This is a genomic window from Christiangramia aestuarii, assembly GCF_009735585.1.
Lineage (GTDB): Bacteria > Bacteroidota > Bacteroidia > Flavobacteriales > Flavobacteriaceae > Christiangramia > Christiangramia aestuarii.
On the sequence record NZ_VJVW01000004.1, the window covers coordinates 115,343 to 537,770 of the forward strand.

The following is a 422,428-nucleotide window of genomic DNA, read 5'->3' on the forward strand; positions in this document are numbered from 1 at the left end:
TGATTTTAAGATAGATAAAGCTGTATTCGTAACCGATTTTGAGCTGGACACTCTTAATGCCTTCATCCGGGCCAGGGAGTTCTTCAAATTATTCGGGGTAGAACCTGAGGTACTTTATATCAACATCCCTGAAAAATTCATGAGTACCCGCGAGATGAAACTCAAGGCCTATAATTTCCTGGTAGATGTAGGTATGGACAATAAAAAGTTCAAGGACAATATCGTTCTTTATAATGATTATACTGCCGAGAAAGGGATTTTCGAGTACTGCGGTGAAGCCGGGGTGGATGCTATCGCCATTCCCACTCACGGCCGCAAGGGAGTAGGCCATTTCTTCCTGGGCAGCATGGGCGAAGACATCGCCAACCACGCCAGTATTCCCGTGGTCACTTTCAAGATCTAGGCACTAGAACATAAACAAACCCAGCTCGTAATGAGGATACTCTTCGCAATATTGCTTTTGTTGCATTTACTCATACATCTGCTGGGATTTGCCATTTCAAAAGAATGGATCACGGGACCGGAAAGTCTTAATATTTCTAGTGAACAGGGAATTCTCTGGCTTATCGTTTCCACTCTGCTTCTAATTATCATTTTTCTTTTTATCCTGCGGAAACCTGCCTGGATCATCCTGGGTATCCCGATGCTTATTACCTCCCAGGTTTTGATCATCCTCAACTGGAATGAAGCTGCCACCGGAAGTATAGTGAATTTCGTGATCTTCCTGGTGGTCATTTTTTCGATCTTCAGCTGGAATTTTGAAAATTCGTTCAAGAAGGACAAGATAGCGGCCATTCGGGAAAACCCGGGCAAGCAAAGGCTTATTTCCAGGAAGGATATCGAGCATCTTCCCGGCATTGTTCAAAAATACCTGCATTATTCAGGATTCGTGGGAAGACCCAGGATAGAGAACGTACAGATAAGGTTTAAAGGAGAAATGCGCGAAAAAGGCAAGAGCTGGTTCAATTTCAGGGCTGAACAACTGAATACTGTAAGAAAACCGGCGAGGTATTTTTTTATGAAAGCGATCTTTAAGGGCATTCCCACCAAAGGATATCACAGGTACGACGGGCATACGGCCAGTATGAACATCAAGCCATTTTCGCTATTTAGCATCGTCAAAATACAGACCGAGGAGTTACTGGTGTCAGACATGGTCACCTATCTCAACGATATCTGCCTGTTCGCTCCGGGCGCCCTTATCGAAGATCATTTTACCTGGCAGGAGATGGGCGAAAATACGGCCAGGGTCATTTTTACATATAATACACGTTCGGTTTCTGCGGTGCTGGAAATAGATGATTCCGGGCAGCTGATCAATTTTTTCTCTAATGATAGGTATGATATCAATAAGAACCAGAAATTCATGTTCTCTACCCCGGTGGCAGAATACACCAATTTTGGAGATTATAAATTAGCCGGATATGGTGAGGCCATCTGGCATTATTTTGAAGAAGATTTTATGTACGGAAAATTTTACGTCAAAAAAGTGAAATTCAATATTTCAGCCCAGGACTAAAAAGAATTCAGGGCGATCTCCACCATTTCTCCCAGTTTTTGCTCTCTCATATCTGCTGAGATCTCTTCCCCGTTCACAAGGGAGTCTGATACGGTTAATATAGAAAGTGCCCGCACTCCAAACCTGGCCGCGAGCGTGTAGATACCTGCCGTTTCCATCTCGGCACACAGCACCCCGTGATCTGCCCATTTTTTATAATAATCTGGATCTTCGTCATAGAAAATATCTGAAGAAAGCACGTTACCAGCCTTGAAATCTATTTCATTCTTCCTGGCGTATTCCACCGCCTTCATCAATAGCTCGAAATTTGCCGTTGGAGCGAAATCTGCGCCATTAAAGGTCATTTTATTCAGGGAGGAATTCGTGGAAGCCGAAATCGCGATGATGATATCCATAAGTTTCAGGTCTTTCTGAAAGGCTCCCGCACTGCCAACCCGAATAAGGTTCTTTACCCCATATTCGTTGATAAGCTCGTGGCAATAGATCATGGCCGAGGGTATGCCCATTCCGGTTCCCTGTACAGAAACCTTTTCCCCATGGTAGGTCCCGGTAAAACCCAGCATCCCACGTACATCATTATAACAAATACTGTTTTCGAGATAGGTCTCAGCGATCCATTTTGCCCTTAGCGGGTCGCCGGGCAGAAGAACAGTTTCGGCGATCTCGCCTTTTTTAGCTTCCAGGTGAATACTCATAGTTATAGCTGGTTTATGAAATGATCTTTATTCCTGAAGAAGTTCCAATTCGGGATACTCCCAGGTCTATATATTCCCGGGCGGTAGCGGCATCACGTATGCCACCGGAGGCCTTTATCTTAATTTTACCTTTTACAACCTTTTTCATTATCTCCACATCTTTTAAACTGGCACCCCTGGTTCCAAATCCGGTAGAGGTCTTAACATAGTCGGCCCCTGCTTTCATGACCAGTTCGCTCGCTCCGGCTATTTCTTCTTCATTCAGGTAACAGGTTTCAATAATGACCTTCAGGAGATTATTCCCTATGGCCGTTTTAATGGTAGCGATTTCGGTGAGCACAGCTTTATGCTCCCCATCCTTAAAAAGGCCTAAGTTCATTACCATATCTATTTCTGAAGCACCCTGTGCGATGGCAGCATCGGCCTCGACCATTTTAGATTCCAGGGAAGAGGCTCCCAGCGGAAAACCTATGGTCGCGGCTAATTTTACACGGGAACCTTTTAGGGTTTTGGCAGCTAATTCTACCCTGCTGCTGTTCACACAAACCGCGTAGAATTCATGCTCGATGGCTTCCTCACAAAGCTTTTTAATTTCCTCTACCGTGGCTGTGGGTTTAAGCAGGGTATGATCTATATATTCATTTAATTTCATCCTGAAGTATTGAATTTGAAAACTCAATTTACGATTTCTGTCTTCAAATTAAACCGTCATGGAAAACAATTGGGTTTCAGGTTGATTTCTTTTCAATCTCAGGTCAAAGGCCATGCACACATTCCTAACGAAGGGCCTTCCTTTAGTGGTGATCTTTAAATAATTGCTGTCTATTTCCACTAGTCCGTCATTTTGCATTTCCTTTAGCTGATTTAATACTCCTGGCAATTCCCTGAAAAAATAATTGCGGGTATACCAGGAGGTTTTAAGATTACACATAAGGTTTAGAATATGTCTTCGTATCACCAGGTCTTCAGTGCTTAGAATATGACCGCGGTAAACAGGGAGGATATTATTCTCCAGCAGGTGCTGGTACTCCTCTACCCCTTTCACGTTCTGGGCAAAGCCATACCAGCTGTCGCTTATTGCCGATACTCCCAGGCCAATCATGGCCTGAGTTTTGGAAGAGGTATATCCCATAAAATTGCGATGCAGCGTTCTATTTTCGGTTGCCCGGAAAAGAGAATCGGTCCTGAGGGCAAAATGGTCCATCCCTATCTCGATATAACCCGCTTCTAGCAGCATCTGCTTTCCAATTTCATACTGGGCTCTTTTTTCTTCAGCACCGGGCAGGTCTTCTTCGTTGAACCCACGCTGGCCGTTACCTTTTATCCACGGCACATGGGCATAACTGTAAAATGCGATCCTATCTGGTCTTAGCTCTAAGGTTCGCTCTATAGTGTGAATAATGTGTTCCCGGGTTTGAAAAGGAAGACCGAAAATGATATCATGACCTACGGAATTAAAGCCGGCTACCCGGGCCTCTTCCGTAGCTTTTTTTACATTTTCAAAGGACTGAATCCTGTTGATCGCCTTCTGCACTTCAGGGTTATAATCCTGAACCCCGTAACTTACCCGATTAAAACCATAGCCGGCAAGATTTTCCAGATGTTGCCGGCTGGTATTGTTTGGATGCCCTTCAAAACTAATTTTAGCATCATGATGTTTCCTGGCCAGGCTAAAAATACCATTAAGCAACAGACCCAGGTTTTCAGAAGAAAAAAAGGTGGGAGTACCACCCCCAAGATGTAGTTCTCTTATCACCGGGCGCTCAGGTAATAGCTGGCAATACATCTCCCATTCTTTTAGCACCGCCCGCAAATACGGAAGTTCTACCTTATGATTTTTGGTGATCCGCTTATTGCAGCCACAAAAAGTACACAGGCTTTCACAGAACGGGAGGTGAACATAAAGGCTTATACCTTCAGAAGAATTGCTTTGTTTAAAACTTTTCTGCAGGGAATGCTGCCATTTTTTTGAAGAAAATGTTTCATTATCCCAGTAAGGAACGCTTGGGTAACTGGTATAACGGGGACCCGGGATATTGTATTTATTGATCAAAGATGAAGACATCATTATTTCTGAATTTGCTTCCAAAAATATTCCGGCCTTTGGGAACGAAAAATGACTATCGTCAGATTCCGGGGAGATTGATAAAATGAAAATCCTGAACCGAATATAATCCTAGCAAAACAGCAGGGTTTATAGGAAATGTCTTATTTTTGAAACTATCTTAAGAATTTTTCATAGTTTAGGATAGCGTCGCAAAAAATTTCGTAATGAAAATATATGAAAGCGAATTTCTCAGGGTATGTTTTGAGAAAGAAAATAATTGCTTTGTAAGTTACTGGAAAAAGTCACCTCCTTGTTTTGAAATTCTTCAAAATGAATTTATAGAATTCACCGCATTTTACAAGGAATACAAACCCACTAAAACCCTCTGGCTACAGCAAAATTTTCGATTACCCCTTAATATGGAAATGCACCAATGGGTAGAGGAGCATGCAAACAAACCCTGTAAAGAATACGGAAATGAGAAAGTAGCTTTTGTAGTAGGTAAGGACGTATTAGCACATTTAAGCGTTATGAGCTTCTTCAATGAGACAAGATCTGTTTTGTCTCCAGTTCATTTCGCAACCGAAAAAGAAGCAAGACAGTGGCTTAATGATGAAAAAAATCTTCCTAAAGGAAACGGAGAGGTTAAGATACTTTTTGAAGGAGTGGATGAGGAAGGAAATTCCATCATCAAGATCAAAAGGTCTTCCAGCGATATCACCAACACCATTATGTCTTTAAAAAATCTGCTGGAAGAGAATAATTTTATAAAATCTAATATTTCCAAATACAGCAGGCTCACCAGCAGGGAAAAACAGGTTATGCAGGTATTTTCCAACGGACTGCGCCAGCAGGAAGCCGCAGACGAACTTTATATTTCTGTACAAACCCTGCGCACTCACTGGAAAAATATCAAGAGGAAACTTGAGATAAAATCTATGGCCGAAGTCATTAAATATGTGAATGCCTTCGATATGAAAAAGGTTAACTAAGGGCCAGGTTAAAGCTCCAGTTTTTCAAGTTGAACCAACCCGGTTCCGGTAACAGATACAGAGATCCAAAGCTCCTTCTCCCCCGCCATAAGATTTGAAATTTCCAGGTTATCCAAAGAGCCTATAAGATGAACCCCTTCTTTGGCTTCCAGTTTATCTTCCAGTTTTTCGTTAAGGGAGGCAATCTTTTCTTCCAGATGCGGCAACAGGTCGAAGTTCATTTTCTTCTTAAGCTTTGTATACATCCAGTTATTAATGAGCTTTTCCAGCAGCTGGTCTGTCAACCAGTTATTGGTCTTCCCGTCCACTTCAAAATCCTTTAAGGAAATATGCTGCTTCTCACGATCAAGATACAGGGCCGCGTGAAAAAGAACTTTGATCTGCTTGTTCTTGAAAAGGCTGGTAAGGGTTTGCAGGTTGATATCCAGGCAAAGATCAAAATCTTCCTTATCGCTCTTACTAATAGATACGTCCAGGATCTGGGCGTAATTAGATTTTCCGGTTTCAGAATCTCCCTTGCTTATGATCTCTCCTACCAGCTTTTGTTTTAAATATTTATCGAGGACAATATAATCAATGATCACCGGGATGGTGATATTGATATTCTGGTCTACAAACTCCCTGCTTACATCCATGGTTCGTTCAAGTTTTAATCGATATCCTTAATCGGTATCGGTGTGATTTTTCACCTTTAAATTCAAATATCCAAACACTAAATTGATTATAAGAACAAATGAAGTAAAAATTAACAAAGGCAGGTACAGGCCAAAACCAGCAAAACAACCCGCAGCAGCACTGCACCAGATAGTTGCGGCTGTAGCCAGGCCTTCCACTTTTTCCCCTTTTTCGCCGTGCAGGATGACACCAGCGCCTAAAAATCCAACGCCAACAACTACCTGGCCAACGATCCTGGTCATATCGGTTCCTCCTGAATCTACGAAAAGAAGAGAAATAATGATAAAGCCCGATGCTCCCAGTCCCACAAGCATATTTGTTTTAAGACCGGCCGGTTTTCCCTTGAATTGTCGTTCCAGGCCCATAAGTAGTCCGGCGAAGGCTGCCGCCCCGATCTTTAGAAGAAATTCTGAAATGTCTATTTCCATCAGAACATATTAGCTTTTTAAAGCTAAGAAAATATGCTCATACTAAAGCAGAAACAAGACCTATAATTCTGATTTACAAAGGAATAAAACAGCTTTAAAAAACAAAAACCCCCCAGCAAGCTGGAAGGTTTTGTGTACTTATAATTCGTTGTCCGGTATAAATAAATCATTTCTACCCTACATAAAATGACCTACTAACAGAACTTTCAGAATTACAACACTAAATTAGGCATTAACTTAATTTTATGAAATACCCATAAAAGGGTATTTTTTATAGTATTTAAAGTGTAGAAAATACATTTAAACACCCACTAATTCTAAGATTTTAAGTAAAAATACATGCATTCTTTCAGACCTGTTCAAAATTTGATCCACCCGTTAAAAGTAAAGTTTGTTTTACTTTTTGTAAAATAAACCAAACTTTTATATATATTTGTCAAGTAACCTTTACATCTATTTATCTATTATGAAAAAAATTGAAGAAAACTGGGAGTGCAACAGCAGGAAATCTAACCTGAACCTGGCACTCTGGACGGGCGCCTGGGTAATCAGCATGGCCATTGCTAGCTTTGGTCCAAAATTCATTTGGAATGAAAATGAAAGCATTAGTATTATTGCGATCCTTATTAACCTTGGATTTGGTATTGCTTTAATTTTAGCTAACCGGAAGCATCTGAATGGCCTTGACGAATTACAACGTAAGATACAGCTGGAAGCCATGGGAATTAGTTTAGGAGTGGCCGTGATCTTTGGGCTCAGCTATTCAATGTTGGACACCACTAACCTCATTAGCTATGATGCCGAGATATCTCATCTGGTGATCCTGATAAGTTTAACTTATTTAGGTGGAATTATAATTGGAAACCTTCGTTACCGATGAAAAACAGGATAAAAGTACTACGGGCAGAAAAAGATCTCACCCAGGCCGAGCTTGCAAAACAGCTTTCGGTTTCACGCCAGACCGTAAATGCCATTGAAAAAGGAAAGTTTGATCCCAGTTTACCCCTGGCTTTTAAATTATCCAGCCTTTTTGGAAAGTCCATCGAGGAGATCTTTCAGAATGAGGAATAGAAAAAGGGGCGGAATCCCTACAATTTCCTGCCCCTTAATTTTTAACTAAATTCTGATTCAAATATATTCCTACTAATCTGGTATGATTAACTCTATGAAAAATAATATTAGCTTATTCCAACAATCCCTAATTCAAAGGGGAAACTATTGAGAATTACAGGAATAATTAATAGTTTTTCAGAATATTCTTACATAATTTCTGAATCTGGTGGAATTTATTAAAACCCGGGACGACCAATGAAAAGGGCTTAATCAAATACCTGTCTTAGCAATTAATAATCTTGGGGGTGAGCAACTTTCTAGAATTGAAGAAAATCCAATTCACCATGTTTCTCATTTTCCCCTCCGGAAGAATCATATAAATTCGAACCTTCCTACATTCCTGAGAGTTATTCAAATATTTAATTAAGGAAATTTATTTCCAAATCTTCTGTTACTTTTGGTTTACAACCAGGCAGGTATATTTTATTGTGATGTTCCTGAAAATCCAGCTTCCAAAATGAAAGTAACCAAAAACATTTTCTTGATCCTTGGGCCGTTATTATTTCTATTCCTGCAGTTTATTGGAGGACCTGATGGAATGCCCGAGCCTGCTTACGATGTGCTCTGCGCGACCATCTGGATAGCATTATGGTGGGTGACCGAGGCGGTTCCCATTGCCGTTACCGCCCTGCTTCCCATCGTTCTGTTTCCGCTTACCGGTGCCCTGGACCTTTCCACTACCACTGCTTCCTATGGTCATAAATATATCTTTCTTTATATGGGTGGTTTTATTATCGCCGTTGCCATTGAGAAATGGAACCTGCATAAACTAATAGCCCTCCATATTATCAGACTTATCGGCACTAATGTGAAGAACATCATCCTGGGCTTCATGGTCGCCACCGCCTTCCTTTCGATGTGGATCTCCAATACGGCTACATCGGTTATGATGCTTCCTATTGGTATGTCTATAGTATCCCAGTTAAAGGATAACCCATCGACTGTAATGAACGAAAATAAGATCTTTGGAAAGGCCCTCATGTTGAGCATCGCCTATAGTGCTTCAATTGGAGGGATCGCGACCCTGATAGGAACTCCTCCTAACCTTGTCTTTGCTGGATATATTCAGGAGGTTTATAATATTGACATCTCCTTTTTCCAGTGGTTAAAATTCGGTCTTCCCATATCGATCATTCTGCTTATCATCTCCTGGCTTTACATTACCAATATTGCATTTAGCTTTAAACAAAACCAATTCCCAGGGGGCAGGGAGGAAATTGAAAAACTAATTTCAGAACTTGGTCCAATGAAGCGTGAAGAGAAGATCGTTTCAATTGTTTTCGCCATCACAGCCATTTGCTGGATAACCCGATCCTTTATCCTGGAAAAGTTCTTACCCGGAATAGACGATACCATCATTGCCATGGTTGCTGGCATCACTCTATTTACGATTGGTTCTGGAACGGAGGGAAAACGTATTATAAACTGGAAAGAAGCGGTAAAAATGCCGTGGGGAATTATTCTGCTTTTCGGGGGTGGCATGGCCCTGGCCTCAGGATTTGAAGTTACGGGCCTGGCAGAATGGTTTGGCCTCCAAATGACCCTACTATACGCTCTTCCACTTCTGCTTCTGATTCTTATAGTGATTTTTAGTGTGAACTTTATTACCGAGCTCACCTCAAATTTAGCCACCACAGCCATGCTGTTACCAATCCTGGCCCCAATTGCGATAAAATTAGACCTTAATCCTTATATGCTGCTGGTGGCTACTACCGTGGCAGCTTCTTGCGCCTTTATGCTACCGGTAGCCACACCGCCAAATGCGGTGGTTTTTGGTTCTGGATACCTGCGTATTCCAGATATGGTTAAAACCGGGATCTGGATGAACCTTATTTCCATTATCCTACTTACCGCTATGGTCTACTTATTATTACCCTACCTGTGGGATTTCGAACCTTTTGGATTTTCAGAGAATTTTAAAAAAAGTACACCCTGACTTAAAACCCAGTTACTAGATTTTCAGCTTACCTGTATATAAATGATGATAATATTCTTCTAGGCTTTTCAACCTAAATACAAGCTAAAGTCCTGAAAAACAGTTTTTTGTTTAAAGTTTAGTTAATTTTATTAAACAAATTTATACTTATTTATATATTTGTCTCATAATCAAAAACTTATAATTATGAGAACTACTGTTACCATTAAGAATTCAATCCTCAAAAGCCTGTTACTGGCCATCGTTTTTGTTTTCGCATCCTGTGAAACCGAAAGTCCTTCTGAGGCTGAACTATTATCTTTAGACGCGCATACTTCACCAGCTGCCCAAAAAAGTGACCAATCTATTGTGGAAATCGCCAAGGCTGACGGAAGGTTCACCACTTTATTAGCCTTACTTGAACAAACCGGATTAAAACCTATTTTTGAATCTGGAACAGATCAGTATACCGTTTTTGCTCCTACAGATGATGCCTTCGCCGCGTTTTTGGCTGCAAACCCCAATCTGGACCTAACAGATAATGCCCTGCTTACCGCGGTCTTGACTTATCATGTTACTGAAGGTCGAAGATTCAGCAATAGTGTTCTAGGTAAAAAGAATCCAAAAACGATCGAAACACTTAACGGAGGTTATATTTATGTAGACAATGATGGAGGAATAGACACCAACGATGAAGACATGTTAGCAAATTCGAACATTCTTGTTGGAGAAGAACTTTTCGACATTGCCGCAAGTAATGGAGTTATCCATGCGATAGATGCTGTACTCGTCCCTACAGAGTAATCATCTAAGCCTACAGTCATGGTAACAATAAAGCCACTCAATTGAGTGGCTTTTTTTATTAGGTGATGTATTGATCAGGCATACTCTGTACGCACCAACTCATTGTTCTCGTAATATTCAGTTCTTTCATAATTACCATTATCATCATAAAATTCAATTTTGATGAGTGCGTGGTTAGGATCCCTGAAATCGATCTGGTAGCTACCACTTCTGTCCAGGTGCCAGATCTTTAGTTCTCCGTAGCCTTCTTCATCAAAAACTGCAATTTCCTGTAGCCAGTCCTGGTAATAGGTATAAACCGTTTTATAATCTCCGTTAGGATAAAATTCTACATATTCACTGCGCCAATCTCCGCTCATAATATTGTATTGAACGAGTTTCTCCTGCTCATTATAAAAATCTTCCCTTGAATATAACCTGTTTTGATCAAGTACTAAAATCAAAGTATTTTTTTGCTGAAGGGTATTATCTTCCCTATACATATATTCACTCTTAATATTCCTTTTATAGGGTCTAAGCTGTTTTGTAATGGAAAGCTCTCCAAACTCATTATATGTGAATTCGTATCTTATTTCCAGGTCGTCTAATTCTGTAGATGTTTCAGAAGAATACCTGTTATGAATATTTACATTCCCATTTTCAAGTCTTTCAAAAGTCTCCCGATATAAAAATTCTCCTGTTACAGCAAAGGTTTTTGATTCAACTACATGTCCGTTTGCATCTATTCCATCAAATGTCGTGAAGGAAACCAGGCCTCCATCTATTGAATAATTTTTAAAGCCGATGGCCTTTCGCTCCTCTGTGTATAGTATCTCTTTTTTTATAGTAAAAGCAGGCTGTCCTAACTCATATTTTGTGATCTCTATTATTAATGGATAGCCATCTTCCAGATATTCGGTATAAACAAATTCAGCGGAAACTCTCTGTGGGTGGTTTTCATACCTGATAGATTTCAACAGCCTGCCCTCATCATTGATCTGATGGTCCCAGGTTACGCTAGTCATTGGTTCAAATGGATTCACCGTACTTTCTAATACGGGAAGTAAACTGGTATACAGCTGAAAGTTCTCTCCAAGTGTTTCAGCCAGGTGAGCCGCCGCTTGTTCCGGGAAAACTTCATTAAGCTCTATGCCGGTCTTTTCACGCACTTTTTTAACTATTTCAAGGATATTGGCCGTGGCATTTTCTCTTCCGCGAAGGTGTGAGTCCTCAAGAGCGTCGATTATTTGTGGTTCCAGTTTGATCCCGTTCTTTGCATCACCGTCTATATCTAGGGTTTGTAATAAAGCGGCCATATATTGTACTTCCGGCGTATTTATATTTGCCTTGGGAATTCCGACAATCGAAATAGGTGTAAGTACAGGTCCCGCTTTGGAATCACCTAAAAAGTGATCTCCCAGGTAGAAGCTTACCTTTTCACCGGGTAAATAATTGAATTCTCCTTTGGAGTTTGTATAACCACTTTGTGTTGCGGTCTCAAAATAGAGCCCCTCGACGGCGCTATCTAAAAAAACTCCGGTAAGCAATGCAGTTTCGGAATCCCCGGGTAGCTCACTTAAAGAATTATCGGCGGTACAGCCACAAAATAAAAGCCCTAATAAGAACATCAGGGACTGGATAAAATTTCTCATATTAATTGGATTTATTGAAATAGGATTTATTGACATAGTTGATTGTCTTTAAACCTATTAAAAACAAAAACTCTCCAAAATACCCATTGCTGGGTATATTATAAGAATGGTTTGGCCGGCATTCCCGTACAGGTTTTTGAATGGATTTAAAAATCTTAAAGCTGAAGGCCTCGAACGAATTTTAACTAAAAGGCCATTTCTTCTTAAATTGGTTCGGGTATTCATAGCCCGCCGAAATTAATCGGCTTCAGCATTATAATGTGATCGAATGGTTTCTTCTCCGAGCTTTAAGAATCGTGCGGCATTACCGTATAAGATCGCTTTTTTTTCTTCCTCCTTTAAAAATGGAGCTTCTTTGATAGCATCTATACTCATTGATATGCTCTGCGGCCATTGCATCTGGTCTGATCCATACATGATGCGATCTGCGAATCCCGCATCTACCAGCGCTTTTAGGTATCTGTAAAAATCAGCTTTTGGACGAACCCAGTTTATTACCGAAATATCCACATAAACCTGAGGATGTGCATACATCAAACCTATCATTTCATCCAGAAATGGCCAGCCGGCATGGCAAACAAAAATCCTCAGATCCGGATGATTAATCAAAGTTTCCTCCAGTAGAAGGGGATTGCTATCGCTCATTCGGTAGTCTTTCATCCCCATATATGCAGCTCCCGGAGGTCCTAGGCCCATATGCAGACCAATTGGTATATCTAACTCCTCGGCAAGGGCGAAATATGGTTCTAGACGCTCGTCTGTAGGATCCATACCAAGGTACTGAGGGCCAGCTTCAGCAAAAAGCTTATAATTTTCATCTTTCACTTTCGCCCGGAGGCTATCCAGATTTTCGTTTCCCATCAGGCCAAAACCTTTAATGATAAGGTCTGGAGCCGAGGCTTTATAAAGATGATCTTGGCTTCCGCTGGTCACGGCGAGGACTACATTGTTTTTCTCATATTCCTCTAATGTTTTTGCCCTTAACTCTTCACTTGTTTCCGGAGCCATAAATCCGGTCACCGGTTCCAAAGGAGGGAGCCCTCCCACCGGATGCGCATGCATATGCATGTCTATGACGGGTTGAACTTCCTGCCCTATTGTTTGGAAAAAGATTGAAAGAAAAACTATCAATAGTAATTGTATTCTCATAATCGGTTCATTTTAAAATTATAATTAGAAAATTAGGTTTTTAGCTCTCTTACCGGTTATCCAGGTATTCCATGAATAATTTGTAAGTATTGTCGATTAATTCTTTTCTTAAATCGGAATCGCCAAGGTTCATGAATAAAGCTAGCATAAAGGGTTGTTCCAGTCCTCTTACTACCATGCTGCGTTGCCCAAACCAGGTTCCGGTGTGATGAGCGACATCTTTATCTATAAACCAACCCTTGGCATACCCAAGAGATTTTCCGCTGTTGAATGAATAGCTATGTTCCTTTTCGAAAGGCACCTCCACAGGAGAAACGCTGAAAATCAAGGCCTGCACTTCTTCTGAAAAAATTTCTTTATTTCGCAAGGCCTCGGCATATCTGGAAAAATCATTCAAACTGGTATAGACCGCCCCTTCTCCCAGGCAGCCATTCAAATAACTACCATCAACCTTCTTCCATTTGCCCTCGCTTTTTTCATAGCAAAAGGCCCTTTCTTCAATTTTAGTAGGTTCAGCGAGATTGAAATAAGTGGTATGCTCCATTCCAAGCTTCTCGAAAATATTCTTCCTAGCATATTCGGCGAATCCCTGTCCACTTACTTTCTCCACGACGGTAGCCAACAGATTATACCCACCATTGCAATATTCCCACTTTTCACCCGGAGCGAATTCTGGTTCTGGTTCATTTTTATACCAGTCCAGTATATGCTTATTCTCTACTATTTTGGTAGTATCCCACTCATGGAAAAAATATTCCTCGTAATGGGCCAGGCCAGATGTATGATGAATTAATTGAGCTACGCTTATTTGAGAAAGTGCTGGTACCTGCAGGATATTACCTACCGTATCTTCGAGCCTGAGCTTTCCTTCCTCCACCAGGCTCAAAGCTGCCAGCGCCGTAAATTGTTTGCTTACGGAACCTAACCTGAAATTTGTTTCTGGCCCTATCTTTTCCCCGGTCTCAAGGTCACGAAGGCCATAGCCTTTAGAAATTATTTCCTGCCCATCATATCTAATTAATATGCCTGCACCAGGACCATCGCTGGAAATTTTTGAATTGAAGAGGGAATCCATCCTGGCTCTGAAAGATTCAACATGCCGAAATTTTTCGACTTCTGAAGATTGAGAATAAAGACAATACGGTAAAAAACACAGAATTAATACTTTGTAAAGTATAAATCTAAGATTCATAATATACTGGGTAATTAGCTTTCAATATATTGAAATTCAGATAATTGCTCCAAAAATGCTCGATAAAACCTAATTTTTATCGATCAATTGTTTTTAGGTACTTAGAATGATCAAATTATTGAGAAAGGAATTCCTATAGCCAGGAATGAAACCAATGTGCAAAAATTCTATGCATGTAAGAATGATTAGCCAGGTTAACTTTGGTACTTGCAGGATTTAAGAAACAAAAAAGCCACTCGAATGAGTGGCTTTGAATTTAGTAGCGGGAACTGGACTCGAACCAGTGACCTTCGGGTTATGAGCCCGACGAGCTACCTACTGCTCTATCCCGCGATATTGGACGGCAAATATAGTATCATTTTTAGGATTTCACCAAACTTTTTTTCAAAAATTATAGAGAAATCCATTGAATGGCCTCGAGCCGGTCCTTTAGGTCAAAAGTGCGCACCTCTACGTCCAGGAAGGTATCGCTAAGATTCACAGCGTTTTGAAAGATTGCACTATCTGTCACGATGGCGATTTTATCGAAATTTTCGGCATTGGAATATTTGAATTTTATTCCTTTAAATAATGCTTTCAGGGTAATGTGCCGGTCTTTTTCCAGTTCTACGAACACATTTATCTTCTCGTAAACATCCAGTTTTTCCTGGATCTCTCCGATGATCTTTTGTAGCATTTCATCGGTAAGGTCCTTATCTATAATTAAGCCTATTACGTGACCGGCAAGATCAAATGTTGCTAACATATGCTTGTTGTAGGGTGAAGAATAAATTTATAAAATATATCCATGGGAAATGGAGATTATTTACTGTTCGATATCACTGGCCTGGAACTCTACCAGCTCTCCTTCTTCAAAAGCTACCTGGAATTCTATGGGCCGGCAACATACCTCACAGTCTTCAATATAGGTTTGTCTGGAAACCGAAGGATCCAGAAGCACCGATATTTCTTCCCAACAGTAAGGACATTGAAAAAAGTGTTCAAACATATTCTATAGCTCTACGTTCAACAATTGGCCGGTTAACTGTAATACCAGCAATTCGGCCAGCTTGGCGTCATACTTGGCTAGGTTAAGGCTCGTACGCGCATCCAATAAGTTGGTCTGTGCCTGCCTGAACTCGATGGAAGTGATCCTTCCCAGTTTATACTGCTCTTCAGACCTGTTGAAATTATCCAGGTTCGTGCGTACGTTCTCTTCCTGCACCTTCAGAATATAAAGCTTGTTGCGGTAATTGCCAAGCGCATTGGCAATATCTCTTTTGATTTCGGTCTTCAGCTGGTCTCTTAAGATCTCCTGGTTCTCATACCTTATCCTGGAGTTCTCTACCAGGGTTTTGGTCCTCCCGCCATCAAAGATATCCCACCTCAGGCTCACTCCGGCGGCCAATCCATCTGTCGTGGTGGTAGATCCAGGGAAAAAGGCGGTCGCAGCGCTACGGTTCTTATTCCAGCCGTAGGACCCGGTAAGATCTACTACCGGGAGATACCCGGACTTACTTATTTTGATATCGTAATCGCTAATTTCGAGGTTCTGGTCTATTTGCAGCAGGGACACGTTGTTTGCTTCGGCCCTGGCCATATAATTTTCCAGCTCAAGATCTGAAACAAAGCTCACCGTGGTGTCTACCATGAACTGGTTATCGTTCACTTCACGGTTAAGCAATACGTTCAGGTCCCTTTTTGTATTCCTAAGCAGCTGCTCGGTTTCTATCAGGGCTATACTGTCATTGTTCACATCTACCCTCGCATTCAGCACCGCCAGGTTATTGGTTTGCCCGTACTCAAACTGATACTGTGCCCTGGTCACCCGGTTCTGGGAAATGGAAAGTATTTCCTCAAGCACGCCTACATTTTCTGAAAGCCTGGCGATCTCGTAGTAAACGCTCATGATCTGCAGAACCGTATTCTCCACGGTCTCCCTGGCTTCAAGCTGGGAAAGATCATATTGCTCCTTGAGACTCTTATAATTATAATACCTCCCCAGGCCATCAAAAAGTGTATAACCAAGGTTGATCGAAGCATTATACCGGTTGCTTTCTATCCCGTTCTGAATGATGGTTTCCGAATTTTCCGGCTCGGTCACCCGGTCATTCAAATCGTAGTTGGCACCGGCAAGTCCGGAGAGCTGGGGCAGGTACCCCGAATTCCATATACTCTGGTTATTATCTGCGATCTCCACCTGGTTATTCGCCAGTTTAATGCCGAAATTCTCTTCCAGTGCCCGGGAAATCACCTCCTCCTTGGTTAGAACATCATCCTGAGACCAGGCTGAAAAGGATGAAAATATGAACAGACAAAGAATTGTACTAGTGAATTTCCTGATGCGCATCTTCTTCTTTTTTCTCTTTAATTGCTCTTTCCATTTCTTCCTTGGAAGGTTTTACACCGGTTTTAAGCCATCTTCCACCTACTTTGATGCTGTTGCTTATTGAAATCAGTAAAGGCAGCAGGAGCAGCGTTAAAATGGTTGCCACGGCAATTCCATAGGAGATCGAAATAGCCATTGGTTTAAGGAACTGGGCCTGCCTGCTTTTTTCGAGCAGTAAAGGTGCCAGCCCGGCTATAGTGGTCAGGGATGTAAGAAATATGGCCCTGAACCTGGACCTGCCCGCTTCATATAAAGCTTTTTTGAATTCCATGCCTTCCCGGAGGAAACTGTTGTATTTACCAATAAGCACCAAACCGTCGTTCACCATGATCCCTACCAGCGCGATTATCCCAAGTGCTGATAGCACATTGATAGGAAAATCATGCAGCCAGTGTCCCCAGGCAACCCCGATCACACTGAATGGGATCATGATCATCAATAAAAATGGCTGACTATAACTTCTGAAGGTAAAAGCGATCGTAGCATAAATCAAGAACAGGATAACCGGAATTACCGCCGCGGCCGAACTGGACAGTTTTGAGGCCTCGCGGTTCTGCCCTTCATAAGAAACAGTAATGCTTGGGTATTTTTCCAAAATAGGCGGTAGCACGGTGCTCCTGATATCCTCAAGGATCTCTGTGGAACTGCCATTAGGATCTTCCATATCTGCAGAAACCCTGATCTCTCTCATCCCATCCAAGTGGCTAATGGATTCGGTTCCCCGGACGATATCGTAATTCGCTATCTCATCGAAAGGCACCCTCTCTCCTGAAGGTGTCAACAACCTCATTTCGTCAAGATCGTTGATAGAAGACCTGTTTTCCAGGTCATATCTTACCCAAACCCTGATCTCGTCCTGACCTCTCTGGAATCGCTGTGCCTGCGCACCAAAGAAACCATTCCTTATCTGTCGCATTACCTCGCCCAGATCCAGGCCTAATGCATAGGCATTATCTTTAAGCTGAACATTGATCTCCTTGATCCCCTGCGGATCACTATCGGTCACATCTTTTAAAAGGGAATTGTTTTCCAGCTGTTTTTTAAGTTCTTCTTTGGCAGCCTCAAGTTCTTCAAGATTATTTCCCAATAAGGATACCGAAACCGGGGAGCCTCCGAAGTTTCCTCCGGAACCAAAAGTGAGACTTTCCACTCCGAAGACCGGACCAACTTCCTCCCTGATGGAATTGGTAATCTCAGGAGATCCAAAATCCCTTTCTTCCCCCGGTAGAAGGTTAACCTGAAGGGAAGCCTTGTTATTTCCAGGGCCCACTCTTTTTATGATATTTTCAACGACCTGTTTGTTACCGGTCTGTTTTTCGGTGTATTCTTCATTCACCCTCCAGGCGGCGGCTTCCACCATCGTAATGATAGAATCTGTCCTGGCCGGGTTCACCCCTTCCGGCATCAAAAGATCGATACTTACCCGGTCACTGGCGATACTCGGGAATAAAGTGACCCTGATCCAGTTTCCGCCAATTGCCCCGATAGTTAATACCAATACGGTAATAAGAATTGCAAGGGCAAGGATCTGCTGGTTAAGCACAAATTTAAGGGCCGGACTATATATTTTGTCACGCATATAAGACATGGCCCGGTCGCCATAATTATTTATAACCTTCATTTTGCTGAAGAAAAGTGCCAGTCCTTTTTTTGGTTGCCCGTTCTGGCTGGGTCTTTTCAGTGCTTTGGAATGGGCGATATGAGCAGGTAGTATCACTAGTGCTTCTACCAGGGAGATCACCAGGGTAAGGATCACCACTGTGGAAACTTCCCCAAAGAACTCTCCTATCCTGCTATCCAGGAAAAGGAAGGTGGCAAAGGCCAGAATGGTCGTGATAATTGCTGAAAGGATGGGTGGAACCACTTCCATGGTGCCATCCAGTGCTGCCCTGATCGGGCTTTTCCCCATTTCTGAATGCTGGTAAATATTCTCTGAGATCACGATCCCGTCATCTACCAGGATCCCGATCACGATGATCATCCCGAACAGAGAAAGAACGTTAATGGTCACTCCCAGCGGACCTGCAAAAATGAACATCCCCAGGAATGCTATAGGCAGACCAAAGGCTACCCAAAAGGCCAGCCTGATGTTGAGGAAAAGCGAAAGGAAGAACAATACCAGTAACATTCCCATGACCCCATTTTCAACTAGCAACTGGGTTCGCTGGCTTAAAGTGATGGAGGCATCGCTAACCACATCCAGCTGCACGTTGCTGCTTTTCTGGTTGAACTCCTCTATATATTCGTTGATCTTATCTGCCGTAGAAAGCAGGTCTTCACTATTGGTGTTGCTCACCGAAACATTCACTGCCACATTTCCGTTGAAATAAAGGGCATTGGGAGTTTCAGAAAACTGGTCCCTTACCGTGGCGATCTCACCAAGCCGCACGATCTCCCCGGTAGAACTGGATTTAAGTACAATATCGTTAAGGGCATCGGCGTAATAAGCGCGATTGTTGGCCCTGATAAGATAATCTTCAGCATCGGTCTTAATGGTTCCCCCGGTAGAAAGTATGTTCGAATTGCGTACCGCCTGAGCCACCTCTTCAAAAGAGAGGTTATAGGCAAGCAGGTCGTTCTCGCTAACCGCTATCTCTATTTCTTCCTGAGGAAAACCGGAAATACTGATCTGGGATACCCCATCAAAAAGCCTCAGGTCATTCTCGATCTGCTGGCTTATCTGCTTCAGCGTAGCCAAAGGCACATTTTCACCACTCACGGCAAAACTTATGGTTTCCCTAACGAATTCCTGTTTAGATACTACCAGAGGTTCCATTCCTCCAGGGAAGGTGGGCACACGGTCTACCGCGTTCTTCACTTCGGTAAGCATCGCGTCTATGTTCTCTCCTCTTTCTATTTCAACGGTGATATTACCACCGCTTTCCCGCGCAGTAGAGGTCACCCTGTCTATACCTTCGAGGCCTTTAAGATTATCCTCGATCTTTAAAATGATCCCCTCCTCGATCTCTTCTGGTGCAGAGCCGGGATAGGCAATACTAATATTGATGATCCTGGATTCCTGTAACGGAAAAAACGAGGATTTCATGTTCATAATCCCGATGATCCCGAAGATCACGAAGGCAAGAATGACCACATTTACGGCAACCCCGAACTTTATGAAGTAGTTGATTAACTTTCTCAAGATCTTTGGTTTTTAAGCAGGTCCTTTTGCCCTTCGATCTTCACCAGCATTCCGGAATAAGCTCCCGGCACATTTGCTGATAGTATCTTGGTACCATTCTCTAGGCCTTTGATCACCACCGTGTTGTTGGTAAAATAAACCGGATTAACATTCACCAGGTTAAGCATGCTGTCCTGCACGATAAATACTTTGGATCTTTCTACCAGAAGTTCCCTAGGGATCTCTATAGCGTTCTTTTCGTCCTTGGCGTCCAGTTTAGCTTCGAGATACATCCCTTCGCTTAATTCTGAATTTTCCACCCTTATAAACACACGTATGCTCTGGGTTTCCTGGTTCACCTTGCCGTTGATGCGGCTCACCGTTCCCTCGTAGGTTTTGGTGCCCTCAAGATTAGAAAGCTGTACCTTCTTCCCTACTTCCAGCACATCACTGAATTTTTTCGCGATAGACACTTCAAGTTCGTACACCCTTGGATCTATGAATTCCCCTAGTTGTTGCCCTGGTCTTACGAGCGTCCCTTTATTTACCAGGGCCTCGGTAAGTATACCGTCGTAAGGGGCGATAATACTGTATTTAGCCAGTCTTTCCTCCAGGTTCTTAACACGATAATAGGCTGAAACTATCCCACGGCCGGTAATGAAATATTTTTCCTGCTGCGAGGATGTTTCCGGAAGCGGAGGAACGGCTTTATTGATATCGAACTTATTCAGATAGGCATCCCATTTTTCAAATGCTTTTGGGTAATCCAGACGCAGGTCTGGCATTATGGAAGTAATATTATTGTAAAGGTCACTTTTTGCAGATTGTACACTGGCGCGATATTCTTCAGAATCTATGCTTAAAAGCACCTGTCCCTTTTTATATTTTTCGCCAGGCCTGAAGTCTTTACTGCTATACCTAAAGATACCCTGGACTTCAGAAAAAAGTTCCAGCCGGTGCAGGGCCCTGATGTTCCCGTTTGCCGGGACCACGATAGGCACCGTGGTATTGTTCACGGTATCTATAAAGACGCTTTTTACGGTTTTAGTGACCGGAGGCTTCTCCTTCACATTGCTTTCTATGATCATTTTTGCGCCGAAAAAGGCAGCAACAACCAGCACCACACCCAGTGCTGAAAGAATTATTTTGCGTGTATCCATAACTCTATTAGGACTAGGCACAGTCCTTATGGTTTAATTGAAAATATGATTTTTTGAAGATTAACTTATCTCCTCGAGATTAAGCTGAAGTTCCTCCCACTCGGCCATAAGCTTTTCGAGTTTCTTTTTGGAAACATTGTAGTTATTAAGAAAATCGGGTTTAGTCACTGTTTCTTCATAATTATCAGCAAGTTGCCGGTCTTTTTCCTTCAGCTCTTTTTCCAGTTTGGTGATCTTGGCTTCGGTCTTGCTCAGGCGATTCTTCAGCCTTTTAATCTCCTTCTGGTCTGTGAAAGACCTTTTTTCTTCCGGCTCTTTTTTATTCTTCGCAGTCTTTTTCTTTTCACTCTTTTCTACCGCTCTCATATCCTGAAGTTTTCTTTGCTCCAGGTAGTAATCGATGTCTCCAAGGTATTCCTTGATCTTATGATTCCTGAATTCGTAAACCCTGCTGGTAAGGTTCTGCAGAAAATCACGGTCATGGGACACGAGGATCAGCGTACCCTCAAAGTTCTTCAGGGCTTCCTTCAGGACATTCTTGGATTTAATATCAAGGTGGTTGGTAGGCTCATCCATTACCAGAACGTTGAAGGGTTCCAGTAACATCTTACAAAGGGCCAGTCGGTTCCTTTCACCTCCCGAAAGTACCTTTACCTTTTTCTCCACCTCGTCACCGCGGAAGAGGAATGCTCCCAGCATATCCCTTACCTTGGTGCGGTTGGTTTCGTTAGAGGCGTCTTCCATGGTTCTTAGAACCGTTTTCTCACCGTCAAGGTACTCGGCTTGATTCTGAGCAAAATATCCCAGCTGAACATTATGGCCTAATTTAAGTTTACCTTCATGCTGGATCTCCCCGATTATGATCTTGGCTAGGGTAGTCTTACCCTGCCCGTTCTGGCCTACAAAGGCGATCTTGCTCTGGCGTTCAATAAGCAGGTTCACATCCTTAAGTACCTGTTTGTCTCCATAGGATTTCTCCAGGTGCTCGGCTTCGATCACTACTTTCCCCGGATTCACAGAAACCGGGAAATTTACCGCCATCACCGCATTGTCATCTTCATCTACCTCTATACGGTCTATCTTATCCAGCTTCTTGATAAGCGACTGCGCCATGGAAGCCTTACTGGCCTTGGCACGGAATTTATCGATAAGTTTTTCTGTGTTCTCGATCTCCTTTTGCTGGTTCTTCTGAGCGGCTAGTTGCTGTTCCCTTAGTTCTTTTCTGAACTCGATGAATTCAGAATAAGGTTTTCTATAATCGTAAATGCTGCCCAGGGAGATCTCTATACTCCGGTTGGTCACATTGTTCAGGAACATTTTATCGTGAGACACCAACATCACCGAGCCAGGGTAATTGTTCAGGAAACTTTCCAGCCAGATGATACTTTCAATATCAAGGTGGTTGGTAGGCTCATCCAGTAGAAGGATATCATTGTTCTGAAGAAGAAGCTTGGCCAGCTCGATCCTCATTCTCCATCCTCCAGAAAATGTATCGGTAAGCTTATCAAAATCTTCCCTTTCAAAACCAAGTCCCTGAAGGACTTTTTCAGTCTCTCCTTCATAGTTGTAACCACCAATGATCTCGTACTGGTGCGTGATCTCGCTAAGGTCCTGGATCAACTGGTTATAAGATTCGCTTTCATAATCTGTCCTGGTAGCCAGCTGCTCATTGATCGTGGCCATTTTAGCTTCCAGCATCTTTATCTCTTCAAAGGCCTGGTGGGCCTCATCTATTACCGTTCTCCCCTGCTCAAAATCAAGGTCCTGCTTTAAAAAGCCGATCCTTAATTCCTTGTCCTTGGCGATCTGCCCAGAATCATATTCCTGCTCTCCAGAAATGATCTTCAACAACGTAGATTTCCCGGCACCATTTTTCCCAATAAGACCAACTCTGTCCCCTGCTCCCAGACGGAAACTTACCTCTTTAAAAAGGTATTCCCCCTGGAATGAGACCGAAAGATTATGAATATTCAGCATTATAAATCGAATGTATCGTTAAGATTTTTGCAAAGATGACTAAATTTGGGTTGTAAAAAAAATAGGATGAGTTTACTTAAAGGAACCAAGATCTACAGTATCATAACAGGGACCTGTCCTGTTTGCCAAGAAGAAAGCATGTATATTGAGGATAATCCCTACAAAATGTACAAGGTGTTCCAGATGCATGAGCGATGTTCTAATTGTGGCACCAAATACAAGATTGAGCCATCCTTCTTTTATGGTGCAATGTATGTAAGTTATGCCGTGGGGATAGCTTTTGCAGTAGCAGCCTTTATCATCTCCTATGTGTTTTTGAACGCCAGCTTACTTGGTGCTTTTTTCTCTATTGTAGGTACGCTGGTCGCATTTATGCCAATGATCATGAGATTATCCAGGAACATCTGGATCAATCTTTTCTTCAGCTATAGAAAGAACGCCGGAAAAAGCAGTTAGGCCCGGTAATGTTTCTTCGTGAACCTATGCAGGTCTACTTCCTTATCCAGATCTGCATCGTTTTCAATATGCTCTACCAGCATCCTGGCCATGTTAGGAGCTATTAATACACCCCGGCTACCATAACCGTTACAGCAGTACATATTTTCGATCTCAGGATGCGAACCTACCAGAGGCCGCCTGTCTGAAACCGCAGGCCGTATTCCGGCTACCTGGTCCACCACTTCAAAATCACACTTTATAAGCTCCTTCAGGCTATTCACCAGTTTTTCCCTGGCTTCTGAAGTTACCTCCTGGGTTTTATCTGAATGATTATAGGTTGCCCCGGCCTTGTAAAGGTTGTTTCCTAAAGGCATAAGAAAGACCGAGGATTTTACGGCAAAATCTAATTTGAGGTCTTCGGAGTAGATCGTTATATATTCTCCTTTATTTCCACGGAGTGGCAGGTAATTAAAATAAGGATTGTTCCGCAGGCCGAAACCTTCACAGAAAATGATATTGGCCGCTTCTACTCCTTCATATTCGAAAGAAGATCCTTGTATCTTTAATTGAGGATGGTCGAAACGGCTGAACTTGATATTTCCATTTTTTTTCAAATAGCTTCGGTAATTATCAAGAAGATTTTCGGTATCTATATTACCCGTATGCTGAACCTTACCCAGGGAATAGTTGGCAATAAGGTTAGGATTATCGTTCTTTTTAAGCTTTGGATCAAGAAATTTGGCAAGCCTGGGCTTATCTAATGCGATGAACCAGTCGTTCTGCTCTTCAACTGAGTGGAACCTGCGGTATATATTCCAGTTGTGAATAAGCTTGACCCCAAGTTTCAATTCAAGATCTTTATAAAAGGGAATGGCGGTCTCCATCTGCTCATCAGCATTCCAAGCAGGAGTAAATCTTTTCAGGATCACGGGGTTGAAGATACCTCCGGCAACATAAGAGGAATTCTGAGAGTTATCTTCAAAAACAAGGAACTTCTTATTCCTACGTTCAAGCTCTTCGGCAACAGCCAGGCCGCTAAGCCCCAATCCTACAATTATATAATCAAGCATGGGTTAAAGATATTAATGCCTGGCATCATTTTCAAGATTGAATAAAAAAAAGCGCCCCGATGGAGCGCTTTATATTTTTCAGGTTGTGGGATGCTAATAACTCCACATATCCTGTTCAAAATTTCGTATCTGTTCTTTGATCCTTTGAGATTCAAGTAACTGCATAAACGCATTATCGGCTATATACTCGTCGATCTCACGGTCTCCCTGAACATTATCCTCCTTATAAATGACCCCATCGAATCTCCTGGAATTCAGAAGATGATCGAAAGAAACCACCTGCGAGGTATTGTTCCCGGTAAAAACCTTGGCTTCATGTAGCACCTCACGAGCATCTGGATACCACACCCAGAAAAGCTCTACAAGATCTGTTTGTCCTGAGTCGATAAAGTTAACATCTGGAGCAACAGGAGCTATCCCAAGAATTCTGTACTTAAGTTCTGCCAGACGCTTATCGAAATACCACATTCCGCGAATATGATATTCAGCGATGTCTGCCGCACCAAGATCACGACGATCTATGAACTGCGCATCTACTTCTTCACCGGCATTGTACTGCTCGATACCAAGATCTGTAGTATCCACCTTAGACAAGGTCGCGCTGATATCTTTCAAAGTACGTTTTTCGGTGAAATAAGAATCGGCATATACATTCTCGATCTTACCCTGCTTGATCGCCCTAACCAGGACATCGTACAGAGACCTCCTGTTAGTACCAATGTTATTGGTATCTATCGGGTAATAAAGCGGGAAATTCACCCTTTCGTCAAGGTCGATGATCTCCCAGGTCCCTTTAGACCAAAGTATATCACGATCCCCAACATAACCGTACTCAAGAGGTTTATCCTCTTCATCTATTCTGGCCTGAATTTCCGACTTCTTGCCTATATCTTCAGGCTTATCGGCATTCAGAATGTTTGCCTGACCGAAAGAAGAGACACCCATCATCATCACAAAACCGTATACAAAAATTTCTTTCAAGCTCATTTTAATATTATTTAGTTCGTAAGCTCTATAATTACTGGAGCAACTTTCTTAAGCTTATAGCTGGAGTTTCCTGCCAGCGAAGCATTAATGTCATAAATAGTAACAGATTCTCCTCTACCAGCTCTTCTTAGTGCATTCTTTGCCGCACCATCAAGCTTATTACCATTCACCACCACGGTAGGCTGTCCTGGTACTTTGAATTTGAATCCAGTAACGTTCAGGTTAAGATCGAAATCGAAATCTGGAAGATCTGCACCAATGGTAGAAATCTCAAGACTGTTTCTCTGCATAGATACCGACCCGTCTTCTCCACGAATAGTTCCTACAGGTCTTGGAATGTCCTTTACCCTGAATGTTTTCTTATCAGAAACCGTCTTACCACCAGGAAGCGTACCACTAACACTAATGGTAACTTCTCTAGCCTGAAGGGTAGTAACATCCATAAGGTAGCTTCCAGCCCCACCAGACTGTCTAAGTCCGGGAGCATTTGCGCTTACGCTGCTAACTCCAGGAATAGAAATGGTCATCGGGTTCTGAACCCCACGATACACCACGTTCATCTTATCGGCCGAGATAACCGCTGAATTTGGAAGCGGAATTACGTTATAAGAATCTGATATTTTTATACTTTTTAAAGAGTCATTTTCCATGTACTGAAGCTCCCCGGTGATTTTTTGCTCACCAACATTCCCCGCAGGAAAATCAAGAACAACCTGCCCAGCCTCTGTATTATCAACCTTTTTACCGTTGATCACAACATTCTCGAACTGAAGCGTATTATCAAAACGTCCAAGAACCACTTTTCCTTTGAAGTTTTCACCACTAAAGAAAGCAGGTTTGCTAGGAATTACGATCGCCTCGTAGTTCTTAAGGGAAACGTCGCTTTGCAACTGTCCTGAAAGCATGGAAGAAAGGATCTCACTTTCGGTACTCTTTACATCAGCCTGCATTTGCGTAAGCTGGGTAATAGAAGCCACTAATGGGAAACCTTCGAAACGGTATTTTAACCAAGGTACTTTTGCACCTTCAACGTTTTCTGGATCTGTGGCAAATTCTTGCTGAACATTGACCTTCTGGGCAATGGTGTTATATCCGTTTTCAAGTATTTCTGAAACCCCGTTTCGGTAAGTTTCTATCTGAGCCAGGAACTCTTCTCCTTTAGGAGAGATCCTACCACTCTGGAAGAACATCTCATCCATAACGGTAGACTGGTCCATAGTCTCGTAATCTTTAGGATCGTTCACTGAAGCTTTAAGCTCTTCCTTGATACCTTCGATATACTGAGTGAAATTCGTAGAAAGTTCGTGGATCCTGTCTGCATCTTTTTTGATGCTGGTATATTTTGCAGGCTGCTCTTCAACCTTTGTGGCAAGCCCAGCCATAAGCGCAGTATTCCTTTCAGAATAATTGGCCGCCGTCTTGTCTAACTTTTCGTTCATTAATCCAAATGCGGTTAGTACCTCTTTGGACATATTTAGTGCCATCATGGCGATGAAAACCAGGTACATTAGGTTAATCATCTTCTGCCTTGGCGATTGTTTTCCGGATGCCATGTCTAATTAGTTGTTTTTAAATTAATATAACAGCTTAATTGAAAAATTCTCAATTAGACTCTAACTTTTCCGTTCATTGCGCTTAACATTCCACCATAAACATTGTTCAATGATGCCATATTATCTGCAAGTGAATCCATTTGTGCTTTAAGTCTTCCAGCGTTCTCGGCAACTTCCTGGTTAACTTCTGCCTGTCTTGAAGCAGATTCAACCTGTGCCTTATAAATATTGTTAAGGGTTTCCATCTGGGCAGCGGCAACGCTTAACTCTTCACTGTATTTCTTTTGAGAGGCCATAGAATCTACTGTTGGAGCAATTCCTTTAGCAGCTCCCTCGAAGTTCTTAATGCTTTCTCCCAGAGAGGCCATAAGGTTGGCATCCAGCTTAGCTTCTTTCAACATCGCGTCCAGTTTTTTAGACAACATACCTTCAGCTTCTTTTTCTTCAGCTACAACAGCGCTTCTCCTTCTTCCCTCTCCACCTGCAAGCTCAGGGTATACAAGAGACCAATCTAATTCATCATCTACTGGTTCGAATGCGGAATATGCGAATACCAGGGCTTCGACGATAAGTCCAGCGATAAGCATTGGGTTACCACCTGGCCAGTGCATGATTTTAAAAAGGGCACCTAGAATAACTACAGATGCTCCCAGACCATACACCATATTGGTCACTTTTTTTGTTGATCTTGAATTTGCCATAACTCTAATGTTTAGTTTTCTTAATTGGTTTTATTGATAGGTTAAAGTTCCAACTTCACTATGGATTCTTCTGGTTAAGAGTCACGTCGGTTCCCAGGTAATCCTGTACGGTCCTGAAACCAATATAACTTCTGGCAGAATCCATATACTCATAATCTCTTGAACTTACCTGAAGGAAGTATGCAACATCTTTCCATGATCCTCCTCGCACAACTTTTCTGCGGTCTTCAGGATTATTTACGGTAGGGTTCATTGTAGACATATACTCGTATGAACCTGGATCGTAAGAAGAATCTACCCATTCTGCCACGTTCCCGGCCATGTTGTATAGTCCGTAATCGTTAGGATCGTAAGACTTCGCCTCCACGGTGTAAAGAGCCTGGTCTGCGGCATAATCACCACGAAGCGGTTTAAAGTTAGCCATAAAACATCCGCGGTCGTTCAGGGTATAAGGACCACCCCAAGGGTATGAAGCTCCTTCAAGGCCACCTCTAGCAGCGTATTCCCACTCACCTTCAGTAGGAAGTCTGTAAGAAGGCACATGCGCGTCTCCTTTTGAACGACGGAAGTCATTATGATATTTTGTTCTCCACTGAGTAAAAGCTCTTGCCTGTTTCCAGGAAACACCTACTACAGGGTAATCGTTAAAAGCCTCATGCCAGAAGTAATCGTTGTGCATTGGCTCGTTATATGAATAATTGAAATCTTTGATCCAAACTGTAGTATCCGGATAGATTGGCACTACCTCGGTCTTAATGAAATCACTACGCTTCTGGTTACCATTTTTCGCGGCAGCCTGAATATCCATGTATGAATACTTGAATTTCAGTTTTTTCACGTCTATGGTACGCTGCCCATTGTATACCTCATCAAGCGGGATGTACATGGAGTCCATCACCTCAGCGTAATATACATCGGGATAATCTTCAGTATCCCAGATGATGTCGATGTCTTTATTCAGTTTTCTGTTTTCGTAATCGTCGGTAGGTCCACCCTGCCCGTAAGTATTCAGCATATATTCCTGGTACGGGGTAAGGTTTTCTGGATCGGCATCGGCAAAAGCGAATTCTCCAATCCCATCATCACCGGGAACAGCTCCCTGTAATTCTGCCATAATCGCCAGATTTACACGTACAATAGAGTCCCTCACATCGTTGATGAACTGCCTATATTCAGCATTGGTGATCTCGGTTTCGTCCATATAGAAGGAACGAACAGTCACTGTTTTAGGGGGTGCATTCTTTTGCCCGGCAATGTCATCGTCAGATTTACCCATGATGAATGCGCCTCCCGGAATCAATGTCATACCATAAGGCTTCTCCGGATTCCACTTCTTCCCATCCGCACCTACAAGCTGCCCTCTATCTCCACCTCCACAGCTTGAAAGCAAGGCCAGAACAGCAATGAGCGAAATATACTTCTTCATAATTATCTTAGGTTAAGACATTTTGATTTACGGTGGTAAACCTATCTAATTATTTTTTAAAAAACAATATTTCAGATAAAAATACAGTAAATCAGAATAATGTCTGAATATAATTTTTAGACTTCGTTTTTTCTTTTGGCTTTATACCAACGCTCGGGTATTACCTGGTTGCAAGCCTCAAGGTAATCTTCCTCGCTGCAAGGTAATAACGTATGCCTTTTTAATTTAGTATTCACATTCGATGAAAACGGAATTTCTATCCACCATCTACCGCTAACAGGGCTCTTAAAGAACACTAAAACCTCGTCATCGATTGGGACCTGATACTTAATAAACTCCTTTTTCGCAGAAATAGTATTTTCGTTGGTACGATAATTTACTCCTTCTATAAAGTACCAAACGATCTGGGCCACCAGCATATCTGCCAGCTCACCAAGGCCATCCTGGTATTCGTAAACCCCAAAGGACGAGACCTTATCGCTTATCCCTGCATACCTGGAAAGGGCGCAGATCTCACGACCATTAAAGCCGTTCGGGGAATTGAACCTACTGGAATTCATGGAAGCCGAATCTATAGCTCCAAGGTCCAGGCCTACTATATTAGCACTCCTGAATATAGGCTCCATCTGCCTGATATCTGAGGTCACTTCTCCCAGCCTGTAAGCTTCAAAAAACAACCTTTCCATCAGCTCAATTTCATCCTGTGAATTGAAATAAGTTTGATATCCCAGGGCCGAATAATTAAATAAATTATAAGGCTTATTAACTACGATTTTTCCTACATAAGATTCGCTGGAAATTTGCTTTTCAGCGTCTCCAAGATCGAATTTCCGGTCGATATTTACCAGATTAACCATCTGATCCAGCTTATCATATGCCCTATACTGAGCATAAACCAGATCCTGACTTCCTCCCAGGATCACCGGCATTATATCCTGCTTTATCAGGCTTTCAACGAGCGTTTGCACCGCGAAATACGTATCATCTATGGTCGCACCAGCCTCGATATCCCCCAGATCGGCAATTTTTAACTTCCAGTTCCCCGGAAATAAGCTGTAGAACTGACGTCTAAGCTTAAAAAATTCTGGTAATGGCGATTTTTCAACTGCCATCCTGTTCTCACGAACCCCAAAAATAGCCACGTTCACTCCTTCCAACTCTGGAAGTCCAGACCTGCTGGTATGAAGTTTTATCTGTGCCCCTATGCACTGCTTATTTAAATGACTGATCCCGTCCAGAAGCTCCTCACTCACCGGACTAAGAAAATCGAAATCCATAGGTTATTTCTTTTTGGTAGTTTTTTTCGCGGTTGTCCTTTTGGCCGTGGTCTTCTTTTTAGCAGTGGTTTTCTTTTTCGTGGTCTTCTTCTTGCCTTTACCGCTCTTTTCCAGGATATCTTTCACCTCTTCCAGGGTAAGTTCCTCTGCCTTGGTTGTTTTAGGCAACTCCACCTTGGTCTTGCCCTTAATAACATTGAACCTTCCCCACCTGGCCTTTTCTACCCTAATACCTTCTTCTTCCCAGTGGTGGATTAGTTTTTCCCTTTCCTTGCGCAACTTATCCTCTATAAGCTCTTCGATATCACTACCGGAAAGGTTATCAAAATCATATTTTTTGTTCACGTTAATGAACATATTGTTCCATTTAAGATAAGGCCCGAATCTACCCACACCTTTTTGTACGGGAAGCTCCTTGTATTCATAAATAGGAGCATCTGCCTTCTCTTTTTCCTTGATGAGTTCCATGGCGCGATCGAAATCCACGTTCATAGGGTCCTCACCTTTTTCCAGGGAAACGTATTTTTTACCGAATTTCACATATGGCCCGTAACGACCATTATTAACTTCTACATCCTCTCCTTTGTATTCCCCAAGTTTTTTTGGAAGCTGGAAAAGATCCATAGCTTCTTCATATGTTAGGGTTTCCATACTTTGGTCTGGACTGAGGCTGGCAAATTTCGGTTTTTCGTCATCTTCTACACTGCCAATCTGAACCATAGGTCCAAATTTTCCTAACCTAACACTTACAGGCTTTCCGGTCTCGGGATCTTCTCCCAGGATTCTTTCGCCCACCTCCCTTTCAGCGTTCTTGGCCACATCCTGAACATGAGGATGGAAATCTTTGTAGAATTCCTTCATCATGGTCTTCCACTCCTCGTTTCCTTCTGCAATGTTATCGAAGCTTTCCTCTACCTTTGCGGTAAAATTGTAGTCCAGGATATTAGAGAAATGGTTCACCAGGAAATCGTTCACGACCATCCCCGTGGCTGTAGGAACTAATTTACCCTTGTCACTTCCAACGGTTTCGGTTAATTTTTTCTCCTGAAGCTTATCGTTCTTAAGCCTGAATTGCACATATTCTCTTTCGGTCCCTTCTACAGAACCTTTTTCGATATAATTCCTGCTCTGTATGGTAGAAATGGTAGGAGCGTAAGTAGAAGGTCTTCCTATCCCCAGCTCTTCAAGTTTCTTAACCAGTGAAGCTTCTGTATACCTGTATGGCGGCCTCGTAAATCTTTCGGTCGCCGTGATATAGTCATTATCCAGCGGCTGACCTACTTTTAAAGCAGGCAGCATTCCGCTTTGTTCCTCATCTTCATCATCGCTTCCTTCGAGGTAAACCTTCAGGAAACCGTCGAATTTAAGTACCTCTCCGTTGGCAGTAAAATGATTGTCATGTTTATCTGCCTCGATCTTCACATTGGTCCTTTCCAGTTGAGCGTCGCTCATTTGAGAAGCGATGGCTCGTTTCCAGATAAGCTCGTAAAGACGTTGCTGGTCGCGATCTGCAGAAATACTGTGCTTGGCAAAATTCGTAGGACGAATGGCCTCGTGAGCCTCCTGGGCACCCTTGGATTTCCCCTTGAACTGTCGCGCCTTGGCGTATTTGTCGCCGTAAGCCTTCATTATCTCTTCCTTGGCGCCCTTCCTGGCGTCTTCAGAAAGGTTCACACTGTCTGTTCTCATATAAGTAATATGACCGGCTTCGTATAAACGCTGAGCCATGGTCATGGTCTTACTTACTGAAAAGTATAATTTTCTTGCCGCTTCCTGCTGAAGTGTGGAAGTGGTAAATGGAGGCGCCGGATTCTTTTTGGCCGGTTTTGTAGTAAGATCGGCTACTTTAAAATTAGCACCTATATTCTCTTTCAGGAAGTTCTCTGCTTCCTCTTTGGTATCAAAATTCTTTGGGATCTTGGCTTTAAAGCTTTTCCCGTCTTCAGTAGAAAATTCAGCGTCTATCCTGTAAGATCCCTGTGGAGTGAAATCCTGGATCTCACGTTCTCTTTCTACAATAAGCCTTACGGCTACAGATTGCACCCTTCCTGCAGAAAGGCCACCTTTTACTTTTCTCCATAGAACCGGAGAAAGCTCATAACCCACAAGCCTGTCCAAAACCCTTCTCGCCTGCTGGGCGTTAACCAGGTTATAGTCTATGGACCTCGGATTTTCTATGGCACGAAGAATCGCAGATTTGGTGATCTCGTGGAAAACGATCCTTTTGGTCTTGTCATCCTTTAACTTTAGCTCTTCTGCAAGGTGCCACGCAATGGCCTCTCCTTCCCGGTCCTCATCACTCGCTAGCCATACAGTTTCTGCATCCTTGGCCAGGCCCTTGAGTTTTCGAACTACATCCTTCTTATCTTTGGATACAATATATTTAGGCGTGAAATCTCCTTCGGTATCTACACCAATCTCCTTGGTAGGCAGATCTGCGATATGACCGAAACTGGAAGCGACCTTATAATCGGTTCCCAGAAACTTTTCTATGGTTTTGGCCTTCGCAGGAGACTCAACTATCACTAAATTCTTAGCCATAAATTTGTCGGTTTGTAATTGCAAAAGTATATCAAATTTTTCTTCCACTCGTTAAACTTGAATTAAAACCGGGGAACAAAGCCTTGGAATACCTGAATTGGAAAGCCTTTCGGGGTCTGAAAAAAAAATCTGACCGGGAACTATTCGGTATAAAAAAATACGGAAGAAACTTTCGGGAGGGCATACCTGAGATCTGGGGCGATATTGCCCGAAACAGAAGTCGCATTGTTAAAAGCCAGAATCCTACCACCGTTATTAAGACTCTCTGCTACAAAAACCACATCGTAGGCAGAATCATAATCTACATCAACCGGGTTTCCCAGGAGGGTATTCCCGCCGGCGATCTTCAGCTGGTCTGCTTCACCAATAAATCCACCAGTGGTGGCGGTATTGAACTTGGTATCAAAATTCGTAATAATATGTAAACCTCCATCTGAACTGGTTTCAGCCTCCCCGATATCTGAAAGCACCATTACCCCATTTTCATAATCCAGTCCCTGGGCACGGACCATACCCTGAATGGTAACGATCTTATCGGCTGCCCTGATGGCAGAAGAAGAATTTGCCAGGAAATTCCTGAATACGGCAAGCCTGTTGGTTTCATCTACCGCCGCAAAAAGATCTCCGCCCACGAACTCTATCCCGTAAACCTTGAATTTGGTCGTCACGATATTTCTAAGAAAAAAGCCATTACTGGTCCTGGCGTAAACGAACAGCCTGCCTTCCCCGGTTTCGGGATCGCCGTCCAGGTCTGTATTATCTGATACCACGTAGAAATCTCCGTTCACACTTAGGTCGCGTGGGCTTTGCAGATCTGGGCTGCCGGCGATTTCAGTTTCGGGGTTCTGGGTACCTCCAGCTCCCAGTTCACTGATACCTGGATAGGAGATAAGCCTGTTTGAGGACCTGGAAACTAAGGTAAAAGCGTCGTTGGCCGCAGAAAAATGTACCCCCCCGGCATCTGATGAGGAATTGGCATAAGTGGTGATCTGCCCGGTATTTATATCATAACGCTTCACTTCACCATTATGAGTTGCAGCATATAAGTGTGCGGTTTCCGAAGTTTGTACGCGGGTATTCAAAGTATCGTCATTAGAGCAGGCCTGCACTAAAACAGAAAGAATTATCAGGAATAATATTTTCGAAATTCTCAAAATCAAAACTTTTGGCGAATATATATAACGAAGCATATTTCAATATAATCTACAGGCGTTAAATATCTGTTATTTGAAATTATATTAACGCAATTTCCCATGCTTATTAAGCATATTAGAAAAAAACCAGTAAATGAGCATTGAAGGAAAAATAGCGGTTATTACCGGGGCAAGCAGTGGAATTGGGGAAGCAGTAGCCAGGAAGTTATCTTCAGAAAAATGTATAGTGGTACTTGCCAGCAGAAGCCTGGATAAACTAAAAAAGATACAGCAGGAACTACCTAATGAGAGCATGGTAGTAGAGATGGACGTTTGTAGTTCAGAGAGTGTTTCAAGGGCATTTAACAAGGTGATCGAGAAGTATAAGACCGTAGATATTCTTGTAAACTCTGCCGGAATCATGCCGCTTACCTATTTAAAGAATCGACATTTAGACGAGTGGCTAAACACCGTTGAAGTAAACCTGAAAGGTACTCTTCGCACTATCTATTCTGCCCTGCCTAAAATGAAGGAAAATCAAAACGGGCATATCGTGAACATCGCCTCGGTAGACGGGAAGGAGATATTTCCCGGTGGTTCGATATACGGCGCCTCCAAGGCTGCGGTGATAGAACTTTCCAAGGCAATGCGCATGGAGCTTTCTCCGGAATTTAATATTCGGGTCACCGCAATTGAACCGGGTACGGTGAACACCAACCTGAGAGATGATATTACCGACCAGGAATTACTCAATGACAAGGATTATGGTGGAGACGAACCAAAACTGAAGGTTGAACATATAGCCGACGCTGTGCTCTATGCCATTTCTCAGCCAGAATCGGTGAACGTGAACGAACTTATGGTAAAACCTACCGGGAAGTCGTAAGAATCAATTAATAAATTAAAAGAACATTATGGGAATAAGCAGTATTCTAAAACTAGCAGGAAAATTCGCAATAAGAGGATTTGTATTCAAGGCAGGAAAACGGGCTGCCATTAAGGGTGGAAATTTCGGGATTGGAGCTTTTTCACTTCTTGCCGGCGGATATATGGCCTACACCTTATTACAACTGAAGGAAAAAAGCGAAAAAGAACAAAAAGCGCTAAAAGGCAAGAAGAAAGCCAAACGGCTTGAGGAGTAATTAAGGGAGCCAGCTTCTAAAATCCGGGCCTTTAAATTAAATTTCGGCTTTTAGGGCTATAAATCCCTATCTTGAGAATTCTAAACCAATTCTCATGAAATCTTTCCTATTCTTTATTCTTTTTTGCAGCATCACGATTTCATGCCTTGCCCAGAATACCGATTGTGCTTGTTATTCAAAAAAACACCAGCAATTCGATTTCTGGGTTGGAAACTGGGAAGTTTTCAATGAAGAAGGTGAGAAAATTGGCGAGAACCTTATCAAAAAACTTGAAGATAATTGTATCCTGAACGAGAACTGGAAGGCTGAGGATGGAAGCTCGGGAAAAAGCTATAACTATTACGATCCTTCAGATAACAGCTGGAACCAGCTTTGGTTAAGCAACTCCGGGAATATCCTAAAATTAAAAGGTAAGGCGATAGAGAACAAAATGGTCCTGAAAAGCGAGATCTCCGAAGGTGAGAAAGGCAAATACTACAACCAGATCACCTGGACCAAAAATGAAGATGGCAGCGTCACCCAGCTTTGGGAGATCTATGACCTCAACAATAAACTACTTGATGAGATTTTCCGCGGAACCTATCGCAAAAAAGTCAGCGACTAATTGCTGAAAACACTTTTCTTATCTGCACCCAGAATATTTTCCCGACCTGAATTTCCCTGATTGAAATTTTCAAGACCTTTTTTCAACCAATTATAATATTCGTCTGCATCTGGTTCGTAGGCTGAAGGCGTGATAAGATTTTTCTCATCATGATCTATCAATACGTAGTATGGCTGGGCGTTGGCCTTGTACCTGGAGATCTGAAAATCGCTCCATTTATTACCGATGGTCTCTATCTCCTTCCCCGTGGTTTCTGAAACATACTGCTCAGATTCCGGAAGTTTCCTTTTATCGTCCACGTAAAGTGAAACCAGCACTACGTCGTTCTTCAAAATATCCAAAACCTGTGGCTCGCTCCATACCCGCTCTTCCATCTTCCGGCAATTCACACAGGCATGACCCGTAAAATCTATAAGAACCGGCAAGCCGTTTTCTCTGGCATAATCCAGACCTTCTTCATATTCGTGAAATGAAACTATATCGTGAGGTCCAAATTTTGCTCCTTCAGGAAGGCCATCCCTGTTCACCAAACCTGCGCTGGAGGCTCCAATCCCGTCTGGAGATTCACTATACTGCATAGGAGGTGGAAAACCACTGATAAGTTTTAAAGGAGCCCCCCATAATCCAGGGATCAGATAGATCGTAAATATCAGGGCTACCAGTCCGGTTATTAATCTGCCCACAGAAATATGCTCTTCCTTGGAATCATGTGGCAGCCTTATCTTTCCAAAGAGGTAAAGGGCCAGCATTCCGAATATTGCGATCCAGATAGCAAGGAACATCTCCCTTTCCAGGATATGTAATTGCAGCACCAGGTCGGCATTAGAAAGGAATTTAAAGGCCAGGGCCAGCTCCAGGAACCCAAGGGTCACCTTAACGGTATTCAACCAGCCACCAGATCTTGGAAGCGAATTAAGCCAGCCAGGAAAAGCCGCGAAAAGACCGAACGGCAGGGCGATCGCTAGGGAGAATCCTAACATTCCTACTATCGGCGCCATCCCTCCTTTGGAGGCCGCCTCTACCAGCAAGGTTCCTACAATAGGGCCGGTACAGGAAAATGAAACTATTGCGAGTGCAAGAGCCATGAAAAAGATTCCTATCAATCCTCCTTTATCGGCTTTAGAATCTATCTTGGTTCCCCAACTACTTGGCAGCACTATTTCGAAAGCACCCATAAACGAAACCGCAAAGATTACCAGCAGCACAAAGAAGATCAGGTTGAACCATACGTTCGTAGACAGTGCATTTAGAGAATCTGCTCCGAAGATCAGTGTTACCAGCGAACCTAGAAAAACATAGATCACCACGATCGAGATACCGTAAAAAATAGCATTCCTGATTCCCGCAGCGCGTGATTTACTTTGCTTGGTAAAGAAACTTACGGTCATTGGGATCATTGGAAATACACAGGGTGTAAGCAGAGCGGCAAAACCTGAAAGAAAGGCAATGATAAAAATACCCCAGAAAGAACGCTTTTCTTCAGCGCCTGTATTTACTGGCGCACTCACCACATCCTCTCCGTTTAGGTCATCACTGGTTTGAGAACCTTCGGCATCACTGCCAGACTTAGCATCCTCAGCCGCGATATTATCGTTAATAACAAAGTTGAGCTCTTTTTTGGTAGGCGGTAAACAGCGCTCATCATCACACACCATATATTCCACCGCACCTTCAATACTTCCAACAGGCTTATTCAAGGATACTTTCTGAATGAACTCTGCCCGATCACCGAAATATTTGATCCGCATTTCGAAGACGGGATCATCAATTTCATTTCCTTCTTCCTCGCTGGTTTCCCCGATCAATTCTACTCCATCTTTATCTACGTTGTAGGTAAAAGAAGTAGGGACGGGGCCATTTTCAGGCACATCCTGAGAATACAAATGCCAGCCCGGTTCAATAATCGCGGTTGTTATAAGCTCGTATTCTGTATCTGAAAGCTCATTAACCCGGGTTTCCCATTGAACAGGATCATAAATCTGAGCCTGGGCAAAGAATCCAGTTAGGAGAATTAAAAAGAACAGACCTTTTTTTAGCAAGCTTTTCGTCATTATTGAAATACTGATAACATTAAACTTTGAGATGCGTCCAAATTTAATGAAATTAAACAAATAGACTTCTCATTACACCGAAGCTTACAAGTCTATTTTAAAGGAAGTCTTACCTCAATTTTTGTACCCTCTCCCAGCCCGGAAGTAATTTTAATCTGCCCATCCAGGTCGTGCACCATTTCCTTTACCAGCTTCAAGCCCAGGCCGAAGCCTTTTTCTCCCTTGATCCCTACTGAAGACCTCAGGTCATCATTATAAAAATCACGAATGGAGCTTTCTGAAAAACCCAGACCTGTATCTGAAACCTTCATCTCGATCTGTCTCCCGTTTTCTGAGTTTTTTATATCGAGTTCCACAATAATCTTTCCGTTTTCAGGAGTGAACTTAATCGCATTCGATATAAGGTTCCCCATAATTGAAAGCAATTTCCGCTTTGGGAAAAGATAGGTTGACTTCTCTGGGTTAGCAATTACCCGGAGGTCTATATGTTTGGTCCTGGCCGATAAGTGATATAGCTGCAGTAATTTCTCTTCTAAACGGGATAAATTGATATACCTTGATTTAAAAACCTTGGCCGCCTTCCCACTTTCGAGAATTTCGGTGGTCAGGTTCAGTATCCCGTGCCCGGAATCCTTGATGAGCTTAAAATACTCCCTCATCTCTTCCTCTGAAAGTTCTTCGGACTCAACAACCTCAGCAAGCCCGGCGATACCATTTATAGGTCCCCGAACATCATGAGCTACCTGGTTCTTTATCCTCACCGCTTCAGAAAGGGAATACAGGCTTTCGTTCAGTTTTTTCCTGGTTTCCAGTTTATCTACGATCTCTTCCGCAATAAGGCCTAAGGCTTTTATCTTTTTTTGGGTAGTATGCATTTCACTCCTGTCTACCATACAAAGCGCCCCTATACTCTCCCCCGAATCCAGGTTAAGTGGGATGCCCAGGTAATATTTCAGGCCTTTAGTACCTTTGACGAAATCCTTATCGGCAAAACGCTGATCCAGGTCAAGCCTTGGAATTTCCAGTACTGTTTTATTCTGAATGGTATAATTACAGACAGATTCCTCACGCGGGGTAGGTTCGGGTTGGGGAGAATCGGGATAAACAGACCACTGGGTATGATGGTCCAGGAAGTTCAACATAGAAGTTTCGGTCTCTGCGATCATCCCGGCAAGTTCGAGCAGGTTCTTTACCTCCTCATGTAGCTCGAGATAATCCAGGTCTAATTCACTAAGTTTCCTTATCCGCTGAAATTCGGACGGAACACTTTTAGTTTCGGTAGTAGGCATAATAAGATTTTGGGCATGGCAAATATAAATGTAAACTTCAGTTTTAGGTTCAAAAAAGTGTTAAGAACCTGATTTGTAACAATTCCATGCAGCACGGTTACCTACAGATTTCTTAGTTTAGCCTTCTCAACTAAGACTATTCATTTGGAAAATATTTCAGACTTCATCATGCCCGCGGCCATAGCCATGATCATGTTCGGTATTGGCCTGGAGTTAAAGTTCGATGATTTCAAAAGGGTTTTCCTGCAACCAAAGGCAGTAATTATCGGTCTGATGTGCCAGCTACTGGTTTTACCTGCGATAGCGCTTTTGCTGGTATATTCCTGGCCGATAGAACCCATCTATAAAATAGGTATCATGCTTATCGCGGCCTGCCCGGGAGGTACAGCCTCAAACCTGGTCACCAAGATCCTAAAAGGAAGGGTTGCGCTCTCCATTTCCCTTACTGCATTCAATAGTTTCCTCATCTTATTCACTATTCCCCTTATAGTAGAATTAAGTTATTCCCTTTTCGACCAGGATTCGCAAAGCCTGGAGCTGGGATTCTGGGAGACCATGAAACAGGTACTTCTTACAGTGGTGGTTCCGGTGATCGCGGGAATAGGCATAGGAAAGCTTCTAAAAGAAGAGCAATCTGAAAAGCTTCACCAGCCTTTAAATTTCATACTGCCGGCTATTCTCGTCATCGCAGTGATCGCAGTGCTCATCTCAGATAATTCCCAAAAGGTGGATTATATGGGTTATCTAAACCTACTCATCCCACTGTTTATCCTGAATATAGCCACCATCATGGCAGGTTTTTTCGTTGGGAAATTTACAGGGCTTAACCATAAATCGGCCTATACCATTGCTGTAGAAATGGGACTACAGAACAGCGTTCTGGCTCTTTTTATAGGCGACCAGCTATTGAAGAACAGGGAAATAAGCCTTATAGCCATATTGTATGGAAGCTTCTCGCTAATAAGCACATTTAGCCTCGCATTAATATTGAAAAAATATGCCAGATACGGGCAGGGGGAAAATTAGAAAATTACTTGCCTTTTCTAAAATGGGTTTTCACCAAATAGATCGAAGTAATTATACCCACTACAGCCAGAATAATAGAAGCGAAGTAAAAGAAATCCATCATAACATCGAGTTTTATGAGGATGGACAAAGGCACCGTTGTAGATGAAAATGAACTCCAAAGTTAATTCACAAAACTAGGCAACAGGTAAGACCTATTATACTGCATATACTTAAATTCTTAGCTCTAAACATTATTTATTGATTTTCAGCCAGAAAGAGTAAAAATAAGGCTATCAATGAGGCTCATAAAAAAACCCTTTATCATGCATGATAAAGGGTTTTCTTAATTGACTAATTATGAATCGTGTGAGCTATTTTATCAAATCTAACAATTGATGCGATCTTAAATTAGTTGGACCATTTGCCTGCCCAGTTCCCCAAATTTCCTTTTTCTAAAAAAAGCTCTGGGCCGTAAGTCTGGCTTAAACTTAAACAAATAATCGACAAAAACCATATTTAACCGATGAAATACACTTCTTAGGGATTAACCTCTTATTATCCGTATGAAATTCAGTTCAATAGACTTTAAGGATACATAAAAGCAAGAAGCTAATTTTCAGCATATTATACGTATTTTAATAGTCTGATAACCAGAAAAATAAAAGATATGAGAACGATTTACACTATCCTGTTTCTTAGCTACAGCTTGGTTTGCCTATCCCAGAACGCAAATACCCAAAAAGTTCATGATCACCATCACCAGGCTTTAATAGATCAAAATTTACACGAGATCATGAAAGACTATAATGAATCTTCGGTTTTGATCACCCCAGACGGGAAAGTTCACAAGGGAACCGAACAAATACGAAACACCTTTGAATATGCTTTTAGGGAGATGTTCCCTCCAAACTGCGAGTTCAATATTTTACAAAAAGTAATAGAAGATGATGTGGTTTTTATAAGCTACCAGGCTTCTAATGCTGAGACGGGGCAGGTTTTCTGGGAATATGCGGTAGATACTTTTATAATAGAGGACGGCATCATAAAATACCAAACGGTTGGGATACAATTAGCTGATGGAATTAGCCCTCCTAGCCAGAATTAATAATAGGTCTTTGGCTGAAACTCAGCCTCGATCCTGAACCATTATTAAAAAACCCGGCTCTGTAGGGGAGCCGGGCTTAAAAGAAGAATGAATTTTAATCAATTTTTCACAATCTTCTTAACAGATCTGGCATTCTCTGTAGCGATCTCCACAAAGTAAATACCAGGGCTTAGGTTGGCCACAGGTACTTCGATCATCGAATCTGAACCTTCAGACTGTGCTGTCTTAACCAGGGCTCCAAGCGTATTATAGAATTTAATGCTCATCTTTTCCATTACCGGGCTGTACATCTTAATATACATCACCTCGTTTACAGGATTCGGATGAACTTTCCAGCTATCTTCAAGATCTTTATCCTTCAACACGTTCGGTACAACCATTACATCGAAAGTAGTAGTGATCTCTCCTCCTCTTCCATCAACTCCTTTAAGGGTGATAGTAGAAGTACCCAAAGTAGATGGGCTAACGAGCATGTTGTTATCGTTCACAAATATCTCCACAACCTCATTGCTCGAAGTTGGAGTCAATAAACTTACCTGGTCTCCATCAGGATCTGTAAATACTGAATTAAGATCCAAAAGATATTCACCAGTGTAAAGGTTAAGCGTCTGATTACTGATAAGGTTTGCTTCAGGAGCTCTGTTCACGTCGATCACCTTAACTTTGATGGTAGAAGTTCCTTCGATTCCATTTTCATCTTCAAGGATTACATCGAAAGAATGAATTCCTGCATCTTCAAAATCGGGACTGAATGAGAAGTCTACCATTCCTTCTGCGAAATTTAGTTCGGTCTTAGGATTAGCCTCTGCCATTCTCGCTCCGGCAACCAGGTCTCCTTCAAGATCTGAAGTACCCAGGCTGATATTAAGCCTTTCGTTCTCATTAACGTAATACATTTCATCTCCAACAAGATCGGGCGCCTGGTTGATATCCAGAATTACCGGGATACTTACCAGTTCCATCTCAGGGTCATTGGTTTCTATGTTAAGCATTGCAAAGTTACTGGCCTTCGTTGCTCTTGAAGGATGCAATTGCACATCCATATTCATTGAAGCACCAGCCCCAATAGAGCCACTGTTACTTTCGGTTACTGAAAGCCAGTTCTTCTGGGCGGCTTCAACTTCTCCGGCACGCACGATCCATCCTGACTCAGACAATCCGGCTTCGGCAATATCTAACCAGAAACCTCCGCTAAAGAACTTATACCTGTTACTCTCATGAGCTTCCACATAACCAAGACCCTGAGGATAGGTGGCTCCTAACGGATAGGTGATCACTACGAAGAATTTCTCATATGGCTGAAGTTCCACGGTCTCACTAAGGGCAAAAGTGATTAGCTCTCCATCTTCATTTGCAGTTTCAGCTACATAATTTAGCGGCTCCTTATATAGAACGTCTGAATCTTCCAACTGGCTTCCAACCCTGATCTCTACAGTAAGATCTGAATTCAACCAGTCTCCCCATGCATACCAGGTTTGAATATGAGATAGATTGAAACCGGTTTCCGGTGCAATAAATCTCGTAGAACTTGCGAATACCAGGTCCCCGTTGAACCCAACCGATGTCCATGCTGATTGAGAATCTTCATGGGCCAGTTTATTAACGAATTCCTCGTTATTTTGAACTATGGTATTAGAGGGCTCAAAACTAGCTTCACTACGCAATAGAGCCGCTTCTACTCCAGTATTCTCTGGCACTGCCGCCGGAGAAACCTCGGTTCTCATATAGTCTATCCCAATAATATAGTTCAATGCCGATTCACCTTCAGCATTCCCCATATTCAGGGTGTGAGAATACATGTCGTCATTGAAAGCCAGGTGATAGATCTCTTCTTCATTCACGGTGAAGGCAGGCGGCGCTTTAAAGTCTGCCGTGATGATCAATTCTTCAGTAGTTCCGAAATCGGTTTCAGCAAAAATTTTATTTGTATAATCCGAATCAGGTCCCTGAGGGGTTATGGTAAGTCTGAAATCCTTGGAATCAGCATCCGGATCTACCGTAAAGCTATCGGTAGGATTTACAGGCTGCCAATATAAAAATCCGAATCGCCCAGGAACCAAATGTTCTAACACTGCGGTCGTATTATCTTCCAGGTGAAGATTATTAACCGTCATTCCTTTATTTCCAGTATTGGAGAAAGAAATGTTATATACATAATTTACACCAGGCCTATATACCTTTTCACCCATTTCAAGGGCTTCAGGATTAAAGGTGAAATCTGCTTCTCCACTAACGGTAAGTTCTACAGGAACCTCGATCTCTGGGGTCAATGGTGTATTATTGATCACTTTGAGAGACTCGGTATACACTCCAGCATTAGTACCTGCGGTATTAAAGCTAAGCTCATAAGACCTGCTTGCACCGGGCTCCAGGGTTTCCTTTTTTGCAGGGAAAATATCAACAGCTACCCTATCATCAAAGAAAGGCTGAGAGTAAACAATTTCGAATCCTTCAGTACCAGACTCATTTTCTATCCCAATTAATCCGGCCGCAGCTGCTCCGTCCTTATACTGGAATTTGATCTTTCCATTTTTATAAAGTATAGCCTGGAAACTATAGGTGCCTGCAAATCCACCTGGAGTATAATTTCTCCATTCAAAAACAACCTTGTCATCAAAAACCTTCATAAATCTTCCCCAGTCTTCTTCTGAACCTGTGACATTAGGCCCTCCGGTTGCAAAATAAGGGGCTATGATCGCATTAAGGTTATCATCCTTCGGGATCCTGTTAGGGAAAAAGGTTGTATAAGCTTCATTTACCTCTTCCTGGAAGCTTAGTACTCCCTGGGTACCCATCCATATTTTAGAATATTTTTTCTGATAAAATTCAAATTCGAATGGCAATTCAAGCTGTTCCCAGTAATCACCTTCAGAAAGGTAAAAAGGTACTTTATCTTCCAATTCCAGTTTTATCCATTGGAAGGTAGGTTTAGAACCTTCGTCATAGGTAGTACGGTAGACATATGAAAACTCCTCTACCTGGTCTGTGGCGGCTTGTTGCTCATTAACCGTGATCTTCTCAGATGCTCCAATTGCATACTCGAGGGTCGATTCTCCCGTATTGGTTACCTTGAAAGATCTTACTACTTCCTGATCTGGATCCATGGCTTCTGAATAGGAAGTTTCCATCACTTCAATTCCTGGAGCAGGAACTATCTCACCGCTAAAGTCCACAGAATATGTATTCCCATCTGCATCTGTCAACTCAAGTGCATCAGAAACTATTCCTAATTCCTGGGTATTCAAAGTATAATCGATATAGTAGGACTGATTAGGCTCAATAACCACAGTGCTTTCGCCTTCAAAGCTCAAATTATCTTTACCAAAGGCAATATTTGTAATATCAATTTTTCTGGAACCTTCGTTCTTCACTGCTAAAACACCTTCTATAGGAGCCTGCTGGAAAACTTGCCCAAAATCCACTGCCTCTTCACTAAGTACCAGTTTAGAAGATCCACCTCCAACTACACTAAGGTTAATTTCAATGGCCTCAGACCTGTTATCCGGATCGTTGGATAATACTGTGATATATTCTGTGTGATCACCCTCAATTAGCTTCTCACTATCTACGGTAATAATAACCTCTTTTGAATTCCCCGGTTGCACCATTCCTTTAGACTCTGTCACTTCTTTGATCAAGCCAATTCCAGGACTGTGAATGTGTACAATTTGCTGTGCTCTATGCGGCAAGCTGACTCTATCATTCTGGGAATTGATAATTAACCCGTCTGTTCGGGTTTCATTCTCAATAGCACTGTACAAAGTGTTGGCCCAATAGCCGGACAAACCATCTATTTTATCATAGATGAACTTAATATCACCATTGCTAAACAATACTATCTGGAAGGTTATATCTGCATTTGAAAAATATCTGCTGCTATTTTTTACACCTGTATATTGCAGGATGAACTTACCTGGCTCTCTTTTATAACTTACACTTCCTCCAATAGAGAATTCCCAATTCTGAAGCATGGCGGCAATATAACCATCTGGCATAGTACTACGTCCATACCCAGGAGAAGAAGCAAAATTACTGTTAGTACCAATAGTTAATGCTCCGCGGTTGGTGATATGCATGTCCTTATAGGTAGTTCCGTAATACGGAAAATCAAATCCCAGGTCAACTTTCATGTAATTCTCACCTGAATTCTTGATAAAGTAATCTGTAACATCTGTTCCTGTGGTAGAAATATCGTTAAACTCATAACCATTATATGGATAGGTCTCCATTACGTAATTAAACTTCTGAACATTTTCAGGAAGATTTTCTATATGGCTAAGGTCATCTGCAAAGGATGGAAAACCATACTGCAGCGGGTATTCACCATTGTTGGAAATAGTTACGCTAGTCTGCACAGTATCTCCAACCAAAAGATTATCCAGGTTAATAACTGTAGGAGTTACAGCCATCTCTGCATTCGCCGTACCCACTCCAAACACATTAAATTCGTGTTTATCACCGTTTCTACTGGTCATGGTGATCACAGCATTATCATTTCCTATATCTGTTGGGGTATAGGTTATAGAAATCGTCGCTTCAGATCTCGCTGCCACATTCAGTGACCACGGAGAACTGTTAACCACAAAATTAGGATTTGAGGAAGTAATAGTTTGGGTATTGAACCTTCCATAACCAGTGTTCTGGATTGTCATTTCCTTTGTAGAAGAAAGCCCGTTAAATACGCTTCCAAAGTCAAGAATGTTGTTGGTAGTAAGGGTTGGTTTATGACCAGTTACATTTACCTTAGCCGGAACCCTGTGAACCGGAGTATCTGAGTCGTTAGAATTTACAATAATATTAGACTCATAAGTTCCATTGATCAATTGACTTGCGTCTAATGCCACTTCCACATCCTGTTCTCCAATTCCTAGAACCTGCCCCTCATTTGGAGTTAAGCTCATATACTGGTGTAAGGGCTCTACCGTACTTGAAGCTGTGACCGCCCATACAAAATTCTCATTGTTCATAGCCTCGGCAAGTGGAACCCAGGTTTCTCCAAGGTCAAAACTCATCAAGGCGTTATCTGAATGTTCCGGATTTTTCTCCGGGCCAATCCCTAAAGGATATAAATTTCCTGCCGGGATATGGAATACGATCCAGAAGGTCTCTCCCTGCTCAAAGAATAATTGCTCTTTCAGGTTATTAGTATGGAATCTGGCATCATCTTCTCTATAACCAGAAAACTGGTCATCAGAATAGATAAGGTTGTCCTCATGTATCTCCTCACCTTCATAGATCTCGAGGATTGCGGGACCATCCTCTTTGTCCAGCCTAAGGTAAGCTTTAACCTGGGTAAGGTTAAATCCATCGGCCTCTTCTACTCTGAATCGGGTTGCTGAAGAGTTGGTAACCGTAGTATCTGTTTCTCCAATGATATAAATAGGACTTGATCCATGATAAGTTTTATTTGAAGCTTCCCACGCATTCTGCACAGCATCCCGGGTTTCGAACTTTTCTACTAGCTCTACAAGCTGCTGGTTTACCGTTAACTGGTTTGTATTTACAGGATTTCCCCTGGCAGGCAATGCAGCCCTGGTAAAAGAAGCACGATTAGAAACCTCTCTGGTTTCTGCATCCCAGTTAAGTATCCCATCCTGCTGGTTAAGGATCTTGAAATTCTCAATAGCATTTACATCTACCTGGGTATCGATATTCACATCGATGTTAGCCACATCTGTAGCGATATCTGGACCCTGGTTGGTAGTCGCTTCAACCTGGTTGGAAGCTTCGGCAGTATTCCCCCAACGGTCTATCGCCGTTACGGTAAAGTAATAGGTAGTTTCGAAATCAAGATCGTCTATGGTAGTTTCGATAAGATCTCCGGCACTGCGGAAGTCATTCAGAATACTCATTTCTGAAGCTTCGCTCATATCAGCATTCTTAGACCATCTAAGTATATACTCATAAGGAGTAGTGTCTCCAACATCTGAAGGAACCGTAAAGCTAAGCGTCGCAAAATCTTCAGAAGTTCCCAAAAGACTCAGATCACTGATAGTTACAGGAGCCTGTTCATCATTAGGAGCCAGCGCCAGGTAGGCATCCATAAAACCAAGACCCATTTTTCCTTCAAAGTCCGGGTTATGAGAATTTATCTCCCTTATCCCACGGAACAAACGTTTTTTAAGGTCTTCATTGGTAAAAGTTTCAGAACCATATTTGGATACTACAAGGGCTGCGATACCAGAAGCATGAGGAGTCGCCATGGAGGTTCCCTGCATATAACCATAACGGTTATCTGGCAAGGTACTCAATACCTGACTTTTATTTCCCTGACTTAAACTTCCCCCGGTAGTAGTTAGGTCCACCCAGCTTCCGTAATTAGAATAAGGAGCTTTTTTATAATCGGTTCCTGTAGAAGCGATGGCGATGGTCTGGTCGTAATAACTTGGATAGTGAATTTCGTCTCTTCCGTTATTTCCGGCAGCGAATAATACAACTCCACCCTTCATAGGGCTTCCAGGATAGTTACCTGCTTCCTCGATAAAATAGTCGATCGCATCAAGAACAGCCTGCTCAAAAGCACCGGCTGTTTGGTATCCCCAGGAGTTCTGAGAGATCACCGCACCATTATCGGCACCATAAACGATCGCAGGAGCAAAACTTCCCGAACCATTATCACTGAATACCTGGGCTGAAATGATCTTTACTCCGTCACCGTTACCGGATCCACCTGCAACACCGGCTACCCCTTTACCGTTGTTACTGGTGGCAGCTACTGTTCCGGCAACGTGAGTACCATGGTCCTGATCTGTGATCTCCCCCTGGTTCTCAGCGAAGTTATATCCATAAACATCGTCGATAAACCCGTTAAAGTCATCATCTTCTCCGGGAGTACCGTTCAATTCAGCGGTATTAACCCACATATTATCTTTCAGGTCTTCGTGATCTGTATCTACACCTCCATCAACCACAGCAACGATCACATTGGATTTCCCCATGCTTATGTCCCATGCTTTTGGAGCGTTAATATCTGCTCCATCAATCGATCCTTCGAGACTTCCATCATTAGAAAGATGCCACTGGTCGCTTAGATAAGGATCGTTGGTTGTGGTTTCTAAGGCAGCAGCTACAGGCCTTTCCACCACGCTGCTTCCAGAGTAGTTCAAAGACTTCTGGCGAATAGGTTCAGCCAGGGAGATATATTCATTATCTCCATATTCTCTGGCTACGGCCAGCATGTCGGCTTCGGTTTCCACATCGATCTCATACCACTGGTGAAGCCCATGCTTTATATGTTTGGCTTCGTTCTTCCCGGCATAAGGAAAAACCCGTTTCATGCCTGAAGCCGCGTATTTGGCACTTATCTTATCAAAACTTTGCAGGCCAGTCTTCATTTGCCTGTTCGAAGAGGAGGCATTAAGACCCTTAACGATAAGTTCTACCTGGTCTTGTTTGATCTTGACCCGAACCTTTCCCGGCACAAAATCGGAATTTTGAGCCATTAGATTTAAAGAACCGGCCATCCAGAACACGATGGTCAGGATCCCCAGCTTTTTAAACAACTGTGTAATTTTGTTCATAATCTTATTTTTGTTTGCTTTATTTTTTTCTTGAATAACTTCAGTATCGAAGTCTGGTAATTCTTTGTTTTGCAACATGCTCAACATAGAGCGAAGCACCTTTCTCTGGGAGGCATTTCGTTTTAGCCAACTATCGACACTTTCGTTATTGCGACCTTTCATTAATCGATTAGTTATTATCTGCTACTTCTATTTCTTCTTCCGGTAATTCTTGGCTGGCAGAATTATTATTGCCAAAAGCATAGCTTAGAGAAAACCTAAGCGTATTCTCTAATGGACTGGCTACTTCTGAAGTATTGAACAAATAAGAAAGGTCCAGTCTGGCACTTTTAAACGCAACACCACCACCTACGGTAGCATATTGCCTGTTCCCTGCAGATTCTGCTTCGTGAAAATACCCGGTACGTAAAGCGAAAACATTATTGTATTTATATTCAGCTCCTAAGGCATATACCAGGGAACCAAAATCACTGTCTTTTACTAAAAGGGAATTAATCTCTGCATTGGCCGCAATGGAATTCTTAGGATCCATTATAAGCTCATAGCCTGAGCCCAGTTTTAGATTGGTTGGCATCTGGGATTTTGGCGCTCCTTCTACAAGCTCAACATTGAAGCCGATATTGCTTAAGGAAAGCCCGGCACGCCAGATTCCCTGGTTCTTCCCTAATTTCATTAGATCTGACTGGTAGTATGCGCCAACATCGGCAACGAAAGTATTCATATCTGAACCTTCGTCGCCCAGGGCATAATCTGAACGGACATACCTTCCGGTAACCGCGGTAGAAAAGTTCTCGCTTAGTTTTAGCGAATAAGATCCGTCTATAGCAACTTCGTAGGGATTCTGATTTCCGGTAATATTTCCGGAAGCATCAGACAGCTCCATAGACCCATAGGAGAAATAACGCATTCCTACTCCCCAGGTACTTCTTTCATTGATCCTTCTGGCAAACGAAAAACTTCCCAGAAAAACATCGTTGGTTAGGTTCCTTAACCACGGGGTATAATTCAATCCCAGCAACATATCCCCTTCCATGAAGGTATATTTGGCCGGGTTAAAGAACTGGGAATAGGCATCGGTAGAAGTCGCAACTCCAATATCTGCCATCCCCCCACTTCGGGCATCGGGAACGATTAAAAGAAAGGGTGCAGCGGTAGGTTGCCCCCCTGGACTCTCCTGCGCAAACCCAAACTTCACAGAAAGGGGAATGAGCAAAAAGAAAAACAATATTTTTTTCATTTGAATTTAGTTTTTAGCGCTAAATGATTAGCACCGGTTATTGATTTCTCAAATGAAAAAATTATGTTAAGGCAAGTTTAAAAATCAGCGTGACAAAATCTATACAGGGCCTTTTTTTGAGGTTACAATACCTATACAAAAGACCTCAATATTTTGTTTTACAGTGTTTTAACTATAAACTATTCAGGAAGGTGGTAAGGTTGGTTTCTGAATTGGTAATCCCCAGTTTTTTACGTAAACGGTACCGACCAACATCGATGGTTCTTATACTCTGACCGGTTAGAGATGAGATCTCTTTAGAGGAAAGTTTGAGCTTTGTGAAAGCAGCAAGTTTCATTTCGTTTGGGGTAAGCTGGTAATTTGAAGACAGTTTTTCGTAGAATTCTGAATGCACTTCCTGGAAATAAAGATCGAATTCTTCCCAGAATTCGTTATTGTGGCTGTACTTTAACTGCCGTATCATTTCTGAAAGGGCTTTATCGCACTGCGCCTTGGTTAATTTTTTGGCTTCCCGCAGTTTTTCAATGAGACCGGAGATCAACTCGTTCTTTTGCAGCAGGAACATCAGGTTAGACATCAGCTTTTTATTCTTATAATCCAGTTCCTGGTGCAATAGATGCTTCTCCTTTTTGATATTCTCATTCTGCAACTCGGTTTGCCTGGTCTTGATCCTCTGAAGACGAAACAGGATAAAGGCTATAATTAGCAACAGCACTAATATCCCGAAAATGAACTTATAGACCGTTTCCCTGAATTCCCTTTTCTTTTCCTCGATCTGTTTTTGAAGTTCATATTCATATTTCGCCTTAAGCCGCTCCTGGTTCTTGATGCTCTCTTCATTGAAGACCTCTGCCCGCGAATCCATTTCGAGCTCCTGCATCTGGAAGGCCTTTTCAAAATCCCCCTTATCCTGATAGATCTTCTTTAACAGCCCGGCTGTTTCTATGATCTGCTTGGCATAGCCCATTTTTCCGGCCACCTCCAGCGATTCCGTAAGATATCTTTCGCTCTTATCCGCTTGTTCAAGCCTGGCATAGATGGAACCAATATGGTTAAGGGACTGGCAGATACCCAGGCTGTAATTGCTTTTTTTCCTAATTTCAAGAGCCTTTTCATGCCAGTTTAAGGCTTCCAGAAAATTCTCTTTTCTCATTTCAAGCGAGCCCATATTGCTATAGCCATTGGCCAGGTAGTAATCTTCATCTATCTCTTGAGAAAGCTTTATGGCCTTTTCATACAATTCTTCAGCCGAATCATAGAACCCAAGGTTCTCATTGGCGATACCCTCATTATTATAGATCACACAATAGGGAACCAGGTTGATCTGGGTAGAATCTTTCACCTCATACTTCTTCCGGATATGCTGAAATCTCTCCAGTGCCTTATCATATTCTTCTGAATCCAGGTAGATGTTAGCGATACTGATTTCGGCATATAACCTGAACTGGGCGTCCCGGTCCAGCTCTGAAGCCTCAGCGATCTGAAGGTAAGTTTCCAGGGCAAGGTCAGACTGTCCCTGGCTGAGATATACATTGCCGATATCCAGCATTACACGGAAACGTTTTTTGGAATAATCCTTATCTGCCAGGAAAGTATCTAATTGCTGGTAATAGAAAAGAGCTGAATCCAGGTTGGTTTCTCTCAGCTCCTGGGCTTTTTTATAGATCTCTGAAAAGAAAAGGCTGTCGGCAGGGGTCAGTTTTTCGTTTTGGGCAGTTCCCAAAAAACATATCAAAAAAAATAAGGATAAAAATCTCTTCATTATCTCTTATTGATCTGAGCGCTGTCTAAAGAATGATTCTGAATCTGATCAATTTTATTTTCGCGCCAAAAGTAGAAATTTCATCCTATTATCCTAGTTTTCAGAAGCTGTTTTTGCCGGAAGATCAGTTTTTAACCAATGTTCAACTTTCTCTCTTATCGGTAGATTATTATGATATCTGGCTTTGTTTAAGAACCGAGAAATATTGCCAGAAATTTAATGAAGTAAGAAAATTCTTTAATAAACAGACTATAAAATAAAGAAGCCCCCAAAAATGAGGGCTCAGAATAATTATAATTTCTGAAGATCTACATATCTCCTATTTTCACCCGGTGCTCCATATCTACATCCTCTACTACATCTCTCCACTCCTCCAGGAACAACCTCCATGAACCTTCTCCGTGGATCTCCTCATAAGTGTCCACAAGTTTACTATCGTTTTCCATGTCGGCAAATTTATCGTATCCCCAAACCAGGCCAACGTCGGGTCCACCCTTACGATTAACCTCTGACTCGAAGACCAGCATATTTCGATCACTCATTTTCGCAAAGGCTTTCTGAAGCTTTTTCATAGAATCATTGAATCTGTAACCTTCCCAGGGTTTCAAATAAACCGCCCAGGTCTCATATCTTTTCTTATTTCTGAATTGATCCATACCAGAAGACATTTCCTTATTGAGCGACCAGAGGTCTGTAGAACCATACTCTTCTACATACTGACCTACATTTTCTTCCCAGTCTTTGGAATGGGCATCATCTACCGGTCTGCTATCCAGTGAGGCATAGCTCCCATTCATGACCCATACGTACCATCCTGCCTTATTGCCGTATTCTACCCTTCTTAACATGGCCTGATTGTCTTTCCCTGAAGCATGAAACTTCTGGTTATGGGCGGCCACCCCATCTTCGAACTGTTTGTTCATACCCGGCTTGGGCATAAGATACAGGGTTTCGTAAAGGGATTTGGGCTCGTTGCTTTCCTGAGAATTAGCGGTAGTAAAACATAGAAACCCCGCTAGAACTAACATAAGGTAATTTTTCATAATTCTTAAGTGTTGATTGAATTGAACAAATTAACGATAATCCACAATACATCAGCCTATTAAATTGATTACTAGTTATTTATATCATTTTATTCGATAAAAACCACAAAAGCCGAAACAAAAAATTTAAAACGTAGGAAAACAGGGATTTATCCCCGAAAGAAGTAAGCTAATCCAATTAAAAAATTATAGAAATAAGTGTTTTTCAGAAAAAAATAATGATCAGGACGATAAGAATGGCTGAAAGAGCGAGCAAACAAAGGCCAATAAAAAGAATACTTTCCTTAGCGGCTAAATATTCCTTTTCGAAGTCCTTGTCTTTTTTCACCAGTTCTTTCAATGAGGTATCCATACTTACAAATATATTATCTGCTGCTATGGAATGAAATACCACTTTAAGGGTATTTTTGGAACTGTATCATTCAAATGAAAAATGATGCTCCTAAATAGAAGGACCTCTCTTAAATTTGAGATTCGAGTTTTTGCAAGTGAACGTGTATAAAACTAAGGTTCTCGAAATTCACTTTACAGGGAAAGGCCGCTGCTGAAAATACAGTACCGTCTTTTCTCTTGAAAAAACTTTTTACGGTCAGAGTATTCTCTTTCTTCATCTTTTCCAGTACTTCGAGAGAATGTTTCATTTCAGATTCTGCATGAAGATCCAGCACCTGCAGATCAAGGAACTCTTCTTTTGAATAACCAAATTCCGCAATGGCAGTATCATTAACATCAATGATATTTAGATACATATCATGGATTATGATAGGGAGTACAGAACAGTTAAAGATCTGCTTATAAAGTTCTCCCGATTTACGGAATTCCTGAAATTCCTTGTTTAGGTCTAATGAGCTCATGAAATGTTTAGAGATATTCATTGGTTACAGAAACTTTGTTTCTAAACCAATTAAATTCTTTTTAATGATAACTGGTTATAAGGTATGTGTTTCTGATTGAACCCGCAAAACAATAAAGCCTTCTTCCAATTAAATGGAAAATTGCTAATTCGCGAATAATTAGACTAAAGAAAAAGCGATCACTATAAGCTTTACAAATTGTTATAATCCTCTGTTGATTCTAAATTGAGACTAAACCCTCCTTTCACAAATATCATGTTTTCCAGATCAGGATTATATGCTTCAAATTCAAAAGTTCCTTCTACATATTCATCTGTTGCCTTAGTAACTTCTACTACTCCAGGTTCATTCCCGAAAGAATAATGGTTTTCCCACATATCAAAATTATCCCAATATATAGCCCAGCTTACGGTTTCACGAGTTCCAGTATAGTAAATGCCCTCACCATCAAAAAAACATACTTTAAAAAGTAAACCATTGTAGGTGGAGTCTTGTGCCTCTCCTATAATTTCACCGAAAAAATCAAAGTTAATTACACCTGTATCCTTACTCGAATATATTGTACCTGCAATATGTTTTCCTATAGTAGTCTCGAATTTTGTACTATCAATCTCCCACCAAAAAAATTCTGCTCTTTCTTCTTCTGAATCGGTGGTATCATCAGAATCTTGTTCGCCGGAATTTTCAGTTGGACCTCCATTAACTGTTTCGTTAGTAGTATTTTCGTTAACTAATTTTTCCTCTACGCCAGTATCTAATTCTCCTTCTTGACAGGAAAAAAGCATAAATAATCCTACAGAAAAAATCATTATATAATTTTTCATTTCTTATATTTTTTAAAAATTATTGAATTCTTTAGTAGGGTAAATGCATAAATTATTGATTATAAGAGTTTTATGTGTAAAAAGCAAATGAAATAAGGGCAGGAAATAAAAACAGAAAGCGATCACTATTAGCTTTAAAAATTGTTGGCATCCAACCTACACAAGTAAATAACTTTGAGTTTAGGCAAATAGAGAAGGGGTCCCTTAAAAGCCCCCTTTTTGATGTGAAAGCCCGTCAATATAACGAAAGGATAGAAAGTAACAGTAAGCCTATAAAAACAAAAAAGCCTTCTTCCATCAAATGGAAAAAAGCTTTTCATTGGTTAACCCAATCCTCACAACATAGGATATTAACAGGTTAACTACACATCCCAGTCTCCTGGGACAAACAACACAACTAATCTTTAGTGCCAAAAAAAGCCCCCCAATTTGAGGAGCTTTTTTGCAATTTTGCGGTCTGGACGAGACTCGAACTCGCGACCCCCTGCGTGACAGGCAGGTATTCTAACCAACTGAACTACCAGACCGTTGCGTTATTGCGAGGGCAAATATACGCCCCTTTTTAGATTCACCAAACCTTTTTTTAAAATTTTTCGAACTAATTTTTCGCCTCCTAGCCAAACTTTTGTTTTTCAAGTAAATATGCCGTCATTATTTTATCAAAATTTTTATTGATATCTGCCTCGACGTATTTAATGCGGTATTTCGCGCATTGCATTTTGAGATCGGCCAGGTATTCCTGCACGGCTTTTTTATAATTTATCCTGATATTATCTGAATATAGATCCACCTCAGCACCGGTTTCCACATCGGTGAACCGCCTTGGGGTATTCTCGAAATCGAATTCCAGCTCCCTTTTCTCATCGATCACATGAAAAAGGATTACCTCGTGCCTATTATATTTTAAATGTCTTAAAGCTTCGAACAGCCGTTCCTCATCTGCATCTGCCTGGAACATGTCGGTAAACAGGAAAATGAGTGATCTCCGCTTCAGTTTCTCGGCTATCTGGTGTAAATAGGTATAGGTATCGGTGTTCTTTTTCCTGGCCGGATGCTGCAGGATATCATTAAGCTTGTGCAGCAGCATATGATGATGCCGCTCACTGGACTTCTCAGGCGCATAGAACTCGAATTCGTCACTATAGATACTTACCCCTACCGCGTCCCTCTGTCGCTTCAGTATCTCCATTAAACAGGCCGAAGCCAGTACCGAAAACCCGATCTTGTTCAAAGAGCCGATATTTTGTTGCTTCTTCGCAGGGTAATGCATGGAAGCCGAATTGTCCAGGATTAAATGACACCTCAAATTCGTTTCTTCCTCATAGCGCCGGGTATACAATTTATCCGTTTTGGCGAAAAGTTTCCAGTCGATATGCCGGGTGCTCTCCCCGTTGTTATAGATCTTATGCTCGGCAAACTCGGCAGAGAAGCCGTGAAACGGACTCTTGTGCATTCCCGAGATATAGCCCTCCACCACCTGCCTGGCCAAAAGGTCCAGGTTTAAAAATCCGCCGGTTTCGTGAAGTTCTTTCTCTATGTTCATAAGATGCTATCTGCAAGCCCGGGCAGTACCCTCTGGCTGGGATTAAAGTATTTTTGATTAATGCGGAAACCAGAAAAGGTCACCTTGCTTTCCAAAGCATTAAAATACCTTAAGTTTCTGAATAAAAAAAGCCCCGCGAATTGCGAGGCTTGATTTTATCTTTAATTCAGTTATTACAATAACTGGTCGATAGCGTCAGCATAAGTTTGTTTTGGAGCAACTCCAACCTGACGTCCTACAACTTCTCCGTTTTGAAATACCAGCACTGTAGGAATGTTTCTTACACCGTACTTAGCAGCGAATTCCTGGTTAGCGTCAACATCAAGTTTTCCAACCACGGCTTTCCCGTCATATTCAGAACTAAGTTCGTCGATGATCGGTCCTACCATTCTACATGGTCCACACCATGCAGCCCAGAAATCTACCATTACAGGCTTATCGCTTTTAAGCACCTGTTCTTCAAAATTTGCGTCAGTTATTTCAACAGCCATAATATGTTATTTTTTCTATGTTTTTAATTTGATTCGTAAAAGTAGTCAATAAAATAATTATTCCTTACACCACCAATATTTTATTTGACTATAAGCATATTGGTATGCTTTATCTGGGGTCCCCACGCCTTTGGCGTGGCCGGGCTTTCGGCGCTGCGCGGTAGCTTGCCTCAATCCCTGGCCCAGGTTCTCTACTTCCCATCATCCTGTCTCGATGCTTCGGGAGTATCTGGATTTCACAAAAGAGAAGCTGAAACAAGTTCAGCTTGACGATTTACTTAATGTTCTAATTCAACTTATACATAAACTGTTCTGCTTCCAAAGCTTCTATAAGCTCCTGCGAGATCCTTATCTTATGCTTTCTACTTGGTAACCGAAGCTTCACCTGCTCCTTCATTTCATAAACAACAAAATTTAAATGGCAGTCTCCTTTGTGTGCCATAAAAGTATCCTTCAGCCATTCTATCTTTTCTTCCCTCAGGTCGTCTATGTTCATCTGTATGGTAAGCTTGCGTGCATTCTTATCCATCACATCATGTAAAAGGGTAATATCCCTGAACTGTATCCTTGGTTCTCCCTTCTTCCCGGTATCCTTATTCGTCCATCCTTCCTTTACGAAGATCTTCATATGTATGAAGTTGTTCGGCACGAAGAAATGCTTCAGCTTAAGATATTCTTCCCCGAAGATCTTGAACTCATAAGATTCATCATAATCTTCAACAGTGAAGATGGCCCAGCCTTTTCCGTTCTTGGAGGTCCTGTGCTGCACATCTACCACCACGCATCCAAGGGTAAGCTCCCTGTTCACGATGGTTTCCAGGTTCCTGCAATCTGATAATTTACCGTTACAGAAGTAGTTCATTTCTATCTTGAAATCATCCAGGGGATGTCCCGAAATATAGATTCCAACAACCTCTTTTTCACGACGTAGTTTTTCCATGGTACCCCATTCCTCGCATCCGGGAACCTCTGGCTCCGGGATCTGCACGTCACTGGCCTCACCAAAAAGGCTTACCTGCGATGAATTCTCATTTTCCTGGTACTTCTGGGCATACTTGACCACCTTTTCCAGAAAGCTCATTCCACTGCCATCATCATGGAAATATTGTGCCCTGTGGGTATTACCAAAGCCATCGAAACCACCGGCCAGGGCCAGGTTCTCAAAAGCCTTTTTATTGGCTGCTCTCAGGTCTATTCTTTTGGCCATATCGAATATGGATCGATAAGGTCCTTCTTTTCCTTTCCTGTTTTCTACGATGGTTGCTACTGCTCCTGCTCCAACACCCTTGATCGCTCCCATTCCGAAGCGTACCGCGTTGTCCTTATTTACAGAGAACTTATAATAAGATTCATTCACATCTGGCCCAAGCACGTTCAGCTTCATACGCTTACATTCCTCCATAAAGAAGGTCACTTGTTTGATGTCGTTCATATTGTTAGAAAGCACCGCCGCCATATATTCCGCGGGATAATGCGCTTTCAAATAAGCGGTTTGGTAGGCGATCCAGGCATAACAGGTAGAGTGAGATTTGTTAAAGGCGTAGGACGCAAAGGCCTCCCAGTCTTTCCATATCTTTTCCAGCACCTCTTCGGGATGTCCTTTTTCCTTACCACCGCCAATGAATTTAGGCTTCAACTGTGCCAGCAGGGCTGCGATCTTTTTACCCATCGCCTTACGAAGCATGTCGGCTTCACCCTTGGAGAAACCAGCCAGTTTTTGCGACAGCAGCATCACCTGCTCCTGGTACACTGTAATTCCGTAGGTCTCTTCCAGGTACTCCTCCATTTCCGGAAGGTCGTAAGAGATCTCCTCATCCCCGTGCTTCCTGGCAATGAAACTTGGAATATACTCCATCGGCCCCGGACGGTACAATGCGTTCATGGCAATAAGATCATCAAAGACCGTAGGCTTTAACGATTGCATGTGTTTCTGCATCCCGGGAGATTCGTACTGAAAGATCCCGACGGTTTCTCCTCGCTGGAAGAGTTTATAGGTTTCCTCATCATCAAGCGGGAAACTATCCGGATCTAGTTCAATCCCGTGTCTGCCCTTTACAATTTTCACCGTATCCTTAATTAAGGTCAGCGTCTTAAGACCCAGGAAATCCATTTTTAGCAGTCCGGCGCTTTCCACCACCGAGTTATCGAACTGAGTCACATAAAGATCGGAGTCTTTAGCCACAGATACCGGCACATAGTTGGTAATGTCCCCGGGGGTAATGATCACCCCACAGGCATGGATCCCAGTATTTCGTACCGATCCTTCCAGTACTCGAGCCTGGTTGATCGTTTCTGCCTCCAGGTCGTCCCCTTCAGCTATATTGAATAATTCGTTTATTTTCTCTACCTCATCTCCACGGAATTTGGACTTGATCGCCTTATCGTCCATAGCGAATAGCTTTCCTAGCTTGGTATTTGGGATAAGTTTGGCGATCCTATCAGCTTCCATTAGTGGAAGGTCCAGTACCCTGGCCGTATCCCTGATAGAGGATTTCGCCGCCATGGTCCCGTAGGTGATGATCTGCGCCACCTGATTAGCCCCGTATTTCTTGATCACGTAATCCATTACCCTGCTTCGGCCTTCATCATCGAAGTCGATATCAATATCGGGCATACTCACACGATCCGGATTCAGGAACCTCTCAAAAAGCAGGTCATACTTAATGGGGTCTATATTGGTAATTCCAAGACAATAAGCTACCGCAGATCCCGCTGCCGATCCACGTCCCGGCCCCACCGAAACACCCATCTCTCGGGCGGCACGTATAAAGTCTTCCACGATAAGGAAATACCCTGGATATCCTGTATTTTCAATTACCGAAAGTTCAAAGTTCAGTCTTTCGGCAATATCATCAGTGATCTCACCGTATCTTTCTTTAGCTCCTTCAAAGGTGATATGCTTTAAATAGGCATTTTCACCTCTTTTACCACCGTCTAGCTTATCTTCTTCACTCAGGAATTTTTCAGGGATCTCGAAAGCCGGAAGCAGTACATCACGTGCCAGTTCAAATGGCTCGATCTTATCTACAACCTCCTGGATATTGCTAATGGCCTCGGGCAGATCCTTGAAGAGTTTCTTCATTTCGTTACCGCTCTTGAAGTAATATTCTTCATTCGGTAAACCATATCTGTATCCACGGCCACGGCCTATTGGAGTCGCCTGCTTTTCCCCATCCTTTACACAAAGTAAAATATCATGGGCATTGGCATCTTCCTGTTTCCAGTAATAGGTATTATTGGTCGCGACCAGTTTTATATCATGTTTTTTGGAAAATTCAACCAGAACAGGATTCACCCTGTTCTCATCTTCCTGGTCGTGGCGCATGATCTCGATATAAAGATCTTCGCCAAATTCCTCTTTCCACCACAGCAAAGCTTCTTCTGCCTGCTTTTCTCCAACATTCAGGATCTTGCTGGGAACCTCACCATAAAGGTTTCCCGTTAGCACGATCACATCTTCTTTATATTTTTTAATCACCTCCCTGTCTATACGCGGTACATAATAGAATCCATCTGTATAGGCCATGGAAGACATTTTCGCCAGGTTGTGATATCCGTTCTTGTTCTTGGCCAGCATCACTATCTGGTAACCATTATCTTTCCGGCTCTTGTCGGTATGGTTCTCACAAACGAAAAACTCGCAACCCATGATCGCTTTGAGCGGCTTTTTCAGATCTTCGCCGTTTTCTTCAGCAGTTGCATTATGATCGGCAATACTTTTATTATAGGCACCAACTTCTTTCACAAAGTGGAAAGCGCCCATCATATTGGCATGATCGGTAAGGGCCACGGCATTCATATTTTCTTCGGCAGCTGCCGCCACAAGATCCGGAATACTAATAGTAGATTGAAGAACCGAGAACTGGGAGTGATTGTGCAGATGAGCAAAAGGTACTTCATCCAGTTTTTCAAGGTTTTCCTGTATCTCTTCTTTGGAAATGTCATCTGAAGGCTGCTGTTTTTCCAGCCTTTTCCTGATCTTATCCGAAGCCTTTTTTAAATTGATATGCTTCAGCCCGATAAGCTCGATCCTCTGCGGATTGGCCTCTGAGAAATTCTCAAAATAGTCTGAAGGCACATCCAGCTCTTCCACGGTGTATATTCTCTGACGGATAAGCTCCAGGAAACAGCGGGTGGTCGCCTCCACATCGGCGGTCGCGTTGTGAGCTTCAGCAAAAGCCTCGTCGAAAAGGAATTCATGCAACTCGGTAAGCGTAGGTAGCTTGAACTTTCCTCCCCTACCTCCGGGGATCTTGCAAAGTTCGGCGGTCTTTTCGGTACAGGTATCCAAAACAGGCATTTCCTGAAGGCTATTTTCAAAATTCCTGCGAAGGAATTCTGCCCCCATAATATTCAGGTCGAAACCTACATTTTGTCCCACCACGAATTTGGATTTTTTCAGGGCGGCATTGAACTTTTCCAGTACCTCGTCCAGTGGAATTCCCTGCTCCTTGGCAAGGTCTGTCGAGATGCCATGAATACGTTCAGAATCATAAGGAATATCGAAACCTTCAGGCTGCACCAGGTAATCCTGGTTTTCGACAAGATTTCCCATCTCATCGTGCACCTGCCAGGCGATCTGTATACATCGCGGCCAGTTGTCAGCATCGGTTAGAGGTGCGTCCCAGCGCTTGGGAAGTCCGGTGGTTTCGGTATCAAAAATGAGGTACATTCCTTAGTATTTTAAGCCTTTTCAGAAGATGATTTTGGAATCCAGCAGGCTGAATTATCCGGGCTAAAATAAGGAACTTTAGCGCCGAAATAAAACTTAGTTTTAAGGAATTATCAACGATAAAAAAAGCCTCACAAAATTCTGAAAATTCAGAATATTTGTGAGGCCTGATACGAACACTAAAAACTACTACTACTTCAATCAAACATTGCTCGCATCTTAGGGTTTACAATCCTTCAGTATCGTGTCATTGGGGTGATTTTCCCGAAAGACTTTTATAGTAGTAAATTATGCTTGCTTTTCCAGCGTCTTCACTTCATTTAAGGAAGCGACAATTCCGTTTTTTTGTTTCATTAGGATGTTAGCCGTAGAAGCAGGGATCTCAGATTCCTTCAATACATTTTCATATTCTTCTACCGCAGCTTTTTCACCACGAATAGCTTCTTCCAGCACTGCTTCATCCTTGTCTCCAGAAAGGCTGGTTTTAAGGTTCATCCAGGAACGGTGAGCGTCTGCAGCTAGGCTGGAACCTTTTTCAGGATTCTCGCCAAAATTGCGGATCTCAGACTTCAGCTCATGGCCAAAATCATACCTTTCCTGAGCTCTTTCTGCAAAGAAAACTTTAAGATCTTCCCTTTTTACTTTTTCTGCGGCCAGTTTATACCCTTTTTCCGCATCATAATTTTTCTCTAGTAATTCATTCAGTTTTTTAGATATCTCTTTAGAATAACTCATAGCGTATTTTTAATTTTTCTTTCGAGTAAAGATAAGGTCACAAGCCTAGGTCAACAACCTCTTTAACAGGGTTTAGCACTAATTAACCTCTTTTAACAACAGGCGAAAGTTTTAACTAAAATTCTTCACAAAGAACAGTTTAAAACACCCTGATCTTCACCTCGATACACTCCCTGAAATTAATCACAGAAAGCCTTGGAAATTAGAAAAATGTAGTATCTTTGCACACTTATTAATAACCGGGGTCGAGAACCCCAAAATTTAATTTTTATGCCAGTAAAAATAAGATTACAGAGACACGGTAAAAAAGGAAAACCTTTTTTCTGGATCGTAGCTGCGGATACCCGCGCTAAAAGAGACGGTAAATTTTTGGAGAAATTGGGAATCTACAACCCTAACACAAATCCAGCTACTATCGAATTAGATGTAGACGGAGCTGTACAGTGGTTGCAAAATGGTGCTCAACCAACCGATACCGCTCGTGCTATCCTTTCTTACAAAGGAGCCCTTCTTAAGAAACACCTTGCAGTAGGTGTAAGAAAAGGAGCTTTGACTGAAGAGCAGGCTGAGGAGAAATTCAAAGCATGGTTAGAAGAAAAAGAAGGACAGGTAGATGCTAAGAAAGATTCTTTAGCAAAAGAAAAAGAAGCTGAAAAAGCAAAAGCTTTAGAAGCTGAAAAAGAAGTTAACGCTAAGCGTGAAGCTGAAGCAAAAGAAGCTGCTGCCGCTGCAGCTGCTGAAGCTGAAAGAACTGCTGAAGCCACAGATGAGGCTACTGTAGAGAATGCTGAAGAAGAAGTGGGCGCTGCAACTGCAGAAGAAGCTAAAACTGAAGAGAAAAAAGACGCTTAAAAAAGCAACCTGCGATGACTAAGGAAGAATGCTTCTATCTTGGAAGAATCGTTGGGAAATTTAGCTTTAAGGGAGAGGTGCTCATAAAACTGGACACCGATGAACCCGAAACTTACACTGAAATGGAATCGGTTTTCGTTGAATACAACGAAAACCTGGTTCCATTTTTTATTGAAAGGTCTTACCTGCATAAAAGCACCCTGCTTCGTGCGAAGTTCGAAGACATAGACACTGAAGAGGATGCCGAAGACATGGTGGGAGCCGATCTTTACCTTCCTCTGAACCTTTTACCAGAGCTGCCGGAAGACAAATTCTATTTCCACGAGATCATTGGCTTTGATGTGCTTGATGAGGATCATGGAAATATTGGCAAGATCGTATCCATTAACGATTCTACCGCCCAGGCTCTTTTTGAAATAAACAAGGACGGCAAACAGGTTCTTATCCCAATGAACGATGAGTTCATCCAAAAAGTAGACAAGAAGAACAGGCAAATTCGTGTGGTTACCCCAGAAGGCCTTATAGACCTTTACCTGGGTTAAACTCTAAGCGAAAGCCTCTTTCCAGTCAAAAGCTTCCAGGATCGGGTCATAGACGATCTTTCCGGAAATTATATTCAATCCCTTCTCGAGACTTTTATCCTCATCACAAGCCTTTTTCCAGCCATTTTCAGCCAGTTTTAATACATAGGGCAAGGTTACATTGGTTAGCGCTATGGTAGAAGTATGCGGTACCGCACCCGGCATATTGGCCACACAGTAATGCACGATCTCATCGATGATATAGGCAGGCTCCTCGTGGGTAGTTGGCCTGGTAGTTTCTATACATCCTCCCTGGTCTACCGCGACATCTACGATCACCGTTCCCGACTGCATTTCCTTAAGCATGGCACGGGTGATCAATTTAGGCGCTTTGGCACCGGTAATGAGCACCCCGCCAATGATAAGGTCACTAGTCTTTATATGTTTCCTGATGTTGTATTCATTGGAGAACTCTGTCACCACATGACTGGGCATGATATCGTTCACATAGCGCAACCTGTCCATATTCACGTCCAGCACGGTCACCTGTGCACCAAGTCCCGCAGCCATTTTCGCCGCCTGAATCCCTACGGTACCCGCTCCCAAAACAAGAACCTTTCCCGGTGGAACTCCTGGCACCCCTCCCAATAATAAGCCTTTGCCCTTAACAGGTTTTTCAAGATATTTAGCTCCCTGCTGAATGGCCATTCTTCCTGCCACCTCGCTCATAGGCGTAAGCAGTGGGAGCGCACCAGATTCGTTTTCCACGGTTTCATAAGCAATGCAAATGGATTTTGACCTCAGCATAGCCTCGGTAAGCCTTTGGTTTGAGGCGAAATGGAAATAAGTAAAAATGATCTGGTCTTCCCTGATGAGATCATATTCCTGCTCGATAGGCTCTTTTACCTTTACGATCATATCTGCAATCTCGTAGACACGGTCTATAGTTGGTAGAACTTTTGCCCCGGCAACATGATAATCTTCATCATCAAAACCGCTGCTATCACCGGCAATTGACTGTATATAGACATCGTGGCCAAGCTTGGTAAGTTCCAGCACACCGGCAGGAGTCATACCTACCCTGCTTTCATTGTTTTTGATCTCTTTTGGGATCCCGATTTTCATAATAGAAGTTTTAGTTTCGGGAAAATTAAAAAAGAAAAATAAAAAAGGGGCGTCAAAAGTATTTTTTCACATTTGACACCCCTAAATGATATTTTACAGGGGGTTAAATTACGATATTTATAATTTTACCAGGAACCACTATCACTTTTTTAGGGGTTGAACCGTCTAATTGATTTTTTGTTCTTTCATCTTCCAGCACATTTTTCTCAATTTCATCCTTGCTCATATCCAATGGAAGCTCCATGGTGAATCTCATCTTTCCGTTAAAGGAAACCGGATAGTTCTTTGTGCTTTCCACCAGGAATTTCTCTTCGAATTCAGGATATTTTACAGTAGTAACAGATTCTGAATTACCTAGTTTCTCCCACAATTCCTCAGCAATATGCGGAGCATAAGGAGCAATTAGCACTGCCAAAGGCTCAAGTACTTCGCGGCTATTGCACTTTTGCGCAGTTAGCTCGTTCACACAGATCATAAAGGTAGACACTGAAGTATTAAAACTAAAATCTTCAATATCCTCGGTCACCTTTTTAATGGTTTTGTGTAAAGTTTTTAGGGAATCAGCCGAAGCTTTATCATCAGAAACTGAAAATTCCTCGCCATTATGGTATAATTTCCAAAGCTTCTTCAGGAAGTTATGCACTCCCGTGATCCCGGCGGTATTCCATGGTTTCGCTTGGTCCAGCGGACCTAGGAACATTTCATACATCCTTAAAGTATCGGCACCATAATCCTTACAGATCTCATCAGGATTCACGACATTGTACTTGGACTTAGACATTTTCTCCACTTCCCTTCCTACGATATATTTTCCGTCTTCGGTAAGGAATTTAGCATCTGCAAATTCAGGACGCCACTTTTTAAAACCTTCCACATCCAGCTCATCTGAAGCGTTCACTAGGGAAACATCAGCATGGATTGGCTGAACATTATTGCCCTTGATCTGGTTCTTAGAAACAAATACATTCTCACCTTCAAGTCTATATACAAAAGCACTGGTCCCAAGGATCATTCCCTGGTTGATCAGCTTTTTGAACGGCTCTTCAACGGTCAACCAACCGCGATCATGTAAGAATTTGGTCCAGAATCTGGAATATAATAAGTGACCGGTAGCATGCTCACTACCACCGATATACAGATCTACGTTTTCCCAGTATTTCTGAGCTTCTTCTGAAACAAAACGATCTGGATTCCCGGCATCCATATACCTGAAAAGGTACCAGCTGCTTCCCGCCCATCCAGGCATGGTGTTCAGCTCTAAAGGAAATACGGTCTCATCATCTATTTCAGAATTCGAAACCACCTTGTTATTCTTTGTATCCCAGGCCCAATCAGTAGCATTTCCTAATGGAGGCTCACCGGTTTCGGTTGGGAGGTATTTTTCAACTTCAGGCAATCTTAAAGGAAGATGCTCAAGGTCGATCATTTTCGGCAGGCCATTCACATAATAAACCGGGAATGGTTCTCCCCAGTATCTTTGACGGCTGAAAACTGCGTCTCTCAACCTGTAATTTGTCTTCCCGTAACCCTGACCGGTTTTCTCCAATTCAAGAATTACTTTATTCAACGCCTCTTTATATTCAAGTCCGCTTAGAAAATCTGAATTAGCGATCACCGTGCCTTCCTTACCCGCGTGGGCTTCTTCGGAGACATCTACGTTTTCGAAAATATTCGGAATTGGAAGATCAAAATGTCTCGCGAAATCGTGATCTCGCTGGTCACCACATGGTACGGCCATCACGGCGCCGGTTCCATAACCCGCAAGTACATAATCTCCAATCCAGATAGGCACAGGTTCTTTAGTGAATGGATGCTCGGCATATGCTCCTGTGAAAACGCCACTTATGGTCTTCACATCGGCCATACGCTCGCGTTCACTTCTTTTCGCCGTTGCCTCGATATATGCCTGAACTTCTTCTTTGCGGTCTTCGGGTGTGATCTTGTCAACCAGTTCATGTTCGGGAGCCAGGGTCATAAAACTAACGCCAAAGATGGTATCAGGTCGGGTGGTAAAGACCTCAAATTGATGATCTGAATTCATCACCTGGAACTTAACTTGCGCTCCAACCGATTTCCCGATCCAGTTACGCTGACTCTCCTTCAAACTTTCGGTCCAGTCTATCTTATTAAGATCCTGAAGCAGCCTTTCAGCAAAAGCCGAAATACGCATGCTCCACTGGGTCATTTTCTTTCTTACTACCGGATAACCACCTCTTTCGGAAACCCCGTTCACGATCTCGTCATTCGCCAGTACCGTTCCAAGTTGTGGACACCAGTTCACTTCGGCCTCGGCCAGATATGTGAGCCTATATTTCAGTAAAATGCGCTCTTTCTCATCCTGGGAATAAGCCTTCCAATTATCTGCTGAAAATTCTTCCGTATCATCATCGCAGGCCGCATTCACTCGAGAATTACCTTCTGAAGTAAAGATCTCTTCCAGTTCAGAAATTGGTCGGGACTTTTCAGCTTCCTGGTCATACCAGCTTTCGAAAAGCTGGATAAAGATCCATTGCGTCCACTTATAATAATCTGGCTCGCTGGTTCTCACCTCACGACTCCAGTCGAAAGAAAACCCGATCTTATCCAGTTGCTCTCGATATCGAGCGATATTGTTTTCTGTAGTTACCGCCGGGTGCTGCCCGGTTTGTATGGCATACTGCTCTGCAGGAAGTCCGAAACTATCATATCCCTGTGGATGCAACACATTAAATCCTTTATGCCTCTTGAAACGGGCATAGATATCACTGGCTATATAGCCCAGTGGGTGACCAACATGCAGTCCCGCTCCAGATGGGTAAGGAAACATGTCCAGCACATAATATTTTGGTTTATCAGAATTATTCTTGGCCTGGAAAGTCTGGTTTTCGGCCCAGTATTTCTGCCATTTCTCTTCGATCGTATTAAAGTGGTAACTCATCTTCTGCTTTTCTTTAGTCTCTCGTCATGCTGTCCCGAAGCCTCGGGAGTTTCAGCATCTAACACAAGACCCTGAAACGAGTTCGGGGTGACGTATTTTAACCTGCCTGCAAAAATACAATTTTCAGTGACTTATTAGGAAAGATGACGCTGTCTATTGCGAAGAGTTTCGAGCTTCGGTCTCCATTGGTTTGAGGCATTCGTAGATAAAGCGATTCACTGGAGTTTTTAAGCCGAGCTTTTCGCCCTCCCTTACGATGAAGCCGTTAAAATTTTCCAGTTCCGAAGGTTTGCCATTCATGATATCCCTCTGAGTGGAAGCCGTTGTCCCCTCCGGCTGCGAGTTGATGATCTCAAAGACCATTTCCAGGTGCTTTTCTGTGAGCGGAATTCCTTTGGCTTTGCCTATTTCGTTAATCTCTTTTGCCGAATCCCTCATCATTTTATATAGGTATTCACTATCCCTGATTTTGTCTATGGGAACCCGGGTGAGTCCGCCAATTCCACTTACCGTACAAATGAACAGGAACTTTTTCCAGATCTCCAGCTGGATACTATCCGGGATATTATTCTCAATCCCTGCCTCGTCCAGGATATCGTGAATCTGCATCACCCGGTCTGATTTGGAATTATCTGCCTCACCAAAAACGATCTTCGGCTCATAAGAAGCATGCTTTATTTTCCCAGGTTTTTCAACATAACTCACAATGAAGCATAATCCGGCCAGCACATTCTTCTTCGGAAGTATTTCGACCAGTTTTTCATAATTATCGGCTCCATTTTGCAGGGGAAGGATCACCGTATTTTCGCCAATAATTGTTTTCAGCTCAGCTGCGACTGAAGGGATCTGCCAGGATTTGATGCCGAGTATGATAAGGTCTGGTGTCGGAACTTCAGCAACATCTGAAGTTGCCATTTTAGGCTTTACCCTGAAATCACCCTTAATACTTTCAACCTCAAGTCCATGATCCTGTATCTGCTTCAGGTGCTCTCCCCTGGCGATCATACTAACATTTAATCCGGCATTCGCAAGCCTGCCACCAAAATAGCCTCCAACTCCGCCAATTCCGTAAACCAGTATTTCCATTGTTCCGTTTTTATCAAATTTAGCAAACTTAAATCGAACGTCACCCTGTCCCGAGGTTTCGAGAGTTTCAGGGTCTAAAGAGATTCTTTGACTGCGCCCGGAATGACAAAACATATATCACATTGAACGAAGTCGAAATGTGATATTCAGCAAATCATACGACGGCTGCCCTCAGCATCATCTATTATTCTTCTTAGTCTTCACCGTCACCCTGAACTTGTTTCAGGGTCTCTAGTGATGCTGAACCTCCCGAGGTTTCGGGACAGCATGACCAATCAAACCAATAGTCCGGTAACTTATTTAGGATACTCCCAATATTTTCAAAAGTTTAAACGTTTTAAAGATTAGGAAAACTTAACTTTCTTATTTTTACAAAAAATCTGAAGTCCCTCTATGACCACATCTTTTGAAAGGTATCAGAAACGCCGACTCATATCTTCCTATTTTTCAGTAGTTATCAGTATTTCTTTGGTATTGTTCCTTTTGGGAATGCTTGGCCTTTTGGTATTGAACACCAAAAAGGTCGCCGATCATTTCAAAGAGCAGATCGCCCTAACCGTCTACCTTAAGGATAATGCAAAAGAAGTTGAGATCGAACAGCTAAAGAAAAGCCTGGCCATGGCAGATTATACCAAGTCGACCACCTACGTTTCCAAGGAAGATGCGGCCGAGGCGCACAGCAAAGAGATCGGAGAAGATTTTATGGAGTTTTTGGGTTATAACCCCCTTCAGAATTCCATTGACGTTTACATGAATGCCGATTTTGTCTCTTCAGAACAGGTAGACAAGATCGCAGCAGATCTAACTTCGAAGAATTTTGTAGATGAGGTCGTTTATGACAAACCTCTTATAGCGCTTCTCAACGATAATGTGAAAAAGATCAGTTTCTGGGTTTTAATAGCCAGCGCCGTATTCACTTTTATCGCGGTGCTTTTGATCAATAGCAGCATAAGGCTGGCGGTATATTCAAAAAGATTCATCATTAAGACCATGCAAATGGTGGGCGCGACCAAAGGTTTTATCAGGAGGCCGTTCATCTGGCAAAGCGTAAAACTGGGGCTTATAGGTGCTATCCTCGCTCTTATCGGGATGGCAGCCGTGCTATATTATCTCAACAATAGTTTTACCGAACTTAATCTACTGGGAGATATCAAGATGCTTACGATCCTGTTCTCCGGAATTTTCCTGATGGGAATTGTAATTACATGGATTAGTACGTATTTTGCCACCTCGCGTTTTCTGAATCTGAAAACAGACGAATTATATTATTAAAAAGCTATAAGCCTAAAGCTTTAAGCTTATAAGTTTAACAAATGACTGAAAAGAATAAAATAAAAGGAAGCTTCAATACCGGCTTTGTTTTCGGGAAGAAGAACTACACCTTTATGTTTATAGGGATTGCGGTGATTGCGCTAGGTTTTATTTTAATGTCTGGCGGTGGTAGCGAAGACCCAAATGAGTTCAACGACGCTATCTATAACTTTCAAAGAATTCGACTTGCACCGGCACTGGTGCTTATTGGCTTTGCCATCGAGGTATACGCCATATTGCTGAATCCCAATAAAAAATAATAAGTTTGGACGTATTAGACGCCGTGATCCTTGGTATCATCCAGGGACTTACCGAATTTTTACCTGTATCCTCCAGTGGACATTTAGAATTAGGAAAAGCGATCTTAGGGAACACCAGTGTTCCTGAAGAATCTCTTTTATTCACCGTGGTGCTGCATTTCGCCACCGCATTGAGTACCCTGGTAGTTTTCAGAAAGGATGTTTTTGAGATCATTGGAGGCTTACTAAGCTTTAAGTGGAACGAGGAAACCCAGTTCTCATTAAAGATCATAGTTTCAATGATCCCGGCCGTGGTAGTTGGGCTTTTATTCGAAGAGCAATTGGAAGCTCTATTTGGAGGCAACATACTTTTCGTAGGATTCATGCTTTTGATCACTGCACTGCTTCTATGGCTGGCAGATAAGGCAAAAGACACCGGCAAAAAAGTTAGTTATCTAAATGCTTTTGTGATCGGGGTTTCCCAGGCCATCGCCATGCTACCTGGAATCTCGCGAAGTGGAGCTACAATTTCAACTTCTGTATTACTTGGGAACGACAAGACCAAAGCGGCAAGGTTCTCATTTTTGATGGTCGTACCACTTATCTTCGGAAAGATCGCCAAGGATATTCTTAGCGGCGAACTTATGGAGAGCTCGGCAGATTTTTCCATTCTAGCCATAGGTTTTGTAGCAGCTTTCATAGCCGGCCTGGCTGCATGTACCTGGATGATCGCACTTGTAAAGAAAAGCAAACTTTCATGGTTTGCTATTTATTGTTTTGTAGTGGGTCTCGCGGCTATTATTTTTGCATATGCGCAATAAAGAATTTAGCCTGGAAGAATTCAAAACAGGCCAGGTATTACTTTTTGACAAACCCCTTAACTGGACCTCTTTCCAGTTGGTTAATAAGGTTAGATGGCTCATTAAAAGAAGCTGTAATATCAAAAAGATTAAGGTTGGTCATGCTGGAACTTTAGATCCTCTCGCCACCGGACTTTTGATCATTTGTACAGGAAAGTTCACTAAAACCATTCCTGAACTCCAGGGACAGGTTAAGGAGTATACCGGCACCATTAGCCTGGGAGCAACGACCCCATCTTTTGATCTGGAGACCGAAATTGACGAAAAATTCCCTACAGACCATATTTCCGAAGAATTACTTCAGGAAACCAAGAAAAAATTTATCGGTGAAATTGAACAAACCCCGCCCGTATTCTCTGCACTGAAGAAGGACGGAAAAAGACTTTACGAATATGCCCGCGAAGGCAAGGAAGTTGAGGTAAAGAAAAGGAAGATAGAAATTTCAGAATTCGAGATCGATACCAAAACCTTTCCGGAGGTTGACTTCAGGGTAGTATGCAGCAAAGGGACCTATATACGCAGCCTGGCACATGAATTCGGGCTGGCTTTGAACAGCGGTGCCCATCTTTCAGCCTTACGCAGGACCGGTATCGGTGAATATTCTGTAGAAAACGCGATGGATTTAGAATCTTTCGAAAAATTGCTACCTTCACGAGAGAATAATTAAGTCGGCTGACTGTTAACTAGGTATGGATTTTTTCGACAATTTTTTCGATAAGCATAAAGCGCTTATCCTAACCACGCTATCTTTTGCTGTCCTGATGCTGGCATTATACAATTTTAAGCTTGCCAACGGAAATCAGGAAACGGCCGAGATGCTTGTGGACCTAGACCAGTTCAAGGTTACCGAGAAGGAGAAGCTGGAACCTGAAGAGCAAAAGCCTCAGGAACAAAGCCGGAGAAATATCCAAACCCACCAGGCCTATAATCAGGACAAGGAAACCCGGGAAGCCGATTTCAAAAATAAACTGGACGAGATTTTCCAGAAGAACAGCGCCGAACAGGAGCAGGCAGAAAATGATGAAACCGAAGGTTCTGAAGGTAATTATGCCATGAATCGAAAGAATTCTGAAGAAAAGAAGAAACGATCAGACGGAGACAATTCTTCCCAGGAAGCTTCGCAGAAATCGGCGATTTACGACTATAGTTCCATATCATTTTCTTTGAAAGGCAGACGCGCGGTGAAAATCCCAAATCCTGTCTATACCTGTGACAGAGCCGGGAAGATCGTGATCAATATCACGGTAGATGCCAATGGCTATGTGATCGATTCTTCGGTTAACAAGGCCAGTTCTTCTACCACCAATGAATGTCTTACAGATCGTGCCCTGAAATATTCGGCCGGTGCCAGGTTTAGTAAACTGGCGGGCAGGGATTCCCAGATCGGGACGATCACGTATCACTTTAGATCTTAAAATTATGGCTGAAATCAAACGTTGCGGATGGTGCGAGGGTGACCCACTTTATGAGGCCTACCACGATCACGAATGGGGTGTTCCCGTCCTTGACGACGACACACTTTTTGAATTCCTAACCCTGGAGACCTTCCAGGCTGGACTTAGCTGGATCACCGTCCTTAGAAAACGCAACAATTTCCGGGATGCTTTTGATAACTTTGACTACCGGAAAATTGCACAGTATAAGGATGCCAAGGTTACCGAACTCATGCAAAATGCTGGTATCATCAGGAACCAGATGAAAATAAGAGCGGCGGTCACCAACGCCAGGGAATTCATGAAGATCCAGGAGGAATTCGGCAGTTTTAGCAGGTACATCTGGAGTTTTGTTGAAGGAAGTCCTATTCAGAATGATATTGAAGATTACAAAACCGCACCGGCCACGACAGAGATCAGCGACAGGCTTAGCAAGGACCTTAAGAAAAGAGGTTTCAAATTTGTTGGTTCCACGGTGATATATGCACACATGCAGGCTACCGGAATGGTGAACGATCACGAGGTAGATTGTTTCCGCCATAAGCCCGTAAAAAAATTAGGCCAAAAAGTGAAGCTCCTATGAAACATTTGTTACTTATAATAATTCTAATGCTTCCGATATTTGCCACATCTCAGGACAAAAAGATCGAAAAGGAAGAAGATATAGAGCGGGAAGAGATGCCAGAAAAGGCACAGCAATACCTTTTGAAAAATCTTCCTGAAGACATTAATAAGCTTAGACATTACCACGAAACCGATGGTGACAAGGAAAGCTATGAAGCCAAGTTCAAGTTTAACCGGCACAGGTTTAGCGTCGAGTTCAATGAAAAAGGGAAACTGGAAGACATCGAGGTGCAGGTAAAGAAAAAAGACCTGAAACCTGAAGTCCTGAAAAATATAGAGAATTACCTTGGGCAACAGCATGACAGGTTTAAATTAGAAAAGATACAGACCCAATATCTCTCGAAGAAGGAGGATGCCGAAAAAACGATGAACCGTGCAAAAAAGTTCGAATCCAACTCCCCTGATCATTATGAACTCATCGTGGCGACCAAGAACAAAGGAAAATTGAAGAAATATGAAATGCTTTTTGATGCCGATGGAAATTTTGAAAGTGAAAGAGAAATAATCAGAAATTCATATGACTACCTCATCTTCTAGATTCTTTCTACTTGTAATTTTCCTGCTAGTGGGCTTCACCTCCCAGGCTCAAAATTTCGCCATTCAGGCCGAACCCGATATCGCCATTAATATTGACCGTCCAAACCGATGGTCCTTCAACTTCGGGATCACCAATCGAGATCTTTTATATTTTAATGAGACCAGTCAATTCAAGGTGAATTTCATCGAATTGAGCCATTTCACCAGTTATGAGGTTGGTTTTTATGGGAAATTGAGCCTGGGGCTTCGATACCGGTTCAACGAGCTTTTTGAAGATACTGTGGAAGATGAGATCAGGATCACCCAGCAATACAGCCGGTCAAGAAAGTATAACGCCATTAAAGTAGCTCACAGGTTCAGGTTTGAACAAAGGTTCAGGGAACTAACGGTTTATCGGGGCAGATACCAGTTCTCGGTAGAATTACCGCTGGATGGTGAAAGGATAGATCAAAATGAATATTTCTTGGTTATGAGCACCGAAGCCTTATTGAGCCTGGCCAAAGAAGAAAAACCAGAACTGGGACAAAGGTTCGATATTTCGCTGGGTAAGGATATTGGTAACGGGAACAAGGCAGATATAGGCCTGCAGTACAGACTGGAAGATTACAATCTTAACTCTTTCCACGGCCTGTTCCTTATTGGAGGGCTTACGATCTCTATTTAAGGTATTCCAGGAAGTCCTTTCTCGGGATCTCTTCTCCCCCCAGGCTTTCCAGGTGACTGGTATAGATCTGGCAATCTATGAGTTTCACCCCTTCTTCCTTTAGTTTCTGAACCAGCCTGATAAATCCGAATTTTGAAGCATTACTGGCTTTCGCGAACATACTTTCGCCGCAAAAGACCTTATTTTCCCGAAGATAAATTCCATAAAGTCCGCCAACCAGTTTTTCATCATCCCAGACTTCAGTGGAAACAGCGATACCTTCGTGGTGTAACTTGAGATAATTCTCCTTTATCTCCGGGGTGATCCAGGTCCCGTCCTGACCCTTCCGGTCTATGGCACCACAATTCTCTATCACCTTCTCGAATTCCTGGTTAAAGGTCACCCTGAATCTATCCTGGTTCAGCAAGGGTCGCATACTCCTGGCAATCTTCAGTTTTTCCGGAAAAAGAACCATACGGGGATCTGGGGACCACCATAAAACCGGCTGCCCCTCATTATACCAGGGATAAATGCCCAAACTGTATGCTTCCTTGAGCCTTTCAGGACTTAGTTCCCGGCTAACTGCAAGTAAACCATCTTCATCGGCAAAGCTAACGGGAGGAAATTTTTCTTTTGGACCTATGAAATACACTTCTCTGGATTTAGCTTCTGAAAATAAAAAAGTCCGGTGAGAATTCTAACCGGACTTTTATTTTTTATAAGAATATTCGTAACCTGATTTACGTCACCCTGAACTTGATTCAGGGTCTCGAAAGATGTTGAACTCCCGAAGCTTCGGGACAACATAACATTATCTAGAACGGAAGATCGTCGTAATCTTCTTCGTTAAGATCACTTGCTGGTTCGAACTGGTCTGGTGGCGGTACATTAGAGCCTCCGGTTGGTTGCTGAGCAGCAAGATTCTCTATTCTCCATCCCTGGATAGAGTTGAAGTATTTGGTTTCTCCCTGTGGGCTTACCCACTCACGTCCTCTTAAGTTCACTCCTACCTTTACCGGCTGCCCTACCTGGTAAGCATCCAGAAGGCTGCATTTATCCTGAACGAATTCTATCAATAAATGCTGCGGATACTGCTCCTCGGTAGTCACTACCATCTCCCTCTTCTGAAATCCGTTGCTTCCGAATGTCTTGGTATCGCCAATAAGTTTAATTTTTCCCTGTACTTCCATTGTCTCTGTTATTTTGCTAATAGTATTTTCCAGGCATCCTGTGGCTCACCTTTTTCAAGGTAGACCTGCGCCTGTTTATGAATTTTTATTTTATCGCCGGTTTTTACAAGTTCGGCTTCTTGCGGATTCGCCTTCAGAAATTCCTCGATTTCTCCGTTTTCTGGCAAGGCTTCTACATTCCCTAGTTTACCCAGGTCATTTCCGGTTAGCACCTCACTGGTCCTTACTCCTTCAGGCATGGCGTCTACCCCGATCCCTAAAGTTGAAAGTGGTTTAGGAACCTCGAACATGCCCTCTTTGGCACGTGTATACCAGTTTCCCCCCATCCGGGCCACCTGGTCTATCTTATGCTGGTCTATATAACCATCTTCATCAAGAATTTCTTCTTTGATATGCATTTTAACCACGTGGCAGATCACCAGGTTGCCGGCACCTCCTTCAGTCCCGGTTTCGATGATCTCCTTCACTTTACATTCAAACTGAACCGGAGATTCTGCAACCCTGAATGGCTTAACGAGATCAGATTTAAGCATGGTAAGCCCTGCTTTCTCAAATTCGTTCACCCCTTCAGCATATTCGGTACTGGAAAGTGACATTTGCTGAACTATATCGTAATTCACGATATTGATCACCACCTCATCTATCTTTTTAGCGTTCTCAAAAGTATGTTTGGTGGTGTTATCCCTTCCTCTTCTTGCCGGAGAAAAGATCATTACTGGCGGGTTAGCGCCAAAAACATTGAAAAAACTAAAAGGTGAAAGATTAGGATTTCCGTCTTCATCAATCGTACTTGCAAAGGCAATAGGCCTTGGACCTACGGCACCCAGAAGGTATTGATGTAATTTCCCGACACTTACGTCCTTGGGTTCTATACTGAACATAGAATTAATTTTTGCCAAAGATAAAGAATCGGGCAGGGAATGAAAAGCGAAGCATAACAATAAAAATAGTTTTAAAACGCTTATATTTATTTTTGTAAAAAGCCGGAAAAATACATGAATCTACCCGACGAACGCAGCTTTAATCGCTGGTTTATCATTATTTCCTGCCTTGTGGTCATCGTCCTGGTGCTCTGGAATACAAGTATATTTTTTCAGCGACTAAAAGAAGATGAACGGGCCAAGATGAATATTTGGGCTCAGGCACAGGAGGAACTTAGCAATGCCCCTGAAGATGCCGACCTAAGCCTTATTCTGGAGATCCTGAACAACAACACTACCATCCCCATTATCCATACCGATGAAAATGGCGAAATTGCCTATACCACCAATATTGACCCTACCATCCTGGAAGACCCGGAACGGCTGAAAGAATATCTCGAGGACCTCAAAGACGAAAATGAGCCTATAGCTGTAGACCTTGGCGACAACCAGATCCAGTACCTGTATTACGGCAATTCACCGGCCCTGAACAAACTCAAATATTACCCCATTGGCCTTACCCTGATAGGCTTCCTATTTATCGGGGTGGTCTATTTCTTTTATACCACCACCAAAAACAGCGAACAAAACAAGCTCTGGGCCGGAATGGCCAAGGAAACTGCACACCAGATTGGAACACCCTTAAGCTCTTTAATCGGCTGGGCTGAGATATTGAAAACCGAGGACGTGAACCCCTCTTATGTGGAGGAAATAGAAAAGGATATTGACCGATTAAAGACAATCACCGAAAGATTTTCCAAGATAGGTTCCTCGCCAAATTTACAGCAGACCGATATAGTCGCCGCGACCAAGGACAGTTTTAATTATTTAAAGACCCGGAGCTCAGATCTTATCGATTTCAGCCTGAGGGCGCCGAGGCAACCCATCAATGTCATGCTGAATGAACAGCTATACAGCTGGACCATAGAGAACCTGGTGAAGAACGCAATAGATGCCATGCGTGGGAAAGGGGAACTCATGATCGAGATCAAGCAGGATATGAAACAGGCACATATCTATATCACCGATACGGGTAAGGGAATAGACAAGAATAAGTTCAGGCTGATCTTCGAGCCCGGGCAAACCACTAAAAAACGAGGTTGGGGACTGGGATTATCCCTGGCTAAAAGGATCATCGAAGAATATCACCGCGGCAAGATAAAGGTCGCCCGCAGTGAGATAAATAAAGGAACTACCTTCCAGATAAGCCTTAGAAAAGTTTAAAATTCAGAGATCTTTTCTCTCATCCAGTCGGGCACGGGAAAGGTTTTATTTTCTTTGAAATCGAAACAAACTACCACATCCTTTCCTTCAGCACAGATCTCCCCCTTCTCATTTAAAATAATATGCTTTAGGCCGAAGCTTTTATTGCCAATAAAATCCAGTCCGGTCTTAATAACAGCCTTTCCCGGATAGTGCAGGGATTTCCTGAAGTCGCATTTGGTGGACACCAGCATGGTGCCCTGGCTGGAATTGCGGTAGAACTCATGAATGCCACTGGCCTCCCAGAAATTTACCCTTCCGCTTTGAAGGTATTGCATGTAGGAAACATTGTTAACATGTTCGTACATATCCAGGTCACCCCAGTCTATTCTTAGCTCCAGGCTCAATTTATAATCTGAATTCCCGGTCACAGCTCTACATTTGCGCTAATAGCAGCTGCCAGTTCCTTGAACTCCTCGTCGCTCATTTCCACATGGTTGGAAAAATCCATATTCTTCATGCTGTTTAGCGGGATAAGGTGTACATGGGTATGAGGAACTTCCAGTCCTACAACGGCCATCCCCACTCTTTTACAGCTTACGGTTTGAGAAAGTGCCAGCGATACCCTTCGGGTAAATCGCATCAATTCCTGGTACATTTCTTCTTCAAGATCCCAGATCTTATCGACTTCCTTTTTCGGGATACACAGTACGTGTCCTTTTGCATTGGGCCTGATATCAAGAAAAGCCAAGAACTTACTGTTCTCGGCTACTTTATAGGCAGGCACTTCTCCTTTTACAATCTTGGTGAATAGTGTAGACATGATTAGGTTGGTTTTTAATAAAAATAAAAAATCCTTTTCTCAAATCGTAAATTACAGATGAAAGAAAAGGATAGATTTTTAACTTATATGGCCCGGCTTATTCCCTCCAGATCTCGATAACCTCGAATTTAACGGTTCCGTTTGGCACTTCAATCTCGGCGGTGTCACCCACCTCTTTTCCCAGAAGCCCTTTACCTATTGGTGAATCTACAGAAATCTTTCCTGATTTCAGGTCGGCTTCGCTCTGGGCTACCAGCTTATATTGCATTTCGGCACCATTGGTCTTATTCTTTATCTTCACATGGGAGTGCACCAATACCTTAGAAGTATCCAGTTGGGATTCGTCTATCACCCGTGCATTGGCCACTACTTCTTCCAGTTTGGAAATCTTCATTTCTAAAAGACCCTGTGCTTCCTTGGCAGCGTCGTATTCTGCATTTTCACTAAGATCTCCTTTATCGCGTGCTTCGGCTATGGCCTGAGAAGCTTTTGGTCTCTCAACATCTTTGAGATGATTAAGCTCATCCCGAAGCTTTTTTAACCCTTCAGGGGTATAATAAGATACTTTGCTCATAACTTTATCGTTTTAATAATTCACGGTCAGGGCTATGCCCGTTACCGGAAAATACCTTATAATGACTTTAGTAATAAACTGAACCCCCAGATAAGGGATTGCCCGGAACTTAAAAGTTTTAGCTCTCCGGGGTTAAACTATTGTATCATTAACAGAAAAAATCCCATTTTTAGCGGGATTTCTTTAACAAATGTATGAAATTTAATCATTAAGAACAATTATATTATTTTCGCCATAACGCATTTTTTCATGAAAAAATTAGTCTTCTTTTTACCCCTGTTCATAAGCCTTTTGAGCTGCTCAGGATCTGATGATGAACTCAGGAATAACCCCAACTTACCCGACCTTAATTTCAGGTTTCAGCTTAACCTGAGCTTTCCCGAATATAATGACCTGCAGTACCCGGGAAATTCTTTCGCAACATACAACCACGGGGTGCGTGGAGTGGTGATCTACAACATAAACAATTCCCAATATGTAGCCTTTGAACTAAGCGACCCCAATCACCCGCCTAGCAACTGTTCCGGGATGACCCTGAATGGTGTTATAGCCAGCTGCGGCTGTGATGGTAACCAATACAACATTATCACCGGGGAACTTACACAGGGAGAAGGAGAATATACCATGAAGCCTTACAGGGTGACGCGTTCTGGTAACAGCCTGGAAGTATATAATTAAAAAAGCCCCCTTCCTGAATACCCCAACAAAGCAGAAAGGAGGCGGAAAAATTATTAAAACGACTTCTAGAATTTCAGGCTTAGCCCAAGCAGGAAATTGGTAGTAGCCTGCGGATAATACCCCGCTCCATCCAGCGTCTGCACTCCCGCAGGAAAATCCTCGTTCGGGATGTCGTAAGTATAGTAATAGCCATTGGAAACATACTTTTCATTAAAGATATTATTCACCAGTCCGGTAAGAACGATCTCCCTAAACACCCAGGGCTTTTCCCAGGTATACTGAACATTAAAATCGTTCACGAAGTAACTTTCCAGTTTGGAGTTTTCAGCTTCTACATTGCTCATATATTGCTCCCCTACATATTTTGAAAGCAACTTAAGCTCCAGCCCTGTTGCAGGTTCATAATTAAAAATGTTCCCGGCAACCACTTCCGGGGAATAAGAGATATCGGTATCGCCATACTCTACCAGCTGCCCGTTGAAAGGAGCCATAAAATCCACATTTTTATTCCTGCTCAAAGACAGGTTCGGTCTCACCGAAAAATTCTCCACGATCCTGATGCTGGCATCTATTTCCAGACCTAACCTGTAACTGTTCCCACTATTCTGCCTTACAAAGGCACCTTCAGCATCTATGCCCCCGGTAAGGACCAGCTGATTCTGATAATCCATATAATACAGGTTTGTATTCAGCTGTATAGATCTACTATTGTGCCTCCAGCCAAGTTCAAAATCGTTGAGTTCTTCAGGTTGGGGATCTCCGTTCTCATAATCGTTCCTGCTGGGTTCACGATGCGCCCGGGCATAGGATAGATAGAACTGGTTAGCCTGGTTCAGCTGATAGGTAAGTCCGGCCTTAGGATTGAAAAAGCTAAAATCATCCTCATTCAAAAACCTTGTCTGGTCGTCCAGCAAACCATCGGTTTCATAATGCACGGTTCTCAGCTGGAGGTCAGCATATCCACCAAGCTTTTCGGTAATTGCAAAATTGGCCTTTCCGTAGATATTGAAATCTGTTTTTTCAGCCTGGTTGAAATAGTAAGGCTCATAAGGCTCATTATTTTGGGCAAACCTGGTGTATAGAACTTCTCCAAAATGATCGCCTTCATATTTATTCCAGCCACCTCCAAACGTCACATCCCAGTTGGAATCCTCATAATTTAAACTGAAGACCGTTCCGTAGAAATGATTATCCAGCCATTTCGTACCCACGATATCTGAAGTATTTACTTCTTCTCCTTCAATAATAAAAGGTTCCAGTCCAAATTCCTGAAGGTCTGCATCTTCATTATATTCCTCATAAAAACCGCGGCCATAGGTATAGTGAAATGCGATATTAGAAGACCAGTTGCTGTTATAATCCTGGTTCCATAATAACTGGTAGTGGTCCTGCTTATAATTATCGGTCTGGTTTTCATAGAATTTGGTATTTCCGTCTTCATCTGTATATAACCCGGCCGGATTGAACTTTCTGTCATTTTCCAGGGTTTCGGCATCGATGCCATACCAGGCCTGGTAAGTTCTTTCACTTCCTCCAAAGGTCAGGGCTTTGATGAGTGTATTATCGTCTACATAGGCACCCTGGAGAAAATAAGATTTCAGGTCACTGCTGGCCCGATCGATATACCCGTCACTGCGGATCTTTGAGGCCCTCCCGGAAAACGAAAAATGATCATTGATAAGCCCTGAACTGAACTTCAGGGTATGTTTAAAACTGTTGAAAGATCCTATACTATTGGCGATCTCAGCCTGGGCTTCTTCCTTATAAGAATCGGTTAGAATGTTAAGGCTGGCTCCAAAAGCACCGGCCCCGTTGGTTGAAGTCCCTACTCCTCTTTGCAGTTGCATATTTTCTACAGATGAGGCAAAATCCCCCAGGTTTACCCAGAAGGTGCCCTGACTTTCCGCATCGTTATAGGGAATCCCGTTGATGGTGACATTTACCCTGGTAGCGTCACTTCCTCTTACCCGAATTCCGGTATAACCAATTCCGGCACCTGCATCGGTCGTGGTCACCACGTTAGGCATATAGTTCATCAAGACAGGGATATCCTGCCCCAGGTTTCTATCTTCTATCTCTTCGTTCGTAAGATTGCTGTAGGTGATTGGATCTTTGGTGGTTACCCTCACCGAAGAAAGAAAAACCTCATCCAGCGATTCCTGGGCTCCGGCCAGGTCTACATTCAATTGCTGGTCTGAATCCAGCAGCAGGCTTTTAGTTTTCTGGTTTCCGAAGGAAAATATCAGCGTATAATTTCCTTCGGGCAGGCTAATCTGATATCTTCCGTTCTCATCGGTAAGCGTCCCTTCGCCACTACCCCTAACATAGACCGAAGCTTCGTTGAGCGGGTATCCATTTTCGGTGACAGTTCCTGAAATAGTGAATTCCTGTGCATAGGCCTGTATGGAAAGAACGAACAGACCTAAAAAAAATAATACATTTTTCATCCGTAAAATTTTTACGAATAAAAGGGGCGATTATTCCTTATAGTTTAGTTTAAAAATAAAAAATCCTGAAACTGCCATAGGGCAAAATCAGGAGTGCATACACTGCGCCTTCGCGCTCATCCCTTGGCGGCATTACCCGCCCAGGTTCATTGGGTATGATCTCAGCCACAATTTCGTGGCACCCCTTATGAGATTATGCCGCAAAAGTAAGATGCTTTTTTAGAAATACAATACTTTTGAAGTGATTTGATAGAATTGGCTTAATTTTAGATAAAATCCAGGTAATGTTCAACGCCAAACGCTCCATCACCGTAAAAGTAGTCGCCGGATATCTGATCGTGGCGGTTCTAGCCGGTCTCGCAATCTGGTATGTTTACGACCAGGTAATCGCCTACTCAGAGATCGCCCAGTCCAACACCGAGAACAACGAGCAACTCATCCTGGTGAGCGAGATAAGCACCAACCTCAACGAATCTGAAAACACAAGCCGGCGCCTCATCCAAACCGGAAATGAAGAGGAACTTGAACTCTATAATGCCCAGATTGACAGCATAAATGCCAAGCTCAACAAGCTCGAGGCCACCTACACCGACATTAACCTTGAAAATGAGATAGACAGTATCTCCAAATTGCTGGAACTAAAGACCGAAAACCTTAAGGAACTGGTCGCCCTTCGGGATACCGACAGGAATACTAATTATTACTCCAAGGCCCTGAGAGAACTTCAGAATATAGACGTTTCTTTCAAGGATTATAACTACGAGAACAGGTTCAGGAACCTGAAGCCTTATCAGAAGGACGTGCTTATTAAATGGCTCGAATATTCAAGGGAAGATAATGCGGAACAGATCTCGACCAAGCGACTGGACTCCCTGGTACAATCTGTAAAAAAGGTACTTACCGACCTGGAATTCGCCAACCGGCAGTTCCAGAACGAAGTGATACAGAAAGAAAATGAGCTTTTAAGCAATGATGTGATCCTAAACCAGCAGGTACAAAGCCTTCTGGCCGGACTGGAGGAAAAGGAAAGGGAAAACACGGTAGAAAGAGCCGAGGTTTTTCAGAATATGCTCAACAAGACTTCGAATATTATCATTATTGGGGGCTGTATCATTCTGCTAATCATCCTGTATTTTATCATTAACATTATTGGGGATATCACCCGTAGCCAGCGCTACCGGATGGAACTGGAGGAAGCCAAGGATTTTGCTGAATCCCTTCTGGCCAGCCGGGAGCAATTCATGGCCGCCATTACCCACGACCTGCGCAGCCCGCTCACCACGGTGATGGGTTATGCCGACCTTATCCAGAAAACAGACCTGGACGAAAAGCAAAAGCACTATCTCACCCAGATCAAGAAATCTTCAGAATTCATTTTAAGGCTGGTGAACGACCTTTTGGACCTTTCTAAACTTGAGGCCGGGAAAATGCTTATCGAGAACCTTTCTTTCAACCCTAAAAAACTTATCAGGGATACGGTTAGCAATGTGATACCTGCAGAAAAGAAGAAAGAGGTAGAGATCATCATAGAGGCTTCTGAAGAAACAAATGCCCAGATACAAAGCGATCCTTTCAGGATCAAGCAGATCCTGGCCAACCTTATCTCGAATGCCTGGAAATTCACCGAAGAGGGAAGCATTCTCATAGCTGCAGAACTTAAAAAAGATGTAGGTGAAAATTACCTGCTCGAAATAAGGGTGAAAGACTCCGGAATTGGTATTTCCAAAGAAATGCAGGAAAGCATTTTCGAAGAATTCTCCCAGGAAAACAGCAGCATAGAAAAACGTTTCGGCGGTTCGGGTCTTGGCCTGGCCATCACTAAGAGACTAACAGAACTTCTCAACGGAAAGATCAAGCTGGAAAGCGAACAGGGAAAAGGAAGTGAATTCACTATTCTTATCCCTGTAGTAAAACTTTCTGAAGCCAGGGAAGAACCGGAAAGAGAACAGGAGAATAAAGAAGAGACCCCCAACGAGGAAAACCTAGACGCCACAGGTTTAAAGGCTCTTATCGTAGATGATGAACCAGGACAGCTTTCCCTTACTGTAGAAGTGGCCCGGTCTATGGGCTTCGAAATAGAAACCGCCGAGAACGGGAAGATAGGCCTGCAAAAACTGGAAAAGGGAAATTTCGATATTGTACTCACAGACATACAGATGCCATTCCTGGATGGCTTTGAACTGATAAATAATATCCGCTCCAGGAAAGCTTTTAAGGACCTGCCGGTGATCGCCCTTTCTGGCAGGACAGACATAGAAAAAGAGGTTTATACCAAAGCTGGTTTCAACAATAAATTGCTAAAACCTTACAAGCCTCAGGAACTAAAGCAGAATATCGCCGATCTATTGGATTTAAGTATAGCCGAAGAAACCGAACCTGAAGCCGGAAAGATCGAGAAACTTCAGTCAGATTCTTACGACCTGAGCGACATATATGAATTTTCGGGTCAGGATGACGATGCCATGTATGCGATCATACAGGCTTTCCTTGAGGGGGCGCATCAAAGTCTGGCAGACTTAAAACAGGCCTACGAGGAGCAGGATAAAGATAAGATGGGAAAGCTAGCACACAGAATGCTGCCTATGCTCAAGCAAATGAAAGCGAACGAAGTGATCATGGTCTTGATGAAACTCGAAGCACGGGAAGAAATTACCAAACCTCAGTTCGATCATTTGGAAAGAAAAATCAAGGAATTAATGTCCAGCCTGGATACGAATATTACAGCTTAATTCCGTATTGTTTCAGCTTATTATATAGGGTCTTCCGATCTATAGAAAGCATCCTTGCCGCCTTGCTCTTATTCCCACCGGTCTTTTCCAGCGCATCCAGAATAAGCTGTTCTTCATTCTTGTTCTTAAAGAGGCCGTAATCATTTTCGTTGGTACGCGTAGAGGTAGCGATCTCATGCGGAAGCACTTTCAGCGGGATCAATTCGTCCTGGGTTAAAAGCACGGCACGTTTCACCATATTCTTCAGTTCCCGCAGATTTCCCGGCCAGTTATAATTCTTGAAAGCGTGGATAGCCTCATCGGTAAATCCAACAATATTCTTTTCCAGGTCGGCATTAGCTTCGTCCAGGAACTGGTTGGCAAATAGCATCAGGTCTTCTTTCCTTTCTCTAAGTGCCGGCACCTTGATAGAAAATTCGTTCAGGCGGTGATATAGGTCTTCCCTGAAATCCCCTTCCTTTACTGCTTCAGAAAGATCTTCGTTGGTGGCGGTAACCACCCGAATATCCACTTCAATTTCGTTATTGCTTCCTACAGGCTTGATCCTTCTTTCCTGGAGGGCTCTTAGCAACTGCACCTGAAGCTCGTAAGTAAGGTTTCCAATCTCATCAAGAAAAAGAGTTCCGCCATTGGCAGCGGCAAAGTGGCCGGTCTTATCATTAATGGCACCTGTAAAGGATCCCTTGATATGACCAAAGAATTCACTGGAAGCGATCTCTTTAGGAATTGCACCACAATCTACAGCGATAAAGGGAGCTGCATGCCTTTTACTTTGCAAATGAATACTTTTAGCGATCTGCTCTTTCCCTGTACCGCTTTCGCCGGTAATAAGCACCGACATGTTAGTAGGCGCCACCAGTTCTACATAATCGCTCAATCTCCTTGAAGGTTCGCTAACGCCTTTAACCAGGTCTTTATTTTCATTTAAAGGTCCGCTGGATTTTTTTGGCGCTTTGGGCTTTTCAACTTTTGGAGCCACTTCGTTAGTATGAAGGGCATTTTCTATGGTCTGCAGAATGGATTCTGGCCTGAAAGGTTTGGATACATAATCGAAAGCCCCTTCTTTCATGGCATTCACTGCCATACTTATCTCGGCATAACTCGTCATTACGATCACCTGGGTAGATGGATTTTCAGCCTTTACATTCTTAAGGATTTCTAGACCATCATTATCTGGCAGCCTTACATCGGTAAGGACAAGATCAAATTTATCTGAAGATATTTTTTTGAAGGCCTCAGCTGCTGAATATACTAAAGCTACCTTGTAATCCCTTTTCTCCAGAAAGGTTTTTAACATGGTACCAAACGCGACATCGTCTTCAACGACCAAAACTTTAGACATAGATCAAAATTAAAAAGCTTAGCAAAGGTAATAATCTTTAAATCATTAGTTTTTAAAAGAAAGCAAAAAAAAGAGAGGTTGGATTGCAACCTCTCTTTTTCGGCAATTCGTGGTTATATAATTGCCAATAATTAAATTCCCATTTCACAGATTTCCTGTTTTTCCCTTAGAACAAGCAAAAAAGTGACCTATAGTGTTAGTTTTTTGGTCGTTGGTAATCAGGATTGATCCTGAAACCAGTCACTTTTTTGCAAGCCTGCCGGGGTAGAATTTCTTCTATTCCTCTTTTTCATTAGTCTGTTGCCGTGGAGTTGGATTCTCCTTAACCGGACTTTTAGTCTTCACCGTGCTCGCCATTTTCATCAAGCCAGTTACCGTCCTGGTCTATGTAAACCTTTTCGGTCTCTCCGCTTACATTTAGCTTAAGTTTATATACCTGTTTATCATCTTTGGTTTTCACCCAGGCTTCAGTTGCCTCTGCTCCATTATAATCTGTAGCCAGGGCATCTTTAACCGGTTGAGGCAATTGCGCAACATCTACACTCGCATACTCCTCCTGCTCCATTTCGATCACTTCGGTGTCCACGTCTTCGATCTCTTCATCCTGAGCCTGCATATTTTGTGTAGCAAAAAACATAGCTCCAATGGTCATCATACTTAATGCAATCTTTTTCATAATTCTGGTTTTAGCGATCTTTTATTGATTAGATCATTTTATTATGATTTATATAATCAAATAATTATGCCATTCTTTTTAAGTAGCGCCAAAAGCCTTTAAAACAACAGAATATTAAAATAGTGTTTGAATTTTTCACAAAATATTATGTAGAAAATTGAAGGTTCCGTAGTGAAATATGTAGAAAAATTCCCTCAAAATATCTTCCGGGCCAGGGCAGAAAAAGCTATAAAATAGAAAAGGCTCCTAATGGAGCCTTTTCAATCCGAAAATCTAAATTATAAAACAGAATAAATTAGTTAGTTATAATCTATTCCATTCCCAATACTAACCTACTTAATATATTGTAAAAACCGTACCACTGAGAAAATATTCTATCCAAAAAGCTCTTTTACCTGTAAAACAAAGCCTTAAGGAAAAATTAAAAAATGTATCCCCTTGATTTACTGTTGATTCGGTTGTGGAATGAGTAACTAATGTGGGGAAAAATTCCCCATATTTTTATTTCAGAGGGTCTTTTCTATTTGCCTTGATCTCAGATTTTTTCTTCTTGGCTTTCAATCTTTTTATTCGGGATGCTTTAGTAGGTTTTGTCTTTTTTCTCGCTTTTGGTTTTTTGAGAGCCTCTTTGAGTTCGAACAAAAAATTCTGGGTAACCAGTTCCTTATTAGTATGCTGGCTCCTGGAATCTTCATTAGCCATTTTAAGCACCCCTTCTTTATTGATCCTTCCCGAGAGTTTTCTTAAGATCCTGGATTTTTCGTTATCGGTAAGTGCCGAAGAACTCTCTACTTCAAAACTTAGCTCCACCCGGGTGGCCGTTTTATTTGCGTGCTGCCCCCCGGGACCTGAACTTCTTACTGCTTTATATTCGAGCTCACTTAGCAGGAGATCTTCATCCATATTATTGCGGCTGGTGTGATTCCTTAAGAAGGTCTGAAACTGTTTTCACCGGGTTAAAGGTTTCCACAGGCACCTCCACGAAAATGGTATTCCACTTCGCCATACCACCATTCCACAGACCCGGACGCTCCAGCGCTTTCAGTGCCTTTCCGTCTTTGGTCTTATCTGCGATAAAGCTCATGTCTTCGTCTACATACTTGTTCAGGTCATAAGCCTGACCTTTATGGTCTTTCAGGCTGCACACGATATCCACCGGGTTAAAATGCGTAGCTTCCCTGGCGGTCTTAGCCTGCTCGGGATTTTCATCATCTATTTGCGCTCCCTCTATGATCTGCAGGGAGGTCTCTCCATTCTTATCTTTAACAAGGAATGGCCCTCCTCCAGGCTCTCCCTCGTTCTTAACCATTCCGCACACCCTTAGCGGGCGGTGTAGTTTTTCCTTTAAATACTCTATGAATAGATCATGATTAGATGAATCTTTTATAAAAAGTTCTTTCCTTAAAAAATCCTGGATCTCATCCAGTTTTTCTGAAGGAACATTGCCTTTATCTAAGGTCTCAAGATATCCATGTACTTTTTGCTGAACTTTAAAGAGTGTACCTCCAAGCATTTTCTTGTGATCTACCACATTCTGAACCTTGTCTTCGGTCACTACGTTATCGATGTTCTTAACAAAGACAATCTCCTCATCAAGCTGATTCATATTTTCAATAAGGGCACCGTGACCTCCGGGCCTGAAGAAAAGCTCATCATCTTCAGTCCTGAAAGGTTTAAAATCATTATCAACGGCAATGGTATCTGTCTTAGGGTCCTGGTAGGAATATTCGATCTCGAACTTAACCCCCGTTTTTTCTTCTACCCTTTGCTGAATTTGCTTCCACTCGTTCTGAAATTTTTCCTTATCGCCTTCAGCCACCGTAAAATGAAGCTTAGCCACACCGTCTACCGCGATATACTTCGCCGCCTCGAAAAGATGTTCTTCAAAGGCAGTAGCTGTATGCTGGCTATATTTATGGAACGGTACCAGCCCTTTGGGCAGATTGCTCAGGAAAAGCCCGTCTGATTCAAGGATAGTCTTTACCAGCACCTTATATTGCGAGTCACTGGATAGATCGCTGTACCCGGAATTATTCTTTTTGGCTTTTTCAACCGCATGCTCATAAAACGGAAGTTTCTCGAAATGATTAAAGAACTTTCGCAGGTCTGAATCTCCCGTAGAATCCAGGTATTCCCGTAATTCATGTTTCTCTGGGTCAAACTCGTCTGCAAACTGGTGCAGGGACTTGAACATCCTGGAGGCTGCTCCCGAGGCAGGAACGAATTTCAGGATACTGAAATTATCTTTTTCCTCATCATAGAACTTTATAAGTTCGTGCTTTTCTGCAGCTTCCACCTGGCTTATTCCTTTACCAACCGTCGCCGCTTCGGTAATATTCACCTTGATATTTCCTCTTTTAAAGATCGCTATCTGCTCCTCCACTTCCTGGATAGATATTCCTTTTTTATTTATTTGCTGAGTGTCTTTCTCGCTAAAGTTCACGCTTTTGTTTTTTTTAATATTTGCTCAATCTTTTTTACAGCGGTTTTCAACCGTGTTTCCCGGTCTCCTTTCAAAATTATGTAGGGTTTGTTGCTCTGTTCCAGGGCATTCTGAAATCTCTGGAACATTCCCTCACGGTCATGAGGTTTATCCCTTAGATCGTCGGGAGTCCAGGGAACATCAATATACGTTAAAATGTAGAGATGATAGTGGTTGTTTAACGCATGTTTAAGAAGTAGAGGGTCGCAGTAGCCATCGTAATAAGCTTCAGAATACACCTTAAGTTCCAACAGATCTGTATCGCAGATCAGAAGCTCATCTGCCTCTCCTGCCAGCCTGTTTTCTACCTGCATCTGCCCTTCAGCAATAGGAATAATATCACGAGGTTCACAGATACGCTTTTCAGCATCCCAGACCTTCTGAAGATATTCCCGCATAAATTCTTTCACCAAAGGAGCATTGAAATGCGCGGCCAGGTCCTGGGAAAGGGTTGTCTTCCCCGTGGATTCAGGTCCAAAAAGGACGATCTTTATGCAGGACGCAGGTCGTTGCGCAAGTTTTTCTTCCATGCTTTATAGCCGTAAATAGCGATTATGGTAAATACCAGGTATTGCAGACTGGTAAAGGTAAGGCCTTTATAGAAATATAGCGGTACCGAAATAATGTCTCCGATGATCCAGTAGATCCAGTTTTCGAGCTTACGTTTAGCCATAAGCCACATGCCCACAAAGAAGATCGCGGTAGTCACGGTGTCTATATAGGCGGTCCAGTTATTCCATTTTTCGAAATATTCATATACCCCGAAAACAAAGATGAGAGTAGCAATAAATATAAATACCGACTGGATCTGCTCTTTCCTGGTGGTAGAGGTGATTGGCGTGTAATGTTCGGGATCAACCTTGCGAGTCCACACGTACCAGCCATATATGCTCATTGAAAAATAATAGGCGTTGATCATCATATCACCCAATAGCTCCCATTGCCATAGCAGATAAACGAAGATCATGGTGCTCACGATACCGGTTGGGTATACCAGAATATTATTTTGCTTGGAATACCAGACCGAAAGGAAACCAAAGATCACGGCAATGATCTCTAGAATGATGAATAAAGTTGGATACCCGGAATACTGGTCGAAGAAAAAATCAAAAATCGGCTGCATACTCGCTACGGTCAGATTTTACGATCTTCACATACATGAGTCCGCGGTCTATGGCTTCAAATGCATTTTTGATCTCTTTATTTAGTAATCCCATCACCTCATCATAATCACCATAAACCTGGGTACTTAAAGGATTCTCCTTTACGGTAAGCCCCGATTCTCTCATTTTCTTAATGAAATTTATGATCGCAGGTTCATAATCATCCTGTATTGGTGTGAGGGTTAATTCTACTGAAATATTCATAGACTTCTGTTTTCCAGCCAAAGTTAGCCAAAACCAAATGGATTTCAGAGAATTGATAATGGGCAATTGAAAATTGATAATAAAGTCACTGCGAACGAAGTGAAGCAGTCTCCAGGTGGAGATTCCTTCGCGTTGCTCGGAATGACAAAAAAACATCCTTCGACTGCGCTCAGGATGAAATATTTTAAAACCACGTCATGCTGTCCCTTAGCATCGGGAGTTTCAGCATCTGTATAGACCCTGAAACAATTTCACGGTGACGGATTTCTGTTGCACTGAGCCTGTCGAAGTGCGTTTCTGTCCGCCTGTCATTTCGAAGGAGTTTACGACTGAGAAATCTTTTTAGGATTAACTGCTAACAAAGGGAAGGAGTCTCCAGATTGAGATTTCTCCCTGCGGTCGAAATGACAAAAGAAATCCAATCAACACTTTATTTCATAGAATGAATACCGATCATATTGCCCTCGGTATCCTTTATAATAGACACAAAACCGAACTCACCAATAGACATTTTTGATCTTAGAACTTCGCCCCCGGCATCTTTAACCCGGGCTTCCTCTGTACTGCAATCTTCACTATAGAAATAAACGACCGTGCTATTCCCTCCTGCAGGCATACCTTCCGTTTTAACCAGGGCGCCGCCCGTTTTTCCCTGAGATTCCATATTCTGCGGAAAGGCCATCATTTTTAAACCTTCGTTAGTAGGATCGCCAATTTCAGATAACTCTGTTTTAAATACTTTCTCATAAAAAGATGTAGCACGCTCCAGGTCATCTACGTAGATCTCGAACCAAACTACCGGATTTTCATTTTTCATAATTAACTGATTATTAGATTCTTTTATCCAATTTAAGATTTTTACCTGAAATTATTTAAGAAGTGTTTTTGCTAATTGTAGTCAGTTTTCATTGTGAAAGAAGTAAAACAGTCTAAAGATGGAGATTTCTCCCTCCGATCGAAATGACAAAAAGAAAATTGATTTCAAGAGCATCCTTCGACTGTGATCAGGATGACATTTATCAAACCCACGTCGTGCTGTCCCGAAGCATCGGGAGTTTCAGCATTTCTGGAGACCCTGAAACAAGTTCAGGGTGACGGAATTTTGTAACACTAAGTCTGTCGAAGTGTAACTCTGTTCGCCTGTCATTTCGAAGGATTGAAGCGACTGAGAAATCTGTGTTAACACCAGGAACTTAATGGGGTAGTTTCCGGGCTTAGATTTCTCCCTTCGGTCGAAATGACAAAAAGAAAATTGATTTCAAGAGCATCCTTCGACTGCGCTCAGGGTGACATTTAATCTCGAAAAGAACCGTTTTCAAAAGCAGTCCCGATCACTACCAGGTCGGCTCCCGCCTCATAAGACAACTGAAGTTGCTCTGTACTGCGGATACCCCCGCCAACGATCACCGGAATATTTAAATCCTTTTTCACTGCTTTGATTATTTCCGGAGAAACAGGCATTTTAGCTCCGCTTCCCGCTTCGAGATAGATGAGTTCCTTTCCAGAATATTGCCCGGCGAGCGCCGTATTCACAATTTGCTGAATATCCTTTTGTGCCAGCGGAATCGTATTGCTGACTTTCTGGACTGAAGTTTCCCTGCCGCCATCTATCAGGATATACCCGGTGGGAATAATTTCCAGTTCTGTTTTCCTGATCCTTTCCACGGAACGCACCTGCTGTTCGATCAGAAATTCTGGATTTCTTCCGGAAATAAGACTTAAAAAAAGCAAAGCATCGGCATGAGAAGAGATCTGATTATGATCTCCGGGAAATAAGATAACGGGCAGGTCACAAAAAGTTTTTACAGCCTTTACTACCTCACAGGTTCTTCCTTCTTCTACGGTACTACCGCCTACAAATATATGGGAAGTGTTTGGGGGTAATTGTTGAAAAAAATAAGAGGCTTTTCCTTCCTCAAACTTATCCGGATCTATGAGGACCGCTAGCAATTTCCTGTTCTCATAAGCCGCCTGCTGAATTTCCTCCAGGTAACCTTGAACTTGGATCATCAGGCTTTGGCTTTAGATTTAGAAGGCATGGCATATACACAGGTGAAATTCTCAAACTCCATGAATTTTACATCGAACCATCTATCTATACCATTATACCTCACGTGAGTGGTCGTTTTATAATCATCGAAATCAAAATCGATCACATTGATGTGCTGCAGGAATCCGCAACCGGGTTCTGCCAGAATCTTATAAACAGATTCCTTGGCTCCCCAAACGATGGTTAGTTTCCGTATCAAAGCATCCTCATTTGCCAAAGTATGATATTCATCCAATGGAGTGAATTTATTGGCGATCTTCAGAATTTTCTCTCGCTGCTTTTCAATATCTATTCCCACATCCTTATTGCTCACAATAATAGCCGTGAAATTGAAGGAATGCGTGATAGAGATATATTTGTCGTCCCTAAGATGCGGTTTCCCGTGATCGTCATAATAAAGATCATGGTCTTTATATCCCGCTTCAGCCATCAAATGCCTGATGCTCATAAATCCACGACGATGAATTTCAGACTTCATCCCGTCGACCCTTTGTTGACAATGTTCTGTTAGTTCAACACCCTCTGCCAACCACTCATAAGTTTCTTCTACCTTCCAAATGAAGACTTTAGTACCTTCGTCAACTGTTATTGTTTTAAAAAGAGGCATAAAATTTCTAAGCTTTTCCTTATTTTTGCAAGCACAAAAATTGCTAATATTCAAATATAATAATATGTCGACTAAAACAGTACCGTATACCGCCTATAAAGTAAAAGATATTGAGCTTGCCGAATATGGACGCCGCGAGATAGAACTTGCTGAAGCAGAAATGCCAGGTCTTATGGCGCTTCGTGAAGAATACGGAGAATCTAAGCCTTTGAAAGGAGCGAGAATTGCGGGATGTTTACACATGACCATTCAGACTGCTGTTCTTATTGAAACCCTTGTGGCTCTTGGAGCTGAAGTGACCTGGAGCTCATGTAATATTTTCTCTACCCAGGATCATGCTGCCGCTGCGATTGCTGCTGCCGGAATCCCGGTTTATGCCTGGAAAGGAATGACCGAAGAGGAATTCAACTGGTGTATAGAGCAGACACTTTTCTTCGGGGAAGAGCGTAAGCCATTAAATATGATCCTTGACGATGGTGGAGATCTTACCAATATGGTCCTTGATGAATATCCTGAACTTGCTGAAGGAATCAAAGGACTTTCTGAAGAAACCACAACCGGAGTTCACAGACTATATGAGCGCATGAAAAAAGGAACACTTCCTATGCCTGCGATCAATGTGAACGACTCTGTAACCAAGTCTAAATTTGACAATAAATACGGATGTCGCGAGAGCGCTGTTGATGCGATTCGTCGCGCTACGGATGTGATGCTAGCAGGAAAAAGAGTAGTTGTTTGTGGATACGGAGATGTTGGTAAAGGAACCGCTCAGTCTTTTAAAGGTGCGGGTTCAATCGTTACTATTACTGAAATTGATCCTATCTGTGCGCTACAGGCTGCAATGGACGGATTTGAAGTTAAAAAACTGGAAACTGTACTTCCTAAGGCAGATATTGTGATCACAACTACCGGAAACAAGGATATCGTTCGTGGAGAGCATTTCGAAGCAATGAAAGATAAGACCATCGTTGCCAATATTGGTCACTTCGACAATGAGATCGCTGTTGCCTGGTTGAATGAAAAACACGGAGATTCTAAAGTAGAGATCAAGCCACAGGTAGATAAATATACCATCAACGGGAAAGATATCATTCTTCTTGCTGAAGGTCGGTTAGTAAACCTTGGATGTGCTACAGGTCACCCAAGTTTTGTAATGAGTAACTCTTTCACAAACCAGACCCTGGCACAAATGGAGCTTTGGAACAATACAGATAAGTATAAGAACGAAGTTTATATGCTTCCTAAGCATCTTGATGAAAAGGTTGCCAAACTTCACCTGGAAAGAATTGGTGTGGAGCTTACAGAACTTAGACCAGACCAGGCTGAGTATATTGGTGTTGAGGTTGAAGGACCATTCAAACCTGAATATTACAGATACTAAATAGATCTTAGATATAAGATTTAAGATATAAGAAAAAAGCCTTCCGCATAGCGGAGGGCTTTTTCATTAGGTTAGTATTGGGCTGGAAATTTATTCCTCGATCACCACAGCGGTCTTTTCAGAAACCACATTTTGTTCTTTCAGCCATTTTTCATAGTTGGCCACTCCCATAGATTCTTTCATTTGCTGAGAGCTAACGGCAGTACCCTCTACGGTTACTGTAGCCACGAACGGATAACTTCCGTAGCGCACCACTCCATCGATCATTAGATCATATTCAGGTCCAGCCTGCTCAAGCGCCTCATCCAGGGCATCTTTGATATTCCAGCCAAGACCAAGGAAATAAGATTTTTTTCCTTCGGTAGCCACTCCCATACTCCTGTCTACATCCAGGTTCATGTTCTTAGAGCTGATCACCGTAAAATCTACAAGTCTGTAAGAACAACTGGTAAGCGTCATTACAGAGATCATAATGATAAATAAACTTTTAATTTTCATCAGGTTAGTTAATTTTTTGTCCTACTCATATGGCTTTTCGGTTACGCCCCGTTTGTATGGTTCCTGGACTCCGATCCGAATGTAAAATATTTTTTAGACCTAAGAGTTATTTTTCTAAAATTGTTTTAAAGTGCTTGAAATTTTCAGATCCGGTAACCTATAGAATATTTTAACTGAAGATTTTTATAGTTAGAATACTAAAAGGAAGTGAATATAGGCTGGCAGGGGCCACCTTTTAAAGGACTAAATCGAACCATGTAGGTAGAAAAAAATCGAAAGCTTGAATAGCTTTTTACTTATTTTCAGAAAAGCATGTTTAATTATAATCTGGAATTCCCTTTCCCAGTACAAAATCTCTTTCTATAAGCGCCATACCATCAGCCTGTTTCAATTTAACCACCCCATCTCCCCCGCGTGGCGGATCTTCCATGTGGTGGCTGGTAAGCAATGGATCACCTTCAAAGAAATAGGCCGATAAATAATAATATTTTCCGTTCGGTTCAAGAATATAGGGATGTATATGTGCCGGATTTCGCCCATCGGGGTAACTTCCGGGTACCTGAGTGTAAAAAGTGTAGCGCCCGTCCTTGTCTGTTTTGATCCATCCGCGTATATAACCGTGACGCTTTGCCCAGTCCTTTTCATCTCCCCTGTTAGGGTAGATGCCATCAGCGTTGGTATGATGAATATAGAGTACAACCTCCTCGGCCGGGGTTTTAGCATCGGCCTTAAAAATGGTGCCTGTAATTTTCAGCTTATTTTCCGCAGAAACAAAACCCGGAAGCGTGTCTACGGGATCCAGTTTTTCATTTCCAAACTCCAGTACAGCTTCACAACCTTCACACGGACCTCCTACCAGGCGGATATCCTTATTTTCCTGAGAACGGCCACAGGAAAATAACAGGAAAGAACAACTGAAAAGAATTAATCGAAGATACATCTGATAATGATTTACCTAAAAATACTTAAAATTTGATTTACAGTCAATTACTAAAAAAGACTCCAGATTAGTCTTAAAGCAATCAAATCGTCTGAAATAGCTGACTTTTTATCCAAAAATCAAGCATTCAGGATTATAACATGATGTTTTTAAGTAAATTAGGATCTAACCAAAAACCAAAAAGATGAAATTGATCAATTGTTTACCACTTCTTTTGCTGATCTTAACCATAAGCTGTGCAGATCAAAAGGAGGCTGAAGACAAAGAAGAAATTGCTGAAGCCGATATTCGTAAACCTGCGGAAGCTAACGCCCAGTGGGTAGATGCCTGGAACCGGAATAACCCGAAAGAACTGGATACGCTTACCGCTAATGATGCTGTGCTTTATATGGAAGGCCAGCAAATGAATGCTGATAGTATACGATCCTGGTATAACAATGCCGCGCCGATGATGAAAGACCTTAAGACAAATGCTCAGGTAGAATACGCTACCGGGGATATCGCCTACGAAGCCGGGACTTACAGCCACGGGATCAAGAACGACAGCCTGAATACCACTTATGAAGGCACTTATACCTTCATCTGGAAAAAATCCAATAATGACTGGAAACTACAGGTTATGAATATCACCGATAAGGAACAGGATACCACTGCCGCAGAATAAAATGATTATATACTTAAATAAGAAAGCTCTTTCGTGGGAAAGAGCTTTCTTATTTTTAGTTGAGTGAAGACTGGAAGTTCTTCATCATCTTGTAGATACATTTAAAAACGTATTTCCGCTTCTTCCGTCGCGGACTATCCTCAAAACTGAATTTTATGAATTTCCCCTCAGGCTTGCTGCTCGGGAACTGATAGTTAGTACCTTCTAAAACAAATCGTGTCTTTTCAGAGAAGATAAAGTCTGCTACATATTTCTTTACCAACCTGCGCTTACCTGAAGATCCTTTCATAATTTCTGGTTTTTGGTTAGAATCAATTAAGGTACGAAAAAAATCTTTTGGTGATATTATTCATTTTATCCAACCGCCAATTTTTGACTTTCCTTCAGGATATAAGGTGGCATAGGTTCTTTTAATTTCCATTCTATATTCATAGGTTTTTCCCCCGAATATTTCTGAAACTCGACTTTACCTAAAAATACGTAACCCATCGTAAAACCGTATTCATCTTTATTTTGTTCTCTTACAAAAAGCAAAACATTTTTTTCACTATTTATATATGCCTTTCCTTTTGGAGTGTTTGGGGAAGCGCTGTTTTGAGTTTGCCAATGGAAAAGATGCTTATTTAAGGCATAATCTTCATACATAGTAGTTGGAGAATATTCCTTATCAGATTTTTTCAATGTCACAAATAAGGCTTCAGTATTTATGGATTTTTCATAAGAAGATCCCTCCCGACTAGGTTTAGCCTTTTCAAATTTATGTCTTCTAATTGCAACAAGAATTTGATTTCGATTATATCGGCTATAGATTTTTAGTGGAAAGTCAAATTCAAGCTCAACAGATTTTTCCACAAAGTCAATTTCTTCAATTGTATACCTCACCACTTCCTTTATTTCATTTCTCATCACCGGATTCCTCGCAATTTGCTTTAAACTTTCTTGTAAACTTTTAAATCCACAATCTGGACCTGACTTTTGCCATACATCATAATGAAACATTAATGCTTTCAGCCTACCAATTTCTGAATTCTCAGAAATTTCAAAATTGGTTTCACATAGGCGTTTGATATAATTGAGATAGCTAACAGAATTGCAATTTATCAACCTATTACTTATAAAATTAGACAGCTCCTTTTCATTAGGTTCTGAAAAATCCTCTATTATCCCAGCTTCAGCACAAAGCCTACTCCAACTTCCTTTTTTATAAACTTGTTCAATATTCAAATGATGAAATTCCAAAAAGTTAGCGAGGTTTAGAGGTCTAGTAGAATGATGCTTGAAATTTTGAATCTTTTGGACAAGTTGAGGTCTCCTAAATTCAGTCGCCTCTCTTATGTTTTTTAGAATTATTTCTTTGGCCTTTTTCTCTAATACGATAGAACAACCTAGTGGAAGGTGAGGAAATTCATCTTCAATTTCTTTAATTACAGAGGTATGAGTTTTTCCAATTAGAGCTCTGAATTTATGCTCAAAGTCATATTCAGGTCTTGCGTTGCCTACAAAATCAAGGACGGTTAAACAATCTTTATTTTCAGCAAGACGCAGTCCTCTACCGAGTTGCTGTAGAAAGATTGTTAAACTTTCTGTTGGACGAAGGAATAAAACAGTGTCTATTTCTGGTATATCTACGCCTTCGTTGAAAATATCAACAACGAATAAATAATTGATATCTTTTTTACTGAGACGATTTCTCAAAATAGATCTATCAGAGCTGTTCCCGCTAATTAAATAATCTGCTTTTAATCCAGCAAGATTAAATTTACTTGCCATATATTTTGCATGTTCTTGGCTCACACAAAACCCTAACGCCTGTACATCATTCACGTCAGTAAGATAATCTTCACAATTTTTAAGTATATCTCCTACTCTTCTATCATTTTCGGTATATAGCTTGGTTAATTCTTTAATCTCATATTTACCATTTTTCCAACTCACATTGGTCAAATCAATAGAATCTGATAAAGCAAAATATTGAAAAGGAGAAAGTAGTTTACGATTTAAGGCTTCAGGAAGTCTTATTTCTGCAGCAATTTTATTATGAAAATCTTCAGTTATATCTCCACCGTCCATTCTTTCGGGAGTTGCTGTAAGGCCTAATAAAATTTTAGGATTGAATCTTTTCAAAATTGGCCTATAGCTATCGGCCTTTATATGATGAACTTCATCTACTATGATATAATCGAAAAAATCTTCCGCTAATTGTAAATTATTAAGTCGATTATTCAAAGTTTGAACTGATGCAAAAAGCTGGTCATATTTTTCAGGCTTATAACCTCCAACCCAAAGTTCTCCAAAATTAGAATCACGTAAAACATGTTGAAATGTTTTTTGTGCTTGTTCCAGAATTTCCTTTCGGTGGGCAACAAATAAAAATTTTGGGCTGGAGTTAGATTTTTTAAAACGCTGAAAATCGAATGCTGATATCACCGTTTTACCAGTTCCTGTTGCAGCGACCAATAAATTCTTATTTCGATTATGAATAATCCTTTCTGAATCTAGCTTAGAAAGAATTTCCTCCTGATAAGGATATGGTTTGAGGTCAAAAAAGGTAGTAATTTGATTGATTCCTTGACTGCTTTGCCTTTTCAAAGAGCTTATAAGTTTAGCTCTATCTTTTCCCTTTTCGTAATATTCAAATTCGGGATCCTCCCAATAGGTTTCAAAGGTTTTTTGGAATTTATCTATAATATGACCAATTTCTTGAGTTGTAACCTTCAAATTCCATTCTAATCCATTAGTTAATGCAGAACGAGAGAGATTGGAAGAGCCAATGTAACCAGTATGAAATCCGGAATTTCTTAAGAATAGATATGCTTTAGCATGTAATCTTTCATGCTCTACATTATAAGAAACTTTGATTTCGGTGTTTGGTAAGGAAGCTAAATACTCAACAGCTTTAGCATCTGTCGCTCCCATATAAGAAGTGGTGATGATTTTTAATTTCTTACCACTTTTAGTAAACTCTTCTAATTCCTTTTTAAATATTCGAATTCCAGAATATTTAATAAAAGAGACAAGCCAACAAATTTCATCGGCAGAAAGAATTTCCTTTTTAATCTCACTCTCCAATGAAATCCCAGTATTATTTCCAGTAAATAGTTCGCTTTGACTAAGACGAGTATAAGGTGTGATTTCCTTTAAGCGATCTTTTAAATTTGAATAAGGAAAGTTTGATTTAGAAAAGACCGCTTCTAATATTCTACCTTCATTTTCAATTAGATTTTCAGTTAAATCTAGGTTTTTAAGCTCTGTGGCCAATAACGTAATAATCTTGTTCGAAATTTCAATTTGCCTTATAGGTCTATCTTTTTCTTTAATTTCATTTAAAGCATATTTAATAGTTTCTGCCAAATAAAGACTTAAGTACTGAGATGCTTCTTCCTTATCTAAAGGGGTTTCACTAATATGAAACTTTTGACAATCAAGAGAATCTAGTTTATTCGTGACAAGTTTATTTATTAACTGTTCGTAAAGACCTGTTTCAAAACTCATTTAAAATTCTGTATATAATGTTGTACGATTGGGATATCGGCTTCTGCCCAATCAAAACTTTCTAATTGGGAAACACCTGCCCATTCTATTCTAGAATGTTCTTTTAAATCGATTTCTGAGGTTTGTAGGGAACAGCGAAATGGAATAAGTTCAATAATTTTTTTATCGGAGTATTTATGCGTGTTAGAGGGAAGTCGCTCTAGGATTTTTATATTTAATCCAAGCTCCTCTTTTATTTCTCTTTTTAGACAGTCTTCCAGGGTTTCTCCTTTTTCAAGTTTCCCTCCAGGGAATTCCCATTTTAAAGGAAGGCTCATTTTTGCGCTCCGCTGAGCACATAATACTCTTTGCTTACTTTCAATAAGAGCACATGTAACTTGAATCAATTGATATAAATTATTGTTCTAAATAAATTTACATGTTTAATTGAATATTTCACTCCCAATCTAATTTACTTTTTAACGCTCTCCCCTCATCTTCATCCAGAATAATTTCATAATTTTGGAATATCTCCAATTAAAAGGATTTATTCCTAGTTATGAAAAATACAAAGTCTATAATTCATCTGGATCTGGATACCTTTTTTGTTTCGGCAGAAAGGCGCTACGACTCCAAGCTCAATGACAAACCAGTGATCGTGGGAGGCCTGGGAGATCGCGGAGTGGTCGCCGCCTGCAGCTATGAAACCCGGAAATTCGGTGTACACTCGGGCATGCCCATGAAAGTAGCACGGCAGCTTTGTCCACAGGCGATCGTGATCAAAGGGAATGCTTCCACTTATACAAAATTGTCACATGAAGTGACCGAGGTTATTCGCAGCAAGGTGCCTTCTTTTGAAAAAGCCAGTGTAGACGAGTTCTACGCAGATCTTACGGGAATGGACCGCTTTTTTGGCATCTCCCAGTTCGCGAGGGAGCTTCAGGAAACCATAAAAAAAGAAACACATTTGCCCATCTCTTTTGGTCTGTCGCAAAATAAGGTGGTCTCCAAGATCGCGACCGGAGAAGGAAAACCTTACGCGCGCAAGATCATTGAAGCCGGTACTGAACGTAGTTTCCTGGCACCGCTTACCGTGAACAAGATCCCGATGATAGGCAGCAAGACCTTTCAGAAATTACTGAACCTGGGAGTACGTAAGATCGAGACCATACAGAAAATGCCGGTAGAGGTGCTGGAAAGTGTACTGGGAAAGAACGGGCGTACCATCTGGAAAAGGGCCCATGGGATAGACCACCTGCCAATTATCCCTTTCCATGAACGCAAGTCCATCTCCACTGAAAGAACCTTTAACCGGGACACTATAGATATGGTGCGGCTGCATGCCACCCTGGTCGCCATGGCTGAAAGCCTGGCTTACCAGCTGAGACAGGGAAATAAGCTCACCTCTAATGTAAGCGTGAAGATCCGTTATTCCGATTTTCAAACTTACAGCAAACAGGCGAAGATCCCCTATACCAGCGCAGACCATATCCTTATCCCGAAAGTGGAGGAATTGTTCAAACAACTTTATAGCAGGCGTTTGTTGATCAGGCTAATCGGCGTACGCTTCAGCGGACTCGTGGGAGGGCATTACCAGATCAATCTTTTTGACGATTCTGAAGAGATGCTGAGCCTTTATAATTCCATGGATAAGATCAAAAAGCGCTTTGGCGAGCATAGCGTGATGCGGGCGGTGACGCTAGATGTGAAGACCATCGGCCGGATGGGCAACCCGTTCAACGGCGAGCCACCCATCGTGCTGGCGCATAGGAAACAGTGAAGAGATTTGAGAATTGAGATGTTAGATGCTGGAAAGGTAATTGAAAATGGAGAATGGAAAACTGATAGTGAGATCGCTTCACTGTGTTCGGAATAACTAAAAACTTAACGTCACCCTGAACTTGTTTCAGGGTCTCAACAGATGACGGAATAACATTTTGAAGTGCTTCAGTTTAAGCAGGAAGCAGAAAATGGAAAATTGATAATAAAATGCTTCGACTGCGCTCAGCATGACATCTCGCTGTCATTAAGAGCGGAATGCAAGGAAGCGAAAAATCTAAACTATACGAATCCGGATTAATAGAGATTCTTCACTGCATTCAGAATGACAAAAAACTGAGACTAAAAGATGTATTTAAACTGCCATACATATTACTCCTTAAGGTACGGTGCGATGTCTGTAGAAGAGCTATGTGAACTGGCCAGGGACAACGGGGTTGGGCAACTCGCACTTACCGATATCAACAATACTTCTGCCTGCCTTGAATTCATCAGGATCAATAAGACGTCTAAACTGAAAGCGCTGGTGGGCATAGATTTCAGAAATAAAGCTCAGCAGCAGTATGTAGGCATCGCCAGGAACAATGACGGCTACCGCCAATTGAACGCGCATCTTTCTGAACATATACATGCTCAAAAAGACTTTCCGGCCCAGGCCCCTCTCCTGCCCGATTGTTTTATTATCTACCCGCTGGAAAAAGTGATGGCCGATAAAAAACAGGATTTCCAGGAGAACGAATTTATAGGCATCTCCATAGAAGGCCTTCGGAAATTGAAATTTTCAGCATATAAAAAGCTGGAAGACAAACTGGTCGTCCTGCATACCGTAAGCTTTAGGAATAAAAGAGATTATAACGCCCACCGCTTGTTACGGGCCATAGACAACAATACTTTATTAAGCAAACTGCCGGAAGGGGAACAGGGATCGCCTTCCCATAAAATGCACCGGCTGGAGGACCTTGAAAAAGCCTTCGAAGATTTTCCGCATATTCTGGAAAACACTCAAAAGCTCATGGATAGCTGTGAAGTAGATTTTGAATTCGGGAAGGGGCAGAACCGCAATTTACTGCTGGTTGGCAAGAACGAAGAGGAAGATAAAAAAAAGCTTATTAGCCTGTGCTATGAAAAACTTCCGCTTAGATATCCAGAGCAGACAGAAGAGGTTTTGCAAAGGGTAAAGAAAGAACTGGATACTATCATCAGGCTAGGCTTTGTCTCTTATTTCCTCATCAATCTGGATATCGTGAATTATGCCCGTTCCCAAAAATATCCTTTCGTGGGCCGTGGCAGCGGCGCCAATTCTATTGTTGCCTATATACTTGGCATTACCAACGTAGACCCTATTGAGTTGGATCTGTATTTTGAACGCTTTATCAACCCCAACCGAAGCTCTCCCCCCGACTTTGATATCGATTTTTCCTGGAAAGACCGCAACGATGTTACCGATTATATTTTCAGGACCTATGAGCACACTGCGCTTATGGGCACTTATGTCACCTTTAAAAGAAGGGCGGTAGCGCGGGAACTGGGGAAGGTTTTCGGGCTTCCCAAAGAGAACATCGACAAGCTATCGGCAGGCTTCTTCAATTATAACGAACTCGACCACCTGGAGCAACTGGTCTTAAAGTACAGCCGGCTTATCGATGGTTTCCCAAACTACCTGAGCGTGCACTCAGGCGGAATCCTCATATTGAACGATTCGGTTCACAACTATGCCGGCACGTTTTTGCCGCCCAAAGGTTTCAGGACCATACAGATCGATATGAATATCGCCGAAGAGGTAGGCATACACAAATTCGATATTTTGGCCCAGCGCGGACTCTCCAAGATCACCGACGCCCTGGAGCTTATTAAACAGAACCAGCCAGGGGCAGCGCTCAAAGACATAGAAGATATCAAGGCTTTTAAACAGGACCCTGCTATCAATGAGCTTTTAAAGGTAGGTGACTGCATGGGTGTTTTTTATGTGGAATCTCCCGCCATGCGCGGACTGCTTACCAAACTACAGACCGATAATTACGATAACCTGGTCGCCGCAAGCTCGGTGATAAGACCCGGTGTTTCCAGTGCCGGGATGAAAGAAGAATTCATTCTAAGGCATCGTGATCCCGAACGCAGAAAACAGGCCCACCCCATCATGTACGAGATCATGGAAGACACTTACGGGGTGATGGTCTACCAGGAGGACGTGATGAAAGTAGCCTATAAATTCGCGGGACTGGACCTGGACGATGCAGATGTACTTCGCCGCGGGATGAGCGGAAAGAAGACCTCCAAAGGACAGATGGAAAAGATAGAACAGAACTTTCGTGAGAACTGCAAGCAGCGGGGATATTCTGCTGAACTCACCAATGAAGTATGGGAGCAGATCTCCTCGTTCGCCGGTTATGCCTTTCCCAAGGGACATTCAGCTTCCTACGCCGTGGAAAGCTATCAGAGCCTGTATCTCAAAAAGTATTTCCCCCTGGAATTCATGGTGGCCGCGATCAATAATGGAGGTGGTTTCTATGACCTGCAGACCTATATCCAGGAAATAAGAAGATGCGGTGGTATTATCCATGCCCCCTGCATCAATAAAAGCGACCATCCCAATTGCATCTATGGTAAGGATATTTATCTGGGTTTTGGATATATGAAGGAGCTTGAGACAAAAACCATTCAGCAGATCCTGGAGAACAGGCAATTCTTTGGTCCATTTAAATCGCTGGATGATTTTATAGACAGGATCCACATTTCGATCGAACAGCTGAGTATCCTGCTTAAGATAAACGCCTTCAGATTTACGGGAATAGATAAACATGAGCTCTTGTGGAAAGCCTATTTCAAACTTCAAAAGAACAAACCCCAAAACAGCCAGGCTTTACTCTTCAGGCCAAAACACCGGGATTTTGAATTGCCAGAATTTGAATATTCAAAACTCATTGAAGCCTACGACCAGATGGAGATCCTGGGCTTCCCGCTGTGTAGCCAGTTCGAGCTATTGGAAACGCCCCCAGCAAATAACATGACCGCAAGCAAATTAAAGAACTATATCGGGAAAGATATCGAGATCTACGGCAATCTGGTGAATTGCAGAAAGACCGGTACCTCGAACGGTAAATTCATGTATTTCGGAACTTTATACGATATCGAGGGAGGCATCTTTGATGTGGTCATCTTCCCTAAGGTAGCAGAAAAATACCCTTTAAGGAGCCGGGGCATCTACCAGTGTTACGGGACGGTCATGGAGGACCTGGGATATATTTCCATAAATATCAAATGGATCTCGAGACAGGCAACCCAGACAGATCCAAGGTTGGTGGAGGCAGGCTTTAAAGTAAAACTACCTGCTTAACACAATGCTTTGAAATCTTATATTTGTAAAAAAAAGCATGTCTTTAAAAAAGCACCTGGAAGAGAAAGGATACCACCGAGTAAAACTTAAGTACACTAAAACCAATCACCTGGAACTCGTGGCCAGGATCAACAATATCGAAGGGAATTTTATATTAGATACCGGAGCCTCCAGCACCTGTGTAGGCATCGATGCGGTAGAACATTTCGACCTGCTTTCTGAAGACAGCGACATAAAGGCGGCCGGAGCCGGCGCAACCAACATGATCACCCAGATCTCCCAGAAGAACCGAATAGAGATCATGGGCTGGAAAAAGAAAAAAGTAGACCTGGTACTTTTTGATCTTAAACATGTGAACGAAGCCCTGGTTAATCACAAAGCAGACAAGGTGCACGGCATCATAGGCGCAGATATTCTCAAAAAAGGGAAAGCCGTAATAGACTATAAGAACAAGGCTCTATATTTGAAATAAGGGAAAAATCCCCTTTGACTCATATAACTTATATAATTAAGTTTGAGTGGTTACAAAATTGAATAATATCAAGACTAAAATTTACTCACAGTTCTTTTTCATACTTCTGGCCATTCTGGTCGTGGGTATTTTAGCATTGAATATTGTACGTTTGTTAGTTTTGTTTTAATTTTTGTTAGAATAAAAAAGGGGTACGCATCAGCATACCCCTTTTTATTTTCTTATTTCTTACTGCTCTATAATTCAAGAGCTCTTTTTACATCATTATCCATCAGTAACTCTTCAGGATTTTCCAGTGCCTCTTTCACTGCTACCAGGAATCCAACAGATTCTTTACCGTCGATGATCCTGTGATCATAAGATAAAGCCACGTACATGATTGGCCTGATCTCTACATGACCATCTATGGCTACAGGTCTTTCCACGATATTGTGCATTCCAAGAATAGCACTTTGTGGTGGGTTGATGATCGGTGTAGATAGCATAGAACCAAACACTCCACCGTTAGTTATGGTGAAAGTACCTCCGGTCATTTCATCTACCGTTATCTTTCCATCTCTGGCCCTAAGGGCAAGACGTTTTACCTCAGCTTCCACTCCTCTAAAACTTAGGTTCTCGGCATTTCTAATCACCGGAACGGTAAGACCTTTTGGCCCGGAAACCGCGATACTGATGTCCTTATAATCATAACTAACCATATAGTCACCATCGATCATAGAGTTCACCGCAGGATATTCATCCAGAGCACGAATAACTGCCAGGGTAAAGAAGGACATGAATCCAAGGCTCACCCCGTGCTTCTCCTTAAAGTCTTCTTTGTATTTCTTTCTCAGGTTGAAAATAGGAGACATATCTACCTCGTTAAAGGTAGTAAGCATTGCTGTGTCGTTCTTCGCGCTAACCAGACGTTCAGCCAGTTTACGACGGAACATGGACATCTTCTTTTTCTCTTCTCCTCTGGTACCTGTACCTGGAGTACCCATAGAAGCTTTGGCTTCTACTGCATCTTCCTTGGTCACTCGTCCATCTCTGCCGGACCCTTTAACGTCCTTAGCGTCTATTCCCTTTTCATCAAGGATCTTCTTAGCTGCAGGAGAAGGACTCCCGGTAGCGTAAGTATCCTGTTTTTGCTTTGGAGTACTGGATTTAGAAGGCTCTTCGGTCTTGGCATCTGCCTTGTCGCTGTCCTTCTTATCCTCTTTCTGCTCCTGGCGCTCTTTCTCTTCTTCTTCGGCAGGTTTATCATCTGAATCTCCACCTCCTGGCTTCTCAGCCTCGGTATCGATCAAACAAACCACCTCTCCTACTTCTACCACATCGCCTTCTTCAGCCTTAAGAGTGATGATACCACTGGCTTCTGCCGGAAGTTCCAGTGTAGCTTTATCGCTATCAACTTCGGCTACCGCCTGATCTTTTTCAACGTAATCCCCGTCTTCTACCAGCCACTGGGCTATTTCAACTTCGGTGATGGACTCCCCGGGTGAAGGAACTTTCATTTCTAAGGCCATGATTATTATCTATTTTGTCTCCTGAATTCCAGGATATTGATTCTTAATTATTTTCTTCTTCGTTTAAATTCTTATCAAAAACACTGTTGATCACGCGTTCATGGCGTTTTTTGAAACGCACGGCACTACCGGCAGCAGGTGATCCGTAGAACTTACGGCTACATACCCTGAAATTGCGCGCTTCCTGGAAGTGCAGCAACAGGTGAGCATAAGCTCCCATATTACGGGGCTCTTCCTGGGCCCAAACCACATCATCAGCATTTTTATATTTTTCCATCATCTCCTTCATTTTAGAAGTAGGTAATGGGAATAGTTGTTCTATTCTTACCAGGGCAACATCATCCCTGTCGTTTTCTTCCCTGTGCTTTAACAGGTCATAGAAGAATTTACCGGTACAGAATACAAGGGTTTTCACCTTTTCCACTTCTGCTTCAGAATCATCTATCAGCGTCTGGAAACTTCCGTTGGCGAATTCTTCTTTGGTTGAGATCACTTTTGGATGACGAAGTAAACTTTTCGGGGTAAAGATGATAAGAGGTTTTCTGAATTCAGCTTTCATCTGCCTTCTCAAAATATGGAACATGTTCGCCGGTGTTGAAACATCGGCCACATACATATTGTCTTTCGCACAAAGCTGAAGGAACCTTTCCATTCTACCCGAAGAGTGCTCTGCTCCCTGGCCTTCGTAACCATGAGGCAGTAACATTACCAGCCCGTTCTGAAGCTTCCATTTATCCTCAGCTGCAGAAATATACTGGTCTATCATGATCTGGGCTCCGTTCACGAAGTCCCCGAACTGGGCTTCCCAGATGGCCAGGGTGGTCGGGCTCGCCATGGCATATCCATAATCGAATCCTACAACCCCATATTCTGAAAGCAGGGAATTATAAATAAAGAAATCTCCCTCCCTGTCTTTTATATTATTGTGAAGAATGATCTCTTCTTCACTGTCTTCAACTTTCACTACGGCATGACGATGCGAGAAAGTACCACGTTCACTATCCTGACCGCTAATTCTCACATTGTAACCTTCGGTCATTAAAGATCCGTAAGCCAGGTGCTCGGCCATGGCCCAGTCCAGCTTATTATCTTCAAAATACATTTTCTTCCTGTTGTCTACGAGCTTTTTGATCTTTCTCATAAACTTCTTGTCCTCGGGAAGTTGTGAAATTGCCTCGGCCACCTCATCAAGTTTCTTAAGATCGAAGGTAGTATCTATCTCCTTCATCATCTCGTCTTCCTGGACATTATGGAAACCTTCCCATTCATCCTGCATAAAAGGAGTGATCCTGGTGGTTTCTTCTTTTCGGGAATCTTCCAGTTTTTCCTCCAGCGCTGCCTTGTAGGTATCTTCAAGCTTTTTAAGATAGGCGTCATCTACAACTCCTTCTTTTTTCAGCTTTTCGAAATAGATATCGCGGGCATTCTCATGCTTGGCAATAGCCTTGTACAGTTTAGGCTGGGTAAACCTCGGTTCATCACCTTCATTATGGCCATATTTTCTATAACCTAACAGGTCGATGAACACATCCCTTTTAAATTTCATTCTGAAATCCAGCGCAAAAAGTATCGCATGCACTACCGCTTCCGCATCATCTGCATTTACGTGCAATACAGGAGAAAGGGTCACTTTCCCCACATCTGTACAATAGGTAGAACTTCTTGCGTCAAGATAATTGGTGGTAAACCCTATCTGGTTGTTTACCACTATATGAATGGTTCCGCCGGTTTGATAACCTTCCAGCTGAGCCATTTGTACTATTTCGTATACCAGACCCTGGCCGGCAATGGCCGCATCACCATGTACCAGGATAGGAAGGACCTTTGAATTGTCCCTGTCGTATCTACGATCCTGCTTTGCACGGCTTATACCTTCTACCACGGCACCTACGGTTTCGAGGTGAGAAGGATTGGGTGCAATATTGATATTAATCTCGTTTCCGTTATCGGTAGTTCGGCAGGAAGTCCAGCCCAGGTGATATTTTACGTCTCCATCAAAAATATCCTGTTCATAATCTTTCCCGTCAAACTCACTGAAAATATCTTTGGCGTTCTTTCCGAAGATATTGGTAAGCGTGTTCAACCTTCCACGGTGAGCCATTCCCATTACAAAATCTTCCACTCCCAGTTCTGCAGCCTTTTCGATAAGCGCATCCAGGGCCGGGATAAGGCTTTCTCCACCTTCCAGTGAAAATCGCTTTTGCCCAACATATTTTGTGTGAAGGAAAGATTCGAAGGAGACCGCTTCATTCAGCTTCTTTAAGATCTGCTTTTTCTGGGTCTCATCGAATTTTGGATGATTTTCGTTCACATTCAGCTTGTTCTGAATCCACTCGATCTCTTCCGGTTTTCGAATATACATATACTCGATCCCGATAGACTCGCAGTAGATCCTTTCAAGATGCCTGATTATTTCTTTTAAAGTAGTGGGCCCTATTCCAAGGATATCTCCGGCATTGAAAGTGGTTTTCAGGTCACTCTCTTCAAGTCCGAAATTTTTAATATCCAGTGTTGGGGTATACTTTCTACGTTCCCTAACCGGGTTGGTTTTTGTAAATAAATGCCCTCGCGTGCGATACCCGTCGATCAAACGAATTACCTGAAACTCTTTTACGACATGCTCGGGGATCTCTCCTTCGGCAAAGTCTACAGGAGCTTCACCCAATACTTCCTGAGAAACGCCATTTTCCTGCATTCCAAAGTCAAACCCTTGAAAGAAAGCCCTCCAACTGGGCTCCACGCTATCAGGATGTTTTAAATATTGATCGTAAAGTTCTGCGAAATATGCAGTATGAGCAGCATTTAGAAATGAAAATCTATCCATAAAATTGAAACAAATGTTTCTTTTGTTTTAAAAACAAAGCAAAAATACAATTTTTAAAAAAAACAGCTTGCAGGCATTATGATAATTCTCTATATGATTATAGGAATTTTAACAAACACCTGAATATAGCCCTTTTATGGTAGAAAACGGATAGAAATAAGAATTTATAAGCCTTAAACCTGTCGGTTCATGAGCATTTCCCCGAATTGGCGAAGGGGTTTTTTCTTCTCTTCGGGCAGTTCGATCCTGTCGAGGATTTTAAAGGCTTTATCCGTATAATTTTCGATCTCTTTACGGGTAAGTTCAGCCGCACCACTTGATTCGAACAGCGCTTTTACCGCCTCGATCTTTCCGGAATTATCTGCCGGAGAAATGGTATAAAGGTGCTCCAGCTGAAGGGCTTCACTTCTACCTGCAAGCTCCAGGGTCTTCAGGTATAGAAAAGTTTTCTTGTTTTCAATAATATCACCCCCGGGTTGTTTGCCGAAAGTTTCAGGATCCCCAAAGGCGTCCAGGTAATCGTCCTGAAGCTGAAACGCAATACCTAGCAATCTACCATATTGGTAAATGGCCTCACGGCACTCCTTAGAAGTATCGGCAACAATGGCACCCATCTGCAGGGAAGCACCTACCAGGACGGCTGTTTTATATTCGATCATTAACAGGTAATCCTCGATACTAACATCCTCACGGGTTTCAAAGTCTATATCGTACTGCTGCCCTTCGCAAACCTGAATGGCTGTTTTGGTAAAAAGCTTGGAAAGTTCCTTAAAGGTCTCACCTTCGTAATTTTCAAAAAGCTGGTAGGCGTTTATCAGCATGGCATCCCCGGAAAGTATCCCCGTATTGATATCCCACTTTTCGTGCACGGTATCTTTCCCCCTTCTAATGGGCGCGTCGTCCATGATATCATCATGAACCAGCGAAAAATTATGGAAGATCTCGATCGCAAGTGCCGCATCCAAAGCCTTTCTATAATCGCAGTCAAAAAGGTCTGTAGCCATTAATACCAGTACAGGACGTAATCTTTTCCCTCCCTGTTCAAGGATGTAGACCATAGGCTCGTAAAGATTTACGGGTTCCTTCACCTGAATCTTCTGGTGCAAATAGTCGGTTACGGCTTCTCTATACTGGGATATGTCTAGCATGTATCGAAAAATTTTTGGCTAAAATACCCAATTTGCAGATTCTACAAATTTTAAGCTATTGTTAAATCAGATTAAAACGAAGGAAACTTTTATTGTTTTTAAAGTTTCCATGCGTACATTTGCCGAAATTTATTCAAATAGTGCAGGAAAAAATATTGCATACCGCAACCGAGATGTTCCTACAGTATGGTTTTAAAAGTGTGACCATGGACGATATCGCTGAAAACATGGGCATATCGAAAAAGACCATCTACGCGCATTATTCCACCAAAAACAAACTGGTGCAGGCCAGCGGCTCGCATTTGCTGAAAACTATTTCTGAAGGTATCGAAGAAATAAGGTCAAGGAAACTAAACCCGGTGATCGAGAACTTTGAGATCAAGCAATTTGTAAATCAGCATTTAAAAGGCGAAAAGACCTCACCTCACTTTCAGCTGAAGAAATATTACCCCAAGGTTTTTGATAAACTTATCGAAGAGCAATTCCAGGTGCTGGAAGATTGTGTGGGTGATAATATTTCTCGCGGGATGGAACAGGGATACTACCGCAAACAGATCAATGTGCCTTTTGTTTGCCGTATTCATTTTGTTGGAATGATGGGTGTTAAAGACAAAGAAGTGTTCCCCGTAGAACAATTTAGCGAACAGGATCTTACCGAAGAATTTTTGAATTACCACCTTCGGGCGATCTGCACCCCAAAAGGAATTAAAACTCTTGAAGAATACACTAATAATGAAAAATAGACCAGTAAATGTTTTATGCTTTTTTCTCCTGGCCCTAACAGGAATGTTCGCCCAGGAAGAAAACCCGAGAAACTACAGGTTTTCTATCGAGGAGGCTATAGAATTTGGAATCGAGAATAATTATCAGTCCCAGATCGCTGAGAAGGACGTACAGATCGCCCTTAAACAAAAATGGGAGATCATCGCCCAGGGACTTCCGCAAATAGATGGGGCGGTAGACTATCAGAACTTTCTGAAACAACCGGTAACCCTTTTACCCGCTGCGGCTTTCGATAATACCCAAAGCACCATAGATATTGTTGAGGAGTATTTTGACGATGTACAAAGGAACGATGTGCCGGTAAATGCTCCAGAAGGTTTTATCCCGGTGAGGTTTGGAACCAAGCAAAGCGTGAATGCGACGGCTACCTGGAGGCAACTCCTTTTTGACGGATCTTATATAGTAGGTATCCAGTCCGTAAAAACCCTGTTACAGATCTCCAAAAATGCCAAGACCAAGACCGACCTGGAGATCAAAAAATCTGTCATAAGCGCCTACGGAAATGTCCTACTGGCCGAAGAAAGTGTGGATATCCTGGAAAAGAACGTCTCCACAGTACAGAAGAACTACAATGACACTCAGAAGATCTACGAGAACGGACTGGCTGAACAGGAAGATGTGGAGCAGCTGGAAATAACCCTGTTAAGGCTTAAGAACAATCTTAGCCGTAGTGAAAGAATGCGTGATATTGCTTACGAACTGCTCAATCTTAGCCTGGGAATCCCCGTAGAAGATGAAGTTATGCTTACCGATGATCTTGATGCCCTGGCCATGAAATATTATGACCCGGCCATCCTGAATAAAATCATCCCGGTAGAGGAAAATATAGATTACAGGATCGCCAAGAACTCGGCAGAATCTGCACAGATCCAGGTAAGACTTCAGAAAGCCAAGGCTTTACCCACCCTTAGCGGTTTCGTGAATTACGGTTACCAGGGCTTCTCCGATAAATTCACCTTCCTTAACAGCGACCAGGAATATTTTGGACAATCCATTTTAGGAGTGAGTCTAAATATCCCGATTTTCAGCAGCGGAATGAGAAGCGCCAGGACCCAGCAAAGAGAACTAGAATACGAACAGGCCTTACTGGACCTGGAACAGACCGAGAACGATGTAAAACGCCAGATCAATATGGCGAAAAGCGAGTATGAGTTCAGCATTGAAAGTTATCAAAATGCGGTTAGAAACCTTGAACTGGCAGAAAGGATCGAGAATAAGAACCAGATAAAGTTCTTTGAAGGCATCGCCAGCAGTTTCGAGCTTACCGAAGCACAAAGACAACTATACACCGCCCAGCAGGAATATCTACAGTCTATGCTGGATGTGATCACCGCCAAGGCAGAACTTGAAAATTTACTGGATACTAGAAGTTATAACGATGAAAACTAATCTCCCAATTATACAGAAGAACATGAAAAGACTAATACTATTATTCGCATTACCCCTGGTCCTCATTTCCTGCGGTGGAGACGCGGAAACAAAGTCTATAGACGAGGTACTGGAAAGTGAAGACCTCAGCCAGATAAGGGCCAAAAAATCTGAACTCAGTACCGAACAGGCCCAGATCGCCGAACAGATAGACCGCCTGGACGAGGCCATCAAAAAACTGGACAAGAACAGAAGAATGGACCTGGTAAGCGTACAAACCGTGAACGATACTCTCTTTAAGCATTATGCAGAAGTGCAGGGTAATGTCGCTACAGATGAAAATATCATCATCTACCCTGAATTTTCAGGCATCCTTACCGATGTTCGTGTGAACGAAGGTCAAAGAGTTTCAAAAGGACAGGTGCTTGCACGCATCGATGATGGTGGCCTTCAGAATGAACTTGCACAGCTGGAAGCCCAGGAGAGACTGGCCAAAACGACTTACGAAAGACAGGAAAGACTTTGGGAACAGAACATAGGTTCAGAAATGCAGTACCTGCAAGCCAAGACCAATTACGAGGCTTTACAAAGTTCGGTTAACAGTTTGAAGTCTCAATTGGACAAGACCGTGGTTCGCGCTCCTTTCAGTGGAGTGGTAGATGACGTGATTAGCGAGCAGGGTGAAGTAGTAAACCCGGGACAGAACCAGCTTTTCAGGTTGATAAGCCTGGATAATATGTATGTAGAGGCCGATGTTCCCGAAAATTACCTGAATAAGGTTTCTGAAGGTACCGAAGTCAAGGTGAATATTGGTTCTGTAGAACGTGAATTCGAAGGAAAGATCAGCCAGGTTGGTAACAATATCAACCCGAATAACAGGACCTTCAGAATTGAGGTTGCGGTACCAAAAGAAAAGGATCTTATCAAGCCCAACCAGATCGCTACGATCAAACTGAACGATTATACTTCAGAAAACGCTATCGTGATCCCGGAAAGCAGCATTCAGAAGAACGCCCAGGGAGAAAGCATTGTTTACGTGCTGGAGCAGGAAAATGACAAGAATTTCGGAACTGCGAAAAAAGTGATCGTGGAAACCGGGCTGGTTTACAATGATTCCATCGAGATCAAAAAAGGCCTCGAAAGCGGACAAATGCTGATCACCGACGGTTCGAAAAACATTCGCGACGGGCAGGAAGTTAAATTCAGAAAATAAGCAGAATGAAATTAGATAAAGAATTCAAACTCTCCTCCTGGGCGATAGATAACAAGATGACGGTTTACGTCATCATCGCCATCATCATGATAGGCGGACTTCTCTCCTATTATAGTATGCCCAGGGAATCATTTCCTGAGATCATAGAGACCAAGATTTATGTAAGTTCCATTAACCCGGGTAACTCGGCAGAAGATGTTGAGAAATTCATCACCGAACCTCTCGAAGAGGAATTCAATGATGTTGGGGGTGTTAAGGAGATCAGCTCCACTACCCTGCAGGATTATTCCCTGGTGATCGTGGAATTTGAAGAGGAAGTGAATGTAGATGTTGCCAAACAAAAGATCAAGGACAAGGTAGATCTGGTAAAGGCAGAGACCACCTGGCCTACCCTGGATAATGGCGCTAAGGTAGAACCCAACGTTTTTGACCTGAACCTTTCAGAAGAACAGCCTATCCTGAACATCAACCTAACGGGAGATTATACCGTTCAGCAGTTAAAGGATTATGCCGAATATCTCCAGGAAAAGATCGAATTACTTCCGCAGATAAAGGAAGCAAGTATTCGCGGGGCTGAAGATATGGAGGTTGAGATAGCCGTGGACATCTACAAGATGAGCGCTTCAGAAGTTAGCTTTCAGGATATTATTAGCGCAGTGAGTGCTGAAAACAGGACGATCTCTGGTGGTAACATTATCACCAGTGGCGTTCAGAAGAATATCAGGATCATTGGTGAGATAGAAGATCCTGCCGAATTGCGGGACGTCGTGGTAAAAAGTGATGGCGGAAATATCTTCTTAAAAGATATCGCTGAAGTCAATTTCCAGGAAAAAGATGCGACCACTTACGCCAGGGAATATGGCAAGCCGGTTGTAATGCTGGATGTGAAGAAGCGTAGTGGGAAAAACATGATCGAGGCGGTGGATGAGATCAAGGAGATCATCAAGACCGAGCAGGAAGAATACCTTCCGGAATCGCTGGACATCAGCCTTACCAACGACCTTTCTACAGACACCCGTAACCAGGTGAACGACCTGGTGAACAACATTATTTTTGGGGTGATCCTGGTAGTACTGGTATTAATGTTCTTCCTAGGTTTTAGAAACTCCCTTTTCGTGGGACTGGCGATACCTTTATCTATGTTCCTTTCTTACATTATCCTGTCCAGTCTTGGCTACACCCTGAACACTATGGTGCTTTTCGCCCTGGTAATGGGTCTGGGGATGCTGGTAGATAACGGGATCGTGGTAGTAGAGAACGTTTATACCCTGATGGATGAAGGATGGCCAAGGATCAAGGCCGCCAAGCAGGGTTTGGGCGAGATCGCCTGGCCCATCATCGCCTCAACAGCCACCACGCTAATGGCATTTTTCCCTCTTGGATTATGGCCGGGAACCATAGGTAAGTTCATGGTGATCTTCCCGATCACCCTGTCTATCGTACTTGGTTCCTCACTTTTTGTGGCCCTGATCATCAACTCCATGCTTACCTCACAATTCATGAAAACCGAGGAAGGCAGGATCTCTAAAAAGAGGCTTATCAGGATAAGCATCATCATGGCCGTGATTGGCGTGGTATTATTGGTATCTGGATACCTGGTGAAGCTTGGTGCCCTAAGAGCATTGGGTAACCTGTTCCTGCTTGGAGTGATCCTGATGTGGTTCTACAAATACGTACTCTCTGGAGCCGTAAAATATTTCCAGTTCAAGTCGCTGAAAAAACTCGAAAGCAATTACGAAAGATTTCTAAAGTTCGCCTTAAGGGGAAGAAAAGCATATGCTTTCTTCTTCGGAACCTTGCTTTTATTGTTCTTCTCTTTTGTTTTGATAGGGCTCGTACAGCCAGACGTTTTATTCTTCCCGGAGAACCAGCCTAAGCAGGTGATCACCTATATAGAATATCCTGAAGGCACCGACATCAAAAAGACCAATGAACTTACCAGAAAGGTGGAGGAGCAGATCTTTGATGTGGTTGAAAAATATGAAGATGAGGATGGCTATAATTTCATGGTAGAATCGGTTATTTCGCAGGTAGGGGAAGGAGCCGGAAACCCACAGACCGATGGCGGACAGCAGAACGAAATGCCGCATAAGGGAAAGGTCACTATTGTGATGCGAGAATTCAAGGAACGCCGTGGAGTAGAAAGCTCACAGGTACTGGCAGAAGTTCGCGAGGCCGTGAACGAATTCCCGGGTGCTTCCATTCAGGTAGAAAAAGATGCCGCGGGACCTCCGGCTGGTTATCCCATCAACATGGAATTGAAAGGTGAAGATTATGAAACCATGCTGGCCGAGGCCGAAAACCTTAGATCTTATATCCAGGAACTAAGCATTCCCGGTATTGAGGAACTTAAAATTGACGTGAACAAGTCTAAACCCGAGCTTGATGTAAGGGTAGACCGTAGAAAAGCCGGTCAGTTAGGGGTTTCAACCTCTCAGGTAGGACAAACGCTGAGGCGTGCCATCTACGGGGAAGAAGTTTCCACCTATAAAGAAGGAGATGACGACTACGAGGTGAATGTTCGTTTCAACGAAGAGTTCAGGTATAATGAGAACGCGCTGTTTAACCAGCCTATTACCTTCAAAGATCAGAATTCTGGCCAGACCAGGCAGATCCCAATTTCTTCCCTGGTGGAGACCGAGGTGGCGTCATCCTTCAGCTCAATAAAAAGGAAGGACCTAAAAAGAGTGATCACAGTTTATTCCAACGTGTTGCAGGGCTATAATGGTAACCAGATCGTAGATCAGTTAAAGACGGCACTCAAGAACTATGAAATGCCAGAGGACATAAGCCTGGAGTTTACAGGAGAGCAGGAGGAGCAGCAAGAAAACATGAACTTCCTGTTAAAAGCTCTATTGATAGCCCTAGGAGGGATCCTGTTGATCCTGGTAGCCCAATTCAACTCGGTTTCGAAACCTATCATTATCCTTATGGCGGTGGTTCTTAGTCTCGTGGGTGTATTCCTGGGACTTATCATTTTCCAGATGGACTTCATCATCATCATGACCATGATGGGGATCATTTCCCTTGCCGGGATCGTAGTGAACAACGCCATCGTACTAATAGATTACACCCAGATCCTTATAGATCGTAAGAAAAAGGAACTGGACCTGGAGGAGGATGCACTTTTAACCAGGGCACAGTATTTTGATGTGATCGTAAGAGGTGGTAAGTCAAGGCTGAGACCGGTATTGCTTACGGCAATTACCACTGTGCTTGGTTTAATTCCACTGGCAGTGGGACTTAATATTGACTTCTTCGGATTGATCACAGATTACGATCCGGGAATCTATATTGGAGGAGATAACGTGATCTTCTGGGGACCATTGGCCTGGACGGTGATCTTCGGTCTTGTGTTCGCCACCTTCCTAACCCTGGTGGTAGTACCTGTAATGTTCTACCTGGTGAACAGGGCAAAGGTTAGGTTCGCCGATAAACGAAAAGAAAAGCAATTGAATAAAGCCTAAGAACAAAAAAGCCCGAAGCGATGCTTCGGGCTTTTTCTATTAAATACATTTATCATTTATTGATTACTTACCAATGAGCTCTCATTTTTCCAGCTGTTTACGCTTGCGATTCTACTGTTTTGGTAGTCCACTTCAGTAAGTTTACTTTCAGACCAGAAAAACCATGTTCCGCTTTTTTGGCCATTCTTATAATTCGCGATGGCTGTCTTTTCACCGTTTTGGTTGTAAGAAATCCACTCCCCGTGGAGTCTACCGTCCTTGTACGTACCTTCCTGCCTAACAGTTCCATCTTCATAATAAAAAGTTCCTTTGATTAAATCTCCCTGCTTTTCAAAAACAGGTTTAGGGTCTTTATCTTGAGCAATAGCAACACTTCCTGTAATAAAAATTGCCGCCATCAATATGTTCTTTATAGTCTTCATAGTCTCTTTTTTATTAACGTTCTCATTACAAATATACACAAAGTTTACAAACAAGCAATATTTACGTAACATTAAGTTAACATTGGAAGCTAATTTAACTGTTTTTCAAGGCTTTGCAAGTTTAACATTGCTTAACATTGAAATAAAACAGCATAATTTTTAGGACTGAAAGGTTCAGTAAAAGTGTTTAACTTCTTACTTTTGTGCCCATTCTAAATTTGAAGGATAACATGTACAGAAGTCATACCTGCGGTGAACTCAATGCTCAGCAAATTGGTAATAAAGTAACCCTTTCCGGATGGGTGCAAAAAGTTAGGAACAAAGGATTTATGATCTGGGTAGATCTTCGTGATCGATATGGGATTACCCAGCTAATATTTGATGAAGAGCGTTCCTCAAAGGAATTGATGGACAAAGCCGGAAGCCTGGCCCGTGAATTCGTGATACAGGTAGAAGGTAGCGTGATAGAAAGGGAATCCAAAAACCCAAATATCCCAACCGGTGAGATCGAGGTGCTGGTAGAGGACTTCCAGATACTGAATTCTTCCAAGACCCCTCCTTTTACCATTGAAGATGACACAGATGGCGGGGAAGACCTAAGAATGAAATACCGTTACCTGGATATTCGCAGGAATCCGGTGAAAAATAAACTGATGTTCCGCCACCAGGTGGGCATGAAGGTGAGAAATTACCTTTCTAACCAGGGTTTCATTGAAATCGAAACTCCATATCTTATTAAATCTACTCCTGAAGGTGCCCGTGATTTCGTGGTGCCAAGCAGGATGAACGAGGGCCAGTTCTACGCTCTCCCCCAATCGCCTCAAACCTTCAAACAGTTATTGATGGTCGGCGGAATGGATAAATACTTCCAGATAGTTAAATGCTTCAGGGATGAGGACCTTCGCGCAGACCGTCAGCCGGAATTCACCCAGATAGACTGTGAAATGGCTTTTGTGGAGCAGGAAGATATCCTGAACATTTTTGAAGGCCTAACCAGGCATTTACTAAAAGAGATCAAAGGAGTTGAGGTAGCCGAGTTCCCAAGAATGACCTACGACGAGGCCATGAGAAAGTACGGGAACGACAAACCGGACATTCGGTTCGGGATGGAATTCGCCGAACTTGATGAGCTGGCCAAGAACAAAGGCTTCAATGTTTTCGACCAGCAGGAACTGGTAGCGGGGATCGCGGTTCCCGGTGCGGCAAGCTTCACCAGGAAAGAGATCGATAATCTCATTTCCTGGGTCAAGAGACCTCAGGTTGGTGCAAACGGACTTGTTTGGGCTAAATATAATGAGGATGGCAGCCTGAAATCTTCGGTAGATAAGTTCTATTCTCAGGAAGATCTAACTGCCTGGGCCGAAGCTGCCGGCGCTAAACCGGGAGACCTTATTCTGGTTATGGCGGGAGATGCGGCAAAGACAAGAACTCAGCTTAGTACTCTAAGAATGCATCTTGGAAATGAACTGGGGTTAAGAAAATCTGATGAATTCGCGCCATTATGGGTCGTGGATTTCCCGCTTCTGGAGTGGGACGAGGAAACCGAAAGATTCCACGCCATGCACCATCCTTTTACTTCTCCCAAGAAAGAAGACTTCGCACTACTTGAAACCGAACCAGGTAAAGTTAGAGCAAACGCCTACGACCTGGTATTGAACGGAAACGAGATTGGTGGTGGTTCTATTCGTATCCACGACAAGGAAACACAATCCCAGATGTTCAAATATCTAGGGTTCACCCCAGAAGAAGCTAAAGAACAGTTCGGCTTCTTAATGGATGCTTTCCAGTACGGCGCACCTCCTCACGGAGGGATCGCTTTTGGTTTTGACCGATTGGTGGCTATTCTGGGTGGTCAGGAAAGCATTAGAGACTTCATTGCCTTCCCTAAAAATAATGCGGGTCGTGATGTGATGATAGACGCTCCTGCTAAACTTGATAAGGAACAACTTGACGAATTACATCTAAGTTTAAAATTATAAAAACTATATCCCGCGTAAAGCGGGATTTTTTATATTCATAGGCTAAATATCAAGAAGTGGCGAAATTACGAAGATCATTGCTACACAGGTTTTTGAACTGGAAATCCAGGAATCTCACCCATCGCCAGTTCCTTATGTTCCTAAGCGCGGTAATTGGTTTTGTGGCGGGAATCTTCGCTGTAATCATTAAGAACCTTACCCACCTTATCCAGTCCTTACTGGAGGGGGAATTTATTGTAAGGTATCACGACGCCTTCTATTTTATTTTTCCGGTCATAGGTTTATTGCTGGTATACCTCATCATTAAATTCGTGTTGAAACGGAAAGTGGGACATGGTATTCCAACGACCTTATATGCTATTTCCAGGCAAAAAGGGATCATGAAGCGTTTCCAGATGTATGCTTCTGTTATCACGGCTCCCATCACCGTAGGTTTTGGGGGTTCGGTAGGACTTGAGGGTCCCACCGTAGCTACCGGTGCCTCCCTGGGATCTAATATTTCCAGGTTGTTCTTAATGAACCAGGCATCAAGGACTCTGCTGATTGGATGCGCGGCGGCCGGAGCGATGTCTTCTATCTTTAAGGCCCCAATCGCCGCGATCATTTTCGCGATCGAGGTCTTTAGCCTGGACCTTACCCTTGCCTCCCTGTTACCATTATTGCTGGCATCGGTATCGGCAATTCTCACCTCCTATTTTTTCTTCGGAAGCGAGATCATTCTGCCCTTTAAACTGGAAGACGCTTTTACCATTTCTGAAGTACCTTATTATATTCTGCTGGGAATTCTGGCAGCAGCTTGTTCAGTATATTTTTCCCGGATCTACTTTGGTTCTACCAAACTGATGGCGAAGATCCGCTCCCCTTTTGTACGGCTTATAATTGCAGGCCTCGGGCTGGGAATACTTATTTACTTTATCCCGCCGCTTTACGGGGAAGGTTATAATGTGATAAACAATCTCTTGCAGGAAAATTACCTGGAAGCCCTGGGAACCAACCTTTTCAATGCCTACCTGGAGAATATCTGGGTGGTAATCATTCTTCTCGCCGGCCTGGTAGTCTTTAAGATCATCGCCTCTTCTTTAACCTTCAGCGCTGGAGGGGTTGGAGGTATATTTGCACCAGTAATGTTCATGGGTAGCGCAATGGGACACTGTTTCGCCCTTTTTATAAACAATCTCGGGATATTTAAACATCAGATCTCGGTAAGCAATTTCACCCTGGTGGGAATGGCCGGGTTGATGGCAGGGGTGCTTCATGCTCCGCTAACGGCCATCTTTCTTATTGCTGAACTTACTCACGGATATGAACTTTTTATCCCGCTTATGATCACGGCGGCAATATCCTATATGATCACCAATAAATTCGAGCCACATTCGGTTTATACCATGGAGCTGGCTCAGCGCGGCGACCTGCTTACTCATGATAAGGACCAGACCGTGCTCACCCTGATGAACATTTCCCGGGTAATTGAAAAGAACTTTATCCCATTAGAGGTAGATATGGATCTTGGGGATGTGATCCACCAGGGGGTGGTAAAATCCTCGCGCAATATTTTTCCCGTGGTTGATGAAAATCGTAATTTCATGGGGATCATCCTGCTGGATGACATAAGGTCTATCATGTTCAATGAAAAGCTCTACAAAGAGGTAAAGGTTCGGGATATCATGCAGCAGGCTCCCGAGATCATAGATATTGAGACCGACAGGATGAAGACCATCATGAAAAAATTTCAGGATAGCGACGCCTGGAATCTACCTGTGGTCAAAGAGGGAAAATATGTAGGATTCATATCAAAATCAAAAATGCTAACCGCTTACCGACAGAAATTGATCGAGGTAACGGTATAATTATCAGCAAAAAATAATCTGCACTACGATGAAAATTTTTATGAAAATATTGGGAATTGCCATCCTTATCGCCATTGGCGTCGGATTCTATTTTCGGCTTAATGATGATGTTCTAACCGGTGACAGGATCATAGGCATTGCAGTTCTAACTAGCGCTTTTATCCTAATGCCAGTCTTCCTTTACGTAAGATGGAAAGGTAAAAGACTGAAAGACTATACCCTATCTGAAGAAAATTTAAAGAAGATGCGGGATAAGGGGATCGATTAATTTGTTAACATAAAAAAAACACAAAAAAATCTGATTTTCAGTCGATTCTAAATTTTTATCGTGTATGTTTGTGCTTTATTAATTATTATTTTTTATGCAAGGCACAGTTAAATTTTTCAATGAATCTAAAGGTTATGGATTCATTACCAACGACGACACCAAAAGAGACATTTTCGTACACGTTACCGGTTTAAACGGTGAAACTATCCAGGAAGGTGATAGAGTAGAGTACGAAGAAACAGAAGGAAGAAAAGGAGTGAACGCTACTGAAGTACGCGTGATCGAATAATATATTTTTTCTGAGTACAAAGTAAAAAGCCCCGCTATCTGGCGGGGCTTTTCTTATTTTAGGCTTTTTCCTTTAAGGTTTTCCCTACTCCATCCAGCATAGTGGTGGTCATCTTTTCAAGGTCGAATTCATGCTCCCAACCCCAGTCTTCCCTGGCTGCGGTGTCATCTATACTTGAGGGCCAGCTTTCGGCGATACTTTGCCTGAAATCGGGTTCATAGGATATCTGGAAATTTTCAAGATGCTTTTTGATCTCTGCAGCCAGTACCTCTGGAGTAAAACTTATAGCTGCAAGATTATATGAAGATCTTACTTTGATCTTTTCTGCCGGAGCTTCCATGATATCTATGGTCGCCTTGATGGCATCGTCCATATACATCATGGGCAATGCTGCATCTTCGGCCAGGAAACTGGTATACTCGCCATTCTTGATGGCTTCATGGAAGATCTCGATAGCGTAATCTGTAGTTCCTCCACCCGGCAGGGTCTTGTAACTTATGATCCCGGGATACCTGATGCTTCTCACATCCACGCCAAATTTCCTGTGGAAATACTCACACCAGCGCTCTCCGGTTTGTTTGCTGATACCGTAAACCGTGGTAGGTTCCATAATGGTGGTTTGAGGAGTATTGTCTTTTGGAGTGGTTGGCCCGAAAACGGCGATACTTGAAGGCCAGAATATCTTATCCAGCTTTCCTTCCTTGGCAAGGTTAAGAATATGAAATAAGGAATCCATATTAAGGTCCCAGGCTTTCATCGGGGCCTTTTCGGCGGTGGCGCTAAGCATGGCCGCCATCAGGTAAACTTCCCTTACCTCATATTTTTCTACCACCTCTCTAATATGAAGTTCGTCGGTAGCATTCAAAAGTTCAAAGGGACCAGACTGCATCAATTCTTCCGCTCCTTCACGAATATCACTGGCGATCACCTGATCGTTCCCATGATTCTCTCTCAACTTCAGCGTTAGTTCAGTACCAATTTGTCCGCAGGCACCAATTATCAAAATCCTTCCGCCCATAAATTAAATTTTTTGCAAATATATTTATTTATATAGAGGAAATCGTAATCTTATGATTTTCTTGAGCTAATCTGTTATGAATTCTTCAACGAAAATTGGACATCGCAGATCGGTAAATATTAAATAACTTTGTAAGACACTGAAATCCCTGTATGAATAAATTCATCCTTCTTATATCGACGCTGTTACTAATTTCCTGTAAAACGGAAACAGATGCGGAAAGCTCGGCAGAAGACCTTGCCGATACCACTGCTTTTCAGCAGAAATTAAAGATCGAAGATCCCAATTATGCCCTGGATGCCGAAGCAAGAAAATACGCACTTAACTGGGTAGAATACATCACAGCGCAGAACGAGGTGCAGAAACTGGAGGGTGCCACGGTAAATGAGGTAATGAACAATGCCGGCGCCATCGCCCAGATCATGGAATCTTTAAAGAAATCTGTTCCAGATAGCCTGAAGTCGGTCGCCGTGGAAGCCAGGCTGAACGTTGTGGACACCAAGGCCAGGCTTCTTAAGCAGTATTCCGGGAAACAGGAACCCGATGCCGAAGATATCGCCCAGACCACCCGGGAACTGCACCAGGAATTCAATAACCTTAAATTGCAGATGAATGAGATCTTCCTGAAAAGCCTGGAGGATTTTGAAAAGGAACTGGACGAGTTCGAGGAAAATGAACGCAAACAGGACAGTATTCGGCCTGAAAAATCAGAATAAAACACTAATTTGAATAAAAATTCACAGCATGAAGAAATTAGCTCTCCTTAGTCTTTGTCTCATCGCTTTTTTAAGCTTTTCCGAGCTTAATGCCCAGGTTAAGAATACCCAGGAAAATATTAAAGCTGCTGAGCGACAGATCAACAAGACCATAGGCAAGTGGCATAAGGCTGCTGCAGAGGCTAATTTTGAGAACTACTTTGGCCTGATGACCGAGGATGCTGTTTTTATAGGTACCGATGCTACCGAGAACTGGACCTTACCGGAATTCAGAAAATTCTCTAGGCCTTATTTTGAATCTGGAAAAGCATGGACTTTCAGAACCCTGGATCGTAACCTTTATGTGCATGAGAACCTTCGCGTGGCCTGGTTCGACGAACTTCTGGACACGCATATGGGTATTTGCCGTGGTTCTGGCGTGCTCATGAAAGAGAACGGAATCTGGAAAATTCATCATTACGTGCTTTCTATCACCATCCCGAATGAGAATGTAAAAGAGATCACGAAGATCAAAAAGCAATTCGATGAAGACCTCATTTCCAAAATGAAGAATAATTAAACTTTCCTTTTTCCTAGCATGAAAATGTGCTAAAAGGCCTTTCCTGTTTGAGAAACAGTTTTGTAGCGTTCAAAAACTGGTCATTTTCGCTAATATATTTTGGTCATTTCTTTACATTAGCGGCTTTATTTCTAATAATTACTTAAAATCAATGAAGAAAATAAACAGAATTCTGTTTTTATCTGCCGTTGGTGCCGGGCTGTTAACGGCTTGCGACAACGACAAGAAAGTAGAAGAAAAAGATGAAGTCCATGGCATTAACCTGGCCTATATGGACACCACCACCAGCGCTCGCGAAGATTTTTTCCGCTATGTGAACGGTGCCTGGCTGGACAGTACAGAGATCCCGAACGATCGAACCAGATGGGGAAGTTTTGACGAGCTTCGCCAGAGAACCGACGAAGATGCTTTGGCCCTTCTTGAAAAGACGGCCAGCAGCGATAGCCTTGATGGATCTACAGACCAGGGCAAGGCGGTTTTCCTTTACAAAAGCATTATGGATACCGTTACCAGGAACAAGCAGGGTGTTGAACCTGTAAAACCTTACCTGGCTAAGATCGACCAGATACAGTCTAAGGAAGACCTTCAGGATTTCCTGGTTGAAATGAGTGACTACGGCAGCGCCGGATTCTTTTCTTTTGGCGTTGGTGCCGACAGCAAGAATTCAGACATGAACGCGGCTTATCTAAATCCTTCAGGCCTTGGGCTTCCGGAAAGAGATTTCTACCTGCTTCAGGATTCAGATTCAAAAGAGAAGAGAGAACAGTACAAGGCTTATATTACAGATATGCTTCAGTATATAGATTATTCTGAAGAGGAAGCTTCCAAAGCCGCCGAAACCATCCTTGCTTTTGAAACTAAACTTGCCGAGCCGAGGTTAGACAAGGTAGAGCGACGTGATGCCAGGAATACTTATAACCCTATGAGCGTTGCTGAAATTCAGAAAATGACCCCTGCATTCCAGTGGAATGAATATTTTGAAGGCATTGGCGCCAAAGACCTGGATACGGTGATCGTTTCCCAGCCTAAATATATGAAGGCGCTTCAGGATCTTCTTGCTGAAAATTCTGTGGAAGAATGGAAAACTTACCTTAAATGGGACCTTTTCAACGGGGCAGCACCTAGATTAACCACAGATCTTGAAAGAGAGTCCTGGGAATTTTACAGCCAGACCTTAAGAGGGGCCAAAGAGCAAAGACCTAGAAACGAAAGGGCTTTAAGCTCTATCAACAGAGTGCTTGGAGAAGCTTTGGGTAAACTATATGTTGCTGAACACTTCCCTCCACAGGCTAAGGAAACGGCTAAGGAAATGGTAGATAATATCATCAAGGCTTACGAGAACAGGATTAACAATCTTGCCTGGATGAGCGAAGACACCAAGAAAAAAGCTCTGGAAAAACTAAGCACTTTTAATGTAAAGATCGGTTACCCAGATAAATGGAAAGATTACAGCGACCTGGAAATTAAATCTCCAGAAGAAGGTGGGTCTTACTTCCAGAATATGATGAATGCTCAAAAATGGAGCGTGGCCGAGAATATGGCTGAACTGGGACAACCAGTAGACAAGAGCGAATGGTTCATGCCTCCGCAAACCGTGAATGCTTATTACAACCCTCGTTACAACGAGATCGTGTTCCCTGCTGCTATTCTTCAGCCTCCTTTCTATGACTACGAAGCCGATGCTGCCGTAAACTATGGTGGAATTGGTGCGGTTATAGGTCACGAGATCTCTCACGGTTTCGATGACAGTGGCGCACGTTTTGATGCCGAAGGAAACCTGAACAACTGGTGGACAGACAAAGATCTTGAGCAGTTCGAAAACCTAGGAAACGACCTTGCCGAGCAGTACTCTGCCATCGAGGTTATGGATAGTGTTTATATCAATGGTAAATTCACCCTTGGTGAAAATATTGGTGATCTTGGTGGTGTTAATGCTGCTTTAGATGGTCTTAAGATACACCTTGATGAAAACGGAAACCCCGGCGAGATCGACGGCTTCACTCCGGAGCAGAGATTCTTCCTTTCATGGGCAACCGTATGGCGTACTAAAATGCGTGACGAAGCCTTGAGGAACAGGATTAAAACCGATTCTCATTCACCTGGGATGTACAGGGCTTATGTACCGCTTCAGAATATCGATGCCTGGTATGATGCCTTTAATATTGTAGAAGGTGACGCCATGTATGTAAAACCTGAAAACAGGGTAAGGATCTGGTAATTATCGGATTCATATAATATTAAAAGGCCGGTGTTGTACCGGCCTTTTTTATTTCCATAAAAGCATGAGTTTTAAAAATAAAGGAAGGCGTCCTGGATATGTTCGATCTTCATGCCGGCCTTGTTCTTAACAATACCAATAATATCGAATCTTACATCTACGTCTAGCTCCTTTTCTTCAACATAATGGTTAACCGCCTTTACCAATTGCTTTATTTGTTTGGCTTTAACGAAGTCCTGCGGATTTCCATATTCCGGAGTGCTCCTGGTTTTCACCTCAGCAGCGATGAGCAAATTTCCCCGGCGGGCCAGAATATCGACTTCTGCTTTCTGAAAGCGATAATTAAGCTCGAGGATCTCGTATTCCTTCAATCTAAGATATTCCACAGCCAGCTCCTCCCCTTTCTTTCCAAGTTCGTTGTGCTCTGCCATGGGTAATTATTTTAGATCGCGTAATTAATCATGATGGAGGCTACTTTCAGGTCCAGGGCTTCGATCTCTTCGGGAGAGGCCTTGATTAATTTATCTCCGTAAAATTTTCCCGGTGCATCCTTGGTTGGGGTCAGGAATACCCTTAGTCCGCTTTTTTCAAGTTTTCCACCATTCCAGTCTACCGCACCACTGTAATCCCAGCCGAAACCATAGAAGGAAATCTTCTTTCCATTAAGCCTGTTCAACTCCTCATAGCTGGTCCCGATATCTATTCCTGTTTCAGAGGTCCATTTTCCGTCTTCAGAAAATCTAAGGTCATGAATCTTTGTCCTGTCCCTGTCCTGCCAGGTAATATGCATTTCGTCACTGGTACCTGGGTATAAGATCGTAAAGGCCCTTTCTTCGGTTCCTTCCTCGTACAGGTCTACTCCTTCTTCCATATTGGAATCTGGATAGTTCTGCTGCAGTTCCTGGATATTCATTTTTCCAAGATTTTCAACGCTATACTTTGATGTACTTCCCGAAGTTCCTTTTTTTGCAGAATTACAGGCAGCCATTAAAATAACGGCAGCGATCAGGATTATTTTACGCATTTTGATTCATTTTAAGGTAAAAGTAGAAAGTTATTCTACACAGCTTTTGCCTTTTACAAGAATTTAACGCGTAATCGAACGCCTTTGCTTAACTTTACGGCTCTTAAAAAAGGACTTAGAATAATGAACAAAAATCCTCAGAGATTTACGATTACAGCGGCCTTACCATATACTAACGGGCCCATTCATATAGGACATTTAGCCGGTGTTTATGTTCCGGCAGACATATATTCCCGTTTTCTTAGAATGCAAGGGCACGATGTGGCCTTCGTTTGCGGTAGTGATGAGCATGGAGTGCCTATCACCATCAAAGCTAAAAAAGAAGGAGTAACTCCGCAGGATGTAGTCGATAAATACAATGGGATCATTAAAAAATCCTTTGAAGATTTCGGGGTAAGCTTCGATAATTATTCCAGGACTTCAGGAAAGACCCATCATGATACGGCTTCAGCATTTTTCAAGAAAATGTATGAAGATGGAAAATTCATTGAGGAAACCACTAAGCAACTTTATGATGAAGAGGCCGGACAGTTCCTGGCCGATAGGTTCGTGACCGGCACCTGCCCTAAATGCGGGAACGAGGAAGCCTATGGTGACCAGTGTGAAAGCTGTGGGACTTCCCTGAACGCCACCGACCTTATCAACCCGAAATCGGCCATTACCGGTGCGGTTCCAACTTTAAAAGAAACCCGTCACTGGTTTCTTCCATTAGATCAGTATGAAGACTGGTTGAAGGAATGGATACTGAAAGGACATAAGGCCGACTGGAAATCGAATGTGTATGGCCAGGTAAAATCATGGATAGACGACGGGCTTCGTGCCCGCGCGGTAACCCGCGACCTGGACTGGGGAATTCCTGTGCCTGTTGAAGGCGGCGATGGCAAAGTACTTTACGTTTGGTTCGATGCGCCTATTGGTTATATCTCTTCTACCAAAGAATGGGCAGAGCGGGAAGGCAAAGACTGGGAGCCATACTGGAAAGATGAAAACACAAAGCTGGTGCATTTCATAGGGAAAGACAATATCGTATTTCACTGTATCATTTTCCCGGTAATGTTAAAAGCTCATGGAGATTATATACTTCCGGAAAATGTACCGGCCAACGAATTCCTGAACCTGGAAGGGAAAAAGCTTTCAACTTCCAAAAACTGGGCGGTGTGGTTGCATGAATACCTGGAAGACTTCCCAGGACAGCAGGACGTGTTAAGGTATGTTCTTACCGCAAATGCTCCTGAAACCAAGGATAACGACTTTACCTGGAAGGATTTTCAGGCACGAAATAATAATGAATTGGTGGCGATCTTCGGAAACTTCATCAACAGGGTGATCGTGCTTTCCAATAAATACTACGATGGCATAGTTCCGGAACCGGGAGCCTATTCTGAAGTAGACGAAAAAACGATCGCCGAATTGAAGGCTTATCCTTCTGTGATCGCAAGTTCGATCGAAAGATACAGGTTCAGGGAAGCACAGGGAGAATTGATGAACCTGGCCAGGTTGGGTAATAAATACCTTGCCGATGAAGAGCCGTGGAAACTGGTAAAGACCGACGAGGAAAGAACAAAAACGGTGATGTATGTTGCCCTGCAGATAGCTTCGGCACTGGCGATCATCAGTGAACCTTTCTTGCCATTTACCTCAGCGAAACTAAAGAAGATGCTGAACCAGGCAGATGAGAATTCTGGTAATACTCCAGACTGGGATATAATTGGCACCAAAGAAGCACTGATCCCGGCAGGTCACCAGATAGGAAAAGCGGAATTGTTGTTCAGCAAGATCGAGGAGGAGCAGATACAGAAACAATTAGACAGACTAGAAGCCACCAAAACCGCCAACGAAATGGAAAACCAGCAGGTAGAACCTCAGAAAGATATCGCCACTTTTGATGATTTCACGAAAATGGATCTGAGAGTAGGAACCATTATCGAAGCCGAAAAAATGCCGAAAACAAAAAAGCTGATGGTTTTAAAGGTAGATACCGGCCTTGACAAAAGGACCGTGGTTTCTGGTATCGCTGAGCATTTTAAAGCCGATGAGATCATTGGAAAAAAGGTGACCGTACTGGTTAACCTGGCTCCAAGAAAACTTCGAGGGGTAGAAAGTGAAGGTATGATCCTTATGACCGAAAATGCCGAGGGGAAACTCGTATTTGTAAACCCTGACGAAGATTGGGTAAAACCGGGAACAACTATAAATTAGAATTAAGTTACATTGAGCACAGTCGAAGTGTGACTCGAATAAATTATAAACCTATTTTAAACAAATTGGTCAAGCTGAACTCGTTTCAGCTTCTCCAATTTGCTAAGAACTTTTATAGATCCTGAAACAAGTTCAGGATGACGTTTAAAGATTGGGTAGTTCAAATCCATGCTCAAAATCGCCTTTCATCCTATCTACAAGCATCCTCTGCCAGAAGGTCACCGATTCCCCATGGAAAAATATGACCTGCTTCCAAAACAGCTCTTACATGAAGGTACCTGCGAGGAGGAGAATTTTTTCCAGCCGGAATTTCCCAAAAAAGAACCTATCCTGGCCGTGCATGACGAGAATTACTATAAAAGGCTGCTAAACCTGGAACTCACAAAAAAAGAGATAAGGGTGTCAGGCTTCCCCTTATCCCAGGAACTTGTAGACCGGGAGCAGATCATAGCAGATGGCACCATTAAAGCCTGTGACTTTGCCTTAAAGCATGGCATTGCCATGAATATTGCCGGCGGTACTCACCACGCGTTTACAGACAGGGCTGAAGCCTTTTGCCTGTTGAATGACCAGGCTATAGGAGCACGATATCTTCTGAACAATGGGCTTGCTGAAAAGATCCTCATTATAGACCTGGACGTGCACCAGGGCAATGGGACTGCTGAGATCTTCAAAAATGATGATTCGGTCTTTACTTTTTCCATGCACGGAAAAGGTAATTATCCCTTCAGAAAAGAAGAGTCTGATATGGATATTGAACTTCCTGACGGAACCAAAGACCATGAATACCTGAAGAAATTAAAAGCTATACTTCCAGACCTTATTGAAAGGACGAATCCAGACTTTATCTTCTACCTCTGCGGGGTAGATATCCTCGAAACCGACAAACTTGGCCGACTCTCCTGCTCTATCGAGGGATGCAAGGAACGCGACAGGTATGTGCTACAAACCTGCCATGATCTTGGAATTCCCGTGGAATGCAGTATGGGTGGAGGCTACTCCAAAGAGATCAAACTGATCATTGAAGCCCACGCTAATACCTACCGTCTGGCCCAGGAAATATACTTCTAGCTATGAAGCTGGCGGATCAGGAATAAAGCTGAAAATTTCACGAAAGGATTTATACCTAAAATCATGAACTGTCTGTAGGAATTGGTAGAAGATCTACATTAGAACCAACAATGCACGGAACATCAAAATAGTCCTCAAAAAAAGAAACCCCATCTTTAGACGGGGTTAACTCTTTCGGTTTGTTTGACTTATTTACCTAGGAGTAAAATTTCGTTACACACTACTTCGGTGATATATCTTTTGATACCTTCCTTGTCTTCGTAACTCCTGCTGGTAAGCTTTCCTTCTATCCCAACTTCTTTCCCCTTAGGCACATAATTCTCGATAAGTTCTGCGGTCTTGCCCCAGGCCACGATATTATGCCACTGGGTATCGGTGATCTTTTCACCTTTGGCATTCTTATAACTCTCATTGGTCGCTACCGAAAATTTAGCCAGTTTTTTACCTGATTCAAGATTGATAATTTCAGGCTCATTCCCTACATGCCCGATCAATTGTACTGTGTTTCTTAAAGTGCTCATAACTATAGAATTTATTGCAGCTGAAAATCATTCGTTCATTTCAACAGGACAAAGATGCAGACCCGGGAAAGCTTTATTCGTCTTGAAAGTATTTGTATGTGTTTACTTTCGTTTGTAAACGTTTGTAAACGCATAGGTTTCAGCAAGAAAATGGCTCAAAAGAAAATAATACCCAGTAATATTAATACCTCAACGCAACCTTCAGGATATTTCCCCATCTAATTTTTAAACCCAAAAAATCAAAATGAAGAAACTAACCCGCGCCCTCCTGATTTTATCTGTACTTTTTCTTTCTTCCTGTGAGAGTACCGATGATAAAGAATGTAGCCTGATAGAATGTATCTCTTCAGGAATATCCTTTGAATTCGTAGATAAGGAAACCGGTGAAAATTTACTGAAAAATGAAAGCCTGGATCCTTCAGATATAGAAATAAAGGTTCCCGGAGTTGAGCCCATAAATTTCCGTTACGAAAATTACAGCAACAGCTATATTTTATTAATACAGAATTGGCCAAATGGGCTACATCAATTATCTATCCTCGTAAATTCGAATAGCATATTCGAAATGGAGCTGGAAACTGAATGGGTTCGCGGGGAATGCTGTTCTTCTACCGAAATTCGAAATCTAGTGGTCACCAAAGGGGAATATATCCAAGGAGAAGAAGATGAATTTTTCCAGATACAACTATAACAGATGCCCAGAAATGGGCAAAAGTCATTATATAGAAAGATAATTAACTATAAATCCAGTGTGTAAAAATGCTAATGCCTAATTTTATGGCATTATGAGCATCGAAAAAGCATACGACCAATGGTCTTCACAATATGACCATAATAAAAACCGGACCCGGGACCTGGATGAAAGGTTGACCCGAGCAAGCCTGGAAAGCATAGAATTCAGCGCGGTCCTGGAACTGGGTTGTGGTACCGGTAAAAATACCAAATGGCTACAGAAACGGGCGGCAAGGATTATAGCCGTAGATTTTTCAGAAAATATGCTTGCTCAGGCGAGGGAAAAGGTCACTTCAGGAAATATAAGCTTTCAAAAAGCGGATATCACCAGGAATTGGGACTGGACCTCAGAAACATTCGATCTTATCACCTGCAACCTTATTCTGGAACATATTGAAAATCTGGATTTCATATTCGCTCAGGCATTTTCGAAGATCGATGCCGGTGGCCACTTTTTTATTTCAGAACTACACCCCTTCAAACAATACAATGGTACCAAGGCCAGGTTCCACGCAGGAGAAGAGCTTATTGAACTGGAAACCTATACCCATCATATATCTGAATATCTGGACGCAGCCAGGTCTGCTGGTTTTCACCTGAAAAGATTAAACGAATGGTTTGATGAGGATGGAAACCAGACTCCCAGAATTCTCAGCCTGTTATTTCAAAAGCCATGATCCCGATCTTTTTGAAAAATTATATTTACTTTAAAGTTCAAAATCAATTCAGCTTCCCTACGAGTATTAAAATTCTATGAGCATGGAAAAATCTTGCCCGGAATGCGGGGAAAAAATCATAGGCCGAACCGACAAGAAATTTTGCAGTGACTACTGCCGGAATGCTTTTCATAATAATGCGAACAAGGATTCCAGTAAGATCATACGCAACACCAATAACCTGCTTCGCAAGAATTACCGGATACTGGAGGAGCTAAACCCCAGCGGTAAAACTTCGGTATCCCGGAGCAAACTGCTTTCCAGAGGATTCGATTTCGAATTTTTCACCAGTATCTATACCACCAAAACGGGCAACCGCTATTTCTTTATTTACGACCAGGGCTATTTGCCGCTGGAAAACGACTTTTACGCCCTAGTAAAAAGGAATTAATATTTTCTTGAGATAATTATTGGCTTTCCCTTCCTATCTTATAGCTTATGAAAAAGCTATTGACCTTAGGTATATTCCTGATCTTACCCAATCTTATGACAGCACAGGAACTAGATAAATATCAGTGGGAAAACAGGCTGGTAGTGGTTTTCACTCCTGCTGAAGAAAATGATATGCTCAGTTCCCAGTTAAGGATTTTCAAAAATAAGCTGGAGGCTCTAAAGGAAAGAAAACTGCTGATGATTGAGGCAATCCCGGGAAAACATAAGATACTGCTTCCGGATGCATCAGAATGGCAGGAATCCAAAATATACCAAAGACTTAAAAAGACAGATGATAATTTTGAGCTCATCCTAATTGGCCTCGACGGCGGGGTGAAATTAAGACAAACTGAAGTCCTGGAACCCGAAAAACTTTTCAGCCTAATAGATTCCATGCCTATGCGAAAGGCCGAGATGAAAGATCAGGATAAGAAAAGGTAAAGCAATACCTGTACGCCTTCCTATGCATATTCAGGAAGTTTTTTTCTTTTTCAGATAATTGTAAGTCAAACCATTTTGCAAGGTGAACCCTACCACAAGAACGCCCAGCAGGTAGTTATAACCACTGCTCCCGTTGTACAACCAGGAAGCGACCAAAATTACCAATGCCCAGATGATCGCATTTATGATTAGCAGCTTTTTCATTAGACGAGGGAATTTATCGGTGCCAGCTCTGGCTTCTTAATCTAATCGCCGCTTTTAGAACATCCCGCTGGCTGATCTGCCCTATCAGTTTCCCGTTCTCTACGATGGGAAATCTTCTGAACTTGAGCTCAGTGAATTTATTGGCCGCCTCCAGTACGTTCATGTTACCATCTATGGTAACCACGTTTTTATTCATTCGCTTGCCCACGGTGAGGTCGCTCATTGGCATATTATAATATCGGCTGTCTGATATCTGTTTCATACAATCCCCTTCTGAGATCATCCCCAGCAGTTCGTTCTTTTCATTTACTATACAACCCCCGGAAATTCCGTGCTTGATCAGTTTTTCCATCACATCCATGATATTCTCATTTTCGCGGAAGGTCACCAGGTTGGTCGCCATATAATCCTTTACCGAAATTGGCAATTCCGCAGGCTTTTCAGGCTCTGCCCGCTTACCCATAAAACTTTTGATACCCATATCCTAAACTTTTGATTCTTAATTACTTAAATATAACGAATTTTAGTTTAGCAGCTACTTGCCTTTTTTCCTTGTCTATTCACAAAAATCTTATTTAACTTTAAGACCTTTCATCCCAGGTACATGAACACTAAACTATCCGGCTTAATCGCATTTCTTCTCATAATAGTTGCGGTATGGCTCAATTTTAATTTTCAGCAGCCAGATTACGATCCAGATTCCAGTAATTCCCTGACCCAATTCTCCACTTCGCGAGCTTTTGAGCATGTGGAAGCACTGGCCAGTGAACCTCATTATGTGGGTAGTCCGGCACACAGCAAAGCGCGTAACTACATTGTAGACCAGCTTCAGGAAATGGGCCTGGAAGTACAAACGCAGGAAGCTTATAGTCTGAACAAGGACGGAGTCCTTGCTAGGCCTCAGAATATTCTGGCCAGGATAGATGGTTCTGGCGATGGGGACGCCCTGATTCTAATGACACATTATGATTCGGCCATGCATTCTTCCTATGGAGCCAGCGATGCCGGCAGTGGCGTGGCTACAATCCTGGAGGGTGTTCGCGTATTCCTGAAAAAGAATGCCGAACACGAAAATGATATCATCTTATTATTTACCGACGCGGAGGAATTAGGCCTTAATGGCGCCAGCCTATTTATTGAAGACCATCCCTGGGCCGAAGATGTAAAACTTGCCCTTAATTTTGAAGCACGAGGTAGCGGCGGCAGCCCTTATATGTTATTAGAAACCAATGGCAAGAACGCCCGCCTTATTGAAGCTTTCGAAAAGGCGGGAGTAAAGTATCCCGTTACTAACTCCCTTTATTATAGCATTTATAAGATGCTTCCAAACGATACCGATCTTACCGTTCTAAGGGAAGAAGGAGATATCAATGGCTACAATTTTGCGTTTATAGATGACCACTATGATTATCACACCGCCACCGATATACCTAAAAATTTAGACAAAAAAACATTAAAACACCAGGGTGAATATTTAATGCCGCTTTTAAGTTATTTCAGTAACGCGGAACTGAATGATCTTTCCAGCGACAGGGACCTGATCTACCTAAGCCTGCCGTTTGGAGAAATGATAAGCTATCCCTTCGCGTGGATAAACCCTATGCTGGTCCTGGCAGGAGTTATTTTCCTGGCGCTAATCGTCTACGGTATTCGCCGGGAAAGGCTAAAACTTACAGGTATCCTGTTCGGGTTTATTCCCATGATCCTTAGCCTGGTGGTCTCAGGTTTACTGGTTTGGGCCTTCTGGAAATTCTGTCTTTTCATTTACCCGGAGTATGCTGAAATGGAACAGGGTTTTACCTACAACGGTTACTGGTATATTGGCATTGCCATTTTCCTCGCCCTCTCTGTCTGCTTTATGATCTACCACCTCCTAAGGCGCAGCCTGAGAACAGCTTCGGTATTCGTAGCCCCATTATTCCTCTGGCTTATTATAAGTGCGCTTATGGCGGTATATCTTAAAGGAGCATCTTATTTTGTGATCCTGGTCTATTTCGGGCTGTTGCAGCTATTCGTGATGATTAGACAGGAAAAGCCGAACCGCATCCTGATGGTACTCCTTTCCTGGCCGGCGATAATCATACTATTACCTTTCATCTGGAGCCTCCCGGTCGCCCTGGGATTAAAACTGCTCTTCGTGACGGGCATCCTTACCAGCCTGCTGTTCTTCTTATTTTTGCCGTTGTTCGGATATTTCAGAAGATTAAAATCCTTTGCCGTACTTTCTTTTCTCACTTTTAATGTCCTTATATTCGTGGCGCATTATTATTCAGATTTTAGCCCGGAAAGACCTAAGCCAAACAGCCTGGTCTACCTGCAGGATCTGGACCAGGATGTTGCCAACTGGTATTCTTACGATCACGAGATCGATGAATGGACGTCCCAATTTTTTGGAGAAGATGCTGAAGCCAGCTCACATGCCATTGCCAACTTCAGCAGTAAGTACGGCAGCAGCTTCACTTTTAAAGCTGAAGCACCAAAAATAAACATCCCGGAACCCGGGGTAATCATCGAAAAAGGCCCTGACAGCCTGGACAGGCAGAATTATATGCTGAAGATCGCTCCCAACCGCGATATCAATAAAATAGAATTATTCGAAACCAAGGATGTGGATTTTGAAAGTTTCAGAGTGAACGGCCTGGAAGCCAAAGATGTTTACCTGGGAGAAAATGCCTTTCATATGTTCACGAGGCGCTGGAAAGAGAGACTGCTCACTTATTATGCCTCCAACCGGGATACTTTAAGGATCGAATTCAGCATAGAAAAAGGGGACCGGCCAGAATTTGTAGTTTATGAATCGGCTTACGACCTTATTGGCAACGAAAAATTAAAGGTAAAGGAGCGTCCCCAGGGAATGATCTCCAGGCCTTTTGTACTAAATGACGCGACAATTTTAAAGAAAACAATTAGAATCAACGAATAGAATGAAGATAGCAATACTGGGATGTGGATGGTTAGGAATGGAGCTTGGAAAAAGGCTGAGAAAGGAAAACCATGAGGTAAGAGGTTCGGTAACCAGGGTTGAAAAACTTAGTGAAGTGAGGGCCGCGGGCATGATCCCCTACTCCATCAAATTATATGAACGGGGAATACAGGGTGATATTCGTTCATTCCTTTCGGGGGTCGAGGTACTGGTGGTAGATATTCCGCCGGGGCTAAGAAAGAATCCCGACATTAATTTTGTTAAGAAGATCGACAAGCTTATCCCTTATATTGAAAAATCTTATCTGCAGAAGGTGATCTTTACCAGCTCCACTTCGGTCTATAAGGACAGCTCGGCCATCCCTACTTACAAAGAAGATGCGAATACCAATAACGCTAACGATACAGCCATTCAGCTTCGCAATGCCGAATTGCTCTTCCTTAACAATGAAAGCTTCAATACTTCTGTTCTAAGATTCGGGGGACTTATTGGCGAAGACAGGCATCCTGTTACTTACCTGGCCGGCAGGGAAGGGATCAGTAATCCCAAGGCTCCGGTGAACCTGGTTCACCAGGAAGACTGCCTGAACGCGATCTTCAAACTAATAGATATGAAAAAGGACAATTCTGTCTGGAACGTGGTTTATCCCGAGCATCCAACCAAGGAGGAATATTATTCCAGGATCGCCCAGGAAAGGAATCTGGCGACCCCGAAATTCGACCATTCCGAAAATTCTTTGGGAAAGATCATTAGTTCAGAAAAACTACAACAGAAGCTGAATTTCGAATTCTCCAGGTCTATCTGGTAAATTATTTCGAGTAAGCCGAGGCGTACGGTGACCAGATCTCGTAAATAGGATCTCCCTTGGAACTTTTTCCGGAGTGATGCCACTGGCCGTCCTTAAGCTGGAAATCGAATCCTAGCTTCGCTCCAACCCGATTATTATCCCTGGAGAAAACCTCGATATTTTCGGTGTATTTACCATTTTCTGCGGAATAGGTTCCTGCTCCTGAACCGTAGAACTCTTTGGTGGCAGAATTAAAGGCCACCCACTGGAAGCGGTCACCGCCAAGTATTTTTATCGTCCTGCGATCGCCGGGCTTCATTTTATCTATTTTCCCATCGCGTTTTCTGCCGGTGATCACCCAATTACCATTAAGGGAATTCTCGCTATCTGAGATCTTTTCCCATACCTGCACTTCTTTGACCTCGTTGATCTTTATTTTATTATCGCCTTGGAAAGTGAGTTTCGGGTCACGGGTATCGCCAATAGCCTCGGGAAGCTTGGTGTTAAAATCCTGGGTGGCGGTATAATCACCATTGCTGTAATCATATTCACCGCCAAGCGCCCATAGAAATTCTCTGGAAGCCAGTTCTTTGGCAGCTTCAGCGAAATAATTATCCTGGTAGATCCGGATGATTTCCTTATCTGTGATCTCCTTCCCATTTTCTTCTACCAGTTTCCAGGAACCTTCCAGGGACTGGGCAGAAAGCACTATTGAATTAAAGAATATCGCAAGTATGACAAGCTTTTTCATAATTTATAGGTTTTTGGTTCCTATAAATTTAAAAAGATGTCCAGCAAATTCAGTTAAAGCTTTATTAAGCTATTCCTTCTCCTCGCCGTATTTATCGTATTCGGGGTACAGGAAATTGTTATAGGGGAACCTGGTAATATGTATCTCCCTAACCGCCTCGTATACCTTTTTGCGAAAATGCTCCATGTTCTCCTTGTTCAGGGCCGAAATAAAGAGGGCATTATCTCCTACCCTGTTCATCCAGGTCTTTTTCCATTCCTTAAGGGTGTAATGCGCTGAAGTCTTTTCGGTAATAAGGTCGTCCTCGTCGATCTTTTCCGGCTCATAGGCGTCGATCTTGTTAAAGACCATGATGGTTGGTTTCCCAATGGTCTCGATCTCGGTAAGGATCTGGTTTACCGAGTTGATATGATCCTCGAAGTTAGGATGAGAAATATCTACCACATGCAGAAGAAGGTCGGCTTCGCGAACCTCATCCAAAGTAGATTTAAAGGACTCTACCAGCTGTGTAGGTAGTTTCCTTATGAATCCTACCGTATCACTTAAAAGGAACGGCAGGTTGCGTATAACGACCTTTCTAACGGTGGTATCCAGGGTTGCGAACAGCTTATTCTCGGCAAACACCTCGCTTTTGCTTATCACGTTCATCAAAGTAGATTTTCCAACGTTGGTATATCCTACCAGGGCTACACGAACCAACTGCCCGCGGTTCCCGCGTTGTACTTCCATCTGCTTATCTATGGTCTTAAGTTTTTTCTTGAGCAGGGAGATCTTATCACGTACTATCCTACGGTCGGTCTCGATCTCTGTCTCCCCAGGACCACGCATCCCGATACCCCCACGCTGTCTTTCCAGGTGAGTCCACATCCCGGCAAGTCGAGGTAACAGGTATTCGTACTGGGCCAGTTCTACCTGTGTTCTGGCATAACTGGTCTTGGCCCTCTGGGCGAAAATATCCAGAATAAGGCCAGTCCTATCAAGGATCTTACACTTCAGGATCTTTTCTATATTTTTTTGCTGAGCCGGTGATAGTTCATCATCGAAGATCACCGCCCCAATATCGTTTTCTTTAGCGAATTCTCTTACATCTTCCATCTTTCCTGAACCAATAAAAGTTTTAGGATCGGGACGTTCCAGGCGCTGAGAAAATCTATTTACCACTTCCCCACCGGCCGTGTAAGTAAGGAACTCAAGTTCGTCAAGATATTCTTCCAGTTTGTCCTGGTCCTGATCTTTGGTAACTATCCCAACTAATACAGTTCTTTCGTAAGCTAAATCGGTCTTTTCAATCATAAATGCAAAGGTAATCAATACAAAGCTATCAGTTTAACACTGAAAATACTTCAACAAAAATTTAACTGAAAAAGGGCCCGTAATGATTGCGGGCCCCTGTTTTATTTAATATTTTCTAAAGACCTAGAAGCCAAAATTGATTCCCAGACCAAATACTTCCCTTATCTGGAAAGCGCCGACGGCATTATCATCATAAATGGCCTGGAAAACTAAATTTGCAGATAGGTAATCGTTGATTCCCATAGTTACGTTCAGCAGATAATCTATATCTATGTTCCCTGGTTTATCCAGGTAGTTTGAGTAAAGAGATATAGTGTGCTCCATGTTCACGTTCTCCAGGATCTCATATTTTGAATAGGCACTTAGAGAAGCACCAAGTTCAAACCTCATGGATTTGCCCTCGTCCACGCCAAAATAATCACCGTCTACATAACCAGGACGGGTAGTGAAATCTTTATCTACAAAAATGAACCTCGCGGTTGCAGGTGCGAAGTTCACGAACAGGTCGTCACTTTTCTTCCATAGAATTCCGGGCCCGGTCTGTAAATAAGCGGGGGACATGAAGTCTGAGATCTCTGTTCTTATAGTTTCTCCGGTATCCGGATCTTCGCTAAACGCATATCCTTTGTCGAACTGGGTCCTGAAGTTAAGGAACCAGGAATAGAAGAAATTGGAATCCTGAATATTCTTCCCGGCAATGGAATTGAATTCCAGCCGGTCACTGGTCTTCCTGGTAAATTCGTCATCCTTCACCTTGGTAAGACCGTAATTCCCATAGATACGGTTATCCCAGGTAAAATCATCCATCTTGTAATTGAACTGGTAGTCTACAGAAAGGTTTCCAGCGATACTTGAAGTACCCCCGCCGGTCCACTCCTTGTTAAAAGCCGACTGGTTAAAAAGCAGTTGTACAGTTCCTTCTTTCCGCCAGCCGTTCGGGATGGTATCTTTTTCTTCTTCTTCCTGTGAAAAGGCAATTCCAGAGCAAAAAAGCAATGAAAAAGCTAAGAGTAAAGTTTTCTTCATATTTAATTTTTTGGTTGTTTGTATAAGGGTACAGAGGAACATGCCTCACCATACATCAGGCTTTTCACGATAGGTTGGAGCTTATTTATAAGGAAAATATACGCATTTTTTGGCACAGGCTTATTTGAACAACCCTTAATAATTACCGGTTTGTCCTTTAGATCTGAAACATCCATGTTCTGGATGACTTCCTGGTAAAGATGACTTTCCAGGTTTTCGAGGTCTCCTATCACCACCTTTTTCGCAAAAGGCTTGAGGTAGGTAGACAGCAACATATAGGCCCATGCAGGAACAATGGCCTCGGTAGAACAATGCAGGGCCACGAACTGATCCTTATACTGTGACCAGTCATGCTCTTTAGCCTGTTCCCTGAAATCTTTCTCTCTCAAAACGAATCCCTCTAAAAGCCACTGACTTATATCAAAAAGAAACCTTTGACCTTTTGGATAGTAATCCTCAAGATTAAAGGTTATCAATTTACTTTGAGCGACTCGATTTACAATCTCTTCCGCCATAATTCTATTTTATAAAAGCCCCAGCTCCAGCTTCGCGCCTTCGCTCATAAGATCCTGGCTCCATGGCGGATCAAAAGTGATCTCCACTTCAGCATCCTTTACCATATCCAAAGACTTTACCTTCTCCTCCACTTCTAACGGAAGTGTTTCTGCCACCGGGCAGTTTGGAGTGGTAAGGGTCATTAATATCTTTACATCATAATCTGTACTAACCATAACATCATATATGAGCCCAAGCTCATAGATGTCTACAGGGATCTCCGGATCGTAGATCGTTTTAAGAACAGTTACGATCTTTTCCCCTAATTCCTGTGTATTTATTTCCTGTTCCATTTTAGTTCAATTGAGTTTGGTATGCTACAGCATACATTTTTAGTTGTTTGATCATGCTCACTAGTCCGTTGGCACGGGTTGGAGAAAGATGCTCCTTTAGCCCGATCTCATCGATGAACTGGGTGTCTGCTTCGATGATCTCCGCAGGATGCTGATCTGAAAATACTCTGATGAGGATGGCTACGATCCCCTTGGTTATGATCGCATCACTATCTGCAGTAAAAACAAGTCTATCTCCTTCAAGTTCAGCATGTACCCATACCTTACTCTGGCAACCTTTAATAAGGTTCTCGTCTATCTTGTACTTCTCGTCAATAAGAGGCAGGGATTTCCCAAGCTCTATCATATATTCATAGCGCTGCATCCAGTCATCGAACATCGAAAACTCATCGATTACCTCCTGTTGTTTTTCCTGAATCGTCATATTTCAATTTTACGCAAAAGTACAATAAGAAGAAGTGCTATTCAACATTTTCTGCCAATCTTAAGATAGCCTCTACTAATGGCTTAACCTCAGCCGGCGGATTCCCATGATCGAAGGAATTAGTCTTGTAAATCGTATCATTCTTACGAACACTTAAAATTGCATGCAGAGCTGCATCTGAAGCCCTGGAATCTGAGGGCGCCTTTAACTGGCTTATTTCTGAAACTTCCATTACCTTTATAGTATTCAAAAGCTCTTTCCATTCTTCTGAAGTTATCTTACTGGAACTCTCGCTTGCATTCAGGCCGGTACTTTTAATCTCGATATTTTCAGGAGTAAGCGTATACATTGTGGAAGAGCCCCTGGTAAAGGTCTCATAGCTTACAGATTCAACCGAAGCAGCTTCCTGATGGGAACAATCGTTTGCCGCAAATAGAATTATTAGAAAGGTAAAAAAGCTGAATTTCATAGGTTTTAGGTTTTAGATAAGAGCATATTACAAAAAAAGGCGCCACATGGGCGCCTCTTTTATATTTTATTAACTGAAAGCTTAGTCTGCCATCGTCGCACGGAATCCTCCGTTAGCGAATACAGAAAGCATTCTTGATTTCTGACCTTCAGTAAACATGTTAAGACATGGGTCATCTGAGTAGTCCATGAAGTTCATGGTCATATCTGCAGAACCACAGTTCACGGTTGGGTAAGATGGACATCCTCTAGAAGGACCATCAGAATCTGGAGTATCTGCTACATAATCTGTAGCTCCACATCCACCATCACCCCAAATGTGACGAAGGTTCAGCCAGTGCCCAACTTCATGAGTGGCCGTTCTACCAGTAGAATACTGAGTAGTTCCTGTAAACCTGTGATCCATTACCACACCATCTGTAGCCCAGCTTCCTCCAGGAAATTGTGCATAACCAAGGATGTTACCACCACGGTACGGCATATTACTTACTACCCAGATGTTCAGGAATTCCTGTGGGTTAACCACATCAGATCCATCGCTTGAAGAGAATTTCATGGAATCGTCTGGTCTCCACTGGCGCTTTTTGGTTTTTACACGAATTACGTCTTCAAGAACGAAACGAATTCCTACGTTAGCTTCTACAGCCGCAAACTCAGAAGGAATGGAATTTCTGCCAGGGTTGTTAAGGCTGAAATCTTCGTTAAGGGCTGTAACCTGGTCCTGAAGCTGAGAAAGTGGGATGTTCTCATCTGCACTGTTGTAAAGTACGTGGAAAACGATCGGGATCTCAATCTTCCCATCGGCAGCCAGACGCTTGGTCCAACCATTACTCAGGGCTTTTTGGGTATGTGCCTCTACTGCGGCCATTTTTGTAGCTAATTCTGGGTTTTCAGCCATTTTTTCTTCCAGCACTCCCATCGTTCCACATTGGTCCTTGGCTATGGCCAGGGTCTCCTGTTCAACCGCCAGGGTTTCATCTACAGATTGTTCTGAAGACTTCTCACAGGAAGCGAAGATAAGGGTCAGGGCCGAAGCCAGTAAATAGATTCTTTTCATTTAAAAAAAGTTTTAGGGTTAAAAATTGTTTTCCGTCGGAAAATTCTGAAACGTATTAGCCAAAAATAGAATATTACCGACTTTCTAATTGTTTGGTTTTTTGCTTGTGTTTTTTGGCACTATTTCAGAGTTTTTTCTGAAAAATACGAGTCGAATATAGCTAAATATTTAAGTATTTCTTAACGCTAAAGACAGGAAAACTTAACCTAAACCCTGTATTTCATCGATGAAACCAGCCCATTTGTCGCCTGAGCGAAAATGTTAAAACTTGAGAAAATTTAAATTTTTAAGAAAAAGCTTGCTATTGAAGCATCATTTTAGCCTTTTTCACGCCTTCTATAAAGAGGTCTATCTCGTGAAAAGTGTTATAGAATGAAAAGGAAGCTCTTACCGTCCCGGGGATCTTGAAGAAATCCATTACCGGCTGGGCACAATGATGCCCGGTTCGTACGGCGATACCCATTTTATCGAGCAGGGTACCCAGATCATAAGGATGCAGACCTTCAATATTGAAGGAGATCACCGCGGTCTTTTCAGCGGCCTCCCCATAGATCTTCATGCCTTCGATCTCTTTCAGCTTTGTGGTAGCGTAATCCAGCAGCTCATGCTCATAAGCTGCTATTTCTTTAAAGCCGATATTGTTCATATAATCCAGGGCCGCTCCAAAAGCGATCCCTCCGCAGATATTTGGGGTACCGGCTTCAAATTTATGAGGCAGACCGGCATAGGTGGTCTTTTCGAAAGAAACGGTGGCGATCATTTCCCCTCCTCCCTGATAAGGAGGAAGTTTTTCCAGCCACTCTTCTTTTCCGTATAGAACCCCAACTCCCGTTGGGCCGCACATCTTATGAGCAGAAACCACGTAAAAATCCACATCAAGCTCCTGAACATCGGCCTTGATATGGGGTGCCGCCTGTGCGCCGTCAATCAGGACTGCAGCACCTGCAGAATGCGCTTTATCAATGATCCTCTTTATAGGATTTACCGTTCCCAGCGCATTGGAAACATGGTTAAGAAACACCAGTGTCGTAGCCGGACCAATAAGCTTTTCGAATTCAGAATAAATAAGTTCCCCATTTTCATCCATAGGGATCACCTTCAGCTTGGCTCCGGTCTTTTCGCAAAGCATCTGCCATGGAACAATATTCGAGTGATGTTCCATCGCCGAAACCAGGATCTCATCACCTTCAGATAGAAGCGAAGAAAATCCATTGGCTACCAGATTGATTCCATGGGTGGTCCCGGAAGTGAATATGATCTCGTGGGCCTTTTCCGCATTAAAATGCTTCTGGATCTTGATCCTGGCCTGCTCATACTTATCGGTCGCTTCCTGGGAAAGGGAATGCACGCCACGATGAATATTGGCGTTATAGTTAGAGTAATAATCCACGATCGCATCCATCACCTGCTTAGGCGTCTGGGCTGTGGCCGCATTATCAAAATAAACCAAAGGATAGCCATTCACCTTACGGTTAAGAATTGGGAAATCCTCACGGATCTTTTCTACCTCGAAAGTCTTAGCCTGAGTTTGCTGACTCATCCTTTAAGTTATTTTGAATTTATATTATAGATTAAAGCCCATTTCTACCTCCAGCTTAGAAGCGATCAGTTTATTGATCCTCTTCTTTACCTCTGGTATCTTTACGCTTTCCAGTACGTTATTAGCAAATGCGTACATCATCAACGCCCTGGCCTCTTTTCTTGGAATACCCCTGGACTGAAGATAGAATAGCGCCTCCTCATCAAGCTGCCCAATGGTACAACCGTGGCTACATCTTACATCGTCGGCAAAGATCTCCAGCTGTGGCTTGGAATTGATGGTCGCTTTATCGTCTGCCAGGATATTGTTGTTAGACTGGTAGGCATTGGTTTTCTGAGCCTCCTTCTCTACCACAACCTTTCCGTTGAAAACGCCGGTAGAGCTATCTCCAAAAATACCCTTGTAATCCTGGTGGCTTTCACAGTTAGGCTCGATATGGTGTACCAGTGTATTGTGATCCACATGTTGTTTATCCTCGATAATGGTCACCCCTTTCATGGTTGAATCTATACGCTCCCCACTCTGATAGAAATTAAGGTTGTTACGCGTTAGTTTCCCTCCAAAGGAGAAGGTGTGCACAGAAACATTGCTTTCAGCTTTCTGGTTGATAAAGGTATTATCTATCAACGATGCTGAATGCTTATCGTTCTGGATCTTGTAATAATCTACAAAGGCACGACGATCTGCGAAGATCTCGGTTACCGAATTGGTAAGCACAGGATTCTCGGTAAGGCTTTGATGTCTTTCGATGATCTGCACATGAGAATTCTCGTCTACCACGATAAGGTTTCTTGGCTGAAGCAGTAAAGCAGATTCATTTCCAGTGGCGAAATTGATGATCTGTATTGGCTTATCTGCCAATTGGTTCTTATTGATGTGGATAAAAGCACCTTCACGGGCGAATGCCGTGTTAAGGGCATTAAGTCCAGATTTTGGAGCTACTTTATTGTAGTAGTTCTCGATAACCGGACGATATTTATCCTTGTTCAAGGCCGAAGACATCAGGCAAACATCTATCTTATCGTGAGTTGTTTGCGAAAGATGGGAAGAATAGATCCCATCGATGAAAACCAGGTTGTAAGTGTCTATATCGTGAATAAGATACTTCTTGATGTCCTTATACTCGATCGCATCTTCCTTCTTAGGGAAGAAACTGTAATCGTGTTTAAGTACCGAATTCAGTGAAGTATATTTCCAGTTCTCATCTTTCTTGGTAGGGAAACCAAGTTTTTCAAAATCCTTGATCGCCTCGTTCCTTAAAGCGTCTAACCCATTATCTGGATCAAGGCTTTCTTCAAAGGCCAAAAATGATGAGATCAATTTATCTTTTAATTCCATTTTTTTCAATTTCATGTTCAAATTTCAAATTCAAGATTATCTTTTCGGTAATGTTGAATTCTGAATTTTGAATAATTTAAACTGCTCCTTGCTTTACCCAGTCGTATCCTCTTTCTTCAAGTTCGTAAGCCAGCTCTTTTCCGCCAGACTTCACGATCTTTCCGTCTACAAGTACATGCACCACATCTGGCACGATGTAATTAAGCAGTCTCTGGTAGTGCGTAATAAGCAGTACCGCGTTATCTTCTCTTCTAAGCTTGTTCACACCGTCTGCAACCACTTTAAGGGCATCGATATCCAAACCTGAATCTGTCTCATCAAGAATTGAAAGCTTAGGATCCAGCATCGCCATCTGGAAGATCTCGTTACGCTTCTTCTCACCTCCAGAAAATCCTTCGTTCAGTGAACGGGAAAGGAATTTCCTGTCTATTTCCAGCATTTCCGACTTTTCGCGGATCATTTTCAGCATTTCGTTCGCCGGCATGTCTTCCTTGCCATGAGCCTTACGCTGGGCGTTGATGGCTGTCTTAATAAAGTTGGTTACAGAAACACCAGGGATCTCTACCGGATACTGAAAAGAAAGGAAAACTCCTTTGTGAGATCTTTCTTCCGGATCCATTTCGGTAAGGTCTTCACCTTCAAAGATCATCTCTCCCTCGGTCATTTCGTACTCTTCCCTACCAGCGATCACTGAAGACAAAGTACTTTTACCCGATCCATTAGGGCCCATGATTGCATGAACCTCTCCCGGTTTGATCTCAAGATTGATCCCTTTCAGGATTTCCTTATCTTCTATGCTGGCGTGTAAATTCTTTATTTTAAGCATGTTTATCAATTCTGAATCTGCCTGGGCAGATTGATTTAATTTTTTCTTTTATTATCTTTTATCGTATCTGAAACTTTCGCTACTTCTGGAGTTTCAACTATTTCAAGGATCTCGATCACTTCTTCCCATCCTTCCTGTTCCGGGTTCGGCTGAATTTTCGCTCTCACTGTTACCGGGATCATTTCAAAATCATCGGTTTTAAGCGGCGCGATCCTTTCTGAAAGTATCTGGCTCATCGAGTCCAGGGTCACCCCGTAGACAAAGTTCTCACCTCTTATCACCGCAGCATCTGCCGCGTAGATGAACTCACCTTCCAGAACCTGGATACTATCGGGAACTTTTTCGGCCTGTGGAGCATCCATAAGGTCCTTACGTTCCTCATCCTGGCAGGAAAAGAGCATCGAACTTATAAGCAATAATCCAAATAACTTTTTCATAGCAAATCTCACTCTAGATCTAATTATCCAACTGAACCTTCAAGCGAAATTTCAAGTAATTTTTGAGCTTCGACCGCAAACTCCATCGGTAACTTGTTCAATACTTCCTTACTGAAACCATTTACGATAAGCGCGATAGCCTTTTCGGTATCTATACCTCTCTGGTTACAGTAGAAGATCTGGTCTTCCCCGATCTTACTGGTGGTTGCCTCATGCTCTACCTGAGCAGATTTGTTTTTCACCTCGATATATGGGAAAGTATGCGCCCCACATTTGTTCCCCATCAACAAGGAGTCACATTGTGAGAAGTTACGTGCGTTCTGAGCCCTACCGTTAATCTGTACTAACCCACGGTAAGAGTTCTGTGATTGTCCAGCAGAAATACCCTTGGAGATGATGGTACTCTTGGTATTCTTACCAAGATGGATCATTTTGGTTCCTGTATCGGCCTGCTGCCAGTTGTTGGTAACCGCGATGGAGTAAAATTCTCCTACCGAGTTATCCCCTTTAAGGATACAGCTTGGATATTTCCAGGTTACGGCAGATCCTGTTTCTACCTGTGTCCAGGATATCTTCGCGTTCTTTTCGCAAAGCCCTCTTTTGGTCACGAAGTTAAAAACTCCACCTTTACCTTCTTTATTTCCAGGGTACCAGTTCTGTACGGTACTATATTTTATTTCAGCATCGTCTAAGGCGATAAGTTCTACCACCGCCGCGTGAAGTTGATTCTCATCACGGGTTGGAGCAGTACATCCCTCAAGGTAACTTACATAACTTCCTTCATCGGCCACTACCAGTGTTCTCTCGAACTGCCCTGTTCCAGCCTGGTTGATTCGAAAATAAGTAGAAAGCTCCATTGGGCAACGCACCCCTTTCGGAATGTAACAGAAAGAACCATCACTAAATACCGCCGAATTCAGGGCAGCATAGAAATTATCTTTCTTCGGCACCACAGAGCCGATATATTTCTTAACCAGCTCAGGGTGTTCCTGTATCGCTTCAGAAATTGAACAGAAAATGATCCCTTTTTCGGCTAGTGTCTTTTTGAAAGTGGTAGTTACAGAAACTGAATCCATAACCACATCTACTGCCACCCCGGCAAGTTTTTTCTGCTCGTCCAGGGAAATACCAAGCTTTTTAAAGGTGTCCAGCAATTCCGGATCTACCTCATCAAGGCTCTCGTATTTTGGTTTCTTGTTAGGTGCGGAATAATAAGAGATGTTCTGGAAGTCCGGTTTTGGGTATTTTACATTCGCCCAGTCCGGCTCCTCCATTTTCTGCCATTCGCGAAAAGCTTCCAGGCGCCACTCGGTCATCCATTCCGGCTCTTCTTTCTTCTTAGAAATTGCTCGCACGATATCTTCGTTCAAGCCCACAGGAAAGGTATCAGACTCTATATCTGTATAAAATCCATACTCATACTCCTTGGTTTCGAGCTCTTTCTTTAAATCGTCTTCAGTATATGCCATATTCTGTTTTTAAAGTTGGAAGGTTAAAAGTTACAAAGTGGTATCCAGGTACTTAATCAACCCGCTGATCATTTTCGAAATCTCATTTACCCTTGCACTCAACCTTTCAAAATCTTCGCTTGTTATATATTTTAAATCCTGTGCTAAATAAAGCTGTGACCGGAACTCCCCGGCCGAACCTTTAGCCACATATAAAAAACGAATAAATTCTTTCGTTGTCCCTCTTTCAAAACCTTCCGCAATATTGGAGGTTATTGAAATACTGGACCTTCTTATCTGACTTTTTAAATCAAAATCTGCTTTGAACAGACCTTTATCGCTTAATGTATAGATCTCAGAATTTAATTCCCTCGCCTGTTGCCAGGCTTTTATTTCTTCGAAAGAACTAAACTTCGACATCTACTTTAAGAACTTTTAAACTTTAGACTTTTTCACTTTATAGCGAAAAACTCTCCCCACATCCACAGGTTCTCTGGGCGTTAGGGTTGTTAAAAACGAAACCCTTACCATTCAATCCACCGGAATACTCCAAAATGGTTCCGGCCAGATATAGAACACTACGTTTGTCTACAACGATCTTTACATCGTTGTCCTCGAAGACTTTATCGCCTTCGGCCTGGCTTTTATCGAACTTCAATTCGTAAGATAAACCAGAACAACCTCCGCTCTTCACACCTACACGAACGTAATCGGCTTCAACGTTGAAACCTTCTTCGTTCATCAGGGCGGAAATTTTACTTTTAGCCTCTTCGCTAACTTTAATCATAAGTTATAAAGATTAATTCTAAATTGGGCACAAATATACTACAAAGCATGTGTTTTACCATAGGCAAAGCATATGTTTTAAGAATTGAATTATAGAGCCGGTCAATTAGATTACAGCCCCTGATCCAAGCCATTTTCAGGCATATTTCAACCTTAAAGCTTTTAACACATTCTTCTTCATTGAATTTTATAATCGTACTTTTGCATTTTAAAATTCAATTGCATGTTTGAGAATAGTCAGGAAAGCAGGACAAACCTTTCAGAATTAGGGGAATTTGGATTGATAGACCATCTTACCAAGAATTTTAGTCCAAAACTGGAATCTACCGTAAAAGCTATTGGCGACGATGCCGCGGTTCTGAATCTGAAAAACAAGCAAACGCTGGTAAGCACAGATCTTCTGGTGGAAGGCGTACATTTTGACCTGGCTTATATGCCGCTCAAACATCTTGGATACAAGGCAGTGATGGTGAACCTTTCAGACATCTACGCCATGAACGGGACCGCCACCCAGATCACAGTTTCCATTGCCGTTTCTAATCGATTCCCTGTAGAAGCACTAGAAGAGCTTTATGCCGGCATTCAACTGGCCGCTAAAATGTATAATGTAGATGTGATTGGAGGTGATACCACCTCTTCGACCTCGGGACTGCTGATCAGCGTTACCGCCATTGGTGTTGCCGAAAAGGATGAAGTGGTTTACAGAGACGGAGCAAAAGCGAATGACCTGCTGGTGGTGACCGGAGATCTTGGTGCTGCTTATATGGGCTTACAGGTACTGGAAAGAGAGAAGGAAGTTTTTAAAGCCAACCCTAACTCACAGCCAGACCTGGACCAGTATACTTACCTGATAGAAAGACAGCTAAAACCAGAAGCCCGAAAGGATATTCCACCGCTTCTAAAAGACCTTGAAGTAAGACCAACTTCCATGATCGACATTAGCGACGGACTTTCTTCTGAGATCATTCACTTATGCAAGAATTCAAAACTCGGAGCGAACCTGTTCGAGGAAAAGATCCCGTTGGATCCTGCGGTAATATCGGTTTGTGAGGAATTCGAAATAGACAGCACCATGATCGCGTTAAGCGGCGGTGAAGACTACGAACTTCTGTTCACGATCTCACAGGATGATTACGATAAAATAAAAGGGAATCCGCATTTAACGGTGATTGGTCATATGACCGAAGAAAATGAGGGCATGCATCTTATCACCAGGGCGAACCAGAAACTGCCATTGATCGCCAGGGGCTGGAATTCCATGGAAAATAAGGAAGACTAAGAAGCCTTCGCAAGAAAAATACGCTTGCGTCTTTCGTGGATCTTCGCAAGATACGCATTGGTTTCTTTGAATTTTGGGGTAAGTCTTGCCAGAAGGCCGTCTGCGGTATCGGTCATCTCCATCCCGCATTTTTTACACCTGTACTCATGCACATGATTGGTGATGTTTTTTGATACTCTTAATTTGTGACCGAAAACGCTGCAATAAACCTTCGCAAATGAAAACAAAGTAGGTTGTTGTTTATTCATATAAGCTTAAGATTCTGGTTTCTAGATTACTAAACTATAAAAAAAAGTTAATGATTCGACAAAAAGCGTTAATTAATCGATGAAATGCATAATTTTCAATAAATTATCGGGATCTTCCATGTAGGAATTATGACCGTTTTCCAGGCTAATGAATTCACAGTCGCATCCCCTGGCAACCCCCTCTATTTCATCAAAGTCCAGTATAGGATCCTGTTTTCCGGCTACGATTATCTTCTGTTTTTCAAAGGCTTTCAGCTCTTCTAAATAATTTGTGCGAATTTTCATACCTTTTAAAGCCGCCTGCACATTTTTAGCCTTCATATTAACCGCACGGGACTTCAAAGCTTCAATTTCTTCGGCAAGATTCTCCTTGCTGCTTTCAGAATAAAGATTTGTAATGGCCATTTTGATATAGGCCTCTTTATTCCTCCCGACCAGTTTAACAGATCTTTTACGTATTTCCTGTTTTTCCACAGTATCCTCAACCGGTGTTGAATTAATCAACATTACGCTCTTTAATATCATAGGAAAATTCTTCAGAAATTCCAAACTTACATAACCTCCCATGCTATGGCCGGCAATGCTAAGCTCCTTTATTTGCAGTGTTTGCAAGACTTCGCGAACCACATTGGCCATCAGCGGCATGTTATGTATCTCGGCCACTCCGGCTGATTTCCCATGACCGGGTAAATCAATGCAAATAACCTGCCGTTCTTTTTGGAGTTCTTTAACAAATGGTATCCAGATCGATGAATCTTCCAGGAAACCATGTAACAAAACCAGCGGCACTTTTACCCCGCTTCCTTCATCCCAATAATGGATCTTCGCTCCTTTATAATCTAATACTGCCATGCTTAAAATTAAAAAACCGCGAACCCTAGAATAAGAATTCAGGAATTCGCGGCAAATTTTGAAGTTTAAATTATCCTTAAATCACTAAGGATTAAGAGTTCATGATATCTTCAATTTCTTCTATCTCTATAGGGATATTCCTCATCAGGTTAAAAGGCTCTCCTTTTTCCTGTATCACCACGTCGTCTTCCAGCCTTATTCCGAAGCCTTCATCTGGAAGGTAAATTCCCGGCTCTACGGTGAAAACCTGGTTAGCCTGCATAGGCTCGGTTAAAATTCCGTAATCGTGAGTATCAAGCCCAATATGGTGAGAGGTACCGTGCATGAAATATTTCTTATAGGCCGGCCAGTCCGGATCTTCGTTCTGTACATCTGCCTTATCCAACAGCCCAAGTTCAAGCAATTCTGAAGTCATCATTTTGCCGACCTCAACGTGATACTCCTTCCACATAGTTCCGGGAACCAGCATTTTAGTAGCCTCTTTCTTCACTTTGTTCACCGAATTGTAAACCTGCTTCTGCCTGTCTGAATATCTTCCTGAGACAGGGATGGTTCTACTAAGATCACTGGAATAGTTGGCGTATTCTGCGCCGGTATCAAGGAGAATAAGGTCCCCATCCTTACACTGATGCCTGTTCTCTATATAGTGCAGCACATTCGCATTGTTCCCGCTGGCGATGATAGGCGTATACGCAAAACCACGAGAGCGGTTCCTTATCATTTCGTGGTAATATTCTGCCTCGATCTCGTATTCCCAAACACCTGGTTTCACGAATTTCAAGGTTCTTCTAAAAGCCTTTTCGGTAATATCACAGGCCTTTTGCATAAGGTCCAGTTCTATCGGGTCCTTAACCGAACGCAATCTTTGCAGGATAGGATTGGCCTTAGCCACCTGGTGTGCTGGATATTTCTCCTTACACCATTTAATGAAACGATCATCCCTGGTCTCGGTAGCGTGGTTCGCACGGTAATGTTCGTTGGTATTGAAATAAACCGTATCACACTGGGTCATCACCTCAAAAAAGATCTTTTCGAAGTCCTTCATCCAGTAAACGGTCTTGATGCCACTAACTTCCAGCGCATCTTCCTTGGTTAACTTGGCACCTTCCCAAACAGCGATATGTTCATTGGTTTCAGTTAGAAAAAGTATCTCGCGATGTTTTTCCTCGGGCGCATCTGGAAATAGAACCAGGATACTTTCTTCCTGGTCTACGCCGCTCAGGTAAAAGATATCACGGTTTTGCTGAAAGGGCATGGTACTGTCTGCACCAATCGGGTATACATCGTTAGAATTGAAAACCGCCAAACTTTTCGGCTTCATCTTCTGCATGAAGTTTTTGCGATTCTTTATAAAGAGTTTCGAGTCTATTCTATCATATTTCATAAATAAAACTTTTCAATTTTTTCAAAATTAAAGGATTTAAATGCAATAGCTAGAAAAGGAATTTAAAATTTTAGATAAGACCTCCTTTTCCTACTTTAAACTGTTATTTTTCATCAAAAATCCATGGTAACCTATAAAACATTCGAAACCGAGAGATTGCTTATAAACCCCACCTCCACTGAAGATGCAGGATTTATTCTGGAACTGCTTAACTCACCTAAATATGTAAAGTTTGTAGGTGACAAAAAGCTCAAAACAAGTGAGGACGCCGAAAATTATATAGAAAAAAGGATGATCTCCCAGCTTGAGAGATTGGGTTATTCCAGTTACACGGTAATCCGAAAATCAGATCAAACAAAAATAGGCTGCGTGGGATTATATGATCGTGAGGGTGTAGATGGGATCGATATCGGCTATAGTTTCCTTCCCGCTTTTGAGGGAAAGGGTTATGCCTTTGAAGCCGCCGCCGGGCTCAAAAAAGCGGCGAAAGAAGTTTTTGATCTAAAAGACCTGAAGGCGATCGTGGTGAAAGAAAATACAGGTTCCAGGAAACTGCTGGAAAAACTCGGTTTTGATTTCAGGGAGATCATTCATATCCCTAATGATCCCAACGAGCTTATGCTCTATATTCTTAAATTATGAACCGCTATTCGTAAAGACCCAGCCGGTTGCGCAAGCGTAAATTATCCTGTTGCAGTTCCTTTATCTGGTTAAGCAGGTGGTTCACCGCCTCAAGCCCTTCAAGGTTGATATCCAGATCGCGGTGCAGCCTCATCATCCTTTCAAAATTGGAGAGATGGTCGCAATGTATATATTCGGTTTCTTCTTCTACCACGATCTCAATGATGCCACTTTCGTAAAGTGAATTTATGAATTGACGCTGCACCTTGTAGCGCACACAGATCTCTTCGGCAGGAATTAGATCATCCTTTCTCATATCCCCGTTTTTTTAAGTTCTTCAAAAATTTCTTTCTGCCTGGCCGTAAGATTTTCCGGCACCTTCACTTTATAAGTGATGTACAGATCACCAAACTGACCTTCCTTTTTGTACTTCGGAAAACCTTTAGCCTTAAGCTTGACCTTACTATCATTCTGGGTTCCAGGCTTAACTTTGAGCTTTACTTTTCCGCGGAAAGTATTCACATGAATCTCTCCCCCAAGTGCTGCTGTGGTAAGGGAGATCTCCTGGGTGGCATATAGATTCTCTTTCTCTCTTCTAAAACTGGTATCATTAAGAATTTTGAAGGTGATATAAAGGTCGCCTTTAGGTCCACCCTGTACCCCCGGTCCTCCATGACCCTTAATCTTGATGGTCTGACCATTCTCCACCCCTGCCGGAATGGTTAGCCTGATATTCTTCCCGTTCACGGTGAGGGTATGTTTCTGGCTTTCGTAAACATCGCTTAGCCTAAGCTGAAGTTCAGCATTAAAGTCCTGACCCTTGAAATGTCTTCCACGATGGGCACCCTCTGCTCTAGCTCTACCACCAAACATCTGTTCGAAAAAATCTGAAAAGGTATCATCATCAAAATTTCCGGAATAGGAATAAGACTGTCCGCCTCCGCCAAAACCTCCACCAAAACCACCACCGGCTCCCTGTTGCCTTTTGGCCTGTTCGAATTGTTCAGCATGCTGCCAGTCTTTCCCATATTCGTCGTATTTCTTCCGCTTTTCGGGATCGCTCAACACCTCGTGAGCTTCGTTTATCTGCTGAAATCTCGCCTGGGCCTCCTTATCATTTGGGTTCAGGTCGGGATGATATTTACGTGCCAGCCGCCGGTAAGCCTTTTTTATATCGGCTTTGGATGCTGACCTATCCAGTTCTAAGAGTTTGTAGTAGTCTATAAATTCCATTTATTTAAAACGGTTTTTAAGTTTTGAACACACCCGAATCTACTTCTTTATTTTTCAGCTGGCTTTCTATCAAGCCAATCTGCCCAATATGGTAAATATCGTGCTGGATGATGCCATTTAAAAGATAATCAAAATTATATTCCTTTCCACTTACCTTCTTCTGCAGGTAAGAATCATCCTTTTTCGCATTTAGTTGCTCATAGATATTTCCCTGGGCAGCCACGAGCTCCCTTTTAAGTTCTTCCCATTCTTCCTGGGAATGAACGTTGATCTCTGGCCAGTCTTCCGGGGTGTCTATTTCGATATTATAGCTTTCATTTTCCTTTAATTTCTCGACGGCATATCTCTTCCATGCGATAAGGTGGCCAACTATCTGGGCCACGTTATGAGACTCAGGAATACAGGTCTTATAGCCTATCACATAAGGCAGGTTCTCAAGTTTTCGCATTACTGAATCTCCAAACCATGGCTGCCCCTCGAAGGTTTCAGACATGGACTTTATTATTTCTTCGGTTAATTTCTTCATCGCTGGATTTAGTGTAGACTGAAATTACAAAAATTGACCTATTGCCGCAGTTAAGCTTTTCCCAAATCCAACCTAAATAAGCCCCAACGACCGGTGTACGGGATTTTGAGGCCCATTTTCCAAACTTCTCTTACTCAAAGATTCAACAAATTATAAAGTACTTTAAATTAGTTCTAAATAGATAGGAAAAAGCCAGTCAAAGTTTGCCAAAAATTAGAATGAAGCGTATTTTTGCTGCACTTTATCAAAATAATTCAAAAAATTTATGGCGAAATCTGCGCTTTTAAAGTCATCACTGGCGAAAAAATACTGGATGGCTTTCACAGGCCTTTTTCTGTGCCTGTTTTTAGTGGGACACCTCTTTGGAAATCTTCAACTCTTAATTCCGGTTAGCGAAGGAGCAAGAGACCAGTTCAATGAATACGCGTTATTCATGACTACCAACCCGGCCGTAAAAGTATTATCCTATCTAACGTATATAAGTATCATCTTTCATGCGATAGACGGAATTTTACTTACGCTGCACAATCGTAAAGCGAGGCCTCAGGGTTATGTAAGTTTCAAACCTTCTACCAACACCATGTGGTCCTCAAGAAATATGGGAGTACTGGGAACGGTAATTCTTGCCTTTATCGTGGTTCACATGACCATGTTCTGGGGAGAGATGAAATTTGGAGGACTGGATGATACCGTCTATACTACCGCGAATGGCGAGGAAGTTAAGGATCTTTACACCTTAACGATTAAGACCTTCCAGGACGCGCAGTACGGATTGCTTTGGGCTATAGCTTACGCGGTTGCGATGCTGGCCATTGGCTTCCACCTGTCTCACGGATTTTCAAGCGGTTTTCAGTCATTAGGAGTGAATCACCCAAAATATAACGGGTTTATCAAGAAATTCGGATTTGCTTTTGCGGTACTCGTTCCGCTGGCTTTCGCTGTAATACCTTTTTATATTCACTTTGTACTAGAAAAAATTTAAGCTATGGGAAATTTCGAATCTAATGCACCTAAAGGCCCATTGGCAGAAAAGTGGACCAAACATAAGAATGACATAAACCTGGTAAACCCGGCGAACAAACGTAATATAGACGTGATCGTGGTGGGAACAGGACTTGCCGGTGGCAGTGCCGCCGCAACTCTTGCTGAACTGGGTTATAACGTAAAAACATTCTGCTATCAGGATTCACCTCGTAGAGCGCACTCTATTGCTGCTCAGGGTGGGATCAATGCAGCGAAGAACTACCAGGGAGATGGGGATTCTATCTACCGTCTTTTCTACGATACCATTAAAGGTGGTGACTACCGTTCAAGGGAATCTAACGTATACCGCCTGGCTGAAGTTTCAGGAAATATCATCGACCAGTGTGTGGCGCAGGGAGTGCCTTTCGCACGTGAGTACGGTGGACTTCTAGATAACCGTTCTTTTGGTGGGGTACTTGTATCAAGAACCTTCTACGCAAAAGGACAAACCGGGCAGCAATTATTACTTGGTGCCTATTCAGCAATGAACCGCCAGATAAACCGCGGAAAGATAAAAGCTTACAACAGGCATGAAATGCTTGATATTGTAAAAGTTGACGGGAAGGCACGTGGAATCATCGCCAGAAACCTGGTAACAGGAGAACTTGAAAGACATTCAGCTCACGCCGTAGTAATTGCTTCAGGAGGTTACGGAAACGTATTCTTCCTTTCTACCAATGCCATGGGAAGTAATGTAACGGCCAGCTGGAAAATTCATAAAAAGGGAGCTTATTTCGCTAACCCTTGCTTCACCCAAATTCACCCTACCTGTATTCCGGTTTCCGGAGATCACCAGTCTAAGTTAACCCTTATGTCTGAATCCCTACGTAACGATGGTAGGATCTGGGTTCCGAAGAAAAAAGAAGATGCTGAAGCGATAAGGGCCGGGAAGAAAAAACCGACCGAGCTTTCAGAAGATGAAAGAGATTATTACCTGGAGAGAAGATATCCAGCCTTTGGTAACCTTGTGCCTCGTGATGTGGCTTCAAGAGCTGCCAAGGAACGTTGTGATGCCGGTTTCGGAGTAAATAAAACCGGAGAAGCGGTTTATCTTGATTTCAGTTCTGCCATCATGAGATATGGTAAGGAAGAAGCAACGACCAGAAAAATAAATAATCCTTCAGATGCTAAAATAAAGGAGTTAGGGAAAGAGGTTGTAGAAGCCAAATATGGTAACCTTTTCCAGATGTATGAGAAGATCGTAGATCAAAACCCATACGAAACTCCAATGATGATCTATCCTGCGGTTCACTATACCATGGGAGGTGTTTGGGTTGACTACAACCTGCAAACCACCATTCCTGGATGTTACGCGATAGGAGAAGCCAACTTCTCAGATCACGGAGCGAACAGGCTGGGAGCCTCTGCATTGATGCAGGGTCTTGCCGATGGTTATTTCGTATTACCTTATACAATCGGGAACTATCTTGCAGATGATATTAGAACCGGAGCTATCCCGACAGATAGTCCGGAATTCGAAGCTGCCGAGACCGAGGTTCGTGAAAGACTGGATAAACTTGTGAATAACAAGGGAACCAAGTCTGTAGATCATTTCCATAAATTACTTGGAAAGATCATGTGGAACAAGGTAGGAATGGCCAGAAACGAAAAGGGTCTCAAGGAAGCGATCAAGGAGATTAAAGAACTAAGAGAAGAATTCTGGAAAGATGTACGTGTTCCGGGAACAGTTAACGAAATGAACGCCGAGCTTGAAAAAGCAGGACGTGTAGCAGATTTCCTTGAACTTGGAGAATTATTCGCTAAAGATGCTCTTCACAGAAATGAATCCTGTGGTGGTCACTTTAGAGAAGAATACCAGACTGAAGAAGGGGAAGCCCTTCGTGATGACGAGAACTTTATGTATGTAGCAGCATGGGAATACACAGGGAACCCTGCAGATGCTATTCTTCATAAAGAAGATCTGGACTATGAAAATATCGAAGTAAAAACAAGGAGCTATAAATAGATTTGAGATTTGAGGTTTAATCATTGGGACCAGTTCACAATACCTTTAAATCTCATATCTAAATACTCAATACTAAAAGTATGAACCTTACACTAAAAATATGGCGTCAAAAAAACGCCGAGAGCAAAGGAAAAGTAGTAACCTATCAGGTTTCAGACATTTCTCCGGATATGTCTTTCCTGGAAATGATGGATGTTCTTAACGAGCAGCTTATCGAAAAAGGAGATGAACCTGTAGCTTTTGACCATGACTGTCGTGAGGGAATTTGCGGGTCGTGTAACCTGCAGATCAATGGAGAGCCTCACGGGCCAGATCGCGGAGTTACTACCTGCCAGTTACACATGCGTCGTTTTAAGGATGGGGATACCATCGTGATTGAGCCTTTCAGAGCCAAGGCTTTCCCTATCATCAAAGACCTTGTGGTAGACCGTAGTGCCTTCGACAGGATACAGCAGGCCGGTGGATATATTTCTGTGAATACCTCAGGAAATACCCAGGATGCCAACTCTATCCCTGTTGAAAAGGAGAATGCAGATATGTCTTTCTATGCCGCGACCTGTATTGGTTGTGGAGCCTGTGTGGCCGCATGTAAGAACGCGAGTGCCATGCTTTTCACCTCTGCAAAAGTAAGTCAATTCGCACTTCTTCCGCAGGGAGAAGTAGAAGCAGACCGAAGAGTTTTGCAAATGGTAGAGCAAATGGACAAGGAAGGTTTTGGAAACTGTACGAACACTGGAGCTTGCGAAATCGAGTGTCCTAAAGGCATTTCCCTGGAGAACATCGCCAGAATGAACAGAGAATACCTTAAAGCAAGCGTGAAATAATTAACGTCTGTTTACTTAAATATTGAAATCCCGGTCTTTGCAGTCCGGGATTTTTTATGCATTTTGATCAAAATTTCATGCATGCCTGAAGTTACCGGATCAAAATTACCAGGAAACAAAACCAGCATATTCTCAGTAATGAGCAAAATGGCCAACGAGTATAAGGCCATTAACCTCTCCCAGGGTTTTCCTAATTTTGAAACCGACCAGGAACTCAAAGACCTTGTAACCCGCGCCATGAACAACGGCTTCAACCAGTATCCTCCAGATATCGGCGTGCAGGCGTTGAGGGAACAAATTTCCAGAAAGGTGGAAAGCCTGTATGCTAAACACTACGATCCCGATAAAGAGATCACTGTTACTTCCGGGGCAACCGAAGCCCTTTTTAATGCGATCTCAGCCTTTGTCCATAAAGGCGATGAAGTGATCGTCCTTAAACCGGCCTATGACACCTACGAACCCACTATAGAACTTAATGGCGGTAAACCTGTCCAGATTCAGTTAAAAGGGCAGGATTATCAGGTAGACTGGGAAGAAGTTCGCGAAGCGATCTCGCCTAAAACAAGGATGATCATCATCAATACCCCGCATAATCCTACAGGTACGGTTTTATCCAGTGAAGATATGCTTGATCTGGAAAATATCCTGAAGGGTACAGATATAATCCTCTTGAGCGACGAGGTTTATGAGCACCTCATCTTTGACGGGCTTGAACACCAGAGTACTTCCAGGTTTCCAGGACTTGCAGAAAGAGCGGTGGTATGTGCCTCTTTCGGAAAAACATTTCATAACACGGGCTGGAAAACCGGCTATTGCCTTGCACCTAGGGAACTGATGAAAGAGATCAGGAAGGTCCACGAATTAACCGTGTTCTCGGTGAACCATCCCATGCAGATCGCTTATGCTGATTACCTGAAGGATCCACAGCATTACCTGGAACTTTCAGGATTTTACCAGCAAAAAAGGGACCTGTTCCTGAACCTGATCAAAGATTCCAGGTTCACCTGTACTCCTTCCAGCGGAACCTATTACCAGCTATTGAATTTTTCAGAAATAACCTCTGAAAATGATGTAAATTTCGCGGAGAGACTGGTAAAGGAAAAAGGTCTGGCAGCCATACCCGTTTCAGTTTTCAATATCAATCAAAAAGATAACAGCCAGCTTAGATTTTGTTTCGCCAAGACGGACGAAACTCTAGAAAAAGCTGCGGAAATACTTTGCAATCTATAGATGAACTTAAACATTAAGATCAAAGACCAGGATTTTGTTTTACATCCCTATGGCGCCACTTACTGGCCTGAACAGGAAGTTCTGCTCGTGGCAGATGTACACCTCGGGAAAGTCTCTCATTTTAGAAAACATGGTAGCGCAGTGCCTTTAAAGGCGACCTCCCGGAATTTTATAAAACTCGACCAGCTTCGGAAGGAATTCGATCCCGAACATATAGTTTTCCTTGGTGACCTCTTTCACAGCTCTCTCAACATGGAGTGGAACATGTTCGAAGAATGGGTAGAAAGCATAGATAACCGGGTACATCTTATTGCCGGCAACCACGACATCATTTCTCCTCTAAAATACGAGGCGCTGGATATAAAAATATATTCAGACGTTACCGTGGCTGGCTTCCATTTGAGCCACCACCCCGTGCAGTTAAAAGATCATTTCAATATTTGCGGTCACATTCATCCCGGCTTTAAAATGAGGGGAAATGGCAAACAATTGCTTAAATTGCCTTGTTTCTTCCGCAGCCAGAACCAGATGATCCTACCCGCTTTTGGGGAGTTCACCGGAAACTTTTTTATGCAACCGGAAGAAGGAGACCGTGTTTTCGCGATTACCGGGAAAGAGGTGATCCAGATCAACTAAGCTGCTAATCATGATAAAAAGACTGGCCATTTTAAACTTCCTGTCGGTAATACTGGCGATCTTCACAAATTTCTTCGCACAGACCGGCAGGATAAACAATACCACCATCGGGGAGCTGAGCGACAAATATTCTAACCTGTTCACCCCGGCAGATTATGCTTTTTCCATTTGGGGGCTTATTTACCTGGGATTGCTGGCCTTTTCGATCTTTATGCTTCAGCAGGCTTACTCCAATGGAAAATACACAGACTTCATAAATAATACCTCCTTCTGGTTTATCGTGGCCAATCTAGGAACCTGCCTTTGGGTGGTAGCCTGGCTTTACGAATTCACCGGGATTTCTGTAGTGCTTATGTTCCTGATCCTGGCTAAGCTTTTAAAGATCGTGGTAAATAACGAGATGGAGCTCTGGGATGCGCCATTTAAGATCATTGCTTTTTACTGGTGGCCTATTTGCCTGTATTCCGGCTGGATCGCTGTGGCCAGTATTGCCAATATGGCTTCCTGGCTTACACTTATTGGATGGGACGGTGCCATTTTCACTGAAGTGGAATGGACGGTTATCATGATTGGCGTGGCGGTAATTATCAATTTGCTTATGACCTGGCTTAGAAATATGCGGGAATTTGCTTTGGTTGGGGTTTGGGCCCTTGTAGCTATCTATATGAGACACCAGGGAAGCGAAGAGATGATCGCAAAAACAGCGATTGCCGGAGCAATCCTTCTATTCCTGAACATTTCTTATCACGGCTACATCAACCGCAAGACCAATCCCATACACAGATTCCTCACCGGACTTTCTAAATAAAGATTTCTGAAAAATTCAGAGTTTAGACCATTGCTTTAATATCACTGGCCCAGCTGGGATAGGAGAAGATCATTCCTTTAAGGGTACGACAATCCAGTTTCCCACACATGGCCATCACGAACATATTGACCATTTCGGCAGCATCGGCTCCCAGGAGATGTGCTCCCAGAATAAGCCCGGTTTCTTTATCTACCAGCGTTTTATAGGCATACCAATCTGAATTTATACGCTTGGCGTTGAACCACTTTGGCACCAGTTTATTCTCGACCTTAAAATCGTAACCTTTTTCCCTGGCCTGCTTTTCATTCAAACCAACCGAAGCCAGGTTAGGTATGGTAAATACCACCGAAGGCTGCGGAGGATAATCCACTTCTTTTTCCCTGTCCAGGTTTAGGATATTCGCTGCCACGATCCTTGCCTCCTGAGAAGACAGCGGAGTTAAAGGCAAACCTTCACTGGCTGAAACATCGCCGCAGGCATAGACATTTTTATTTGTAGGATTCTGAAGATGCTTGTTCACCATAATCCCTTTTTTTGAATATTCCACCTTACCTTTTTCCAGGTCCAGTCCATCTATGGAAGGCACCCTACCGGCAGCGTTCACAACGAGCTTAGCTTTTCGTTCTATCTTTTTTCCGTTTTGATGGCCCACTACCCTGAAGTTGGTTCTGAGCTTTTCGATCTCTTCTACCTGGCAATTAAGGATGAAATTAATGCCTATCTCTTCCGAGGCTTTTTGCAGGTGGGTTACCATATCCTTATCGAAATTGCTTAAAGGCCGGTCTTCCGCATCGATCACCGTAACTTCGGCCCCGCAGCGAGCCGCTATATGGGCAAATTCCATCCCTATATAACCGGCACCGATAAATATGATGCTTTCAGGAAGCTCCTCAAGTTCCAGGAAATCATCACTTACAATAGGAAGATGCCTGCCAGGAATAGGCAATTCCAAAGGTTTGTTTCCGGTAGCGATAACGATCTTTTTCGCTGTTACAGTCTTGCCTTCTACAGAAAGGGTGTTTTCATCGAGGAATTTGGGTGACTGATGGTACATTTTAATGCCCAGCTTTTTCAGGTCCTTTTCGGTGGCTGCAGGAACGGCATCGGTAAAGGTCTTTTTGAATTCCATAAGATCTTTCCAGCTGAATTCGGGCATTTTAGTGATACCATGACCCTTCATTTTTTCGGCCCGGTCCAGGATCTCGGTAAGGCCTACCAGCACTTTTTTAGGATCACAACCGCGATTGGCGCAAGTACCTCCAAATTCACGATTATCAGCAATGGCTACTTTCATTCCTTCAGCAATACATTCCTTGGCCACACTTTTCCCGGCGGTTCCTGTTCCTATTACAAAAACATCAAATTCTTCAAATCCCATTATTTCCTTCTCTTTTGGTGAAAATAGCCAAGAATGCACCGAGTTTGCGTTATGGAAATGATAAAAATGGTCAAATGCTATTTAATCGTTAAAAATCAATTAACTGGTTGTAAGGCAAAAAGGATGAAATTATCTTTGCGGCAATGAGTACAAGTCTTATCGCCCAAAAGTTCGCACAATCCCCGCAACAGCAGGAATTGCGAAATGCTATTGCCAATTCTGAAAAAAAACATTCTAATATCCACCTAAAAGGCCTCGTAGGCTCAGCACTTTCGTTCGTGGTGGCAGATGCCTTCAGGGAATCTGAGCAGCCTTTCCTGATGGTCTTCAACGACAAGGAAGAGGCTGCCTACTACCTGAACGACCTGGAACAATTGATCGGTGAAAAGAACGTGCTTTTTTATCCGGGAAGTTATAGAAGACCCTACCAGATCGAGGAAACAGATAATGCGAATGTTTTGCTCAGGGCAGAAGTTCTCAACCGTATCAATTCCCGAAAAAAGCCCGCTCTAATCGTCACTTATCCAGACGCGCTTTTCGAAAAGGTGGTGACCCGGAAAGAGCTTGATAAAAGCACCCTTAAAATAGCCGTTGGCGATGAACTTTCCATAGACTTTGTAAACGAGGTCCTGTTCGAGAACCAGTTCAAAAGAGTAGATTTTGTGACCGAACCTGGAGAGTTCTCGGTACGAGGAGGGATCATAGATGTATTCTCCTTTAGTCATGATGAACCTTACCGGATAGAATTCTTTGGGGATGAAGTAGACAGTATAAGAACCTTTGATGTGGAAACCCAGCTTTCTACAGATAAGAAAAAGAAGATCTCGGTAATGCCCAATGTGGAGAACAAGCACCTCGACGAGGTTAGGGAAAGTTTCCTGAAATACATTTCGGCAAAAACAGTGGTTTTTATTAAAAACCTGGACCTGCTATCAGCCCAGGCAGATAAGCTCTTCAAAAAGGCTGAAGAAACTTTTAAGGAACTTTCTGAAGATGTAAAGCATAGTGCTCCCAAAGAACTTTTCTGTAACGGAGAATTGCTCAAAAAGCAGTTACTGGATTACTCGACCGTTGAACTAAGCACCCAGGCGTTTTTAAAAGCCGAGAAACAGATCGAGTTTAATACCAAGCCACAGCCTTCTTTTAATAAGCAATTCGATCTTTTGATAGATAATCTTATTGAAAACCAGGAAAACGGCTACACCAACTTCATTTGCTGTGTAAGTGAACAACAGGCCAAACGTTTTCATGATATTTTTGATGATCAGGAAAAGGAAGTAAAATACCAGACGCCGGTATTTTCGATGTTCCAGGGATTTATTGACGAGGACTCAAAAACGGTTTGTTATACAGACCACCAGATCTTTGAGCGATATCATAAGTTCCATTTAAAGAACGGCTACGCTAAAAAACAGGCGATCACGCTTAAGGAACTTACCAATCTCGAGATTGGCGATTATGTAACGCATATAGACCACGGGATCGGGAAATTTGGTGGGCTGCAGAAGATAGATGTCGAAGGAAAGAAACAGGAAGCGATTAAGCTTATCTACGGGGAAAGGGATATACTTTATCTAAGCATTCATTCCCTGCATAAGATCTCAAAATTCAATGGTAAGGACGGGAAGGCTCCAAAAATATACCAACTGGGAAGCAACGCCTGGAAGAACCTGAAGAAAAAGACCAAGGCCAGGGTCAAGCATATCGCCTACGACCTTATCCAGCTGTATGCCAAAAGGAGGATGGAAAAGGGTTTCAAGTATGATCCCGATTCCTATTTACAGCACGAACTGGAGGCTTCGTTTATGTATGAAGATACTCCAGACCAGAGTTCGGCCACAGCAGCGGTCAAGGCCGACATGGAAAACGAAAGACCCATGGACCGACTGGTTTGCGGGGACGTTGGTTTCGGAAAGACAGAGATCGCTATACGTGCAGCATTTAAAGCGGTAGATAACAATAAACAGGTAGCGGTTTTGGTGCCAACGACCATCCTGGCCTTTCAGCACCACCAGACATTTTCAGAAAGACTGAAGGATTTCCCGGTACGCATAGATTACCTGAACCGTTTTAGAACCGCCAAGGAACGAAAACAAACCCTGGCAGACCTTGAAGACGGAAAGGTGGATATTATCATTGGAACCCATCAACTGGTCAACAAATCGGTTAAATTCAAGGATCTTGGATTACTTATCGTTGATGAAGAACAGAAATTCGGGGTTGCTGTAAAAGACAAGCTTAAGACCATCAAGGAGAACGTAGATACGCTTACCTTAACTGCCACGCCAATTCCAAGGACCTTACAGTTCAGTTTAATGGCGGCAAGAGACCTTTCTACCATTACCACTCCCCCTCCCAACCGTTACCCGATAGAAAGCCACGTGATCAGGTTTTCTGAAGAGACCATCCGTGATGCCGTAACCTACGAGATACAGCGCGGTGGCCAGGTGTTCTTTATCCATAACAGGGTTGAGAATATCAAGGAGGTAGCCGGGATGATCCAGCGACTAGTTCCCGATGCCAAGATCGGGGTTGGTCATGGGCAGATGGAAGGAAAAAAGCTGGAAAAACTGATGCTTAGCTTTATAAATGGCGAATTCGACGTCCTGGTTTCTACAACCATCGTGGAAAGCGGGCTGGATGTTTCAGATGCCAACACCATTTTTATTAATAACGCCAATAATTTTGGCCTTTCCGACCTTCACCAGATGCGCGGAAGGGTTGGTAGAAGTAACAAAAAGGCTTTCTGTTACTTCATCACGCCACCTTATTCAGCCATGACCGAGGATGCGCGGAAGCGTATTACCGCCCTGGAACAATTCTCAGAACTAGGCAGCGGATTCAATATTGCCATGAAAGACCTCGAAATTCGTGGTGCAGGAGACCTTTTAGGAGGAGAACAAAGCGGATTTATAAACGACATTGGTTTTGACACCTATCAGAAGATCCTTAATGAGGCTATTGAGGAATTGAAAGAAAATGAATTCCGCGACCTGTATGCAGAAACTGAAGATCTGGAACATAAAGATTTTGTCAAGGATACACAGATAGACACCGATTTCGAACTACTGTTCCCAGACGATTACATTAACAATATAACCGAAAGACTGAATCTCTATACCAAGCTGAATGAACTTAAGACCGAAGAAGAACTTCAGAAATTCGAGGAGGAGCTGGTAGACCGGTTTGGTGAATTGCCTACACAGGCGGTAGATCTTTTAAATTCTGTTAGGATCAAATGGATCGCTGCCAAGATTGGCCTGGAGAGAGTGGTGATGAAAAAGAACAAAATGGTAGGTTATTTTATCGCTGACCAGAAATCGAGGTTCTACCAGACCAGCAATTTTACCAAGGTGCTGCAATATGTACAAACGCACAGGCAGAACTGTACCATGAAGGAGAAGGAAACCAGGAACGGCCTAAAATTGCTGCTTACTTTCGATAAGATCACTTCTATTGAAAAAGCACTAAAAGTATTACAACCACTGGATTTTAGGGAGAAGAAAGAAGAAGTGGTGAGTTAAAAATTAACCAGGGCTAATGAAATTGTGATCGGATCCTTCCCTTCAGCTATGGCTAGAGACTTCCCTGAAATTCAAGAAAGGAGCTTTTAGAAAGCTTCCTACCATTTTCAAGGAGGGGGTATACGCAGGACGGGGTGGTCCGTTATTCCCCAATCAACCTTATATTATCCAGATCATAAGTAGTGGTCTTATCTGGTGCGGATCCAAGGTATTTAAAACCTATTCTTATTTTTCCTTCAAGACATGAAAGATTGATGCTGCTAGTCCTGAAAATACTGGAATTCGCATTTGATGGTCCCAGGGGAATATTCGCGTCCAGGGGTATCCATTCGGTGGTACGCGGGTCGCCGCTAAAATCATAGGTTAGGTAAACACTAAGAAGCAATCCGTTATCGTAAGAGGGCAACAGGTCAAACTTCAGAATTTCCTTCTGGCTTTGGGACAGATCGAATTCTGGTGTGACGAGCCAGGCTTCCAGCGGACTTTCATTAGAATTGTAAGCCGAGATTCTTAAGACCCTGTTGCCGGCTGCTAAAGTAGGAGTGAATTTCTTCTCTCCACCGCTTACATTGATATTGGTCCAGCCACGAGAGCTTAGAGTGGTGTTCGAGGTTACCCCGTCAAAATTTTCCTCGAAGATCACCTGAGAAATTTCACCTGCAATCTCCCCGCATTCCAGATAATCTAGATCGCAACGTTCCTGGTTCATCTCCAAAGCATCAGGGCTGTTCACCATGATGACATAATGTTCATCGTAAAAATCCCTGCTCAGGATTCCCTCTATCCTGCCACTTCCATCTGGCAGGAGCAAAGACCTGAAATTCGAAAAAGTGCTGGTACTCAAAAAGGTCGTGGCCCTCGTCTCGCAACTCACCAACTGCCGCTCCCCGTCATATCTGTCAACGGGATTAGAAGCAAAGGAAAATTGATAGCCTGTCCTTACCAGGTTTGGATCGAACTGAACCTGGTCTATTTTCACAAAAATATTCTTTAGTTCTTCAGAGAAGTCATCAATACTTATTTCGAGGGGGACGATCTTCCTTTTTTCGGAGGTACGCTTAATATGATCCCCGATCAAAGATCCCGGAATAGAAACCACATCTCCCCTATTCTGATATCCCAGCTGCAGTACTCCATTATTGAAACCCAGGCTAAGACCATCCAGTTTTACATAGACCTTCCGACCCGGTTCAAAGGTTTCGAATAGTGAATTATCATCTAACAGGATCTGAATTCCGGCGGTCGGGTTTTCAGCTTTGTCCTGCAGAATAAGTTCTTTATAAAAATTGCCCCCGGCATCACTGGAGATCACAAAAGCTTCGAACCAGGTATCGGTATCCTGAAAGCTGTGAATTTCCCCCGTTTGCCTATCGAAGTTCCCCTTTACAGCTGCAATGGTAGTTAGATCACCCTCAATTTCGACCTCGGGGATTTCGAAATTCGGAAATTCATAATCATCAGGTCCTACACAGGCTGTAAGCCCAACAAAAAACACACTAGAAATAATCCTTTTTAGCATTTTAAAATTTTAGAGATAGGTTCGCGAAAAAACTTGTCCCATAGCCAAGCCAGTACTTGTTGCCAAAAACCGGAATATCCCGGTCCCTGTCTTCCTTGAGGTTTCGATAGTTCGAATTTCGGGCCTGTTCAAATCCGCCGGAGATATATTCCTTATCCAGCAGGTTATTTACGCTCATAAAAATTCCAAGGTATTTATCCTTAATACGCCAGGACTTACCGCCTACCAGGTTTAACAGGTAGTAATCTTGAAATTGTTCCTGCTCTAAAAGCTCCCTGGCAATTTCTGGGTCGTAATCCAGCAAAGGCTGCCCATCATAATCTGTCTGAAAATTTGAGGTTCTGCTAAGGGGATTCACATCGATAAAAGCCTGTGAGAAGAAATTCATCGTTGCCCCAAACCACCAATAGGCAGGATCGCGGTATTCAAATCCAAACATTGTCGCTTGCTGCGGCCCACCCGGCAGACGGTAATTCTTAAGGTATGACCTACCGTAATCCTGGATTCTTTCAAAAGAAGCTGAACTCAGCCTAAGTTGTGGGTTATTAGAATAAATATATTGACCAATGCCCGCGGCAGCTTTAAGCTTTAAAGTTGTGGTTACCTGATATTCAGAACCCAGTTCCATTCCCAGGTATTGTTTATCTATATCACTTAATAATTCCTGGACGAATGCGGAAGAATTTTCCATACCCTGGTCAGAAATTCCATTCGCAAAATAGTAGCTTACCTCTGTAGCATTATTAACTTCGGTATAAAATCCAGTAAGCCTAAAATTGAATTTAGAGCTTCTAAACCTATAGCTCAAATCTAAGGTCTGAATAATCTCTTCGGAAATATCTGGAACTACCTGGTTGTTTTGTCTCGGATTTACAAAAACATTCCTGTATCCCGGTGCTTTACTGAAGTAACCGATATTCATTTCAATATTCTGGCGGCCTGAAAATTTATAGACCGCAGCAGATTTGAGTCCGTACTCCAGAAAAGCTGCCTGTTCACTTTTCCCTAGTGAGTTTTGGGGAAAGATCCCATTCTGGTAATTCCCATCTCGCTGGTAATTCACCCGTCCTAATTTAGCACTAAGGCTTAATTCCAGTTTCCGGAAATAATACTGCGCCTGAACAAATGATTCTGCCCTTGAAGCTTCGATCTCGTAATCATATTTATACAAATCACCCTCCTGAACCATTCGGTTTGGTTCAAGAAGATTTGCCTGCACTGCAGAGACCAGGGGATTCGCTTCACCCTCTTCCGCAAAAACATCTATATCCAGATAAGTTTCACCACCAAAAAGATCACCGATACGAGCAAAATTATGGCTGTCCAATTTTGAAAAGCTTAAGGTAGAGTTTAGTTTGAGTCTTTCATTTATATTCCAGGAAAGGATAGTGTTGGCACTAAAAATCTTATCCTGATTTATATCTTCAGCCAGAACATAAACTGCATTTTCAGGGTTATTCTGGTTGGCCCGGTAAAGTTGTTCCCAGTCCAATTGGCCATTTTCCAGGAGATCTATCTGAGCCCTGTAGGCAGCTTCAAAATTTTCACTTCCGGCAAACCTAAGATAATAGCCCGGTAGTTTTTGGTAGTATGTAGGATCGGGGTTCTGGCCACCACCAACAAAAGCTACCTGTTCTCCAAGATTTACAGGATTTGTGCCGCCGTAATCTATCCTAGAATTCGAGACTTCCCCAAACTGGTAAGAAATATTGGTATTTAATTGCAGGGGTTCTGAAATATCCCAGAAATGGTTCAGCATTAGCACGGGCTCTCTAACTTCGCGCATCCTGGAATTCCTTATCTCGCCTTCCTGCATACCCCAGTAAGGGTTGTACCTGCTACCTTTAAGTTGCAACACCTCTTTTGTAAGCGGAGCCGACCTGCCTCGGGCGACCGGGGTGTAGATGGCCGCCAGGTTTATAGCATGAGACTCTCCAAACTCTTTTTCCACACTCATAAAGAAGGAATTAGCATCGAACACGGTCCCATCAATATAACCCTCTGCAGCATAACGCTTTCCTATAGAAAATGCGTAATACCATCCGTTTTCCTGTATTCCGGAAGAGTATGTGGCCATGGCCCGGCCGGTATAGGTTCGATTTGCCCCGGCCAGGGAAAGCCTTGCAGATTTCTGGTATTTAGAAGCTCGCATCAGGATATTAGTGGTACCCCCAAGGCCTCCAAAAGCATATTCCCCTGCACCTATGCCATTGGTAAAAACCTGGTTACGCTGAACATCATTAAGTCCTCCCCAATTGCTCCATTGAGGCCGGCCATCATAGAATTTGTTCATTTCCATTCCGTTGATTAATAGTTTTCCGTACTCTGCCCCGAGGCCACGAACCCGGAAAAAGGTCTGGCTAAAGTCAAAAGCAGCAGTATTAAGGTATACATCCCGGGTAGACTGGAGAATGCCTGAGATATTATCGAAACTACCTTCTTCCCCTAGCACCTCGGCATCGGTAAGGCTAATGGTTACCTGGTTGTTCCCTTCATAAAATTCATCTGGTTGCAGGCTTATCTCACCTAATTTCTTGCCTTCAGCATTTAATTTTACAGGTAAACGTCTGTTTATATAACCAGTCCTCGAAATATTCAGCAGTACTTCCTTCTGGGCAATATTTTCCAGCCCCAGGGAAAATGTTCCGTCGGGTGCTGTGAAGGTTTCTAAAAAAGAACCTTCGATCGCAATTTTAACCTGTGGTAAGGGCACATTGGTGATTGCATCTACTAGCCTGCCTTCCAGGGCAGGTTGCTGGGCATGTATATCTAAACTAAAAAGCGAGAGTAACAACACCCAGAAAATGGAAATTTTCATTTAGTGCGGTGTCAACAATATTATATAATGTTACTCATAAGAATTATAACTTACAAATATTCAGTACTTTAAATGCATTATTAAATTCCGGAAATTGAAAAACTACAATTTATCGTTGATTCTTACTTTTTGCCTACTGGTACTGAACGGCCAGATGCTTAAATGTCAGACAACAAAAGATTACCTTATTGAGACGGTGGCATTCTACAACGTAGAGAACCTTTTCGATACAGTAGACGACACTTTGACCTTTGATGATGATAGGACAGCATTGGGAAAAGATCGTTGGACAGAGGAGCGTTACAGGCGAAAGATCAAAAACATTGCAAAAGTCCTATCTGAAATAGGTGCAGCGGAGAGCAAAAATGCTCCGGCAATAATCGGTCTTTGTGAAATTGAAAACAGGCTGGTCTTGGAGGAACTGATTGCTGATCCCTCTTTAGTCCCATATCACTATGGGATCATTCATTATGACTCACCAGACGAAAGGGGAATAGACGTAGCTCTAATTTACCAGAAAAAAGCTTTTACGCCCTTAAATTCCCAGACCCGAAAACTTATGATCTACGATGCCGATAAAAGGGACTACACCCGTGACCAGCTGGTAGTGAACGGGCTTTTGCAAGGGGAAGAAATATACTTTATTGTAAATCACTGGCCTTCACGCTCTGGAGGGGAAGCCAAAAGCAGTTATAAAAGGGAAAAAGCCGCTGCGCTCAACAAAAAAATAATTGATTCTATTTACAGAATAGATCCCCTGGCGAAGATCATTGGCATGGGAGATTTTAACGATGATCCTTCCAATAAAAGCTTTAAAAAGTTCCTACAAACTAAAGCTGAAATAAACGGTTTGCAGGAAAAAGAACTCTATAATCCCATGGAAAACATGTTAAAAAAGGGGAAAGGAAGTCTTGCTTACCGGGATTCGTGGAATCTTTTCGATCAGATCTATGTAAATCAAAGCCTTGTTTCTAAAAATTTTAGCGGCTTCCAGTTCTTTAAAGCAGGTATTTTTAATCCGCCTTACCTGGTGACCCCAGGCGGACAATTTAAAGGTTATCCTTACCGAACTTATGGCAGTTCCGGTTACGAACCCGGCTACAGTGATCATTTCCCGGTTTATATATACCTGATAAGAGAACTAAAACCTGATTAAAAAGAAAAACCTCCGGCTAATACCGGAGGTTTTCTTTTAGTATTCAAAATTCACATTCAGAAATGTGAAAGAAAATTAGTTGAACCAGGCAGTCCACGGGATCCTGGAAAGCATAGCTACCAAGGCAAAACCATAAAAGATGGCCAGCATCTTGAATTTTGGCCTCGAGGTAAGCTTCTTCTTATGCTTGGAATATCCAATGGTGATCAGGGCAATAGCGATGATCATAACCAAAGGGTGCTCTACATTATAAAGTCTAAGCACTGAATCTTTCATTACACCGCCCATACCTTCCTGAGCCCAGCCACTGAAGTAAGGTGTACTAAAGTATAGTACTATCCCGATCAATAACTGAATATGAGAGACAATAAGGGTGAAAAGGGCGATCCTAAAGTTTGTCGCAGAATATTCCTTATTGGCCGCAAAGCCAATAATGGCGTTAAAACTTGCTATTAGCAGCATGAATAATACCAGGTATGCCCAATATGAGTGAATGAACTGAACCGTTTCGTACATAATTTTAATTTTTTGTATCCGCTAAAATACTAAATGCATTTGTTATTACTCCCATCGGTTTTCGGCATCTTCCCCGCCCCAGATAAGAGTGGCCAGATACGGGTTATCGATAAACGGATTCCGGTTACCCTGGGCAGCCTCGATCACGTTGTTTCGCTGTATCTCGAAAGCAGAAACGGGATCTTCAATATTCCATTTTAGAAATAGTTGCTTAGAACCTACGTCTCCAAATGGCTCTCCATATCTTAAGTTAACATACATTACCATACGGGCTACGTCTCCTCTCCAGTCGTCACCAGGAAACCATTTATCCCCATCAACTAATTTATAAGCTCCACTTCCGTCTGTATAAGGATAGTTTAGTCTTTCTGAATTGATGTTCACATCTGCCACTCGCATATGGTGCATATCATTCTTTGCCTCATCTGAGGAAAGTCTTGATTGCGGATAAATATGTTCGGTATTAAAAGTTTCTCCTTCACTTAGATCACCTGCCTGGAATTCATCCTTTGACCTGCTATCTCCAGTATATATCAGGATAACATTCTCCGGATTAGATGGATCCTCATCTGCATCGTATAAGTAATCATGTCTTTGGTAATATTCTAAGCGGTTCGTATGCTCAGTAGTGGTGTAAGTGGAAAGAATATCATACAATAATTCCGGGTCCCTGCTGAATGTTACCTCAGCATAATAATCTTCGAGATAATCAGGAAAATTAAAACTGATAGACTCAACTACACTTACTGTCACATTTGCAACGACACAAGTTGCAGTAGCATCATCATCACATAAAGTATAGGTAAAGGTATCCTCTCCCTGAAAACCGGTCGCGGGGCTATAGGTTACAGTACCATCAGCATTAAGTACAGCGGTACCAGAAGCTGAAGAATCATCCACCGATTTGATAAATGCATCATCAATTAGATCGTCATTTTCTAAAAGATTGTCTAATACCACCTCGGTGCTGGTTGAATTCATCACCACTTTATCATCTTCGGCAGAGGGCGAACCTTCATCCACCACAGTTATAGTAATAGTGGCGGTAGAACAGCTAGGTGTTTCATCGCTATCGCAAATGGTATATGTAAAAGAATCTTCACCGGTAAATCCATTATTGGAAGTATAGCTTAAAGTTCCATCTCCGTTATCAACTAAAACACCATTAAGACCTTCATCATCGATCTCTGAAAGTGTTGCCCCATCGATTAGAACATCATTTTCAAGGAAATTATTGATATTGAATTTCTTATTTTCAACTGCCTCATAAGAATCGTCGTTAGCTACAGGTTCACCTGCATCGGTGACGGTAATACTTACTTTGGCTGTAGAGCAGTTCGCTGGCAATTCGGCATCACAAAGGCTATAATGGAAACTATCTTTACCAATAAAATCATCTGGGGGGAAATAGGTAAGAGACCCATCATTATTGGCTTCAACCTTACCGCCTTCAACGGTGGATTCATCGAACTCCTTGATCCGACCATAATCATAGATAATATCGTTCTCCAGCAAATCTGAAATCACCAGTTTTTGATTTTCAGCGGTAGAATAACTATCGTCCTTGGCAACTGGTAATTCAGAAGTAGGTTCTGGTTTAGGCTCTGTACCCGGTGCATCTTCTCCGCTACAATTCTGCAACATCAATGTACCCAGAATAAGCATTGAGCTTAGACCCAGTTTCTTTAAAAATACTTTCCTCATTGAAATTGATTTTAATGCTTTTCCAGCAATTATTGGAAACAAAAACCTCCTGTTAAACAGGAGGTTTTTAATGATTTAAATGGAATATTAGTTATAAACCCAGATATTGTCTTCTGTTTTGATAACAGATTTGGTTTCTTCTGAATATCCACCGGCATAGATCACATAGCTAACACTATATTTCTGGCCAATTTCAGCTCCAGGGTTAAGATTATCTAATACTATATTTATAGCGTCAATCATCATCTCATCACTCCAGCTTGTTCCTCCACCTGTTCTGTTGAAGTTTCCGTAGTTGTCAAGATTTCCGGCCGCAGCAGGATATTCACTTTCGAGCTCGCTTGCTACAAGAGCATAGTCATCTGAAGTAAAGGTGTACTGAATAGTATTATCTGGTACCCAGTTTACTCCATCATAACCAAATTGTAAAGTAGCTTGCTTTGTTCTTGGAGTGTAAACCCATTCACGGTTTTTGTAAGTGAAAACACCATATCTTTTTTCAAGTCCACCGTCATAGAAATCGAAGGCTACAGAAACCATATCCCCATCTTCAGCATATGGATACATTGGTTCAAGATATCTACTAATATAGAAACCTACCTCTTCATCATCATCAAGATTATTATATCTCTGGCCAAACTCTTCAGTATAGATATTTTCAGGAAGAGTAAGCGGTCTTCCCCATGATCCGTTTGTTTTTGCAAATACAGAGTTTGTCTGAATGGTTGATATAGATGCATTATCATCGATAATATAAGAACCTCCAGATAAAATAACAGAAGTTGTTACAGCTTTTACGCTACCATCATAAATATCATAGGAAACTGCGAACTGAGCACCTTCCTCTGCATCTGGAAATTTCTCCATTAACAATGCATTGATAGCTTCAAGAAGCATACTATCACTCCAGTAGTTATCACTAGAGGATCTTTTATCAAAGCTACCATACTTGGCAACATTCTCAGCAGGACCGGCATAAGTATCTGCAAATTCAGCACCGATGAAATCGTAATCATCATCGTTCATTTCATAAGCAGTTCCACCTACAGCTATATAATTGTTACCGTTATACTGAAGGCTCATACTTCTATCCTCGGTATATGAACCATTGTATACCTTATAGGTTACATTGTATTGCTGACCTTTTACATCTCCATATTCTTCAGAAATGAATGCTCCCAGCGCTTCCATGATCATATCATCGCTCCAGTAATTGTCGCTATCTACATCTACTGTAAAGCTCCCGTATTTAGCTGCATTGGCTGCAGGGTCTGGATAAGTGCTTCCTAGCTCTTCCTTTATCACAGAATAATCTGCATATTCAAGAGTAAAAACAATCTCGTCTGAAACTACATTGTAAGTAAGATCTACATGTTTTCCATCCTGAGCCTGGTCAAAATGCATACTTAAAAACTCATAGATCTCTGCCTCGCTTGAGAAGAATTCATTATCTAATCCAGCAGCAGCATAATCTTCAGCAGTCACTGTATAGGCTTCAGGATCTACAGGTGCAAAAAGGTTAAAGTGCACCGTAGCGAGAGATTCATCAGTAAAAGCAGGATATTTCTTAGATAATAAACCTGGAATCAAAGCTTTTGCTTCTTCAAGGTTCATGAACCTTTCTTCATCCAATTCAAGGGCAGTATAATCATCTTCACTTAAGGTTAGATCGGCATTACCCTTAACGATTAATGAAGTATCAATTTCATCATTAATTTCTTCCATAGGCTCGCAGCTGGTAAGCGCAAGGCCTAGGAACATCATTAAAAAGTATATAGACTTTTTCATTTTATTTCTTTTTAGAAGTTAAGTTTTAGGCTTACACTATAAGTTCTTCCTGCACCGTAGTACACCTGAGCATCCTTATAGCCATTCCCCTGGTCATTAGCATCAGAAATATATTCTGTATCGAAAATGTTATTCACTTTTCCGTTGAAAGTAGCAGCTAATGGCCCAACATCGAATTTATGTCTAAGACCGAAGTCGAAAAGACCATATTCCGGAGCCTCCCAGGTATTACCCATTCCTGGAGAGTTCCTAGCTTCAACAAAGTAAGATGAATACATATCACCTGCATAGTTATAATCTACAAATACAGTAGAATTATCAGCAAAATCATAGCTACCACCTACCGCAAAAGTAGTTTGAGCAGCATCACCAACTTTTAGACCTTCAGAATATACATTCACTGTCCTTGGTTCCAGATCGCCGTCCCCATCTAAATCTTCTTCATCATCATAAATGATGGCTCCATCCTGATCTTTAAGAGTGGCAGATACATTATTGGTCCAGGTCCAATCTCCCAGAGAAACCATACCAGAAACCTTAAACCTATCGGTAACATTATAAGAGAAATCTAATTCAATTCCCTGGTGTAAGGCATTTACGCCGGCTATGTTATAAAACAACATCATATCCCGGTCAGCAGGATTTGGATAGCCGTTAGTTATAGCCTTATCTAACCAGCTAGTACGGTAAAGGTTTACATTTGCTTTAAAAGCCGGCCCTCTATATCCATAACCTAATTCTGCACTAAATACCTTTTCATTACGTGCGTCTGTATTTGCCTCTGTTGAACTGGTTGTGTTCTGAAAAACATTCGTTAGGAAAGGAGCTTTAGAGAAATACCCAACATTTGCAAATACGTTGTGGTTAGAAGTAAGGTTGTAGTTAGCACCACCTTTAATTCCGTATCCTAAAAAGTCAACTGTTTCAGAAGTTCTCTCTGGATCATTAGCTTCAAATTTCATGAAGTTTTCAACCTGGTAAGAGGTGTTAGAAATATCGGCCGCCATGAATACATTAAAATCATCTGTTACATCATATTCAGCCTGGCCAAAAAGTCCTCCACGAAGAACAGTACCGTCGTAGTCTTTACCAAACTTATCACCAACTACCAATGCCGTTCCTCCATTCAAGTCACTTGAAGATTCATTTAACCAGTAATCACCACCTAAAAGATCTGTGATCTCATAATAGTGAGAACCTACATAATATCTTCCATCAATTCCTCCAGACAGAGTTAATTTGTCTGTAGTAAAGTTTTTGAAAGTAGAAAGAACACCATACCAGTTATGGCTGTTTCTTGAAGCATAAATAATATCAGAAGCTCCAAGTGTACCTAGCTGCATATTTTCGTCAACAATTCTGTCGAAATCGATCGGCTGGTCAAAGCCACCCAAACGATAGTCATTGTTGCTAAACTTATCTCCTCTGGTTCTTCTTCCTCCTCCAGATCCGAAAGACGCATAAAGAGCGGTAGAGATTTCAGTATTTTCGCTTAATGTCCAGTAGTGATTCAGGGACATTTGAGGTTTGTGATAGAAATTGAATGCAGTATTGTAAACTTCTCCATTTTTATATCCCCAGTCTGCGTTAAAACGCTGTGGCCCTGCTTCAGTTCTATTGTACTCAGCAATGGTTTGACGAGTATAGTGTTGACCGTGCTCTTGCTGTGCTCCAAAAGCGTTGAAAGAAAGCAGGTGATCTTCGTTGATTTGCTTAGAAAGGTTTACAAAATAATTGTAACCACTAAATTCAGTACCGTCAACATATCCATCTCCCTGGATCTTAGCCGCAGAAACCGTAGCTGCAAATCCATTTTCGCCAACTCCAGTAGAATAAGTCATTCCATATTTAGAATAACCATTGTTCCCTACTCCGGCAAAAACATTTCCTCCTTCTTCAGCGTCTATAGACTTGGTTACAATATTAATCGTACCACCAATAGAAGGTACGGCAACTTTAGAAGCTCCAAGACCTCTTTGAACCTGCATGGTTTTGGTTACATCCCCAAGACCAGCCCAGTTACTCCAGTAAACACGACCATTTTCCATGTCGTTTACAGGAATACCATTGATCATTACCGCAACGTTCTCAGATGAAAATCCTCGAATGTTTACACGAGCATCACCATATCCACCACCCTGACGAGTAGCATAGATCCCAGGTGTATTCTTAAGGATTTCAGGAAATTCCTGAGTTCCCAGTTTTAAAGCAATATCACCAGCTTTAATGGTAGACACAGCAACAGGAGTCTTACGGTCTATCGCAAGAGAATAACTTGTTACTACAATCTCGTCTAAAGCATTTTCGTCTGCTCCAAGAACAATGTTACCCAGATCCTGGGTACCACCCTCTGCAATGTTAAATTCTACTTCTGTAGCCATAAAACCAACAAAGCTAACAACGACTTTTCCTGATGATTTTCCAACTTCAAGGCTGAAGTTACCATCAAAATCGGTCATGGTACCGTTGCTAGTTCCAACTACTTTAACATTCGCGCCCGGAAGCGGACCGTCTGTTGCGGAATCGATCACCTTACCGGTAATAGTTCCCTGAGCAAAAATCGTGGCAGATGCAAAAAGCATTGCCAGGAGTAATAATTTCCTCATTTTGTTTTGTTTGTGTTTGATTAAAATTCGATGCAAAAAAAAGATTTTCCTACAAAAGAATCATTATCTAAGTGTTAAGACTTTTAACTTATTCCGATAGAATCCTGCCATTTTTGGTGAATTTCGAAGAATTTAAAACATGAAATCTTACAAAAAAACTGTTAACAAACTGAATAACAGTTTTTTAAATTTCAAAAGAACAAAACCAAGAGAATTGTTAATAAATTTTCGGTAAGGCATAAAAAAAAGCCCGGATAAACCGGGCTTTTCTTCTTTTAATGAAAAATTGATCTTAGAATCTAAAAGCAACGCTCGCATTCCAGGTTCTACCCCATCCGAAGAAAACATTGTTTCTAGTGTTCACTCCATCGTAAGTATCGTCCTCAGGACCTGCAAGAATATTAGTATTAGATTCAGACATATAGATATTATCTGTAACGTTGTTCACGTTAACTCTAAAGCTCAATCTGTTATCTCCCAGATCAAGGCCATAAGAAGCTCCCAGGTCTAACAGACCATAAGAAGGAAGTTCAAATACCTCGAAATTAGGATTGTTCAATGCATCTGTAGCATCAAAATCTGCATAAAGATTATCTGCATATCTGTAGGTAGCATCAACGTTTAAGTTATCAACGATCTGGTAATCTACACCTGCACTGGCAGTGAACTGAGCAGCGTTACCTACCTTAACTCCATCAAGGCTAAGTACTGCATCGTCTACTCCAGGAATTGGGTTCTGGTTCTCATCGAAGTAAGATGCCACAACATCATCCTTGTATTCCCAGTCTCCAACAGAAAGCATAGCATTCCATTTAAATTTATTGGTTACCCTTCCATAAAAATCAAATTCAAAACCTTTGTGAACCTGGGTAATCCCAAGTAGGTTGGCAGTACCTCTAATTTCCTGCGGAGTATCCTCAAAGAAAGTAGCTGCATCACTCTCAAATCTATCTGCCCATGAAGTTCTGTAGATGTTAACGTTAGCATTGAAGTACTGAGAACGGAAACCATATCCTAGTTCAATTCCAAATACCTGCTCGTTAGTAAGGTTGGGGTTTAAAGTATTACCAAAGTTGATATAAACCGCATCAAATAATGGTTGCTTAGAGTAATAACCAATGTTACCAAATACGTTGTGCTGGTCGTTGATATTATAGTTCATACCACCTTTAATATTTCCTCCAAGAATGTTTTCCCATCCTGTCTCCTGGTTACCTGGAGCCTCGTTGAAATATTCAATTCTTTTGAACCCTTGGTTAGATAAAGCACCCTGAACAAAAGCAGAGACCTGGTCTCCGGCATATTCTAACTGTCCGAATACACCAGCCCATCTTACAAGACCATCATTGTAATAATCAATCTTCTCTTCATCATCAATACTCTTAAATACATTTAAGGTATTTCCAATAGTAGGATCGTAAGTTTCACTTAGGAATCTATTAGGATTATTGCTATCTGCAGTTGAGCGGTAGATATCCGCCCCCATAAGGTCTACCAATCTACGGTAGTGGAAACCTCTATAAGATCTAAGATCTGCACCTACGTCTAAAGTTATCTTATCTGTAAGTTCTGTTTCGAAGTTTGAGATCACCCCAAACCAGTTGTGTGAGTTCACAGAAGAACGCTGTGAAATACCATTTTCACCAGAACGATCTCCGTTCCCGGTGTTTACAAACTGTCCCTGGTATTGTCCTTCACCAGAATATGGCTGTCTAGGATCCCCAAGAGAAGGAACATCCTGACCAGAGTTCCAAGCGAAAATATCATCTATAGGAAGCAGACCGTCATCTGTTAAAGGTAAAGCGAAAGACTGTCTACCATTAATTCTTCCAATAGAACCAATAGAACCACCTCTACCAAATGAAGCATACGCAGTGGTAGATAATTTAGAAAGGCTTGTAATATCCCATTCCCAGTTAAGAGAAGCTACAGGCTTGTGGTAAAAGTTTCCTGAGAAAGTAAACTCTTTTCCGTTTCTGTATCCAAAATCTGGGTTATATTTTTCGTTTGGCTCTCCATTTTCCCCATAAGCAAGGTAGCTGGAAAGTCTGGTAAAGAAACCTCTTTGGTTGTGTTGCTGTGGAGCACCGGTAAGCATGAAATTGAATTCATGGTCATCATTTGGCTGGTATCCTACTCCAATAAAGTAGTTATATCCTTCAAATTCGGTTCCGTTCACGTAGCCATCACCAGCAGTTCTGCTTAAAAGGAAAGATCCAGACCAACCGCTATCGCTAAGTCCTGTGTTATAAGAAGCAATTGTTTTCAGGTAATTATCGTTACCGAAACTAGCTTTTACAAAACCACCTTCAGACATTTGAGCTGAACGGGTTACAACGTTAATAGTACCTCCAACAGAAGAAACCGCAAGTTTAGAAGAACCTAAACCTCTTTGCACCTGTACTGCAGAAGCTACATCACTAAGACCAGCCCAGTTACTCCAGTATACCTGCCCGTTTTCCATATCATTAACAGGAATACCGTTGATCATTACAGCAGAGTTCTGAGTATCAAAACCACGAATGGTGATACGGGAATCTCCAAATCCACCACCTTGTTTAGTAGCGTAGATAGAAGGAGTAGTATTAAGGATCTCAGGGAATTCCTGGTTTCCTAATTTCTCCTGGATCTCTGTAGAACGTATCGTAGAAACAGCAACCGGTGTTTGACGATCTTTTGCAAGATCCACAACTCCTGTAATAACTACTTCAGATAAAGCATTTGCATCTGGACTCAATACAATCTCTCCAAGATCTACGGTTTGACCACCGCTTACATTAAATTGAACAGTTTTAGGAGAATACCCCACAAAACTGATTCTTAGTTTCCCAGAAGAATCTTCAACATCTATGCTGAAGTTACCGTCGAAGTCGGTCATGGCACCTTGTTGTGTACCAACAACCATTACGTTCGCACCTGGTAATGGACCATCCATTTCAGAATCCATTACCGTACCGGTAACCGTTCCCTGAGCAAAAATCGTAGCAGATGCAAGCAACATCGCTAAGAGTAGTAAATTTCTCATTGTTAAAAAATTTGTTGTTTGTCTTAAAATTTTTGCAAAAGAAATCATTTCTAGGCTTCCGTAAATTACCGAAATGTTAAGATTAGAAATTTTAACTTTTGTCCAATTCAAGTTAAAGCAAAAAAATAAGCGCCTGATTCCAAGCGCTTTAAACTACAAACAAGTTTTTAACAGTATGAAAAATCCATTATTTTAGATAAAACTCTAAAAGATTCTTGGTTGAGGAGTCATGATCTTCAACAGATTTTGACTCGAAATCTGCGAGAATCTTATTGGCAAGCTGTTTTCCCAGTTCCACACCCCATTGATCATAACTGAAAATGTTCCAAATAACTCCCTGTACGAAGATCTGGTGCTCGTACATGGCGATAAGTTTCCCCATACTTTCCGGAGTCAGTTTATCAATAAGAATGGTAGTGGTAGGATTATTCCCCTTAAAAACCTTAAATGTCTTGATACGATCTATCTCTTCCTGGCTAAAACTTTTAGCTTTTAGCTCGTCTACCACCTCAGCTTCGCTCTTTCCATTCAGAAGGGCTTCGGTTTGGGCAAAGTAGTTCGCCATCAGTTTATCCTGGTGAGACTTGTCGCCGAAAAGGGATCTTTTAAAGCCTATAAAATCTGCCGGGATAAGTTTAGTCCCCTGGTGGATCAGCTGGAAAAAGGCATGCTGAGAATTGGTTCCCGGTTCCCCCCAAATGATGGTTCCGGTTTCATAATCTACCTCTTCCCCATTACGGTCTACGCTCTTCCCGTTACTTTCCATGATCGCCTGTTGCAGGTAAGATGGAAATTTGTCTAGGTACTGCGAGTAAGGGATCACCGCCTCGCTTTCCGCCTTAAAGAAATTATTGTACCATATGGTAAGCAGAGCCAGCTGTACAGGCATATTCTCTTTAAATGGCGTAGCTTTAAAATGCTCATCCATTTTTCTTGCACCTTCTAAAAGGGAAGCAAAATTATCATAACCAATGGCCAGGCTAATGGAAAGCCCAACGGCACTCCAAAGGGAAAAACGCCCCCCAACCCAGTCCCACATAGGGAATATATTTTCTCTGTCTATCCCAAAACCTTCAACTTTTTCCAGATTGGTAGAGACCGCCACAAAGTGCTTAGACACTTCTTTCTCCGGAACAGATTTCAGGAACCACTCTCTCACCGTAGTAGCATTACTTAGGGTTTCCATGGTCGTAAAGGTCTTGGATACAACCAGGAATAAAGTGGTTTCCGGATTAAGGTCTTTTATAGTCTCATGCACATGGTCCCCGTCTACGTTGGAGATAAAGTGCATTTTCAGGTGATTCTTGTAGAATTCCAGGCTTTCGGTCACCATCACAGGACCAAGATCTGATCCTCCTATCCCGATGTTCACCACATCTGTAAAGGCTTTGCCGGTATATCCTTTTCTCTCCCCGCTAATGATCTCCTCACAAAACGCCCTGATCTTTTCTTTTACTTCTTCCACTTCGGGCACCACATTCTCTCCTCTAACCTTGATCTCGGCATCTTTTGCCGCTCTTAAAGCAGTATGTAGCACGGGACGGTTTTCGGTCTGGTTGATCGCCTCCCCGGAAAAATAGCTCTCTATAGCTTCTTCCAGTTTGCATTCTTCAGCCAGTTTCAGCAACAGCTCGCGGGTAGTTTCATTGATCCTGTTCTTACTGATATCAACATAGAAATCTTCCCACTGCATGGTAAATTTCGCAGCCCTCTCTTTATCATTACTGAACATATCTCGCATATGCTCATCCTTGATCTCCTTGAAATGTTGATCTAATTCTTTCCAGGCCCTGGTGGTGGTTGGATTGATATTCTTCATTTAAATGCTTTTGTAGGGAATTTGCTCAAGTTCATCCTTAAGAGGCTTGATATAAGCAAAATATTCGTCCTTTAATTCGTCTTCTATATGTTTTGCCGAGGGAAGGTTCTGGCGGTATGGATCCACCTGTTTCCCGTTTACCCAGAAACGGTAGCAAACATGGGGTCCCGTAGCCAAACCTGTACTTCCCACGTAACCTATCACATCTCCCTGCTTTACGGTTTGCCCGGTCTTTACAGCTCTTTTGGTCATGTGAAGATACTGAGTAGTGTACTTAGAATTATGGCGTATTTTCACGTAATTTCCGTTTCCTGAAGTATAACTGGAAGCGATCACCGTCCCGTTAGCCGTGCTTACGATAGGGGTATTGTATGCCGCGGCATAATCTGTTCCCAGGTGGGCCTTCCATCTTTTCTGAACGGGGTGAAATCTTCTTTTGGTATATCTCGAAGAAATTCGGGAATAATTCAATGGCGCCTTTAAGAAAAAGCTTTGTAATGCCTTGGCCTCCTCATCATAGAAACTTGGTTTGCCAGAAATGCTATCACTTAGATACCTGAAGGCATAGAAAGGTTTATCTGAATGCTTGAAAACAGCGGCATCTACCTTTTCTATCCCTGCAAAAATAGTATCATCAATATATTTTTCGTGGTAGACCATTTTGAACTGGTCTCCCTTCTGAAGTTTAAAAAAATCTATACTCCACTGGTAGATATTAGAAAGTTCATATACCAGAAGATTGCTCAGGCCCTGGGATTCCATAGCTTCGGAAAGCGAGGAAACGATCACTCCGGAAACCTCTCTTCTCTTTACGGTTACCGGCCTCTTTTTCTTTTCGGCATAGATGCTGTCCCCAAGAGCCACCACGGTATAATTGATCTTGTCATTTTCGTAGATGAAATACTGCGGGGTTTTCGCTGAATCCTTGGCCTTAAGGATCATATATTTTTTCCCGGCGGTGATACGTGCCGGGTTAAATGTGTCTTTAACCTTGTTGGAAATTTCGAACACCTTGCCGTGGCCTACCCCGTTCTGATCCATGATATAACCAAAACTGTCACCAGATTCGATGGTATCTTTAACCACTTCAAAATCGTCCAGGACAAACCCGTACTCCTTTTCTACCGCAGCTATTTTCTTTGGCTTCACCTCCTTGGTAACCGCCTGGTCTTTTTCCTCGTCATTGCAGGCAACCAGTGCCAGCATCATCAAAAACAATAAACCTAATTTCTTCAATTTTCTTACTTTTTATTTTCTGTGTTAAACGTATGGTTTACCCATTGTTTGCCCCAATCCTGTTTTTCCTCTTCAGTCCATAAACCTGGAAAGAAAGAGATTCGCTGAAAGCTTGGCGGAAGAAATTTTTTCCAGTTGGTTCCCCCGGTAGCCTTCACCGTAGTTTTGTCTTTACTCAGATACCTGTATGCCGCCCCCATATGCATTAACAACCAGTTGATGTTGACGTTCACATCCAGGTTTCGCATGGCCTGCACCAACTCCTCGTTTTTGCGGTCTTCTTCGTGCATTTTAAGATAACGATGGTATATAGTATTTCCATATACACCGTTTGCTATTCTTAAAAACCGGGGAGTGTATCTTTTTTCAAATTGTTTTAAAGTGAGCGTTTTTTCACCCGTTTCCAAATCTATCCCGCCCTTTTTCCAGTAAATATGCTCATATAGCTCCTCCGGGGTGTTCTTTTCAGAAAAATCCTTTCGAATATCTGCAGACACAAGGTTCTCCAGTGGGGTTGAATAAAGCTCGATCATCCTGAACTGTGCAGACTGGAATCCGCTGGCCGGAAGTAGCGCCATTCTGAATTTCAGGAATTGCTCTCTCTCCATCCCCTTGATCATAACGTCGAAGGAATCGATGAGGATCCTGAAATAACGGTTAATACGATTAAGCTTTTCAATGAAGTAGGAAGCGGTTAGTGTCGCGCTCTCGATGATCTGCTTTTGTTCGTGGATAATAAGCTTGAAATACAGCTCGGTGATCTGATGATAGGTGATGAAGATCATCTCATCAGGGAAATGCGTATTGGTCTTTTGCAGGCTTAGCAGCGTATCTACCTCAATATAATCCCAGTAAGACAGGTAGCGATCGTAAAGCAGACCATCTAAATAGGACCCCATATCCTGACCCGAATTCTTAAACTTTTCCTCAAGTTTTATAATTCGTTCCGCGATCTCGGGTTTTATCTCCATATTTAATTCATTAAAATACTAAACTGATGTTTTAAACCTTTATATGCCTCTAAATCTGCATCTAAAGATCCAACAGCCAGATCTGCTTCTATTTTAACGGGGATCTTGTTCTTATCGTCACTAACCCAAAAAGTAAGGCTTTCCTTTTCCTTAAATACCCGACCTGCCAATACATAAGGCCTGAATTTAAGGGTCGCCACCTTTCCAAATTTAGTTTTGATCACTTCCCTACCCAGGAATACGAGCTTGAAATCAAGATTTTCATCATCGATGAACATTTTTAATTTCATCTCCTTTCCGGGAGTCAAATCATCACTGTCAATTTGGTTGCGAATATAATAAAATGAAGATAACATGTCGTGCACATTTTCAGGCACGGGATAGCTTTTGGATGTATTATTTTTATGGTCGGTTACATGAGCCTGATTATCCTTGTGATCAAAGTCGATCTCCAGGTCTTTGGTGTAACCTCCTTCGTTTATTTTGCGGATGAATTTGTAAGGTTTTCCTGTCCTTTTATCTATATAAGTCTGGTAATCATCGTCTACCTTGAAGAAAAGACTTAACAGGCCTGTGGATTTCCCCCTGCCTTTAATATGGTACACCGGTTTGTTACCCAGGGTTGCTTCATCTACCTCTAAGGTCGCATAACTTGCGTTGAAAATACCATAATGAATCCTGAACTGGAACCACTCACCTTCTTTGTAGGCTTTTTGAGAAAATAAAGAAGTGGTACCAAACAGAAAGAAAAGCAGCGTAATTGCACAGAGTTTTTTCATCATAATATTATTCCTAAGTATCAGTATTTCTGGGATCAATACTCCTTTTACAATTACTATTCCAAAAGTATTAAAACAAAAAACCCCATCAAATTAATGACGGGGAATTTTATCTTATTAACCAACTAAAACTTAAATTATGAAAAAAATTTAAAAATGATTTTTGGTAACCACTCCAAAAATGCGGTGCAAAAGTCTGATATTTCTATCTTACCTGCAACACGAATTTTAAGTTTAACTAAATAATTATGGAATTGTCAATTTTTAAATTTTTACACCTAAATTTTAGCAATTTTTTAATTCTAATTTAAAGTTCCTCGCAAATCCTGCTCTCTTTCAATAGCCTCGAAAAGCGCCTTGAAGTTTCCTTTTCCGAAAGATTGTGCTCCTTTACGCTGAATGATCTCGAAGAACATGGTTGGCCTGTCCAGTACCGGCTTGGTAAAGATCTGTAACAGGTATCCTTCATCGTCGCGGTCTACCAGCACCCCCAGTTCTTTCAGCGGCTCAAGATCTTCATCTATCTCACCTACTCTATCCAATAGATCATCGTAATAGGTTTCCGGAACATACAGGAATTCAACTCCCCTGTCCCTGAGCTGGGTCACGGTCTCTATGATATTATCTGTGGCCAGGGCGATATGCTGTACCCCTGCACCATTATAAAAATCTATATATTCTTCGATCTGTGATTTCTTCTTTCCTTCAGCCGGCTCATTGATAGGGAATTTGATACGACCATTTCCGTTACTCATCACCTTACTCATAAGAGCCGTGTAATCTGTAGAAATATCCTTGTCGTCAAATGAAACCAGCTGAGCAAAGCCCATTACTTTTCCGTAGAATTCAACCCACTTGTTCATCTCGTTCCAGCCAACATTACCAACCATATGATCGATAAATTTAAGCCCGGTATCAGGAGATTTGGCTTTGGTATCATAAACACGGTACCCAGGTAAGAACGGCCCTTCATATTCGCCTCTTTCCACAAAAAGGTGAATGGTCTCTCCATAGGTATGTATCCCGGAGATCACGGCCTTTCCGTTCTCATCTTCCAGTTCGTAAGGCTCTACATAAGACTTAGCGCCTCGTTTGGTGGTCTCTTCGTAACTCTTCCTGGCATCGTCTACCCAAAGGGCTACGAACTTCACCCCGTCACCATGCTTATTAATATGCGCATTGATCTCTCCATCCTTTTCAAGCGGAGAAGTAAGTACGACCCTTATCTTTCCCTGTTGCAGCACATAGGAAACGCTGTCTTTTTTTCCTGTTTCCAAACCTGCGTAAGCTACCGGCTGGAAGCCCCAGGCATGCTGGTAATAGTAGGCGGCCTGCTTGGCATTACCTACATAAAGTTCAACGAAATCTGTTCCTAAAATTGGCAGAAAGTCCTCTGCTTCGGGAACGACCTTTTCTAGATGTAATGATGTGTTATCTGTAGACATTTTTTATTTTATTTTTAGGATTATCGAAATGGTATAAATTTGAATATTAAATTCAAAATATTACCACATCGCTCGGTCCTGTGCTGATAAATCTTCTCTCATTTCTTACTTATCCTCTTCTTCCAACCAGGACCTGTAGTAGGTTTCATCTGCAATCTCCATCGCATCCTCGGTAAGCATCAGAGGCTTAAAGGTATCTACCATTACCGCCAGCTCTTCGGTATCGGTCTGACCAATACTTCTTTCCACAGCGCCCGGGTGCGGCCCATGCGGAATTCCGGCCGGGTGAAGCGAAATATGTCCGGCTTCAATATCATTCCTGCTCATAAAGTCACCATCTACATAATACAACACCTCATCGCTGTCTATGTTACTATGGCTATATGGCGCAGGGATACTTTCCGGGTGATAATCATATTTTCTGGGACAGAAACTGCACACCACGAAGGCATCGGTCTCGAAGGTCTGATGTACCGGTGGCGGCTGATGTATTCTACCAGTAATGGGTTCAAAATCGTGGATAGAGAAAGCGTAAGGATAATTGTAACCGTCGTATCCCACAACATCAAATGGATGCGTGGCATAGACCATATCAAAAATCTCCCCTTTCTTCTTTATCTTGATCAGGAATTCACCTTTCTCATCATTGGTTTCAAGTTCGTAGGGCTGTCTCAGGTCACGCTCACAAAATGGAGAATGCTCCAGCAACTGCCCGAACCAGTTTCTATACCTCTTTGGAGTATAAATCGGCCTGCGGGATTCCACGATGAAAAGCCGGTTATCCTCATCATCAAAATCAATTTTATAAATAGTCCCCCTTGGGATCAACAGGTAATCACCGTATTTAAAATCCAGGTTTCCTAGATGCGTGCGCAACTTCCCGCTTCCTTTATGAATAAAAAGCAGTTCATCTGCATCAGCATTCTTATAGAAGTAATCTTCAGTAGAGCCCTGAGGCGATGCCAGGATAATATCACAATCTGAATTTGTTAGCACCGGCCTGCGGCTTTTCAAATAATCTGGATGTGGTTTAACCTGGAATCCTTTAAACCTGTAAGATTTAAGGTTATTCTCCACGGCAACTTTCGGCCTTACATCGTAACTACCCTTGATCTCTTTAACCTGGGTAGGGCGATGCTCGTGATAGAGATTGGAAGACATTCCATCAAAACCAATAGTACCGAACAATTGTTCATAATAAAGACTGCCGTCAGGCTTTCTGAAAATGGTATGACGTTTATGTGGGATCTTACCTAGTTTATGATAAAAAGGCATAGCATATTGTTTTTAAATCACCCAAAATCCTATTAATTATTGAAAGATTAGGATTTTTTAGACTTTATTTTTCGATTTATACAAATATCATGAAAATTTAGCGAAACAATCTTAAAAGTAGTCTAAAAACCGAGGCTTTGAAGTTTAAAATATTGAAAATTAATCAATTGGTTTAGAACCAGAAGCCAAGACTGAAAAACCAGTAACTATTCCTCACTTCAGGCGAATAGGTGTACTTGACCTCCATAGGCCCCATGAAAGTATCTATGCCGTAACCCAGGGCATAACCGGTATAATCTGGCAGCGTAAACCAGTTCCCTGTAGTAAACAGCCTGTCTTCCACATTGGCGATGTTGGCACTGGCGATAATATGGTTCTTCCGCGCCACCTGGAAATCGATCTCCAGTAAGGCCTGTATATAGCTGTCTGCCGAAAGACTCAGGAAATCGTATCCATAGAAAGGCTTGATATTATTAATAAAATCATTCCCATATCCACCCAGGAAAAAGTCCAGCACCTCGGTCCCGTCATTTCCAATTTTGAAGCCTGTTTCGGTGGAGATACGCGCAGAAAGATTTCGCAAGGGGGTCACGGCATAACCTATGGCACCCTTAGCGATGGAGAATTCAGCGAAATTATCGTTAAAATCTGAAGAATAAAGGTACACATGAAAGTCCCCATTAAAGCTAATGCCCTTGGTAGGAAAATATTTATTGTCGTAAGAGTCGTATTTCAAATAACCAAAAGCACTGGCGTAATGACTATTATCAAAGATGATCTCGTTATTGCGGTTCTCCACATCATTAAATGTATTACTGCTAAACTTAAGATATTTATGTTCCAGTCCCGCGCCAATTGAAAATACCTGCTGGAAGAGGGTTTCCACGTAGATCTGATTGGTAAAATCCTTAAAATTCACATCCAGCTCGGCCACGGGAGGCAGCTCATCCACATCCTCTATTTTTCGTACGCTATTCAGGTTTATCTCCTTTTCAAAGGTATTATAACGGGCATTCAATCCAACGCTCCAGTAATACCCCTTATCAAGGTAATAATTGAAATTATACCTCAGGTTATCTCCCACCACAAAATCTAAAGAGGCCACGTCGTTGGTAAAGATCAAACTCTTACGGGTAAGATTTATTAGAGCACCACTCTTATAAAGTTCATCATAGTGCAAACCCAGCCGGAGCAACATCTTGCTCTCACTTTCCTCGATCTGCATGGCCAGGGTATAATTGCCGTTATCTCCTTCCTGCGGTATCAACTGATAACTAAGCCGGTCGAAATTCCCGGTGGCGGAAAGGTTATTAATGCCAATATTAAGATCGTCGAAGTTATAGGGCTTGTTATAATCAAGTTTTAGCTTCCCCTGTACATAAGACCGGGGATAGGTATTATTCCCCTCCAGGGTCAGGGCGCTAATGTTAAAGGTATCTATCTTCTTTACGGGTTCCCGTTTTTGCCGGACATCTAGCTTATTAGCCAGTTCTTTTAACTCGGGAAGTTTTTCCAGCGCGGCCACTCTCCCTGAGTCTATGATCGCGTTTCCTTCTTCAAAAGACATGACAGAAAAGGGGGAAATATCAGGTTTAATATAGATATCGGTCAGCGGAATTTTATCCCGCATATCATTAATGGTCCTGAAATTACTTATCTGGGACATGATCTCGAACACACTGCGCAAATTTTCCCTTTTAACCAGGGTATCCTGAACATCTACCCCAATGATGATGTCTGCGCCTCGTTTTCTCAGCTCTTCAACGGGATAATTATTGGCTACCCCTCCATCGGTAAGTAACTGGTCATTTATCTTGATAGGGCTCAGGATAGTTGGAATAGCCCCACTGGCAGAAATTGCCTTGGCCAGAGAACCTTCATCCAGGATCACCTCCTCGCCTGTTTCTACATTGGCCGCGACACAAAAAAATGGGATCTGTAATTTACTGAAATCGTTCACATCGCTTACATGCATGGTAAGCCGGGACATGAGGTTATAGATGTTTTGCCCCTTGAAAAGGCCGGTAGGGAACGAAATATCAAAATTATCGAAAGGCAGGGTAATGGCATATTTTTCAGAATCTTCCTTTTCATAGAAGGTTTTGGCCCTCCTGGGAAGGTCATCCTGGATTAGGATATCGAAATTGGTATCATTAAAAATAGAGTCCAGCTCGCTGGCAGAATATCCCGAAGCATAAAGCCCGCCTATGATCGCACCCATACTGGTGCCGCCGATATAATCTATTTTTACACCTTCTTCTTCCAGCACCTTCAACACTCCAATATGGGCAAGTCCTTTAGCCCCTCCCCCGCTAAGCACAAGGCCTACGCTGGGAGCTTCCTGCTCCTGGCCAAAACCCAGCAGGCTAAAGCTTAGGAAAATAAAGGCTAAAAAAATCCGCATTTATCCGGTATGATAATGATTAAATATAATAGTAGCTTTTGAAGCCCCGATGACCTCTGCAAGTTCATCTTTAGAAGCTTCCTTTACCCTTTTGAGCGACCTGAAATTTTTAAGCAACTCTACCACCGTTTTCTCACCGATCCCTTCTATTGATTCAAGCTCTGTATTAAGCGCGGTCTTGCTCCTTTTATTGCGGTGAAAAGTAATTCCAAACCTGTGTGCTTCGTTCCTGAGTTGCTGAATGATCTTAAGGCTTTCAGATTTCTTATCAAGATACAACGGAATTGGATCTCCCGGGTAAAAAATCTCCTCTAATCGTTTGGCGATGCCAATGATAGCGATCTTTCCACGCAATCCCAGCGTTTCAAGGGCCTTAACCCCACTGGAAAGCTGCCCCTTTCCTCCATCCACTATAATTAGCTGCGGCAGCTCCTCGCCTTCGTTCATTAACCTGCGGTATCTCCTGAAGACCACTTCTTCCATCGAAGCGAAATCATCTGGCCCTTCTACGGTCTTGATATTAAATTTACGATAATCTTTCTTACTCGGCTTTCCATTCTTAAAAACCACGCAGGCAGCCACCGGATTGGTCCCCTGGATATTGGAATTATCGAAACATTCTATATGCCTGGGTTCTTTGCTTAGGCGCAGATCCTCTTTCATCTGGGCCATCACCCTGTTCACATGCCTGTCTGGATCTACGATCTTCATTTGCTTAAAGCGCTCCTGGCGGAAGTATTTCGCATTCCTTTGAGAAAGCTCTACGATCTTCTTTTTGTCCCCCAGCTTAGGCACGGTGATCTTTACCTCTTCACCCACATCTACTTTGAAGGGAACATAGATCTCTTTGGAGCTGGAGCTAAACCTTTGCCTGATCTCCACAATAGCCAGTTCCAGCAGCTCCCGGTCGCTCTCGTCCAGCTTCTTTTTCATCTCTATGGTATGGGACCTGATGATCGCGCCATGAGAAAGCTGAAGGAAATTCACATAACCATAACCTTCATCGGTCACCACAGAGAAGACATCTACATTATTGATCTTGGGATTTACCACCGTAGACTTGGCCTGGTAATTCTCGAGTACATCTATCTTGTTCTTGATACGCTGGGCGTCCTCGAATTCCATATTTTCTGCATGCTGCTTCATCTGGTTGCGGAAACGCTGCAAGGAATCCTTGAAATTACCCTTTACAATCTGTCTTATCGCTTCAATATTGTTGTTATAATCCTCTTCAGACTGGTAGGCCTCGCACGGGCCTTCACAATTTCCCAAGTGGTATTCCAGGCAAACCTTAAACTTCCCGTTCCTGATCTTATCTTCGGCCAGGTCATAATTGCAGGTACGCAGTTTATAAAGGCCCTTGATAAGGTCGAGCAGGGTGTTAACGGTTTTAAAGCTGGTAAACGGACCATAATATTCGCTGCCGTCCTTCACCAGTTTCCGGGTGGGAAACACCCTGGGAAAACGTTCGTTCTTAATACATATCCACGGATAGGTCTTATCGTCCTTCAGCATCACGTTGAAACGAGGCTGATGCTTTTTGATCAGGTTGTTTTCCAGCAGCAGGGCATCTGTTTCTGAAGCCACCACTATATGCCTTATCTCATGTATCTTTTTCACCATCACTCCTATGCGATGGCTGTCGTGTCTTTTGGTGAAATAGGAAGTGACCCTTTTTTTGAGGTTTTTGGCCTTTCCCACGTAAAGGATCTTGCCGTTCTTATCGAAATACTGATATACCCCCGGGCTGTTGGGCAAAGTTTTTAACTGAACTTCCAGAGCAGGTTTTTCCATTAGCTCAAATTTAAAACATTAATAAGAGCCAGATAAACTTTTTTGAAGTTCTGCCGAAATTTCAAAATCGGATAATAAGATTTCAGATTAATTACGCAATCTTTGCACTGGATTGTAAGACCAAAAAGTCTTATGGCTTTTTATTATATTGCGTTATGGATAAAATCGTGATCGGCAGGTTTGATAAAGCAGATTTCCCGGCTTTGAAGCTAAGCGATATCGCCGTAAAAATAGATACTGGCGCCTATACTTCCTCTATTCATTGTGATAATATTATTGAGAAAGAGAATGTTATACATTGCACCTTTCTCGATGAAGAACATCCCCTGTATAATGGAAAAGAGTTCATTTTTGAGGATTATGATATTGTTTTTGTAAGAAGTAGCAATGGGATAATTCAGAAAAGATACCAAGTACAATCTAACATCAAACTCTTCGGAAAAGTATTTAAAATCTCCCTTTCCCTTTCAGACAGGCAGGAAATGAGGTTCCCGGTATTAATTGGAAGAAAATTTCTAACCAAAAAATTTATTGTAGACACAGAGCTAATAGACGTGTCTTATAATCAGAAGTTAAATGAAGATAAGAATCCTATCAAGAAATCCTAGGCTATATTCAACAAGCAGACTGGTCGAGGCAGCGAAAAAAAGAAAGCACGATGTAGAAGTTATAGACCCTTTGAAGTGTGATATTGTAATTGAAAAGCGAAAACCCAATATCTACTATAAAGGGGGATATATAGAAAATGTAGATGCTATTATTCCTAGGATAGGAGCTTCTGTCACCTTTTACGGGACTGCTGTTGTGCGACAGTTTGAGATGATGGGTTCTTTTACAACTACAGATTCTGAAGCCTTGGTAAGAAGTAGAGATAAACTGAGAAGTTTGCAGGTACTATCCAGAGCCAAGATAGGTCTTCCAAAAACTGTTTTTACCAATTATTCCAGGGATGTAGAAGGAGTAATCAAACAGGTAGGAGGTACTCCACTTGTTGTAAAACTTCTTGAAGGAACCCAGGGGGTAGGTGTAGTTCTTGCCGAAACTAAGAATGCTGCTAAATCTGTGATCGAAGCTTTTAATGGTTTACAGGCCAGGGTGATCGTTCAGGAATTCATAAAGGAAGCCGGAGGGGCCGATATTCGTGCCTTCGTAGTTGACGGACATGTGGTGGGTGCCATGAAAAGACAGGGAAAGGAAGGAGAATTTCGCTCTAATTTACACAGAGGAGGTAGTGCTGAAGTCTTTGAACTTAGCGATGAAGAGGAAATTGCTGCGATTAAAGCTACCAAAGCTATGGGACTAGGTGTTGCCGGGGTAGATATGCTTCAAAGCGCAAGAGGTCCCCTGATTCTTGAGGTGAATTCGTCACCCGGATTAGAAGGCATCGAAGAGGCTACAGGAAAAGATATTGCCAAAACCATCATTAGGTATATTGAAAGAAATGTCTAGCCTATGCCTCGAATAGACAAAAACAATGTTCTCGAGATTTTAGGAGAGAAGGTTCTCCCCGGCAAGGGAGCAACCATTAATTTTAATATGGCCAGACTCTACACTACCACTACGGTAGATGTTCCGGTGATCATTGAAAGGTCTAAAAAACCAGGACCGGTGGTGCTGCTTACTGCAGGGATACATGGTGATGAAATCAACGGGGTAGAGATCATACGTCAGATCATTTCCAAAGGGGTGAATAAACCAAAAATTGGCACTATCATCTGCATTCCCATCGTTAACATATTTGGTTTTTTAAACATGACCAGGGAATTTCCTGATGGACGAGATCTCAACCGGGTTTTTCCAGGAACCAAAAACGGCTCCCTGGCTAGTAGGTTTGCGTACCAGTTCGTTAAGAAGATCCTACCCATTGCCGATTTTTGCCTGGACTTTCATACGGGTGGCGCGGCGAGGTTTAATGCCCCGCAGATCAGGGTTAAAAAAGGAGACGAACAAAGTATTAAATATGCGCGCATTTTTAATGCGCCTTTTACCATACATTCCAAAACCATCACCAAATCGTACAGGGAAACATGCTCCAAACTGGGAATTCCTGTCCTTCTATTCGAAGGCGGAAAATCCCTAGACAGCAATAAGGAGATTGCCAAGCATGGAGTTGATGGTGCTATGCGCATACTTAGCCACCTGGAAATGCTGGCGCCAAGATTTGAATATCCAGATGTTATCAGCGATACGGTCATCATAGACCAGAGCACCTGGCTAAGGGCTAAATACAGCGGACTTCTACATGTAAAGATCCCCTGTGGCAAGCACGTGGAAAAAGGAGAGTATATCGCCACCATTACCGATCCCTACGGCAAGTTCAGGCATAAGATAAAATCTACCAGCGAGGGCTACGTGATCAATGTGAACGAATCGCCTATCGTGTACCAGGGAGATGCCATTTTCCATATTTCCATGCAGCCAAAAAGAGAGGAGAATGAATAAGCAGGAGCTAAGAAAAAAATTCAAGGCACTTAGAACCGGGCTTAGCGAGGAAGAAATTGAGAATCTTAGCCTTAAGATCGCTAACAAATGTCTCGAACTACCCGTCTGGGATTACAAATACTACCATATTTTTCTCAGTATTGCCGAGCAGAAAGAGGTAGACACCGAATTTTTACTACATATCTTACAGGGAAAAGACAAAGAAGTGATCATTCCTAAATCTGATCCACAGACAGGAGAGCTGATCAATTTTTTACTTACAGATCAAACCGTGATCAAAAAAAATCGCTGGAATATCCCTGAGCCCGAGGAAGGTATCGAGATCCCGAACAAGAAGATCGAAGTAATATTTATCCCACTCCTGGCGTTTGATACCAACGGACACAGGATTGGGTACGGGAAAGGATTTTATGACAGATTCCTGGCTAGTTGTAAACCCGGGGTCCAAAAAATAGGCCTGTCCTTTTTTGATCCTGTAGAGGAAATCAGGGAGGTTTATAGCAGCGATGTCCCTCTGGATTACTGTGTTACCCCTGAAAAGATTTATGATTTCGGTCTGAAATAATATTTGTAATGATAAGGTTAATGCGTTATTTTTAACCTGAACAAATCACTTTGATGCTCAACGACCTGCAGCTAAATAGCATTCTTGAGGACTTTGATATCGCCTACTGGAAGATCAATCTTTTTTCAAGGGAGATACACTGGTCTAATCATTTTAGCATTCTCGTAGGCGACCCCGAGATCGAGGAAGACCGCTTCGAATTCTTCATAAACCATATCCTCCATCCAGATTACCGCTACGATTTCAGGATACATTTCGAAAAATTAATCAAGGAGAATGAGCCTTTCAGCTTCGAGATTAGGTTAAAGCTCGAGAACGGCAAATACCGCTGGTTCGAGTGCAAGAACCAGAAAAGCAGGAACAATGATTTTCGTGAGACCGCGGTGCTTCTGTTCGTAAACATCCATCAGAGCAAAAGGGATCAGTATACCATAGAAGAGAATTTCTTCTATTACCGGGAAACCGCTGAGATGACCTCAACCGGAGGATGGTACGTAGATACGGTTAATAAGAATATCTACTGGGACGATGTGACCCTGAAAATCGTTGAATGCCCCCGCGATTTTCAGCCGGCCTACAAAGATCGAATGAAATTCTATGCTGAAGAGCATCATAACCGTATGCGTAACGCCTTCGATAAATGCGAGAATTTTGGTATTCCCTTTAAACTGGAGCTAAAGATGGTATCCTTTCAGCATCGTGAGTTCTGGGTAAGACTAACCGGAAAACCTGTCTACAACAACGACCAGGAAGTCGTGGGTATACGCGGGGTGCTACAGAACATAGACGAGAACAAGAATAACGAACTGAACCTTCAGAATTCCCTGGACATTATCGCCACACAGAATTCCAGGCTATTTAATTTCGCCCATATCGTTTCCCATCATTTAAGGTCCCACAGCAGCAACCTGAGCCTCATCGTGGAGCTGTTACGTGAGTCTAAATCAGATCGGGACAAACTGGACCTTTTGGCCAATGTAGAGGATGTTTCAGATAATCTGGATTCAGCAATATCGAGGCTGAACGATATCGTAAGTGTACAGACCTCGCTCAAAAAAGAGCCGGTAAGGATCAGGTTCGAAAAGGCGCTCGAAGTGGTTTTAGCTTCCATTTCTTCCCTGATAAATCGAGAAAATGCAAAAATCGTCGCTGAATTTCAGGATCTGAAAGAAATACGCTATATCCCTGAGTATCTTGAAAGTATTTTATTAAATTTAATCACGAACGCCATCAGGTACAAGCAACCTGGGCGTAAACCAGTCATTTTTATCCAGACCTATACCGATAACGATAAAGAGTATCTAGAAGTAAGCGATAATGGTATGGGAATAGACCTCGACGAGTATGGGGAGAAGATGTTCGGTATGTACAAAACATTTCATCCAAACAATCCCGAGGCGAAGGGAATTGGCCTGTTCATAACCAAAAATCAGGTAGAGGCCCTTGGCGGGAGCATATCTGTGAGCAGCACCCTGGATATAGGGACTACTTTTAAAATAAAATTCTAGATTCTATTTATTATGGGGCAAACAGTAGAACTAGCGTGTATCATCGATGACGATAAGATATACGTTAACCTGGTAAAGAAGATCATCGAGATCAAGAAACTTTCCGAAAATTTACTCATTTACAAGAACGGTAAAGAGGCGCTGGATTACTTCAAGGAGATCATGGAGAATACCACCGACGAGAACAAACTGCCAGATATCATTTTCCTGGACCTCAACATGCCCGTAATGGATGGCTGGGAGTTTCTTAATGAGTTCATCAAGATCAAGAACAAGCTGAATAAAAAGATCACATTATACGTAGTGAGCTCCTCAATAGATCCGCGCGACCTGGAAAGGGCGAAATCCTTCAATCTGGTCACAGATTATCTTATCAAGCCCATTGAATTGAAAAAATTCGAAAAGATATTCGAAAAAACGGCTGCCTGATCAGGCTGCTTCCTTCTTTTCCTCTTCCTCTTTATGCTTAGGAAATGCTTTTTTATTGAAAAGCAGCAGCATCGCCACACCTACACTAATAGCAGAATCTGCGATATTGAAAACCGGTTCGAAAAAAGTAAAATATTTCCCGCCCCAGAAAGGGATCCACTCTGGCAGGTAACCTTTATATAAAGGAAAATAAAGCATGTCTACCACCTTTCCGTGGAATAATGAACTGTAACCACCTTCTTCCGGCAAAAAGCTCGCTACATGCCCGTAACTGTCGTCAAAGATCACTCCGTAGAAGACCGAATCGATAATATTACCAAAAGCACCGGCAAAAATGAGGGCAATGGAGATGATAAGTATCCTGGAGCCTCCTTTCCTAACCGAATCCCATAACCAGTATCCAATCCCCACTATTGCTGCAAGACGAAAAAGTGTAAGGGCCAATTTTCCATATTCTCCCGGGATCTTGGTTCCCCAGGCCATTCCTTCGTTCTCCACAAAAAGGATCCTGAACCAATCGAAAACTTCCACTTCTTCCCCAAGGGCGAAATTGGTCTTGATATATAATTTGGAAATTTGATCTATGAGTAAGATCAAAACTATAAGAAATCCGGCTTTTTTAAGGGACATGAAACTATCTTGTTTGGAAACGCGTCAAAAATACTAATATTATTTAGTTTTTACGCACCATAATATTGCCATCTATACTGGTGAGCCTTAAAGGATTTCGGCCGGGTAAAAAATCGGGCACCTCCACCCTGCCATTCCTGGAACTGGCTTCAATGAGACCTGAAGCGGTTTCTACCAGAATGTTGCCAGAATAGGTATTGATCACGGCAATTCCCGAAAAATCCAGCAACTTGCAGTAGCCCTGTTTAAGATCGGCATGCAAAGATTTGAAGCCTCCTTTTGACTGTACGGAAGCGATATTAGATCGAATGGCCACTTCCAGTTCTCCAGGAATTCTCAACTCTATCTCGAGCGAAAAAACTTTATGGGCGCTAAGTTTATCGTAGCCACCGGCCAAACGCTGCGGGTATTCGGTCCTGATATTCAGTTGGTCACCGGTAATGGAAGATTCTACCAGGATATCGTCATAATACTCCCCTTCAGAATGAGTACTTATCTCGATCTGGGAAGCATCTGAGGTAATGATGTTTATCAGGTAAACCTCATCTGTATTAATATTGATGCTATTGATATTTTCCGCAGAAAATATTTCACGAGTATCCTTCTGGGCGGTTACAATACTGCCTAGCAGAATTCCGCATAGGATCAAAAACTTCTTCAACATACGCCCCCCAAAAAAAAAACGTCCAAAACACAGAGCCTGGACGTTTGATATTTTAAAATTACAGAATTCTAGCGCTGCATGTTCTTTGCCTCGATACTTAGCGTAGCATGAGGAACAAGCATCAATCTCTCCTTAGCTATAAGTTTCCCGGTTACGCGGCAAACCCCGTAGGTCTTATTCTCGATACGCATAAGCGCATTTTTAAGGTCCCTGATGAATTTCTCCTGGCGAATGGCCAGCTGAGAATTCGCTTCCTTACTCATGGTTTCACTACCTTCTTCAAAGGCCTTGAAAGTTGGAGAGGTATCATCTGTACCATTATTTCCATCATTCTTATAAGCGCTTTGATAGATAGCAAGTTGCTCCTGAGCCTTTTCAATTTTCTTTTTAATCAGAGTTTTGAACTCTGCCAGATCAGCATCGCTGTAACGTTCTTTTACTTCTGTAGACATGGCTTAATGTTTTTTAATAAACAATTTAGTGGCAACTTCATCAAATTCTACATTAGCTCCTTCATCGACCACCTCTGCAAATTCGAGCTTTGCAGTTAATGTTTCGTTCTTAATATAAGTTATGTTGTCGTTGACAGCATCCTCGATAACGCCGTCTTTTTGTAGGGTCACATCAATTGTATCAGTCACTTCGTAGCCTGAATCCTTGCGGAGGTTCTGGATCCTGTTCACCAGTTCCCTGGCAACACCTTCCTTTTTCAACTCCGGACTGATACTAACGTCCAGGGCTACAGTTAGGCCACCATTACTGGCAACCAACCATCCTTCGATGTCTTGCGAAGAGATCTCCACCTCTTCAAGAGACAATTTAACTAAATTTTTGTTAATCTCTACTTCAATCTCGCCTTCACGCTCAATTTGAGCAATCTCCTCGGCTCCAAACTGGTTTATCTTACTGACAATCAGTTTAATATCCTTTCCGAATCTTGGACCAAGCACCCTGAAATTGGGTTTTATTTGCTTCTTTAACAGGCCTGAAGCATCATCGATAAGCTCGATTTCCTTTACGTTTACCTCAGATTTGATCAGATCTTCCACGGCTCTGATCTCTTTTTCCTGTTCCTTGTCAAGCACCGGAATCATTACTCTTTGGAGAGGTTGACGCACCTTGATCATCTCTTTTTTACGCAACGAAAGCACTAAAGAAGAGATGGTTTGAGCCTTTTCCATCTTCCTTTCCAAAGATTTATCCACAAATTTCGGTTCATAAACCGGGAAATCTGCCGTATGTACAGATTCAGATTTATTTTTTCCAGTTGCAGCATTAAGGTCACGGAACAACCTGTCCATAAAGAAAGGCGCTACCGGGGCTCCCAATTTAGCTACTGTTTCAAGACAGGTGTAAAGCGTTTGGTAGGCAGAGATCTTATCCTGCTCGTAATCACCTTTCCAGAATCTTCTTCTACTTAGCCTTACGAACCAGTTACTCAGGTTTTCCTGGACGAATTCTGAAATCGCCCTGGTCGCCTTGGTTGGTTCATAATCTGCATAGAACTTATCTACTTTTTCGATAAGCGTGTGCAGTTCTGAAAGTATCCATCTGTCTATTTCAGGTCTTTGCTCTAAAGCCACATCGTCTTCAGCATAGCTGAACTCATCGATGTTCGCATAAAGAGTAAAGAAGGAATAGGTATTATAAAGGGTTCCGAAGAACTTACGCTGAACTTCCCCGATTCCCTCGATATCGAATTTAAGGTTATCCCATGGATTGGCGTTCGAGATCATATACCAGCGAGTGGCATCTGGACCATAAACAGCAAGGGTTTCAAAAGGGTCTACGGCATTCCCGAGTCTTTTAGACATCTTCTGCCCGTTCTTGTCTAATACAAGCCCATTTGAAACTACATTCTTATACGCAACATCATCAAAGATCATAGTTGCAATCGCATGCAGGGTATAGAACCAACCACGGGTCTGGTCCACACCTTCAGCGATAAAATCGGCTTTACGCCATTTATCTTCTACTTTTTCCTTGTTCTCGAAGGGATAATGCCATTGTGAGTAAGGCATAGAACCCGAATCGAACCAAACATCGATAAGATCGGCCTCACGTTTCATAGGCTTCCCTGATTCTGAAACCAAGGTGATCTGGTCTACCACATTTTTATGAAGGTCTACCTTTTCGTAGTTCTCCTCGCTCATGTTTCCTGGCTCAAAGTCTTCGAAAATATCCTTTTCCAAAACTCCGGCCTCCACGGCTTTGGCCATTTCTGCTTTAAGCTCGGCTACTGAACCAATAACCTTTACCTCGGTCCCGTCTTCGGTTCTCCAAATAGGTAACGGAATTCCCCAATATCTGCTTCGGCTTAGGTTCCAGTCGTTCGCATTGGCCAGCCAGTTCCCGAATCTTCCTTCACCCGTAGATTTAGGTTTCCAGTTGATCGTCTGGTTGAGCTCGTGCATCCTGTCTTTGAACTCGGTCACCTTGATGAACCATGAATCCAGTGGATAATATAATATAGGCTTATCTGTTCTCCAGCAATTAGGGTAGCTGTGAACATATTTTTCAACTTTAAAAGCCCTGTTCTCTTCTTTTAATTTGATGGCGATCTCTACATCTACAGATTTTTCAGGCGCCTCTCCCTCATCATAATATTCGTTCTTCACATACTTCCCGGCAAGTTCACCCATTTCTGGACGGAATCTTCCCTGAAGATCTACAAGAGGAACTAAATTTCCATTCTCATCTTTCACCAACATTGGCGGCACCTCTGGAGTTGCCTGCTTGGCAACCAGGGCATCATCTGCACCAAAGGTTGGAGCGGTATGCACGATCCCGGTACCATCTTCGGTAGTTACGAAATCACCTGAAATGATCCTGAAAGCATTTTCAGGATTATCGTTTGGCTGGGCATATGGTAGTAATTGCTCATATTTAACCCCAACTATATCTTTTCCTGTAAAGCTTTCCCCTATCAAATAAGGTATCTTCTTATCCTCTTTTGAGTAAGAGTTTAGATCTTCTTCAGACTCTGCCTTTCTGAATTTTTTATCGAATTGCTTTTCTGCAAGTTCCTTCGCTACCACGATAGTGATAGGTTCGAAGGTATACTGGTTATATGTTTTTACGGTAACATAGTCGATCTTAGGACCAACGGTTAAAGCCGTATTCGAAGGCAAGGTCCATGGAGTTGTGGTCCATGCGATAAAGAACAAATTCGGGATATCCTTTAGAAAATCCGGAAGTGTTTCTTCCTTAACCTTGAACATTGCCGTTACCGTGGTATCGGTCACGTCCTGGTAAGTTCCCGGCTGGTTAAGCTCGTGGGAACTCAAACCAGTACCGGCTTTTGGTGAATAAGGCTGAATGGTATAGCCTTTATAGATAAGATCTTTTTTATAGATCTCGGAAAGCAGCCACCAAACCGTTTCCATATATTTGGATTTGTAGGTGATATATGGATCTTGCATATCTACCCAGTAACCCATTTTTTGGGTAAGGTCGTTCCAGACATCGGTATAACGCATCACCGCATTTTTACAGGCTTCGTTATACTTCTCGATGCTTATTTTAGTCCCGATATCCTCCTTGGTAATTCCAAGCTCCTTCTCTACGCCAAGCTCTACAGGAAGCCCGTGGGTATCCCACCCGGCTTTACGCTTCACCTGGTAACCTTTTTGGGTTTTATATCGGCAAAAAATATCTTTAATAGCACGTGCCATCACGTGGTGTATTCCCGGTAATCCGTTCGCTGAAGGCGGACCTTCAAAGAATATGAATGGCTCCTTCCCTTCACGGGTAGTCACACTTTTTTCGAAAATATCATTCTCTTCCCAATAATTGAGTATTTCCTCTGCCACCTTAGGCAGGTCAAGACCTTTGTATTCAGGAAACCTTCTGCTCATTTTCTCCTTTTTTCAAATGATGTGCGAAAATAAGGATTTTTAACAAAAGAAGATATTAATCTAAGGTAAAATGCACGGGTTATTATCCTTAAGCCCAAACTTAAAAACCTGAAACTTAATAGATTTTAATAGAGAGGGTTTAAAAAGTATAAGAAAGAGCCAGGATAAGATTACGTCCTGCTGCGGCTATCCCCGATGAATAGGTGCGATATCGTTGATCGGTAATATTTTCAAGGGAAGCAGTAGCCAGCCAGTTAGGGCTAAGTTCATACTGTCCCGTGAGATTCAGGGTATACCATGCCGGCGAATAAGGATTCCCATTTTCATCCAGCGCATATAGATAAGGTTTGTTCTGCTCTCCTGGCGCCAGGTCTTCGTAATCGAACTGCCCATTATACTCGGCAAAAAGATCGAACTTGAGTCGCCTCTTGTGCCATATTAAGTGTGTATTCCCGAACATTGGGGCAGCATGTCTCAAGGGTACATATTCTCCACCCTCGTTTTCCTCTCCGTGGGTATAGCTAAACTGGGACTTGAGCCTTAGCGCTACTGAAAAATCTACTTCCAGCCCGGCTTCCAGTCCGTAAACATAAGCACTGGCAGCATTCTGTATGGCCTGCACCCGGCTTGGTTCTCCCTGGTAATCTATCTCGGTTTTGCCATCCAGGTCGAAATCACGACGAACCATAGCATTATCCAGGTAGGTATAATATCCGGTAAGGCCCAGTTTTACATTTTCTGAAAATTTAAGGTCTGCACCCAGCTCAGCGTTATAGGCATATTCCGGCCTGAGCCCCGGGTTTGGGACGACTACAGATCCGGGTTCAGAATCAAAGATCTTACCTACATCATCAATATTAGGCGCCCTGAAAGCGGTGGAGAGTCCAAGCCTCCAACCTATAAAATCGTTTTGTCTCCAGTTGATTCCCAGGCTACCGGTAAGGGCCCCCGTACTTATATCGGCTCTTTCAAAAGGAAAATCGTAGAATCGATCATCAAAACCGGCATCAACCAGGATATGATTATACCGTACCCCAGACTGCAGGGAAAGTTTCTGGGTGATCTTCCACTGGTAGCTGGAATAGACCGCCATAGACTGCCAGCTGGAACCATCGGGATACCTGCTTGCCGTTTCACCGGTTTCAGCATTTTCAATATTTCTGAAGCTACCTCTAGATGCCACATTATTTAGTACATACTCAAAGCCATAGAACAGCCGGCTTTCTGAAAAATTCTTTTCAAAATCCAGGTTAGCAGAGTATGCATCCACATTTTCTTCGGTGGTATAAAGAACAGCATCACCAAAATCACGGTCATTACGGCTCTCCCCGAAGAACTGGTAAGCCGCGGTAAACTGCATTTTGTCATAGAATTCTGAGTCGCTGCGATGGTTGACATTTATATTCCCAAGAAACCATTCCTGGGGACCATAATACCATTCTGCCGATCGCAGCAGGCCGTCCCTTTTTCTGTAAAGCCGGTCATAACGCGGATAATCTGAGGTTTCTGAATAGACTAGCCCCAGGTTTATATCCCAGTCGGCAGACGGCATATATTTTATTTTTTGCAAAAGATTCAACTGATCGTAACCGGTAGGTTTCTGCACCAGCGGATCTTCGTTCATTCTCATAATGTCTATCCCATTCTCACGAACCGCGTACTCCGTCCTCAGGTAATCGTCCGGACCATGCTCCCCCATTTTTAGGTCTCCGAAATCTGAATAGGTAACACCCGTTCTAAAAGCCCAGTTCTCCCGGCCTACGTTAAGATCTGCATGTACCGTATTCTCGTTATTGGCCGTAGAAAAACGGGTATAGATATTTCCTGAAAACGAGGTACCTTCATCAAAGCTGAATTTCGGTTTTAAAGTATAGAAATTTAGTACGCCTCCAATGGCATCACTGCCGTAAACCACTGAACCCGGACCCAGGATGACCTCGGCATTCTGCACCATCATGGGATCAATGGAGATCACATTCTGTAAATTTCCACTTCTGAAAATCGCTGAATTCATCCTTACGCCATCCACGGTCAACAACAGCCGGTTGGTGGCAAAACCACGAACCATAGGACTTCCCCCGCCTAACTGACTTTTTTGAACATAGACCTGTCCCGTACTTTCCAAAAGATCTGCAGAAGTCTGCGGACTGGCCAGCTCTATCTCAGACGGGGTAATACTTACGATCTTCTGAGGGATCTCGTCCTTACTCAATTTAAATCGAGCCACCGAAAGGGTTACCTGCTCCAACTCATTCTCGCTGGAATGCATCAGGACCATATTGCTGTTATTCTGGATCTCCCTTTTCCTGCGATAAGCTTCAATATAAGAAAGCGCCTTGAAGATGATTACCTCTGTATCTGAAAAGGCTGATATATCTGCCTTCCCCAGTTTATCGGTGACCACCGAGACCGATTTGTCTTTATTGTAAATAGCGACATTACCTACGGGTTGGCCGGAATCATTATCCAGGACGGTAATTTCCTGGGCCGAACTTATTGAAAATATGAATAGGAAAAGATATAGTAATTTAGATCGCATCTAACCGAAAATTTCATTTAGTACACTTAACGACTTTGGTTTCCTGAAGCCTTCGATATGCAATTCGTAATAAAGCAAGAGCATATTAAGGAAGTCATTTCGCGAGGTCTTATTCAATTTTATATGCTGTAGTTCATCAAATTCAGTGCCCAGCATAATTTTTAGCAAATCTACATTTTTGCCTTCTATACAGTATTCGTTAGAAGAAAAATCCTGAAAAACCCCATCCAGCAGGTTAAATACCGGCAGGTCCTCTACTCCGGTTTCAGGCTGGAAACCCAAGTAACGGGTAAGGTTCAGCAGGAATAATAAATGAAAACTGGCAAATTTATCGGCAGCATCCAGGAACTGGAAACTGTATTCCAGGTAATTGAACAAAGGTTCGTTTCTTTCCTCTTCGTGAATGGTATTGCGCAGCATCTCTGCCAGGAACATCGCGATGCTCAACTTTACGGGATGAGTGTGCAGGCTCTGGTAATTGCTGGTCACCTTGGCTTCCTTTAAATATTCCAGTTTGCCTCCCCCACGGTGATTCGCGATGATCTCCAGCTGGGTAAGGCTCTGAAACATGGAGGCCTTGAATTTTCCTTTCTTAGACTTCAGCACGCCTTTGAGCATATAGGTACACAGACCATCAGATAAAGTATAGGCTTTAACAATGAGATCTGCCTCCCCATATTTTAAAGCACTAATAACGATCGCCTTGGTCTGGATAAGCATTCAGGAAAATTTACCGTGAATTTATAAAAAAAGCCGCTTTAATAAAGCGGCTCTGTATCTTTAAAAAGAGTGTTTATTAAACTACCCCTTGAGAAAGCATGGCATCGGCAACTTTTACGAATCCGGCGATGTTAGCACCTTTTACATAATCTACGTAACCATTTTCGTCCTTACCAAATTCAACACATTTCTCATGTATGTCGTTCATGATCTCGTGAAGTTTCTTGTCTACCTCTTCTGCGGTCCAGCTGTATCTCATAGAGTTCTGAGACATTTCCAGTCCAGAAGTGGCTACACCACCGGCATTAGAAGCTTTCCCCGGAGAGAAAAGGATCTTCTCCTTATGGAAAACAGCGATCGCCTCTGGAGTACATGGCATATTCGCGCCTTCTCCAACACAAATACATCCGTTCTTCACCAGTGTTTTCGCATCTTCCTCTTCCAGCTCGTTCTGAGTGGCACATGGAAGCGCTACATCACACTTGATACCCCATGGAGTTTTGCCTTCATGGTATTCAGCTGAAGAATATTCATCAACATATTCGCTGATCCTTCCTCTTCTTTCGTTCTTAAGATCCATGATAAACTGAAGCTTTTCAGCATCAATTCCATCCTTATCATAAATAAATCCTCCGGAATCTGACATGGTCACTACTTTCGCTCCTAGTTGGGTAGCTTTTTCAGCAGCATACTGGGCCACGTTTCCTGCACCAGAGATCACCACGGTCTTAGCCTCAAGGCTTTCGTTCCTGGTCTTCAGCATATTTTGAGCGAAGTATACGTTCCCGTACCCGGTAGCTTCCGGTCTAATTAGAGAACCCCCATAAGAAAGTCCCTTCCCGGTAAGTATCCCGGTAAACTCATTCTGTATCTTTTTATACTGGCCAAACAGGTAACCTATTTCACGAGCTCCAACCCCGATATCCCCTGCAGGAACATCGCAATCTGCACCAATATGTCTTTGCAGCTCGGTCATGAAGCTCTGGCAGAATTTCATCACCTCGTTGTCTGACTTTCCTTTAGGATCGAAGTCTGAACCACCTTTACCTCCACCCATAGGCAGGGTAGTAAGGCTGTTCTTGAAAACCTGCTCAAAAGCAAGGAATTTCAGAATACTAAGGTTTACCGAAGGATGAAAACGCAACCCTCCTTTATAGGGCCCGATGGCCGAGTTCATCTGGATTCGAAAACCGCGATTCACCTGGATATCTCCGTTATCGTCCAGCCATGGTACACGAAACATGATCACACGCTCCGGCTCCACCATTCGCTCCAGAAGCATTTTGTTCTGGTACTTCTTATTTTCTTTTATAAAAGGAATTACTGTTTCTGCAACCTCATGAACAGCCTGCATGAATTCAGGCTCATTTTGGTTTCTGGCTGATACCTTATCCAGGAAATCTTTGATATTTTCTTCCATAATGAATGGCAGTATTATTAAATTATAAATATTATGTCCAAATAACGTCGCAAATATAAATATTCTATAAGGATTAAAAGTTTCATTTTATCATTTCATATAAAATTAACTTTTTAAATTTAAGAGCCCTATTATACTTAGAAGATCCAAAATTCCGTTAATGTAGTTTTGCTATATTTGCTGAAGTCGCTAGCCAATTTCTTATGATCCACACCAGAGCAATATTCATTATTACTTTGCTTCTCTCGCTTTGGTCGGGCAAGACTTACAGTCAGTTATATGTCTCACACGAAATAGGGGTCATTACCGGTCCCGCTGGTTTCTTTACCGATTATGGAGAAAGATGGAACGTTAGGAACAATCTTGAAAATGAAGGTTTTGGAGTGGGTCTCGTCTACTATGCCAACCTCGCTTACAAACCATATTGTAACTGTAAACCTACAAAACTATTCTTTAGAAAACATTTCCGGGTAAGGGCAGAAGTGGATTATATGCGTTCCAAACTTGACCATTACGGGCCAGTAGCCTCCAAGAACACCGAAGGCGGAATGCAGTTAAGGGCCATGCACGGATTTACCGAGCTTTACCAGGGAGGCCTGGCACTGGAATATCATTTCTTCGGAATAAAGGAAGCCAGGGATTTCGCGGTACTGTTCGCTCCATTCATCAGCCTGGGCGCCAATTACGTATATTACAGCCCCGATGCCTATTCTGAACTTGGTCCGTTGGATAGTCCTAAAGTTCTCTTCAGAACTTTTGAAGACGGAATATTCCTGGAGAGCGGCAGTACTTTTTCAATTAGCGGAAGTGCCGGGGTAAGGTACAGACTAGGCAGGAGAAACGACCTGCAACTGGAGGCCAAGGCGCTTTATTATGATTCAGACAAGATAGACGGGCTGGATGTGCAGGGACCGCAGAACAAGTTCAATGATTTTGTATTGTGGTTCAACCTGGGGTATATCGTCTACCTTAACTAGTTCAGGACAGGTCTTCGGAATGGATCAGCTTACCTCCTTTTCTTAGAATATCGAGACGAGCCTTTTCGTAATCTTCAGTTTTCAGGGCACGTGTAGCATCTTCGATTAGAGTCACCTCAAAGCCTTCGTCCAGAGCGTCAATAACCGAATAATACACGCAATACTCTGCGGCGAGGCCCACAAAATATAGTTCCCGCGCATTCTTTTCTTTTAGGTAACCAGCTAGTCCCGTAGACTTTAAATGTGCATTGTCATAAAAACCGCTGTAACTGTCTATTTTCATACTGGTTCCTTTTCTGAAAATAGCCTCGATCTTTGCTGTTTCCAGTTCTGGATGAAATTCGGCTCCTCTGGTATTTTGAATACAGTGTTCTGGCCACAGCACCTGGTCGAGCCCATCGAGTTTGATCACCTGGAATTCTTCCTTGCCCTTATGTGAGGTGGCAAAGCTTGCGTGCCCGGCAGGATGCCAGTCCTGGGTAGCGATCACCAGGTCGAACTTTGTTTGAAGCTTGTTTACCAGGGGAACGATCTCATCTCCCTCTGGCACCGCTAAGGCACCACCAGGCATAAAATCGTTTTGAACGTCTATAATCACCAGTGTTCTCATTATAGTTTATTTTTGGAAGCCTGGATCAGTTTTTCCCTTTCTTCCCTCAATTTCGCGCTGATCCCGATCTTGTAGATATGTGGATTATTAAATCGTTTATATTCTATAGGCAGCTCTGCCAGCCTGCTCATACTATAAGCAGAAATTTCCTCCAGGCTACGCTTTTTGATAAGTACTTTCCCATTTGCCATCACCTTTTGAAGCAGGGGTTCCTGCTGAAAATTTTCAAGGTTCATGGATTTATAAGGCTCAAAGGGATGGAACATCTCGGCGATCCTTTCCTGTTCAAAAAGGCCTATAGCATCTGCACCTATACATTTCCCATTTTCATCTTTGATCCTGAAAACCTGCTTTTTATGCGGAAGCGTTATTTTGACTATACTTTCTGAAATCTTTATCCTTGGTTTACCGTTAGACCAGGCCAGTTTATAAACTCCATCAAGGGCTCCTTCCGGATCGCCGGTAACCAGGTTGGTACCTACCCCGAAAACATCGATAGGTGCCTGCTGTTCCAGCAGGCTTTTGATCACATACTCATCGAGCTGATTGGAGGCAGCGATCTTTACATAATCCAGTCCTGCTTCATCCAGCATTTTCCGGCTCTCTTTGGCGAAATAGGAAAGATCTCCACTATCCAGTCTAATAGCCAGCAGCTTTTGCCCTTTCTTTTCCATCTCTTTAGCCACTTTTATGGCGTTGGGCACACCACTTCTCAGGGTGTTGTAGGTATCTACCAAGAGGACACATCCATCTGGTCGGCCTTCAGCAAAATCCCTGAAAGCCGTAAGTTCATCATCGTAACTTTGTATAAAGGAATGCGCCATGGTTCCAGAAACCGGGATATCAAAATCCTTTCCCGCCATCACATTGCTGGTTCCATCAAAACCACCTATCACCGCAGCCCTCGAAGCAAAATAACCTCCCGTGGCCTGGGCACGCCTCAAACCAAAATCCAGAAGGGTAGCATCACCGGCAACCAGCCTGATCCTGCTCGCCTTGGTGGCGATGAGGGTCTGGAAATTCAGCAGGTTCAATAAAATGGTTTCGATGATCTGGGCTTCAATGATATTGCCTTCTACCTGCAGAATAGGCCTGGTAGGAAACACCACGTCTCCTTCCTGGACCGAATAGATAGTTCCCTGGAATTTAAAATCTGCCAGGTATTCCAGAAATTCATCTTCGAACCCCTGTTGCTTTAAAAACTCAAGATCTGATTCGCTGAAACGAAGCTTGGAAACGATCTCCAGCAGGTCTTCCAGACCGGAGAAAATAGCATATCCCCCTTTAAAAGGCAGTTTTCTGAAGTAATAATCGAAAATGGCGGTATGTTCCCTGTGACCATTTTTAAAATATACCTGCGCCATGGAAAGTTGGTACTGGTCTGTATAGGTAGCGGAAAAGTTGTTCATGAAACTATGATTGGTTAGTCCGTGCGAATGTCTTTCAGCTTTGACTCGTAAAGATGAAGGTCATCGTCATTGAATACCACAAATTTAAGGGTTTTGAGGTGTTTCATGCCGGGCAGCACTGCTAAAACTGTATTAAATACCACCTCCACGGCCAGTTCTGGTGGATAACCAAAGATCCCCGTGGAAATTCCGGGAAAGCCTATAGAAGAAAGCGAATTTTCCTCGGCCAGCTGCAAACTATTACGATAACAGGATGCGAGCAATTCATCCTCGGGCTTATCCTTTCCGTATACCGGGCCAAGGCAATGGATTATATTTTTATTGGGCAGGTTGTAGGCTTTGGTGATCACTGCCTCACCGGGCTTGATTGGAGCAAGCTGCTTACATTCGCGGTAAAGCTCCGGACCTGCTTTAGAGTGGAGGGCACCGGCCACGCCTCCACCGGGAGCGAGTTCAGCATTAGCAGCGTTCACGACCACATCAAGGTCGGGCTGGTTTGCTATATCTCCTTTTTCAACCTCAAGCTTATAATCTAAAAAAGTGCAAATCATACCGGTTTTAGGTATAATTTACACTTTTTTCATGAACCTAAATGACTAATTGGGGGCTTAATCCTTCAGGTCATCTGATATTGAGATACGATACATTCCACCATCTTCAGACGGTTCCAGTAATTTAACGCTTTGCAACTCTATGGTATTCCCATCATGTACCCAAGGGATTTCTTCAGAAGAACTGTCGGCATCATAACCGGTGAACCAGGCGAAATCTATATCTGTATAATACGAGGTAACTTTCAGATTATATACCTTTTCCTTTTTACTCCATTCGATAAGGAAATCACTGTCATTGGGAATAGGTTCGGCAGTAGCAGGGTCGGCCGTATCTGAAACATAAATGGTGTTCAATTGTCCAGGCTTGAACCATAAATAGGTATTATCCCATTTATCTCCATAACTATCTGGATTCACCAAAGCAACTGGATTGCAACTGCTAAAGAGTAAGAAAATTACTACAAGTGAACTTAGCTTAAGATTTCTGTTAAAAAAACTGCTCACTTGATGTTTCGGGGCAAAATTGTATTCAGAGAATACGTTCTTTAAATATGTCATTTCTAGTTTTCGATATAGTAGGCTAGATCGAATTAGATTTTGGGGGCGGCGCGAAAATATATTTATTTAAGCCTACAGAAAAACCATTCACCTACTTTTGGATAAAAGCCTCATTATATTCGATTAAGAACATTATTTGTGAGCTTTTTAACGTAAGAAAATTACAAGTTCATCAAAAGCTAAAAACCTACAAATCGCTGATTTTGAAGCTGAAAACTTCGGTTTCTCAGTTATAAACTTTAAATTTATAATAACCTGTCTATCAGACAACTTAGCTGATAAAATCATATATCATGAAAACTTCTCAGCTTAGACCGTTATTAGCCTTTGCAGGAATTTTGATCTTCTTTTATTCTCCGGAAAACATAATTGGCATTTATGCTCAAAACGAGCAGGAAACAGAACTGCAATCTGAAATTGACTACAAAATTGAGGCTCCAGCTTTCGAGCTGGCAGATCTGGATGGCCAAATCGTTAAATTAGAGGATTTTAACGATAAAATACTGGTTATACATTTTGCAACTACCTGGTGCCCATTCTGTAACGCCGAAGCACCACACCTTGAAAAACTTTACCAGGATTACAGGAACAGGGATGTAGAAGTGATCATTATTGACGTAAAGGAGCCAAAGGAACTTGTTCAGGAAAGATTAAAAGATAAATACGATCTGTCCTTCCCGATTCTCCTGGATAAGGACGGAACGGTAGCTGCCAGCTACGCGCCTGGAGACATCCTGCCCGACCTTTCCCGGGATGAAGTCATGCTTGCCTCTAATTTGATCATAGACAGACAGGGAAAGATTCAATTCCTCTCCCTACTGGATTCCAAAAATTTCGACGCAGAACTGGCTGCGCTCAAGAAAAAATTGGATGAGCTTCTTTAAGGTCTCGATAATATTTCTTTTCTGCCTGGTTATTCCTAATCAGCAGGACTTTGTAAGCTTCTTACCGGAGAATTCCGTTACCGAATTAAAAAACCAGCAGTTTATCGTACAACTATACTTCGAGGTGAAGCCCGGCTTTCATATACAGGCTGAAGATGAAGTGCCGGAAAACATAATCCCAACCAGTATCAATTTTGAAAAAAGTCCTCACTTTGAGATCCTAAAGCATAGCTTCCAGGTCCAAAAATATCAGGTGATCCTTCTAGGAGACCAGAAGCATAAGGTGATCGATGGTAAATTCGGCATTCAGGTCTATTTAAAAGCTAAGAAACTACAGAAGGTCGAAAGATTGAAAGGTGAGCTGCATTACCAGGCTTGCGACGACCGGCAGTGCTTCTATCCCAGATCGCTGAAATTTGAAATGTCCCTATAAAAAAAGCCGGTCTATTGCTAAACCGGCTATAATTTTCATTCATTTTGAGAGGTTAAACCCTCTTGTAACTGTTATTATATTCTTCCATAAGGTTCATAATGGCATGCATAAGATCTTTAGTCTCCACCAGTATATTAAAATACAGGGTCGTGTTCTTAGGACTTGACTCTTCAGTCCTGGTCCTGGACACCTGCTTTTCAATCTTATCGTTGATACTGCTCAACATCTGCTCTTTTCTGGCCACGATCTTATCTATGTCCTGGAATTTCTTTTCGGCAAAGATCTGGTTGATCTCGGTTAAAAGCTCACTTAAGTTGTCATCGATCTCCTTAAGGTCGATGATCTGGTTATACCTAAGCGGTTTATGATTATTGTTCACATGCTTATAGCTTTTTTTAGAGATATATTCCAGGGACTGGGCGATATCTGTAAGGTAGCCAAGAATGGTAATATAAAAGCTACTTCCCCTAACGCTTGTCTCATCAAGGCTCTTTATAAAAAAGAAGATATGGTCACGAAGCTCCTCGATCTCGGCTTCCAGCTTTTCAACCCCTTTCTTACTCTTTTTCAGCTTTTTCTTTTCCTGTTTAGCCAGGCCGGTTAGCACATCTGAATAGATCTTGTTAGACCTTGAAACCACGTTCGAGATATTATCTGCACTTTCAGCGATGATACCTTGTACGGTCTTACTTTCAGATTTCTTCAGGCCAGATTTATCGGCTTTGGCATCAGACTTTTTCTTGTGAGAAAGGTAATTCCTTACCAGAAGTCCTATAGCTGCCAATAGCAGGATTGCGATCGCAGGTCCTTTTCCGAGGAAAATGATATAGCATAGGATCCCGGCAGCGGTAAATGCGCTAAAGGCGGTAAAGAACCAGCCCCCGATCACATTAAGCACTCCTGCGACCCTGTAAACGGCACTTTCCCTTCCCCAGGCCTTATCTGCCAGCGAAGTACCCATAGCCACCATAAAAGTCACATAGGTCGTAGATAAAGGTAATTTATAAGAAGTTGCGATCGAGATAAGAACTCCGGCAACCGTCAGGTTAATTGAAGCCCTGATCATATCGAATGCAGGCTGTTCTTCAGCTTTATCCCCTATCAGGATCTCGTCTGGCTTGGAAAAGCTTTTACTAATCTTTCGTTTGGTGTTCAACGGAAGGATTTTCTTCAGCATATCGCTTAAAGCCGTACTTCCAGAAACAACCGCCCTGGAGAGCATATTCGGGTCAAATTTTTCAGATCCATGTCCCTGCCTGGATAGGCCGATCTCGGTTTCGGCAACACTTCTGGCCTTTTTAGAGAACCAGAGCGTTAAAACCATTATCCCACCGGAGAGGAATAACAAAATAGGTTCTGCAGGTACTTGTTCACGAAGTACCTCCATCGAGAAAGTTGAAGCCGCCTGTCCAGACATCTCCCATGCCTCGTAAGAATGATAAGCCGCCATAGGCACCCCGATAAAATTCACCAGGTCGTTTCCTGAAAAGGCCAGGGCCAGACCAAAGGTTCCTACGGCGATCACCACGATAAGAATGCTTTTTTTGAAAATCTTCATGAATAGCCAGGAGAACAGGGTCCAGAATACAAAACTTACTCCAACCACCGTCATCCATTGCTGGGCCAGGACATCCTTGAAACTGTCGTAATACGGAGTTCCTTTTAATCCTTTGAAGAAGATGAAGTATCCAATCGCAGTAAGGCAAACCCCACCAAATACAGCTCCGAAATTCCTGATCTTCTTCTCATATTCAAATGAGAAAACCAGCCTGGATAGCCACTGTACCATGGCTCCAATAGTAAAAGCGATGGCTACCGAAAGGAAGATCCCCGAGATGATCTCGGTCGCCTTGTCGGTATTGATATAGCCGGCGATATCGGCTATGGTCTGTGAATCTGAAGCGCTTACCTTGATAAGGGCCATCACTACTGCTGCCCCCAGAAGTTCGAATACGATAGATACCGTAGTAGAAGTGGGCATCCCGAGTGTATTGAAGAAATCCAGCAGGAGAATATCGGTGATCATGACCGCCATGAAGATGATCATGATCTCATCGAAGTAGAACTGCCCGGGCATAAATATACCTTTCCGGGCAACTTCCATCATTCCACTGGAAAACACAGCCCCGAAGAATATCCCAAGACTGGCCACGATCATGATCGTTTTGAACGAGATCGCCTTGGAACCGATAGCCGAGTTTAAAAAGTTTACAGCATCATTACTAACTCCAACCACCAGATCGGCGATGGCCAGAACCACTAATGCTACCAACATCAACAAATATATATTTTCCATTATATCCATTTTAAAAAGTGATGCAAGTATCCAATCTTATTAAGAATTTACCGTTACCAAATTGTTATTTATCTGGTCAGCTTAGACCAAATGAACAAGATTTAAACAACTCCCTTTACTGATGCCCTAATCAAAATCCTATCAGGGATTAAGAACGATCACGGAATTCTAAAATATACCTGGCCTGCACCAAATTTTTACCGGCTGCAAAGAAACGAAATTTAGGAGAATTATATAGACTGAAATTATTTGGCCTTCACCTGTTTATTTCAGCAGGTTTACTAGTTTTTTGTTATACGAAAATGGATTCATAAAAACAGGGGTTGATATTAATTAACCGAGAGAATGGGCTAACAGGTAAGGGAAACTCCGGTATCGCCGCCGATTGAAATCTGCCTTATATTAACCTGGGGCTATTTACTCGCACTTTAGCCGGCCACATATCTTTCATCATTTTAGAAAGAGATAGTACTTAAGCGAAAAGTTAATCCATAAAAAAAGCCCGACATAAATGTCAGGCTTTTTTTGCTCCTCCTCTTGGGCTCGAACCAAGGACCCTCTGATTAACAGTCAGATGCTCTAACCAACTGAGCTAAGGAGGAGTGTTTTGCTTTGTAAGCGGTTGCAAATATAAGTCAATTTATAAATGCTGTCAAAATATTTTTTCGAATTTTTTTTGAAGAAATTTTAGTGGGTTTTGAATCTATCGGAGACTCAATTATTTAGGATTTAACTTTAAATAAAAAAAGCAGCACCGCGGTGCTGCTTTAATATTTTAATGCATCATTTTTAGTCAAACAACCAGCGGTAAATATCATTCCCATTAGCGTAAAGTACCAGCGCGATCAATAAGAAGAAACCGACCATCTGGGCAACTTCCATGAACTTATCGTTAGGTTTTCTACCAGTCACCATCTCATAAAGAAGAAACATGACGTGCCCGCCATCCAGTGCCGGGATCGGCAGAATATTCATAAATGCCAGGATGATAGAAAGCAGTGCCGTGGTATGCCAGAATCCAGCCCAGTTCCAGGTATCGGGGAACAATCCACCAATAGCTCCAAAACCTCCCAGCTGAGTAGCTCCTTTCTTGGTGAAAACATATTTGAACTGGTATACATAATCGCGAAGTGTCCAGTACCCATAATCAAAACCTTTGCTAATGCTTTGCACAAGGCCGTAACTCTTTCTCTGAATATCGAACTCGTAATTCTTCACAAAGCCAAGTCTTCCTTCCTCATTAGGGGTGATCGTGGTACTTTTTATCTCCCCGTCCCTTTCATAAACCAGTTCTACTTCCTTTTCTTTATTCTGCTGGGAAACCGGCGCCAGTTCATGCCAGTATCCAATCTCCACATCGTTGAGGGAAATAAGCTTATCTCCTTTTTTAAGACCTGCCTTTTCTGCTGCAAGTCCAGGCTGAATAGAATCCAGTACCGGAGCCATGATAGGCACAAATGGTTGCATGATGCCCTGCTGGAACATCTGAGTTCCAATTTCTTCGGGAATCTCTATAGTTTCTTCCTGCCCGTTCTGGTGAAGTACGGTAATGTTCTCAACATCTCTCATAAAAAGATGCTTGTTGATGTCCAGGCTGTTTTCAAAATCCTTACCGTTCACCCTCAGGATTCGGTCCCCGTCCTGGAAACCATATTCCTCAAAAGAATCTACTACTGCGAATCCTTCCGGCATCTCCTCTGGCCCCACATAAGCGGTACCCCACACGAACATGATCATCATATAGATCAGGAAACCAAGGATAAGGTTTACGGTAACTCCTCCCAGCATGATAATTAGACGCTGCCAGGCCGGCTTGCTTCTAAATTCCCATTCCCTTGGTGGTTGAGCCATCTGCTCCTTGTCCATGCTCTCATCTATCATTCCAGAGATCTTCACATAACCTCCCAGTGGCAACCAGCCAATTCCATACACGGTATCCCCTATTTTCTTCTTGAAAAGGGCGAACTTTACATCAAAGAACAGGAAGAATTTCTCTACCCTGGTCTTAAAAAGTTTCGCCGGCACAAAATGTCCTAATTCGTGCAGAACGATCAAAAAAGAAAGGCTTAATATTAATTGTATGGCTTTTACTAAAAATGGATCCATCGAGTAACTTCAAATTTAAAATCGCACAAAAGTAAGTTTTTATAAGCTCCTACAAAAGTTTATGTTTCAAGTGATTTGTCACCGAATAAAAATTTCACTTACAGAATTCGACTATTTGAACCACAGGCTATAACTTTGCAGAAATTTAAACTTATGCTCAAGTTTTTTGCACGCTACAAAACCTTTGCCATAGTTTTCTTTATCCTTTCGGTTATCATCATTTTTTGCATTTATACCTTGCTGAAACCGGAAGAACGCCTGCCGGTCTATCAGCCAGATATGGTGAATGCAGAACTGGTGGATTCTACCGTGCAATATGTTCGAAAATACCATAAGATCGCCAATTTTGAACTGGTGAACCAGAACGGGGACACCATCACCCAGGATTATTACGAAAACAAGATCTACATAGCCGATTTCTTTTTCACTACCTGCCTTACCATTTGCCCTATCATGACAGATCATATGGTGCAGATACAAGAAAAGATCAAAGATGATGAGGATGTACTTTTACTTTCACACACGGTATTCCCGGTAACCGACAGCGTTCCGGTGCTGAAAAAATATGCCCGGGAAAAGGGAGTGATCGATGACAAATGGAACCTAGTAACCGGGGATAAAAAACAGATCTACGAACTTGCCCGTAAATCTTACCTGGCCACAAAATCTACCGGCGATGGCGGTAAATACGACATGATACATACAGAAAACTTCGTGCTCGTAGATAAGGATCGCCAGATTCGTGGTTTCTATGATGGCACAGATCCCGAAGCCATCAAAAACCTTATGCACGACCTTGAGGTCCTGAAGGCAGAGTATCGCTAATAATTTCCCTTCTTTAACTTTTGTATTGGTCTAAATTCCATTACTTTTGCCTTGTTTAAAATGAATCTAAATAAAAAGTGAAGGTAACGGTAGCAAATCTAAAGCGCGGCCAGCGGGGGATCATCAAAGAATTCTCTGCAGAAATGGTTCCTTTAAAGCTTCTCGAAATGGGTTGCCTTCCTGGGAACGAAGTAGAGCTTGTTCAAACTGCGCCATTTCAGGATCCAATGTACCTCAACATTAACGGAAGCCACCTGGCCATTAGAAAAGAAACAGCTCTGCTAATAGAAATAGAATTAATAGGCTAATATGGCTAAGCAAATTAATGTTGCTTTAATTGGGAACCCCAACACCGGTAAAACTTCTGTATTCAATCAGTTAACAGGTCTTAACCAGAAGGTGGGAAACTACCCTGGAATCACCGTTGAAAAAAAAGAGGGCATCTGTAAACTGCCTCGCGGATTGAAGGCCCATATCCTGGACCTGCCGGGAACCTACAGCCTAAACGCCTCGTCTTTTGATGAAAATGTAGTCATCGAGCTGCTACTGAACAAGAACGACAAGGATTTTCCAGATGTCGCCGTGGTGGTAAGCGATGTAGAAAACCTTAAAAGAAACCTTTTGCTTTTCACCCAGATAAAAGACCTTGGAATTCCTACCATTCTTGCCATCAATATGGCCGACAGGATGGAGCGCAAGGGAATTTCACTGGATATAGAACTGCTTGAAGAGCGTCTTAAGACCAAGATCGCCCTGGTAAGTGCCCGTAAACGCATGGGGATAGATTACCTGAAAGAGCTTATACTCAATTATCGCCATCTCCCTATTGAACCCTGCGTGAATGCATCGGTAATAGACCCGGAATACTTCGGAAACCTGCGCAAGGCATTTCCAAACCAGTCTCTCTATAAACTGTGGCTGGTGATCACCCAGGATGTGAACTTCGGAAATATCAACCGGAGTGAACTAAAAAAATCATCCGATTTTAATACCAAGTCGGTCAGCGACCTTAAAAGGCTACAGCAAAAAGAAACCATCTTAAGGTACCAGTTCATTAACGGGGTATTGCGGGAAACGCTTAATATCGATAAGAATGCCGCGACCGACCTTAGATCAAGGCTGGATAGGATCCTAACCCATAAAGTGTGGGGATATGTGATCTTTTTCGGAATCCTACTGCTTATTTTCCAGGCGATCTACAGCTGGTCCAGTTATCCCATGGATATGATAGATGCGGCTTTTGCCTCACTGAGCGAATGGACCAAGGACACCTTCCCTGGTGGATCCTTTACCAACCTAATCGCCGAGGGCATTATTCCCGGGCTTGGAGGGATCGTAATTTTTATTCCGCAAATCGCGTTCCTGTTCCTATTCATATCCATCCTGGAAGAATCGGGCTATATGAGCCGGGTGGTCTTTTTAATGGACCGTATCATGAGGAAATTCGGACTTAGCGGAAAGAGCGTGGTACCACTTGTTTCAGGTACAGCCTGTGCCATTCCCGCAGTAATGGCCACAAGAAATATAGAGCACTGGAAAGAAAGGCTTATCACCATCCTGGTGGTTCCTTTCACCACCTGTTCAGCCAGGTTACCGGTTTACCTTATTATAATCGCACTGGTGATCCCAGACCAGAAATACTTCGGCCTTAATTTGCAGGGTATCACTTTAATGATCTTATACCTGCTTGGTTTTGGAATGGCCATTTTTTCAGCCTGGATCCTGAACAAGATCATGAAGACAAGGACCAAAAGTTATTTCGTGATAGAAATGCCCAACTACAAACTGCCGATGGCAAAGAATGTGGCGATAAACGTAGTTGAAAAGACCAAATCTTTCGTTTTTGGTGCCGGTAAGATTATTCTGGCTATCTCCATCATCTTATGGGTGCTGGCGAGTTACGGCCCGGGTGATGATTTTGAAAATGCCGAAGAGATCGTCACTTCCCAGTACACTTCAGAACAAAGTATTCCACAGGATGAACTTGATGAGGAAATCGCTTCCTATAAACTGAAGAATTCCTACATAGGCATCATGGGTAAAGGAATTGAACCTGCCGTGGCACCACTGGGATACGACTGGAAGATAGGGATCGCCATTATCAGCTCATTTGCGGCCAGAGAGGTATTTGTGGGAACACTGGCCACGATCTACAGCGTAGGCAGCGATGAAGAAGAAACCATCAAGAACAGGATGGCTGCCGAAACCAACCCGGTATTAGGAGGTCCGTTATTCACCTTTGCCAGTGGGGTAAGCCTACTGTTGTTCTATGCCTTTGCCATGCAATGCATGAGTACGCTGGCCATAGTTAAAAAGGAAACCAATAGCTGGAAATGGCCAATGCTGCAGCTGATAGTGATGAGCTGCTTTGCTTATGTAGTAGCTCTGGCGGCATTTCAGTTATTGAAATAGTAAGGATAAGAATCGAAAACGACTTAAATATTATGGAACTATTACAGGAAATATTAGTCTTTATAACCTTTATAATCGCTTCGGGTTATATTTTCACAAAATTCGTATACAAGCCTGCTTTTCTTGGAGGCAAGAAAAAGACTGGTTCCTGCGGTGTTTCAGAGTGCGGTTGCGGAGACTAGTCTGTCACCATTTTTTCTGAAATCTGAAGGTCAAGACTATATTCATTTGCTGAAATATCACTTTTTCCATCGGGATAAGGATAGACCGCGATACTGCTAATTTTCAGATCCTTTTCCTGATTGAAGAAATCTACTATCGAAATTCCGGTACCTGCAACAACCTCATGATCATTGATAGAGATATTTGATCCCTTAAGAACTTTTTCTCCTTTCAGTTTCCCATCTTCATAGAATTCGACCAGCACCTTAACCTCACCGGCCCAGATACAGGTTATGGCTCCTCCCCTGGGACAACGTGAATCTGAAACCACTTTCTTGAATTTAATGCCTTTACTTCCCAGGTGCATCATATCGCCCTGGCAGAGTTTCTTTGTATGTATGCTGTATTTTGGTGGCACAGGCTCCTGTAAGGCCAGAAACGCCGAATGTAACAAGGCTAGAAAGAATACGCTGATCTTCATGAGTGTCTTTATTATAAAGACGACCTAAATAATCATTTGTTGCAAGATAAATTATCCCAGACCTACATCCAGGGTCATCATCACCATAAAACCACCAATAAAGCCCATGGTGGAAATATCGGTAAAATTACCCTGCTGGGCTTCAGGCACCACTTCTTCTACCACTACAAAGATCATCGCTCCTGCTGCAAAACATAGCGCATAAGGCAGGATTGGCTGAAAGGTCAATACCGCCCAGGCTCCTAGCACCGCTGCTATCGGCTCTACAATGGCCGACATTTGTCCGTAGTTAAAACTCTTGAACCTGGATAACCCCTGTCTTCTTAATGGCATGGCCACGGCAAAACCTTCAGGGAAGTTCTGCAACCCTATCCCAAGAGCCAGGGCTACTGCCCCGCCTATGCTGGCACCTTCAAAACCGGCCGCAACTCCGCCAAACAATACTCCCACGGCAAGACCTTCCGGAATATTATGCAGGGTGATGGCCAGCGTAAGCAACACCGATTTATGCCATGGAGTCTTGATCCCTTCAGAATCGCTCATTTTAAAGTTCACATGTAAATGAGGCAGGACCTTATCCAGCCCAAAAATGAACAATGCCCCCAGACCGAAACCTACGACTGCGGGAACTACTTTTGCAAAGCCTTCCCCAGGGCTCATCTCAATACCCGGAGCCAGTAAGCTCCAGAAACTCGCGGCAACCATGACCCCACCGGTAAAACCTAACATTCCGTCGAAGAATGCCCGATTCATTCCTTTGAAAAGAAATACCAAAGAGGCGCCTAATGCGGTAAGCCCCCAGGTGAACAAGGTTGCCAGGAAGGCCGCGTAAACAGGATCCAGTGATTCAAAGTAATCTATGATAACATTCATTCTATACGGTTTTAATAAAAAGATTAGTGGAGATCTGGTTAGATATCCTTAAGGTATTATCACCCATTTTAATAAGCATGGACTGGTCAAAATCCTCTTTTTCCAGCACCTTCATTTCCTTGCCCAGGGAGATTTTATTTTTATCCAGGTATTGCAGGAACTCTACCGAGGAATCCTTGACACCAACGCAAATACCGGTATCTCCTTTGTTCAGGTCGGCTAACAAGGCTCGGTTGGCCACGCTAAAATTACCTTCAGCATCGGGAATGGGATCGCCATGCGGGTCCCTTTTTGGAAATTCCAGGAATTTATCCAGTTCGTTGGTCAGTTTTTCAGACTTGATATGCTCTAATTGCTCAGCCACTTCGTGCACCTCATCCCAGTTAAAGCCAAGCTTGTCTACCAGGAAAACTTCCCAAAGGCGATGCTTCCTTATCACTTCTATGGCGGCAGCCCTACCTTTTTCGCTAAGCTTTACGCCCTGGTACTTTTTATACTTTACTAGCTCTTTGTCTGAAAGCCTTTTGATCATATCGGTTACCGAAGAAGCCTTAGTCTGCATCTCTTCGGCCAAGGCATTGGTACTAACCCCGCTTTTATAGGCATTTTCAAGGTGGAATATGGCTTTTAAATAATTCTCTTCAGATAAGCTGAACATAAAAAAGTTTTAATTCCGCCAAAAATACATTTTTTAATTTGATAAATCAATTTTTTAGATAAGCCTAAATTATTTTTATAGCTTTGTAAAAAATAAATTGATGAAACGATTTATCCAGATCATATTAGGAATAATTTTTTCTACGGCCGGAGCCCAAACAGTTCAGGTTGAAGGATCTGTAACTCAAAATGACAAACCTGTACCCTTTGCCAATATTTCGGTGGCCGGCACCAATAAAGGAGTAAGCGCCGACCTTGACGGGATTTTCTCCATAAACCTGGAACCCAAGAATACCCAACTTATTATCCAGGCAGTAGGTTTCAAGACCAGGAAGATCGATATAAATCCTGAAGAATATTCCAAGAAAAAGCTAAGCATAGCGCTGGAAGAAGATGCCCTGGGACTGGACCAGGTAGTGATAAGCGCCACCAGGAACCGAATAAACCTAAAAGAAGCTCCTGTAATCGTGAATGTGCTCAACTCGAAACTTTTCAACGCTACCCAGTCTGCCTCGGTCGCCGAAACCCTGAACTTCCAGCCTGGAGTACGTGTAGAGACTAACTGCCAGAACTGTGGTTTCACCCAGGTTAGGTTGAATGGCCTGGATGGTAGTTATACCCAGGTGCTTATTAACAGCCGCTCTGTTTTTAGTGCACTCAATAGCGTTTATGGCCTGGAACAGATACCTACTTCTATCCTTGACCGGGTAGAAGTAGTCCGCAGTGGGGGCTCAGCACTGTTCGGTTCTAATGCCATCGCAGGAACCGTAAATATTATTACCAAAGACCCAGTGCTGAACACCTGGAATATTAATTCCAATATCTCACTCATAGATGGTGAGATCCCGGATCGTGTCCTGAACCTTGCCGGGTCTGTAGTCGCCGAAGACCTTAACAGCGGGATCACCATTTTCGGGATGAACCGGGATAGGTCTGCTTACGATGCCAATGGTGACGGCTTTACCGAGATCACCGAGCTTACCAATAATACCCTGGGCGCGAAAGCCTTTCTTAAGCCTACCGAAACCAGCAAACTCACCCTGGACCTAACGGCTTTAAAAGAATATCGCCGTGGCGGGGACAGGCTGGACCTGGCACCACATTTAACCGATATTACAGAACAGTTAGACCATAACACCCTTATTGGCGGGCTTACCTACGATTTTTCTAATAAGGAAATGACTAGTAATTATTCAGTTTATATTTCCGGGCAGCATACAGATCGAAAAAGCTATTACGGCGGCCTAGGAGGAGGACGTACCGCCCAGGACAGCCTAAGTGCTTCGAATGCCTACGGGAACACCAACGACCTTGCCCTGCTCGGTGGGTTCCAGTTCACCTGGAATTTCAGCAATAATGATGTCCTTACTACTGGCCTGGAATTCAACCACAGTAATACCGAAGATGATATCTCGGGTTACCGCAGGTTCATAGACCAGAAGGTAAATTCATATTCGGCTTTCGGGCAGTATGAATGGAAACCAACTACCAATTTCACGGCCCTGTTAGGTGCGAGGCTGGACCATATTTCGGTTTCCGGAAGTTATGCGGTAGAGGACATTCAGAGAGCCTCAGAAATCGATCAAACTGTTCTGAGTCCAAGGCTCACCCTTTTATACAATATTACCGATGAATTACAATTTCGTGGGGGTTACGCACGGGGATTCCGAGCTCCGCAGGCTTTCAACGAAGATCTGCACATCTCGTCGGTGGGCGGGGAACCGCAATTCGTTATCCTTTCGAACGACCTGGAAACAGAATATTCCAACGCCTATACTGCTTCACTGAACTATTCCAGGAATATCAAGAAATTACAAATGGATTTCCTGCTGGAAGGTTTTTATACCGACCTGCAGAATCCGTTTACCACGGTTAGCACCGGCGCAAGTCTTCCCAACGGTTCCATTTTAAAAGAGGTGAGGAACAGTAGCGGCGCCTATGTGGCGGGAACCAATTTCGAAATAGGGGTCTCCCCTTCTTCAGACCTTAGTTTCCAGTTGGGTGGTACTTACCAGAGATCCATCTATAAAGAGGAGCAGGTACTTTACGAGGCCGCGTCTGGCTCAGATAACGAAGGCGATATTATCATTTCTGAATTTGTAAGGAATCCCGATTTTTACGGCTATTTGAATGTTAACACCTCACCTTTCGAGGACTTTACGGTAGATCTAACGGGGACCTATACCGGCGAAATGACCGTCCCCAGGGTGGTCGATTCCAGCGGGTTCCTGGCTCTTAACCAGTCGCCGGTCTTCTGGGATATGAATTTAAAACTGAGTCAGCATTTGGATATAACCGAAAATTTCCACATTAACCTAAGTACGGGTGTCCAGAATGTGTTCGATGCATATCAGGATGATTTTGATACCGGCCCTACACGGGATTCAGACTACATCTATGGACCATCGAGACCCCGTACTTTTTTCTTCGGAATTAAATTTGGCAACCTCCACGATTAAAACTCAGCGCTATGAAGAAATTCCTGTTTTTAACGATAATTCTTTGCTGGCAGACCCAGAGCGCACAAAAGGCTGAAGTGAACTGGATAGGTTTTGAGCAACTGGAAGACTCCCTGAAGGTGGAGACCAAACCTGTAGTGATCTACTTCTATACAGACTGGTGTGCCTATTGCAAGAAAATGGACCGGAATGCCTTCAGGAACCAAGAAGTTGTTTCAGCTTTAAATGGAGGTTACTATGCTGTTAAAATGAATGCAGAATCTACTGAAAATATAGAATTTGACGGACAGGTTTTTCGGAATGAACAGGCAGAGAAAAAAAGGAATGGTATTCACCAGATCCCCTTACTGCTGGCAGGAAGGAAAAATGAAAGCCTGGCATTCCCGGTGGTAATGGTGCTGGACAAAGACTTTAGGATAAAAAGAAAAAGCCATCAGTATCTTACTTCAGAAATGATGAAAAAGCTTCTAAAAGGCTCATAATTTTGGCTACATGCCCCTTTCCTTCTGTATCTGCTCGTAAGCTTCCTGTACCTTGGTGAATTTTTCCTGAGCACCTTTCTTATATGCATCATCCATATGGCCCAGCTTATCCGGGTGGTATTTCTTGGCCATTCGGCGGTAAGCTTTCTTAACTTCTGCATCACTGGCAGATTTATCGATCTCGAGGATGGTGTAGGCAGAATCTGTATTTTTAAAGAACATGGCCTTGATACTCTCAAAATCCCTTCGCCCTATCTGCAGGTAACCAGCGATATCCTGGATAACATCTGCTTCGGCCGCACTCACATGACCGTCTGCCTTCGCAATGCCGAATAAAAAGTGAATGATCTGCAGCCTGGTGGGATATTTGGTCCTGGCAGCAAGGTATCTGGCAATATTTGAAGCTGAAACCTGCCGGTTCTTAACTACCTCGTTAAAGGTCCTGAAGGTGGCATTGGCTCGCTCCTTTCCGTAAGCCTGGATAAAATAAGACCTAACATAGTCCAGCTCCTGCTGGGAAACATTCCCGTCTGCCTTAATCACGATAGAACAAAGAGAAAGAAGGTTCAGCTCAAAATCGCCGGGAGAGACGGTTTGCTTTTGCTCCCCGAACATAGAAGTAAAAATACCTCCCGAGGACCGGATATAATTATCCAGCAGGGAACCTATAATAAATCCTAGAATAGCACCGGGAAACCTGAAGTACATATATCCCAGAACTGCGGCAAGCCATTTGATCATTGGGCAATTTTCTTAAACCGCTAAGATAACATTTTCGAACTTTAATTGGCAATAAGCAGGCTTCTGTTCTCGGCCTACGGTATAAATTGAACCTATTAGCACATAGTAATTTGAGATATGATCAGCTGAACTAAATTTGGTATCTTTGTTGCTCATTAAAGTTTAATAAAAAAAGAAAACATATATGTATCCAGCAGAATTAGTAAAACCAATGAGAGAAGATCTTACGAGTATTGGTTTTAAAGAATTACACACTGTAGAAGATGTAGAGAAGGCTATGGAGCTTCCGGGAACTACCCTGGTAGTGGTGAATTCAGTTTGTGGTTGTGCTGCAGCCAATGCCCGTCCGGGAGCCAGGATCTCTCTTCAGAACGCCAAGAAACCAGATAACCTGGTAACTGTATTCGCAGGAGTGGATAAAGAAGCTACTGAAAAAGCTAGAGACATGATGGTACCATTCCCTCCATCTTCACCATCTATGGCACTTTTTAAAGATGGTGAACTGGTTCATATGCTAGAGCGTCATCACATCGAAGGACGTCCTGCAGATATGATCGCAGAGAACCTTATTGGTGCTTATAACGAATTTTGCTAGTCAGATAGCAGTGAAAGCAAGAAAAACCACGCTTTGCGCGTGGTTTTTTTATGCTCCAAATTTGAAATGCATATTTTTGTATTTTTAAACTGAGATGAAAAAAATTTTATCCTACCCCTTATCGGTCTTATTTTATATCTTCTTCTTTTTTAACCTGCTGATTTTTCACCCTATACAGTGGATCTGCCTGAAATTAGGTGGATACCAGGCGCATAAAAAGAGCGTGGATATCTTCAATTTTTTCCTGCTGCGGTGCCTTAACATCCTTGGAACCCGGTTCAGTATAGAAAATGAATATGATATTCCGGCAGACCGAACCTGTATCTTCGTGGCCAACCACCAGGGAATGTATGACATTCCTCCTATTATCTGGTATTTCAGGAAACACCATCCAAAATTCGTGAGTAAAAAAGAACTGGGACATGGCATCCCGAGCATTTCCTTTAACCTGAGACATGGAGGTTCTGTGCTTATAGACCGGAAAAATCGCCGGGAAGCACTTCAGAAGATGAGCCAGTTCGGGGATTATTTAAAGGAGACCAAACGCTCTGCCGTGATCTTCCCGGAAGGGACGCGTAGCAGGACCGGAGCTCCAAAAGAGTTCAGAACCAACGGGATGATGATGCTTTTCAAAAAAGTGCCTGAGGCTCTTGTAGTCCCCATCACCATCAATAATTCCTGGAAACTTTTCAGAAATGGCAATTTCCCCATGGAGCCGGGAGTACATGTGAAGCTGAAAACCCATAAGCCTATCCCGGTAGATTCCATGGATGCGGCCAGCCTCGCTGCACAAATAGAAAGAACCATTATTGCCGATATCATTTAAAAAAGCTTATGCCGAAAGAGAATACTCTGATCGATAAAACGATAGAATTCGTAAAACAAAGTCTTGAGAATGCCGAAGGTGGTCACGACTGGTTCCATATAGAAAGGGTCCTAAAAAACTCCAGGCTTATCGCCCAGGGTGAGGAAGCCGACCTGCAGATCGTAGAACTGGGAGCCCTGCTGCATGATATCGCAGATTCTAAGTTCCATAACGGAGACGAAACGATAGGTCCTAAGGTGGCCAGTGACTTTTTAAGATCTCAGGAGGTTTCTGAAGAGGTGATAGACCATGTGGTCAAGATCATTGAGAACATCTCTTTTAAAGGGGGAAATACCGATCAAAAATTCACATCCCCGGAACTGGATATTGTGCAGGATGCAGACAGGCTGGATGCGCTGGGAGCAATTGGTATTGCCAGGACCTTCAATTATGGAGGCTATAAGGGAAGGGCCCTCTACGATCCCGAGATCAAACCTAACCTGAAGATGACCAAGGAAGAATACAAAGCTTCCAAAGCGCCAACCATCAACCATTTCTACGAAAAACTACTATTGCTAAAGGACAGAATGAATACCCAGACCGGCAGAAGGATCGCCGCAGACAGGCATGCTTTTATGGTGCATTATCTCGACCAGTTCTATAAGGAGTGGGAAGGTGAAAAATAAAAGGCCGATGCAATAGCATCAGCCTTTTAAATATTACAAGACTCAGGAAACTTTTTCCTTTACTTTTTCCAGCTTTTCGTCTTTAAGATGTTCAGCAAAAAAGCCCATCATGGCTTTATAAAGGTCCAGCCTGTTCTCTTCCTTTCCAAAACCGTGGCCTTCATCATATTTAACCATATAGGACACTTCCACCCCGCGTTTTCTCAGGCTTTTAACGATCTGGTCTGCCTCATCGATATTCACCCGGGGATCATTGGCTCCCTGCACTACAAAAAGAGGTTTTTTTATCTTCTCCACATTTAAGGCAGGAGAGATCTCATCCATAATTGCTTTCTCTTCAGGAATATTAGGGTTGTACCAGATCTTGTAAAGGATCTCCCGGTATTTCTCCCAGTATGGAGGAATGGTCTCCATAAAGGTATTCAGGTTACTTACTCCAACGTAATCCACTCCGCAGGCATATTTTTCAGGGGTTTTGGTCATTCCACGTAGAACAGCGTAACCACCATGGCTTCCGCCGTAAATTGCCACCCTGTCTTTATCTACCCAGCCTTGCTCGATCACGTAATCTACCCCGTCTTCAACATCATCCATGGCTTTTCGGCCTATCTCTCCAAATCCGGCTTTGAGGAATTCCTTTCCGTAGCCTCCAGAAACCCGGAAGTTAACATGTAAAGTGGCGTATCCCCTGCTGGCGAAAAGCTGTGCTTCTGGATTAAAGCCCCAGTTATCACGAATTCCCTGTGGCCCGCCATGAGGATTCACGATAAGAGGAACTTTATTTCCGCTTTTATAGTTTTTAGGTAATGTAATATAACCGTGAAGATCCAAACCGTCCCGACTTTTAAAGCTAATTGGGGTCATGGAAGCCATATCTTCAGATTTCAGTTGCGGCAAAAGCTTATACAACAACTTCACCTCATCCTTCTGTACATCATATAAATAATACTCCCCAATAATCTTATCGCTGGTAACGAGTACCATATACTGGGTTTCATCGTCTGTTTTTCCTACCGTGAAGAACTGCTTGTCTCCGAACTCCTTTTTCAGCCGGGCATAGATCTTTTTATAGGTTTCACTAACCGGAACTATCACCGCCTTTTCACCCGTGTACTTGAAATAATCGATCTCATAATCGCGTTTCCTGGACAATGAAATCCCGGATACATCGAAGGTATCGTTGCTAAAAACAGTTCTTACTTTCTTATTTTCTTTCAGGTTGTAAAGCTGAATTTCAGACTTGTCACCTTCCAGGTTAGAAACAACGTAAGCCTCGTCCGGGTTTCCGGTATTTACATTGAAAGATGAGATACTGAAAGAGTCACCGAATTCGGTGATGTTCACGGTTCGGAATTCCTCCTCTACTTTGTATAACAGCTCAGTATTCACCCCGTCTATTACCCGGGTGATCGCCCTTAGGTTTCCCTCCCGATCAAAATTATAGGCGGCAACCGGCGCATCTCCTTCGTTTACGGTGTATAGTTTGGTAACCTCGCCGGTGTTGATATTAAGCCTGTATGGCTCTTCCTGGCCGGGATTATCTTTATTCATCTGCACGATCACATGCTCCTCGTCTTCCTTTAAAACCGCGATTATAATCGCCCTCACCCCATCAAAAGGAGTCAGGTCATTATCATTTTGCCCGTTGATATCTACCCCGTATACGTGATAATTTTCATCGCCTCCCTTATCCTGAAGGTACAGGATACGTTTGTTATTCTTCCAATAGAATCCACGTATCAGGTCTTCCTCCTGCTTTTTGAGCAAAGTCTCCTTTTGGGTAGCGGTTTCTATAAGATAAAGATCGCGCTCTCCGGTCTTTCTGCGCTTCATATAGGCGATATACTTTCCATCTGGAGAAAGCTGAAAGGAAAATGCTTCCGGAGTTCTGAAATAATCTTCTACTGAATATTTATAATCCCCGGTCTCCAAAGCGGCCAGGTCTTTTAACTCGGCTTCTGTCGATGGCAATTTGGTATTGCCTGGTTTTTCCTTTACAGCCTTATCTATATCTACTGAATATTCCTTACTCATGTGCTTATTCTTTTCGTTTATACTAGCATTTTCCAATTCACCAGTATAAGTTATTTGACCGAATAAATTGTTACAGTTTTATTTTTCATAACAATCGTTCCAGGTCTGATTTCCTGAGGTCCTAGTATAGGTGAACTGAGAATTAATGTAAAGTGTTTAGGAAGGTTTCAGCAGCTACTTTTGCTCCTGGCATTCAGGACAGAAATAAGTGCTCCTGCCTCCTACTTTGATCATCTCAATTTTACCTTTTCCGTTGGGGCAATCTTCCCCTTCGGTCCTGTGTGGACGCAGGTAAGAATCTGGCAGTTTAGTACCTTCGGTCTTGCTTTTGGTGACCGTATCCAGCACCTCGATCATATTTTTATACATTTTCGAAAGATCGGCCTTAGAAAGCTTTTCAGATTTCGCTTTTGGATGTATTCCGCTATGGAAAAGCAGTTCATCTACGTATAAATTTCCCAGCCCGGCGATAAATGACTGGTCCATCAATGCAGTCTTAACATTGCCTTTTTTATTTTCAAAAAGTTCTTTGAACTCCTTTTCGCTTAGATCTGAAGCATGAGGCCCCAGTTTTTGTTGCTTCCGGAACTCTTCCACGCTTTCTGTCAAAAACAATTTCCCGAACTTTCGAGGACAGATAAAGGAAAGTTTGGATCCTTCTTCAAAAGTCAGGGTGAGTTGGGCGTGCTTATCAACCTCATCATGGTTAAAATAATCCAGCTTCCCGGTCATCCCGAAATGGATCACCAGGTAAGCTTTATCCTTAAGCTCCAGTAAAAGATATTTCCCAATCTGTTCGCTGGAGACCAGCTCATTGTTCAGCAGTCTTTCCTTGAAATCTTTCTTTGGTGACTGGAAGATCTTATCTGCCCCAAGGTCTACTTTTACGATCTTCTTATGCAGGCTGGTAGAGTCTACATATATTTTCTGGTATGCTACTTCTGGTATTTCAGGCATCTTTCTACATTTTTAGCTTTCCTAAAATATTAATTTTAGATGGGCCTGACATGTGATAAGAAGTATTTAGTAAAAATTTAAATTGGTACCTAGTATCATAAACCAGATGAAATGTCCCCAAGCTCTTACTACCCGTTGATGCTTCAAAATAGCTTCATCTGGCCGTCCTTGAAATCTTCGTGCAGCTTGCAATTTAATTTAGGTTTCTGCCGGTCCCCCAGGTAGAGCTTTCGAGCAAGTTTGAACTGCTGTTTCACCTGGTTTGCAAACTCGCCTTCTCCTTTCATCCTGGTGCCAAAGCGGCTGTCGTTCAAACTACCTCCGTGAATATGCTGGATCTGGTTAAGCACCTTATCTGCCCTGTCTGGCATGGCTTTTCTTATCCAGTCTGAAAATATTTCACCAATCGCGCCATTTAGCCTTACGATAGTGTAACCAACACTCAGGGCTCCCCTGTTCGCGATCTCCTTTACCAGTGGCATGATCTCGTGGCTGTTTATCGAAGGGATGATGGGTGCCATCATTACGGTGACTGGAACATTGGCTTCGGAAAGTTTCTCGACGGTTTCAAGTCTCTTTTTAATAGAAGCGGTTCTTGGCTCAAGGATACGTCGCGTCTCTTCCTGCAGAGAAGTAATGGATATGGCCACGCTCACCAGGTTATCCTGCGCCAGTTCCTTCAGTATATCCAGATCTCTCTGAATTAGGGCGTTTTTGGTGATCATCCCTACCGGGTGACGGTATTTTAAAAAGGTCTGTAATAGACTGCGGGTGATCCTTAATTTCTTTTCAATAGGCTGGTAACAATCGGTATTCCCGGAAAGAACAATGGGTTTAGCTTCCCAGCTTTTGCTTTTCAGCTTTTTCTCTAGCAACTCGACAGCATTCCTTTTTACCAGGATCTTCTGTTCAAAATCCAGCCCGGCACTATACCCCCAGTATTCATGAGAATTCCTCGCGTAGCAATAGATACATCCGTGTTCGCAGCCCTGGTATGGGTTAAGCGAAAAATCCATGCCCACATCGGGGCTGGTCACCTTATTTACGATAGACTTCGGAAAGGTTTCAATCAACCGGGTCTTATTGTCTTCGGCCTCCTCACCTTCAGCCGCACAGTAATTCAAAAAGTCGTCCCGGGTCTCATGGCTGTGCTCATCGAACCTGTTCGAAACGTTCAGCTGAGCTCCCCTTCCCTTTATAAATTCATTCGAAGACATAAGGCAAAAATATGGAATTTTTCCTTTTTATAGGATTTTTTCCATGTTTTGTCTCAATAAAAAAGAGGTCATCGCTATATATTTCTTTGCGTCAAGCTGTCCCAAAGCATCGGGAGTTTCAGCTTCTTATATCAAAAGATCCTGAAACAAGTTCAGGATAACGTTTTAAAACTAACGACCACCTCTTTTATAGCTTCTATTTATTCGGAAAATCGGCTTTTCTCTTGTTCAGAAATGCCGAGGTTCCTTCCTTGAAATCATCGGTCCCAAAGGAACGACCAAATTCATTGATCTCTACATCGAATCCGTTCACTCCATCCTCGTAATTGGCATTAATGGCCCTGATGGCCGCACCAACAGCGACCATTGAATTCTTCATGATCTTGGCCGCGATCCCTTCAGCAAATTCCAGAAGGTCGTCTAATTCTACCACGTGGTTCACCAGATTGTATTGCAGTGCCTGGTTAGCATCTATCATGCCCGCGGTCATGATCATTTCCATGGCGCGGCCTTTACCAACCAGCTGTGGCAGTCTCTGGGTTCCGCCATATCCCGGGATCACCCCAAGGGATACTTCCGGAAGGCCCATTTTCGCATTGTCGCTGGCGATCCTGAAGTGAGCCGCCATAGCCAGTTCCAGTCCTCCTCCAAGGGCGAAACCATTCACCGCGGCGATCACCGGCTTTGGGAAATTAGCAACGTAATTAAAAAGTTTTTTCTGCCCGTCTGCCGCTAGGCCTTTACCTTCTTTTGGCGAGTAATCTGCAAATTCATTAATGTCTGCACCGGCAACGAAAGCTTTTTCACCACTTCCGGTAATGATGACAATCTTCACCTCATCATTGTCTTTCGCGGCCTTAAAGGCATCGTGTAGCTCCTGAATGGTCTCACGGTTAAGGGCGTTCAGTTTTTTGGGTCGGTCTATGGTAATCGTTAATATGTTCTCTTCTAATTCTTCTAAAATGTTATTATAACTCATAATTTCTATTTTGGAAATCTTACGCTAAATATAGTGCCTTTATTTTGTTTAGACACAAAGCTGATACTACCATTATAGGTCTCCACGATGTTCTTAACCATAGCCAGCCCCAGTCCCATTCCGCTGGATTTGGTGGTGAACTTGGGCTCAAAGACCTTGCTCTTGTTCTCTTCTGAGATTCCAGAGCCATTATCTGAGATAGATACACAAACCGTATCCTCTTCTTCTTCTACCATCACCAGGACATGCGGATTTTCAACATCCTTCAGGGCCTGGGTGGCATTCTTCACCAGGTTGGTTATTACCCTTATCAACTGAGTACGGTCGAATTTCGCCAGGATCTCTTCTTTTTCAGATTTAAACTCTATATAATCCTCGTTGAAGATATCCAGGGCGAGTTTAACGATCTTGGGAACATTCAGAGTTTCACTCTGCTGCGCCGGCATCTTCGCAAAGTTGGAGAATGCCGAAGCTATAGAACTCATGGTATCTATCTGGTTGATAAGCGTATTGCTGTATTCATCTACTTTCTGCTCGATCTCGGGATCGTTTTTATCGAAGTTTCGCTGAAAGCTCTGCACGCTCAAACGCATAGGGGTTAAAGGGTTCTTGATCTCATGGGCCACCTGTTTAGCCATTTCCCTCCAGGCCTGTTCACGTTCGCTGGTGGCCAGTTTCACGGCACTTTCCTCCAGCTCGTCGATCATGGAATTATAGGCTGAAACCAGTGCATAGATCTCTTCGGTGGCATTAGAAAGCTCTATCTTCTGGTTCCTTTTATCCAGCCGGGTCTGGTTGATCTTTTCTGAAACTATTTTCAGCGACTTGGTAATATATTTCGACAGGAAAAATGAAAGGACAATGGCGATCAAAAGCATAAATAGATACACCTCAGCCATGCGTACCAGGAAATTGTTCAGGTCCCGGTTCAACAGGCTGTCATCCTGAAGGTAGGGCAGGTATAGTATGGCCAGCGGCTTGAATTTGCTATCTGTGATATAGGAATAGGAAGACTGGTATTTCTGATCGTTTATCTCGGTCTTCTTCAGGTATTTTTTATCTGGAGTGGCCTCGAGTTTTTCCAGCGTTTCCCTCGGAATCCTAACCTCGGTGGTATCCTTAAAGAAAGACTCATTAGATTTTATAATAAGATTACCACTGAGATCGTAAATATGAATTTGCATCTCATGAACCTCGGCCATCTCGTCTATCTTATCATTCTCATTAAAGATAGGCTCCAGATGTTCACTATCTACAACGTAGGTAGTACTAGCCAAAACGAATTTGATATTTTCCAAAATGGCCTTTTGCTTCCTCTCCAGGCGTTCTCGATGATAGTTTTCAGCCTCCTGCTTGTATTGATATACGGTCACTCCAAAGATCAGGATCGAGGCGCCCAGCACCAGTAAGATCATGGAGATGAATATCCGGGTTCGTAAGGATAATTTAAGCAGTTTCATATAAGCTTACTTGCCTGCATTGTTACAATTATCACACCATTTCAGGCATCAGGATTTTTTGCTCGAATTCTTTTATACAATTTTATGCCCAGCATGAGCATGATCGCCAGCACAAAAATACCTGCCACCCCGTAGATCCAGTTTATCGCATCCCTCACGATCACCAGGAAGATCACCGAAAACAGTATAAGCGTAGAGCCTTCGTTCCAGATGCGCATCTGGTTCGAGCTCCATTTAACCACGTCTTTCTGCAGCTGTTTAAAAATGAGATGACATTTAATATGGTAGGCATATAAGAGGACCACAAAACCAAGTTTCACGTGCATCCAGGGCTGTTGCAGCCATTCCGGAATCATATAAAGTAGGCTGAAGGCAAAGATGCTCGCCAGTATCGCCGAGGGCCAGGTAATGATAAACCATAGGCGTTTGGTCATTAGTTTCAGCTGGTCTGTAAGAATACTTCTTTCTGGTTCCTTCTTTGCATTAGCCTCGATCTGGTATATGAACAACCGCGGGATATAAAAAAGGCCCGCGAACCAGGTGATCACGAAAATAAGGTGGAGAGCTTTTATGTAATTGTAATATTCCATTATTCTTCGGCCTCTACAAATAGATAGTTAAGGTCTAACTCGTTAAACTGCCTGTTGAATTCCCTGATCTCGTTTTCCAGCAGTTCGTCAAATTTATTCAATTCGGTATTTATTTTGGCGGTGAGCATATTTTTCACCTCGATGTCCTGGGTGGTGGGAGGAAAATCGTCCATTCCCACCAGGCTGTTCAAATGCGCCAGTTTATTGGTGAGTTTTATAGGAAAGTTCAGCGGGTCCTGGTTGCTCCTGTTCTTCGTCTGATACAGGGCATTTTCTATTTCAGAAAGCTGCTCACTCAATTTTTCAGCCTTTTCAAGCAAAGTTTCCACGCCTTCTTTTCCTTTGTATTGCTTCTGAAAATCTTTTAGCTGCGCATCCACCTTTCTCATTTTCCTGATGGATTTATGAGCCTTATCTACCGTTGCATTTACGCTGCTTATAAAATCGTATTGCTTCTGCATACCGGCAATATCTGTTTCGGCATTTTCATCTGGAAGGATTTTAAAGTTCTCTTTTAAAACCTCATCATCTACTTCCAGCACAACTTTGTATTCACCGGGTACGGCCTGTGGAGCTTCGGTACTGGCCCACCAGAGGATCATTCCTTCAAGCTCTTCAGCACCTTCACCGCGCATGTCCCAGATATGTTTGTTAGCACCTTCACTTACCTCCAGCTTATGCTTTTCGTCTGTTGTGCTAAAGCTCTGGATGGTATCATTCGATCTATCCAGGTAACTGAGCTTTACTTTTTTGTCCTTTGGATCCTTCAGGTAGAAATAGGTTACCACTCCGGAAGGATGATTGGTACCCGCGGTTTTCGATTCGCTGGAACTACCGTCCATTCTGTAGCTGTCCTTAGGTTTAAAAAGTAAATTGGAATCCTTATCTGCTTTAGGCAACTGGTGCATCAGGCTAAGGTCATCCAGGATCCAGAGGCTTCGGCCCTGGGTGGCGACGATCAGGTTATTGTTCTTTATAGCCAGGTCGGTTACAGGAACTATGGGCAGGTTCAATTGGAACGGCTTCCAGGTAGCCCCGTCATCAAAAGAAATATACATTCCGGTCTCTGTCCCGGCATATAAAAGACCTTTTTGCTGCGGGTCCTCCCTTAAAACCCTGGTAAAATGTTCCGAAGGAATTCCATCGGTGATCATTTTCCAGGACTTTCCATAATCTGAAGTCTTATACAAATAAGGAGTAAAATCTCCCAGTTTATATCTTGTTCCGGCAACGTAAACAGTTCCAGCATCAAAAGAAGAAGGCTCCACGCTGTTAATCATCATCCATTCCGGCATTCCCTTAGGAGTAACATTTTCCCAGTTCTCACCACCGTCTTTGGAAACGTGGATCAAGCCATCATCGCTACCAGTCCACAGCACTCCTTCTTTTACGGGAGATTCCGCAGCAGCAAAAATGGTGCTGTAATATTCCACCGAAGTATTATCCTGGGTGATAGGCCCTCCCGAAGACTTTTGTTTAGACTTGTCGTTCCTGGTAAGGTCGGGGCTAATTTCTTCCCAGATCTCCCCTTCGTTAGTGGTCATGTGCAGGTGATTAGAAGCCGTATATAGCTTATCGGGATCGTGCGGAGAGAAGAAAATAGGAAAGTTCCACTGGAACCTGTATTTAAGATCCTCGGCACCATGGCCCATGGGGTTATCTGGCCAGACGCTTACACTTCTTACCGTTCCCGTTTCATGATTATAACGGGTAAGAAAACCATCATAACTACCTCCATATACTATATCACTGTTTTCGGGATCTACCGCAATATGAGCGCTTTCTCCGCCGGCAGTAGATTCCCAATCATCTTCGTCTATATTCCCTCCCTTGGTCCTGTGCCTTATTCGCACCGTGGAATTATCCTGCTGCGCAGCATAGATCCTGTAAGGAAAGGCATTATCTGTGGTCACCCTGTAAAACTGTGCTGTTGGCTGGTTGTGATAAGTGCTCCAGGTCTCTCCACCATCATAGGTCACCTGTGCTCCCCCGTCATCTCCCATGATCATGCGTTCGGGATCGTTGGGAGCTATCCAAAGATCGTGATGGTCCCCATGTGGAGCGCGATCTGACTCGAAAGTCTTGCCTCCATCGGTACTTTTATGATAATTCACGTTCAGAACATACACTACATCCTCATCTTTAGGATCGGCATAGATCCTGGTATAATACCAGGCACGCTGTCTCAGGCTTCGGTCATCATTGATATGTTCCCAGGTCTCTCCACCGTCATCACTTCTATAGATACCTCCATTTTCCTTGTTCTCCACGATAGCCCATACCCGATCGCTATTTGCCGGGGATACGGTCACCCCGATAATCCCCAAGGTATCTTTCGCAAATCCCTTGTTATTAGATATTTCTTTCCAAGTTTCACCGCTATCGGTGCTTTTCCATAATGCTGAACCTTCCCCGCCGCTGCTCAGGCTATAAGGTGTTCTTTGAACTTTCCAGGTAGAAGCATATAATATTCTGGGGTTATTGGGATCCATGATAAGGTCTACGGCCCCAGCCTGAGTATTTGAAAAAAGTACTTTTTTCCAGTTCTTACCGCCATCTATAGATTTATAAACCCCTCGTTCTTCGGTAGGTTTATAGATATTTCCCAGTACCGCGGCGTATACGGTATTAAAATCCTTGGGGTGGGTCACGAGCCTGGGAACATGCCTGCTTTTTTCAAGCCCTGCACGCTGCCAGGTCTTCCCTGCATCCTCGGTCTTCCAGACTCCATACCCGGAAGAAACATTTCCTCTTACTGTTTTTTCACCCCCCCCAACGTAAATAACATTGGGATCGCTTTTTGCCACTTCAATGGCACCTATGGAGCCCCCAAAATATCCGTCTGAAATATTCTCCCAGCTCCTACCGCCATTTTCGGTCTTCCATACACCACCACCGGCCGCACCAAAGTAATAGAGATTTGGTTTATTGGGAACACCGGTGACCGCGGCACTTCGGCCTCCTCTGAAGGGGCCTATCAGCCGGTATTCCAGCGCGTCATAGATTTTTTCGTCGTAATTCTGAGCTGAAAGCTTTTCAGTAAAGATTCCGTTGAATAAAATGCACAGGCAAAGGCCAAGCCTAAGTAAATATTTGTTCATCTGGGTTCTGGTTAGATATGTTTTAAAGATAAGGATTTAAGTGAATTTCCAATATTGCTATTTCAGGGTGTTAACGATCTCCCTGTTCAGGAAATAGGCCGTTACGATAGTAGATAACAGGTCGGCAATGGGAAATGAGACCCATACCCCTATCTCTCCAAAATAATAAGGAAGGACCAGAATTAGCGGAATAAAGAAAAATCCCTGCCTGGATAAGGTTAATAAGAATGCCGGCACCGCCTTCCCTATCGCCTGGAAATAGGCCGCTCCTATCAGCTGCACCGCCACAATGGGGATAGCAGCAAAGACCCATCTCATCGCCGAGGGAGTTTGTTCAATAATGGAAGCTTCTGAAGTAAATATCCTCACGATATCCGGTGCAAAGAACATGATGCCTAAAAAGATGAGTAGCCCCATTCCGCAGGAATATAAGATCGCTGTATTGATGGTTTTTCGAACTCTTGAATATCTCCGCGCGCCATAGTTGAATCCGGCGATGGGAAGAAAACCCTGGGTTACCCCAAGCACGGGGAACAGGGCAAACATCAGCATCCTGGCGATTATGGCATAGACGGTGACCGAATCTTCACCTCCAAGGTCAAAAAGTATATTGTTCATTAACAGGTAAGTGACACTCACCACCGCCTGCCGGGCGAGGGTAACCACCCCGAGGGAAGAAATTTCTTTTAAGATCGGGTAATCCAGCCTGAAATGCGCTGCGCTTATCTTTAATTCTGAATTCTTGGAAAGAAAGAACCAGACGATATACCCCAGGCAGAAAAGATAGGAGGCCGTGGTAGCCAGGGCCGCACCTTCCATCCCCATATCCAGGCGGTTTATAAGAATATAATCAAGAATAAGGTTTCCAACAGAGGGAATGATCATGGCGATCATGGCAAACCTGGGCTTACCTTCGGCGCGTATCACGTTATTCCCCATCATGGCCAGGGCCAGGAACGGTACCCCGCAAAGCACGATGATATAATAGATCTTGGCGGGATCAAAGATCTCACCCTTACCCCCGAAGGCCGGGATTAGGCTGTCTACAAATATAAGTCCCGGTATTACCAGGCCTATAGAAAGTAAAATGGTGAGAGTGATCTGGTTTCCGAAGGTTTTCAAGGCCTTTCCTGGCTCCTCAGCTCCCAGTGCCCGGGAAATAATGGAAGATCCTCCAATCCCTATGGCCATTCCCAGGGCGGCAATAAAAAAAGAAACCGGCAGCACCACATTTATCGCCGCAATGGCGATGGGTCCTATCCAGTTTCCAACGAATATAGTATCTACGAGTATGTTCAGCGACATGACCAGGATCCCAATAGACGCGGGAACAGCCTGCTGTATTAGCAGTTTCCCGATGGGCTTCTCACCCAGCTCCTTGGAATTCCGGACGGCCATTAAGCCTCAACAGGCTTTTGGTGAGCCCATTCGTCTATCCAGCGTGAAAGTACCTTTACCCATTCCTCGCGGTCGTTAAGACAGGGAACCACGGTAAATTCCTTTCCGCCAACTTCATGAAAGATCTCCTCGCCTTCCATGGCGATCTCTTCCAGTGTTTCCAGACAGTCTGAAACGAATGCCGGGGTTACAATGGCCAGTTTCTTCATCCCCTGTTTCCCGAACCTCTCTATCGTACGGTCGGTATAAGGCTTTAGCCATGGGTCGAAACCAAGACGTGACTGGAAAGAAACGCTATATGTATTTGGCTTTAGACCAAGATATTCTGCAACCAGCCTGGTAGTTTCAAAACACTGGTGACGGTAACAGAACTGGTGTGCGGTAGAAGCCGACTGGCAGCAGGAGCCGTCTATCTTACAATGCGAGTTCGTGATATCGCTTTTCCTGATATGCCTTTCCGGCACCCCGTGATAGGAAAACAGTAAGTGTTCGTATTCCTTATCCTTCAGGGTTTCGGCTATACTATTCCCTAGCGTTCTTATATAATCTGAATGGTTATAAAAAGCAGGTACCGTGGTAAAGTTCATATCTGGGAAATGTTCTTTCCTAAGCTCTTCTGCCAGCACCAGGATGGTTTCGGTAGTAGCCATGGCGAACTGGGGATAAAGCGGAAAAAGCAGCACCTCATCTACTCCCTGGTCGTGCAGTTCCTGCAGCCCCTGTTTGATACTCGGGGTACCATAACGCATGGCCAGGGCAATGGGCACAGAGGTATGATCGTCTATCTTAGATTGTAATCTTTCAGAAAGCACGATAAGCGGGGAACCTTCTTCCCACCAGATCTTCTGGTAAGCCTCAGCCGATTTCTTAGGCCTGGTATTTAGAATGATGCCTTTTACCAGCAGGGTACGCGCCCAGTAAGGCACATCGATCACCCGCTCATCCATAAGGAATTCACCCAGGTATTTTTTTACATCTTTAGGATCTGTGCTATCGGGAGAACCAAGGTTCACCAGCAATACGCCTTTACTCATAATTTTTCTTTTTCCAGGTCAAAAATAATATTCTGTATAATTCTAAGGGTTTCTTTACAATTAGACTTTTCTATGTATTAATAATCTTTAGAAACTATCCGTTTACCGAAAGTGTATATTTTTTAGGTGTTGTTCCGAACTTCTTCTTGAATCCCGCGATAAAATGGCTGGCAGTACTATACCCAACCTTCAGCCCTACCTCATTCACATTATATTCTCCAGATTCGAGGAGTTTACGGGCATATTCCATCTTATAATCGAATAGGAAACTATACACCGAATCCCCATAGATCTGCTTAAAACCTTCTTTTAGTTTTTTCAGGCTAAGGCCAATCTCATCGGCCAATTCCTGGAGTGAAGGCGGTTCGGCCATACGGGCGATTACAATGTCCTTGGCCCTCCTTATCCTCTTAATGTTTTCTTCATCGCTAAGGAATGGACACTGCTCCAGGTCTGGATTTTCTGCTTTGTTAAAATACAGGCTGAGCAGCTCGAATGCCTTGGCCTTGAAATACAGGTTCTTAATACTTGGTGTCAGGCTGAAGTTCATCAGCTGATTGAGCACCACGGCCATGGACGGGGACACCGGCGCGTCCTTATAATATTTCTTATCCTTATTATCGGCGCTTAAAAAGGTAATATAATCGGCTTCCTGTGAGAACAGGGCATGGAATTTTTTAATAGAGATCACCAGCGAAATTAGCCAGGATTCAGGTTCCAGGGAAACGTTTAGCGGAAGGTCCCGCTGCGGGTTATAAAGCAGCAATGAATTTTCCTCCGGCAGGGGTAATTCGTAATTCCCGTCGTTGAAAAGGAATTTACTGCTGCCCTTCACATTAAAGTGAAACTGGATAAAACTGTTGTCTATATCCCTGGACATTAACTTGGCATCAGCCGTATCGTTCTGAAACTTAAGTATAAAAAAACCGTCCTCTATCTTGATCTCTTCAGAGATACTTACAGCGTTATTTTTTAGGTGATCTTCCATAGGATTCCATTTTTATTTATTTAGAATCAATCTAAACTAATTGCTCCGAATCAACTATAATTACTACAAAAGTAGGGCATTTTCGGTTTTTTGGTCCTAAAATCATGATAATTATCATCTATCGACACATTTAGTGCTTCCAGCGTTACTTTTTAATTTATTCATACCTTAATTTTGCCCCCGTGTCCACCTAAACTGATACATGGAAGATTATCACATTTCTAAAGGAAAGCACTTTTATACTATAGGTTTAAGTTATAAGAAGGCCGATGCAGAGATCAGAGGTCATTTTAGCCTTGATGAAGAATCTAAACAAAGATTACTGGTACAGGCGAAAGATGAAGGTATAGACGGCATCCTGGTAACATCTACCTGCAACCGCACCGAAATCTATGGTTTCGCGCAGCACCCATTTCAACTTATCAAGTTACTTTGCGAGCATACCCACGGCACCGTGGAAGAGTTCGAAAAGGTAGCCTACGTTTATAAGAACAAACAGGCCATCTCTCATATTTTTAGAGTTGGAACCGGCCTGGACAGCCAGATCCTGGGAGATTTCGAAATTATTAGTCAGCTTAAAGTTGCCTTTGTTAGATCTAAGAAATTAGGACTTGTAAATGCCTTTCTAGAGCGGCTGGTAAATGCCGTCATCCAGGCCAGCAAACGTATCAAGAACGAAACCGAGATCTCCAGTGGAGCTACTTCTGTTTCCTTCGCTTCAGTCCAGTATATTCTGAAGCATATCGAAAATGTTTCAGACAAGAACATTCTTTTGTTCGGAACAGGAAAAATAGGCAGGAATACCTGCGAGAACCTGGTAAAACATACACGGAACAATCATATCACCCTGATAAACCGTACCAAGGACAAGGCTGAAAAGATCGCCGGAAAGTTCAATCTTATCGTTAAGGATTATGCCGATCTGCAGGCCGAGATCAGGAATTCTGATATTTTAATCGTGGCCACTGGCGCACATAACCCGACCATTTCAAGAGAACTTATCTACCCTAAAAAAGAACTTCTGATCCTTGATCTTTCTATTCCGAAGAATGTTTCAGACGATGTTAGGGAACTGGACAATGTGAAGCTCATTCACCTGGATCATCTGTCTCAAATGACCGATGAGACCCTGGAAAGACGCAAGCAGTTCATTCCGCAGGCCAAAGAGATCATTGCCGAAGTTGAAGAAGATTTCAACAAATGGCTGGAAACCCGCAAATTCGCACCAACCATCAAGGCTTTAAAGAAAAAGCTTAAGATGATGAAAGATGCTGAACTGGATTTTCAGCGTAAAAAGATCTCAGACTTCAACGATGAGCAGGCAGAGATCGTGAGCAACAGGATCATACAGAAGATCATGAAACATTTTGCCAACCACCTGAAGGAGGACAGCGAAACCAATGATGAAAGCCTGGAACTTATACAGAAGGTCTTTCAACTTGAAGAAATCACTAAATGAGCAAAGTAATAAGAATTGGTACCCGCGACAGCGAATTAGCGCTCTGGCAGGCCAAAACCGTGCAGAATGCTCTGGAAAAGACAGGTCATAAAACCGAGCTAGTCCCTGTAAAATCTACAGGCGACCTCAACCTTGACCAGCCTTTATACGAAATGGGCATCACGGGGATCTTTACCAAGACCCTGGATGTAGCCATGATCAAGGGCGAGGTAGATATCGCTGTACATTCCATGAAAGATGTACCTACCGCCTTACCCAAGGGGATCGTGGAAGGCGCTGTGATGAAACGTGCCAGCAATAAAGACATCCTTATTCATAAAGGAATAGAATTTCTTGATGAAAAAGAAGGCACCATCGCCACGGGAAGCCTTAGACGAAAGGCCCAGTGGCTTAATAAATATCCCCAGCATAAAGTGGTGGACCTTCGCGGCAACGTGAACACGCGAATGCAAAAATTAAACGATAACGACTGGAACGGCGCCATCTTCGCCGCTGCCGGGCTTGAACGTATCGAGATAAAACCTGAAAATTATATCGACCTTAACTGGATGATCCCGGCGCCTGCACAGGGAGCCATGCTTATCGTGGCCATGGAAGAGGATGAATATTGTCGCAAGGCCCTGACCATGCTGAATCACCAGGAGTCTGAGATCTGTGTTCATATAGAACGTGAGTTTTTAAGGGTTCTCGAAGGTGGTTGTACCGCGCCGATAGGAGGCCTGGCGAGAATAGAGAATTCAAAGGTGCATTTTAAGGGCGCTTTGTTCAGCCTTGATGGGCAGAAGAAGATAGAAGTAGAAAAAGTGCTTCCGCTGGAAGAGACCAAAAATATGGGTAGGGATTGCGCCAGGAAGATCCTTGAAAATGGCGGAAAGGAACTTATGAGCTCTATAAAATCGGTTTTAAATAGCTGATATGGCGACGGTTCTTTCTACTAAAAAGCTCAAATTAAACCAGAAAGAGCTATTGTTAAACTCTGGTATCGGCCTGATAGAATATAACGCCATAAAGATAGAATCCATAGAAATTGAACTCAAACAGGAGACTATAGAGTATGTGATCTTTACCAGCAAGAATGCTGTGAAAGCCGTGTCACAGAAAAGACCCGAAATAAAAAATTGCTTTTGCGTGGGAGAGAAGACCACGGCCCTGGCCAGGGAAATTGGCTATAATGTGCTGTTGACCGCAAATAATGCAAAAGACCTGGCGTTGATAATAAGCCAGGATCATAAGAATAAAGAATTTCATTTCTTCAGTGGAAACAGGCGCAGGGATGAATTGCCGAAATTACTGGAAGAAAATAATATAAAATACAAGGAAACCAGGGTTTATAACACCAGTTTGAATCTCAGGAAATTCGATTCAGAATTTGACGGGATCATGTTTTTCAGCCCGAGCGGGGTGCAAAGTTTTACTGAAAGAAACAAACTGAACACTACCGCCTTCTGCATTGGAGAAACAACCGCTGCCGAGGCTGCAAAACATTCAGAAAAGATAGTGGTTGCCTCTAAACCTGCGATAGAAAATGTGATCGCCAAGGTGGTTTCAGAATTAAAGAATAAATAAAATATCAGGAAATGATAAAGAACGACCTGTTTTTAAAGGCATTAAAAGGAGAATCTGTAGAACGTCCACCGGTTTGGATGATGAGACAGGCGGGAAGGTATTTACCCGATTTCATGAAACTAAAGGAAAAGTACGATTTCTTTACCCGTTGCAGGACTCCGGAGCTGGCTACAGAAATTACGGTAATGCCCATAAGGCAGATTGGCCCTGATGCCGCGATACTTTTTAGCGATATCCTGGTAGTGCCGCAGGCGATGAACATTGAGGTAGAAATGAAACCCGGAGTTGGACCATGGTTACCAAACCCGGTGAATACCCCGAAAAAGGTTGAGGAAGTTATAGTTCCAGATGTGAACGAGGAACTGGAGTATGTCTTTGAAGCCATTAAGCTCACGAAACAGGAACTTAACGACGATGTCCCACTTATAGGATTTGCGGGCTCTCCATGGACCATATTATGTTACTGCGTGCAAGGACAAGGTTCAAAAACATTTGACAAAGCGAAAAGATTCTGTTTTATGGAACCTATCGCGGCGCACACCCTACTTCAGAAGATCACCGATACCACGATCGCCTACCTTAAGGAAAAAGTGAAGGCCGGGGTAGATGCCATCCAGCTTTTCGATTCATGGGGCGGACTTTTAGAACCAAAGGATTACCAGGAGTTCTCCTGGAAATATATGCAGCAGATCATCGATGCCCTTAAAGATGAGGTGCCGGTGATCGCCTACGGAAAAGGCTGCTGGTTCGCCTTAAAGGAAATGTCACAGTCTGGAGCTTCGGCGCTGGGTGTAGACTGGACTTGTGAAGCCAGGAATGCCAGGTACCTAAGCGGCGGGCAGATCACCCTGCAGGGGAATTTTGATCCCGCAAGGTTATATTCCAAGCCTGTGGAAATAAAATATATGGTGAACGATATGATCAATGCCTTCGGAAAAGATAGGTACATCGCGAACCTGGGACATGGAATCTTACCAGATATCCCCGTAGATAATGCCAGGGCGTTTGTAGACGCAGTAAAAGAATACCAGGGCTAATTTATGAAGGAAAAGTTCTATAAATATATAGAGGAATTACAGGACAGGATCACCTCGATGCTGGAAGAGATAGATGGAGAAGCAAAATTCCAGGAAGATCTATGGAAGCGCGAAGAAGGTGGAGGCGGCAGAACCCGGGTTATTGAAGATGGAGCTGTTTTCGAAAAAGGCGGAGTGAACATCTCTGCCGTACACGGTCCGCTTGCCCCGGCCATGCAACAATATTTCAAGGTTGGAGACGTAGATTTCTTTGCCTGTGGGCTAAGCCTCGTGATCCATCCCAAAAACCCTATGGTGCCAACCGTTCATGCCAACTGGAGATATTTTGAGATGTATGAAAAGGATGGCAGTGTGATAGACCAGTGGTTTGGAGGAGGACAGGACCTTACCCCCTATTATCTTTTCGAAGAAGACGCAAAGCATTTTCACCAGGTTTCCAAGAAGGCCTGTACCCCACATGGGTTCTCGTTCTATTCAGATTACAAAAAGAAATGCGACGAATATTTCTGGAATTCCCATCGCGGGGAAGCCAGGGGTATCGGCGGACTTTTCTTTGATTATCTAAAGGAAGACGGGCATATGAAGATCGAAGACTGGTACGATTTCGTGACCGATGTTGGAGACTCGTTCCTGGACGCCTATGTGCCAATAGTTCTTAGAAGAAAAGACCTGCCTTATACAGATGAAAACAGGACCTGGCAGGAAATAAGACGAGGAAGATATGTAGAATTCAACCTTGTACACGACAAGGGAACGCTTTTCGGTTTAAAGACCAACGGACGCATAGAAAGCATCCTGATGAGCCTTCCTCCGCATGTACAATGGAAATATGATCATCATCCCGAACCGGGAAGCGAAGAAGCAAAACTTCTGGAGGTATTGAAAAAGCCCGTTAATTGGGTCTGAAAATAATTGAGAATTGACAATTGATAATTGAAAAAATATGTTCCCACTACGCCGAAATAGAAGACTAAGAAGCAATGAAGCCATCAGGTCATTAGTGCGTGAAACCATCATTTCTCCCAATGATTTTATCGTGCCTCTTTTTATTGTTGAAGGAAAGAGCGTGAAGGAAGAGATCGCTTCCATGCCGGGATATTACAGGTATAGCCTCGATCTTATTGAAAAGGAAGTAAAGGAATTATGGGGTCTGGGATTAAAATCTGTCCTGCTGTTCGTAAAGGTTCCAGAAAACCTGAAGGATAACGCAGGGACTGAAGCCATTAATCCGGAGGGATTGATGCAACGAGCAGTGAAAACTGTTAAGAATGCCGTTCCGGAAATGCTGGTAATGACCGATGTCGCTTTAGATCCGTATTCATCTTTTGGCCATGACGGAGTGATCGCAGATGGCAAGATCCTGAACGATGACACCACAGCGATCCTGGCAGAGATGTCACTTTCCCACGCTAAGGTAGGAGCCGATTTTGTGGCTCCCAGCGATATGATGGATGGACGTATTTTTGAAATTCGCAGCTTACTGGAAGATGAAGGATTTCATGATACCGGTATCATGAGCTATTCGGCGAAATATGCCTCGGCTTTTTATGGTCCTTTCCGCGATGCGCTGGACTCTGCCCCGGTAGATGCGCAGGAGGTCCCAAAAGATAAAAAGACCTACCAGATGGATCCATCCAATCGCGATGAGGCCATCAGGGAAACTATGATGGATATCGATGAAGGTGCCGATATAGTGATGGTAAAACCTGGACTTTGTTATCTGGATATCGTTAGAGACATTAAGAACGTGGTAAACGTACCGGTTTCTGTTTACCAGGTAAGCGGGGAATATGCCATGATCAAAGCGGCTTCAGAAAAAGGCTGGCTGGACCATGATGCGGTGGTACTGGAACAGCTTACCGCCATTAAGCGCGCAGGAGCCGATATGATCGCCTCCTATTTCGCCAAGGAAGCCGTGAAATTAATTTCTTAGTTCCCAACAAAATATAAAGGGAGTTTTCACTTTCGAATCGATTTTCTACATAATTTTATGAGGTGAAAAATCGAAAGCATTTTATAGTATCCCTCCTATTGCTGCAGGTCTTTTTATGGACCTCAGCAAATGCTTTTGCACACTCCGGTCCTGTTTTAGATCTTGCTTCAGTGCCCGGTGAATACCTGGTAGCCAACCAGAACAAAAAAGCGGTCCTGTTCCAGGAATTCACCGCAGGCCTGGACCTAAGAATCACTTCTGAAGATGAGAACAAAACCTCATCTACCAATTCCTTTTTACATTATGCATTCCCTACTGAAAGTCCCATTAAAAATGAAGGGATATTTTCAGAATTTGAAATAAACGGGAAGCAACTTCTCAAGACACAGATCTTCCCTTTCCATTTTTTCTGGTAATTAAAGTCTCGTTATTCCTGCCTTTTCGGGCAACAAAAGTTCCGCCAGATTCCCGATCACGCGGCAACATCATTAATTACTAAATTTTATAAAAATGGATATCAACTCATTAAGCATTGGGCTGTTGCTTTTCGCGGTCTTTATGTTCCCCATCGCCTATATACTCTTTAACCAGAAAGCGAAGGAAAACAAAATCAAAAAAGATCTGGTACAGATCGCTTCAAAAAATCATTTGAAACTTGACAAAATGGAAAGCTTCGGACATCTTTCCCTGGGATTTGACAGCATTCATAAGAAACTGATCATCCTGGAGTTTGGCGACCTGGATAAAGCTCAGGTTTTAGACCTGAAAGAGGTAAGCCAGGTAAGGATTGCCAGGACCCTAGAAACCGGTTTTTCCGGAAATATCAAAAAAGACAGGATGGTGCATATCGCCCTGGAACTGGCTGGAAAGAAACAGGATAAACTGGCAGAGATCTGCTTCTACGATGAAGATGATTACGACAGCACAGATGCCGACATCAGGCTGAACGAAGCAAAAAAGTGGGACGAACTGCTGCAGAAAAATCTGGCAGTTTGAACCTTGCTTTAGTTAGTTTTAAAGGCCTTCTTTTCTAAAAGGAAGGCTTTTTTAATTCCCTTTTATCATTTCTTTTAATGAAAATGCCTACAGAATATATAAATTAGCTAGTCTAACAGTCAATTAAGCACATGGCCTTATTATTAATTTATGCCGCATTATCTATTTTCTTTTCCTTTATGTGCTCCATACTCGAGGCATCGCTGCTGAGTATTACGCCATCTTACATTAAGATCAAGAGAAAAGAAGGTAAACATTACGCGAAAATACTGGCAACCCTAAAACAGGATATAGATAAACCTCTTATTGCCATCCTTACCATCAACACCATCGCCCATACCGTAGGTGCTATCCTGGTGGGGGTTCAGGCGGAAAAGACCTTTGGCGACGGGGGTAACTCTGTGGGCATTGTTTCGGCGATCATGACCCTGGCCATATTGGTGCTTTCTGAAATTATCCCGAAAACCATTGGAGCAACCTACTGGCAATCCCTTGGTAACTTTACCGCCAAGGCTTTACAGATAATGATCTTCCCACTGAAGTATACAGGAATCCTTTGGCTGATGATGCTTACCACAAAACTTATTGGAAAGTCGGCACACGTAAGCAGCATGAGCCGGGAAGAGTTTGCCGCCATTACCGATGCCGCCGAAGAGGAAGGTGTTTTTGAAGAAAGTGAGACCACCGTGATCAAGAACCTGCTGGTGTTTAAATCTGTGGAAGCCAAGGATGTGATGACTCCGTTCTCGGTAGCTATTACTGAAGATGAAAGCATGTCCCTGAAGGATTTTTACCAGAACCACAGAAACCTTAAATTTTCAAGAATTCCGGTTTATCAGGAGCGTTCCAACAATATTTCAGGGTTTATCCTGAAAGATGATGTGCTGGAAGAAGTGATCGATGAAAAAGGGCATCAGTCCCTGAGCGATATCAAACGGGATATCCTGGTTACCAAAGACAATACACCAATCCCTGAACTATTCGAAATATTCGTTCAAAAAAGGGCACATATCTCCATGATCGTGGACGAGTATGGGAATGTGACCGGGATCGTGACCATGGAAGATATCATAGAAACCCTGCTGGGACTGGAGATCATGGACGAAAGCGACAGCGTGGAAGATATGCAGATGCTTGCCAGGAAGAATTGGGAACGCCGCGCAAAAAGATTAGGACTTATCCAGAGAAAACAGGACCAGGAAACCAGCGACGAGGAAAAGGAAAACAAGGAAGAAAAGAATGAAAAAAGCGAGAATTAAAACTCCGCTGGGAATCGCCGAAATTACCGGGGATTCAAATGGCCTCACTTCCATAAAAGTATTAGACGAAGGAGCTGTTTCCAATGAAATTCCGGCAGAACTGCTACCTGCGGTAAATCAGCTTCAGGATTATTTCAAAGGAAAATTGCTGAATTTCGATCTTCGAATTAATCCAGAAGGCACCGATTTTCAGAAAAAAGTATGGAATAAACTTACCGAGATTCCCTACGCCACCACTATTTCCTACCTGGAACTTTCCCGGCAACTGGGAGACGAAAAAGCCATCAGGGCTGTGGCTGCAGCAAATGGCAAAAATCCTCTTTGGATCGTGGTACCCTGCCACCGGGTGATAGGCAGCGACGGCTCACTTACCGGATATGCTGGAGGTTTGTCTCGCAAAAAGTGGCTGCTTGAACTTGAAAACCCACCGGTACAGCAGAGTCTTTTTTAAAATTCATTAAATTCATCCTATGAAGAAACTGCTACGCATACTTTTATTTTTCCTGGGATTTTTACTTTTCGCCTCTCTCCTGCTTTATGTGCTTGGGTACGGATACATCTTTAAAGCGGTAAGCACTGTCTACTTTACGGGGCATACAACAGCCTTTATAGACGACTATCCATATTTCGAGAACTCGGTTATAGAGAATGCCGATAGCGTCCAGCAATGGCCCTTACACGAAGAATATAACGAGGTAAAGGCAACCTCAGGCCTGGATAGCCTTAACCGTGAACTTGAGACCGCGGCTTTCCTCATTATAAAAAATGACAGTATCTGGTTCGAAAAATATTATAACGGCTACACAGATACTTCGAGAACAAATTCCTTTTCAATGGCAAAAAGCATAGTCACCGCTCTTATGTTCAAAGCCATTCAGGACGGATATATTGAAAATACAGAACAACCTGTGGCAGATTTCTATCCAGAGTTCAACCAGGGCCTAACGGTGGGAGATCTTTCTTCCATGGCTTCAGGCCTTAACTGGGATGAAAACTATTACAGCCCTTTTAGCTCCACCGCACGGGGTTATTTTGGAGATGACCTCAAGGAACAGATCCTTGAACTTGAAGTGACCGAAACTCCCGGAAAAGAATTTGAATACCTCAGCGGAAATACCGAGTTGCTGGGAATGGTCATCGCAAAGGCATCAGGAAAAAGCCTGAGCGAATACCTTAGTGAAAGTTTCTGGAAACCTTTAGGAATGAACGATGATGCCCTCTGGCAACTAGACAGCGAGGAAAATGAGATGGAAAAAGCCTATTGCTGTATCGCCAGCAATGCCCGCAATTTTGCAAAATTCGGTAAGCTATTCATCAATTATGGAGATTGGCAGGGGAAGCAGCTTCTGGATTCGTCTTATATCGTCATGGCCTCAAAACCCAGGTTCAAAGAAACTCCTTACTATGGGTATGGATTCTGGTTGAGCGATCATAAAGGCAAGGAAATCTTTTATATGCGCGGAGTTTTAGGCCAGTACGTTATAATGATCCCGGAGGAGGATCTGGTGATCGTAAGGCTGGGACGTAAACTCATTCGCAAGGAAAAAGGCGATAAACACTACAAGGATTTTTATATGTATATTGATGAGACTTACAAAATGCTGAATCATGCTACATAAGCTTAACCTGGAAAATGTACTTTTTCTGGACATCGAGACCGTACCCGAATTCCGGGATTATTCTGAAATGGACGAGGAAAAGAAGCTCCTTTGGGACGAAAAATCCAAATACCAGCGCAGGGACGATTTTACCGCAGAAGAGTTTTATGAAAAGGCCGGCATCTGGAGCGAGTTCGGAAAGATCATTTGTATCTCTGCAGGATATTTCAGTTTCAGGAATGGAAGCCGGAATTTCAGGATAACCAGTTTTAAAGGGGAAGAAGAACAGTTACTGAGAGATTTCAATCAATTGCTGGAAGAGTATTTTTTTCAGCCATACCAGTTATTATGCGCCCATAACGGGAAGGAATTCGATTTCCCCTATATCGCCCGCCGGATGCTGATCCACAATATGCGGCTACCTTCAAAACTCAACCTTTTCGGGAAAAAACCCTGGGAAGTGCCCCATCTGGATACGCTGGAACTATGGAAATTCGGTGACTACAAACATTACACCAGCTTAAAACTGCTCACCCATGTCCTGGGCATCCCTTCTCCCAAAGAAGACATAGACGGCTCTATGGTAAGGGAGGTCTATTATGAGAATGGCGAGTTGGACCGCATCGTGCAATATTGCGAAAGGGACGTGATCGCGATCGCCCAGGTGATCTTAAGATTAAGGCAGGAACCCCTGCTGGCAGATTCAGAGATTTCTTCGGTATAAATTATTCTTAAAATACTGTTATTCAGGCAGAATAACTTGGAGTTCCACCTTCTAAATGTTTAACTTTAAGTAAGTCTAAACTAATAAATCATAAATTATGTATTTATATATTGAAATGTGGAACGTCACCACCAAATGGATGAAACTTGACCGCGAAGAAAGAAAGACCATGATGGAAGAGATGCATAAACGCATCAAGAACATGAAGGCCAGCGGAGTGGAAAACCTGGGATGGGCCCGTAACGACGAACATACTCCATATCGCAGCGATTACAGATATATGACGGTTTGGAAAATGCCTTCGATAGAAGAAGTTAAAGTACTGGAAAGCAATTTGAAGACCGTGGGCTGGTATAAATATTTTTCCCAGGCCAATTCCCGGGGAGAGCTTATCACCCAGGATGATGCTATAAATTTCCTGATAGACATAGAAGAAAATTCAACATCTTTCGCATAAAAAAAGGCCGGAATTTTTTCCGGCCTTTTTCATTTAGCAGCAGCTACATTCCCCTACTTCTTAATAAATTTCTTAACGATCTCCTTCTGGCCGTCACTAAACCTGACTATATAGGTTCCGCTGGTAAGCTTGGCTACGTTGATCGTATTGTTCACTTTTCCTGAAGCCACCTCATAGCCTACAGAATTAAAGATCTTATAATCCATTTTCCTGTTATCTGGAGTATTCACGTTGATGATATTCCCGGTAACTACAGGATTTGGATAAAGCCTGGCGTCGAAGATATTTTCCTCTTTCCCAAGAACCTGTGCATTATAGTTCGCATTGCCGGTCTGGGCAAATGCAGCTGAAGATTGCCCTACATTTACAGTGTAATCTTCTACCTCTCCGTAAGAAAAGGTCTCACAGGCTGTTTGAGCTGCATTATATTTCATGGAAACCCTCATCCTGGTGGCTCCTGCAGCAGCCGTGGTTGGTACCGTAAAGCTGGCAGAAAGGGTGGCACTGCTGGAAGAAGAACCGCTTACCACAAGTTCTGAAGCTTCAAAACTTCCATCCTTATCGTAATCTATCCAAACCTTCCAGTATTCGGTATAAGCTGTTCCAGAAAATCCTGCGCTGATATAGATCGTGTTCGAGCCATAAGGGAGGCCAGCAGAAAGAGCGGTATTATCCTTATAACCACCGTCATTTCCTGAAGCATTGTTAAGTCCGTTAAGCTGTACCAGGTCTATCCATTCGTAACTGGAATCATTCCCGCCAGAGCTGCAATAGGAAACCGAGCTGCTCTGAGTGGTCACAGAAATAGTGTTGGATTTGGTGGAAACATTTCCAGCTTCATCCTTTGCCTTCACGTAAAAACTATAGGTCGTTGCAGCAGCAAGCCCGGTGATGTTCGAGCTGGTGGAGGCCGTGGAACCTAAGAGACTTCCATCTAAATAGATGTCATATTCTGAAACTCCCACATTATCTGAAGAAGCAGTCCAGGAAAGCGTAGTACTTGTTTGGGTAGTACCGCTGGCGACAAGACTTGATGGCGCAGTAGGCGTCTCGGTATCGGCTGCCCCGGCTCCAATGTTCACCGTATAATCTTCTACCTCACCATAATTGAAGGTTTCACAGGCTGTAGGCACCCCATTGTACTTCAGGGAAACCCTCATACGGGTTTCACCGTTCAGGGCACTTGCAGGCACGGTAAAGGATCCTGAAACAGGGCTGGTCTTGGAAGCGGCCTTGCTCCAAACCAGTTCTCCCGAGTCTCCAAAATCACCATTCTGGTTATAATCTATCCATACCGCATAACCTTCGCTATAAACAGTTCCGGTCCAGGTTGGGGTGATAGTTATGGTATTTGAATTTCCTTTAGTAAGGCTGGTAGATACAGAAGTAAAATCTGAATATCCACCTGTAGCGGTAGATGCATTATCTATCGAGCCCAGCTGTACACGGCTAATATATTCATCGGCAACGCTGTTCCCTTTAGAAGAACAGTATTCTATCTGTCCATATTCAGAGCCTACCCCAACGGCGTAGAACGCATTGGTCACCGCGATCTCTTCCGCAGAACCGGCTCCATAAAGATCTATGGCCGACTGGATTCCGAAGGTCCTCGCGTTAGCAAAGGTAGAGTTAGCCGAGAGGTATACGCTTTCCAGCCTGTAAGCGATCTGGGCCGCTTTATCTATACCTATCCCATTTACATTGTAAGAATCTCCAATATCATTGGTTCCAGATTTTCCAGCAGTAAGTATATAGAACCAGTGGTTAAGCACCCCGCTATTGGTATGTACCCCGCAATAGTCATTCTGGTCTGTAGGTGTACAGTTCACATTTTTCCAATATGTCCCGCCATAGGTATCTGGCTGGCCTTCAGAATTAGGATCGCTCATGGATCTTAAAGCCGCGCTGCCGGCACGTCTTTCAATATCTTCCCCTATAAGCCAGGTAGATTTCGAAGGTGTGGCGTAATATTCAACGCAGGCTCCCCAGATATCGGAAAAACCTTCGTTCATGGCCCCGGATTCTTTCTGATAAGCAAGGTTGGCGGTCTTCTCACAAACGGCATGGCCAATTTCGTGTGCAGCCACATCCAGAGAGGTTAGTATATCAAAATAAGTACCGCTACCATCACCATAGGTCATCACGCTCCCATTCCAGTAAGCGTTATCATAAGCATTGTCATAATGCACATAACTTCTTATCGCAGCTCCCTGATTATCAAAACTGTTCCTGCTGTGCACGCTGGAAAAATAATCGTAGGTCTGTTCCGCGCCCCAGTGTGCATCCAGTGCACCATTGTCTTTCGCGGCGTTATCGTGTTCTGCAGCGGTCCAGTTATTATCATTATCGGTAAAATTTACCGCATTGCTATAATTGGTCCCGGTATTCATATCGTAGGTCTGTACGCCGTTACCCCTGGTAACATCAGATAGGATATAAGAAGATCCACTTGTCGAGGTCTGGATATTCCTGGAACCGCTATACCTGGTGGCAGCAGTACCAATAGCGAACATTGCAGAAGAACTCATTTTAGAAGCCGTAGCAGCCTTTGTGGAGCTTCCGTGAGCATGATCACCCAAGTGTTTGATTATCGCGTCATAAAGCAGGATCTGGCCATTCTGGGCATCTACGTAAATGTTCCCCCTGCTAACGGGGTCTGTCGCGTAAATATCGAATTTATAAGCCAGGCGCACCTCTTCCTTGAACTTTCTCTCCCCTACCTGTTCAATTTTCTGAGTAGGTAAAAGTACCAGTTCTCCTTCCGGCTTTTTATAACCGATCTTCGCAGCACTTTCGGGATCCTGCCACAGATAAGATTTGGCACCAATACGATTCAGTGCCTTTCTGAAGGCAACTTCTTTTGGGATCCCGGCCCTGGTATCTACTTCTTCTACCCGGTAAAATTCCCCGCTCATGGACTGGAGTGCACCAGATTCTGAATGTATGGAATAAGTAGCGAATTCTACCTTTACCCCATCGTAATACATCTGGTACTTGTCATGCTTGAATCCCGCCTTATCCTTCTCAGATTTTATTCTGGCAAAATCTGAGCGCTCATTCAGCTGCAACTGCTCTTTGAACAGCCGCCGATGGTCACTGGCATTAAAACTTGAATTTTCTTTAAAGACGATAAGGCTGGGTTTGCCTCTTTCGTCATTTACACGTTTTTTTACGTCTTTGTCGGTTTCCTGGGCGATTGCCTGAAAGGAACAAAGACTTAATCCCGCGATTATCACGGAATTGTAGAGTAATTGTTTTCTCACTTTTAAGGGTTTTAGTTTGGTTTTTTTGCGCCCCCAAAGTAGGTAATTATGAATGCTTTATGAAATTTAAATGTATTTTATCGATGTTTTTAGCCTTTTATCGATAGTCGAAATCCTTTGAAATGTAGAAACGAAAGGGCGTAGACCAACAATGTTAAAGTTTATGAGTAATCACAACACATTGCCCGCCTACGCCCTTTTATGTTTAGGATTTTGATAAAAATCCTGAATATTTTAAAGTTTCATTTCAGGAACATCTCCCTCTACGATAAGTTTTCCTTCGGTAGCCTTTTGAATTTCCTCCACACTAACTCCCGGAGCTCTTTCAATTAATTTGAATCCGTTCTCGGTAACTTCAAGTACGGCCAGGTTGGTCACGATCTTGGTAACACAACCAACGCCGGTCAAGGGAAGCGTACATCGCTTAAGCAACTTGGAGTCCCCTGCTTTATTGGTATGCATCATGGCCACGATAATATTTTCTGCTGAAGCGACCAGGTCCATGGCTCCGCCCATACCTTTTACCATTTTCCCCGGAATCTTCCAGTTGGCAATATCTCCATTTTCGGCAACCTCCATGGCGCCCAGGATGGTCAGGTCTACATGCTGTCCCCTAATCATTCCGAAACTCATAGCAGAATCGAAAAAACTTGCTCCGGGCAGGGCCGTAATGGTTTGCTTCCCCGCATTAATAAGATCGGCATCCTCTTCTCCTTCGAAAGGGAAAGGTCCCATCCCAAGAATTCCGTTCTCACTTTGAAATTCAACCTGTATATCATCACGAACAAAATTGGCTACAAGGGTAGGAATCCCAATTCCCAGGTTCACATAGTATCCATCTTTAACCTCTTTGGCAATTCGTTGTGCTATTCCGTTTTTATCAAGCATAATTATTCAATTTAAAAATGAAGCGATGAATCAATTATTTCTTCAGACTGTTTTTACTGGTACTTATTATTTTATAAAGTATCAAACCTAGTTCATCAAGTTTAGTCTTTAGACCTTCCTCGTAAGGATACCTTTGCGATTTTTCGCACAATGTCATCCAATACTTTGTTTCCTCAAACTCCTTTAGAGCTATTTTGATTTTATGAATGAAGTCAAGTTTACTTTCTGAATTTTGAGCTTCATGGACATTTGCACCTATACTTGTACCTGAACGTAATAACTGGTCTGCTATCACGAATTTCTTTTCAGTCCTCAGTCTTTCACAGAAATCTATAAGCTCCAGTGAAAACTCAATGGATTTATCAAGAACTATATTCTTTTTATATTCCATTGATTAATTGATTCATTATTTTATTGGTTTATTTACTTCTTACAGTTCTCTGTTCAATACGCTTTTCGTAGTTCGTGCCTTCAAAAATCCTTTGAACGAAGATTCCAGGAATATGGATCTGGTTCGGGTCAAGTTCTCCCGGTTCTACCAGTTCCTCTACCTCGGCAACAGTGATCTTTGCAGATCCGCACATCACAGGATTGAAGTTCCTTGCAGTTCCCTTGAATATCAGGTTCCCAGCCTTATCTCCTTTCCAGGCCTTGACAAAAGCGAAATCGGCTTTAAAAGCTTCTTCCAGCACATACATTTTACCATCAAATTCACGGGTTTCCTTTCCCTGGGCAACCTCGGTACCGTAACCGGCAGGAGTATAGATTGCCGGAAAGCCCTGCTGGGCAGCCTGGCATCTGGCCGCAAGGGTCCCCTGCGGAATAAGTTCCACATCCAGCTCCCCGCTAAGCATTTGTTTTTCGAAGATCGCGTTCTCCCCTACATAGGAAGAAACCATTTTATCGATCTGTTTTTTGTGAAGTAACTGGCCCAGGCCAAAATCATCGACCCCGGCATTGTTAGAGATACAGGTAAGGTTCTTTACATTAAGACGAACAAGTTCAGAAATCGCATTCTCCGGGATCCCGCATAAGCCGAAACCACCAAGCATAAATGTCATTCCGTTCTTAACACCATCTACAGCCTCCTGTACATTATCAACTGTTTTTATGATCATTTTTTCAGAATTTTAACCGAAAATACGAAAATAAAAATGTGGTGACAACGCGTTAAGGCGAGTTATCTGAATTAATTCGTGAAAATGTGGATTATTTTTAAAGAATCATTAAAAATCCAGCTCATCAGGAACAGAATCGTCAGTCTTTTGCGAAGAACCATAATTCTCACAATTAACTTGGATACTTAGATTTTCTGGACGTTCAAAATCATCTTTAGAGACTTTAAGTTCCGAATCCGCATATACATCTTTCATATACATCCCCCAGATAGGCAAAGCCATGGTCGCTCCCTGTCCGTATCTAATTCCCGGGAAATGTACCGACCTGTCTTCTGCGCCAACCCATACTCCGGTGGCAAGATCTGGCACCATCCCAATGAACCATCCGTCACTCTGGTTCTGGGTTGTTCCCGTTTTACCAGCGATAGGATTTTTAAAGTCGTAAGGATACCCGGTCACCGCTCTTTCGTAGTCTTGGCGGCCTTTGGCCCAGGTTCCTCGAAGTCGCTGGCCAGATCCGGATTGGGTAACTCCTTCAAGTAAGTTCACGGTAACATAAGCCGCTTCCTTGCTTAGTACGTCCCTTGTTTCCGGTACATGCTGATAAAGTACCGTACCGTTCTTATCCTCGATACGATTTACGATCACAGGTTTTACGTAAACGCCCTGGTTCGCAAAAGTGCTGAATGCCGAAACCATTTCGAAAAGACTGATATCTGGTGTTCCCAAAGCGATGGAAGGCACTGCAGGAATTCTAGAAACATCAACCCCTAATTTCTCAACAAGGTCTATCACTGGCCTAGGACCGGTCTTGTCAATAAGTCTCGCGGTAACCGTATTTATAGACTGAGCAAGGGCTTTCTTTAAAGAGACCATGCCTTCATAATCGTCGTCCCCGGCATTTTTAGGAGACCAGTCGTTTTGGTTCCCGTGCTTGCCAGCTTCAATAGTAAACCTTGATTTTGGCAGGGTATCGCAGGGAGAGAATTTAAGCTGATCTATGGCTGTCGCATATACAAAAGGTTTAAAGGTGGAACCTACCTGTCTTTTTCCCTGTTTTACGTGGTCGTATTTAAAATGTTTGAAGTTGGTTCCTCCAACCCAGGCTTTCACTTCCCCGGTTTGCGGTACCATAGACATCATTCCTGCCTGTAGGAAAGATTTATAATAAAGAATGGAATCCCTTGGGGTCATCACGGTATCGATAGTTCCGTTCCAGCTGAAAACTCTCATCTCGGCTTCCTCGGTAAAGGATTTGCGAATCTCTTTTTCAGATTTCCCCTGAGCCTTCATCTTTCTCCAGCGCTCAGATCTTTGCATAGCGCTTTCCAGAAGACTTTCCTTTTCACTGTTATCTATATCCCTGAAAGGCGCGGTAGGATTGTTCTCATTCTGGCGGTCGAATTCTTTTTGCAGATGGGAAATGTGTTTGGTCACAGATTCCTCGGCGTATTTCTGCATCTTTGAATCTATGCTGGTGTAGATCTTCAAACCGTCTCGGTAAAGATTGTATTCACTACCATCTGGTTTTGGGTTCTTCTCTATCCAGTCTTTCATGAATCCCTGCAGGTAAACCCTGAAATAAGTAGCCATTCCTTCATCATGACCTTCAGGAGTGAACTGTATCTTCATGGGTAATTTCTGAAGTGAATCCATTTCGGTTTCAGAAATGAACCCGTTACGGTTCATCTGCTCAAATACCTGATTCCTGCGTGATTTTACCAGTTCTGGCCTTCGCATTGGATTGTACAGGGCAGAATTCTTAAGCATTCCTACCAGTACGGCAGACTCTTCTATCTTAAGTTCCCTTGGTTCCTTATCAAAATAGATCTTGGAGGCAGAACGAATTCCCACGGCCTGGTAGACAAAATCGTATTTATTGAAGTACATGGTTATGATCTCTTCCTTGGTATACTGTCTTTCCAGCCTGGTGGAGATCACCCATTCCTTTACCTTCTGAAAAACACGCTCTATATTGTTCTGAGCCACATCTTCGGTGAATAATTGCTTGGCCAGCTGCTGGGTAATAGTACTCGCACCACCACGGGTTCCTAGGAATACGGCCGCACGCACCGTTCCCTTGGCATCTATCCCGGCATGCTGATAAAATCTTTCATCTTCAGTAGCTACCAGTGCCTGCACCAGGTGATCTGGTAGGTCTTCATATTTTATCGGGGTTCTGTTTTCGCTGTAATATTTTCCCAGGGTCTTCCCGTCTGAAGAAAATATTTCGGTAGCAAGGTTGGTCTCTGGGTTTTCAAGCTCTTCAAAAGTGGGCATTTTCCCGAAGGCTCCCCATCCTGCAAGCAAGAAGATCAATACCGCGGCCAGGATGCCTATCCCGAAAAGGGTCCAGAATCCTATGATATATTTACGATTGCTATGAGCAGGTTTTTTAGTTTTTTTAGGTGTGCGGGCCATTTATATTTCAAAAATTAATTATCGCTATTCTCGATCCTGAATCCAACATGGGTAATACCTTCCAGCTCCTCGATCCCGTCTACTTCTCCGTTCTTTCGCATCGCTTGCTGAATGGTCACTTTATAACTTCCGGGTTCATCAAATTTCACATTCTCCTTGTACCAGAGCTTGTTTTCTTTTACATCACCAAATCCTGTGCCGAGCCATTCGCCGTTAGGTTTGGTCATCTCGTATTCTAAAGTATCGCTGATCACCTTTCCCTGCGGAAATTTGATCTCGCTTATAAGGAAAAGGTTACTGTAATTATACTCGCTGTTATTCCTTATATTGATAAAAAGATCATAAACCTTAGTAGAATCAAGGTTCTCCAGCTCAAAAGTCACCAAAGAGTCCTTATGCCAGCCCCTTAAAGGCTTATATTCGTCAAAGACCCTGTTCTTATCGCAGGAGGAAACGGAAATACAGACAAAAGCCAGGAAAACAATTATAAAAACACTACGCATTCTTAGATCTTGAGGAATTTCCCTTTCGTTTTTTTCGTTTTTTATTGTTACGTCTTTTTCGCTGTTGCTTAGGCTTATCAAATCGGGTAAGACTATCTTCTCCAACGGCATTGCTGAAGCCTTTATCCTTGCTTTCTACAAGCTGTACCTCTACCTCGTATTCTTCAAGACTGCCCACAGCCTCATCTTTCCTGTTCTTCGCGATGATCTTATTGGCCTGTTCTGGCGTTAATTTATGCCAGTTCATCCACTCTCCTTCATAAGCATACCATAAAAGCCCCTTGAATATGTCGATCTTCTGGCATACCGCGGTTCCTTTCTTGGTCTTTAACTTAACGTCGGTTTTTGGAAAAGATTTTAATGCTTCCAGATAAGTGTCCAGTTCGTAGTTTAAACAACACTTAAGCTTCCCACACTGTCCCGCTAATTTCTGCGGATTCAGTGATAATTGCTGGTATCTAGCAGCAGAGGTGCTAACAGATCTGAAATCTGTTAACCAGGTAGAACAGCAAAGCTCACGGCCGCAGGAACCAATTCCTCCAAGTCTGGCTGCCTCCTGCCGCAGACCGATCTGCTTCATTTCTATACGGGTATTGAACTCACGGGCGAATTCCTTGATCAACTGGCGGAAATCCACTCGATCTTCAGCTGTATAATAAAAAGTACATTTAGAACCGTCTCCTTGAAATTCGATATCGCTAATTTTCATGCTCAGGTTGAGCCTGATGGCGATCTGGCGCGAGCGTTGTTTAATCTTCTCTTCGCGGTCTCGCGCTTCCTGCCATACATCGATATCTTTCTGTGAAGCTTTACGATAGATCTTCAGGATCTCGCCGGAATTTGGATCCTCTTTCTTCTTTTTCATCTGAACCCTTACCAGTTCACCGGTAAGGCTAACTATCCCTACATCATGGCCCGGGCTGGCTTCAGTAGCCACCACGTCGCCGATGCTAAGGCTTAGTTTTTCGGTGTTTTTAAAGAAATGTTTACGGCCGTTCTTAAAACGGACCTCTACAAAATCGAAAGGTTCTACGCCTCCCGGAAGAGACATATTGGAGAGCCAATCGAAAACGGTAAGTTTATTACATCCGTCGGTTCCACAGGTTCCGTTATTCTTACATCCTTTCGGCTGACCGTCTTTCCCGGTCGAGCAACTGCTGCAAGCCATATATGTTATATATTGAGGACGCTGCCCTTCCTTACGCTTTAAACATCATCCTGTCCTACCACTCTGGTAATAATCGCAGAATCTCCTTCATCTTCAACAGCCGTTATTTTCGGCTTAGCGTACTGGCAAAAGCACCTCCTTGAGGTTCATAAAAAATTTTCAACAGTAAATATACCAATATTAATTGGCACCACCATTTTAGAAAAAAACCTATTGCTTAAATCGCAAAACTTCAGACCTCCCCTTCTTGAAGATCTTGTTGCTGGCACCCTTACCTTTTCGAAGTGCTTTTTGCTCTTCGTAAGGCAATGCCGCGATCTCCTTACAGTCATCTGAACAGCAATTATTCATTTTTTCAGCACATTCCTCGCACTGGATAAACAGTAGATGACATGCCTCGTTGGCACAGTTCACATGGGTATCGCAAGGCTTACCGCACTGGTGACAGTTAGCGATCACATCCTCTGAAATTCGCTCGGCGCGACGATGATCAAAAACAAAATTCTTACCTATGAACTTATTCTCGAGATTCTTTTGCTGAACCTGCCTGGTATACTCAATGATCCCGCCTTCCAGCTGGTATACGTTCTTGAATCCGCGGTGTTTGTAATAGGCACTGGCTTTTTCACATCGAATCCCTCCGGTACAATACATCACCAGGTTCTTATCTTCCTTATGTTCTTTAAGGTCTTCTTCGATAATTGGCAATGAATCCCTGAACGTGTCTACATCTGGAGTAACGGCGCCCTGGAAATGACCAATTTCACTTTCATAGTGATTTCTCATGTCAACCAGGACCGTGTTGGGATCGCTGATTAGTTCATTGAACTTTTCGGCATCAACGTGTACACCCTTGTTCCTAACATCGAAGGTTTCATCGTTCAAGCCATCTGCCACGATCTTGTTACGCACCTTTACCTTCAGTTTAAGGAAAGATTTGATATCATGTTCAATGGCGATGTTCAACCTCACATTTTCGAGGAAATAAATATCATCAAGGAATGCCTTGAATTCATTAAATCTCTTTGCCGGCACAGATAACTGGGCATTGATACCTTCGTGGGCTACATAAATGCGGCCCAGCACATCCATCTGATCCCAGGCAATGAATAAATGATTCCTGAATAATTCGGGGTTTCCGATCTTTGCGTAAGCATAGAAAGAGAGCGTTAGCCTGTCTTCTCCGGCTTCTTCTAAAAGAGCTTCTCTTTCTTTAGCGCTCAATTTATTGTACAGTTGCATGCTATACTAATATTTTAAGTGTTAAAGAAAATTTTTGCAAAGATACATTTTTCCGCAGACCAACCATAAAGCTCGATGAATATTACATTTTTCCAAATATTTGGAATATTTCCAAAAAACTGACTTAAGTTTTATTGTATTGCAAAAAAACTTGTCTTATTTTAGCACACCTTATTTTACAATTATAAAATACATTCATGAGCAACGATAAAGAAAGAGACGCGAAATTAAAAGCACTGAAGCTCACCCTTGATAAGATGGACAAGACCTACGGTAAAGGTACGGTCATGAAAATGAGCGACCAGGCCGTGGCCGACGTAGAGGCTATTTCTACAGGTTCGCTGGGTCTGGATCTTGCTTTGGGAGTTGGAGGATATCCAAGAGGAAGAGTGATAGAGATCTATGGTCCTGAATCTTCAGGTAAGACCACCCTTACCCTTCACGCCATTGCAGAAGCCCAGAAAAAAGGGGGGATCGCCGCTTTTATTGATGCGGAACATGCTTTTGACAGGTTCTATGCAGAAAAGCTGGATGTAGATATCGATAACCTTATTATTTCCCAGCCAGATAACGGGGAGCAGGCGCTTGAGATCGCAGACAACCTTATTCGTTCCGGAGCTATCGATATTATCGTGATCGACTCGGTTGCTGCACTTACTCCTAAGAGCGAGATAGAAGGTGAAATGGGAGATTCTAAAATGGGTCTTCATGCAAGATTGATGTCTCAGGCATTGAGAAAACTTACCTCCTCTATCAGCAAGACCAACTGTACGGTGATCTTCATTAACCAGTTAAGAGAGAAGATCGGGGTGATGTTTGGCAACCCTGAAACCACCACCGGTGGTAACGCCCTTAAGTTCTATGCTTCGGTAAGACTAGATATTAGGAGGTCTACCCAGATCAAGGATAGCGGTAATAACGTGACCGGTAACAAGACCAGGGTAAAAGTTGTGAAGAACAAGGTGGCACCACCTTTCAAAACTGCTGAATTCGATATCATGTATGGTGAAGGGGTTTCCAAGATTGGTGAGATCATCGATATTGGGGTAGACTATGAGATCATTAAGAAAAGTGGTTCATGGTTCAGTTACGAAGATACCAAGCTAGGTCAGGGTCGTGATGCCGTCAAGATCCTTCTTAAGGATAATCCGGACCTGATGGAGGAACTCGAAGAGAAGATCAAAAACGCGATTAAGATCGCTAAAGAATAAAAAAAGAATCCCCGAAAGGGGATTTTTTTTGGTCCCAACGCAACCTTTTAAATTTCATTGCATCTATTGTATAAAAGCAAAAATGTATATGAAAAAAATAGTATTGATTTTACTGGCGGTAGTTGGCCTAAGCAGCTGTTCTATCAATGATGATGAAACTCCGAATATCGAATATGAATTAGCCGAAATTACAGCAAACGATCTTCCGGATGAGTTCGAAATGGGAAAAACCTATACGGTGACGGTGACTTATTTGTTACCCTCACAGTGTAACACCTTTGCCGGGATAGATGCCAGAAGGGCTGGAAACACAGGTCCAGAAAGAAGGCAGATCTTTATCGCGGCTGTTTCTCGTTTTGTGAACAGCACCGAGTGTGATGCCCAGACTTCAGGAAACTCGGGCACCAGCACTTTTACTATCACTGTAGACGAAAATGAAGATTATACTTTCTATTTTTGGACCGGTACCAATGCTGCAGACGAACCTCTGTATGATGAAGTAACTGTTCCCGTGGTTGATATCGAAACGACCGGAACTCTAAAAAAATAGATGATTCTTTGGGTTTAAAGGACCTTATCAAACAGTGCAAAAACCAGAACAGGAATGCACAGGAACAGCTTTACCGGCTTTATGCGGCAAAGCTGTTCGGTGTTTGCCTGAAGTATTCAGATAGCCGACAACAGGCAGAAGATAATCTTCAGGATGGTTTTGTTACCATTTTTGAAAAGATCTCCCAGTTTGACCACAAAGGTTCTTTTGAAGGCTGGATGAAGAGGATCCTCATAAATACCGCCTTACAAAAACACAGGCAGCAAAAGGTCTATAGCATAACCAACGAAGATCATTTAGAGGAAGAAGAGATCGAAATAGAAACCGAGGAGCTCTCGGTAGATTTTCTCCTCGAATGTGTCCAGAGCCTCCCCGACAGGTACAGGCAGGTTTTCAACCTTTATGTGATGGACGGTTATTCTCACAGGGAGATCGCAGAAATGCTTCAGATCTCTGAAGGAACCTCCAAATCTAACCTGGCCAGGGCAAGAATGGCATTGAAAGAAAGAATAGAAAAATATCAGGATAATCAGAATTCGGCTCAATCAATATGAAAGAAAAGAAGAACATAGACCGGATATACCAGGAAAAATTCAAGGACTTCGAGAGGGAGCCCGATGAGAGACTTTGGGGGAACATCGCCTCGAGACTTGACAAGGAGGAGGAAAAAGAGCCTGTTTTGATCCCACTTTGGTGGAAGATTGGTGGCGTTGCAGCGGTATTGGCGATCGTAATCGCCAGCCTTCTGTTTACCCAGAATCAGTCTCCTCTTTCCAATGAACCCGGAGTAGTGATCGAGGAAATCGATAATAGCCCTGAAACCGAGCCAGGAGAATCCATACACAATAAAAATGAGGCAGCTAGAATTGAATCTCCAAATAGTATTGCAGAAGAGGAGAATTCAGCAATGCAGGGAGGGCAGGAAAACTCAAACAGCAGCCAATCATTAGGAACTAAAAACAACACACAGGAGGCCCTGGCAAAACAGGATAATTTAAAAAAGGATACTAAAAAAGAATCAGCATTATTCTCCAAAAATACCGCGGTGGCACAGCAGACTTCGCAAACCACTGCACCAAAAAATGAAAAAGAAGAAGATGCAATTAACCCGGTGCCGGCAAACAAAGCCGATTCCGGGATGATTGCTGAAAATGAACCTGTGAAGATCGATTCGATTTCGCCAGCTTCGCTCCTGGAAGATGAAAATGAACTGGCCAAAATCGAGGAAGAAAAAGAAAAATCTAAAGACGAGGAAGAAGCCATTGCAGAGGCAGACCTTAAAAGAATGAGGCTTTCTACCTTCGCTGCTCCGGTTTTCTACAAGAATATCGGCAACGGGAACGAACTATCCAATCAACTGGCAGAGAACGGATCTTCTTCTGAAGTCACCCTTTCTTACGGGGTGAAGGTAGCATATCAGCTTTCTGAGAAACTGCGTATTAGAACCGGAATAAGTAAAGTTGATATCAATAACAGCACCCAGGGGATCGCTTTTTCTCCCGCTATGGCCTCTAGTTTTGAAAACCTGAGTCTACTTGAAGACAATATCGAAATAAGAAATAATAACAGTGCACCATCTCCAGCAGGCGAGCAAACCGGCCCATTACCTACCTTCACAGGAGACAGCAATACCGCGCTTACCACTGCGGTGGCCACTCCGGGAGAGATCAGACAGCAGTTCGGCTATATCGAAATCCCATTAGAACTGGAATATGCCCTGATAGACAAAAGGTTTGGCCTGAATATCATTGGTGGCGGAAGCAGTCTGTTCCTGGATCACAACCGGGTAGACCTGGTATCGGGAGAATCCAGAACCAGGCTTGGTGAAGCTACTAATATTAACAGCACCAGTTTCAGTACCAACATCGGGCTGGGGCTGGATTATAAATTGACCGAAAAGTTCAGTCTAAGCATGGAGCCTATTTTCAAATACCAGCTGAACACCTTCAATAATGTAGATAATGTGCAGCCTGTAAATTTCGGGGTGTATTCAGGTATTAACTTCAGGTTCTAGATCACAGACTAGGATTGGTAAGCTCTTCGTAAAGGATATGGTAAGTGCGATCCTTCAGATCCTTTCTGCAGGTAAGTTCCAACTCCCTCGTATCTATAAAATTGTGGATCTTAACCCTTAGCTTACCAGGGCTTCCGCTAAAGAACTTATAGGAAAAACGCTTCTTATTGTCGTGAAAGGTGATGGGAACTATGGGGATCTGGTGCTCTATCGCCAGCCGGAAAGCGCCATCCTTGAACTGGTCTAAAATTATGCTCCGGTCATCGGGAACGCCACCCTCTGGGAATATGCATACGCTGTTCTCCTGCTCCAGCCTGCGCTGGGCCTCCTCAAAAGCAGCCTTCCCGCTCTTCTGGTTTTTGCGATCTACCAGGATACAGGTCCTTCGATAAAAGAATCCGAATACAGGGATCCTACTCAACTCCTTTTTTCCGATGAAAACAAATGGCTGTTTTATAACGGCTAGCATTAACATAATATCAAGCATCGAGGTATGATTGGCCACCAGCATATAGCTTTTATGCTCTTGCAACTGCTCATCTGCCTCCATCACTATCCGAAAACCCATCCCATAGATGATCACCTTCGCCCAAATACGGGCGCAAATAAAGAACTGCGCGTAAAATTTTTCTGAAGAGGTAAAAATGAGCAGGAAGGGCAACATGATCACAATTGGCACGATCATAAGCACATAGAACCAGATTCGCCATAACAGGATTGCCGCCGCTTTGATAAAACTCATAGTCTCCAAAAGTACTAAAATGAACCGAGCGAATTCTATAAAAAAATTACCTTTGCAACAAAATTCAGAAATTCAATGTCCAGAATACTTACAGGAGTACAAAGTACAGGAACCCCTCATTTGGGGAATCTTTTAGGAGCAATTATGCCGGCGATAGATATGGCGAATCAACCAGACAACGATTCCTTTATTTTTATCGCAGACCTGCATTCTCTTACGCAGATAAAAGATGCTAAAACTCTTAGGCAGAACACCTATTCTGTTGCCGCAACCTGGCTGGCCTGTGGACTGGACATTAACCGCAGCGTATTTTACCGCCAGAGCGATATCCCGCAGGTAACTGAACTATCATGGTACCTCAGCTGTTTTTTCCCTTACCAGCGTTTGACCCTGGCTCACTCCTTTAAGGATAAAGCAGACAGGCTGGAAGACGTGAACAGCGGACTATTTAGCTATCCTATGCTGATGGCGGCAGACATCCTGTTATACGACGCCGAGATAGTTCCCGTAGGGAAAGACCAGCTACAACACTTGGAAATGACCAGGGATGTAGCCTCAAGGTTCCACGCAAAAATGGGTGAAGTATTCGTGATCCCGGAAGCCAAAGTACAGGAAGGAACCATGTATGTACCCGGAACCGATGGACAGAAAATGAGTAAGTCCAAAGGAAATACCATCAATATATTCCAGACAGATAAAAAGCTTAGAAAGCAGATCATGGGGATAGAAACCGATAGTACTCCCCTTGAAGAACCTAAAGATCCTGATACCTGTAATGTTTTCGCTCTATATAAACTTATGGCCAGCGAGGAGCAGATCCTTGAAATGAGAAAGAACTACGAAGGTGGAAATTATGGTTATGGTCATGCCAAGCAGGCCCTTTTTGAACTTGTAAAGGAAAAGTTCCAGCAGCCCCGCGAGAAATATGAATACTACATCAATAATCTTGAGGAGATAGACAAGGCACTGGAAGTAGGTGCAGAAAAAGCCCGAAAGGTAGCTAACGAGGTACTTAAGAAAGTTAGGACCAAGGCAGGATACTAGATCACCTCGAACAGTTTTCCAGGCAAAGGTCTTACAGCGCCCTTTAGTTCCATATTTAGAAGCAGTGAAGCTGTTTTAAAGGTCGGGAAATTACTGTTCAAGGCCAGCAGGTCCAGTTCTGTCTTTCCGCGTTCCTTTAGAAGATTGTATAGTTTTTGTTCGTCCTCTTCCAGCTCGATGAAGAGTTGTTTTTGCACGACTTTTTCCTTTTCCTCGATCTCCCAGTTCAGGATATAGGCAAGGTCGGCCACTGAAGTCAGCACGTGGGCCTGTTGGGTTTTGATAAGGTTATTGCATCCAATACTAAACCTGTCCCCAGGTCTCCCGGGAACGGCGAACACCTCCCTGTCGTAAGAATTTGCAATATCTGCAGTTACCAGTGCCCCGCCCTTCTCAGCACTTTCAATCACAACCGTAGCCTCGCTCAAACCGGCTATAATGCGGTTACGCTTTAGAAAATTATTCCGGTCAAAATTATCGGTACTCCAGAAGTCGGTAAAGAAACCACCATTCTCTTCAATTTCCCTAATATACTTTTTATGAGATTTTGGATAGACCTGGTTAAGACCATGAGCCAGGCATCCAATGGTCTGCAGGCCGTTCTTCACCGCAGCCTTTTGTGCGGTGATATCTACGCCATAGGCGAAACCCGAAACTATAACCGGGTCGAGAATGGCCAACTTTTCAATTAAGTCTTCGCAAAAGGATATCCCATGAGAAGTGACCTGCCTGGTACCCACGATACTAAGCATCCTTTTTCTACGCAGGTCTATTTTACCCCTGGAAAAAAGGAGAATGGGACCATCTAAGCAATGCTTCAGTTTTTCTGGATATTGTTCTTCCTGGAAATAATATACCTCGATGGCGTTATCCTGGATGAATTTCAATTCATTTTCAGCAGCCCTTAAATATTTGGCATCTTTAAGCTCCTGAATTCTTCCCTGTCCCACCCCGTCTATTTTGACCAAATTCGATGACTTTTCAGCAAAGATATTCCTGGCGTTCCCGAATTTACGAATGAGCTTCTTGGCCGTTGTATCTCCCAGATTTGGAATGTTTTGCAGAGCGAGAGTATAAAGTAAATCTTCAGAATTCATCAAGGCCAATTTGAATAAATTTACAGAAAAAAAGATTTGTTAATAAAATTTCTTTGGGTAACTTTAACCCACTGCCGATAACCTATATTTTTGCAACCAATGAACATATCCAGCCACATCCAGGACCTGCTTTATAGATACGAATGCGTAGTTTTACCCGGTTTCGGTGCATTTCTTTCTCAAAAGCAATCAGCATATATAGACGAGAATTCAAAGGAATTTTTCCCTCCTAACAAGATTATCTCTTTCAACAGGCAGTTGATCAAGAATGATGGTTTACTGGCAAATTATATCGCAGAGGTAGAATCTGTAAAATATAATACAGCCAACAATATGATCCAGGAGTTCGTTTACGACCTGGAAAATTCATTGCAGAACGACGCCAAGGCAGAACTGGCTAACATAGGTAAATTCTATATCGATGCTGAAGACAAACTTCAGTTCGAACCTTTCAGCGAGATCAATTTTCTTACCCAGTCCTTCGGGCTTGCTTCCTATAATGCTTACCCGGTACAGCGTGAGCTTTATAAGCAACAGGTAGAGGAACTGGAAGAGAAAACTCCGTTGCTGTTCACCCCGGAAAGAAGAAAATCATCTTTCCTTAAATATGCCGCGATCGGTCTTATTGCACTTGGAATTTCAAGTTTCGCCGGGCTAAACATCTACAGCAGCCAGGTCTCTAAGCACAATATTGCCGAGCAGCAGGAAGCTGAAAGCAAATTACAACAGCAGATACAACAGGCAACTTTTGTGATAGACAATCCTTTACCAGCAGTTACGCTGGAAGTGGAAAAACAATCGGGTGACTTTCATATCGTAGCCGGAGCTTTCCGCGTAGAGGAGAATGCCCATACAAAAGTGGACGAACTTCGAGATGCTGGTTTTAAAGCAAGATATATAGGCGCTAACAAATATGGTTTGCACCAGGTGGTTTACTCAAGCCATCAGACCAGAAGGGAAGCCATCAATAAGCTCTACGAGGTGAAAAAGACCAACGAAGCAGCCTGGCTACTGGTTCAGGAACTTTAATTTAATACTTCGTTAACGGCCAAACCTCCTAAATCCTCCTTACTTTTGCAAAAAAGATAATATGGAGGCTAAAGCACCTAGCGAATCACGTACTACACTTACAGACCTTGTTTTACCTAGTGAAACCAATCCTTTAAATAATCTTTTTGGGGGTGAATTGCTTGCGCGTATGGATCGTGCGGCTAGTATCGCCGCCAGGAGACATAGCCGAAGGATCGTGGTAACCGCCTCTGTGAATCACGTGGCCTTCAACAAGGCTATTCCACTGGGAAGCGTGGTCACGGTAGAAGCAGCCGTTTCAAGGGCTTTTAAGAGCTCTATGGAGATCTATATCGATGTTTGGGTGGAAGATCGCGAAAGTGGCCGCAGAACCAAGGCAAATGAGGCTATTTATACCTTCGTGGCCGTAGATGAAACCGGAACTCCCATCCAGATCCCCGCTTTAGAACCAGAATCTGAGATCGAAAAGCAAAGATTTGAAGCTGCCCTTCGTAGAAAACAGTTAAGCCTTGTACTTGCCGGGAAAATGAAACCTGCCGAGGCAACTGAACTTAAGGCCTTATTCGAGGAATAAGATCAGCCTTCCGGATTATGGAAATTGATCCTGATCCCAATTCCTGGAATCAGAAACCACTGATTATTTAAAAAATCATCTTTAGGCCTGGCCGTTTCTATGTCCAGGAAATCTGCTCTTAGCTGAACTTTTCCAAAGATCCCGAAATACTGGTTAAATCTGTAGTTAAGCTCGTTCTGGAAATATAGGTTCCAGCCATATTCCCTGATGATATCATCATAGGTGCTGCTGCGGTAACCTACACTACCTACACCCAGACTGGCGTGCCAGTTCCATTCCCTGGTAATGGCTTTATAATACCCTGCATGGATGGAATAATTGGTTACCCTGGTGCCATTTATGGCCCCCACTTTCGAAATATCATCTACACTAGCATAAAAGATATCGAGCTTAAAGCCCACCGTAAAATCAGAAAAGGCCAGCCAGTTAAAATCTATTTCAAGGCCGGTATCTGCAGTTGCATAAGCCTTGTGAAATGAATTATCGCCGAAGGCCAGGGGTTTGTATAGCCCAATATTAAAAAAGACCGTTTCAGGATCCTCCTGCTCATAGTTTTTCAGGTCGACCTGGGTTTCTTCCTGAGCAGAAAGTATCAAAGGAATTAAAATAAAGCAAAGGAATAATTTAAAATTCAATCTCATAACTGTTTACCCCGGGTTGGATGGTGAAAATTCGTTCTTCCTGTTGCTCTCCGTAACTCAGCAAAAGTCTTACCTCGGTACCAGGCAGGCTGCTAAATTCTTCCTCATAGATCTCTTGTGAAATATCGCCGATTATTCTCCCTGGATTAAGGAGTTCTGGCTCGAACTCGTTTAGCTCCCCATTATCATATACCAGGTAGCGTCCCGGTTGGGTGTAAATAATCTCGTAACTAGCCTCCTGAATCCCGGAGGTATTTTTTATTCTAAGCTTTATTTTGGCCGATCTTCCAATATTGATATCGGGTAAAGTAACCTGCTTGTCTTTATAGCTTTCAATGACCACAAAAACAGATTCGAAGTCATCATCGTAATTTTCAGAATAATCGCTGTTAAAAAGGATTTGAATATCCCTGTATTCTGGTGAGAGGCTCATAAATTCGAAATTTCCCGCTCCATCCATCCGGCCTTTGCCCAGCATTTCAGATTTGTGATAATTACTGAAAAATGAATTTTCGAGACCGGCAAAACTGAAAACTTCCTTATTTCCCAGGTCATCGGCACCGGAAACATTTCCGCTTACCTGTACCCTAAGATCTTCGGTGATCTCGATGTTCTCGCTGAAACATCCCAGAAGGCAGAATAGCACCAGGAACAAGCCTGTTCTTATTAAGTTCAAATTGGTTAGTTTATTAAATAGATGCAAAAAATGCAATTTGGTTGCGTTGGCATTACATCCTGTAGATCCATGCCGCCGGGTCCATCTTCTGGTCGTTCTTGTAAATAAGGAAGTGTAAGGTAGTCTTCCCGGTAGCCTTGCTCGTTGCTACCTCCCCAATTTCCTGCTCGGTCACAACCTTGTCCCCTCTTTTCACGAAGACCTTTTCAAGGTTGTTATAGATAGTTATATAATCACCGTGTCTAACCATTACCGCCTGGTTGGCTCCTTTCACTGCCTGTACCTCGCTTACGGTCCCGTTAAAGACGGCCCTTGCCTTTCCTCCTTTATCGGTATCTATTCTTACCCCGTTATTGTTCACCATTACAGACCTAACCACCGGGTGCGGCTGTTTTCCAAATCTCATGGTCACTACCCCAGATTTTACCGGCCAGGGCAGCTTGCCTTTATTATTATTGAAATCGGCTGCCAGGGCTTTTGCCGCCGGCGTAAGTTCATAGGTACTCCTTGATGTTGAACCGCTTTCCTTATTGGCCTTGGCAATAGACTCACGTATCATTCGATCTATCGCACGGTCTATCTCATCTATCTCCTGCTGTTTCTTTTTTAGCTGCGAAGCGAACTGGCCTTCACGCTGCCTGATGGTCGCCATCAGGGTTTGCTGCGCCTTTCTGTTCTTTTCAAGCTCTGCCCTGGTCTTGCGGTTCTCAGCGATAAGACGGTCCTTTTCTTCCTTCTGCTGAACAAGACGGGCATTGAGTTCCTGTAATTCCTGTGTGTTGGCCTTTATTTCCTCTCCCTGCTGCTTGCGGTAGTTGGTATACTGTTTCATATACTGCAGCCGCTTGTATGCCTGCAAAAAGCTTTGTGAAGATAATAGGAACATGACCCGGCTTTGCTGGGATTTGCTTTTGTAGGATTTTTCTATCATCCTGGCGTAATCCTCTTTCAGCTTTTCAAGCTCTTTTCTAAGTTCACCAATCTTACGCGTGTTGGTATTGATCTCCCGGTTAAGCAGGTTCGCCTGCTGGTTGGTAAGTTTAATAAGATCTTCGGTGCTTTTTATCTGCTGATTAAGGTCTTCTACCTGCCCCAGTACAGATCGTTGCTTTTTCTGGTTAGAGATACGCAGTTCATTGATGCGGGTAATTTCGTTCCTGAGTTCGATACGCCTTTTTTCCAGCTCTTCACGGTTGGTCTGGGCATTGGAAAAATTTAGGCTGAACAATAAAACGGAAAGGCAAAGTAAGATTTTCGGGGAGTTCACTTGCATCATCTTAAGCTGATTTCTTCATAACCTGACGGGATGTCAAACGGAAAACTTAATTCTTCATTAAAGCTCAGAGACCTGTAGGTAAGGTCGATATTTGTGCTGGAACCACCTTCATTGGCGATGATCCTGATATTCTCAGGGAAAGTAAGACCATCAATCTGCTGATATTTATCATAGGTCACGGTAAGGCCGCGGCTACCCTTTTCCTGGATAAGCTGCTGAGCTTCGGTCTTGAAGTTGGCCATGCTCAGCAGGAACATTTTCTTCATTAGTTCCTCATCGTCCTTCACGAACTGGAATCCGCGTGGAGATTGGGTAAACTTATATTCCTCGGTCCTCAGGTCATAAATGGCCTGGCCGATCAATAAATTCTGTAGTTTCTGAAAGTCCAGCGGTGTTCCCAGGAATTCACTAACCAGGCTAAAATCGCCTTTAAAGTAGGTCTGGGAAACCTTTTCATAATAGCTTACGCTGGTAGGAGTAATATAGGCTTTGGCTACCGGGAACCCCAGGATACTGGCGCTCATCCAGATCGCCTTATCCTTTTCCATTCTAAAACTAAGGTTTACAGCCTGAGTCTTTTCCTCATCCTGGTAAACGGCACGTAGTTTTCCCTGTACCGTATTGAACTTGATTTCGGTGTCGTAGTGTTTCTTGATCACCGAAACAGCTTCGGCGTCTTTGGTCGCTATCTTTCCGGTAGATTTCCTGCTACCACAGGAAATCACTAAAGTAGAGACAAGGATCAGGGCAAATATTTTCTTTAACATCAATTAATTTCTTTTTTCAAATTTTCAGCCTTGCGGCGGTACTCATCAGCCTTAACTGCATTATTCATACCATTATAGCTTATGGCCAGCTGAGAATAAAAGTCATACTCCATCTTCTTATTATCGATAAGGTAATCCAGCCCGTATTTCAGGCTCTTTTCGGCAGCTTCGAACTCACTAAGATTATTCATGGCCACCGCCTGAAAAAGATAAAATACAGGTTGTGAAGGGAAACTTTCCAGTGCTTCCGTACTTAGTTCTTTTGCCGATTCAAACTTCTGAAGTTCCAGCTGAAGCAACAAGGTGTTCTTGGTAAGCTCAAAATTATCCGGATTTTCCTTTAAGCCCAGTTCAAAGAATTTCAGCGCATCCTCGCGATCTTCCTTGTTCAGGTAATATTTTCCTAACTGCTCATATAACTTTGGGGCATTTTCCCACTCGGTGAGCTGTCCAGCAACTTCAATCAGCTCATCTCCATATTCCGGATTATCCTGAACAAAATTCAGAAAATCGTTCAGCACCTTGAATTTAGATTCGGCATCTATCTCTTCGGTCTTGAACACGATCTTCATAGAGGCCAATGCAGCCTCTGTCTCGCCTTTATTCAAATAAAACTTATACAGAGCCAGATGAGCCAGCGTAGAGCCGGGATTGGTCTCTAAAAGCTCCCTGGCCACCCTGAAGGCCTCTTCTTCTTCCCCCTGTTCGGTATAAATGTAAATAAGGTTTAGGTAGTTCTGTTCTACTTCCGGGTTCGCAGAAATGCTTTGCTGCAGATTATCTATCTGCGCGCCGGTATTGTTGGTCCTGGCATAAACCTGCCTTCTCAGGGAATTCCTGTAAGTACTGGCCCCCAAATCGCTGTCCAGCTCATCTAGAAGTTTAAGGGCCTGGTCGTAATCCTTGTTCAGGAAGTAAAGATTGGCCAGGTCTTCCTTGTAAGTTTCATCTAAAGGGATAAGCTGTTTTACCATAGCGATAGCCCCGGCATAATCCTCGGTCATGCCATAGGTCTGGAAAAGATATACCAGAATTGCTTCTTCCTTCGGTGCAAGTTCATGGGCTTTTTTCAGGTTTTCGATAGATTTTTCAAAGTCTTCCATCTCCCGGTAATTGCGGCCTAGTTCAAAATACACCACCGCTTTTTCGGTATTGAGCTCGAGACATTTTTCCAAAGCCGTGATCGCTTTTTCATAATTCTCGATGCCTTTTTGTTTCAGGGCTTCAAAGAAATGCTCCTGGAACTCATCGCTTACATTGCCAAGATCATCCTGATTAACATCCAGAAAAAGCTGAGGCAGCTCCTGGCTCTTGGCCGGAAGCATCATCAAAGCAGTGATCAGGATGATAATCAGGTTTCTCATAAGTTTTTATTCCAGCACAGAATAGTCTCCTATGCTTATTTGCGTAAACTCTCCATCAAATTTAGCATGATTCCCTATCATAGCGTTATCCAGATTCGCATTTTTTATTTCTGCAAAAGTCTGTACCAGGCTATTCTTAATATTAGAGTTCACTACTTTGGTACCATCGCCAATAGAGACGTTAGGACCAATTTTGGCATTGATAAGCTCTACATTCTCTCCAATATAGCAGGGTTCAGTAATTTCAGAATCCTTGATCTTTACTGAGTCTGAAATTAGCTTCTCGCCATCTTTATGCAGGAAGTTAAGCATTCTGCCGTTGGTTTCCACGGTCACGTTCTTGTTTCCACAGTCCATCCATTCGTCTACCTTGCCAGGAACGAACCTTAAGCCGTTCTTACGCATGGCCTCTATCCCGTCATTGATCTGGTATTCTCCACCACGGATAAGCTTAGCGTCCAGCACGTTCTGAAGTTCGTTTTTAAGCACTTCCACATCCTTGAAATAATAGATCCCAATCACGGCAAGGTCTGATACGAATTCCTCAGGTTTTTCTACAAGGTCCACGATCTCATTGCTCTCATTCAGTTTTACTACCCCGTAAGCAGAGGGATTTTCTACCTTTTTTACCCACATAACAGCATCTGCCGATTTATCCAGGTTGAAATCTGCCTTAAATAAGGTATCTGCGTAAGCAACCACTGCAGGACCAGTTAAAGACTCCTTGGCACACATGATGGCGTGCCCGGTTCCCAGGGGCTTGTCCTGGTAGTAGATAGTTCCTTTTGCTCCAAGGCTGTTGGCGATCTTCATTAGATCCTGTTCCACCTTCTCACCAAAATCTTCTCCAATGATGAAGGCAACCTCGTCGATCTTTTCGTCAAGCACTTTGGCGATATCTTCCACCAGGCGGTGAACTATAGGTTTCCCGGCAATAGGGATTAGCGGTTTTGGTACGGTTAAAGTATGTGGACGCAGGCGTGAACCACGACCTGCCATTGGTACAATAATTTTCATTTGATTTTTTTAAAAGTTAATTATTTGTGCCCGGTACTTCCGAAGCCTCCTTCTCCCCGGATAGTTTCTCCAAGGCTTTCCACTTCTTCCCAGGCTATTTGTTCGTGCTTGGCAATGACCATTTGCGCGATGCGCTCTCCATTGTTCACCACGAATTCTTCGTTAGACAAATTTACAAGTATCACTCCTATCTCCCCGCGATAATCTGCATCAATTGTTCCGGGAGCATTCAGCACCGTTATGCCCTTTTTGGCGGCCAGTCCGCTTCTTGGTCTTACCTGGGCCTCGAAGCCTAATGGCAGTTCCATGAAAAGACCGGTTTTTACGATGGCCCTATCCAGGGGTTTTAAAGTGATAGGCTCTTCTATATTTGCCCGAAGGTCCATTCCGGCTGAAAAATCTGTTTCGTAGTGCGGCAATTTATGGGCCGACTTATTGATGACTTTTACTTGCATATTTAAGATTGTATGATTTTAAGAATTTGATCTTTTTCTGAAAAATACACTATCCCGATAAATACTAACAATAACGGGATCCCCACGAAATAATTTCCCGGGAACACATAAAATGAAATTCCTGAGATAAGGACAGCCAGGGAAAGGTAGCCTCCTATCCTCTTCATATCGTAAGGCACAGGATAATATTTCTTCCCTAAAAAATAAGAAACCAGCATCATGCTTCCATAAGCGATGAGCGTAGCCCAGGCCGCCGCGATAAATCCAAGAACGGGAATCAGCAACAGGTTTATCCCGATAGTAATTATAGCTCCCAGAATAGAAATATACATCCCCGTCCGGGTCCTGTCTGTAAGTTTATACCACACCGCCAGGTTATGGTAGATACCGAGGAACAGGTTCGCCAGGAGTACGATAGGTACTATACTCAGCGCTACCCAGTATTCGGGATCCCTGATCACAAGGTTTTTAAAAAAGTCTATAAAGCAAACCAGCACCAAGAAAATAAGGCTTCCCGAAATGACAAAATATTTAAGGATAATGGCGTAGGTTTCCCTTGCATTCTCCTTCTCGGCATGGTTGAAAAAGAAAGGTTCTGCTCCCATTTTAAAGGCCTGTACAAAAATGGTCATAAAGACCGCCAGTTTATAACACCCAGCATATGCACCCATGATCTCGTCTGAGATCATATCCTTGATTAGCAGCTTATCCAGGTTTTCATTAATGATAAAGGCGATCCCAGCTACCATGATTGGCCAGCCGTATTTCCACATCTGCTTAAAAATAACAAGGTCAAAACTGATCTTTGTTTTAAAGAAATAAGGTAGTAACAGTAGAAAGGTCACCGCGCTGGCAGCAAGGTTGGCGATGAATATATAGCCAACAATGTCTTTTGGCCCGTAGTTATCCATAACCCACTGCGGGGCGAATTGAGGATATTCCCTCACTACCCAGAGAAAGTAGAAATTCAGGATAACTACCGTAAGTATGTTCAGGATTTTGATGCCCGCAAATTTAAGGGGCCGGCCGGTTGCCCTTAAATAAGCAAATGGTACAACCACCAGGGTATCCAGGACAAGGACACTAAAAAGGATCCTGAAAAAGAAAGGATCAAGATCTAATAATGCTATAAGCTGATCCTGGAAAATAAAAACTCCTGCTGCAAATAGTACAGTAGTGACCGTTAGGGCTATAAAAGCGGTGGAAAATACACTAGAACTTTCCTTTGCCCGGCTAAAGAACCGGAAAAAAGAAGTCTCCATTCCGTAGGTAAGCAGCACGTTGAAAAAGGCTGCCCAAACATAGAAAATAGTGTTCACCGAATACTCCTCTGCCGGTAGCACTTCGGTATGCAAAGGTACCAGCACGAAATTCATCAATCGCGGGAATACCGTTGCAAAGCCGTAAATAAGAGTGTCTTGAAAAAATCTTTTTAAAGTACTCAACAGGAGCGGGTTGGTTTCTTACAAATATCTGAATAAATCAGGATTATAAAAGCCTTAGCCTTTATTCCTTTTCCACAATTCCTGTTAGCTTATAATATTTGGTTTTTTCATCCTGAGTGAAGACCAATATGGCCTCATCATCGTCTATAGCGTACGGACTTTCTTCCTTAAGTTGGGGTGGCTTATTACCATATTCCTTTTCAGGATCTGCATCCATGACCATTTCTCCGGTTCCCATGCGGAAATTTGCCACATAAAGGTTAGCCCTTTCTTCACTCTTCTTCAATGGGGACTTCATCCCGTGAAAATAGACCGCATCGAGGCTTACTCTCTGGTCCTGTATACTGGCAACAGGTACATAAAGCTGGATACCGTTGGAATTATAGGTATAATAGACCTCGTTGAACTGTGCAGGTGCTCTTTCCTGAAGGTCCTTATTGCTTCCGCAGGAAGCGAACAACACCAGCATAAAGATACCGGCGGTTAGGCGTAAAACATTTTTCATATCGATAGGTTTTAGGTTTGAAGTTATGAAAACAAAACCTGTACCAAAGAAAAAAGCCCTCAAATTTGAGGGCTTTATAATCTAAAGTCATCCTGAACTTGTTTCAGGATCTAAGAGAAGCTGAAACGAGTTCAGCTTGACAAATATTATCCATTCAATGCTTCCGCACCACCAACGATCTCAAGGATCTCATTGGTAATAGAAGCCTGTCTGGCTTTGTTATAAGATAGTTTAAGGTCGTCTCTAAGTTCCTTGGCGTTATCTGTCGCTTTATGCATCGCCGTCATACGTGCACCATGCTCAGCCGCGAAAGAGTCCCTAAGCGCCTTGAAAAGCTGCATTTTAAGAGATTTAGGAATCAGGTCCTTAACGATCTCCAGTTTAGAAGGTTCAAAAATGTAGTCTAATTGCTTGTTATCTTCACTCTCGAACTTCTCGATAGGTAGAAACTGCTCATCCATCACATACTGGGTAGCGGCATTCTTGAACTGGTTATATACGATCTCTATCCTGTCGTATTTTCCGTCAAGGAATAACTGCATAAGCTCTTCCGCAATTTCTGAAACATTTTCAAAGCTAAGGTCATCAAAGATCGCGTTGTCGTTCTTGTAAACGTCGTAGCTCTTTTTAAGGATATCATTTCCTTTTTTCCCTAGAGTGTAAAGATCAACATCTTTCCCCTGGTAATTTTCCTGAATCTTAGCCTTAACCTTTTTGATGATATTGGTATTAAAAGCACCGGCCAGACCTTTGTTAGAAGATATAGCCACGATAAGCACTTTTTTTACCTCACGCTCTTCAGCAAATTTGCTTCCAGAGTCATCATCCAGAGTAGCACTTAAATCCTGTAGCAACTGGGTCAGCTTTTCAGCATAAGGCCTCATGGATGTGATCGCATCCTGAGCCTTGCTCAATTTTGCAGCCGATACCATTTTCATGGCACTGGTGATCTGCATCGTTGAGGAAACCGAAGTGATCCTGCTACGTAATTCTTTTAAGTTTGCCATTTTTATTTAGTATTGAGTATTGAGCAATTAGTGACTAATCACTCAATACCTATATAATTTTCAATTTAAATACCATCACCAGAAATCCAAGATCCCTAATCATTGTACTCAATACTAGTTTCTGTACTTCGCTGAAAGTTCTTTAGCAGTCTGAGTTAAAGTGTCTATCACTTCATCTGTCAGTTTACCTGCTTTAAGAGTATCCAGAGTATCTCTGTGCTTAGCATCAAGGTACTCGATATAATCTCTTTCGAACTCTTTAACCTTGTCTACCGGTACATCTCTTAGAAGGTTCTTAGAACCTGCGTAAATGATCGCGATCTGGTTCTCTACCGGGTAAGGATCGTTTTGTCCTTGCTTAAGGATCTCCACGTTACGCTTACCTTTTTCGATAACGTTTAGGGTCGCTGCATCAAGATCAGATCCAAACTTGGCGAATGCCTCTAGTTCACGATACTGAGCCTGGTCTAGCTTAAGTGTACCCGCAACCTTCTTCATAGACTTGATCTGAGCCGATCCACCAACACGAGATACAGAGATACCCACGTCGATCGCTGGACGAACACCAGAGTTAAATAAGTCGGAAGTTAAGAAGATCTGCCCATCCGTAATCGAAATTACGTTGGTTGGGATATATGCTGAAACGTCACCTGCCTGAGTCTCGATAATTGGAAGAGCGGTAAGAGAACCGCCTCCTTTTACCTTGTCTTTAAGACTGTCTGGAAGGTCGTTCATTTGTTCTGCGATATCATTATCGGCGATCACCTTCGCTGACCGCTCAAGAAGTCTTGAGTGAAGGAAGAATACATCCCCTGGATATGCCTCACGTCCTGGTGGACGACGAAGTAGAAGGGATACCTCACGATATGCAACCGCCTGCTTAGAAAGATCATCATAAACGATCAATGCAGGACGACCTGTATCTCTAAAGTACTCACCGATCGCTGCACCAGCGAAAGGAGCGTATACCTGCATTGGAGCAGGGTCTGATGCGTTTGCCGCAACGATGGTAGTATAAGCAAGGGCACCTTTATCTTCAAGGGTCTTGGCGATAGCCGCAACAGTAGAAGCCTTCTGTCCAATAGCCACATATATACAGTATACCGGCTCACCGGCATCGTAAAATTCTTTCTGGTTAAGGATGGTATCGATACAAACGGTAGTCTTACCAGTTTGACGGTCACCAATCACCAACTCACGCTGACCTCTACCTACAGGAACCATCGCATCGATAGATTTAATACCTGTTTGAAGTGGCTCGGTTACCGGCTGACGGAAGATTACCCCAGGAGCCTTACGCTCAAGTGGCATCTCAAAAGTCTCACCTTCAATCGCACCTTTTCCATCAATAGGAGCACCAAGAGTATCAACCACACGGCCAACAATACCTTCACCTACATTGATAGAAGCAATACGCTGAGTTCTTTTTACAGTAGAACCTTCTTTGATCTCTTTTGCAGGACCTAAAAGTACTACCCCAATATTGTCTTCTTCAAGGTTAAGTACGATCCCTTCCAGACCGCTTTCAAACTGTACCAATTCTCCGTATTGAGCGTTAGCCAGTCCGTAGATGTTAGCAATACCGTCACCTACGGTTAGAACGGTACCTACTTCATCTAGAGAGGCCTTGGATTCAAAACCTGATAATTGTTGTTTTAATATTGCTGATACTTCAGCAGGATTTACTTCTGCCATAATTATTCAAGATAAAATGGCACGCCATAGGCGTACCGGTTTTAATTAAATTTTTGAAACGTATGTGTTGTCTTTTAATTCTCTCTTTAGTCTCGTAAGGTTACGCGATACACTTGCATCATACTGCATGTCTCCAACGCGCAATACAAAACCTCCGATAATATCTTCGTCAACTATATTCTTAAGACTGGCTTCAGAACCGGTAAGCTCTTTCACTTTTGCAAGTACGATAGACTTTAACTGGCCATCTAAAGGAATTGCGGTGGTTACCACTGCCTGTCTTACATTATTCAAATCGTTATATAGTACGATATACTGTCTAGCTACCAGGTGAAGGATAGAAATCCTGCCATTGGTAATCATAATATCTATAGCGCCTTTAGTGATGGTATCAAGATCCTTGAAAATCTCAAGTAAGGCACTTTTCTTAATACTGTCTTTTACTACAGGACTGGTAAGCATATTCTCAAGATCCCTGCTGTTAAGCACAGTCTTTGAGATCGTGATCATATCCTTATTAACAGCTTCCGCCGAATTTTTATCCTTTGCTAGAGAAAGGATCGCCTTGGCATATCGTTGTGCGGCTCTGGTTCCTCTCATATCTTAGTTTAGCTTAGCATCACCAAGCATCTTTTCGATCATTTGGTGCTGTTCTTTTTCGCTTGATAATTCTTTACGAACGATCTTTTCAGCAATCTCTACTGAAAGTTCTGCTACCTGGTTCTTCAATTCTGCCATGGCAGACTGCTTTTCGATCTCAATGCTCTTCATGGCATCTGCAACGATCTTATCGGCTTTTGCCTTAGCTTCTTCTGAAGCTGAAGCGATCGTTTTTTCTTTTAGCTCACGAGCTTCTCTAAGGATCGCATCTCTTTCTGCACGAGCTTCCTTCATTAGCTGCTCATTGTCAGATTTAAGATTCTGCATTTCCTTTCTAGCATTCTCAGCTGAAGCTAGCGCGTCATTAATAGACTGCTCCCTGTTTCTTACAGAACTAAGAATAGGTTTCCAGGCAAATTTTGCCATAAGGAAAAGCAGTATTAGAAAAACGATGGTTTGCCAGAAAAACAAGCCAATTTCAGGAGTAATTAAATCCATAATTCTTTATATAATATTTAATCTTCTAATCATTAATTAAAACCTGTTCGCAACCAACCGTTGCGAACAGATCTTTAAACTTCTGGACTAAGCTGGTACAGTAAGTACCCCTAGTAAAGCAGCAACAACTCCGAAAAGTGCAACACCTTCTACAAGTGCAGCAGCAATAATCATAGCTGTCTGGATTTTTCCAGCTGCTTCTGGCTGACGTGCGATAGCATCCATGGCAGAACCACCGATTTTACCAACACCGATAGCGGCTCCAACAACTGCAAGACCAGCTCCTAAAGCGGCAAGTCCAATGTGTAAATACTCCATAGTAATTAAATTAAAAATTAAAATTAATGATGTTCATGTTCCTCAACTGCCATCCCGATAAACAGGGCAGACAGCATTGTAAAAATAAACGCTTGTAGGAATGCTACTAGCAATTCCAGTACGGTTATAAATAAGGCAAAGGGAACCGAAACTCCGGCAATGCCTGCATTTTCTAAAATAAATATCAGCCCTATCAAACTCAAAATGATAATGTGACCCGCAGTGATGTTCGCAAACAAACGAATCATAAGTGCGATAGGCTTGATAAAGATACCCAGACCTTCAACTATCGCCAGAATAGGCTTAACAAACGTTGGTATTCCAGGCATCCAGAAGGTGTGTTTCCAGTAATCTTTATTCCCGTTAAAGACGATCATCGCCAGGGTGAATAAACCAAGGGAAACGGTTACAGCGATGTTACCAGTTACATTGGCAGCACCAGGTAGTAATCCCATTAAGTTGGTGATCCATATGAAAAAGAATACCGTTAAAAGGAAAGGCATAAATTTCATATACTTCTTCTCTCCAATTTGCGGTAAAGCAATATCATCTCTTACAAATAGAACCAGTGTTTCAAGAGCATTGTTAAAGCCCTTAGGAGCGTGTTTATGCTTTTTATGGTGTCTCGCTAAACTCGTAAAGAAGATCAGCATTAGGATCACCGTTAAGAACATAGCCGCCACGTTCTTAGTGATAGAAAGGTCCCATGGCTTCGAAGCGTTTACAGGATGATGCTCCGCATCAAATTCAACAGCTTCAGCACCAGCATCCAGCCTGTAAATATCCTCATGTAGATTTACAAAACGCATCCCGTCTTTTTCTACCACGTGATGGCCTTCGGTATCATGGTGAAATTCACTGGACATAAAGCTAACCAGTCCGTTTTCGGTATAAAGTATCACCGGTAAAGGAAGGGTGACAGAGCTGTCTCCTTCTCCAAAGAAATGCCAACCATGAGAATCACCAATGTGGTGCATAATCATCTCGGTCGCGTTAAACTCTTCTTCAGCCTCCTGAAGCGATCCTTTCTCCTGCTCGTGCTCCTGAGCGAAAGAAAACAATGGGGAAATAGTAAATGCTATTGCAAAGTACAAGCTAATCACTAAAGATTTCCGTGCTGTCATAGTACCTGTTCTACTTAAAATTGTGGGCTCTAAATTTCCGTGCAAAGGTATACTTTTAAATTTTATCTGAAAGCCCGCCTAATAATTTTTTAGGCGTTTCAGCAATTTTAACGATTTTACTGAATTACAGATACTTATTTAGTATTGATAAGCCTCACCGCATAAACGGTTTCAAAAATCAGATAAAGAAAATAAGGAATAAAAAATGCCATTAACGCCTGGACAGGGTTCTGCTCTTCGTTCAGCATCATAGGCAAAAGGAAAATTACGGCTGCGAACATTTTCAGTAAACTGCAGGCCATAAAGGCGAAGCCTGTTTTACCCTTAAAAGACCTGTTCACAAAAACCAAAAGCAGGTAAACCAGAAAAGTAGCCAGGATATGGAAACTATATATTGCCAGAGTGCTATAAAAAAGTTCAAGTTGTAACACGTATTCTACCAGCACGAATTGCAGACTAAAGAGAATTATAGAAAACGGAAGGAAAATCTTTAAAAAAGGAAGAAGTTTTTGTTGCATTTATTCGTCGTCGTTCAAATTTTTTACTGCGCGAAACACCTGGTAAAGAGCTATAAATACACCCAGCAGGGAAAATATGATGGTATAAGCAGAAAACTTATTCGGGAACTTTTCATCTAACCAAATTCCAAGGAAAACCCCTGCGGCTATAATGATACCCATTTGAAAGGCAATATTTATAAGCCCAAGATATTTATTACGCTGATCGTTTTTCATTTTCTTTCTTAAGAGGCTTTACCCCTCCAGTCATTTCGCAGGTAGCATTAAAGATCGCTCCCGGCTCAACGGCAAGTTTACCGGCAACCACGTCGCCCTCGATATTGGCAGGACCTCGCAGGCTTAGCGTAGACTTCACGAACAATTTCCCTTTAAAATTACCCTCTATATCGGCATTTTCACATTCCAGGGTGCCATTGATAAATCCGCCTTCGCTTATTACCACCTTTCCCGGGGTTTTAAGACTTCCTTCAAGGGTTCCTTCTATCCTGAAGCATCCTTTTCCGGAAATTTCTCCGGTGATCAATGTTCCCGCAGCAATGCGGTTCTGTTCGTTCTGGTTTGCGGCAGACTTGCTTTTTTTGGGCTCTGAAAACATGGTTGGCAGGGTTTAGTAATTGTCCAGATAACTTCTTAAAGTTTTCTTAATTTGTACAATTCTATAATTTTCCGCCGACATGGCAAAAGCTACCCTATCTATTTTGTAGTTTTTATTCTTCCTCAAAAGTTCCTCAAAGCCAAGGACTCTTGATTTTTCCTGGAATCCATGAACAACAATAAAAGATCGTTCAACATCATATACATCCAAAGAAACTTTTAATTTATTGTAGTCTAATTCTGACAAAGCCTTTTCAATGGTGGTTTTCAGCTTTTCTGATTCCTCCTTAGCCACATTCGCCACAGGATAGATCAGTTTGAAGTTCGTTTGCAAACTGTCTGGCCTAAATTCAAGAGATTTTAATTCTGGGATACTGTTGTTCAAAATGTCCTGTGCCTTTCTTCCTTCAGCAGTCTGTGGGTAAGTTACCGCTACATAACTAAGAGCCTGCTCATAGGCATCTACTCCCATGATCCTGCCGGCAGCACGGGCCTTAAGCAATTCAAGCTTAGGCACTATGGGATCGCCTGTAAGCTGCGAAACATTTTCATTGGCCAGGGCAATGACCTCATCGTATTGCTGCGCCTCGTATTTCCTGAAAAGATCGTTATACACCAGCTCCGGGCTGTTCTGGTCTATTGGTACACTTCCCGGGTTTCTTATAAAAGCCGCATACCTGGAATCTGGATAGTTCTGCAGAATATCGTTTTTCATCTGCTCCTGTAGTGCAAGTCTGCCCTGGGCGCCGTAGATCTTATAAAGATTATATTTTGCAGGTAAAATGAGACGCTCTTCAGGCTCATTTTCCATAAGAAACTCCAGCCTTTCTGCCGCCAGTTCGTATTCCTGATAATTTTCGTTGTATATCACTCCTAGTTGGAAATAGGCCAGGTTCCTCTGCGTAGCCAGGCTATCCAGTACAGATTGTTCTCCCGGGATCTGGCTAACATAGGTCATAGGATCGTATCTCGGGTCGTTATCCAGGTTCACATCCATGAGCGTCTCCTGCGCATTAATCGAGCTTTGGTTAAGCGCCGCAGAGCCCCATCTCCAGTTATCCTTTAATTCACGGGTTCCCCAGATGCGCAGGAATTCCTGTGCTCCCCTAGAGATCCTTAGCGGATTATAGAAATAAAAAGCATTTCCCGCGTCTCCTGCCGGAGGTACGTTCGCTGAAGGAAAATTATCCTGCGGACCAATATTAGCGGTGTAGACCGGCAGTTCTCCTTTTTCAAGTTCCTCGGCCGCCCTTGTCCTTAGCTCATCGGTATAAGTGGTAAAAAATGCGATTCGCTCATCTTCAGACAACCCGGCAAGCCTAAGAATACTATCGGTTTCTTCGGCGATCTTTTCATATTTAATCACGTCTTCCAGGTTCTCCCTTCTTTTTTTAATGGTCCTGAATTCAAGAAGCTCCGGAGACATATTGGTAAGTGTACTATCATAATAGCTGCCTGCCTCCTGGTACCTGGCCTCGTCAAAATTCATTTCGGCAAGGATCTGGTAGTTTACAGATTTAAGATAAATATCACTGGATGGCGATCTCAGGGATTTATTGTAATAGGCCACGGCCTGCTCGATTGAATCCAGTTGCCGGTAATACTCTCCCAGCTGAAAATAGATCTTATCCAGGTAAGGTCGGTTTTCACGGTTTTCCTCGAGTTCGGTAAGCAATTCCAGCAGGTACTGGTTGTCGTTGTTGTTAAGGTCGTAATTCTGCGCTTTTTGCACATACGCATTCACATAATATATCCTTGGTGATTTTCGGTGCAGCTCTATCACCTCATCGAAAGAAGCATTGGCAGAAGCGATTTCGCCCAGCCTGTTATGAAGCTGACCTAAAATGAAGTAATATCTCCCTTTTTCGGCATTGATATCGGTAAACTGTGCGGCGTTCTGTAAAGGCACTACGGCCGAATCAATTTCATTCAAATTGATATAGGCCTGGGCGAGACTTGCACTGGCATCGGCAATGTCCTGGTTGTCGATCCTGTCTGAATCCAGGATCTTTTTCAGGTTCTTGATCGCCAGCTTTTCGTTCCCTATCCTGATATTGGTCTTTTCCCGCCAGATGCGCGCGTGATTGATATTATCACTGGCCGGGTACCTGTAGAGTATATAATTGAAAGCATCTAGCGCAGGAATAAATCGCTGGTCAAAGTACCTGGCTTTTCCTAGCAACAGGTAAGCCTCATCCATTTGCGGATTCCTTTCTTTCCCGCCTATCTGCATGGAATGCTTCTGAATGGCTTTTACCGCCTTCTCCTCTGCCCTGCCGAAATTCTGGTTCCGAACGCTGTCTGGCAAAAGGATCTTATCGTCCACGTCCAGTCTTTCTACCGGAAGGATATCCCAGTAATTATCGGCGTAGTTCTGATTGATCTCTTCCCGGCCCTGCTGAAAGGCTACCTGCCCGTTGTACAGGGTATTATATTCCGCAGTGACCGCATGGTAATTGCGGTTTATAAAGGTATCCTTCTTTCTGGAACAGCTGTAAATAGCCACCGAAAGGATTAGAAAAAGACCGATACGGGTAAATGTATTCAAAATGAACCTTTTATGGTATCAAGAATAACTAAGATACCGCTGGTTTAGTATGTAAAAGTAAACTTCTTTTTCTAAAGTCCAATAAGTGAAAGGCCCTAGCTTTCGGCAATTTCTGCGGAAAAATACTCTTCGAGTTCGTTCAGGGTGGCTTCAGAAGTTTCAATATCCCGAACAATCACCCCTTTATCCAGCACCACGATTCGCTCGCAAACCTCGGTCACATGGATAAGGTCATGGCTGGAAATAAGGACGGTGGTCCCGGTAGTTTGCGACAGGTCCTTCAGCAGTTTCTTAAGCCTGAACTGGGTGGTAGGATCCAGGTTAGCGAAAGGCTCATCAAGAATCACCACTTCAGGATCGCCAATAAGGGCCGCTACGATGCCTACTTTCTTCTGGTTACCCTTAGAAAGGTCACGCAGATATTTCTTTCTTCCTATGATCTCTCCATTGAATAAATCTTCGAACTGGGTAAGGAAAGCATCAATATCGGCCTTGTTCCTGTTCCTTAGTTCTCCAATAAAATAGAAGTACTCCTCTGGGGTTAAATAGCCAATAAGGAAACTTTCGTCGATGAAGGAAGATGTAAATGGCTTCCAGTCCTCGCTTTCGCTTACCGTGATTTCGTTATTGAAAATATTTCCGGAGGTTGGCTGTATTAGGTCAAGTAGCAGGCTAAAAAAGGTGGTCTTCCCTGCCCCGTTGTTCCCTACCAGGCCAAAATTCTGTCCAGACGGAATCTCCAGGTGTTCTATATCAAGGACCTTGTTTCCGTTATATACTTTTGAAAGGTTTGTTGCTGTGATCATTTTTCTAAAATTTTAATCTCCTTTTTGTTTGAATCCCTGTATCATCACATATTTCCTTTTGCGATATCTCAGGGCCAGGTAATTTAATAAGCCCGGCCTAAGAATAAGTCCCAGGACTCCCAGTATGGCCAGGAAGCCGACGGCCACCTCGTAATTGACGAATTTATTGATGATCCAGAAGAAGAAGATCGGGATAAGCAATAAGGGTAAACCTACCAGCCATTGTGAAGCGCCAGTGCCCTGGTAGTTCATGAACGGGCTTTTATCCAGGTCTATGGCCTTTTTATTGAAGGAGCCTGCAAATAGCAATAATGGAGCGTTCACGCCCATGTTGTATAGCGCGCAGGCAAAATTGAGCAATAAGATCTCCCAGCCAAAATAAACGTACGGTGTGGATAAGATGAACAGCACTACCACGCTGAAGGTGATAAGCCCCAGCTTGGAAGCCAGGTACTGCCTCATGGGAATATTCTGGGCCATGATCATGGGGTAATAAGAAGAATCCCAGGAAGGCACGAACTGCCCGAAATTGATCATAAAAATACCCGTAATAAAGATCCCTACGAACACAAAAAATGCCGGCATCCCCTGGTAGGTATCATTGGGATAGAACAAAAGACCATAACCCAGCAGCAAAAGAGACATATAAATGGTGGCTTTAGGCCTTTTATTACGCCATATAAGTTTGATATCCTGCTGCAGGAAGGGCGCGATGCTTCCAAATCTTTTGGTCCAGCCATATTCCCGGATGTTCACTTCCTTGCTCTTGGCCTTAAGTCCCGCATCCAGGTAGAACTTTCCTTTCAGGTTTTGAAAATTCCACAGATATAACAATACCAGCAGCGCCACCGGAATAAGAGCCATTAACGGATTAGCTACCAGGTAATTGAATAGTTCTCCAAAATAATGAGTGATATCGAAGATCCCGAGGTAATCCAGAAGGACAAACACCAGGGCGATAACCACCAACGGGATAAGCGCCTTAAGGTTCTCGGTGAAACGTTTCTTTATGATAAAGTTCAGGTAGTTAATACAAAGTATACTCGCGTACACTCCTATCATCCAGCCCAGCATGGAGCCTGAATCATAATCTTCTACAATGATGCAATACAGGCCAAAAGGAATAAATAGCAGTAAGGGTAAAAGATTATAAAAGGAGAACAGCGATTTCACCAGGACAAAATTCACCACCTTACTTCTCTTAACAGGAAGTACCATAAGGGGTTTGATATCCATTACCGGCAGGGTTTGTAAAAGAAACCTGAAAATAAGTTCAAAAACGAAATAGGCCAGCATAAAACTGTTTACCACCTTAAGGGGATCCCGCTCCGGGTATAGTTCTTTAAACAAAGGAAACATTCCAACCCCCAAGGAGAGAAACATCACAGAGAAGTACAGGGCTAAAAATGCCATCAGGATCTTTAGGCCTAAACTTTTACCAAAACTGGCAGACCTGAAAAAAGATTTGAATTCCAGCCAGAGGAACTTTTTGAACATAAATAGATGTATTTATCCAATAGGTGTCTAAATTTAAACTTTTGTTACATTTTAAAAACCCTCATACTTTGTATTTTTGCGCACAAATAAAAAATAATGAGCAATTTTTATCCGCTAAAAATTAAGGAAGTAATACGTGAAACGTCACAAGCGGTAAGTTTGTCTTTTGAGATCCCCGAAAATCTAAAAGAGGAGTTTAACTTTTCAGCAGGACAATATATCACCATTAGAACCAAGGCTGACGGCGAGGAGATCAGAAGAGCTTATTCGTTATGTTCAGCGCCAAATTCAGAAGAATTCAAGGTAACGGTTAAGGAGGTAGAAGGAGGAAGATTTTCCGTGATCGCCAATAATAAACTGGTTGCCGGCGATATCCTAGAGGTACATCCACCCGAAGGAAAATTCGTTTTCGAACCCGGCGAGGGAAGAAAGAACTACGCGGCATTTGCTGCGGGAAGCGGGATCACCCCCATCTTATCTATCATAAAGAGCGTTTTAAGGGACGAACCCCACAGCAAGTTCGTGCTTACCTACGGAAACAAATCTGTAGACGATACCATATTTTTCAAAGAGCTACTGGAGCTACAGGCCGAATTTCCCCACAGGCTGTTCGTTGAGTTCATCTATAGCAGGACCAGGGAAGATAACGCACATTTTGGCCGTATCGAGACCAGCACGGTGAACTATATCGTAAAGAACAAGTTCAAGGACAATCCTTTCGACAAATTCTATCTTTGCGGGCCAGAACCAATGATCAAGCATGTTTCCGGAGTACTTAAGGATAACGGGGTAAAGGATGAGCAGATCCTTTTCGAGCTTTTCACCACCACAGAAGATGAAAAGCAGATCGAGGGCGATACAGATGGAGCTACTGCCGTGACCATTCTTGTAGACGATGAAGAATTCTCTTTTTCCATGGACCGGAAAGAAGTTGTTCTGGATGTTGCCTTAGAGAACGATATAGATGTTCCTTACTCCTGCCAAGGAGGTATTTGCAGCAGCTGTATGGCCAGGATCACTGAAGGAAAGGCTGAAATGAGCAAAAACCAGATCCTTACCGACGAAGAGATCAAGGAAGGTTTTATTCTTACCTGCCAGGCACATCCTACCACTCCTACCCTGAAAGTGGATTTTGATGATGTATAAAATAAATGATCCTGAAGCTTAAGATTTGTTTCTTTGCTTCAGGATCATTCCTATTCTTTTCAAGCTGTTTTTATAGCTTTTCCAGGATCTTTTCTATAACCTTTTCAGGCGGAATGCTGCGCATCACATCTTCGTAGCCTTCAGGTACTTTATTCCCATAAACCGAAGTTGGGATTTTCGGGTATCTATCCAGATCTGGCAGAATACTGTTTTCCAGTGGCTGGTTAAAGGGTTTGAAACCTGTATAAGGATGGGTCACTCCCCAGATAGTAATGACGGGAATCCCGAAATTCGCCGCCATATGTCCATTCCCGCTATCCATGGAAAGCATGGCGTCCAGGTTGGAGATGAGGCTCAGTTCTTCGGCAAAACGCAATTTCCCAACTACGCTAACGCAATTTTCGAATTTGCTCTCCCATTCCTCCAGCTGTGTTTTTTCGGTATCGCCGCCCCCGAACATAATGATCTTAATATTTCCCTTGGAATTAAGCTCTGTAAGCACCTGTTCCATGAGATCCTTAGGATAGCACTTGGAATCGTGCTGGGCAAAAGGAGCCAGTCCAAGCCACTTCTTAGATTGTTTTCCCACTACCTCGTAAATTTTTGGCAGCAGGGTTCGTCTAGGAGGCACTTTATAATCGTCCAGGTCTATAGGATATCCCAGTTCTGCGAACACATCGGCGTAACGCTGGTGAGTGGATTTTAAAGGTCTGAATTCCTTGTTGTTCTCCCGGGTGATCGATCTTTTCTCAGAGCGGCCCTTATTGATCTGTTTGAAGGGGATTCCGTAGAAATAGAAAAGGGAACGCAGCACATTGGTGCGAATCACATCATGCAGGTCTGCCACCACGTCTATCTCCTCATCCCGAAGTTCCCTGGCCAGGGTGCCCAGGCCGAGCATGCCGCTGTGAATACCGTTAAGGTCGGCCTCGTAGGTCCTTACATTGGGTAAATGGCTGAAAAGCGGGGCGAAAAAATGTCTGGTAAGAATGGTGATCTCCAGCTGCGGATATTTCTCGACCAAAACGCTTAAGACAGGGACCATCATGGCCACGTCCCCCATGGCCGAAAACCGGATTACCAGAATATGCAGCCCCTTTTCGCTATGATCAGCCAAAGAATTGCCAGAGCCTTCCATAAAAACTATTTATTACCTCTAAGTACCGGATTCAGTTCGTCGTCGTTATACATCTTCATCTGCTTGTACACCTTCATATACTTTTCACCTTTGGCGATATCTTCCAGTAGCTGGTTGATAGCCGTAGACAGGTCTACTCTTTGCTCCAGTAAAACATCCAGCTTGGCCTTACACTTCATCTGGTGCTCCTGGGAAGCATCTTTGCGATTTGCCTCCTCCTGCATGTGGTAGATCTTCAGGGCAAGTATCGAAAGCCTGTCTATGGCCCAGGCCGGGCTTTCAGAATTTATGGTCGCATCTGTATTAGGCTGTACATCCTTGTATTTTTCCAGGAAATAGCTGTCTATATATTCTACCGTATCGGTGCGGTCCTGGTTAGAAGCATCGATTTTTCTTTTGAGTTCAAGGGCGGCTACCGGGTCTATATTCTGGTCACGAATAATATCCTCGTAGTGCCATTGTACGGTATCTATCCAACATTTTCTAAATAACAGGTGCTCGATCAGGTTCTTTTCAGCATCATAAGGATTATGAAATTCCTGGTCTACGCTATCTTTTTCGTGGTATTTTTCTATTACTTCCTGAAATATGTGGTTGGCTTTATCTGAAAACATGTGATATAATTTCTTCTTTTTCTACTAATTATCCGGCTGCATTAAGCATTTAATACAACCGCTACAAAGATATTATTTTTAAGAGAGTTTGGCTCAAACCAAACCTAAACATTACGCCTAAAAGAAAAAAGCCACGACCACGGGCATTAAAATAAGGGTGGCCAGGATCACTTCCTTAAAGATGCGATCCTTTTTACTGTCGAAGTAATTGGAGGCAATAATGCTTAGGGGAACGAAAAAGAAAATGAGCTCACTTCCGTTCTTGGTGGGAGAAAATATCGCCACAGCTGCCGAAATTATCAAACTAAGCAGGATCATGCTCAGTACTGGTCTACGGTTTATGCTAGCTTTTTGAATAGCCGAGAAATACTGGATTAGGGTCCAAAGCAGCAAGGTTAAAAAAACGCTGAGTGGGATAAGCAGCTTTAAGTCCCCGTATTTCGAGAAATCGAAATTACTGGCCTGGAACCAGTCTGTAAAGCTGTAGAACTGGTCATAAGCCAGTAAATGAAAGCAGACGGTTAATAAGGCTACTGCAAGGATGGCCACAAAAGGCACCAGCCAGTTCCTGAAACTTGAAGCGAAATTAAGGATCGCGAAAAATACCAGTATCAGAAATAATACAGACCAGAAATCGTATAAAGAGGCGATGCAAATCCAGAAGGCAGCATCGAAGATCTTCTTTTGTACCGCTATATGCGATTTTAAACTGATGATCCTTCTAAGCCCGAATAAAACGCACAGGTTGGCGATGATGACAGATTCGTTTCGCAAGAGGCTTACAAAGGAAACCGCAAAAATGGCAAATAACAGGGTTTTATAGGCACTCCTTTTGGTGAGTTCGTTCTTTTTAGCGATAAAATTGAGCACTAAAAGACTAAGAACAAGAACCAGTAAAACCGCTAATTTCTCCAGCAGCTCCAGCCAGTCGAAACCCTCGTCCCAGTGACCTGCATTAGCTCCTATATAAAAAAGGCTCATCAAAACGATGATGACCACGAGGTTAAAAGGCTTGGATTTGCTAAAAAAGCTTGTTAGCATTCGGGTTTTTTATATTTTTGTACTCACAATTAAAGTTCAGAAAATGAAAGATTTTTTTTACGGAATACAGTGGCTTTTTGAAAATATACTTTTTTATCCTCTAGATGCGCTTAGAGCGCTTGAGCTGGATTCCTGGTTTCTTGCGAACATCCTTAACTGGATTTTCATGATCATTGGTTTCGTTGCTTTCCTATACTGGATGAAGCAGTTAAAGATCTTCAATGATAGAAATGAAGAAAACAGAGAATCTACTTCTCACTCTTTCTTAGGATAGATCAAAACCTATATCCTTTCTAAAATACATCTTATCAAATTGCAGCTTTTCTGCACTTTGGTAAGATTTTTTTAGTGCCTTATTGTAATCTTCCCCAAAAGAGGTCAACGCGATCACACGCCCTCCACTGGTCACTATATTTCCATTTTCTTTCTTTGTACCTGCATGGAAAACGATAGAATCTTCAATATCGTTTATTCCTGAAATAACTTTTCCTTTTTCGTAGGATTCCGGGTAACCCCCGCTCACCATCATCACCGTTGTTGCCGCTCTTTCATCAATATCCAGGCTGATTTTATCCAGGGTCCCATTCCATGTGTTCTCTAGGAGTTCCACCAGGTCAGTTTTGATCCTTGGCAATACCACCTCGGTCTCCGGGTCGCCCATTCGCACGTTATATTCTATTACGAAAGGTTCACCTTTGACTTTTATTAGGCCAATAAAAATAAAGCCTTTATAGTCTATTTCTTCCTCTTTAAGACCTTCTACCGTAGGTTTTACGATCCTGTCCTCGATCTTGGCCATGAGTTCCTCATCTGCGAAGGGAACAGGTGATACTGCACCCATTCCTCCGGTATTCAACCCGGTATCCCCTTCTCCAATTCTTTTATAATCTTTGGCGGTAGGCAGGATTTTATAATTTTTCCCATCGGTTAGAACAAAAACGCTTAGCTCGATCCCATCCAGGAATTCCTCGATGACCACCTTTTCACTGGCCGCACCGAATTTACCTGAAAGCATATTTTCCAGCTCTTTCTTGGCTTCTTCAAGATCATCGATGATCAAAACCCCTTTCCCGGCGGCAAGGCCATCGGCTTTTAGTACGTATGGAGGTTCGAGGGTTTCAAGGAATTTCTTTCCTGCTCCCAGGCTCTCAAAACTGAAACTTTCATAAGCGGCCGTTGGGATCTTATGCATGGCCATGAATTCCTTGGCACGTTCTTTACTTCCTTCCAGAAGTGCGCCACGGCTTGAAGGCCCAATGATCTGAATATCTTTCAATTGCTCATCATTCGCGAAAAAGTCTACGATCCCTTTCACCAAAGGATCTTCCGGACCAACCACGATCATAGAAATATCCTTATCTAAAGCAGCTTTACCAACGGCCGGGAAATCTATAGGATTCAAATGCAGGTTTTCAGCAATCTCTGCGGTCCCCGCGTTGCCGGGCGCCACATATAACTTACTGCACTTACTGCTTTGAGCGATCTTATAGGCGAAAGTATGCTCGCGGCCACCAGAGCCAAGGATAAGAATATTCATTTGGATAAATTTTTTAAATATTGCTTCAAAAATAATTGTTTGTAAATTGAAGCACGAATAAAATCGTTAAAAAAGCTTCTCTGCCCTTGGATTGGTTCAAACTTTCTTTACAGCTGAATAAATTCCCGATAAAAAGGGCGCAGCAAACCCTGGAAAAGATCCAGAACATCCCCGAAACTGACTATGCTGAGTACCAGCGCAGGCGCCGCAATGCCATCCTGGATTACCATATTCAGCATAATTCCTTTTACGGGGAATTCTTTAACTGGGACGGTTTTGACGACTGGCAGCACGTGCCTATCATGAAAAAGTCTGATCTGCAGCAACCGCTGAAGGATAGACTTAGCTCCACCTATAACACAAAAACTGCTTATGTTGGCAAGACATCTGGCAGCAGCGGGCATCCCTTTATTTTTGCCAAGAACAGGTTTGCCCACGCCCTGAGCTGGGCCGGCTTTCAGGACAGGTATCACTGGTACGGGATAGACCTCAACAAATCCCTGCAGGCCAGGTTTTATGGGATCCCACTGGACTTCTACGGAAATATTCAGGAGCGCTTGAAAGACAGGATAAGCCTGAGGCGCAGGTTCAATATTTTCGATCTCAGCGAAAAAAAGATGGAAGAATTCCTGCAGCGGTTCAGGAAATCGAACTTCAGTTACCTCAACGGATATACCAGTGCGATAGTTCTTTTCGCCAGGTTCCTGAAGGATAAGGGGATTATCCTGAAAGAGCTTTGCCCCAGTCTTAAGATATGTATAGTCACTTCTGAAAGGCTTTTTGAAAAGGACAAGCAGCTTATAGAAGCTTCCCTGGGAGTTCCGGTAATAAATGAATACGGCGCCAGTGAAGTGGGCCTCATCGCTTTTGAGGATACTGAAAATCACTGGATCGTGAACTCTGAAGACCTTTATATCGAGATACTGGACGAAAATGACCAGATTCTTCCCTATGGTGAGGAAGGCCGGGTGGTGATCACTTCGCTATACAATAAGGCCCATCCCATGATACGTTACGATATTGGGGATATTGGCTGTCTCTCAACCAAAAGCACCTTAAAAAAGCCTATTCTGGACAAACTCATTGGCCGGACCAATGATATCGCCAGGCTGCCCGACGGAAAAGTGGTTCCCGGACTCACCTTTTATTACGTTACCAAGACCATTATCGAGGATAACGGGAACATCAAGGAATTTGTCATCATACAGACAAAAACAGATGAATTCCATATTAATTATGTGAGTGAAAATGAGCTTACAACCGAGCAGAAAGCAAGGATCATGGATGCCGTAAAAATCTATGTGGGCGATAACCTGGTCATCGTTTTTGAAAGGAAAGATATTCTAAAACGCAGCCGCAGCGGAAAACTGAAACAGTTTACTTCCCAGATATCGTAGATTTAACCTGCCGGGACTTCACAAAGAACTGCTCGTTAAGAAAAATGAGCATTTTCCAGGTACTCGACAAAAGATCGTAGCCAAGTATCTTGTGATAAATATTGAAATTATATCGAAGCATCTCCAGTTTATTGGTAGAGATAGAATTTTTCCTAAGCCTGTAAATGGCCAAGGGTTCCCTAATGCCCTTCATGGGTCCTCCTTTTTCTATCACATTAAGCCATAGGGCCCAGTCCTGTCTCTTGGAAATATCGGGGCAGTAGATCTTGCCCAGCTTTCGCTGATCATAGACACCGGTAAGATTACCTACATAATTTGCTTTTAGCAGCTTATCGTATGTAAGCTCCGGCAAGGCTTCTATTTTCTTATTGAGCAGGCTTGCATCTTCGGCCATGAGTTCATAGCTGGAAAAGCAGGCAGCCAGGTTTTCCTTGCTAAGCAATTCTAATTGCTTTTTAAGCTTTTCCGGCTTCCAAAGGTCATCAGCATCCAGAAAAGCTATAAAATCGCCCTGTGCGGCTTTTATTCCCTTGTTCCGGGTGTAATGGGTGCCCCTGTTCTCCGAATTTTCCAGAAGGCGTATCCTGTTGTCGTCCTGGTAGAGCTTTCTAATTATCTTTTTTGTAGCATCTGTAGAAGCATCATCGATGATAAGCAGCTCCCAGTCTGGGTAGGTTTGTTGAATGACAGACCGGATAGCTTCAGCAATAAATGCCTCTGAATTATAGGCGGGCATGATCACCGAAACCAGTCCGTTATTCATCATTTTTATCTTCTTATATGTTCAGAAAAGTCCTTGTGCTCCCTTTTCTGAAGTTCTTCCGGGCTCAGGCTTTTAAAATAGTCGTAAGTGATCTTCATCCCCTCTTCCCTGGACACCTTGGGTTCCCATTTAAGGATCTCTCTTGCCCTGGAAATATCCGGCTGCCTTTGCAGCGGGTCATCCTGCGGAAGTTCCTTAAACACGATCTCCTGGTCTGTTCCCGTAAGCTTGATGATTTCCCTGGCAAAATCAAGGATGCTGATCTCGTTAGGATTACCAATATTCACCGGGTCTGAATAGTCACTTAAAAGCAACCTGTAAATGCCTTCTACCTGATCGTCTACATAACAGAAGGACCTGGTTTGGGAACCATCCCCAAATACGGTAAGATCTTCTCCCCGCAGGGCCTGGCCTATAAAAGCTGGGATCACTCGGCCATCGTTAAGACGCATTCTTGGTCCGTAGGTATTGAATATCCTGGCGATCCTGGTCTCCAGCCCGTGAAAACGGTGATAGGCCATGGTAATAGATTCCTGGAAACGCTTGGCCTCATCATAGACTCCCCTTGGGCCTATAGCGTTCACATTTCCATAGTATTCCTCATTTTGAGGGTGCACCAGTGGATCTCCGTAAACTTCAGAGGTAGAAGCGATAAGTATGCGCGCATTCTTTTCCTTGGCCAGGCCTAAGCAATGCAATGTACCCACAGAGCCCACTTTAAGGGTCTGGATAGGGATCTTCAAATAATCTATGGGGCTGGCCGGCGAGGCGAAATGCAGAATATAATCCAGTTCGCCAGGAGCATGAACGAATTTAGTAATATCATGATGATGAAAATCGAATTTCCTTTCCTTCATCAAATGCTCGATATTCCTCAGGTCCCCGGTAATGAGATTGTCCATCCCTATTACCTCGAATCCCTCTTTCAGAAATCGGTCACAAAGATGGGAACCCAAAAATCCGGCGGCACCGGTAATCAATATTCTTTTAGCCATAGCTTCTTAGTTGGTCAAAAATTAATCAATTTTCATCAATTAAAGCGTGCAGACTCGTTTTCCAGTTAAGGACGGGGCCAAAGGTCTCAATTGCTTTTTGCTTTGAAAGCACGCTGTATGCAGGTCTCTCTGCCTGGGTCTTAAAAAATCCAGTTTTGTTCAGGATTACCTGGTCCAGTTTCCCTGAATAAACAAGTATCTCCCGTGCAAAGTCATACCAGGTTGCCGAGCCTTCGTTGCTAAAATGGTATAAACCATATTTCGTGGAGCCGCTTGCTATAATCTCTAATATATATGCTGCCAGGTCGTTCGCGTTGGTAGGAGTACCCAGCTGAGAGGTTGTTATGTTTAGTTCGGCTTTTTCATCGGCCTTTCTAAGAATTGTATTGAAAAAGTTGTGGCCAAATTCAGAATAAAGCCAAGAAGTTCTAAAAATGAAAACTTCATCCAGAACATTCATTATCTCCTCTTCCCCTTTTAATTTAGAGGCCCCATAGACATTGATCGGGTCTACCTCGCCTGTTTCTTTGTAGGGAGTTTCAGCTTTTCCGTTAAAGACATAATCTGTGGAAATATGAAAAAGCTTAGTGCCATTTTCCCGGCAGACTTCAGCTACATTTCTAGCCCCTTCCACATTTACCTGGTATGCTTTTTCTTTGTCGGTTTCAGCCTTTTCTACATTGGTATAGGCTGCAGCATTGATACAATAATCTATTCCATTTTCAGAAAAGAAGCTTCTTAAAGTATCTTTATCGGTAATATTTAGTTCCCTGGAATCACAGAAAAAAAAGTTGAAGTCGGGAAATTTTTTCGATTGTTTTTTCAGGCACTGGCCTAACTGCCCCTTCGCGCCGGTTACTAGAATATTTTTCATCCAAAGACCTCCTTAAAAGTTGGTAATTCCTTGTCCTTTTCTGAAAGGATCATGGACCTTTCCGGGAAATTCCAGTCTATATCCAGGTCTGGATCGTTGAAAATAATGCCTGCTTCAGAACCCGGGGTGTAGTAATGATCACATTTATAGGCAAAAACCGACTTTTCTGAAAGGGTCAGAAAACCATGGCCAAATCCTTTTGGAACATACAGCTGGTGCAGATTCTCATCATCGAGTATCACAGAATGGGTTTGCCCGAAAGTAGGAGAATCAGGCCGAAGGTCTACGACCACATCCAGTACCCGTCCGTAGATCACCCTAACGATCTTGGTCTGGGCGTATCCCCCTTTCTGGTAATGCATTCCGCGCAAAACACCATACTTGGAAACCGATTGGTTATCCTGGACAAATTCTTCATCTATGCCCGAGATTTCAGCAAACCGCTTGCGCTGATAGGTTTCAAGGAAAATACCGCGATGGTCCCTAAATATTGTAGGTTTTATAAGAAAACAGTCTTTTAAAGGCGTTTCTTCTACCTGCATAATATTGTTTTACGAGTTAAAAATCTGTTCCAGTATCTTTTCAGTAATGCAATAAGTTGGTTTCACCCCGGATGTTCCCAGGCCACCAGATGCCAGAGTACTTCCCGTCTCCAAAGGATTATCTGAAGCATAATAGGCATATCTCACCTTTACATCCTCAGAAATACTTCGTCTCAACCTGGAAGCCGCCTGAATCGCCTTTTGGTAATGCGCCCCTTCCATTTCCAGCCCGCAAACATTCCAGGTGGAGTCGTGGAAGAACCTTAAAATATCCTTGTTCTGAAGGCTGGTTCCCAAAACGGTGATCATAGCTCCATCAACTACATTGATACCACTGCCCTCAAGATCGGATTTTTTAAGCTGATTCTCAAATGGATAATTATCGGCTGTACCTTCGAAAAGGTGGGCGTCCGGGATCATGATATCTCCCTTTCCGCCTTCAAGAATTCCCGCCTTACCCATGATAGAGATCGACTTCACATTCATTTTCACTTCCTTACCTTTCACATTGTAGGGTTTCAGGAGCTCATCCATGGTTTCATAGGCCTGTTCTCCAAAAGCGTAGTCCATTACGATAATTACTGGCTTTTCCTCGTCTTTAAGCTCGGTAAATTTTGTGTTGCTGAAACCTTCTTCCAGTTTTGCCGTGTCGAAGATCTGTACATCGATGTTGGTTCCGCTCTTATCCTCGAGAAAGGCCATTCCCTTGTCTAGCGCGGCTTTAGTCACTTTATTTCTTAAAGCTCCATTACCGCTATCACTAAGTTCCTCGTAAATGTCAAGAGGCTTTTTCTTCTTTAGATCTGCTTTAAGGGCATATGGTGTATAGAGGGTGTTCATCACACTATGCATATTGGCGCTTATAATGTGTAGAGGCCTGTCCATAAGCTTATTCTCCATAAGGCAATGTTTGATATCGTTGGCCCAGATCTCCCCGTGTATATGATGTCCCAGGCGCTCCCTAAGCACCGGGCTGAAGGTGATGATCCTTTTCTCGTTCTTCACCGCTTCCCTGATGGCCATATTCCCTAAAGAATGAATGATTCTAAGGAACCTGTCCGGATTTTCAGCAGTCGAAAATTTCGGATATAGTTTAGTGATCTCATGGAAAGTTCTTCCCAGAATACTTGCGGTATGGGTAAGGGCTACCTCGCGCTGAGTCTGGCTAAGCTCGCCAGTTTGCTTTACGGCCGATTCCAGCTTTTCCCAGTCCCGGTTCACACTACCATCCTCATCTATAAGGACCCTTTTCATAATCTTATGGGACTCTATGAAAAGAAAGGTAAGGTGGGTAAGTATATCATAAATCTCAGACCTGCCACGGGTTATCTCGATGTTCATCTGTTCATCGTCTATACGGTAACAGTTCCTTCTCCTTTTTGGCGGGACGATAGGTTTAAAATGGGAGTTACCATAGCCTTCATCGCTGGTAAGGTTTATAAACCTGCATTCTTCAATGCCGTGTGGTAAACGATCTATCACGTATAAAAGACCTTCCAGTTCGGCCTTATCGTTAGCGATAGAACCATAAATTTCTGGTCTTAGGGTTAAAAGGGATTCTCTAAGAGTATCTCCTGAAACCCCCATGGGCTTGTAAAACCCGCGGTTAAAAAGGTGACGCATGGTAATGTACATGCGTTCTATAGCCCCAGAACTTTCCTGGGCTCTTGTACGTCCCTGTAATTTTAATATAGACATAGTAATTTTTTAAATAATCTCATTCAGTTTATCTGCGATCTTCCGGTCGTTAGACAATCTGGGCAGTTTGTTCTGCCCGCCAAGCTTCCCTATAGATTTCATATACTCCTGGAAACCATTACGTGGAACCACGCTGATCTTAAGCCTTTGCAGGATATGCCCCTCGATAAGGTCTAAATAATACGAATTCTGCTTTTGTAAAGACTTATCTATGATCGTAGCAAAACTATTCAAATCTTCCGGTTCCTGCTCAAATTCTATGAACCATTCATGATAGGGCAGTTCTTCCCCCTCCGGATTTATCTGCGGGGCAACGGTAAATTCGCTTATTTCAGCTCCCGTCTCGGCAACGGCTTCCTGCATGGCCTGCTCCACTTCCTTGGCTATCACATGCTCTCCGAAGGCAGAAATAAAATGCTTGATCCTTCCTGAAACGATCAGCCTGTATGGTTTTAATGAAGTGAACTGCACGGTATCGCCGATATTATAAGCCCACAACCCGGCAGTAGAAGAAATGATCATCACGTAATTCACGCCTTCTACCACGTCTTTTAGCAGCAGTCTTTCCGGGTTTTCAGAATAGAAATCGTCTGCTTTTATGAATTCATAGAACATACCCGAATCCAGCTGTAATAACATGCCTTTTTCATCCTGCTTGTCCTGGAAGGCAAAGAAACCTTCAGAAGCCGGATAAAGTTCAATACTGTCCACTTTTCGGCCTATCAGGCTTTCAAATTTTGAACGATAAGGCTCATAATTCACTCCGCCGTAGATGAAAAGATCGAAATTTGGAAATATATCTCCTACTTTTTTACCAGTTTTGTCTATCAGCCTTTCAAAATACATTTGCACCCAGGAAGGGATGCCACTAATAACCGACATGTCTTCTTTTAGGGTTTCATCCACGATCGCATCAACCTTGGTTTCCCAGTCTTCGATACAGTTGGTTTCCCAGCTGGGCATTCGGTTCTTTTGTAAATAGCCCGGCACGTAATGGGCTACGATACCAGACAGCCTGCCCAGTTTTACCCCATTCTTTTCATCCAGCTCTGGACTTCCCTGTAGAAATATCATTTTCCCATCCACGAATTTAGACTTCCCGGTATCTGCAATATAACATAGGATGGCGTTCCTGGCCGCGTTGATATGGGTAGGCATGGATTCTTTGGTAAGCGGAATATATTTAGCCCCGCTGGTGGTCCCTGAAGTTTTGGCGTAATACAAAGGTTTGCCGGGCCAGAGCACGCTCTCTTCTCCTGCGACCATGAGGTCTACATATTCCTTCAGTTCTTCATAATCCCGGACGGGCACCTGCTTTACAAAATCGGCATGTGACCTTATTTTCGAGAAATCGTGGTCCTTTCCAAATTTGGTATCCCGGGCTTTGGCGATAAGTTCATCAAAGACCTTTTGCTGGGTTTGATGTGGTTTTCCAGCCCAACGATCTATCTTTTTTCTAATGTGTGAAGCAAAGATTCTGGCTGCAAAAGATTTTATAGACATATTTTAATTGAAATCAATATATTCTGTAGGGTCCACGGGATTACCTTCATTCCATAGTTCAAAGTGAACATGTGGGCCCGTGGTTAGTTCACCGGTATTCCCGGCGGTGGCGATCACCTCACCTGCCCTTACCATATCTCCCTGAGTTTTGGTAAGCGAGGCATTATGTTTATAGGCCGAAAGCAGGCCGTAACTGTGTTCTATTATGATCACGTAGCCGGTTTCGGCCGTCCATTCAGCAAAGATCACCCGGCCATCTGCGACAGATTTGATAGGTGAATTACGAGCGGTGACAACATCTACGGCATAGTGTTTATCCTCAATGCTGTAAGGATCTGAAATAGTTCCCTTGACCGGCGGAAACAGAGAAAAATTAATATTATCTGTAGCCGTAGGCAGGATGTTATATTTATCCTCCTGGGCTACCTCTTCCCTCAATAGGGAATCTGCTTTAATTCGGTTGATCTCCTCGTATTCCTGGTCGGTAATAGGTGCGCTTAAGATTGAATCCCGGTTCAATTGTTCGGGATCGAATTCCCCGGTTAGTGCATCCTTTATGGAGGCAAGATACTGGTCGTTCAACCTGATTACATTTTGTAGTGAGTCTGAAACATAAGCCAGATTGGTCGCTTTTTCTTTTAGGTCTGCGGAAGAATACCCCGGTATATACTCCCTTAAAGGTGTAAAGGCTATCAGGACCGTGGTCGCGGCTACCAGGAAGATGGCAGAAAGGCCTACGGCAACAAAAACATTAAGACGGGTAAGTCGAAAAGAAAATCTCTCTTCAAAAGTATCTTCATTTAAAATGACCATTCGATACTTGTGAAGCAGCTTCTTCGCAAATTTCTTTTTTGTCTTTTTATTTTGAGCCATAGCCTTAATTAGGTTTTACAAAGATAAATTAAATAATTTCCCGCAGAATATCGGCCTGAGACTAATTCAACCTGCCAGGGCAAAAGGTAAATTATTGTGTTCTTAACGCTTAGATTGCTTATTTCTTGTTAAGTTTGTAAAACTAAATCAAGAAGACATGAATGCAATTATTTTGCCTTTGGCTATAGGAGCTCCACAAATCATTCTGATCGTGGTTGTAATTTTACTGCTCTTTGGAGGACGTAAAATTCCTGAATTAATGAGAGGTTTGGGAAGTGGAATTAAAGAATTCAAGGACGCTTCTAAAGATGACGATAAAGCAGATCCTAAAGACGGAAATAAAAAGGTGAGCGAAGAAAACAAGTAATTAGTTTTTCTACATAAAAATAAAAAAACCCAACTTTTCAGTTGGGTTTTTTGTTTATTCGAACTCTGCCGATTGGAGTATGGCGTCCAGTTCAAAAATATTATCCCGTTTTCCTCGTGAAGGAGAGAAAACAAAACCTTCCAGGATCAAGAACCTGTTATTCTTTTCATCTTTTACGGCGTAGTTCACAAAAGGACCAGCCATAAAATCGTTGGCAACTTCCCAGGTACCACGAGTTTCGTAAGCGAATTTACCATCAATTTGGGTCTCAAAAAGATAAGGTGCATAAGCCTTTTCGGTGATCATGTACGAGCCTTCCAGACGTCCCGGGATCTGTGCCTCACCAATAGAGTCACGCATCTGTATGATATTAGCAATAACGCTGGAATCGTTCTCTATGGTATTGATTGGCACCTCATATACAAGGATCTCCATGCTACCCTTTGGGATCTCTTTCCTTATCCAGGAGAAATGCTCATCTTCCTTTGCATAACGGTAGGCCGAAGGAAACTTCATGCTAATTCCGAACTTCTCGCTCAGGGCGTCATCCTTCTTCAGGGACTTGCGTATCCTGCGTTGCTTTTCGGTAAGCTCGGTCTTTTTAAGGATCTTTACGATAGAATCAGATTTGTTATTGATCACATCTATCAGCTCTTCAGAACCTTCACCCATCAAAACGATACCTGTCTGCGGGCGGGCATACTCATCTTCTATCAGCTGCATTCCCTTGGAAGAACTGTCTTCTATCTTTAAAAAGATACGACTGTTCCTTACAAAGCCTGTGAAGGTCTCTGGCGGGATCTGGCTAAGGCTGAACAAAGGTTCTTCCTGGGGTAGCCCGTCTACCGGAGCAGCCAGGTTGGTCCTTATCGCTTCGCCTACTTCCCCTTCCCAGAGATCGTTCTCTATAACTACGGTCAACTGGTTAATGTTCCCTGAGGAATCTGAGAGAATACGGTCTTCTCTCTTGGCTTTTTCATTTTTACACGAGATAATTAGGAAAATACTGGCTAGCAGGATCAGGCTACGTTTCATTGTTTCGGATTTGATTAGCAGTCCTAACCTTTAGAGATCTTAAGTTTCATCCCTGGTTTAAGACTATTAGTGTTCATATCGTTCCATGACCTCAAATTCTGTACCGTAACTCCCGGGAACTTCTTGGAAATGCTCCAAAGCGAGTCTCCCTGCTTCACAGTATAGAATCTTGGGTTTGAACTTTTGCTGGTTTTGGAGGTGCTCTTAGAAGAGGCTACACTCAAGGGTTTCCTAGGATATATCGTGAGATACTGCCCTACCCTGATGTTGTTGCTCCTCATATTGTTCCATCGCCTTATACTGCTAACACCAACGCCATATTTTTCTGCAATCTTTCCCAAATAGTCGCCGCTTCTCACCCGGTAACGGATACGATCTTCGGTTTCTACGTATTTTGGAAGCTCTTCTTTCTTCTCCTCTATTTCATTTTTCGCGTAATCATAAATAGCAGCTTCGTTGCTTACAAATTTACCCGTTGCAGGTTTTGGAAGCCTCAGACTGTATTTTTCATCGGCTACGAAAGGTATGATATCCAGTTTGTAACTTGGGTTCAGAAATTCCAGCAGTTCCTTTTCTACTCCCGTTACCTTAGTAATCTGGTCGAAGGTAAGCAGTTCCTTTACCTGTATGGTATCTGTTTCAAAATAAACGATATCAGGATTTCCTGGTTGGAAATTATGCTCATCGGCATACTCAAACAAATAAAGGGTGGCCAGGAAAGCAGGAACATACCCAGCTGTTTCACGTGGAAGATACCTTCTTAAATGCCAGTAATCTGTAGCGCCACCGCTTCTTCTAATAGCCTTGGATACGTTCCCAGGGCCTGAATTATAAGAAGCAAGGACTAGGTCCCAGTCACCAAAAACCTTGTAAAGGCTCGCCAGGTACTTTGCAGCGGCCTCAGTAGACCTTTCCGGGTCCATACGTTCATCTACATAAGAACTAACGTCCAGGCCGTGCATTTTACCCGTAGTGAACATGAATTGCCAGAGACCCGTAGCGCCCACCCTGGACTTGGCCCTGGGATTAAGAGCAGACTCAACGATGGCAAGGTATTTTATCTCTAATGGAATATCATACTTGTCAAGCTCTTGTTCGAACATTGGGAAATAATAGCGACTAAGCGCCATTAGGCGCTCCATTCCCTGTTTATTCCTCTTAAGATAAGATTTGATCACACTTTCGAGTATAGGATTATACTCTATATTGAAAGGAGTTCTTGCATTCAGCTTAGCCAACCGGGCCTTAAGAGTATCTGTAGGCAATTCGTCGTAAACAACCTCTTCATAGTCCTGCTCCCTGATCTCCTTTTGCATCATCTCGTAAAGATCTGAATTGGTAAGCTCAAGTTTCCATAGAGAATCTATGGTCTTCGCTTTGGGCAGGTCTTGGAGTTTAACTTTTGAAGAATCTCTTATCGCGGCCGAAATAGGGAGTTTATCCCTGTATTCCGGGTCTGGTTGGGCAAGTTTGATCTTGGTGTCATCGCCTTTCTGAAAGATCTGAACCCTGAAATTAGCTTTTTCAAGCCTTTCCTTGTTCTCTTTCTTCTGTGCCGTCATTGATAAACCGGCCAAAAGCAATAACATTGAAAATTTAATTTTCAGCATATATCCATTTTACATTTTCAAACGAACATTTATCAAACTTCGTACCTCTTTAATTTTTTATGGCCTCGATTCCTGGTAGGGATTTTCCTTCAAGCATCTCTAACATCGCGCCACCACCGGTAGAAACATAACTTACCTGGTTTTCGAGTCCGAATTTTTTAACAGCTGCAACCGAGTCTCCTCCTCCTACAAGAGAAAAAGCTCCGTTCTTTGTCGCTTTGGCAATCGACTTACCAAGTTCTATGGTTCCATTGGCAAACGTATCCATTTCAAATACGCCTAATGGGCCGTTCCAAAGGATGATCTTCGAATTTTCGATCACATTCTCAAAATTCTTAAGGGTTTCCGGTCCTACATCAAGACCCATCCAGCCATCAGGGATATTATCCACACTTTCGGTCTGGGTGCTGGCTTGTTCAGAAAAACTGTCGGCAATAATAGAATCTACAGGTAGGTGTACTTCCACTCCTTTTTCCTTTGCCTTTTTAAGAATTTCCAGGGCCAATTCCTGTTTATCATCTTCTACCAGGGAATTGCCAATATGGCCGCCCTGTGCTTTGATGAAGGTATAGGTCATCCCGCCACCTATGATTAGGTGATCAATCTTATCCAGGATATTTTCGATCACGGTAATCTTAGAGGATACCTTGGCACCTCCCAGTACAGCGGTAACCGGCTTTTCTGAGCTATGTAAAACCTTATCAAGACTTTTGATCTCTTTGGCCAGCAGGTATCCAAAGCATTTATCTTCAAAGAATTTTGCCACCACGGTAGTAGAGGCGTGCGCACGGTGAGCAGTTCCAAAGGCATCATTTACATAGATGTCACCAAGCCTGGATAGTTTTTCGGCAAATTCTTCGTCTCCCTGGGTTTCTTCCTCATGAAAACGAAGGTTTTCCAAAAGAAGGATCTCGCCTTCTTCAAGGTCGTTCGCTACTTTTTCTACTTCTTCTCCCACACAGTCTTCAACGAACTGTACCTTTACCCCAAGCACTTCAGAAACCTTAGCGGTTATATGCTGAAGGGAGTATTTACTTTCTTTTCCTTTTGGTCTTCCTAAGTGAGACATTAAAACAACACTACCACCATCTTCCAGCACTTTTATTATGGTTGGTTTCGCTGCCTGAATTCGGTTTGCATCGGTCACTTTCATCTCCTCGTTCAGCGGAACATTAAAATCAACCCTTATAAGTGCTCTTTTATTTTTAAAATTGTAGTCGTCTATAGTTTTCATAGTATTGCTTTCTTACAAATATAAATTTTTCCACAGATAATAAAGCTTATATAATTTTATATTTGCCTATGCTTTTTAACGATGTAATTGGTCTACCGCACATAAAAAATCACCTGACAACGACGGCCGACAGAAACCGGATTCCGCACGCCCAGCTTTTTACCGGGCAGCCCGGAAGTGGCTCCCTGCCTATGGCCATCGCTTATGCGCAATATATTTTGTGTAAAAATACAGGTGGAGAAAACGACGATCCAGAAGCCAGGAGCTGCAATATGAAGTTCAGGAATTTTTCCCATCCAGATCTTCATTTTGCCTTCCCTGTAGCTGCCAACGACAAGATAAAAAAACATCCAGTTTCTTCCCATTTCCTGGAAGAATGGAGAAGCTTTTTAAGCCATAATCCTTACGGAAGTTTATACGACTGGTATCAAAAGCTGGGAATAGAAAATAAACAGGGCCAGATTAGTGTCCATGAAGCCCAGGATATCCTGAAATCGCTTTCTCTTAAATCTTATGAAGGCGGGTTCAAGGTGATGATCATCTGGATGCCGGAAAAACTGAATATAGCCGCATCTAACAAATTGCTGAAATTAATCGAAGAACCGCCTAACAGCACGGTCTTTATCCTGGTAGCCGAAGATGAGGAACAGATCATACAGACCATAAGGTCTCGATGCCAAAGTCTACATTTCCCACCTCTGAGTGAAGCCGATATTTCTGCTGCCCTGCAGGAAAGGGAGAATTGCGATGTGGGACTGGCTAAAAAGTTAGCCCACCAGGCCAATGGCGATTATACCAAGGCCATCCACCTATTAAAGAAGGACTCCAGCGACGAACAGTTCGAAGCCTGGTTCATTAGTTGGGTGAGAAGTGCTTTTAAAGCCAAGGGCAATAAAACTACTATCCTGGAACTGGTTTCCTGGAGTGAAGAACTGGCCGCCCTTAACCGGGAGACCCAGAAGAGCTTTTTACTTTACTGTATAGATTTTTTCAGGCAGTCCCTGCTCATGAACTACAAGGCTAAACATCTCGTTTACCTCGAGCCAAGCACAGAAAAGTTCAAACTGGAAAATTTTGCTCCCTTCATCCATGGCAATAATATCATGGAAATTACCGAAGCTTTGGAAACAGCGATTTATCATATAGAGAGAAACGGAAATTCCAAGATCATCCTCACCGATCTATCGATTAAACTAACCCGATTTTTACATAAAAAAGCCGCTTAAACATGGAAAATATTACAAGTAACCTAACCGAATTACTCATCCTCATTTTTATCCTTATTACCTTCTTGCAGTCTGGAATAGATAAAGCAAGTGACTGGAGCGGGAATACTGGCTGGTTAAAAGATCATTTTTCAGGAACCTTCCTTTCCGGTATGGTACCCTTGATGGTAGCTATTATACTCATTATAGAGGTGGTGACCGGACTTCTGGCCATTGGAGGTATCTGGGCACTTATTAGCAATGATGATAGCGGCATGGCTCTTTATGCCTGTGCACTCGCCTGCATTACTTTACTCATGCTGCTTTTTGGCCAGCGTGTAGCGAAAGATTATGCCGGTGCTTTCACCTTAACCGGATATTTCATCGTTTGCATGTTCGGGGTATATATCATGAGCTAAATAAAAAGTCTATCCAATAAAAAAAGCTTCAGAAAATTCTGAAGCTTTTTTTATTCCAATATTTTTGAAGGACTAGTCCTCTACTTCCTCGGCAGTTTCAGTTTCTACCTCTGCTCCACCGTAATCTTCGTTCAGCTCTTTAAGAATGTCCTGGGTAATATCCAGACCTTCTTCGGCGTACATGATATTGGCGCTCTCGTTAGAACCAAAGATATAGGTATAGTTATTCTCCTTACCATAGTCTTTTACGTAGTCCTTGATCTTCTTTACGATAGAATCCATTACCGCACCGCTCTCTTCTCTTAGACGGTTGCTCTGCATTTGCTGTTGCTGCTGAAGCATTTGTTGCTTCTGCATAAGCTCCTGCTCTTTTTCCTGGCGCTGTGCCTGGGACATGGATTTCATTTCAGACTGGTAAGCCTGAACTTCCTGCTGAAAAGCACGGGCTACAGAATCCAGTTGTTTTCTAACTGAATCTGACTTGTTGGTGAATTCAGCCTCAACATCTTTCATCTCTTTATATTCCTGAACGATCTTGGTAGTATCTACATAAGCAGTTTTTTGCTCGTTACAAGAAACCATCAAAATCGCGATTGCGGAAATTCCAATAAATCTTTTGATCATAATTTTATGTTTTGTGGCACAAATGTATAAAAGTATTTTTTCTGCCAAAGATTTAATTTTTGTCTATATAACGAAATACTATATAAATAGAGATTAATATAAGAATTACTTATTAAAAACCAATTCCATAGGAAGGTTTTCAGCCACTATAGCTGTACAGGGATATAGAATTAGCTCTTAAATCTTTAAAACGCTCTTAAAACGCCTTAAAATGGGTTTTAGCCTGATTTCCGGAAGAAATAAGCTATAGAGGAATACTCTCCGGTAGATTGGGCCTTGAGATTGGAAATATAACCCCGATAAAATGCTTTGAAAGGATTCGTACTTCCATTCTTATTTTTTTCGCTTAACAGGGAGACATAGAACGAATCGAATTTCAATGCCTTTTCCTGGAAAAGTTCAAATCCCGATTCCTGAAATTTACTTTCTATGCCTTCCCTGGAAAAATGCCAAAGGTGTCTGGGCACATCCCAGGCCGCCCAATATTCTCCATAAAAATTAGCGTCGTAAGAATTATGGTTAGGAACGGCAACGATCAGGATTCCATTTTCGTCCAGTAAATTTTCAAATTCCCTGATCTTATCTTCTAGGTCGGGAAGATGTTCCAGAACATGCCAGAGAGAGATCACATCAAATTTCTTTTTGGGAAGCTGGGAAAGATCAGATTTAAGATTCAGACCTTTTAAAATCCCGAGATCACGGGCAAGCTTATTTGGCTCTACCCCCTCCACGTTCCAGAAATAAGATTTCATCTTATTTAAGAATTCCCCGGTTCCGGCACCAAAATCAAGTATGCTTCCATGCTTGATATTTTTTCTTATCCATTTTGCTTTTTTGGAAAGCATATAAGATTTAACCAGCTGGTAAATCTTATCCTGAAGATTACCGGCGGAATCTGTATGGGAAATATATTCATTAGATTCGTAATACCTGGAAAGATGCTCCGGAAAAGGATGAGTTTTTAGGATACCATTTTCGTGCTGTACGATATCAAATTTTTCTCCGGTAACAAGATGATCCTTACAGACCATTTTAGGTTCGAGAGATGTAGAATCCAGATATTTTTTTTCGGTTGTGATCAAATATTAAAATGATTTGTTCCACGTGGAACACTGCAAATTTATCTACCCATATAAACTAAAAGTACCGAAATATCATTCGGACTCACTCCGCTAATTCTTGATGCCTGGGATACGGTTGCGGGTTGAACTTTTTTCAACTTCTCGCGTGCCTCGTAAGACATGGATTTGATTTTAGAATAATCAAAATTATTAGGAATTCTGATATCCTCCAAACGATTTAGTTTGTCGGCATTGTTCTTTTCCTTTTCAATATAACCGGAATATTTTACCTGTATCTCGGTTTGCTCGATCATTTCTTCATTAAGATTATTCTCGGCAATGAACTCCTCTACCCCGCTAAAATTCTTTACATCTTCCATAGTGATCTGTGGTCTTGAAAAGACCTTGAATACCTTATCACTTTGTTTCATGGGAGAAGATTTTCTTTTCTCCAGAACAGGATTTGCCTCTTCGGGAACTACGCTTAGATCTTTCAGGAATTGCACGAACTTAAAAGATTTCTCTTTCTTTTCTTCCATCTTTCTCATTCGCTCTTCAGAAGCAAGACCAATATTATATGACTTTTCGGTGAGTCTGAAATCGGCGTTATCCTGCCTTAAAAGCGTCCTATATTCCGCACGGGAAGTAAACATTCTATATGGTTCTTCAGTACCCTTGGTAATAAGGTCATCGATTAGAACTCCTATATAAGCCTCGTTACGTTTAAGAATAAATTCATCCTTTTCCTGAACTTTCAGAGCGGCATTGATACCCGCCATCATTCCCTGGCAGGCTGCTTCTTCATATCCGGTAGTACCGTTTATTTGTCCCGCAAAATAAAGACCTTCCACAAGCTTGGTTTCAAGCGTATGTTTCAGCTGCGTTGGAGGGAAATAATCATATTCGATGGCATATCCCGGGCGGAAGAATTTCACATTCTCGAAACCGGCAACAGAACGCAATGCTTTGAACTGAACATCTTCTGGTAAGGAAGTCGAGAATCCATTCACATAAACTTCTACGGTATTCCATCCTTCAGGCTCCACAAAAAGCTGGTGCCTGTCCTTATCTGCAAAACGATTTATCTTATCCTCGATAGAAGGACAATATCGCGGACCTATACTTTTGATCCTTCCGTTAAACATAGGAGAACGATCAAAGCCTTCTTTCAGGATTTCATGTACCTCGTTGGAGGTATAGGTCATATGGCAGGAACGTTGTTTTTTTAATGGCCTCGTTTCATCTGAATAGGAAAATTTTCCAGGAATATCATCTCCGGGTTGCTCCACCATTTTAGAATAATCCAGAGACCTTCCATCTACTCTTGGAGGCGTTCCGGTCTTCATTCTTCCAGCTTCAAAACCTACATCAATAAGATCTTTGGTAATTCCGGTAGCAGCCCTTTCACCAGCTCTACCTCCTCCAAATTGTTTATCACCAATATGGATGAGTCCGTTTAGAAAAGTACCATTGGTACACACCACGGTCTTGGCAGAAATTTCCAGCCCAAGAGAAGTTCTCACTCCAACCACTTTATCATTTTTAATGATAAGACCGGCAACCATTTCCTGGTAAAAATCAAGATTAGGAGTCTGTTCAAGTTTGATCCTCCAGTCCTCGGCAAACCTCATACGGTCACTCTGTACCCTAGGGCTCCACATCGCAGGTCCTTTGGATTTATTAAGCATTTTGAACTGGATAGCGCTGGTATCACTAACAATACCGCTATAACCTCCCATCGCATCGATCTCCCTAACGATCTGCCCCTTGGCAATACCACCCATAGCAGGGTTACAGCTCATCTGGGCGATGTTCTGAAGATTCATGGTAATAAGAAGGGTTTTGCTACCCATATTTGCAGCAGCAGCGGCAGCCTCACTTCCGGCATGCCCAGCTCCAACTACAATAACATCATACTGCTTTTCGAACATATCCTGATCTATTTTTTTATTATTGTTCCACGTGGAACAATTCAATTTTTTCTTCTTCCTTGCGTCGCATAATTACCTTCTCCCTTTCAGTTTTATCCATGAATCCGCAGAAATGTAAAATCCCGTGAATCATCACACGTTTTAGTTCCTCCTGGAAATCCACTTCAAAACCGGCAGCGTTCTCTGCTACCCTTTCGGTACTAATAAAAATATCGCCGTGTAAAGTATTGCCTATGGTATTATCGAAACTTATAATATCGGTATAGGTATCATGAGAAAGGTATTCCACATTGATCTTATGCAGGTATTCATCATCGCAAAAAATATAGTTGATGTCTCCCACAAATTTTTCCTCTGAAGCGATCACCGCTTCGATCCATTTGCGAAAGGATGATTCCTGTTCCAAAACAAAATCATTTTCACTAAAAAAGTTAATCTCTCCCTTTTCCAAAATAGTCCTTTACTTTCTCTCTGTAAATTTGGCGCAAAGGTAAGATTTGTCTGTTTAAAATTTCAGTAGAATTAAAATATTCTTTAGCGCTATCAATCTGATTCTGAAGACTGTTTTGATAGTCTATCCTGTTGGTTTCAGATTTGCGTTTATCATCTGTTCCCTGAAGTTTGAGTGCCTTTTCAAATTTAAGTAGCTCATATTGTAATTGCTGCATTCGTTTTACGGTTTCAGGATCGAATCCCTTGTCCAGCAATTGCTCTTCTATTCTCCTCATTTCTTCTACAGCCTTATTACCGGTTTTAAAACCATTTTCTTCGATCATTTGTTCCATTTGCATACGCAACATCTGCTGCTCTTTATAGATCTCATACAGATCTCCGCTTTGGCCTTCTCCTTCACCCTGCTGTTCCTGTCCCTCTTCCTTTTTTTGTTCACCCTCAGAACTCTCCTTCATTTTTTCCATTAATTGTTGTTGTTCCTTGATGATATCCTGAAGCTGAAATTCCTGATCTCCCTCTCCACTACCCGGCTGGGGATTGGCCATCATTTGTTGCATGGAAGAAAGTGCTTTATCCAACAAATTAGCGAGGTCGTTTGCACCGGTTACGACGTACTGCTGACTGGAAGTTCCCTGCGGAATTTCGTTTTCTGAAAGCCTTTCTATAGCCTTTTCAATATCGAATTCTATATTGGTAAGTTTATCGGTAATGATTTCGTTTACCATGGGATTTCTCATGGCCAGGGCATACAGGCTGTCATCTATATGCCCGAAATTTTCCCTTAAATTACTTTGTTCCTTAAGTCGGCTCGCGTACCTCGGATTAGACTGGTCAATCCTTTTAAAATCCTTTAAAAGGTCTTCCTGCTCAAATGAAAAAATGATAAGATTATCCAGGATCTGTCTAAGCATTTCGCTATCCTCCTCCATCTGTTCCTGGTTTTGCATGGAGGCCGATTGCTGCATCTGCTGACTCATTTTCTGCATTTTTTTTGCGGCGTCTTTTTGCTTTTGTTTAGCTCCAGTTTTATTTTCCTGTTGCAGCTGATCCTTGGCTTCCTGCTGATCCTTTTGTATACTTTCCTCGTCTACCTTTTCCCTATCCAGATCTTGGGGTTGTTTAAGCTTTTCATTCTCCTTTTCAAGCTCATCCATTTGTTTCCTGAAATCTTCAAATTCTTTGTTCAGCTCTTCCTGGCTTTGAGCATTATTTTCTTCCTCCTTTTCGGAAAGTTGCTCCTGCTTTTCGGCAAGTTTTTCCAGATCACGAGATAATTTCCGCTTCTTTTCTTCCACGTAATATCTCTTGGTAAGCTCTAAAAGCTGTTCAAGGTTACGCTGGTTATTCTTGTTCTGTTTGGATAATTTTTCAAGCTTTTTACCCAGATCTTCTTTCTGAATCTTTTCTGAATATTCTTCAAGTTCCTTTAAAAGTTCCTCGTTTTCCTCAAGTCTCTTTTCGTTGTTCTCGATACGTTTGTTCAGCTCCTTTTCCATGGGAGAGATCTCTTCATCCTTATTTTTTTCGAGGCTTTTCTCCAACTTTTCAGAATAGGTCTTCATCATTTCATTCTGACGTTTTTGCCTCTTAAGAAACTCCTCCAGCTTTTTACGTTCGTTATAATTCAACTCCTGTTTCTCTTTTTCGATATTCGAGATCTCCCTGAGTTCTTCTTCAGATCTTTCAAATTCCTCCAGCTTATCCCCTATGTTTTTGATGGCATCATTCTGCTCTTCCAGCTTTTCGTTTTCAATTTCCTCGAGGCTCTTTTTTCGATAACTGAAAGTTTCTGAACGGGCAGATTTCGCTCCATTCACGGCGTCATTATCATAGATCTGAAAATAATAATTGTAAGATTTCCCTGACTCTAATGAGATATTCCCGGGAAAACTGAAATGGAATTCGTCAAAGCTTTCCTTGGAAATGGGGATATCTATACGCCGGGGAGCTTCCTTATTCTCTTCATTATAATAGACCAGTTGCAACCTGCTTAGTCCATAATCATCTGAAACATCTCCTTTAAAATATTGTACATCTTTATTGATACTATCCTTTTGAGCGATCACTTTTATCTCAGGATACTGGTCTTTGATCACTTTGATACCATAATCAAGGTTTTCAAAATCCTTTACCTGTTCGTTGGAAGCGCTAACCGAGTAATTAAGGTTGGAAACGAGTCTTTCCTCATGATCAACCTTTTCATTTATTACCGGTAATTCCATAAGGGTATCTGCTAATTTGAAGTTGATGTTAGAAGTGTTTCGGGTATCAAAATTCCATTTGATGCGAGTTCCTTCAGGTACGGTCACATTTCCTGTGCCCGATATTTTTTCATCATTAAGTCCGGTATAGCCCGGATAATCCAGCTGCATTTCGAAATCCAGTATCTTGGGTACCCTTATCACTTCCAGCCGGTAGCTTGGAGAGGTCACTTCGTTAGACCGAAACCTGAAATCCATATCTTCAGAAATATCGCTTATGCTGTATTCAAAAATCCCGGGTGCGGTCTGCTTCATATAGTTCTCGCTATCCCCAAAAATGACCTGTACGGTTTCAGGATTATATTCTCCAACGGTCTTTACCTGTATCCTGAAATTCTCCCCTTCCCTACTCTTCAGTTCGGCATTCTGAATAATAAAATTAAAAGGAGCCGGCTTAAGGTAGGTGGTATTATAATCCGAAATCCGGGTAAAACTCTGGGTGATTGCATCGGCCTTTCCGGCGATAATCAATCCACCTATGATCAATAAAGGAAGGATCACATATCGCAGATATTTTTTATTATCACTAAGATCTATGGCATTAGAAAATGGAACAGGTTTTAACCGCCGGGACTTCTGGTCTATGCTCGCCAAAAGAAGATCTGAACTTTTTGAATTCCTTTTTAGCTGAAGCAGGTTGGTAAGCTTGTCGTTCACCTCAGGAAAATGTCGCCCGATGATCTGCGAAGCTTCAAATTCATCTATTCCCCGGGAAAGTTTCAGCAATTTAAAAAGAGGAATGCCAATGAACTCAAATAACAGGACGAATTCTACCAGGATAAATAACCAGAAAAGAATGGTTCTCCCCGTAACTGAAAGCCAGAGAAAATATTCCAGCCCAATGACCAGTAGAAAATAGAGCAGGCCGATACCAAGAAACAAAAGGCTCCCCTTAAGTATCTCGTTCAGATAATACTTTTTGATGAATACCTCCAGTTTTTCCTGCACCAGCCCGAAATTCTCCATTTTCAATGCAATGTTTCCTTAAAAATACAATAAAATTAGTTCTTATAAGGGAAGTCCTTTTCAGCATTTAGGATTGGATTAATAAGGTTGTATCTTTGCCAGCAAAAACCAGAAAAATATGTCTTCTAAAGTAAGAGTAAGATTTGCTCCCAGCCCCACCGGCCCATTACATATTGGTGGTGTTAGAACTGCCTTATATAATTATTTATTTGCCAAGAAACACGGCGGAGATTTTGTATTGAGAATCGAGGATACAGATCAAAACCGGTATGTGGAAGGAGCTGAAGATTATATTATTGAATCCCTTAACTGGTGCGGAATTCCTTATGATGAAGGCCCGGGAAAGGAAAAGGGATATGGTCCCTATAGACAAAGTGAACGCAAGGATAAATACCGTGAATATGCTGAAAAGCTCATCGCTTCTGGAAATGCTTATTATGCATTTGATACAGCAGATGAACTGGATGCGCATAGAAAGGAACATGAAGAAAACGGTAAAACCTTTATCTATAACTGGCATAATCGCGAAAAACTGAAAAATTCACTTTCCCTTTCTCAGGAAGAAGTTCAAAAAAATATCGATGACGAGGAGCCTTACGTGATCCGTTTTAAATCTCCACAGGACGAAACACTGCATCTAAAAGATGTGATTCGCGGAGAAATGGAAATTGATACCAATATCCTTGACGATAAGGTTTTGTTCAAGAGCGACGGGATGCCTACCTATCACCTGGCCAATATCGTGGACGATCACCTTATGGAAATAAGCCATGTAATTCGTGGTGAAGAATGGTTGCCTTCCCTGGCCCTGCATTATATGCTTTACAGGGCTTTTGGCTGGGATGCACCAGAATTCGCCCACCTTCCGCTTATCATGAAACCACAGGGGAAAGGAAAATTGAGCAAAAGAGATGGGGACAAGATGGGATTCCCGGTTTTCCCTCTGGAATGGAAAGATCCAAAATCAGGGGATATTTCAGCAGGATACAGGGAAGATGGATATTTTCCTGAAGCCGTGGTGAACATGCTGGCATTTCTTGGATGGAATCCGGGGACCGAAGAAGAATTCTTCAGCCTGGAAGAGCTAACCAAAAACTTTGAACTGGAAAGGGTTCATAAAGGAGGAGCTAAATTCGATCCTGAAAAGACCAAGTGGTTCCAGCAACATTATATGCAGGAAAAGGATAACGAGATCCTGGCCGATAAATTCGAGAAGGTCCTGGAAGAAAAAGAAGTTTCTGCAGAAAGAAATTACGTAAAAGAGGTAGTGGCCCTTATCAAGGAAAGAGCGGTATTCGTGGAAGATCTCTGGAACCAGGGATATTTCTTCTTCGTCGCCCCTACTTCATTTGATCCTAAGGATTCTAAAAAGGCCTGGAAAGAAGATACCGGTGAATTAATGACCGAATTACATGATTTCCTTGAGGATGTAGATGACTTCAAAGCAGAAAATTTACAGGAAACAGTGAAAGGCTGGATCAAGTCTAAAGAAGTTGGTTTTGGTAAGGTGATGATGCCATTAAGGATCGCTCTTGTTGGAGCATTACAGGGTCCAGATCTTTACAAGATCGCTGAATTCATAGGAAAAGAGGAAACTCTAAAGCGAATTAAAACTGCTGTAGATACGCTGTAATAAAACAGCCAGTATAGTATTCATACCGATTTCGGATAAATTCTGAAGCCGGTTTTTTATTTTATAAGGATTCAGGCTTTTATGCTTAAATTGAAGCAATCTTAATTTAATTATTATTTCATGTTCAATCTAGTCCTTATCCCCGTCCTGGTGGTACTCTCCCTTTTGGTGATCTTCTCAGGAATTTTTATCGTAAAACAGCAAACCTCAGCGATCATTGAACGCTTTGGGAAATTTACCAGTATCAGAAATTCCGGGCTGCAGCTCAAGATCCCGGTAATAGACCAGGTGGCAGGAAGGATCAACCTCAAAGTACAGCAACTCGATGTGCTGGTCGAGACCAAGACCAAGGACAATGTTTTTGTAAAGCTTAAGATCTCGGTGCAATTCCAGGTACGTAAGGATAACGTATACGACGCCTTCTACAAGCTCGAAAGCCCCCATGACCAGATTACGGCCTATGTATTCGACGTAGTGCGCGCAGAGGTACCTAAAATGAAGCTGGACGATGTTTTTGAGCGTAAAGACGACATAGCTATTGCCGTTAACCGTGAACTGAACGAAGCCATGCAGTCTTATGGTTACGATATCATCAAGACCCTGGTAACCGATATAGACCCCGATGTACAGGTAAAAGCTGCCATGAACCGTATAAATGCTGCGGAAAGGGAAAAGGTGGCTGCAGAATACGACGCTGAAGCAGATCGTATCAAGATCGTGGCCAAAGCAAGGGCCGAAGCAGAAAGCAAAAGATTACAGGGACAGGGAATCGCAGATCAGCGTAGAGAGATCGCACGTGGTCTCGAGGAAAGCGTCGATGTACTGAACAATGTGGGCATCAATTCCCAGGAAGCCTCTGCCCTTATCGTCGTAACACAACATTACGATACCCTCCAGGCCATTGGCGAAGAAACCAACAGTAACCTTATCCTTCTCCCCAACTCTCCCCAGGCGGGAAGTGATATGCTGAACAATATGGTGGCTTCTTTCACCGCTTCCAACCAGATAGGCGAAGCCATGAAGGAACAGAATCGAAAACAGGCCAGGGAAGGAAGATCTAAAAGAAAACCGGATAACGGAGATGTATAAAAAAAAGCCCCAAATTGGGGCTTTGTATTTTTTAAAGAAATTTATCTCTATTTTGGGTTCGGGCTGGTATTTTTAATTCCCATGATCTTGGAAACTGCCTTGAGGGCAAGAACTTTCTGTATCACCGAGCCAACAGCACTTCCCACCAAAGACATTGGCGAAAGATTTTGCTTGGTCTGGTCTATACTCAGCTTGATCTCTTCCTTATCGATCTCTGTTTGTAATTTCAGGATCTTAAGGTCCTTGTCTATCTCGTCAAAAGAAGAATAAATTCTCATTATTTGTCTTTATCGTTAAATACGGCTTTTGAGAACTTCCTTAGCACCAGCTTCTCTATAGGTTCCTTTCCGAATACCAGGATGAGCACGAAGACTATCAAATAGAATCCGCCTACAATAAAGTATCCTGAACTGGGAACACCAATAGCCTCGCTTATTACAATGGCTAAGGCAAAAGAAATCATTACCCCCGCTGTACTCAATAGAAAAGCCATGATAAGGAAACGCACCAGGGAGGTGGCTCCCTTCATTCCCTGTTTAAAGGCTTTTAGTTTATAATATTCAGAATTACTGTGAAGAAATGCCTGAATATTCTCATTTACATCATGAATACTGTTGGATAGTTTTTCAAATGCCATAAAAGATTATACTACAGCTTTATCTGGGGTACTTCCAGACTTGCCTGGTTTATCTTTCTGCAATTTAGCGTTTTGTTTTCTTAATTCCTCGAGTTTTGTTTCCATCGAAGCCAGAATATCATCTGCCTTGTGACTGGCGGTAGATAGAGTCTCCTCTAATCTCGCCTCAAAATCGGTCTTGGCTTTCCTGGCCTTTTCGGAAAGATTTGAAGACGTTTCGTGGTAACGTTTGTTCAGTCTACCCTGTGCCTCTTTAGCATCCTTCTTTAGTTTTTTGCGGGTCTTGTCTCCACTATCTGGAGCATAAAGCAACCCAATTCCTGCGCCTATCGCAGCTCCTGTAATTAATGCTAAAAGTGTATTTCCTGTACTTGCCATAAGTTTTTGAATTTTAAGTTATTATTCTAACCAAAGATAACGGAAGCCACTACCTTAGCTTGTTAAGGTGCGGTTAATATGTTAAAACTTCCATGCTAAAATATTCTTAAATATAGGCAATTATTTCTAATTCTTGATCTTAGCCCAGGAATCACGTAAGCTAACGGTCCTGTTAAAAACAGGTTTTGCCGAGGTAGAATCCTTGTCTACGCAGAAATATCCTATTCGCTGGAACTGTACTTTCTCCCCTTCCTTAGCCTCTTTCAGGCTAGGCTCGAGATATCCGGTTACGGTCTTAAGAGATTCCGGGTTTACAAAATCAAGATAGTCTCTGTCTTTTACCCCATCTGGAGTCTCTTCGGTAAATAACCTGTCGTAGAGTCGAACTTCGGCTTCTATGGCATGTTTAACCGAAACCCAGTGCAGAGTTCCTTTTACCTTTCTGAGAGATTCTTCGGTACCGCTGCCGCTCTTACTTTTTGGATCGTAAGTACAATGGATCTCGGTGATGTTTCCATCCTCATCTTTCACCACATCTTCTCCCTTGATGATATAAGCGTTCTTGAGCCTTACTTCCTTGTTTAGGGTAAGCCTGAAGAATTTCCTGTTCGCGCTTTCCTTAAAATCTTCTCTTTCTATATATAATTCTCTTGAAAATGGCACTTCGCGGCTTCCTGCCGATTCATCTTCAGGATTATTTTCAGCTTCCAGCCACTCTTCTTCTCCTTCTGGATAATTGGTGATTACCAGTTTTACTGGATCCAATACTCCCATTACCCTTGGAGCAACCTTATTCAGGTCTTCCCGGGCACAGAATTCAAGGTGGGCTACGTCAATCAGGTTCTCACGCTTTCCAACGCCTATGGAATCGGCGAATTTTCTAATGGCCTCTGGAGTATAACCTCTTCTTCTAAGCCCAGAAATGGTTGGCATCCTTGGGTCATCCCATGAATCAACGATCCCTTTTTCTACCAGTTGCAGTAATTTTCTTTTACTAACGATAGTATGGCTTAGGTTTCTCCTGGCGAATTCCCTTTGTTTTGGTTCGAATTCACCCGGCTTGCTCACTTTTTCTATGAACCAGTTATATAATTCTCTATGCGGAAGGAATTCCAGGGTACAGAAAGAATGTGATACCTGTTCTATAAAATCACTTTGTCCATGCGCCCAGTCGTACATTGGATAGATCTTCCAGTTGTCTCCGGTACGATGGTGGTTCTTATGCAGGCACCTGTACATCACAGGATCCCTCATAAGCATATTGGGAGAGCTCATATCTATTTTAGCCCTTAGCACATGTCCTCTTTCCGGGGTTTCGCCGTTCTTCATTTTTTCGAACAACTCGAGGTTCTCCTCTACCGATCTTTTACGGTACGGGCTTTCTTTGCCCGGTTGGGTTGGTGTTCCTTTTTGTTCAGCTATCTCTTCTGAAGTCTGACTATCTACATAAGCATCTCCATTTTTGATCATTTCTACCGCCCAGTCATAAAGCTGCTGAAAATAATCTGAAGCATAACACTCCTTAGCCCATTTAAAACCTAACCATTCCACGTCACTCTTGATGGCATCTACATACTCCTGCTCCTCCTTGATAGGATTGGTATCATCGAACCTAAGGTTTACCGGGGCATTGTATCGCTCTCCAAGCCCAAAATTCAGACAAATGGAAGAAGCATGACCTATATGCAGGTATCCATTAGGCTCAGGTGGGAACCGGAACTTCAGGTTTTCCTTTTTATAGTCTTTCTGCAGATCTTCTTCTATGATTTGCTCAATGAAATTGAGCGACTTTTTTCCTTCGGCCATAACTGATTTTAATAAAGCGCAAATTTATCAAATTTTAATTCCTCTGCATACTAAAGCATCAGAAAGCTTAATAATTATAAGGTTTTCAAATAATCCCGTTAAATTTTACCTAAACCGACGGTCAAAATTTTCAAGCAATATTCGAATTACTAATTTAGAATCAACCTAAACCAGTGATTTATGGAAAATTACAGCAAAATTTTTCTCTATAACCGCCTGGGAAAAACTGTTGGCCATGTCTGATAGTTCTTCAAAATTAAACCCTTTATCTGTATGGGCCCTTGCGGCCGGAGGAATGGTAGGAGGCGGTATTTATACCGTACTTGGAGTAGTGATCGCAGTTTCGGCCCAATGGACGTGGCTGGCCTTTATCATTACAGGATTGATCGCGATACCCTCAGCCTACAGTTATGTCTACCTTACGAATAAGTTCCACGAAGAAGGTGGAGCCTTTGTGTTCCTGGAAAAAGTGAACGACAGGAAAATGGCCGGTAATCTTAGCTGGCTGCTTATCATAGGCTATATTCTTACCATTTCGGTTTACGCCTATGCCTTTGGACATTATCTTTCTTTCGCTTTTCACGGCAATCCTATGCTTATGCGATTGCTGGCAGCGGGAATTGTCATAGCTCTAATCTTACTAAACCTGGCCGGGGTTGGTAAACTTACCAACGTAGAGATCATCATAGTTTCGGTAAACCTCTTAGTACTTTTAGGCCTGGGGATTTACGGAATTGTAAATTGGGACCCTGCACAGCTTACTGCCGGGATAAGTCCGCGCCCTGTCTGGTCAAGCCTGTTCGGTGGAGCTGCCATTTTTATGGCTTACGAAGGATTTCAACTGCTCACCTATGAATACGACAAGATAGACAAGCCCGAAAAGAGCTTTATGCCAACCCTAATGAGCGCGGTGATCTTCGTGGTATTGCTTTATGCTACGGTTGCCCTTGGGGCAACCATGCTGGGAGGAGCAACTTCTATGATAAGCTTCAAGGAGATCGCGCTGTCTATAGCTGCTGAAACAGCTTTTGGAAAAACCGGCCTTATTGTGATGACCGTTGCTGCGGGTTTTGCCACGGCAGCAGCCATTAATTCGACCCTTTTCTCTACGGCAAACCTGGCAAAAAGAATAGCTTCACAAAATGAACTTCCTTCCTGGTTCGACCATACCAACAAGAAAGATGTACCAGACAGGTCCATTATCTTAATTGGTATCCTGGCCGGGGTTTTGGCAATCATAGGTTCACTGAGTTCCCTGGTTGAGGCAGCAAGTTTAGCCTTCCTGTTCACCTTCGGTATCGTGAACTGGATCGCTTACCGGGAATCTGATAAAAGAAAATGGATCCCCATGACTGGAATTATTATAGGAATCCTGGTGGGGCTGGCGCTAATTTTCAGGCTGGTCATCTCCAAGCCCATCGCACTTGCCGGTATACTTGGTCTGGTATTGCTTATCATTCTTGGTAGGCCATACTTATTGAGAAAAAGAGAACAAAACAACGAAAACTCTAATGAAGATGAAGATTAGAATAGTTCTTATACTCGGCCTGTTTACAATATTTTCAGGATGTAAGTCCAGTTCAGAAAAAACCTCGAAGCTTAGGATAGGACAATTCCTTTTTTCAGAAAGCCCGGTAGAAGTAAGCTTCAGTAAAAAAGCAGAGAGTATTTCGAATAAAAGCCTTGAATACGGCAAGCTTACCGACTATGAAAATTTTGAACCCGGAACCTATTCCGTAGAGATAAAAAACTCCGGAAAGCTGCTTTTGAAAAAAAAGATCGGGATTGGCACTGATGGTCGATACACGCTAATTATTAATGGAATTCCGAAGGAAAACCAGAAGACCAACGAGAAGACCGCTAATATGAAACTCCACGAGATCGTGGAAGGTGAGGAAGCAATTTACGCTAATGGAAACCTGCCCCAGATGCGGGTTATCAATGATGAGTTTGAAGTAGGTAAGGAGGAAGCTAAAATTAGATGGGTACACCTGGCTGCTGGAATCACCGAGATTAGTGGTGAAACAAAAGCTAATGCTGAAGAGGCTAAATCCCTCTCTAAACTCACCTACCCCAAGATCAGCAAGAATTTTGCCGTAGCCCTGAAAGAGCAGGAAGTTACCTGGAAACTAAAGGGAGGTAAAGTGGCGGTAGCAACGGAAAAAATCAATCCTAAACCCCGCTATTTATATACTTGTTTTATCATAGGTAACAAGAACAAATATCTGGACAGCCTTAAAGTTGTAGTAGGAGAAACCCCGAAAAAAGGATTTTAAAGGATATTTTAGCAAAAAAAATAAATAGTGGGAGTTATAAAACTTAAGAACATCAAGGTATTTGCCTACCACGGGTGTCTTGATGAAGAAGGAAAAATAGGGAGTGACTATCGCGTGGACCTCAAGGTTTATGGGGATCTTTCACATTCAGCGAAAACAGATAAGCTCGCAGATACCATAGATTATGTACATTTGAACAAGATCGTAAAGGAAGAAATGGCCATACGTTCCAAATTGCTTGAAAATGTGGCCGAAAGGATCCTGAAACGTATTCTGGAAGAACTGATTATGGTACAGAAGGCGAAGGTCGAGGTTTCAAAAATAAATCCGCCAATAGGGGGAAATGTAGCGATGGTTACGGTATGCAGGACTAAATCCCGCTAGATTTTAGTTTTGAAACTTAAAATTTTTATTACATTTGCCAACCCGCAAAGGGCATCGTGGCCGAGTGGCTAGGCAGAGGTCTGCAAAACCTTGTACAGCGGTTCGAATCCGCTCGATGCCTCAAAGAAGCTTCCAGAAAACTGGGAGCTTTTTTTTTTGCTTTAAATTCAAATATGACAGCGGTTCGGTTCTCCAGAAGCTTCGGGATACTTGATGCCACCAAAAATTAGCTCTATTTGAATTGACCAGGAATTAAAAAAGATACTCTAGAAAAGCAGAAAGTTTTATTTCTTTCCGGAGGTACCGGTAAAATCTTCAAGTTTACCTATTAAAGAATCGCTTGGAGTGATCTCCTCTATCTGGTCTTTGATCTCGTTCACCTGGTTCGGGAAAAGGCCCTGGAAGATCAAAACCCCACCAAAAACTATGAGCAGAACGCTTATTGCCTTCTTCATCACGTATATTCTTTTCGGGGTGAGTTTTCGGTTAAGTTTTTTGGCCAGAAGTATCTTGAATACATCTACGATAAGGTAGGTAAGTAATACACTGCTTAAGAAGACAGAGATCCTGTCGGGCTGCATATCCATTTTAGGGCCGAATACGATAATAACTCCCAGCCAGAAGCCCAATACCCCAATATTGATAAAATTGAGCAGGAAACCTTTTATAAAAAGATTGAAATAATCGCTTTTGCCAAGTTTTCGTATCTCTGGAGTATCATCGTCTGTTTGCAGGGTCTTTTTGGTCTGCAGAAAACTCATTAACCCGTAGGTGGTAAGAATCATTCCACCAAAGATGAATAGTGCAGGATCGTCCTTTAACCTTTCCAGAAGTTTGGTGGTACTAAAATAGGCGATGGCAATAAAGACCATATCGGCCACGATCACCCCCAGGTCTAAAGAAAAAGCAGCCCTAAAACCTTTTATAGCAGCGGTTTCCAGTAATACAAAAAATACCGGTCCGAATAAAAAAGCCAGGAAAATACCTAGTGGTAGGGCAGCTAAAACGTCCTGTAACATACAGTTAAGTTGTTATGCAAATGTAAACTTTTTGAGCATTTTGAATAATAGACTCCTGTTAAATAGCTATTTAACTGGCCTCTACCTCTTCCCTATTGCCCAATAAAGTGAAATCCAGATGCCTTCTCACAAGATCGGCATTCTTTACTTTTACATAAACTTCGTCACCAAGGGTATAAGACTGTCCCGTTCGTTTTCCTACTACCGAAAACTCCTCGGGCATGAACTCATAATGATCGTCGTTCATATCCCTTAATCGTATCATTCCTTCGCATTTGTTCTCTACGATCTCCACAAAGATCCCCCATTCTGTAACACCGGAGATCACGCCAAGGAATTCCTCATTTTCGTGATCCTGCATGAATTTCACCTGCATGTATTTAATGGAATCCCTTTCGGCATTAGAGGCCAGGTTTTCCATCTCACTGCTGTGGTGACATTTGTTTTCGTATTCTTCCTCACCGGCAGATTTGGCCCCGTCAAGGTAATGCTGAAGCAGCCTGTGTACCATCACATCTGGGTATCTACGTATGGGAGAGGTAAAATGCGTATAGAAATCGAATGCCAGACCATAGTGGCCTATATTCTCAACCCCGTAATAGGCCTTGCTCATCGAGCGAATAGCCAGGGTATCTACCATATTCTGCTCCTTTCTGCCCTGAACGTCTTCAAGCAATTTGTTTAGCGAAGATGTTGTGGTCTTGCGATCCTTAAGGTTAAGTTTATGACCAAACCTACCTACGATGTTCTGCAGGGAGGCCAGTTTTTCATCATCCGGTTCATCATGGCAACGATAAACGAAGGTCTTTTTAGGTTTTTGTTTGCCAATGAATTCAGCCACTTTCCTGTTGGCAAGTAACATGAACTCCTCGATAAGTTTATTGGCCTCCTTAGCGGTCTTAAAGAAAACCCCCACCGGATTATTCTCTTCGTTAAGATTGAATTTCACCTCTACCTTATCAAAAGAAATCGCACCATTTCTCATCCTGCGAGCCCTCATTTTCTTTGCAAGCCTGTTTAACGTCACTACCGCCTCCACCAGGGCTCCCCTAACGGTGTAGGCATGTTTCCTGATGGAAACATCATCGGGAATGGTTCCGGTCCCGGTCTCGATGATATGCTGGGCTTCCTCGTAAGCAAAACGCTCGTCTGAATAGGTAACCGTTCTCCCGAACCACTGGCCTTTTACATTCGCGTTATCGTCTATTTCGAAAATCGCCGAGAAAGTGAACTTTTCTTCTTTTGGCCTAAGGGAACAGGCATTGTTAGAAAGTATCTCAGGCAGCATGGGTACTACCCTGTCTACCAGGTAAACCGAGGTTGCCCTGTCAAAAGCTTCCTGGTCCAGAATGGTTCCCGGTTGCACATAATGAGAAACATCGGCAATATGGATCCCGATCTCGTAATTTCCATTTTCAAGTTTCTGAAAACTTAAAGCATCATCAAAATCTTTCGCATCCTTCGGATCTATGGTAAAAGTAAGCACATCTCTCATGTCCCTTCTTTTACTTATTTCCTCCTGGTTAATCGAAGTATCTATCTTGTTGGCAAATTCCTCGACCTCCTCAGGGAAATCATGCGGAAGCCCGTACTGGGCAAGGATAGAGTGTATTTCGGTATGGTGTTCACCGGGAGTTCCCAGTACACGGGTGATCTTCCCAAAAGGAGAATCTGCCTTTTCTGGCCACTCTTCAAACTCTACCACTACTTTATCACCATTTTCAGCTTTATTTAGCTTATTTGGCGAAATAAAGAAATCTGTGTACATGGATTTGTCATCTATGACCACGAAACCAAATTCCTTTTTAAGCTGTAAAGTACCAACGAACTCCGTCCTCTTTCGTTTTACGATCTTGGTGATCTCTCCTTCAGAACGTTTTCTTCTTCGGCGGTTGTATACGTAAATTTCGACCGTATCTCCATCAAAGGCGGCATTAAGGTCTTTGTTGGCGATAAAAATGTCATCGGCAAGTTCTTCTACCATCACATAACCATAACCTTTTGTGGTTAGGTCCAGGACGCCGGTATAATAATTCTTAGAGTCTTCTATTTTGAATTTCCCGCGCTCCACTTCTTCAATCTGTTTCTTCGCGGCAAGCTGGGCCAGTTTTTTTATGATCTGATTGCGGCTACTGGCATCGTTCACCCCCAGGATGGAAGCTATTTGTTTGTAGTTGTATGTCTTTCCGGAATTTTTTCGAAGTATATCAATGATACTTCTGGATAGATTGCCTTGTATTTTTGGTTTATTCGTCTTCTTTTTCTTCATTATCTCTTAGTATACGATAAAATTACGCGATTATAACAATACTACAGGGATTTGAGTTTAAAGTTTTGTTAAGTAGCTCACAGATAAGTCCGTATCATTATTGGTAAAATAGGCAATTTTATTTTTTTTTAGAAAAAACAATACGCCGAATCTTAATTTTTTCTTAATTTTACCTTAACATCCCCCCGAATACTAGCCTCTAAATTCGTTGTAGTATGAAAGTCAACAATTCAGTAAAATATTCGGCGCTATTCTTTCTGATATTTATTTTCGGAATAATCTTCGTTGTAGCTAGTGTAAATAAATCCCTGGATAAAAAGACAGAAATTATCCCGGCGGTTAAGACTTCCAATTCACGAACACTCGCCTCTAGCTTTACGGAATAAAAGCTTATCTTTAGTTAGGTCAATTCTTTTATTATGAAAGATTATATATGCCTGGCTACATTCACCTACCCTTACGAATATTTCGTCCTTAGGCTTAAGTTCGAAGACGCCGGCATACGCCATTACTTCCAGAACGAGACTCTCATTGGTCTTATCCCTCTTTCTTCTGTAGCCTTCGGCGGAATTCGATTAATGGTACATCCTTCCTACATTTCAAAAGCAAAAGAAATAATAGATTCTCTAAACGACAAATCTTCCCACTTACGCATCGTTTAGTTATAAACATCTATATCATATTTATCTTTTCTTCTTTTTTAAAAAAATTAAAATGATGTATTATGATGGGGTGTTAATTTGTAGAACAATTTTTTTGAGGAAGATTTGGTATTTGACTTGTGAGCGTTTGATAACAGGTTATCAACATAGGTGTTAATTGCTAAGTAACTGGGAATCTATACGTTTTTAGATTTACTTAACAAAAGTTCATAAAATTGTTTTAATATCAACTCTTGAAAAGTTAGAAGTTAACAATTGTCAATAACGTGTTTTTAAGTGCTCATAACTTGATAAAAAATTCTGCAGTTATAATTTGATTTATCCAGATTTTGGGTGGTATTGTTATAATTATCTTAAAAACCAAATTTCTTTATGAGATAATCATCATATGTTATCCACAATTGTTTGTCAAATTTAAAGGCCTGGAAACAAAGAGATTCATTAAAGTAATTAACATCCAAAAATAAGCCGGTTAACAGCCTCTTTTTTTAACTTTGCGGCAAACAATACAACTATGAAAATATCTATTGGTAACGATCACGCCGGTACTGTTTATAAGGAAATGATCAAGGAAAAGCTGGAGTCCATGGGACATACCGTAACTAATTATGGTACAAATTCAGATGACAGCGTAGATTATCCAGATTTCGTACATCCGGTAGCCGAGGATGTGGAGAACAAAAAAGCCGACCTGGGTATCATTATATGTGGAAGCGGAAATGGAGCCAACATGACCGCGAACAAACACCAGGGAGTTAGATCTGCTCTTTGCTGGAACGATGAGATCGCCAAACTGGCCAGGGAACATAATGATGCGAACGTATTAAGTATCCCGGCGCGTTTTGTTTCTGAAGAACTTGCCACAAAAATGACCGAGACCTTTGTGAATACCCCATTTGAAGGTGGTCGTCACCAGAGAAGGGTAGATAAGATCCCGGCAAAGAAATATTGTTCTTAAGCGATGAGTCTTAAAATAGAAGTAAAAAAGTTCAGTGAGTTAAAGCTCACTGAACTTTATGATATTTTACAATTAAGATCTGAAGTATTCGTGGTAGAACAGGACTGCGTATACCAGGATATTGATGGGAAAGACCAGGAAGCCCTGCACGTGATTGGATATAAGAATGATAAAATTGTCGCCTATACACGTTGTTTTAAACCCGGTTATTATTTTGAAGAAGCAGCGATTGGCCGCGTGGTCGTCAAACATTCTGAACGTAAGTTCGGTTACGGGCATGACATCATGAAAGCCTCTGCCAAAGCCATAGAAGAAGAATACCAGACTTCAAATATCAAACTTTCCGCACAGCAATATCTTATCAAGTTTTACGAATCTCACGGTTATAAAACAACCGGGGAGGGATACCTGGAAGATGGTATTCCGCATATTGCGATGATCAAAAATTAATTCTTCGTTTTTATTTTTCGGTTGAAAGGGATGCCAAGCTGGTAGCCAATATTATCGGCCTTATCGTCCTTTACTATATCTATTCCGTATCTTATGTTCGCGGTATTTTCATATACATAAGTACCGAACATGTGATCCCAGATACTGAACATATTCCCGTAATTACTATCGGTCCAGGGCAACTGGTAATGGTGGTGGAACTTATGCATATTCGGGGTAACTATCACATAGCTGAGGGCCTTATCCAGGCTGTTGGGAATACTGATATTGGCATGGGTAAAATAGGTGAAGAAAATGCTCAGCAGCCGGTAAAAAAGATAATAGGCAACCGGCATCCCCATGATAAGCACAGCGATGAGCGCGAACGACTCCCTTAAAATAAAATCCAGCGGATGATGCCTGGTTCCAGTGGTAGCATCTACATGCGTATCTGTATGATGAATTAGATGGAGCCTCCACATCCATTTTACCTTATGCAGCAGGTAATGCACAAAATATTGCGCGATAAGGTCCAGTACGAGAATGGATAGTAAAAGTTCCAACCATATCGGCAAGCTGAAAAGATGCAGCAAACCAAATCCTGATTCGTCTAACCAAATGAATATCCCTGCAGTGAGAAAACCAAAAAGCAGGTTTACCAGCAGCACAAAGGCTAGTAAAATAAAATTGGTACGGGCATGTATCCATTTGTTGTATTTGAACCTGACCAAGGCATAATAGCCTTCCAGGATCCAGAATCCACCAAGGATGAGCGTAAGCCATATCAGCCTTTGCCAGGTGGGCATATTTTCAAAAAATGATAGAAAAGCATCCAAAACCAATCTTTTATTTTAAGATCCTGGAGTATGCCGAGGCATCGTTTAGGATCTCCTGGGCCTTAGAAATTTCAGGATTATGAGTGGTGTAATACTCATATAATCCTTCCTTGTAGAAATATCTTTTTATGATCTCATCTGTAAGCAAACTGGTAATTTCAGGTTTTTTCCTGTCCAGTTCCTGCTTCTTGAATTCCGATATTTGTGATTCTATCCGGTCTACTTCTGAAGATATTTTAACCTTCAATTCTTCGTCTTCGGCTTTCTCCATCATTTCGGCTAATTCCTTCTCTGTTGCGGTTTGATATTCAAAATCTGAATTGGCCAGGTAATTCTTGAAGTCATTAAAATCTGAATCGGTAAAACTGAAATCCTCAGCCTTGGAAATATCGTGCGAATAATAATATTTGGTAGCATAATCAAAAATGGCATCCTGGTACAGCAGCGACTGGGTGATATCACTGAATTCTGAAGTTTCCATCTTCACATCGGGCAGGATTCCGCCACCATCATAGACTTTTCTTCCATTCCGGGTCTTGAATTCATTATAATCTTCTACCCTGGTCCTGATGGCTTTCCCATCCTCGCTTCTTCTGCGGTAATCCAGTGCCTGTATACATCTTCCGCTAGGGGTAAAATAACGCGAAATGGTGATCTTTAACTGGGTGCCATAGGCAAGTTCCCTTGGTCGTTGCACCAGGCCTTTACCAAAACTGCGTGCCCCCACGATCACTCCCCTGTCCAGGTCCTGGATCGCACCCGCCACGATTTCGCTGGCAGAAGCACTCCTACCGTCTACCAGGACCACTAAAGGGATCTTGGTATCTATGGGTTCTTTCCTGGTAAAATATTCCCGGTTGTATTTTTCTATTACAGATTTGGTGGTCACGATAAGCTCACCTTCAGGGATAAAAATATTGCTTACGTTAATGGCTTCGTTCAATAGCCCACCCGGATTTCCCCTCAGGTCCAGGATGATCTTGCTGGCTCCCTGGTTTTTCAGGTCTTTCACTGCGCGACCAACCTCGGTAGAAGCCTTGGCGTTGAACCTGGAAAGCACGATATAACCCGAATTATCTTCAAGGAGTTTGTAAAAAGGCACCGCATTTAACTCTACCGCGCTCCTTTTAAGGCTGGTACTCTTAATTTCACCCTGGCGGCGGTAGGTAATATTAATATCACTGTTTGGAGCGCCATTAAGCAGTTCTCCCGCATCTTCTTTAAAATCGGCCACATTGATATTCCCGATCTTAATGATCTCGTCTCCGGCCTTTAAACCCGCTTTATCGGCAGGATAATCCTTATAGGCTTCGATTATGGTGATGGCCTCAGGTCCAGCCTTTACCTGGGCACCTATGCCGGTATATTCCCCGGCAGAATTTATCCTTGCTGCTTCCACATCCTGCTCGTTCCAGTAATTGGTATAGGGATCCAGGTCTGTAAGCATGGATTTTATGGCCGTATCCATCAAAGCCGCGGGATTGGTCTCGTCTACATAGTTCATATTGATCTCCTTGAACAGCGTGGTGAAGATCTCTATCTGTTTGGCGATCTCGAAAAAATCTGATTTAAAACTTACGGTTCCTATGAAAATCCCGATGAGGGCCACCGGAAGAATTACTATTCTGCTGATACGTTTTTTCATAAGCTTAATTTTTATCGTTGAATTTCTCCAGAACTTTGATCATGCTCGCTTCCAGCTTGTCGTAAGAGATCTCCTCGCGGGAAATATAAATGAACATGAAGGCATGGGGAGAGGATAAATGATTGGTAACAAGATACTTATTTTTTCTGAAAACTTCCCGCATGAGCCTTTTAATTCTGTTTCGTTTCACTGCGGTCTTCACCAGTTTTTTTGGAACCGAAACCCCCGTTTTAAGCAAACCCTCGTCTTCACTTTCGTAAGGCGTGTAAATTAACTTTAAGGGAAAGGATTTCACCCCTTTGCCCTCTGCAAATAGTTTATCTATAAGTTTTTTGCTTTTAAGCTTTTCGTCTTTTCCGAAGGTCTGGTTCATATTGCGCATTATGATGTAAAAGTAGCGATTTCCCGAGGGATTGAAAATATACCAAATATGATCCCGGTCATAGTTTTTAATACTGAATATGAGTTACTTGAGGCTTCAATCTTTGATCATGGGAAATCTCGAAGTATCGGTCTTAAACCGAAAAAAAGACAGGGCAAGCTATATACACCAGCTGGTAAAAGACCTGGAAGCCCTGGATCACCTGGTAGAAAACGATATGATAGAAAGGTCTCCCATAAGGATAGGAGCCGAACAGGAATTCTGCCTGGTAGATAAAAGTTTCCTGCCCGTAGATACTTCTCTGCCTATCTTAAATGATCTTAAAGATGAACATTTCACTACTGAAATCGGCAAATATAACCTCGAGCTCAACCTTGATCCTTTAGAACTAAAAAATGATTGTTTTTCTATATTACATGAGCGGCTTAAACATTATCTCAGCAAAGCCCGCAAAACTGCCCGGGCTCATAATTCCAGGATAATTCTGGCCGGAATCCTGCCAACTCTCAGGTTGAAACATATTTCGGAAGAATATATGACGCCCAAAAAGCGATATTTCGCCCTGAACGAAAGTATTAAAAGATCCCGAAGACAGGATTTCTGGATACATATCAAGGGAGTGGACGAGGTGAATCTTATTCATGATTCTGTAATGCTGGAGGCCTGTAATACCAGTTTTCAGATGCATTTACAGGTAGATCCTGAGGAATTCATAGAAAAATATAACTGGGCACAGGCCATTGCCGGTCCTGTTCTTAGCTTATGTGTGAATTCGCCAATGCTTTTTGGAAAGGAACTTTGGGATGAAACTCGTATTGCCCTGTTCAACCAGAGTACCGATACCCGCGCCAATTCTTTTGTGCTGAACGAAAAACAGGCTAGGGTAAGCTTTGGCTCTCACTGGGAAACCAGGGGAATTTCAGACATTTTCAAAAATAATATTTCCAGGTACCGCAGCCTGCTCACATCAGATTTTCAATACGACAGCATGGCCAGGCTCGAAAATGGAGAGATCCCGGTGCTCAAGGCACTAAGCCTGCACAATGGGACGGTATATCGGTGGAACCGGGTGTGCTATGGTGTGGCCAATAATAAGGCCCACCTCAGGATAGAATGCCGGTATATACCTTCCGGCCCCAGTCTTTGTGACGAGGTCGCTAATATGGTTTTCTGGGTAGGCCTGATGATGGGGCAGCCTGAAGAGTTCAGGAATATTCACAAGAAAGAGAACTTTAAAAATGTACGGGGAAACTTCTACAAGGCTGGGAGGACCGGCCTGGATGCGATCTTCAGCTGGAAAGATAAAAAGGTGCCTGCAAGGGAACTGTTGCTTGAAGAATTATTACCCATAGCCAGTCAAGGACTTGAAAAATGCCAAATCTCAAAAAGGGATACTGAAAAATATCTGGACATCATAACCAAAAGGATCAACTCCTGGAATGGTGCCGAATGGCAGGTAAAAAGCTTTAGAAATCTTCTCAAAAAGAAAAAGCCCCTCAAGGCACAGCAGGTTTTGACCGCATATATCTACGAGAATCAGTGGAAAGACTTGCCGGTCTACGAATGGAAGATCCTGGAACCGGAGCTTCATACCCATTTTGATATAAGGCGTATCGTTAAGCATAATATGAATACGAATATTTATTCGGTAGACCCCCATGATAGCCTGGAACTGGTAATTAATATGATGAATTGGAACAATATTCATCATATGCCGGTGATCAATTCCCGTAAAAGTATTGTAGGTCTATTAAGCTGGAAGGATGTCGAGGAATTTGCCCAAAAAGCCAATTATGGCAACCTCTGCGTAAAGGACGTAATGAAAAAGGAACTTATTACCACGGGCCAGGATGAACCCCTGGAGGATGCCATACGGCTGATGGAGGAAAATAAGATTGGTTGCCTCCCCGTGATAAACAGGGAAAGGCTTATCGGTATACTTACCCGCAATGATATTTAGTTATGAGCAATACCAAAGATCTAAATACCTCTTCCAAGGATACCGGGACTAGAAGATTATTAAATGTCATAAAGAATGATCTCTCCGGGCCGGTGATGGTTTTTTTTGCGGGGATACACGGGAATGAAAAAGCCGGATTGCTGGCCCTGGAAAAAGTCTGGAAAGAAATAGATCCTGAAGCTGTTAAGGGAAGCATTTACGCCATCGCGGGAAATTTGAAAGCCTTGAAAAAGGATAAACGTTATATAGATTATGACCTTAACCGGATGTGGGCCTCTCCCCGGCTGGAAAAAGAATCCTATAAAAATAATATCTATAGTGAAGACCACGAACAGGCAGCATTGCTTGCTATCCTTAAGAACATTCTTAATGAGCATTCCTCTCCTCTATACTTTATAGACCTGCATACGACCTCCAGTAACAGCCTGCCTTTTATCACTATTAACGATAGCCTAATAAACAGACGCTTTTCCCAATTATTTCCTGTTCCAGTGATCCTTGGTATCGAGGAATACCTCCAGGGGCCGTTATTAAGCTATATCAATAAACTAGGCTATGTTTCACTGGGATTTGAATCTGGACAGCATAGCTCACAAGAAGCGGTCTTAAACGCCGTTTATTTTATCAAAATTGCGTTGCACCATAGCAAGGTTTTCAGTTTTAAGGATCTTTCGAAAGAATTTGAACTTCTTAAAAAGGCAGCAGAAGGAAATAAGAGTTTTTACGAGATCATCTTTAGATATAATATCCTCAAAAAAGAAAAATTTAAAATGCAACCCGGTTTTTCCAGTTTTGAGCGGCTGGAAAAGGGAACTTTGATCGCACGTAGCGGAGACAGGAATATTTACCTTTCAAAAACGGCAACTATCTTCATGCCATTGTACCAGAAAAAAGGAGAGGATGGCTATTATCTTATCAGAAAGATCAGGCCGGTCTTTCTGAGACTTTCAGCCTGGTTGAGAAATATTAATGCCGATAATTTCCTTTTGTTATTGCCGGGAATAAAGCGTGCTGAAGAAGACCCTACCTCGCTTATGGTCAATTTGAAGGTGGCCAGGTTCCTGGCCCAGCCTATTTTTCATTTACTGGGATACCGCAGCCGGGAAATGGGCCCTTATTATATGAAAGTTACCAGCAGGGACCGTGCTTCAAAAACCGAACTTTACCGGGATCTGGGCTGGTATAAAAAAACCCTTTCCGCGAAGAAAGGGTTTTGAATAATTTCTAATCTGGAAAATTAGTTCCCTGAATTTGTAGAGTCCTGTTGCTTGTTTTCCCAAACGTTATTAGACCTGTCCTTATCGGCCATCAATTGAGATTCGTCTATAACGATCTTGGAGATCTTGCTTTTTTCGGCAGGGATCTCGAAACTGTACTCAGGGAATCCCCAGGCCCAGTCTTTCTCTACGTTCCACTTCACTCCTTCTTCAGCCGGCTTCTCCCATCTCATCATTTGTAACGGGATGTAGAAGGTCTCTTTAGATCCGTCAGTATAGGTTACATCTATATCCAAAGGCATTGGCATTAAAGATTTTCTCATCAATTCAACCTTGGTGGTATTATCACTTCCGGTCACTTCATCTATTGCATAATCGATGGTATTGGTCGTCTGTGTCCAGTCCATCAGGTACCAGTCTAGTTCTGCTCCAGAAACCTTTTCAGCAACTCTTATAAAATCATTCGGGGTTGGATGCTTGAATTTCCATTCATCGTAATAGCGATTCAGAGTTCTGGCAAGGTTTTCTTCACCAATGACGTATCCTAACTGGGCAAGGAAAACAGCTCCTTTAGAATAAGCAGCGATCCCGTAAAGCCCGTTGCTCGCATATCTATCGGCGTGGGTGGTTTGTGGCTGTTCCTTTCCGGAATTTGCCAGGTAATTGTAACCTCTGTAAGATCCGGTATGTGGATTTTCAGCATTGGTTCCAAGAACTACATTTTCAGCTTCAGTAGAAATGTAGGTGGTAAAACCTTCGTCCATCCATTCGTGCTTGCTTTCGTTGGTAGCCATTAAATGCTGGAACCAGGCGTGAGCCATCTCGTGAGCGGTCACTCCTACCAGGCTTGAGAAAGAACGTTCCCCGGTGATAAGGGTTAGCATGGCATATTCCATTCCACCGTCTCCACCCTGTACTACAGAGTACTGGTCCCATGGATAAGGGCCGATGTGCTCATTGAAGAAGTACAGTAATTCAGCGGTTTTTGGCTGAAGCTTTTTCCAGTTTTCCTTTATCTCGTCATTGTCCTTGTATAAGAAATGCAATACTGTCCCATCCTCGGCTAAAAGAGTGTCATGGATGTATTCTGGATCTGCTGCCCAGGTAAAATCGTGAACCTTAGGCGCCTTAAAATGCCAGGTTAACTTGTCTCCCTTGGTCTTAACCTTGGTACCTTCTTTTTGGTAACCATGGCCAATTTCCTGCGGGTTCTGCAGGTATCCAGTACTTCCGATAGTATAATCTTTATCGATGCTTATCTTTACATCAAAATCTCCCCATACACCGTGAAATTCACGGGCGATATATGGGTCTGCGTGCCATCCTTCGAAGTCGTATTCGGCTAATTTAGGATACCACTGGCTCATGGAAAGAGCAACTCCTTCGGCGCTATTTCTTCCAGATCTCCTGATCTGTTCCGGTACCTGTCCCTCAAAATACATTTTGAAAGTGGTTTTCTCCCCCGGTAAAATTGGTTGCGCAAGTTCTACTTCCAGCACCGTACCTACTTCTTCATACTGCAGTTCCTTACCATTCTGGCTTAGTGAATTCACTCTTAGGTAACCTATCTGGTCTTCAGAAAGTCCTGAAATTCTACTTACGATCTCAGGATTCTCCTTGGTTCCCTTGTTCATGGTCATCCTTCCATCTGGATCTGCCATGCTTTCCAGCCTCGCGTTCATTTCGCTATCTGGCTGAAAGGCATTGAAGAAAAGGTGATAGAAAACGCGGTTAAGCGTATCTGGCGAATTATTGGTATATACCAGTTCCTGGGTACCGGTATACCTGAAATTTTCTACGTTCATGTCTACTTCCATCTTGTAGTCCACATGTTGCTGCCAGTAGGAAGTATTGTTCTGGGCCTGTATAAAGCCCGAAGTGATTAGTAAAAAGCTAACTAATATCTTTTTCATCTTTTATTATTTGTTTTTAGAGATTTGGTCTGCAAGGATCAGGGCATTGTAAAGGTTCGCCATCTTTCCGGAAGAGGAAAGGCTACCGAACTTTTTAGTATTGTTGGTATCCCCTCCTACGATCACGGTAGCATTGGTGGTTAAACCGCTGTCCATAATGATCTGCTTAACTTCTGAAGCGCTCAACTGAGGATAATAACCTCTTATGATCGCTGCGATCCCAGCCACCGCCGGAGCAGCCATAGAAGTTCCCTGCAGGTATTCGTATTCATTGTTCGGTGTGGTAGACCAGATCTTGGTTCCCGGAGCGAAAACATCAACGTTGGATTTTCCGTAGTTCGAGAAATCTGCTACCAGGCCAGAACCGTACTCGTAATTTAGAGCTCCTACGGTAAGGAAGTTATTTGCGATCTCGGTAGTGTTTACCGGGTCCTGGTCGTTAGGATAAACCCTGTTTGAATCAAGGTCCAGCCCTTCGTTACCCGCTGCGTTTACGATAAGCACATCATTCTTTGCAGCATATTTAATGGCGTCTATCACCCATTCAGGGTTGGTAGAGAAATATTTTCCGAAGCTGGTATTGATCACCTTGGCCCCATTATCTACAGCATACCTGATTCCAAGCGCGATATCCTTGTCGTATTCATCGCCATCTGGCACCGCTCTTACTACAAGGATCCTTGCGTTGCTGGACACCCCTTTAAGACCGATGTCGTTAGACCTGTCTGCCGCGATGATTCCCGCAACATGGGTACCATGCTTTACATTTTCCTTATCTGGCTCTGGTCCATATACCTGGTTATTTCCGTAGTCGGTATCCTTGATATCGTATGGATCGTCCCCTACAACTGCACGACCATCAAGCTCCAGGTTAAAATGTGAAGAAAGCCTGCCTTCATAGTACTCTATGGCATCTGCAAGTTCTTCGAGTGCAGTAGGAATATTCTCGTCTACATTGTACTGAATCTGGGAAATAATGGATTTATACTGACCCATTTGCTGGGTTTCTGGATTAAGATCTGAAACCTGTTCCTTGGTATAATCCTCAGTACCCAATTCAGCAGAAATGGCTTCGTGGGCCATTTTTATCTGTTGCTGGATCTGAAGGTACTGCTCCATGGTTCCCTTGGTCTCCTGCAGCTCTTTTTCATACTCGGCCTTGGCCGACATGTATAGGTTATATTCTTCACGATCTGCAGTGCTTATGCTGCTTTCAGACTTTCCTTCGTATTTAGGCTTTAATCGCCTGTAGATACGCACATATTCCATGTTCTCCTCTACGGCATCACCCAGGAAGTTCCATCCATGTATATCGTCTATATACCCGTTATTATCGTCATCCTTTCCGTTGCCCGGTATTTCATCAGCATTGGTCCAGATTACCCCTTTCAGGTCTTCATGATCTATATCTACACCGCTGTCTACTACTCCCACGATTACCGGAGAGGGCCGGTTACCTTTAATGATCTCGGCATAAGCTCTATCTACGCTCATCCCTGGAATGGTATCGGTAAGAAGGTCTGTATTGGTCCAGTTCTTAAGCTGGGCATCGGTAAGATCCTTTACTTTAAGCGGAATCGAATCTATGTTCTTTACAGGAGTTGAAACGATCTTGGGAGCGGTACTGCTACACCCGGTAAGTATACCTGCAGCGAGCAGAGGTAGTAGGGGTTTTAAAATAGGTATTCTCATGTCTTATTCTAGTTAAATATTTCGTCAAAGCGGTGGGACTGGTCCAGCCTCACGCCTTTTTCGGTGTGTTTCAGGGTTATAATTTCGTTATGCGCATCATGCTCCATGAACAGGTAATAATCTTCATCTGCCGCTTTTTCCAGGAACTGCTTCTTTTCCGGAAGAGTTAACAGCGGCCTGGTATCATATCCCATCACGTAAGGTAAAGGAATATGTCCTGCGGTTGGAAGCAGGTCTGCCATAAAGACAAGCTTTTTTCCTTTATACTCAATATGCGGGATCATTTGCTTGTCGGTATGTCCATCTACAAATAATACGCCAAAGCCAAGGGGATTTTTATCAATAAAGCTTTTATTGGCTTCTCTTTCAATGAAATGAAGTTTCCCGCTCTGCTCCATGGGAATGATATTTTCCTTCAGAAAAGAGGCTTTTTCCCGGTCATTAGGCTCGGTAGCCCATTTCCAGTGCTCTTCGTTGCTCCAGAAACGCGCGTTCTTAAATGCAGGTTCATAGCCTGTCCTGTCCTTGTTCCATTGGATGCTTCCGCCGCAATGATCAAAATGTAGGTGTGTCATAAAGACATCTGTAACATCATCCCGGTGAAAACCATTTTTTTTTAGGGATTTATCGATATTGTCGTCTCCCCACTGGAAGTAATAACTAAAGAATTTTTCGCTTTGCTTATCCCCTAATCCCGTATCGATAAGGATAAGCCGGTCGCCATCCTCGATGAGCAGGCACCTTGCGGCAATATCGATCATATTATTAGAGTCGGCCGGGTTGGTTCGGTTCCACAGGCTTTTGGGAACTACCCCGAACATCGCGCCTCCGTCCAGCTTAAAATTTCCGGCCTCTATAGGATAGAGTTTCATTTCTAAAATTTTTAAAAATTCTCCGCAAAATAGAAAAAGTTAAAGCCTTTTCGAATTATTTTCACTTCATTTAACAGGCTCTTTTTTAAGAAAGCCTTAATTCAATAAGCTTTCAGAGTAAAACATTTTTAATATTTTTAGCTTTTATAAGTAAATAGAGACACATGATAGAATTAGCAGGAATAGTAATATTGGGTATTTTGGCTCAATGGTTAGCGTGGAGATTCAAGATCCCTGCTATTCTGCCACTTATCCTCATTGGGCTTGCCGTTGGACCAATATCCACTTATTTCACGGCAGATGGTTCTAAACTAATAGAGCCTATTTGGGACGGAAGTTCCGGGTTGTTCCCAGGTGATAGTTTGTTCTATTTCGTTTCGCTGGCGATAGGGATCATCCTTTTCGAAGGAGGATTAACCCTACGTAAGGGAGAGATCCTGAACGTTGGCCCGGTAATATTGAAACTTATAACCGTGGCCGTGATCATTACCTTTTTTGGGGCTGGGATCGCTGCACACTTCATCTTTGACCTAAGCTGGCAGATTAGCTTCTTATTCGCCGCCCTTATTATTGTAACAGGGCCTACGGTGATCACCCCAATTCTGCGGAACATTCCGTTGAAAAAAGATATTTCGGCCATCCTGAAATGGGAAGGTATCCTGATAGACCCAATTGGAGCCCTGGTAGCGGTATTAATGTTTGAATTCATCAGCGCCGGTACGGGAACCGAATTTACCGAAACCGCCTTGCTGGAATTTGGAAAGATCGTTCTCTTTGGGTTTACCTTTGGTTTTACCTTTGCCCACGCCCTGGCCTTCGCCATCAAGAAGAACGTGATCCCACATTATTTGCTGAACGTGCTTACCTTGGCCACAGTTCTGGGAGTGTTCGTACTAGCAGATCTTTTTGCTCATGAAAGCGGACTTTTAGCCGTGGTGGTCATGGGACTGGTAATGGGGAATATCAATCTTCCAAACCTTAAGGAACTACTTTATTTCAAGGAATCCCTGAGCGTACTGCTTATCTCGATCCTGTTCATCCTGCTTGCCGCCAATATCAATATGGAAGACCTTCTTCTTGTTTATGATATCAAAGCGCTAATCCTTTTCGGAACCGTGGTGCTCATCATAAGGCCGCTGGGAGTTTTTATAAGCAGTATAGGCTCGTCGCTTCAAACCAATGAAAAACTTTTTATAAGCTGGGTGGGGCCAAGAGGTATCGTTGCCGCGGGTATCGCATCTCTTTTCGGCCTTGAGCTTGCCAGCCAGGGAGTTACCGGAGCCGAATATATAACGCCGCTGGTATTTATGATCGTACTGGGAACGGTATTGCTTAATGCTACTACTGCCCGTCTTTTCGCTCAGCTGGTAGGAGTATTCCTGAAAAATTCACAGGGTATCCTGATCATTGGTGCTTCGACCATTTCAAGACTTATCGCTTCTTACCTTAAAAAGAACAACAGGCATGTGGTGCTGGTAGACAGTAACGGGGCAAATATTCGAAAGGCAAGGGAGCTTGGCCTGGATGCGATACAGGAGAATGTATATTCAGACGACCTTATCAATAATATCGAATTGAGCGATGTGGGTTACCTGATGGCCATGACCGGAAATACCGAAGTAAACCTGAATGCCATAGAAAAGTTCAGAAAGCATTTTGGTGAGAACGGTTCTTTCAGGGTAGTATCTTCAGACGAGATGTACGACCCGGAGAACAATCCTAAGGAAGGTTTATTCTCTCAGACCGATGATTATATCAAACTCACCAACCTGGCGCGTAAATACCCTTCTATTCACGAAATAGACCTTAATTCTAAGGAACACTATGAAGGACTTATCGAGATAAGTAAAACAGATCCCGATATCATCCCACTTTTCGTAAAGGATACTGAAGGGGAATTAAGCATAATCCCTTCCAACAGTATGGAGGTAGAGATCGAGGAAGGTTATATGCTGGTATACCTTGGTAAACAGATCGAACAGGGTGACAGCGAAGAAAAGGAGAATATAGAAGAGAACATCCAGCAGGATTAGGCCTCTTCTTTTTCCATTTCGGCGATCACTTCATCGGTGATCTCAAGGTTATGATATACGTTCTGAACGTCATCATCGTCCTCGAATTTCTCGATGAGATTCATGATCTTGATGGCATCTTCTACCGGTAATTCAACGGTATTAAGAGGAATTCGCTGTACTTCAGAATTCTTTGTCTCGATATTCAGCTCCTCCAGTTTGGAAGACATAAGGCCAAAATCGGTGAAATCTGTATAGACGGTAATGAATTCATCTTCCTTTTCTATTTTGGAAGCCCCGCCTTCAATAAGCTCAAGTTCGAACTCTTCAAGATCCATTTCGATCTTTTCCTTTTCCAGCACAAAAACACCTTTCTTATCGAAAAGGAATTCCAGAGAACCGTTGGTGCCTAGGTTCCCGCCGTTCTTGGAAAAGATGGAGCGAACTGAAGCCACGGTACGGTTGGTATTATCTGTGGTACATTCCACGAAAATGGCAATTCCGTTCGGGCCATAGCCCTCGAAGGTCACCTCCTCGTAATTATCGGCATCGGCACCGCTGGCTTTCTTAACGGCACGTTCTATGGTATCCTTGGGCATGTTCACACCCTTGGCATTCGAAATAGCATTTCTAAGCGCCGGATTAGATTCGGGATCGGGGCCTCCACCCTCTTTCACCGCCACGGTGATCTCTTTGATCGCCCGGGTGAACTGCTTTGCCCGTTTCTTATCCTGTGCTCCTTTTCTATGCTTTATATTCGCCCATTTACTATGTCCGGCCATAATTTAGTTTATAGTCTTTAGTTTGTAGTCGATAGATTTTCTATCGATTTCAGGAATATAACAAAATTAAAAAAATGTTGCGGAATTAGTGTAAAAGAGAAGACCTCCCAGGTTTCGAAAACCTGGGAGGTCTATTTTATTTTTTTATTTTAGTTTGCCTTGGGGCAATTATAATTCTATACCTAATCGTTAAGTTTTAAAACAGCCATAAACGCTTCCTGCGGGATCTCCACGTTTCCTACCTGGCGCATACGTTTCTTACCTTTTTTCTGCTTTTCCAGTAGCTTTCTCTTACGCGAGATATCACCACCATAACATTTAGCGGTAACGTCCTTACGAAGGGCCTTAACGGTCTCACGGGCGATGATCTTCGCACCGATGGCTGCCTGTATAGGGATGTCGAATTGCTGCCTAGGAATAAGTTCCTTTAGCTTTTCGCACATCTTCTTCCCAATATCGTAAGCATTGTCTACGTGTAACAGGGCTGAAAGTGCATCTACCTTATTCGCATTAAGAAGTACGTCTACCTTCACCAGCTTAGACTGTCTCATTCCAATTGGGGAATAGTCGAAAGAAGCATAACCCCTGGAAACGGTTTTAAGCCTGTCATAGAAGTCGAACACGATCTCTGCCAGAGGCATATCGAAGGTAAGTTCCACACGCTCCGGGGTAAGATAGGTTTGATTGGTGATCTCCCCTCTTTTTTCGATACAAAGCGACATTACCGGGCCTACAAAATCGGCTTTGGTAATGATACTGGCCTTGATATACGGCTCTTCTACCCTGTTCAAGGTTGAAGGTTCCGGAAGATCTGAAGGATTATTTACCAGGATGATATCATCCGGATTCTTATTAGTATAAGCGTAATAAGACACGTTAGGAACCGTGGTAATAACGGTCATGTCAAATTCACGCTCAAGTCTTTCCTGAATGATCTCCAGGTGTAACATTCCGAGGAATCCACAACGGAAACCAAATCCTAGCGCGGCAGAACTTTCTGGCGTGAATACCAGGGAAGCATCATTAAGCTGAAGCTTTTCCATGGAGGCCCTTAACTCTTCATAATCCTCGGTATCTACCGGATATATTCCGGCGAAAACCATTGGCTTTACATCCTCGAAACCGGCAACGGCCTCGGTGGTAGGATTAACGGCGCTGGTAATGGTATCACCCACTTTCACTTCGCGGGCGTCTTTGATCCCGGTGATAAGGTAACCCACATCCCCGGTCTTAATCTCTTTTCTTGGGAATTGTTTTAGTCTAAGCGTACCTACTTCATCTGCATCATAGGTCTTATCTGTAGCCACGAACTTGATCTTTTCGCCTTTCTTGATAGAACCATTGATCACCCTGAAATAGGTCTCAACTCCCCTAAAAGGATTGTAAACCGAATCGAAAATAAGGGCCCTAAGCGGAGCATCAACTTTTCCGCTAGGAGCAGGAATACGCTGTATAATTGCGTCCAGGATCTCCTTGATCCCCAGCCCAGTTTTGGCACTGGCAGGAATTACATCTTCGGGGTCGCAGCCTAAAAGGTCTACTATATCATCGGTAACTTCTTCAGGATTGGCACTTGGAAGATCTACTTTATTCAGAACCGGGATAATTTCCAGGTCATTTTCTAAAGCGAGGTAAAGGTTGGAGATGGTTTGTGCCTGAATACTTTGTGCGGCATCTACTACAAGCAGCGCACCCTCACAGGCAGCGATGGAACGGGAAACCTCGTAAGAGAAATCTACGTGCCCGGGAGTATCGATAAGGTTCAATACATATTCTTCGCCCTCGTGGATATAATCCATCTGGATGGCGTGAGATTTAATAGTTATCCCGCGTTCACGTTCAAGGTCCATGCTGTCCAGCAATTGCTCCTGCTTTTCCCTTTCGGTCACCGAACCGGTAAAGTCCAGCAAACGATCGGCAAGAGTACTTTTACCGTGATCTATATGTGCAATAATGCAAAAATTACGAATATTCTTCATCTCCAAAATTCCTGGTTAATCCTAAAAATAATCAACTCGATTAAGTCTGCAAATATAGTTTATTTGTATGTCTTGAGAGAATATTTCTGGTATTGACAATCTTTTCTGTTAACATTGTGATATAATTCTCAATCAGGAATAACTTCAATAAAAAATTTATAAAAGTATTTGGATATAATAAAAAAATATCTATACTTTGTTTAGGCTCTTTTGGTATTTTTAAAAAGAGGCTTCGCTGTATTCCTGTCATAAAAGCTACAGATGAACAATAAAATTTTAGGAGTAGATATTGGTGGAACCAAGGTTCAGGTTGGGGTCGTTCAGGATTCCAAAGTGGTTAAGAAGATCAAATTCCCCACCCTTTCCGGAGCTTCGAAGGAAGATATCATTCAGAATCTCATCCAGGGAATCGAATCCCTAGGAACTGAAAGCTATGATGGGATAGGTATTGGTGTTCCCGGGCTTGTAGATGAAAAAAATGGGATCGTATACGATCTTTTGAATATCTCCTCCTGGAAAGAAGTATACCTTAAGCAACATCTTGAAGATCATTTCAATATACCGGTAAAGATCACCAACGACGCCAATGTTTTCGCATTAGGAGAAAAGATCTTTGGACAGGGAACTCAATATAGCAACCTGGTAGGAATAACCATGGGAACCGGCTTCGGAATGGGAATTATTGCCAACGATGAGCTTTATTCCGGTAGTTTTTCCAGTGCCGGAGAGATCGGCAGCATAAAATATTTAGATAAAACCGTTGAAGATTATTGCAGCGGGAAATTCTTTAAAAATCAGTTTGACCTAAGGGGAACAGAGGTTTTTGAAAGAGCTGAAAAAGGTGATGCCTTTGCTCTGGAAATTATGGAACAGTTCGGGCAGCATCTGGCACAAGCCATCAAGACGGTACTTTTCATACTTTCACCACAAGCAATTCTTTTAGGAGGCTCCATAAGTCAATCCTTTAAATATTTTGAGAAGAGCCTGTGGGATTCGCTGAAGGATTTTCCTTTTAAGAGAGTTACAGATCAGCTGGTTATAAAAGCATCAAATATGGAAAACATTCCGATATTAGGGGCGGCGGCCCTCATAGTTTCAGAAAACCGGGATCACCAGGAATATATTTCAAAAAACAAGTCTGTTAAACCTTAACCTTCACCAGTAAACTCATATGTCTAATTCTATCGCAAAAGAGAAAGTAAGCTCGGCCAGGGCAAATGAAAGCACCACCAGGTCTATTATCATAATTGGAGCTCTGTTTTTTATTTTTGGCTTTATTACGTGGTTAAACTCACTTTTGATCCCCTATCTGGAGATCGCCTGTGAACTAACTAAGTTCCAGTCATTTTTTGTGACCTTCGCTTTTTATATTGCTTACGTGGTCATGGCGCCTCTTTCTACACGTACCCTTACCAAACTGGGCTTTAAAAAAGGTATGTCTGTGGCATTGTTGATAATGGCTTTCGGAGCCTTGTTATTTATCCCAGCCGCCATAACGAGAACTTATTTTCTGTTTCTTTCAGGCCTTTTTATCATGGGGAGCGGATTAGCAATACTGCAAACAGCTTCAAATCCTTATGTAACCATAGTTGGTCCGGCGGAGAGCGCGGCCAAACGTATAAGTATTATGGGTATCTGTAACAAGCTGGCCGGGGCGATCGCTCCGATTCTTATCGGGTTTTTCCTTCAGCTGGAAAAGGCAGATGCACTACAGGCAGATATCGCCAACCTTACTTCAGCCGAAAGGATCAATGAGCTTAACGAAATGGCCCTCAGGGTGATCCCACCCTACATTGGGATCATCGTTGTTTTATTATTGCTGGCCCTCTGGGTCTATAAATCCAGCCTTCCGGAAGTAGATACTGATGAGGAAGATGAAAACCTTTCTACTACCAATGCTGCAAAGAACAGTGTTTTCGATTTCCCGCACGTGATCCTTGGGGTTATTACCCTTTTTCTATATGTGGGAGTAGAGGTGATCGCGGCAGATAGTATCATTAGTTATGGTGCTTCGCAAGGCATTGCCCTTACCACTGCGAAATATTTCGCCACTGGTACCATGGTAGCCATGGTCGTGGGATATATACTGGGGATCGTAACCATCCCGAAGATTATCACCCAGGAAAACGCATTAAGAGTTTCGGCGGTACTGGGAATTGTATTTTCAATATTCGCAATTTTTACTGAAGGATATGTTTCACTGGCCTTTATTGCCCTTTTAGGCCTGGCAAATTCGTTAATGTGGCCGGCGATCTGGCCTATGGCACTGGCAGATGTGGGAAGGTTCACCAAGGCCGCCTCATCCCTATTGGTGATGGGTATTGCCGGGGGAGCGATCATTCCGCTTGCCTATGGAGCCCTGGCAGAGCAATGGAATCCCCAGGAAGCTTACTGGGTAATGATCCCTTGCTACCTGTTCATCTTATATTTTGCAGTAGCCGGATATAAAATCAGAAAATAATGAGACCTTATATTTTATCGGAAAGTAATTGGAAAACGGTAAAGAAAGAAAAGACCGAGGTGGCTTTGCTAACCTGGGGTGCTACTGAAGCCCATAATTATCATCTACCCTACGGAACAGATAATTACCAGATAGAAGCAATTGCCGCGGAAGCCGCAAAGATCGCCTTTGAAAAAGGAGCGAAATTGAAACTGCTTCCAAACCTTCCTTTTGGAGTTAATACCGGCCAGGCTGATATAGACCTGGATATTAACCTGTATCCAAGCACTCAGCTTGCCATACTTTCCGATATTTTTGAGGTGCTGAACCGCCAGGGAATCTATAAGGTCATACTTTTAAATGGCCATGGCGGCAATAATTTCAAACCTCTCCTGAGGGAGCTGGGATTGAAATATCCTAAAATGCTTTTGGTCACCTCCAGCTTTTTCGATGTGGTGCATAAATCTGAATTCTTTGAGGAGAAAGGTGATCATGCAGATGAGATGGAAACCAGCCTGATGCTTTACCTGCGACCAGACCTGGTTTCAGATCTTAAGGAAGCCGGAGAGGGAAAGGAAAAAAGATCTACAATTACCGGCATCAGGGAAGGATGGGCCTGGGCCGAAAGGCAGTGGTCTATGGTTACCGAGGATACCGGTATCGGGAATCCCAAAAAAGCAACCAGGGAAAAAGGAGAAAACTTCTTCAAGGCAGTCACCCAAAAGCTGGCTGACCTGATGCTTGAGATTTCAGAATTAGATATTAAGAACAGGTACGAACATGATCAATAGCCAAATATCATGAGACAAAATAATGCCTTCTATAGTCCGATCATTTTAATGCTCTTTTGTTTTGGGCTGAATTCTTTCGGCATGCAGCAAAAAGAAAAAAATGATCTTCCGGAACCTGCAATTATTCCGCTGCCACTGTCTGTAGAGTGGGGGCCGGCTAAGTACAGCATTCCTTCAGAAAATAAGATCTGTTACAATGCTGAAGCCGAAGCTTCCGTGAAGTGGGTCGAAAAACTATTAAATGGAGTAAATAAGGATTTTGAGGCTTCCGAAGGTAAAGATTGCGCAAACTGGAATTTGTATATCGACCCCAGCCTGGAAAAGGAACTGGGAAAGGAAGGTTACAAGCTAAAGGTTCACGAAGGAGGGATTTCTATGGAAAGCGCCACCGGGACCGGAATGTTCTATGCTATCCAGACCTTAAGGCAAATGTTTCCTGCCGGGATCGAGAGCGGTATGTTAAACTCTGAAGTTAACCTGAGGTTCGCAGATATCACAGACAGGCCTGAATATTACTGGAGGGGTAGCATGCTGGATATCGCCAGGAGCTTTCTATCCAAGGAATATATAAAGAAGCATATAGACAGGATGGCCCTGTACAAGCTGAATAGGTTGCACCTGCATTTAACCGATGACCAGGGATGGCGTATCGAGATAAAACAGTATCCTAAACTTACCGAAATAGGAGGGAAGGGAGCTGTTAAAAATGGTCGCTCCGGTTTCCTTAGCCGGGAAGATTACCTTGCTTTACAGGAATACGCTGCCCAAAGGAATATCATTATTATCCCCGAAATAGATATGCCCGGCCATATTTATGCCGCGCTGGCTTCCTATCCCGAGCTTAATTGTGACGAGAATAAGAATATAGATCCGAAAAGAGCTGTCCCGCCTGCTCTCTACAATGGCTATAATGTGGGTTGGACAAAACTATGCCTGGAAAATGAAGAAACTTACGATTTTGTAGATGCTATCATTAAGGAGCTGGCAGAGATCACTACCGGGCCCTGGTTACATATAGGAGGGGATGAGATTCAAGATCCGTTTTATGAGGAATTCATTAAAAAAGCTGATTCTATTGTTAGAAAATATGGGAAAGCAGCTATAGGCTGGGAAGAAAGTGCCAAGGCCGAACTAAGCGAAAGTTTTATCGTGCAGCGATGGAACGGCGAAACTCCAATTGCCGCAGATCAGGCGATTATAGATAGCTACTGTAAATTCTTTTACCTGGACCATGGCAATGTGCCCAACCAGGAGAATACCTATAAATGGTGTCGGAAAGAAGGCCTTAACCTAGAAACAGTTTACAGTTACCGAACAGAGGACAGCCGGGTAATAGGGGTGGAGGCACCGGTTTGGAGCGAACTGGTGATAAGTGACGATCGTGCAGATGACAGGCTGTGGCCTCGAAGCATAGCCGGAGCCGAAATTGGCTGGACTAAACAGGAGAAAAGAGATTTTCAGGATTTCACCAATAGATTGGCCAGACATTCTGCAAGATTGGAAGAACTTAATGTAAATTTTTATAAAAGCCCGGAAGTTAAATGGGAAACTAGGAGGGAAAAAGGAGTTTTCTCTGATAAACTTATAAATGAAGAAGATGAGTAAAAAAAGTCCGGATACCGAAAAGGCATCAAATTATGATCATCTTGAAAAGATGAACACGCTGGAGTTGCTTTCAAACATAAACAAAGAGGATCAGAGTGTTGCCGGAAATGTAAAGAAGCAGATCACATATATCGAAAAACTGGTAGACATCATTGTACCGAAAATTAAGGATGGTGGGAGGCTGTTCTATATAGGAGCTGGAACCAGCGGAAGGCTGGGAGTTCTGGATGCTTCAGAATGCCCACCGACTTTTGGGGTGAGTCCCGGTATAGTGATAGGTCTTATCGCCGGTGGCGATACCGCCCTGAGAAATGCGGTTGAAAATGCTGAGGACAATACCGAGCAGGCCTGGAAAGACCTGCAGGATTATGATATTACCACTAAGGATGTGGTAGTTGGGATTGCCGCTTCAGGCACTACCCCTTATGTGATAGGTGGGATCAAGGATTGCCGAAAGAATGGCATTATTACAGGATGTATCACCTGTAGTGCAGGAAGTCCGCTGGGAGAAGCAGCAGAGTATCCCATTGAAGTGGTTACTGGACCTGAATTTGTAACCGGAAGTACGCGAATGAAAGCAGGAACCGCCCAGAAAATGGTTCTTAATATGATCTCAACTTCGGTAATGATCAAACTGGGTAGGGTGAAAGGCAATAAGATGGTAGATATGCAATTATCTAATGATAAGCTGGTAGGCCGCGGCATACGCATGATCATGGAAGAGTTGGGAGTAGATGAGGGGAAGGCTTCAATCTTGCTTAGAGAACATGGTAGTGTTCGTAACGCGCTAAAAAATTATTCGAAGAATAAATAAATGCCAAAAGCGGGATTAGTAATTCCCGAAAGCTTTTATTCATTCTCAAGTTATTAAGCTAATAATGAATAAACCTATTTTTCTCTTTATTGCCTGTATATTTTTCGGGAATAGCCTTAATGCTCAAAATATACCCAGAAGCTATATTGCCTATCGCAGCTCTGAATCGATATTAATTGATGGACGTGCCGAGGAGTCTTCCTGGCAAAAGGCTTCTTTTTCTGAGGATTTTATCGATATAGAAGGGGTTAAAAAACCAAAATATCAAACCAATGTAAAAATGCTTTGGGATGATAACTACCTCTATTTTTATGCGAGAATTCAGGAGCCTCATATCTGGGCCACCTTGAAACAAAGAGATACTGTTATATTCTACAATAATGACTTCGAAATATTTATAGATCCAGATGGGGACACCTATAATTACATGGAATTCGAAATGAACGCTTTAAATACCGTTTGGGATCTCTTTTTAGTTAAACCTTATCGAGAACCGGCCCCGGTTATCGATGCTTGGGATTTTAAAGGTTTAAAATCTAACGTTCATATTGAAGGTACCTTAAATGATCCTTCAGATACAGACAAAAACTGGAGCGTAGAGGTAGCCATTCCCTGGGAAGTCATGGAAGAAGCCAACGTTTTTGGAAATGGTCATGAACATTCTTTCTGGCGTATCAATTTTTCCAGGGTAAACTGGGATTATCAGTTAGATGAGAAAACCTATTCCAGAAGGAAGAATGAAAATGGCGATTACCTGCCCGAATATAACTGGGTATGGTCCCCACAAGGCGTTATAAACATGCATGAACCTGAGCATTGGGGCTATGTTTATTTTTCTTCAAAAGAGGTAGGTGAAAAGGATGTTTTCGAAATTCCGAGAGATGAAAAAGTGAAATGGATACTGTATGAACTATACCGCACTTCCAGGAATTTTCAAAAAGACAGTCCTGACAAAATAAAAAGTTTGGAAAAACTAATAGTAAAACCTGTTAACATAGGAGATTTTCAGCTTACTCCAGAATTTGAAGAACATGTTTCGGGATGGAATATTAGTTTGGAAAGTCCCTTTTCAAAAATAAAATATTCCATAAACGAAGAAGGGAAGATCATTAAACTATAATCACGATCATATGAAACTTAACCATTTACTTTGCCTGGTAATTTCCCTGGGCCTGTTATCCTGTATCCAACAATCTGAAGCTTCAAAAACTACAAACCGTAATCTATCCAAACTAGAGCAGAAAAAAGAAGCCGACTTCAAGTTTTGGGTATGGACTGGAGCCAGTAAAGAACGCAGCGACTCAGCTTATACAGCAGAATATAAAAAGTATAGTGAGAATGGAATAGATGCAGTGCTAATAAATACAAATACAGATCCCGGGCTTCTGGCAAGGCTCACGCCATTAGCCAAACAGGAAGGTCTGGAAGTACATGCATGGATCATGGCAATGAATAGGCCAGGGGATAGCATAGCCTTACAGCACCCAGACTGGTATGCCGTAAGCCGTGAAGGAAATTCCACATTTGATAACCGGCCCTATGTAGATTATTACCAATGGTTATGTCCTACCCGGGAAGAATCACGAAATCATGTTTTAGGATTAGTGGAAGAGCTATCAAAAGTTGAAGATATTGAAAGTGTACATCTTGATTACATAAGATTACCCGACATTTTCCTTCCCGTTGGATTATTGCCGAAATATGACCTGAAGCAAGAGGAGGAGCTTGCAGAATTTGATTTCTGTTATTGTGAAGTATGCCTTTCAGAGTTTGAGAAAATGCATCATAAAGATCCCCGTAAAATGGAAAACCCCGCGTTGGATATAGAATGGAAACAATTTCGATTGAACCGTATTAAAGACGTGGTTGATGATGCATATGAAATTGTTCATAAAAATGGTAAGCAACTTACCGCTGCCGTTTTTCCCTATCCAGAAATGGCAGATCATATGGTAAGGCAGCGCTGGGATAAATGGAAAATAGACCAGGTATTGCCTATGATCTATCATAATTTTTACAATGAGGAATTAGACTGGATCGGTTTTGCCACTAGGCAGGGTGTAGAAGACCTGTCTGCAAAAGAAACAAAGCTACATACTGGTGTTTTTGTACCGGCTATGAATGGCGATCAGCTTAAAGAAGCTATTCTTCAGGCCAAAAATAATGGAGCAAAAGGGGTCTCATTTTTTGATGGTGGAGCACTAAAACCTGAACACCTCGAGGTTATTAAGGCGGTGAATTAGAGCATTTGGGATAACCAATCAATTTTTCTACCAATATTTTTAGCCTTTTCAGGTTAAGACTTGAACAATTACAAATCTCTCTGAAAAATAAATTAGTATATCTACATTTAGTTATATAAAAAAATTAAAAAAGTATATAAAATTTAATATAAAATTTTAAATTTACTTACCTAATCTATATATTAGTTCGTGTTTGTGCCTATAAAAAGGAAAATATTGATATTAATATATTAACTAAAATTAACTATCTAACTAATTCAATGAGCAAAATTAAAGCTCAGATTTATTCACTTAAACTAAAACCAATGGTCAAAAAATTACCTCTTACTCTGGTGGTGTTGTTTCTATTTTTCCAGAACCTCACTGCCCAGGAACAGGTTGTAACGGGAAATGTTACAGACGGGGAAACCGGGATGCCTCTCATGGGGGTCGCTATTGTTGAAAAAGGAACCAGCAATGGAGCGGTTACAGATTTTGATGGTAACTACACAATCGAGGTTTCTCCAAATGCAATTCTTGTATTTTCTATTATGGGATATGGATCACAGGAAATTCCGCTTGAAGGAAAAACAACTTTAGATGTGGTTATGTCTGTAGATGCCGAAGCTCTTGATGAAGTAGTGGTTACCTCTTTAGGTATAACCAGGGAGAAAAAATCTTTGGGTTATGCAGTAACAGAGCTCCAGTCTGAAGAGATCAACGAAGTTAAAGATTATAACGTTGCAAATTCCCTGGTAGGTAAGGTGCCAGGTTTGGTAGTAAACCAATCCAGCGGTGTTGGTTCTGGTTCTAGGATCACTATTCGTGGAAATAACACTCTTACAGGGAACAACCAGGCCCTGATCGTTGTTGATGGGATCCCGATAGATGCATCTGGGAATGAATCTGGCGGAAGCATTTTTAACAGTACCGTAACTGGTGGTGGTATCACAGATATAAATCCTTCAGATATCGAATCGATCTCCGTGCTAAAAGGTCCCAATGCAGCCGCTCTATACGGTTCTAGAGCTGCGAGCGGGGTAATATTAATCACTACCAAAAAAGGAAAGATGGGTAGAGGTCTTGGGATCTCTCTTAACTCAAACGTGGTTTTTGAAGATCCTATGTTCCTGCCAGAATTTCAAAATGAATATGGGCAGGGTACCCAGGGAGCTTATTATGCCGATCTAGATAATTTTGGAACCTCCTCCTGGGGTCCAAGATTTGACGGATCTGACCAGTTATACTACACTGGGGAACAAAGACCATATTCTGCAAAGCCAAATAACGTAGAAGATTTCTTTGAAACAGGCTTACAGGCAATAAATACTGTAGCTATAGACCAGGGGGGTGAGAATTTCAGTACTCGTTTTTCTTATACCAATAACTCTACCAGCGCAGTGTTGCCAAACTCAGATTTACAGAGCCATAACTTTAATCTTAGGGCACTGGTAGATCTTTCAGATAAACTTCATATTGATAGTAAGGCAACTTACTTTACCCAGGACCTGGATAACCGTGTGAATCTTGGTACCGAAGGTGTGCTGGCTTTCGTTTACCGAATGCCGAGAAACGTTAGGATATCAGACCTTAAAAAATACAAGCCTTCGTTATGGGCAGATCCTTCGATCTTTCCAGACGAGTATGCCGCGATAAGTTATGCAGGACAGAATAAAAGTACCGGTAACCCTTACTGGATGCTGAATGAGGACCAGAATGACGAACGTAGAGATCGTTTTCTCGGTTTTACCAAACTTACCTACGAATTCAATGACTGGCTTTCAGTTTTTGCAAGGGTAGGTGGGGATGTGACCAATTCCAGATCTGAGTATGTCCAGAACTATGGGCATCATTTCTTTTATACCGGTCGTTTGAACTACGGAACTTTTAAAAATACAGAGCTTAACGGAGATTTCCTGTTTACGGCAAATAAGGACATTACAGATAAATTTAATCTGGTGGCCAACCTGGGAGGGAGTTTGTCTAAAAGAACTTCTGAGGGCGTGATCGTAAGAGGTCAGGATTTCAGATTGCCTTCTAGGGTGTTTTTAAGTAACACCAATATCCAGACCAGTACACATAATCCGTTACAGATTAAAAAAGTGAATTCTTTATATGGGCAGTTGAGCCTTTCTTATGATGATCTTATTTACCTCGATCTAACTGGAAGGAATGACTGGTCTTCTACCCTCGCTGAAGATAATAGATCATATTTCTACCCTTCTGCCAGTTTATCTTTCCTTGCCGAAAGATTCATCGATCCAGATAAGAACTGGATGAACATGCTTAAAATTAGAGGTAGCTGGGCAGACGTTGGTAACGATACAGATCCCTACCAGTTATACCAGACCTTTAGTGTTCCTACCCAGGGATATCTTGGGCTGACTGTATTGAATGGTCCTGAGGTCAGGTTAAATCCAGATCTTAAACCTGAAAGTGTACAGTCTTCTGAATTTGGTATAGAATTCAACCTTTTTAATAACAGGTTGTACGGGGATTTCTCGGTTTATTCTATCAAGACCACCGATATGATCTATAATGTGCCGGTACCACCTGGAACAGGATTCACCTACTTCAAGGAAAATGTTGGAGAGGTTAAGAACAATGGTATAGAGGCAGTACTTGGCGGAACGCCTTTCCGTACCGAAAATTTCAAGTGGGAGACGTCGGTTAATTTCTCCAAAAATGAGAATGAACTGGTAGACCTAATCGAAGGTCTGGAAAGCCTGCCATTGAACTCGCTTGGGAACTTTTCAGTAAGAGCAAGTGTTGGTGGCGGAATTGGAGATCTTTACGGGACTACCTGGAAAACCAATGAAAATGGTGAAAGACTGGTAAATGCAGAGGGTATTCCTTTGGCTGGTGAAGTTGAAAAATTAGGAAATGCACAGCCGGAATGGATAGGTGGTTTTTCTAACACTTTTACACTTAATAACTGGAGCCTTAGATTCCTTATAGACGGAAGATTTGGTGGGGAGATCTACTCGGCAACATCATCTTATCTGGATGCCGCCGGGGTTTCAGAAAGAACCCTCGAATATAGAGAAGGTGGTGTGGTTGTGAATGCAATAAACGAAGGTACCGGTGAAGCAAATACCGAGGAGATCACCGCCCAGGAATACTGGGGAGCTTATTCTGGTATCACTTCCAACTATATCTACGACCAGACCAATGTGAGATTAAGAGAATTTGCCTTAAATTATAGATTCCCTTCAGATATGATCGATGCTATAGGATTGAACCAGGCTTCGATCGGGTTGATAGGAAGGAACCTATTCTTCTTATATAAGGATGCTGAAGATATAGATCCAGATTCTTCTATAGGTACGGGTCTTTCTGGACAGGGTATCTCCTTGAACAACGCACCAACTCTCAGAAGTTTTGGTCTGAATGTGAATATTAAATTTTAAAAAAGTATTATGAAAGGAATATTAAAAATCGTCAGCGGAAGCCTGCTACTTTTTGTCTTTTTGCTATCAGGCTGTTCAGACTTCGAAGAAATAAATACCAAACCGGATGCTTTTACCTCAGATGAGGTAAGTGCAAAGTACTTTTTAACCGGTTTGCAAATAGAACTATATGCTCCTAACAGGTTTCCTTACTGGAGAGCTCACCTGATCCATGCCGATCGCTTTGCCGGGCAGTTTACTTTCGGGTTTAATGGATGCTGGTGGACAGATGGCCTTGCCTACAGTTATAATGTGGGATATACAGATGCTTCTTACGCCTGGATGTCTGGGTACCTTGGAAAATTCAGTACTTACCAGAATTTTGTAAGACCTGGAGGAGAACTAGAAAATGATAAGTTTTATGCAATTGGCCTCATCATGAAGGGGCTTTACTACCAGATGTACACAGATACTTTTGGAATGGTGCCTTATTCTGAAGCCTCAAATCCAGACATCATTACTCCAAAATTCGATTCACAGGCCGAGATTTATCAGGGAGTGATCGCAGAGTTAGACGAAGCGATGAACATTATTGGTGATGAAACAGTAACTGGTGATGGTCTTGAATTCCTGGCAGAGAACGATCTTTTCTTCAATGGAGATCTTCAGAAATGGAAAAAACTGGCCAATACTCTTAAGCTGAGAATGGCCTTACGTGCACAGGGAGCTCCCGGAGCAGATTTTGCCGAGTCGGCTATTACGGCTGCCCTGCAGGATCCGTTGCTTTCTATGGAAGGTGATAATGCTTTGATGGAAAAGGATACTGAAATAGACCAGTTCGGGAATGCCGCTTACGGGGACATCTGGCATAACTTCGGAGGACTTGGTTCTAAATGGAAGATCGGAAAAACCCTTGTGGATTACCTAAGAGATAACAATGATCCAAGACTTCCTCATTATGCAGAGCCAATTATTGGCGGTGAGGTGACCTTTACCAGGCCTACAGAAGGAAATGGGGTAGCTTTATTCGATAAATATGTGGAATTCATTCTGGGAGAACTAGATAATGCAGGGGTGGAATATACAGAGAGTGGCTCAGCAGATGAGATTACCATTTCTGTTGCCGAAGGAGAGTATTACGTTGGTCAGCCTACCAGACTAAATGGAGATATCTATCCGCATGTTAAATATGAATTATTTTCGGCTCCGGCAGATTGGGTAGTAAACCCTAAGAATAGCGGATCTCCTATATTCCCCGAGGTAGTAATGACTGCTGCTGAAGGTAATTTTCTACAGGCTGAGGCAGCTGTAAAAGGATTTGGCTCGGGAGACGCGCAGGCTTTTTACGAAGAAGGTCTTAGACAGGCCATGCTAATGTGGAATGTAGATGAAGGGGCTATTTCTGAATTCCTTGCCAACGAGGATATGGCTCAACTGGATGGAAGTATGGAAGAGAACCTTGAAAAGATCGCTATCCAGAGGTGGATCGCTGCTTATACTGATGGGTTTGAAGCCTGGGCAATTGTTCGTGATACAGGATACCCGGCTGAACTTGCCAATGGCGTTTCAGATTACGACTTATATTCAGCAGGAACTCTAAACGGTGAGTATCCTCAGAGAATGAGATACGGTAATGTTGAGTATAATACCAACGGGGCTAACCTTCAGGAAGCAATTCAGGAACAGGGACCAGATGAGCAGGGAACTGAACTGTGGTGGTCTGCAGGGAACTAGTTAAAATTGGGATTAGCAAAAAAGATCGTCAATTCGTTTTTTGACGATCTTTTTTATTTAGACCTTTAAATAATCTAAAATGAAAAGATCTCTTTTACTTCTGGTTTTATTGATAGTTCTATGCTCTTATTCCTGTAATCAGGATAAACGGGAAAAGACCGAATCTAAAAATTACAAAGCTGAAAAAATCAATGATTTTAAGGTAATAGCTTACTGGACAGGTTCAGGAAAAATAGAAAAAGAAAAAATAAATCAGCTTGACCAGGTAATTTATAGTTTTCTTCATCTTAAGGGAAACCGACTTTTCGTTGAAGCCAGGGATTCGATTAAACTCAGATATCTAAATGCACAAAAAGAGATCAACCCGGGACTAAAAGTTCTTATCTCATTAGGCGGATGGGGTGGTTGTGAAACTTGCTCAGAGGTTTTTGAAACTGATTCAGGAAGAAGAGAGTTTGCTCAATCTGTAAAGGATCTCATGAAAGTATATGATGCAGATGGAATAGACCTGGATTGGGAGTATCCCGCCATAGCAGGTTTTGAGGGTCATGCCTATAAACCTCAAGACCGGGAAAATTTCACCCTTTTAATAAAGGAGTTACGTTTCCAGCTAGGCGAAGAGGCGATTATTAGTTTTGCAGCCGGGGGTTTCAGGAATTATCTTTTGAATTCCATTGAGTGGGAGAAGCTAATGCCATTAGTGAATAATGTGAATGTGATGACCTATGATATGGTGGGAGGAGGAAGTTCCAGAACCGGGCATCACACCGCTTTGTTTTCCACCAGAGATCAACCCAGGTCAGCAAATGCTACCATAAAATATCTGGATTCTATCGGAGTGTCATCGGAAAAAATTGTGCTTGGTGCAGCATTCTATGCCAGGGTCTGGGAAAAGGTAAAAGCCGAAAATAATGGTTTGTATCAATCGGGAGTTTTTAAAGAGTCAGTTCTTTACAGGGATCTGGATACCTATAAAAATAAGCTCTCGAATGCTAAAGTTTTCTGGGATTCTGAAGCTCAGGCTCCATATATTTATAGCGCAGAAAATGAAGTTTTTGTAACCTACGATGATTCACTATCTGTTTCCCTTAAAACAAATTACGCCCTGGAAAATAATTTGGGCGGGATCATGTTCTGGAGATTATCTGGAGACAAACCTGCTGGATTACTGGATGTGATAGAAAGGGAAGTAATGAATTTTAAAGATTAATACCCAAACTGAATAATGAACAAAATAACCCGCTTTACGGCTGCAGCAGCGATTTTGCTGCTTAGCTTCAACTCTTGCAAGACCACTAAACCTGCTGTGGAAACGCCTCAAGAAGAAACCGTGGTGCAGGATACCATCGTCTCTACTGAAAATCCCGAGGTGATTCCTGAGGTACCTGAAAAGGTCGTTCCGGTAGCAAAAAAGGAGAAAATCAATCCTCCCTTGAATATTGGGGAGTTCAGGGCAGCCTGGGTGGCAACGGTAGCTAATATCAACTGGCCCAGCAAGAGCGGACTCTCTACCTACCAGCAGCAACAGGAAGCCTTGAAACTGCTGGATTTCCTGCAATCGCATAATTTTAATGCGGTGATCTTCCAGGTAAGACCACAGGCAGATGCGCTTTATCAAAGTAACCTGGAACCCTGGTCTTATTTCCTATCAGGGGAACAGGGAAAAGCTCCTGAGCCCTTCTACGATCCGCTTGATTTCTGGATTAAGGAAGCTCACAAAAGAGGCCTGGAGCTACATGTATGGCTTAATCCTTACCGCGCTCACCATACCACAGGAGGAGAGATTACCAATACCTCTATTATCAAAAAGAAACCTGAACTGGCCGTAAAACTTGAGAACGGAATGTGGTGGATGGATCCCGCCAAGGAAGAAACCCAGGACCACGCTTCAGCGGTAGTGATGGATATCGTGAAGAGGTACGATATAGATGGGGTGCATTTTGACGATTACTTCTATCCTTACGATTCTTACAATAACGGCAAGGATTTCCCCGATGAAAAAACTTATGCTGAATATAAAGCAGGTAACGGTAAACTTCTGAAAGCCGACTGGAGGAGAGACCAGGTGAACAGGTTCGTTAAAATGATCTATGACGAGATCAAGGCGGAGAAACCATTCGTGAAATTCGGATTAAGCCCCTTTGGGATCTGGAGGCCCGGTTATCCCCAGTCTGTTACCGGTTATGATCAATACGAAAAATTATATGCCGATGCCAGGTTATGGCTTAACGAAGGCTGGATAGACTATTTCACGCCTCAGTTGTACTGGCAGATCAATCAATATGGCCAAAGCTTTCCTGAATTGCTTGGCTGGTGGGAATCTGAAAATACCCAAAACCGCCACCTCTGGCCTGGGATCAATGTTGGCCTTGGCGGAGATGAAAAGAACATAGATGAAACCATCAACCAGATCATGATCACCAGGGGAATGCTTCCAGAAAGCAGGGGGACGGTTCACTGGAGCGTAGGTCCCTTGATGAAACATGAGAACCTGGCGAAAGCACTTGTAGAGGGACCATACCGCAAAAAAGCACTGGTACCGGCAAGTCCCTGGCTGGATGATACCGCTCCCGAAATTCCCGAAATGAGCACTGGTATTCAAAACGATCGTCTTCAGATGAACTGGACCTCCCAGCAGCCTGAAGATGTTTCAAAATATGTGCTTTGGTTCAAATATGAAGAAGGAAAATGGGATTATAAGATCCTGGATGGATCAGTCACAAATTTCAGCCTTCAGTATATCGTGGGTGATAAAAAAAGAGCCCTGGATAAAGTTGGGCTTACTGCTGTAGACCGCCTGGGCAACCAAAGCGATTTTAAAGAAATAGACCTAAAAAAGACCTAAATGACGCCATTACTGGTTTTTGGAGTGATCGCAGTATATTTCCTGGTTTTACTAGGAATTAGCCATTTCACTTCTAAAAAAGCTGATAATAATACCTTTTTCACGGCTAACCGGCAATCTCCCTGGTACCTGGTCGCCTATGGGATGGTGGGTGCCTCCCTTTCCGGGGTGACCTTTATTTCGGTGCCTGGGGAAGTGGGGAATTCTAACTGGACCTATCTGCAGTTCGTGATGGGGAACATGGTTGGTTACGCGGTCATCGCATTTGTTCTTATTCCCTTGTTTTATAAGCTAAGGCTGGTTTCCATATATGAATATCTTAAAGACAGGTTCGGGCAGCGATCTTACTATACCGGTTCTGTTTTTTTCCTCATCTCCCAGACCATTGGGGCCTCTTTCAGGTTATTTTTAGCTGCGGTAGTATTGCAGATCGCCTTTTTTGATGCTTTCGGAATTCCATTTTTCGTCACCGTTCTGGTAACGATTTTGCTCATCTGGCTCTATACCTTCAGGGGTGGGATAAAGACCATCGTCTGGACAGACACCTTGCAAACCACCTTTTTATTACTGGCGGTGGTGATCAGTATCTATATGATCGTCGACCAGATGGGACTTGGTTTTTCAGAAATGATCACCACGGTCTCTGAAAGTAAAATGTCTAAGATCTTCGACTGGGACTGGAGGTCTAACAGGAATTTCTACAAGACCTTCCTGGCAGGTATTTTCATCACCATAGCCATGAACGGGCTGGACCAGAACGTGATGCAGAAGAACCTCACCTGTAAGAACCAAAAGGAAGCCCAGAAGAATATTTTCTGGTTTTCCATCACTTTTTTCGTTTCCACGGTGCTATTCCTTTCCTTGGGTGTGCTGCTTTACAAATTCGCCATGGACCAGGGGATAAGTATTCCGGAAAGGAGCGATGACCTTTACCCTTTGCTGGCTTTGAACCATTTTGGTATTTTGGCCGGGATCGTCTTTCTTTTAGGGATCATTGCCGCGGCATTTTCCAGCGCCGATTCTGCCCTAACCGCTTTAACCACCTCTTTTTGTGTGGATATCCTGGATCTGCCGAATAAAAAAACACATCAGAAAAGAACCCGTTTGTGGGTGCATATCGGGTTTACCATGCTCATGTTCCTGGTGATCATTATCTTTAATAGCCTCAACGATTCAAGCGTGGTGAGTGCCGTGTTCAAGGTTGCCGGGTTTACCTACGGGCCATTGCTGGGATTATTCGCCTTCGGATTGCTGAACAGACGGGCGGTAAAAGATAGATATGTTCCAGTTATATGTATTCTGGCACCCATAATTTCGGTCATTCTCGATCAGAATTCGGTGGCCTGGTTCAATGGTTACCAGTTCGGATTTGAGATCCTTCTGGTAAATGCAGGGCTTACTTTTGTCGGCCTTTGGATGAATCATAATAAGTCTGTTAACCCGAAATAGAACTAAATGAAGATAGACTACAAAAGCTTTAACCTGGAATTGAAGAATACCTTTACCATAAGCCATGGTTCTCGTGATTACCAGCCTACGCTTATTGTGGTCCTATCCGATTCAGGTTATACGGGTTATGGGGAAGCCGCCGCTACGGTCTATTATGGCGTGAGCGTCGAAAAAATGATCGCTTCCATAAGGTCTGTGGAACCCATTATCGCTGAAAACATACAGAAAACTCCCGAAGAATTGTGGGAGCTTACCTTTCCGCATTTAAAAAATGATCCCTTTGCGCAGTGTGCTTTAGATATGGCGATGCACGACCTGCATGGGAAAAGAAATGGCCAGCCGCTGTATAAAATGTGGGGCCTGGATAATTCCCGGGTGCCCCTTACGAATTATACCATTGGCATAGATACGGTAGAGAATATGGTAAAAAAGATCAGGGAATTTCCCTGGCCTTTATATAAGATAAAACTGGGAACAGATGACGATATCGCCATTGTAAAGGAACTGCGGAAACATACCGATTCTATTTTCAGGCTGGATGCCAACGCTGCCTGGACCGCAGAGCAGGCCATAGGCAATAGCGAAGCCCTGAAAGACCTGAACGTTGAATTCCTGGAGCAGCCTTTAAACCCTAAAGATACTCTGGGCATGGAGGCTTTATACAAACATTCCAGGCTCCCGGTGATCGCAGATGAAAGCTGTATCGTGGAAGCCGATGTAGAAAAATGTGCGCCCTATTTTCACGGGGTGAACATAAAGCTAACTAAATGTGGCGGACTCACCCCGGGTAGAAGAATGATAAAAAAAGCCCGTGAACTGGGACTTAAGGTCATGGTGGGTTGTATGACCGAGTCCACCGTATCCATGTCGGCCATTGGACAGCTTTTACCTATGCTGGATTATGTAGATATGGATGGAGCTTTGCTTATTAGGAATGACATCGCAGATGGAGTCAAGGTTTATGACGGCAAAGTTCATTATCCCAATCGTAACGGGACCGGAGCGAAATTATTTAAATTTGAATAAATTTTTGAAAACGATGAATATCAAACTGCATATTATTAGCGTGCTGGCTTTATTGGTGCTTGTGGGTTGTGAGGAGAAAGCTGAAAAGGAAGGCCTGAACCAGGCCGAAGAGATGATCGCTGAAGTAAGCGAAAAGCATGCTCCAGATAAGCGAGTGGCCCTTTTTGACATAGAGGCGGTGAAAAAAGACAATTCCTTTGTGCTGAAAGGAGAATCCAATATGCCTGAAGCGGTAGAGGAGCTTCGGGAAAAAATGCGAGCTCAGGATCTTGAATTCAGGGACAGTATCAATCTTCTGCCAGATTCAGAAGGCCTAGAAGGAAAGACCATGGGCGTGGTGAAGATCTCTGTGGCCAATCTTCGTGATGAGCCAAAACATTCAGCACAGCTGGTTACCCAGGCAACCCTTGGAATGCCTTTAAAGGTCTATAAAAAAGAAGGGAGCTGGTATTATATCCAGACACCAGACGGATATCTGGCCTGGGTGGATTATGGCGGTATCGCCAATATGAGCGAGCAGGAGTTCTCCAACTGGAAATCTGCTGAAAAGCTTATCTACCTAAAACCTTTCGGAAGTTCTTATGAAAAGGCTGATGAATCCTCGCAGAGCGTTTCAGACCTGGTTGCCGGGGATATATTAGAGCTTCTAAGCGATGAAAATAAATTTTACAGGGTCAAGTATCCCCAGGGGAAAGAAGCTTATGTAGCGAAGTCTGAAGCTAAACCTTACCAGGAATGGCTTTCTTCCCTCGAAATGGAAAAGAAAGATTTGGTTGAAACTTCCAAAAAGTTAATGGGATTACCATATTTATGGGGAGGAACTTCTCCTAAGGGAGTTGATTGCAGCGGATTTACTAAAACCGTCTATTTCCTTAACGGAATTGTCTTGCCAAGGGATGCCTCGCAGCAGGTGCATACTGGTAAACTGGTGGACACTACCAGGAATTTTGAAAAGCTTATCCCAGGTGATCTGCTGTTCTTCGGAAGACCGGCGACCGATTCAACCTCAGAAAAAGTAGTGCATGTAGGAATGTGGATAGGGGATAACCAGTTTATTCATTCTATGGGCGATGTACATATCAGCAATATGGATAGCACAGCATCAGATTTTGACGAATATAATTATAACAGGTACCTAAGGACCAAAAGGGTATTCAACCAGGAAGATGAAAAACTGCTCTACCTGAAGCAAAAGGATATATTCACCAATGGCGGAAACCAGGGAGCTGCAGAATAAGAGATTTTATAATTAGTAGTTTAGTTGTTAGTTAGAAAGGTCTCCTGAATTGCGAGACCTTTTCTTTTATAAATATTTCTGGTAAAGATCGTATAACACCTTGGTCTGGTCCTCGCTCAGGTAGGGGTTATCCATATCTTCCTGTATAAAATGCAGTTTAAATGCTTTGATCGCAGAGTCCAAATCTGAAACATCATAGCCAATGATCTTAAGTGCCATACAATGATCAAAACTGGCCGGAACCACCTGCGGGAACATATATTTTTCCAGGAATGGCAGAGCATACCTGTCCGGCTGCAATTCAAATCCTTCCGGAAATTGCCCGTAAAATTCATGGTCCATTTTTAGTTTTGCAACCTCGGCTTCATCATACCAGAGTCCGTAACCCTCTTCAGCCAGTCTTTTCCAGGGGAAATTAGCATTAGGATCCACCTTTCGGCTTGGCGCGATATCTGAATGTCCTATGAAATTCTTCGCCGGGATATTATATTTTTTCTTTAGTTGTTCCAAAACGTCCATCAGGCTGTTTATCTGGGCTTCCGTAAATTCTTCTGATCCATTATTGTCCAGCTCGATCCCGATAGAGGAAGAATTGAGGTCTGTGTTGTTCCCCCACATACCCACGCCTCCGTGCCATCCGCGGAAATAGTCATTCAGCATATGGTAGATGTCTCCTTCCCTGGAAATGACGTAATGCGCGCTCACCTGGGCTCTGGGCAGGGTAAAGGTTTTAAGAGTCTGCTCCACAGAATCCTGGGCCGTGTGATGTATCACTACATAATTTGGTTTGCGCAGGTTAAAATTGGTGGTGCCTACGGCATACTCGCCATAGTTGAGGCTGTCGGTCTTTTTATCCTTTTTGGGGCTGAATTCAGTAAGCTCTTTTGCGAAATCCTTACTTCTTTTCTTGTAATACCTGTTGGTTTTCGAATACGGGTTCGAGGCACAGGAAACTACCAATACCGCAAGGATGATATAAGCTAAATATACCAGTCGGTTCATTTCTATGCTTTTAGTAATCCCAGCGAACAAAAGCTTCCATTGCCTCGTAATTGGCCAGGCCAAGGTCATGGTATTTCACAGCGGTCTCGCGATTCCTTTCTTCAGCTCTTACCCAGAATTCCCTTTCATCATCACCCGGGAACACTGGTCTGTCTTTTTGTGACTGGTGCTGAAAGATGGCATGCCTTTTTCGCTGAACTTCCTGTGGTGATAGTGGCACGGCCATTTCGATCTCGTGAACCTGGAACTCTTCCCAGGCGCCTCGATATAGCCAGAACCAGCAGTCTTTCACCCAGCTTTCGGTCTTTTTTAGTCGTTTCAGGGCTTCCAGGACAATGCGGAAACAGGTGATATGAGTACCATGTGGATCGGCAAAATCACCTGCTGCAAAGACCTGGTGAGGTTTGATCTTCTGAAGCAGTTCCATGGTAAGCTGGATGTCTTTATCGGTCACCGGATTTTTCTTTCGCTTGCCCGTTTCGTAAAAAGGAAGCGCCATAAAGTGTATATGGTCATCCTTAAGCCCGGCATATCTCGCCCCGGCGATCGCTTCGGTCTTTCTTATAAAACCTTTTACCTCCTGAATCTCTTCCAGGTCTATATCGTTAGGCTGTTTTGTTTTAAGGAATTCACGCATCTTTTCGTAGATAGCCGTAAACTTTGAAGTATCCTCTCCAATACTTGTCTTAAAATCTATAGCGAATTCCATATACCTGAGCACGTCTGTATCCCAAACTGCGGTATTACCTGAAGTCTGGTAAGCTACATGAACATCGTGCCCCTGGTCTACGAGACGAATAAAGGTTCCGCCCATGGAGATGACATCGTCATCTGGATGTGGACTAAAAATGAGGGAGCGCTTATGTGAAGGCTCTTTTCTTTCCGGTCTCTGGGAATCATCGGCATTTGGCTTACCTCCGGGCCACCCGGTGATGCTGTGTTGTAACTGGTTAAAGACGTTGATATTGATGTCGTAGGCAGGTCCCTGTTCTGTCGCCAGCTGGGCCATGCCGTTAGAATTATAATCTTCTTCGGTTAATTTAAGAATAGGCTTTTTGGTGGTTTCAGATAACCAGATGACCGCTTTTTTAATGAGCTGCGGTGTCCAGTTACAATCTTTTACCAGCCATGGCGTATCGAACCTGGTAAGTTCTGAGGCTGCGTCTTCATCCAGGATGAACTCAACATTATCTGATAACTGCAGGAAAGTTGCCGGTACGTTAGAAGAGATCTCTCCTTCTACCGCTTTCCTGATAATTGGAGCTTTTTTCTTGCTCCAGGCCATCAGGATGATCTCTTTAGCCTTGAAAATGGTCCCGATGCCCATGGTTATGGCCTTGGTAGGTACATTTTCCTTACCTCCAAAGTCCCTGGAGGCATCCCGGCGGGTAAGGTCGTCCAGGGTCACCAGCCTGGTACCTGAATTGGGAGCAGAACCGGGTTCGTTAAAACCTATATGTCCCGTTCTACCAATTCCAAGGATCTGCAGGTCCAACCCACCAACTTCAGAGATCTTCTTTTCATAGTCCAGGCAATAGTCTGCGATCTCCTCTTTTTTTAAAGTACCATCGGGGATATGAATATTTTCCCTTTTAATGTCTATATGATCAAAAAGCTGCTCATCCATGAAGCGTACATAGCTTTGCTTGGCTTCGGGATGCATGGGGTAATATTCATCCAGGTTGAATGTGATCACGTTTTTGAAACTAAGTCCCTCTTCCTTATGCATTCTGGCAAGTTCTTCATAAACCTCTACGGGAGTAGCTCCGGTTGCGAGACCTAAAACCGCATTTTCGCCTTTTTCCTGTTTGGCGGTAACGATATCTGCGATCCTTCGCGCAACTTTTTGGGAAGCTATATGCTCGTCTTTATAAACGCTTACCGCAAGCTTTTCAAAACGGGTCTCTTCTAATAGGTTTAATCTTGCCATTTTTTCTAAGGTTAAATTGTTCTGTTTAGGTTTCGGCTTTCAGCTTGGCTACCTGGTCCTTGAATACCTCTTCCATAACAGCGATCGTACCTCCGAACAAACTGGAATTAGAGCCCAGGTTAGACAGTTCTATCTGTGTCTTTTCCTTAAGCTGCATCATGCAATAAGTGTTGGTAGATTGCTGAATAGGTGTGGTGATAAATTGTTTTGCCTGCGCGATCTCGCTTTCCAGGATTATAAGTTCAGGGTTGAAGATCTGTATAAGGATGGCGATACCCTTGCCCAGGCTAATGCCGATATCAGATAAAAGGTTGATCGCAAACTGGTCGCCTTTATTGGCTGCCTGAATGATCACCCTTGGATCCATTTTTTCAAAATCTTCTCCTGTAAGGTCGTTCAGGATAGAGGTCTGGCCCTTTTCAAGACCTTCCTTTGCTTTTCTTACCAGGGCAAGGCCAGAAGCTTCGGTCTCAAGACAACCTCTCTTTCCGCAGTGGCAAAGCAAACCATCTTCTACCATAGGGATATGACCAAATTCGCCGGCAAAACCGGAGTGGCCCGTATGCATTTTGCCACCCATGATTATTCCCAGGCCAATTCCCCAGTCCATGGAGATCACCAGTACGTTTTCCTTGTCCTTGGCCTTCCCGAACCTGTATTCGGCGAGGCAGGCACTTTTAGAGTCATTCAGAATTACGACCGGTTTTTTGAACCGCTTTTCAAATTTTTCCTGAAGGGATTCCGGTTCCTGCTCTGTAAGATAATAGGTAAAGTTCTTTCCTTCGGTGGTTGATACCAGGCCAGGCATGCTGATCCCGATACCCAGGAGTTTATCCACATCTATGCCTGAAGTTTGTATGAACTCATCTGCTTTTTCATATAGGAAATCAACGATATTCGATTTCGGGGAAATTTCTGTTTCTATGGTTTCCTCGGTAATTATGGAATGATTGTTATCTGTGATGGCGATCTTGATCTTAAATCGCTTGATATGTATGCTTAGTACAAAAAAGGATTGCTCTTTGAGGCCATAAAGATCGGGTTTCCTACCGCCTTCAGATTTTCCCTGGCCGGCCTTTACCACGATACCTTTGTCCATTAAGGTGTTTATCAGGGACATGGAGGTGGGCAGGCTAATATTGAATTTTGAGCATATTTCGGCATTGGAAGTGCTTCCGTTAAGAAAAAGATATTTTACGATCTTTATCTTTTGCAGATACCTTTTCCTGTCGACATTACTAATGTCTTTAAGGACATCCTTGGTTATGAGGAAATCGTTTAAGTTTTTAGTCATAAGATTAGTTGAGAGTTTTATAAATCAGCTCAAAATACTTTCAAATATTTAAATCTCCCAAAGCAATAATTAAAATTATAAAAAAAGGTCTCAATTAAAAAGCAATTAATTAAAAATTTTATTTAAGATAATTAAGTTAGTAAAAAAATATACTTTTATATAGTTATTTATTGGTTTATTCATGGAATGAATTAATTGATTTTACTTGGAAAAATGAATGCTCTTATGCCGGAACCTACATTAGAAAAGCAGCGATACCTTGCCCTGGACGTATTAAGGGGTCTAACGATTGCGCTTATGATCCTGGTGAACACGCCGGGTAGCTGGTCTACTATATATGCACCTTTTAAACATGCCGCCTGGCACGGGTTCACTATCACAGACCTTGTTTTTCCTACCTTTTTGTTCGTGGTGGGGAACGCTGCCAGCTTTAGTTTACGTAAATATGAGCACGGGTCTGATTCCGGATTTTTAAAGAAGGTCCTTAAACGAAGCCTCATCATTTTCGTGATTGGTCTTCTTTTGAACGCATTTCCATTCGTGACACGTGAGGCAGGGGAGCTGGTTCTAAAGGATTTTTCAAATCTCAGGATCATGGGCGTTCTGCAAAGGATCGCCCTGTGCTATTTGTTTGGATCTATCCTCCTGCATTATCTTAGAACAAAGCAAATAGTCATCCTGAGTGTCTTGATCCTTCTGGCATACTGGGGCATTATGTGGTATTTTGGAACCCACCCAGGTCCATATAGCCTGGAACACAATGCGGCATTAAAGTTCGATTTGCTTATTTTTCGTCCGGAAAACCTGTGGAGAGGTTTTGGGATGGCCTTTGATCCCGAGGGGTTATTAAGTACTCTGCCGGCAATAATCAATGTTATCGCGGGTTATATTGCAGGGAAGTTCATTCAGAGATCGGGAAATAATTTTACCACGGTTTGGAAATTGGCCGTAGCGGGTGTGATTTTATTGATCGTGGCCATGCTGTGGTCACCCTATTTCCCAATAAATAAAGGTATCTGGACCAGTACGTTCGTACTTTACAGCACCGGTTGGGACCTGTTGTTACTTGGTTTGCTTATCATGGTTATCGAGATCTTCAACCTGAAAAAATGGACCTACTTCTTCCAGGCCTTTGGCAGGAACCCCCTGTTCATTTTTATAATGTCTGGAGTGGTTGTAATGCTAATGGCAGTGATCTATATTGGTGGTGAATCTTTAAAATTGTGGTTGTACCAGAATCTTTATCTCAGCTGGTTAACTGATTATAATGCCTCATTGGCTTTTGCCATTAGTTATATGTTACTGATGTGGCTGCTGGGATACCTGCTGGACAGGAAAAAGATCTATATAAAAGTTTAAGAATTGAAATTGAAATGAGTTTAAACAAAAACCTACTCCTACTTATCTGCGGAACGATCCTGGGATTCAACCTTAGTGCCCAGGAATCAAAAATTAATAGCCCGGAATTCCTGAAATATGAAAACAGTAAGTGGGTAGATTCAATCATGGCTACACTTACCCCTGAAGAGCGAATCGCCCAGTTATTTATGATCCCGGCTTTTTCGAATAAGGATGAAGCCCATAAACAGGAGATCCTGGAGCAGATCGAAAAATATAAAATAGGCGGACTCATTTTTATGCAGGGAGATCCCAAAACCCAGCTCAAATTAATGAACGATTACCAGCTGGCTTCAGAAGTCCCGCTCATAGGTGCCATAGATGCCGAATGGGGCTTGGGGATGAGACTGGATAATTCCATTAGCTTTCCTTATCAGATGGCATTAGGCGCCATCCAGGGGGAAGAGCTTCTTTACGAGATGGGAGTCGAGATCGCGAAACAGATTAAGCGCAGTGGCCTGCACGTGAATTTCGGGCCGGTAGTAGATGTAAATAATAATCCGCAGAACCCGGTGATCAATTACCGGAGTTTTGGCGAGGACAAGCAGAATGTTGCCAGGAAAGGAATTGCTTATATGAAAGGGATGCAAAGCCAGAATCTCCTGGCCACAGCCAAACATTTTCCGGGACATGGCGATACAGATACAGACTCTCATTATGCCCTTCCGCAGATTAACCACCCTTTTGAAAGGCTGGATGACCTTGAGATGTATCCCTTTAAAGAACTTATCAATGCCGGTATAGGCGGCGTGATGGTTGCCCACCTGGATATTCCGGCACTGGATTCTACGGGTGCGCCTTCAACCCTTTCTAAACCTATCATTACGGGTATACTTAAGGAAAAACTGGGCTTTAAAGGACTTATCGTCACCGATGCCATGAACATGAAAGGGGTGGCTGAAGGTAATGAACCAGGGGAAGTAGACATGAAAGCGGTGCTGGCCGGGAACGACCTGCTGGAATTTTCTGATGATATTCCAAAGGCAATTGCCGAAATTCAGAAAGCCATCAGGAACGGCTTGATCAGCCAGGCCGAGATCGATGCGCGCTGCCGGAAGATACTCGCTGTAAAACAATGGGTGGGACTGGATAAATATGAACCGATCCCGGTGAAAAATATCGAGGAAGAGGTGAACAGTCCTGAAGCGCAATGGCTCAACCGAAGGCTGGTAGAGGCTTCCCTCACCTTGCTGAAAAATGAGCATTCAATTTTGCCGCTACAAAACCTGGATACCTTAAAAATAGCTTCGGTTTCTATTGGGGCTTCAAAGACCACAGATTTTCAGAAAAGCCTAAACCTCTATACCAGGGTTAAGAACTTTCAGCTGGAACGGGATGCAACAGCTTCAGAAATAGAGGAGCTAAATGAAAAATTGAAAGATTATAACCTGGTGGTACTGGCGTTGCATGATTTCAGCATCAGGCCAAGGAACCAGATCGATCTTTCGCCGGTGGTGCAGAAGTTTATTTCAGAAAGGGCCCAAATGAAAAACAATATTTTCAGCCTGTTCAAGAATCCTTACGTGATAAACAGCCTTGAAAATATTGAAAATTCAGAGGTACTTATCGAAGCTTACCAGGATTCCGAGCTGACTCAGGAACTGGCGGCGCAGCTTATTTTTGGCGGGATTGGAGCTTCCGGTAAATTACCCGTAAGTATTGGTGATAAGTTCTCGGCGGGCGACGGACTCGATTTAAAGGGAGGGCTGCGTTTTAAATATACCGCACCAGGAGATGCCGGGATGGATGCCAAAAAACTGGGCAGCGCGATAGATTCCCTTATGCAGCAGGCGATGAGTGCCAAAGCAACCCCGGGTGGAGTGGTGCTGGTCGCAAGAGATAAAAAAGTTGTCTTTCACAAGGCTTATGGGCTACATAAATACAGCGATACTATCCCGGTGGAAAAAACAGATCTTTACGACCTGGCTTCGGTAAGCAAGATCTCCTCGGCCCTGCCAGCGATCATGAAGCTCTACGATGAAGGCCGCTTTGACCTGCAGGCGGGAATCGACGATTACCTGCCCTATTTTAAAAATTCGAACAAGGCCGGCATTCCCTTCAGGCAGATATTTGCCCACCAGGCACGCTTTAAGCCCTGGATTCCCTACTGGAAAAATACCCTGAGAAATAATGGCAGTTATAAGTGGAATACCTTTAAAAAAGATTCCTCTTCCAGGTATCCGGTTAGGATCAGTAATGACCTTTGGCTGCACAGGAACTACCAGAAAAAGATCTACAGGGCAATTAAAAAATCTCCCTTAGAACAGGAGGCAAAATATAAATACTCAGGTCTGGTTTTCTATTTGCTGCCCGGGATAGTGGAAGAGATTACCGGTGAAGATTATGTAAATTATTTGGACAGGAACTTTTACAATAAACTTGGAGCAACCACGCTTACTTACAATCCATCCAAAAAGTTCGAACTGGAAAGGATAGTACCAACCGAAAGTGATTTTAATTTCAGGCATGAGGAGATACACGGCAATGTTCACGATGAGGGCGCGATCATGATGGGCGGAGTTTCAGCAAATGCCGGGCTTTTCGCCAATGCCAACGACCTGGCCAAACTTATGCAGATGTATCTTGACATGGGTGAATATGGCGGGCAAAGATATATCGAAGCCTCCACTTTGAAGGAATTTACCAGGACCCAGTTTCCTGAAAATGATAACCATCGTGCCCTGGCCTTTGATAAACCATACCTGGAATACAGGGGCGAGGATAGCAATACAGCCCGGGATGCCAGTTCAGAGAGTTTTGGCCACACCGGTTTCACAGGTACCATGGTCTGGATGGATCCGCAGGAAGATCTTTTGTATATTTTCCTGTCTAACCGTGTGCTGCCTACCCGGGATAATACCCGGCTGTATAAACTGAACACCCGCACGCAAATTCAGCAGGCTATCTACGATTCCATAGAAAATTAATAATCCCTTTGAGAATTCTTCTTCCGGAATGATAGAGGTTTAAAACTTGCGCAAAAGACGATAAATTCTATATTTGTTAAGCTTTTGCCCAAATTTGACCTAACCATTCATGAAATTAACAAAGTTCACCCCCCTTATATTAGTGCTTTTTTCCTGTGCGCTACATTCCCAAAATAAGTTAAGCGGAAACATTCAGAACCAGAACAAGGAGCCGGTAGCCTATGCGAATGTCATCCTTTTAAGTGCCGAAGATTCTACCAGTGTCTATAAAGGAAGTATTTCTGAAGAGAACGGGGATTTCGTCATAGAGAATGTGCAGGATAGCAGTTATCTGCTGAAGGTGTCTTTCGTGGGGTACCAGGATGAGATCAAAAAGATAAAGGTAAAGGGAGATACAGACCTGAAAACCCTAATACTCCAGGAAAGTTCTGATGCCCTGGACGAGGTGGTGATCAATGCCAGAAAACCTGTGATAAGAAGGCAGGTGGACAGGCTGGTCTTCGACGTGGAAAATTCTACTCTTTCTACCGGAAATTCCTTTGAGATCCTGAAACGTACTCCCGGTGTGATCGTAAGCCAGGGAAATTTACTCATCAAGAACAGGCCGGCCGAGGTTTATATTAACGACCGTAAGGTGTATTTGAACTCTCAGGAACTACAGCAATTACTGGAAGGCTTTTCCGCAGAGAACATCAAATCTGTTGAGGTGATCACTAACCCGCCGGCTAAATACGATGCAGAAGGCGGTGCGATCCTGAACATAGTGACTTCAAAGAACATCTCTATTGGTTACAAGGGAAGTATCAATGCCTCCAACACCATAGCCGTGCTGCCAAAGTATAACATCGGGACCAGCCATTACTATAAGACCGATTGGCTGAACGTTTATGCAAGTTACAACTATAACCAGCGTGACCTCTATAAACAGGACGAATCTTTCGTAGAATATTACAGGCCTAACGGTGATGTAGATTCAAGGTGGTTTACAGATTTTGAAAGGACTACCGAAAGGGAATCCCATAGCCTGAATACCATCCTGGACTTCACTCTTAACGAGGCCAGCAGCCTTAGCCTGAGTGCGAACATGCTGTTCACCCCAAAATCTGATTCAGATCTGGGTGGACCTACCGAGATCTATAATGCTACGAATACGCTGGACTCTTTGTTTACCACAGACAGCCGCCTGGAAAACGAGACCGATAATATACTTTTAAGCGCTTCGTATAACACTGCTTTGGGTGAGAATGCCAGTCTTGCCGCGGTTGCCAATTACATCAACTATGACGACCGGCAGACGCAGGACCTCATGACCCAATATTTCGATGCCCAGGGAAATCTTCTTAACGACAATTCATTCTTCACCATTGCCAACCAGAACAGTGATATTTTCACCGGGCAGGTAGATGTAAGCAGCCCGCTGGGCTCTACAGATTTTGAAACCGGGATGAAATACTCCGGCCTCAGATCTGATAGTGGCCAGGATTTCTTTGACCGGAATAATGATCTGAACGAATTTGACGCTAACCTTTCAGACCTGTTGAATTACCAGGAAGACATTTATGCGGTTTATGCCAGCCTTTCCAGAGACTGGGAAAAGATAAGCCTGAAGGCAGGTTTAAGAGGAGAGTATACCGATGTGCAGGGAGTTTCGGAATCTCTGGGACTGGTTAATTCCCAGGAATATTTTGAGTTGTTCCCAACTTTTTATTTGAGCTATACACCCAGCGATGATCATTTCTTTAGCGCAGATTACAGCCGAAGGATCAACAGGCCGGGATTTGAAAGTCTTAATACCTACAGGTATTTCATCAATGAAAATAACTTCCAGGATGGGAACCCAGACCTGATGCCTTCAATTTCGAATACCATAAAATTCAGTTATGGGTACAGGAACATTTTATTCTTCGACCTTTATTGGGATAAGGTAGATAATGCCATCGGCACCCTGCCTTTTCAGGATAACCAGAACAGGAACCTTAGGTCTGCCAGCCTGAATATGGATTTCCAGCAGCAATTCAGCTTTGATGTCACCTATTATAATTATTTAAAAGACTGGTGGATGCTCTATGCGTATACCTCATTCTTTTTTATGCAGAATGACTTCCCAGCGCTGGAAAGCGGCGGACAAACCGTGACCAACGATGTGTTCAGCACATATTTTACCGCTTCTAATTTTCTAACCCTTTCAAAAGACAGGAGCTTTTCCGGGGATGTTGGCGTTACCTATGTGCCAAACTTCATTTCCGGTTCCTATCAGTTTGAAGAGGCTCAGTTCGGGTTAAATATAGGTTTAAGAAAGACCTTCTTCGATTCCAGGCTGGTGGCTACCCTGAACCTGGAGGACGCTTTCAACCAGATGAACATTCCGCTTAGATCACAATATCTTAATCAGAATAACGGGTATTTTGCCAGGCCAGAATCAAGAATGCTGAAGTTTGGACTTATCTATAAATTCGGGAATTTCAAGCTTAGTGATAACAAGCGGGCTATCGATGCCGAGGAGAGCCAGCGCTTAAAGTCTCAGAATTAAATTCATAGCTGGGAGAACTAATTTTCAGGCATAGGAATTATTTAGTAATTTTGCGACCTGAAAAACAGAAGCTTTGGCAAAAATTGGAAATATAGATGTAGGAGACTTCCCGTTGCTGTTGGCACCGATGGAAGATGTGAGTGACCCGCCATTCCGCGCATTGTGCAAGGAGCAGGGAGCAGATGTGGTATATACAGAGTTTATCTCGTCAGAAGGGCTTATTCGCGACGCGGCGAAAAGCACCATGAAACTTGATATTTACGAAAAGGAACGTCCGGTGGGCATACAGATCTTTGGTGCTAACCTGGAATCCATGCTGCAGTCTGTAGAGATCGTGGAAAAATCGGGACCAGATATTATCGATATCAACTTTGGCTGCCCGGTGAAAAAAGTGGTTTCCAAAGGAGCAGGTGCCGGTATCCTTAAAGATATAGACCTTATGGTTTCTCTTACCGAAGCTATGGTGAAGCACACCAAGCTGCCTGTGACGGTAAAAACCAGGTTGGGCTGGGACCATGATTCCATTAAGATCGTTGAGGTAGCTGAAAGGCTTCAGGATGTTGGTTGCCAGGCAATTTCCATTCATGGTCGTACAAGAGCGCAAATGTATAAAGGTGAAGCCGACTGGGCTCCGATCGCCGAGGTGAAGAACAATCCCCGCATGCATATTCCAGTTTTTGGAAATGGAGATGTAGACAGCCCGGAGCGTGCCATGGAAATGCGCGATAAATTTGGGCTGGATGGAGCTATGATAGGCCGTGCCAGTATAGGTTACCCGTGGTTCTTTAGGGAAGTGAAGCATTTCTTTAAGACCGGGGAACACCTTCCGCCTCCAAATATGAAAGAGCGTTTGGATGCTGCCAGGAGACACCTGCAAATGGCGATCGACTGGAAGGGCGAGAAGCTGGGTGTTTTCGAAACCCGTCGTCATTATACCAATTATTTCAAAGGAATCCCTCACTTTAAGGAATACCGAATGAAAATGGTGACCAGTGATGATTCAGCAGATGTATTCGCGGCATTCGACGAGGTAGAAAGAGAATTCGCAAATTACGAATTCGCCTAGGCAAGCGCTTTTTTACTTCTTCCGGCGGCAATATAAGAAGCTATAAGCCCCAGAGTGAAGATCGTGAATATTACGATAAGCACGTTTTCAAGTTTCATTTGTACCGGGTAGGGCAGGTTTGGTGTGATCATTACCAGGTCGTAATTCATCTGGAGCGTGATAAGTATCATGGCTACGATCAGGCCAATTAATCCACCCAATCCCGTCATTAACATTCCCTGTAAAAAGAAGATATTCTTGATCTGGTTTGGGGTTGCCCCCAGGCTGTGTAAAGTTTTGATGTTCTCACGTTTGTCCAGGATCATAACGATAATGGAGCCAACCACATTAAATAAAGCGATGGTAAGCACCAGAGTGAAGATGAGGTAAACGAACAGGTTCTCTGAATTAAGCATTTTATTCAGAGCGTCATTGAGCTCTGCGCGGGTTTTTACGATACTGTTTTCCCCAAGTATATACTTAATTTCCGTACTTACCGCCTCGGGGGATGCTTCTGGAATGAGCTTGAATTCCACACCAGAATATTCATTATCTCCCATGTCCAGCAAACCCTTGGCGAAATTGATGTTGGTAAAAACATATTTGTCGTCCAGTTCTTCGTTCACACTATAGATCCCGCTTACAATGGTTTGTCTCGCATTGAAGGCATCCTGTATGTTGGTCATGGTCACCTGGCCCTTACCGGGTTTTGGCACCATTATCTTGAGAAGGTTCTGGTAATTAAAGGTGCCCACATCCAGCAGCCTGGAAAGCCCGTTCCCGATCACGACCTGAGGTTCACTTTTGGTTAACCAGGTTCCGAAAACCACTGCACTGTCTATTTTGTTAACCAGCCGGTAATTCTCATCTACGCCTTTGATATAGGCAGGATTGGTCTTGGACTTATAACTAAGAATGACTCTTTCTTCAACGATCTTGCTGAATTCGGCAATGCCCTCAATTTGCTGAAGGCTTTCTAACTGATCTTCAGAAATATTCAGCACTTTACCCTGGGCTGGGATGGCTTTAAGGTCGGGATCGAATTCATTCGAGAAGGAAAGGCTGAAATCCCTGAGACCGGAGAATCCGCTAAGAACTATAAATAGCGAAAAAGCCCCGGCGAACACTCCAATCGCGGCAATAATCGTAATGATATTGATCGCATTGCTCTTACTTTTGGTAAAGAGGTAGCGTTTGGCAATATAGAGCGGGAACTTCAAATTAAGATTTTTTCCTCTTGTCTAATAGATCTGGATTGGAAATCGGGTCCTCCTTGCCTTTTATCGACTTTTCTATTCCGTCTATATATTCCAGAGAATCGTCAATATAGAAATTAAGGTCTGGCATTTTTCTAAGCTGATGCTTGGTACGCTGCGCCATCTGGTGCTTGATCTGCGATTTCTGCTCGTTGATCTCCTTGATCACCTCCTCCTGGAACTTAGAAGGGAAAATGCTTACATAAGCCTTGGCGATAGAAAGGTCGGTGGTGACACGCACTTTGGAAACAGAAATCAAGATCCCTGTCCTGCCACTATCCCTAAGAGAATTCTGTAGGATATCAGCAAGGTCCTTCTGCAATAATCCACCTATCTTTTTTTGTCTGTTTGTTTCTTCCATGCTACAAAAGTAAAATTTTTAACTGTGATAATCTTCATCTGGATGAATTTGAATGATATAACAATATTTATGGATATTTGTTTCAGAAAAATAATAAAGATGAAGCGAATAGAACATATAGGAATTGCGGTAAAAGACCTGGAGGCGGCCAATAAGACCTATGCGGCGATGATGGGAGCAGAGCCTTATAAAAGTGAAACCGTAGATGGAGAGGGAGTGACCACTTCTTTCTTTAAGGTGGGTGAAAGCAAGATCGAACTGCTGGCAGGAACCAGGCCCGATAGCCCAATCTCAAAATTTATCGAAAAAAGAGGGGAAGGTATCCACCATATGGCCTTTTATGTAGATGATATCAGGGCTGAAATTGAAAGGCTTAAAAAAGAGGGTTTTAGATTATTGAATGAGGAACCTAAACCTGGAGCAGATAATAAAATAGTTGCCTTTATGCATCCCAAGGATGCGAATGGCGTACTGGTAGAGCTGTGTCAGGAAAAATAGGAATATATTTGTTTGGTGCGTAACTTGCAATTATCTAAATTTGCGCTCGCGATACAAATACGTATCAGGTCCCATAGCTCAGTTGGTTAGAGCACCTGACTCATAATCAGGTGGTCCTTGGTTCGAGCCCAAGTGGGACCACATAGAAAACCTGTCTTTTTTAGACAGGTTTTTTTTATTCTACTAAAACGGCAGATAGCTTTTTTCAGAACTTAACTTTCTATTCTTAATTAGGGAATATAGTTGCAGTGAAAATCATTTTAGCAGTTACTAGTCAAAAGTATTTCTGAAATAATTTCGTAAATTTAATTTTAGCTTTTTCAATTTTCAACAACTCTTACCGGGCCAACTAAAACCTACCTGCTCATTAAATCATAATCATGCGAAGGTTAATAATTATCCTGGTTAGTATCTGTTCGTTTATCACAAGCGGACAGGAGCAGGAAAGCTTTAATATTACAGGTGGAGCTGGACTTTTGGAACTGTTCCATATTGGTGGGAGATTTCAGTTAGACCAGTCCGAATTAGGATTTAATATAGGAACCGTACCCTCACCAGATGAAGATATTATTTCGCTCCAGGCCAATTACCTTTATCATTTTGGAGGTTCCTCCGATCTCTCGGCCAGGCGCCCTTGGTATCTAAGAGGTGGCTTTACTTTTATCAGGTCAGATACTGAGTTCGAGCTTACTAAATATTCAATAGTGGATCTCAGAATTGGAAGAGATTTCAATTTTTCTGAAAAATTCGGAGTTCAGATCGATTTAGGACCTGCCTATGTGATTTCTGAAGATGTGAGAGAAAAACAAGACACTGATGATTTTTGGTTTTTCTTTGATATCGACCTTGAAAATGAAGTCCTTCCGGTTATCTGTTTTACGTTTTATTACAGGATTTGATAAATAGAATTTACTATCCGACAGATCCAATCTTCAAATAATCATTGAATTCAATCTTTAATTCAACATTAGTTAAAGTTCATCTGCTGCAGAAATTATGTATAATTCTTGGATACATTTAATCCCCTGGTATTTTTAAAATAATTAAAGAAAATTTTGGATTTGCATTAACCTATTATATAACTTTGATAAACCCTGAAGTGATTGATTTTTAAGTGTCTGTAGATTTTTATTTTTTCTGACCCAAACAGAAATGATCAAAATTAAAATCTTTTACTATATATAATACGTATGTTTTTTTGAATTCAGTATTTTGAAGCTAAGCTAACTTAGGCTATCATCGCGGTGGCATAAAGAAAAGCCTTACATTAGGCACTGAATTGTTTAGAAAAAAAGTAAATTAGAGGCATACGCCGATAATATCAACTGGTTATCAATGGCCCGAATTAGAACAATATTTCTGATTTTGATCCTTTCTCTAGGGGTGAGTATCTATGCTTATCCTCCACAGGATGAAAAAGGTCCACCCGAGCCTAATAAACAGCAAAGTGGTCGTCGCGGCCCGCCATGTGATCCAGGAAATGGGAATGGTGGCGGTAATGGACAAGGTGTTCCACCGCCTCCTGGTCTATGTCTTCCCATAGACGATTATGTGTATGTGTTAATGGCCGTAGGCGTAATGTACGGTTGTTACAGGCTTCGGGATTTTGAGAATACTAAGACAGCTCAGTGATCCTCTTCACATATTTGCCTATTACATCAAATTCAAGATTTACCACATCTCCCTTTTTTAGATGCTTAAAAGTGGTATGCTCGTAGGTATAAGGGATTATTGCGACGCTAAACTGAGTCTTTTTGGAATTCACCACCGTTAGGCTCACTCCGTTCACGGTGATCGAACCCTTTTCTATGGTAAGATTTCCAATATTAGGATCGTATTCAAAAGTGAAGTGCCAGCTCCCATCGGCCTCCTCAATATTTATGCAGGTTGCGGTCTGGTCTACATGACCCTGCACAATATGGCCATCGAGCCGGTCGCCTAATTTCATGCCTCTTTCCAGGTTTACAGGATCCCCGGCTTTTAAAGTGCCCAGGTTGGTTTTTTCAAGGGTTTCCTTAACCGCAGTAACCATATATTCTTCATCCTGTAGGGAAACTACTGTAAGACAGGTTCCGTTATGAGACACGCTCTGGTCTATTTTAAGCTCGGGAGTCATTTTAGCCTTTACCTTAATATCCAGGTTACTACCAGATTCTTTGATTTCAGTGATTTTTCCTATCTCTTCAACTATCCCTGTGAACATGCTTTTCTATAATAATGGTTACATTTGTGTGTAAAATTAAAATATTATATCGGGAAACTTTATGAAACAAGATGAAATGATCAAACTGGGAATTAGTATTGGTGATCTAAATGGGATTGGTAGCGAGATTGTACTTAAGACCTTTGATGATTCCAGGATGCTGGATTTTTGTACCCCGATTATCTTTGCGAACACCAAGATCCTTAATTTTTTAAAGAAGCAATATAAACTGTCCCTGCATTTTCAGGGAATAGATCATCCTTCTAATGCCATAGACGGGAAAGTGAACGTAGTGAACGTTTGGAAGGAAAATGTGAATATCAATTTTGGAGAAGAAGATACCAAAATAGGGGAATACGCTTTCAGGTCACTGGAAGCGGCTACTGCAGCTTTGAAGAAGGACGAGATAGATGTGCTGGTTACGGCTCCTATCAATAAAGCGACCATACAGTCAGACAAGTTCAAATTCCCGGGTCATACAGATTACCTGGCCCGTGAACTGGGAGGCGAAAGTCTTATGTTCATGATCACCGACAATCTAAAGGTTGGTTTGCTAACAGACCATGTTGCACTTAAGGACATCGCTTCGGTAATCACGCCAGATCTAATCGAGAAAAAGATCAGGACCATACAGGAGACCCTGAAGAAAGATTTCAGGATAAGAAAGCCTAAGATCGCGGTTTTAGGCATTAATCCTCATAGCGGAGATAATGGTTTGATAGGAAAGGAAGATGAGGAAGTACTGAAGCCTACTATTAAAAAATTAAGGGATAAAGGAGACCTGGTATTTGGACCATATGCCGCAGACAGTTTCTTCGGAACCAAGAATTACAAGAATTTTGATGCGGTTATCGCTTCCTATCACGACCAGGGACTGGTGCCATTTAAAACTCTTTCCTTCGGAAGAGGAGTTAATTTCACCGCCGGACTTTCCAAGGTAAGGACTTCCCCAGATCATGGAACTGCTTTTGAGATCGCGGGCAAGAACGAGGCTAATTTAAATTCATTTAAAGAAGCTGTGTTTAAGGGAATTGAGATCTATAAAGCCAGGGAAGAATACAAGGAGCTAACCGAAAACCCATTAAAGAAACAAGGGAAGAAGATATAAACAAAAATTTGTTTATAAAAAGAGCATAATTGATTAATTTTTATATCTTTGCACCCGCCTTAACGGAAACGTTGGGCACTCAAAACTGAGGAGAGATGAGGAATTTAGCAGAGTTTACAATTCCTTTCAAGGGATTAAAGCTTGGAAAGCACCAGTTTGAGTATGAGCTAGATAACAGGTTCTTTGAACATTTTGAGTACGAGGAATTCAATAGCGCCGATGTAAAGATTGACCTGTTGTTCGAAAAGAAAAGCACCATGATGGAGCTTACCTTTAGGGCGACGGGAACAGTAAATGTTAACTGTGATCTTACTAATGAGCCTTATGACCAGCCGATAGACAATGAACTATTCCTGGTAATAAAGTTCGGTGATGAATTCAATAACGAAGATGAAGATCTACTAATTATTCCTCATGGGGAATATGAAGTGAATATTCAGCAATATATTTATGAGTTAGTCGTACTTTCGGTGCCTCAAAAGAGGATTCACCCGGGAGTGGAAGACGGCACATTAAAGTCTGAAGTACTCGATAAGCTAGAAGAGCTTAGTTTGAAAAATCAGAAAAAGAAGAAAGAGGATGATATAGATCCTCGCTGGGACAAATTAAAAAATTTACTAAACGAATAATTAATAGGAAGCCATGGCACATCCAAAGAGAAAAATCTCTAAAACCAGAAGAGATAAGAGAAGAACACATTATAAAGCTTCAGCTCCAAAAGTGGCTGTAGATTCTGTAACAGGTGAAGCACACCTTTATCACAGAGCTCACTGGCACGAGGGTAAACTTTATTACCGTGGTCAGGTATTGATAGATAATACCGAAGAAATAGAGGCTTAATAAGCGTTTAGAGCTTCAAAGATTAACAGGAACTCTCACATTGTGGGAGTTTTTTGTTTTTAGTTGATTAAGTCCTAAAAAGACCTTAATTTGCACGCCGGTTAAATTATAATTTAGTAATTTTCTATCTAAGGAATAGAATTGCAGAGGGCCGGTGAAGGGTGAATTAAATCCAAACTTATGAGTAAAATCACGGCAGCGATTACAGCTGTAGGTGCTTACGTACCTGAGGATGTTTTAACCAACAAGATGTTGGAAGAGATGGTGGATACAAACGATGAATGGATTACCACCAGAACAGGAATTAAAGAGAGACGAATCCTGAAAGATCCCAAAAAAGGAACTTCATTTTTAGCCATACAGGCGGCCAAAGACATACTTCGCAAGACCAACCTGGACCCAAAAGATATAGATTTAATAATTATGGCGACGGCCACTCCAGATATGCCCGTAGCTTCTACTGGTGTACACGTGGCGACCGAAATAGGTGCGACAAACGCATTTTCTTACGACCTGCAGGCAGCATGCTCCAGTTTTTTATATGGAATGTCTACCGCCGCAGCATATATTGAATCAGGTAGATATAAAAAAGTATTATTGATCGGGGCAGATAAGATGTCATCGATCATCGATTATACAGACAGGACCACCTGTATCATCTTTGGAGATGGAGCGGGAGCCGTTCTTATGGAGCCAAATACCGAAGGGCTAGGGCTTCAGGACGAACTTCTAAGAAGTGATTCCATTGGACGTGAATCTTTAAAGATCGAAGCCGGAGGATCTATAACTCCTCCTACCGAAGAGACCGTGGCTAAAAAGCTGCATTTTGTTCAGCAGGATGGTAAAACGGTATTTAAATTCGCCGTTTCCAACATGGCCGGGGTGAGCGAAGAGATCATGAAGAGGAACGATCTTTCTAATGAAGATGTGAACTGGCTGGTGGCACACCAGGCAAATAAACGAATCATAGACGCAACAGCAAAAAGAATGGGTCTTAACGATGAGTCTAAGGTCTTGATGAACATCCAGAGATATGGAAATACCACCTCTGCGACCTTACCATTATTGCTTAGCGATTACGAGAAGAATTTTAAAAAAGGAGATAATTTAATATTTGCCTCTTTTGGAGGTGGCTTCACATGGGGAGCTACTTACCTTAAATGGGCTTATAACTCATAAAAACCAACACCAATTATTATGGATTTAAAGGAAATTCAGAACCTGATAAAATTTGTAGCCAAGTCTGGCGCAAGCGAGGTGAAACTGGAAACAGGTGATGTAAAGATTACCATTAGAACAGGTTCAGACGAAAAGGAAACTACCATAGTACAGCAGGTTCCGCAGCAAATGCCACAGCAAATGGCGGCACCACAGCCACAGCAGCAACAGGCTCCTGCTCCACAGGAAAGCCCTGCTCCACAAAAAGAATCTAAAGATTCTGGCGATGATGAATCAAAATATATCACTGTAAAGTCTCCAATTATCGGGACTTTCTACAGAAAACCTTCTCCAGACAAGCCAACTTTCTGCGAAGTAGGAGATACGGTAAAAGAAGGAGACGTGCTTTGTATCATTGAAGCAATGAAGCTCTTCAATGAGATCGAAAGTGAGGTTTCAGGAAAAATAGTAAAAGTACTGGTAGACGATTCTTCTCCTGTAGAGTTCGATCAGCCTTTATTTTTGGTTGATCCATCATAATTTACTGCCCGTTTTAACAACTGCAAGCCCTCAAAAAAGGGCTTCAGAACTTTAAAAGCAACTAGGTATGTTTAAGAAAATATTGATTGCCAACAGAGGGGAGATCGCGCTTCGTGTTATCCGTACCTGTAAAGAAATGGGTATAAAAACGGTCGCGGTATATTCTACGGCAGATGCTGAAAGTCTGCACGTAAGATTTGCTGATGAAGCCGTATGTATAGGACCTGCGCCGAGTAACCTTTCTTATCTGAAAATATCGAATATCATTGCCGCAGCAGAGATCACCAATGCCGATGCAATTCATCCGGGATATGGGTTCCTGTCTGAGAACGCCAAGTTCTCCAAGATCTGTGAAGAGCACGATATCAAGTTTATCGGGGCTTCTCCCGAAATGATCTCTAAAATGGGGGACAAGGCGACTGCAAAAGCTACCATGAGAGCTGCAGGCGTGCCATGTGTTCCAGGTTCAGAAGGGATCCTGAAAGATTATAAAGAATGCCTTAAGCTGGCCAAGGAGATCGGATTTCCGGTAATGTTGAAAGCTACTGCCGGAGGTGGTGGTAAGGGAATGCGTGCCGTTTGGAAAGAGGAGGATCTTGAACCGGCATGGGAATCGGCTAGAAAAGAGGCTGAAGCATCCTTTGGAAATGATGGGATGTATATGGAAAAGCTTATTGAAGAGCCACGCCATATCGAGATCCAGATCGTAGGAGACAGCAGCGGAAAAGCCTGTCACCTTTCTGAAAGGGATTGTTCGGTACAACGCCGTCACCAGAAATTAACTGAAGAGACCCCTTCTCCATTCATGACCGATACCCTTCGTAAGAAGATGGGTGAGGCCGCGGTGAAGGCTGCAGAATTCATCAAGTATGAAGGAGCAGGAACCGTGGAATTCCTTGTAGATAAACATAGGAATTTCTACTTCATGGAGATGAACACCCGTATACAGGTAGAGCACCCAATTACCGAGCAGGTAATAGATTATGACCTTATTCGCGAGCAGATCCTTGTGGCTGCCGGGGTGCCAATTTCAGGAAAGAACTACTTCCCGCAATTGCATTCTATAGAGTGCAGGATCAATGCGGAAGATCCATATCACAATTTCCGTCCGTCTCCAGGGAAGATCACCAATCTTCATGCACCGGGAGGTCACGGGGTAAGAATAGATACCCACGTTTACAGCGGGTATATCATTCCGCCAAACTATGATTCCATGATCGCTAAATTGATCACCACCGCCCAGACCAGGGAAGAGGCGATCAATAAAATGAAGCGTGCCCTGGATGAGTTCGTGATCGAAGGTATCAAGACCACGATCCCGTTCCACAGGCAGCTGATGGATCATCCGGATTATATCGAAGGAAATTATACCACTAAATTCATGGAAGATTTCAAGATGAAACCCATGGAAGAGTAACAAGATCAACCCCGGAATTCCGGGGTTTTTTTATGCTTAAATTATGACCTCCAGCCTTCCCGATAGCTTGGAGGTTTTTTGTATTTTCAGCCTTAGAAAATACTAACCCATGAATTTTTCTTTCTGGGAAACCGATTCCTGGTTTTCCAATATCGATTATTGTATCGTTGGCAGTGGCATCACCGGGCTTAATGCGGCGCTAAGGCTGAAGCAGGCTGAACCCGGATCCAGGGTGCTTATCCTGGAAAAAGGCATGTTGCCGGAAGGTGCCAGCACCAAGAATGCCGGATTTGCCTGTTTCGGAAGTATTTCAGAGATCCTGGACGATCTTAAGACACATTCCCCCCAGGAGGTGGTAGAATTGGTTCAGAAGCGGAAAAGAGGCCTGGAATTGCTCCGGAAGAACCTGGGAGACGATGTGATCGATTACCAGGAAAAAGGAGGATATGAGCTATTTACTGAAGCCGATAAAGAACTTTACGAAGAATGCCTGCAACGTATCCCTCAAATAAATGAACTTTTACAACCGGTATTCCGGGAAGATGTGTTTGAAGTTGCCGAGAATAAATTCGGTTTCCGGAAAATTCAGCCTAAACTGGTGTTCAATAAGTTCGAGGGGCAGATAGATACCGGGAAAATGATGAGCGCTTTGGTAAAAAAGGCTATAGAAAAAGGGATAAGGATCCTTAATGGAGTTGAGGTGAGATCTTTCGAACAATCTAAGAATGGTGTAAATATAAATACTCCAGGCTTCAGCATTAAGGCTCAAAAACTGATCATAGCCACTAATGGCTTTGCATCCAGGCTGGGCATAGATGAGGTAAAACCTGCCCGTGCCCAGGTGCTGGTCACCAAACCCATACAGAACCTTCCTTTTGAAGGTACTTTCCACCTGGACAAGGGATATTATTATTTCCGAAATATCGGGGATAGGGTATTGTTCGGTGGCGGAAGAAACCTTGATTTTAAGACGGAAGAAACTGACGAGACCGGCCTGACCGATCTCATCCAGAATAAATTGAGGGAATTACTCGAGACCTGTATCCTGCCCGAAACCGAATTCGAGATCCAGCAGTCCTGGAGCGGCATCATGGGGGTAGGAGCACAAAAGAAACCAATAATAAAAGAGCTTTCTAAGAACGTCTTTTGCGGGGTACGTCTCGGCGGAATGGGGATTGCCATTGGCAGCCTGATAGGAAAGGAAATCGCAGAACTAGCCATAAGATCATGATGAAAAAATTTTTCAGATTTATTTTCAAGGTCCTTTTAGGTCTTTTCCTTTTTAGCATCCTCATCGTGGTGGTTTATAAGTTCGTGCCGGTGCCTTTCACGCCATTGATGGCGATACGATATTTCGAAAACCCCGAGGAGCCAATAGAGCATGACTGGGTACCAATAGAAGATATTTCAAGACATCTTCAGTTAGCGGTTATAGCAAGTGAAGACCAGAATTTTGAAAAACATAATGGTTTCGATTTCGAGGCGATTCAAAAAGCCATGGAAGATAACCGTTCCGGAAGGAAGATACGTGGTGCTTCCACCATCTCGCAGCAAACGGCTAAGAACGTTTTCCTTTGGCCCAGCCGTACCTGGTTCAGAAAAGGAATGGAAGCCTATTTTACTTTTCTAATCGAGATGCTGTGGAGCAAAGAGCGTATCCTTGAAGTTTACCTGAATTCCATTGAAATGGGAAAAGGCGTTTATGGTGCCCAGGCTGCCTCGCTCCACTGGTTTAAAAAAGATGCATCCAAACTTGGCCCATATGAAGCTGCCGCCATCGCCGCTGTCCTGCCAAACCCACGGGAATACAGGGCAAATCCAGCCAGCAGTTTTATACAAAGGAGAAAGAATTGGATCGTACGGCAGATGCAGAACTACGGAAAATTCATGCTGGAATAATGGGAGTAGAACTACGACAGAATTTAATTGTTGCCTGCTGGGAATACCTGCAAACCAGGGTAGAGGTGGTAAAAAAGTCTATGGAAGGACTTAAAGAAGATCTCGAGAACGAGTCTAAAAGCAGCGCCGGGGATAAATATGAGACCGGCAGGGAAATGATCAATATCGAATGGAATAAGTTAAGCGTACAGCTTAACGAATACGACCGCCTGGGCAATATCCTGAACAGGATCGAAGAATATAAGCCCAACGGCAATGTAGTTCTGGGCAGTACCGTGGTGACCAATGTCGCTAAATACTTTATTTCTATCCCGGCAGGAGAGATCAACACTGGGAAAGATAAATTTTATGCTGTTGGGATCAAATCACCTATCGCCCAGGTTTTACTAGGCAAAAAAGCAGGTGAAAAAGCAAAATTCAACGGGCGTGAATTTGAAATTCTGGAGATCACTTAAGCCTTTCCTCGATAAGTTTTTCCTGAACCTTTAGTGCTATGGTGTTTCCTGGCTGTATGTTTTTCTTATGTTCTACCAGGATCTCTTCTCCATTCAGTTTTGCCTGGATCAGGAAATTTTCTCCCTTAAAGTAAGTATTTCTTACTTCTGCCCTGATGGCTGAATCTTTCACAACGCTAATATCATGAGGATACAAGACCACTCTTTTCCGGCTGTTTTCATTCTCCCGGAGATTCTTCAGCATGATATGGTTCACATCGCCGAAGAGGGAGGCCACATACTTGTTGGGCGGGGATTTATATAATTGCTCGGGTGTACCGTCGGCATAAATATTTCCATTCTTCAGAACAAAGGTGCGGTCTGCGAAAGAAAGGGCATCGGTACTGTCGTGCGTTGCCACGATACAGGTGATATTTTGTTCCTTGAGATAGGAGAACAGCCGCCTTCTTAGATTGTTCTTTCTAAAATGGTCTATATGGCTGAAGGGCTCATCAAGCAGGATCAGTTCTGGCTCTTTGGCCAGTGCCCGGGCTAAAGCGATACGTTGCTGCTGCCCACCACTAAGTAGTTTCGCTTTCTTATCGGCCAGGTCTTCCATTTCTACCACTTCCAGCAACTCCCTGATACGCCTTTTCTTTTTGACGGGATAGAAATTACTGAGGTGTTTCCCTACATTTTCAGCCGCCGTTAAAGGTAGCATCAGGTCAAAATCCTGGGCAAGGTATTTAATAAAAGGTTCTCCGGGCACCAGGTTGAAATTGGGTCCCAGCATTTCTTCTCCGTTCCAGCTTACTTTCCCATCTGTATGTAAAAGACCGTAAATAAGTTTTAAAAGGGTGCTTTTTCCGCAGCCGCTTTCCCCGATCACCGAAACATTCTGACCTTTTTCGATCTCGAAACTGATGTTTTTTAAGACCGGTTCTTTTTGGTAGGCGAAAGATACTTTCTGAAGTTTCAGCATAGGAAAGAATATATTAGGCCGAAGTTAAAATAAAAAAAGCGCGGAACATAATCCGCGCTTTATCAATTTAAAGGGTATACCAGGTTTTATTGTCCCACTTCCTTCCCGATCTCTTTCGGAAGGTTTTTATAGCCCATATTGTAAAGGGTAAACCCAAAAATATCGGCATATTCTTCGATGATCATGCTGGTTGGTTTCCCTGCACCATGACCCGCCTTGGTCTCTATCCTGATAAGTACGGGCTCCTTACCGGCATGTTTATCCTGTAATTCTGCCGCAAACTTGAAAGAATGCGCAGGCACCACGCGGTCATCGTGATCTCCCGTAGTTACTAAAGTAGCAGGATATTCAACTCCTTCTTTTACATTGTGCACCGGCGAATAACCATATAGATATTCGAACATTTCCTTATTGTCCTCTGCAGTTCCATAATCGTAAGCCCATCCGGCACCTGCGGTGAAGGTGTGATACCTAAGCATGTCCATCACCCCAACGGCAGGTAAAGCCACCTGCATAAGATCTGGACGCTGGGTCATGGTTGCTCCAACGAGTAGTCCGCCATTAGAACCGCCACGTATGGCCAGTTTGTTACTAGAGGTGTAATTGTGGTCTATAAGGTATTCTGCAGCCGCGATAAAATCGTCAAACACATTCTGTTTTTTCATTTTTATACCCGCATCATGCCATTCTTTACCATATTCGCCCCCTCCACGGAGGTTGGCCACGGCATAGATACCACCCTGCTCCAGCCAGACGCTCATCGCGGTGCTGAAACTTGGGGTAAGGCTAATGTTGAATCCGCCATATCCGTAAAGAATAGTAGGATTTTTCCCGTCCAGTTCTATCCCCTTCTTATGAGTGATGATCATAGGAACCTTGGTGCCGTCCTTAGATTCATAGAACACCTGGGTGCTTTCATAATTTTCTGAATTGAAGTCTATGTTCGGCCTGTTGTAAACTTCTGAAGTCCCTGCTTCAATATCATATTTATAGATAGTCCCAGGAGTTACGTAATTCGTGAAGGAGTAATAAAGTACATCTTCGTCTTTCTTGGCGCCAAATCCACCTGCGGAACCGATTCCTGGCAGCTCGACCTCTCGAACCATTTTCCCGTCATAATCATATTGTTTTACCTGGGAAATGGCATCTTTCATATATTCTGCAAAGATATATCCGCCACCTTTAGAGGGACTTAATACATTTTCGGTCTCAGGGATAAGATCCTTCCAGTTCTCTGGAGAGGGATTCGAAGCGTCAACGGTAACTATCCTCCTGTTAGGAGCCTCAAGGTTGGTAACGATGAAAAGTTTGGAGCCACGGTTGTCCAGCACATAACTTTCAGAATCAAAATGATCAAGGATGGTAACCAGTTCTGGTTTCTCTTTGCTTAGATCCATAAGGTAAAGTTCTCCTCCTGCGGTAGAATTCCTGGCAGATATCACCAGGAACCTGTCGTCTTCGGTAGTATATCCTTGTACATACCTTCTCTTTTGAGCTTCGGTATCTCCAAAGATCACCTTGTCTTCAGATTGAGGTGTGCCCAGTTTATGAAAATATAATTTATGCTGGTCTGTCTTGGCAGAAAGTTCACTTCCGTCCGGCTTATCATAGCTGGAATAATAAAAGCCTTCGTTTCCTCTCCAGGACATACCGCTGAATTTTACATCCTTGATGGTATCTCCAAGGATCTCACTGGTTTCAGCATCCATTACGATCACTTTTCTCCAGTCGCTTCCACCTTCAGAAATAGCATAAGCTACTTTTTTACCGTTTTCAGAAAAGCTCAGGCCACCCAGGGAAGTGGTCCCGTCTTCGCTGAACTTGTTCGGATCCAGGAAGATCTCCGGTTTTCCATCCTCACCTTTTTTACGATACAAAACACTCTGGTTCTGCAGGCCGTCGTTCTTATAGAAATAAATGTAATCACCCTCGGTGAAAGGAGCGCCTAATTTCTCATAATCCCAAAGCTGGGTAAGCCTTTTTTTAAGCTCATCGCGATATGGGATCTGCTCCAGGTAATTAAAAGTGACCTTGTTCTGGGCTTTTACCCAGTTTTCGGTTTCCTCGCTGCGGTCATCTTCCAGCCAGCGATAAGGATCCTTTACCTCGGTACCGAAATAATCGGTCACCGTATCCACTTTTTTGGTTTCAGGGTATTTCAATTCGATTTGGTTTTGGCTATTTGCGGTGTTAGAATAGGTGATTAAACCCAGAACACAAATAGCAGTAGATATTTTTTTCATATTTCAAGTTTGATGAACATAAATTAAGACAAAAAAAGCCTGAAAGTGGAATTCTTTCAGGCTTTTAAATTTATTGAAATATTTGGAATTTCTATACCAGTTCTTTTTCCACCAGGTATTCCGCGATCTGAATGGCATTGGTAGCAGCTCCTTTTCTCAGGTTATCGGCTACGATCCACATATTCAGTGACCTTGGCTGGGAGTGATCTCTACGAATCCTTCCTACGAATACATCGTCTTTTCCTTCGGCATAGATAGGCATTGGATAGGTATTTACCGCCGGGTTATCCTGAACGGTAATACCAGGGAATTCGCTTAAAAGCTTCCTTACCTCTGCTTCATCAAACTCCTCTTCGAACTCCAGGTTCACAGATTCTGAATGTCCTCCCACCACCGGGATCCTAATCGCAGTAGCCGTCACATTCACTGAGTTGTCTCCTAGGATCTTCTTCGTCTCGTTAGTGAGCTTCATTTCTTCCTTGGTGTAACCATTATCCTGGAAAACATCACAATGCGGCAGGGCATTCCTGTGAATAGGATAAGGATAGGCCATTTCGCCATTTTCACCGGCATATTCGTTTTCAAGCTGTCGCACTGCCTTTACCCCGGTGCCTGTAATAGACTGGTAGGTAGAAACGATCGCCCGCTTAATACGGTATTTGTCGTGTAAGGGCTTTAAGGCCATTAAAAGCTGAATAGTAGAGCAATTGGGATTGGCAATGATCTTGTCATCACTGTCCAAAAGGCTGGCATTGATCTCGGGGATCACCAGTTTATGCTTTGGGTTCATTCTCCAGGCTGAAGAGTTATCGATCACCGTAGTACCTACTTCGGCAAATTTTGGAGCCCACTCCAGGGAAGTATCGCCGCCGGCTGAAAATAATGCGATCTCGGGTTTCATGGAAACAGCTGTTTCCAGTCCCACCACTTCATATTCCTTTCCTGCGAATGCTATCTTTTTCCCCACAGATCTTTCTGAGGCTACGGGAATTAATTCTGTAAGCGGAAAATTTCTTTCCTCCAGTACCTTAAGCATTACGTTTCCCACCATCCCGGTGGCTCCAACAACTGCTACTTTCATATTCTAGCGAAAATTTAAAATTTTGATTGCAAAGGTATTGCTTGCCTGCAAACCTGAATTACTTCAAAGCTATAAATTATTTAGCTTATATTATTTTATACGCATTTGTACATTTTGTTAAAAAAAGACCCCCAGCTTTTGGCCGGGGGTTTAAGGTTGAAATAAGTAGTGTAGCGGTAAGCGTACGTCTTTATGAATTCTGTTTTTTCAATTCGTCCCTTATCTCCAGTAGGATCTCCTCCTGGGTAGGTCCTTTTGGAGCCGGAGCTTCTTCTACGTTCTCCTTTTTCTTGGTCTTTTCATAAGCTCTTAGGATCAAAAATATAAAAAAGCCTATGATAATGAAATAGATGATCGCCTGGATGAGGTTTCCGTAGGTGATCACCGCGGCCTCAGCTTCTTTCGCCGCGTCGAGGGTTTCGTAGGACCTGCCGTCCAGGGAAATGAATTTTTGAGTAAAATCTATGCCGCCGGTAAATACCCCGATTAATGGCATGATCACGTCGTTAACCACCGAGGTCACGATCTTGTTGAATGCGGCGCCAATCACCACTGCAGTGGCCAGCATGACGATGTCCTTTTGAAAAAGGAAGGTCTTAAAGTCTTTTAAAAAGCCCATATTAAAGTATTAGTAGTTAGTTGAGCCCTAATTTAGATAAAAAAACTAAATGTAGCGAAGTGGCCTATTCCGGGATGATCTTGCGGGTAACGCGGCGCTGGATACCCGTGATAAGTTCATAGGAAATGGTTCCCCCGGCTTCGGCAAGCTTTACCGGGTGCTGGGGTCCGCCAAAAACGATCACTTCGTCTCCTTCTGCACAATCTATCCCGGTAACGTTTATCATGATAATGTCCATACACACATTGCCCACAATGGGCGCAAACTGTCCATTCACGTACATGCCTGCTTTTTGCTTTCCGTAGATACGGTTAATGCCGTCTGCGTGTCCAACAGGAATGGTAGCGATGCGTGTTTCCTCTTCAGCTTTGAACACCCTGTTATAACCTACCGTAGCTCCTTTCTGAATGGTCCTTATCTGGGAAATGATCGTTTTCAGAGTGCCTACTGGTTTCAGGTATGGGTCTACGGTCTTGTCGTTTCCATAACCATAAAGGCCTATTCCCGTTCTCACCATGCTGAAGGCAGCCTTTGGATAGTTGATCACCCCCGAAGTATTGCAGATGTGCAGAATTGGCTCATAGTCCAGGTTTTCCATGATCTGCCAGGCCATTTTTCTATAAAGGTCGATCTGTCCCACGGTAAAATCCCTTTCCTGCCAGTCTTCACTCGCGGCTAGATGGGAAAATATGGAAGCGACCTTCAGGCTTTCTGTAGAATTGATGAGTTCAAGGACTTCAGGGATCTCTGGCTGGTCAAAACCAAGGCGGTTAAGACCGGTGTTCAGTTTGAGATGTACCGGGTAGTTCTTTTGTTTTAGTTTTTCTGCGGCCTCGATAAAATGCCTTAGCGTTTTCTGGCTGTAAAGGTTTGGTTCCAGGCAATGCTCTATGATCTCTTCAAAATGAGTGAACTGGGGGTGCAGCACCAGGATAGGTTTGGTGATCCCGTTCTCCCTTAGCCTGATCCCTTCCTCCACATAAGCTACTGCGAAATAATCGGTGCCTAGTTCCTCGAGTTTTTGAGCAATGGCAACCGAATCACTACCATAGGCATGTGCCTTTACTACCGACATGAACTTTACATCCGGGTCAATCTTAGACCTTAAAAAACGGTAATTATGAGCCAGGTTTCCAAGATCGATTTCCAGGACAGTTTCTTTGGCTTCAGGCATTTTCTTCAGTAGGTTTAGATTTAAGTTCCTGTGGCTCCTGGACGTCAAGCTTTTTTACTTTCTGGTCCAGCATGGCCTTGTAATAGGCCGCACGGCTTAGTGGTTCGTATTCTTCATTTTCACCCAGGAATACCAGGTCTTCGTTGATCGCTTTTCTATAGCTGAACTGGGCCAGGTTTCCTGTTCTTGTACACACCGCGTGCACTTTGGTGACATATTCGGCGGTAGCCATAAGGTTAGGCATAGGCCCGAATGGGTTCCCTTTAAAATCCATATCCAGACCGGCCACGATCACGCGAACTCCCCGGTTGGCCAGGTCGTTACAAACCGATACGATCTCATCATCGAAGAACTGTGCCTCGTCTATCCCCACCACATCACAACCATCTGCCAGGATCCTGATATTGGCCGCGGAAGGCACCGGGGTAGAACGAATTTCATTAGAATCGTGAGAAACTACCATTTCTTCATCATACCTGGTGTCTATGGCAGGTTTAAAGATCTCAACATTCTGTTTGGCGAATTTCGCTCGTTTCAGCCTGCGGATAAGCTCTTCCGTTTTTCCGGAAAACATCGAGCCGCAAATAACCTCAATCCAGCCAAATTGCTCTTCGTGATTTACTGTATTTTCGAGAAACATTTTGTATTTTTCAAGTCGAAATGGGGAAATTCCTCTTTCGTATAAAGGTGGAACAAATTTATTAAAAATACAACCCGGCAACCGGGTGATTCTTTAAAGTTATGAAATGTAAGAAGCAGGTTTTTCACAATTTTGAAATGCCTACTTCGTTTTCATTCTAACCTCTAAATGATAAAAATTTAATAGCAGATGAAAAAGAAAATCGAAGCAGATTTGACCCGTATTGCTGAAATGATCCTTCAGGAAAAAGGGAATATGGATACGGTTAAATTGAAGAAAATGGCGAAAGATCTTTATGAAAAGCTAACCGTGCTCGCATTTACCGAAGAACACCTGCTAGTAGATTCCAAAGAAGAGTTCGAGGAAGCTCCAAAAAAACAAAAGAAAACAGCTAAGCCAACCCCTCAGCAGAACCTGTACGACGAATTCTACCCAGATGGCACCGAATACAATAAGGACTCAGATGCCATTACCGAACCTAATACCGAAAAGATCAAGGATATCGTGGCCCAGATGCCGCCGGAATCTGAACTGGTAGATTCTATGATGAACCAGATAAACTCTGTGCCCGAGCCTAAAAAGGCACCCGAAGCAAGGCAGGAAAAAAAGGATTTCAGAAATATAGGGGTAGACTATGATAATCTTCCAGATTTCCAGCCGGTAAACCATGTTGAAAAGAACAATAAACCCAGGTCCCTGAATGACCGCCTTAAAAAGGGGATCAATATTGGTCTTAACGAGCGGCTGGCTTACATAAAACATCTTTTTGATGGCAATACGGCCGATTACAACCGAGTACTCTCACAGCTAAACACCTTCAATAGCCTGGAAGAGGCCAGGAAGTTCGTAGAGAAGATCGTAAAACCAGATTACAATCACTGGGAAGGTAAGGAAGAATACGAAGAGCGATTTATGGCTCATATCGAGAACAAGTTCAGCAACTAGCAGAAGCGTTTTATGGGAAAATTATTTCTGGTGCCAACACCCATTGGTAACCTGGAGGATATTACTTTAAGGGCAATTAGAATCCTTAAGGAGGTAGATCTTATACTTGCCGAGGATACCCGCAACAGCGGGAAACTTTTAAAACATCTTGATATAAGCACGCCTATGCAAAGCCATCATATGCATAATGAGCATAAGACGGTAGACCAGGTGGTTTCAAGGATTCAGGCAGGAGAAACCATTGCACTAATTAGCGATGCGGGAACCCCGGCCATTTCAGACCCCGGTTTTTTGCTTACCCGTGCCTGTGTGGCCGCAGGTATAGAAGTAGACTGTCTGCCCGGTGCTACGGCTTTTGTGCCCGCACTAGTGAACAGTGGTCTGCCCAACGATAAGTTTGTATTTGAAGGCTTTCTGCCGGTAAAAAAAGGAAGGCAAACCCGGCTGAAGATCCTCGCCGAAGAAACCAGGACCATGGTATTCTATGAATCTCCGCATAAGCTCATCAAAACCCTGGGTAATTTTGCAGAATATTTTGGTGAGGACCGTAAGATCTCGGTATCCCGGGAGATCACCAAGATGCACGAAGAAACCATTCGCGGCAACGCTACCGAAGTTTTACAGTATTATACAGATCACCCGCCCAAAGGAGAGATCGTGGTGGTGGTTGAAGGAAAATCCTAATAGCTGTTGAAGGATCTGCTTTGTGAAATAAGAGATTGTAAAGTTTGCAAAGATCATCTTCCTCTGGGCCCTCGTCCCATTATTGAAGCAACAAAAAGTTCAAAGATCGTCCTGATTAGCCAGGCTCCGGGAAGAGTGGTGCATGAATCTGGCGTCGCCTGGAAAGACCAGAGTGGGAAAAAGCTCCGGGAGTGGCTGGGAGTAGATGAAGATACTTTTTACGATACCAATAATTTCGCCATCCTGCCTATGGGATTCTGCTATCCGGGCAAAGCCAGGACAGGAGATCTTCCCCCGCGTAAAGAATGTGCCCCGCTCTGGCACGAGCAGGTTTGGAGGCAGTTACAGGAGGTGGAATTAAAGATAATTATCGGCTCTTATGCTGCGAACTATTACCTAGGTAAAGCATCAAAACTTACACAGAAGGTAGAGAACTACCGGGAACATTTACCGGAATTCTGGCCGCTGCCGCATCCCTCGCCGGTGAACCGCTTCTGGCGGATGAAGAACCCATGGTTCGAGGAGGATGTAGTCCCAAAACTACAGGATAAAATTGCTGAAATTTTAAGCTGAAGAATTAATTTCCTGTAACTTGTTTTTGCTAATTTCGGCACCCAATCCAATTTTATTATTTCTATGCGCTGGACTCTAAAACCCAAATCTGACCCTATTACTGTAAATGCACTTGCAGAGAAATTAGGTATTGGAGTTCCGGTCGCCAGGTTGCTGGTCCAGCGAGGTGTGACCACTTTTGAAGCGGCAAGGAAATTCTTCAGGCCCGATCTTAAGGATCTCCATGACCCTTTCCTGATGAAAGATATGGACAAGGCCGTAGAAAGGATAGAACAGGCCATGGCCAACGAAGAAAACATTATGGTCTATGGCGATTATGATGTAGATGGTACTACCAGCGTTGCCCTGATGTCTTCCTTTCTCAGGTTCAGGTATCCCAATGTGACCACCTATATACCTGATCGTTATGAAGAGGGTTACGGAGTTTCTTACCAGGGCATAGATTATGCGGCAGATAATGATATAAGCCTTATCATCGCTCTCGACTGCGGAATCAAGGCCATAGAAAAGGTAGCCTATGCCAAGGAAAAGGGGGTAGATTTCGTGATCTGCGACCATCACCGCCCGGGAAGTGAGATCCCTGATGCTGTGGCCGTATTAGACCCTAAGCGGGAAGATTGTGATTATCCTTATGATGAGCTCTGCGGATGCGGGGTGGGTTTCAAGTTGATACAGGCCATTACCAGAAAGAACAACGAACCTGAAGAAACACTGCTGCCTTACCTGGACCTGGTGGCAACAGCCATCGGGGCAGATATAGTCCCCATCACCGGGGAGAACAGGATCCTGGCTTACCACGGCCTTCACGTGATAAACGTGGCTCCCCGAAAGGGAATAAGCTGTTTGCTGGGAGATCGAAAAAAGGTGAGCATTACCGATGTGGTATTTATAGTAGCCCCGCGCATAAATGCTGCCGGGAGGATGAAACACGGTTTGCACGCGGTAAACCTGCTTACAGAAGAAGATGAGGCGGTAGCCCTGAAATATGCCGAGGAGATCGAGGCCTATAATTCTGAAAGAAGAAGTACAGATAAAAGCATTACAGAGGAGGCCAAACAACAGATCATTGCCCAGAAGGAAGAAGAGCGACTTACAACTGTGGTTTACCATGAAAACTGGCATAAGGGAGTGATCGGGATCGTTGCTTCCCGGCTAACCGAAACCTGGTACAGGCCCACCCTGGTGTTTACCAAAAGCGGGGAAAAGTTAGCAGCCTCGGCCAGGTCTGTTAAAGGTTTTGATGTCTACGAGGCCCTGGAAGGCTGTAAGGAGCATATTGAGCAGTTTGGAGGTCATAAATACGCGGCGGGTCTCACCCTGCTGGAATCTGAATACCTGAACTTCAAAAACAAGTTCGAGGAAGTGGTTTCTGAAACCATAGACCGCAACCTGCTTACCCCAGAGATCAGCATAGACGCAGAACTGGAACTTAAGGATATTACCCCTAAGTTCTACCGGATCCTGAAGCAATTCGCGCCCTTTGGCCCCGGGAACATGTCACCCGTATTTATCACCCGCGGCCTTACCGATACCGGTTTTGGGAAGTGTGTAGGTGAAGATAAGACCCACCTAAAATGCCAGGTGCAGCAGGAGCAGGGAGGACCAAAATTCGACGTGATAGGTTTCAACCTTGGCGAAAAGCTGGAGCTGATAAGATCTGGTAAAAAATTCGATGCAGTCTATAGCCTGGACGAGAATACCTGGAACGGTAATACCAAAATTCAGCTAAAATTAAAGGATATTAAGGAAAGCCTTTAAAGCCCCGCTTGCTTAAGAGCCTAGTTTTTGCGAAATTTAAGAACCAATTACTTAAAATTCGTGCTATGAAAAAATTCAGCCTTCTGGCCTGTATGTTCTTTTGCTTTCATTTAATAGCCCAACAACAGGTCTCTTCACCCAATGGCGAAATAAAAATCAACTTTGATCTTGATGAATCTGGAAAAGCCTTTTACGAGGTTAGCTTCCAGGGGAAAAAGGTCCTGGATCGTTCTTACCTGGGCTTTGATCTTCAGGATGCGGAAGCCCTTGATGATAATTTCGAAATAGCCGATACTCAGAAAAGCAGTTTCGATGAGACCTGGCCTATGCCCTGGGGTGAACAACTGGAAGTAAGGAACCACTATAATGAGCTTATGGTTGAGCTGAAGGAAAAATCTTCACCCGGCCGCAGCCTGAAAATTGTATTTCGCGCCTATGATGATGGTATAGGTTTTAGATACGAATTTCCTGAACAGGAAAACCTGGAAGAGGTGATCATTGCCGATGAAAATACCGAATTTGCGCTCACAGGAGATCATAAGGCCTTCTGGATCCCTGGCGACTGGGATATTTATGAGCATTTGTACAACACTACCAGGGTTTCAGAAATCGATGCAACCACTAAAAGAAATAACCCGAACCTGGGCAAGCATACCTTTATTCCTGAAAATGCGGTGAACACGCCGGTAACAATGAAGGCAGATGAAGGTTATCATCTAAGCTTCCACGAGGCACAGCTTATAGATTATGCCGGTATGACCTTAAAGGTAGATCCTGAAAGCCTGAAATTGACCTCAGAACTGGTAGGTTCCGATATTACCGGCTATAAAGTGAAAAGACAGCTGCCTTTTCATACACCCTGGAGAATGGTGATAATTACCGAAAAGGCTACTGAGCTTATAGATTCCAAGCTGGTACTTAACCTGAACGAGCCCAATAAACTGGGTGATATTTCCTGGTTTAAACCCACGAAATATTCTGGTATCTGGTGGGAGATGCACCTGGGAAAATCTACCTGGGACATGACCGGAAACCAGGATATGAATACCTATACCAAGAATGCTAAACCACATGGCAGGCATGGTGCCACCACCGAAAATGCCAAGGCTTTGATAGACTTCTCAGCAAAGAATGGCATCGGGGCTATGCTGGTTGAAGGCTGGAACACCGGCTGGGAACACTGGATAGGTTTCGAGGATCGTGAGGGAGTGTTCGATTTTGTAACTCCTTATGACGATTATGATCTTGACGAGGTGGTAGAATACGGAAAATCCAAGGGGGTGGATATTGTAATGCACCATGAAACCTCTGCCGCGCCAAGAACCTACGAAAAACAGCTGGATACAGCCTATAAACTGATGCAGAAATACGGCATGCACGTCGTGAAATCTGGTTATGTGGGCAAGATCATCCCTAAAGGAGAATATCACCACGGGCAATGGATGGTGAACCATTATAACGATGTGGCCATCAAAGGAGCAGATTATCAGGTTACGGTGAACGCTCACGAGCCTATAAAAGCCACTGGATTAAGAAGAACCTACCCGAATATCATCGCCCGGGAGGGATTAAGAGGCCAGGAATTCAATGCCTGGGCAAGTGATGGTGGGAATCCGCCGGAGCATTTGCCTATCGTGGCATTTACCAGGATGCTGGCCGGACCTATAGACTTTACCCAGGGAATCTTCAATATCAAGTTCGATGAATATAAGCCGGAGAACCAGGTGAACACCACGCTAGCACATCAGCTGGCCCTGTATATAGTTATTTACAGTCCCGTACAAATGGTGCCAGACCTTCCTGAGCATTATGAAGGGAAACCTGAATTCCAGTTCATCAGGGATGTTGCCGTAGACTGGCAGCAGACCGAAGTGCTAAACGGAGAAGTGGGAGATTTTGTGACCATTGCCCGAAAAGACAGGAACAGCGAAAACTGGTTCCTGGGAAGTGTTTCTGATGAGAATGCCCGGCAGATGCAGATCTCTTTAGATTTCCTGGATGAAGGAGCTACCTATACGGCTACCATATATGAAGATGCTGAAGACGCTCACTGGGATAAGAACCCTACTGCCACCAATATCAGAAAAGTTGAGGTAGACTCTGGAGATAGTATAGAACTGAAGCTGGCTCCCGGTGGAGGCGCCGCTATAAGTTTAATGAAAAAATAAGGATCTGAACCTCGCTGATAGCGGGGTTTATTTTTTTAGCTTTTTAAGCTGAAGCTCGGTACCGTCGAAAACGGCATAGGTATAATGGGTTATCCAGTCTCCTGTATTGATATAGGTGGATTTGGTGTTGAGCTCTATTTCCAGTGGTAAATGCCGGTGGCCAAAAAGGAAATAATCGTAATGCTTTGTTTCAAGCTTCCTGCGGCAGTACTGGATAAGCCATTCCTTATCCTCACCCAGAAATTCCATATCTTCTTCTCCCGATATGGCCTTGTTCTTTACCGAAAAATATTGTGCGAGTGGAACTCCAAGATCCGGGTGTAACCATCTATACAGCCATTTGGAAAAAGGATTGGTAAATACCTTTTTCATTCTTTTGTAACCCTTGTCACCGGGTCCCAGGCCGTCACCATGACCAATAAGGAACTTTTTTTCGTTGAATTCGAATTCCATAGGTTGGTGATAAACGGGAATATTCAACTCCTTTTCAAAATAATCGTTCATCCAGAGGTCGTGATTTCCTACGAAGAAATAAACGGGAATGCCACTGTCCTTTATTTCGGCCAGTTTACCCAGGGTCCTGATAAAGCCCTTTGGTACCACATGCTTGTACTCGAACCAGAAATCGAAAAGATCGCCCAGTAAGAAAATTGCGGCTGCGTCTTCCTTGATACTATCCAGCCATTTTACAAAAATAAGCTCGCGCTCACGGCTTTCCTCCATGGTTGGAGCTCCAAGGTGGTTGTCACTGGAAAAGTAGATTTTTTTGCCCTGAGGGATCTTCATAAACGATTAATTCGGTGGTAAAGATATAAGATTTCTCTCGTTGGTCGAAATGACAATTTTTGTTTGCAGAAATTAGTCACTCTGAACTTGTTCCAGGATCTAAAAAAAACAATTAGAAAGGGGAATTGCCCTTAAATAAGTTCAGTGTTGCAATTCTGATAACAACAGGACCATTAACTGCCTGTTTTGACCAGATATTGCATACTGATATGTGCGCAAGGGATAGCAGCGGTTAGCTCCCGCATTTTAGCGGGACTAAAAGCGAATAGCCCGACCCACGCCCTGGCGTGGGATGCGCCCTAAGCATTATCACTGGCATACCACTCGGCGAAAGAAGTTTCAGTTTCCTGAAGTTTGAGCGAATGAAGCTGGATATGGGAAGGAAGGTGTTTCTGGATCTTTTCGGCAAAATCTATCACCATGTTCTCGCTGGTAGGCTGATACCCGACCAGGATGACGTGATGACCGCGACTCTTTAGCTCCTGGGCCAGTTCTATGTGCGGGGTGTTCTTGTTAAAGACCGTGGCATGGTCAAACTGGTCCACGATCTCAGACTTTACGATCTTCTTCAGGTCGCCAAAATCTATCACCATACCAAATTTCACGTTATCACTGTCTGTGATGGGTTTCCCGATTACGGTGACACTCAGTTTATAGCTGTGACCGTGCACATTGCGGCATTTCCCGTCATAGCCGTATAGCGCGTGACCGGTTTCAAAAGAGAACTGTTTGGTGATCCTGATATTACTCATTTAAGCAAATTTTGCTACAAAGATAATCGAAATTTTACGGCTTAATTTTTAACATTTTCGAATTTGTTTCTGGAGTATATTTGCCAAATTTTTTTCGCCATGCTTCATACAGATTTGGAACTTTTTGAGCAACTGGATTTTCGTGAGGATCCTTTATATGAGAGGATCATTTCTGATCTTCTTGAAAAGAAATACAGTATCGTTGACGATTTTTTCAATGCTGCTGAGGTTGGGATACTTCGCGGTGCCTTGCTTGATAAGTACGAAGAAGATAATTTCAAGAAGGCCGCAATAGGTAACCGTACCAACGAGGTGATCGAAAAATCTATTCGCGGGGATTTTATTCTTTGGATAAATGAAGCGGAAGCCGGCCTGGCAGAAAATATCTATTTTAAAAAGATCAATTCGCTGGTGAATTACCTTAACCGTACCTGTTTCATGGGAATCCTCACCAAGGAATTCCATTACGCGGTTTATCCCGAAGGAACATTTTATAAGAGACACCTGGATACCTTCCAGAATGACGGGCGTAGAAAACTTTCCATGGTATGTTACCTGAACGATGAGAACTGGAAACCGGAAAATGGAGGTGAACTTGCCATCTATACCAATAAGGATGGAGTGGAGGAGCAGGTGAACGTTTATCCTTTCCCGGGCAGGGTGGTGATCTTCGAAAGCCAGGAGCTGGAACACGAGGTAAAACCAGTAAAGGTGCCGCGTCTAAGTATCACAGGCTGGCTTAAGACGAGATAATTATTTCCTGAAGCGTTTATAAACGAAGACTCCAATTAAAATAAGGGCAAGGATGAGCCAGAAGCCCATACCGCTTAAAAAACTAAAAAATTCCCAGGTGTCCTGATCCATTAGTTCCTATATTTCCTTGAATTTCTAACTCTCCAGCGATACCGCGCAAAAAAGAACAGCGCCAGTAAAACCAGGATCCCCAGCAGGTACCAGAAGTTCTCGGTGACGAATTCCTCAAAAGTCCAGCCCCATTGCTGTACTTCGCTTGGATCTTTATCTTTTGGTAAATGTTCCTGCATCAGGCTATTATTTTTAAATATTTCTAAATACTGTTTTGGCCATGACTTCAATCTGCGCAGAATAAGATAATTATTCTCTTTCTAAAATCGGCCGGCTTCCCGGCTTATTGTTCGCCTGGCTCGTTTTAAATTTTCCGAACCAGGCTGAAAGCTAAGCCTGTTTATTTTTTGAATTTCGCTAAAGCCTGCTTGGTAAATTCTGAAAGTACCAATTCCCCAGAAATGGTAGCTCTTTCATATAAAAGATGCTCCCAGTTTTCGGTGTCCTTCCAAAGTATTTTCTTCATTTCTTCAAGTGCCTGAGGATTATAGGCAGCCAGTTTTTCAGTAAAGAGCTCTACTTCCTTATCCAGATCTTTTAAAGAGTCAAAAACCCTGGCGTAAAGTCCTTTCTCCTTGGCCCAGTAAGCGTTCTTCCATTCGTGTGCGGCGAGGCTAAGTTCAGCAAGGGCATCGACACCCATCTTGCGTTCTACGGCCGGGGCGATCACAAATGGACCAATCCCGATACTCAGTTCAGAAAGTTTGATGGCCGCGGCATCGGTTGCCATGGCGTAGTCACAGGCGGCTACCAGGCCTACGCCGCCACCAACGGTCTTGCCCTGTACCCGGCCTACGATTAGTTTCTTGCACCTGCGCATGGCATTGATCACGTTGGCAAAGCCAGAAAAGAACTGCCTGCCTTTTTCGATATCTTCAATTTCGATAAGTTCGTTAAACGAGGCGCCGGCACAGAATGCCTTTTCACCTTCAGACTTCAACAGGATCAGGTTCACATTGTCATCTTCAGAGAGCTTGTCGAGTTCCTTTTCCAGTCGGTCCAAAAGTTCCGAAGGGAACGAATTGCTGGCAGGATGGCCAAATTCAAGGTGAGCGATCTTGTTTTCTATATGTGTGTATAAACTTCCGTTCTCGCGGTTGGTAGTCATAAAATCCGGTTTTTACCAAAGTTAAGGATAATGCGGAAAACCAAAAGACTGGATAAGGGAAACTAGACTTCTTTATTCAGATATTTCCTTCGGAAATAGACGACCAGGGTGCTGCTGCGAATAAGCATCCACACAAAAAAGGCGATCCAGATGCCGTATAGCTTTAATCCGAAATGGTCTGAAATAAGCAGAACAGGTGTGAACCCGAGGAAAGTTGCCACGAGGAGCACATTGCGAAGATATTTTGCTTCTCCCAGGCCTTTAAAGATCCCATCGAACATAAAAGCAATGGCATTTACCGGTTGCATGATGAGGACTATCCAGAATACAGATGAAAATATGGCCAGTACGCTCGCTTCTTTGTTAAATAGCAGGCCTATCTGGTTGTAAAAAATTCCGCAAATAGCCATAAGGATTAGCGCTATCAGTACGGCGTATTTGCTGATCTTTTTACTGAGCTCCCAGAGATTCTTATAATCCCTTGCTCCCAGCAGTTTTCCTCCAATGGCATTGCCGGCATTGGCATAACCATCTATAAAGAAGCTGAAGAACAACCAGATGTTCATCAGGATACTCTGGGCGGCGATATAGTTCTTGCCATAATCTGTCGCATAGGCATTAGCAAGGTAAATGGCGAAATTGAGCGCTGCTGTTCGCACAAACAGGTTTGCGGCCATAAGCAACAGGCCTCTCATCCTGGGATTGATTTTCAGGCTTAGCTTAAGATGAAAAGGCGTTTTCTTAAAAAAGAACCATAGCGCCATGATAAGCATGGTTGCTTGTGCGGCCAGGCTTGCGTAAGCAGCTCCCTTAAGGTGCATGGCCGGAATAAGGCCGTCTATTCCATAAACCAGCAAATAATCCAGGGCCACGTTCACGGCCGCCCCGGTCAAACTGCATTTCATGGCCCAGAGTGTATTTTGCAGCCCCCTGAACACTCCGAAGATGGCAAAAGTCACTAGTGTTAGCGGATAACCTAGAGCCCTTATCTGGTAATAATCTTCAGAATATCTTAGGATAAGGCCTTCAGCATTATAAGCGCTGAAAATAGCCTTGGCGAAATATGCGGTGGTGATATAGATCACCAGGCTGAACAGGAAATTGAAAGCTATCGCCTGGGGGATCAGGGTCTTTACGGCATGCAGACGGTTTGCGCCTAAATGCTGTGAAACTATGGCTGAAATTGCCGTCTTTGTTTGGGCCACGATCCAGATGATCGCAGAAAGGAACGAGCCTACTATACCCGCGGCGGCCAGTGCCTCGATAGAATTTTCATCAACGTTTCCTATTACCGCGATATCGGTAAGGGAAATGAGTGGTTCTGCAATTCCTGCGATAATTGCCGGAATGGCGATCTTATTGATGTTCCTAAAACTTACTGAATTTTCCAAGGCTGACTTTGCTGAAGGACAAATATAGAATGCTCAGGATAAAATCTGTGATTCGTAGCAATAAAAAGGATGCTCGCTTTGCCTGGGGAAATAGATGTTGCCAAGCCTCTGATATCCCCTGGTCTCGTAGAATTTCTGGTTCCTTTTGTTCTGGCTGAAAGTATCCAGCCTCACAGATTCATACTGATTTTCCCGGGCATAGGTTTCGGCGAAATCCATCAGTTTCCGGGCGTATCTATTACCCCATAAAGAGGGAAGCACGGCCAGCCTGTGAATGTAAAGATTATTCGAAGTTTTGCTTAACCATTGTATGGGAATATATTCTTCGTCCATAGTTTCGGTGATCACAATAATACCAACGATTTCATTGTTTGCTTTGAATACATAAAGTTCTTCTGAAAGAATGTCTGCCTTAAGCCTATCTATTGATGGGTAATGCTCGTTCCACTGGTATATATGCTTCTGTATCATGGCTTTTGCGCAGGCCTCGGTAAGGGCTTTTACCTCCTGCAGGTCGTTGATGTTGGCTTTTCTGATCATTTTACAATTAAAAAATAAACATTTCTATATTTATGAAAAATTGTTACATTTGCTCCCAAGTCGGGGGATTAGCTCAGCTGGCTAGAGCGTTTGGCTGGCAGCCAAAAGGTCATCGGTTCGACTCCGATATTCTCCACCAAAACCACCGTTTAAAAGCGGTGGTTTTTTTATTCAGCATAGTTTATATACTGATAATTTTGGAATGATATCTTACAAAAAAGACCACTGTTTTTGGCAGTGGTCTTTAGTTTTAATCGTCATCTGAATCTCCATACTCATCCCAGAGCACTTTGGATTCTGTTTTCATGAAATCGATACTTTTATCGATCACATGCCTAAAAACTTTTGGTAATTCTTCCTCTTCCCATGGATGTTTGGTGCCAAACACATGATCTGCATTTTCTACCAGTAGTAGTTTTGGAGCTGGACTCCATTCAAAAAGGTTACCGGCTTCTCCAATAGAAACACTGGTATCGCTGCTTCCGTGGGCAATAAGATGGGGGATTTGCAGTTTTTTAGCCGCCTTTTTAATGTTCAGGCGTTCCCTGTGCTCCCTGAAATTCTTATAGAACTGGTAGTGATGAGGTAACTGCTGTCCCGTCCTGGTATTCTGGATATAGTAAACTCCTTTCTTTTCCCAGGCTTCCAGCTTTTTCCCTTCAGGGAAACGGGAAGCAAAGTCTGAAACCGACGCCAGGGTAAGCAGTTTGGTGATCCTTTTTTCTTCCGCAGCTTTTATCACGCATATTCCCCCACCACGGGAATGCCCAATAAGGTTAATGTCATCTGGCTTTATTTGTTTACCGAACTTGAAGTCTGGCAAGAGGATCCAGTCGATAACTTTCTGCAGATCGTCTAATTCTATGATGTAGTTGTTGTCTCCAAAAGCTTCAATATCCATAAATTCGGTTAGATGCTCTGGAGTGGTCCCGTTATGGCTGAAATTGAATTTTACAAAAAAGAAGCCTGCCTCGGCCATTCTTTCGCCCATGGCCTCCCAGGCGCCCCAATCCTTAAATCCTTTGTAACCATGGCAAAAAATAACCAGCGGCTTTGGCTTTCCGTCGTCTTTGAAGATCAGGTCGGCCAGGATGGGTTTATTATGCCTGCCTTCTATCTCTAGGTTCAATTCTTTAGAAACTTCCATACGTCTTTTTAATTTCTTTCTCTATGAAGGGGATCTCCGGATCGCAGATCTCCACTATTAATTTCTTCAGTTCAGTTTGAAACAGGTCTAAAGTTTCCTGGGTTATCAACGAATCTTTCTTCCTGCTTCCCGGTTCTTTTTTCTCGAATTTCAGAAAACCGGACTTTAGATTTTTAAATGAAATAATTCCTGCTTCGGCAGGGAATTTAAGGCCTTTCTCCAGTGCAATCAAACTCGCGTAAGTTAAAACCTGAAAACTTTTGGAGTAATTATCATAATCTTTTGTTATTTCCTCCCAGTCGCCTAAGCTCAGATTTCGAGATTCAACTTTCCCCGTTTTATAATCGATGATCCTGGGAATCCCATTCGAAGTTTCAAAGCGATCAACCTTGCCGCGAAGATAAACTGAAAAAGGTAGATTTTCGACAGGAAGTTCTACTTTCAGGTCTTTTTCTATTTGAATTATCCTGATCTCTTCCCCGGCTTTAAGTCTATCCAATTCAAATTTCAGGAAGTTCTGTAAATACCTCTTGGCTACCTCAAAAATGAGCAGGTTCTTTCCTTTTTCCAGCGGTAACTTAGAATAGGCTTCTGCAAACTCTTTGGTGATCTGCCGGTCGGCCATTTTCTTAAATTCGTGGATGATCTCCTCGGTGATCTGTCTGCCTTCATACTGCTTATAGAAGTTCTCAAGCGCATTGTGCACCACGGTTCCAAGAGTATTAAAGGCCACGGTTTCCTCGACCTCTTCCTGGTCACGTACACCAAGGACATACTGCTGGTAAAAGTCAAGCGGATTTCGAATATAGGTCGTAAGGGCAGAAGGGGAGAAACCATATTCTGCCAGGGACCTGAGCCTTTCCAGGATCTCAGGTGTTTTCTTTATTTCTTTTAATGTGCTGGACTGATTTGTTACTTTTGGACTAATCAAAAGTTTTTTCAGCTTGTGTGCTGGTTGTTTTTCTATTTCCAGCTGGGTTAGAAACCTGCTTTTTTCACCAGAGTTCAGGCCTTCAGCTTCGGTATTGTAAAGCAGGTAAACATTCTTCGCCCTTTGCAGAAGCCTGTAAAAGTGATAGGTGTACACGGCATCTTTTTCCCTGTAGGTGGGGAGTTTGTATTCCTGCTTTAGATCGTAAGGAATAAAGGAATTATCAGATTTACCGGCCGGGAGCACTCCTTCGTTCAGAGAGGAGATGATCACCGTTTCAAAATCCAGCGCCCTTGATTCCAGCATTCCCATTAATTGCAGTCCCTGGAAGGGCCTTCCCTGGAAGTCAAGGGTTTCTGTGCCGAGCAACTCCTTGTAAAAGTTATAGAGGGCCTTAATGGTTTTTAAGTGGGGATACTCGGTATTCAAATTATCCAGCTTGTTGAACAGGACATGGAAATGATAAAGAAATTCCAGCCCTATCTTATCTTCTTCCTCTCTAAGGTGAGGTTTCAAAAACTGGATGAGCTGGTGAAGGTCCCCTATCATTTGGGAAACAGAAACCTTTTTTGGTTCAAAGCAGACCGAAATGATCTTTCTGAGCTCTGCCGGGAAAGCTGCTGTAATACTTTCGAAATTTAGATAGACCAGGTTCTCTGTATTGATCCGGCTTACCAGTTTTTCTGAATATGGTTTTAAAAGATTGCTTAAAGAAGGATGGTTAATGATAGAGATCACCTCTTTATAATAATATTCGGAGCCTTTATTTAAATGAATGCTGAAAAGATTCTCGAACAGGGAATTTATAGGAGCATTCTTAATGGGAAAACCCATGGTAATATTCAATTCACCTATGGAAGGTGGCATGGAATTGAGTACCGGCAACAATAATTCCTCTTCCCCCAAGACAATGGCCGTATTTTCCAGTTGCTCGGCATCAAGATCTGTAAGGATCTCCCCGATATATTTGGCCTGACCAATATTCTTGGGCACTCCAATAAACTGAATTTCCTTTTCTTGGGAATAGTTGCTGGTAAAGGAGTTGTAGGGATTGCTTTTATAATATTCCCAGTTTTTCAAGTAGTCTCGAATGAACAGGGAAGCAGCGTGCGAAGGATCGGAATAAAATACATTGTCCAGGTCCCAGAAAACTTCAGCGCGATCGTTTTCCAGAAGTTTCTGAATAATATGCTGTTCAGATGCATTTAGGGCATTGAAACCAATGAAAACATGTTTCTTTTCATTCCGGGCAATATAATCGTCAATGTTTTCCGCAGCCTTTCGGTAGATAAGGCCCTGATAACCCTGATTTTTGGAAACCAGGCTTTCTGACAATGCTTCGTAGAACGAAGGTAGTTCTTTCCAGAACTTGAGGTATTTCTTGATAAGTTCTGTCTTCTCCTCCTGCAGATACCAGTGGTTTATATCCTGGATGTCAGATAGGTAATCAAAGAATGGTTTATAGTCTATAAGATATCTGTCTATCTCGTTGAAATCCTGGATGAGGCTTTGTGCCCAGGTGATAAAAGTTTCAAAGTCTTCGGTTTCTGAAGTGGGAGTATGGTTTTTATATACTTCATAGAACTCGAACAGGCTTATGGTATTGTCTATAGATTGCAATCCTGAGATAAGTTCTGTAAACTCCTCTACACTGTATATGGAAGGGGCGAAAATATTCTTTTGGGCTACAGACGCAAGTTCCTTAATGAGATAAGATCCCGCTCTTTTACTGGGTAAAATAAATATAGTATCAGATAAAGGGGTGCCAGAATTATCAAGCTTCTGTAATACTTCTCGAATAAATGATTTCATAGGCCCTAAAATAAAAAACGCCCCGCAATGCGGAGCGTTTTTATGCTTAGATTATTGAATCTAATTATTCATTGTCTTCAGAAGTGTTTTTCATTTCTCTTTCTTTATCTAGAGATATCTCAACACGTCTGTTTTCCTGTCTTCCTTCAGGAGTACTGTTAGTTGCGATTGGCTGAGTTTCACCATATCCTTCAGAAGTCAATCTGTTAGATGGAACTCCATTTTCTTCTAGCCATTTCTCAACAGAAGCAGCACGCTCTTTAGATAACTTCATGTTATATGAGTCTGAACCTACACTATCAGTATGACCTTCCACGTGGAAAATAGTTTGTGGATACTCATTCATTATATCAACGATAGACTTAAGTGCATCTTCAGATTCCTTACGGATAGAAGCTTTGTTGAAGTCGAAAAGTACAGTTTTAGAATACTCATTCAATTCAGAAATAACTTCAGCGCTAGGCTCTGGACATCCGTTAGAAGCAGCAGGACCGGCTTCGTTTGGACAGTCATCATCCTTATCAAGGATTCCGTCACCATCAGAATCTGGCCATGGGCATCCGTCGTTCTCAGCTGGACCAGCTTCATCTGGACAGTTATCATCACCGTCTCTTACACCGTCACCGTCAGAATCAGGACATCCATTCATTTCTGGAGTACCAGCTTCTTCTGGACAGTCATCATCTGGATCAGCGATTCCATCACCATCAGTATCAGGACATCCATCAAATTCAGCTAGACCAGCTTCATTTGGACATGCATCCTGACGATCTTCGATTCCGTCACCGTCAGTATCAGGACATCCATTAAATTCTTCAAGACCTGGAGTCTCTGGACATTCGTCATTTTTATCATAGATTCCGTCACCGTCAGTATCTTTTCCACCGAACATGAATTTAATACCAGCAGAGTGTTGGAAATGTTTAGCGCTTTCTGGCTCGAATGCATGCTTATATCTAGACTCTACAGTTAGTGCTACGTTATCTGAAAACCAGAAGTTAAAACCTAACTTACCATTAAGTGTAAGAGCATCGGCATTTTCAATATCCTGACCATCCTGATCTCCTATCCAGGTATAACCAGTACCAATACCGATTACAGGATCAAACCAACCATCGTTCAGCATAGCTCTAAGGCTGTAATCTGCACTAAGGTCTAGTGAGTAATAAGCAAGATCGCCTACACTTCTATCTCCATACTGGTCTATCTGGTTGATAGAACCACTAAATTCACCAACAAAACCGGCTCCAATATATCTGGAAACAGTAAGTTTAGAAATTGCAGGTAAAGTATTCCAGTGATCATTTGAGTTAAAATACTGGTCAAAGAAATCGCCACGAGGTGCGTCTTCACCTACAGGATAGAAATCAACTGCATTGGTTCCAATACCAATTGCCCATGGGTTATTGGCATCCTGTGCCTTAACCGAAGTAAAGCCAAATATCAGTAATGTGGCCAGTACAATTTTGCTAAGATGTTTCATATTTAATAGTTTAGTTTTAAGTGTTAATTGTGAACAAAAGTATACGCTTATTGAATATTAACAAAGGTAAAAATAATAAAGTTTTCTTAATTGCAGAGCCTTTCCAAGCGTTTTATACACATTTTAATAACTGAAAATCAATTATTTTGATAATATTTTAAAGACTTTTTAAGCCCCCTTATTTAGATTAAATGACCCCTAATTCCTTTCCTACCTTTTTAAATGCATTAATAGCTTTATCCAGGTGTTCTTTTTCGTGAGCTGCAGATAGTTGTACCCTAATTCGGGCTTTTCCTTTAGGTACTACCGGGTAAAAGAAGCCTATAACATAAATGCCTTCTTCTAGTAGTTTATCGGCCATGTCCTGTGAAAGCTTGGCATCGTGCAGCATTACAGGTACAATGGCAGCTTCACCATCTATGATCTCGAAACCTGCATCTTTAACTCCCTTTTTGAAATATTGGGTGTTTTCTTTCAGTTTTTTACGCAGGCTGTTGTCTGTTTGCAGCATATCAAACACCTTGATAGAAGCTCCAACGATCGCCGGTGCCAGTGAATTTGAGAAAAGATATGGTCTTGACCTCTGCCTCAGGATCTCGATGATCTCTTTTTTGGCCGTGGTGTAACCTCCCATTGCTCCACCTAAGGCTTTACCAAGAGTACCTGTGATAATATCTATTCTTCCCAGCACTCCTTTTTCTTCCAGGGTCCCAATTCCCTGTTCTCCAATAAATCCTGTAGCATGACATTCATCTATCATGACTAGGGCATCATATTTATCTGCCAGGTCGCATATCTCATCAAGTGGTGCTACCAAACCATCCATAGAAAATACTCCGTCTGTTACTATAAGCTTATATCTTGCACCATTCTCGTTTGCTTCCTTCAGTTTATTTTCAAGGTCTTGCATATTGCCGTTCTCATAACGATAGCGACCAGCCTTACATAGCCTTACACCGTCTATGATAGAAGCATGGTTAAGGGAATCTGAAATAATTGCATCCTCCTTGGTCAAAAGCGGCTCGAAGATACCCCCGTTGGCATCAAAACAGGCTGCATAGAGAATAGTGTCCTCAGTACCGTAAAAGTCTGAGATCTTTTGCTCCAATTCCTTGTGAATATCCTGGGTTCCGCAAATAAAGCGAACACTGGACATTCCAAAACCATGGGTGTCCATGGTGTCCTTAGCGGCCTGAATAACCTCAGGATGAGAAGAAAGCCCCAGGTAGTTATTTGCGCAGAAATTGATCACCTCTTCCCCAGAAGCGATCTTGATCATCGCGTCCTGAGGGCTGGTAATTATTCTTTCTCTCTTATAAAGACCGGCCTCTTTGATCTCTTCTATTTCTTTTTGTAAATGCTCTTTTATTCCTCCGTACATAATAATAAATTTTTCTTCCGTTAATAGTTTTGTTGCTTTACCAGTAGCTTATAGCCTTACAGTTGCCAACCAGCTTTTTTGATGACACACAAATTTAAACTTCTTTTATACATATTTAATAATAATGGGATTATTCGTGTAAATCAATAAACATTTGTCAATTTCGTATCCCATTTCCTGCAGTGAATTAGCATATTCTGAAACCTGCTTTTTATGATCGTCCACAAAGCCACCTGTCTTATAATCTATTACGCTTACTTTATTTCCGGAAAAATTCAGCCGGTCTGGTCGTAATCTCTTTCCTGAAGTAGTGATCAGCTCTCTTTCATTTAAGTTACTTGCAGGTTCTTCATAGAACTCCTTTAATTCCGGGTGAGTGAGTATTGCCGAAATAAGTTCAGAGACTTCTTGCCGCGTGTTCTCGGTGATCAAACCTGTATTCACGGCCCAGTCCATTGCCTGCGGCAGGTCTTTTGCTTTTTCGATTCTCGCCAGGATCTCATGCGTGATCTCTCCTTTTTCTATGGCTTCTTGTTGCCTGGAATCCCAAAGTGAACCAGACCTGGTAACGATATTCACCGCCTGGTTCTGCACCGGTGAAGAATAGAACCTTTCCGGCTCGATGCTTGAGTTATCGGCTTTTTTAGATTCGAAAACTTGTTCAGGGCTACCGAATTCGTAGCTTAGGCTGTCGTTCCACTTCCCGGTGGACCTGAGAAAATCTACCAGTATATCTGGGACATTGGTATTTTTCTTTGGCTTTTCATTGTAATTAGATAGTATGTAGAGATGTTGAGCCGCCCTGGTACAGGCTACGTATAGTACATTTAGCGTGTCGAGTTCGTTCTTATAAAGCAGGTCCTGGAATTTTTCAGCGGCATGTTCATTCCAGTTCAGCATTTTCTGGGAAGCATTCACATAGGCCACTGGAATATTTTCATCGTTAAGTTCCAGCCATAAGCTATCGTTCCTCGTATCCTGCAGGTCTGAATTGGCAAAAGGATAGATCACCACCGGGAATTCCAGGCCTTTAGATTTATGAATGGTCATAATCTGTACCGCATTATCTGCTTCTGGTACCACGATACTTAGTTTATCCTTTTTCTGTTCCCACTTTTGAAGAAAATCTGCCAGCCCATTGGAAGTATTTTGAGTAGTCTCAAATACGAAGTCCAGGAAATACTGGATATAGGCATCAGATGTTTCGATCAATTGGAAAGACCTGATAATATATTCCACAGACTCGTAGAGAGAAAGCTGGCTTAGCCTATCCATGTTAAATTCCAGATCATAATCTTTGATCCAATTGAAAAAATCGCTGCCTGTTTCAGGTAGATTTTTGATAAGGATTTGGTGAGTTTCTTCGTCCTTTAAAAGTTTTTTTGAGAGGAAATCGAATATGTTCAGTTTAATTTTTGCGTCCTCCGGATTGAGGCTGTAATACAGAAGGTCTATTATAAATCTTACCTCCCCTGACTGATTAATAAGAAGAGTTTCAGAAGAGATCACTGAAACTTCGTTTTCGCTAAGGTATTCTGCAATGGCGACCCCTTCTGAACGTTTCCTGGTAAGTATGCAAATATCTCTTCTCTGGAATCCTTTTAGGTCCAGGTCGTGGATTATCTTTAGGATTTCCTGAGGATATATCTCAAATTCTTCTTCCCGGTTAGAGGCTTCGATAAGTTTTATGTTCACATAGCCGAAATCTCCTTTTTTGGGATTCTGCGCCGACTGCTCAAAAAGTTCTGAATATTCAGGATAGTTCAGCATCGAGGCGGCGAATTTAAAAAAGCTGTTATTAAAATTTACGACTTCAGAACCGCTCCTGTAATTATCGGGTAAGTTCACTACAGCCTGTTCTATCTGGAAAGGATTCACCTTTTTAGAACTAAGGTCTATAAGCTGCTCTGCTCTCCCGCCTCGCCAGCGATAAATACTTTGTTTAGCGTCTCCCACAATGGTTAAACCGGCAGGCTCTCCAGAATCCAGTTTATTCCCGACCAGCGGGATCAGATTCTCCCATTGCATGACAGAAGTATCCTGGAATTCGTCAATAAAATAATGCTGGTAACGTTCTCCCAGGCGTTCATAAATGAAAGGTACAGGCTGGTCTTTTACCTGTTCGCTTATCCTGGGGTTGAATTCTGAGATAAGGACCAGGTTACGGTCTTTCTTGATCGCTTCTACCTCACGGTTTATCTCATTTAAGAGAGATAATTGTACCAGGTTCTTCTTTATTTCGTTCAAGAATTCGATCTGAAAATAGGCCTGCTTGGAAGTCCTGAAGATCTCTGCTATTTCTGCCTGGGCATTATCCAGGGCCATTTTGGCATCTTGGATCACTTTTTTGGGGTACAATGGGGCGTCTTCTATCTTTTCAGCCCATTTAGCGTTAAAATTCACCTGGCCGGCACCGGTCTGTAATTTTCTGAAATGTTTTGGAACATACTGTCCGCTGAAATCTGATTCCTGAATACCATTAGCATCAATAAGCTCAAAAAACGATTCTGCGGAAAGTTTCAGGCTATCCTCAGCAATTTTTATATCGGCCCGAAGTTTTTTGGCGAATTTCTCAAAATCCTTAAGGGTCTTATTTTTTAGTAAACCGGTGTATTTTTGATGGTTCTCGTTGATAAGTAACCTAGAAATATTAAAAAGGTCCCGGCTAATATCCCAGCTTTTATCGTCGTCTGTCTTTGTTAAGGTAAAATCTATGAGAATTCTGGTAAGCTTTTCGTTTGTTCCGGCTTTACTTATCAGGCTTTCTACCGCTTCCATAAGCACTTCTTCTGCGCTTAGTTCAACTTCAAAATTCATGGGAATTCCAAGGTCTCTTGCAAAGGTTCTTAAAACCCTGTGGGTAAAACCGTCGATAGTGGAAATTTCAAAAGCCGCGTAATTGTGGATGATGCTTTTCAGTATCTCCGAAGATTTGGATTTAATTTCAGCTTTGCTAAGACCTGTTTCGGCTGCAATGGCCTCCATTAGGGGATTCGGTTTTTGAGTATCTTCCTGGGAAAATTCAGCCAGGCTGTCTATGATCCTTTTCTTCATTTCGCCTACCGCCTTGTTGGTAAATGTAATGGCAAGTATATTTTTGTAGAGATCTTTTTTTGAAGAGGTGAACAGGAGGGTGAGGTATTCCTTTACCAGGGTAAAAGTTTTTCCAGATCCTGCCGAGGCGTTGTAAATATTAAAGGAGTTTTTCAAAAAGGGCGGTATTATTGGGTTTTGCTGAACTATGAAAGTTTAAATTTAAAATAAAAATGAGTTTCAAAACAGCATTGCTTTTAAGTATTTTATAACACTAAAAAATTTCCTTTAAATGCCCTAATGGCTAAATTTGGGTCACTTTAAGTACTAATCACTAAAAAATCAGATAATTATGTCTTTTGAATTACCAAAATTAAAATATGCCTTTGATGCATTAGAACCACATATTGATGCCAGAACTATGGAAATTCACCATGGGAAGCACCATGCCGGTTACACCAGTAAATTGAATGCCGCTATCGAAGGAACAGATATGGAGGGAAAGAATATTGAGAATATTCTTAAGAACCTGGACATGTCTAATAAAGCGGTTAGAAATAACGGTGGTGGATTCTATAATCATAGCCTTTTCTGGGAGATAATGTCTCCAAACGGAGGAGGTAAGCCTGAAGGTGAGCTTGCCAAGGCTATCGATAGCGCTTATGGCTCTTTTGAAGCTTTTAAAGAAGAGTTCTCAAAAGCTGCTGCCGGACAATTTGGATCTGGATGGGCCTGGCTTTGTGTGCATGACGGAGGAAAAGTAGAAGTTTGTTCTTCTGCTAACCAGGACAATCCTTTAATGCCTGGAATTGGGTGTGGAGGAACTCCAATCTTAGGGATCGATGTTTGGGAACATGCTTATTACCTGAATTATCAGAATAAGCGTCCTGATTATATCGATGCTTTTTTCAATGTGATTGATTGGAAAGAGGTATCCAGCCGTTACGCAAAGGCAAAATAATATTATCTCAGTAATAAATTGAAAGCCGCCTCTGGGCGGCTTTTTTTATTGGAAAAATATAACCTATGTGCATAAAAAAAGGCGGAATGACTTCCACCTTTTTTTGCCCCAAATCTACCATGAACTTAACCTACTTATGCTATGGTATAGTAAATATAGACCGAATTTTTTTAGGTAAAATTGTTTTTAGACGAAGTACCTGAAAAATA

Annotated in this window: 373 protein-coding genes and 6 tRNA genes (1 of these 379 only partly in view); 155 read left to right on the forward strand and 224 right to left on the reverse strand. The window is 42.8% G+C overall.

Annotated elements, in window-relative coordinates; all coding sequences use genetic code 11:
• Together FLP08_RS10915 and FLP08_RS10920 are read left to right on the forward strand one after the other, a co-directional pair.
• Positions 1-403: the 3' portion of a universal stress protein gene (locus FLP08_RS10915; protein ID WP_156276779.1), read on the forward strand. The gene continues 431 nt to the left of window position 1, outside the view; only the last 403 of its 834 coding nucleotides appear in the window; the start codon falls outside the window, past its left edge; the stop codon is at positions 401-403.
• A gap of 30 nt (positions 404-433) precedes the next feature.
• Positions 434-1,519, forward strand: a complete 1,086-nt coding sequence (locus FLP08_RS10920) for a DUF6544 family protein (protein ID WP_156276780.1) — start codon at positions 434-436, stop codon at positions 1,517-1,519.
• Here FLP08_RS10920 and deoD read toward each other — a convergent pair.
• Genes deoD through hemN form a run of 3 tightly spaced genes read right to left on the reverse strand, consistent with a single transcriptional unit; the run spans position 1,516 to position 4,279 of the window.
• The gene (deoD, locus tag FLP08_RS10925; protein ID WP_156276781.1) at positions 1,516-2,214 is read right to left on the reverse strand and encodes a purine-nucleoside phosphorylase; all 699 of its coding nucleotides are present in this window, start codon (positions 2,212-2,214) and stop codon (positions 1,516-1,518) included. The genes FLP08_RS10920 and deoD overlap by 4 nt on opposite strands.
• A 13-nt stretch (positions 2,215-2,227) precedes the next feature.
• Complete coding sequence (deoC, locus tag FLP08_RS10930; RefSeq protein WP_156276782.1) at positions 2,228-2,866, reverse strand: deoxyribose-phosphate aldolase; 639 nt, start codon at positions 2,864-2,866, stop codon at positions 2,228-2,230.
• Positions 2,867-2,914: 48 nt separating this feature from the next.
• Positions 2,915-4,279, reverse strand: a complete 1,365-nt coding sequence (gene hemN / locus FLP08_RS10935) for an oxygen-independent coproporphyrinogen III oxidase (protein WP_156277182.1) — start codon at positions 4,277-4,279, stop codon at positions 2,915-2,917.
• A gap of 206 nt (positions 4,280-4,485) precedes the next feature.
• Between hemN and FLP08_RS10940 the strand changes: the two genes are divergently transcribed.
• Complete coding sequence (locus FLP08_RS10940; protein WP_156276783.1) at positions 4,486-5,253, forward strand: response regulator transcription factor; 768 nt, start codon at positions 4,486-4,488, stop codon at positions 5,251-5,253.
• Between the two features lie 8 nt (positions 5,254-5,261).
• Here the strand turns inward: FLP08_RS10940 and FLP08_RS10945 are convergent, their stop codons facing one another.
• Positions 5,262-5,888, reverse strand: coding sequence for a DUF4403 family protein (locus tag FLP08_RS10945; protein ID WP_156276784.1), 627 nt, complete (start codon positions 5,886-5,888; stop codon positions 5,262-5,264).
• Positions 5,889-5,915: 27 nt separating this feature from the next.
• The gene (locus FLP08_RS10950; protein ID WP_156276785.1) at positions 5,916-6,356 is read right to left on the reverse strand and encodes an MgtC/SapB family protein; all 441 of its coding nucleotides are present in this window, start codon (positions 6,354-6,356) and stop codon (positions 5,916-5,918) included.
• A gap of 466 nt (positions 6,357-6,822) precedes the next feature.
• Here FLP08_RS10950 and FLP08_RS10955 point away from each other — a divergent pair, with 466 nt between their 5' ends.
• From FLP08_RS10955 to FLP08_RS10970, 4 genes are all read left to right on the forward strand, one after another.
• Complete coding sequence (locus FLP08_RS10955) at positions 6,823-7,236, forward strand: hypothetical protein (protein WP_156276786.1); 414 nt, start codon at positions 6,823-6,825, stop codon at positions 7,234-7,236.
• Positions 7,233-7,427: a helix-turn-helix transcriptional regulator gene (locus tag FLP08_RS10960; RefSeq protein ID WP_156276787.1), complete on the forward strand. Its 195-nt coding sequence runs from the start codon at positions 7,233-7,235 to the stop codon at positions 7,425-7,427. The genes FLP08_RS10955 and FLP08_RS10960 overlap by 4 nt, the downstream gene beginning before the upstream one ends.
• Positions 7,428-7,926: 499 nt before the next feature.
• Positions 7,927-9,405, forward strand: coding sequence for an SLC13 family permease (locus FLP08_RS10965; protein ID WP_156276788.1), 1,479 nt, complete (start codon positions 7,927-7,929; stop codon positions 9,403-9,405).
• 186 nt (positions 9,406-9,591) lie between these two features.
• Positions 9,592-10,188 carry a fasciclin domain-containing protein gene (locus tag FLP08_RS10970; RefSeq protein ID WP_156276789.1) on the forward strand — a complete coding sequence of 199 codons (597 nt, stop codon included), beginning with the start codon at positions 9,592-9,594 and terminating at the stop codon, positions 10,186-10,188.
• Between the two features lie 74 nt (positions 10,189-10,262).
• On the opposite strand, the gene FLP08_RS10975 is transcribed toward FLP08_RS10970, so the two are convergent.
• The 10 genes from FLP08_RS10975 to FLP08_RS11020 all read right to left on the reverse strand — a co-directional run bounded on the left by FLP08_RS10975 (position 10,263) and on the right by FLP08_RS11020 (position 22,786).
• Positions 10,263-11,819 (reverse strand): hypothetical protein, encoded by a 1,557-nt coding sequence (locus FLP08_RS10975; protein WP_156276790.1) that lies wholly within the window; start codon positions 11,817-11,819, stop codon positions 10,263-10,265.
• A 237-nt stretch (positions 11,820-12,056) separates the two neighbouring features.
• Positions 12,057-12,968 (reverse strand): amidohydrolase family protein, encoded by a 912-nt coding sequence (locus tag FLP08_RS10980; RefSeq protein WP_156276791.1) that lies wholly within the window; start codon positions 12,966-12,968, stop codon positions 12,057-12,059.
• A gap of 49 nt (positions 12,969-13,017) precedes the next feature.
• On the reverse strand, positions 13,018-14,043 hold the full coding sequence (locus FLP08_RS10985; protein WP_162431036.1) for a serine hydrolase domain-containing protein: 1,026 nt from the start codon (positions 14,041-14,043) through the stop codon (positions 13,018-13,020).
• 377 nt (positions 14,044-14,420) lie between these two features.
• Positions 14,421-14,493, reverse strand: a tRNA-Met gene (locus FLP08_RS10990).
• 58 nt (positions 14,494-14,551) lie between these two features.
• Positions 14,552-14,905 (reverse strand): SpoIIAA family protein, encoded by a 354-nt coding sequence (locus tag FLP08_RS10995; RefSeq protein WP_156276793.1) that lies wholly within the window; start codon positions 14,903-14,905, stop codon positions 14,552-14,554.
• 60 nt (positions 14,906-14,965) lie between these two features.
• On the reverse strand, positions 14,966-15,148 hold the full coding sequence (locus FLP08_RS11000) for a CPXCG motif-containing cysteine-rich protein (RefSeq protein ID WP_156276794.1): 183 nt from the start codon (positions 15,146-15,148) through the stop codon (positions 14,966-14,968).
• A gap of 3 nt (positions 15,149-15,151) precedes the next feature.
• Positions 15,152-16,489: a TolC family protein gene (locus tag FLP08_RS11005; protein ID WP_156276795.1), complete on the reverse strand. Its 1,338-nt coding sequence runs from the start codon at positions 16,487-16,489 to the stop codon at positions 15,152-15,154.
• Positions 16,467-19,670: an efflux RND transporter permease subunit gene (locus tag FLP08_RS11010; RefSeq protein WP_156276796.1), complete on the reverse strand. Its 3,204-nt coding sequence runs from the start codon at positions 19,668-19,670 to the stop codon at positions 16,467-16,469. The genes FLP08_RS11005 and FLP08_RS11010 overlap by 23 nt, the downstream gene beginning before the upstream one ends.
• Positions 19,667-20,809: an efflux RND transporter periplasmic adaptor subunit gene (locus tag FLP08_RS11015; protein ID WP_156276797.1), complete on the reverse strand. Its 1,143-nt coding sequence runs from the start codon at positions 20,807-20,809 to the stop codon at positions 19,667-19,669. The genes FLP08_RS11010 and FLP08_RS11015 overlap by 4 nt, the downstream gene beginning before the upstream one ends.
• Positions 20,810-20,869: 60 nt before the next feature.
• The gene (locus FLP08_RS11020) at positions 20,870-22,786 is read right to left on the reverse strand and encodes an ABC-F family ATP-binding cassette domain-containing protein (RefSeq protein WP_156276798.1); all 1,917 of its coding nucleotides are present in this window, start codon (positions 22,784-22,786) and stop codon (positions 20,870-20,872) included.
• A 66-nt stretch (positions 22,787-22,852) separates the two neighbouring features.
• On the opposite strand from FLP08_RS11020, the gene FLP08_RS11025 reads away from it, so the two are divergent.
• Positions 22,853-23,242, forward strand: a complete 390-nt coding sequence (locus tag FLP08_RS11025) for a DUF983 domain-containing protein (protein WP_156276799.1) — start codon at positions 22,853-22,855, stop codon at positions 23,240-23,242.
• On the opposite strand, the gene FLP08_RS11030 is transcribed toward FLP08_RS11025, so the two are convergent.
• The 8 genes from FLP08_RS11030 to FLP08_RS11065 all read right to left on the reverse strand — a co-directional run bounded on the left by FLP08_RS11030 (position 23,239) and on the right by FLP08_RS11065 (position 33,933).
• Positions 23,239-24,294 carry an NAD(P)/FAD-dependent oxidoreductase gene (locus FLP08_RS11030; protein ID WP_156276800.1) on the reverse strand — a complete coding sequence of 352 codons (1,056 nt, stop codon included), beginning with the start codon at positions 24,292-24,294 and terminating at the stop codon, positions 23,239-23,241. The genes FLP08_RS11025 and FLP08_RS11030 overlap by 4 nt on opposite strands.
• Before the next feature lie 93 nt (positions 24,295-24,387).
• Complete coding sequence (gene porN, locus FLP08_RS11035) at positions 24,388-25,281, reverse strand: type IX secretion system ring subunit PorN/GldN (RefSeq protein ID WP_156276801.1); 894 nt, start codon at positions 25,279-25,281, stop codon at positions 24,388-24,390.
• 11 nt (positions 25,282-25,292) lie between these two features.
• A complete protein-coding gene (porM, locus tag FLP08_RS11040; protein ID WP_156276802.1) occupies positions 25,293-26,834 on the reverse strand; it encodes a type IX secretion system motor protein PorM/GldM in 1,542 nt (513 codons plus the stop codon).
• 53 nt (positions 26,835-26,887) lie between these two features.
• Positions 26,888-27,535: a type IX secretion system motor protein PorL/GldL gene (gene porL / locus FLP08_RS11045; RefSeq protein WP_156276803.1), complete on the reverse strand. Its 648-nt coding sequence runs from the start codon at positions 27,533-27,535 to the stop codon at positions 26,888-26,890.
• A 58-nt stretch (positions 27,536-27,593) separates the two neighbouring features.
• A complete protein-coding gene (gene porK, locus FLP08_RS11050) occupies positions 27,594-28,961 on the reverse strand; it encodes a T9SS ring complex lipoprotein PorK/GldK (protein WP_156276804.1) in 1,368 nt (455 codons plus the stop codon).
• Positions 28,962-29,077: 116 nt separating this feature from the next.
• Positions 29,078-30,238 carry a formimidoylglutamase gene (locus FLP08_RS11055; protein ID WP_156276805.1) on the reverse strand — a complete coding sequence of 387 codons (1,161 nt, stop codon included), beginning with the start codon at positions 30,236-30,238 and terminating at the stop codon, positions 29,078-29,080.
• Between the two features lie 3 nt (positions 30,239-30,241).
• Positions 30,242-32,779 carry a type I DNA topoisomerase gene (gene topA / locus FLP08_RS11060; protein ID WP_156276806.1) on the reverse strand — a complete coding sequence of 846 codons (2,538 nt, stop codon included), beginning with the start codon at positions 32,777-32,779 and terminating at the stop codon, positions 30,242-30,244.
• A gap of 140 nt (positions 32,780-32,919) precedes the next feature.
• A complete protein-coding gene (locus FLP08_RS11065; RefSeq protein ID WP_156276807.1) occupies positions 32,920-33,933 on the reverse strand; it encodes a hypothetical protein in 1,014 nt (337 codons plus the stop codon).
• 133 nt (positions 33,934-34,066) lie between these two features.
• Between FLP08_RS11065 and FLP08_RS11070 the strand changes: the two genes are divergently transcribed.
• The 3 genes from FLP08_RS11070 (at position 34,067) to FLP08_RS11080 (ending at position 35,658) form a co-directional block, all read left to right on the forward strand.
• Entirely contained in the window at positions 34,067-34,798 is a 732-nt protein-coding gene (locus tag FLP08_RS11070; protein WP_156276808.1) for an SDR family oxidoreductase, read from the forward strand.
• A 28-nt stretch (positions 34,799-34,826) separates the two neighbouring features.
• Positions 34,827-35,054: a hypothetical protein gene (locus tag FLP08_RS11075; RefSeq protein WP_156276809.1), complete on the forward strand. Its 228-nt coding sequence runs from the start codon at positions 34,827-34,829 to the stop codon at positions 35,052-35,054.
• A gap of 94 nt (positions 35,055-35,148) precedes the next feature.
• A complete protein-coding gene (locus tag FLP08_RS11080) occupies positions 35,149-35,658 on the forward strand; it encodes a hypothetical protein (RefSeq protein WP_156276810.1) in 510 nt (169 codons plus the stop codon).
• Here FLP08_RS11080 and FLP08_RS11085 read toward each other — a convergent pair.
• Positions 35,655-37,709 (reverse strand): protein-disulfide reductase DsbD family protein, encoded by a 2,055-nt coding sequence (locus FLP08_RS11085; RefSeq protein ID WP_156276811.1) that lies wholly within the window; start codon positions 37,707-37,709, stop codon positions 35,655-35,657. The two genes, FLP08_RS11080 and FLP08_RS11085, sit on opposite strands and share 4 nt — an antisense overlap.
• A gap of 92 nt (positions 37,710-37,801) precedes the next feature.
• Positions 37,802-38,998 carry a GAF domain-containing sensor histidine kinase gene (locus tag FLP08_RS11090; protein ID WP_156276812.1) on the reverse strand — a complete coding sequence of 399 codons (1,197 nt, stop codon included), beginning with the start codon at positions 38,996-38,998 and terminating at the stop codon, positions 37,802-37,804.
• Between the two features lie 144 nt (positions 38,999-39,142).
• On the opposite strand from FLP08_RS11090, the gene FLP08_RS11095 reads away from it, so the two are divergent.
• Both FLP08_RS11095 and FLP08_RS11100 read left to right on the forward strand, forming a co-directional pair.
• A complete protein-coding gene (locus tag FLP08_RS11095; RefSeq protein ID WP_156276813.1) occupies positions 39,143-40,024 on the forward strand; it encodes a bile acid:sodium symporter family protein in 882 nt (293 codons plus the stop codon).
• Positions 40,025-40,673: 649 nt separating this feature from the next.
• Positions 40,674-41,111, forward strand: coding sequence for a nuclear transport factor 2 family protein (locus FLP08_RS11100; protein WP_156276814.1), 438 nt, complete (start codon positions 40,674-40,676; stop codon positions 41,109-41,111).
• Positions 41,112-41,209: 98 nt separating this feature from the next.
• On the opposite strand, the gene FLP08_RS11105 is transcribed toward FLP08_RS11100, so the two are convergent.
• From FLP08_RS11105 to trxA, 10 genes are all read right to left on the reverse strand, one after another.
• Positions 41,210-48,631: a S8 family serine peptidase gene (locus FLP08_RS11105; protein ID WP_162431038.1), complete on the reverse strand. Its 7,422-nt coding sequence runs from the start codon at positions 48,629-48,631 to the stop codon at positions 41,210-41,212.
• Positions 48,632-48,800: 169 nt separating this feature from the next.
• Entirely contained in the window at positions 48,801-49,868 is a 1,068-nt protein-coding gene (gene porV, locus FLP08_RS11110) for a type IX secretion system outer membrane channel protein PorV (RefSeq protein ID WP_156276816.1), read from the reverse strand.
• Positions 49,869-50,040: 172 nt separating this feature from the next.
• A complete protein-coding gene (locus tag FLP08_RS11115) occupies positions 50,041-51,630 on the reverse strand; it encodes a tetratricopeptide repeat protein (RefSeq protein WP_156276817.1) in 1,590 nt (529 codons plus the stop codon).
• 308 nt (positions 51,631-51,938) lie between these two features.
• Positions 51,939-52,658 carry a hypothetical protein gene (locus FLP08_RS11120; protein WP_156276818.1) on the reverse strand — a complete coding sequence of 240 codons (720 nt, stop codon included), beginning with the start codon at positions 52,656-52,658 and terminating at the stop codon, positions 51,939-51,941.
• 220 nt (positions 52,659-52,878) lie between these two features.
• Entirely contained in the window at positions 52,879-53,025 is a 147-nt protein-coding gene (locus tag FLP08_RS11125; protein WP_156276819.1) for a hypothetical protein, read from the reverse strand.
• Between the two features lie 109 nt (positions 53,026-53,134).
• Entirely contained in the window at positions 53,135-53,527 is a 393-nt protein-coding gene (locus FLP08_RS11130; protein ID WP_162431040.1) for a PAS domain S-box protein, read from the reverse strand.
• Between the two features lie 191 nt (positions 53,528-53,718).
• Positions 53,719-54,351 carry a hypothetical protein gene (locus tag FLP08_RS11135; protein ID WP_156276821.1) on the reverse strand — a complete coding sequence of 211 codons (633 nt, stop codon included), beginning with the start codon at positions 54,349-54,351 and terminating at the stop codon, positions 53,719-53,721.
• Between the two features lie 453 nt (positions 54,352-54,804).
• Positions 54,805-54,878 (reverse strand) — tRNA-Asp (locus FLP08_RS11140).
• An 86-nt stretch (positions 54,879-54,964) separates the two neighbouring features.
• Entirely contained in the window at positions 54,965-55,894 is a 930-nt protein-coding gene (locus tag FLP08_RS11145; protein WP_156276822.1) for a DUF58 domain-containing protein, read from the reverse strand.
• Positions 55,895-56,067: 173 nt separating this feature from the next.
• Positions 56,068-56,385 (reverse strand): thioredoxin, encoded by a 318-nt coding sequence (gene trxA, locus FLP08_RS11150; RefSeq protein WP_156276823.1) that lies wholly within the window; start codon positions 56,383-56,385, stop codon positions 56,068-56,070.
• A gap of 84 nt (positions 56,386-56,469) precedes the next feature.
• Between trxA and FLP08_RS11155 the strand changes: the two genes are divergently transcribed.
• Positions 56,470-56,655 (forward strand): hypothetical protein, encoded by a 186-nt coding sequence (locus tag FLP08_RS11155; RefSeq protein WP_156276824.1) that lies wholly within the window; start codon positions 56,470-56,472, stop codon positions 56,653-56,655.
• A gap of 16 nt (positions 56,656-56,671) precedes the next feature.
• On the opposite strand, the gene dnaE is transcribed toward FLP08_RS11155, so the two are convergent.
• A complete protein-coding gene (gene dnaE / locus FLP08_RS11160) occupies positions 56,672-61,057 on the reverse strand; it encodes a DNA polymerase III subunit alpha (protein ID WP_156276825.1) in 4,386 nt (1,461 codons plus the stop codon).
• 288 nt (positions 61,058-61,345) lie between these two features.
• Positions 61,346-61,792, reverse strand: a complete 447-nt coding sequence (locus tag FLP08_RS11165; protein WP_156276826.1) for a ferritin-like domain-containing protein — start codon at positions 61,790-61,792, stop codon at positions 61,346-61,348.
• 270 nt (positions 61,793-62,062) lie between these two features.
• Here FLP08_RS11165 and FLP08_RS11170 point away from each other — a divergent pair, with 270 nt between their 5' ends.
• Complete coding sequence (locus FLP08_RS11170) at positions 62,063-62,644, forward strand: 30S ribosomal protein S16 (protein ID WP_156276827.1); 582 nt, start codon at positions 62,063-62,065, stop codon at positions 62,642-62,644.
• A 14-nt stretch (positions 62,645-62,658) separates the two neighbouring features.
• The gene (gene rimM, locus FLP08_RS11175; RefSeq protein ID WP_156276828.1) at positions 62,659-63,186 is read left to right on the forward strand and encodes a ribosome maturation factor RimM; all 528 of its coding nucleotides are present in this window, start codon (positions 62,659-62,661) and stop codon (positions 63,184-63,186) included.
• Positions 63,187-63,189: 3 nt separating this feature from the next.
• On the opposite strand, the gene ald is transcribed toward rimM, so the two are convergent.
• From ald to FLP08_RS11190, 3 genes are all read right to left on the reverse strand, one after another.
• Positions 63,190-64,290, reverse strand: a complete 1,101-nt coding sequence (gene ald, locus FLP08_RS11180) for an alanine dehydrogenase (protein WP_156276829.1) — start codon at positions 64,288-64,290, stop codon at positions 63,190-63,192.
• Positions 64,291-64,393: 103 nt separating this feature from the next.
• Positions 64,394-67,207: a leucine--tRNA ligase gene (gene leuS, locus FLP08_RS11185; protein WP_156276830.1), complete on the reverse strand. Its 2,814-nt coding sequence runs from the start codon at positions 67,205-67,207 to the stop codon at positions 64,394-64,396.
• A 153-nt stretch (positions 67,208-67,360) separates the two neighbouring features.
• A complete protein-coding gene (locus tag FLP08_RS11190) occupies positions 67,361-68,293 on the reverse strand; it encodes a ketopantoate reductase family protein (RefSeq protein ID WP_156276831.1) in 933 nt (310 codons plus the stop codon).
• Positions 68,294-68,686: 393 nt separating this feature from the next.
• On the opposite strand from FLP08_RS11190, the gene FLP08_RS11195 reads away from it, so the two are divergent.
• From FLP08_RS11195 to FLP08_RS11230, 8 genes are read left to right on the forward strand one after another with little or no spacing between them, the layout of a single operon-like run.
• Positions 68,687-69,565, forward strand: a complete 879-nt coding sequence (locus FLP08_RS11195) for a cell division protein FtsX (protein ID WP_156276832.1) — start codon at positions 68,687-68,689, stop codon at positions 69,563-69,565.
• A gap of 41 nt (positions 69,566-69,606) precedes the next feature.
• Positions 69,607-69,864, forward strand: a complete 258-nt coding sequence (locus tag FLP08_RS11200; protein ID WP_156276833.1) for a DUF3098 domain-containing protein — start codon at positions 69,607-69,609, stop codon at positions 69,862-69,864.
• A 5-nt stretch (positions 69,865-69,869) separates the two neighbouring features.
• Complete coding sequence (locus FLP08_RS11205; RefSeq protein ID WP_156276834.1) at positions 69,870-70,664, forward strand: undecaprenyl-diphosphate phosphatase; 795 nt, start codon at positions 69,870-69,872, stop codon at positions 70,662-70,664.
• Entirely contained in the window at positions 70,654-71,370 is a 717-nt protein-coding gene (truB, locus tag FLP08_RS11210; RefSeq protein WP_156276835.1) for a tRNA pseudouridine(55) synthase TruB, read from the forward strand. Before FLP08_RS11205 ends, truB begins: the two co-directional genes overlap by 11 nt.
• A gap of 22 nt (positions 71,371-71,392) precedes the next feature.
• Positions 71,393-72,118, forward strand: coding sequence for an energy transducer TonB family protein (locus tag FLP08_RS11215; RefSeq protein WP_156276836.1), 726 nt, complete (start codon positions 71,393-71,395; stop codon positions 72,116-72,118).
• 4 nt (positions 72,119-72,122) lie between these two features.
• Complete coding sequence (locus FLP08_RS11220) at positions 72,123-72,719, forward strand: DNA-3-methyladenine glycosylase I (protein WP_156276837.1); 597 nt, start codon at positions 72,123-72,125, stop codon at positions 72,717-72,719.
• A gap of 26 nt (positions 72,720-72,745) precedes the next feature.
• Positions 72,746-73,297: a hypothetical protein gene (locus tag FLP08_RS11225; protein ID WP_162431042.1), complete on the forward strand. Its 552-nt coding sequence runs from the start codon at positions 72,746-72,748 to the stop codon at positions 73,295-73,297.
• Positions 73,278-73,961, forward strand: coding sequence for a DUF2490 domain-containing protein (locus FLP08_RS11230; RefSeq protein WP_156276839.1), 684 nt, complete (start codon positions 73,278-73,280; stop codon positions 73,959-73,961). Before FLP08_RS11225 ends, FLP08_RS11230 begins: the two co-directional genes overlap by 20 nt.
• Here FLP08_RS11230 and aat read toward each other — a convergent pair.
• The 3 genes from aat to FLP08_RS11245 form a co-directional block, all read right to left on the reverse strand.
• Positions 73,954-74,592, reverse strand: a complete 639-nt coding sequence (gene aat / locus FLP08_RS11235; RefSeq protein ID WP_162431044.1) for a leucyl/phenylalanyl-tRNA--protein transferase — start codon at positions 74,590-74,592, stop codon at positions 73,954-73,956. The genes FLP08_RS11230 and aat overlap by 8 nt on opposite strands.
• Positions 74,593-74,755: 163 nt before the next feature.
• A complete protein-coding gene (locus FLP08_RS11240; RefSeq protein ID WP_156276840.1) occupies positions 74,756-75,130 on the reverse strand; it encodes a DUF3127 domain-containing protein in 375 nt (124 codons plus the stop codon).
• An 8-nt stretch (positions 75,131-75,138) separates the two neighbouring features.
• Complete coding sequence (locus FLP08_RS11245) at positions 75,139-76,011, reverse strand: flavin reductase family protein (protein WP_156276841.1); 873 nt, start codon at positions 76,009-76,011, stop codon at positions 75,139-75,141.
• Between the two features lie 114 nt (positions 76,012-76,125).
• Here FLP08_RS11245 and FLP08_RS11250 point away from each other — a divergent pair, with 114 nt between their 5' ends.
• A complete protein-coding gene (locus FLP08_RS11250) occupies positions 76,126-77,274 on the forward strand; it encodes a sensor histidine kinase (protein WP_156276842.1) in 1,149 nt (382 codons plus the stop codon).
• Here the strand turns inward: FLP08_RS11250 and FLP08_RS11255 are convergent.
• The 3 genes from FLP08_RS11255 to greA form a co-directional block, all read right to left on the reverse strand.
• Positions 77,271-77,684, reverse strand: a complete 414-nt coding sequence (locus tag FLP08_RS11255; RefSeq protein ID WP_162431046.1) for a thioesterase family protein — start codon at positions 77,682-77,684, stop codon at positions 77,271-77,273. The genes FLP08_RS11250 and FLP08_RS11255 overlap by 4 nt on opposite strands.
• Positions 77,681-78,076, reverse strand: coding sequence for an HIT family protein (locus tag FLP08_RS11260; protein WP_156276843.1), 396 nt, complete (start codon positions 78,074-78,076; stop codon positions 77,681-77,683). Before FLP08_RS11260 ends, FLP08_RS11255 begins: the two co-directional genes overlap by 4 nt.
• Positions 78,077-78,173: 97 nt before the next feature.
• Entirely contained in the window at positions 78,174-78,650 is a 477-nt protein-coding gene (gene greA / locus FLP08_RS11265; RefSeq protein ID WP_156276844.1) for a transcription elongation factor GreA, read from the reverse strand.
• Between the two features lie 249 nt (positions 78,651-78,899).
• Between greA and FLP08_RS11270 the strand changes: the two genes are divergently transcribed.
• A complete protein-coding gene (locus tag FLP08_RS11270) occupies positions 78,900-79,328 on the forward strand; it encodes a Rieske (2Fe-2S) protein (RefSeq protein ID WP_156276845.1) in 429 nt (142 codons plus the stop codon).
• A gap of 65 nt (positions 79,329-79,393) precedes the next feature.
• On the opposite strand, the gene FLP08_RS11275 is transcribed toward FLP08_RS11270, so the two are convergent.
• Complete coding sequence (locus FLP08_RS11275; RefSeq protein WP_156276846.1) at positions 79,394-81,775, reverse strand: TonB-dependent receptor; 2,382 nt, start codon at positions 81,773-81,775, stop codon at positions 79,394-79,396.
• A gap of 284 nt (positions 81,776-82,059) precedes the next feature.
• Between FLP08_RS11275 and FLP08_RS11280 the strand changes: the two genes are divergently transcribed.
• Positions 82,060-84,504 carry an ATP-binding protein gene (locus FLP08_RS11280; RefSeq protein ID WP_156276847.1) on the forward strand — a complete coding sequence of 815 codons (2,445 nt, stop codon included), beginning with the start codon at positions 82,060-82,062 and terminating at the stop codon, positions 84,502-84,504.
• On the opposite strand, the gene FLP08_RS11285 is transcribed toward FLP08_RS11280, so the two are convergent.
• The 10 genes from FLP08_RS11285 to FLP08_RS11330 form a co-directional block, all read right to left on the reverse strand.
• On the reverse strand, positions 84,494-85,846 hold the full coding sequence (locus FLP08_RS11285) for a sigma-54-dependent transcriptional regulator (RefSeq protein ID WP_156276848.1): 1,353 nt from the start codon (positions 85,844-85,846) through the stop codon (positions 84,494-84,496). The genes FLP08_RS11280 and FLP08_RS11285 overlap by 11 nt on opposite strands.
• Positions 85,847-86,180: 334 nt before the next feature.
• Entirely contained in the window at positions 86,181-86,522 is a 342-nt protein-coding gene (locus FLP08_RS11290) for a hypothetical protein (protein ID WP_156276849.1), read from the reverse strand.
• Between the two features lie 501 nt (positions 86,523-87,023).
• Positions 87,024-87,425, reverse strand: coding sequence for an alternative ribosome rescue aminoacyl-tRNA hydrolase ArfB (arfB, locus tag FLP08_RS11295; RefSeq protein ID WP_156276850.1), 402 nt, complete (start codon positions 87,423-87,425; stop codon positions 87,024-87,026).
• Between the two features lies 1 nt (position 87,426).
• Positions 87,427-88,965 (reverse strand): DUF4301 family protein, encoded by a 1,539-nt coding sequence (locus tag FLP08_RS11300; RefSeq protein ID WP_162431048.1) that lies wholly within the window; start codon positions 88,963-88,965, stop codon positions 87,427-87,429.
• Entirely contained in the window at positions 88,962-89,534 is a 573-nt protein-coding gene (locus FLP08_RS11305) for an AAA family ATPase (RefSeq protein WP_156276851.1), read from the reverse strand. Before FLP08_RS11305 ends, FLP08_RS11300 begins: the two co-directional genes overlap by 4 nt.
• Complete coding sequence (pnuC, locus tag FLP08_RS11310; protein WP_156276852.1) at positions 89,495-90,127, reverse strand: nicotinamide riboside transporter PnuC; 633 nt, start codon at positions 90,125-90,127, stop codon at positions 89,495-89,497. Before pnuC ends, FLP08_RS11305 begins: the two co-directional genes overlap by 40 nt.
• The gene (locus FLP08_RS11315; RefSeq protein WP_141876620.1) at positions 90,111-90,371 is read right to left on the reverse strand and encodes a YkoF family thiamine/hydroxymethylpyrimidine-binding protein; all 261 of its coding nucleotides are present in this window, start codon (positions 90,369-90,371) and stop codon (positions 90,111-90,113) included. Before FLP08_RS11315 ends, pnuC begins: the two co-directional genes overlap by 17 nt.
• Positions 90,372-90,801: 430 nt before the next feature.
• Positions 90,802-91,188 carry a VOC family protein gene (locus FLP08_RS11320; RefSeq protein ID WP_156276853.1) on the reverse strand — a complete coding sequence of 129 codons (387 nt, stop codon included), beginning with the start codon at positions 91,186-91,188 and terminating at the stop codon, positions 90,802-90,804.
• Between the two features lie 476 nt (positions 91,189-91,664).
• Entirely contained in the window at positions 91,665-92,381 is a 717-nt protein-coding gene (locus FLP08_RS11325; RefSeq protein ID WP_156276854.1) for a phosphoglycerol geranylgeranyltransferase, read from the reverse strand.
• Positions 92,381-93,028, reverse strand: a complete 648-nt coding sequence (locus FLP08_RS11330; protein WP_156276855.1) for a 4'-phosphopantetheinyl transferase family protein — start codon at positions 93,026-93,028, stop codon at positions 92,381-92,383. Before FLP08_RS11330 ends, FLP08_RS11325 begins: the two co-directional genes overlap by 1 nt.
• A gap of 64 nt (positions 93,029-93,092) precedes the next feature.
• On the opposite strand from FLP08_RS11330, the gene ahcY reads away from it, so the two are divergent.
• Complete coding sequence (gene ahcY, locus FLP08_RS11335; RefSeq protein ID WP_156276856.1) at positions 93,093-94,409, forward strand: adenosylhomocysteinase; 1,317 nt, start codon at positions 93,093-93,095, stop codon at positions 94,407-94,409.
• 90 nt (positions 94,410-94,499) lie between these two features.
• Here ahcY and FLP08_RS11340 read toward each other — a convergent pair whose 3' ends face one another.
• Both FLP08_RS11340 and FLP08_RS11345 read right to left on the reverse strand, forming a co-directional pair.
• Positions 94,500-94,907 carry a hypothetical protein gene (locus FLP08_RS11340; protein WP_156276857.1) on the reverse strand — a complete coding sequence of 136 codons (408 nt, stop codon included), beginning with the start codon at positions 94,905-94,907 and terminating at the stop codon, positions 94,500-94,502.
• 316 nt (positions 94,908-95,223) lie between these two features.
• Positions 95,224-95,847 carry a dioxygenase family protein gene (locus tag FLP08_RS11345; protein ID WP_156276858.1) on the reverse strand — a complete coding sequence of 208 codons (624 nt, stop codon included), beginning with the start codon at positions 95,845-95,847 and terminating at the stop codon, positions 95,224-95,226.
• A 184-nt stretch (positions 95,848-96,031) separates the two neighbouring features.
• Between FLP08_RS11345 and FLP08_RS11350 the strand changes: the two genes are divergently transcribed.
• Positions 96,032-96,511, forward strand: coding sequence for a YybH family protein (locus FLP08_RS11350; RefSeq protein WP_156276859.1), 480 nt, complete (start codon positions 96,032-96,034; stop codon positions 96,509-96,511).
• Between the two features lie 55 nt (positions 96,512-96,566).
• Here FLP08_RS11350 and FLP08_RS11355 read toward each other — a convergent pair whose 3' ends face one another.
• The 3 genes from FLP08_RS11355 to FLP08_RS11365 form a co-directional block, all read right to left on the reverse strand.
• Positions 96,567-96,800, reverse strand: a complete 234-nt coding sequence (locus FLP08_RS11355; protein WP_156276860.1) for a hypothetical protein — start codon at positions 96,798-96,800, stop codon at positions 96,567-96,569.
• A 65-nt stretch (positions 96,801-96,865) separates the two neighbouring features.
• Positions 96,866-100,003: a DEAD/DEAH box helicase gene (locus FLP08_RS11360; protein WP_156276861.1), complete on the reverse strand. Its 3,138-nt coding sequence runs from the start codon at positions 100,001-100,003 to the stop codon at positions 96,866-96,868.
• Positions 100,000-100,389, reverse strand: a complete 390-nt coding sequence (locus tag FLP08_RS11365; protein WP_156276862.1) for a (deoxy)nucleoside triphosphate pyrophosphohydrolase — start codon at positions 100,387-100,389, stop codon at positions 100,000-100,002. The genes FLP08_RS11360 and FLP08_RS11365 overlap by 4 nt, the downstream gene beginning before the upstream one ends.
• 152 nt (positions 100,390-100,541) lie before the next feature.
• Here FLP08_RS11365 and dinB point away from each other — a divergent pair, with 152 nt between their 5' ends.
• The 3 genes from dinB to FLP08_RS11380 all read left to right on the forward strand — a co-directional run bounded on the left by dinB (position 100,542) and on the right by FLP08_RS11380 (position 105,567).
• Entirely contained in the window at positions 100,542-101,762 is a 1,221-nt protein-coding gene (dinB, locus tag FLP08_RS11370) for a DNA polymerase IV (RefSeq protein WP_156276863.1), read from the forward strand.
• A gap of 348 nt (positions 101,763-102,110) precedes the next feature.
• Positions 102,111-105,095, forward strand: coding sequence for a DNA polymerase III subunit alpha (locus tag FLP08_RS11375; protein WP_156276864.1), 2,985 nt, complete (start codon positions 102,111-102,113; stop codon positions 105,093-105,095).
• Between the two features lie 37 nt (positions 105,096-105,132).
• Complete coding sequence (locus tag FLP08_RS11380; RefSeq protein ID WP_156276865.1) at positions 105,133-105,567, forward strand: retropepsin-like aspartic protease; 435 nt, start codon at positions 105,133-105,135, stop codon at positions 105,565-105,567.
• Positions 105,568-105,803: 236 nt separating this feature from the next.
• On the opposite strand, the gene odhB is transcribed toward FLP08_RS11380, so the two are convergent.
• The 3 genes from odhB to FLP08_RS11395 form a co-directional block, all read right to left on the reverse strand.
• Positions 105,804-107,075 carry a 2-oxoglutarate dehydrogenase complex dihydrolipoyllysine-residue succinyltransferase gene (odhB, locus tag FLP08_RS11385; RefSeq protein WP_156276866.1) on the reverse strand — a complete coding sequence of 424 codons (1,272 nt, stop codon included), beginning with the start codon at positions 107,073-107,075 and terminating at the stop codon, positions 105,804-105,806.
• Between the two features lie 43 nt (positions 107,076-107,118).
• Positions 107,119-109,899, reverse strand: a complete 2,781-nt coding sequence (locus FLP08_RS11390; RefSeq protein WP_156276867.1) for a 2-oxoglutarate dehydrogenase E1 component — start codon at positions 109,897-109,899, stop codon at positions 107,119-107,121.
• Positions 109,900-110,072: 173 nt separating this feature from the next.
• Complete coding sequence (locus FLP08_RS11395; RefSeq protein WP_156276868.1) at positions 110,073-111,047, reverse strand: polyprenyl synthetase family protein; 975 nt, start codon at positions 111,045-111,047, stop codon at positions 110,073-110,075.
• Between the two features lie 140 nt (positions 111,048-111,187).
• Here FLP08_RS11395 and FLP08_RS11400 point away from each other — a divergent pair, with 140 nt between their 5' ends.
• Genes FLP08_RS11400 through FLP08_RS11415 form a run of 4 tightly spaced genes read left to right on the forward strand, consistent with a single transcriptional unit; the run spans position 111,188 to position 117,878 of the window.
• Positions 111,188-111,790, forward strand: coding sequence for a TetR family transcriptional regulator (locus FLP08_RS11400; RefSeq protein ID WP_162431050.1), 603 nt, complete (start codon positions 111,188-111,190; stop codon positions 111,788-111,790).
• Positions 111,780-113,219, forward strand: coding sequence for a TolC family protein (locus FLP08_RS11405; RefSeq protein WP_156276869.1), 1,440 nt, complete (start codon positions 111,780-111,782; stop codon positions 113,217-113,219). Before FLP08_RS11400 ends, FLP08_RS11405 begins: the two co-directional genes overlap by 11 nt.
• Before the next feature lie 22 nt (positions 113,220-113,241).
• Positions 113,242-114,411, forward strand: a complete 1,170-nt coding sequence (locus FLP08_RS11410) for an efflux RND transporter periplasmic adaptor subunit (protein WP_156277188.1) — start codon at positions 113,242-113,244, stop codon at positions 114,409-114,411.
• Between the two features lie 5 nt (positions 114,412-114,416).
• A complete protein-coding gene (locus FLP08_RS11415; protein ID WP_156276870.1) occupies positions 114,417-117,878 on the forward strand; it encodes an efflux RND transporter permease subunit in 3,462 nt (1,153 codons plus the stop codon).
• Positions 117,879-117,934: 56 nt separating this feature from the next.
• Here FLP08_RS11415 and FLP08_RS11420 read toward each other — a convergent pair whose 3' ends face one another.
• On the reverse strand, positions 117,935-118,300 hold the full coding sequence (locus tag FLP08_RS11420) for a toxin-antitoxin system YwqK family antitoxin (protein WP_156276871.1): 366 nt from the start codon (positions 118,298-118,300) through the stop codon (positions 117,935-117,937).
• 230 nt (positions 118,301-118,530) lie between these two features.
• Between FLP08_RS11420 and aspS the strand changes: the two genes are divergently transcribed.
• From aspS to FLP08_RS11440, 4 genes are all read left to right on the forward strand, one after another.
• Positions 118,531-120,279 (forward strand): aspartate--tRNA ligase, encoded by a 1,749-nt coding sequence (gene aspS, locus FLP08_RS11425; protein WP_156276872.1) that lies wholly within the window; start codon positions 118,531-118,533, stop codon positions 120,277-120,279.
• Positions 120,280-120,335: 56 nt separating this feature from the next.
• Entirely contained in the window at positions 120,336-122,126 is a 1,791-nt protein-coding gene (locus FLP08_RS11430; protein WP_162431052.1) for a chloride channel protein, read from the forward strand.
• A 40-nt stretch (positions 122,127-122,166) separates the two neighbouring features.
• On the forward strand, positions 122,167-122,394 hold the full coding sequence (locus FLP08_RS11435; RefSeq protein ID WP_238388488.1) for a hypothetical protein: 228 nt from the start codon (positions 122,167-122,169) through the stop codon (positions 122,392-122,394).
• 94 nt (positions 122,395-122,488) lie between these two features.
• The gene (locus FLP08_RS11440; protein WP_107011798.1) at positions 122,489-122,683 is read left to right on the forward strand and encodes a cold-shock protein; all 195 of its coding nucleotides are present in this window, start codon (positions 122,489-122,491) and stop codon (positions 122,681-122,683) included.
• Between the two features lie 58 nt (positions 122,684-122,741).
• Here the strand turns inward: FLP08_RS11440 and FLP08_RS11445 are convergent, their stop codons facing one another.
• Positions 122,742-123,701, reverse strand: a complete 960-nt coding sequence (locus FLP08_RS11445; protein WP_156276874.1) for an NAD-dependent epimerase/dehydratase family protein — start codon at positions 123,699-123,701, stop codon at positions 122,742-122,744.
• Positions 123,702-123,853: 152 nt separating this feature from the next.
• Between FLP08_RS11445 and FLP08_RS11450 the strand changes: the two genes are divergently transcribed.
• The 3 genes from FLP08_RS11450 to FLP08_RS11460 all read left to right on the forward strand — a co-directional run bounded on the left by FLP08_RS11450 (position 123,854) and on the right by FLP08_RS11460 (position 127,194).
• On the forward strand, positions 123,854-124,417 hold the full coding sequence (locus FLP08_RS11450; RefSeq protein ID WP_156276875.1) for a hypothetical protein: 564 nt from the start codon (positions 123,854-123,856) through the stop codon (positions 124,415-124,417).
• A 28-nt stretch (positions 124,418-124,445) separates the two neighbouring features.
• Complete coding sequence (locus FLP08_RS11455; RefSeq protein ID WP_156276876.1) at positions 124,446-124,976, forward strand: nuclear transport factor 2 family protein; 531 nt, start codon at positions 124,446-124,448, stop codon at positions 124,974-124,976.
• A gap of 151 nt (positions 124,977-125,127) precedes the next feature.
• A complete protein-coding gene (locus FLP08_RS11460; RefSeq protein ID WP_156276877.1) occupies positions 125,128-127,194 on the forward strand; it encodes a M13 family metallopeptidase in 2,067 nt (688 codons plus the stop codon).
• A gap of 71 nt (positions 127,195-127,265) precedes the next feature.
• On the opposite strand, the gene FLP08_RS11465 is transcribed toward FLP08_RS11460, so the two are convergent.
• Entirely contained in the window at positions 127,266-127,625 is a 360-nt protein-coding gene (locus FLP08_RS11465; RefSeq protein ID WP_156276878.1) for a YraN family protein, read from the reverse strand.
• An 11-nt stretch (positions 127,626-127,636) separates the two neighbouring features.
• On the reverse strand, positions 127,637-128,218 hold the full coding sequence (locus FLP08_RS11470; protein WP_156276879.1) for a hypothetical protein: 582 nt from the start codon (positions 128,216-128,218) through the stop codon (positions 127,637-127,639).
• A 123-nt stretch (positions 128,219-128,341) separates the two neighbouring features.
• Here FLP08_RS11470 and metG point away from each other — a divergent pair, with 123 nt between their 5' ends.
• Complete coding sequence (gene metG / locus FLP08_RS11475) at positions 128,342-130,417, forward strand: methionine--tRNA ligase (protein ID WP_156276880.1); 2,076 nt, start codon at positions 128,342-128,344, stop codon at positions 130,415-130,417.
• Positions 130,418-130,585: 168 nt separating this feature from the next.
• Complete coding sequence (locus FLP08_RS11480; RefSeq protein ID WP_156276881.1) at positions 130,586-131,488, forward strand: histone deacetylase family protein; 903 nt, start codon at positions 130,586-130,588, stop codon at positions 131,486-131,488.
• A 188-nt stretch (positions 131,489-131,676) separates the two neighbouring features.
• On the opposite strand, the gene FLP08_RS11485 is transcribed toward FLP08_RS11480, so the two are convergent.
• On the reverse strand, positions 131,677-132,009 hold the full coding sequence (locus FLP08_RS11485) for a single-stranded DNA-binding protein (protein WP_156276882.1): 333 nt from the start codon (positions 132,007-132,009) through the stop codon (positions 131,677-131,679).
• Positions 132,010-132,253: 244 nt separating this feature from the next.
• On the opposite strand from FLP08_RS11485, the gene FLP08_RS11490 reads away from it, so the two are divergent.
• The 4 genes from FLP08_RS11490 (at position 132,254) to FLP08_RS11505 (ending at position 134,330) form a co-directional block, all read left to right on the forward strand.
• Positions 132,254-132,700 carry a hypothetical protein gene (locus FLP08_RS11490; protein WP_156276883.1) on the forward strand — a complete coding sequence of 149 codons (447 nt, stop codon included), beginning with the start codon at positions 132,254-132,256 and terminating at the stop codon, positions 132,698-132,700.
• Between the two features lie 94 nt (positions 132,701-132,794).
• Positions 132,795-133,418, forward strand: coding sequence for a class I SAM-dependent DNA methyltransferase (locus FLP08_RS11495; RefSeq protein WP_156276884.1), 624 nt, complete (start codon positions 132,795-132,797; stop codon positions 133,416-133,418).
• Between the two features lie 82 nt (positions 133,419-133,500).
• The gene (locus FLP08_RS11500; protein ID WP_156276885.1) at positions 133,501-133,848 is read left to right on the forward strand and encodes a hypothetical protein; all 348 of its coding nucleotides are present in this window, start codon (positions 133,501-133,503) and stop codon (positions 133,846-133,848) included.
• A 47-nt stretch (positions 133,849-133,895) separates the two neighbouring features.
• Complete coding sequence (locus FLP08_RS11505; protein WP_156276886.1) at positions 133,896-134,330, forward strand: DUF4174 domain-containing protein; 435 nt, start codon at positions 133,896-133,898, stop codon at positions 134,328-134,330.
• Positions 134,331-134,360: 30 nt separating this feature from the next.
• Here FLP08_RS11505 and FLP08_RS16415 read toward each other — a convergent pair whose 3' ends face one another.
• Both FLP08_RS16415 and FLP08_RS11510 read right to left on the reverse strand, forming a co-directional pair.
• A complete protein-coding gene (locus tag FLP08_RS16415) occupies positions 134,361-134,534 on the reverse strand; it encodes a hypothetical protein (protein ID WP_202912767.1) in 174 nt (57 codons plus the stop codon).
• A gap of 13 nt (positions 134,535-134,547) precedes the next feature.
• Positions 134,548-135,015 (reverse strand): CBS domain-containing protein, encoded by a 468-nt coding sequence (locus FLP08_RS11510; RefSeq protein WP_156276887.1) that lies wholly within the window; start codon positions 135,013-135,015, stop codon positions 134,548-134,550.
• A gap of 123 nt (positions 135,016-135,138) precedes the next feature.
• On the opposite strand from FLP08_RS11510, the gene FLP08_RS11515 reads away from it, so the two are divergent.
• Complete coding sequence (locus tag FLP08_RS11515) at positions 135,139-137,457, forward strand: M28 family peptidase (RefSeq protein WP_156276888.1); 2,319 nt, start codon at positions 135,139-135,141, stop codon at positions 137,455-137,457.
• Between the two features lies 1 nt (position 137,458).
• A complete protein-coding gene (locus FLP08_RS11520; protein ID WP_156276889.1) occupies positions 137,459-138,265 on the forward strand; it encodes a Rossmann-fold NAD(P)-binding domain-containing protein in 807 nt (268 codons plus the stop codon).
• A 1-nt stretch (position 138,266) separates the two neighbouring features.
• Here FLP08_RS11520 and FLP08_RS11525 read toward each other — a convergent pair whose 3' ends face one another.
• From FLP08_RS11525 to FLP08_RS11595, 15 genes are all read right to left on the reverse strand, one after another.
• Positions 138,267-138,995, reverse strand: a complete 729-nt coding sequence (locus tag FLP08_RS11525) for a hypothetical protein (protein WP_156276890.1) — start codon at positions 138,993-138,995, stop codon at positions 138,267-138,269.
• A 69-nt stretch (positions 138,996-139,064) separates the two neighbouring features.
• Positions 139,065-140,288 (reverse strand): GTPase HflX, encoded by a 1,224-nt coding sequence (hflX, locus tag FLP08_RS11530; protein WP_156276891.1) that lies wholly within the window; start codon positions 140,286-140,288, stop codon positions 139,065-139,067.
• A 123-nt stretch (positions 140,289-140,411) separates the two neighbouring features.
• Entirely contained in the window at positions 140,412-141,314 is a 903-nt protein-coding gene (locus tag FLP08_RS11535) for a DUF3078 domain-containing protein (protein WP_156276892.1), read from the reverse strand.
• Positions 141,315-141,316: 2 nt separating this feature from the next.
• Positions 141,317-141,829 carry a DUF2480 family protein gene (locus FLP08_RS11540; protein WP_156276893.1) on the reverse strand — a complete coding sequence of 171 codons (513 nt, stop codon included), beginning with the start codon at positions 141,827-141,829 and terminating at the stop codon, positions 141,317-141,319.
• Positions 141,830-141,838: 9 nt separating this feature from the next.
• Complete coding sequence (locus FLP08_RS11545; RefSeq protein ID WP_026914726.1) at positions 141,839-142,162, reverse strand: iron-sulfur cluster assembly protein; 324 nt, start codon at positions 142,160-142,162, stop codon at positions 141,839-141,841.
• Position 142,163: 1 nt separating this feature from the next.
• Positions 142,164-142,586 carry a SufE family protein gene (locus tag FLP08_RS11550; RefSeq protein ID WP_156276894.1) on the reverse strand — a complete coding sequence of 141 codons (423 nt, stop codon included), beginning with the start codon at positions 142,584-142,586 and terminating at the stop codon, positions 142,164-142,166.
• A 37-nt stretch (positions 142,587-142,623) separates the two neighbouring features.
• Positions 142,624-143,055 carry a hypothetical protein gene (locus tag FLP08_RS11555; protein ID WP_156276895.1) on the reverse strand — a complete coding sequence of 144 codons (432 nt, stop codon included), beginning with the start codon at positions 143,053-143,055 and terminating at the stop codon, positions 142,624-142,626.
• Between the two features lie 81 nt (positions 143,056-143,136).
• Positions 143,137-144,111, reverse strand: a complete 975-nt coding sequence (locus FLP08_RS11560; protein ID WP_156276896.1) for a zinc metalloprotease — start codon at positions 144,109-144,111, stop codon at positions 143,137-143,139.
• A 301-nt stretch (positions 144,112-144,412) separates the two neighbouring features.
• The gene (locus FLP08_RS11565) at positions 144,413-145,651 is read right to left on the reverse strand and encodes an aminotransferase class V-fold PLP-dependent enzyme (RefSeq protein WP_156276897.1); all 1,239 of its coding nucleotides are present in this window, start codon (positions 145,649-145,651) and stop codon (positions 144,413-144,415) included.
• A gap of 24 nt (positions 145,652-145,675) precedes the next feature.
• A complete protein-coding gene (gene sufD / locus FLP08_RS11570) occupies positions 145,676-146,989 on the reverse strand; it encodes a Fe-S cluster assembly protein SufD (RefSeq protein WP_156277192.1) in 1,314 nt (437 codons plus the stop codon).
• 76 nt (positions 146,990-147,065) lie between these two features.
• Positions 147,066-147,815: a Fe-S cluster assembly ATPase SufC gene (gene sufC, locus FLP08_RS11575; protein WP_156276898.1), complete on the reverse strand. Its 750-nt coding sequence runs from the start codon at positions 147,813-147,815 to the stop codon at positions 147,066-147,068.
• Positions 147,816-147,850: 35 nt separating this feature from the next.
• On the reverse strand, positions 147,851-148,252 hold the full coding sequence (locus FLP08_RS11580; RefSeq protein WP_156276899.1) for a hypothetical protein: 402 nt from the start codon (positions 148,250-148,252) through the stop codon (positions 147,851-147,853).
• Between the two features lie 23 nt (positions 148,253-148,275).
• Complete coding sequence (sufB, locus tag FLP08_RS11585) at positions 148,276-149,721, reverse strand: Fe-S cluster assembly protein SufB (RefSeq protein ID WP_156276900.1); 1,446 nt, start codon at positions 149,719-149,721, stop codon at positions 148,276-148,278.
• A 30-nt stretch (positions 149,722-149,751) separates the two neighbouring features.
• Positions 149,752-150,120 (reverse strand): four helix bundle protein, encoded by a 369-nt coding sequence (locus FLP08_RS11590; protein WP_156276901.1) that lies wholly within the window; start codon positions 150,118-150,120, stop codon positions 149,752-149,754.
• Positions 150,121-150,157: 37 nt separating this feature from the next.
• Positions 150,158-150,487 (reverse strand): HesB/IscA family protein, encoded by a 330-nt coding sequence (locus FLP08_RS11595; RefSeq protein WP_156276902.1) that lies wholly within the window; start codon positions 150,485-150,487, stop codon positions 150,158-150,160.
• 222 nt (positions 150,488-150,709) lie between these two features.
• Between FLP08_RS11595 and thiL the strand changes: the two genes are divergently transcribed.
• Complete coding sequence (gene thiL, locus FLP08_RS11600; protein WP_156276903.1) at positions 150,710-151,765, forward strand: thiamine-phosphate kinase; 1,056 nt, start codon at positions 150,710-150,712, stop codon at positions 151,763-151,765.
• On the opposite strand, the gene FLP08_RS11605 is transcribed toward thiL, so the two are convergent.
• The 3 genes from FLP08_RS11605 to FLP08_RS11615 all read right to left on the reverse strand — a co-directional run bounded on the left by FLP08_RS11605 (position 151,762) and on the right by FLP08_RS11615 (position 154,249).
• On the reverse strand, positions 151,762-152,013 hold the full coding sequence (locus FLP08_RS11605) for a DUF1660 family phage protein (RefSeq protein WP_156276904.1): 252 nt from the start codon (positions 152,011-152,013) through the stop codon (positions 151,762-151,764). The two genes, thiL and FLP08_RS11605, sit on opposite strands and share 4 nt — an antisense overlap.
• A gap of 72 nt (positions 152,014-152,085) precedes the next feature.
• Complete coding sequence (locus tag FLP08_RS11610) at positions 152,086-152,865, reverse strand: alpha/beta fold hydrolase (RefSeq protein ID WP_156276905.1); 780 nt, start codon at positions 152,863-152,865, stop codon at positions 152,086-152,088.
• Positions 152,866-152,956: 91 nt separating this feature from the next.
• A complete protein-coding gene (locus tag FLP08_RS11615; protein ID WP_156276906.1) occupies positions 152,957-154,249 on the reverse strand; it encodes an aminopeptidase P family protein in 1,293 nt (430 codons plus the stop codon).
• 123 nt (positions 154,250-154,372) lie between these two features.
• Between FLP08_RS11615 and FLP08_RS11620 the strand changes: the two genes are divergently transcribed.
• Positions 154,373-154,891 (forward strand): GNAT family N-acetyltransferase, encoded by a 519-nt coding sequence (locus FLP08_RS11620; protein ID WP_156276907.1) that lies wholly within the window; start codon positions 154,373-154,375, stop codon positions 154,889-154,891.
• Positions 154,892-154,895: 4 nt separating this feature from the next.
• On the opposite strand, the gene FLP08_RS11625 is transcribed toward FLP08_RS11620, so the two are convergent.
• Genes FLP08_RS11625 through FLP08_RS11635 form a run of 3 tightly spaced genes read right to left on the reverse strand, consistent with a single transcriptional unit; the run spans position 154,896 to position 156,629 of the window.
• Entirely contained in the window at positions 154,896-155,186 is a 291-nt protein-coding gene (locus FLP08_RS11625) for a chaperone modulator CbpM (protein WP_156276908.1), read from the reverse strand.
• The gene (locus FLP08_RS11630) at positions 155,183-156,103 is read right to left on the reverse strand and encodes a DnaJ C-terminal domain-containing protein (RefSeq protein ID WP_156276909.1); all 921 of its coding nucleotides are present in this window, start codon (positions 156,101-156,103) and stop codon (positions 155,183-155,185) included. Before FLP08_RS11630 ends, FLP08_RS11625 begins: the two co-directional genes overlap by 4 nt.
• A gap of 16 nt (positions 156,104-156,119) precedes the next feature.
• Entirely contained in the window at positions 156,120-156,629 is a 510-nt protein-coding gene (locus FLP08_RS11635; RefSeq protein WP_156276910.1) for a DinB family protein, read from the reverse strand.
• A gap of 265 nt (positions 156,630-156,894) precedes the next feature.
• Here FLP08_RS11635 and FLP08_RS11640 point away from each other — a divergent pair, with 265 nt between their 5' ends.
• The 6 genes from FLP08_RS11640 (at position 156,895) to FLP08_RS11665 (ending at position 163,116) form a co-directional block, all read left to right on the forward strand.
• Positions 156,895-157,611: a succinate dehydrogenase cytochrome b subunit gene (locus FLP08_RS11640; protein ID WP_156276911.1), complete on the forward strand. Its 717-nt coding sequence runs from the start codon at positions 156,895-156,897 to the stop codon at positions 157,609-157,611.
• Positions 157,612-157,614: 3 nt separating this feature from the next.
• Positions 157,615-159,618 carry a fumarate reductase/succinate dehydrogenase flavoprotein subunit gene (locus tag FLP08_RS11645; protein ID WP_156276912.1) on the forward strand — a complete coding sequence of 668 codons (2,004 nt, stop codon included), beginning with the start codon at positions 157,615-157,617 and terminating at the stop codon, positions 159,616-159,618.
• Between the two features lie 80 nt (positions 159,619-159,698).
• Complete coding sequence (locus tag FLP08_RS11650; RefSeq protein ID WP_156276913.1) at positions 159,699-160,442, forward strand: succinate dehydrogenase/fumarate reductase iron-sulfur subunit; 744 nt, start codon at positions 159,699-159,701, stop codon at positions 160,440-160,442.
• 81 nt (positions 160,443-160,523) lie between these two features.
• Positions 160,524-161,672 carry a methionine aminotransferase gene (locus tag FLP08_RS11655; protein ID WP_156276914.1) on the forward strand — a complete coding sequence of 383 codons (1,149 nt, stop codon included), beginning with the start codon at positions 160,524-160,526 and terminating at the stop codon, positions 161,670-161,672.
• Positions 161,673-162,308, forward strand: coding sequence for a ligase-associated DNA damage response endonuclease PdeM (gene pdeM / locus FLP08_RS11660; RefSeq protein ID WP_156276915.1), 636 nt, complete (start codon positions 161,673-161,675; stop codon positions 162,306-162,308).
• Positions 162,309-162,318: 10 nt separating this feature from the next.
• A complete protein-coding gene (locus FLP08_RS11665) occupies positions 162,319-163,116 on the forward strand; it encodes a TspO-related membrane protein (RefSeq protein ID WP_156276916.1) in 798 nt (265 codons plus the stop codon).
• Between the two features lie 22 nt (positions 163,117-163,138).
• On the opposite strand, the gene FLP08_RS11670 is transcribed toward FLP08_RS11665, so the two are convergent.
• Positions 163,139-164,494, reverse strand: coding sequence for a dihydrolipoyl dehydrogenase family protein (locus tag FLP08_RS11670; protein ID WP_156276917.1), 1,356 nt, complete (start codon positions 164,492-164,494; stop codon positions 163,139-163,141).
• 143 nt (positions 164,495-164,637) lie between these two features.
• Here FLP08_RS11670 and mfd point away from each other — a divergent pair, with 143 nt between their 5' ends.
• On the forward strand, positions 164,638-168,018 hold the full coding sequence (gene mfd, locus FLP08_RS11675) for a transcription-repair coupling factor (RefSeq protein ID WP_156276918.1): 3,381 nt from the start codon (positions 164,638-164,640) through the stop codon (positions 168,016-168,018).
• Positions 168,019-168,160: 142 nt separating this feature from the next.
• Here the strand turns inward: mfd and FLP08_RS11680 are convergent, their stop codons facing one another.
• Both FLP08_RS11680 and FLP08_RS11685 read right to left on the reverse strand, forming a co-directional pair.
• Positions 168,161-169,537, reverse strand: a complete 1,377-nt coding sequence (locus tag FLP08_RS11680) for a DUF5689 domain-containing protein (protein ID WP_156276919.1) — start codon at positions 169,535-169,537, stop codon at positions 168,161-168,163.
• Position 169,538: 1 nt separating this feature from the next.
• On the reverse strand, positions 169,539-172,355 hold the full coding sequence (locus FLP08_RS11685) for a TonB-dependent receptor plug domain-containing protein (protein ID WP_156276920.1): 2,817 nt from the start codon (positions 172,353-172,355) through the stop codon (positions 169,539-169,541).
• A gap of 154 nt (positions 172,356-172,509) precedes the next feature.
• Between FLP08_RS11685 and FLP08_RS11690 the strand changes: the two genes are divergently transcribed.
• Positions 172,510-173,511 carry an endonuclease/exonuclease/phosphatase family protein gene (locus FLP08_RS11690; RefSeq protein ID WP_238388489.1) on the forward strand — a complete coding sequence of 334 codons (1,002 nt, stop codon included), beginning with the start codon at positions 172,510-172,512 and terminating at the stop codon, positions 173,509-173,511.
• Between the two features lie 75 nt (positions 173,512-173,586).
• Here the strand turns inward: FLP08_RS11690 and FLP08_RS11695 are convergent, their stop codons facing one another.
• The 13 genes from FLP08_RS11695 to uvrC all read right to left on the reverse strand — a co-directional run bounded on the left by FLP08_RS11695 (position 173,587) and on the right by uvrC (position 194,873).
• Complete coding sequence (locus tag FLP08_RS11695; RefSeq protein ID WP_156276922.1) at positions 173,587-174,027, reverse strand: hypothetical protein; 441 nt, start codon at positions 174,025-174,027, stop codon at positions 173,587-173,589.
• A gap of 45 nt (positions 174,028-174,072) precedes the next feature.
• Entirely contained in the window at positions 174,073-175,731 is a 1,659-nt protein-coding gene (locus FLP08_RS11700; RefSeq protein ID WP_156276923.1) for an Ig-like domain-containing protein, read from the reverse strand.
• A gap of 87 nt (positions 175,732-175,818) precedes the next feature.
• On the reverse strand, positions 175,819-177,519 hold the full coding sequence (locus tag FLP08_RS11705; protein ID WP_156276924.1) for a hypothetical protein: 1,701 nt from the start codon (positions 177,517-177,519) through the stop codon (positions 175,819-175,821).
• A gap of 11 nt (positions 177,520-177,530) precedes the next feature.
• Positions 177,531-180,125 carry a TonB-dependent receptor gene (locus FLP08_RS11710; protein ID WP_156276925.1) on the reverse strand — a complete coding sequence of 865 codons (2,595 nt, stop codon included), beginning with the start codon at positions 180,123-180,125 and terminating at the stop codon, positions 177,531-177,533.
• A 292-nt stretch (positions 180,126-180,417) separates the two neighbouring features.
• Positions 180,418-183,150, reverse strand: a complete 2,733-nt coding sequence (locus tag FLP08_RS11715; protein WP_156276926.1) for a TonB-dependent receptor — start codon at positions 183,148-183,150, stop codon at positions 180,418-180,420.
• Positions 183,151-183,337: 187 nt separating this feature from the next.
• Positions 183,338-184,969, reverse strand: coding sequence for a glucose-6-phosphate isomerase (gene pgi, locus FLP08_RS11720; protein WP_156276927.1), 1,632 nt, complete (start codon positions 184,967-184,969; stop codon positions 183,338-183,340).
• Positions 184,970-186,205, reverse strand: coding sequence for a peptidoglycan DD-metalloendopeptidase family protein (locus FLP08_RS11725; RefSeq protein ID WP_202912768.1), 1,236 nt, complete (start codon positions 186,203-186,205; stop codon positions 184,970-184,972).
• Positions 186,206-186,210: 5 nt separating this feature from the next.
• Positions 186,211-187,176: a tryptophan 2,3-dioxygenase family protein gene (locus FLP08_RS11730; protein WP_156276928.1), complete on the reverse strand. Its 966-nt coding sequence runs from the start codon at positions 187,174-187,176 to the stop codon at positions 186,211-186,213.
• Positions 187,177-187,178: 2 nt separating this feature from the next.
• A complete protein-coding gene (locus FLP08_RS11735) occupies positions 187,179-187,955 on the reverse strand; it encodes a DUF3108 domain-containing protein (protein WP_156277196.1) in 777 nt (258 codons plus the stop codon).
• A gap of 302 nt (positions 187,956-188,257) precedes the next feature.
• Complete coding sequence (hppD, locus tag FLP08_RS11740; protein ID WP_156276929.1) at positions 188,258-189,400, reverse strand: 4-hydroxyphenylpyruvate dioxygenase; 1,143 nt, start codon at positions 189,398-189,400, stop codon at positions 188,258-188,260.
• Between the two features lie 105 nt (positions 189,401-189,505).
• Positions 189,506-190,675 carry a homogentisate 1,2-dioxygenase gene (locus tag FLP08_RS11745; RefSeq protein WP_156276930.1) on the reverse strand — a complete coding sequence of 390 codons (1,170 nt, stop codon included), beginning with the start codon at positions 190,673-190,675 and terminating at the stop codon, positions 189,506-189,508.
• Positions 190,676-190,847: 172 nt separating this feature from the next.
• Positions 190,848-193,079, reverse strand: coding sequence for a patatin-like phospholipase family protein (locus tag FLP08_RS11750; RefSeq protein WP_156276931.1), 2,232 nt, complete (start codon positions 193,077-193,079; stop codon positions 190,848-190,850).
• Positions 193,080-194,873: an excinuclease ABC subunit UvrC gene (gene uvrC, locus FLP08_RS11755; RefSeq protein ID WP_156276932.1), complete on the reverse strand. Its 1,794-nt coding sequence runs from the start codon at positions 194,871-194,873 to the stop codon at positions 193,080-193,082.
• A 155-nt stretch (positions 194,874-195,028) separates the two neighbouring features.
• On the opposite strand from uvrC, the gene FLP08_RS11760 reads away from it, so the two are divergent.
• From FLP08_RS11760 to FLP08_RS11785, 6 genes are read left to right on the forward strand one after another with little or no spacing between them, the layout of a single operon-like run.
• On the forward strand, positions 195,029-195,481 hold the full coding sequence (locus FLP08_RS11760) for an ATP-dependent zinc protease family protein (protein WP_156276933.1): 453 nt from the start codon (positions 195,029-195,031) through the stop codon (positions 195,479-195,481).
• Positions 195,450-196,322, forward strand: coding sequence for a 30S ribosomal protein S6--L-glutamate ligase (rimK, locus tag FLP08_RS11765; protein WP_156276934.1), 873 nt, complete (start codon positions 195,450-195,452; stop codon positions 196,320-196,322). Before FLP08_RS11760 ends, rimK begins: the two co-directional genes overlap by 32 nt.
• A gap of 3 nt (positions 196,323-196,325) precedes the next feature.
• On the forward strand, positions 196,326-197,315 hold the full coding sequence (locus FLP08_RS11770) for a succinylglutamate desuccinylase/aspartoacylase family protein (protein ID WP_156276935.1): 990 nt from the start codon (positions 196,326-196,328) through the stop codon (positions 197,313-197,315).
• Positions 197,308-197,880, forward strand: coding sequence for a 5-formyltetrahydrofolate cyclo-ligase (locus FLP08_RS11775; RefSeq protein WP_156276936.1), 573 nt, complete (start codon positions 197,308-197,310; stop codon positions 197,878-197,880). The genes FLP08_RS11770 and FLP08_RS11775 overlap by 8 nt, the downstream gene beginning before the upstream one ends.
• A 53-nt stretch (positions 197,881-197,933) precedes the next feature.
• On the forward strand, positions 197,934-199,388 hold the full coding sequence (locus tag FLP08_RS11780) for a sensor histidine kinase (RefSeq protein WP_156276937.1): 1,455 nt from the start codon (positions 197,934-197,936) through the stop codon (positions 199,386-199,388).
• A gap of 12 nt (positions 199,389-199,400) precedes the next feature.
• Entirely contained in the window at positions 199,401-199,817 is a 417-nt protein-coding gene (locus FLP08_RS11785; protein WP_156276938.1) for a response regulator, read from the forward strand.
• On the opposite strand, the gene FLP08_RS11790 is transcribed toward FLP08_RS11785, so the two are convergent.
• The 7 genes from FLP08_RS11790 to gdhA form a co-directional block, all read right to left on the reverse strand.
• Entirely contained in the window at positions 199,818-200,447 is a 630-nt protein-coding gene (locus FLP08_RS11790) for a lipoprotein signal peptidase (protein ID WP_156276939.1), read from the reverse strand.
• 43 nt (positions 200,448-200,490) lie between these two features.
• Entirely contained in the window at positions 200,491-201,111 is a 621-nt protein-coding gene (locus FLP08_RS11795; protein ID WP_156276940.1) for a DUF4097 family beta strand repeat-containing protein, read from the reverse strand.
• 68 nt (positions 201,112-201,179) lie between these two features.
• A complete protein-coding gene (locus FLP08_RS11800; RefSeq protein WP_156276941.1) occupies positions 201,180-201,563 on the reverse strand; it encodes a TraR/DksA family transcriptional regulator in 384 nt (127 codons plus the stop codon).
• A 3-nt stretch (positions 201,564-201,566) separates the two neighbouring features.
• Positions 201,567-204,968 carry an isoleucine--tRNA ligase gene (gene ileS, locus FLP08_RS11805; protein WP_156276942.1) on the reverse strand — a complete coding sequence of 1,134 codons (3,402 nt, stop codon included), beginning with the start codon at positions 204,966-204,968 and terminating at the stop codon, positions 201,567-201,569.
• A 139-nt stretch (positions 204,969-205,107) separates the two neighbouring features.
• Entirely contained in the window at positions 205,108-207,507 is a 2,400-nt protein-coding gene (locus FLP08_RS11810) for a TonB-dependent receptor (RefSeq protein WP_156276943.1), read from the reverse strand.
• Positions 207,508-208,227, reverse strand: coding sequence for a DNA repair protein RecO (recO, locus tag FLP08_RS11815; RefSeq protein WP_156276944.1), 720 nt, complete (start codon positions 208,225-208,227; stop codon positions 207,508-207,510).
• A 76-nt stretch (positions 208,228-208,303) separates the two neighbouring features.
• On the reverse strand, positions 208,304-209,647 hold the full coding sequence (gdhA, locus tag FLP08_RS11820; protein ID WP_156276945.1) for an NADP-specific glutamate dehydrogenase: 1,344 nt from the start codon (positions 209,645-209,647) through the stop codon (positions 208,304-208,306).
• A gap of 203 nt (positions 209,648-209,850) precedes the next feature.
• Between gdhA and FLP08_RS11825 the strand changes: the two genes are divergently transcribed.
• Complete coding sequence (locus FLP08_RS11825; protein WP_156276946.1) at positions 209,851-210,624, forward strand: THC0290_0291 family protein; 774 nt, start codon at positions 209,851-209,853, stop codon at positions 210,622-210,624.
• A gap of 1 nt (position 210,625) precedes the next feature.
• Here the strand turns inward: FLP08_RS11825 and pncA are convergent, their stop codons facing one another.
• Genes pncA through FLP08_RS11845 form a run of 4 tightly spaced genes read right to left on the reverse strand, consistent with a single transcriptional unit; the run spans position 210,626 to position 213,755 of the window.
• Positions 210,626-211,234: a bifunctional nicotinamidase/pyrazinamidase gene (gene pncA / locus FLP08_RS11830; protein ID WP_156276947.1), complete on the reverse strand. Its 609-nt coding sequence runs from the start codon at positions 211,232-211,234 to the stop codon at positions 210,626-210,628.
• Complete coding sequence (locus FLP08_RS11835) at positions 211,234-212,643, reverse strand: nicotinate phosphoribosyltransferase (protein WP_156276948.1); 1,410 nt, start codon at positions 212,641-212,643, stop codon at positions 211,234-211,236. Before FLP08_RS11835 ends, pncA begins: the two co-directional genes overlap by 1 nt.
• 14 nt (positions 212,644-212,657) lie before the next feature.
• Entirely contained in the window at positions 212,658-213,194 is a 537-nt protein-coding gene (locus FLP08_RS11840) for a macro domain-containing protein (protein ID WP_156276949.1), read from the reverse strand.
• 57 nt (positions 213,195-213,251) lie between these two features.
• On the reverse strand, positions 213,252-213,755 hold the full coding sequence (locus FLP08_RS11845) for a hypothetical protein (protein WP_156276950.1): 504 nt from the start codon (positions 213,753-213,755) through the stop codon (positions 213,252-213,254).
• Between the two features lie 293 nt (positions 213,756-214,048).
• Between FLP08_RS11845 and FLP08_RS11850 the strand changes: the two genes are divergently transcribed.
• Positions 214,049-214,639, forward strand: a complete 591-nt coding sequence (locus tag FLP08_RS11850; RefSeq protein WP_156276951.1) for a peroxiredoxin family protein — start codon at positions 214,049-214,051, stop codon at positions 214,637-214,639.
• Positions 214,626-215,072 (forward strand): hypothetical protein, encoded by a 447-nt coding sequence (locus FLP08_RS11855; RefSeq protein ID WP_156276952.1) that lies wholly within the window; start codon positions 214,626-214,628, stop codon positions 215,070-215,072. Before FLP08_RS11850 ends, FLP08_RS11855 begins: the two co-directional genes overlap by 14 nt.
• A 52-nt stretch (positions 215,073-215,124) precedes the next feature.
• Here FLP08_RS11855 and FLP08_RS11860 read toward each other — a convergent pair whose 3' ends face one another.
• The 3 genes from FLP08_RS11860 to rseP all read right to left on the reverse strand — a co-directional run bounded on the left by FLP08_RS11860 (position 215,125) and on the right by rseP (position 219,474).
• A complete protein-coding gene (locus FLP08_RS11860) occupies positions 215,125-217,368 on the reverse strand; it encodes an inorganic phosphate transporter (RefSeq protein ID WP_156276953.1) in 2,244 nt (747 codons plus the stop codon).
• A gap of 528 nt (positions 217,369-217,896) precedes the next feature.
• A tRNA-Asn gene (locus tag FLP08_RS11865) sits at positions 217,897-217,970 on the reverse strand.
• Positions 217,971-218,157: 187 nt separating this feature from the next.
• The gene (rseP, locus tag FLP08_RS11870; protein ID WP_156276954.1) at positions 218,158-219,474 is read right to left on the reverse strand and encodes an RIP metalloprotease RseP; all 1,317 of its coding nucleotides are present in this window, start codon (positions 219,472-219,474) and stop codon (positions 218,158-218,160) included.
• Between the two features lie 153 nt (positions 219,475-219,627).
• On the opposite strand from rseP, the gene FLP08_RS11875 reads away from it, so the two are divergent.
• From FLP08_RS11875 to feoB, 3 genes are all read left to right on the forward strand, one after another.
• A complete protein-coding gene (locus FLP08_RS11875; RefSeq protein WP_156276955.1) occupies positions 219,628-220,299 on the forward strand; it encodes an SCO family protein in 672 nt (223 codons plus the stop codon).
• A gap of 77 nt (positions 220,300-220,376) precedes the next feature.
• Positions 220,377-220,607, forward strand: coding sequence for a FeoA domain-containing protein (locus FLP08_RS11880; RefSeq protein ID WP_162431054.1), 231 nt, complete (start codon positions 220,377-220,379; stop codon positions 220,605-220,607).
• 1 nt (position 220,608) lies between these two features.
• Positions 220,609-222,711, forward strand: a complete 2,103-nt coding sequence (gene feoB / locus FLP08_RS11885) for a ferrous iron transport protein B (RefSeq protein WP_156276956.1) — start codon at positions 220,609-220,611, stop codon at positions 222,709-222,711.
• 178 nt (positions 222,712-222,889) lie between these two features.
• Here feoB and FLP08_RS11890 read toward each other — a convergent pair whose 3' ends face one another.
• From FLP08_RS11890 to FLP08_RS11900, 3 genes are read right to left on the reverse strand one after another with little or no spacing between them, the layout of a single operon-like run.
• Entirely contained in the window at positions 222,890-223,354 is a 465-nt protein-coding gene (locus tag FLP08_RS11890) for a hypothetical protein (protein WP_156276957.1), read from the reverse strand.
• Positions 223,355-223,405: 51 nt separating this feature from the next.
• Positions 223,406-224,227, reverse strand: coding sequence for a ZIP family metal transporter (locus FLP08_RS11895; RefSeq protein ID WP_156276958.1), 822 nt, complete (start codon positions 224,225-224,227; stop codon positions 223,406-223,408).
• 1 nt (position 224,228) lies between these two features.
• On the reverse strand, positions 224,229-224,885 hold the full coding sequence (locus FLP08_RS11900; RefSeq protein WP_156276959.1) for a metal-dependent transcriptional regulator: 657 nt from the start codon (positions 224,883-224,885) through the stop codon (positions 224,229-224,231).
• Positions 224,886-224,985: 100 nt separating this feature from the next.
• Between FLP08_RS11900 and FLP08_RS11905 the strand changes: the two genes are divergently transcribed.
• Together FLP08_RS11905 and FLP08_RS11910 are read left to right on the forward strand one after the other, a co-directional pair.
• Complete coding sequence (locus FLP08_RS11905) at positions 224,986-227,343, forward strand: TonB-dependent receptor (RefSeq protein ID WP_156276960.1); 2,358 nt, start codon at positions 224,986-224,988, stop codon at positions 227,341-227,343.
• An 11-nt stretch (positions 227,344-227,354) separates the two neighbouring features.
• Entirely contained in the window at positions 227,355-227,825 is a 471-nt protein-coding gene (locus FLP08_RS11910) for a thioredoxin family protein (protein WP_156276961.1), read from the forward strand.
• 6 nt (positions 227,826-227,831) lie between these two features.
• On the opposite strand, the gene FLP08_RS11915 is transcribed toward FLP08_RS11910, so the two are convergent.
• Positions 227,832-228,566, reverse strand: coding sequence for a TerB family tellurite resistance protein (locus FLP08_RS11915; protein WP_156276962.1), 735 nt, complete (start codon positions 228,564-228,566; stop codon positions 227,832-227,834).
• Between the two features lie 184 nt (positions 228,567-228,750).
• On the opposite strand from FLP08_RS11915, the gene FLP08_RS11920 reads away from it, so the two are divergent.
• From FLP08_RS11920 to FLP08_RS11930, 3 genes are all read left to right on the forward strand, one after another.
• On the forward strand, positions 228,751-229,161 hold the full coding sequence (locus tag FLP08_RS11920; protein ID WP_156276963.1) for a BrxA/BrxB family bacilliredoxin: 411 nt from the start codon (positions 228,751-228,753) through the stop codon (positions 229,159-229,161).
• Between the two features lie 94 nt (positions 229,162-229,255).
• On the forward strand, positions 229,256-229,987 hold the full coding sequence (locus FLP08_RS11925; RefSeq protein WP_156276964.1) for a lysophospholipid acyltransferase family protein: 732 nt from the start codon (positions 229,256-229,258) through the stop codon (positions 229,985-229,987).
• 8 nt (positions 229,988-229,995) lie between these two features.
• Entirely contained in the window at positions 229,996-230,652 is a 657-nt protein-coding gene (locus FLP08_RS11930) for an HD domain-containing protein (protein ID WP_156276965.1), read from the forward strand.
• A gap of 42 nt (positions 230,653-230,694) precedes the next feature.
• Here FLP08_RS11930 and FLP08_RS11935 read toward each other — a convergent pair whose 3' ends face one another.
• The 10 genes from FLP08_RS11935 to FLP08_RS11980 form a co-directional block, all read right to left on the reverse strand.
• On the reverse strand, positions 230,695-232,686 hold the full coding sequence (locus FLP08_RS11935) for a S9 family peptidase (RefSeq protein WP_238388490.1): 1,992 nt from the start codon (positions 232,684-232,686) through the stop codon (positions 230,695-230,697).
• A gap of 174 nt (positions 232,687-232,860) precedes the next feature.
• Entirely contained in the window at positions 232,861-233,643 is a 783-nt protein-coding gene (locus FLP08_RS11940; protein WP_156276966.1) for an Fpg/Nei family DNA glycosylase, read from the reverse strand.
• A 143-nt stretch (positions 233,644-233,786) separates the two neighbouring features.
• Positions 233,787-234,860: a PA0069 family radical SAM protein gene (locus tag FLP08_RS11945; RefSeq protein WP_156276967.1), complete on the reverse strand. Its 1,074-nt coding sequence runs from the start codon at positions 234,858-234,860 to the stop codon at positions 233,787-233,789.
• Positions 234,861-235,056: 196 nt separating this feature from the next.
• The gene (locus tag FLP08_RS11950) at positions 235,057-235,839 is read right to left on the reverse strand and encodes an enoyl-CoA hydratase/isomerase family protein (RefSeq protein WP_156276968.1); all 783 of its coding nucleotides are present in this window, start codon (positions 235,837-235,839) and stop codon (positions 235,057-235,059) included.
• Positions 235,840-235,844: 5 nt separating this feature from the next.
• Positions 235,845-237,299, reverse strand: a complete 1,455-nt coding sequence (locus FLP08_RS11955; protein ID WP_156276969.1) for a sensor histidine kinase — start codon at positions 237,297-237,299, stop codon at positions 235,845-235,847.
• A 41-nt stretch (positions 237,300-237,340) separates the two neighbouring features.
• The gene (locus tag FLP08_RS11960; RefSeq protein ID WP_156276970.1) at positions 237,341-237,889 is read right to left on the reverse strand and encodes a CopD family protein; all 549 of its coding nucleotides are present in this window, start codon (positions 237,887-237,889) and stop codon (positions 237,341-237,343) included.
• Positions 237,889-240,990, reverse strand: a complete 3,102-nt coding sequence (locus tag FLP08_RS11965) for a VPS10 domain-containing protein (RefSeq protein ID WP_156276971.1) — start codon at positions 240,988-240,990, stop codon at positions 237,889-237,891. Before FLP08_RS11965 ends, FLP08_RS11960 begins: the two co-directional genes overlap by 1 nt.
• A gap of 57 nt (positions 240,991-241,047) precedes the next feature.
• Positions 241,048-242,388 (reverse strand): MATE family efflux transporter, encoded by a 1,341-nt coding sequence (locus FLP08_RS11970; protein ID WP_156276972.1) that lies wholly within the window; start codon positions 242,386-242,388, stop codon positions 241,048-241,050.
• Positions 242,388-243,422 (reverse strand): ferrochelatase, encoded by a 1,035-nt coding sequence (hemH, locus tag FLP08_RS11975; protein ID WP_156276973.1) that lies wholly within the window; start codon positions 243,420-243,422, stop codon positions 242,388-242,390. The genes FLP08_RS11970 and hemH overlap by 1 nt, the downstream gene beginning before the upstream one ends.
• 94 nt (positions 243,423-243,516) lie before the next feature.
• Positions 243,517-244,410 (reverse strand): AraC family transcriptional regulator, encoded by an 894-nt coding sequence (locus FLP08_RS11980; protein ID WP_156276974.1) that lies wholly within the window; start codon positions 244,408-244,410, stop codon positions 243,517-243,519.
• Positions 244,411-244,612: 202 nt separating this feature from the next.
• Here FLP08_RS11980 and hemA point away from each other — a divergent pair, with 202 nt between their 5' ends.
• The 13 genes from hemA to FLP08_RS12045 all read left to right on the forward strand — a co-directional run bounded on the left by hemA (position 244,613) and on the right by FLP08_RS12045 (position 255,439).
• Complete coding sequence (hemA, locus tag FLP08_RS11985) at positions 244,613-245,869, forward strand: glutamyl-tRNA reductase (protein WP_156276975.1); 1,257 nt, start codon at positions 244,613-244,615, stop codon at positions 245,867-245,869.
• On the forward strand, positions 245,866-246,783 hold the full coding sequence (gene hemC, locus FLP08_RS11990) for a hydroxymethylbilane synthase (RefSeq protein ID WP_156276976.1): 918 nt from the start codon (positions 245,866-245,868) through the stop codon (positions 246,781-246,783). Before hemA ends, hemC begins: the two co-directional genes overlap by 4 nt.
• Position 246,784: 1 nt before the next feature.
• Positions 246,785-247,435 (forward strand): uroporphyrinogen-III synthase, encoded by a 651-nt coding sequence (locus tag FLP08_RS11995; protein WP_156276977.1) that lies wholly within the window; start codon positions 246,785-246,787, stop codon positions 247,433-247,435.
• 11 nt (positions 247,436-247,446) lie between these two features.
• A complete protein-coding gene (hemE, locus tag FLP08_RS12000) occupies positions 247,447-248,472 on the forward strand; it encodes a uroporphyrinogen decarboxylase (protein WP_156276978.1) in 1,026 nt (341 codons plus the stop codon).
• A gap of 3 nt (positions 248,473-248,475) precedes the next feature.
• Entirely contained in the window at positions 248,476-249,378 is a 903-nt protein-coding gene (gene hemF, locus FLP08_RS12005) for an oxygen-dependent coproporphyrinogen oxidase (RefSeq protein WP_156276979.1), read from the forward strand.
• A gap of 37 nt (positions 249,379-249,415) precedes the next feature.
• On the forward strand, positions 249,416-250,405 hold the full coding sequence (gene hemB, locus FLP08_RS12010; protein WP_156276980.1) for a porphobilinogen synthase: 990 nt from the start codon (positions 249,416-249,418) through the stop codon (positions 250,403-250,405).
• 62 nt (positions 250,406-250,467) lie between these two features.
• Positions 250,468-250,821, forward strand: a complete 354-nt coding sequence (locus tag FLP08_RS12015) for a hypothetical protein (protein WP_156276981.1) — start codon at positions 250,468-250,470, stop codon at positions 250,819-250,821.
• Positions 250,822-250,915: 94 nt separating this feature from the next.
• Positions 250,916-251,401 (forward strand): hypothetical protein, encoded by a 486-nt coding sequence (locus FLP08_RS12020; RefSeq protein ID WP_156276982.1) that lies wholly within the window; start codon positions 250,916-250,918, stop codon positions 251,399-251,401.
• A gap of 131 nt (positions 251,402-251,532) precedes the next feature.
• Positions 251,533-252,660: a CNNM domain-containing protein gene (locus FLP08_RS12025; protein WP_156276983.1), complete on the forward strand. Its 1,128-nt coding sequence runs from the start codon at positions 251,533-251,535 to the stop codon at positions 252,658-252,660.
• Positions 252,641-253,111 (forward strand): methylated-DNA--[protein]-cysteine S-methyltransferase, encoded by a 471-nt coding sequence (locus FLP08_RS12030; RefSeq protein WP_156276984.1) that lies wholly within the window; start codon positions 252,641-252,643, stop codon positions 253,109-253,111. The genes FLP08_RS12025 and FLP08_RS12030 overlap by 20 nt, the downstream gene beginning before the upstream one ends.
• A 19-nt stretch (positions 253,112-253,130) precedes the next feature.
• Positions 253,131-254,279: a serine hydrolase domain-containing protein gene (locus tag FLP08_RS12035; protein ID WP_156276985.1), complete on the forward strand. Its 1,149-nt coding sequence runs from the start codon at positions 253,131-253,133 to the stop codon at positions 254,277-254,279.
• Positions 254,269-254,982, forward strand: a complete 714-nt coding sequence (locus FLP08_RS12040; protein WP_156276986.1) for a 3'-5' exonuclease — start codon at positions 254,269-254,271, stop codon at positions 254,980-254,982. Before FLP08_RS12035 ends, FLP08_RS12040 begins: the two co-directional genes overlap by 11 nt.
• A gap of 97 nt (positions 254,983-255,079) precedes the next feature.
• A complete protein-coding gene (locus FLP08_RS12045; protein ID WP_156276987.1) occupies positions 255,080-255,439 on the forward strand; it encodes a DUF6616 family protein in 360 nt (119 codons plus the stop codon).
• A gap of 53 nt (positions 255,440-255,492) precedes the next feature.
• On the opposite strand, the gene FLP08_RS12050 is transcribed toward FLP08_RS12045, so the two are convergent.
• The 8 genes from FLP08_RS12050 to trhO form a co-directional block, all read right to left on the reverse strand.
• The gene (locus FLP08_RS12050; protein WP_162431056.1) at positions 255,493-258,702 is read right to left on the reverse strand and encodes a M4 family metallopeptidase; all 3,210 of its coding nucleotides are present in this window, start codon (positions 258,700-258,702) and stop codon (positions 255,493-255,495) included.
• 234 nt (positions 258,703-258,936) lie between these two features.
• Entirely contained in the window at positions 258,937-259,590 is a 654-nt protein-coding gene (locus tag FLP08_RS12055) for a CoA transferase subunit B (RefSeq protein ID WP_156276988.1), read from the reverse strand.
• 34 nt (positions 259,591-259,624) lie between these two features.
• Positions 259,625-259,981 carry a four helix bundle protein gene (locus tag FLP08_RS12060; RefSeq protein ID WP_156276989.1) on the reverse strand — a complete coding sequence of 119 codons (357 nt, stop codon included), beginning with the start codon at positions 259,979-259,981 and terminating at the stop codon, positions 259,625-259,627.
• 28 nt (positions 259,982-260,009) lie between these two features.
• Positions 260,010-260,708: a CoA transferase subunit A gene (locus FLP08_RS12065; RefSeq protein ID WP_156276990.1), complete on the reverse strand. Its 699-nt coding sequence runs from the start codon at positions 260,706-260,708 to the stop codon at positions 260,010-260,012.
• 108 nt (positions 260,709-260,816) lie between these two features.
• Positions 260,817-263,129, reverse strand: coding sequence for a penicillin-binding protein 1A (locus tag FLP08_RS12070; RefSeq protein ID WP_156276991.1), 2,313 nt, complete (start codon positions 263,127-263,129; stop codon positions 260,817-260,819).
• Between the two features lie 14 nt (positions 263,130-263,143).
• A complete protein-coding gene (locus FLP08_RS12075) occupies positions 263,144-263,632 on the reverse strand; it encodes a gliding motility lipoprotein GldH (protein ID WP_156276992.1) in 489 nt (162 codons plus the stop codon).
• Positions 263,625-264,800, reverse strand: a complete 1,176-nt coding sequence (locus FLP08_RS12080; RefSeq protein WP_156276993.1) for a PSP1 domain-containing protein — start codon at positions 264,798-264,800, stop codon at positions 263,625-263,627. The genes FLP08_RS12075 and FLP08_RS12080 overlap by 8 nt, the downstream gene beginning before the upstream one ends.
• 210 nt (positions 264,801-265,010) lie before the next feature.
• Positions 265,011-266,042 (reverse strand): oxygen-dependent tRNA uridine(34) hydroxylase TrhO, encoded by a 1,032-nt coding sequence (gene trhO / locus FLP08_RS12085; RefSeq protein ID WP_156276994.1) that lies wholly within the window; start codon positions 266,040-266,042, stop codon positions 265,011-265,013.
• 197 nt (positions 266,043-266,239) lie between these two features.
• Here trhO and recA point away from each other — a divergent pair, with 197 nt between their 5' ends.
• The 4 genes from recA to FLP08_RS12105 all read left to right on the forward strand — a co-directional run bounded on the left by recA (position 266,240) and on the right by FLP08_RS12105 (position 269,817).
• Positions 266,240-267,253, forward strand: a complete 1,014-nt coding sequence (recA, locus tag FLP08_RS12090; protein ID WP_156276995.1) for a recombinase RecA — start codon at positions 266,240-266,242, stop codon at positions 267,251-267,253.
• Between the two features lie 88 nt (positions 267,254-267,341).
• The gene (locus tag FLP08_RS12095; RefSeq protein WP_156276996.1) at positions 267,342-267,803 is read left to right on the forward strand and encodes a membrane lipoprotein lipid attachment site-containing protein; all 462 of its coding nucleotides are present in this window, start codon (positions 267,342-267,344) and stop codon (positions 267,801-267,803) included.
• A gap of 8 nt (positions 267,804-267,811) precedes the next feature.
• Positions 267,812-268,357, forward strand: coding sequence for an RNA polymerase sigma factor (locus tag FLP08_RS12100; protein WP_156276997.1), 546 nt, complete (start codon positions 267,812-267,814; stop codon positions 268,355-268,357).
• Positions 268,354-269,817: a hypothetical protein gene (locus tag FLP08_RS12105; RefSeq protein ID WP_156276998.1), complete on the forward strand. Its 1,464-nt coding sequence runs from the start codon at positions 268,354-268,356 to the stop codon at positions 269,815-269,817. The genes FLP08_RS12100 and FLP08_RS12105 overlap by 4 nt, the downstream gene beginning before the upstream one ends.
• 1 nt (position 269,818) lies before the next feature.
• Here FLP08_RS12105 and FLP08_RS12110 read toward each other — a convergent pair whose 3' ends face one another.
• Positions 269,819-270,559, reverse strand: coding sequence for a lysophospholipid acyltransferase family protein (locus tag FLP08_RS12110; RefSeq protein WP_156276999.1), 741 nt, complete (start codon positions 270,557-270,559; stop codon positions 269,819-269,821).
• A gap of 75 nt (positions 270,560-270,634) precedes the next feature.
• Here FLP08_RS12110 and trpS point away from each other — a divergent pair, with 75 nt between their 5' ends.
• Positions 270,635-271,603, forward strand: coding sequence for a tryptophan--tRNA ligase (gene trpS / locus FLP08_RS12115; RefSeq protein ID WP_156277000.1), 969 nt, complete (start codon positions 270,635-270,637; stop codon positions 271,601-271,603).
• Here trpS and dprA read toward each other — a convergent pair.
• Complete coding sequence (gene dprA, locus FLP08_RS12120) at positions 271,600-272,700, reverse strand: DNA-processing protein DprA (RefSeq protein ID WP_156277001.1); 1,101 nt, start codon at positions 272,698-272,700, stop codon at positions 271,600-271,602. The genes trpS and dprA overlap by 4 nt on opposite strands.
• Before the next feature lie 99 nt (positions 272,701-272,799).
• Here dprA and FLP08_RS12125 point away from each other — a divergent pair, with 99 nt between their 5' ends.
• Positions 272,800-273,729, forward strand: a complete 930-nt coding sequence (locus FLP08_RS12125) for an HU domain-containing protein (protein WP_202912769.1) — start codon at positions 272,800-272,802, stop codon at positions 273,727-273,729.
• Between the two features lie 61 nt (positions 273,730-273,790).
• A complete protein-coding gene (locus FLP08_RS12130; protein ID WP_156277003.1) occupies positions 273,791-274,303 on the forward strand; it encodes an acyl-CoA thioesterase in 513 nt (170 codons plus the stop codon).
• 2 nt (positions 274,304-274,305) lie between these two features.
• Here FLP08_RS12130 and FLP08_RS12135 read toward each other — a convergent pair whose 3' ends face one another.
• The 21 genes from FLP08_RS12135 to FLP08_RS12235 form a co-directional block, all read right to left on the reverse strand.
• Positions 274,306-274,944, reverse strand: coding sequence for a hypothetical protein (locus tag FLP08_RS12135; RefSeq protein WP_156277004.1), 639 nt, complete (start codon positions 274,942-274,944; stop codon positions 274,306-274,308).
• Positions 274,928-275,620 carry a hypothetical protein gene (locus FLP08_RS12140; RefSeq protein WP_156277005.1) on the reverse strand — a complete coding sequence of 231 codons (693 nt, stop codon included), beginning with the start codon at positions 275,618-275,620 and terminating at the stop codon, positions 274,928-274,930. Before FLP08_RS12140 ends, FLP08_RS12135 begins: the two co-directional genes overlap by 17 nt.
• Positions 275,621-275,672: 52 nt before the next feature.
• Positions 275,673-276,896, reverse strand: coding sequence for a murein hydrolase activator EnvC family protein (locus tag FLP08_RS12145; protein ID WP_425549992.1), 1,224 nt, complete (start codon positions 276,894-276,896; stop codon positions 275,673-275,675).
• Positions 276,893-277,663: a lipoprotein insertase outer membrane protein LolB1 gene (gene lolB1, locus FLP08_RS12150; protein ID WP_156277006.1), complete on the reverse strand. Its 771-nt coding sequence runs from the start codon at positions 277,661-277,663 to the stop codon at positions 276,893-276,895. Before lolB1 ends, FLP08_RS12145 begins: the two co-directional genes overlap by 4 nt.
• Positions 277,663-279,027, reverse strand: a complete 1,365-nt coding sequence (locus FLP08_RS12155) for a tetratricopeptide repeat protein (RefSeq protein ID WP_156277007.1) — start codon at positions 279,025-279,027, stop codon at positions 277,663-277,665. Before FLP08_RS12155 ends, lolB1 begins: the two co-directional genes overlap by 1 nt.
• Before the next feature lie 6 nt (positions 279,028-279,033).
• Entirely contained in the window at positions 279,034-280,044 is a 1,011-nt protein-coding gene (locus FLP08_RS12160; RefSeq protein WP_156277008.1) for a sugar phosphate nucleotidyltransferase, read from the reverse strand.
• Positions 280,045-280,064: 20 nt separating this feature from the next.
• Positions 280,065-280,499 (reverse strand): dUTP diphosphatase, encoded by a 435-nt coding sequence (gene dut / locus FLP08_RS12165; protein WP_156277009.1) that lies wholly within the window; start codon positions 280,497-280,499, stop codon positions 280,065-280,067.
• Positions 280,500-280,501: 2 nt separating this feature from the next.
• Positions 280,502-281,944 carry an oligosaccharide flippase family protein gene (locus FLP08_RS12170; protein WP_156277010.1) on the reverse strand — a complete coding sequence of 481 codons (1,443 nt, stop codon included), beginning with the start codon at positions 281,942-281,944 and terminating at the stop codon, positions 280,502-280,504.
• Between the two features lie 61 nt (positions 281,945-282,005).
• A complete protein-coding gene (locus FLP08_RS12175; RefSeq protein ID WP_156277011.1) occupies positions 282,006-282,449 on the reverse strand; it encodes a hypothetical protein in 444 nt (147 codons plus the stop codon).
• A gap of 146 nt (positions 282,450-282,595) precedes the next feature.
• Positions 282,596-283,456, reverse strand: a complete 861-nt coding sequence (gene atpG, locus FLP08_RS12180; RefSeq protein WP_156277012.1) for an ATP synthase F1 subunit gamma — start codon at positions 283,454-283,456, stop codon at positions 282,596-282,598.
• A 114-nt stretch (positions 283,457-283,570) separates the two neighbouring features.
• On the reverse strand, positions 283,571-285,151 hold the full coding sequence (atpA, locus tag FLP08_RS12185; protein ID WP_156277013.1) for a F0F1 ATP synthase subunit alpha: 1,581 nt from the start codon (positions 285,149-285,151) through the stop codon (positions 283,571-283,573).
• 45 nt (positions 285,152-285,196) lie between these two features.
• The gene (gene atpH, locus FLP08_RS12190; RefSeq protein ID WP_156277014.1) at positions 285,197-285,751 is read right to left on the reverse strand and encodes an ATP synthase F1 subunit delta; all 555 of its coding nucleotides are present in this window, start codon (positions 285,749-285,751) and stop codon (positions 285,197-285,199) included.
• A 3-nt stretch (positions 285,752-285,754) separates the two neighbouring features.
• On the reverse strand, positions 285,755-286,249 hold the full coding sequence (locus tag FLP08_RS12195; RefSeq protein ID WP_156277015.1) for a F0F1 ATP synthase subunit B: 495 nt from the start codon (positions 286,247-286,249) through the stop codon (positions 285,755-285,757).
• An 87-nt stretch (positions 286,250-286,336) separates the two neighbouring features.
• Complete coding sequence (atpE, locus tag FLP08_RS12200) at positions 286,337-286,567, reverse strand: ATP synthase F0 subunit C (RefSeq protein ID WP_026913619.1); 231 nt, start codon at positions 286,565-286,567, stop codon at positions 286,337-286,339.
• A 23-nt stretch (positions 286,568-286,590) separates the two neighbouring features.
• Positions 286,591-287,691, reverse strand: a complete 1,101-nt coding sequence (atpB, locus tag FLP08_RS12205) for a F0F1 ATP synthase subunit A (protein ID WP_156277016.1) — start codon at positions 287,689-287,691, stop codon at positions 286,591-286,593.
• Between the two features lie 134 nt (positions 287,692-287,825).
• Positions 287,826-288,209, reverse strand: a complete 384-nt coding sequence (locus FLP08_RS12210; RefSeq protein WP_156277017.1) for a hypothetical protein — start codon at positions 288,207-288,209, stop codon at positions 287,826-287,828.
• Positions 288,210-288,425, reverse strand: a complete 216-nt coding sequence (locus FLP08_RS12215) for an AtpZ/AtpI family protein (protein ID WP_156277018.1) — start codon at positions 288,423-288,425, stop codon at positions 288,210-288,212.
• Positions 288,406-288,804, reverse strand: coding sequence for a bactofilin family protein (locus FLP08_RS12220; RefSeq protein WP_156277019.1), 399 nt, complete (start codon positions 288,802-288,804; stop codon positions 288,406-288,408). Before FLP08_RS12220 ends, FLP08_RS12215 begins: the two co-directional genes overlap by 20 nt.
• A 12-nt stretch (positions 288,805-288,816) precedes the next feature.
• A complete protein-coding gene (porW, locus tag FLP08_RS12225) occupies positions 288,817-291,351 on the reverse strand; it encodes a type IX secretion system periplasmic lipoprotein PorW/SprE (protein ID WP_156277020.1) in 2,535 nt (844 codons plus the stop codon).
• 95 nt (positions 291,352-291,446) lie between these two features.
• Complete coding sequence (locus FLP08_RS12230; RefSeq protein ID WP_156277021.1) at positions 291,447-292,157, reverse strand: ABC transporter ATP-binding protein; 711 nt, start codon at positions 292,155-292,157, stop codon at positions 291,447-291,449.
• 12 nt (positions 292,158-292,169) lie between these two features.
• The gene (locus FLP08_RS12235; protein ID WP_156277022.1) at positions 292,170-293,654 is read right to left on the reverse strand and encodes a DUF5687 family protein; all 1,485 of its coding nucleotides are present in this window, start codon (positions 293,652-293,654) and stop codon (positions 292,170-292,172) included.
• 96 nt (positions 293,655-293,750) lie between these two features.
• Here FLP08_RS12235 and FLP08_RS12240 point away from each other — a divergent pair, with 96 nt between their 5' ends.
• Positions 293,751-294,800 carry a ferredoxin--NADP reductase gene (locus tag FLP08_RS12240; RefSeq protein ID WP_156277023.1) on the forward strand — a complete coding sequence of 350 codons (1,050 nt, stop codon included), beginning with the start codon at positions 293,751-293,753 and terminating at the stop codon, positions 294,798-294,800.
• 70 nt (positions 294,801-294,870) lie between these two features.
• On the opposite strand, the gene FLP08_RS12245 is transcribed toward FLP08_RS12240, so the two are convergent.
• The 3 genes from FLP08_RS12245 to FLP08_RS12255 all read right to left on the reverse strand — a co-directional run bounded on the left by FLP08_RS12245 (position 294,871) and on the right by FLP08_RS12255 (position 297,593).
• Positions 294,871-295,938, reverse strand: coding sequence for a glycosyltransferase family 9 protein (locus tag FLP08_RS12245; RefSeq protein ID WP_156277024.1), 1,068 nt, complete (start codon positions 295,936-295,938; stop codon positions 294,871-294,873).
• A gap of 5 nt (positions 295,939-295,943) precedes the next feature.
• Positions 295,944-296,552, reverse strand: a complete 609-nt coding sequence (locus tag FLP08_RS12250) for a DUF4254 domain-containing protein (protein ID WP_156277025.1) — start codon at positions 296,550-296,552, stop codon at positions 295,944-295,946.
• Positions 296,553-296,669: 117 nt separating this feature from the next.
• Entirely contained in the window at positions 296,670-297,593 is a 924-nt protein-coding gene (locus tag FLP08_RS12255; RefSeq protein ID WP_156277026.1) for a DUF6427 family protein, read from the reverse strand.
• Positions 297,594-297,636: 43 nt separating this feature from the next.
• Between FLP08_RS12255 and FLP08_RS12260 the strand changes: the two genes are divergently transcribed.
• Positions 297,637-297,867: a DUF6341 family protein gene (locus FLP08_RS12260; protein WP_156277027.1), complete on the forward strand. Its 231-nt coding sequence runs from the start codon at positions 297,637-297,639 to the stop codon at positions 297,865-297,867.
• Here FLP08_RS12260 and purD read toward each other — a convergent pair.
• Positions 297,859-299,130 (reverse strand): phosphoribosylamine--glycine ligase, encoded by a 1,272-nt coding sequence (gene purD / locus FLP08_RS12265; RefSeq protein WP_156277028.1) that lies wholly within the window; start codon positions 299,128-299,130, stop codon positions 297,859-297,861. The two genes, FLP08_RS12260 and purD, sit on opposite strands and share 9 nt — an antisense overlap.
• Before the next feature lie 86 nt (positions 299,131-299,216).
• Between purD and FLP08_RS12270 the strand changes: the two genes are divergently transcribed.
• Positions 299,217-300,527, forward strand: a complete 1,311-nt coding sequence (locus tag FLP08_RS12270; RefSeq protein ID WP_156277029.1) for a phenylacetate--CoA ligase family protein — start codon at positions 299,217-299,219, stop codon at positions 300,525-300,527.
• Here the strand turns inward: FLP08_RS12270 and FLP08_RS12275 are convergent.
• The 7 genes from FLP08_RS12275 to FLP08_RS12305 are packed head-to-tail and all read right to left on the reverse strand — an operon-like array spanning position 300,508 to position 307,775.
• Positions 300,508-301,293: a glycosyltransferase family 2 protein gene (locus FLP08_RS12275; protein ID WP_156277030.1), complete on the reverse strand. Its 786-nt coding sequence runs from the start codon at positions 301,291-301,293 to the stop codon at positions 300,508-300,510. The two genes, FLP08_RS12270 and FLP08_RS12275, sit on opposite strands and share 20 nt — an antisense overlap.
• 2 nt (positions 301,294-301,295) lie before the next feature.
• Positions 301,296-302,285 (reverse strand): UDP-glucuronic acid decarboxylase family protein, encoded by a 990-nt coding sequence (locus FLP08_RS12280; protein ID WP_156277031.1) that lies wholly within the window; start codon positions 302,283-302,285, stop codon positions 301,296-301,298.
• A 25-nt stretch (positions 302,286-302,310) separates the two neighbouring features.
• Positions 302,311-303,159 carry a dTDP-4-dehydrorhamnose reductase gene (gene rfbD, locus FLP08_RS12285; protein WP_156277032.1) on the reverse strand — a complete coding sequence of 283 codons (849 nt, stop codon included), beginning with the start codon at positions 303,157-303,159 and terminating at the stop codon, positions 302,311-302,313.
• Entirely contained in the window at positions 303,156-303,701 is a 546-nt protein-coding gene (rfbC, locus tag FLP08_RS12290) for a dTDP-4-dehydrorhamnose 3,5-epimerase (protein WP_156277033.1), read from the reverse strand. Before rfbC ends, rfbD begins: the two co-directional genes overlap by 4 nt.
• Positions 303,702-303,710: 9 nt before the next feature.
• Positions 303,711-305,399 carry a DUF6909 family protein gene (locus FLP08_RS12295; RefSeq protein ID WP_156277034.1) on the reverse strand — a complete coding sequence of 563 codons (1,689 nt, stop codon included), beginning with the start codon at positions 305,397-305,399 and terminating at the stop codon, positions 303,711-303,713.
• Positions 305,400-305,408: 9 nt separating this feature from the next.
• Positions 305,409-306,902, reverse strand: a complete 1,494-nt coding sequence (locus FLP08_RS12300) for a GH3 auxin-responsive promoter family protein (RefSeq protein ID WP_156277035.1) — start codon at positions 306,900-306,902, stop codon at positions 305,409-305,411.
• Positions 306,903-306,905: 3 nt separating this feature from the next.
• Positions 306,906-307,775, reverse strand: coding sequence for a M23 family metallopeptidase (locus tag FLP08_RS12305; RefSeq protein ID WP_156277036.1), 870 nt, complete (start codon positions 307,773-307,775; stop codon positions 306,906-306,908).
• A gap of 157 nt (positions 307,776-307,932) precedes the next feature.
• On the opposite strand from FLP08_RS12305, the gene tatA reads away from it, so the two are divergent.
• Positions 307,933-308,142, forward strand: coding sequence for a twin-arginine translocase TatA/TatE family subunit (tatA, locus tag FLP08_RS12310; RefSeq protein WP_156277037.1), 210 nt, complete (start codon positions 307,933-307,935; stop codon positions 308,140-308,142).
• A gap of 54 nt (positions 308,143-308,196) precedes the next feature.
• Here tatA and FLP08_RS12315 read toward each other — a convergent pair whose 3' ends face one another.
• Genes FLP08_RS12315 through FLP08_RS12325 form a run of 3 tightly spaced genes read right to left on the reverse strand, consistent with a single transcriptional unit; the run spans position 308,197 to position 312,021 of the window.
• Positions 308,197-309,177 carry a DUF4837 family protein gene (locus FLP08_RS12315; RefSeq protein ID WP_156277038.1) on the reverse strand — a complete coding sequence of 327 codons (981 nt, stop codon included), beginning with the start codon at positions 309,175-309,177 and terminating at the stop codon, positions 308,197-308,199.
• A 23-nt stretch (positions 309,178-309,200) separates the two neighbouring features.
• Positions 309,201-310,787, reverse strand: a complete 1,587-nt coding sequence (locus FLP08_RS12320; protein WP_156277039.1) for a lytic transglycosylase domain-containing protein — start codon at positions 310,785-310,787, stop codon at positions 309,201-309,203.
• A 49-nt stretch (positions 310,788-310,836) separates the two neighbouring features.
• The gene (locus FLP08_RS12325; RefSeq protein WP_156277040.1) at positions 310,837-312,021 is read right to left on the reverse strand and encodes a phosphoglycerate kinase; all 1,185 of its coding nucleotides are present in this window, start codon (positions 312,019-312,021) and stop codon (positions 310,837-310,839) included.
• Positions 312,022-312,089: 68 nt separating this feature from the next.
• On the opposite strand from FLP08_RS12325, the gene FLP08_RS12330 reads away from it, so the two are divergent.
• Both FLP08_RS12330 and FLP08_RS12335 read left to right on the forward strand, forming a co-directional pair.
• Complete coding sequence (locus tag FLP08_RS12330) at positions 312,090-313,247, forward strand: DNA polymerase III subunit (protein WP_156277041.1); 1,158 nt, start codon at positions 312,090-312,092, stop codon at positions 313,245-313,247.
• A 2-nt stretch (positions 313,248-313,249) separates the two neighbouring features.
• Entirely contained in the window at positions 313,250-313,645 is a 396-nt protein-coding gene (locus FLP08_RS12335; RefSeq protein ID WP_156277042.1) for a DoxX family protein, read from the forward strand.
• A gap of 72 nt (positions 313,646-313,717) precedes the next feature.
• On the opposite strand, the gene FLP08_RS12340 is transcribed toward FLP08_RS12335, so the two are convergent.
• The 5 genes from FLP08_RS12340 to FLP08_RS12360 form a co-directional block, all read right to left on the reverse strand.
• Positions 313,718-314,269, reverse strand: a complete 552-nt coding sequence (locus FLP08_RS12340; protein ID WP_156277043.1) for an OmpH/Skp family outer membrane protein — start codon at positions 314,267-314,269, stop codon at positions 313,718-313,720.
• Between the two features lie 218 nt (positions 314,270-314,487).
• Positions 314,488-315,351 (reverse strand): class I SAM-dependent methyltransferase, encoded by an 864-nt coding sequence (locus tag FLP08_RS12345; protein WP_156277044.1) that lies wholly within the window; start codon positions 315,349-315,351, stop codon positions 314,488-314,490.
• Between the two features lie 38 nt (positions 315,352-315,389).
• Positions 315,390-317,261: a tRNA uridine-5-carboxymethylaminomethyl(34) synthesis enzyme MnmG gene (mnmG, locus tag FLP08_RS12350; RefSeq protein ID WP_156277045.1), complete on the reverse strand. Its 1,872-nt coding sequence runs from the start codon at positions 317,259-317,261 to the stop codon at positions 315,390-315,392.
• A 19-nt stretch (positions 317,262-317,280) separates the two neighbouring features.
• Entirely contained in the window at positions 317,281-317,712 is a 432-nt protein-coding gene (gene ybeY / locus FLP08_RS12355; RefSeq protein WP_156277046.1) for an rRNA maturation RNase YbeY, read from the reverse strand.
• The gene (locus FLP08_RS12360; protein ID WP_156277047.1) at positions 317,693-320,941 is read right to left on the reverse strand and encodes a coiled-coil domain-containing protein; all 3,249 of its coding nucleotides are present in this window, start codon (positions 320,939-320,941) and stop codon (positions 317,693-317,695) included. The genes ybeY and FLP08_RS12360 overlap by 20 nt, the downstream gene beginning before the upstream one ends.
• 118 nt (positions 320,942-321,059) lie before the next feature.
• Between FLP08_RS12360 and gltX the strand changes: the two genes are divergently transcribed.
• Positions 321,060-322,574 (forward strand): glutamate--tRNA ligase, encoded by a 1,515-nt coding sequence (gene gltX / locus FLP08_RS12365; RefSeq protein WP_156277048.1) that lies wholly within the window; start codon positions 321,060-321,062, stop codon positions 322,572-322,574.
• 120 nt (positions 322,575-322,694) lie between these two features.
• Positions 322,695-323,663: an SPFH domain-containing protein gene (locus tag FLP08_RS12370; RefSeq protein ID WP_156277049.1), complete on the forward strand. Its 969-nt coding sequence runs from the start codon at positions 322,695-322,697 to the stop codon at positions 323,661-323,663.
• A gap of 47 nt (positions 323,664-323,710) precedes the next feature.
• Here FLP08_RS12370 and FLP08_RS12375 read toward each other — a convergent pair whose 3' ends face one another.
• The 4 genes from FLP08_RS12375 to FLP08_RS12390 form a co-directional block, all read right to left on the reverse strand.
• Entirely contained in the window at positions 323,711-323,941 is a 231-nt protein-coding gene (locus FLP08_RS12375; protein ID WP_156277050.1) for a DUF6327 family protein, read from the reverse strand.
• The gene (locus FLP08_RS12380) at positions 323,941-324,300 is read right to left on the reverse strand and encodes a hypothetical protein (protein WP_156277051.1); all 360 of its coding nucleotides are present in this window, start codon (positions 324,298-324,300) and stop codon (positions 323,941-323,943) included. The genes FLP08_RS12375 and FLP08_RS12380 overlap by 1 nt, the downstream gene beginning before the upstream one ends.
• Before the next feature lie 6 nt (positions 324,301-324,306).
• Positions 324,307-324,678, reverse strand: a complete 372-nt coding sequence (locus FLP08_RS12385; protein ID WP_156277052.1) for a YtxH domain-containing protein — start codon at positions 324,676-324,678, stop codon at positions 324,307-324,309.
• A 126-nt stretch (positions 324,679-324,804) separates the two neighbouring features.
• Positions 324,805-326,484: a glutamine--tRNA ligase/YqeY domain fusion protein gene (locus FLP08_RS12390; protein ID WP_156277053.1), complete on the reverse strand. Its 1,680-nt coding sequence runs from the start codon at positions 326,482-326,484 to the stop codon at positions 324,805-324,807.
• Positions 326,485-326,719: 235 nt separating this feature from the next.
• Here FLP08_RS12390 and FLP08_RS12395 point away from each other — a divergent pair, with 235 nt between their 5' ends.
• From FLP08_RS12395 to FLP08_RS12410, 4 genes are all read left to right on the forward strand, one after another.
• Complete coding sequence (locus FLP08_RS12395) at positions 326,720-328,012, forward strand: APC family permease (RefSeq protein WP_156277054.1); 1,293 nt, start codon at positions 326,720-326,722, stop codon at positions 328,010-328,012.
• Positions 328,002-328,760: a DUF4397 domain-containing protein gene (locus tag FLP08_RS12400; protein WP_156277055.1), complete on the forward strand. Its 759-nt coding sequence runs from the start codon at positions 328,002-328,004 to the stop codon at positions 328,758-328,760. The genes FLP08_RS12395 and FLP08_RS12400 overlap by 11 nt, the downstream gene beginning before the upstream one ends.
• A 27-nt stretch (positions 328,761-328,787) precedes the next feature.
• Positions 328,788-329,144, forward strand: coding sequence for a dihydroneopterin aldolase (gene folB, locus FLP08_RS12405; RefSeq protein WP_162431058.1), 357 nt, complete (start codon positions 328,788-328,790; stop codon positions 329,142-329,144).
• A gap of 50 nt (positions 329,145-329,194) precedes the next feature.
• Positions 329,195-329,265 (forward strand) — tRNA-Cys (locus FLP08_RS12410).
• A gap of 163 nt (positions 329,266-329,428) precedes the next feature.
• On the opposite strand, the gene FLP08_RS12415 is transcribed toward FLP08_RS12410, so the two are convergent.
• Positions 329,429-330,163, reverse strand: coding sequence for a LysE family translocator (locus FLP08_RS12415; protein ID WP_156277056.1), 735 nt, complete (start codon positions 330,161-330,163; stop codon positions 329,429-329,431).
• A 70-nt stretch (positions 330,164-330,233) separates the two neighbouring features.
• A complete protein-coding gene (gene rnr, locus FLP08_RS12420) occupies positions 330,234-332,432 on the reverse strand; it encodes a ribonuclease R (RefSeq protein WP_156277057.1) in 2,199 nt (732 codons plus the stop codon).
• Positions 332,433-332,851: 419 nt separating this feature from the next.
• On the opposite strand from rnr, the gene FLP08_RS12425 reads away from it, so the two are divergent.
• The 3 genes from FLP08_RS12425 to FLP08_RS12435 all read left to right on the forward strand — a co-directional run bounded on the left by FLP08_RS12425 (position 332,852) and on the right by FLP08_RS12435 (position 334,502).
• The gene (locus FLP08_RS12425) at positions 332,852-333,094 is read left to right on the forward strand and encodes a DUF2007 domain-containing protein (RefSeq protein ID WP_156277058.1); all 243 of its coding nucleotides are present in this window, start codon (positions 332,852-332,854) and stop codon (positions 333,092-333,094) included.
• 514 nt (positions 333,095-333,608) lie between these two features.
• Positions 333,609-334,052, forward strand: a complete 444-nt coding sequence (rpiB, locus tag FLP08_RS12430) for a ribose 5-phosphate isomerase B (protein WP_156277059.1) — start codon at positions 333,609-333,611, stop codon at positions 334,050-334,052.
• Between the two features lie 3 nt (positions 334,053-334,055).
• Complete coding sequence (locus tag FLP08_RS12435) at positions 334,056-334,502, forward strand: GNAT family N-acetyltransferase (RefSeq protein WP_156277060.1); 447 nt, start codon at positions 334,056-334,058, stop codon at positions 334,500-334,502.
• On the opposite strand, the gene FLP08_RS12440 is transcribed toward FLP08_RS12435, so the two are convergent.
• From FLP08_RS12440 to rnpA, 3 genes are read right to left on the reverse strand one after another with little or no spacing between them, the layout of a single operon-like run.
• Positions 334,499-335,287 (reverse strand): sterol desaturase family protein, encoded by a 789-nt coding sequence (locus FLP08_RS12440; protein ID WP_238388491.1) that lies wholly within the window; start codon positions 335,285-335,287, stop codon positions 334,499-334,501. The genes FLP08_RS12435 and FLP08_RS12440 overlap by 4 nt on opposite strands.
• Before the next feature lie 40 nt (positions 335,288-335,327).
• Positions 335,328-336,962: a S41 family peptidase gene (locus tag FLP08_RS12445; protein WP_156277062.1), complete on the reverse strand. Its 1,635-nt coding sequence runs from the start codon at positions 336,960-336,962 to the stop codon at positions 335,328-335,330.
• Positions 336,963-336,966: 4 nt separating this feature from the next.
• Positions 336,967-337,335, reverse strand: a complete 369-nt coding sequence (gene rnpA, locus FLP08_RS12450; protein WP_156277063.1) for a ribonuclease P protein component — start codon at positions 337,333-337,335, stop codon at positions 336,967-336,969.
• A 118-nt stretch (positions 337,336-337,453) separates the two neighbouring features.
• On the opposite strand from rnpA, the gene FLP08_RS12455 reads away from it, so the two are divergent.
• Complete coding sequence (locus FLP08_RS12455; protein WP_156277064.1) at positions 337,454-339,304, forward strand: CBS domain-containing protein; 1,851 nt, start codon at positions 337,454-337,456, stop codon at positions 339,302-339,304.
• A 2-nt stretch (positions 339,305-339,306) separates the two neighbouring features.
• Positions 339,307-340,521, forward strand: a complete 1,215-nt coding sequence (locus tag FLP08_RS12460) for a succinylglutamate desuccinylase/aspartoacylase family protein (protein ID WP_156277065.1) — start codon at positions 339,307-339,309, stop codon at positions 340,519-340,521.
• A gap of 20 nt (positions 340,522-340,541) precedes the next feature.
• Here the strand turns inward: FLP08_RS12460 and FLP08_RS12465 are convergent, their stop codons facing one another.
• From FLP08_RS12465 to FLP08_RS12475, 3 genes are read right to left on the reverse strand one after another with little or no spacing between them, the layout of a single operon-like run.
• Positions 340,542-342,434, reverse strand: coding sequence for a M1 family metallopeptidase (locus tag FLP08_RS12465; RefSeq protein WP_156277066.1), 1,893 nt, complete (start codon positions 342,432-342,434; stop codon positions 340,542-340,544).
• 6 nt (positions 342,435-342,440) lie between these two features.
• On the reverse strand, positions 342,441-344,126 hold the full coding sequence (locus tag FLP08_RS12470) for a S8 family peptidase (RefSeq protein WP_156277067.1): 1,686 nt from the start codon (positions 344,124-344,126) through the stop codon (positions 342,441-342,443).
• Positions 344,127-344,134: 8 nt separating this feature from the next.
• Entirely contained in the window at positions 344,135-344,998 is an 864-nt protein-coding gene (locus FLP08_RS12475; RefSeq protein WP_156277068.1) for an MBL fold metallo-hydrolase, read from the reverse strand.
• Between the two features lie 164 nt (positions 344,999-345,162).
• Here FLP08_RS12475 and FLP08_RS12480 point away from each other — a divergent pair, with 164 nt between their 5' ends.
• The gene (locus FLP08_RS12480; RefSeq protein WP_156277069.1) at positions 345,163-347,031 is read left to right on the forward strand and encodes a cation:proton antiporter; all 1,869 of its coding nucleotides are present in this window, start codon (positions 345,163-345,165) and stop codon (positions 347,029-347,031) included.
• Here the strand turns inward: FLP08_RS12480 and FLP08_RS12485 are convergent.
• Together FLP08_RS12485 and lepA are read right to left on the reverse strand one after the other, a co-directional pair.
• Positions 347,028-347,792 carry a YebC/PmpR family DNA-binding transcriptional regulator gene (locus FLP08_RS12485; protein WP_156277070.1) on the reverse strand — a complete coding sequence of 255 codons (765 nt, stop codon included), beginning with the start codon at positions 347,790-347,792 and terminating at the stop codon, positions 347,028-347,030. The two genes, FLP08_RS12480 and FLP08_RS12485, sit on opposite strands and share 4 nt — an antisense overlap.
• Before the next feature lie 182 nt (positions 347,793-347,974).
• Positions 347,975-349,771: a translation elongation factor 4 gene (gene lepA, locus FLP08_RS12490; protein ID WP_156277071.1), complete on the reverse strand. Its 1,797-nt coding sequence runs from the start codon at positions 349,769-349,771 to the stop codon at positions 347,975-347,977.
• Positions 349,772-350,032: 261 nt separating this feature from the next.
• Here lepA and FLP08_RS12495 point away from each other — a divergent pair, with 261 nt between their 5' ends.
• From FLP08_RS12495 to FLP08_RS12560, 14 genes are all read left to right on the forward strand, one after another.
• On the forward strand, positions 350,033-350,923 hold the full coding sequence (locus FLP08_RS12495; RefSeq protein ID WP_156277072.1) for an ROK family protein: 891 nt from the start codon (positions 350,033-350,035) through the stop codon (positions 350,921-350,923).
• 19 nt (positions 350,924-350,942) lie between these two features.
• Positions 350,943-352,232, forward strand: coding sequence for a sugar MFS transporter (locus tag FLP08_RS12500; protein WP_156277073.1), 1,290 nt, complete (start codon positions 350,943-350,945; stop codon positions 352,230-352,232).
• On the forward strand, positions 352,232-353,002 hold the full coding sequence (locus FLP08_RS12505; RefSeq protein WP_156277074.1) for a creatininase family protein: 771 nt from the start codon (positions 352,232-352,234) through the stop codon (positions 353,000-353,002). Before FLP08_RS12500 ends, FLP08_RS12505 begins: the two co-directional genes overlap by 1 nt.
• Positions 353,003-353,083: 81 nt before the next feature.
• The gene (locus FLP08_RS12510; protein ID WP_162431060.1) at positions 353,084-354,607 is read left to right on the forward strand and encodes a beta-N-acetylhexosaminidase; all 1,524 of its coding nucleotides are present in this window, start codon (positions 353,084-353,086) and stop codon (positions 354,605-354,607) included.
• Complete coding sequence (murQ, locus tag FLP08_RS12515; protein ID WP_156277076.1) at positions 354,600-355,421, forward strand: N-acetylmuramic acid 6-phosphate etherase; 822 nt, start codon at positions 354,600-354,602, stop codon at positions 355,419-355,421. Before FLP08_RS12510 ends, murQ begins: the two co-directional genes overlap by 8 nt.
• 64 nt (positions 355,422-355,485) lie before the next feature.
• Positions 355,486-356,541 (forward strand): carbohydrate-binding family 9-like protein, encoded by a 1,056-nt coding sequence (locus FLP08_RS12520; protein WP_156277077.1) that lies wholly within the window; start codon positions 355,486-355,488, stop codon positions 356,539-356,541.
• A 10-nt stretch (positions 356,542-356,551) separates the two neighbouring features.
• Positions 356,552-357,664, forward strand: a complete 1,113-nt coding sequence (locus FLP08_RS12525; protein WP_156277078.1) for a family 10 glycosylhydrolase — start codon at positions 356,552-356,554, stop codon at positions 357,662-357,664.
• A gap of 305 nt (positions 357,665-357,969) precedes the next feature.
• Positions 357,970-361,053, forward strand: coding sequence for a SusC/RagA family TonB-linked outer membrane protein (locus tag FLP08_RS12530; RefSeq protein WP_156277079.1), 3,084 nt, complete (start codon positions 357,970-357,972; stop codon positions 361,051-361,053).
• Positions 361,054-361,062: 9 nt separating this feature from the next.
• Positions 361,063-362,766, forward strand: coding sequence for a SusD/RagB family nutrient-binding outer membrane lipoprotein (locus tag FLP08_RS12535; protein WP_156277080.1), 1,704 nt, complete (start codon positions 361,063-361,065; stop codon positions 362,764-362,766).
• 79 nt (positions 362,767-362,845) lie between these two features.
• Positions 362,846-363,976 (forward strand): glycoside hydrolase family 18 protein, encoded by a 1,131-nt coding sequence (locus FLP08_RS12540; RefSeq protein ID WP_156277081.1) that lies wholly within the window; start codon positions 362,846-362,848, stop codon positions 363,974-363,976.
• A 15-nt stretch (positions 363,977-363,991) separates the two neighbouring features.
• Entirely contained in the window at positions 363,992-365,611 is a 1,620-nt protein-coding gene (locus tag FLP08_RS12545) for a glycoside hydrolase family 10-like protein (protein ID WP_156277082.1), read from the forward strand.
• On the forward strand, positions 365,612-367,060 hold the full coding sequence (locus tag FLP08_RS12550) for a sodium:solute symporter (RefSeq protein ID WP_156277083.1): 1,449 nt from the start codon (positions 365,612-365,614) through the stop codon (positions 367,058-367,060).
• A 6-nt stretch (positions 367,061-367,066) separates the two neighbouring features.
• Positions 367,067-368,086, forward strand: coding sequence for a dipeptide epimerase (locus FLP08_RS12555; protein ID WP_156277084.1), 1,020 nt, complete (start codon positions 367,067-367,069; stop codon positions 368,084-368,086).
• A gap of 13 nt (positions 368,087-368,099) precedes the next feature.
• A complete protein-coding gene (locus tag FLP08_RS12560; protein WP_156277085.1) occupies positions 368,100-369,323 on the forward strand; it encodes a C40 family peptidase in 1,224 nt (407 codons plus the stop codon).
• A gap of 66 nt (positions 369,324-369,389) precedes the next feature.
• Here FLP08_RS12560 and FLP08_RS12565 read toward each other — a convergent pair whose 3' ends face one another.
• The 3 genes from FLP08_RS12565 to FLP08_RS12575 are packed head-to-tail and all read right to left on the reverse strand — an operon-like array spanning position 369,390 to position 373,549.
• On the reverse strand, positions 369,390-370,325 hold the full coding sequence (locus FLP08_RS12565) for an N-acetylmuramoyl-L-alanine amidase (RefSeq protein WP_156277086.1): 936 nt from the start codon (positions 370,323-370,325) through the stop codon (positions 369,390-369,392).
• 10 nt (positions 370,326-370,335) lie between these two features.
• Complete coding sequence (gene nagB, locus FLP08_RS12570) at positions 370,336-372,255, reverse strand: glucosamine-6-phosphate deaminase (protein WP_156277087.1); 1,920 nt, start codon at positions 372,253-372,255, stop codon at positions 370,336-370,338.
• A gap of 25 nt (positions 372,256-372,280) precedes the next feature.
• Complete coding sequence (locus tag FLP08_RS12575; RefSeq protein ID WP_156277088.1) at positions 372,281-373,549, reverse strand: ROK family transcriptional regulator; 1,269 nt, start codon at positions 373,547-373,549, stop codon at positions 372,281-372,283.
• A gap of 225 nt (positions 373,550-373,774) precedes the next feature.
• Here FLP08_RS12575 and FLP08_RS12580 point away from each other — a divergent pair, with 225 nt between their 5' ends.
• The 4 genes from FLP08_RS12580 (at position 373,775) to dusB (ending at position 381,470) form a co-directional block, all read left to right on the forward strand.
• Positions 373,775-374,908, forward strand: a complete 1,134-nt coding sequence (locus FLP08_RS12580) for an acyltransferase family protein (protein WP_156277089.1) — start codon at positions 373,775-373,777, stop codon at positions 374,906-374,908.
• Between the two features lie 14 nt (positions 374,909-374,922).
• Positions 374,923-377,874 carry a serine hydrolase domain-containing protein gene (locus FLP08_RS12585; RefSeq protein ID WP_156277091.1) on the forward strand — a complete coding sequence of 984 codons (2,952 nt, stop codon included), beginning with the start codon at positions 374,923-374,925 and terminating at the stop codon, positions 377,872-377,874.
• 109 nt (positions 377,875-377,983) lie between these two features.
• On the forward strand, positions 377,984-380,404 hold the full coding sequence (locus tag FLP08_RS12590) for a TonB-dependent receptor domain-containing protein (protein ID WP_156277093.1): 2,421 nt from the start codon (positions 377,984-377,986) through the stop codon (positions 380,402-380,404).
• 73 nt (positions 380,405-380,477) lie between these two features.
• Positions 380,478-381,470 (forward strand): tRNA dihydrouridine synthase DusB, encoded by a 993-nt coding sequence (gene dusB, locus FLP08_RS12595; protein ID WP_156277095.1) that lies wholly within the window; start codon positions 380,478-380,480, stop codon positions 381,468-381,470.
• Here the strand turns inward: dusB and FLP08_RS12600 are convergent.
• Positions 381,467-382,669, reverse strand: a complete 1,203-nt coding sequence (locus tag FLP08_RS12600) for an ABC transporter permease (RefSeq protein WP_156277097.1) — start codon at positions 382,667-382,669, stop codon at positions 381,467-381,469. The genes dusB and FLP08_RS12600 overlap by 4 nt on opposite strands.
• A 1-nt stretch (position 382,670) precedes the next feature.
• Positions 382,671-383,066, reverse strand: a complete 396-nt coding sequence (rbfA, locus tag FLP08_RS12605; protein WP_156277099.1) for a 30S ribosome-binding factor RbfA — start codon at positions 383,064-383,066, stop codon at positions 382,671-382,673.
• A gap of 99 nt (positions 383,067-383,165) precedes the next feature.
• On the opposite strand from rbfA, the gene mce reads away from it, so the two are divergent.
• From mce to FLP08_RS12625, 4 genes are all read left to right on the forward strand, one after another.
• Positions 383,166-383,564, forward strand: a complete 399-nt coding sequence (gene mce / locus FLP08_RS12610) for a methylmalonyl-CoA epimerase (RefSeq protein WP_156277101.1) — start codon at positions 383,166-383,168, stop codon at positions 383,562-383,564.
• A gap of 67 nt (positions 383,565-383,631) precedes the next feature.
• Positions 383,632-383,705 (forward strand) — tRNA-Ile (locus FLP08_RS12615).
• A gap of 239 nt (positions 383,706-383,944) precedes the next feature.
• Complete coding sequence (locus tag FLP08_RS12620; protein WP_156277103.1) at positions 383,945-384,463, forward strand: hypothetical protein; 519 nt, start codon at positions 383,945-383,947, stop codon at positions 384,461-384,463.
• Between the two features lie 466 nt (positions 384,464-384,929).
• On the forward strand, positions 384,930-385,196 hold the full coding sequence (locus FLP08_RS12625; protein WP_162431062.1) for a hypothetical protein: 267 nt from the start codon (positions 384,930-384,932) through the stop codon (positions 385,194-385,196).
• On the opposite strand, the gene FLP08_RS12630 is transcribed toward FLP08_RS12625, so the two are convergent.
• On the reverse strand, positions 385,180-385,767 hold the full coding sequence (locus FLP08_RS12630) for a riboflavin synthase (protein WP_156277107.1): 588 nt from the start codon (positions 385,765-385,767) through the stop codon (positions 385,180-385,182). The genes FLP08_RS12625 and FLP08_RS12630 overlap by 17 nt on opposite strands.
• Before the next feature lie 61 nt (positions 385,768-385,828).
• Between FLP08_RS12630 and pdxA the strand changes: the two genes are divergently transcribed.
• From pdxA to FLP08_RS12675, 9 genes are all read left to right on the forward strand, one after another.
• Positions 385,829-386,875, forward strand: coding sequence for a 4-hydroxythreonine-4-phosphate dehydrogenase PdxA (gene pdxA, locus FLP08_RS12635; RefSeq protein WP_156277109.1), 1,047 nt, complete (start codon positions 385,829-385,831; stop codon positions 386,873-386,875).
• A gap of 95 nt (positions 386,876-386,970) precedes the next feature.
• Positions 386,971-387,504, forward strand: a complete 534-nt coding sequence (locus tag FLP08_RS12640; protein ID WP_156277111.1) for a YceD family protein — start codon at positions 386,971-386,973, stop codon at positions 387,502-387,504.
• 13 nt (positions 387,505-387,517) lie between these two features.
• The gene (rpmF, locus tag FLP08_RS12645; protein ID WP_131398098.1) at positions 387,518-387,715 is read left to right on the forward strand and encodes a 50S ribosomal protein L32; all 198 of its coding nucleotides are present in this window, start codon (positions 387,518-387,520) and stop codon (positions 387,713-387,715) included.
• A gap of 180 nt (positions 387,716-387,895) precedes the next feature.
• On the forward strand, positions 387,896-388,894 hold the full coding sequence (locus FLP08_RS12650; protein ID WP_156277113.1) for a beta-ketoacyl-ACP synthase III: 999 nt from the start codon (positions 387,896-387,898) through the stop codon (positions 388,892-388,894).
• Positions 388,895-388,912: 18 nt separating this feature from the next.
• Complete coding sequence (accB, locus tag FLP08_RS12655; RefSeq protein WP_156277115.1) at positions 388,913-389,413, forward strand: acetyl-CoA carboxylase biotin carboxyl carrier protein; 501 nt, start codon at positions 388,913-388,915, stop codon at positions 389,411-389,413.
• A gap of 67 nt (positions 389,414-389,480) precedes the next feature.
• Positions 389,481-390,830 (forward strand): acetyl-CoA carboxylase biotin carboxylase subunit, encoded by a 1,350-nt coding sequence (gene accC, locus FLP08_RS12660; RefSeq protein ID WP_156277117.1) that lies wholly within the window; start codon positions 389,481-389,483, stop codon positions 390,828-390,830.
• Between the two features lie 109 nt (positions 390,831-390,939).
• Positions 390,940-392,061 carry an NAD(P)/FAD-dependent oxidoreductase gene (locus FLP08_RS12665; RefSeq protein ID WP_156277119.1) on the forward strand — a complete coding sequence of 374 codons (1,122 nt, stop codon included), beginning with the start codon at positions 390,940-390,942 and terminating at the stop codon, positions 392,059-392,061.
• The gene (mtgA, locus tag FLP08_RS12670; protein WP_156277121.1) at positions 392,058-392,729 is read left to right on the forward strand and encodes a monofunctional biosynthetic peptidoglycan transglycosylase; all 672 of its coding nucleotides are present in this window, start codon (positions 392,058-392,060) and stop codon (positions 392,727-392,729) included. The genes FLP08_RS12665 and mtgA overlap by 4 nt, the downstream gene beginning before the upstream one ends.
• On the forward strand, positions 392,729-393,184 hold the full coding sequence (locus FLP08_RS12675; RefSeq protein ID WP_156277123.1) for a GreA/GreB family elongation factor: 456 nt from the start codon (positions 392,729-392,731) through the stop codon (positions 393,182-393,184). Before mtgA ends, FLP08_RS12675 begins: the two co-directional genes overlap by 1 nt.
• Here the strand turns inward: FLP08_RS12675 and FLP08_RS12680 are convergent.
• The 6 genes from FLP08_RS12680 to FLP08_RS12705 form a co-directional block, all read right to left on the reverse strand.
• Positions 393,177-394,145 carry an ABC transporter ATP-binding protein gene (locus FLP08_RS12680; RefSeq protein ID WP_156277125.1) on the reverse strand — a complete coding sequence of 323 codons (969 nt, stop codon included), beginning with the start codon at positions 394,143-394,145 and terminating at the stop codon, positions 393,177-393,179. The two genes, FLP08_RS12675 and FLP08_RS12680, sit on opposite strands and share 8 nt — an antisense overlap.
• A gap of 86 nt (positions 394,146-394,231) precedes the next feature.
• Positions 394,232-396,388 (reverse strand): prolyl oligopeptidase family serine peptidase, encoded by a 2,157-nt coding sequence (locus tag FLP08_RS12685; protein ID WP_156277127.1) that lies wholly within the window; start codon positions 396,386-396,388, stop codon positions 394,232-394,234.
• A gap of 91 nt (positions 396,389-396,479) precedes the next feature.
• Entirely contained in the window at positions 396,480-397,469 is a 990-nt protein-coding gene (locus FLP08_RS12690) for an aspartate-semialdehyde dehydrogenase (protein WP_156277129.1), read from the reverse strand.
• A 190-nt stretch (positions 397,470-397,659) separates the two neighbouring features.
• A complete protein-coding gene (gene mscL, locus FLP08_RS12695) occupies positions 397,660-398,088 on the reverse strand; it encodes a large conductance mechanosensitive channel protein MscL (protein ID WP_156277131.1) in 429 nt (142 codons plus the stop codon).
• A gap of 64 nt (positions 398,089-398,152) precedes the next feature.
• On the reverse strand, positions 398,153-399,262 hold the full coding sequence (gene alr / locus FLP08_RS12700) for an alanine racemase (protein WP_156277133.1): 1,110 nt from the start codon (positions 399,260-399,262) through the stop codon (positions 398,153-398,155).
• Positions 399,255-399,902, reverse strand: a complete 648-nt coding sequence (locus tag FLP08_RS12705) for a thymidine kinase (protein ID WP_156277135.1) — start codon at positions 399,900-399,902, stop codon at positions 399,255-399,257. The genes alr and FLP08_RS12705 overlap by 8 nt, the downstream gene beginning before the upstream one ends.
• 189 nt (positions 399,903-400,091) lie before the next feature.
• Between FLP08_RS12705 and FLP08_RS12710 the strand changes: the two genes are divergently transcribed.
• The 5 genes from FLP08_RS12710 (at position 400,092) to FLP08_RS12730 (ending at position 406,030) form a co-directional block, all read left to right on the forward strand.
• Entirely contained in the window at positions 400,092-400,847 is a 756-nt protein-coding gene (locus FLP08_RS12710) for a DUF8457 domain-containing protein (protein WP_156277137.1), read from the forward strand.
• A 12-nt stretch (positions 400,848-400,859) separates the two neighbouring features.
• A complete protein-coding gene (rsmI, locus tag FLP08_RS12715; RefSeq protein WP_156277139.1) occupies positions 400,860-401,531 on the forward strand; it encodes a 16S rRNA (cytidine(1402)-2'-O)-methyltransferase in 672 nt (223 codons plus the stop codon).
• 6 nt (positions 401,532-401,537) lie between these two features.
• Positions 401,538-402,104, forward strand: a complete 567-nt coding sequence (locus FLP08_RS12720; RefSeq protein ID WP_156277141.1) for a uracil-DNA glycosylase family protein — start codon at positions 401,538-401,540, stop codon at positions 402,102-402,104.
• 63 nt (positions 402,105-402,167) lie between these two features.
• A complete protein-coding gene (recJ, locus tag FLP08_RS12725; RefSeq protein WP_156277143.1) occupies positions 402,168-403,862 on the forward strand; it encodes a single-stranded-DNA-specific exonuclease RecJ in 1,695 nt (564 codons plus the stop codon).
• A 65-nt stretch (positions 403,863-403,927) separates the two neighbouring features.
• Entirely contained in the window at positions 403,928-406,030 is a 2,103-nt protein-coding gene (locus FLP08_RS12730; protein ID WP_156277144.1) for a glycoside hydrolase family 97 protein, read from the forward strand.
• A gap of 27 nt (positions 406,031-406,057) precedes the next feature.
• Here the strand turns inward: FLP08_RS12730 and FLP08_RS12735 are convergent, their stop codons facing one another.
• Complete coding sequence (locus tag FLP08_RS12735) at positions 406,058-406,816, reverse strand: UDP-2,3-diacylglucosamine diphosphatase (RefSeq protein WP_156277146.1); 759 nt, start codon at positions 406,814-406,816, stop codon at positions 406,058-406,060.
• Between the two features lie 299 nt (positions 406,817-407,115).
• Complete coding sequence (locus FLP08_RS12740; RefSeq protein ID WP_156277148.1) at positions 407,116-407,568, reverse strand: 6-pyruvoyl trahydropterin synthase family protein; 453 nt, start codon at positions 407,566-407,568, stop codon at positions 407,116-407,118.
• A gap of 99 nt (positions 407,569-407,667) precedes the next feature.
• Between FLP08_RS12740 and FLP08_RS12745 the strand changes: the two genes are divergently transcribed.
• A complete protein-coding gene (locus FLP08_RS12745; RefSeq protein ID WP_156277150.1) occupies positions 407,668-408,321 on the forward strand; it encodes a 2OG-Fe(II) oxygenase in 654 nt (217 codons plus the stop codon).
• 110 nt (positions 408,322-408,431) lie between these two features.
• On the opposite strand, the gene FLP08_RS12750 is transcribed toward FLP08_RS12745, so the two are convergent.
• From FLP08_RS12750 to FLP08_RS12765, 4 genes are all read right to left on the reverse strand, one after another.
• Entirely contained in the window at positions 408,432-408,611 is a 180-nt protein-coding gene (locus FLP08_RS12750; protein WP_238388492.1) for a hypothetical protein, read from the reverse strand.
• Positions 408,612-408,772: 161 nt separating this feature from the next.
• A complete protein-coding gene (locus FLP08_RS12755) occupies positions 408,773-409,540 on the reverse strand; it encodes an enoyl-CoA hydratase/isomerase family protein (RefSeq protein ID WP_156277152.1) in 768 nt (255 codons plus the stop codon).
• A 62-nt stretch (positions 409,541-409,602) separates the two neighbouring features.
• Positions 409,603-410,931 (reverse strand): MATE family efflux transporter, encoded by a 1,329-nt coding sequence (locus FLP08_RS12760; protein ID WP_156277154.1) that lies wholly within the window; start codon positions 410,929-410,931, stop codon positions 409,603-409,605.
• A 33-nt stretch (positions 410,932-410,964) separates the two neighbouring features.
• Positions 410,965-411,471 carry a GNAT family N-acetyltransferase gene (locus FLP08_RS12765; RefSeq protein ID WP_156277156.1) on the reverse strand — a complete coding sequence of 169 codons (507 nt, stop codon included), beginning with the start codon at positions 411,469-411,471 and terminating at the stop codon, positions 410,965-410,967.
• 62 nt (positions 411,472-411,533) lie between these two features.
• Here FLP08_RS12765 and FLP08_RS12770 point away from each other — a divergent pair.
• Positions 411,534-411,610 (forward strand) — tRNA-Ala (locus FLP08_RS12770).
• A gap of 111 nt (positions 411,611-411,721) precedes the next feature.
• Here the strand turns inward: FLP08_RS12770 and FLP08_RS12775 are convergent.
• From FLP08_RS12775 to FLP08_RS12795, 5 genes are all read right to left on the reverse strand, one after another.
• Complete coding sequence (locus FLP08_RS12775) at positions 411,722-412,618, reverse strand: alpha/beta hydrolase family protein (RefSeq protein ID WP_156277158.1); 897 nt, start codon at positions 412,616-412,618, stop codon at positions 411,722-411,724.
• Positions 412,605-415,361, reverse strand: coding sequence for a PD-(D/E)XK nuclease family protein (locus tag FLP08_RS12780; protein ID WP_156277160.1), 2,757 nt, complete (start codon positions 415,359-415,361; stop codon positions 412,605-412,607). The genes FLP08_RS12775 and FLP08_RS12780 overlap by 14 nt, the downstream gene beginning before the upstream one ends.
• A 64-nt stretch (positions 415,362-415,425) precedes the next feature.
• Entirely contained in the window at positions 415,426-416,844 is a 1,419-nt protein-coding gene (locus FLP08_RS12785) for an OmpA family protein (protein WP_156277162.1), read from the reverse strand.
• Positions 416,845-417,031: 187 nt separating this feature from the next.
• Positions 417,032-418,225, reverse strand: coding sequence for a glycine C-acetyltransferase (gene kbl, locus FLP08_RS12790; RefSeq protein ID WP_156277164.1), 1,194 nt, complete (start codon positions 418,223-418,225; stop codon positions 417,032-417,034).
• Between the two features lie 105 nt (positions 418,226-418,330).
• A complete protein-coding gene (locus FLP08_RS12795) occupies positions 418,331-421,435 on the reverse strand; it encodes a UvrD-helicase domain-containing protein (RefSeq protein ID WP_156277166.1) in 3,105 nt (1,034 codons plus the stop codon).
• A gap of 175 nt (positions 421,436-421,610) precedes the next feature.
• Here FLP08_RS12795 and FLP08_RS12800 point away from each other — a divergent pair, with 175 nt between their 5' ends.
• Positions 421,611-422,219 carry a superoxide dismutase gene (locus FLP08_RS12800; protein WP_156277168.1) on the forward strand — a complete coding sequence of 203 codons (609 nt, stop codon included), beginning with the start codon at positions 421,611-421,613 and terminating at the stop codon, positions 422,217-422,219.
• The last annotated feature ends 209 nt before the right edge of the window (positions 422,220-422,428 follow it).

What these genes read in the sequence shown, in the direction of transcription:
- FLP08_RS10920 (WP_156276780.1), top strand. Translation starts at nt 434, where the DNA reads ATGAGGATACTCTTCGCAATATTGCTTTTGTTGCATTTACTCATACAT.
- deoD (WP_156276781.1), bottom strand. Translation starts at nt 2,214, where the DNA reads ATGAGTATTCACCTGGAAGCTAAAAAAGGCGAGATCGCCGAAACTGTT.
- deoC (WP_156276782.1), bottom strand. Translation starts at nt 2,866, where the DNA reads ATGAAATTAAATGAATATATAGATCATACCCTGCTTAAACCCACAGCC.
- hemN (WP_156277182.1), bottom strand. Translation starts at nt 4,279, where the DNA reads ATGTCTTCATCTTTGATCAATAAATACAATATCCCGGGTCCCCGTTAT.
- FLP08_RS10940 (WP_156276783.1), top strand. Translation starts at nt 4,486, where the DNA reads ATGAAAATATATGAAAGCGAATTTCTCAGGGTATGTTTTGAGAAAGAA.
- FLP08_RS10945 (WP_156276784.1), bottom strand. Translation starts at nt 5,888, where the DNA reads ATGGATGTAAGCAGGGAGTTTGTAGACCAGAATATCAATATCACCATC.
- FLP08_RS10950 (WP_156276785.1), bottom strand. Translation starts at nt 6,356, where the DNA reads ATGGAAATAGACATTTCAGAATTTCTTCTAAAGATCGGGGCGGCAGCC.
- FLP08_RS10955 (WP_156276786.1), top strand. Translation starts at nt 6,823, where the DNA reads ATGAAAAAAATTGAAGAAAACTGGGAGTGCAACAGCAGGAAATCTAAC.
- FLP08_RS10960 (WP_156276787.1), top strand. Translation starts at nt 7,233, where the DNA reads ATGAAAAACAGGATAAAAGTACTACGGGCAGAAAAAGATCTCACCCAG.
- FLP08_RS10965 (WP_156276788.1), top strand. Translation starts at nt 7,927, where the DNA reads ATGAAAGTAACCAAAAACATTTTCTTGATCCTTGGGCCGTTATTATTT.
- FLP08_RS10970 (WP_156276789.1), top strand. Translation starts at nt 9,592, where the DNA reads ATGAGAACTACTGTTACCATTAAGAATTCAATCCTCAAAAGCCTGTTA.
- FLP08_RS10975 (WP_156276790.1), bottom strand. Translation starts at nt 11,819, where the DNA reads ATGAGAAATTTTATCCAGTCCCTGATGTTCTTATTAGGGCTTTTATTT.
- FLP08_RS10980 (WP_156276791.1), bottom strand. Translation starts at nt 12,968, where the DNA reads ATGAGAATACAATTACTATTGATAGTTTTTCTTTCAATCTTTTTCCAA.
- FLP08_RS10985 (WP_162431036.1), bottom strand. Translation starts at nt 14,043, where the DNA reads ATGGATTCCCTCTTCAATTCAAAAATTTCCAGCGATGGTCCTGGTGCA.
- FLP08_RS10995 (WP_156276793.1), bottom strand. Translation starts at nt 14,905, where the DNA reads ATGTTAGCAACATTTGATCTTGCCGGTCACGTAATAGGCTTAATTATA.
- FLP08_RS11000 (WP_156276794.1), bottom strand. Translation starts at nt 15,148, where the DNA reads ATGTTTGAACACTTTTTTCAATGTCCTTACTGTTGGGAAGAAATATCG.
- FLP08_RS11005 (WP_156276795.1), bottom strand. Translation starts at nt 16,489, where the DNA reads ATGCGCATCAGGAAATTCACTAGTACAATTCTTTGTCTGTTCATATTT.
- FLP08_RS11015 (WP_156276797.1), bottom strand. Translation starts at nt 20,809, where the DNA reads ATGGATACACGCAAAATAATTCTTTCAGCACTGGGTGTGGTGCTGGTT.
- FLP08_RS11020 (WP_156276798.1), bottom strand. Translation starts at nt 22,786, where the DNA reads ATGCTGAATATTCATAATCTTTCGGTCTCATTCCAGGGGGAATACCTT.
- FLP08_RS11025 (WP_156276799.1), top strand. Translation starts at nt 22,853, where the DNA reads ATGAGTTTACTTAAAGGAACCAAGATCTACAGTATCATAACAGGGACC.
- FLP08_RS11030 (WP_156276800.1), bottom strand. Translation starts at nt 24,294, where the DNA reads ATGCTTGATTATATAATTGTAGGATTGGGGCTTAGCGGCCTGGCTGTT.
- porN (WP_156276801.1), bottom strand. Translation starts at nt 25,281, where the DNA reads ATGAGCTTGAAAGAAATTTTTGTATACGGTTTTGTGATGATGATGGGT.
- porM (WP_156276802.1), bottom strand. Translation starts at nt 26,834, where the DNA reads ATGGCATCCGGAAAACAATCGCCAAGGCAGAAGATGATTAACCTAATG.
- porL (WP_156276803.1), bottom strand. Translation starts at nt 27,535, where the DNA reads ATGGCAAATTCAAGATCAACAAAAAAAGTGACCAATATGGTGTATGGT.
- porK (WP_156276804.1), bottom strand. Translation starts at nt 28,961, where the DNA reads ATGAAGAAGTATATTTCGCTCATTGCTGTTCTGGCCTTGCTTTCAAGC.
- FLP08_RS11055 (WP_156276805.1), bottom strand. Translation starts at nt 30,238, where the DNA reads ATGGATTTCGATTTTCTTAGTCCGGTGAGTGAGGAGCTTCTGGACGGG.
- topA (WP_156276806.1), bottom strand. Translation starts at nt 32,779, where the DNA reads ATGGCTAAGAATTTAGTGATAGTTGAGTCTCCTGCGAAGGCCAAAACC.
- FLP08_RS11070 (WP_156276808.1), top strand. Translation starts at nt 34,067, where the DNA reads ATGAGCATTGAAGGAAAAATAGCGGTTATTACCGGGGCAAGCAGTGGA.
- FLP08_RS11075 (WP_156276809.1), top strand. Translation starts at nt 34,827, where the DNA reads ATGGGAATAAGCAGTATTCTAAAACTAGCAGGAAAATTCGCAATAAGA.
- FLP08_RS11080 (WP_156276810.1), top strand. Translation starts at nt 35,149, where the DNA reads ATGAAATCTTTCCTATTCTTTATTCTTTTTTGCAGCATCACGATTTCA.
- FLP08_RS11085 (WP_156276811.1), bottom strand. Translation starts at nt 37,709, where the DNA reads ATGACGAAAAGCTTGCTAAAAAAAGGTCTGTTCTTTTTAATTCTCCTA.
- FLP08_RS11090 (WP_156276812.1), bottom strand. Translation starts at nt 38,998, where the DNA reads ATGCCTACTACCGAAACTAAAAGTGTTCCGTCCGAATTTCAGCGGATA.
- FLP08_RS11100 (WP_156276814.1), top strand. Translation starts at nt 40,674, where the DNA reads ATGAGAACGATTTACACTATCCTGTTTCTTAGCTACAGCTTGGTTTGC.
- FLP08_RS11105 (WP_162431038.1), bottom strand. Translation starts at nt 48,631, where the DNA reads ATGAACAAAATTACACAGTTGTTTAAAAAGCTGGGGATCCTGACCATC.
- porV (WP_156276816.1), bottom strand. Translation starts at nt 49,868, where the DNA reads ATGAAAAAAATATTGTTTTTCTTTTTGCTCATTCCCCTTTCTGTGAAG.
- FLP08_RS11115 (WP_156276817.1), bottom strand. Translation starts at nt 51,630, where the DNA reads ATGAAGAGATTTTTATCCTTATTTTTTTTGATATGTTTTTTGGGAACT.
- FLP08_RS11120 (WP_156276818.1), bottom strand. Translation starts at nt 52,658, where the DNA reads ATGTTAGTTCTAGCGGGGTTTCTATGTTTTACTACCGCTAATTCTCAG.
- FLP08_RS11125 (WP_156276819.1), bottom strand. Translation starts at nt 53,025, where the DNA reads ATGGATACCTCATTGAAAGAACTGGTGAAAAAAGACAAGGACTTCGAA.
- FLP08_RS11130 (WP_162431040.1), bottom strand. Translation starts at nt 53,527, where the DNA reads ATGAGCTCATTAGACCTAAACAAGGAATTTCAGGAATTCCGTAAATCG.
- FLP08_RS11135 (WP_156276821.1), bottom strand. Translation starts at nt 54,351, where the DNA reads ATGAAAAATTATATAATGATTTTTTCTGTAGGATTATTTATGCTTTTT.
- FLP08_RS11145 (WP_156276822.1), bottom strand. Translation starts at nt 55,894, where the DNA reads ATGAACATAGAGAAAGAACTTCACGAAACCGGCGGATTTTTAAACCTG.
- trxA (WP_156276823.1), bottom strand. Translation starts at nt 56,385, where the DNA reads ATGGCTGTTGAAATAACTGACGCAAATTTTGAAGAACAGGTGCTTAAA.
- dnaE (WP_156276825.1), bottom strand. Translation starts at nt 61,057, where the DNA reads ATGTACCTCATTTTTGATACCGAAACCACCGGACTTCCCAAGCGCTGG.
- FLP08_RS11165 (WP_156276826.1), bottom strand. Translation starts at nt 61,792, where the DNA reads ATGAGTTATTCTAAAGAGATATCTAAAAAACTGAATGAATTACTAGAG.
- FLP08_RS11170 (WP_156276827.1), top strand. Translation starts at nt 62,063, where the DNA reads ATGCCAGTAAAAATAAGATTACAGAGACACGGTAAAAAAGGAAAACCT.
- rimM (WP_156276828.1), top strand. Translation starts at nt 62,659, where the DNA reads ATGACTAAGGAAGAATGCTTCTATCTTGGAAGAATCGTTGGGAAATTT.
- ald (WP_156276829.1), bottom strand. Translation starts at nt 64,290, where the DNA reads ATGAAAATCGGGATCCCAAAAGAGATCAAAAACAATGAAAGCAGGGTA.
- leuS (WP_156276830.1), bottom strand. Translation starts at nt 67,207, where the DNA reads ATGAGTTACCACTTTAATACGATCGAAGAGAAATGGCAGAAATACTGG.
- FLP08_RS11190 (WP_156276831.1), bottom strand. Translation starts at nt 68,293, where the DNA reads ATGGAAATACTGGTTTACGGAATTGGCGGAGTTGGAGGCTATTTTGGT.
- FLP08_RS11195 (WP_156276832.1), top strand. Translation starts at nt 68,687, where the DNA reads ATGACCACATCTTTTGAAAGGTATCAGAAACGCCGACTCATATCTTCC.
- FLP08_RS11200 (WP_156276833.1), top strand. Translation starts at nt 69,607, where the DNA reads ATGACTGAAAAGAATAAAATAAAAGGAAGCTTCAATACCGGCTTTGTT.
- truB (WP_156276835.1), top strand. Translation starts at nt 70,654, where the DNA reads ATGCGCAATAAAGAATTTAGCCTGGAAGAATTCAAAACAGGCCAGGTA.
- FLP08_RS11215 (WP_156276836.1), top strand. Translation starts at nt 71,393, where the DNA reads ATGGATTTTTTCGACAATTTTTTCGATAAGCATAAAGCGCTTATCCTA.
- FLP08_RS11220 (WP_156276837.1), top strand. Translation starts at nt 72,123, where the DNA reads ATGGCTGAAATCAAACGTTGCGGATGGTGCGAGGGTGACCCACTTTAT.
- FLP08_RS11225 (WP_162431042.1), top strand. Translation starts at nt 72,746, where the DNA reads ATGCTTCCGATATTTGCCACATCTCAGGACAAAAAGATCGAAAAGGAA.
- FLP08_RS11230 (WP_156276839.1), top strand. Translation starts at nt 73,278, where the DNA reads ATGACTACCTCATCTTCTAGATTCTTTCTACTTGTAATTTTCCTGCTA.
- FLP08_RS11240 (WP_156276840.1), bottom strand. Translation starts at nt 75,130, where the DNA reads ATGGAAGTACAGGGAAAAATTAAACTTATTGGCGATACCAAGACATTC.
- FLP08_RS11245 (WP_156276841.1), bottom strand. Translation starts at nt 76,011, where the DNA reads ATGTTCAGTATAGAACCCAAGGACGTAAGTGTCGGGAAATTACATCAA.
- FLP08_RS11250 (WP_156276842.1), top strand. Translation starts at nt 76,126, where the DNA reads ATGAATCTACCCGACGAACGCAGCTTTAATCGCTGGTTTATCATTATT.
- FLP08_RS11260 (WP_156276843.1), bottom strand. Translation starts at nt 78,076, where the DNA reads ATGTCTACACTATTCACCAAGATTGTAAAAGGAGAAGTGCCTGCCTAT.
- greA (WP_156276844.1), bottom strand. Translation starts at nt 78,650, where the DNA reads ATGAGCAAAGTATCTTATTATACCCCTGAAGGGTTAAAAAAGCTTCGG.
- FLP08_RS11270 (WP_156276845.1), top strand. Translation starts at nt 78,900, where the DNA reads ATGAAAAAATTAGTCTTCTTTTTACCCCTGTTCATAAGCCTTTTGAGC.
- FLP08_RS11275 (WP_156276846.1), bottom strand. Translation starts at nt 81,775, where the DNA reads ATGAAAAATGTATTATTTTTTTTAGGTCTGTTCGTTCTTTCCATACAG.
- FLP08_RS11280 (WP_156276847.1), top strand. Translation starts at nt 82,060, where the DNA reads ATGTTCAACGCCAAACGCTCCATCACCGTAAAAGTAGTCGCCGGATAT.
- FLP08_RS11285 (WP_156276848.1), bottom strand. Translation starts at nt 85,846, where the DNA reads ATGTCTAAAGTTTTGGTCGTTGAAGACGATGTCGCGTTTGGTACCATG.
- FLP08_RS11290 (WP_156276849.1), bottom strand. Translation starts at nt 86,522, where the DNA reads ATGAAAAAGATTGCATTAAGTATGATGACCATTGGAGCTATGTTTTTT.
- arfB (WP_156276850.1), bottom strand. Translation starts at nt 87,425, where the DNA reads ATGGATGAAGATCTCCTGCTAAGTGAGCTCGAATATAAAGCAGTAAGA.
- FLP08_RS11305 (WP_156276851.1), bottom strand. Translation starts at nt 89,534, where the DNA reads ATGGAAGAAAAACTTGCGCAACGACCTGCGTCCTGCATAAAGATCGTC.
- pnuC (WP_156276852.1), bottom strand. Translation starts at nt 90,127, where the DNA reads ATGCAGCCGATTTTTGATTTTTTCTTCGACCAGTATTCCGGGTATCCA.
- FLP08_RS11315 (WP_141876620.1), bottom strand. Translation starts at nt 90,371, where the DNA reads ATGAATATTTCAGTAGAATTAACCCTCACACCAATACAGGATGATTAT.
- FLP08_RS11320 (WP_156276853.1), bottom strand. Translation starts at nt 91,188, where the DNA reads ATGAAAAATGAAAATCCGGTAGTTTGGTTCGAGATCTACGTAGATGAC.
- FLP08_RS11325 (WP_156276854.1), bottom strand. Translation starts at nt 92,381, where the DNA reads ATGATCCAAGTTCAAGGTTACCTGGAGGAAATTCAGCAGGCGGCTTAT.
- FLP08_RS11330 (WP_156276855.1), bottom strand. Translation starts at nt 93,028, where the DNA reads ATGCCTCTTTTTAAAACAATAACAGTTGACGAAGGTACTAAAGTCTTC.
- ahcY (WP_156276856.1), top strand. Translation starts at nt 93,093, where the DNA reads ATGTCGACTAAAACAGTACCGTATACCGCCTATAAAGTAAAAGATATT.
- FLP08_RS11340 (WP_156276857.1), bottom strand. Translation starts at nt 94,907, where the DNA reads ATGAAAATTAAAAGTTTATTTATCATTATGATCTCTGTAATGACGCTT.
- FLP08_RS11345 (WP_156276858.1), bottom strand. Translation starts at nt 95,847, where the DNA reads ATGTATCTTCGATTAATTCTTTTCAGTTGTTCTTTCCTGTTATTTTCC.
- FLP08_RS11350 (WP_156276859.1), top strand. Translation starts at nt 96,032, where the DNA reads ATGAAATTGATCAATTGTTTACCACTTCTTTTGCTGATCTTAACCATA.
- FLP08_RS11355 (WP_156276860.1), bottom strand. Translation starts at nt 96,800, where the DNA reads ATGAAAGGATCTTCAGGTAAGCGCAGGTTGGTAAAGAAATATGTAGCA.
- FLP08_RS11360 (WP_156276861.1), bottom strand. Translation starts at nt 100,003, where the DNA reads ATGAGTTTTGAAACAGGTCTTTACGAACAGTTAATAAATAAACTTGTC.
- dinB (WP_156276863.1), top strand. Translation starts at nt 100,542, where the DNA reads ATGAAAAATACAAAGTCTATAATTCATCTGGATCTGGATACCTTTTTT.
- FLP08_RS11375 (WP_156276864.1), top strand. Translation starts at nt 102,111, where the DNA reads ATGTATTTAAACTGCCATACATATTACTCCTTAAGGTACGGTGCGATG.
- FLP08_RS11380 (WP_156276865.1), top strand. Translation starts at nt 105,133, where the DNA reads ATGTCTTTAAAAAAGCACCTGGAAGAGAAAGGATACCACCGAGTAAAA.
- odhB (WP_156276866.1), bottom strand. Translation starts at nt 107,075, where the DNA reads ATGGCCTTAGAAATGAAAGTTCCTTCACCCGGGGAGTCCATCACCGAA.
- FLP08_RS11390 (WP_156276867.1), bottom strand. Translation starts at nt 109,899, where the DNA reads ATGGATAGATTTTCATTTCTAAATGCTGCTCATACTGCATATTTCGCA.
- FLP08_RS11395 (WP_156276868.1), bottom strand. Translation starts at nt 111,047, where the DNA reads ATGCTAGACATATCCCAGTATAGAGAAGCCGTAACCGACTATTTGCAC.
- FLP08_RS11405 (WP_156276869.1), top strand. Translation starts at nt 111,780, where the DNA reads ATGAAAAATAGACCAGTAAATGTTTTATGCTTTTTTCTCCTGGCCCTA.
- FLP08_RS11410 (WP_156277188.1), top strand. Translation starts at nt 113,242, where the DNA reads ATGAAAAGACTAATACTATTATTCGCATTACCCCTGGTCCTCATTTCC.
- FLP08_RS11415 (WP_156276870.1), top strand. Translation starts at nt 114,417, where the DNA reads ATGAAATTAGATAAAGAATTCAAACTCTCCTCCTGGGCGATAGATAAC.
- FLP08_RS11420 (WP_156276871.1), bottom strand. Translation starts at nt 118,300, where the DNA reads ATGAAGACTATAAAGAACATATTGATGGCGGCAATTTTTATTACAGGA.
- aspS (WP_156276872.1), top strand. Translation starts at nt 118,531, where the DNA reads ATGTACAGAAGTCATACCTGCGGTGAACTCAATGCTCAGCAAATTGGT.
- FLP08_RS11435 (WP_238388488.1), top strand. Translation starts at nt 122,167, where the DNA reads ATGAAAATATTGGGAATTGCCATCCTTATCGCCATTGGCGTCGGATTC.
- FLP08_RS11440 (WP_107011798.1), top strand. Translation starts at nt 122,489, where the DNA reads ATGCAAGGCACAGTTAAATTTTTCAATGAATCTAAAGGTTATGGATTC.
- FLP08_RS11445 (WP_156276874.1), bottom strand. Translation starts at nt 123,701, where the DNA reads ATGGGCGGAAGGATTTTGATAATTGGTGCCTGCGGACAAATTGGTACT.
- FLP08_RS11450 (WP_156276875.1), top strand. Translation starts at nt 123,854, where the DNA reads ATGAATAAATTCATCCTTCTTATATCGACGCTGTTACTAATTTCCTGT.
- FLP08_RS11455 (WP_156276876.1), top strand. Translation starts at nt 124,446, where the DNA reads ATGAAGAAATTAGCTCTCCTTAGTCTTTGTCTCATCGCTTTTTTAAGC.
- FLP08_RS11460 (WP_156276877.1), top strand. Translation starts at nt 125,128, where the DNA reads ATGAAGAAAATAAACAGAATTCTGTTTTTATCTGCCGTTGGTGCCGGG.
- FLP08_RS11465 (WP_156276878.1), bottom strand. Translation starts at nt 127,625, where the DNA reads ATGGCAGAGCACAACGAACTTGGAAAGAAAGGGGAGGAGCTGGCTGTG.
- FLP08_RS11470 (WP_156276879.1), bottom strand. Translation starts at nt 128,218, where the DNA reads ATGCGTAAAATAATCCTGATCGCTGCCGTTATTTTAATGGCTGCCTGT.
- metG (WP_156276880.1), top strand. Translation starts at nt 128,342, where the DNA reads ATGAACAAAAATCCTCAGAGATTTACGATTACAGCGGCCTTACCATAT.
- FLP08_RS11480 (WP_156276881.1), top strand. Translation starts at nt 130,586, where the DNA reads ATGCTCAAAATCGCCTTTCATCCTATCTACAAGCATCCTCTGCCAGAA.
- FLP08_RS11485 (WP_156276882.1), bottom strand. Translation starts at nt 132,009, where the DNA reads ATGAGCACTTTAAGAAACACAGTACAATTGATCGGGCATGTAGGGAAT.
- FLP08_RS11490 (WP_156276883.1), top strand. Translation starts at nt 132,254, where the DNA reads ATGAAGAAACTAACCCGCGCCCTCCTGATTTTATCTGTACTTTTTCTT.
- FLP08_RS11495 (WP_156276884.1), top strand. Translation starts at nt 132,795, where the DNA reads ATGAGCATCGAAAAAGCATACGACCAATGGTCTTCACAATATGACCAT.
- FLP08_RS11500 (WP_156276885.1), top strand. Translation starts at nt 133,501, where the DNA reads ATGGAAAAATCTTGCCCGGAATGCGGGGAAAAAATCATAGGCCGAACC.
- FLP08_RS11505 (WP_156276886.1), top strand. Translation starts at nt 133,896, where the DNA reads ATGAAAAAGCTATTGACCTTAGGTATATTCCTGATCTTACCCAATCTT.
- FLP08_RS16415 (WP_202912767.1), bottom strand. Translation starts at nt 134,534, where the DNA reads ATGAAAAAGCTGCTAATCATAAATGCGATCATCTGGGCATTGGTAATT.
- FLP08_RS11510 (WP_156276887.1), bottom strand. Translation starts at nt 135,015, where the DNA reads ATGGGTATCAAAAGTTTTATGGGTAAGCGGGCAGAGCCTGAAAAGCCT.
- FLP08_RS11515 (WP_156276888.1), top strand. Translation starts at nt 135,139, where the DNA reads ATGAACACTAAACTATCCGGCTTAATCGCATTTCTTCTCATAATAGTT.
- FLP08_RS11520 (WP_156276889.1), top strand. Translation starts at nt 137,459, where the DNA reads ATGAAGATAGCAATACTGGGATGTGGATGGTTAGGAATGGAGCTTGGA.
- FLP08_RS11525 (WP_156276890.1), bottom strand. Translation starts at nt 138,995, where the DNA reads ATGAAAAAGCTTGTCATACTTGCGATATTCTTTAATTCAATAGTGCTT.
- hflX (WP_156276891.1), bottom strand. Translation starts at nt 140,288, where the DNA reads ATGATTGAAAAGACCGATTTAGCTTACGAAAGAACTGTATTAGTTGGG.
- FLP08_RS11535 (WP_156276892.1), bottom strand. Translation starts at nt 141,314, where the DNA reads ATGAAGAAAACTTTACTCTTAGCTTTTTCATTGCTTTTTTGCTCTGGA.
- FLP08_RS11540 (WP_156276893.1), bottom strand. Translation starts at nt 141,829, where the DNA reads ATGGCGGAAGAGATTGTAAATCGAGTCGCTCAAAGTAAATTGATAACC.
- FLP08_RS11545 (WP_026914726.1), bottom strand. Translation starts at nt 142,162, where the DNA reads ATGGAACAGGAAATAAATACACAGGAATTAGGGGAAAAGATCGTAACT.
- FLP08_RS11550 (WP_156276894.1), bottom strand. Translation starts at nt 142,586, where the DNA reads ATGACGATTCAGGAAAAACAACAGGAGGTAATCGATGAGTTTTCGATG.
- FLP08_RS11555 (WP_156276895.1), bottom strand. Translation starts at nt 143,055, where the DNA reads ATGAAATTCAGCTTTTTTACCTTTCTAATAATTCTATTTGCGGCAAAC.
- FLP08_RS11560 (WP_156276896.1), bottom strand. Translation starts at nt 144,111, where the DNA reads ATGAAAAGAATCTATTTACTGGCTTCGGCCCTGACCCTTATCTTCGCT.
- FLP08_RS11565 (WP_156276897.1), bottom strand. Translation starts at nt 145,651, where the DNA reads ATGAGTCAGCAAACTCAGGCTAAGACTTTCGAGGTAGAAAAGATCCGT.
- sufD (WP_156277192.1), bottom strand. Translation starts at nt 146,989, where the DNA reads ATGGAATTAAAAGATAAATTGATCTCATCATTTTTGGCCTTTGAAGAA.
- sufC (WP_156276898.1), bottom strand. Translation starts at nt 147,815, where the DNA reads ATGCTTAAAATAAAGAATTTACACGCCAGCATAGAAGATAAGGAAATC.
- FLP08_RS11580 (WP_156276899.1), bottom strand. Translation starts at nt 148,252, where the DNA reads ATGAAAAAGTTATTTGGATTATTGCTTATAAGTTCGATGCTCTTTTCC.
- sufB (WP_156276900.1), bottom strand. Translation starts at nt 149,721, where the DNA reads ATGGCATATACTGAAGACGATTTAAAGAAAGAGCTCGAAACCAAGGAG.
- FLP08_RS11590 (WP_156276901.1), bottom strand. Translation starts at nt 150,120, where the DNA reads ATGTCGAAGTTTAGTTCTTTCGAAGAAATAAAAGCCTGGCAACAGGCG.
- FLP08_RS11595 (WP_156276902.1), bottom strand. Translation starts at nt 150,487, where the DNA reads ATGATTAAAGTTAGCGAAGAGGCTAAAAGTAAAATTTCCGCCCTGATG.
- thiL (WP_156276903.1), top strand. Translation starts at nt 150,710, where the DNA reads ATGTTTGAGAATAGTCAGGAAAGCAGGACAAACCTTTCAGAATTAGGG.
- FLP08_RS11605 (WP_156276904.1), bottom strand. Translation starts at nt 152,013, where the DNA reads ATGAATAAACAACAACCTACTTTGTTTTCATTTGCGAAGGTTTATTGC.
- FLP08_RS11610 (WP_156276905.1), bottom strand. Translation starts at nt 152,865, where the DNA reads ATGGCAGTATTAGATTATAAAGGAGCGAAGATCCATTATTGGGATGAA.
- FLP08_RS11615 (WP_156276906.1), bottom strand. Translation starts at nt 154,249, where the DNA reads ATGAAATATGATAGAATAGACTCGAAACTCTTTATAAAGAATCGCAAA.
- FLP08_RS11620 (WP_156276907.1), top strand. Translation starts at nt 154,373, where the DNA reads ATGGTAACCTATAAAACATTCGAAACCGAGAGATTGCTTATAAACCCC.
- FLP08_RS11625 (WP_156276908.1), bottom strand. Translation starts at nt 155,186, where the DNA reads ATGAGAAAGGATGATCTAATTCCTGCCGAAGAGATCTGTGTGCGCTAC.
- FLP08_RS11630 (WP_156276909.1), bottom strand. Translation starts at nt 156,103, where the DNA reads ATGGAATTTATAGACTACTACAAACTCTTAGAACTGGATAGGTCAGCA.
- FLP08_RS11635 (WP_156276910.1), bottom strand. Translation starts at nt 156,629, where the DNA reads ATGAAGAAATTAACCGAAGAAATAATAAAGTCCATGTCTGAAACCTTC.
- FLP08_RS11640 (WP_156276911.1), top strand. Translation starts at nt 156,895, where the DNA reads ATGGCGAAATCTGCGCTTTTAAAGTCATCACTGGCGAAAAAATACTGG.
- FLP08_RS11645 (WP_156276912.1), top strand. Translation starts at nt 157,615, where the DNA reads ATGGGAAATTTCGAATCTAATGCACCTAAAGGCCCATTGGCAGAAAAG.
- FLP08_RS11650 (WP_156276913.1), top strand. Translation starts at nt 159,699, where the DNA reads ATGAACCTTACACTAAAAATATGGCGTCAAAAAAACGCCGAGAGCAAA.
- FLP08_RS11655 (WP_156276914.1), top strand. Translation starts at nt 160,524, where the DNA reads ATGCCTGAAGTTACCGGATCAAAATTACCAGGAAACAAAACCAGCATA.
- pdeM (WP_156276915.1), top strand. Translation starts at nt 161,673, where the DNA reads ATGAACTTAAACATTAAGATCAAAGACCAGGATTTTGTTTTACATCCC.
- FLP08_RS11665 (WP_156276916.1), top strand. Translation starts at nt 162,319, where the DNA reads ATGATAAAAAGACTGGCCATTTTAAACTTCCTGTCGGTAATACTGGCG.
- FLP08_RS11670 (WP_156276917.1), bottom strand. Translation starts at nt 164,494, where the DNA reads ATGGGATTTGAAGAATTTGATGTTTTTGTAATAGGAACAGGAACCGCC.
- mfd (WP_156276918.1), top strand. Translation starts at nt 164,638, where the DNA reads ATGAGTACAAGTCTTATCGCCCAAAAGTTCGCACAATCCCCGCAACAG.
- FLP08_RS11680 (WP_156276919.1), bottom strand. Translation starts at nt 169,537, where the DNA reads ATGCTAAAAAGGATTATTTCTAGTGTGTTTTTTGTTGGGCTTACAGCC.
- FLP08_RS11685 (WP_156276920.1), bottom strand. Translation starts at nt 172,355, where the DNA reads ATGAAAATTTCCATTTTCTGGGTGTTGTTACTCTCGCTTTTTAGTTTA.
- FLP08_RS11690 (WP_238388489.1), top strand. Translation starts at nt 172,510, where the DNA reads ATGCTTAAATGTCAGACAACAAAAGATTACCTTATTGAGACGGTGGCA.
- FLP08_RS11695 (WP_156276922.1), bottom strand. Translation starts at nt 174,027, where the DNA reads ATGTACGAAACGGTTCAGTTCATTCACTCATATTGGGCATACCTGGTA.
- FLP08_RS11700 (WP_156276923.1), bottom strand. Translation starts at nt 175,731, where the DNA reads ATGAGGAAAGTATTTTTAAAGAAACTGGGTCTAAGCTCAATGCTTATT.
- FLP08_RS11705 (WP_156276924.1), bottom strand. Translation starts at nt 177,519, where the DNA reads ATGAAAAAGTCTATATACTTTTTAATGATGTTCCTAGGCCTTGCGCTT.
- FLP08_RS11710 (WP_156276925.1), bottom strand. Translation starts at nt 180,125, where the DNA reads ATGAGGAAATTATTACTCCTGGCAATGCTTTTTGCATCTGCCACGATT.
- FLP08_RS11715 (WP_156276926.1), bottom strand. Translation starts at nt 183,150, where the DNA reads ATGAGAAATTTACTACTCTTAGCGATGTTGCTTGCATCTGCTACGATT.
- pgi (WP_156276927.1), bottom strand. Translation starts at nt 184,969, where the DNA reads ATGAAGAATATCAATCCAACCACCACCAGGGCCTGGAAAGAATTAGAT.
- FLP08_RS11730 (WP_156276928.1), bottom strand. Translation starts at nt 187,176, where the DNA reads ATGGAGATAAAACCCGAGATCGCGGAACGAATTATAAAACTTGAGGAA.
- FLP08_RS11735 (WP_156277196.1), bottom strand. Translation starts at nt 187,955, where the DNA reads ATGAAAAAACTCTGTGCAATTACGCTGCTTTTCTTTCTGTTTGGTACC.
- hppD (WP_156276929.1), bottom strand. Translation starts at nt 189,400, where the DNA reads ATGTCTACAGATAACACATCATTACATCTAGAAAAGGTCGTTCCCGAA.
- FLP08_RS11745 (WP_156276930.1), bottom strand. Translation starts at nt 190,675, where the DNA reads ATGCCTTTTTATCATAAACTAGGTAAGATCCCACATAAACGTCATACC.
- FLP08_RS11750 (WP_156276931.1), bottom strand. Translation starts at nt 193,079, where the DNA reads ATGCGGATTTTTTTAGCCTTTATTTTCCTAAGCTTTAGCCTGCTGGGT.
- uvrC (WP_156276932.1), bottom strand. Translation starts at nt 194,873, where the DNA reads ATGGAAAAACCTGCTCTGGAAGTTCAGTTAAAAACTTTGCCCAACAGC.
- FLP08_RS11760 (WP_156276933.1), top strand. Translation starts at nt 195,029, where the DNA reads ATGGATAAAATCGTGATCGGCAGGTTTGATAAAGCAGATTTCCCGGCT.
- rimK (WP_156276934.1), top strand. Translation starts at nt 195,450, where the DNA reads ATGAAGATAAGAATCCTATCAAGAAATCCTAGGCTATATTCAACAAGC.
- FLP08_RS11770 (WP_156276935.1), top strand. Translation starts at nt 196,326, where the DNA reads ATGCCTCGAATAGACAAAAACAATGTTCTCGAGATTTTAGGAGAGAAG.
- FLP08_RS11775 (WP_156276936.1), top strand. Translation starts at nt 197,308, where the DNA reads ATGAATAAGCAGGAGCTAAGAAAAAAATTCAAGGCACTTAGAACCGGG.
- FLP08_RS11780 (WP_156276937.1), top strand. Translation starts at nt 197,934, where the DNA reads ATGCTCAACGACCTGCAGCTAAATAGCATTCTTGAGGACTTTGATATC.
- FLP08_RS11785 (WP_156276938.1), top strand. Translation starts at nt 199,401, where the DNA reads ATGGGGCAAACAGTAGAACTAGCGTGTATCATCGATGACGATAAGATA.
- FLP08_RS11790 (WP_156276939.1), bottom strand. Translation starts at nt 200,447, where the DNA reads ATGTCCCTTAAAAAAGCCGGATTTCTTATAGTTTTGATCTTACTCATA.
- FLP08_RS11795 (WP_156276940.1), bottom strand. Translation starts at nt 201,111, where the DNA reads ATGTTGAAGAAGTTTTTGATCCTATGCGGAATTCTGCTAGGCAGTATT.
- FLP08_RS11800 (WP_156276941.1), bottom strand. Translation starts at nt 201,563, where the DNA reads ATGTCTACAGAAGTAAAAGAACGTTACAGCGATGCTGATCTGGCAGAG.
- ileS (WP_156276942.1), bottom strand. Translation starts at nt 204,968, where the DNA reads ATGAGCAGAAGGTTTCCTGAATACAAAGGTCTTGACCTGCCTAAGGTG.
- FLP08_RS11810 (WP_156276943.1), bottom strand. Translation starts at nt 207,507, where the DNA reads ATGCGATCTAAATTACTATATCTTTTCCTATTCATATTTTCAATAAGT.
- recO (WP_156276944.1), bottom strand. Translation starts at nt 208,227, where the DNA reads ATGCTTATCCAGACCAAGGCGATCGTTATTAGTGCTTTAAAATATGGG.
- gdhA (WP_156276945.1), bottom strand. Translation starts at nt 209,647, where the DNA reads ATGGAAGAAAATATCAAAGATTTCCTGGATAAGGTATCAGCCAGAAAC.
- FLP08_RS11825 (WP_156276946.1), top strand. Translation starts at nt 209,851, where the DNA reads ATGATCCACACCAGAGCAATATTCATTATTACTTTGCTTCTCTCGCTT.
- pncA (WP_156276947.1), bottom strand. Translation starts at nt 211,234, where the DNA reads ATGAGAACACTGGTGATTATAGACGTTCAAAACGATTTTATGCCTGGT.
- FLP08_RS11835 (WP_156276948.1), bottom strand. Translation starts at nt 212,643, where the DNA reads ATGAACAACTTTTCCGCTACCTATACAGACCAGTACCAACTTTCCATG.
- FLP08_RS11840 (WP_156276949.1), bottom strand. Translation starts at nt 213,194, where the DNA reads ATGATTTGCACTTTTTTAGATTATAAGCTTGAGGTTGAAAAAGGAGAT.
- FLP08_RS11845 (WP_156276950.1), bottom strand. Translation starts at nt 213,755, where the DNA reads ATGACATATTTAAAGAACGTATTCTCTGAATACAATTTTGCCCCGAAA.
- FLP08_RS11850 (WP_156276951.1), top strand. Translation starts at nt 214,049, where the DNA reads ATGAAAACTTCTCAGCTTAGACCGTTATTAGCCTTTGCAGGAATTTTG.
- FLP08_RS11855 (WP_156276952.1), top strand. Translation starts at nt 214,626, where the DNA reads ATGAGCTTCTTTAAGGTCTCGATAATATTTCTTTTCTGCCTGGTTATT.
- FLP08_RS11860 (WP_156276953.1), bottom strand. Translation starts at nt 217,368, where the DNA reads ATGGAAAATATATATTTGTTGATGTTGGTAGCATTAGTGGTTCTGGCC.
- rseP (WP_156276954.1), bottom strand. Translation starts at nt 219,474, where the DNA reads ATGGATCCATTTTTAGTAAAAGCCATACAATTAATATTAAGCCTTTCT.
- FLP08_RS11875 (WP_156276955.1), top strand. Translation starts at nt 219,628, where the DNA reads ATGCTCAAGTTTTTTGCACGCTACAAAACCTTTGCCATAGTTTTCTTT.
- feoB (WP_156276956.1), top strand. Translation starts at nt 220,609, where the DNA reads ATGGCTAAGCAAATTAATGTTGCTTTAATTGGGAACCCCAACACCGGT.
- FLP08_RS11890 (WP_156276957.1), bottom strand. Translation starts at nt 223,354, where the DNA reads ATGAAGATCAGCGTATTCTTTCTAGCCTTGTTACATTCGGCGTTTCTG.
- FLP08_RS11895 (WP_156276958.1), bottom strand. Translation starts at nt 224,227, where the DNA reads ATGAATGTTATCATAGATTACTTTGAATCACTGGATCCTGTTTACGCG.
- FLP08_RS11900 (WP_156276959.1), bottom strand. Translation starts at nt 224,885, where the DNA reads ATGTTCAGCTTATCTGAAGAGAATTATTTAAAAGCCATATTCCACCTT.
- FLP08_RS11905 (WP_156276960.1), top strand. Translation starts at nt 224,986, where the DNA reads ATGAAACGATTTATCCAGATCATATTAGGAATAATTTTTTCTACGGCC.
- FLP08_RS11910 (WP_156276961.1), top strand. Translation starts at nt 227,355, where the DNA reads ATGAAGAAATTCCTGTTTTTAACGATAATTCTTTGCTGGCAGACCCAG.
- FLP08_RS11915 (WP_156276962.1), bottom strand. Translation starts at nt 228,566, where the DNA reads ATGATCAAATGGCTTGCCGCAGTTCTGGGATATATGTACTTCAGGTTT.
- FLP08_RS11920 (WP_156276963.1), top strand. Translation starts at nt 228,751, where the DNA reads ATGTATCCAGCAGAATTAGTAAAACCAATGAGAGAAGATCTTACGAGT.
- FLP08_RS11925 (WP_156276964.1), top strand. Translation starts at nt 229,256, where the DNA reads ATGAAAAAAATTTTATCCTACCCCTTATCGGTCTTATTTTATATCTTC.
- FLP08_RS11930 (WP_156276965.1), top strand. Translation starts at nt 229,996, where the DNA reads ATGCCGAAAGAGAATACTCTGATCGATAAAACGATAGAATTCGTAAAA.
- FLP08_RS11935 (WP_238388490.1), bottom strand. Translation starts at nt 232,686, where the DNA reads ATGAGTAAGGAATATTCAGTAGATATAGATAAGGCTGTAAAGGAAAAA.
- FLP08_RS11940 (WP_156276966.1), bottom strand. Translation starts at nt 233,643, where the DNA reads ATGCCTGAAATACCAGAAGTAGCATACCAGAAAATATATGTAGACTCT.
- FLP08_RS11945 (WP_156276967.1), bottom strand. Translation starts at nt 234,860, where the DNA reads ATGTCTTCGAATGAATTTATAAAGGGAAGGGGAGCTCAGCTGAACGTT.
- FLP08_RS11950 (WP_156276968.1), bottom strand. Translation starts at nt 235,839, where the DNA reads ATGAGTTATAATAACATTTTAGAAGAATTAGAAGAGAACATATTAACG.
- FLP08_RS11955 (WP_156276969.1), bottom strand. Translation starts at nt 237,299, where the DNA reads ATGAAACTGCTTAAATTATCCTTACGAACCCGGATATTCATCTCCATG.
- FLP08_RS11960 (WP_156276970.1), bottom strand. Translation starts at nt 237,889, where the DNA reads ATGGAATATTACAATTACATAAAAGCTCTCCACCTTATTTTCGTGATC.
- FLP08_RS11965 (WP_156276971.1), bottom strand. Translation starts at nt 240,990, where the DNA reads ATGAACAAATATTTACTTAGGCTTGGCCTTTGCCTGTGCATTTTATTC.
- FLP08_RS11970 (WP_156276972.1), bottom strand. Translation starts at nt 242,388, where the DNA reads ATGGCCGTCCGGAATTCCAAGGAGCTGGGTGAGAAGCCCATCGGGAAA.
- hemH (WP_156276973.1), bottom strand. Translation starts at nt 243,422, where the DNA reads ATGAGTAAAGGCGTATTGCTGGTGAACCTTGGTTCTCCCGATAGCACA.
- FLP08_RS11980 (WP_156276974.1), bottom strand. Translation starts at nt 244,410, where the DNA reads ATGGAAGATCACCTAAAAAATAACGCTGTAAGTATCTCTGAAGAGATC.
- hemA (WP_156276975.1), top strand. Translation starts at nt 244,613, where the DNA reads ATGGAAGATTATCACATTTCTAAAGGAAAGCACTTTTATACTATAGGT.
- hemC (WP_156276976.1), top strand. Translation starts at nt 245,866, where the DNA reads ATGAGCAAAGTAATAAGAATTGGTACCCGCGACAGCGAATTAGCGCTC.
- FLP08_RS11995 (WP_156276977.1), top strand. Translation starts at nt 246,785, where the DNA reads ATGGCGACGGTTCTTTCTACTAAAAAGCTCAAATTAAACCAGAAAGAG.
- hemE (WP_156276978.1), top strand. Translation starts at nt 247,447, where the DNA reads ATGATAAAGAACGACCTGTTTTTAAAGGCATTAAAAGGAGAATCTGTA.
- hemF (WP_156276979.1), top strand. Translation starts at nt 248,476, where the DNA reads ATGAAGGAAAAGTTCTATAAATATATAGAGGAATTACAGGACAGGATC.
- hemB (WP_156276980.1), top strand. Translation starts at nt 249,416, where the DNA reads ATGTTCCCACTACGCCGAAATAGAAGACTAAGAAGCAATGAAGCCATC.
- FLP08_RS12020 (WP_156276982.1), top strand. Translation starts at nt 250,916, where the DNA reads ATGGATATCAACTCATTAAGCATTGGGCTGTTGCTTTTCGCGGTCTTT.
- FLP08_RS12025 (WP_156276983.1), top strand. Translation starts at nt 251,533, where the DNA reads ATGGCCTTATTATTAATTTATGCCGCATTATCTATTTTCTTTTCCTTT.
- FLP08_RS12030 (WP_156276984.1), top strand. Translation starts at nt 252,641, where the DNA reads ATGAAAAAAGCGAGAATTAAAACTCCGCTGGGAATCGCCGAAATTACC.
- FLP08_RS12035 (WP_156276985.1), top strand. Translation starts at nt 253,131, where the DNA reads ATGAAGAAACTGCTACGCATACTTTTATTTTTCCTGGGATTTTTACTT.
- FLP08_RS12040 (WP_156276986.1), top strand. Translation starts at nt 254,269, where the DNA reads ATGCTACATAAGCTTAACCTGGAAAATGTACTTTTTCTGGACATCGAG.
- FLP08_RS12045 (WP_156276987.1), top strand. Translation starts at nt 255,080, where the DNA reads ATGTATTTATATATTGAAATGTGGAACGTCACCACCAAATGGATGAAA.
- FLP08_RS12055 (WP_156276988.1), bottom strand. Translation starts at nt 259,590, where the DNA reads ATGCTTGATAAAAACGGAATAGCACAACGAATTGCCAAAGAGGTTAAA.
- FLP08_RS12060 (WP_156276989.1), bottom strand. Translation starts at nt 259,981, where the DNA reads ATGGAATATAAAAAGAATATAGTTCTTGATAAATCCATTGAGTTTTCA.
- FLP08_RS12065 (WP_156276990.1), bottom strand. Translation starts at nt 260,708, where the DNA reads ATGATCATAAAAACAGTTGATAATGTACAGGAGGCTGTAGATGGTGTT.
- FLP08_RS12070 (WP_156276991.1), bottom strand. Translation starts at nt 263,129, where the DNA reads ATGGCCCGCACACCTAAAAAAACTAAAAAACCTGCTCATAGCAATCGT.
- FLP08_RS12075 (WP_156276992.1), bottom strand. Translation starts at nt 263,632, where the DNA reads ATGCGTAGTGTTTTTATAATTGTTTTCCTGGCTTTTGTCTGTATTTCC.
- FLP08_RS12080 (WP_156276993.1), bottom strand. Translation starts at nt 264,800, where the DNA reads ATGGCTTGCAGCAGTTGCTCGACCGGGAAAGACGGTCAGCCGAAAGGA.
- trhO (WP_156276994.1), bottom strand. Translation starts at nt 266,042, where the DNA reads ATGCAACTGTACAATAAATTGAGCGCTAAAGAAAGAGAAGCTCTTTTA.
- recA (WP_156276995.1), top strand. Translation starts at nt 266,240, where the DNA reads ATGAGCAACGATAAAGAAAGAGACGCGAAATTAAAAGCACTGAAGCTC.
- FLP08_RS12095 (WP_156276996.1), top strand. Translation starts at nt 267,342, where the DNA reads ATGAAAAAAATAGTATTGATTTTACTGGCGGTAGTTGGCCTAAGCAGC.
- FLP08_RS12105 (WP_156276998.1), top strand. Translation starts at nt 268,354, where the DNA reads ATGAAAGAAAAGAAGAACATAGACCGGATATACCAGGAAAAATTCAAG.
- FLP08_RS12110 (WP_156276999.1), bottom strand. Translation starts at nt 270,559, where the DNA reads ATGAGTTTTATCAAAGCGGCGGCAATCCTGTTATGGCGAATCTGGTTC.
- trpS (WP_156277000.1), top strand. Translation starts at nt 270,635, where the DNA reads ATGTCCAGAATACTTACAGGAGTACAAAGTACAGGAACCCCTCATTTG.
- dprA (WP_156277001.1), bottom strand. Translation starts at nt 272,700, where the DNA reads ATGAATTCTGAAGATTTACTTTATACTCTCGCTCTGCAAAACATTCCA.
- FLP08_RS12125 (WP_202912769.1), top strand. Translation starts at nt 272,800, where the DNA reads ATGAACATATCCAGCCACATCCAGGACCTGCTTTATAGATACGAATGC.
- FLP08_RS12130 (WP_156277003.1), top strand. Translation starts at nt 273,791, where the DNA reads ATGGAGGCTAAAGCACCTAGCGAATCACGTACTACACTTACAGACCTT.
- FLP08_RS12135 (WP_156277004.1), bottom strand. Translation starts at nt 274,944, where the DNA reads ATGAGATTGAATTTTAAATTATTCCTTTGCTTTATTTTAATTCCTTTG.
- FLP08_RS12145 (WP_425549992.1), bottom strand. Translation starts at nt 276,896, where the DNA reads ATGATGCAAGTGAACTCCCCGAAAATCTTACTTTGCCTTTCCGTTTTA.
- lolB1 (WP_156277006.1), bottom strand. Translation starts at nt 277,663, where the DNA reads ATGTTAAAGAAAATATTTGCCCTGATCCTTGTCTCTACTTTAGTGATT.
- FLP08_RS12155 (WP_156277007.1), bottom strand. Translation starts at nt 279,027, where the DNA reads ATGAGAAACCTGATTATCATCCTGATCACTGCTTTGATGATGCTTCCG.
- FLP08_RS12160 (WP_156277008.1), bottom strand. Translation starts at nt 280,044, where the DNA reads ATGAAAATTATTGTACCAATGGCAGGTCGTGGTTCACGCCTGCGTCCA.
- dut (WP_156277009.1), bottom strand. Translation starts at nt 280,499, where the DNA reads ATGCAAGTAAAAGTCATCAATAAGTCGGCCCATAAATTGCCGCACTAC.
- FLP08_RS12175 (WP_156277011.1), bottom strand. Translation starts at nt 282,449, where the DNA reads ATGAAAAATGTTTTACGCCTAACCGCCGGTATCTTTATGCTGGTGTTG.
- atpG (WP_156277012.1), bottom strand. Translation starts at nt 283,456, where the DNA reads ATGGCAAACTTAAAAGAATTACGTAGCAGGATCACTTCGGTTTCCTCA.
- atpA (WP_156277013.1), bottom strand. Translation starts at nt 285,151, where the DNA reads ATGGCAGAAGTAAATCCTGCTGAAGTATCAGCAATATTAAAACAACAA.
- atpH (WP_156277014.1), bottom strand. Translation starts at nt 285,751, where the DNA reads ATGAGAGGAACCAGAGCCGCACAACGATATGCCAAGGCGATCCTTTCT.
- FLP08_RS12195 (WP_156277015.1), bottom strand. Translation starts at nt 286,249, where the DNA reads ATGGATTTAATTACTCCTGAAATTGGCTTGTTTTTCTGGCAAACCATC.
- atpE (WP_026913619.1), bottom strand. Translation starts at nt 286,567, where the DNA reads ATGGAGTATTTACACATTGGACTTGCCGCTTTAGGAGCTGGTCTTGCA.
- atpB (WP_156277016.1), bottom strand. Translation starts at nt 287,691, where the DNA reads ATGACAGCACGGAAATCTTTAGTGATTAGCTTGTACTTTGCAATAGCA.
- FLP08_RS12210 (WP_156277017.1), bottom strand. Translation starts at nt 288,209, where the DNA reads ATGCAACAAAAACTTCTTCCTTTTTTAAAGATTTTCCTTCCGTTTTCT.
- FLP08_RS12215 (WP_156277018.1), bottom strand. Translation starts at nt 288,425, where the DNA reads ATGAAAAACGATCAGCGTAATAAATATCTTGGGCTTATAAATATTGCC.
- FLP08_RS12220 (WP_156277019.1), bottom strand. Translation starts at nt 288,804, where the DNA reads ATGTTTTCAGAGCCCAAAAAAAGCAAGTCTGCCGCAAACCAGAACGAA.
- FLP08_RS12230 (WP_156277021.1), bottom strand. Translation starts at nt 292,157, where the DNA reads ATGATCACAGCAACAAACCTTTCAAAAGTATATAACGGAAACAAGGTC.
- FLP08_RS12235 (WP_156277022.1), bottom strand. Translation starts at nt 293,654, where the DNA reads ATGTTCAAAAAGTTCCTCTGGCTGGAATTCAAATCTTTTTTCAGGTCT.
- FLP08_RS12240 (WP_156277023.1), top strand. Translation starts at nt 293,751, where the DNA reads ATGAGCAATTTTTATCCGCTAAAAATTAAGGAAGTAATACGTGAAACG.
- FLP08_RS12245 (WP_156277024.1), bottom strand. Translation starts at nt 295,938, where the DNA reads ATGGAAGGCTCTGGCAATTCTTTGGCTGATCATAGCGAAAAGGGGCTG.
- FLP08_RS12250 (WP_156277025.1), bottom strand. Translation starts at nt 296,552, where the DNA reads ATGTTTTCAGATAAAGCCAACCACATATTTCAGGAAGTAATAGAAAAA.
- FLP08_RS12255 (WP_156277026.1), bottom strand. Translation starts at nt 297,593, where the DNA reads ATGCTAACAAGCTTTTTTAGCAAATCCAAGCCTTTTAACCTCGTGGTC.
- FLP08_RS12260 (WP_156277027.1), top strand. Translation starts at nt 297,637, where the DNA reads ATGAAAGATTTTTTTTACGGAATACAGTGGCTTTTTGAAAATATACTT.
- purD (WP_156277028.1), bottom strand. Translation starts at nt 299,130, where the DNA reads ATGAATATTCTTATCCTTGGCTCTGGTGGCCGCGAGCATACTTTCGCC.
- FLP08_RS12275 (WP_156277030.1), bottom strand. Translation starts at nt 301,293, where the DNA reads ATGATGAATAACGGACTGGTTTCGGTGATCATGCCCGCCTATAATTCA.
- FLP08_RS12280 (WP_156277031.1), bottom strand. Translation starts at nt 302,285, where the DNA reads ATGGCTAAAAGAATATTGATTACCGGTGCCGCCGGATTTTTGGGTTCC.
- rfbD (WP_156277032.1), bottom strand. Translation starts at nt 303,159, where the DNA reads ATGAAAAATATTCTAGTAACCGGCGCGAAGGGGCAGTTAGGCCAGTGC.
- rfbC (WP_156277033.1), bottom strand. Translation starts at nt 303,701, where the DNA reads ATGCAGGTAGAAGAAACGCCTTTAAAAGACTGTTTTCTTATAAAACCT.
- FLP08_RS12295 (WP_156277034.1), bottom strand. Translation starts at nt 305,399, where the DNA reads ATGTCTATATTAAAATTACAGGGACGTACAAGAGCCCAGGAAAGTTCT.
- FLP08_RS12300 (WP_156277035.1), bottom strand. Translation starts at nt 306,902, where the DNA reads ATGTCTATAAAATCTTTTGCAGCCAGAATCTTTGCTTCACACATTAGA.
- FLP08_RS12305 (WP_156277036.1), bottom strand. Translation starts at nt 307,775, where the DNA reads ATGGCTCAAAATAAAAAGACAAAAAAGAAATTTGCGAAGAAGCTGCTT.
- tatA (WP_156277037.1), top strand. Translation starts at nt 307,933, where the DNA reads ATGAATGCAATTATTTTGCCTTTGGCTATAGGAGCTCCACAAATCATT.
- FLP08_RS12315 (WP_156277038.1), bottom strand. Translation starts at nt 309,177, where the DNA reads ATGAAACGTAGCCTGATCCTGCTAGCCAGTATTTTCCTAATTATCTCG.
- FLP08_RS12320 (WP_156277039.1), bottom strand. Translation starts at nt 310,787, where the DNA reads ATGCTGAAAATTAAATTTTCAATGTTATTGCTTTTGGCCGGTTTATCA.
- FLP08_RS12325 (WP_156277040.1), bottom strand. Translation starts at nt 312,021, where the DNA reads ATGAAAACTATAGACGACTACAATTTTAAAAATAAAAGAGCACTTATA.
- FLP08_RS12330 (WP_156277041.1), top strand. Translation starts at nt 312,090, where the DNA reads ATGCTTTTTAACGATGTAATTGGTCTACCGCACATAAAAAATCACCTG.
- FLP08_RS12335 (WP_156277042.1), top strand. Translation starts at nt 313,250, where the DNA reads ATGGAAAATATTACAAGTAACCTAACCGAATTACTCATCCTCATTTTT.
- FLP08_RS12340 (WP_156277043.1), bottom strand. Translation starts at nt 314,269, where the DNA reads ATGATCAAAAGATTTATTGGAATTTCCGCAATCGCGATTTTGATGGTT.
- mnmG (WP_156277045.1), bottom strand. Translation starts at nt 317,261, where the DNA reads ATGTTCGAAAAGCAGTATGATGTTATTGTAGTTGGAGCTGGGCATGCC.
- FLP08_RS12360 (WP_156277047.1), bottom strand. Translation starts at nt 320,941, where the DNA reads ATGGAGAATTTCGGGCTGGTGCAGGAAAAACTGGAGGTATTCATCAAA.
- gltX (WP_156277048.1), top strand. Translation starts at nt 321,060, where the DNA reads ATGTCTTCTAAAGTAAGAGTAAGATTTGCTCCCAGCCCCACCGGCCCA.
- FLP08_RS12370 (WP_156277049.1), top strand. Translation starts at nt 322,695, where the DNA reads ATGTTCAATCTAGTCCTTATCCCCGTCCTGGTGGTACTCTCCCTTTTG.
- FLP08_RS12375 (WP_156277050.1), bottom strand. Translation starts at nt 323,941, where the DNA reads ATGAGAATTTATTCTTCTTTTGACGAGATAGACAAGGACCTTAAGATC.
- FLP08_RS12380 (WP_156277051.1), bottom strand. Translation starts at nt 324,300, where the DNA reads ATGGCATTTGAAAAACTATCCAACAGTATTCATGATGTAAATGAGAAT.
- FLP08_RS12385 (WP_156277052.1), bottom strand. Translation starts at nt 324,678, where the DNA reads ATGGCAAGTACAGGAAATACACTTTTAGCATTAATTACAGGAGCTGCG.
- FLP08_RS12390 (WP_156277053.1), bottom strand. Translation starts at nt 326,484, where the DNA reads ATGGCCGAAGGAAAAAAGTCGCTCAATTTCATTGAGCAAATCATAGAA.
- FLP08_RS12395 (WP_156277054.1), top strand. Translation starts at nt 326,720, where the DNA reads ATGTCTGATAGTTCTTCAAAATTAAACCCTTTATCTGTATGGGCCCTT.
- FLP08_RS12400 (WP_156277055.1), top strand. Translation starts at nt 328,002, where the DNA reads ATGAAGATTAGAATAGTTCTTATACTCGGCCTGTTTACAATATTTTCA.
- FLP08_RS12415 (WP_156277056.1), bottom strand. Translation starts at nt 330,163, where the DNA reads ATGTTACAGGACGTTTTAGCTGCCCTACCACTAGGTATTTTCCTGGCT.
- rnr (WP_156277057.1), bottom strand. Translation starts at nt 332,432, where the DNA reads ATGAAGAAAAAGAAGACGAATAAACCAAAAATACAAGGCAATCTATCC.
- FLP08_RS12425 (WP_156277058.1), top strand. Translation starts at nt 332,852, where the DNA reads ATGAAAGATTATATATGCCTGGCTACATTCACCTACCCTTACGAATAT.
- rpiB (WP_156277059.1), top strand. Translation starts at nt 333,609, where the DNA reads ATGAAAATATCTATTGGTAACGATCACGCCGGTACTGTTTATAAGGAA.
- FLP08_RS12435 (WP_156277060.1), top strand. Translation starts at nt 334,056, where the DNA reads ATGAGTCTTAAAATAGAAGTAAAAAAGTTCAGTGAGTTAAAGCTCACT.
- FLP08_RS12440 (WP_238388491.1), bottom strand. Translation starts at nt 335,287, where the DNA reads ATGCCCACCTGGCAAAGGCTGATATGGCTTACGCTCATCCTTGGTGGA.
- FLP08_RS12445 (WP_156277062.1), bottom strand. Translation starts at nt 336,962, where the DNA reads ATGAAAAAACGTATCAGCAGAATAGTAATTCTTCCGGTGGCCCTCATC.
- rnpA (WP_156277063.1), bottom strand. Translation starts at nt 337,335, where the DNA reads ATGAACCAGACCTTCGGAAAAGACGAAAAGCTTAAAAGCAAAAAACTT.
- FLP08_RS12455 (WP_156277064.1), top strand. Translation starts at nt 337,454, where the DNA reads ATGGGAAATCTCGAAGTATCGGTCTTAAACCGAAAAAAAGACAGGGCA.
- FLP08_RS12460 (WP_156277065.1), top strand. Translation starts at nt 339,307, where the DNA reads ATGAGCAATACCAAAGATCTAAATACCTCTTCCAAGGATACCGGGACT.
- FLP08_RS12465 (WP_156277066.1), bottom strand. Translation starts at nt 342,434, where the DNA reads ATGAAAAAGATATTAGTTAGCTTTTTACTAATCACTTCGGGCTTTATA.
- FLP08_RS12470 (WP_156277067.1), bottom strand. Translation starts at nt 344,126, where the DNA reads ATGAGAATACCTATTTTAAAACCCCTACTACCTCTGCTCGCTGCAGGT.
- FLP08_RS12475 (WP_156277068.1), bottom strand. Translation starts at nt 344,998, where the DNA reads ATGAAACTCTATCCTATAGAGGCCGGAAATTTTAAGCTGGACGGAGGC.
- FLP08_RS12480 (WP_156277069.1), top strand. Translation starts at nt 345,163, where the DNA reads ATGATAGAATTAGCAGGAATAGTAATATTGGGTATTTTGGCTCAATGG.
- FLP08_RS12485 (WP_156277070.1), bottom strand. Translation starts at nt 347,792, where the DNA reads ATGGCCGGACATAGTAAATGGGCGAATATAAAGCATAGAAAAGGAGCA.
- lepA (WP_156277071.1), bottom strand. Translation starts at nt 349,771, where the DNA reads ATGAAGAATATTCGTAATTTTTGCATTATTGCACATATAGATCACGGT.
- FLP08_RS12495 (WP_156277072.1), top strand. Translation starts at nt 350,033, where the DNA reads ATGAACAATAAAATTTTAGGAGTAGATATTGGTGGAACCAAGGTTCAG.
- FLP08_RS12500 (WP_156277073.1), top strand. Translation starts at nt 350,943, where the DNA reads ATGTCTAATTCTATCGCAAAAGAGAAAGTAAGCTCGGCCAGGGCAAAT.
- FLP08_RS12505 (WP_156277074.1), top strand. Translation starts at nt 352,232, where the DNA reads ATGAGACCTTATATTTTATCGGAAAGTAATTGGAAAACGGTAAAGAAA.
- FLP08_RS12510 (WP_162431060.1), top strand. Translation starts at nt 353,084, where the DNA reads ATGCAGCAAAAAGAAAAAAATGATCTTCCGGAACCTGCAATTATTCCG.
- murQ (WP_156277076.1), top strand. Translation starts at nt 354,600, where the DNA reads ATGAGTAAAAAAAGTCCGGATACCGAAAAGGCATCAAATTATGATCAT.
- FLP08_RS12520 (WP_156277077.1), top strand. Translation starts at nt 355,486, where the DNA reads ATGAATAAACCTATTTTTCTCTTTATTGCCTGTATATTTTTCGGGAAT.
- FLP08_RS12525 (WP_156277078.1), top strand. Translation starts at nt 356,552, where the DNA reads ATGAAACTTAACCATTTACTTTGCCTGGTAATTTCCCTGGGCCTGTTA.
- FLP08_RS12530 (WP_156277079.1), top strand. Translation starts at nt 357,970, where the DNA reads ATGGTCAAAAAATTACCTCTTACTCTGGTGGTGTTGTTTCTATTTTTC.
- FLP08_RS12535 (WP_156277080.1), top strand. Translation starts at nt 361,063, where the DNA reads ATGAAAGGAATATTAAAAATCGTCAGCGGAAGCCTGCTACTTTTTGTC.
- FLP08_RS12540 (WP_156277081.1), top strand. Translation starts at nt 362,846, where the DNA reads ATGAAAAGATCTCTTTTACTTCTGGTTTTATTGATAGTTCTATGCTCT.
- FLP08_RS12545 (WP_156277082.1), top strand. Translation starts at nt 363,992, where the DNA reads ATGAACAAAATAACCCGCTTTACGGCTGCAGCAGCGATTTTGCTGCTT.
- FLP08_RS12550 (WP_156277083.1), top strand. Translation starts at nt 365,612, where the DNA reads ATGACGCCATTACTGGTTTTTGGAGTGATCGCAGTATATTTCCTGGTT.
- FLP08_RS12555 (WP_156277084.1), top strand. Translation starts at nt 367,067, where the DNA reads ATGAAGATAGACTACAAAAGCTTTAACCTGGAATTGAAGAATACCTTT.
- FLP08_RS12560 (WP_156277085.1), top strand. Translation starts at nt 368,100, where the DNA reads ATGAATATCAAACTGCATATTATTAGCGTGCTGGCTTTATTGGTGCTT.
- FLP08_RS12565 (WP_156277086.1), bottom strand. Translation starts at nt 370,325, where the DNA reads ATGAACCGACTGGTATATTTAGCTTATATCATCCTTGCGGTATTGGTA.
- nagB (WP_156277087.1), bottom strand. Translation starts at nt 372,255, where the DNA reads ATGGCAAGATTAAACCTATTAGAAGAGACCCGTTTTGAAAAGCTTGCG.
- FLP08_RS12575 (WP_156277088.1), bottom strand. Translation starts at nt 373,549, where the DNA reads ATGACTAAAAACTTAAACGATTTCCTCATAACCAAGGATGTCCTTAAA.
- FLP08_RS12580 (WP_156277089.1), top strand. Translation starts at nt 373,775, where the DNA reads ATGCCGGAACCTACATTAGAAAAGCAGCGATACCTTGCCCTGGACGTA.
- FLP08_RS12585 (WP_156277091.1), top strand. Translation starts at nt 374,923, where the DNA reads ATGAGTTTAAACAAAAACCTACTCCTACTTATCTGCGGAACGATCCTG.
- FLP08_RS12590 (WP_156277093.1), top strand. Translation starts at nt 377,984, where the DNA reads ATGAAATTAACAAAGTTCACCCCCCTTATATTAGTGCTTTTTTCCTGT.
- rbfA (WP_156277099.1), bottom strand. Translation starts at nt 383,066, where the DNA reads ATGGAAGAAACAAACAGACAAAAAAAGATAGGTGGATTATTGCAGAAG.
- mce (WP_156277101.1), top strand. Translation starts at nt 383,166, where the DNA reads ATGAAGCGAATAGAACATATAGGAATTGCGGTAAAAGACCTGGAGGCG.
- FLP08_RS12620 (WP_156277103.1), top strand. Translation starts at nt 383,945, where the DNA reads ATGCGAAGGTTAATAATTATCCTGGTTAGTATCTGTTCGTTTATCACA.
- FLP08_RS12630 (WP_156277107.1), bottom strand. Translation starts at nt 385,767, where the DNA reads ATGTTCACAGGGATAGTTGAAGAGATAGGAAAAATCACTGAAATCAAA.
- pdxA (WP_156277109.1), top strand. Translation starts at nt 385,829, where the DNA reads ATGAAACAAGATGAAATGATCAAACTGGGAATTAGTATTGGTGATCTA.
- FLP08_RS12640 (WP_156277111.1), top strand. Translation starts at nt 386,971, where the DNA reads ATGAGGAATTTAGCAGAGTTTACAATTCCTTTCAAGGGATTAAAGCTT.
- rpmF (WP_131398098.1), top strand. Translation starts at nt 387,518, where the DNA reads ATGGCACATCCAAAGAGAAAAATCTCTAAAACCAGAAGAGATAAGAGA.
- FLP08_RS12650 (WP_156277113.1), top strand. Translation starts at nt 387,896, where the DNA reads ATGAGTAAAATCACGGCAGCGATTACAGCTGTAGGTGCTTACGTACCT.
- accB (WP_156277115.1), top strand. Translation starts at nt 388,913, where the DNA reads ATGGATTTAAAGGAAATTCAGAACCTGATAAAATTTGTAGCCAAGTCT.
- accC (WP_156277117.1), top strand. Translation starts at nt 389,481, where the DNA reads ATGTTTAAGAAAATATTGATTGCCAACAGAGGGGAGATCGCGCTTCGT.
- FLP08_RS12665 (WP_156277119.1), top strand. Translation starts at nt 390,940, where the DNA reads ATGAATTTTTCTTTCTGGGAAACCGATTCCTGGTTTTCCAATATCGAT.
- mtgA (WP_156277121.1), top strand. Translation starts at nt 392,058, where the DNA reads ATGATGAAAAAATTTTTCAGATTTATTTTCAAGGTCCTTTTAGGTCTT.
- FLP08_RS12675 (WP_156277123.1), top strand. Translation starts at nt 392,729, where the DNA reads ATGGGAGTAGAACTACGACAGAATTTAATTGTTGCCTGCTGGGAATAC.
- FLP08_RS12680 (WP_156277125.1), bottom strand. Translation starts at nt 394,145, where the DNA reads ATGCTGAAACTTCAGAAAGTATCTTTCGCCTACCAAAAAGAACCGGTC.
- FLP08_RS12685 (WP_156277127.1), bottom strand. Translation starts at nt 396,388, where the DNA reads ATGAAAAAAATATCTACTGCTATTTGTGTTCTGGGTTTAATCACCTAT.
- FLP08_RS12690 (WP_156277129.1), bottom strand. Translation starts at nt 397,469, where the DNA reads ATGAAAGTAGCAGTTGTTGGAGCCACCGGGATGGTGGGAAACGTAATG.
- mscL (WP_156277131.1), bottom strand. Translation starts at nt 398,088, where the DNA reads ATGGGCTTTTTAAAAGACTTTAAGACCTTCCTTTTTCAAAAGGACATC.
- alr (WP_156277133.1), bottom strand. Translation starts at nt 399,262, where the DNA reads ATGCCTGAAGCCAAAGAAACTGTCCTGGAAATCGATCTTGGAAACCTG.
- FLP08_RS12705 (WP_156277135.1), bottom strand. Translation starts at nt 399,902, where the DNA reads ATGTTTCTCGAAAATACAGTAAATCACGAAGAGCAATTTGGCTGGATT.
- FLP08_RS12710 (WP_156277137.1), top strand. Translation starts at nt 400,092, where the DNA reads ATGAAAAAGAAAATCGAAGCAGATTTGACCCGTATTGCTGAAATGATC.
- rsmI (WP_156277139.1), top strand. Translation starts at nt 400,860, where the DNA reads ATGGGAAAATTATTTCTGGTGCCAACACCCATTGGTAACCTGGAGGAT.
- recJ (WP_156277143.1), top strand. Translation starts at nt 402,168, where the DNA reads ATGCGCTGGACTCTAAAACCCAAATCTGACCCTATTACTGTAAATGCA.
- FLP08_RS12730 (WP_156277144.1), top strand. Translation starts at nt 403,928, where the DNA reads ATGAAAAAATTCAGCCTTCTGGCCTGTATGTTCTTTTGCTTTCATTTA.
- FLP08_RS12735 (WP_156277146.1), bottom strand. Translation starts at nt 406,816, where the DNA reads ATGAAGATCCCTCAGGGCAAAAAAATCTACTTTTCCAGTGACAACCAC.
- FLP08_RS12740 (WP_156277148.1), bottom strand. Translation starts at nt 407,568, where the DNA reads ATGAGTAATATCAGGATCACCAAACAGTTCTCTTTTGAAACCGGTCAC.
- FLP08_RS12745 (WP_156277150.1), top strand. Translation starts at nt 407,668, where the DNA reads ATGCTTCATACAGATTTGGAACTTTTTGAGCAACTGGATTTTCGTGAG.
- FLP08_RS12750 (WP_238388492.1), bottom strand. Translation starts at nt 408,611, where the DNA reads ATGCAGGAACATTTACCAAAAGATAAAGATCCAAGCGAAGTACAGCAA.
- FLP08_RS12755 (WP_156277152.1), bottom strand. Translation starts at nt 409,540, where the DNA reads ATGACTACCAACCGCGAGAACGGAAGTTTATACACACATATAGAAAAC.
- FLP08_RS12765 (WP_156277156.1), bottom strand. Translation starts at nt 411,471, where the DNA reads ATGATCAGAAAAGCCAACATCAACGACCTGCAGGAGGTAAAAGCCCTT.
- FLP08_RS12775 (WP_156277158.1), bottom strand. Translation starts at nt 412,618, where the DNA reads ATGGAAGTTTCTAAAGAATTGAACCTAGAGATAGAAGGCAGGCATAAT.
- FLP08_RS12780 (WP_156277160.1), bottom strand. Translation starts at nt 415,361, where the DNA reads ATGAAATCATTTATTCGAGAAGTATTACAGAAGCTTGATAATTCTGGC.
- FLP08_RS12785 (WP_156277162.1), bottom strand. Translation starts at nt 416,844, where the DNA reads ATGAAACATCTTAGCAAAATTGTACTGGCCACATTACTGATATTTGGC.
- kbl (WP_156277164.1), bottom strand. Translation starts at nt 418,225, where the DNA reads ATGTACGGAGGAATAAAAGAGCATTTACAAAAAGAAATAGAAGAGATC.
- FLP08_RS12800 (WP_156277168.1), top strand. Translation starts at nt 421,611, where the DNA reads ATGTCTTTTGAATTACCAAAATTAAAATATGCCTTTGATGCATTAGAA.